Source organism: Glutamicibacter sp. MCAF14 (assembly GCF_052114325.1).
Lineage (GTDB): Bacteria > Actinomycetota > Actinomycetes > Actinomycetales > Micrococcaceae > Glutamicibacter > Glutamicibacter arilaitensis.
In genome coordinates, this window is sequence record NZ_JBFREO010000004.1 from 1 (window position 1) to 461,373 (window position 461,373).

Genomic DNA, 461,373 nt, shown 5'->3' on the forward strand with positions numbered 1-461,373 from the left:
GAAATATCTTTTCGAGAGAAGGCTTCGATGTTCCTTGATGGGGCGTCCTCCGTATTCGCCCTGGGTTCGGATAAGCCGGTGGCACCAACACGTGAATGCGCGGAGGCAAGAGTTAGGGCTCGGCTGGAGGCCTATAAGCGTTATACGCGGAAAGGTAACGCGTCAAGGAGCACTGATGGTTGAGTCGATTCCGTGGGCGGCGATTGGTGGGCTTAGTCCGGCTGCGATGTTGATGCTCGCAGTCTGGCTGATCCTTACCGGCCGTATCGTGCCGAAGTCCACCTATGACGTAATGGTCAAAGGTAGGGACTCCTGGCAGGAAACAGCCCAGAAAAAGCAAGAGATCATCCACACGCTGTCTGAGACGGTCCGTGAACAGCAGGTAGTGAATGAGACCGTCGCAAAGATCATGACCGCCGTGCAGGACGCGAACAAGCCAGGTGATAGCCGATGATCTGGGGGCGACGTAAGAGAGCGCAAGCCGAAGCAGACGAAGCGTTAGCAGCGAAGATTGAAGCTGATATTGAGTTGGCGGCCGCGCACGAAACGAAACGCGAAGTGACTCAGCATTCGGAGAAACTACGCGAAATCAACCGGCAAAATCATTTCAGCGAGGGGCTTACACGCTCGTTCAGGGGGAAGCCAGCATGACAGTTCAACCAACCACAGCAATCCTCATGGCGATAGTTCTGGTGGAAACCGTGATTGTGATGTTCGGGTGGAACTGGATCACTAAGGGCGCTTGGACTGGGTTCCCTGCCGGCAGGGTACTCATGGCGTTGCTGGGTGTGCAGTCTGCAATCCTCCTGCTGGCTACCCTGTCCGGGTTCTTCCCGGCTTTCCCCGGCAGGCCTTTCATCTACCTCGGGCTGTATTCGATCCTCATATTCATTGTGGGGTGGCTCGGATACACAATCTTCCGAGAACAACAAAAGCACAACAAGGACTAGCAAACCGCTAGTCCATTTTTTATGCCCGAAAGGTGGCAAGCATGTCTTACTATCTAGCGCCCTCGCTGAAGCAGTTGCGCGACGAGATTGACGCAGCACATCCAGGCCGTGACAAGAAGTCCGACGGATGGATTGGCGACGCATCACACAGCGCACGCAAATCTGACCACAACCCGGACTACTCGGCGGGCGGTGTTGTCCGTGCTATCGACGTGGACATCAGCGACATCGACGTGAACAAGCTGATGGCTGTACTGAAGAACGATTCCCGAGTGAACTACTTCATCTACAACTACAGCATCTATGGTGCGTCTTCGTTCGCTAAGCGACGCTACACCGGTTCCAATCCGCATACCCAGCATATTCATGTGTCGATCAAGCACAGTAAGAGCGCTGAGCGTGCGGGCGCTTGGGGATACTCTGGCGGTTCAGTGAAGCCTGTAGCGTCGAAGCCTAAGCCAGTCAGCAAGCCGAAGCCAGCAAAGGCTAAGGGCACTGACGAGAACCGTTCGATTCAGACCGCGCTCAAAACTATGGGCCTCAAAGTCGGCGTGATTGACGGCGTGAACGGCCCAATGCAGAAGGCGGCGGTGAAGGCTTTCCAGAAGCACCACAACCTCGTGCAGGACGGCAACTGGGGTCCCGTAACCCAGAAGGCGTTCACCCTCAACAAGGCCGTCCAGAAGGCTCTCCGCGACGAGGGGTACACCAAGCAGATCGTAGATGGCTACTACGGCGACCAGACCGCAGCGAACGTCCGCGACTACCAACGCCGCGTAGGACTCGCTGTAGACGGTCTTGCAGGCCCTAAGACCCTCAAGAAACTAGGAGTGAAGTAAATGACTAATTGGACTTCCCTTATCCCTGCGAAGATCCGCTCAGCCCTCTACGTGGGCTTCGGCGTGCTCTCGTTGGCTCAGTCATCCATCCTTGCTTATAGCGCGGCTGTGCAGTCTCCTGCGCCCGTGTGGGCTGTAGGAGGTGGCGCTGTCCTCGGCGTCATCGGTGCCGCATTCGGCTTCGTCGCAGCCGGCAACACTGAAGTAATCGATACTGAACCCGGCAAGCATGTAGCTGAATAGGTCTTAGTAAGTGATAGTAAGCCTGATTCTTACTATCACTTCCTCAGCAGAATAGTTCCGATACGCCGGATAAAGCACCAAAATCTGGGCATTATGTAGCAAACCGGCATAATGTGTAGGAACTTGCACATTAACAAAAGTGCACGAACGTACACGAAAAGAAACCCCACCTCGCAATTGAGGTGGGGTCTTTTCTGCGTTAAGGCACAATAAGGTTATGACTGACCGTGACCCACGTTTCGAGCACATGCGCCGGTACGAGCCAGGGCGCAGACCATACGTGCAAGTGACCGGCCCAGACCTCGGCAAATACCATGCACGGGTTATCGGCTGGATACCCGGTGAAGTGTTCATCGAATACCCGGTAAAGATCCTCGACTATGTGACAACGGGCCAGCTTGAAGTCGCATGGGTACCAACCGCCGCCGCCATAAGAATACGACGCACAGACAGCATCTGGTTATCCACCGAAGACGACCATGAGTGGCACGAACACGAAGACCAAAAGATCAAATACCGGGCAGATCCATGGACCGTCTACCACCAAGAAGAATCCGGCACCACAACCAACTAGAATTCGCCTTATGGAAGTCATAGTCACCTACGAACAAGACGGCGAACACGGTCGAGTATCCGTCAACAATACCGACTACTACACCGCCCGCGACGAAGCATTCAAACTAGTCCCAGAAGGTGCACAACGCACCAGCATCCGAGTCAACCGAGATGTATAGTTGAGCGTCTCTCGATGAGTGTGTGTCCATTGGACACGGTTTTTTTATTTCGGTCGTTTCGATGGCTTCGGACGCTCCTATCGCTCTTTGAATTTTCGCAAAATCCGCGTGATTCCGGGGCAGGATGGGTGTTCAAGATCGGGTTCAAATCCCGCTAGCCCGACCAGCTCAAGGAAAACCCCGTCGAGATTCTCTCTCGGCGGGGTTTTGCCGTGCCCGCCCGAACACTTCATTCCCGATGGCTATTTTCCAGAAACGGTCCAATGCAACGCAGATTCCAGCAGGTCGATGTCTTCAGCACCACCGCGTACAAGGGCAACCCGCTAGGCGTGGTGCTCGACGGGCAAGGCCTGGATACCGCCTTGATGCAGGACTATTCGCTCTGGTCCAACCTCTCTGAGGTCACATACGTGCTGCCAGCAAACGACGCGCGGGCCGATTACCGTTTCCGCATCTTTGCACGCGAGCGCGAATTTCCCTTTGCCGGGCACCCGGCCTTGGGCACGGCGCGTGCCTGGCTGCATGCCGGAGGAGTGCCGCGCGATCCGAAGCAGCTGCTCGCAGAATGCGAAGCAGGTTTGGTGCCGATCAGAATCGAGGGTGAAACGCTTTCGTTTGCCTCGCCACCGGCTGTTCGAACCGGAGCAATCGCCCCGCACGAGCTGGAGGAAATGATCCAGATCCTGGGCATTGACCCGCAGCAGATTGTGGATTCGCAGTGGACGGATAACGGGCCGGGGTGGGCTGCGGTGCTGCTGGAAAACTCGCAGCAGGTTTTGGGCATCGCACCACAGATCCCCAATAAGCCCGGCCGCTGGAAAATCGGGGTCTTCGGCGCCCTGCCGCAGTCGTCGGCATCGGAAAAATTCGAAGTCCGAGCCCTGGCCATTGAAAACGGCGCGTTGCGTGAAGATCCCGTCACCGGAAGCCTGAATGGTGCCGCAGCCCAATGGCTGATCGACGCTGGGCACGCTACCGCGCCATTTGCCAACCGGCAGGGTGTGAAAGTGGGACGTGATGGACAGGTGAAGCTCAGTGTTGCCGATGGCCAGCTTTGGGTTGGCGGGACGGCGAACGTCCTGATTGAGGGCAGCATCGAGCTGTAGTGCACGACACCTTGCCTGTTGTGATGCCCCGGCCTTAGCCTTGAATGGTGGGAACGTTAATTCTTGGAATCCATTTCCTCTAGGTAATAGCCAGCGTTGAGCTTCGCTCCGCTGACGCCATCTTCATTGCACCTTTGTGGTGCCCGCAAACCACCAGCACCGCACCGGCCCGGATTACTCGGCGAACCGGTGCTAGGCAGGAAATTCCCATGACCCAGTCCCAAAATATCAACCAGTCTGCACAGCACGAGAGCGAAATCGAACCTGACTACGTCTGCTCACTGCAAGATATCGCGGTCAGTTTCGGTGAACGAGACGTATTGACCGGAATCGACCTGTCAATTTCCGGTACCGACAGCATTGCCGTACTCGGCGATAACGGCTCGGGCAAGTCCACGCTGATGCGCGTGATCGCAGGTAACCTCGTGCCTGATCGCGGGCAACGGAAGATGAACGCACCCGGTGCCGTCGCCTACGCTGCGCAGAACCCGAGCTTCGCTGCGGACATGAGCGTGCAGCAGGTGATCGATTCCTATCATCGGCGCTTCCGCGAACTCGAAGGGCTGATACGCGTCATTTCGGCCAAGCTCAAAGACGCGCCAGAGCCTGTCGCCGAACGCTTGATGAAGCAACTGCAGCAGGTTACCGACCTGTATGAGGCGGCCGACGGATATTCGCTGGCCCCGCGCCTGGATAGCGCCTTGGAGCAGCTGGGCCTAGGCGATCTGGACCGCCAGCGCCTGGTGTCCCAGCTTTCGGGCGGACAGAGATCACGGCTGTCGCTGGCCTGTGTCCTGTGCTCAGGCGCGCAGCTGATCTTGCTGGATGAACCAACCAATGATCTGGACCAGAGCGCGATGAACTGGCTGGAACGCACAGTGCACAAGCATCGCGGTGCGCTGGTGCTGATCAGCCATGACCGAATGTTCCTCAAGCGTTTTGCCCGCACCATCGTGGAGGTCGCCGACGGGGCAATCACGCACTACGGCAATGGCTATGACGGATATCTGCATGCCAAAGAGCAAGAACGCACAGCGATCCGCATCGCGTACGAAAATTGGGTGCAGGAGCTCGAGCGTTCGCAGAACTTGGTTGATAAGTATGCTTCACGCGTCAGTGCCATTCCACGCAAGCAGGAGAAACCTGGATTCGGGCATGGAAATTTCCGGGCCCGCGATTCCAGCCACGGTTCCACGTCCAAGATCCGCCAAGCAAAATCCCGGATCGAAGACCTCGAAACCCACCGGGCACCCGAACCAGCTGCCCAGCTGTCCTTCCGCCTGCCCAGCAGCGACGAAGACCAAAGCAGCGGTGAAACCCTGCTGCGGGTGCGCAAAGCCCAGCGCGGTGCCGAGCCCAAGCTGTCCACCGCAAGCTTCGAGATCAAGCTCGGTGAACGCTGGCTGGTGACCGGCCCGAATGGGGCAGGGAAGACTTCGCTGCTCAAAATTCTTGCCGGAGAACTGGAAATCACTGACGGCGGCATTGAACGCACCGCCAACCTGCGCCACGGTTGGCTGCGCCAAGAAGTCAGCGCCCTTCCCGGCCAGAGCCTGATTGAGGCTTTCGCCTTGGCCACCGACCAATACGTTCAGGACGCGGCAGCTTCGCTGGCGCCTCTGGGATTGTTCGCGCCTGAAGATTTCCGGCGCCACCCGATGGCGCTCTCGGTGGGCCAGCGCCGCCGCTTGGAGCTGGCTATTGCAGTGAGCACCAAGGCCCAGCTGCTGTTCCTGGATGAGCCGACGAACCATCTGTCCCCGGCCTTGGTCGAGCAGCTGGAAGATGCGTTTTTGAATTATGCCGGCACGGTGGTGGTCGTCAGCCATGATCGCCGGTGGCAGCAGAAAATGCGCGAACACGGGCAGGTGCACCGCTTGGGCGTCAAGCATGGCGTGGTGGAAGTGATCAAGTAGGAGCAAGCAGCTTGCACGATTGAACTGACCAGTACGGTGGGTGGCCCCGGCAGAACCAGCATGGTTTTGCCGGGGCCTTTCGTGTCTTCCAAGACGCAGCGTTGCGCCTGCTGGATCACTGCTGCTTGTGCCCGAGTTCACAAATTCTATATGATGAGTGTGCGATAAAAGATCATTGCGTTCTAATATCGAACAATGCCGTTATTGACTGAGGTCACGATAGGGAATCGGGAGATGGAACTGTGCAGTTTCACCACAATGGATACGTTTCAGCAGATCCGCGAGTAGAACCAGCAGCCGGAGCGGGCATCGACCGTCCCTCCCAGATGCCGGATGTCATGGACGTGCTGATCGTCGGCGCAGGTCCAGCGGGCATCATCACCGCCGCCCAGCTCTCGCAATTCCCTGATGTGCACACCCGCATCATCGACCGCCGCCCGGGCCGCCTTGAAATCGGCCAAGCCGATGGCATCCAGTCACGCACCGTAGAGACTTTCCAAGCGTTCGGGTTCGCAGAGCAGATAACTGCCGAGGCGTACATCATCAAGGAAACGACCTTCTGGAATCCCGATCCACAGAACCCGGAACACATCATCCGCACCGATCGCACCCCAGATGATCCCACCAGTGTCAGCGAATTCCCGCACCTGGTGGTCAACCAGGCGCGCGTCATCGACTACTTTGCCCAGTTCGCGGCGAACTCGCCTGCCCGCACGGTGCCCGACTACGGCTGGGACTTCAAGGAACTTTCCGTAGAAGAAGGACAAGAGTACCCGGTTAAGGTCACCCTGGTCGGCTGCGGCGAGGACAACGAAGGCCTCGAACGGGTCGTGCGTGCCAAGTACGTGGTCGGTGCCGATGGAGCGCGAAGCAATGTCCGACGCTCGATCGGCGCGAAGCTCTCGGGAGACAAGGCCAACCACGCCTGGGGCGTCATGGACACCCTGGGGCTGACCAACTTCCCAGATGTGCGCACCAAGTGCGCCATCCACTCCAAGGCCGGCTCAATCCTGCTGATCCCACGCGAAGGCGGGCAGCTCTTCCGCCTCTACGTCGACTTGGGCGAAGTGCCAGAAGGGGACAATGGCAAGGTCCGCGAAACTCCGTTGGAAGAAATCATCGAGCGCGCCAAGGCGATCCTGAACCCCTACTCCCTGGAGGTCAAGGACGTTGCCTGGCATAGCGTCTACGAAGTAGGCCACCGCCTGGCCGACCGCTTCGACGATGTGCCGGTTGAAGAAATCGGCACCCGCGAACCACGGGTCTTCATCACCGGCGATGCCTGCCACACGCACTCGGCCAAGGCTGGCCAGGGCATGAACGTGTCCATGCAAGACGGCTTCAACCTGGCCTGGAAGCTGGGCTACGTGCTTTCGGGGCAGGCCCCGGACAGCCTGCTGCGCACCTACTCGGATGAGCGCAAGGTGATAGCCAAGGACCTGATCGATTTCGACAAGAAGTGGTCCTCCATCATGGCTGCCACTCCTGAGGAACTGGTAGGCCAGGAAGGTGTTGCCGAGTTCTACGTGCGCACCGCCGAATTCCCTGCCGGCTTCATGACCGAGTATGCAGCTTCGGAGCTGACCGCTGGCAAGGACCACCAGGAACTGGCCGCAGGCTTCCCTATGGGCAAGCGTTTCCGTTCCTCGCAGGTCATGCGCGTCGCTGACGTCAACCCGAAGCACCTGGGGCACCACCACCGTGCCGATGGGCGCTACCGTATCTACGTCTTCGCCGACCAGCAGCCGGTGGGGCAATCCGAACAGTTGGCAGAGCTCTCGCGCTGGCTGCTGGAAGACGAGCAGTCGCCAGTAGTCCGCTTCACCCCGAAGGGTGCCGACGCTGACGCGCTGTTCGACATCAAGGTGATCTACCAGCAGGATTACACCACGATGAACGTCAACGACGCACCGAAGGTGTTCCGTCCGAACGTCGGCCAATTCGGTCTCATGGACTACGAAAAGGTCTACACCGCATTGGAAGATTCCGACATCTTCGACGAACGCCAGGTCTCGCGCGAAGGCGCGATCGTGATTGTTCGTCCGGACATGTATGTTGCGAACATCCTGCCATTGAGCGCGAGGGATGAACTGGCTAGCTTCTTCGCACCAATCATGCGCGAGCAGGCCTAGGCCTATTCCCGGGCTAAGCCCGGATACGCGACAGGCGCCACGACTAGCTCGTGGCGCCTGTTGGCGGTTTACGCAACGCCTCAGGCCGGGAATATCTTTTCGGCACATCAGGTTGGACCATGCAGGAGCAAGCAACGCAACGCGGGAAGGCCGGTGCATGGACCAGGAATTCAGCTTCGATCTGCAGCAGATCGTCGAATCAGACATGATCTGCGCTGATGGAGTGTGCTTTGTGCCGCCTACGAGCCAGTCAGCTGCTCAAGAAGATAGTCACGAAGCACCACAGCGTGATTGATCTGTTCATTCTTTGCGCCGAAAACCAAAGTGACCACTGGATGCTGGTCGAGGACTTCTAGGAACTCATCGACGGCAGGGTTCTGGTTCAGTTCCTTGCGGTAATAGGTAGCGAATTCCTCGAAGCGGTCTTCATCGTGGTCCCAGCCCTTGCGCAAATCAGTGCTCGGCGCGATGGACTTGGCCCACTGGTCCAGCTGCAATTTGATCTTGCTCTGCCCGCGCGGCCAGAGCCGATCCACCAGCACCCGGTAGCCATCAGCGGCGCTGGGCTCCGCATAGGCCCGTTTCAGAAGTATCTTCGTCATGAGTCACCTGCAAGTATCTGATTCTGCCTTGCATCGAATTCCATTGTTCGAAAGGATCGATGCGGAGGTGATAGGTCTGCTTATTTGTCTCTAATGTCATCTTTGCACACAGCCATTGCCTTGCATCGGAAAATAAGTGCTTTTCTGTTATCAGTTGGGCAGTGAGTAGGCTAATCTGTAAATAGTTTGGTATTACTGACGGTGCCAACGTAGAACACAAGGTCGTTACGCACGAACTGTTAACAGAATTTTCTGGAGGACCCCACAATGTCGGAACATCGGCCGGTTGACCCGAACAACGAGTCTGCCTCTGAGACGACCAATATCGCTCTTCCTGCGGTGCACAAGGGTTCTGAACCTTCGGTCATCTACACGCTGAGTGAAGATGAGAAAAACGCAGTCCAGGCGCTTCCAGCAGGTTCTGCGTTGCTGATTGCTCATTCCGGTCCCAACAAGGGCGCGCGTTTCTTGCTGGATACCGACCAGAGCATCGCAGGCCGCCACCCGAACGCAGATATCTTCCTGGACGACGTCACCGTATCCCGTCGTCATGCAAAGTTCTCCCGCGAAGGGGAGCGTTTCACCCTCAGCGACATCGGCTCGCTTAACGGTACCTACATCAATGGCGACCGTATCGACGAAATTCCACTGAGCACTGGTGTACAGGTTCAGATTGGCAAGTTCCGCCTGAATTTCTACCAAAGCGTTCCGAACCTTTAAGCTAGTAGAGTTCAAGGTTTTGTCCGCCGGCGTCGAGCACGCCGACATATCCATACATCCGAGGTGTAGACCCTTTGCCGATCTTCGACGCAGCCCGCAGCCCACGACTCGAGGCTTCACGCCACGAGACCGTCCGGCAGGCCGCTCTGAATATCGGCGAAGTGCTCGCGGAACTCAAGAATGAATTCCCGCGCGTCACCGCCTCCAAGATTCGATTCTTGGAAGACAAGGGCCTGATTATCCCGCAGCGTACCTCTGCGGGGTATCGCAAGTATTCCGCCTCGGACGTCAGCCGCTTGCGGTTCATTTTGTCGGTCCAACGCGACCAGTACCTGCCGCTGAAGGTCATCAAGGACCATCTTGATGCGGTAGACCGTGGCGAAGCACCCGCAGCATTGCCTGGGGGAGCGCCCGTCGCGCCGCAGGCGGTCGATAACGACATGGCTGAGGCAGTGGAGCGTAAAGCCCGTTCGGTGTCGCTGGCTGAGCTGCAAGGCCTAACAGGCTGCAGCGAAGAGCTTGCCAGCGAACTGGTCAAGTTCGGCCTGATTGAACCGGTTGCAGGCTTGTTCGATGCCAACAGCATCGAAGTCACCAAGTCCGCAGTTGAATTGGCCAGCCACGGCGTTGAACCACGCCACCTGCGCCAGTTCCGAACCGCAGCAGATCGCGAATTCTCGCTGATTGAATCAATTGTCGGCAATGAACTTAAAAAGCCAGAGGTTTCGGCTCGCGCCCGTGCGGCAGAAGAAGCCCAAGAGATCTCGCGCCAGTGCTTGAAAATCCACGAAGCCCTAGTGCAACGTGCTATTTCGCAACTAGATCGCTAGGCTGAAATCCAACAGGCAACCACAACTCTAAGGGGCTAGCATGCTGGAACTGGAGTTTGCCGGAATCCGTATTCAACTGCCGGCGAATCAGCCGCTGTTGCTGCTCAGGTACCCAGAGCAAAATCTCTACCTTCCGCTGTGGATCGGTGCACCTGAAGCTTCCGCCATCGCGATGTCCGAGCAAGGGCTGACTCCGCCCCGGCCGATGACCCATGACCTGTTGATCAGCGTCTTGGAAACCTTGGGCGTGGAACTTGAACGGATTGAAATCGTCTCGGTGCATAACGCCGTATTCGTCGCAGAGCTCGTGCTGTCCAATGGCAAGCGCGTAGATTCTCGTTCCTCGGACGCAGTGGCACTGGCCGTGCGCGCCCAATGCCCCATCATGTGCGCAGAGGATGTTCTGCAAGAAGCCGGGGTCAGCATAGAAACCGAAACGGAGGGCGAAGAAGCGCCCGAAGAGCAGTTGCGCGAATTCCGAGAATTTCTGGACAATATCGATCCCGAAGATTTCTCTTCTTAAACTTCAAGCTATTAATTCCTGGAAAATATCGCCTTGAATTGGGCAATTCCAGCAGCACCCGCGACACGCCTTAAAGTTAAGCTTGAAGGTCTTTGACCATTAGCGGTTATCGCCGTACCGTCTTTGCATAGGGACATTTACCAAGAGCTGTTTTCTGATCGTCATCACTCGCATCCGCACGGTTCTAAATCAGTCCCTGAATACTCGTTTAGAAACGTGCAGACACGCAAGGAGCAATTGGATGGAGTCACGCCAGACGGGACCTCACTATGGGGTCGATGGTGGCAATAAGCAATCCAGCACGCAAGGATTGCTCTTCACCGATGACCTGCCTGAGCTCGATGAGCATGCCGGCTACCGTGGTCCAATTGTGTGCAAGGCTGCAGGGATTACCTACCGCCAGCTCGACTACTGGGCACGTACCGGCCTGGTAGAGCCTGCCGTGCGTGGAGCCAAGGGCTCTGGCAGCCACCGCCTGTATTCATTCCGCGACATCCTCGTGCTCAAGGTCGTCAAGCGACTGCTGGACACCGGCGTCTCGTTGCAGCAGATCCGTTCGGCCGTTCTGCACCTGCGTGAACGCGGCGTAGAAGACCTAGCCCAGATCACCCTGATGAGCGACGGCGCCTCGGTGTATGAATGCACCAGCGCCGATGAAGTCATCGACCTGGTCCAGAAGGGCCAGGGAGTCTTCGGCATTGCCGTAGGCCGTGTCTGGCGCGAGGTTGAAGGATCGCTGGCTCAGCTGCCTTCGGAGAGCTCAGTGCAGCAAACGCTGCCAGAAGATGAGCTTGCCGCCCGCCGGGCTGCCAAGGCCTCCCGCAACGTCGGCTAGGACCTGAAGCAGGAAACAAGATAAGAACTTAAACAATTGACCGGATCTTCCATAAATGGAGGATCCGGTCAATTTTTACGTACTGATGAATTCTGCGGCTTAGGTGTTGTTCGGACCAGCGGCCGACAAGACTTCCTTGAGCAGCGCATCGAACTGGGCCAGCATTGGTGCGGTGGCCTTGGAAGGCCACTGGTGTACCGAGTAGGCAGCACCTTGGATCTGCTGCCATTCCGGGTGCTCAGGGATCTCGGGCTTGACCATGGAGTCGCCGAACATCTGGCGCATCTCACCGAGGCGGAAGGTATGTTCTGCCGAATCCTTGCGAACACGGTTGGCGACCACACGTACTGGGCCCAGGGAAGGAGCGAACTCGCGGCGGAACAGTTCCAAGGCACGCTGGGTGCGCTCGGTACCGGCTACGGAGAACAAGCTTGGCTCTGCGACCAATACAAGCTGATCCGATGCGCTCCAAGCCATGCGGGTCAGGCCATTCAGCGATGGAGGGCAGTCAATGAGTACCAACTGGTATCCACTGGTGCGACTCAAGAGCTGGGAAAGGCGGCGCAAATCGCGGGTGCGCAGGTCCGGCCGGTCGTAGATGCCGGTGTAGGCGTCGCCAACGGCAACGTCAAGTACTGGAATGCGGGTGCGGGATTTCTTCTCTGCTGCCTTGGACTGCCAAGCGCTGGCGACAACCTGATCCTGCAGGCGTGCGCGACGAGCGTTCTTGAGCATCTGCCCAATAGGCTGCTTGCCGTTAGCTCGGACTCCAAGGCCAGTGCTGGCATCCGCATGGGGATCCAGATCAATGACGAGAGTTGGAATGCCGGCGGCAAGTGCTGCTGAAGCCAATCCGAGTGTTACGGAGGTTTTTCCTACGCCACCCTTGAGGCTGCTGATGCTCACTACGTGCACGGACCAGACCACGCCTTTCACTGTTCGTTAGTTTAAACGTCCCACCGAATTTTTAGTCTCTCATCATCATAGTGTGCCGACCGGTATTTCACCGACTTTGCAACGTCAGTTTTTGCCATTAGAACCAAGTTAGTGATTAAAACTTCAAGAGGCACTTATATTTCTTGTGGTCTGACCACATGGCGAAATGTTTGGACGTTCTGCCGAATGGACGTGTACTGTAATTCACAGAAGCAGCAAAGCTTGCTGTTTTTCGAGACCCGGCACGCTGTAGCGACGGGCATGCGCTTGATGGAAACAGTCCTGAAAGTGCCGTTGAGCCAGCGTGTAATGATTCGATGTAGGGACACTATGTTTGAAAAGATCTTGGTCGCCAACCGCGGTGAGATTGCAATTCGTGCTTTCCGTGCCGGCTACGAGCTTGGTGCAAAGACCGTTGCTGTCTACCCGCATGAAGATCGTAATTCCATTCACCGCCAGAAGGCCGCAGAGGCCTACCAGATTGGCGAAGAGGGCCACCCGGTCCGCGCCTACCTGGATATCGACGAGATCGTCCGCGTTGCCAAAGAAGCCGGCGCAGACGCAATTTACCCAGGCTACGGTTTCCTCTCGGAAAACCCTGACCTCGCACGAGCAGCCGCAGCAGAAGGCATCAAGTTCATCGGTCCAAAGGCGGACGTGCTTGAACTGGCCGGCAACAAGGTAGCTGCACTGAAGGCCGCTCGCGAAGCAGGGATTCCAGTTCTGGAATCCTCCGAGCCAAGCGATGACGTTGACTTCTTGATCGCAGAAGCTGACCGCATCGGCTTCCCGATCTTCGTCAAGGCAGTTGCCGGCGGCGGTGGCCGCGGCATGCGCCGTGTCGACAAGCGCGAAGACCTGCCAGAGCTGATGGGCGCAGCAATGCGCGAAGCCGGCACCGCGTTCGGCGACCCAACCGTCTTCCTGGAGCAGGCAGTACTGCGCCCGCGTCACATCGAGGTGCAGATCCTCGCCGACGAGCAGGGCAACATCGTTCACCTGCACGAGCGCGACTGCTCGCTGCAGCGTCGCCACCAGAAGGTCGTGGAAATCGCTCCGGCGCCGAACCTCGATGAGTCGATCCGCCAGGCGCTGTTCCGCGACGCCGTGAAGTTCGCACAGACCCTGGGCTACCAGAACGCCGGCACCGTGGAGTTCCTCGTGGACACCGTGGGCGAGCGCGCCGGCCAGCACGTGTTCATCGAAATGAACCCGCGCATCCAGGTTGAGCACACCGTAACCGAGGAAGTCACCGACATCGACCTGGTGCAGGCGCAGATGCGCATTGCCTCCGGCGAGTCGCTGAAGGACCTGGGCATCAGCCAGGACACCATCCAGGTACGAGGCTGGGCCTTGCAGTCCCGCATCACCACCGAGGATCCAGCCAACGGCTTCCGCCCGGATGTTGGAACCATTACCGTATACCGTTCGGCTGGCGGCTCGGGCGTGCGCCTGGATGGCGGCACCATCTACACCGGCGCCGAGGTTTCCCCGCACTTCGACTCGATGCTGGTCAAGCTCACCTGCCGCGGCCGCGACTACGCAACCGCTGTAGCCCGTGCTCGCCGTGCGCTGGCCGAGTTCCGCGTGCGTGGCGTAGCTACCAACATCCCATTCATCCAGAACGTACTGGGCGACCCGCAGTTCCTGGCCGGTGACGTCGCTACCGACTTCATCGATTCCCGCCCGGATCTGCTCACCGGCAACGAGTCCCAGGACCGCGGCACCAAGGCGCTGAACTTCCTGGCCCACGTGACCGTGAACCAGCCAAATGGCGAGCGTATCGAGGGCATCGACCCGCGCAAGAAGCTTCCTGCCTTCCCGGGCGACAAGTCCGACGAGCCAGAGCGCTCGCCATTCGATGGCCCATCCAAGGCCGCAGTCCCAGCCGATGGCTGGCGCCAGAAGCTTCTGGACCTGGGTCCAGAAGGTTTCGCCAAGGCCCTGCGCGAGTCGAAAGCTGTGGGCATCACCGACACCACCTTCCGCGATGCGCACCAGTCGCTGCTGGCAACCCGTGTGCGTACCCGCGACCTGCTCGCGGCCGCACCAGCCTACGCGCACAACGTGCCGCAGCTGTTCTCCATGGAAGTCTGGGGCGGAGCAACCTACGACGTATCCCTGCGATTCCTGGGCGAAGATCCATGGAAGCGCCTGGAACTGCTGCGTGCCGAACTGCCTAATATCCCGCTGCAGATGCTGCTGCGCGGACGCAACACCGTGGGCTACACCCCGTACCCAACCGAGGTTACCGACGCTTTCGTGAAGGAAGCAGCGGCAGCGGGCATCGACATCTTCCGCATCTTCGATGCGCTCAACGATGTCTCGCAGATGGCTCCGGCCATCAAGGCCGTACGCGAAACCGGCACCGCGGTAGCTGAAGTGGCCCTGTGCTACACCGGCAACCTGTTGGATGCCAACGAGAAGCTGTACACGCTGGACTACTACCTGAACCTGGCCCAGCAGATCGTCGACGCCGGCGCCCACATCATCGCGATCAAGGACATGGCAGGCCTGCTGCGTCCGGCCGCCGCGAAGAAGCTGGTCACCGCGCTGCGCGAGCGCTTCGACCTGCCGGTCCACCTGCACACCCACGACACCTCCGGCGGACAGCTGGCTACCTTGATGGCAGCCATCGAAGCCGGTGTGGACGCGGTAGACGTGGCCAGCGCGGCCATGGCAGGCACCACCTCGCAGCCTTCGGCTTCCGCTCTGGTTGCGGCGCTGGAGTTCACCGAACGCGATCCAGGCCTGTCGCTGGATGCAGTGGCTGCGCTGGAACCGTACTGGGAAGCAGTACGCGCCATGTACAAGCCATTCGAATCCGGACTGCCAGCTCCAACCGGTCGCGTCTACCAGCACGAAATTCCAGGCGGCCAGCTCTCGAACCTGCGCCAGCAGGCCATTGCGCTGGGTCTGGGCGAGCGTTTCGAAGCCATCGAGTCGATGTACGCTTCGGTCAACGACATGCTCGGCAACGTGGTGAAGGTGACCCCATCTTCCAAGGTGGTCGGCGATCTGGCCCTGCAGCTGGTCGGCTCCGGAGTTCCGGCAGCTGACTTCGAAACGAACCCGCAGAACTACGACATCCCGGACTCGGTCATCCAGTTCCTCTCCGGAGAACTGGGCAACCCTCCGGGCGGATGGCCAGAACCGTTCCGCACCAAGGCACTGCAGGGACGCAACGTCAAGAACCACATCGAGGACCTCTCGGCAGAGGACCTGGCGGCATTGCAGGCTGACTCGGATACCATCCGCGGCACCCTGAACCGCCTGCTCTTCGCCGGTCCAACCCGTGACTTCGAGAAGTTGGTGGAGAACTACGGCGACCTGTCGGTACTCCACACCCGCGACTACCTCTACGGTTTGGTTCCAGGCTTCGAGCACGTCATCTCGCTGGGCACCGGTGTCCGCTTGCTGGTCAAGCTGGTCTCGGTTTCGGAAGCTGACGAAAAGGGCCTGCGCACCGTCGTGGTCAACCTCAATGGCCAGTCCCGTCAGGTCAAGGTCCGCGACGAATCGGTGGAATCCACCGTGAAGTCCGCACCTAAGGCTGATCCGAAGAACACCGGCCACGTGGCTGCGCCATTCGCTGGTGCGGTGACCGTGAACGTACAGGTCGGCGATTTGGTGGAGGCAGGACAGTCGGTTGCCACCATCGAAGCGATGAAGATGGAAGCCGGAATTACCGCTAACGCCGGCGGCGTAGTCAGCCAGGTAACCCTGGATGGCACCAGCCAGGTACAGGGCGGCGACCTGCTTCTGGTTATTGACCCGAAGTAGTTAGCAGCTGCACCGAAGAGCACAGGGGCTCGTGACTGCGGTTGCGGGCCCCTGCGCTCTGCCATATTGGATTTCTGCGAACCACAAAGCCCAAGGAGCTGTGATGCGCGCAAGCAAAACGAACCCCGCTGCTGTGCCAGCGGCGCTGAAGGAACAAGCTGCCCAGCTGCCTTCCAAAACCCAATCGATCTCGGTACTGGTCTTCACCCTCGACACACATCTGCCGTTCTGCGAAATTGCAGAGCACCTGGCTGAGCAGTTCACCGAACTGGAGCTCACCGCCCAGGTAGGTATGGCCGGACCGCAGCGAGTGAAGTCGGTACTGGAAGGCAAGTTCACCGGGGTCGACGTACTGGTCGTGGTGGGGGATACCAGCAGCGAGTCCGAGGACCGGCTCATGGAGCTGGTTGAATGGCTGCTGGCAAATGGACGCAGAGACCTGGCGGAGAACCTGATCTACGCGGTGCTCGGCCACGAGTACCAGAACCACGCCACCTCGGCCTTCAGCCGTGTGGGGCTGCCGCGCAGCTACTATGCCCGGACGCAGCAAAGCGGCCTCAAGTTGCCTTGGGCCGCTTCAGCTCGCGAATCTTGGGAGCTGGCTAATGCTGTCGTGGACTATGCCTTCGGCTTGGGCGCCGAGTAGATCTCTTCGATTACTGCTTCAAAGTCCTTGAGCACTACTGCACGCTTGATCTTCATCGAGGGAGTCAGATGACCGGTTTCCTCGGTGAAGTCAGCAGGCACAATCCGGAAGGACTTGATGGCTTCGGCCTTGGACACCGAGGTGTTGGCCTTGTCGATCACTGCCTGTACGGTTTCGAGCACCTTTGGATGAGTTGACAGTTCCTCCAGCGAGAGCTTGGCATCGAGCTGGTGGCGTGAGAGCCAACCTGTCAAGGCTTCTGGATCCAAGGTCACCAGTGCAGAAATGAACGGACGGCCTTCACCGACCACCACGCACTGGGAGACCAACGCGTCGGCACGGATCTGGTCTTCAAGCAGCGCAGGAACGACGTTCTTGCCGCTTGCAGTGACGATGATTTCCTTCTTGCGTCCGGTGATCTTCAAGAAGCCATCGGAATCCAGCTCGCCGATGTCTCCGGTGTGGAACCAGCCATCGGTAAAGGTTTCGTCCTGCAGCTCCGGGCGGTTGCGGTAACCGCGCATCACGCACACGCCCTTGGCCAGGATTTCGCCGTCTTCGGCTATGCGCACGGCGTTGCCAGGCAATGGCTTGCCCACGGTGCCGATCTTGATGCGGTCCAAGGCGTTTACCGAAATCGGTGCGGTCGTTTCGGTCAGGCCGTAGCCTTCCAAAATGGTCACGCCAATGCCGTTGAAGAAGTGGCCCAGGCGTTCGCCCAGCGGGCCGCCGCCGGACACGGCATGGCGGATGTTGCCACCCATCGCGGTACGCAGCTTCTTGTAGAGCAGGGCATCGAACAGCATGTGCTTCAGGCTCAGTACCAGCGGCACCTTGCCCTCCTGCTGGGCGCGAGAGTAGGCTACGGCGACGTCAACGCCGGCATGGAAGATCTTGCCCTTGCCGCCGTCTTCGGCTTTGAGCATGGCCGAGTTGTAGACCTTTTCGAAAACGCGTGGCACCGCGAGGATGAAGTTCGGCTTGAACGACTGCAGGTCATCGAGCAGGTGCTTTACATCCGGGGTGTGTCCGGTGCGGCAACCGGCGGCAACGTTGAGAACCGAGATGAAGCGGGCGAAAACGTGGGCCAGCGGCAAGAACATGATGGTCGAGGCGCCAGGGTAGACCGCTTCGGGCAGGGTAGCGACAGCATTTTCTGCCAGCTCCACGAAGTTGCCGTGGGTCAGCTCGCAGCCCTTAGGCCGTCCGGTAGTTCCAGAGGTGTAGATGATCGTGGCTACGTCATCAAGGGAATTGCTCGTACGGTGGGTTTCCAGCTCTTGGTCTTCAATGTTGCGTCCGTCTTCGGAAAGCTGTTCCAAGCCGCCCTCGAACTGCCAGACATGATCTAGTCCATCCAGCTGTTCCTGGTGCGCGGCGCGACGCACTACTGCTTCGTGTGCGGCGGCTTCAACGACAACTGCCTTGGCCCCGGAATCGGAAACGATCCAGGCTACTTGGCTAGGGGAGGAAGTTTCATAGATGGGGACGGTCACGCAGCCGGCGAACCAGATAGCGAAGTCAACCAGGCTCCACTCGTAACGGGTTTTGGCCATCAGCGCGATGCGGTCACCGGGTTCAATGCCGTTGGCGATGAAACCCTTGGCGATTGCTCGGGCATCGGCAGCGAACTGCGATGCGGTGACATCATTCCACGTTCCATCGGACCCTGGCTTAGAGAACAAAGCCGGGTTGGCGGCTGAATTCGCGTGGCGTAGTAGCAGATCGGTAATATTCGACTGCTGAGGCGAATGAATGCGAATTGGCGAGCTGTATTCGCGCATCTGGTCTTCAACTCCTGAAACTTCGTGTGACCCCATTGGCAATGACGGGTAATCCGCATCACATATTTATTACTACAGAGTAACCTACAGTATTTTCAACTCAAAGTCGTTTTCTAGACTTGAGCCCCATCATCTCCCGGATCTCGCTCGGTGGGAAGACGTTTGAGCAAGTACGCGATGCCAAGCAACGCGACGATGGCTAGGCCAAAGTAAATGAATCCGGGAGCTGAGCGGAAGAACAGCACACACAGGAGCAACCCGAGCGGGCCTCCGGCGGCGCCGACCCAGGCAAGATTAAGCATCGGGTCACCTGAACCCAGCGCTGCCGGCTCCTGTGGAACGAATTCTTCCGGGGTATCCTCGGCCACGTAATCGCGCGGTCCGCGCATTGCACCGGGCCCGGTGTTGAACAACTTCTCCAGCTGAGCCGCACGCTCGGCGGCACTGGGTTCGCGCGGTGTATTGGAATCGAGCTGCCGGAAATTTTCGACCAGCTCATCCCACTGCGGATCTTTCCGGCCTGAAGGCTGGGCATCTTCGGGATTCATGGGCGCTCCTGCTTAGGCTTATGTTCCGCTGCGGCCAGTTGTGCGAAGAATCGAGCCGATTCGTGGAAAATCTGTTCGGCGTCGTAGTCCAAGGTGGCTACGTGCTTGGAATGCAGCAGCATATGGTGCTCGGCCAGGGTGCCTGAGTTCAACCCTTCGACCAGTTCGTGCACCGAACGCTCGGAAACCACGTTGTCAACGGTCGATCGGAAGAGCTGCACCGGAGCGTCCACCAATGCCAAGCGGCGCCGGGTCTGTGCAAAGAGCGAGTGCAATTGGGCCACTGCCGCCACCGGCGTGCGTGGGTAGGCACCCTCGGTGACACCGCGCTTGGCAATGTCATCGCTGATCGGGGCAACACTGCGCACCACATGCTTGAGCCACGGTGTGTAGGGGGCGACGGGGGAGTCCACGACCAGGCCCGGGTTGACCAGCGACACCCCGGCCACATTGCGGCGAGTTGCCAAATGCAAGGCCAAGGCCCCGCCCATGGACAAGCCAGCGGCAAACACCCGTTCATGGGTCTGGGCCAGCAGATCATAGGCCTGTTCGGTGGCATGGATCCATTGGCCATAATCGCAACCGATCATGTCCTTCCACTGCGTTCCATGACCGGGCAGCAATGGGATAGCCGTATCGAACCCGGCCTGCTCCAAAGAGCTGGCCCAGGGCTGCATAGAAATAGCAGAACCGGTGAAACCATGGATCAGTAGCACGGCATCGGAGCGTTTTCGCCCCTCCGGTGCAATATCTTGTGCATCAAGTTTCATCGTGCCCCTCCAAAAATCTGCATTCACCTTCGAGCGTAGTGCACAATTGGATGGTGCGGAGTGTACTTCGACCACTAGGGTTGCGGTTTCTCTCCCCGCGTAGCTGGTCAACTAGAAGAAGGAATTTTCCACCGTGCTGTACGACTTCCTCAAGCGTTTCGCTGTCCGGCCGTTGATACGAATCTTCTTCAGGGTCAAGATCCAAGGCATCGACAACGTACCTGAATCGGGAGCCGCAATTCTGGCATCCAACCACCTATCAGTCAGCGACTCGGTCTTCCTTCCTGCTGCTTTGGATCGTCCGGTGATCTTCCTGGCCAAGGATGAATACTTCAACGGCACAGGACTCAAAGGCCGGATCACCGCATGGTTCTTCCGCAACATCAACCAGCTGCCCATGGACCGCTCGGGCGGCAAGAAATCCGCCGCGTCGCTGGCCAGTGCCAAGCGCGCATTAGATGAGGGCAAGCTGCTGGGCATCTACCCGGAAGGCACCCGCTCACCTGATGGCCGTTTGTACCGTGCCAAGCTGGGCGTCGCCAAACTTGCGCTGGAATCCGGAGCACCGGTCATCCCGATTGCGATGATCGATACCGATAAAGTCCAGCCAATCAACCAGAGCATTCCGCGCCCGGGGAAAATCGGCATCAAGATCGGCAAGCCGCTGGCCTTCGAGCATCTTGCAGGCAAGCATGATGATCCAGCAGCTATGCGTGCTTGCGCCGATGAAATCCGCAAGGCCATCAATGTGCTCTCGGGCCAGAGCTACGTGGACATCTACGCCCCGCGCAAGCCGAAGAAGTAGAACCGGGCTAAAAGCCAGTGTTACGTCGGCTTGTTACATTCGCCGCGGTACTTTGCTTGCTCCCCACGTAGAATGAACAAGGTGAGCGAAGAAAACCGAACCCCATTGCCAGGCTCCTCTGTAGCCGGCCCCGCCACCGATCCGCAACTAGATTTGTGGCGTGAACTTCCAATTGCCCAGCAGCCAACTTGGCGCGAGCACAAGGATTATCAGTCCTCCATCAACGAATTGGGTTCGCGTCCGCCACTGGTATTTGCCGGCGAAGTCGACGTACTGCGTGAACGCCTCGCCGCAGCCGCACAGGGCAAGGCCTTTTTGCTCCAGGGCGGCGACTGCGCCGAAACCTTTGCCGACGCAACCGCAGATAAGATCTCCTCGCGTGTTCGTACCATCTTGCAGATGGCTGTGGTGCTGACCTATGGCGCGTCCATGCCCGTGATCAAGATGGGTCGTATGGCTGGCCAGTTCGCCAAGCCACGCTCCTCGAATGATGAAACTCGAGATGGTGTAACTTTGCCGGCATTCCGCGGCGACATCGTCAACGGCTTCGACTTCACTCCGGAGTCCCGTGCCCACGATCCAAAGCGCATGGTCCAGGCCTACAACACCTCCTCGGCCACGCTGAACCTGATCCGCGCCTTCACCCAGGGTGGCTTCGCTGACCTGCGTAGCGTGCACTCCTGGAACAGCGGCTTCATGGCCAATCCGGCGCACTCGGCCTACGAGCAGCTGGCTGGCGAAATCGATTCGGCCATCCGCTTCATGGATGCCTGCGGCGCAGACTTCGAGGCGCTCAAGCGCACCGAATTCTTCGCCTCCCACGAGGCGTTGCTGCTGGACTACGAACGTGCGCTGACCCGCACCGACTCGCGGACCGGCTTGCCATACGACACCTCCGGCCACTTCCTGTGGATCGGCGAACGCACCCGCCAGCTGGACCACGCACACGTGGACTTCCTCTCGCGCGTACGCAATCCAATTGGCGTGAAGCTGGGCCCAACCTCGGATCCAGAAGACGTTCTGGCGCTGATCGACAAGCTCGATCCAAACCGCGAACCAGGCCGCCTGACCTTCATCACCCGCATGGGCGCGAAGAACATCCGCGAAAAGCTGCCGAACCTGGTCGAGAAGGTAACTGCCTCCGGCGCCCAGGTTCTGTGGGTTACCGACCCGATGCACGGCAACACCGTCACCAGCCAGAACGGCTACAAGACCCGCAACTTCGAAGATGTCATGGACGAAGTCCGCGGCTTCTTCGAGGTGCACGACGCGCTGGGCACCTTCCCAGGCGGTCTGCACGTGGAGATGACCGGCGACGATGTGGCTGAGTGCCTCGGCGGCGCGGATCCAATCCGCGAGGAAGACTTCGACTCGCTGTACGAGTCGCTGTGCGACCCTCGTCTGAACCACCGCCAGTCCTTGGAAATGGCCTTCCTGGTCTCCTCGGCATTGCAAAGCCGTAGCCGCAAGCGCTAACAGCTAGGAAAAATCCGGTTCCCGAATATACGGGAACCGGATTTTTTCATGCYTGCACCCAGGTCGAAGCCTCAGAAAGCGTAGATGCTGATCTCGCTACCGCGTACGGCTTGCTGATTCAACGGGGACTGCATGCGGACCGTCTGGCTGAAACCGCCAAAGACATTGTGGTTCTTCACGGTAAATCCTGCAGCTTCCAAAATGGCGGTAGCCTCGTCGACACTTTGCCCGATCACGGATGGAATCTCTACGTACTCCGGCCCCTCAGAGACATTTACGCTCACCGTACTGCCGTACTCGATGGTCCCAGTGGCCGGATCCTGAGCTGCGATCAGGCCTTTTTCAACCACGGCGGAATGGATGGAATCAGCGGTGTTGAGTTTCAGGCCAAGCGACTCAAGTTTTTCCTGCGCCGCATCCTTGCTCAGCCCGGTCAGCGAGGGGACTTCCACCGGAGCATGACCTTTGGAGACTGTGAGGGTGATGATGTTCTTGCGGGGCAATTCCTTGCCAGCGGCGGGGGAGGAACTGATGACCTCACCCTTGTCCAACGATTCAGAATAGGCCTGATCAGTTTTCAGATCCTGGAAACCGATCTCGTTCAAGACTGTGGTTGCTTGCTCCAGGCTTTTGCCCGTGAGATCTGGAACCTCAAAAAGCTCAGGCCCTTGGGAGACGATCAGATCAACGCCCTGGAATTTCATGATGTTCTCGCCGATTCCAGGCTGCGAATCAACCACCCGGCCTATGGCAATTTCGTCGTCGTATGCCGTGCCTATGCGAACGGGAATACCCTGGTCATCTAATTGCGCGACCGCTTGGGACTGGAGCATTCCAGACAAGGAAGGGATGCGGATAATGGTTCCTGGCCCGCGGCCGAAGAACCAGCCAGCACCTGTAACCAGGGCAATGATGATAATCCACATCAGCGTGATGACGAACTTCTGAGTACCGGTGCGCGGCTTGCTCAAACGGTGCGTGGGAACCTGCGCCTCTTTCCGCCACTTTTTGGCCGCTTGCTTCTGCGCACGCTTTTGACCGCGCACAGACAGCTCGGATGACTGATCTGCTTCGGGCTCTTCGGCCTTTTCCAGTTCGCTGCCGCGGCTGTACACGGTCGTTGCATTGATCTCTGAATCGGAAACAACATCAGTAGCTCTAGGCTGGGCCAGTGTGGCCTGCGCATCTCGTAGGTCCAGTACTTCGGTGGCATCGGCTGCCGCAATGACGGTGGTCTGATCAGGATCAAGTTCGCCGTCTTCAACTTCGTACTCAGTTTCGGCCTGATCAGAGTTCCGCTTGAGCCAGAGCCGTTCCCGCTCGTCTTCACGCTCGCGTTGCATTGCATCAAGTCGCTGCTGCAAGGTCGTTGGCATATGCGTGGAAGTTTGCGGAGTGAGATCTTCAATCCCACCTAGCTGTTCTGCTCCCAGATCCAGTTGCCCATCGGTGAGCGTGCTACGGATCTGGATGATCTCCTCCAACAGCAAGGAGGCATCCTGCGGCCGCTTTTCCGGATCCTTTTCCGTACACCATCGAACGAGCTCATCGAGATCCTGAGCCAGACCCGGAACCAGATCCGAAGGCATGGGCATGGGGGAGTCCAAATGATGCTTCATCAACGCAGCGGCGTTGGATTCGGTGTACGGAGCCTGGCCGGTCAGCATCTGATAGATCGTGATGCCCAAGGCATAGATGTCGCTGCGCGAATCGGCGGGAGACCCGGAAACCAGTTCAGGGGAGACGTGGGACAAAGTAGCCACGAGTGTTGCCGACTGGGTATGCGCACTGGCTGCTCTGGCCAACCCGAAATCGGTAACTTTCACTTCACCAATATCTGAGAGCAAGACATTGGCAGGTTTCATGTCACGGTGGATGATGCCTTCACTGTGTGCTGCACTCAGTCCATGGCAGATTTGTTCCAGGACGCTCAGTGCCTGGCGCGGGGTGAACCGACCACGCTCTTGGATAACCTGTTCAAGGTTGCGCCCGCGGACGTATTCCATGACCAGATACACCAGATTGTCGCTCACATTGTGGTCGCGGATGGAAACCACATTTGGATGCGTGATGTTGGCAGCGATGACGGCTTCTGATTCGAAGCGTTCACGCACTGTATCTTCGCTGGCGTAGTTGTCATTCAAGACTTTCACTACGACGGCGCGGTGCAGCCGCTTATCCATGGCGCGGTAGATGCGGGACATGCCGCCTAAGGCAAGCAGATGGTCGAGGCGGTACCGGCCATCCAGTGTCTTGCCCAAGTTCGGGTCGGTCAGGGACGTGCTCATTTTGCCGGCGCACCTTCCTGAGCATTGCGCGCGAAGCGGGCCAGAGTCACTAACGGATCCTTTCGAACATGAAAACTACTTTTAATGTACCCAGCTGAACTGACAATTTGCCGTTTAAACTCGAAATCCGCCAGTGGTGTTTACCTCTGGCGGATTTCGTTTAGCGTCTCGGGTTGCGAGATTTACCTCGAGCGCAGCTTAATTAGGAAGCGCGGCGAGCTCGTGCTGCACGACGCTTCAAGGCACGACGCTCATCTTCGCTCATGCCACCCCATACGCCTGCATCCTGACCGGACTCAATGGCCCACTGGAGGCAGGTTTCGGTTACTTCACATCGACGGCAGACGCTCTTGGCCTCTTCGATCTGCAACAGGGCCGGACCGGTGTTTCCCACTGGGAAAAACAGTTCCGGGTCCTTTTCCAGACATGCCGCGCGGCTACGCCAATCCATGCTAATTGATGCTCCTTGAAATCTGAGAGGTGTCTGAAGTGCCAAGGGAAATCAACACGCAGGCAAAAAAGACCAAGGAGTGAAATGAAATCCTGGTTGCCTAGCAGTTAACATCTGGCACTTCGAAAGTTCGGAGAAGTCCATTCGGGCACTTCGTTTAACCGACCACATAAGGTTTTCACGTAACGCGGAAGTAAACAAGAGTCACGGTAGCGAAATGTTGCTGAATGCCTGAGTGCTTTCTCACATGGCATTTGACGCTAGTATCCGCTAGTTATTGGAGCTGTGGCGCGTGCAACAGGAAAAGTCAATTGTTGCGGTTTGAGTTCCTGAAGGAGGTCAACGAAAATTAATCATGTGAGCAACGAAAATACAACCTCGTCCCGCCCAACCAGTGTTTTCGTGGTTGCTGCGCTTGTCCTGATTGAGGCACTAGCTACCTTGGCATACGCCATCAGCTACATGCTGAATCTTGATACCAACGGAACTGTGAACTTGGGCGGCCAGCTATTCATGTTAGCTCTTTGCCTGCTGCTCGCAGTTTGGCAAGGCAGCGTTGCGATCAACTTCTTCAAGGGCAAAGCATTCACCCGTGCGCCAATTATTGTTTGGCAGCTATTTCAGCTCATCCTCTCGGTCTCGTTCCTCAGCTCGAATATCCCGATGGTGACGGCCGTGGCGGTACTGGCCATCGTGATTGCCGGAACCACCGTAGTGATGCTCTTCGCGCCAAATACCACGGCTTTCCTCGGGGACCGGCCGAACCGCTAGAGGACTCTGGGCCAGATTATGCGGGATGTGGATCATTCGCGGCTTACCGTGTTTTGAGATAATTGCACGCCAATAGTCTCCAGAGTGAGCACTGGACCCTTGGGGAATCGCAGGCCAATTCATCGGCTGCAGATCTTGTGGATGCGTAGCTTCGACAACGACCACCTGCCGATCATCGAGCCCCACGGAGCTCATGCCCAAATCGAATGCCAGACGGCTCGAAGGCGGCACACACAAAACCACATTGAGTCCTGCTGATCTCAGCGCTTCCAACAGCGAGGGCAACCGGGAATCGTTGGTGGCTTCAAGGAATAGACACAGCAACTTTTCGCGAGCAGAGTTTGGTCCTTCGCACAGAGCCCGGACAAAATTCTCCAAGTCAACTAGCCCGCTTAGCTGCAAGCCATTCCAACGCTGGGCCAGAGCGACAGAAATCCGTAGGCGCTGTTGCACGTCAGGACAGAGCAAAACAACGCATTGGCTCATTGGCCGCGAAACCACTGCGCCATCGAACGGCGCATACCCCAGAAGATTTTGCGGCTCTGTTCCTGCACCCAGGGCGGCATCATCAGATGGTGGAAGTTGCAGCCAAGTACTACTGGTGGCTTCAGCCGCTTGAACCCGAGTGAGTTGAAAGACTTGGGGTGGATGTCCAGAACTTATCCTGACCCCTCGGCCCGGTAAAGGTGAACAAGTTGGGATTTTGGGCCAGATCATCCTTAACGACTCGGTGGCATTGAATGGGAAGAACCACTGCTCAGTGCATAGCCCGGTGGATTTCAACGTGTTTTGGTCGCGGTCTACAGCACATAGCACCAGGGGAGAACCGGCGCCTCCGAAGCGCAGCAACGAGCCGAGGGCCTCGTCCAATCGCTGAAAATGTTGTGGATGAATATTGGACTGCAACTGTGCCAATGAATGAACAATAATGATCAGCGATGGGTCTTGCGGCATGGATTCCAAGAAGTCGACAGCGTCGAGAAAGCTATAAAGATCTTCGCCTGTAACGACCCTGAGATTTCCAGTGGTGCCCTGAATCGGTGCTGGCCCGAAACAAAGTATTTTCCTTGGGGAATTGGCCAACGAGGCAAATAATTCGCTGGCGCCTGCTTCGGGCAGACCGCAGATTAGTATCGAACGTGAACGAGCCCGGTCTATGACTAATGGTTCGAGCCGTGCCCTGTGCAGATTATCAACGACACCGCAGTACAGTGCTCCGCGCTCGATTCCTTCCCAAGTTTCAGGGGGCTGGGCCGATTCTTCAGGCAACGGTAGCGGCTGTGCAAAACCAGATACCGGCCGTACTGTCGATTCCCACTTCGAGGCAAGTTCCGCCGCATGCGCTCGCAACGGATCGCTCGCCATGGGGACGAAGGCTTTTTCGAATCTGCACAAGGACATCAAACTAAGATCTTGGCGGTTGCGCTCGAAGAGTTCGCCGTGCAAGGGCGGTTCAATGGCCAGACTGCACTGCATATTTCGAGTGGGCTTAGTTGCGCTCTTGACGATGGCCTGTCCAGGTTCGATGAGCTTGGACGCTGCGGTGGAGCCGACCAGCTCTACAGACTCACTTTGATCGTTGACCCTCAAAGCGATAGTCGTGTTCAAGTTTGCCCGCGTCTGGCCGGTTAAAGCGCCGGCTGGACGTTGAGTGCTGAGGATCAGATGGATTCCCAACGCTCGTCCAACGGCAGCCAATCGATCAATTCTGAGGTTTGCTTGCGGAAGAGTTTCAATGAACACACGAAATTCGTCTACGACTACCAGTAAACGCGGTAGGACTTGTTCGGATTCATCGAGGGCTTGGTACTCGGCAATATCGCTACAGCCATGGGATGCCAGCAGTTCTTCACGTCGACGCACCTCATGCTCGAGCTGTTCCAGCGTGCGCTCAGCCGCTGCTTCGTCCAGGTCGCTTGCGAAAAGCTGGACATGGGGCAGTGATTCATAGACGCTGAGCCCAGCGCCACCCTTGAAATCGATGAGTGCGAAGGCCAATTGGGCCGGTGAGTAGTTACGAGCGAAATCCGAAATGATGCGTCTGAGCGCTTCCGATTTGCCTGAGCCGGTAGTGCCGCATACCAAGACGTGCGGCCCATCTTCATGAAGGTCGAGAAACACCTCTTCGCCTTGATCACTCATTCCAAGATGGGCACGTACGGCTAGCGTCGGCTCTTGTGTGGAGTCCAAGTGCGAAGTAATTGACCGTTTTTGCAGCGCTACGAGCTGGTGCACCATTTTGTCGAAGCGGGCGAGGCTCAACGGGCTCAAATTTTGCAATGCCAAACGTTCATCAGGCAGGTGTGCCGAGACTGGGTGCGGAGTAATCCAGTTTTCCGCGCATTCGGCCGTGGCCGGCCAGATCCCCAAAACCAGGGCACCCGGGACGGGCTGGGGTGCCTGGGCAGTGACGTAGATAGTAGACAATGCGTTGTCTTCGTTCCCAAAATGCCGCGATTCTTCTGGGGCTACCAGTTGGGCTGAGGAAACATGGCGCATCAGCAACAACGAGGAGGGAAGACACCTGATACTTGGATCGATTACAAGTCGAATCCGTCCTGCATGTATTGCGGGAAGGTACCGTGCGAGTACCGAGGCGAGGATGGATCCCGCATATTGTCCCTGCGTCGTCTTCAATTGCCAGATGCCAGTGGTGCTGGGGAAAAAGACTGGTCCGTACCAAGGCGCATCCGACTTCGGCTTTTTGAGGCTGCGGAATACTTTGCGGATTCCTTTCGGCGCTGAAGGAGCGATGTCTTGCGGAGACCATAGCCCTTCGCCCCATACCAGCGGCGGCACCTGGGCACAGGGGCGACCCAATGATGCCGAGTCCAGCTCGGAAACAAAGTACTCTCCAAGTTCGGGAGCGTAGTTCTTCCTGGCAGCAATTGCCGCAGCGCGCTGCGCTTTCACTTCTCTTTTCCACTGGCGCCGTTCGATCAGCAACTGACCGGCAGGGACCACGCCCATCAGTGCCGAAACGCCGCTCAATATGAGGAAGAGCATCGACCCGGTAACCAATGCCAGCAAGATGCCGGAGAGGATCGGTACGAAAGCAGCTAGGACCAAGGCAATCAGCCTTGCCATCTCTGGTTTGGGCGGAGCTTGGATCTCTAGTTGGTCAGGCGAGACCGAAATAGAAGATCCCTCCACCAGCGGATCGCCGATGGCAAATTCGGTGTGCCCGAGGATGAATCGCGAGCCTTGTTCTAAATCGACTGATTCGTATCGACTGCCATCGGGCATAGCGATCTGTTGATTAGCGCAGGCAGACAAATGCAGGCCCCGTGTTGTCACTGATAACTTCGCATGGATCCTGGAGACCAATGGGTCTTCCAACCACAGTGGAGCAGTTCTGCCAATAAGATGCTCGCCCTTGGACAGCGCAATCCATGCCCCGGCATCGGGGCCGCGCCGGATATAGAGCTTGAGGCACGACGTTGCTGTCGGTGCCGTGCGCACTGGCTGCGGTAACTCGCTGAGCAACAGCCTTTCGGAGGCAGGCAGAAGCTCCAGCTCTTCTAGCCGGCACGTGCCCGAATACCACTGTTGCCCCGGGAACTGCTGTTCTAGCAATCCAGCGAGCTGCTCGCCCGAGACTCGTCCGGACATCACAAGTTCGAATTGCCGCGGATGCTGAAATTTTCGGGAAATCAGAAGTAATTCATAGCGGACCATGAGGTCTCCTGAAAGTCATGGGAAAGTGTCATTTCCTATCTAAACCAGCAACTAGGCCGCAGAGGGTGCAAGAAAAACCGGTTGTGGAGAAACGGAAATTAACTATCCACAACTTCGAAAACCTCTTGAAAGCAATCTCCGAGGCAGATAGCATCCCTTGTCATACGAGTTGGCATGCTGTACCGACGACGCGCTCGCCGATAGTCCCCGGAAACGGGATCCTCCTGTAGGAAAGCTAAAAGGAGCCAGTGGTGGATGCGCTGTCTATTGTCGAAGATGAAGTGCGTGAGCTCGTTAGACGCCGAGGATTGGACCCAGCCAAGCAACCCGAGAAGATCCGGTCCCTGATTGGCGACGTAGTTCGTGATTACGACGAACGCGCTTTGCTCGGGGCTGTTCCTTCACTGGGATCGTTGGAAGCCGCCCAACGGTCGGTATTCGACAATGTGGCGGGGTTTGGTGCGCTGCAACCCTTATTGGATGATCCGTCAGTTGAAGAGATCTGGATCAATTCGCCTCATCAAGTGTTTTGCGCCCGAGGCGGGCAAAGCGAACTGACACATATTCGCATGGAAACTGCCGAAATCGCAGCACTGGTAGAACGCATGCTCAAGTCTTCTGGACGGCGTTTGGACCTGTCCCAACCCTTCGTGGACTGCCAATTACCCGATGGCTCGCGTCTGCATGTCGTGATTCCAGATATCACCCACGAACATTGGGCAATCAACATTCGCAAATTCATTGCTCGCGCAGGAAAACTGGACGATTTAGTTGACCTGGGGTCATTGAGCGAACAAGCCGCTTTGTTCCTTTCCACCGCAATCAGCGCCGGACTGAACGTCATCGTGACCGGTCCAACCCAAGCTGGCAAAACCACCATGCTCAACTGCTTGGCTTCGGCAATCGGCCCCAGAGAACGCATCATCACCATTGAAGAAATCTTCGAGTTGAATCTTTCACTACGAGATGTCGTTGCCATGCAAACACGTCTGGCCAATCTCGAAGGCACCGGCGAAATTACCATGCGACGGCTGGTCAAAGAAGCGTTGCGGATGCGTCCAGAACGAATCATCGTTGGTGAGGTCCGAGAAGCAGAATCCTTGGATATGCTGATTGCGCTGAATTCTGGAATCGCGGGGCTTTGCACCTTGCACGCAAATTCTGCCCGAGACGCAATTACGAAAATTTGCACTTTGCCACTGCTTGCCGGGCCGAATATCACCAGCGACTTCACCGTCAAGACGGTAGCCGCATGCATAGACCTGGTAGTTCATTGTGTTCGCGGGCCAGAGGGGCACCGCTATGTCAATGAAATCCTCAGCGTGCGCAACCGCGTCGAGGAAGGGCAAATTGAGTCCTCGACTTTATTCGAACGGCAAACTGAACGGCTGCTTCCGGCGCGGGGAGCAGATTGGTCCCATGAGAAGTTCGATGTTGCCGGAATCAACATTGCCGAATTGATGGCGGTTTAGCTGTGGTTGTGTTCTTTGCGCTTATGGGCGGATTAGGCATCGCGTTGATGGTTGACTGGTTGCTCTTTGCACCATGGGAAAAATCTCGAAATCGCAGTTCTGCCATCAAGAATGCTCTGCTCCATGCTGGCATGGGCAATTTGGCTCCCTCAAAGTTCATCGTGATCTGTGTCGTATGCGGAATAACGTTTACGTTGATTACCTTGGCACTGACCGCATCATGGCTCTTTGCCTTGGTCTTTTGCATTTTCGGTTCGTTTGCGCCGTGGGTCTATTTAAGACACCAAGCCGCTAAACGACAAGCCGCATTGCAAGAACAATGGCCAGAAGTGGTTGATCATTTGCGTAGCGCCATCCGGGCCGGTCTCTCACTTCCCGAAGCATTGAGTCAACTGGCAATGGTGGGTCCACAGATACTGCGCCCCTTATTCCGAGATTTCGCCTTGGACTATCGGGCAACCGCGAACTTTGCTGTCGCTCTGGACCAATTGGGCGAGCGCTTGGCAGACCCGGTGGCCGACAAGATTCTCACGACCCTGCGTATCACGCGTGAAGTTGGTGGCACTGACCTAGGACATACGCTCACGACGCTGTCGGCATTCTTGCGCGATGACGTCAGGACACGCGGGGAACTTGCAGCCCGCCAGTCCTGGATCGTGTCGGCGGCTCGTTTGGCCGTTGCCGCGCCATGGATCCTGCTCTTGGTCCTAGGCACACAGGAAGCAGCCAAGGATGCGTATATGACAGTTGGCGGTGTGATTGTGCTTTCGCTTGGCATGCTGGTTTCCTTCATTTGCTACCGAATCATGCTCCGCCTGGGTACCTTGCCGGTCGAAGAACGAGTGCTGGCATGAGCAGCTATGCGTCGTGGGCAGCGCTTTGCGGACTAGGGCTTGGCCTGGGTCTGTGGCTGATCGTTGTCAACCTGCCGGGATGGCGCAAGATGGCCTTCGCTGATCGGATTGCACCCCATGTTCGTGTTGGGGTGCGAAGCTCGCGCATGCTTGAAGACTCCTGGCATTCGGAATCCGGATACTCGGCATTAGGACAGTTAGCAGCGCCGATGTTGCTACAGATCAAAAGACTGGCAAGCCTGCATAGTCCTTCGGCGGATACACTCCGCAAGCGTTTGGACGCGGCCGGACTGGACATGAGCGTTATTGATTATCGGTCCCAAGAAATTGTCTATGCCTTGACGGGCTTGGTGGCCGGCTCTGCATTCATGGCCTTCGCCGCCATCCAATATCGGGTGTCGTTAGTCCTATCGGTGCTGGTCGTCGTCGGTTTCGGAATTATTGGCTACGCCATGCGCGGTTGGTGGCTCGGCGAACAAATCAACCGTAGAGCTAGAAAAATACTGACTCAGTTCCCGACAGTGGCTGAAGTTCTGGCCCTGACCGTCGGTGCGGGCGAATCAACCACTGGGGCCATCGAAAGAATTTCACGAATCTGTCATGGCGTGATCGGTGATGAATTCACGAAAACCTTGAACGATATTCACGCAGGTACACCGATGGTCCAGGCGATGCAGCACATGTCTGACCGGATGCAGGTCGGAGCCATGGCGCGATTTGTCGATGCCATTGTGGTGGCAACGGAGCGTGGCACGCCCTTGGCCCAAGTCCTCAGGGATCAAGCCCAAGATGTTCGGGATGCTTCCAAAAGAGAGCTCATGGAAGTCGCCGGAAAACGAGAGATTTCCATGCTTGTCCCAGTCGTATTCGGGATCCTTCCACTCACCATTGTTTTCGCGGTCTTCCCAGGCCTGGCGTTATTGGAGATGAGCTATTGAAAGATGCCTAGAAAGCTCGAATTATTCACGGTGAAAACCATTAATTAGTTGGAAGGATCCTCATGTACCGCCTACAAGAAGTGATGCTCAATCTCGTGTTGCAGGTCGTTGCAACCAGTGAACAAGTCTGGGGAAGATTTGCTCCGAAATTAAAGGACAGTCGAGGAGACGTACCAGGATGGGTCATGATCACGCTCATGTCTGCACTTCTGGTTGCCGCTTTGCTCGCCATCGCAGGACCACGTTTGCAGGACCTGTTCAACCAAGCCATTGATCGAGTTTCAGGGCTGGGATAGGCACATATGAGAGGTAAGGCGCATTCGCGGGAAGGTCCAGATCCTATGGAACCTTTGGGTAACGAACGTGGGTCTGCCGTAGCCGAATTTGTCATGATTACAACTTTGCTTGTGCTCATCGCGATGACGCTCGTGCAACTCGCGTTGGTATTGCACGTGCGCAACACCCTGATCGATGCGGCGTCGAACGGTGCCCACTATGGCGCCTTGGCCAACCGTTCAGCAGGCGATGCTGAAGGCAGGACTCGGACGTTGATCACCGAAAGCCTTCATGGTGGCTTTGCCTCAGGCATCGCAGTGAGTACGACCAACATTGGCGAGAATCAGCTGGTGAACGTATCCGTTAATACGCGAGTTCCTTTGATTGGACTCCTGCCGAATGGATGGGAGCTGCACGTTGAGGGAGAAGCGGTGCGTTATGACTAGCGTCCGGCACCTGGCTTGGAAGATCCGCGACAGAGCATGCGCCGATGAACGGGGGAGCGCGATCGTGGAGTTCATCTTTGCTTCCACGGTGCTGCTGATCCCCATGGTGTATTTGATTTTGGCCGCCGGCCAGCTTCAAGGCGGAAGTTATGCCGTAGTTGGTGCCGCTGACCACGCGGCCAAAGTCTTTGCAGTTGCCCAAACACCCGCCCAAGCCAGATCCGATGCGCATGCCGTCGTACGAAGGACCATGGCCAGCTTCGGGTATGCCAACGCGAGAACTTCAATAAGTTGTGACAAGGAGTGCCTAAGTCCGGGTAGCGTTGTCACGATCAGGGTCGAGTTAGATGTACCCTTGCCTTTTGTATCGGACTGGGTTGAAGCGTCGGCGTTCACCGTGGACTCTTCAGCCTCGCAAAGGACTGATCGATTTGGATAGGCCCAAACGAACGGTACCTAGACTAGGGGATGAGGACGGACAATCCCTCGTGCTGGCCATAGGCCTGTGCGCTATTACCTTGCTGACGATATCGGTGGTGCTGGCAGCCAGCGCGGTCAACCTCAAGGCCCGGCAGTTGCTGTCGCTGGCCGATGGGGCGGTCGTGGCTGCCGTTGATGAATTCGAATTCGTTGCCGACGGTGGCAGGCCAAAAATTCAGCTGGAGCAACAACGCGTGCATCGAGCCGTTCAACAGTACCTTTCGGATGTCGGAGCGGCCGGCCGGGTCGATAACTTACGTGTTACACGAGTGCAAATCATGTCTGATGGGCAAGGAGCCAGGCTCAAGCTCAGTGGGTCGGTGCAACCTCCAATCGTGGGATGGATTATTCCAAGCGGCGTTCCCATAACCGTCGAATCAACGGCCCGAACTGTCCTGAGCAGATAAATCCGTGAGGCAAACCGGTCGACGGTGACAGCGCATTCGGATTTTCCTGTTTTCGGTAGCCAAGGCCGCGGTCGCGGTATGTACCTCATCAAAATTCCCGCTAGGTAAAGCACACAGCGGTCGGTGCCGGAATTTGAGCACTCTGCTCTGGCGCGGGCCACAAGGTTCATTGCTGCGATTTCCGGTCGCAACTGTGCGTGGAGCGTACCTGCCGCGCTACGGCTGGACTCAAGGATCAACGGGTAAATGACGTAGTCTTAGAAGACCATGGCTAAAACTGACTTCTCCGCTGAAATCCGCTCACTGCGTTCGACATTCTCCGCAATTGAAGACGTGAGCGATGTCGATCAGATCAAGGCTGACATTGCAGTCCTCTCGGAGGAAGCCGGCGTTCCCAACCTCTGGGATGACCCGGCTGCTGCACAAATCGTCACCAGTAAGCTATCCCATCGCCAGTCGGAGCTGGAGCGGCTAACTCGTTTGCGTACCCGGATCGATGATCTGGAAGTTCTCGTTGAGCTAGCCGAGCTTGAAGACGATGCCGATACGTTGGATGAGGCAGAAAAAGAGCTAGTCAGCATCCAGAAATCACTTGCTGATCTGGAAATCGTGACGTTGCTGAGTGGTGAATTCGATTCTCGTGGTGCAGTCGTGACCATTCGCTCTGGCGCAGGCGGCGTTGATGCCGCAGACTTCGCAGAGATGCTGTTGCGCATGTACCTGCGTTGGGCCGAGCGCCGTGGATACAAGGCTACTGTCATGGATACTTCCTATGCCGAAGAGGCCGGGCTTAAGTCGGCAACCTTTGAAATCGACGCGCCATATGCCTTCGGTACGCTATCGGTAGAAGCCGGCACGCACCGTCTGGTTCGTATTTCGCCTTTCGATAACCAGGGTCGTCGCCAGACGTCGTTTGCTGCGGTGGAAGTTGTTCCGCTGATCGAGCAGACTGACACGATCGAAATTCCTGAATCGGAAATTCGCGTGGATGTCTTCCGTTCTTCGGGTCCTGGCGGCCAGAGCGTGAACACCACGGACTCTGCAGTACGCATGACGCACATTCCTACTGGTGTTGTGGTCTCGATGCAGAACGAAAAGTCGCAGATCCAGAACCGTGCCGCCGCCCTTCGAGTCCTTCAGTCTCGACTGCTGTTGCTGAAGAAGGAACAGGAAGATGCGCAGAAGAAGGAATTTGCCGGAGACGTGAAGGCAACGTGGGGCGACCAGATGCGCTCCTACGTGCTCAACCCGTACCAAATGGTCAAGGACCTGCGCACTGAACATGAAGTGGGCAACACCCAGGCCGTGCTTGACGGCGAAATTGACGACTTCATTGATGCCGGTATCCGCTGGCGTGCAGGAGAGCGTCGCCCAAGTAAGTAAGCGCTATCGCGAATCCCCTCTGGGGTAAACGTTTTTGTCATAAAGGGTGTAAGTATCGTCACCGGCACGAAGTTCGCATCGCTGAATATGGCTAGTCATGCCCAAGCTGAGCACTTTGGGTTAGCTGTACGTAGGGCATGAATCTGGCAACACACCTTTTATTTAGGCGAGTTCGTTACCTTGCACAGATAGTGTTTGGAAGACTGGCGCATCCAAAAACGTTTGATCTCGAGATTGGTATTCGTGGGTCGCGCCCCGACGAAGACTAGCGATTGAAGACATGATTAAATTCGAAAACGTCTCGATGGTTTACGAGCCGAAGCAGCAGAATGCGGCTTTGGAAGATGTAAGCATCGAGATAGACCGTGGCGAATTCGCCTTCTTGGTTGGTGAATCCGGTTCGGGTAAGTCGACCTTCCTTAGTTTGGTATTGCGCGAAAAGCGCTCCACTGGCGGTTCCGTCTATGTGGCAGGTCAGAACCTGAACCGCATCCCGAGCCGCCGTGTGCCTAAACTGCGCCGTGACATCGGGTTCGTTTTCCAGGACTTCCGGCTGTTGCGCGAACGTACGGTTTTCGACAATGTGGCTTTCGCCATGGAAGTTATTGGTGCCTCCCGGGCTCAGATTCGCGAGCGGGTGCCGGACGCACTGAAAATGGTAGGTCTTGAAGATAAGGCTCGACGCAAGCCAACTGAACTTTCCGGTGGTGAGCAGCAGCGCGTCGGCATTGCCCGCGCTATTGTCAACAGGCCATCGATCTTGCTTGCCGATGAGCCCACGGGCAACTTGGACCGCAAGAACAGCATTGAAGTCATGAACGTGCTCAACCGCATTAATCAGAACGGCACTACCGTCCTGATGGCAACGCACGCACACGAACTGGTCAGCGAGTACCGCCACCGCGTGATCGAGCTGAGCCGCGGACAAGTTATCCGCGACGAAATTGATGGCCAGTACGCACCGATGACCACCGTGGTCAACCAGGACGGTTCGCGTGAATTGCTTGTTGGCGATTCCGCGGTGGTATACGACGAAGAGTCACAGGTGGCTGAGGAAAAGAAAGACGAGGACCAGTGAGACTAGGATTTATTCTCCGCGAAGCGGCGAAGGGCCTGCGGCAGAACGTCGTCATGGTCGTCTCCGTGGTACTGGTGACCTTCGTATCGTTGACCTTCGTTGGTGCCTCGGTATTGTTGCAGCTCCAGATCAACCAGATGAAGGGCTACTGGTATGACCGCATGGAAGTTGCGGTTTACCTCTGCGATGACACCAGCACTTCGCCAAACTGCGCTGGCAGCGCTGTTTCCGAAGAGCAGCGCCAGAACATCGAAGAGATGCTCAAATCCGAGCAGCTCGCCCCGTACATCAAGGAATTTGCCTACGAGTCCAAGGACCAGGCGTACAAGAACTTCTTGGACCAGTACGAGAACTCGGCTTTGGTTGACCAGGTCACTGCCGAGCAGCTGCCTGAATCATTCCGCGTAGCACTGGTGGACCCGGAAAAGTATCCGGTGATCAATGAAGCCTTCTCCACCGTTGAAGGTGTTGACTCAGTCATTGACCAGAGAGAATTGCTTGAAAAGGTCTTCCAATTAGTGCGTGTGGCTTCCGCTGCGGCAGCTGTCGTGGCAATCGTGATGATCGTTTGTGCGGTCTTGCTGACGGGTACAACCATTCAGCTTTCGGCCATGCACCGACGGCTTGAGACAACCATCATGCGACTCGTCGGAGCATCAAAAGCAACAATTCAGCTGCCATTCATTATCGAAGGTGTGATTGCGTCGCTGATTGGCGGTTTGCTTGCATCGGGGACTCTGTGGTTGCTGTTGCGGTTCCTCGTTGAGGACAAACTGGCCAATGAAAACGTGGGTGTAGCTTTCATCTCTACCAACGATATTTGGCTAGTTGCTCCGATACTCTTGATTATTGGTATCGTTTTGGCCACAATTTCATCAGTGGTAACGTTGAAGCGTTACCTGAAGGTTTAGCCGAATCGTTACTTAGGCTGAACCGAAGTACGCAATTTCTTAAAGGAGCTCTATGCTTTCGAACGCAGTGCGACGTAAATTCCTACGCGCCTCTATCGGTGGAGCCATGGCTCTCGCGCTGACGTTGCCGGCAGGCTTGGTTGTCGCCGATGAACTGGACGACAAGAAAGCTCAAGTCGAAAAGAATATCGACAACCTCGAGAACGACATGGAGTTCTTGGATGCTGACATCCAAGAAACCGATCAGAAGTTGCGTAACCAGCAGGCCCAGGTTCCTATTGCACAGCAGGCATTGGCTGACGCGCAAAGCCGCGTAGCCAATGCCCAAGCAACTGTAGCCGACCTCAACAACCGCTTGGTCAGCGCGCAGGCCACTCGCGATGAAGTCGCCAAGCAGATCGAAGAAAACGCCGCAAAGATTTCAGAAGCCGAAGACGCGATGGCACAAATCGCTTCCGAAGCCTATAAGCGAGGCGGTGTTTCAGGCGGCCTGGACATGATTCTGAACATGGACTCGGCCACCAAGATGGCTGACGGGCTGGACATGGCCAACCGTGCCATGGAATCCCAGAACGCCAAGTACAACGATCTGGCGCAGGAGCAGGCAAGCAACGAAAGCAATAAGCTTCGACTAGTTGCTGTCGAGAAGGAAATTTCTTCCCTGAAGGCACAGGCCGAGGAGGCCTTGGCGCAGGAGCAGGCCGCTCGCGACGCCGCACAGAGCGCCAAGAATGAGCTGGACGCGCTGGTTGCCAGCACCGAAAAGCTCAGCGCCGAACTGGAATCTCAGAAGCCACGAATTCAAGCCAAGCTGGATAAACAGCAAAAGGAATACGCGGCGGTCAACCAGCAGATCAAGGAACGCCAGGAGCGTTTGATCCGCGAAGCCGCCGAGCGTAAGCGCAAGGCTGAAGAAAAAGCGCGTAAGGAAGCCGAAGCAGAGCGGAAGCGCATCGCTGCCGAAAAGGCTGCGTATGAAGCTGAGCAGGAACGCAAGGCCGCCGAGGCCAAGGCGCAGAAAAAGACTTACAAGAAGAAGACCTATGTGGCTCCGAAGCCTGAGAAGAAGACTTCAAGCTACTCTGAGCCGAGCAGCTGGGGATTGGTTAAGCCGACCACCAGTAACCGATTGACCTCGACTTTCGGCTGGCGTCCAACTCCTGCCGGAACCATTGATTACGGTGGCCGTGGCGGTTACGTCCACGCAGGCATTGACTGGGGCTTTGGCGGCCAATGCGGTTCGCCGATTACAGCTGCAGCTGCCGGTGAGGTCTGGATGGCCGGCTGGGGTGGCTCCTCGGGCAACAAGGTCACTCTTTCGCACGGCGTCATCAAAGGCAAGGCCTTGGCAACCAATTACCACCACATGTCACGCATCGCAGTGAGCGTGGGCCAGCATGTGAAACGTGGCCAGGTAATCGGCTATGTCGGTACCACCGGTAACTCGACTGGCTGCCACTTGCACTTCGAAACGATTATCAACGGTTCCCATGTGAACCCATTGGGACTTCTCTAGCGCTAGACTTGTAGTCTGTGCGCGGGAATCCGCCCGCGACATGCAAGGAGAAACGTGGCTAAGAAGAACCAAGAAGATCGAGTGATCGCGAGCAACCGCAAGGCGCGCCACGATTTTGAAATTCTCGACACCTTCGAAGCAGGCATGGTGCTCACGGGTACTGAAGTGAAGTCGCTGCGCGAAGGCAAAGCCTCGCTGGTGGACGGCTTCTGCCAGTTCTACCGTGATGAGCTGTACATCGAGAATGTCTATATCCCTGAATACCTCAATGGATCGTGGACCAATCATGCGGCACGTCGTCGCCGCAAGCTTTTGCTGCACCGCCAGGAACTAATCAAAATTGAGCGCAAGATCAGCGAGGCCGGGCTCACCGTTGTCCCATTGAGCCTGTACTTCAAATCTGGCCGTGCCAAGGTGGAAATCGGCGTAGCCCGCGGTAAGCGGGAATTCGACAAGCGGCAGACCCTGCGCGAAAAGCAGGACAACCGCGAAGCGTTGCGTGCGATGCGTGAGCGCAACCGCGGCAACGCCTAAGACCAGGGTGTGGTGCATTTCGCGTTGGAGCAATCCCATGCGTTGCGCTATGCTTGATAGACACGCCTTAGGGTGTGGTTGTACTCGGGAAACCGGGACTGACAACAAAATACGGGGATGATCGGTTTCGACGGTGTGAGTCGCGACAGATGAAGCGGGCCGAGGACGCAAAGTTATCTCGTAAACGCTCTTTGCAAACCAATAAGTGCCGAATCAAAGCGCACTGACTTCGCTCTCGCTGCCTAAGCAGCCAGACAGTCCGTTAGCCAGGGGATGCTATCGCCCCTGTTCCTAACGTCATTTAGATAGCCACTGTATCCAGCGGATGTTGCCGCTGCTGGGTACACATTTAGGCAACTGTGCCCGGATCAACCACATGTTTGCGTGATGGTTGGGGCAGAGAAATTCCGTAGCAAACTGCGCCCGGAGAAGACCTGGCAACACCACATCGGACGGGAGTTCAATTCTCCCCATCTCCACAAAATTCAGCTCCGGAATCAGGACCAACGTCTTGATTCCGGAGCTTTTTGTTTGCCTCGAAGTCGGCGTTTGCATCGCGAGCCTGTTCGCAGGATGGAGAATTTACACATAGACTTGAAATGAAAGTCCTAGGCTTTGAAACGGCATCGTGTGCAGAATTGGAGTGAGATTGAAGTCGATGGGTAAAAATAGTTCCCAACGGGTATCGCCTTTCCTTTCAGCAATCTATGCCGTAGTGGCTTTCCTCTTGGAAGTAGGACTGCTCTTCGCCGCAGCGTTGGCGGCGATCGCCTTCGTCGACTTGCCGACGATTCCGGCAATTCTCGTAGTAGTTATTCCGCTGTTGGTGGTGTGGGCGATCTTCTTCTCCCCGAAGGCCGTCGTCAAGCTCCGGTTGCGCACCAGGCTGCTGCTGATACATATCATTTACCTGGTTGGCGCTTACGTCCTCTGGCTGAGCGTGGACCACTCCTTCTATGACCAGTCCCAGATCTGGGCGATTGCGATGCTCGCGTTGACCGCAATCAGCGCGATATTGATCATTGCCACCGGTGGTTATGTGGTGCCGCACGACCGGACCAAGAAGCCGCCTAAGCAGGCTCCAAGCAGAGCAAGTAGCGGTGCTCCCAAGGGACGACGCGCAGCTCGCTAGAATTACAGCAAATGCCAAGCCGAAGGGCTTGGCATTTGTTATTTCCGGCTAGAACAGCAACGCAACTTGGAAGCCGAGCAGGGCCGCTAAGACCGTCGCCAGCAAGGTACCTGCGGCGTTAACCAGGCTGGCTGCAAGCTGGCCTGCCTGCAGCAGGCGAATGGTTTCGAAACTGGCCGTCGAAAATGTCGTGTAGCCGCCAAGTAGGCCCGTACCGGCTGCCACTAGCCATGGCTCAGGCAAGAGCCCTCCGGCGAACAGCCCGGTGAGCAGGCCCAAAGCGAAGGACCCTGAGATGTTGATGAGGATCGTTCCCCAGGGCAACGAGCTTGGAAGCCATAATTTGATCAGAGCATCAAGCACGAAGCGCAGGCAGGCACCTACGCCGCCACACAGCGAGACGATCAGGAATAAGCCGGGGGAGAGCACTATCGACGTCCTCCTGGGGATCGGGCCGCCCATTTGGCACCCACCGCGATACCGCACCAGGTCGCCAGCGCGCCGAGGATCACCGTGCCCAGGGGATAAGCCAGCGCCCAGGGCATGGCCCCGGAGCGCAACAACTGCATGGTTCCTGTAGCCAGGGCGCTGTAGGTGGTGAAGCCACCCATGAAGCCGGTGCCCAGCAACAGGCGAAGCGAGCGGCGCCGGCCCACATCCCGGCCTCGTCGCGAGAGCGCTTCAAGCAGCATCCCCAGCAGGAAGGCGCCGAGGATATTGGCGATGAAAATTGAGACCAGGACAACGCTTGCCTCGGGGAAGAGCATGCCTAAGGCCTGCCGGGCGGCAGTTCCCAGTGCGCCACCGAGGAACACCAGCAACAGCAAGCCAGGACGCAGATAGAATCGTGGCGCAGAGTTCTGCGAGGTTGGTGCCGGTGGCAATGTCATGGTGCGGGGAGCTATTCTGCGCGAGGGGAAGCTGGTGGCGGGACCAGGAGGACTGGATAGCACTGTCGATGCGCCAGATGCAGGGCGACGGAGCCGTTGAGCACCTCGCGTATCCTGTTGGCCACCGAGCGCTGGCGAACTCCGAGCACGATCAATGCCGCGTCATGGGCCACGGCAAGCTGTGCCAGTTGCGCTCCGGCTCCGCCAGCCCTGGCCTGGGTCTGCCAGTGCAGGTCCAAGCCTGCCAACTGCGCTTGGATCTGCTGGAGCAGTTCCGCGGGGAAGTCCTGAAGCGATTCTTCGCCGGAATCAGGGTCCAGCGGGGCGCTGCGCACGGAGCCATCGTCCAGTTCTTCCAGCTGGTAGCGGGTGACATCCACGTGGATGCACAGCAACGTGGTGCGCAGCTTGGCGGCAAGTTCTGCGGCGGTGGCCAGCACATGGGCATCAACGCGATCGGGAACGCCGAGAATGATCGGCCGTGCAACCATGCTGCCTCCCTGAGCGCTCGGGTGCGCCGTGGTGGCGCGTCGCTTTTTATTCTTGCACAGCTGGGGCACCCCTAGCTGCGGCGCACCCAGATCAGCGAAGCATCGATGAAATCCAGCTGATGGGGCAGTTCGATTACCGCTCCGGGCACCAGGCCCTGGGCTGCGGCACGGCGCAGGAACTGCGGATCCTCGTCGCTGATCCGGTCGATGATGGCCCGAGCGCCGGTAAAGCGGTCCAAGCGGATGGCCTGCGAGGCCGGCAGCAGGCCGTGCGCGCTGGGAATTGCATCCCCGTGCGGATCGTGCCGCGGATAGCCCAGCCGGGCATCCAAGGCGTCCACGAAGCGGTCGGTGACGGTGTGCTCCAGCTCTTCGGCCTCATCATGGACTTCATCCCAGCCGTAGCCCAGCTCGTCCCGCAGGAAGGTTTCCAGCAGCCGGTGGCGGCGCACCATGCGCAAGGCTTCGCGCCTGCCGGTGGAACTGAGCGTGATGGCTCCGCGCGGCACGTGGTGGACCAGCGACTTGGCCGCCAGCTTCTGCACCATCGCGGTGGCCGAGGCAGGGGACAGGCCCAGCTGGTCGGCCAGCGCGCCGGTGCTCACCTCGGTCTCTTCCCACTCGGTGAGCAGGTACAGCGCCTTGAGGTAGTCCTCTTCACTGGTGGTCAGCCCGGCCGGCCCGCGGCGTGCGCTTTTCATCCTGGTGCGGGCCTAGCTGCGATTCAGATACGGCAGGATCGCCTCGTGCAGCTTGCCATTGGTGGCCAGTGCATTGCCGCCGTGGCAGCCTTCAACGCCGGCGACAGAGGTGAACCGGCCCCCGGCTTCGCGCACTACCGGCACCAGTGCGGCCATGTCGTAAAGTTCGAGTTCCGGCTCGAAGGCGGCATCCAGCGCACCCTCGGCCAGCAGCGCGTAGGACAGGAAGTCGCCGTAGCCGCGGGTGCGCCAGGCGGTATCCAGCAGCTCCAGGAAGCCATCGAGCTTGCCGGCGTCCTTCCAGCCGTTCAACGAGGCGTACCCCAGCGAGGAATCGGCCAGCGAGGCGACCGAGGAAACCTGCAGCGGGCGGGTGGCGGTGGTGCCCACCGCTGCTCCGGGTTCGGTCACGAAGGCGCCCAGATCGGTGGCCGCATGCCAGCGGCGGACCATGGCCGGGGCGGAAATCACGCCGAGTACCGGTTCGTCGTCGATGAGCAGCGCGATCAGCGTGGCCCAGACCGGCACGCGGCGCACGAAGTTCTTGGTGCCGTCGATAGGGTCGATGACCCAGCGCCGCGAACCGCTGCCGTGCACGCCGAATTCCTCGCCGAGCACCGAATCATCGGGCCGGTGGGCGGCCAGTTCGGCCAGGATCAGCTGCTCGGCGCCACGGTCGGCGTCGGAGACCGGGGTCATGTCCGGCTTGGATTCGACCACCAGGTCGTTGGCGCCGTAGCGGGCCAGGGTGAAGGCATCGACCTTGTCGGCCAGGGCCAGGGCGAAGTCGAGATCTTGCTGCAGGGTGTATTCAGCCATGGTGTTCGCGGGCGCTTAGAGCGCGCCGAGCTCCTTTTCGTGCGTGGTTTCCTCGGTGGTGACCAACCGGCGGTAGGAAGCCAGCCGGTCTGCTGCCTGGGTGCCTTCGGCATTTTCGGCCCAGGCTTCCAGCGCGCAGCCGGCCTCGCCGGCGGCGTGGGTGCAGCCGCGCGGGCAGCCGGTGGCGATTTCGGCCAGGTCTTCGAAGGCGGCCAGGATGTTATCCGGATCCACCAGGCCCAGCCCGAAGGAGCGGATGCCCGGGGTGTCGATCAGCCAGGAGCCAGGGGTATCGCCCAGGCGCAGGGCCAGGGCGTTGGAGGAGGTGTGCCGGCCGCGGCCGGTCACCGCGTTCACGTGCCCGGTGGCGCGGGTGGAGCCGGTCAGCGCGTTGACCAGGGTGGACTTGCCGACTCCGGAGTGGCCCAGGACCACTGAGACGCAGCCCGAGAGGATCTGTTCAAGTTCGGCCAGGGCCCCGGCATCCAGGCGGGCGCTGGCACCGTCGGCGCTGCGCGCATCCACACCGGAGGCATCGGCTGCGGTGGTGCGGGAAATGACTACCGGGAAATCCAGGCCCTCGTAGTGGGTCAGGAAGTCGGCTGGGTCCTTCACATCGGCCTTGGTCACGCACAGCACCGGCTGGATGCCGGCGTCGTAGGCGGCCACCAGGGCGCGGTCCACGAAGCCGGTGCGCGGCTCGGGGTTCGCTGCGGCCACCACGATGACCAGCTTGTCCACGTTGGCTACGACCACGCGCTCGGTCGCGTCGGTGTCATCGGCGCTGCGGCGCAGCAGCGTGGTGCGTTCTTCGATGCGGATCAGCCGGGACAGGGTATCGGGCTTGCCGGAGGTATCGCCTACCAGTCCCACCAGGTCACCGGGAACGATGGCTTGGCGGCGCAGTTCGCGGGCGCGGGCGGCGATCACGATGCGTTCGTTGGCGGTATCTTCATCCAGGATCGCGGTGTAGCGGCCGCGGTCCACGGTGATGATGCGGCCGATCACCGCTTGCTCGTAAGCAGGGCGGTCCTTGGTGCGCGGGCGGCTGCCCTTCTTGTTCGGGCGGATGCGTACCGAGGATTCGTCGTAGTCCGAGTAGCGCATTAGCCCTGGCCCTTTGCGGTGGCGGCCATGTCGGTCCAGAGTTGCGGGAAGTCGGGCATGGTCTTGGCGGTGGTGGCGATATTTTCCACGCGCACCCCTTCGATGGCCAGGCCCAGCAGTGCGCCTGCGGTGGCCATCCGGTGATCCTCGTAGGAGTCCAGATCGGCTGCCTGCAGGGTTCCGGGAATGATTTCCAACGCGTCGTCGGTGGAGGTCACCGTGGCACCGACCTTGGCAAGCTCGGTTTCCAGTGCCGCCAGCCGGTCCGTTTCGTGCCCGCGCAGGTGCCCGATGCCGGTCAGCTTGCTGGGGGAGTCCGCCAGGGTGCACAGCGCGGCCAGGGTGGGAGCCAATTCGGAGGCATCGGCGTAGTCGATGCCGCGGATCACTCCGGTGCCGCGTACGGTGAGCACTCCGTCCTCGCCGTGGCTGATTTCTGCGCCCATCCGGCTCAGGATCTGCACCCATTTGCCACCCACCTGGGTGGTGGATGCAGGCCAGAAGGGCACGCGCACGGTGCCGTTGGTGGCCAAGGCGGCCGCCAGGAAGGGACCGGCGTTGGACAGGTCCGGTTCCACGGTGATAGTGAACCCGGAAAGCTGACCCGGTGCGATGGACCAGCTGCGTGCATCCTCGCCCACGGCTACCTCGACGCCCAGTTCGCGCAGGGTTTGCACGGTCATGGCAATGTGGTCAGGGGAGGCGATATGCCCCGCGGCGGCCCGCAGCTTCAGCCCACCGGGCAGTGCTTGGCCGACCAGCAGCAGTGCGGAGATGAACTGGGAGCTGCCCGAGGCGTCGATGAGCACCTCGTGGCGCTCCTGCAATGCGCTGGCGTCCATGGTGAAGGGCAGCATGCCGGGGGTGCCGGCATATTCGATCCGGGCACCCAGGGTTTCCAAGGCGTCGAGCACCGGGGCCATCGGGCGCACGCGGGCTGCTTCATCGCCATCGAATGCCACGCTGGCACCGGCAACGGCGGCCAGCGGCGGAACGAAGCGCATGACGGTGCCGGCCAGGCCGCAGTCGATGGACAGCGGGCCGGTGGCCAGCTTGCCCGGGGTGATGGCCACGGTGGTGGAGCCATCCGGCTGCGTGGTGCGTTCGATGCCGATGCCGAAAGCGGCCAGCGCGTCGAGCATCAGTTCGGTGTCGCGGCTGATGAGCGTGTTGTGGATGGTGGATGGCGAGGAGGCCAGGGCCGCCAGGATCAGATACCGGTTGGTCAAGGACTTCGAAGCGGGCACCGAGACGATGGCGTCCAGGCCGGTGGCGGCATGAGGCGCGGCCCACCAGGTCTTTTCTGCGTTGTGCAGCTTATCGGTTGGGCTCCCAGGGGCGCTTGCAGTACTGATTGGTAGATCCTTCGGCTCGAGGCATGTTTTCACGGTGCGCAGCAGCATCGCAGATGCTCTGCGCCCACTGCTTAATCCTAGCCGAGATTGGCGGGGGAATAAGGTTTTGTCCCGGCTGGTTGTACCTAGTGTGACGATACGACAGGACACTTCAAACGCCGGCGGCACCGCATGCGCGGTTGCCGAGGAACCACGCGGCCTGCGCAGTGGTGCTGGCACGCGCTTAAAGCCGGTCGAACGCGTAGACTCGGCAGTGATGAACAACAAGAGTGTGGACGAGAATCTGCCCGATGCGGCTGCTGAGTCCGAGGAGCAACGCCGCGAACGCTTTGAGCGTGATGCGATGCAGTACGTGGATCAGCTGTATTCGGCTGCCCTGCGCATGGCGCGCAACCCGTCAGATGCCGAGGATCTGGTGCAGGAGGCTTATACGAAGGCCTATTCCGCCTTCCACCAGTACAAGCCCGGCACTAATCTGAAGGCCTGGCTGTACCGCATCCTGACCAACACGTACATCAACCTGTACCGCAAGCGGCAGCGCGAACCGCAGCGCACCTCCACGGACACGATCGAAGATTGGCAGATGGCCCAGGCCATGGAGCATTCTCCGGCCGGGTTGCGTTCGGCTGAGGCCGAGGCGCTGGATCACCTGCCGGATTCGGATGTGAAGGCCGCATTGCAGTCCATCGGGGAAGACTTCCGCATGGCCGTCTACTTCGTGGATGTCGAGGGCTTCAGCTACAAGGAAGCCAGTGAGATCCTTGGAGTGCCGATCGGTACCGTGATGTCCCGGCTGCATCGCGGACGCAAGAATTTGAGGGAACTGCTGGCGGATTACGCCGCAGATCGTGGGATCGCCAACGGCACGCAGAGCAAACGCGGAGCCAAGGCTGAACGAGGAGCGAAATAAGATGGATTGCAATTCATTGGGTGATTGCGCCGATGACCGCATCGTCCGCATCTATGAGTACCTCGACGGCGCGCTGACCCTGGCCGACCTCAAGGAGGTCAAGTCGCATCTGGACGGCTGCCCCGAATGCACCGAGCAGTACGACCTGGAGTGCATCATCCGTTCGGTGGTGCGCCGCAGCTGCCAGGAGCATGCCCCGCAGACGCTCAAGGCCAACATCATCGCGCGCATCTCGCAGATCCGCGTGGAATCCGGCCACTAAGCAGGCAAAGAGAAACCCCGTATCTTCCGAGTTGATCTCGAAGGGTACGGGGTTCTTTTATGTTCGCATCGCTTAGCTGTTTGGGCGCTTGCCGTGGTTGGCACCGCCACGCTTGCGATCGCGACGCTTACGAGCGCGCTTCGACATGGTGACTCCTTAGAGGGATCAATATTACTTCCCGAAAAACTCGGGCCGGCTCATAGTCTTTCACACTTTAATGGCAATTTCCTAACGGAACACCGGTGGTTAACCTTCGCCGGGTTCTGGCAAGTCCAGCCAGGAATACCAGCCGCGGTGCAGCACCAGCCAAGCCATCAGGCCGTATCCCGCCTGGCCTGGAACTCCGCCCGAGGCGTTCAAGTCAGCACGCCATTGCGCATGGGCGCGCAGCGGGGTGAAGGTATCGACGTAGTGGTGGTTGCGGCGCAGGGCCACATCCGAATAGACGCGGTTCAGTTCCGCCACGCGCTGGTTGCGCGCATCATCCAGGCCCGGGGCTGGACCAACCAGCAGCGCCTTGATGTTCATCTGCGAGGCCGAATCCAGGATATTGGCCAGGTTCAACCGGCTACGCGCGGTGGACACGTCCAGATCGACGTCGCGGTCGGACAGCGCGATGACCAGGCGGTTTTCGTACTGGTCGCTGAAGCGGCGCGAGGCTTCGCCCAGCCAGCGTTCGGCCAGGGCCTCGGATCCTTCGGCGGGGGAAGCCAGCACGAAGGACTGCAGACGCAGGGCCGGATCCTGGGTGCGGGCCATGACACGGCCGAACCAGCCTAATCCGCGGGGGTCGCCATGTCCTGCCAGCAGCTCATCTCCGATTGCGGTAATGCGGATTGTGCGTAACTCCAACTGGGCGACCTTTCGTTGGCTCCAAAATGATGAATCGATCCCCACCTTAGCAGTCATCGCAACGGCAACGGGGGAGGTGGCCATTGGATAAACCCCACAATTTCCTGCGAAAAACCAGCATCGGGGTTAAAGCACTGTTGCCGGCGAACTTCCAAGATGTTTCTAGGTAGGAAGTTCGCCGGCAACAGGTGGCCAGCAGCGTTCAGCTGATGCGTCTTAGCGGGCGAAAGCCTGCTGGATCAGCACTGCGTTTTCTGCTTCGTGGCGCTTTGCGTTACCAGCGGAGGTTGCTGCCGATGCCGGACGGGAGACCAAGGTGATCTTCTGATCCAGCGATGGAGCAACGTACAGGCCGAAGAACGGCCATGGACCCTGGTTAGCAGGCTCGTCCTGAACCCACGAAACCGAGGCGTTCGGGTACTTGGCCAGTTCGGCGGCGATCTGCTCGGCAGGAGCCGGGTAGAGCTGCTCGACACGTACCAGTGCGGTCTTGGTGTCGTTGGCCTTGGTGCGGGCCGCGAGCAGGTCGTAGTAGACACGACCCGAGCACAGCAGCACCTTGTCCACAGCGTTCGTATCGGTGATCGACGCGTCGCCGATGACCTCGCGGAAGCTGCCCGAGGTGAAGTCCTCGACCTGGCTTGCCGCAGCTTTCAGGCGAAGCAGCTGCTTCGGGGTGAAGACGATCAGCGGCTTGCGCGGGCGGGCGTAGGCCTGGCGGCGCAACAGGTGGAAGTGGTTGGCACCGGTGGACGGCTGGGCCACAACCATGTTGTTTTCCGCACACAGCTGCAAGAAGCGCTCGATGCGGGCCGAGGAGTGGTCCGGACCCTGGCCTTCATAGCCATGCGGCAGCAGCATGACCAGCGAAGAGGACTGGGACCACTTCTGCTCGGCCGAGGAGATGAACTCATCGATCACGGTCTGCGCGCCGTTGACGAAGTCGCCGAACTGGGCTTCCCACATCACCAGTGCATCCGGACGCTCCACCGAGTAGCCGTACTCGAAGCCCAGCGCTGCGTATTCGGAGAGCAGCGAGTCGTAGATCCACAGCGGGGCCTGGTCATCGCTCAAGTGGTGTACTGGGTACCACTCGCTGTCGTTCTCGCGGTCGTGGAAGACCGAGTGGCGCTGCACGAAGGTGCCGCGGCGGGAGTCCTGGCCGGCCAGGCGAACTGGCACGCCTTCCATGGACAGCGAGCCCAGGGCAGCGATTTCGGCGAAGCCCCAGTCGATGCCGCCCTCGCGGGACATCTTCTCGCGGCGTTCCAGCAGCGACTTCAGCTTGGTATGCATGGTGAAGCCCTCTGGGATTTCCAGGTGGGCGGCACCGATCTTGGCCAGGACCTGTGCGGAGATGGCCGAACCGCGTGCGCCGTCGACGGTGTTCTCGTCGGCAGCCTGGGCGAATGGCTTCTCCAGGTCGTTGATGGTCGAGCCCGGGGTGATGATCGGGATCGGGGAGGTCTGGGCGGCATGCGTCTCGGCGAAGATGCGCTCCAGGTTCTCCTTGTACTCGGCCAATACGTTCTCGGCTTCTTCCTGCGTGATGTCGCCGCGGCCAACCAGGGCCTCGGTGTACAGCTTGCGGGTCGAGCGCTTGGCTTCGATCAGGTTGTACATGATCGGCTGGGTCATCGAAGGGTCATCGCCCTCGTTGTGGCCGCGGCGGCGGTAGCACACCAGGTCGATGACGACGTCCTTGCCGAACTTCTGGCGGTACTCGAAGGCCAGCTGGCCTACGTGGACCACTGCCTCCGGGTCATCCCCGTTGACGTGGAAGATCGGAGCCTGCACGGTGCGGGCCACATCGGTGGCGTAGACCGAGGAACGCGAGGAGCTCGGAGCGGTGGTGAAGCCGATCTGGTTGTTCACGATCACGTGCACGGTGCCGCCGGTCTTGTAGCCCGGCAGCTGGCTCATGGCCAGTACCTCGGAGACAACGCCCTGGCCTGCGAATGCGGCATCGCCGTGAACCAGGATCGGCAGTACGGTGTTCTTCGAGTTCAGGCGGTCCAGCTTGGCGCGGGTGATGCCCTCGAGCACTGGATCGACTGCTTCCAGGTGCGATGGGTTGGCAGCCAGGTAGATCTTGGTCTGGTTGCCGGCATCCGAGGTGTACGAACCCTCGGTGCCCAAGTGGTACTTCACGTCGCCCGAACCCTGGACCGAGCCCGGGGTAGCGGTGCCTTCGAATTCGCGGAAGACCTGTGCGTAGGTCTTGCCGGCGATGTTGGTCAGCACGTTCAGGCGGCCGCGGTGGGCCATGCCGATGGCGACCTCGTCCAGCTGCTCGTCGGCTGCGTCGGAGATGATCGCATCCAGCAGTGGAATCAGCGATTCGCCGCCTTCCAGCGAGAAGCGCTTCTGGCCAACGAACTTGGTCTGCAGGAAGGTCTCGAAGGCCTCTGCGGAGTTCAGCTTGCTCAGGATGCGCAGCTGCTCTTCGCGGCTTGGCTTGGCGTAGCCGGACTCCAGCTTTGCCTGGAACCACTCCCGCTCTTCAGGGTTCTGCAGGTGCATGTACTCGGTGCCGATGGTGCGGCAGTAAGCATCGCGCAGCACGCCGAGGATGTCGCGCAGCAGGGCGCGGTCCTTGCCGCCCAGGCCGCCAGCCAGCCACTCGCGGTCCAGATCCCACAGGGTCAAGCCGTAGCTGTTGATGTCCAGGTCCGGGTGCTTGCGCTGGACGTATTCCAGCGGGTTGATGTCGGCCATCAGGTGGCCGCGCACGCGGTAGGAGTTGATCAGGTGCTGGATACGGGCAACCTTGTTGACCTGCAGGTCGATGTCGACCTGGTTGTCAACGGCCCAGCGAACAGGCTCGTAAGGGATGCGCAGCTGCTCGAAGATCTCGTCGTAGAAGTTCTGCTCACCGAGCAGCAGCGATTCGACCAGCTTCAGGAATTCGCCCGAACCTGCACCCTGGATGACGCGGTGGTCGTAGGTGGAGGTCAGGGTGATGTGCTTGCCGATGCCCAAGGCAGCCACGGTCTTCTCCGAAGAGCCGCGGTACTCTGCTGGGTATTCCAGTGCGCCGACGCCGATGATCGCGGCCTGGCCCTTGGACAGACGCGGTACCGAGTGAACGGTGCCGATGCCGCCTGGGTTGGTCAGCGAAACGGTGGTGCCGGCGTAGTCGTCAGCGGTCAGCTTGTTGCCGCGGGCGCGCTTGATCAGGTCTTCGTAGGTGGCCCAGAACTCGTTGAAGCTCAGGGTCTCTGCGGCCTTGATGTTCGGCACGGCCAGCATGCGGGTGCCATCTGGCTTCGGCATGTCGATGGCGATGCCGAAGTTCACGTGGGCTGGCTGGATCGCGGTTGGCTTCTTGTCGATGACATCGTAGGTGACGTTCATCGATGGGATCTGCTTGAGCGCACGGATCACGGCGAAGCCGATCAGGTGGGTGAAGGAGATCTTGCCGCCGCGGGCGCGCTTGAGGTGGTTGTTGATGACAATGCGGTTGTCGATCATCACCTTGGCTGGAACCGCACGCACGGTGGTGGCGGTAGGCACGGTGAGGGAGGCATCCATGTTGGTGGCGATGGCCTTCATTGGGCCACGCAGCGGGGTGCGCTTTTCCTCACCGAAAAGTTCGGTGGAAGGGGTAGCCTTCGGTGCCTGGGCCGGGATCGGCGCAGTCTTCGGTGCTGGTTCAGCCTTCTTTGCCTCGGCGGCCGGAGCTGCCTTGGCCGCAGGGGCTGGTTCGGTGGCACGAGCCTGGGCCGCGGCGCGTGGTGCGCCCTGGCCGTTGGCTGCTGGAGCAGCAGCCGAGGCTGCTGCCGCTGGCGCCGGCTGCGCTGCCGGTGCTGCTGGTGCCGTCTTTTCGGCGGCGAGAGATTCGAAAATATCCCACCATTTCTTATCTACCGAGTTCTTGTCGACGAGATACTGTTCGAACAGCTCGTCTACTAGCCACTCGTTTCCACCAAACTCTTCAGTAAGTCGGTGGTGTGCTTGCTCTGGCACGTGCAACGCCTCTTCCCTGATTTCTACGTTGTTCTAGCTTGAGCCGGTGGTCTTTCGAGGACGTGATACGACCACTGCGGCCCACAAGATTTCTAGACCTGCGCACCAGTCTAGTGACTTTTTCTCGCTCTTGGCCACGGCACGTATCTAATGTCACGAAAGTGTTGCGTATAACATGCCGTTTACCTTGCCTGAACCACCGTTGAGCGAGCGATTCTCGAAGTGGTGCACAATGGCGCTCGGTTCGATAGACTGATTCGCACTATGGAATCTCACTCTCCAAACCGGTGTGCCGCCCAAGGGCGCAGTGCCGGCCACAATAGTCCATGTTCAGGAAGTTCTGCCTCCCGTTTGGAGCCTTCTAGTTGCCGCCTGATCGGTACTGAAACTGAACTTCGCACGCCATTGAATAGGTGGCGATAAGCACCTATGGAATGGCTCTCAATACTTTTTGGCCTGTTGCTGATTCTCGGCACTGGCTTCTTCGTGGCCGTGGAATTCTCCATGGTCGCCTTGGATAAGAGCACCGTGCAGCGCGCCGTTGACAACGGTGAACGCGGCGCCAAGCCACTGCTGCAGTGCTTGACTTCCCTCTCCACCCAGCTTTCCAGCTGCCAGCTGGGTATTACCTTGACCACGCTGCTGACCGGTTACGTGCTGGAACCAGCGATGAGCGCCCTGCTCGAACCGCTGATGGAACAATTCGGGGTGCCTGCGGCAAGCGCGTTGGCCATCGCCGTGGTGGTCTCCATGGTCGTTGCCACCTTGCTTTCGATGCTGATCGGCGAATTGGTCCCGAAGAACATGGCAATCGCCCAGGCGATGAAGGTCGGCAAGCTGCTGGCCCGTCCGCAGCTGGTCTTCACCGCCATCTTCAAGCCCGCCATCATCGTGCTCAACGGCTTTTCAAATGCGGTCTTGCGCAAATTCTTCGGCCTTGAAGCCAAGGAAGAAATCTCTGCCGCCCGTTCCTCTCAGGAATTGGCCTCGCTGGTGCGCCGTTCGGCCCAGCTGGGAACCTTGGACCTGCAAACCGCCCGCTTCGTGGAATCCACGATTGAATTCTCCGAGCGCACTGCGGCCGACGTAATGACCCCGCGAACTTCGATGTCCACCATCGATTCCGAGGCTGCGCTCTCCGAACTGATCGAGGTCAGCGCCGACACCGGTTTCTCGCGCTTCCCGGTCACCACCGGCTCCACCGATGAAATCCAAGGCATCTGCCACGTCAAGGCCATTGTCTCGGTGCCTCGCGAGCGCCGCGAAGCGCTGCAGGTCGGCGAGTTCGCCCGTGACGCACTGTATGTGCCCGAAACCATCCACCTGGACGTGCTGCTCGAGCAGCTGCGTGCCGCCGAATTCCAAGTTGCGATCGTGATGGACGAATACGGTGGAACCGCGGGGCTGGTCACCTTGGAAGATCTGGTCGAGGAAATTGTCGGCGAAGTATCCGACGAGCACGACGAAGACGAGGAAGAGGCTGTCACCCAGCCTGATGGCAATTGGCTGTTCCCGGGCATGTACCGCCCGGACCAGGTCAACGAGAACTTCGATAACGACGTCATCCCGGAAGAATCCAGCTACGAAACCATCGGCGGCTTCATGCTCGCCGAACTGGGCCGCCTGGCTGAACTCAACGACCGGGTCGAAACCGAGCATGGCGTATTCACTGTGACCGAGCTTGATGGCCGCCGCATTTCCCAGGTTCGCTTCGAACCAGCAGCACCAGCGCAGGAGGCCGACGATGAGTAGTGTCATGGGCCTGATCTGGCTAGTTGTCCTGCTGGCCGGCAACGCGTTCTTCGTTGCTGGTGAATTCGCGGTCATGAGCGCGCGCCGTTCGCAAATTGAGCCGCTGGCCGACGAAGGCAATAAGCGCGCGAAGGTTGCGCTGTATGCCATGGAGCATGTTTCGATCATGCTGGCGGTGTGCCAGCTGGGCATTACCGTCTGCTCGCTGCTGATCCTGAATATCTCCGAACCTGCGATCCACCACCTGTTGGCTGAGCCGCTGACGATGATCGGCATGGCTTCGTCCGTTGCCGACACCGTCGCGTTCTTGATTGCCCTGGTTCTGGTGACCTTCCTGCACGTGACTTTCGGTGAGATGGTGCCGAAGAACATCTCGGTGTCCGTTGCCGATAAGGCCGTGCTGCTGCTGGCCATGCCGCTGGTAGGCCTGTCGAAGGTGCTCACCCCGATTACCGCATCGCTGAACGGCATTGCCAACCTGGTGCTGCATGCCTTTGGCATCGAGCCGAAAGACGAAGTGGCCAGCTCGTACACTGCCGCTGAAGTTCGTTCGATCATCGATACCTCCTCGGAAGAGGGCGCGCTGGATGAAGACGATGCCGCTCGCCTGACCAAGGCGCTGGAATTCTCCTCGGTCACTGCGCGCAGCTGCATGGTGAAGATCGATGACCTGTTCACTTTGGAATACGGGCAGACCACGGCACGCGAGTTCGAGAAGAAGGTCGGCAAGACTGGGTTTTCGCGCATGGTGATAACCAAGAACGAGGTTCCTGTGGGCTACTGGCATGTGAAGGACGTGATGCTCATCGATGATGCGCACTCCACGCAGCCTTTGCTGGATCTGCCGCTGCACCCGTTGGGCCGCTTGGGCCAGGACACCGAAATCGAAGCCGCTCTGGAAGCGATGCGCCAGGAAGGCAACCACCTTTCGGCCGTCGTCGACGAGTCGGGTTCAACCATCGGTGTGGTCTTCTTGGAAGATGTCATTGAGGTGCTGGTCGGTGAAATTACCGATACCACGCGTAAGCGCGTGAACCCTCCGCGCAGTGAGAAGCAAGCAAAATAGCTCAAACTCACGCTTGAACTCGTATTGCGAATGACTCGCAACTGGTAGGATTGACTGCGGTGTCCATTGAGGGCACCGCAGTTTTTCGTTGCCGGCCCATCCTCAGCCAGCACAAGCTAGAAAGCAGTCAATGACACAGAGCCCCATCGTCAGATTTGAAGACGCGCGTCTTGCCTATGGCTCGCGCGTGCTCTGGGAAGAACTGAACCTGTCCATTGCGGCGGGGGAGTTCCTTGCCGTTCTCGGACCCAACGGGTCAGGCAAGACCAGCTTCATCAACACGATGCTGGGCACAACCGCACTGAACCGCGGCAGTGTCTCGATTGCAGGCGAGCCGGTACGCCGGGGATCATCCGCGGTCGGATTGATCCCGCAGCAGCGCCCCTTTGGCGACAATGTTCCGCTGCGCGCTCGCGATCTGGTAGCGCTGGGCCTCGATGGCACGAAGCTCGGTGTTCGCCTGGCTCACAAGTCGGTACGCGGCAAGGTTGATGAACTGCTGGAAATGGTCGGAGCTACCGCTTACGCCAACCGTGCGGTGTCTGACCTGTCCGGTGGCGAACAGCAGCGCTTGCGCGCCGCTCAGGCGTTGGCCAGCAATCCCCGGGTTTTGCTCTGCGATGAGCCGTTGCTCTCCTTGGACCTGAATCACCAGCAGGCGATCAGCGAAGTGATCCACCGCCAAGCGGTGGAGCGCGGCAGCGCAGTAGTTTTCGTTACCCACGAGATCAATCCGATCCTGCCCTACGTGGATCGGGTCCTGTATCTGGCCGAAGGACGCTTCCATCTGGGCAGTGTGGACGAAGTCATGCAATCTTCGGTGCTCACCAAGCTCTATGGCGCACCGGTAGAGGTGCTGCGGGTGAACGACCGCATTGTGGTGGTCTCCGGAGACGGTAATCGTGCGTTGCCGGCTGATGGGCATGACCATGCTGAAGATATCGACCTAGCGGCGGGAAAGTAGGAGCAGGAGATGAACTTTTCCGACCTCGTAGAAAAAGCCTTTAACTTCCAAGACTATGCGTTGCTGCTTCCGCTGGTCAGCAACTCATTGATTGCCGGCGCTGTCCTAGGCGTCGTCGGCGGCCTGATTGGCATCTTCATCATGATGCGCGACATGGCATTTGCCGTGCACGGCATCGCTGAACTCTCTTTTGCCGGTGCGGCTTTTGCGTTGCTGATCGGCGCCGATGTGGTCACCGGTTCGGTATTGGGCTCACTGATCGCCGCCCTGATTCTCGGCTTCCTCGGGACCAGGGCCAGAGATCGAAATTCTATTACCGGTGTGCTCATGCCCTTCGGCCTGGGCCTGGGCATCTTGTTCATCTCGCTATACGAGGGACGAAGCGCCAATAAGTTCGGCTTGCTGACTGGACAGATCGTTGCCGTGGATGACGTGCAGCTGAATGGAATGCTGGCGCTTTCTGCTGTGGTGGTGATCGCGTTGCTGCTCGTTTGGCGCCCGCTGACCTTCGCGTCGGTGGATCCCGTAGTTGCCAACGCCCGTGGCGTGCGCACCTCTGGCCTGTCGATTATCTTCATGATGATTCTGGCGTTGGCTGTTGCCGTGACAATTCAAGTTGTCGGTGCCTTGCTGGTATTGGCATTGCTGATCACGCCAGCTGCAGCGGCCATGCGAGTGAGCTCCAATCCGATCATCACCGTTGTGCTCTCGATTGTGTTTGCCGAACTTGCTGTTGTGGGCGGCATTCTGCTGGCATTGGCCGGTTCTTTGCCTATCAGCCCATACGTCACCACGATTTCCTTCGTGATCTACGTAATCTGCCGTGGAGTGGAAGCCATGCGTTCCCCGCGCCGGCACCAGGTCTAGGCCCAGCCTCAGGGCATCGGGCGCCTGTGTCCCTGACAGATTGACTAGCAACACCTCCACCGGCAAAGCTGGGGTATGCGTAAAATTCCAGCCCATGAAATCTGGCCGATGGTCCATGCTGAACGCCTTGCGTTAATCGACGATCTGGAAACCTTGGACGCGGCCTCATGGGAGGTTCCTTCGCTTTGCGCTGGTTGGAGCGTCCATGACGTAGCAGCCCACCTGGCGGATAACGCTCGGACGACGTTCTTCCGCCTGTTTATCGCCATGGCCAAGGCCGGATTCAGCCTGGACCGGCAGAACGACAATGGCGTAGCTGAGATGAAAGCTTCGACTCCTGAGGGAACACTGCAAAAGCTCGTCGAGGTTGCAGCTTTGCGCTGCACCCCGCCGGTGCCTGTGGCCAGCCGCTTGGTCGAGGAAATTGCCCATGGGGAAGATATCCGACGTGCTGTGGGCCTGCAACGGTCTTATCCAAACAAGGCGCTGGAACCGGCAATCAGATATCAGGCTGCCACCCCGCAAGGCGTTGGCGGAGCCAAGGAACTGGCGAGCAAGGTCCAGCTATGCAGCCAGGACGAGACTTTCCGCTTGGGGCTCGGCCCACAGATTGTTGGAAGCCGCCTTGAACTGCTGATGCTGCTAAGCGGACGTGGCGAACATGCGACAGGCCTTTCCGGTCCGGGGATGGCCTTGGTGCGCCAAGGCGCATAAATGACGCGGGTTCCCGGTGGTGCAATGCGGCCGCGCGGGACCAGCGCCGCTAGACGCGTGAAGCATTCTAGCTGTCGTCGATCTGTGGCGGGTCGGGATTTTTCAGCCGTTCTTTGAAGTCCTTGAACCATTTGGAATCGCGCATTAATTGCGGGAACGGCTTATGCATGTATCCGGTTGCCGGGGGAGCAGTGGACCGATAGGACATTGATGAACCCGGACAGATCATCATCGAATAGTTATCCCGGAATGCGGTGTACTCGTACCACCCGGGAGCTTGCTTTGCCTTATTGCAGATTTCGCAGCGACCGGCAGAATTGGACACGCTGGTCTTGCCGCCGCGGGCAAATTGGGTCACATGGTCAGTTTCTTCGATCAGCCCGTCGCAGAATGGGGTGCGGCAGTGCCGGTCACGGATCCTGATGAACTTCTTGAGCTTCTCCGGGAAGATCCGGGCTTTAGAATCCATCGTGATCAGTTCCTGATCCCCGGGTGCGGTGTAAAGACGCGTTATTTCGGTCATTACTTCGATCCGCTCAATATTTTCCGGGGTAATTTTGGCTTCCATTTCCTCGAAGGTCAGTTCGTTGGGGATTTGGTGGCCGCCAATCAGTTCCCGGGCTGTCTGGGCAGGAATGAAGCCGTAGCCTTCCAGATAAGCAGGTTCGCGATCTCCCATGAACAATGATTTATCGGTCATGATCAGACCGAGCTGGACATTGATCGTCTGTTCCGCATTTTCATCGAAGAACATGTAGCGGGAGAGCAAGTCTGCCTGAATCTGGGTGCGCGTGCGTGGATCACCCTTGCGTTTGATGCGCAGGGACTGCTCTCGCAGTGTCATCTGCAAACCGGTGCCGCCGACAATGGGAAGCCGTGCGTGGAGGAAAACGCATCCTGCTTCGCGGTCCTTGTGGAAGCGGACGTAGCGTTCGGCGTTGGCTTCCTTGAGCTTTTTGTCTTCACGGTCAGAGGTGTATTTAACGGTGAAGTTGGTGACGGTTTCCTTGATGCGCTTGGGGCCCATGGATTCAAACATGTCTGGGTTCTGCCCGAATATCTTGTCAAACTGGGGCCGGCGTAATGGCCGGACATCTTGCAGGGGAGTGAGCATCGCTTGAATCTGCGCTTCGGTAAATTCGCCGCGTGAGTAAGCGCTGGCGATGTTAGGGGTGTCTTCGAAGAGGATGCGGCAATTGGACAGGAAACTGCGAGAACCGCGTTGCGGGCGCTTACGGGCAATGGCTACCTGGCTGGCTGCTCCGCGGACCTGGTCATCGATGTTGGTGCCGCGTTCTTCATTTTCGCGCAGGACTTCTTTTTCCAGCTGATGAGCCAGGCCGGCTTGCTGGTAGCGAAGGGAGGAAATCCGCTCTTCGATGGAGGCGATGGCTTGGGCGCACTGTGTTTTGCTGCCGTGGTCTTGGATCCTCGACAGGTCGTTTTCCAGCTGGATCAGGTGGGAATCTAGCTCTTCCTGATCGCTCGCGGGGGCTAGGCCGTTTCCGTGCACCTTTGCTGCTGACATACCATAATCATACTCCCAATATTCGAATATGTCTTCGAATATTATCGCTGGGGATAACTCGGGCGCAGAGGCGAAAGTGGTGCTCGGAATGCGCCGGCGACCGTAAAAAGCCTAGGAAGCCGGGGTGGAATCCGTTTTGGATATGGCGCGGCAGTCAGCGCAGAGACCATAGATCTCCACGGTGTGCTCCGGGTCGGAGAAATCATGTTCGGCAGCGACGCGGGCGGCCCAGCGCTCCACGGAGGGGGCCAGGACTTCCACGGTCTTGGAGCAGACGCGGCAGACCAAGTGGTGGTGGTGCACATCGGTCACGCATCGGCGGAAGCGCGCTTCGCCATCGCCGCTGCGCAGCACGTCGACCAAGCCGTCATCGGCCATGGACTGCAGCAGGCGGTACACCGTCGCCAGCGAAACCTTCTTCTCTGAATCCTGCAGCCAGCGGTGCAGCTGCTGGGCGGTTGCGAAATCATCGACCTCGGTCAGTGCCTCGGTGACGGCCAGGCGCTGCTTGGTGACCCGGGTTTCTGGCTGGGACATCGACGTGCACCATTCCTTGACGTTGTTGCGGACCGGTGGCCGGCCAGCGAACTGGGCCAATCACCTGTGGTTTCCCTCAATTTTAGCCAACTTTCGGCCGCAATGCGTGTCTGGCTCTGGCACGGGCGGGGCGCTGAGCCTACGCTAAGGATATGCGCATCACACTAAGGGGCCATTCCTGCATTGAATTGGCCACGATCGACGGCAAGATATTACTGGATCCGGGCGGTTTTTCGCAGCTTGAGAACGCGTTCGACGGCATCAATGCCGTGTTGATCACCCACGAGCATGCCGACCACGCCGACCAGCCGGCCATCATCGAGGCGCTGGAAGCGAACTCCGTGCTGGAGCTGTACGCACCGGCCGCACTGGCCAAGGCGCTGCGCGAGCAGCTGCCCCCAGCGGCGCAATCCCAGGTGGTGGTCGTGAAGGCCGGCTCCGACTTCATCGTCGGCGGCATCCGGGTGCGGACCTTTGGCGGCACGCATGCGACCATCCACCATACGATTCCGCGCATCGCCAATGTCGGTTACCTGCTGGGGGACCGGGCGGTGGGGCAGCTGGAGGTCTTCCACCCGGGTGACAGCTACGAGGTGCCTTTCGGCGCGCAGCCAGATGTGCTGATGCTGCCGGTGATGGCGCCGTGGGGCAAGATGGCCGAGGCCGCGGACTTCGCGGTATCGGTTAACGCCAGGTGCTGGATGCCGATCCACGACGGTCTGCTCAACGAGCAAGGACTGGGGCTGTTCGACCGCCAGCTCGGGGCTATCGCCGCGCGCCAGGGATGCACCTACCTGCGGGTGGAACAGGGCATCGAACATGATTTGCAGAAAATGGTGGGAGGCAAGCAGTGATGAACCCATTGATCAGCGCCAGTCAGCTTCGCGAAGCGCTGGCTGCCGGGCAGAAGCCGGTCTTATTGGATGTGCGTTGGGTGCTGGGCCGCGATGACGGGGCGCAGAGCTATGCCGCCGGGCATATTCCTGGCGCGGTGTTCGTGGACCTGGAAAAGGAGCTTTCGTCCGCACCGGGCGAGCACACCGGGCGCCACCCGCTGCCGCTGCCGGCGGATTTCGAAGCTGCCGCGCGCAGCTGGGGGATCAACGCCGAGAGCCACGTGGTGGTGTACGACAATTCCGGGGCGCTGGCCGCCGCGCGGGCCTGGTGGCTGCTGCGCCATGCCGGTTTCGATGCCGTGCAGGTGCTCGATGGCGGGCTGGCCGCCTGGAGCGATGCCGGCGGGGAACTGGCACTGGGCTATCAGCAGCCCGCTGCCGGCACTGTGTCCCTGTCCTGGGGCCGGATGCCGGTCGTGGAGTTCGACGAGCTCGATGCGCTGGAAGGAACGCTGATCGATTCGCGGGCCACCGCACGCTACCTGGGCATCGAGGAACCGGTGGATCCGGTGGCCGGGCACATCCCCGGGGCGCTGAACCGCCCCACCACCGACAACCTCGACGCGCAGATGCGCTTCCGCAACCCCGAGGTGCTGCATGATAGTTTCGTGAAGCTCGATGCCCAGCGCAGCGGATCGGCCGCCTACTGCGGATCCGGGATCACCGCGGCGCATCAGGTATTGGCCGCGGCCAGTGCCGGGATCGAACTGGCGCTGTACCCGGGAAGCTGGTCGGAATACTGCTCCTACACCGATGCGCCGGTGGCCACCAGCGATGAGAAGCACCGTCGCTAGAATTTCGCCAACAAGCAAGAAAGGCAGCAATGAGTACGCTGTTCACCAAGATCATCAACGGGGAAATCCCGGGCCGCTTCGTGTGGAAGGACGAGACCTGTGTGGGCTTCTTGTCCATCGGGCCGCTGTCCGATGGGCACACCCTGGTCGTTCCGCGCGAAGAGGTCGACGAGTTCACCGATGCCTCCGATGAGCTGGTGGCGCACCTGACACTGGTCGCCACGAAGATCGGACGCACGCAGAAGCGCGTTTTCTCCTCCCAGCGCGCCGGATTGATGATCGCCGGTTTCGAGGTGCCGCACCTGCATGTGCATGTGTGGCCGACCAACTCGCTGGCGGATTTCGACCTGTCCAATGCGGCCGATAATCCCGATCCGGCGGCCATGGACAATAACGCCGAAGCGCTGCGCGCGGGCCTGCGCGAGGATGGCCACGGGGAATTCGTTCCCGAAGCCTAAGCTTGAAATTCATTCGCTACCAGTCGCCGGTGCCAAACCTGCGCGGTGTGCACCTGGGGATTTTCGCGCTGGCCAATGGCTTGGGCTATGGCGGGAATCTTACCGTCGCGGAACACGCCATCTGGCGGGCCGGGAATGACTGGTACGACGCTGCCTATCCGAATCCGAGCGACTGCCAGCCGGCGGTCTACGACCATGCGCTCAACCCGGGCGCAGTGGCGTGGTTCAAGGACAGTGCGCAGCACCTGCTGGAGCGCGTCGAGCCCTATTTGAGGTTGCTCGACGCGCACCAGATCGGCTGGGAGAAGCTGGAAAGCGACGCTCCTGGCATCATCATCTACGAAGATGACGTGCAGGTTATCGCCACGCCCGTGGCGGGACGCGGCACCGGCGCTACAGTTCCGCCAGTCCGTCCTTGATGGCCTTGCGGATGCGCTTTTCGCTGACCGAATAGGCGGTGCCCAATTCCTGGGCGAACAGCGAGATGCGCATTTCCTCCAGCATCCACTTCACCTGCGCCAGACCTGCCGGCACCCGGGCCCCGGCAGGAACCCGATCCAAGGCCGCATCATATTCGTCTTCCAGCTTCTGGATGACCACCAGGGCCTGCGAGTCACGGGTGACCGCACCGCCGCGCAGCTTCTCCAAGCGCGTCTCGATGCCCTGCACATAGCGTGGCAGGCGCATCAGGTGCGTTGCTCCGGTGGCCGCGATGAACCCCGGATAGATCAGCTGCTCAAGCTGCGAGCGGATATCGGTGACCGCGGCGAACATGGCCAAGGAGTTGGTGCTCTTCAGGTCCTTGTTGATCCGCGTGGAGGAGCCGAAGACCTTCGCCACGATCGCGGTGATCGTGAAGACCGTGTCGATCTGCTCGGCACGCACCGTCTCGAACAGCGCCTCGAATTCGGCGCGGTTCATCGGCAGCTTCTCGGGCACCAGCTGGTCCACGGCGGCCATGGTGCAGTCGGCGATCAGCTTCTCGATGGACCCGTGCGGATTCTGCGTGAACACCAGCTTCTCAGCGTTCTTCAGGTGCGAAATCACGAACTTCCCGGCAGGCGGCAAGCGCAGCATCAGCAACCGGATGACGCCGGTGCGGTGCGCGGCATCGCGTTCGGACTCGGTGCGGAAAACGCTCAGGTCGACCTTCTCGCCGGTGTCCATCAGCCCCGGGTAGGCGGTGATCTGCTGGCCCATCACCGTGGTGGTGACCTTGGCAGGCAGCGTATCGCCTAGGGTTTCCCCAGCGGAGGCCAACTGCGGCCAATGATCCAGCGACTTCTGGTCCCAGGCGCCGCTGGCCGCCGAGGCGGTGGCCGCGGCCCCCTTCTTCTTGGACTGCCCCTTTGACGCGGCCGCAGGCTTGCCAGGCACAGCAGGCTTGCCGGTGGCGGCCCCGGGGGAGTTGACCCCGCTGGCCAGTGCGGCGCGGTTGGCTGCGGCGAACTTGTACTGCAAGGCGGCCAGGTCATCGCCGCTGCCCAGCACCTTGCCGGCCCCATCGGTCACGGTGAAGCCGAAGCGCAGGTGCGCAGGCAGCGTCGAGAAATCGAAGACCGAAGGATCGACCACCACGCCGCGCAGCCGGCGCAGCACCAGGGCCAGGGATTCGGCCAGGTCATCGGTGGCCGGGTCGAAGTCCGCCTCCAGCATGGCCAGCGCCTTGCCCGCCACATCCGGGGCTGGCACGAAGTTCTTGCGGATCGCCTTGGGCATGGAACGGATCAGCGCGGTGAGCAGCTCATGGCGCAACCCCGGGATCAGCCACGCGAAGCGCGCAGGATCCAGCTGGTTCAAGAACACCACCGGAACGCTCAGCGACACGCCATCGCCCTCCCCGGCCGCAGCGGCCGGGTTGTACTCATAGCTCAGGGGCAGGTGGATGCTGCCCAGCTGCCAGGTGGTGGGGAATGCTCTCTCATCCACCGAGTCGCCCTCAGCCAGCAGCGCCTCGGGATCGAAGTCCAGCAGCGTTGGATCGGTGGCCCGCGCCTGCTTCCACCAGCGGTCGAAGTGGCGTTCGGAGTAGACCTCGGCGCCCACCCGCGCGTCGTAGAACGCGAACAGATCCTCGTCTGAAATGCGCAGGTCATGGCGGCGCATGCGGGTTTCGAGCTCTTCGACCTCTTCGAGCAGCGCCCGGTTCTTGGCGAAGAACTTGTGGTGGGTACGCCAATCGCCCTCCACCAGGGCATGGCGGATGAACAGCTCGCGGGCCAAATCCTTGTCCACCCGCCAATAGTGGAACTGGCGGCGCGGGATGATCGGCAGCCCGAAGAGCGTGACCTTCTCATAGCCCATCACCGAACCGGTGCGCTTGGACCAGTGCGGCTCCGAATGGGTGCGCTTGAGCAGGTGCGGAGCCAGCTCCTCCACCCATGCGGGGTCAATGGCCGCATTGGTCCGGGCCCACAGCCGCGAGGTTTCCACCAGCTCGGCGGACATCACCCAGGTCGGGGACTTCTTGAACAGGCCCGAGCCGGGGAAGATCGCAAAACGGGTGCCGCGCGCGCCCAGGTAGTCGCGCTTGCGCTCATCATAGAGGCCAATGTGCCCCAGCAGCCCGGAGAGCAGCGACTTGTGCACAGCATCCTCGTTGGCCGCCGGATCGATCGGCGCGGCCGGGATGGTGATGCCCAGCGGCTTGGCCAGCTGGCGCAGCTGGGTGAACAGATCCTGCCATTCACGTACGCGCAGGTAGTTGATGAATTCGGACTTGCACAGCCGGCGGAAGGCCGATGAGGACAATTCCTTCTGCTGCTCCTGCAGGTAGGCCCACAGATTCAGCAGCGCAATGAAGTCGGACTTGTCATCGGCGAAGCGCTTATGCAGCTCCACGGCACGATCACGCTGCCCGGTCTCCTCGCTGGGACGCTCGCGCGGGTCCTGGATGCTCAGGCCAGCGGCCAGCACCATCACTTCCTTGGCGACCCCGCGCTGCGCGGACTCAACGATCATCCGGCCCAGGCGCACATCCAACGGCAGCACCGCCAGCGCCCGACCGGTCTCGGTCAGCTTCGCGGCCTTGTTCTGCTCCAGCGCACCGAGTTCGCGCAGCAGGTTCACGCCATCGGTAATGGCCTTGGCCTCGGGCGGCTGGACAAACGGGAAGCTGGCCACCTCGGTGGCCGAGGCGACCACGCCCATGGAGATCATCTGCAGGATCACGCTGGCCAGGTTGGTGCGCAGGATTTCCGGGTCGGTGAACTGAGGGCGCGACTCGTAGTCGGACTCGGCGTACAGGCGGATGGCGATGCCCTCGGACACACGGCCGCAACGACCCGAACGCTGGTTGGCGCTGGCCTGGGAAACGCGCTCGATCGGCAGGCGCTGCACCTTGGTGCGGTGCGAATAGCGCGAAATGCGGGCGGTACCGGTATCGATCACGTACTTGATGCCCGGCACGGTCAGCGAGGTTTCGGCGACGTTGGTGGCCAGGATGATGCGCGGTGCGCCACCGGGGTGGAAGACCCGGTGCTGCTCGGCCAGCGAAAGCCGGGCGAACAAGGGGAGCACCTCATAGCGCGGCAGGCGCTTGTTGGCGGTGACCATGGCGCGCAAGGCTTCGGCGGCATCGCGGATTTCGCGCTCGCCGGAGAAGAAGATCAGGATGTCACCGGGTGCTTCGCGACTCAGTTCCTTGACCGCGTCGGTGACCGCATCCAGCGGGTCGCGCTCTTCTTCCAGCGAGTTCTCCGCGGCCTCGTCTTCTTCCAAAGCCGGCTCGGCCTGCAGCGGGCGGTAGCGCAGCTCTACGGGGAAGGTACGGCCGGACACTTCGAGGATCGGGGCAGGTTCGATTTCGCCGCTGGGAAGTGCCTTGCCGAAGTGCTCGGCGAAGCGCTGCGGGTCGATGGTGGCCGAGGTGATGATGATCTTCAGCTCGGGACGCTTGGGCATGATCTGCTTGAGGTAGCCCAGCAGGAAGTCGATGTTCAGCGAACGCTCATGGGCCTCGTCGATGATAATCGCCGAGTATTTCTTCAGCAGCTTGTCGCGCTTGATTTCGGCCAGCAGGATGCCGTCGGTCATGACTTTCAGCTTGGTCTTGCGCGAAACTTCGCCGGTGAAGCGCACGTGGAAGCCGACTTCCTCGCCGATTTCGGTGCCCATTTCCTCGGCGATGCGCTCGGCCACGGTGCGCGCGGCCAGGCGGCGCGGCTGGGTGTGCCCGATCATGCCCTTCTCGGCCAGGCCGAGTTCGATGAGCATCTTGGGAAGCTGGGTGGTTTTGCCCGAACCGGTTTCGCCGGCGATCACCACGACCTGGTTTTCGCGCACCGCGGCGAGGATGTCCTCGCGGCGGGCAGAGACGGGAAGGGCTTCGGGATACGTAATGCTGAGCGCCATGATGTTCCCATTCTATTCGCGTCGCGCATTTTCGTGGTGGCCGCCGGGCCGAAGCGCATTTCGGGGCAGGAAAAGCGAATGCGTGTACAGCGGCAAACGAGTCAAATTTTCAGATTGTCCAAGCAATTGTCGACAACTTCAGGTTGGTAAATACAAAACTTCCAGATTCTTGAGCCAAGAGGAGCATTTGTGTCCACAAGAATCGAATTCAAGATGCAAACGTCTATGAATCGACCTTGATTGTAGTCAAGGTGAGGTCTTTCACATGTAAGATCGAGGGTAATCATCGACGTGATGCCTAGGCGGTTCCCGTATGTTGCGCACTAGTTGCGCTTCATAACTAGGTGTACGCGCTATCGGTGGGATTCACTCGCAAGGGAACTTTGAAAGGAACTTCAATGAAGAGCTTCACCGCCATGAAATTCGCTGCCATCGCAGCCGCTGGTGCACTGGCCTTGACCGCCTGCGGCGGCAGCGAACCGGAAGGCAGCGCCGCCGGGGGCGACGACGCTGTCAAGATCGGCATCTCGCAGTTCGTCTCGCACCCTTCGCTTGACGCAGTCGTCACCGGCTTCAAGGCCGGCATGGAAGAAGCAGGCTACACCGGCGACAAGATCAGCTACGACGAGAACAACGCCGAAACCGATCAGGCGACCAATACCTCGATCGCCGGCAAGCTCGCCGCCGATTCGGATATCGATCTGGTACTGGCGGTGGCTACCCCTTCGGCACAGGCCGCGGCGCAGGCGATCACCAACATCCCGGTACTCTTCTCCGCAGTAACCGATCCGGTTGACGCCAAGCTGGTTGCCTCCAACGAAGCACCGGGCGCCAACGTCACCGGTACCTCGGACATGAACCCGGTTGACGAGCAGCTGGCGCTGCTCAAGGAGCTGGCGCCGGATGCCAAGAAGGTCGGCATCGTCTACTCCTCTGGTGAAGCCAACTCGGCAGTCCAGGTCAAGATGGCCAAGGAAGCTGCCAAGTCCCTGGGCTTGACCATCGAGGAAGCAGCAGTTTCGGCTTCCAGCGAAGTCCAGCAGGCAGCCAGCTCGCTGGATGTCGACGCGTACTACGTGCCAACTGACAACGCAGTGGTTTCCGCCTTGGAAGGCCTGCTGCAGGTAGCCCAGAAGAACGGTGTGCCCGTGATCTCCGCTGATGGCGAGTCCGTCAAGCGCGGCGCTACGGCAACCTACGGCATCAACTACGAGAAGCTGGGCGAGCAGACCGCTGCCATGGCCGTGAAGCTGCTCAAGGGCGAAGCCGAACCAGCCACCCTGCCAGTGGAAACCATCTCCGAAGTTGATCTCTACCTGAATGAAGACGCCGCCAAGAAGGTCGGCATCGAATTCACCGATGAGATGAAGGCTGAAGCCGTCGAGGTCTACTAGGCCCCGGCACCTATTTACCGACGCAAGGCGAGGCGCATAACCTGATGCCTCGCCTTTCGTTGTGACTACTCGCAAAACTTACAACTCAAGGATCCACACATGATCACAGCGGTTGAACTCGGCCTGATTTACGCCATCATGGCGCTCGGGGTGTATCTGACCTTCCGTATCCTGGACTTTCCCGACCTGACCGTCGACGGCAGCTTCACCACCGGTGCAGCCGTCGCCTCGGTGGGCATCGTGAACGGGATGAACCCCTGGCTGGCCACGGTGCTGGCCTTCTTCGCCGGCATGGTTGCCGGTGTCATTACCGGACTGCTGCATACCAAGGGCAAGATCGATGGCCTGCTGGCCGGTATCCTGACCATGATCGCGCTGTACTCGGTCAACCTGCGCATCATGGGCAAGGCCAACACCCCGTTGCTGGGCGAGGACACCTTGATCAGCCCCATGCGCGCCTCGGGAATCCTGGGCTCGTGGGCTTCGGTCTCCATCCTCTTCGCCGTCTGCCTGGTCTTCGTGGCTGCAATCGTCTGGTTCCTGCACACCGAACTGGGCATGGCCATGCGCGCTACCGGCGACAACCAGGAAATGATCCGCTCCTTCGGCGTGAGCACCGATAACCAGAAAATCCTGGGCCTGGCCCTGTCCAACGGCCTGGTCGCCCTTTCCGGTGCGGTCATCGCCCAGTACCAGGGCTTCGCCGATATCGGCATGGGCATCGGCCTGATCCTGATCGGCCTGGCATCGGTCATCGTCGGCCAAGCCATCTTCACCCAGCGCTACATCTGGCTCGCGGCCATCGCCGTGGTCTTCGGTGCAGTGATCTACCGCCTGGTAATCCAGATGGCGCTTTCGGCCGGCCTGGAAGTCAACGATATGAAGCTGATTTCCGCGGTCCTGGTGGTCCTGGCCCTGCTGCTGCCAAAGTGGAAGGGCTTCCAGAAGGTCCTCAAGAGCGTCAAGAAGCGCCCGCAGCCCGTTACCGAATCCAAGGAAGAGGTTCGCACCAATGCTTGAAATCAAGAACCTGTCGCGCACGTTCTTCCCGGGAACCGTCAACGAGCGCAAGGCGCTGCGCAATATCAACCTGAACCTGGCCGACGGTGAATTCGTCACCGTCATCGGCTCCAACGGCGCCGGCAAATCCACCGTGCTGAACATGGTGGCAGGCAAGCTGCAGCCAGATGTCGGTTCGGTGACCATCGCCGGCAAGAACGTCACCAAGCTGGCTGACTACAAGCGGGCCAAGTACATTGGCCGCGTTTTCCAGGACCCGATGGCCGGCACCGCGCCGACCATGTCCATCGAGGAGAACATGGCCCTGGCCTACGCCCGCGGACGCTTCCGCGGCCTGGGCCTGGGTGTTGGATCCAAGCGCCGCGAACTGTTTGTCGAAGAGCTCAAGTCCTTGGAACTCGGTCTGGAAAACCGCCTGAAGACCAAGGTGGGCCTGCTTTCTGGCGGACAGCGCCAGGCGTTGAGCTTGCTGATGGCTACCTTCTCCAAGCCCAAGATCCTGCTGCTCGATGAGCACACCGCAGCACTTGATCCGCAGCGTGCCGCGCTGGTCTCGCGCTTGACCAAGGAAATTGTCGAGCGCCACCAGCTGACCACCTTGATGGTCACGCACAATATGGAACAGGCCCTGCAGCTGGGCACCCGGCTGATCATGATGCACGACGGGCAGATCATTCTGGACTTGAACCAGGAAGAGAAGTCCAGGATGACCGTCCAGGATCTGCTCGATGAATTCGGCAAGATCAAGGGCGCGCAGCTTGATGACAAGACCATGCTGCAGTAGCTGAGGCACTGTCCGCAGGTCCCGTACCCTTCAGTGGGTGCGGGGCCTGTGGTGGTTAAAGCCTAGGAGAGGTCGGTCTCGAGCTGGCTTTTAAGCTGACTGACACGAACACCGGTTCTTGGCATGTTCTTGGGCCCAATGGCGGCGATGAATAGTTGGCGCGTGTGGCCAGCTACGTCGGGCGCAGCCTCGGGTGAACTGGAGAATGCCGGTCAGTGAGCACATGGAAGGACCGGCTGCCGCGAAGATCCCTCGCCGCCTATCCAAACGTATTCCGTGCCCAAATCGTCTTCGACTTCGGCACAAATGTGCTCGAAAAAGATGTCGCTCGGTAGTGATGGTGCCCTGCCGGCCACAGACGCTCCAAACTCTTTGACCTGAGCGTTCCAGATCTCAAGATTTTTATTGAATCCTGCATCTAGTTCACGGGTCACATCATTGGCTAGGCTCCGTAGCTTGAACTCAAAACCCGAAGAGTCCACCGCATCGTAGTCTTCCGAGTACTCCCGCCAAGGCGGAGGAACGGTGCTCAGCTTCAGCCCGGCAAAACACACATCAATGCCTTGGCACACGGCTACGACGAGATCAATTGGAGCGGATTCGATGCGCGCCATGGAATCAGACTTCACAGCGAGTCATCGAAGATACCCGTCGCTATACAGATGCGCCGTGGCTGTGCGGCCACCGAGCACAGCGGCAAATTCGATTGCACTAAATGATCCCGCTGGAGCCAAGTAGCGAACCAATAATGAACGTCGCAGCTAAGGCCAGCGCACCACCTATCACCAGTCGAAGTGCGGCAACGTGCTTGGAGCTTCCGCCGATGTAGGCGCTGAGCGTCCCGGTGAGGGCAAGCGCGGCAAGTACCGCAACGAAGGTCACCGGAATGCGAATTTCTTCTGGCGGTAACAAGATGGCCAACATGGGCAGGATGGCCCCAACAATAAATGCCGCCGCCGAAGCATACGCAGCATGCCAAGGATTGACGACTTCTTCTTCGTCGATATTCAACTCGGCGGACAAGTGGGCCGCCAACGCATCATGTTCGGTTAGTTCGGTAGCCACCTGCATCGCGGTGTGCTTGCTCAGCCCCTTCGCCTGGTAGATCCCGGCAAGCTCAGTGAGCTCAGCTTCGGGATCTTCACGCAGCTCTTGGCGTTCCTTCTCTACCAGGGCACGCTGCGAGTCTCGTTGGCTGCTGACCGAAACATACTCGCCCAGTGCCATCGAGATGGCCCCGCCGATGACCGCGGCCATTCCGGCAGTGATGATCGGGGCGGTGTGGTTGGTGACGCCGGCGACGCCAACAACTGTCGCGGCTACCGAAACAATGCCGTCGTTGGCTCCGAGCACTCCGGCGCGCAGCCAGTTGAGACGTTCGGCGAAGTTCAGATCATGCGGTTCGCCTGGATGCGAATTCAAGGAATCGGTCATTCCCCAACATAACCACCAAGTGCGCGACCAATGCCAGCGTTTGGTTGAAAAATGGCAGGAACTGAAATGGGATTCAGGGATAAAAAATAGCAGGCCCTGGATGAACCAGGACCTGCTATTTTGTTGGTGCCCCTGAAAGGAATCGAACCTTCGGCCTTCTGCTCCGGAGGCAGACGCTCTATCCACTGAGCTACAGAGGCGGGTTGCTGGGCAACAGGAAAAATACTATCAGGTCGCGACTTGATCTGCGCAATTCGAAGCAGCGGGCCTTGATGTGTTGCAAAAGTCACCGGATTAGGCCGGTTTCGCAAGTAAAGGTGGTCACGAATGCTGAACAAGCGCGGTTGTTACCGGTATTCTTGAACGGTGACTCCTGAAGAACTCTCCGCAGCAATATCCGCATGCCTGACCGAAGCCGTAGCCGCAGGTGAAATCTCCGTCGAGGTACCCGAGACCGTACGCGTTGATCGACCGAAGAGCCGTGAACACGGCGACTGGGCGACCAACATCGCGTTGCAGCTGGGCAAGAAGGCCGGCATGGCCCCTCGCGACTTCGCCCAGATCTTGGCTACCCGGCTTGCTTCAGTTCCAGGAGTCGGCGCCGTGGACATCGCAGGTCCCGGCTTCCTGAACATCACCCTCGAAGCAGGAGCGGCCGGCGAGCTGGCCCGCACCATCGTCGAGGCAGGCTCCGCCTACGGCAACAACGAAGCGCTGGCCGGCCACGTGGTCAACATGGAATTCGTTTCGGCGAACCCCACCGGCCCGCTGCACATCGGCCACACCCGCTGGGCCGCGCTGGGCGATGCGATCTCCCGCGTGCTTCGCGCCTCGGGTGCATCGGTGACCAGCGAGTACTACATCAACGATGCCGGCAACCAGATGAACGTCTTCGCCCGCTCGGTCTACAACCGCATCCACGGCCTGCCTGTGCCAGAGGGCGGCTACCCGGGCGAGTACATCAAGGAACTGGGCGACGCCGTGTTGGCCGAGAATCCTGAGCTGAAGGACCTGGAAGAAGCAGAAGCCATCCCGGCGCTGCGCGATGCCGCCTACAAGGCGCAGCTGGCGGACATCAAGTCCACGCTGGCCGACTTCGGCGTCAGCTTCGACGTGTTCTTCTCCGAAACCACCTTGCATGAAGGCGGGGCCGTGGCCGACGCCGTGGCACGCCTGCGCGAACAGGGCCACATCTTCGACTTGGAGGGCGCAGTCTGGCTGCGCACCACCGACTTCGGCGATGACAAAGACCGCGTGCTGATCCGCGCCAACGGCGAACCGACCTACTTCGCCGCCGACGCCGCCTACTACCTGTCCAAGAAGGACCGCGGCTTCGAAGAGAAGATCTACCTGCTGGGTGCTGACCACCACGGCTACGTCAACCGCCTCAAGGCCATTGCCGCCTGCGCGGGAGACGACAAGGACAAGAACATCGAGGTGCTGATCGGCCAGCTGATCAGCGTTAATGGTGCCAAGCTGTCCAAGCGCGCCGGCAACATCATCGAGCTGCGCGATCTGATCAACTGGATCGGCGCCGACGCGCTGCGCTACTCGCTGGCCCGCTTCCCAGCCGATTCGCCGATCGCACTGGATCCAGAGCAGCTGAAGAAGAACACCAACGACAACCCGGTGTTCTACGTCCAGTACGCCCACGCACGCTCGGCCGCCGCGGCCCGTAACGCCGCCGCCAAGGGTGTTACCCGCAACGACTTCGATGCAGCACTGCTCACCGACCCGACCGAGAATGAACTGCTTGCCGTGCTCGGCCAGTTCCCATCGGTAGTTGCAGGCTCCGCAGAATTCCGCGAACCGCACCGCATTGCCCGTTACCTGGAGCAGGTCGCCGGCGCTTACCACTCGTGGTACGCCGCTACCCGCATCACCCCGATGGGCGAAGATGAAGCGATCGCACGGGTGCACGGCACCCGCCTGTGGCTGAACGACGCCGCCACCACCGTATTGGCAAATGGATTGGAACTGCTGGGCGTTTCCGCCCCAGAGAGGATGTAAGACCTTATGGCCGTATCGCCGCTAGCCCCGCAATGGCTGCAATTCCCCGAAAACATCAACGCACTTCGCGACATCGAATGGGCTTCGGGGGTTTCCCGCGAGGCTGGCGGCGAACTGTCTGTCCAGGGCATTCCCGTCTCGAAGCTGGCCGAAGAATTCGGCACCCCGCTGTTCGTGCTCGATGAGAACGACTTCCGCGCGCGTGCCGCAGGCTTCAAAACCGCCTTTGACGAGGCGTTTAAGGACTTGTGCGGGGGAGTAGACGTCTACTACGCCGGCAAGGCATTCTTGTGCACCGAAGCGGCCCGCTGGGTCACCGCCGAAGGCCTGCGCCTGGATACCTGCTCGGGTGGCGAGCTGGCTGTAGCCGGCGCCGCCAAGGTACCCGCTGCCAACCTCTCGCTGCACGGCAATAACAAGTCGGCCGCCGAAATCACCCGCGCCATCGAGATGGGCGTGGGACGCCTGGTCATCGACTCGCTCGATGAGCTTGAGCGCGTGATTTCCATCGCTGATGCCATGGGGCAAACCGCCCAGGTGATGCTGCGCATTACCCCCGGCGTGCACGCCTCCACCCATGAGGCCATCGCCACCGCGCACGAGGACCAGAAGTTCGGGTTGTCCATCTTGGAAGACGGCACCGGCAGCTCCCCGGCACTGCGTGCGGTAGCCGGCGCCCTGGCCGCGAAGAACATCAACCTGCTGGGCCTGCACGCGCATATCGGTTCGCAGATCTTCGAAGCCGAGGGCTTCGCCATGGTCGCGCGCACCATGCTTGGCCTGCTGCACAAGATCCGCGAAATCCACGGCGTCCAGCTGCCTGAACTGGATCTGGGCGGCGGCTACGGCATTGCCTACACTTCCGAAGACCAGCCATCCACCCCGGCCAAGCTGGCAGGGCAGATGGCCCAGGTTGTTTCCGAAACCTGCAAGGAACTGGAACTGGAATGCCCGCGCATTTCCATCGAGCCAGGCCGCGCCATTGCAGGCCCGAGTACTTTCACCCTCTACGAGGCCGGCGTGCGCAAGGACGTCCAGGTCGAGGACGCCTCCGGCACCCTGCATCCGCGCCGCTACATTTCGGTGGATGGGGGGATGAGCGATAACCCGCGCCCGGTGCTCTACGACGCGCAATACACCGCCGTGCTGGCCAGCCGTATGACGCAAAACGACGCAATTATTTCTCGCGTAGTTGGGAAACATTGCGAGTCAGGTGACATAGTCGTGAAAGACGTTTACCTGCCCGAGGACGTGGCGGCCGGCGATTTGCTCGCCGTTCCGGCCACCGGCGCCTACTGCTGGGCGCTGTCGAGCAACTACAACTACCTCACCCGTCCCGCGGTGGTAGCGGTGCGTGATGGCCAAGCCCGTCTGATCGTGCGCAGGGAAACGGAAACAGACTTGTTGGCCCGCGACATGGGAGTTTAATTGAGCGGCGAAAAGAACCTGAAGGTAGCCCTGCTGGGTTGCGGCACCGTCGGAGCCCAAGTGGCCCGAATCCTGCTGGAAAATGCAAATGAACTGGCTTCCCGTTCCGGGGCCGGCCTGCAACTGATCGGCATTGCGGTACGCAACCTCGATGCCAAACGGGATGTAGCGCTGCCCCAGGAGCTTTTCACCACCGACGCCCGCGGGCTGATTGCCCAGGCCGATGTGGTGATCGAGCTGCTCGGCGGCCTTGAGCCTGCTGGCGAATACATCGCCGCGGCCCTGTCCAAGGGCGCGAGCGTCATCACCGGCAACAAGGCGCTGATCGCCCTTGAAGGCGCCAAGCTCAACGAGATCGCCGCCGCCAATGGCGCGCAGCTGCGCTACGAGGCCGCAGTGGCCGGGGCCATCCCGATCCTGCGCCCGATCGCCGACTCGCTGGCAGGGGACCGCATCACCAAGGTGATGGGCATCGTCAACGGCACCACCAACTTCATCCTCGACGCGATGGACACCACCGGTGCTGCCTTCGACGACGTGCTGGCCGAAGCCCAGGCGCTGGGCTACGCCGAAGCTGATCCAACCGCCGACGTGGGCGGGCACGATGCCGCCGCGAAGGCCGCGATCCTCGCATCCTTGGCTTTCCACACCAACGTCTCCTCCGACCAGGTGTCCACCGAAGGCATCACCGAGGTCACTGCCGCGGATGTGTCCGCAGCGGCGGCAGCCGGCTACGTCATCAAGCTGCTGGCCATCGCCGAGCAGGCCGAAGCGGGCATTTCGGTGCGCGTCTACCCGGCCCTGGTGCGCCGCAGCCACCCATTGGCCACCGTGCACGGCGCGTTCAACGCCGTGTTCGTAGAGGCGGAGAATGCCGGGGATTTGATGTTCTACGGCGCCGGTGCCGGCGGCAACGCCACCGCCTCGGCCGTGATGGGCGATGTGGTTTCCGTGGCTCGGCAGATCGCTGCCGGTGCCCCGCTGCCCAACGGCTCGATCAACCAGGCGCCAACGCTGCTGGACTTCGAGGCGATCACCACCCGCTACTGGATTGGCCTGTCGGTCAAGGACCAGTCCGGCGTGCTGGCCGCCATCGCCACCGTCTTCGGCGAGCATGGGGTCTCCATCGAGTCGATGAGCCAGCAGGTGGACGCCGAAGCCGGCGCGCAGTTGCGCATCCTGACCCACCAGGGCACCGAAGCGGCCCTGGCCAGCACCGTCGAAGCGCTCAAGGCGCTGGACGCGGTGCGCTCAGTCTTATCCGTTATGCGAGTTGAAGGAAACTAACGTGGCTCACCAGTGGCGCGGAGTAATCCGCGAATATGCCGATCGCCTGCCAGTGAACGAAAATACCAAGGTCATCACCCTGGGCGAAGGCGGCACCCCGTTGGTCTACGCACCGGCGCTGTCGGCCCATACCGGCAATGAGGTGTACCTGAAGGTCGAGGGCATGAACCCGACCGGCTCCTTCAAGGACCGCGGCATGACCATGGCGATGACCGCCGCGGTAGCCGCCGGAGCGAAGGCCGTGGTCTGCGCCTCCACCGGCAACACCTCGGCTTCGGCCGCGGCCTACGCCACCCAGGCCGGCCTGAAGTGCGCCGTGCTGGTACCGGATGGCAAGATCTCCATGGGCAAGATGTCCCAGGCGATCGCCCACGGCGCGGACATCATCCAGATCGACGGCAACTTCGATAACTGCCTTGAGGTCGCCCGCAAGCTCAGCGAGAACTACCCGGTATTCCTGGTCAACTCGGTGAACCCGGCGCGTATCCAGGGCCAGAAGACCGGCGCCTTCGAGGTCGTGGACTTCCTGGGCGACGCACCTGACTACCACCTGCTGCCAGTAGGCAACGCGGGCAACATCACCGCGTACTGGAAGGGCTACAAGGAGTACTCCACTGAGTGGACCAACGAGGCCGGCAAGGTCCTCGAACCGGTATCCACCAAGAACCCGATCATGTGGGGCTTCCAGGCAGCTGGCGCCGCTCCGATTGTTGCCGGGCACCCGATCACCGAACCAGACACCATCGCCACCGCGATCCGCATCGGCAACCCGGCTTCCTGGGAACAGGCCGAAGCAGCCCGCGACGAGTCCGGCGGCCAGATCGACTCGGTCACCGATGAGCAGATCCTTGAAGCCCACCGCTGGCTCTCCTCGCGCGAAGGCGTGTTCGTGGAGCCTGCTTCGGCAGCCGGCGTGGCCGGCCTGCTCAAGCACCACGCAGCGGGCAACGTCCCGACCGGCAAGAAGATCGTGATCACCGTAACCGGCCACGGCCTGAAGGACCCGGACTGGGCTCTGAAGCAGTCCGACGGCTCGGACGTCGCACCAAAGAAGGTGGCCTTCGACGTAGTCGAGGTTGCCGGCGCCCTGGGCCTGGCCTAAACGCCTTCGGCCAGAATTCTTCTGGCCAGCCAACGGCCCGCCGCGCCAATGGCTCTCCTGGAAACGGGGGAGCCGGCCGTGGCGGGCCGTTGTGCATCCATCATCTATCGCACCGAAATCTTGAAGGAACCATGACGCAGCAGATCGCCCTGGGCCAGAAGTTGATCGTTTCCCCTCCGGCCACCTCCGCCAACCTCGGCCCTGGCTTCGATTCGCTGGGCCTGGCCCTGGAATACCGCGACCGCCTTGAGGTGGGCACCGCGCGCTCCAGCAGCGTCGAGATTTTCGGTGACGGGGCCGATGAGCTGCCACGCGATGAATCCCACCTGATCATCAAGGAAATGCACCGCTACTGGAAAGACGCCGGCTTCGCCCCGGTAGGCGTGGACCTGGTGGCGCATAACCGCATTCCGCATGCTCGGGGCATGGGCTCGTCCGCAGCGGCGATCGTTGCCGCCTATGCTGCGGCCGACGCGCTGCTGCCAGCAGAGGCACGTCGTGGAACCGAATCAATCTTCCAGGCCGCGGCCGCGTGGGAAGGCCACCCGGATAATGTGGCCCCTGCGGTCTTTGGCGGTTTGAGCATTTCTGCCACGAATCCCGATGGCAGCTTCAGCTCCGTGCAGGTGCCATTGCACCCGGATCTGCGTGCGGTGCTGGCCATCCCCTCCAACGGGCTGTCCACCGAAGTGGCCCGTGGCGCACTGCCCTCGCACATCGAGCATGCGGTGGCCGCGGCGAACAGCGCTAGCGCCGCCTTGCTGATCCACGCTTTGAGCAATGACCCAAGCCAGTTGCTGGGCGGCACCAAGGACTACCTGCACCAGGATTACCGGGCTGCGGCCATGCCGCAAAGCGCCGCACTGATTGCCAAGCTGCGCGATGCCGGATTGGCCGCAGTGGTTTCCGGTGCCGGCCCAACTGTGATGATCCTGGTGTCCAGCGAGGACCAGGTAGCTGCCGTGCAAGCGGTGATCAACGAATTTTCTGCGAGTTCTTCAGTGTCTTGGCGTGCTGAAGTTCCCAAGCTTGCCTCTAACGGTGTTACAGTAGAAGTGCTGTAACACCATGGCAGGCCGGATCGCTGGGCAGTAGCCCGGTCCGAATCATTTGTGGCCAGTGTTGATGCGGATAAATTCGGTTCTTGAACCCCATTTCATCCCTCCAGCCGCTCCGGATTTCCCTGCAGTTCGCAGCACCTTTGATATCCCGCATCCAGGTACGTCTTCGTGCCCAGGCGATATCAGTTTCTTTAATCCACCGCAGTTTTGCTCCGAATTCTGGGCTATCTTGCGGGGAGAAAGTGAAGTAGCCACGAAATCTTCGGCTACGGAACATCATTTACGGCATAGTGGGCCTGCCTGAAGCGGCCCATCCTACGAGTCAGAAGGAACTTTCGTGACCGAAACCACGAGCCTCACCGAAGGCGTGGACACCAAGACTTCCGAAAATAAGAGTGCCGGTCTGGCCTCTTTGAAGATGACCCAGCTGCAGCAGTTGGCTTCCCAGCTGGGAATTACCGGCGGGTCGCGCATGCGCAAGGCTGATCTGGTCAAGGCCATCGGCGACCACCAGCGCGGTGGCTCCGTTGCCGCGAAGGACGCCAAGGCTGCCCAGGAAGCTAAGGCCGCCAAGGCTGAAGCACCGGCAGAAAAGGCTGAAGCCGAGGCACCTGCAAAGGCATCCAAGGCCCGCGCACGCCGCGAGCCAAAGGCCGCCGCTACCCAGCAGGCCGAGACCGCAGTCCCTGAGGCAAGCGCCACCGAGCAGGCACCAGCAGAAAAGCCAGTTCGTGCACGCCGCACTTCGCGCCGCGTCACCGACTCGGGCAAGATCAACGCTCCAGCAGAAAACGCTGAAGCAGCTGCCCAGGCACCAGCTGAAGCTCCGGCCACCGAGCAGGCACCAGCCGCTGAGGCCAAGGCTCCGCGCCAGCGCCGCAACTCGCGCAACAACAAGCCAGTTGACCAGCCAGCCGAGCAGGCAGCTGAGCCAACCGAGGCTGAGGCGGAGAACGCCGAGAACGCCGAGAACAACGGCGAAGCACGCGAAGAGCGTCGCGAACGCGGCAACCGCCGTGAGCGTGGCAACCGCCGCGAGCGCAACAACGATCGCACCGCAGAGCGTGGCGAACGCGCTGAAGCTGGCGAAGGCGAGAACGCTGAAGAGCGCACCGACCGCCGTGAAGAACGTCGTGAACGCGGCAACCGCCGCGAGCGCAACAACGATCGCAATGAGCGCAACAACGATCGCAACGAGCGCAACAACGAGCGCAACAACGATCGCAACGACCGCAATGAGCGCAATAACGATCGCAATGATCGCAATAACGACGGCGTTGACTCGGAGAACACCGAGGATCGCAACGACCGTTCGGATCGCAACGACCGCCGCGAACGCCGCGAGCGCAACAACGACCGCAACGATCGCAACAACCGCCGTGAGCGCAACAACGATCGCAACGACCGTAACAACCGCAACCGCCGCAACCGCCGTGATGACGACGAGCCGCAGCTGAGCGAGGACGACGTCGTATTGCCGATCGCCGGCATCCTGGACGTACTGGAGAACTACGCTTTCGTGCGCACCTCCGGCTACCTGCCAGGCCCGAACGACGTCTACGTCACCCTGGGACAGGTCAAGAAGTACAACCTGCGCAAGGGCGACGCCATTGTTGGCGCAATCCGCCAGCCACGCGAGGGCGAAACCCCTAACCCGCGCCAGAAGTTCAACGCGCTGGTGCAGCTGACCTCGGTCAACGGCAAGAAGCCAGAGGACAACCGCGAACGCGTCGAGTTCAACAAGCTCGTTCCGCTGTACCCAACCGAGCGCCTGCGCCTGGAAACCGATCCGAAGCTGGTCGGCCCACGCGTCATCGATTTGGTTGCCCCGATCGGCAAGGGCCAGCGTGGCCTGATCGTTTCGCCTCCAAAAGCCGGCAAGACCCTGATCCTGCAGGCTATTGCCAACGCGATCACCATCAACAACCCAGAAGTGCACCTGATGATGGTGCTCGTTGATGAGCGTCCCGAAGAAGTCACCGACATGCAGCGCACCGTCAAGGGCGAGGTCATTGCCTCGACCTTCGACCGCCCGGCTGATGACCACACCACCGTGGCCGAGCTGGCCATCGAGCGCGCCAAGCGCCTGGTGGAAATGGGCATGGATGTCGTCGTCCTGCTGGACTCGATGACCCGCTTGGGCCGCGCCTACAACCTGGCAGCTCCTGCCTCGGGCCGTATCCTCTCCGGTGGCGTCGACTCAGCAGCGCTGTACCCTCCGAAGCGCTTCTTCGGTGCAGCCCGCAACATCGAAAATGGCGGCTCGCTGACCATCCTGGCTACCGCTCTGGTTGAGACCGGTTCCAAGATGGACGAGGTCATCTTCGAGGAATTCAAGGGCACCGGCAACATGGAGCTTCGCCTCTCGCGCCAGCTGGCCGAGAAGCGCATCTTCCCAGCGGTGGATGTCAACGCATCCTCCACCCGCCGTGAAGAGCAGCTGATGAGTGCCGAAGAGGTGCGCATCATGTGGCGCCTGCGACGCATGCTCTCGGGCATCGACCCGCAGCAGGCACTGGAAGTGCTCACAGGAAAGATCCGCGAAACCGGATCCAACGCCGAATTCCTGATGCTGGTCAACAAGACCACGCCAAACAAGGATTAGCACCGCATACCGCCATGGCGTCCCGCCCCCATGCCCAAGTCGCTACTAGAAGAGCATGCCGCCATCCAGGCGCAGCTCTCGGATCCAGCGGTGTACGCCGACCAGGCGCTGGCCCGCAAGCTCGGCCGCCGCTCGGCACAGCTGAACGGCATCGTCGAAGCCTACAACAAGTGGAAGACCGCCACCGATGACCTGGAAGCAGCCCAGGAAATGGCTGATGAAGATCCAGACTTCGCTGAAGAGGTGCAAGCCCTCACCGAGGAACTGCCGCAGCTCGAAGAGAAGCTGCGCCGCCTGCTGATCCCACGCGATGAGAACGACGGCCGCAACGTGATCCTTGAAGTCAAGGGCGGCGAAGGCGGCGACGAAGCGGCACTGTTCGCAGCGGACCTGCTGCGCATGTACACCCGCTTCGCCGAGCACAAGGGCTGGAAGGTGGAGATGATCTCCTTCAACGAGTCCGACCTCGGCGGCTACAAGGACGCCCAGGTGGCCATCAAGGGCAATTCGAACGACCCAGCAGAAGGCGTCTATGCCCAGCTGAAGTTCGAAGGCGGCGTGCACCGCGTGCAGCGCGTGCCGGTCACCGAATCCCAGGGCCGTATCCACACCTCGGCTGCCGGCGTGCTGGTGCTGCCCGAAGTTGATGAGCCAGAAGAAGTCGATATCCACCAGAATGACCTGAAGATCGACGTCTACCGTTCCTCGGGTCCTGGCGGCCAGTCGGTGAACACCACCGACTCCGCAGTGCGCATTACCCACCTGCCTACCGGCATCGTGGTGGCCATGCAGAACGAGAAGTCGCAGATCCAGAACCGCGAAGCCGCCATGCGCGTGCTGCGTTCGCGCTTGCTGGCCCACCAGCAGGAGATCATCGACAAGGAGAACTCGGCCCAGCGTGCCAGCCAGATCCGCACCATGGACCGCTCCGAGCGCATCCGTACCTACAACTATCCGGAAAACCGCATTGCCGATCACCGTACCGGCTACAAGGCCTACAACCTTGACGCCGTGATGGACGGCGATCTGCAGCCGGTCGTTGAATCCTGCATCCAGATGGATGAGGAAGAGCGCTTAGCAGCGCTGGGCGAGTAATACCGCCTTGGAAGAACTAACTGCCGTACGCCGCCAGGCGATTGCGGCGCTGGCCGACGCCGGGGTGCCAAGCCCCGGCGTCGACGCAGATCTGCTGCTCTGCCATGTGCTGGGCATCAGCCGTTCGGAACTGAAGCTGCGGCAGATGCGCGGGGACGCTTTTGACCCGGCATACCGCCAGCAATTCACCGAGCTGGTGGCCGCCCGGCGCACCCGCATCCCGCTGCAGCACCTGACCGGGGTGGCGCACTTCCGCTACCTTGAGCTGAAGGTGGGCCCCGGGGTATTCATCCCGCGTCCGGAAACCGAAACCGTGGTGCAGCAGGGTATCGACTACTTGCATGCCCAAGGCATCGATAATCCGCGGTGCATCGACTTGTGCTCGGGCTCCGGGGCCATTGCCGCGGCCCTGGCCAGCGAAGTGCCAGGCTCCAGCGTGTGGGCTGTGGAACTCTCCGAGCAAGCCATTGGCTACACCCGGGCCAACTGCCAGCCGCACCAGGTCAATGTGCTGCACCAGGATGCTTCGCAGCTGCCGGCAGAACTGCATGGCACCATGGATCTGGTGATTTCCAATCCGCCGTATATTCCACCGAACGCGATTCCGCGGGAGGCCGAAGTACGCGAGCACGACCCGCAGATGGCGTTATACGGACTGGGGGAGGACGGGCTGCAGATTCCACGGGCCATCACCGCCCAGGCCATGGCGCTCTTGCGCCCTGGCGGGTACTACGTGATGGAACACGCCGAAGTGCAGCGCGAAAGCGCGGCAGCAATGCTGCGCGAGGCTGGTTTCACCCACGTTGCCGGCCATGAAGACCTTTCGGGGCGCGCCCGCGCCACATCTGGCTACGCGCCGCAATAACCAAATCACACTCAGTGCATGAAAGAATGATCCCGTGAGCACAACATTTTCGGTTAGCAACGAACAAGAACACGTTGACGGCATCGCCGCAGCCAAAGCCGCACTGGCAGAGAAGCGCTGCATCGTCTTGCCTACAGATACCGTTTACGGGATCGGCGCAGACGCGTTCAGCGCCCAGGGCGTAGCCATGCTGCTGGCGGCCAAGGGCCGCAATCGCACCATGCCTCCACCGGTGCTCATTGCCCAGAGCGCCACCATGGACGGCCTGGCTCGCGACATTCCCGACGAAGCACGCAAGCTCGCCGAAGCCTTCTGGCCCGGTGGGCTGACCCTGATCCTGCACGCCCAGCCTTCGCTGACCTGGGATCTGGGGGAGACCCGCGGCACCGTCGCCCTGCGCGTACCCAATGACGAGACCGCTTTGGAACTTCTGGGCCAGACCGGCCCGCTGGCCGTATCTTCGGCCAACCGCACCGGCAACCCGGCGGCACTGAACATAGAGCAGGCCCTGGAGCAGCTCGGGGATTCGGTGGATGTGTACCTCGATGGCGGCCCGCGCGGCGAAGAAGGCGATGACGTACTGCCATCGACCATCATCGATTGCACCGGCCAGCACCTTTCGGTGGTGCGCTCTGGCGCGATTTCCATTGAGGAACTGCGCGTGGTGGTTCCCGGCATTCTCGATCTGGGACAGGACGCACCGGAAACCAGCGCATGAGAACATACGTACTGCTCATCGCCTTCAGCTTTACGGTCTCCTTCCTGCTCACCCCGATTATCCGCACGCTGGGCAACCGCTTTACCGGCAACCAGCTGGTGCGTGAACGGGACCAGCACCAGAAGCCGATCGTCAAGTTCGGCGGGCTGGCGATTATCGCCGCTTTCGCCGCCGGGCTGTGGATGGCCAGCAACTTGCATTTCTTCCGCGGGGTGTTCGGCAATGACGAAGCCATCCGGGGGATCGCCTACGCACTGGGCGTCATCGTGGTCATGGGCTTGGCCGATGACATGCTTGATCTGAAATGGTGGATGAAGCTTGCCGGCCAGATCCTGATCGGCTGGCTGGCGGCAACCCATGGAATCATCATCAAATCCCTGCCTGTGGGCTCGTGGCAGATCGATGAACAATGGCTGCAGATTGTAGTGACGATTTTCTTGATCGTGTTGACCATGAACGCGATCAACTTCTCCGATGGCCTTGACGGATTGGCCGCGGGCCTGGCAGCCATCGGCGCGGCGACCTTCTTCGTCTACTCCTATGTACTGGCCACCCATGTCAGCGCGGATGACTACGCCAACATCGGCGCGCTGCTGTGCGCCCTGCTGCTCGGCGCCTGCTTGGGCTTCCTGCCGCATAACTTCAATCCGGCCAATATCTTCATGGGGGAGACCGGGGTGCTTGCCATCGGCATGATCCTCTCGGTGGCTGCCATTGCGGTCACCGGCGATGTGCAGGGCTTGGAAGCCCGCCGCTTCCGCAACATTCCGGCCTACATGCCGATGCTGCTGCCAATGGTCATTGTCTTCCTACCAGTTCTAGACCTTGTACTGTCGGTATTCCGCCGGTTGGCCAACAAACGCTCACCCTTTTCCCCGGACGCCAAGCACATCCACCACCGCATGCTGGCACAGGGCCACTCGGTGCGCCACTCGGTGATCCTGCTCTACCTGTGGGCTGCGGTGATTGCTGTCTCAGTAGTCTCGATTGCCTTCATCCCGGTAGTGCTGGTGGTGCCCACCGCTCTGTTGTTCTTCCTAGTGGCAGCAATAGCCACGTGGCGCCCCCTGGTGCTCAAGCGGGTCCAGGGCCTGCGCAAGCGGTTGGGCAATCATTAACCCGTTCGATAAGCGAAGTAACCCGCAAGCAATCTGTTTCTATCTCGTGTAGAATTCACTGTGGATCTTCTTCCGGCCGCTCTTTCGGGAACGGCGGGAAGTTTCAAGTTTCATCAGCATCGATGGGTGCACGATGGTACCTCGGTGTTGACGAAGAAAGGTTGCGGACGTGAATTCTGGTTCTGCCCGCGTCAGTGCTTCGTCAGCTCCGAAATCCATCTGGTTGCCGATTCTTGGGTTGTCACTGGTGTATTCGGCGATCGCTACCGCCATATTTTTCCTGATTTCATGGCTGGTTGCAGATCTTCGCTACGCGCTTTCTGGTGCGCTGGCTGCCGGAATTGTCATTGGCTTTTTCGCAATCGGTATCCTCATCGCCGAAGCTGCTGGGCGAATTCGCCACTCGTGGGCCATGCCTGCGTTCTTGGGTGTCTTTGTCATCAAGGTTTTTGGCATTGCCTTCGTGTTGTTGAACCTGGGATTGCCCGGATGGGTTAATCGCCAGGGATTCGTTCTTGCAGCAGCAATCTCTCTCGTTGCCTGGCAGGTTGGTGAGGTACGGGCTTTCATGAAGGCTCGTCTCGCTATCTACAACGAGGAATAGAGTGTTCCATCCGACAATTGTGTCGGTGGGGTGCTGTGAGTTTGATAAGCTTACTTCGGGTCATTTTTGGCCGTCCGCTTACCTGCGGGCGGAATATGCAATATGCATCCGCGGGGTAACCCGCAGATGGACCTTCATCAGGGTTGATGCCTCCGGCTGAAACCATGATGGGATCCCCGTTTGATCTTTTCTTCACACGGTGAGAGGCAGTTACCGCCAGTCACCGCCTTTTGCCCGTGACCGTTACTGCAGAGAGGACAGCGCGTTGTTCGCGTTTGCGCTCCCAATGGCCTCAGAAGAAGGCGGCTTCGTCCCGCCATCCGTGTCCGATACCCACCTCCCGGATATTTTCCCGTGGATGGCTGAGTACGGTTCGGGTTTCGGCAAGCAGATGCTCATGATCGTTTTGTCGATCGTGCTTATCACTTGGTTCTTCACTAAGGCCATTAAGAACCCGAAGTTGGTTCCAGGCAAGATGCAGTACATCGCTGAGTCCGGTTACGCGTTTGTACGTAACGGAATTGGCCGCGACATCATCGGCGAGAAGAACTTCCGTCCTTGGATTCCTCTGCTGTTCGCGACCTTCTTCTTCGTACTGCTGAACAACCTTTTCGGCGCGATTCCGTTCCTGCAGCTTCCATCGTTCTCACACGCTGGTTCTGCATACGCGATGGCTATCATCATCTACGGCACCTGGATTGCTGTAGGCCTTAAGAACCACGGTATTCGCTACTTCAAGTTGGCCGTCGTTCCGTCCGGAGTTCCGGGCTGGATCATGCCACTGATGATTCCGTTGGAAATCATTTCTAACTTCATCGTTCGCCCGCTGACGCACTCGCTGCGTTTGATGGCAACGATGCTGGCCGGTCACATGATCGTGATGCTGGCAGCTGCCGGCGCTCGTCACCTGATCGTTGTTCAGGACTCCTTGGCAATGAACGGCCTTGGCATCCTGGTCATCGTTGGCTCGGTCGCTATGTACTTCCTGGAACTTCTGATCATGGTTTTGCAGGCGTTTGTTTTCGCCCTGCTGACCGCGATTTACCTCCAGGGTGCAATTGAAGCCGACGCCCACTAGGCCAACTCTTCTTTTCTTCCAACCCACAAAGATCTTCCTTGAGTCGCTCAAGGAATACCTCACAACCTACCGGCAAAAGCGCGGTATCTTGAAAGGAACATAATCACATGTTGCACGGCTCCCTGAATATGATCGGCTACGGCCTGGCTGCTATCGGTTCGGCTATCGGCGTTGGCTTGATCTTCGCTGCCTACATCAACGGTGTTGCACGTCAGCCTGAGGCTCAGCGCATCCTGCAGCCAATCGCCATGCTTGGCTTCGCACTTGCTGAAGCACTGGCCATCCTGGGCCTGGTCTTCGCTTTCGTCATCGGCGCCTAGTCTTTTCGCAACTGTAGTGGCCTCGCCACTATCGCGAGGCGTACACACAAGCGGAAACTAGTAGATAAGGAATAGTGAGAATGAACAGCACTGATTTCATCCTCGCTGCGAGCGAATCGGTCAACCCGCTGTTGCCGAACCCGTGGGAAATTCTCGTCACGGGTGTTGGTTTCGCGGTCCTTCTGTTCATCGTCATCAAGGTAATTGCTCCGAAGTTCGAGCAGTCCTATGAAGATCGCGTCACCGCGATCGAAGGTGGCCTGGAGAAGGCTGAAGCAGCGCAGAAGGAAGCAGAGGAGACCTTGGCTCAGTACAAGGCCCAGCTTCTGGAAGCACGCACCGAAGCAAACCGCATCCGTGAGGAAGCTCGTAGCGAAGGTGCTCAGATCCTCGCAGATCTGAAGACCAAGGCAACCGATGAGGCAGCTCGTATCACCGAGCAGTCGCACCGTCAGATCGAAGCAGAGCGCGTTTCGGCTCTGGCTTCGCTCCGCACCGACGTGGGCGCATTGGCTACCGAGCTTGCAAGCAAGGTTGTTGACGAAGCTCTGCAGGACGATGCCCGTGCCCAGCGCGTGGTTGACAAGTTCCTGACCGATTTGGAAGCTCAGCAGAACGCAGGTGCATCGAACTAATGGCAAGTGTATCGAGCGAGTCACTAGCAAAGGCTTTGGCGTTCCTGGAACCCAAGCTGGCACTGGCATCTATTGAGCTGCCTAAGGAACTGTTCGCGGTCCTGGAAGTACTGGATGCAAATGCCGGTCTTCGCCGCGCATTGACTGACCCAGCCCGTGATGCTGCCGAAAAGGCAGGCCTCTTGGCCCAGCTGCTGCACGGAAAGGTCTCGGCTGACGCTGAGGACACCGTTGCCCAGCTGGCTTCTACCCGTTGGAGCTCGGAACGCGACATTAGCGATGCGCTCGAAACGCTGGCTGTCACTGCGGTTACCGCAGTGGCTGAGCAGCAGGACGGCGCTTCGGGGCTGAACAAGCTGGAGCAGGATCTGTTCTCCTTCATCGAGGTAGTTCGTGGCAACCACGAACTGCAGCGTGCGTTGGATGATGCACAGGCCCCAGTCGAGGCAAAGCGCGCTCTCGCGCTGAAGCTCGTGCCTAACGCGTCGCAGACCTCTCAGGTATTGATCTCGCAGGCAGTTTCGAACCCTCGTGGTTTGAAGCCAGCAGCTTTGCTGGAACGCTTCGTGGAGCTCGTGGCCAAGCGCCAGCAGCGCTGGATCGCTTCGGTGACCAGCTCTGTAGAGCTTTCGGCGACTCAGCTTTCGCGCCTGGAGACCAGCCTGAACAAGCTTTACGGTCGTCAGCTCAAGCTCAACGCCACTATCGACCCATCGCTGGTCGGTGGACTGGTAGTCAAGGTTGGCGACGAAGTTGTCGACGCTTCCGTGGCATCGCGCGTGGCAGATTTGCGCCGCGCCTTGGCCAGCTAGGACTCATTAGGCGAAGGAGCAATCCTTTACCTGGTGTTCCTGGCTGCCAGGACCACAACAGACTTCATTCACATTCGATTCGGTGTTTTAGAACCGGATCACAATTTAGGAGAGCAGGGACTGCAGATGGCCGATTTGACCATCAATGCCAACGACGTCCGTAATGCCCTAAACGAGTTCGCATCTTCCTACGAACCGGGTAAGGCAGAGCGCACCGAGGTGGGACGCGTCGTCGCCGCGAGCGACGGCATCGCCAGAGTGGAAGGCCTTCCTTCCGTCATGGCAAACGAGTTGCTGAAGTTCGAAGATGGCACCCTGGGCCTTGCCCAGAACCTCGATACCCGCGAAATCGGTGTCGTTGTGCTTGGTGACTTCACCGGCATCGAAGCTGGCCAGAAGGTCGAGCGCACCGGCGAGATCCTTTCGGTTCCAGTTGGCGACGGCTACCTCGGCCGCGTGGTTGACCCATTGGGCGAGCCACTGGACAACCTGGGCCCAATCGCTTCCGAGGGCCGCCGCGCCCTGGAGCTTCAGGCACCAGGCGTTACCCAGCGCAAGAGCGTGCACGAGCCAATGCAGACCGGTCTGAAGGCTATCGACGCCATGATCCCGATCGGCCGTGGCCAGCGTCAGCTGATCATTGGTGACCGCCAGACCGGTAAGACCGCTATCGCGGTTGACACCATTCTGAACCAGCGCGCCAACTGGGAATCCGGCGACCAGACCAAGCAGGTTCGCTGCGTCTACGTGGCAATTGGCCAGAAGGCATCGACCATCGCTGCCGTACGCCAGACCCTCGAAGAGCAGGGTGCACTGGAATACACCACCATCGTGGCTTCCCCCGCATCTGACCCAGCAGGCTTCAAGTACTTGGCACCATACGCAGGCTCGGCCATCGGCCAGCACTGGATGTACGGTGGCAAGCACGTTCTGATCGTCTTTGATGATCTGTCGAAGCAGGCTGAAGCCTACCGTGCCGTGTCCCTGCTGCTGCGCCGTCCGCCAGGACGCGAAGCTTACCCAGGTGACGTCTTCTACCTGCACTCCCGCCTGCTTGAGCGTTGCGCCAAGCTGTCGGACGAGTTGGGTGCAGGTTCGATGACTGGTCTGCCAATCATCGAAACCAAGGCCAACGACGTGGGCGCGTTCATCCCGACCAACGTCATCTCGATCACCGACGGCCAGATCTTCTTGCAGTCGGACCTGTTCAACGCCAACCAGCGTCCAGCAGTCGACGTGGGTATCTCCGTATCCCGCGTTGGCGGCTCGGCTCAGGTCAAGGCCATGAAGAAGGTCTCCGGTACTTTGAAGCTTGAATTGGCTCAGTACCGCGACATGCAGGCATTCGCGATGTTCGCTTCGGACCTGGATGCTGCTTCCAAGCAGCAGCTGACCCGTGGTGCACGCCTGATGGAACTGCTCAAGCAGGGCCAGTACACCCCATACCCAGTCGAAGACCAGGTCGTTTCGATCTGGGCCGGCACCAACGGTTACCTGGACGATGTCCCGGTTGAGGATGTACGCCGCTTCGAGGGCGAGTTCATCGACTACCTGCGCCACCGCACCGACGTGCTGACCGTGATCGGCCAGACCGGCAAGCTGGAGAACGAGACTCTGGAAGCCATGAAGACCGCTGTTGCGGACTTCAAGGCCGGCTTCTTCGGCGAAGGTGACGACAAGCTTGTCGCCGCCGGACACGAAGAGCACGACGCTCTCGATTCCGAGTCCGTTGACCAGGAACAGATCGTCAAGCAGAAGCGCTGACAATTTCCTTACGAGGGGGAGCGGCGCCGGTAACGGCGCCGCCCTCCCGAAGTAGGGGATAAGGAAAGGACACACATGGGAGCCCAGATTCGGGTCTACCGCCAGAAGATCGGATCGACCAAGTCGATGCGTAAGATCTTCAAGGCGATGGAACTGATCGCTGCATCCCGCATTGGTAAGGCACGTACGCGTGTCTCGGCCTCGTTGCCGTATGCCAATGCGATTACCCGTGCAGTAACCGCCGTCGCGTCCCAGGCCGATGTCGAGCATCCACTGACCACCGAGCCGGCGCAGGTTCGCCGCGCCGCGGTCTTGGTGATGACTTCGGACCGAGGACTTGCCGGGTCCTACTCCGCCAGCGTTCTGAAGCAGGCAGAGCACCTCGTGGAACTCCTGCGTGAAGAAGGCAAGGAAGTCAAGACCTACTTGGTCGGCCGCAAGGCCCAGGCTTACTTTGATTTCCGTTCACGCGAGTACGCACGAGTTTGGACCGGGGAAACTGATTCCCCGCGTTTCGAAACCGCACGCGAGCTGCGCGACGTTCTCCTTGAGGACTTCGACACCGACTTCGAGCAGGGTGGCGTGGATGAAATCCACGTCGTCTACACCCAGTTCAAGTCGATGGTCACGCAGGAACCGACGGTCATCCGTCTGTTGCCGTTGGAGGTTGTCGAGGATGAATCCGAGACGCCAACCGACGAGCTATTGCCACTGTACGAGTTTGAGCCATCGCCGGAAGAAGTGCTTGATTCACTGCTCCCGCGCTACATCGATTCTCGACTGTTCAACTGCCAGTTGCAGTCCGCAGCTTCCGAGCTCGCTGCACGTCAGCGCGCTATGAAGGCTGCAGGCGACAACGCTGGTGAACTGATCAAGAAGTACACCCGATTGCTCAACAATGCCCGTCAGGCTGAAATCACCCAGGAGCTTTCGGAAATTATCGCCGGCGCAGACGCGCTGAACAGCTAATTTACGAAGACTCCGACCAGACAAGAAGTGAGAAAGATGACTGCCCAACTCAACGAGCAGGTTACCGCAGGGGCCATCGGTCGCATTGCGCGCGTGACTGGCCCGGTCGTGGACGTCGAGTTCCCAGCCGACGCACTGCCTGCTATCTACAATGCACTGACCGCTGAGCTGACCCTCAACGGCGAAACCAAGAAGATCACCTTCGAGACCAGCCAGCACCTCGGTGAGGGCCTGGTCCGCGCGGTATCGCTGCAGGCCACCGACGGCCTGGTCCGCGGTGCCGAAGTACAGGACACCGGCGCTGCCATCTCCGTCCCAGTAGGCGACGGCGTCAAGGGCCACATCTTCAACGTGCTGGGCGATGCCCTGGACGTTGACAACTCGGAGATCCAGGTCACCGAGCGCTGGCCAATCCACCGCCAGCCACCTAAGTTCTCGGAGCTTGAGGGCTCGACCGAAATGCTGGAAACCGGCATCAAGTCGATCGACCTTCTGACCCCGTACATCAAGGGCGGCAAGATCGGCCTGTTCGGCGGCGCTGGCGTTGGCAAGACCGTGCTGATCCAGGAAATGATCACCCGTGTTGCACGTAACTTCGGTGGTACCTCGGTATTCGCCGGTGTGGGCGAGCGCACCCGTGAAGGCAACGACCTCTGGGTCGAAATGGACGAAGCAAACGTTCTGAAGGACACCGCCTTGGTGTTCGGCCAGATGGATGAGCCACCTGGAACTCGTTTGCGCGTTGCACTGTCGGCTCTGACCATGGCGGAATACTTCCGCGATGTGCAGAACCAGGACGTGCTGCTGTTCATCGACAACATCTTCCGCTTCACCCAGGCAGGTTCCGAGGTGTCGACCCTTCTGGGCCGCATGCCTTCGGCCGTGGGTTACCAGCCGAACTTGGCCGATGAAATGGGTCTGCTGCAGGAACGCATCACCTCGACGAAGGGCCGCTCGATTACCTCGATGCAGGCTGTTTACGTCCCGGCCGATGACTACACCGACCCGGCTCCAGCAGCAACCTTCGCCCACTTGGATGCAACCACCGAGCTGTCGCGTGAAATCGCGTCGCGCGGCCTGTACCCGGCGATTGACCCGCTGACCTCGACCTCGCGCATCCTGGATCCGCAGTACATCGGCCAGGATCACTACGATGTAGCCATCCGCGTGAAGGCTATCTTGCAGAAGAACAAGGAACTGCAGGACATCATCGCGATCCTGGGTATCGACGAACTGGGCGAAGAAGACAAGATTGTCGTTGCCCGCGCACGTCGTATCCAGCAGTTCCTGTCGCAGAACACCTACACCGCAAAGCAGTTCACCGGTGTCGAGGGCTCGACGGTGTCGATCAAGGACACCATCGAAGGCTTCAAGGCTATTTGCGATGGCGAATTGGACCACATTGCCGAGCAGGCGTTCTTCAACATCGGCGGTCTGGACGACGTCGAGCGCCAGTGGGCCGAAATCCAGAAGGCTAGCTAATCATGGCTGAGCTTCAGGTCGAAATCGTCGCGGCTGACCACTTCGTGTGGTCCGGCGCTGCGAAGCTGGTCAAGGCTCGTTCGGTGGACGGCGAGATCGGTGTACTGCCCGGTCACGTTCCGATGCTGTCCGTGCTTGCCGCTGGGGATCTGGAAATCGAACCGATTTCCGAGTCCCGCTTCTCGGTCCAGATCGATGGAGGCTTCTTCTCCGTGGATTCGGATCGCGTAGTGATCGTTGCTGACAACGCTGTGCTTGGTACCGCAGCGTAGGCGATGAATTGTTTGAGATAACCGCACCAGTTCTGATCGCGTTGCTGATCTTGATCGGCATCGCCATGTTCTTTGGCGCCATGGCCGTGCGCCGCATTCAATTGCGGCGCACGCTGGGCACCTTCGATGCGTCGATCCTTGCGCCTAACGGCAAATGGATCATGGCCATCGGCCGCTACGGCGGAGCGCATCTGGACCTGTTGCGGTTTTTCTCTGTTTCACCCATCCCCAGCTTCGTTATCGAACGCAGGGGACTGGACATCACCGGACGGCGCGAGCCGACCGATGAGGAAGCCTCGCGGATCCCGCCGGGCTTCATCATCGTGATGCTGGACCGGAACGGAGAAGAGCTGCTGCTGGCCATGGACTACCGTGACTACACCGGCTTCTCGGCCTGGCTGGAAGCCGGACCGATTGCCGGAAGCTGGCAGATCTAGAACTTGATAGGAGAAACCGCTGTTGCAGATGCAACGGCGGTTTTTTCATGCCCTGGCACCGGCTGCAGTGAGCAGCAATCCTGGGATGCGCTCTGTGCGAAACTGCTTGGCTTGCCTCCACGATGGCAGTTGACTGTATCCATGTTGCGGACACTAATCCTGGGCGGTACCGGCTGGCTCGGCTCTGAGCTGGCACAGCAATTGGTGAGGCAGGGCACGAGGTCACCGCGTTGGCCAGGGGAGTAGCCGGCACCGTACCGGACGGGGTGAGGCTGGTGCGCGCCGACAGGTCATGACCCGGCGCTTATGACACGGTATCCCGCAGTGAATGGGACGAGGTGATCGAGCTGTCCTATGAGCCTGCATTCGTCGAAGAAGCACTAGCTGCCCTGTCGGCACACGCCGCGCACTGGACCCTGGTCTCCACCGTCTCGGTGTATGCGAACCAGCAGCAGCCCGCTGCCAACGAGGACGCGGCCGTGCACGAGCCGAAGGATATGGGCGACTACGGCCAGGCCAAGGTGGCGGCCGAACGGACTAGCGAACGGGTGTTGGGCGAGCGGTTGCTGATTGCCCGCCCCGGACTGATTACCGGTCCCAAGGACCCAACCGATCGCTTCTCCTACTGGGTTTCGCGTCTGGCGCTGGCCGGCGCCGCACAGGTGCTCATCCCGGCGGTGCAAGGCAGGTATGTTCAGGTGATCGACGTGCGCGACGTTGCGGCATGGATTATCGATGCAGGACAGCGTGAACTGCAGGGTGTGGTCAATGTCGTGGGAACGCCCCGGCCGCTCGCTGATGTGCTGGATACCGCAGCACAGGTGGTAGGTTTTACCGGCGAGCTGGTGGCCGCCGAAGACCAGTGGCTGCAGGAGCACCAAGTCAGCTATTGGTCAGGAGAGCGTTCCCTGCCGCTGTGGCTTCCACGCGAAGATTTTGGTTTCTTGCAGCGCGGGAATCGGCGCTACAAGTCAGCTGCTGGCCCGGAACGGGACATGACGGACTTGCTGGCAGATATCCTGGCTGATGAACGGGCTCGCGCACTGGACCGCGAGCGGCGTGCTGGCCTGGACCGGGGGCAAGAACTGGAACTGCTGGCAGAGCTTGCCCGCCGGGGCTAGGCGTTCAAGAGATATTCGCCCTTGCGGATCGTCTGGACCAGCTGCAGGTCAGCGTCCAGGACCAGCGCATCGGCGGCGAATCCATAGTGCAGCGACCCTACCTCATCGGCCAGGCCGATCAGCGAGGCCGGGATGGCAGTAGCCGAGGTGACGGCCTGAACCGGTGAGACGCCGGCCTGCACAGCACGCTGGAGAACCTCAAGCAGCGTGCAGGTTCCTCCAGCCAGGGAATTGTCGCTGGCAAGCCGTGCCTGCCCCATGGCCACGTTCACTTCCTGCGGGCCGAGGGTGTATTGGCCATCAGCCAAGCCGGTAGCGGCCATGGAGTCGCTGACCAGCAAGATGTTCTCCGCGCCGACCAGGCGGTAGACCAAGCGCACGGTGTCAGGGGACAGATGGACCCCGTCTGCGATCAGTTCCACGAAGGCATTGCGGTTCACCGCCTCTTCCAGGCAGGCAGCTACCGGTCCGGGCTCGCGGTGGTGCAGGGGAGGCATGCCGTTGAACAGGTGGGTGACAGTGGGACGTTCGGTAAATCCATCCACTCCGGCGCTGCGCAGCTGCTCACGGGCAAAGCGCAGGGAATCTGCGGTGCACTGGGCGCTGGCGTTGGTGTGTCCCAGCGAGGGGACCACGCCCTGGGAGACGAGCTGTTCAATGAGCTCCTCGCTGCCGGCCAGCTCAGGAGCATAGGTCATGGTACGCAGCTGGCCGCGGCTGGCGGCTACCAGCTCGGAGACGAAATCGGGATCCGGGGCCTGCAGATAGCGCGGATCCTGGGCGCCGCAACGCGCTTCGGACAGGAACGGGCCCTCGGCATGGATGCCGGCGATCTGCCCTGCCTCGGCTAATTCGGCCAGCAGCTCTGCTGCTTCGATCATCGCGGTCGGCTCGGCGGTGACCAGCGAGGCGAGCAGGGTGGTAGTACCCGAGCGGTGCAGGTGGGCGATTGCCTTGGCAGCACTTGAATGATCTGGTGCCGAGAAATCGGCACCGAGTGCACCATGGCAGTGCAGGTCGATCAGGCCCGGAATAATGATGGAGCCGGGAGCCACCTCGCGCACCGGATACTGATCAGCATCGGCCAGGGCGTTGAAGTCATCGCGGTTGCCGGCAAAACGAATGCGGTCTCCGTCCACGGCGAGCACGCCATCGGTGACCTTGAGACCATCGGAGATGAGGGTTGCGTAAAGGGCGTAGCGCGTCGTAGTCATGTTCCCAGCTTAGAAGAGAGAACGCGTCCAGTCACCGGCTGGGGCCAATAATCTCTAAGCGGACTTGGCGGTTAGCGCGCGTTGGGTTCACCGTGCCCTTGGAAACAGCGCGGAACCGGTGTTCACGCCAAGGTGCACGGTCCGCAGATAGGTGCTGAGTACCGCCTTTGGGGCTCAGGCTAGCTGCTGGTTCCAGACGGTGGCTGCCGGGATGGATCAGCGCCGGCAGCCAAGCGCCGCAGCGTCTGGGTAGCACTATTCTTTTCACCGGCCTGCGCTTGCGCTTGGCGGGCAGCCTGAGCCGCCGCCTGATGTTCCTTCACGCTGCCGAATCTGTTCTTCATTGACCGGTAGACCTTGCGGAACATGCGGTAGAGGAAGAACCCGATCAGCACGGCGGCCAACCCGAGCACGGCAGCCAAGACCGGCAGCAGCACGGCTGCGAAGACGAGGATCAGTGCGCCGAAATCTTCGATGAGGCTGCGGATCCACTGGGTGATCGGTTCGGGCACGACATTGGTCGCTGCAGTGACCGAAGACTTGCCCAAGCTCACCGACAGTGCGGAGCCGGCCCCGAGCAGTCCGGTCAGGATGGCAACTTCCACGCCAGAATTTGCTCCCAGTCCAATGCCTACGAGGGCACCGAAAATGGGCCGCAGCCACACCGAGATGGATTCCATCGATAAATTCAAGAACGGAATCTTATCGACACCGGCCTCGCCGATCGCAAGCACCGCACAGATTCCCAGAACCCACGGGTTGGTGATGCTTTAAGGAATCTGCCTGGCCGCAGAGGAAATCATTTCCGGCGCAGTATCTGGAATCGCCAGTCCCGCGATACCCAGGGCCAAAACCGTGAAATAAGGACGCAGGCCCGCAGCTGAACCGCTGCCAATGGCCATGAGCGAAGCTGTCAGCGGATCCAATTGTCCTCCTGGGCGAAGTTGCTTGGTGCGCTGGCGCACCAAGCACAAGGGCTGGTGGAGAACAGATTAGCAGCTGGGACGGTAGTACGAGCCGGAACCAAGAGTGGCACGCGGCGCAGAATCCCAAAAGGTCGTGCTGCCGCGAGGGACAGCAAGTGAAAGCTTAGAAGAGGCGTCCGGCCGAGTCGTCCACGCCGCGCATGGCGTCGTAGTCCAGTGTCAGGCAACGGATTCCGCGGTCCTCAGCCAAGGTACGTGCCTGCGGCTTGATCTGCTGGGCGGCAAAAACACCGGTCACTGGCTTGAGCAGGGGATCGCGGTTCAGCAGTTCCAGGTAACGGGTTAGCTGTTCCACGCCATCGATGTCGCCGCGGCGCTTGAGCTCCACGGCCACGGTGGCCCCCTTGGCATCGCGAGCCAAGATGTCTACCGGGCCGATGGCGGTCATGTATTCGCGGCGGATCAACTGGTGCCCGGTGCCCAGCAGCTCGATCTGTTCGGCCAGCAGGCGCTGCAGGTCAGCTTCCACGCCGTCCTTGATCAAACCCGGGTCGACGCCCAGGATGTGGGCCGAGTCGTGCTCGAAGCTGTGGAAGTTGATGGTCAGCTTGTCATCGGTCTTCGCGCTGGACACAGTCCAGGTCGCGGTGGCGCCCATGGCTGCGGCATCCTCGCCTGGCTCGACCTCATGCAGGGTCAGCGGTGGATTCATCCAGTTCAGCGGCTTGTAGCTTCCGCCATCTGAGTGAATGAGAACCGAACCGTCGGCCTTGACCATGATCAAACGGGTCGCCAAGGGAAGGTGGGCTCGAAGACGGCCCTCGTAATCAACTGAACACTTTGCTACCACTAAACGCACCCCACACACTTTACTAGCTGGTTGCGACTTGTGCCGGGAGATACGGCATGATTAATGACATGCCACGTTCCAACCGCCCGCGCCGTTCCAATAACTCCCGTCCCGCCAAGGGGCGGAACCAAGGGGCAGGCTCCGGTTTCCGCGATGGCGGGCCGGATGACGGATCGGACCAGGAAGAGTGGATGCAGCGTGCCCGCTTCGGCGTGGTGCTTCGCCAGGACGCGCCCGATGGCCAATGGCATGTACGCAAGATTGCGCCGCTGAACGCCAATAAGACCTATACCTGCCCGGGCTGCCACCGTCCCATCGGCATCGGTGTGGCCCATGTGGTGGCTTGGCGGGCAGATCACTGGTCCGGCGATGACGCGGCAGCCAATGCGCGCCGCCACTGGCACCCGCACTGCTGGGACACCCGCTCCTACCGGTACTGAACGCTCACGCTATGTACGACTGCTAGCGGCGGTCCTGCCGTGCGACGAAGACTTCGTGCAGCAAGATCATGGCGCTGGCTGCGACCGGGATGGCCATCAGCGCGCCGGTAACCCCGGCCAGCGAGCCTCCGGCAATTACCGAGATCACGGCGACGGCGCCCGGTACTGCCACCGCGCGGCGCATGATGCGAGGCGAAACGAAGTACGCCTCGATCTGCAGGTAGCCGAAGTAGCAGATCGCATAAATCAAGGCGGTCTGCCAGCCCAAGGACAAGGTCACCAGGGTTACCAGCACCCCGGCGATGACTCCGCCGACCAGCGGGATGAAAGCCAGCAACGCCACCAGCAAGGTGAGCAGGGCGGTAAATGGAACGCCCAGGATGCTCATCAGGATCAAGGCCAGCAGGCAGTTCAGTATCGCCACCGTGGCTTGGCCCATCACGTAGTTGCCCACCGAACGGGTAATGCGCATGGTCAGCTCGGCGACGCGCTCGCGCTTGGAGCGCGGGGTCAGGCGCAGGGAGAAGCTCATCATGCCCGGCAGGGAAGCCAAGAAGTAAATGGCCAGCACCAGCACGATCAGCACGCCGAACATGGACTGGGCAACGGTCTGCGAGACACCCAGTACGCCGCCGAAGACATTGGTCACCGCGCCGGAATCGCCAAAGAAACGGTCGACTTCGGTCATGATGCGCTCGGAGACCGCATATTGCCGGTCAATTTCCACAACCCATTCGTTATTGAGGAAATCGTCGACGATTTCCGGAGCGCGGGTGATGAAGGCGGTGATCTGGTTGACCAGGGTAGGGATGATCAGGGCCATGAAGCCGCCGAAGATCGCCAGCAGGCTGACCATGGTTGCGGCCACGGCCAGCGGACGGGACAGGCCCCTGCGCATCAGGAAGCGCACAATCGGATCAAGGCCCAAGGCGATGAACAGCGCGATGGCAATCCAGGTCATCAGCGAACCGACATTGGTCAGCAGGTAGAAGCCGCCTAAGGCAATGCCCACACCGATGGTGCCCAAGAAGCCCATGGCGATTGGATGCAACGCCGGGATCGGTTCGGGGGAGCCTTCCAAGAGGGCGGCCGATTCCTCGCCGGGCGCTGGAGCGTGCTGGGGGTTATTGAGAATCTTGCCCACTTTACCGGCAATCTTCTTGGTCCATCCTTCGCGCACGTCGTCATTGGACGTGGAGGTGGAAGCTGGGGAGCGCGGGACCTGCGCAGCAGGAGAAGCTGGGCTCGCTGGCTGGGAATTTGCCTCCTGCGGCTGGGAATGCGCTGGGGATTCCTGCCCGGAAGCAGCTGGCTTGGCTGCGTGCTCCGAACCGTCCAAACTCTTCTCTGGCGCGTGCTTATTGCGATGCGGGCGCGGTTGATCTTGCTCCATGGGTCAGAGCATATCGCGCGGAGGTGACTATTAAGTGGTTCAAGACACTGTGGACTTCGGTTGTTGAGCCAGTTCACAGGCATGGAACGGAACCACGATTGGCTTGGACTCGTTAGACTTGTCAAAGAACAGCTGTGAGACGTAGGCGAATAGGTGAACCTGTGCGAAAAGTAATCTCCGTGATCGCGATGCTGCTGGGGGCTGCGGCCCTGGTAGTCGGCATCGGACAGAAGACCTTTTGGGCTCCGCCCGAAACGGTCACTGCGAACATGCCGCAATTGACTGATGAGGCACCGCTGACCCTGATTGAATCCTCGGTCAACTCCCCAAAGCTTGATCCAGTGGAACTGGTGATTACCGCGAAGGGCGAATTCACCGCATCCTTGGGCCGCGACTATGACGTCGCAGCCTGGATCGGCGATGCAGCGCATGTGTCGGTGACCGGTATCGATACCGAAAACCACAAGATGATCGCCGAATACACCAAGGGCAAGGGCGAAGTGCCAAACCCTGCTGGCGCTGACATCTTCTTCGACTCGCAGACCGCTGACAAGACCATGACTTACCGCTGGACTGCTCCAGACACCGGGGACTGGTCCCTGCTGCTGGCCGCAGGTGGAAAGGATGCTGCTTCGGTGGATATCTCGGTAACCTACGCCAACGATGACGCCATGCCATTTGCCGTGCCTTTGATCATTGCCGGCTCCGTGCTGCTGGTCTTCGGCCTGGCCCTGCTGATCATGCGCCCGGCAAAGCCTAAGACCGGAACGAACACCCAGCACTCGGTAGCAGTCGCTGCCGTTCTTGCGCTGGCGATCTCCGGTGTTTCGCTGCCTATGGCCCCAAGCGATGATTCCAGCGCCAACCCGTCGGAATCTGCCCAGAAGTCCGATGAGGCCAAAAAATCCGATGACTCCAAGAAGCCAGAGGATGAGAAGAAGTCGGAAGAAGCATCGAGCTCCGCATCGGCTTCTTCCTCGGTTGAAGAAACCGCCAGCTTCCCGGTGATCACCGAAGAGCAGCTTAAGCGAGTGCTTGCAGATGCCCAGGAACAGATCTCCAAGGCAGATGACAAGACCAGCTCCAAGGCATTGGACTCCCGCAGTGCAGGGGCATTCAAGTACCTGCGCAACAAGCGCTACGAGATGCTCAAGGAAAAGTTCAAGGTAGACAAGCCACTGGCACTGACCACCCAGGTCATCCGTTCCGCAGCAGTGCCGAACGCCAGCGAAGCGAAATTCCCGCGAGTGATCTCCGTAGTCACCGCGAAGAACAACGACGCAGATACCTTGCCACAGGCACTGACCCTGGTGCAGGAGAACGCCCGCGATAACTTCAAGGTTGTCTTCGCCGGGCAGATGCTGCCGAACTCCACCTTCCCAGGCATCGCAGTGGGCGATCCATCCACCACCCAGCTGAAGGCTGATTCCAAGGGCCTGCAGATGACCCCGGAGAAGGCATTGGAAGCACTGGCCAAGGTGCTCAGCGATGACGGCGCCAAGGAAAAGAGCAAGTTCGCCAAGTCGGACTTCATCGCTGCAGTGCATTCGGCACAGAAGGATGAAGCCAAGGCTGCCAACGAAGCGAAGGTGACCTACAAGCGCAGCGTCACCGAGGGGGACACCAAGGTCGTTTCCACCCCTGATGGCGGAGCGATTGTCACCGGCAAGCTGAACAACAAGGCACGCTTCATCCGCACCGAAGATGCGGATCCGCTGGAGAGCAAGGATAAGCTGACCGAACAGCTGCTGGGTTCGAGCTCCTCGAATGGCGATGTGGAAAGCACCTACGCTGAACCAGTAATGTTCTACCTGCCAGCCGATGGCTCCAAGGACAAGATCCAGCTGATCTCTGCAAGCCAGGTCCTGCTCGATGTGAAGGAAGTTGACTAATACCCATGACCGACCAGAACATTCCCTCAACCCGCGGTGCGGTAGATCTTTCAGCTCTGGCTCACCAGGGTCCGGAGGCTACCCAGAGCGCGCCGGCAGCTGCGGCGAGCTGGACCACCAACCTGGACCAGGGCGCGTTCGAGCAGTTCGTTGGCATGTCCCAGCAAGTTCCTGCCATTGTGTCCCTCGGTTCGCCTCGCGTGCAGGTCTCCGTGGACCTGGATGCAACCCTGCGCAAGCTCGTGGATGCCAAGGGCGGCAAATTCATCCTGGGTCTGGTGGATGCCGAAACCTATCCGCAGATCGCCCAGGCGTTCCAGGCGCAGCAGATTCCGATGGTGGTTGCCCTGATTAAGGGACAGCCTGTTCCGCTGTTCCAGGGTCCTGCCGCTGAAGAGCAGATTGTCCAGGTTTTCGCACAGCTTGAGCAGCTCGCAGTCCAACAGGGCATGAGCGGTACCGCCCCAGCCTTCTCCGGGGAAGCCCAGCAGGGCGAACCGGAACTTCCGCCGCTGCACCAAAAGGCTGTGGATGCCATTGATGCTGGTGACTACGCGGCTGCCGAAGCCGCGTATCTGGAAGCGCTGAAGGAGAAGCCGAACGACAAGGATGCGCAGATTGGCGTGTACCAGGTTCGTTTGCTTTCCCGCACCCACAACCTGGACTTGGCCAAGTCCCGCGAAAAGGCCGCGCAGAACCCTGATGACATCGCAGCCCAGCTCGATGTCGCAGATCTGGACGTGGTGGGCGGACATGTTGAGGATGCCTTTGGGCGTCTGGTGTCATTGATCTCGCGCCTGGCTGATGAGGACCGCGAGCGCGTGCGCCGCCGGTTGATCGAACTGTACGCAGTGATCGGCAACAACGATCCGCGTGTAGCGGCCTCCCGGCAGAAGCTGGCCCGCGTACTCTTCTAGGCTGATCTTCCAACGCGCAAGCACATGACTTCAACGCCGTGACCTAGGCATTTGCCAGGTCACGGCGTTTTTGGGCTTCAGGATTAACTCCAAAGGATGATGCGATCTGACTTGGGGCATTGTTAGCCTTGAAATATGAATCAGATCGCACTGGACTTACGGGGTCTCGCCAAGCAATTCGGCGCCAAGATTGCCGTAAACAACGTCAGCCTGCAGGTACCAGCAGGGTCCTTCTATGGGCTGGTAGGACCCAATGGCGCCGGCAAGACCACCATGCTCTCCATGGCCACTGGACTGCTGCGTCCGGACTCGGGCCAAGCGCTGGTCAACGGCGTAGACATCTGGGCTGATCCGCAGACTGCCAAGGCCACCTTGGGTGTCCTAGCTGATGGCGTGCGCCAATTTGACCGGCTCACCGGACGCCAGTTGGTGACCTATTCCGGCCTATTGCGCGGCATGGACCGTGCAGAAGTCGCCCAGCGCACCGAAGACCTGCTGCGCGTAATGGATTTGGTCTCCGATGGGGACAAGCTGGTAGTGGATTATTCCGCCGGCATGACCAAGAAGATTTCCCTGGCCACGGCCATGATCCACTCGCCAAAGCTGCTGGTGCTGGATGAGCCTTTCGAAGCAGTGGACCCGGTATCGGCCGCGAACATCCGCGACATCCTGAATAACTATGTCGAATTCGGAGGTACGGTCATCGTCTCCTCGCACGTGATGGACCTGGTCCAGCGCATGTGCACGCATGTGGCCGTGATTTCCGATGGCGTGCTCAAGGCCCAGGGCACTGTGGATGAGGTCCGCGGCTCCAAGAGCTTGGAAGATCGCTTTGTCGATCTGGTAGGCGGCCGCGCTAATAACGAGGGGCTCTCATGGTTGCGCACGTCCTAAGCCTGAAACTGCGCCTGCTGGCCAACGGTTTCAAACGCTCCATCGGCCAGCTCATTGGTGTGATCATCGGCGGGCTATATGCCCTGGGCATGATCGTCATGCTGACCCTCGCTGTCTGGTTCACTGCCGGTGAGATTCCCTTCCAGGCAGATATCTTCACCCTGATCGGCTCGGCCGTGGTCCTTGCCTGGGCCATCGTCCCGCCGCTGCTGACCGGTGTTGATCTGACCTTGGAACCTTCGCGCTTCGTGCACTTTGGAATTCCGGAAAAGACCTTGGGTCCCGCACTGGTGCTCGCCGGCTTCATTTCGATCCCCGCGGCACTGACCATCGTGGGCCTGATCGGTGCCTCGCTGATGTGGCGCTTGGATGCCGCGGCGCAGACACTGGCGCTGGTGGCAGCTATCGCGACTGCGGTCATGGCGATCTTGCTGTGCCAGTATCTGGTGATCATGGCTACTGCGCTGCGCGCCAAGCGCCGCTTCCGTGAATTGACCTTCGTGCTGCTTTTCGTGGTGCTCGTGGGCTTGGGTCCGATCCTCTCCTCGGTGTTCTCTGCAGCGCTGAGCCTGGGCGACTGGGTCAGCCCAATTGCCGCGGTGCTGGGCTACACCCCGCTGGGTGCCTTTGCCGCCGTTCCCGGTGCTTTTGCCGCCGGACTCTACGGGCAGATGGCCATTCACCTGTTGCTGGGAGTGATCTACCTTGGGGGACTGTACTTGCTGCTGGCCCGCGCTACGGCGAAGGCGACGGTCACCCCGCCGCCTGAGCAGCGTGCGGCCACCGCGAAGGGGCTGGGCTTCTTCAAGCTTCTTCCGGCTACTCCTACCGGAGCGGTGGCAGCGCGCGCACTGACCTACTGGCTCAAGGATCCGCGCTACGCCATTGGCGTGCTCATCGTGCCGATGCTACCGTTGCTCTTCTGGTTCACTGGCAATCAGACGGGCAGCTACGCGATGATGTACGTGCTGGGCCCAATGATCGGCATTCTCATGGGATTCGCGATTTCAGCAGATATTTCCTATGACAATACGGCCTTCGCGCTGCACGCATTGACCGGTATTTCCGGCCGGGCTGATCGTGCTGGACGAGCACTGTCTTGTTTCCTGGTTGCTATTATCCCGGTCCTCGCGGCGGCTATTATGCCGGGGCTCATTACCGGTTCCTTCTGGCGCATCCCGGGGGACTTGGGGCTGTCCTTGGCCGCCCTGCTCATTGCGCTGGGTGTTTCCTCGGTGGCTTCGGCCCGCTACACCTACTCGGTACCGCTGCCGGGAGATAACCCGATGAAGACCCCTCCGGGTAATGGCCTGCGCGTGGCATTGACCCAGATTCTCACCATGCTGGTCATGGGCCTGCTGCTGATCCCGGTGCTCATTCCGTACGTGATCGGCTGGGTTCAGCACTCGCAGTCCCTTGGTTTCATCACCTTGGGTGCTGGCCTGGTCCTGGGCGTTCTGCTGTTGCTCGGCGGTATTGCGCTGGGTGGCAAGTGGTACGAGAAGCGCACCCCGGAACTGATGCAAGCGGTCATGCTCAACAAGTAGCCAAAGCCCAATGCTGTGGGATGCCGGCCGCCTGTCAGGAAGTGGATTCCTGGCCGGCGGCCTTTTGCATGTGGCCGGTGCGTGGAGGTTCACAGGATATTGGCCGTGTCGCACTGAAAGGTCGGAATATCAGCCAAGTAAGAGCTGCCACGGGCTAACAAATTAGCTCGAAGTTGACTGTTGACTTGTGAAAACAAATTTCGCTTCGAGGCCCTGCAGGGGCTGCAGGCAAAGTCAATGTGGACAACCTCCCATGCTTTGGGCACGGACAGAAAAGCCAATCCGTATTAGACTTGAAGGCATGGTGGAACAGTCTGAAGAAACCCGCGGTGGCACTGCCACGATCGAACGTACCGAGACAACCCAGAGTGTCGAGGCCGGAGATCATGAGCGCTTTGCGCATTACGTGCAGAAAGAGAAGATCATGGAATCGGCATTGTCCGGTGATCCAGTGATCGCTCTGTGCGGCAAGGTCTGGACGCCAGGCCGAGATCCGAAGAAGTTCCCGGTATGCCCCGAGTGCAAGGAAGTCTACGACTCCTTGATGGGGTAGTGCTTGGAACCAACCAGCACTACTTCACACAATGCACGCGGCCGGGAAAAGGTAAATGACCGAGACACTCTTTGATTTTGGCGACAAGCTTCCACTAGAAGACAAGCTTCCGGTAGCGTACCCGGAACGTGCGGCATGGGGAACCGGCCCGAAGCTGCGTGCTTGGCAGGCCGAAGCGCTGGCCTTGTACTTCGATACCGAGCCCCGGGACTTCATGGCAGTGGCAACGCCTGGTGCAGGTAAAACCACCTTCGCGTTGCGTCTGGCCAAGGTTCTGATCGATTCGGGCAAGATCAACCGCTTGATCGTTGTTGCGCCTACCGACCACCTGAAAAAACAGTGGGCGGATGCAGCAGCTCGTGTGGGTATTTCCTTGGACCCCAATTACAAGAACTCGGATGGCCGCCACGGCTCGCATTACATGGGTGTGGTGGTGACCTATGCCCAGGTGGCGCTGAAGCCAGCGGTTCACCGGGCCAAAACCGAGGACGCACGCACCTTGGTAATCATGGATGAGGTCCACCACGCCGGTGATGCACTGTCCTGGGGCGACGGCATCCGCGAGGCCTTCGAACCGGCAACCCGCCGCCTGGCACTGACTGGTACGCCATTCCGTTCCGATGCCGCCCCGATTCCTTTCGTGCAGTACGTGGACGAGGGCGATGGCATCCGCCGTTCCAAAGCCGATTACACCTACGGCTACGGCAGCGCCCTGGCCGACCACGTGGTCCGCCCGGTGCTGTTCATGGCCTATTCTGGCAATATGCGATGGCGCACCTCTGCCGGCGAAGAGATGGAAGCAAACCTCGGCGAAGGCTTCACCAAGGATGTCACCGCCCATGCCTGGCGCACCGCGCTGGATCCGCATGGCGACTGGATTCCTTCGGTGCTGCAAGCTGCTGACCGCCGCCTCTCCGAGGTCCGCCGCACCGTGAAGGATGCCGGTGGGCTGATCATCGCCACGGACCACGAGGATGCGCGCGGGTACGCTGCCCAGCTTGAGGCCATCTGCGGCGAGAAGGTCACCACCATTCTTTCCGATGACCCCAAGGCATCGCAGAAGATCGACGATTTCTCCGAATCCGAAGCGCGCTGGATGGTTGCGGTGCGCATGGTGTCCGAAGGCGTGGACGTTCCGCGCCTGTGCGTGGGTGTCTATGCGACTTCTACCTCGACTCCCTTGTTCTTCGCCCAGGCAGTAGGCCGTTTCGTGCGTAGCCGCAAGCGCGGGGAAGTAGCCAGCGTCTTCCTGCCTTCGGTGCCGATCCTGATGGCCCTGGCCAATGAAATGGAAGTCGAGCGCGACCACGCATTGGACCGAGAAGGCTCCAAGGACGAGGACGGGCTGGATGATTCGCTGCTGGAAGCGGCGAACAAGGAAGACAAGGCCAGCGACGAGCTGACGCGCAATAAGTTCGAAGCCCTGAACTCCCAAGCTTCCTTCGACCGCGTACTCTTCGATGGTGGCGAGTTCGGCACCGGCGCCGATATCGGCAGTGAAGAGGAGCTGGGCTTCCTCGGGATCCCGGGCCTGCTGGATACCGAGCAGGTTTCCGAGCTGCTGCGCAAGCAGCAGAACAAGCAGATTTCCAAAGGCGCGACCAAGCCGGCACCGGTCTCCGATCACCGCCTCATGATGGAACTGCGCACCAAGCTGTCCAAGAACGTCTCGGCCTGGGCGGCACGCACCGGCACCCCGCATGGCCAGATCCACAACAAGCTGCGCAGCGTGTGCGGCGGTCCTGCCGTTCCGCAGGCAACTGTTGACCAGCTGCAGGCGCGCATCGACAAGCTGCAGGATTGGTTCGTCGGGCGCAAGTAGCGTGATCGTTTTTGGCTGATGAAGCCGCACCAAGGTGTGGCTCCATCAACTTTTCCAAGGCACTGCGACCTGCGAGGACCCTAGCGCATCAGTTGGGCATCTAGGAATCGATGCAGTCGCAGGGCCAGCTGACGGATCGTCGCACTGGCGTAATGGCTAGGACGCCACGCAACTTATAGCGGCAGGTGCAGCGACTCCGGTGGATGCATGTCCCGGGGCGCACGGAGGCAGCCGGGCAGAGAGCCGCGAGCCTAGCCTAAGGAGAGCACCGTGACGCCGGCGGCGCGCAGCTGATCGTGCACGGCTGGAAGGCCCTGCGGGGACACCGCCGCGGTCAGCGGAGAAATCACCGTGGTGGCAAAGCCCGCTTGCACGGCATCCAGGGCCGTAGCCTTCACACAGTGATCAGCGGCCAGGCCAACGAGATCAACAGCAGTGATGCCTTTGGGCTTCAGCCAAAGACCGAGCAGCTCTCCGCTTTCATCCGCCTTATCAGCTGTGGGATCCAGTTGCCTGGCTTCGAAACCGGAATACGCCGCGGTGAACCGTCCCTTGGCGAAATGCGCATCCACCGCGAGGCCGGCGATGTGCGGATGCAAGGCCGCGCCCGGGGTTCCCGCCACGCAGTGCACCGGCCACGAATCAATGAAGTCCGGGTTTTCGGAGAAATGATCTCCTGGCTCGATGTGCCAGTCCTGGGTGGTGACGATTGCCGAGTAGGAACCCTTGCGTTCGGCTACGTCAGCGGCAATGGCGGCAGCGACGGCATTGCCGCCGGCCACAGCAAGTGCGCCGTCTTCGCAGAAGTCTGGTTGGACATCAATAATCAACAGGGCTGTGCTCATCGCTGCCTCCTTGGCTAGGGGAGAGTAGACCTTGGAAAACTGCAGACCGCAGAATCCTTGAATCTGGATCCTACGGTCTGCAGCTGAGTTTTTCGTGTGTTTGCTTAGCCCTGGATCATGACGGTCGGGATGACCGGTTCACCACGCTGCATCTTGCGTGCAACTCCAGGCAGCTCCTGGATCGATGCGTAGTGGCGTTCGGTGGCGCGCTTGACGCCAGCGGCCCCCACGTAGGACTGGTCGATCTCGCCATTGCGGACCAGCGGAACCACCAGATCGCGCTCCGGGCCGCCGGTGGTGTGCTCGGAAGTGGAGATGACTTCAGCCATCGCACGGTTGCGGTCGTTGAGCTGGCGGACCGCATACTTGCGGCCACCCACGCTGGCCTTGTTCGCCGCAGCCTTGGCCACCGGAATCCACTGGCCCGCATCATCCTGGCGGGCAACGAGCTTGTACACCATGGACGCGGTCGGATGGCCCGAGCCGGTCACCAATGCGGTGCCCACGCCATAGGAATCAACCGGGGCGCTGGCCAGGGCGGCAATGGCGTACTCATCGAGATCCGAGGTCACGGTGATCTTGGTGTTCCAATTGCCCAGATCATCAAGCAGCTCGCGGACCCAGCCGGCCTGCTGCACCAGGTCGCCGGAGTCCAAGCGGACCCCGCCCAGCTCTGGGCCGGCAACCTCGACGGCGGTGCGCACGCCCTGCTCGACATCGTAGGTGTCCACCAGCAAGATGGTGTCCTTGCCCAGCGAGGCGATCTGCGCTTCGAATGCGGCGCGCTCGGTGTCGTGCAGCAAGGTGAAGGAGTGGGCCGAGGTGCCCACGGTCTTCAGGCCGTAGCGTGCTCCGGCCTCAAGGTTGGAGGTGGAGCTGAATCCGGCAATCATGGCGGCACGGGCAGCGGCTACCGCTGATTCCTCGTGGGTGCGGCGCGAGCCCATTTCAATGCAGGGGCGCTCGCCGGCCGAAGCGATCATGCGTGAAGCAGCCGAAGCGATGGCCGAGTCATGGTTCATGATCGACAGGAGGTAGGTTTCAATCACGCAGGCTTCAGCGAAGGTGGACTCCACGGTCAGCAGCGGCGAATTCGGGAAGTACAGCTCGCCTTCGGCATAGCCGGAGATGTTGCCGCTAAAGCGGAAGTTCTCCAGGTACTTGATGGTTTCGGCGTTGACCACCTTGTTGTCGCTGAGGTAGCGCAGCTGCTGGTCATCGAAGCGGAAGTCCGCCAATCCTTCGAGCATGCGGCCAGTACCCGCGACCACGCCGTAGCGCCGGCCATCGGGCAAGCGGCGGGCGAACGCCTCGAAGACGGAAGGGCGATGCGCGGCACCGGATCCCAATGCTGCCTGAAGCATGGTCAGCTCATAATGGTCGGTGAAGAGACTGGTGCGCAATGTGACGCTCCTGGTGATCGAAAAAGGCCTGAAGTGAGGCTGCTTGTGAAAGCAGACCGGTTTTACTGTATAACGGCTCACGCTCAAGGTGATATTTACCCGGTTCGGTGTTGCATTCAGGTTCCGCGCGTAAAATGGAGCTCATGACCGCAATGCCCGATGTAATTTCCGAATTTGAAACCCTGGAATCCCAAGACAAGCCATGGCGCTTGATCGTGTGGAATGATCCGGTGAACTTGATGAGCTATGTGGCCTACGTCTTCCGTTCCTACTTTGGTTTCAGCCCGGAAAAAGCCGAGAAGCTCATGCTGCAGGTGCACCATGACGGCTTCTGCACGGTGCGCAGCGGCAGCCGCGAAGCCATCGAATCCGATGTGCAGGCGATGCACGGGTTCGGCCTGAACGCAACGATGACCCAGGGGGCCTAAGCGTGGCGAAAGCCTTCAAGAACGGTTCCAAGGGCATTACCGGAACCCTGCACTCTGCCGAGCGCAAACTGATTCGCGAACTGTTCAATGATGTCATTGCGATGCTCGACGAGCGCGCGCAGCTGCATCAGCTTCCCGAAAACCTGGATCCGCTCTACGCCCTGACCGGCATGCGGCCCGAGTCCATGGATCTGCCTGAAATCTCTGATCCTGCGCTGGCCAAGCTGCTGCCCAATGCCAGTGACGATGCCGCGGTGGCCGCCGAACACCGCCGCTTGAGCGAAGCGGATCTGATTGCGCAGAAGATCGGCCGCCTGCGCGAAGCCCAGCTGCTGCTGGAGACCGACAAGCTGGTTCTGGACCAGCACAGCGCGACCCGTTTCGCCCAGGCACTGAACGACGTGCGCCTGGTGCTTGCCGAACGTCTGGAGATCCGCGATGAAGCCGATTCGGCTCGCGTCGCACAGGTGCTGGATGCTTCTGAGGTCCAGACTCCCGAAGAATACATGTCTTTGGTGTACAACCTGATCTCATGGGTGCTCGATACCTTGATGAGCGCATTGATGGATGCGGAGTTCTAAGCACGTGAATTCCTATTTTGCTACCGGCCAGGTCTCGGCTCCGGAAGCCAATACACCCATTGGCATTTTCGACTCCGGCGTTGGCGGACTGACCGTAGCCCGCGCCATCATCGACCAGCTGCCAGGCGAATCCTTGGTCTATGTCGGGGATACCGCCAATTCTCCCTATGGCCCTTTGCCCATTGCCCAGGTGCGCGCCAACGCCCTGGGTGTGATGGATGAATTGGTGGATGGCGGGGTGAAGCTGCTGGTGATCGCCTGCAACTCGGCCTCTGCCGCCGTCTTGCGCGATGCCCGCGAACGCTACACCGCACGCTATGGCATCCCCGTGGTCGAGGTCATCCAGCCGGCAGTGCGCCGAGCGGTCGCCGGAACCAAGAACGGGAAAATCGGCATTATCGGCACGCAGGCAACTGTCGGCTCGCGTGCCTACGAGGATGCCTTCGCCGCAGCCCCGAATCTGCAGGTATCCACCGTGGCCTGCCCGCGGTTTGTCGAGTTCGTGGAATCGGGCATTACCGCCGGTGCCGAGCTGCTGGAAATCGCGCAGGAATACCTGGCGCCGTTGCAGGCTGCGCAGGTGGACACATTGGTTCTGGGATGCACGCACTACCCGTTGCTGACCGGTGTCATCTCCTACGTCATGGGGGATTCGGTCACTTTGGTCTCCAGCGCCGAAGAAACCGCGAAGGACGTTTTCCGCGCGCTAACACGGCATTCATTGGTCCGCAACGACGGAGCCGCGGCGCGTCATGAGTTCCTAGCCACAGGCAACGCTGATAGTTTTGGTGTACTGGCGCGCCGATTCCTCGGACCAGAGGTGTTGCAGGTGCGTCACGTGGACCATGTAGCCGCCCACTATCCGACCGGAGCGATTGCGCGAATTACCCCGCAAATGATTGCCGCGTCGAAAGCGAGTAACGAATGAAGCTGACCATCATTGGATGCACCGGGTCATTCCCAGGTCCGGGATCACCCGCGTCCTGCTACTTGGTGACGGCCTTTGATGGCACCCGCGACTGGAAGATCCTGCTGGATCTGGGTTCCGGCGCGTTGGGCGTGCTTCAGCGTTACACCGATTTGAAAGACATCGATGGGATCATGATTTCCCATCTGCACCCGGATCACTGCATGGACTTGTGCGGCCTGCACGTGGCGATCCGCTGGGATCCCACTGGCTGGGGCAGGGATCGGATGCTGGTGCATGGTCCCGAAGATACCGCCGAGCGCATTGAGACGGCCTACTCCCTGCCTGATGGCGACACCATGGCCAAGGACTACGACTTCCAGGTCTGGAAATCGTTGAAGCCGGTGAATATCGGTCCATTCACCATCACCCCTTACCCGGTGCGCCATCCGATCAAGGAAGCCTACGCGCTGCGCGTGGAAGCCCACGAGCCGGGCCCTGACGGGGAACTGCTCACCAGTGTGCTGACCTACTCGGGGGATACCGATTCCTGCGACAGCTTGGTCGAAGCTGCCCGCGGTGCGGACATGTTCCTGTGCGAAGCGGCCTTTGAAGAGGGCCGCGATGACCACATCGACGGGGTGCACCTGACCGGCAAGCGTGCCGGCGAAGCAGCGGCCGCGGCCGGTGCCGAGCGCATGCTGCTGACCCATATCCCGGTATGGACCGACATCAACAAGGTCGTCGAGGAAGCCAAGGAAGTCTACGACGGCGGAATTGCCGTAGCGGTTTCCGGGGTGACCTACGGGGTGTACTCGGGCAGCTTGAAGGACGAGAAGGATCCGGCCTTGTTCAAGGGGGAGCGCGGATCGGACTACCTGAAGACCTTGACCGGCACCATGCCGACCATCAAATACGAGAAGACCCGCAAATTCCCGCTGCTCAAGCGCAAGCGGTAGCACGCGGTAGTTGTGCATAGGACATCGGCCAGCAGTTTTGCTGGCCGATGTCCTTTTGTCCATGCCGTGCCTTGAGGGCGCCAAGCAAGAGTCAATACCTGGCCCCTTGCCGCCGGCCTATTGCAGCTCTGCCAGCGGAGTCGAGGCATCTGCAAGCTTGGACAGGTCAACGCGCTGGCCCAGGAAGAAGTGTCGGTGAGCTTGCCAGCGCGCAACTACCGCCTCTTAGGCAGCCTGCTGGCCAACGCGGCCAGCGCTGATGCCTCCGGGGTCGTGCTCAAGGCGCTGCACCAGGCCGCACGCGAAGAGGGGAAGAGCCTCGGACAGGGCAGCGGAGAACTGCTCCCGCTCCTCGATGAGTTGGGCTACGAGCCGCAAGCCGATGCCCAAGGCGAGATCACCATGGGAAACTGCCCCTTCCACATGGTCGCGCAGCACCAGACCCAATTGGTCTGCTCGATGAATTTGCAGCTGGTTTCCGGTGCCTTGGAAGGATGCCAGATGGACTGCGGCCTAGCTGAGCTGAGCCCGCGCCCTGGCCGCTGCTGCGTGGTAGTGCATCCGCACTAGCCTCCAGCGGTGCGCCGCGAGGCGTATTTCACCGTAACTCGCGGGCTCGCCCGTACGGATCGAGGTGCCCGCGTGGTTAGGATGGAAGCATGACTTTACGCGCTGACGGCCGAGGAGCCGCGCAACTTCGAGACATTACCATTACCCGCGGCTGGTCCGCCCAGGCCGAAGGTTCGGCACTGATCGAATTCGGCAATACCCGCGTGCTGTGCACCGCATCCTTCACCGAAGGCGTGCCACGCTGGCTCAAGGGCCAGGGTACCGGCTGGGTCACCGCAGAATATGCAATGCTGCCCCGTGCCACCAATACCCGGAACTCCCGCGAATCGGTCAAGGGCAAGCTCTCGGGCCGCACCCACGAGATCTCCCGCCTGATCGGCCGCTCGCTGCGTGCCGTGGTGGACACCAAGGCACTGGGCGAGAACACCATCGTGCTGGACTGCGACGTGCTGCAGGCCGACGGCGGTACCCGCACCGCAGCCATCACCGGTGCATACGTGGCACTGGCAGAAGCCATCGCCTGGGCGACCTCGCAGGGCATCGTGAAGCAGAACGCGAAGGTGCTCACCGATTCGGTCGCCGCGATCTCCGTTGGCATCATCGATGGCACCCCGATGCTGGATCTGCCGTACGAGGAAGATGTCCGCGCCGAGACCGACATGAACGTCGTGGTCACCGGCTCCGGCGACTTCGTCGAGGTCCAGGGCACCGCCGAAGGCGTTCCCTTCAAGCGCGCGGAACTGGATGCGCTGCTGGATCTGGCCCTGGGCGGAACCAGCGAGCTGGCCGAAATCCAGCGCGAAACCCTGGGCAGCACCAAATGAGCAAACCGGTTCTGGTCCTCGCTTCGCGCAACCAGGGAAAGCTGCGCGAGCTGCGTGAACTGCTGCGCGGGCAGGTGCCGGGCCTGGATGTCGACACCCAGGTCGTTGATGCGGCCACCGCAGGGGCCGGCGATCCGGTTGAAGACCAGGTCACCTTCCAAGGCAATGCACTGAAGAAGGCCCGGGAAATCTCGGGCTCCACCGGGTTGGTGGCCTTGGCTGACGACTCGGGCCTGAGCGTGGACGTGCTCGGGGGAGCGCCGGGGATCTTCTCCGCGCGCTGGTCCGGCGTGCACGGCAATGACGAAGCGAATATCGACCTGCTGCTTGGCCAGCTTGGCGATATCGCCGCAGAGCACCGCGGTGCGCAGTTCGTCTGCGCTGCCGCACTGGCTACCCCGCAGGGCGAGGAGCACGTGGAGCTGGGCAAGGTCCAGGGCGTGCTGCGCACCGAGCGTTCGGGCGAGCATGGCTTTGGGTATGATCCGATCTTCGAACCTGCCGGTGCCGGCAAGACGATGGCCGAGCACACTGCGGAAGAGAAGAACGCGATCTCGCATCGCGCTCGTGCCTTTGCAGCGCTTCTGCCGGCGATCATTGATGCGGTAGGCAAGGCCTTGGCCAAGTAGCTTCCGAGCTCTGGACAGAACACGAATGCCAGCAAATCCTGAATTGTATTCGCTGGCATTCGTGGTTTCATCACCAGAAACTATTCGTGGTGCACCATCAGTTCCGGGTAGGCCAGCTCACCGGCATCGGCCACGAGGTATCGAGAGCTGCAGGCGCGGCATTCCCACTGCGCCATCGGCCCCATGGGCAGTACGCAGCCGGCCACCACGAAATCGTCGGGGTCGGGAATGAAGGCGGGCATGCCCCAGATGATCTGGCGCGGATTGCGTTCCCCGCACTTCGGGCACGCTGGCCTGGCATAGTTCCGGAGCTGCTGCAGAGTTGGCTGGTGGGCCATGTCGTGGCAGTCGCTGCACATCAGCACCGCCTCGTCGACATGCTCCTGGATCTCCCAGCGCAAGCCGTGCTGATCCACATGCGGCAGGTGGGCCTCGGGCTCATCGAGGATCTCCCGATCGCAGATTCGGCATTCCAGCTGTTCCCATGGCGAACCCTTCTGGAGCGTGGCCAGAACTGAGAGAACCTCATTTGCCTGCGCAGACTGCAGTGCATCGCAAGGCCCGGCGGTGATGAAGATCGGGCGGGGATCGGCAATGAGCGCACCCATGCTCTCTAGCAGTTTTTCGGCCAAAGGCTGCTTCAGATACTGTGAGCGTCGCGGAAGCTGCGCTCCGATCCGGTGCTGGGCGTCAATCACTGAAATGGGATCCGAGAAGATCGCCAGGTTCCGATAGGTGATCTCCTCGTTCTCATCCTCTTCGATAACTTCCAGGCTCACGATCAACGGCGGAGAGCTTTCCAAAGCCGTCACGATTAGATCTCCTGGCTTCAGCGGATGGCGCAAACTCCACTCGAAGTCTTCATCGCCGCGTGCAAGCGCCGCCGCGGAAGCCAACGGGTTTTGCTGGCGGCACCAGTAAACCGCGTGATCGTTGGATCCAGCGAACAAGCCAGGGTTGATGACCTGAGGATGCCGGCGGCGCAACGGGTAACCCTGACCCTCGTATCCAGAAACCCGTCCGGGCTCACGACGCGAATTGCGGATCAAGTCGATCAATTCGCGACGGGTTGCCTGCGTCACCTCTTCATCGGTGCAATCGGGGAAAAGCGCTTTGTGCAGTTCAAGCAGAACCCGGCGGTCAAGTGATCCGAGGACTGGATCTGGAGCGTCAAGGCTATTGAAAAAATCCTGCATGGTCCCTCCCATAAAGGACTGCGGCACGTGGGTTGCCAGTGGATTCCGCGCGTGCGAGCAATATTTTTTTGATCAGATCCGGCAAAATGTTCGCCTTCGGCACCTGCTGGTTCCAGGTTTCGAAAGCTCCTTGAATTGGCCTGGTCTGAAAGTTCCAATTCGGTGTTCACTGGTGTGAATGCAACATCTTCAGCGTGCTCGCGCAGCGGGCTTCGCTAATTGGTTTCAGCATAGGGCCGGTGGCGGACAGTTTGGTTTCCCGATCTGCCGCGCAAATTCTTGGCATTCGGCTCTTGTGCGGAGTCGCTCGTAGGTTCTATGGTTAGTTACATGAGTAACTAACCCACTAACTAACCGGTGGGCCTGAACCGGAGAGGAGCCAGCATGATTGATGATTCAAAACCGATCTTCTTGCAGATTGCTGAGCTGATTGAGAATGACATCATCTCCGGAGTTCTAGCTGAAGAAGCGCAAGTTCCATCAACCAATGAATTCGCGGCCTTCTACCGGATTAATCCGGCCACCGCAGCCAAGGGCATCAATCGGCTGGTGGAAGACGGGCTGCTCTACAAGAAGCGGGGGATCGGCATGTTCGTCACCAAAGACGCACCACGGCGGCTGCGGGAACAACGCCGCGAGAAATTCCAACAGCAATACATCACGCCACTGACCGCCGAAGCGGCCAAGCTGGGCATCGGCCTTGAAGAACTGGTCGCCATGATCGAATCCGGTTCGGATTCTTGAAACATCTCAACTAAGCGGGGAGGAACGACATGTCACGAACGGCAGCAATCGCGGTACGCGAGCTGAGCAAGACCTACAAGGATGTGCGAGCGCTCGATAACGTCACCCTGGAGCTGGAACCAGACCGGATCTACGGGCTGCTTGGACGCAATGGAGCGGGCAAGACCACGCTCATGTCCATCCTGACCGGCCAGAACTATGCCCAGCAGGGCACCGCCGAAATCTTCGGCCACGATCCGTTCGAGCATGATCCGACCCTTGCACGCATCTGCTTCATCCGCGAATCGCAGAAATACCCGGATGACTTCAAGGTGTTCCAGGCTTTCAAATCCGCAGCCCTGTTCTTCGAGAACTGGAATGAGCAGCTGGCCCAGGATCTGGTCCAGGCATTCGACTTGCCGATCAAGCGCAGGATCAAGAAGCTTTCCAGAGGACAGCTCTCGGCGGTAGGCGTGATCATCGGCATGGCATCGCGAGCCGAAATCACCTTCTTCGATGAACCGTATCTCGGCCTGGACGCGGTAGCGCGGCAGATCTTCTACGACCGCTTGGTCGAGGACTTCGCCGAATACCCGCGTACCATCGTGCTTTCCAGCCACCTGATCGACGAGGTCGCCAACCTGCTCGAACACGTCATCGTGATCGACAAGGGACGGATCGTCATCGACTCGGACGCCGAGCAGCTGCGCGGCAGTGCCGTGACGGTGACCGGAGATGCGGCCAAGGTCCAGGAATTTGTCGGCACCGCAGAAGTGATCCACCGCGATGCCCTCGGCGCACTGGCCAGCGTCACCATCAAGGCCAAGCTGGATGGCAGCCAGCGCGAACAAGCCAAGCTCATGGGGCTGGATCTGAGTCCTGTCTCGCTCCAGCAATTGGTGGTTCGCAGCGCATTGAGCAGCACCACCGAAGAAGCGCTCGCGGAACGGACGGAGGCAAGAAAATGAACCGCGTCATCAAAGTTGCCCGCATGCAACTGATCAATAAGGGTACTTTCATCGGGATTCCAGCGATGATCCTAGTCAGCGCATTCCTCTTCACGCTGGTCATCTGGTGGCTGGTACGGCGCAACGGCGCCGAGGGGATCATGTACGGCGGCGGTGCCCAAGCACCCATGTGGTACTTCCTGGCCTTGGGCATCCAAGCGCTGACCTTGACCTTCCCGTTCTCCATGGCGATGAGCATTTCGCGCCGGTCCTTCTACCTGGGGACGGTGGCGCTGTTCTCGGTCTGCGCCCTGGTGCTCTCGGTCTTCTACTACCTCATGGGGCTGGTGGAGAAAGCTACCGGCGGATGGGGACTGGACGGACGATTCTTCGCCCTGCAGTGGGTTGCCGATAACAACTGGTTCATCCAGATCATGTTCTACTTCGTGCTCATGCTGCTGCTGTTCATGGTCGGATTCCTGACCGCGACCATCTACATGCGATGGCGGACCGCAGGCATGGTAGTTTTCTTCACGCTGCTCGGGGTACTGTCGCTGGCAGTGATTGCCCTGTTCACTTTCAATGATCTCTGGGACGAATTCTGGGGTTGGGCACTGACCTGGACCGCAGCCGGGGTCACGCTGTGGGGTGGACTGGCTGCCGTGCTGATGGCCGGCGGATCCTATCTGACTTTGCGCAGGGCAACCGCCTAGCTGGAAATGGAGAACTGGAAGCAAGCACCGCATTCCTTGCCTCGTGCCAGGGATGCGGTGCTTTGCTATTCTTCATTCACCGCTATCCACAGAGCTAGAACCGCAAGAAATCGGCGAAAAGCAGAGCATGACAGGAGCATGGCCATGAGCGCGGCAGGCACAGGAACACGTACGGCCGAGGGGACGCTGGAATTGCGCCGGGAGATCACCGATGCGCCGAGCCGAATCTGGCGCTATCTCACCGACAGCGACTACCTGGCCCTCTGGTACGGCTCGTGGCACGGCGACTCAGACAGCGGGACGGTGGAAGTAGTGCTGCTGGCCGAAGACGGGGCGCCAGCAGCGCAAGTCCAGATCCTGCAGTGCGATGTGCGCGCCCGTCAGCTGACGGTGCGCCTTGGCGAAGAAGCATCAGCCTGGCAGCTGGAGCTGAAAGTGGAAGCATCCGGCACGGGCAGCCGCCTGGTCTTCCAGATGCCGGGGATGGAACCGCAACAAGCTGGCTCCATCGGCCCGGGCTGGGACTACTACCTGGATCGGCTGGTGGCAGCCGCCAGCGGAACGGACCTGTCACACGTGGTCTTTGAGCCCGACTACTACCCGGTGCTCAGCACCTATTACGAAGAATTGTTCCGCAGCTGAATAACGGTTGCCCGGGATCCGACTCGCTGATGAGACCGAGCGTCTGGGGGTGTGAGATGCCCTGCCTTGAGCAAGGTTCGGGATACCGGACGAAAAGTTGATCCATTCAAGTCAATACGGGGTATGCGGAAATATCTTGCGGCTGAAATGCGCTGCGAAACCCCTGGGCGGCACAGTCCAGCGGAGTCCCGGATGCCACCGCCGCAGTTTAAGCGAGTAAGCTATTGGGCGTGGCATTGGACTTCACAGCAATAGATTTTGAGACTGCAAACGGTTTTATCGGCTCCGCCTGCTCGGTGGGCCTGGTCAAGGTACGCTCGGGGCAAATCGTGGAAACCGAGCAGTGGCTCATGCAGCCGCCAGCCGGTTTCGACCACTTCGACCCGCGCAACATCTCGATCCACCACATCACCTCCGACATGGTCAGTGATGCGCCACGAGTGAGCCAGAAGCTTCCAGATCTGCTTGAATTCATCGGATCCGACGTACTTGTCGCCCATAACTCGTCTTTCGACTCAGGTGTGATCCGCGCGGCTTCTGAAGCCAGCGAACTGCCAGTGCCGCAAATCGCGCATCTGTGTACCGTCAAGCTTTCCCGCAAGGCCTACGACCTGCCCAGCTACTCGCTGCCATTCGTCGCCGAAGAAGCCGGGCACCCAATTGAAAACCACCACGAAGCCTTGGCCGACTCGCTTGCCTGCGCGTGGGCGATGATCGATATCGCACAGCGCAGCGGACGCCAATCCGTGCTGGAGACCGCCGATCACTACGGTGTCCGCCTGAGCCTGACCCAGTCCTGGCAGCCAGGCGATGAGCTTTCCCGCGCCACGCGCGACGCCCAAGGCTGGTTGGCCGCTGGAAACCAGCTGCCACCGCAGGACGCCTTCAACAACTGGCCGCAAGAAGGCCCGAATCCAGACCCGAATCAGAACGCGGATCCCAGCCACCCGCTGTTCGGGCAGACCATGGTCTTCACCGGCAACTTGTCCATGCCGCGGCCCAAGGCCAAGGAATTGGCGGCCGAGCATGGAGCCCAGACCGCATCGCGGGTCACCCGTGCCACCACCGCCCTGGTGGTAGGCGATGGCTTTGTGCCGCAGGACCTTGCCAACGGACGGCTGACCAACAAGGCCAAGCACGTGCTGCGCCTGCGTGAAAAGGGCCAACGGGTCAGCATCATCTCCGAAGGCGAATTCATGCAAATGGTTGGCGGCTTCGGGCTAACCGCCTGATCAAGCGGAAAAGAGTTCGGTCGGCACAGATTGAATCTGTGCTGGCCGAACTCTTTTCGTTTTCGCGGGAGTACCGGTGCTTAGACCAGCAGTGCCATCCAGCGGTCATGCAGCTCGGAGATGATGTCATCCAACGCGCTGGCCGGGCGCTCGCCGACAGCTTCGGAGCCGTACACCGCTGCCAGCAGTGCTACCGCGTAGGCATCAACCTCTGGATCGCGGGCGCTTTCTTCCTCGATTGCAGCCGGTGCGGCTTCAATATCGGATTCTTCAGCCTGCTCAGGAGCGTTCTCGCCGAAGTAGGCGTTGTACGCATCTTCGGGGGCCAGGGAGATATTCTCGCTGATCTTGTCCACGACTTCACGCAGGGCATCGGCCGAAGGGCCTTCCAGATCGACAAGCAGCTCGGCCCACAGTCCCGCGGCTTCCTCGGAGCGTTCCATCGCCAGGCGGATGATCTTGGCTGCGGCGATGGTGGTCTTGGCGGCCTGCGCATCGTGGGTCAGGAACGCTGCGGCGCGAGCCAAGGTTTCGGTGGTGCCCATTGGGACACGGCCCAGCAGTGCGGCTACTGCTGCGCGCGGCAGCACACCGGTGGTGTCGGTGCCGGGGCCGGTGGGGCGTCCTGGCTGTCCCATGTCGGCGCTGTCCAGGCCGGTGAGGTTCTGCGGATCGCCGTCCTGGATCTTTTCGAAGATCTCGACATGGGCGAATTCCTTGTCGATCCAGCGGCCCAGGGGTTCTGGGGCGCGGTCCGGGAAGGAGCCGGTGATCTTGTTGTAGCCGCGCAAGGCCGCAAGCCACATGCAGGCTGCCTCGTCGCTGGCCACACCGTCATTGGCCCATTCCAGTGCTTCTAGAAGGCCATCGGCCAGATAGAGCGGGAGGATCTCGGTGGCACCGGGATCAATGTCGTCGCGGGCGTGGGTTGCGCCATCGGCTAGGCCGAGCAGGATCGCAAACACCTTGTCTGAGTAGTTCTCTGGCAGGAGTGCAGTTTCACCGGTTTCATTCACAACTCCATTCTAATGTCCAAGTTGTCCTGGGGATTGCATAAGGTTGGACACATGCGATTGCTTCACACCTCAGACTGGCATTTGGGACGCACCTTCCACGGCGCCTCCCTGATTGAAGCGCAGCGTGCCGTGCTGCAGGAAATCATTGACATCACCATCAACCAGCAGGTGGATGTGGTGCTCATTTCCGGAGATATCTATGACCGGGCGCTGCCGCAGGTGGACGCAGTGCAGCTATGCAACTGGGTGCTGCGTGAATTGCGGGCCACCGGGGCAACGGTGGTCATCACCAGCGGCAACCACGACTCCGCCTCGCGCTTGGGCTTCGGCGCAGACCTGCTGGATAGCGCCGGGGTGCACATCATCGCGGATCTTGAGCGCATGCTGCGCCCGGTGATCTGCCAGGCCGAGGACCACCAAGTAGCCATTTACGGCATTCCCTACCTGGAACCGCGCATGGTGATGGAACGACTGGGCGCCACCCACGCCAGCCACGAGGCAGTAGTCAGTGCAGCCATCACGCGGATTCAGGAAAACTTGGAGCAGCAGCGCCAGGCCGGCACGCCGGTAGTTTCCATTGCCATGGCCCACCTGTTTGCTGCCGGTGGCATCGGCTCGGACTCCGAACGCGAACTGAGCACCGGCAACCTCGATGTGGTGAGTGCAGAACTCTTTGAGAACTTCGACTACTCCGCCCTGGGACACCTGCATGGCCGGCAGAAGGTCAAAGACAATGTGCGCTATTCCGGATCGCCGCTGGCGTACTCCTTCTCGGAAGCAAAGCAAATCAAGGGCGTGTGGGTTATCGACACCAGCGCGCAGGGCATTGAATCCATCCAAGAAGTCTTGCTGGTGGTGCCGAAGGACCTGGCGATCCTCAAAGGCAACCTCGAAGACCTTCTGGACGACGAGCAGTTCGAGTACGCAGTTGCGGCCTGGTGCCAAGTGACGCTGACCGATAGGGAGCGTCCGGCCGATGCCATGGCCCGGGTGCGAACCCGCTTCCCGGACACCGTGGTGCTGAATTTCGCACCAGAAGGCGGCGACGAAAACGAAAAGCCATCGACCTACGCCGAGCGCATGGCCAAGGCCACCAGCACCGAGCAGGTGGTCGGTGACTTCATGGAACATGTACGCGAACGCGCAGCCGATGAAGCAGAACGCGAAGTCATCACCTCCGTTATCCGCGCCACCCGAGAGGCAAAGGTCAGCCAGTGAGAATCCATAAGCTGCAGATCCAGGCCTTCGGTCCCTTTGCAGGCACCGAAGAGATCAACTTTGATGAATTAGCCGAAGGCGGCCTGTTTCTCCTGGATGGCCCCACCGGTGCAGGCAAGTCCAGCATCTTGGATGCGATTTGCTATGCACTGTACGGCGCGTTGCCCGGCAGCCGCACCGGCAGCAGGCAGATCCGTTCGGACCACGCACCAGCAGGGTTGGCACCAGAAGTCAGCTGCGAATTGACCATCGGTGACCGCCGCTTCGAGGTCACCCGCTCACCGGCGTGGATGCGTCCATCCAAACGCGGCAAGGACAAGACCACTGAACAGAAGGCTTCCAGCCTGTTGCGGGAATTCACCGCTTCGGGTTGGAACGAACTCTCCACTCGCAACGACGAGGTGGGGCATGTTTTGGGCAGCCTGCTGGGTCTGGACCGCGAGCAATTCACCAAGGTCGTAATGCTGCCGCAGGGCGGCTTTGCCGACTTCCTGCGTGCCAAGGCCAAGGACCGCGAAGATCTGTTGGCGAATCTTTTCGATACCAGCGACTATGCGCAGATTGAAGAGGAATTCTCCGCCCGGTTGGCCGATGAGCGCAAGAAAACCGAAAGCCTTGAAGCCCGGTTGAGCGCCAGTGAAGAAGCCATTCATGCCCAAGCACAGTCCTTCCTTGCCGGCCGTGAATCCAACGTGCAGGACGAAGCATCCGAAGACACCGAGGATATTGCCCAGGCGGCGCCCGCCACGGTGGCCGAGCAGTTCGCTGATTACCAGCGCCGGATCTCGGTGATTCATCAGCGTTCGGCCAGTGAAGCGGCGGCCTTGCGAGCGCAGCGGACCGGGTTGCGAGAACAGGTGCAGAGTGTTGAAGAGCGCCAGCGGATCTTTGTCCGGCTTGCCGAGCTGCGCAGCAAGCAGGCCGCCTATGCCCAGCAGCATGAGGCAGCCCTGAGCGCAGGGGCACGCCTGGAAAAAGATGCCAAGGCTGGCGCCGTACGCGCCTACCTGACCCAGCTGAATGAAGCGAAGGCCACTGAACAAAAGGTAAAGGACACCTGGCTTGCCAGCCAGCAGTGGCTTGAAAAAGAGCAGGGGCTGGCTCCCCGCATCGATATCGCAGGTCTGGAATCCTTGCGCCGTCCGGCCCAAGAGGCAGCTGAAGCATTGGCAATAGCCAAGGCAGCGCTGGAAGATGAGAAGCGCCGGGAGGTACTGGCCGCCCAAGGAGAAAAGGCCGCCGAGTTAGTTGGTGTCCATGCCAAGACCCGCACCGAGGCTGAAGAAGAAGTCCTGCGGCTCAAGACTGAACGCGAAGCGTTGGAAGCACAAGACCTCGACCAGGGCGCTGCCACCGAAAAGGTCCAGCAAGCCAAAGACCGAGTGCTGGGCCTGGAGACCAAGATCGGGCATGCAACCGAGCGCGATGGCCTTGAAAAGAAGGCCATGAGCGCACGGGAAAAAGCCAGTGCACAAGAGCTGAAGATTGTTGACGCCGCCAATTCCTTGCTGGATCTGCGCACCGAGCAGCTGGCACAAAGCGCTTTGCGCCTATCCGCCGCGCTAGAAGATGGCAAGCCATGCATGGTCTGCGGTTCTGAAGAACATCCCGCCCCGGCTCAGGCCGATGCAGGTGCGCCGCTCATTGATGATGAGCAGATCCAGAAATTGGATGCCATCGTGGCCGCCGCACGCGTTGCCGGCCAGCAGGCCGCGCAGACCCGCGACACCCTGATGGCCAAGTTGCAGGCTGCCCAGGAAGCAGCCGGTGACCAAATGGTTGCAGAACTGCGCGTTGAACTTGAAGCAGCGCAGGCCGAACTTGAGCAAGCACGGCAGAAGCACAATGAGATCTCTGCGCGCATCAGCAAGCTGGATAAGGTGCGCCGACGCGTCGAAGAGCAAAACGCCCGTGCCGCCCAGGCAGTCCTCGAGCACTCAGCCGCGCAGCACAATGCGCAAACGCTGCAGGCCCAGTTGGAAGAGCTGGACGCCAAGCTGGTCCAGCTGCGCCAGGGGAAGAACAGCCTCAGCGAACTCGTCGAGCAGCAGACCAAAACCTCTAACGGCCTGGGCAACGCATTCCAGAATTTGCGCCGCCTGCTTGAAGCCAGCCAAGCCCTGGAAAGGGCAACGGCCACGTGGGATGCCGAGCGCACCGCCGCAGGATTTGCGCAGCTGGCGGAGTACGAAGCGGCACTGCTTGAAGTTTCACAGCGCGAGCAATTGCGCCAGCTGCAGCGTGCCGATGCCGATCTGGCCAGTGCCATTGCCACGCTGGAAAGCTCCGAAGACTGCCGTAAGGCCCAAGAACTTTCTTCCCAGGGAATCCAAGCACCGGGCGAAGACGAACTGGTCGAAGCGCGATTGCTGGCCACCGCGGCTGATGAGCGTTTCGAGGCAGCACGTGAGCAAGAAGTGCTGGCACTGACTCAGTTGACCCGCCACGAGCAGTCAACTGGGGATCTTGAACGCCAGCGGGCAGATGCCGGGCCGGTCATCGAAACCTATCGCAGGCTGCGCGGATTGGCTGAAGTGATTCGCGGCGGGGGAGAGAACCTGTACAAGATGACGCTGAGCACCTACGTGCTGGCCGCACGCTTGGAAGAAGTGGCCATCGCCGCCACCCAGCGTCTGGCGGTGATGTCCGCAGGACGCTACTCGCTGCATCATGATGATTCCAAGCAAGGCAACGCGAAGTCCGGTCTCGGACTCCAGGTCCTCGATTCGTGGACTGGCAAGCGCCGCGAAACCCAGACCCTCTCCGGAGGCGAGACCTTCATGGCTTCGCTGGCCCTGGCTTTGGGCCTGGCAGATGTCATTTCACATCACTCCGGTGCTGTGGACATGCAGACGCTATTTGTTGATGAGGGCTTTGGCTCGCTGGATGCCGAAACGCTGGAAGAAGTCATGCAAGCGCTGGAAAACCTGCGTGCCGGTGGCCGCACCATCGGCCTGGTTTCGCACGTTGCCGAAATGAAGCAGCGCATCACCAACCGGGTCTCGGTCATCAAGACCCAGCATGGTTCAACCATCGCACGCGAAGGCACTGTGATCTTGGCCGGATAGATTGGACTTGCCTAGGGGCAGTGGCTATCTTGAAAGTAGTGCCATTTGGCATGTCTGGGAAATTTGTGCGTCGGGGGGTGTGGGACGACGCACGCTTCGTCATGGAGTTTTGTTGACTCAGCATACTTTGTCGAAGGAAGACCACGAGGGATCCGAAAAAATGTCCGGATACTCAGCGTTAGTTCCTTTGGTGGGAGCACCATTCCTGCCGCTCACTTTCCTTGCACGCCTTCCACTGGCGATGCTCACCATCGGGTCGATGACCCTGGTAACCGCCACCACCGGCTCATACGCCCTGGGTGGTTTGGCCGCTGCCATGGTTGGCCTCGGATCCGCCGTTGGCGGTCCGAGCATCGGCTACCTCGCTGACCGCATCGGCCAGCGCCCGGTCTTGACCACCGTTGCCGTGATCCACACGATCTTACTGGTCGCCCTGACCATTTTCAGCAATTCCAGCCCCGAGATGTCAGTAGCGATGCTCTCGGTCATGTGCCTGGCCGCCGGTGCTACCGGCCCGCAGGTTGGGCCGATGTCCCGCGTCCGCTGGATCGCGATGACCCGCCAGCAAAAGAAGAACCCCAAGGTGCTTTCTGCCGCGCTCAGCCTGGAATCGATGTTCGATGAACTGGGCTTCGTTTTCGGTCCGGTAGCCGTTGGGCTGCTGGCTTCGCTGGTGGATCCGGTGTTGCCGCTCTACCTGGCTGCCTTGCTGACGTTGGTGCTGGTGCCGGTCTTCGCCGCGCACCATACCGTGGGTGCGGTCAAGCCGGTGAAAACCGCAACGCATGCGCCGAAGGTTGCGATCAGCCGGGCGCAGGTTGCCGCAATCAGCGCCCTGGTGCTGGGCATGATGGCTCTGGGCACCGTCTTTGGTTCCTCGGCTGCCGGCACGTTGGCCTTTGCCGGGGCGCAGGGCGACTCCAACCAAGGCGGCTTGCTCTATGGTGCGATGGGCTTCTCCAGTGCGATTGCCGCGATTTCCGTGGCGGCCTGGCCTCAGGCTTTCAGGCAGATCAACCGTTGGATCCTGTGCGGTGCCGCGCTCACCGTGCTCAGCTTCGGATTGCATGTGGCTTCCAATGTTCCGATGATGCTGGTTGCCCTGTTCATTGCCGGCTTTGCCGTAGGTCCGGTGATCGTCACCGTGATGACCTTGGGTGGTGAAGTTGCTCCACCGCAGCGCCTGTCTACCGTGATGACCATGCTTTCTGCGGGCATTGTTGTGGGTACTGCCATTGGCAACGGCCTGGCCGGTGTCTTCGCGGAATCCCTGGGGTACCTCGGCGCCTTCTGGGTGTCCACCGGTGGTGCGCTGGTGATCTTCCTGGCGGCCGTGGCGATGAAGGCTATCGTGGCCAAGGCCCCGTCGCTGGCGCGCGTGCGCTAGGCCCCGTCGCTGGCGCGCGTGCGCTAGGCCCCGTCGCTGGCGCGCGTGCGCTAGGCCAAACCTGTCTCAGCTGCCGCGCTGAACGTGCGTAAAAAATCTCGTTGTCCTTCACCGTTTTGGTTGAAGGGCAACGAGATTTTGTTTAAGCAGGACAGCAACTAGTGCGCGAGCTTTTCGCTGATGCGTGCCGCTGCATGCTGGAGTTCCTCGATCGTCCGTTCGTAGCTATCCACGGTACTGGTGGCGAAGACGACGGCCAGAGCAGCCGGGGTCTGGCCCGCGTGCTGGATAGGAACGGCAATGGAGGTCACGCCCTGGATCACTTCATCGGCACTGGTGGCATAGCCAGCCTGGCGGGCGGCGATGGCAGGCTCGCGGTATTGGATTCCGGTATCCAGCGCGTCCCATTCGGCCTTGGTGTAGCGCGATTGGATGGCGATGCCGGCCGCACCCACGTCCATGCCGTGCACTGAGCCGGGGCGGTGGACAATGGCGCGCTGGGAGTTCAGCGGCGAGACCGACTGCAAGGTGGTGCACAAGTCATGTTCCCAGACGGCAACGAAGGTGGTCATTGACAGTTCGTTGGCCAGCGCTGTCAGTTCCGGGGTGGCTGCAGCCTGCAGGTCGCGCTGAACCGAGCGGGCCAGCACGGCTAGGCCCGAGGCGGAGCGGATGTGGCCGGCCTCGTCGCGGTTGAGCAGGTGGTGCTGCTCCAAGGTGCGGATGATGCGGTAGGCAATGGATCGGTGCACTTCCAGCTTCGCCGCGATTTCAGCGATGGAGAGGTTTACCGGGGAGTTAGCGACGATTTCGAGAACACGGATTCCACGGGAAAGCGTCTGTGAGGTAGGCATGGATCTTCAATCTGGCCTAGCGGAGTCGTTAATACACCGTCGAAGACCTTCGTAGTGAGCCTGGGAAAGCAAGGTCGGTAATCTAAATACGAGTTTAGTCGTTCTCTATTAGAACACCGAATTCTCTGACGTCGGTGGCAGCGCGCATGCCGGCAGGTCATTGGTGGAAGAAACTTCTTGTGATCCGCTTCACTTCCAGCATATGATGGGGTCTGACATAAACCGTCCGAACGGTCGGTAATCAACTCGCAAAAGGTCTACACATGTCATCGACTGCTTCTCGCACTCAGGAAGAGCGCCGGGTTCTCGCCGGTACTCTCGTGGGCACCACCATCGAGTGGTACGACTTCTTCATTTTCGCCCAACTCACCGCAACCCTGCTCACCCCGCTGTTCCTGGAACCTCTGGGCGAAGCGAATCCAGGAGTGGCGCAGGTTCTGTCCTTCGCCATGATCGGCATCTCCTTCTTCTTCCGCCCATTGGGCGCCGTCGTAGCCGGACACCTGGGGGACCGCTACGGACGCAAGCGCATTCTGGTGCTCACCCTGATCTTGATGGGTGTCGCCACCGCGGCCATCGGCCTGCTGCCAACCTATGCTTCCATCGGCGTTGCCGCACCAATCCTGCTGGTGCTGCTGCGCGTGATCCAGGGCTTCTCGGCTGGCGGCGAATGGGGCGGCGCAGCCCTGATGGCAGTAGAGCACGCACCTGAGCACCGCCGCGGCTACTTCGGGGCCTACCCGCAGATCGGTGTGCCAATCGGCATGATCCTGGCTACCGGCCTGCTCTACATCCTGCGCGTTTCGCTCTCCCCGGAAGCATTCACCGCCTGGGGCTGGCGTATTCCGTTCCTGCTCTCGATCGCGCTGATCTTCGTGGGCTACATGATCCGTCGTGCTGTCGAAGAATCCCCGGTCTTCAAGCAGCTCTCGCTGCGCAAGGCTTCCGAGCACACCCCGCTGCGCGAGCTGATGACCGGCCACACCAAGCAGGTGCTGCAGGCAGCATTGATCTTCATCTCGAACAACGCCGCCGGCTACCTGGTCATCGCGTTCTTCATCTCCTACACCACCAAGGTGCTGGAAATGCCACTGGCACCGATCCTGCTGGCTACCACCATCGGTTCGGTCGGCTGGCTGATCTTCACTCTGGTCGGTGGTTGGCTCTCGGATAAGATCGGGCGCCGGGCCACCTTCGTCATCGGCTATGCGCTGGTCTTCGTCTGGATGATCCCGATGTTCCTGCTGGTCGACACCGGAAATATTGTGCTCTACGGTGTTGCGATCTTCGTGCTGACCGTTGGCCTGGGCCTGTCCTACGGTCCGCAGTCGGCAATGTACGCCGAAATGTTCCCAGCACATATCCGCTACTCGGGCATCTCCATTGGCTATGCCATCGGTGCCATCCTCGGCGGTGCCTTCGCGGCCACCGTAGCGCAGATCCTGCTGGAGACCACCGGCGCTTCGATCTCGATTGCCATCTACATCATGGTGCTGACCGTGATCTCCGTGGCAGCGGTGCTGTGGGTTGGCGAAACCCGCGGACGCAACCTGCACGTGGAAGAGGTCGAAGGCGAGCAGGCTGGCGCCGCTCACCTCGGCTAACCGCTAAGCGTACGGCAATGCCCGCGTGTTCCGATGGCCAGCAGGCCAGAGGAACACGCGGGCATTTGCGCGTCTGCGGGGGGGGGAGGAGGAGAAAACTTTTGCTCCAAGGCCGGAACCGAGTGCGCTTGCGCGGAACCTGGCAGAAGAACTAGGCCGGACTTGTGGTGGAGGAACGCACAATCAGCCGATGATCCAATTCATGGGCCTGTGCCGGCTCTTCACCGCGAATCGCACGCAGCAGCATGGCAACCGCCAGCTGCCCTTGTTCATGCGGCCGCTGCTCCACCGTGGTCAAGCCAAAGAGCTCGGCAAGATCATGGTTATCCACGCCGATTACCGACAGGTCGCGAGGCAATTGCAAGCCCAGATCGCGGGCGGCCAGAATCGCGCCGATTGCCATCTCATCGCTGGCGGCAAAGACCGCGGTAGGCCGGGAAGCAGGATTGCCCAGTAGCTGCTTGGCCACCGCATAGCCCTGGGTCATGGAGAAATCGGCGCTCACGATCAGCGACTCATCGATAGGCAACCCTGCCTGCTCCAGCGCCTGCTCGTACCCGGCGCGGCGGTGGGTGGGAATCATGAAGTCCACATCGGTTTCCGCGTTGCCGCCAATAAAGCCAATGCGTTCATGGCCCAAAGAAATCAGGTGCCCGGTGGCCAGAGCCGAAATCGCTTCATCATTCACGTGCAGCGTTGGCACCCCTGGAAGCGGGCCGCCGACGCCAACCAATGGCTTGTCCACAGCCAGCAAGGCCTGGACCTCCTCATCGGCTAATTCGACGTTGACCGCGATTACCGCGTCAACGCGCTGGCGCAGCAGGAAATCGGAGAAGACCTTCTCGCGCTGGGCACTGTCCTGGGTCAGCTGGTAAAGGGTGGTGTCGTAGCCCTCATCCATCAGCCGGCTGGAAATGCCTTCCAGCACGCAGGCATAGAACCAGTGGTTGATCACCGGAACGAGCACACCGATATTGCGGGTGCGCCCCGAAGCCAGACCGGATGCAGAGGAAGAGACCACGTAGCCCAATTCGGCGGCGGCGCGCTGCACTGCCTCCTGCGCGGCAGCTGAGACCGAACCACGTCCAGATAATGCTCGTGAGACGGTGGCAATGGATACTCCAGCGGCTTGTGCGACGTCTTTGATCCCGGCCACTTCTCTTCCTTCCTTCACGGGCGAAGCCGTGGCTGGGGGAAATGCTTCCCATAGCCACGGCTACTGCCCAACAATACCCGGTGCGGCTGCTGCCGGTACTTTCAGTTACCGACTAGTCCAGCTGGAACCAGATGGTGGTTTCGCCCGGAATCATTCCAGCTTCGGCCGAATCCAGCTCCTGGCTGCGCACCAGCTCGGTGGCTGCCTGCGCCTCAGCTGGCAATGGCAGCGGGGTCTGTGCGTAATTGGCTACCACCAGCACGTTGCCGTTGGCGAAGGCCAGGACATCGTCCTCGGTGCCTTCGACCCAGTTCAGCGAACCGGTGCCCAGTGCGTGATCCTGGCGCAGCTGCAGCAGGCGGCGGTACAGGTTCAGCGTGGAGGACTTGTCATCAACCTGCGCGTCGCGGGCGTAGGAATCCCAGTTCGCTGGCTGCGGCAACCAGCTTTCGCCGCTGTCACTGAAGCCATAGGCAGGCTTGCCGCTTTCCCATGGAAGCGGCACACGGCAACCGTCACGGCCATAGCGTTCGCCGTTGGTACGGAACCAGGTTGGGTCCTGGCGTGCTTCATCTGGCAGGTCGATGGCTTCTGGCAGACCCAGTTCCTCGCCCTGGTAGATGTAGGCGCCACCCGGAAGGGCAAGCATCAGCGAGCTCGAAGCACGCGCACGGCGCAAGCCGACTTCAGGTGCTGGCAGGTTTGGAGTGCGCGGGCCGATGCCATCACCCTGCGGGTTATCGGCGCTCAAGGCCAAACGGGTGGCGTGGCGCACCACGTCATGGTTGGAGAGCACCCAGGTGCTCGGGGCTCCGACCTTGCCGAATTCTTCCAGGGACTCATCGATGGTGTGGCGGATCTGCTGGGCATCGAAGTCGCAGGAGAGGTACGGGAAATTGAATGCCTGGTGCATTTCGTCATTGCGAACCCACTTGGCCATCAAGGACAGGGGCTTGACCCAGGCCTCGGCGCAGAGCACGCGATTGCCCTCGTATTCGTCCATGACTTTGCGCCAGTCGCGGTAGATCTCGTGCACGCCTTCCTGGCCCCACCATGGAGCCAGTTCCTCGGTGCCGCCCATGGATGCGGCGGTGGGGTCCGGGGTGAAGTCCGGAAGCCCATCGGCCTTGATCAATCCGTGGGCCACGTCGACGCGGAAGCCATCGGTGCCGCGGTCCAGCCAGAAGCGCAGGACATCGCGGAACATTGCGCGTACTTCCTCGTTGTGCCAGTTGAAGTCCGGCTGCGAGGAATCGAAGATGTGCAGGTAGGACTGGCCGGTGCTGCCATCAGCATTTTTGGTTTCGGTCCACATCGGGCCGCCGAAGACGGATTCCCAGTTATTCGGGTGGCCGGTTTCCGGGGTGTCCTTGAAGACGAAGCGATCGCGTTCAGGAGAGCCCGGAGCTGCCTTGAGTGCGGCCTGGAACCATGGGTGCTGGTCCGAGCAATGGTTAGGGACCAAGTCGATGATGACGCGCAACCCCAGTTCGTGGGCTCGGGCCACCATCGTGTCGAAGTCTTCCAAGGTTCCGAACAGCGGATCAATGTCGCAGTAGTTCGAGACATCGTAGCCGCCGTCCTTCTGCGGGGACGTGAAGAATGGCGAGAGCCAAATGGCGTCGACCGAAAGCTGAGCGATGCTTTCCAGGCGCTGGGTGATGCCACGCAGGTCGCCCATGCCATCGCCATTGGAATCGGCGAAGGAACGCGGGTAGATCTGGTAGATCACCGAGGAGCGCCACCACTGGGAATCTTCGGGCTGCACAGGGGAATCTGCTGTGGAAGGAATTGAAGTCATGACGGTAACGATAAATGATTCCACGAAGAATGTAAACGTTTGCAATTTTTCTTGCAGATAGACCTCGATGTGAGGTCTTGTCTATGTTCACTGGGTGTTTGAAACTGATTTCATCGGCGTTCTTGTCAATTTCCATGATCTGTGACACGCTGTAAACGCTTACAATAGATGTGTAGCTCGCATCACACTTAGACCCGACCGGCGAAAAAGCGGAACACGCTGCCAGACAGGTCCCTCAGGACGCAGTTGTCACGAAAGGACATCCCATGAAGGTGAATAAAAACCCTTGGCTTCTCGGCGGAGCGCTCACGGCCATTGCCGCACTCTCGCTCACCGCTTGCGGCGGGTCTGGCTCCAACGCGCCAGCAGCTTCCTCCAGCCCCGCAGCGGCTGAATCCTCGCCAGCTGCGGCCTCCGGCGGCAAGCTGACCGTCTGGGTCGATGCCAACCGCGAGCCAGTGCTCAAGGAAGCGGCAGCTGACTTCGAGAAGCAGTCCGGGGTCAAGGTTGACCTCGTGATCAAGGACTTCTCCAAGATCCAGGAAGACTTCCTGCGCCAGGTTCCAACCGGCAAGGGACCGGATATCACCATCGGTGCCCACGACTGGCTGGGCAACCTGGTCAACAACGGCGTAGTCCAGCCAGTTGAGCTGGGCGACAAGGCCGGCGAATTCCAGGACGTCGCCGTGAACGCGATGAGCTACGAAGGCAACACCTATGGCGTTCCCTACGCCACCGAGAACCTGGCCCTGCTGCGCAATGCGGATCTGGTCAAGGAAGCTCCCAAGACCTTCGATGACATGATTGCCGCCGGCGAAAAGGCCGACACCGAATTCCCATTCCTGGTCCAGGTCTCTGACGTAGGCGATCCATTCCATGCCTACCCATTCCAGACCTCCTTCGGCGCACCGGTCTTCGGCACCGATGAGTCCGGGGCCTACGACCCGGCAGACCTGCAGATCGGCAATGAAGGCGGCATTGAATTCGCCAAGTGGCTGGCTGAAGAAGGCGAAGAAGGCAACCTGAAGACCTCCATAGATGGCGATATCGCCAAGGAGAAGTTCGTCTCCGGAGACTCGCCGTTCTTCCTGACCGGACCATGGAACGTTGAAGCAGTTGAAGATGCTGATATCAACCTGGAAATCGATCCGATCCCGTCGGCCGGTGGCGAAGAAGCCCAGCCATTCGTAGCAGTCCAGGGCTTCTTCGTTTCGGCGAAGACCGAGAACCTGCTGGCAGCTACCGAGTTCCTGACCAACTACATCGGTAACGAAGAAGTCCAGACCGAACTGTACGAAGTGGGCAACCGTCCGCCAGCAAACAAGGCAGCTTTCGAAGCCGCGAAGTCCGATGAAACCATCGCCGCTTTCGGTGAAGTTGGCGCCAACGGCGTGCCCATGCCGAACATCCCGGAAATGGCTGCCGTGTGGGAGTTCTGGGGCGTAGCCGAGGCTGAGATCATCACCGGCAAGGCTGATCCAGCTAAGCGCTGGAAGCAGATGACCGAAGATATCGAAAAGGCCATCTCCAAGTAGTACCGCCTGCCACCAGGCCCAATATTCAGTGCTGGAGCCCGAAGGAAAGCCTTTTGGCTCCAGCACCATGAATTCACCAGCACCATCTGCACTTGATCGACAGGGACATCTTCACGATGACAAAGACTGCCCGCCAGGGCGCGCAATCCGGCACCGAGACCCAGAAGCCGCCGCTCTCGCCCACAGCCCGGCGTTTCGCCAACTCCACCAATACTTCGGTTGGCGCCATGCTCGCCAAGATCATCCTGGTGGCGATCGTTGATGCGACCGCAGTGTTCGCGATCTTCACCGCCTTGGGACGCGAAGCCTGGGTGATCGCCTCGGTTATCGCGGTGATTACCGTGGCTATCAACGTGGTCTACTTCAAGCGCGGCTGGTTGCCGGCAAAGTACCTGCTGCCGGGCACCATTTTCCTGCTGATCTTCCAGGTGTTCGTCATCGGCTACACCGGGTACATTGCCTTCACCAACTACGGTTCAGGGCATAACTCGGACAAGGACGATGCAATCAGCGCCTTGCTGCAGTCCAACCAAAACCGCGTCGAAGGATCGGCCGGCTACCCGGTGTCCATCCTTGAGGGGCAGGACGGGCTGGCCATGCTCATCGAGCGCGATGGCCAGCAGCTGCTTGGCGATGCCGATGAACCATTTGCCCCGGTAGACCCGGCGGGACTGGGGGACTACAGCGAATTGGCTTTCGCCGATTTGCTGGGGCGCCAGCAGGAAGTGACCTCGCTGAGCGTTCCCTCCACCGAGAACCCGGCAGATGGCACCTTGCGCACCAGCGATGGCCGCACCGCCTACCAATACACCTCGTCCATCAAATACGACGAGGCCGCCGACACCATGACCGACAAGGCCACCGGTGTGGTGTACAAGGACACCGGAGTCGGCGCCTACACCGCCGAAGACGGCTCGCAGCTGATGCCCGGCTGGTCCATCAACGTCGGATTCGATAACTTCACTCGGGCGATCACCGATTCCTCGATTCGCAACGCGCTGTTCTCGGTCACCGTGTGGACTTTTGCCTTCGCTTTCCTCTCGGTCGCCACCACCTTCTTCCTGGGACTGTTCCTGGCGATTGTCTTCAATGACATGCGCATGAAGGGACGGAAGATCTACCGCGTCATCTCGATCCTGCCCTACGCATTCCCTGCGTTCCTCGGCGGCCTGGTCTGGGCTGGCATGCTCAACCGCGACTTCGGATTCGTGAACCAGGTGCTCTTCGGCGGGGCCGAAATCCCCTGGCTGACCGACCCCTGGCTGGCGAAGTTCTCGGTGCTCTGGGTGAACCTGTGGCTGGGCTTCCCATACATGTTCCTGGTGTGCACCGGAGCCTTGCAGTCCATCCCCAATGAACTCTCCGAGGCGGCCACCATTGACGGTGCCAAGCCTTTCCAGATCTTCCGCCTGATCAAGCTGCCGTTGCTGCTGGTCTCGGTCGCGCCGCTGCTGATCAGCTCCTTCGCGTTCAACTTCAATAACTTCAACGTGATCTACATGCTCACCGAGGGCGGCCCGCGCTTGCAGGATGCGGGATTGAACGTGGGTTCCACCGACATCCTGATTTCCATGGTCTACAAGGTGGCGTTCGTTGGCTCCCAGCGTGACTACGGGCTGGCCAGCGCGTTCTCCATCATCATCTTCGTGATCGTCGCCATCATCTCGATCATCAGTTTCAAACAGACCAAGGCACTAGAGGAGCTGAACTAATGAGCACCGAAATCATCGGGAAGGAAGCAGGCAGTGCACCGGCACCGCGTGCACCACGCCAGAGCTTTGGCAAATGGTTCACTTCCACCGGCTGGCGGCACCTGATCGGTGTGGCGCTGTGCATCTACGCGGCCTTCCCGCTGCTCTATGTACTCTCCGCTTCGCTGAACCCCAACGGCACCTTGCTCTCCTCCAATGGCTTCTTCAGCACCATCGGCTTCAACAGCTATGTGGAGCTGTTCCAAAATGAGCAGCGTCCCTTCGGCGCCTGGTTCGTGAACACCTTGGTGATCGGCTTGACCACGGCGGCTGCCTCGGTGTTCCTCGGAGCCCTGGCCGCCTACAGTTTCTCGCGCATGCGCTTCACCGGACGCCGCGTTGGCCTGGTCAGCTTGCTGATCGTGCAGATCTTCCCGCAGCTGCTGGCCGTGGTGGCAATCTTCATCCTGCTGTCCTCCCTGGGAGATGTCTTCCCTGTCTTGGGCATTGATAACCAGATCGCACTGATCATGGTGTATCTCGGTGGCGCACTGGGTGTGAACACCTACCTGATGTACGGATTCTTCAACACCGTCCCGGTGGAAATCGATGAGGCGGCAAAGATCGATGGTGCAGGCCATGCCCGCATCTTCTTCACCATGATCCTGCGCCTGGTCGCTCCGATCCTGGCTGTTGTCGGGTTGCTGTCTTTCATCTCCAGCACCTCGGACTTCGTGATCGCCTCGGTCATCCTGGTCTCCCCTGAAAACCAGACCCTGGCCGTGGGACTGTACTCCTACGTCTCAGAAGAATTCACCTCCAACTGGTCGGTATTTGCCGCCGGCGCGGTCTTGGCCGCGATCCCGGTGATGGCACTGTTCCTGTTCTTGCAGAAGTACATAGTCGGCGGGCTGACCGCTGGTGCAGGAAAGTAGGCACGCGCACCATCAAGTTTGCGTAGAAGTAGGGCAACATCACTGATGTTGCCCTATTTTTATGCCTCGGTGCCCGCGGCGAAGCACGTAGAGTAAACGATATGAAGCCCCACTTGCCGCGTGCCGCCCGCAACTATCTGGAGCAACTTCGCCGTGCCTTGGATTTCCTCTCCGAGCAGGAACGCCGTGAAGTTCTTGAAGCTACCAAGCAGGAGATTTTCCGCCTGCCTGGCGGTGGCCGGCGCAAGCGCGATCTGATTCGTCTGCTCGGCGAACCAGAGGCCCGGGCGCTGAAATTCGAACGCCACGAACCGCAGGCCCTGGAAGTGGGCAGCGGCAAGCACTTCTTAACCCGTATTTTGGCGTGGCCCATTTTCGCCTTGGCCTTGCTCACCGTGATGGTGGTGCTTTTCGCACCGCCCCAGGCGGCACAGATCGACGAGCAAGGAGCCGGTTATATTGCCGGGTCGACTGGCGGCCTGCTGGCCCAGCTTGAACTGCTGATCGGCTCGCAACTGATTTGGATAGCCTTCATCCCGGTAGTCATCAGCCTGATTCCGCTGTGGCTGCCGAACATTGCCGGCACCATCATCCAAGTTATTGGCGCGTTGATCATGAGCGTGATTTGCGTGGCCGGCGGGGGACAACTCTCGCTCTTCTTCATCCCGGTCACCTTGCTGCTCTGGGCCCAGGTCTTCACCCCGCTGCTGATGATGCGCGGCTCGATGGCGAGCCCCGGTCCGGCCTGGCTGATCTGCGCGGCCGTGCTTTTGATTGCGGTCGTTGGATATGCCACCGTGCGGGGCCTGGCCCATTTCAGCGCTGAACCATGGCTGATCCTGGGTCCCGCCGTGGTGCTGGCCGTGCTGGCGTTGCTGCTGCCCTTCCGCTGGAACAGCGTGCATATTGCACTGGTGGCAGCTGGCCTGCTCGTGATGGTTGCCGGATTCATCGCATCGCTGCCCGGAACCTACTCGGCGGCATTGGCCTGGCCATGGCTAGCTGGTGGAACGAGCTTCGCCGTTGGCCATCTGGCGGTAGCTGCCGGGATGTGGCATGAGCGTGCGAGAAAGCTTCTGGCGCTGTTCTAATATTTTTCGTAGCCGCATTTAGTCGTTACATAGAAATCGCATATATCCTCTAGGCATGTCAGAGAATAAGGAAACGTCCACCTTTGAACCCGTAAAGCGCGGACGAGGACGTCCGCGCAAGGACTCTGAATTTGTCAGTCTCAGCAAAGAGCTGATCGCCCAAAAGGCCCTGGAAATTGCCGGTGCTGAGGGTTATGACGCGCTGACCATGCATCGGCTTGCCGCAGAATTCAAAGCCACCCCGCGCGCACTGTATAACTACGTCACCGACCGCCAAGAAGTCATCAACCTGGCAGTTGAACGCTTCTTGTCGATCAACCCGCTGATCGAGTTCGACTGCACCGACTGGGAGCGCGGCGTGCGTGAAGCCTATAACGCCACACGCAACGCCTATCGCGCCTACCCCCGCGCTTCGCAGATGACCATCGATGAGAAGCTGGTCGTCAAGCCCGGGCCGATGCGCAATCGGCTGATCGAGCGTGTCTTGCAGTTCTACGTGGATATCGGACTGGAGCTGAAACAGGCAGTGGCACTGGTCCGGGCCTTGGAACGCGATGTCCTGGGATTCGTGATGCACGTGGATTACTACTACGACCGGCGTTCCGCCAACGCGCCGAACTACATCAGTTCGCCGGTTCCCGTCCAGCAGCTGGATGCCTATCCAGAGGTTCCCACGCCCTTGGCGCGCCAGGCGCTGGAATTGCCGCAACAGGATAGCGATGAGCTGTTCGAGGAAGTCATTGAACTGCGCTTGCTGGCTATTGAGCGCATGCGCGAGATCAATGGCGTTGCTGGACAAGAGCAAGAATGAAATAACGTCCCGACAGGGAATATTAGCGCCGTAGCCAACGCTGTACGTTGCAGGGCTGGAGGATTCTCCTGCGGCATCGCATTCTTTTGAAAGTTGGCATATGTCCCAGAGCGCGCCGAACACGGCACCCGTTGCCCCAGAGCTCTCCGCCGGCGCCCGCTGGAGGCTGCTAGGAGTCCTGCTGGCGGCGATGTTCATGTCGCTGGTCTCGGTGAGCATCGTCAACGTGGTCTTGCCGGCTATCGGTTCCACGCTGCACGCGACCGAGGCCGACCTGCAGTGGGTTCTGGCTGGCTATGCCTTGACCTTCGGCGTGGTGCTGGTCGCCGCCGGGCGTGCCGGCGACTTGCTGGGCCGCGGCGTGATGTTCATCGCCGGTGTCGCAATCTTCACTGCCGCCAGCATCTTGGCCGGCGTGGCCGCTGACCCGCTGGTACTGAACATCGCCCGCTTCATCATGGGTGTAGGCTCTGGCCTGCTCAACCCCCAGGTGATGGGCATGATCCAACAGCACTTCCGTGGAGCGGCCCGTGGCCGGGCCTACGGTTTGTTGGGTACCGCCGTGGGCTTCTCGGTAGCTATCGGACCGGTCCTGGGCGGATTATTGATCAACTGGCTCGGCGAAGATGCTGGCTGGCGTTGGACATTTTTGATCAATGTCCCGGTTGGCGTGCTGGCCATTGTCCTGGCGCTGCTGTGGCTGCCCAAGCCACTGTTCAACAAGCCAACCCATAAGGTGGATCTTGACCCGGTAGGCGGCGTGCTGCTGGCCGTTGGTATTTTCTCCCTGCTGCTGCCTTTCGTCCAAGGACGCGAAACCCCGTGGCTCTGGTCGCTGCTGGCCTTGGCCGCCGTGGTCCTGGTGCTCTGGGTTTGGTGGGAGAAGAAATACAAGGCCCGAGGACGCGAACCCATGGTGGAACTGGCCCTGTTCAAGATCCGCAGCTTTACCAATGGAACACTGATTGCCGGCTTGTACTTCATGGGCGTTTCCAGCGTCTGGGTGCTGGTAGCCATATACGTCCAGCAGTCCCAGGGCTTCAGTGCCCTGCAGGCTGGACTGATTTGCCTGCCTGCGGCTCTGCTCTCGGCATTCAGCTCTGATCTTGCTGGGCGCTATGTGATGACTCTGGGCCGCAAATTGGTCATTGGGGGCATCCTCAGTGCACTCTTCGGCCTGCTGTCCACCATCGCCGTAGTGATCTTGGAAGATCGCGGGGTGCTGGACATCTGGTGGATGCTGCTGTCGCTGGCCTTCATCGGTGTTGCGCAGGGCTTCATCATTTCGCCCAACCAGGCGTTGACCCTGATGGAAGTTCCCGTGGCCAACTCCGGCAGTGCCGGTGGCTTGATGCAGACATCCCAACGCGTGGGCACCGCGGTGGGCATTGCAGTGATCACCGCTGTCTTCTATGGAATGAACCATGTGGCCGGATATTCGGTGGCTATGTCGCTGTCATTCGTTGCCATCTCCGTGTTGGTCGTGGCCACCTTGCTGGTGGGCATCCTTGATCTGCGCCAGGGCCGGCGCACGCACAGCAAGGCTGGCGTGGAAGAAATCATCCCGGTAGCCCCCGGAGCCCAACGTACGGTTACCGGAGCCATCGATATTGTAGGACCGAAAGAGCCAACCCAACCTTTGGATTCCCAGCTCTAATTCGGCACTGGTCAGCGATCTGCTGAAGGCCTAGGCTGGGGCCATGAAGAGATTCTTGCTGCGTAGCGCGGCATTCGCCACGGCTTTCACAGCAGTGTCCTGTGCAGCTACCTCGAACGACCCAGGCGCCAGCGAACCCATTGAGAGCGAGACCAGCGTGATTTTGCAAGACCCGGTCGGTTTGTGGGGAAGCAAGGAACAGGGCCAGCCATGGCTGGAGCTTGCCGAAGATGGCAAGCTCACCGGAAGCGATGGCTGCAATCGCCTGACAGGATCCTGGAATGCATCCGAAGACCTGCAATTCGATGCGCTCGCTTCGACCAAGATGTTCTGCGAGGGCGTGGATGACTGGCTCTCGCGTGCTGCTACCGCCAAGCTGGAGGATGGTAATACGATGCTTGTCCTTGATGCCGACGGAAAAGAGCTAGGAACCCTTGCCTTTGGCGGCAAGGGTTCCTAGCTCTTTGCGATTCGGGTAGAAGCTATGCGCTAACGCGGTAACCGGAGATCATCGGGCACTCGAATGGATCGCGAGCCGAGAGGCCGACCTTGTTCAGGTAGGTGATCACCTGTGCGTAGGATTCGCGGACGCTGGCTACGGTGTACGGCACCTGGTGCTCGGCGCAGTACTGGCGAACGATAGCCGAGACGCCGGCCAGGTTAGCTCGTGGCATGGACGGGAACAGGTGGTGCTCCACCTGGTAGTTCAAGCCGCCGTAGACGTGGGAGAGCACGCGATTGCCCCAGCTGGATTTGGCCATGACATTACGTCCGGTCAGTACCTGGCGGGAGAAGAAGTCAATGCGGGCGTTCTGGGGAACCATCGGCATGCCCTTGTGGTTCGGTGCGAAGGATGCGCCCATGTAGATGCCGAAGACAGCCAGCTGCACGCCGAGGAAGGCGAATGCCATGCCCACCGGCAGGAAGTAGAAGATGACCGCCAAGTAGATGGCGATGCGCAGGAAAATGCCGGTCATTTCGCGCTTGCGGTTCTTGACCCGGCCAGCCTTGAACAGGTACTTGATCGAGTGCATATGCAGGTTCAAGCCCTCAAGGGAGAGCAGCGGGAAGAACAGGTAGCCCTGGCGGTTGGTGATCCACTTGAGCACTCCGCGCTGGCGCTTGGCATCTTCGGTCTGGAACGAGATGGTGTCCCACTCGATATCCGGATCCTTGCCCACGGTGTTGGGCGTCGCGTGGTGCTTGTTGTGCTTGTTCATCCACCACTGGTAGCTGATGCCCACCACGATATTGGCCAAGAACTGGCCCAGCTTGTCATTGCGCTTGTGCGAAGCGAGGATCTGGCGGTGAGCCGCCTCGTGCGCCAAGAAAGCGAACTGGGTAAGCAGCAGGCCCAGGGCCCCTGCCATCAGCAGCTGGAACCAGCTGTCGCCCAGAAGAATGAAACCGGTGACGGTGCCGGCTAGCAGCACGGTCAGCACAATGCCCAACCCAAGGTAGTGTCCGCGGCGGCGGCCGATCAGTCCGGCTTCGGTGACCAGCTTCTTGACGTGGAAGAAGCTCTTGGGATCTCCCGGTTTGACCGTGGGTCCTTGGGAATCGAGTGTTGCAGTGCTGCTCAAGAAAATATCCTTGGGTACTAGGCGTCGACTTCGCAGTCGAAAGAACTGAAAAACTCGGCTCCCTTAGTGCCAATACTACGTTGGATAGCTGTGAACTTACTAGTGCAATAAACGCCCAAGCCAGAACCTAAAAATGGGCTGTTAGTTGGCCTTCTGCAACTTCCCATCTGGCCGCTAAGGTGACATTTTCAAGTAATCGGCGATCGTGGGTGACCAGAAGCAGTGCTCCGGTGTAGGCTTCCAAGGCTTCTTCGAGCTGCTCGATGGCCGGAACATCCAAATGGTTGGTCGGCTCATCGAGTACCAGCAGGTTCACCCCGCGGGCCTGGAGCAGCGCCATGGACGCGCGGGTGCGTTCGCCGGGGGAGAGCTCATCGACCAATGCTGAGGACTGGTCGGCTTTCAGGCCGAACTTGGCCAGCAAGGTGCGTACTTCGGCGGCTGAATACTCGGGAACTTCGTGTTCGAAGGCTTCGCCCAGCGGCAGGTGGCCTGGCAGCTGCGTGCGCGCCTGGTCGATTTCGCCGATATTCACCGAGCTGCCCAGCGAAGCGGTGCCGCTGTGCGGGGCCAGCTTGCCCAGCAGCAGGTTCAGCAAGGTGGACTTGCCTGCGCCATTGGGGCCGGTAATGCCAATGCGATCCCCGGCATTGACCTGCACCGAAACCGGTCCGAAGGTGTAATCGCCGTGGGATACCGAGGCTTCGTTAAGCGTGCACATGACCGAGGAACCGCGTGGAGCGGCGGCGATGGAGAACTGCAGTACCCATTCCTTGCGCGGTTCTGCCACCTCGTCCAGCCGGGCAATGCGCGATTCCATCTGGCGCACCTTCGCGGCTTGCTTCTCCGAGGACTCGGAGTTGGCTCGGCGGCGGATCTTGTCATTGTCCGGAGCCTTGCGCATCGCATTGCGCACGCCCTGGGAAGACCATTCGCGCTGGGTGCGGGCGCGGGAGACGAGATCAGCCTTCTGGTTCTCGAACTGCTCATAGGCTTCGCGGGCATGGGAACGGTTGATGGCTCGTTCGGCGAGGTATGAGTCGTAGCCGCCTTCATAGGTGGCCACCTGGTTCTGCGCCAGGTCCAGCTCGATGATGCCGGTGGTGCACCGGGCAAGGAACTCGCGGTCATGGGATACCAGGATCACTGGTGCACGCAGAGAATTGATGAAATTCTCCAAGTGCTCCAAGCCGTCAAGATCAAGGTCATTGGTCGGCTCATCGAGCAGTACTGCATCGAAGCGGGAGAGCAGCAGGGCTGCCAGTGCCACACGGGCCACCTGTCCGCCGGAAAGTGCTGTCATCTCGGTATCCACTGGAAGGGTGAAGCCAAGCTTGGCCAATACCTCGGGGATGCGGTCTTCCAAGTCCATGGCCCCGGAAGCCATCCAGTGGTCGAAAGCCGCGGCGTACGCGTCATCCGCACCGGGCTTGGAGCCGCCCAGATCTTCGGCAGTGGATTCCATGGCGGTGGTGGCCGCGGCGCAACCAGTGCGGCGGGCCAAGTACGCGGTAATGGTTTCGCCCGGGACGCGGTCGTGTTCCTGGGGCATCCAGCCGATGAATGCCGAATCCGGGGCGGTGCTTACCGATCCGGCCTGCGGGTCAGCAGCTCCGGCCAGCAGTGAGAGCAACGTGGATTTGCCGGCGCCATTGGCGCCCACCACGCCATAGACATCACCGGGTGCGGCGGTGAAGTTCAGATTCGAGAAGAGGGTTCGGTGGGCGTGGCCACCTGCGAGGTCTTTGGCCACGAGTGTTGCAGTCATGGCTTCAATTCTAGTTCCAGTTAGGCACCGAGGAATTCTGCTGTGGCCTAGGCAATACCCATCAAGAGTATTAGTCTATTAGCATGCATGCAGATAATAATATTTATGCTCCGGATCCCTCCACGGAATTCGTTGAGCTGGCCGCCGAAGTCTTCGGCTTGCTCTCGGATGCAACCAGGATCCGCATCGTGTTGCATCTGCGACGGAACGGAGAACTCTCAGTCAATGCGCTCGCCGAGCTAGTGGAGAAAAGTCCCTCGGGAGTCTCCCAGCATCTGGCGCGACTGAGGATGGCGCGCATGGTCACCACCCGCCAAGACGGAACCAAGGTCCTCTACAGCCTGACCGATGACCACCCGGCGCGGCTGGTCAGTGAAGCGATCAAGCAGGCAGAACATTCTGTCTCCAATGGCCGGCTGCCATTGCACCACCGCGCTGCGCAAAGCTAGCGCCAAAAGCCAGAGAGGCGGCAACGATGCTGAGCGTACTAGGAAACCAGTCCTACGCCAGGCTTTTCAGTGCCCAGATGATTGCCCTTCTGGGTACCGGCCTGCTTACCGTTGCCTTGGGATTACTGGCTTTCGATATTGCCGGCAGTGACGCGGGTTTGGTCCTGGGGTTGGCATTGACCACCAAGATGGTCGCCTATGTCGCTGTGGCCCCTCTGGTCAACGCGCTGGTGTCCCATATTCCGCGCAAGCCCGTGCTCATTGGATCCGACATTGTCCGCGGGCTGATAGCGCTCTGCTTGCCACTGGTCAGCGAAGCGTGGCAGATCTACATACTAATTTTCATCCTGCAGTCAGCCTCGGCGTCCTTTACCCCGGCATTCCAAGCAGTGATTCCCTCGATCCTTACCGAAGAGCGCGACTATACCCGCGCGCTATCGCTGTCCCGACTGGCCTATGACATGGAATCATTGGCCAGCCCCATGCTCGCCGCAGCGCTGCTGACCATCACCAGCTATCACAACCTCTTCATGGGGACCGTTGTGGGGTTTGCCGGTTCGGCGCTCTTGGTTTCCACCACCAAATTCCCTGTGATCGCGCCACCGCAGAAGGCGAAGTTCTTCCATCGCCTGACCGGTGGAACCCGAGCCTTCTTCGCGGCCGCTGAATTGCGCAGCCTGATGGGCTTGAACCTGGTGGTGGCCTCGACCTCGGCGATGGTCATCGTCAATACCGTCGTGCTGGTCAAAGCAGAGCTAGGGCGTTCCCAGGTGGACGTTGCACTGCTGCTTGGCGCCTATGGAGCAGGCTCCATGATTGTTGCCCTGAGCATGCCCGGACTGCTGGAGCGCATTGCCGATCGCACGGTGATGCTTGTTGGCGGGCTACTCATGCCGTTGCTGCTCTTGGCTGGCGCGGGCTTGATCTTCTGGGGCGAGGGGAGCAGCCAATGGGCGGCAATCCTCGCGTTGTGGATGCTGCTTGGTGCTGCCACGGCAACAATCCTGACGCCCTCCTCCCGATTGCTTCGCCGCAACAGCACCGAGCAAAACCGGCCCAGCGTATTCGCCGCGCAGTTTTCGCTGTCCCACGCCTGCTTCTTGCTGACCTACCCGCTGGCCGGCGCGCTGGGAGCAGCGATCGGCTTGGCTCCAGTCGCTGCAGTACTGGTGATTGTGGGATTGGCTGGAACCGTGCTGGCGTACCTTTCGTGGCGCTCTGATGTAGTGCCGGTGGCAGTGGAACAGTGAGACAAGGGAAGTGGCTGTGGGGCCGGCTCGTCCAGTGGCGGAATCTAGTCTTGTAGACGCAGAAGCTGCAGCACACGCGCCTGATTGATCTGGGTGAAGTCCCGGTAATACGCGCCCACGGCGCCGAAATTCTCTGGCGTCCAGACCGCGTATACATGCTCAGCAAGCGATTCGAGCTCTTCCACTGACTCCCGTGCGGCGACGGGTATCGCAATGACGATGGACTTTGCTTCCAACCGCCGCACCAATTCAACGGAGGCTTTCATGGTGGCGCCGGTCGCGATGCCGTCATCGCACAGAATCACCGTTTGCCCGGTCAAACCCGGGGAGTAAGCCCTGAAGGTGTCGGCCAGCAGCATCAGTTCCGAGTGCGTCCCGTATTCCAAGGAGTCCAGTTCATCAGCGCCGAAGTAGCGAAGTGCCCGGCGGTAGATCTCCTCATTGATGTAGCGTCCGTTGCCCGAGCCGTAGTGGGCGATAGCGCCGAATGCCAGTTCAGGATTGCTCGGTACACCGAGCTTGCGAACTGCCAAGGCACCCAGACGCGCTTCGAGGATCTTGGCGACCTCATAGGCGATCGGGACTCCGCCGCGCAAAAGGCCTAAGACCGTGTAGCTGCCGGCGGGCAGCTCCAAGGCCAGCCGCATGCCCAACGCCGCGCCGGCGTGGCTGCGATCATCAAACTTCAGGCTCTGGTCAGTGGCCATATACCCAGTCTTGCCCAAAGCCCGGGAAAATCAAGGGCACCCAAGGATCCTGAAGATGGGTTCCACAGAAACGGGAGCTCTGAAACGACCCCAGATACCTTTTACCTTCAGTTGGAACTTGTCGGAAGCAGAGCCACCAGTCCGGCTGTGTTACCGGCCCGGAGTCCTGCGGTGGCATGAGTGACAATCCTGTGCTGGTAGCCTAACTCGGTGACTGAACTATCTAGCAGGGTCAGGGTGCACCGACTCGATGTAGCAAAAGGCGCACTGATCATTTTGGTTGTCCTAGGCCACCTGTTGGAAGCGACCGCAGGATGGGAAGCTCGAACCACCAGACTCCCGCTGACGGCCATCTATATGTTCCATATGCCGGCGTTCGTTTTTCTTGCAGGAATCACCGCCAAGTCCACGCAGCTTCCTCGGCGAATTGGCGTGTTCCTCGTCCTGCTGGTCGTATTCCAGACGCTCTATTTTTCGCGGTACCACTGTTAGGTTTAGAGCGGACCTTCTCGCTTGTCAGACCCTTCTGGATCCTCTGGTTCCTTTTGGCCATGTGCTGGTGGCAGTTGCTGACGCCTCTAATCTCCAAGTTCCCCAAGACATCCGTGGGCCTATCATTTCTCATAGCTAGTATGTCGGGCATTTTTGAATAGATCGGCTACGACTTCACCTTCTCCCGTGCCGTCGACTTCCTGCCATTCTTCGTCGTGGGTGCGACCCACGGACAGGTGATTCTCCGCACTGCAGGTCGTATTGCCGTTCAGTGGAAAATTGCAGGAGTTGTAGCGCTGGCCGGAGCGTGGTTGTATCTGTATTATCGAGACACTCGGCCTGGATGGTTGTACGGCAGTTTCTCCTTCGAACGCCTGGATACTCAAGACCCTCAAGGAGTGCTCTTCCGCATTGGTCTGCTGTTCATTGCGTCTGCCGCGATATTCGTATTCTTATCTCTGATGCCGGACAAGGATGGCATGCCAGCTATGCTCGGCCAGCGAAGCTTGGCGATATATCTCATGCACGGTTTCGTAGTTCTCGCTATTACTCCGTATCTTCCCCTGATCCTTGACCAAACAAATAGCATCGTGGCGTTCGTGGCTGCGGTTCCCTTGACCGTGCTGACAGTAGCGCTGTTCGCATTGCCTGTCTTCGACCAGCTGATTCGGTGGTTCAGCCAATTCATCGTCAGACAGATATCTAAGCCCTTGGTGTTGGCGTACCAGCGACTTTGGGAACCGCGCAACTAGGCACGTCGAGATCTTTGGCGGTTACTGGTCTACTGCTGGCCTGATACGTGCTTTCAGCTACCACTGTTGAGGAGATTGGTCATTCATATCGAACCACTGCTGAAAATAAGAAAATCCCGGGTCCTTCGCGATAATTTCGCGAAGGACCCGGGATTTTGCGTAGCAGCTCAGGGAAGCTGCAAGCTCACGTCCAGAGCTTGTTCGGCTTAGACCTGGTTGCCCAGCTTGAAGCCCTTGGAAGCCTGGCCGTGGTACGAGCCATCTTCGTCACCGGCACGGGTGAAGGAGAAGCCGTCGGCGCCGATGGTGACTTCCAGTTCGGAGTCGTCGGTGCGCTCGATGACTTCCTGCACGTTGCCATCCAGGTCCAAGACCTTGGAAGCTTCGGTGTACCAGGAAGGAACAACTGGGTTGCCCCACCAGTCACGGCGCTGGTTATCGTGCACGTTCCAGGTGATGGTCGGGTTGTCCGGATCGCCGGTGTAGTAATCCTGGGTGTAGATCTCGATGCGGTGGTCATCTGGATCCAGGATGTACAGGTAGAACGCGTTGGAGACACCGTGGCGGCCCGGGCCGCGCTCGATGCGATCCGAAATGCGCAGTGCACCCATCTTGTCGCAGATCTGGATGATGTTGTGCTTCTCGTGGGTGGAGAAGGCCACGTGGTGCAGGCGCGGGCCGTTGCCACCGGTCAGTGCGGTGTCGTGCACGGTGCCCTTGCGGTGCATCCATGCTGCGTAGGTGGTGCCTTCGTCATCCTGGATGTCCTCGGTGACGCGGAAGCCCAGGTCCTCGAGGTACTTGCGGCCGCGTGGCACGTCCGGGGTGACCTGGTTGAAGTGGTCCAGGCGAACCAGTTCGCCAGCCGAGTACAGGTCGTAGCGCATGTGCAGGCGCTCTACGTGGGTGGTCTCGAAGAAGAACTCGTATGGGAAGCCCAGTGGATCCTCAACGCGCACGGCGTCGCCGATCCCCTTGACGAAGCCTTCCTTGCGGCGCTCGGTGCGGCAGCCCAATTCCTTGTAGTAGGCCTCGGCCTTGTCGACCTCTTCGGTGGAACGCACGCGGAAAGCCATGGCCTTCAGTGCGGCGACCGGACCCTTGGTCAGAACCAGGTTGTGGTGGATGAACTCTTCGAAGGAACGCAGGTAGATCTGGTTCTCGTCTTCGTAGGAAACATGCAGGCCCAGAACGTCTACGTAGAAGTTGCGGGAGCGCTCCAGGTCGGTGACGACCAATTCAGCGTAGGCGCAGCGCAGGATATCCGGTGCTGGAACCGAAGGGGTTGGGATCGGGTTTGCGATCTCTTTGCTCATGATTTGCTCCTTTGCAAGCAATAAAAACTAGTGGGTGGAAGCGAAAGCTTCCTAGACGCCGAACTTAGGGGAGTGCGCTTCGTTCAGGGTGATCTGGATGGACTGCTGGGTGGTGTAGAAGTCCACCGAGCGGTAGCCGCCTTCGCGTCCCAGGCCCGAAGCCTTCACGCCGCCAAATGGGGTGCGCAGGTCGCGGACGTTGTTGGAGTTCAGCCACACCATGCCCGAATCGATCTGGTGTGCGAAGTTGTGTGCACGCTTCAGGTTGGAAGTCCACACGTAGGCTGCCAGGCCGTACTTGGTGTTGTTGGCCAGCTCCAGGGCTTCCTCGTCGGTGTCGAACGGGGTGATGGCCACAACTGGGCCGAAGATCTCGTCCTGGAAGATCTGTGCATCCGGTGCCACGTCAGCGAAGACGGTCGGTGCAACGTAGTTGCCCTCTTCGAAGCCTTCGGCGCGGCCGCCGCCGGCCAGCAAGCGGCCTTCGCTCTTGCCGATCTCGATGTAGCTCATGACCTTTTCGAAGTGGTTCGGGTGCACCAGGGCGCCGACTTCGGTCTTCGGATCGCTTGGCAGGCCAACGCGGATGTTCTTGGCGCGCTGCGCGAACTTGGCAACGAAATCATCGTAGATATCGCGCTGTACCAGCACGCGGGAGCCGGCGGTGCAGCGCTCGCCGTTCAGCGAGAAGACACCGAAGACGGTGGCATCCAAGGCTGCTTCCAGGTCAGCGTCGGCGAAGACGACTGCTGGAGACTTGCCGCCCAGTTCCAGGGACAGGCCCTTGAACTGCGGGGCTGCAGCGGTGGAGATGGTGGCGCCGGTGGAGGAGTCGCCGGTGAAGGAAACCAGTGGCACATCCGGGTGCTTGACCAGGTAGTCGCCGGCTACGGAACCGGAACCGAAGACCAGGTTGAAGACGCCTTCTGGAAGGCCTGCCTCGCGGAAGATTTCTGGCCACAGTCCTGCGGAGAGCGGGGTGTAGCTTGCAGGCTTCAGGACTACCGAGTTTCCGGTAGCGATGGCCGGAGCCAGCTTCCAGGATTCCTGCATGAACGGAACGTTCCATGGGGTGATCAGTGCGGCCACGCCGATTGGCTTGCGGTTCACGTAGTTCATCTGGCGCCCTGGCACGCGGAAGGTGTTGTCCACCTGCGCGACGATCAGGTCAGCGAAGAAGCGGAAGTTCTCAGCTGCGCGGCGAGCCTGGCCCTTGGCCTGGGTGATCGGCAGGCCGGAGTCGTAGGACTCGAGCAGCGAGAGCTCTTCATCGCGGGACTCGACGATGTCAGCGATCTTGTGCAGCACGCGGGAACGCTCGCGCGGCAGCATCTTGGACCATGGGCCTTCCTTGAAGGCCTTGTTTGCGGAGGCAACAGCCAGATCCACGTCTTCAGGCTGTGCCGAAGCTACGGTGGCGTAGTTGGTGTTGGTGACCGGTTCCTGCACGTCGAAGGTTGCTCCGCCGATGGAGTCAACGAATTCGCCGTTGATGTAGTGCTGCAGGTGGGTCGGAAGGTTTTCCGGTACGAAGTGCTTGCTCATGGCAATTCCTTTCGTGCGTTGTCCCGGTGTTTCCACCGGATGGATTTGGGCAAAACTATGGGTGGTGCCGGTGCTGGTGGCTAGATGGCGCTCGGTGCCATGCCGGCAGCCTTGAGGTAGGCGTTCAGGGTGTGGGCGCGGTGCTCGCGCGCCGCGGCCTCGATCTGCGCCGGGGTGGCATGGGTTCCGATCAGATCCAGCAGCTTCTCATGCTCCTGGACCGAGGCGCGGGCCCGGTTCGGGATGTGCGTGAAGGAACTCGCCCGCATCGCTGCCAGCCGGCGCCATCCGCGCTGGACCAGGTCCAGGATGTGCGGATTGGGACACTGGCCGTACAACAGCTGGTGGAACTCGGTATTCATCCTGGTGAAGGCCACCGGATCGAAGTCCTCCAGGCACTGGCGCATCTTCTCGTTCAGCGCCCGTGCCTTGGCAAGCCACGCGGCATCCATGGAATCGGCGGCCAGCGCGGTAGCTGCCGGTTCGATGACCATCAATGTCTGCATGGTGTGCAGGTACAAGGTGGAATCCACGTGGGCTACCGTCGCCCCGACATTGCGGGTGAAGTGGACCAGGCCTTCGGCTTCCAACCGGCGGATCGCCTCGCGCACCGGAACCACGGAGCAGCCCAGCTCATCGGCGATGGTGCCCAGCACCAGCCGATAGCCGGGGGAGTACGCCCCGTTGACGATGCGTTCGGAGACCAGCTGGTAGGCCGCCTCGGACTTGGATGCGGTCATTACAGCGACCATGAGTCCAGATCCGGGCTGCCTGCGTCCTTCCAGGCGTTGTACTTGGTCTTCCATTCGGCGTTCATCGGGAACAGGCCCTCGATGCCGTGGCCGCGCTTGACCATCGCGAAGATGAATTCATCATTGGACTCGGTGACCATTGCCTCGGCGGCAACTTCTTCCACCATCGCTGGCGGGATGACCACGATGCCGTCGGAGTCAGCCACGATGACATCGCCTGGCTGGACCGAGACGCCGCCGCAGGCCACGGTGATGTCCTTGTCCCAGGCAACGTGCTTGCGTCCCAGAACTGCCGGGTGCGCGCCGTTGTAGAAGACCGGGATGTCCAGGCCGGAGACTGCGTCCAGGTCGCGCACGCCGCCATCGGAGATGATGCCGGCAGCACCGAGCTGCTGGGAGCGCAGGGCCAGGATGTCGCCCAAGGTGGCCGAACCGGTTTCGCCGCGGGCCTCCATGACCAGGATCTCGCCGTCGCCCAGCGAATCGATGGACTGCTTTTGCATGTTGTAGCCAGCGCCGTGGGCCTTGAACAGGTCCTCGCGGTTCGGGATGTAGCGCAAGGTGCGGGCGGTGCCGATCACGCGCTGCATGCCCTTGGTGGCACCTGGCACTTCGATGTTCACGTTGTTCAGGCCGCGCTTGCGCAGGGTGGCTGAAAGGGTTGCGGTGGCTACCGACGCCAGCTGTTCGCGGACCTTGTCGGTCAGCACGTCCTTGCCGGTGAGGATTGGTGCCATGCCAGCGGTCTCGCGGTCGCCGTAGGCATCTTCCTTGTCCTTGTCGGTGACCTTTGGCTGGTTGCCGAAGGCGGCGAAGGTGGCGGTGCCCTCGGTGGCGGTGGTCTTCAGCTTGCCAGTGGTGGCGCCGGTGACCAGGTCGGTCACCTCGACCTCGACGACATCGCCTGGGAAGAAGACGGTGGAGCCGGCAGGGGTGCCGGTGAGGATGATATCGCCTGGCTGCAGGGTCATCTGCTGGGACAGGTCGGCCACGATGGTGGCGAAGGAGAAGAGCAGTTCCGAGGTGTCGGCGTCCTGGGCGATCTTGCCGTTGACCCAGGTCTGCACGCGCAGCTTGGCTGGATCCAGAGTGGCCGCTTCCAGTGCTTTCGGGCCCATCGGAGTGTAGCCGTCGCCGGACTTGGAGCGGATGTTCGAGCCCTTGTCCGCGTACTTCATGTCGTGCACGCCCAGGTCGTTGGAGGCGGTGACCGAGCCGACGTAGCTCCAGGCGTCCTCAACCGTGACGCGGCGGGCGGTCTTGCCGATGATCAATGCGATTTCGCCTTCAAAGGCGAGTAGTTCGGTGCCTGCTGGGCGTTCCACGGTGGAACCGCTGGCGGCCAGCGAGCTGGTGGCCTTCATGAAGTAGCTAGGGAACTTGGGAGTACGGCCGCGCTGTGCTGCGCGCGAAGAGTAGCTCAGGTGTACGGCCAGGATCTTGCCTGCCTGGGCGAAGGTCTCTTCGGTTACTGGAACAATGTTGCTCACCGTTGATCGGCCTGCTTTCGTCATACATCAAGTCGTACATCAAATCGTATACGATCAGTGTGCTCTCAATCTCAAACGGTGTCAAGTGGACCGGAAAATTTTTTGCCATGGACGGAGCATAGGCCTGAAAATCCGCTGAATCACGGGAAATTATTAAGGATAGTCCGGGAGTCCAAACCGGTGCCATTGGGGCTCATAAGGCCATGTAGGCCAGCGCACAATCGGTGGTTCAAATACCTGCCAGCCAGTGGATTTGATATCAGATCCGATATTTCTGCCGGGAAACGCAGAGCAAAAAGGCGTTGGCCGAAGAAAATATCTTCGGCCAACGCCTGAGCATGTCCAGCAAAACTCGCGTTTGCCGGTTCCAAGCCTTAGACGCGAATAGCATCCACAATCTTGACTCGGGCTGCCACCAGCGCAGGAAGAACACCGGTCAGTGCGCCTACGGCGATGGAAACTCCCATGCCAAGTAGGGCCGCACCGATAGGGAATGCAGGCATTTGATCCAGCTCGGTAGCCATCACCATATTCAGCAGATTCTCGTTGGAGACCAAAGCTACGGAGATGAGCACGCCAATGCCACCTGCTACGGCCGTGGCTACGACGCTTTCCATCATCACCGAGAAGAATACGCGTCCGGTTGTTGCACCGAAGCTGCGTCGGATACCCACTTCGCGGATACGCTGCTTCATGGTCACCATGGCAACATTGAGCAGACTCAGGGAACCAAGCAGCAAGATGATGATTGCGATACCGGCAACCACCATGGTCAACATCTTCAAGCTCTCATCAGCACCCCACATCAGATAATCTTCGCGGTGCGCATCAACTGTGAGACCAGGAAGTTCTGCCTGCATTTGCTGGCCGAAGTGCATGGCCAGCTCTTCGGATCCCTCAATGGGCACCCACAGCTTGTAGCTGACCTCATTGAGCGGAGCTTGGCTGCCGAACCAGTGCTCATAGGTGGCTGGCAGCATCCATAGCCTGCCGCCCATGCCGTAGTTAGTGCCCTTGGTAGTTCCGATGACCGTAACCGAGACGGCCTTGCCATTGCTCATTAAGTCCACGGTTAACGGCAGCCGGTGGCCTTCCAATCCCAATTCCTTCATGAAATTTCGGTCAACCACCGCCGCTGGTGCAAGATTCCGGGCATCTTCGGCTTCCAACCAGCGGCCTTCAGTAACAACCAGCCGGTGCATTGGTGCGTAGTCGGGATCAACCACCATGACCTCGGCATCAACACTCATGCCTTGGGCTGAAGCCGTCTGCTCGTAGTTGCGTCCCATCATGGTGGTGTACTCGACCTTGAAACGGTCACTGGTCTTTTGAAAGGCTTCGTCAATTTGGGCGTTGCCCGCAGGGCCACCGTCCGAGTTCGGGTCGACGGCGTAGACAACGATCATTGCTGGACGACCCTCGCTTTCAAGGTTTTCGGTCATCATCTGACGCGCCATGCCAGCTCCGGCCAATGCGGTAGTCAACGAGGCCACGGCGATGGTGACACCAACCAAGGAGAGCAAGACGCGCAACTTGTGAATACGCAGTTCCTGCCATGCCTCCAGCAGTGCAGCCGCAAAACCGGTCCCTAAGCGGGTTAAGGATTTCATCTTGCTGCCACCTCACTGAGCGGATGCAGCCGCCCGCCATCCAACTGCAGCTGTTCTCGGGCCAAGGCCGCAACATTGCTGTCGTGCGTGATGGTGATCAGGGCTGCACCGGAATCAACCGTGGCGGAATCCAGGAGATCCATCACTGCCCGTCCGGTAGCGACATCCAAGGCACCGGTGGGCTCATCGGCCAGTACGACTCGTGGCCGGCGGACCAGCGCGCGAGCGATGGCCACACGTTGCTGCTCACCACCGGAGAGGGTCTGGGGCATTGAATCCAAGCGTTTGCCCAGTCCTACGCGCTCCAAGGACTCGGTTGCTAGCTTGCGCCGATGCCAGAATTCACGGCCACTGGCGTACATCAGTGGAGCCATGACATTTTCCAGGGCAGTGCGTCCTGGCAGGAGGTTGAACTGCTGGAAAACGAAACCGAGGTCGCGCCCGCGTGCCTGGGCCGCCTGCTTGGCGCTCAGTCGAGTGGCATCCTTGCCTCGCCACTGCAGGCTGCCGCTGGTGGGGCGGTCAAGCAGGCCAAGGATGTTCAACAGGGTGGATTTGCCGGTGCCGGAACGACCGACGATGGCAATATGATCGCCTTCGGAAACACTGAGATCAATCCCGTTCAGGATGTGCAGCTCGCTGTCATCGGGCAGCAGGACGCTGCGGGTGACATTCTCAAGCTTCAGTAATGGCTCACCACTCATCTGTGGCGTACTCCATCCCCATCATGTCTTCAGGCGACGGGGTGGAACCTGGAACGAAGCGGAGCACTTCGGTTTCATCCTTCAGCCCTGAGATCACTTCGATGACCTTTCCGTCGGTCACGCCAAGCTCGACTTCGGTGCGGATTTCCTTGCCGTTTTCATCCAGCTTCCATACCGCGCCCTGGCCAACCAAACCACGAACAGCGGATACAGGAACGGTCAATACGTCTTCAGCTGAGCCAGCATCAATTTCCATGGTCATGTTCAAGCCATCGAATACTACGGTCTCCGTGGGTACAACACAGGAAATCTCGCTGCTTGAATCACTGTCAGCAGATTCATCAGCCACCATCGGGCCCGAGAATGAACCCATGTTCTGGTCCTCGGTGCTGCCGCTAGCCTTCTTTGACGCACTATCACCGAAGTTCAAGTTCTTGCAGGTAAAAGGCTCCGGGCCACCGTCAATGGTGATCGTGGCTTCAAGATTTTCATCAAGCAACCGGTAGCGATCCAGTGGATCAACCGAACCAACGGCCAAGAACTCCTGGGGCTGAATGCTGCCGAGCGCTGTGCCCTTCGTGGTGTCGTCGCCGACCTCAAGTTGGAAGGCTCCGACCTTGCCCGTGGCCGGTGCATATACGTCGTGGTACTTCACGACCGGTGCGGCAGCTCGTGGCTGTTGTTCGTCCTGGGGTTCTTCCTCTTCTGCGCTGTCGGTCTCCACAGAATCCGGCTGGGATTCGACACGGATCTGGAAAATTCGATCTCCGAGGGAGACATTGTCGCCGGGCTTGACGAAAGCCCAATTAACGACGCCGTCAACCGGTGCATTCAGCTCTTTTGATTCGGTGAGTTTGATGGAACCACCGATGGATAGCTTGTTCTCGACAGTTGCTTTCTCGGCGAAAACTGTCTCGGCCGGAATTTCTCCTGTCGGATACAAGTCGTCGTCGCTGGCAGCGGATCCGCCGGCAAATGCGAGGTTAACGAGGCTAACGGCGATCAAAGCGCCGATAATCAGCCATGCAGTAGGGAGGAAAATGCGACGGAACGCGCGTCGTTGGGTCATAGGGTTGCTCTTTTCACCCTCTATGTTTACCAAGGTAATCTGGATTTACCAAGGCGACATGGGGAAATATATCAATACCTATCTAAATATTGCGATGAGATGGTGTCTGCGCCTTCTGCTTGGATTGCTGTCGTGGCATCTGGATTGAGTACGGATAAGAGTGTTCGAATGGGTGGCCGACACTAGTCTCGAAGAAGAATTCGAATTCAATTTCTCAGGATAATCGATGTGAGAGATGGAGAAAACGCGGTGGCATGTGCATTTTAAGCAAAGACAAATAAACGCACTATTTGCTTCACATATTTCAAGGATAATCATTCCAGAAATGCAGATTAATGACTAGTCAGAATCGTCCGACAGGCGTATGATAACAAGATGCCCTTTCATTGCGTTGGGGGATTTAAAGACGCTGTGGACTCTCGTATTTCATTTCGCATCTTTAGGTAGAATAGGGATTTTCCCTAGCGGTGGAGGCATGTGGGGGTGGCTCCACCGTTACCTACCTCTTAAGACGGGAAGTCCGGATGCGCTCCGGTATCTCCCTGCGCGAAGGCCTATAGCGGCAGCGTTCTGGTGCTGGAGACGCCGGCTAGGTTGACGTTAACGGCTCCACCTCTTTACGCGTCAGCGTTTGGGAACTTTCATTTTGGTCGGACTAAGGCATCCGGTGGGGTTGCGGCTCAAGGAGCCGGTCACGTGTGACGCAGACGCTGTTCCCAAGATATCTGATGGCCGAGTCCCGCATCAGAAGTATTCATTCTTGAGCATAATATGCATCAAATATGGGTGCGAAAGCGATGCTTTCGACCTTGAAGATGGCTTCAGGTCGGGTCGAAACAGTACCGGCTTATGTGCCTAGAAATTCGCTAAATGAAACGGAAATCGGCGCATATTGATTCGGCATTTGAGCCAGATGATTCGTCGAATCGTGAATCGTCACCCCAGATTTTCCATGCTTGTCCCAAGTTCTGCCACTCTCGATCTAACGTACTCTTTGGCCGGCACAAAGCTGACATACAAGCCCAACGCACGTCTAAAGCCAGGCGCGGGGCTGAAAGAGCATTTGCAAAGGCGTGTGCTCTAAACCAAACTTCCGGTGGCCCACTCAGCGCGCAACACTTTATCGACTGGCAGCAGGAGTGAAAGGGCTACACGACAGGGTATGGACAAAACTGCCGGGAATATGAGCAAAGCCCGTTTTCCCTGAAGACTTCAGGGAAAACGGGCTTAGCGCTGTGTGGTAGTGCGCAGCTGGTTTATGCCTTGGCAGATCCTGCAGCGCGCAGAGCTGCTGCAGCGCGTTCATCCGATTCACGCATGGCACGCTCGACACGATCCACATCGCGTACGGCGCCCTTGTCTGCAGACAAGGCCATGGCTGCGTAGGCACGCAGTGCAGGAGAGACCACACGCTCGCGGTTCTTCGGACGGTAGCCGGTGGTGGCGATCAAGCGCTCGCGGCGTTCGTCCAGTACTTCGTCGGAGACGTTCAGGGTCAACTCGCGGGTTGGGATGTCGATGGAGATGATATCGCCATCTTCAACCAGAGCGATCATGCCGCCGGAAGCCGCCTCGGGGGAGACGTGTCCGATGGACAGACCCGAGGTGCCGCCCGAGAAGCGGCCATCGGTGATCAAGGCGCAGGCCTTGCCCAGGCCACGGCCCTTGAGGAACGAGGTTGGGTAGAGCATTTCCTGCATGCCCGGGCCGCCCTTAGGACCTTCGTAGCGGATGACCACCACGTCGCCTTCCTTCACCTGCTTGTTCAGGATCTTCTCGACGGCTTCATCCTGTGATTCGCAGACCACTGCCGGGCCGGAGAAGGTCCAGATCGATGGGTCAACGCCAGCGGTCTTGACCACTGCGCCGTCCACCGCAATGTTGCCTCGCAGCACGGCCAGACCGCCGTCCTTGGAGTAGGCGTTCTCTACCGAGTGGATGCAGCCTTCAGCATCATCGGTATCCAGCGCGGCCCAGCGTTCGGACTGCGAGAAGGCGGTTGAGGAACGCACGCCGCCCGGAGCTGCATGCCACAGGTCGAAGGATTCTTCCTTGGCCTTGCCGCTGCGGATATCCCAGTCGTCCAGCCATTCGCCCAGGGTTGCCGAGTGGACGGTGTGCACAGTTTCGTCCAGCAGGCCGCCGCGGCGCAATTCGCCCAGGATTGCCGGAATGCCACCGGCGCGGTGGACATCTTCCATGTAGTAGATGGTGCCGTTGCCGGCAGCGTTCGGAGCAACCTTGGCCAGGCAAGGTACGCGGCGCGAAACTTCATCGATCTCGTCCAGGCCGAAGTCCACGCCGGCTTCGCTGGCAGCAGCCAGCAGGTGCAAGATGGTGTTGGTGGAACCGCCCATGGCGATATCCAAGGCCATGGCGTTGCCGAAGGCCTTCTTGGTGGCGATGCTGCGTGGCAGCACCGTCTCATCGTCTTCGCCGTAGTAGCGGTTTGCGATATCGACAACCAGCTTGCCGGCGTTCTGGTACAGGTCCTTGCGAGCGGTGTGGGTGGCCAAGGTGGAACCGTTGCCTGGCAGGGACAAGCCCATGGCTTCGGTCAGGCAGTTCATCGAGTTGGCGGTGAACATGCCCGAGCAGGAACCACAGGTAGGGCAAGCCGACTCTTCGATGCGCAGCAAGTCTGCATCCGAGACGTTTTCATTCACTGCCTCGGAGATGGCGTCAACCAGGTCCAAGGTGCGTACGGTGCCATCGACCAAGGTGGCACGGCCCGATTCCATTGGGCCGCCGGAAACGAAAACGGTAGGGATGTTCAGGCGCAGTGCGGCCATGAGCATGCCGGGGGTGATCTTGTCGCAGTTGGAGATGCAGATCAGGGCGTCAGCGCAGTGCGCATTGACCATGTACTCCACCGAGTCCGCAATCAGATCGCGCGAAGGCAGGGAGTAGAGCATGCCGCCGTGGCCCATGGCGATGCCATCATCTACGGCAATGGTGTTGAATTCGCGAGGGATGCCGCCAGCTGCGGTGATGGCCTCGGAAACAATGCGGCCTACCGGCTGCAGGTGGGTGTGTCCGGGGACAAACTCGGTGAAGCTGTTGGAGACAGCGATAATCGGCTTGCGCCCGAGGTCAGCGCCGTTCACGCCGGCTGCGCGGAACAGTGCGCGAGCGCCGGCCATATTGCGGCCATGGGTGACAGTGTGTGAACGAAGTGTGGTCATACATAAAATCTCACCATATTTTTGCCCTCAAACCCAGACGGTGACGATACTAGTAGTACTACTACCATGCAACAAGGTGATTCCAATGAAACCAAGTCAACGACGCCGTGAAGAACTCGCAGCCTTCCTCAAGGACCGCAGAGCTCGGGCAGATAGGTCTTCGCACGGACTGCCGGAGATCGGACGCAGTAGGGTGCGTGGTTTGCGCCGTGAAGAGGTGGCCACCTTGGCCGGTGTTTCTGTTACCTGGTACACCTGGCTGGAGCAGGCCCGCGACATCAATCCCTCGCGCCAAGTTCTGCAGTCCCTGGCCAGACTGTTCCGGCTCACTTCGGTGGAATCCTCGTATCTGTTTTCGCTGGCCGGGCATGGTGAGCTTGAGCCCATCGGAAACGGCGGCATGACCCCAGCCCTGCAACGCCTGCTCGACGCCTTGCAGTTCCCGGCCTTCCTGCTTTCGGCTGACTGGACCATCTTGGGTTGGAATACTGCCTACGAAGAGCTGTACCCGCGCGTGGCTTCGCTGGAGCGCGAAGACCGGAACCTCTTGTGGCTGGTTTTCACCGATGCGCAACTGCGTGAGATGCTCCCGGATTGGGAGGTGCAGAGCCGAGGTTTCGTTGGAAGCTTCCGTGCGGAAACCCGCGGGTGGCTGAGCCCGTCGGGGGAGAGCGGCATCGTTGCCCGAGTCTCCGCGGCTTCCCCGGAGTTCGCTGCCATTTGGAATGAGCGGGACGTTGCAGGATTCCAAACCGGTGAGCGGGTATTCCGTCATCCAACCAAGGGCCTGACCCGCTATGAACAGCACAATCTGACTCCTACGGAAGCCACGGACCTGACCTTGCTAATGTACACGCCACGGTAGAGGCAGATTGCAGCAGAAAACAATCTTGAGCGAGCTAGAGATGTTACACAGATGTAATCATGAACAGAGGCAAAGTGCGTTGATAGGGCACACTTCGTGATTCAGTCGCTGGTAAGCATCAAGTCCTTCGAAGGCTAGCTATCCAAAACTATGTGCGGGCGGGCTAATCAAGATCCAGTGTGAACTCCGTGCCTGAACTGCGGGGGAAGCTGATCTTTCCGAGATCGCTAGCCGTTTTTGCTTCCATGGCAACGGAGACCAGCCCGAAATCGGTGGCCGCGAATTCCACTGGCGGACGCAAGTCTTCGTGATTTCCTTCGATTTTCAGCAGCTCGGTACGCACCGTTTCTTCGGTGAGGTCAGGTGGTAGCAGGTAGAGCTCCACGCCAGGGGTGCTGCTGGTGGCGTCAATGTCCAGATGCAAACCTTCCTCTTTGACCTCTGCGGGATCCTCGCATTCAACTTCTTCCTCGCTCATTGTGCCGTTGGCGTCTTGCGATCCGTCGTAGGCCCATGCAATCAGGCACAGTTCGCCAGAATCGTTCACGGCAGCGTATTGCTTCGCGTAGCTCATCTGGGCCAATGCTCGGATGCTGTCTTGATCGATTTCAGGATCAGTGACAGGTTCCGGAGTCTTGTCTTGATCCGTGGCGGCATTTTCCAGAGTCGGAACAATGTCAGCTGCCTGGACCGATGCCGGTGAGGAAGGTTGTGCGGAAGAAGATTCTGCTGCGGCGGGTGAGGATTGGGAAGGTGCTAGGGAGGTTCCCGGTGCCGCGTCTTCTGTTGCGGCGCACGCGGTAGCCAGCAGTGCGATAGTACCGAGTGCGAGTGCTGCAGAGGCTTTGCGGTTCATTTTCTACCTTCGTTTACGTGGGCAGTCGCCATGATTCGATTGATGGAGGTGATACACCGTGCCATAAATCATCAGAGCAGATATCGAGGAGCTAGCTTGCTATTCCGACCTTAACGATTACGAAGCGCGTAGGGCAACAGGAAAGTGAAACTAACAGCGCGAATTAACGAAATCGTTATGATGAAAAGTCGGATTGCCGATTAACTGCACAGCTGGCGGCACCTGTGCGTTGATTCGCGCAGGTGCCGCCAGCTTGGTGATCGGCTAGATGGAGAAGAACTCCACAGCTTTTTCCTTGAACTCACGGCTTGTGACCGCGTTCGCGTGATTGCGTCCTGGCAGCCAATGAATTGATGAGTCGGTTCCGGCCTCCCTGAGCAAGCGGCGCAGCTCGGGCATGGTGGTCGCCAAGTCATCGTGGTCCCCGGCGACCAGCAGAACCGGGCATGCGGGGATCTTGGATGCCGGGACGTACGGATCGGTTTTAATTGCTTCGATCAGGCGGAAAAGCGCTTCGAAGTCGTTGCTGCCCTCTGCCTTGGCGATAGTGATGACCTTGGCGGTGTATTCGTCATGCACCTCTTCACCATGGTCAATGAATGCGCGGGCCTGGTCGAGTTCGAAGGCGGCCAATGGATCGATGCTGGCAGCTCCGCCCATGATTAGCTTGTTGACCAGCTCGGGGAAGTGCGCAGCGAATTCCCATCCCAGGCGTGCACCCAAGGAGTAGCCCAAGACATCGACCTTGCTGATGCCGTGCTCTGCCAATGCGGAGGCGATCGATTCGCGGATCCGGGTCGGAGTCCACGATCCGTCGTTTCGGTAGGGATCGGTGCCGTGGCCTGGCAGGTCTAGCAAGATGGCATCGCGCCCGTGGGTAGTGAAGTGCTGGACCCAGCGTGAGCGCATCCAGTTCATATCAGCCGACGAGGCGAAGCCGTGGATGAGAAGTACCGGAGGTGCGCCGGTCTCGGTATCCGTTGAAATCACACGTAGGTTCAGCTCCAGAGTCATGCTCTAGATCCTAGGCGACTTCAGGCTTTCGCGCCTGTCATCGCGGCATTGGCAGATGAATGCGCTCAAAGAGCGGTTGAAACCAGTGCACGCGTAGACAAAATGTCACTTCCATCCCGGCTGCGGGAGCGCTCTGCCTGATCCATTGATATCAGATTCCAGCGCTTGGACTCTGCCGATCCTTGAGGGTCTTGGACGCGCTGCCCAGCTCCGGGATTTCGACCTTGGTGAGGCCTGCATCAGGGTTATCGGACAAAACCGATACGTCTTCGATCAGGCTGGCAAGGCAATTCTTGGCATCCTGAACCGAGCTGATAAGCAGCTTGCGGCTTCAGATTCGATCTCCAAGTAGGCGAATTCTGAGGTGGCAATGTCCAATACCCACCGGGCAATGAGCGGTTTGGCCAGTGCCGGTGCGGACTGAACCCACAATTTGGCGAAGTCTCAATATGGCTGCGCATCATCAGAGATCCGGTGGAAGTCGAAGTTCTCGTAAATCGCTTCCGGGTCAAGGCACAAGGCCAGGGAGACCATCTCGGTCAGCTGTCCTGCCTCGATGGCATCTTGAATCTGTGAAACCGTCAAGTTTATTCACTCTTCCGTCCGTTTGCAGAAGTTTAGGCCTTTTGAGCGAGGGGATATGCCTTAACCAGCGAGTGTGTCGTTGGGTGCATCGCGGTTTGATAAGCATGTTTTGGATTTTTTGGTCTGCATGTAGCAGCGCAAGCCTTGTTAATGTCACAATGACTTTAACAAAATTTGAACACATCGCATCGGAGAGCACGCGCAAGATGTCATCGGTACCAGGATGGGCGAACGTCAACGAACGCCGGAACCTGCCACCAGCCCTGGCCGTATCCACCGTGATTCTAGGAATCCGGGAAGGGAAAGACGGCGGTCCGGATAAGCTCTGCTTGCCGCTGGTACGTCGCATCCGCCAGCCACACGCCGGCATGTGGGCGTTGCCCGGAGGCCCGGTAGAACCCCGTGAATCCTTGGGCCAGGCGGCCAGCCGCAACCTGGCCGAAACCACGGGCCTGCGTCCGAGCTATCTGGAGCAGCTTTATACCTTCGGGGATATCGACCGCTCGCCAACCCACCGGCTGGTCACCATCGCCTACTTTGCGCTGCTGAACGCAGATCAAGTGGGCGCCACCGTCCAAGACGAAAACGTGGCCTGGTTCGATATCGATGATCCGCAGATTGCCCAGATGGCTTTCGACCACCGGAAAATAGTCGACTACGCGCTCTGGCGATTGCGCAACAAGACCGAATACGGCCAGATTGCGCACCGGCTGCTCGGTGAACGCTTCACCCTGGCAGCCTTGCGCGGAGTCTACGAAGCGATCCTGGGACGCCGGCTGGACCCAGCGAACTTCCGCCGCACCCTCAAGAGCACGGCCTCCATTGAGGAAACCGATGAGTATCTGGCCGGAGGAAAGCACCGGCCGCCACGGCTGTACCGCTATGCCGGACACGGACGCGACCCGCTGCAGGTCGACACCGAACAGAACAACTAGGCAACACCAACCACGCCAAGCACGCTGAACAACCCCGCGAAAGGGGACCTCATGAACTCGCATCTCACCCAAACCGCTGAAGCCACCGGCTCGGTCGCCCAGAACATTGCCCGGCTGAACCTGCTGGCACCGGAGTCCACCTGTTCCTCAGACCTCGCGGCCAGCCCGTGGGACACACCAGCCGGATACGGTCCGGGCGCATCCCAAGAAGACCAGATTCCTTCCGGCTACCCGGTGCAAGGTTCGATTCCCGAGGAATACCTGAAGGCCAGCGACGAGGAATTGGACGCGCGGATCGTGGCCGCCAAGGCAACACTGGGGGATCAGGCCGTGATCCTCGGCCACTTCTACCAGCGCGATGAAGTGGTCAAGTACGCCGACTTCGTGGGAGATTCCTTCCAGCTGGCCAATGCGGCATTGACCCGAGACAAGGCAGAAGCCATTGTCTTCTGCGGTGTGCACTTCATGGCCGAAACCGCCGATATCCTCAGCCGTGAGGACCAAGCGGTCATCCTGCCCAACCTGGCAGCCGGCTGTTCCATGGCGGATATGGCCGATGGCCCCAGCGTCCAGCAGTGCTGGGAAGAACTCACCGCGCTGTACAAGGATGAAGAAGACGACGGACGGATGCCGGTCATTCCGGTGACTTACATGAACTGCTCGGCTGAACTCAAGGCTTTCGTTGGACGCAACGGGGGACTGGTGTGCACTTCCTCGAATGCCGCCACCGTACTGGAGTGGGCCTTTGAACGTGGACGCCGAGTCTTGTTCTTCCCCGACCAGCACCTGGGACGCAACACCGCCAAGGCCATGGGCATTGAGCTGGAGCAGATGCCCATGTGGACCCCGCGCAAGGCTCTGGGCGGCAATGATGAAGCCACCATGCATGATGCCAAAGTCATTTTGTGGCACGGCTTCTGCTCGGTGCATAAGCGCTTCAACCCTGCCCAGATCGCCAAGGCCCGTCAGGAATTCCCGGGCGTACGCGTCATTGTGCACCCAGAGTGCCCCATGGAAGTAGTGGATGCAGCAGATGAAGCCGGATCCACCGACTACATCCAGAAGGCCATCGCAGGCGCGACCGAGCCAACAACCTTTGCCATCGGCACCGAAATCAACATGGTGAACCGTTTGGCCGCGCAGTACCCGCAGCACACCATCTTCTGCCTGGACCCGGTGATCTGCCCGTGCTCCACCATGTACCGCATCCACCCCGGCTACCTCGCCTGGGTGCTGGAAGAACTCGTGGCCGGGCGAGTGGTCAATCAGATCACCGTTCCGAAAGATCAGCAGGGTGATGCAAAGATCGCTCTGGAGCGCATGCTGGCCGCCAAGCCATGAACCGGGAAGAGAACTCATCACCGCAACTGGTGATCGTAGGTTCCGGGGTGGCCGGTTTATGCGCGGCGCTGCAAGGCGTTGAACTGGGTCTGAACCCCATCGTGCTGAGCAAGGACAAGCTGGGAGACTCGAACTCCAAGCTCGCCCAGGGCGGACTCTCTGCTGTCACCGCAGCTTCGATTTCCCACGGAGACTCCGTTGCCAAGCACGTGGCCGATACGCTCAGCGCTGGCGCAGGGCACTGCGGGGTGGGCCCGGTGCAATACATGTGTTCGGCAAGCGACGAGCTGGTCCAGGCCTTGGAATCATATGCGGTGAACTTTGACCGTGATGAAGCCGGCACCTATCAGCTGGGTCTGGAAGCGGCACACAGTGCACACCGTATTTTGCATATCGAGGGAGATGCCACCGGCGCCATGATGGTGCACGCCTTAGTTCGCGCCGTACGTGCGTTGGAAGCAGAGCATAAGCTGCGCATCGTTGAAGATGCTGTTGTCACCGATTTGGAACTGCAGGATGGAAAAGTCACCGGGGTGAAGTACCTGCGCCACGATGGCGAGCAGAGCCTGCCTGCCCACGCAGTGCTTCTGGCAACCGGAGGCCTGGGCCAGCTCTATGCTGCTAGCACCAACCCGCAGGGAGCAACTGCCGACGGTATTGGCCTTGCAGCCAGAGCCGGTGCAGTGATTGCTGATGCCGAATTCATCCAGTTCCATCCGACCTTGGTTGACCCGGCCCAGTATCCAACAGCCGGCATGGTCTCCGAAGCCGTCCGCGGAGAAGGGGCCATCTTGGTCAATGAAACCGGGCAGCGCTTCATGGCAGAGATCCACTCGGACGCCGAACTGGCACCACGCGACGTCGTAGCTCGCGGCATCCATGGACAAATCCAAGCAGGGCACCGGGTCTACCTCGATGCCCGGGCGGTAGAAGAATCCCGGGGAGCGGGATTCCTAGCCAAACGATTCCCCTCCATCACCGCCAGGCTCGCCGCTTGCGCCAAGGACGGAACCGGGCTGGATATGGCACACGACCTGATCCCAGTAGTTGCCGCCCAGCACTACTTCATGGGTGGAATCTATACCGACACCGCAGGGCGAACCTCAGTGCCCGGGCTCTACGCGGCCGGCGAATGCGCCAACACGACAGTTCACGGGGCCAACCGCCTGGCCAGCAACTCCTTGCTGGAAGCGATGGTGTTTGCCCGAGGTGCCGTAACCGCCATACGCGGCGATTCGCCAGCTGCCGGCTGCGAGGTCGATCCACTGAGCATCCAGCAGATCGATACGCCCAACCCAGCAGCGCCATTAGGCCTTGAACAGCTGCAAACGGCCGCCAGCGCCAAACTCGGGGTCCATCGAACCGCAAACGATCTCGAAGAAATGGCGCAGCTGCTGGCAAAGGGCGCACCGGTAGCCGCAACCGCGCGCGAACAAGCTGAACTGCGCAATCTATGGATCACCGCGCGGATCATCACCGCAGGCGCCATTGCACGTACCGAAAGCCTGGGCGCACACCACCGTGTGGACGCACCGAAGAACCTTTCCGGCAACGCTGGCGCAGGGATTCGCTATGGCTGGACCCTGCGCCCCAGCGAGCTGAACAATGAGAACCTTTTGAGCAAGGAAATGAACGCGTGAACACTTTGATCCACCCGGTACCCGTAGCGGCTATGGACCGCATCATCGAGCTGGCGCTCGCCGAGGATAACCCGCGTGGCGACATCACCGCACTGACTATCGTTGCGCAAGATGCCCGAGCTACCGCAGTGGTCAAGGCGCGCCAGCCCGGCGTGCTGTCCGGCGGAGATGTATTCACCCGGACCATGCACCTGGTTGATGCCCAGCTGGAAGTTGAGCAACTGATTCCCGAGGGGGAAAAGTTCGAGGCAGGGGACGATTTGCTCAAGGTAACCGGTCCGGCAGCCAGTCTGCTGACCGCAGAACGCGTGGGACTGAACCTGCTGCAGCGCATGAGCGCTATCGCCACCGCAACGGCGCAGCTTGTGGACCTCGTGGCACATACCAAAGCCCGAATTGTCGATACCCGCAAAACTACTCCAGGCCTGCGCGTCCTTGAACGCTATGCGGTGCGATGCGGTGGCGGGGTGAACCACCGAGACAACCTCTCTGATGCTTTCATGGCTAAAGACAACCACCTGGCCTTGTTGGACAACGGAGAACAACTCACCGCGGCGCTGAAATCAGTTCGCGCACGGCTAGGACACACCACTTCGATGGAAGTTGAAGTGGATTCCATTGAACAGATTCCGCCGGTGCTCGCCGCCGGAGTAGACATCATCATGCTGGATAACTTTGATCCTGCAGATATCCCGGCAGCCATTGAACTGATCGATGGGCAGGCAGTGGTGGAAGCCAGCGGAAACATCAACGCGTCAACCGTCGCGGCTGTTGCTGAAGCCGGCGTTGATGTCATCTCCTCGGGCGCTATTACCCACTCGGTGAATGCAATTGACCTTGGACTGGATATGGTTATTGCATGATTTACATGGATGCCGCAGCGACTGCGCCACCTCGGCAAAACGTTCTGGACATGATCAACCCGTTATTGACCAAGGACTTCGGTAACCCGGCATCTTTGCACGAATCCGGGCAGCAGGCCAAACGAGCCAACGACTGGGCCCGCACGCAGGTAGCCGGCCAACTAGGCGTGGCAGCTGAGGAAGTCTATTTTACTTCCGGCGGCACCGAAGGAGCCAACGCAGCGGTCATCGGGGCGGCCTTGGCCAACCCCCGGGGACGAGTGGTGGTGTGCAGCTCGGTGGAGCATCCAGCGGTAATGGAAGCCTGCAAGTATCTTGTTGAATTCCATGGATTTGAACACCGGATCATCCCGGTCACCGGCACGGGCCTCGTTGATCTGAAAGCAGCGGGCGAACTCATTGACACCGATGTTGCAGTGGTATCGGTGATGGCCGTAAACAATGAAGTGGGGACCATCCAGCCGGTGGCTGCAGTTGCCGAACGGGCCCATGAGGCCGGAGCCCTGATGCACACCGACGCAGTGCAAGGTGCCGGGTGGATTGATCTGAAGCCATTGTGTGCCGCCGTGGATGCGCTGAGCATTTCGGGACACAAAATCGGAGGTCTCAAGGGCAGCGGGGCAATGTACCTATCTGCCAAGCATCGCTTCGTGCCACTGCTGCACGGTGGCGGGCAGCAAGGGGGAATGCGGTCTGGAACTGAAAATCCGGCGGCCGCTGTAGGCATCGCCGTGGCTCTGCAGGCAGCGACCGCACAGCGTGAAGCGGGCCTTGGTGCAAATTTCGGCCCATACCTGATCGAACGGATCCTCAAAGAACTCAACGCCAAGCACCCAGGCAGCGTGCAGCTCACGGGGGACCCCGTCCACCGAGTGGGCGGCATCGTTTCCTTTGTCTTCCCGCAGACCGCCGGTGAAACGGTGCTCATCGAGCTGGCACGCAAGGGAATCCTCTGCTCATCGGGTTCGGCGTGCGCGGCTGGCTCAACCGAACCGTCAGCGGTGCTGACCGCCATGGGGTATGACGAACAGCTGGCGCATACGGCCCTGCGACTGTCGTGCACCCGCACAGCGAAAGAAAACGAGATCAGCCAGGTCGCTTCGGCGGTTGTCTCCTGCGTTTCGGGGCTGTTGGGCTGAACGCACTGAAGGCGTAATCCTACTCACTTATGGACCTGTTCAAGAGACCGACTTTGGCATTGAGGATGCTTGACGGCCTCGAATATGGCAAAGTTGCCTTGAGAATACTCTTTTGGAGTTTCAAGTAACCGGGATTTCCTGGAGAAAATGCACTGCCATTTCCATCCTGCACCAACCATTCAGTCCACTGCTGTGCTGAGTGGCGCGCAGGAAATCTGGCTTCCGAGGATGAAGTTGAAGGGCTTATGAAGATTCCTGGACGCACCGCTGCGCTGGCACTGGCCATGACCATGACCGTCGGAACCGGCGCGCAAGCGTATGCCGCACCCGTTGCGGCTTCCCAAGTGCCCAGCGCGCTGCCGGCAACCGGGCCTGCAATCAAGTCCGTGAAGTCTTCGGTGGCCAAGCGGACCACCGCAAACCTGCGTTTGCGAGCTAAGTCCACGTTGCAATCAAGCACCCTGCGAGTCATTCCCAATGGCGCCAAGGTAGCCGTGCTTGATACCAAAGGATCCTGGGATAAAGTCCGCTACTCCGGGATGACCGGCTGGTCCCACAACTCCTACCTCCATGCTCTGGCCGGTGCATCGAAAACTCCGAGCCAAACGGCTCGCTTCACCACAGCCAATTTGAACCTGCGCGCTGGAGCTGGCACCAATCACCGTTCCCTAGGAGTAATTCCCCAGGGTGGGAAGGTCACGTTGCACCGGGTATCGGGCAACTGGGCCCAGGTGACTTCTTCCAAGGGCAGCGGATGGGTCAGCCGCCTGTACCTGAGCAGCAGTGCGCAGCCAAGCATTCCGAAGAAACAAGAAAAGCCTTCGGCCCCAAAGCAGAGCCAGAAGTACGCATACGCTTCAGCTTTCCTGAACCTGCGTGCCGGAGCTGGTACCAGCCATCGTTCCATCGGCGTGATCCCGAAGGGCGAGAAAGTCGCCGTCCTGGCAACCTCCAGAGGCTGGTCCAAGGTCCGCTCCAGCAAGGGCGCAGGCTGGTCCAGCAGCGCTTATCTGGTTTCCAAGGCCCCCGATTCGAACAAGCATGACGCGACCCCGGTAGAGCGCGACAAGCCGCAGTCGGAACATCAGATTAGCCCCACAGGCGGCAGCGCCCGCTACACCAAGACAAATTTGAACTTGCGTTCCGGGGCTGGCGTCAACCACCGTTCCCTGGGCGTCATCTCTAAGGGCGAGAAGCTCACCGTACACCTGAGCACCTCAGGGTGGTCCAAAGTCACTTCTTCCAAAGGCACCGGTTACGTCAGTTCCAAGTACCTTTCTGTTGGCAAGCCAACCGCCGAGATCAAGAGCGTGCGCCCTGACACCCAGCGGGTCATGGACACCGTCCGCCGGCTGTTCAGCGGAGACTACACGTCTTTCGGAACCATTCGTCCAGGCTCGGTAGGGCACAGCTCTGGACGGGCCGTGGATGTGATGATTTCCCGCTACAACAGCGCTGGCGGCGTCCAAGCTGGCGACCGCATCGCCCGATTCCTGATCGATAACCGCAGTCAGCTCGGCGTCAGCTACCTGATCTGGCAGGACCAGATCTGGCTTGGTGCGCAAAAGGGCTGGGAACCGTACTCGACTTCGGGCAAGTACGGCACGCACCTGTCCAAGAACTGGAACGACACCAGCAGGCACATGGACCACATCCACGTGGAAACCCACGGTTCCTCGGCCCGAGGCGGAGCGCTGGATTACAGCGCCTTGAACGACTAGGCCGAAGCAACTGTTCGCTGGGAATTAAAGCAAAATGCCTGGCCTTGGAATGGAATTCCAAGGCCAGGCATTCATGCAGGAGATCAACGCAGGTATTTGCCTGACACCCAGCCGTTCTTGCCTGCGTACTTCACTGGGTACCAGCCGGACTTCTTCGCCCCGCGGATGCTCACCTTCTTGCCCTTGGGAATAGTGAGGATCACTCGCTTGCTCGTTCCGGCGCCACTGCGCATGTTCAAGTTCGCGATGGTCTTCTTGGAAGCAGAGCTCGAGGACTTGGGGTCGGAGGACTTCGGAGAATGAGTCGAAGAGGAGAAGCTTCGCAGGTAGGTACCTGAGACCCAGCCGTTCTTGCCTGCGTACTTCACTGGGTACCAGCCGGACTTCTTTGCCCCGCGAATGGCGACCTTCTTGCCTTGCGGGATAGTCAGGACAACGCGATGGCTGGTGCCCGCCCCGGTGCGCATGTTCAAGTTTGCGCTGGTCTTTGCAGACTTGGCATTGCTGGTGTTTTGCTTCGGGGTGCTCTTCTTCGATTCCTTCTTTGGCTTCGAAGGCATTGAAATGCTGCTCAGGTACTTGCCTGAAACCCAACCGGTGCGGGAGCTGTAACGCACCTGGTACCAGCCGGACTTCTTCGAACCGGTCAGCTGCACGCTCTTGCCCCGTGGGATGGTCAGCAAGACGCGGTTGCCGGTGCCAGCCCCGGTGCGCATATTCAGGTTGGCCGTGGTGCGTGCGGTGCCCTTGGCATTCTTGGTGTTGTTCTTCGGGCTGCTGCCGGAGACGCCGTAGTAGGCCTCAAGGCTCTTGGCCCCGGAGCTCTTGTAGCTCTTGGCAAGCGAGGTGCCTAGGTAGCGGAAGTGCCATGGTTCGTAGGAGTAGCCGGTGACAGACTCCTGTCCCTTGCCATAGCGCATGATGAAGCCGTACTTGTGGCTGTTCTTGCCGACCCACTTGCCCACCGGAGTGTTGGCGAAGCAGGCCTGCAGTCCGCAGGCACCGTTGGCATTGCCGACGTCGATGGCCAGGCCGGTCTGGTGCTCACTGGTTCCCGGGACCGCAGAGATGCGCGAGGCGTAGCTCTTGCCGTAAATGCGGGTGTAGTAGTTGAACAGTTCGGCCTGGCGGTTATACGAACGGTAGCCGCTCACTGCACGGATCTTCACGCCATCCTTGGCAGCGGCCTTGGCCATCTTGTTGTAGGCTTTCGCCGCCGAAGAGCGAAGCCGTACGTTGGAGCCCTGGATCGCTACCGTCTTGGGAGCATACTTCTTGGGACTCAGCGGGTACTTCTTGTTGACGAAGACATCATCCTTCGCCGGGTTGCGCTGGATCTTCTTGGCAGCGATCTGAACTGATGCGTCGACGCTCAACGCTGGGGCCTGAACCTGGATGCTCACGGGCGCAGGTGCCGCAGCGGCCGCTGGCGTAGCCGGTAGCAGAGTGGCGAACAGTGCAGCTGACAGCGTGGCAGTAAGGGAAAGTTTGAAAGCACTAGGCTTCGTCATGGAATTCTCCGTGATAGGTGTCAAGCGATGCGACCCCTATTCCATCATTGATAGCTACTTGCTTCAAGACGTTAGTGCATTCGGTAGAGAATGGGTAGGTAGATGGGCAGGTGATTATTCGCCGCATACCGGCCAACGTATTTCGCGGTGAAACCCTGTGATCACTCCGGATTCCCGAAATTGATGGAACTCCGAATTTCCGGTGCCACTTGTGCCCATGTAGCCTTGCGCCGCAGGTTCAAGCTGAATCTCATGCAATGCCCGTGCCTTGGATGCGCGGATAGCACTGGAACTAAAAGTGAGTCAATGATTGAACTGAAGTACGTCACTAAGTCAGCGTTATCTTTGCTTCTAGTGGGGATGGAAGCGGGTCAAATTGGTTGATGAACGCGAGGAATCAATTTTCCTAGACTCGCGAGATTTGGTAGGTTTGCGTGCATGCGTATCCGTCCAGAAGTCTTCGATGACCGAGCCGCGGTGTATGCATTGACGCATGCAGCGTTTGCTGGGATTGATCCGATGGTCGAGCCAGAAGAAGTCGGGCTGCTGCAGAACCTGTTCAACTGCGAGCAATATGATTCACGCTTTTCCATCGTGGCATTAGATAACACGGCCGTGATTGGACACGTCATTGCAACCTGGGGTGAAGTTGAAGGCGAAGCCCTCTTGGGCCTGGGTCCACTGGCCGTGGCACCGGAATACCAGCATCGTGGTGTCGGCTCGATTCTGATGCAAGAAATTCACGACAAGGCCGAGGAAGAACGCGTTAGCGGCATTGTCTTACTTGGGGCACCGGCTTACTATCGCCGTTTTGGATACGGCCCAGCGCAAGCGCAGGGAATCATTCCTACCCAGAGCACGTGGGGCGAACACTTCATGGTTCGCGTTTTCGACGAGGCCCGTCTGCCACGGGGAACATTCAACTATGCCAAGCCTTTTCGTTCCGACCGCTAAAATTTCACTTTGAAAATTTGCAGAAGCATTGCCTGTGCGGGGCATCAGGCGTAAACCATAAAGTATGGAACCGCTCGAAGAACTCAATGAACTGTCATTTAGCGTGAAAGGCTTTATTTCAAAGTCTGTCAGGCAGGTCTACGACGCTGTTGCCGATACCGAACAGCTCTCGCATTACTTCACCACCGGTGGAGCCCAAGGATATCTGGCAACCGGTGCTACGGTGACGTGGGATTTCCATGATTATCCCGGCGCTTTTCCGGTGCATGTTCTTGAAGCAGAAGTGGGGAAGAAGATCGTATTGCGGTGGGGCGGTCAGGAAACGCTCGCGTCCGATGGGATGAACACCGTCACCTTCGAATTCACCTCCGAGTCCGAGAGCTCACGTACCAAGGTCGTGATTACCGAATCGGGTTGGAAACCTACTGCCGCCGGTATCCAAGCGGCCTTTGGGAACTGTGAAGGATGGACCGGAATGCTTGCCGCCATGAAAGCCTGGCTGGAGCATGGGATCAACCTGCGCGAGGATTTCTACAAATAACCCAATCGGCACTTAGCGCCGGCGCTGATAGTAGACATGCGTTGCCAGAGTGGTCTCGCGATGATTCGTGCGGTCCATATGCATTTCGATGTCTTCAACGGTAATTGCCTCACCTTGCCCCAAACGGATTGGTGCAATATGAAGGCGGAGTTCGTCAATCAGCCCAGCGCGCAGGAACTGCACGATTGTTTGAGCTCCGCCGGCGATAGCCACAGGACGCTCGCCCGCGGCATCCTGCGCCTGGCAGAGCGCTTCTTCGATTCCCTGGGTGATGAATTGGAAGGAAGTTCCGCCTTCCAAGCATAGGGTCGGCTTGTGATGATGGGTCAAAACGAAAACCGGCGCATGATACGGCGGGTTATCACCCCACCAGCCAATCCAGTCGGCCTGTTCGTCGCCCGACGGCGGGCCGAACATGTTTTGTCCCATGATGAACGCCGAAGCGTCGGTGATGGCCGCGATCTCGGTCGCGTTCTCTTTGGTTTGCTCGAACTGCCAGCGGTGCAAGTCTTCACCACCGTCACCGAGCGGGTGCTGCATGCTTTGCCTTGCGCCGGCACAGAATCCGTCGAGGGAAACGGTGACATCGCAATGAACTGGTCCCATGGCAAGAGCCTCGATTCAACCTGTGTGCTGGTGGCCGGATGGCTACTTCAACAGTGAACCCGCTGGCAGGCAGATGCAAGAGTAATGAGGGAAGGTAATAATTCTGTTGGGCTAGGCTTGGGCATCCTTGGGAATACCGGCCGTGTTCCATAGAGAGGCGTGGTGCTTCTGGATCAAGGCGGCTTCCAGCAGCAGCGCGGCCTTGCGGTGGATGCAGATCACCCAGCGACCCTCAAGATTCAACCGGTCGATGGACTGGCGTGCCACCTGCTGAATGGTGCGCGGTTCACCGCGCTCGGCTTCGTCGAGCAGTCCGCGCAGCCATTGGGGATCAGCCAAGCCTAGGTCAAAGGCGTACTTGCCCATTCCAGAGGTAGCGCCCTTGCCGCTGGAGTAGATCTTCAGCCGGCCCTTGATTCCTTTGCCGCTGCGCTCACCGGCCTGGCCTACGTAGATTGGTTCTTGTCCGCGTTCGCACTCACCGGCGAAACGGAACATGTACACGCCGGGAGCAACCGGAGCAGAATCAACTGTCTGTTCAAAAGAATTCCACTCTGACCATTCCAGGGATTCAATGGTTTGCTCATCAATGGCTTTGAGCTCGATGTTCAGCGCTGGCGCGCCGGCAAATCGAAGCTGTGTCAGCAATGATTCGGACACATGCCAGTTTCCTCCGGGCTGTGGTGGTTTTTGCACGGCACCCTTGGGGCGATGCTGGCGGAGGTAACTGCGCAAATCCTTGGTTTCTACGCCCAGGGTGCTGGCAGCTTCGTCCAAGCCCAGTAGCTTTTCGTCCTTCAAGAGTGTTCTGCCTTCTATGCGCCGAGATCGATCAGTTTCCGCTGATTCAATCTAATCCCATGAGATGCCCAAGAGCTCGGAAGGAGCAGCCCTATGGCATGTCCTTCCGAGCCGCGTGGAATGCTTACTGCACTGCTTGCCGCAGTTTATTGCTCAAGCGTTCCAACTCATGGAATTCGTCTTCACTTAGTGCACAGCCTAATAGCTTGTGCAGATGCTTCACATGCTCCCTGCCGATGTCCTGCTGGAGCTTGCGGCCCTTCTCGGTTAGCGAGAGCTGCATGGCGCGGTGATCATCAGGATCTGCCTCGCGTACCACCAGCTCCTGGTCTTCCAAGCGGTTGACCATGCGGCTTAGACTCGGCTGCGAAATGAGCAGCTGCTTATTCAAATCCACCATCCGGCTCTTGCCGCCCGGGCAGGTCCGCAAATTGAAAAGCACGTCATACTCGCGCATGGACAGCTTGCCGAACTCGGGCATTGCGGTGATTTCACGCATGACCGCCACCTGCGCCCGGAAAAGTGCTTCCCAGGCGTCGATGGTGACCTTCAATGAGGCTGCTGGATTACTGGTCCCGGTCACTGACTTCAGGCTCCTTGATGTTTGCTTGCTCAGCTTCTAGTTTAGCGTTGCGAGCAGCAACCAATCCCTGGTGGGTAGGAGCTGGCGTCAGGTCCTTTGGTGCGCGGGATTCCATTTCCTTGCGCAGCTCAGGCAGGACGTACTCGCCAAACATATCCAGCTGGTTCAGCACGGTCTTCAGCGGCAGGCCTGCGTGGTCGATCAGGAACAGCTGGCGCTGGTAACTGCCGAAGTACTCCTGGAAGGTCAGGGTCTTTTCCAGCACCTGCTGCGGGGATCCGACGGTCAGCGGGGTCTGGGCGGTGAAGTCTTCCAACGACGGGCCATGGCCGTACACCGGGGCGTTATCGAAGTACGGGCGGAACTCCTTGACTGCCTGCTGTGAATCCTTGGCCATGTAGAACTGACCGCCAAGGCCCACGACTGCCTGATCTGCCCGGCCATGTCCGTAGTGCTCGTAGCGCTCGCGGTAAAGGTTGATCAGCTGCTGGTAGTGCTCCTTTGGCCAGAAGATATTGTTGGCGAAGAAGCCGTCACCGTAGTAGGCGGCGATTTCGGCAACCTGCGGGGTGCGGATCGAGCCGTGCCACACGAATGGTGCCACATCGTCCAGCGGCCGCGGGGTGGAAGTGAAGTTCTGCAGGGGAGTGCGGAACTTTCCTTCCCAGTTCACTACATCCTCATCCCACAGGCGGCGCAGCAGGTGGTAGTTCTCCACGGTCAGGTTCACTGAGTCCTGCATGTTCTTGCCGAACCATGGGTAGACAGGGCCGGTGTTGCCGCGGCCGAGCACCAGATCCACGCGGCCGTCGGCCAGGTGCTGGAGCATGGCGAAGTCCTCGGCGATCTTCACCGGGTCATTGGTGGTGATCAGCGTGGTGGTGGTTGAAAGGATGATGCGCTTAGTCTGCGCAGCGATGTAGGCCAGCGTGGTGGTGGGGGATGAAGAGAAGAATGGACGGTTATGGTGCTCGCCGATGGCGTAGACATCCATGCCGATTTCTTCGACCTTCTTGGCGATGGCTACCTGGGCGTCGATGCGCTCTTTTTCGGTAGGGATGCGGCCGGTGGTGGGGTCGCGGGTGATGTCGCTGACTGAGAATGCTCCGAATTGCATGTCCACTCCTGTTGCTACGGTGCAAGTGCTTTGTCCTGCTACCAATTTATATGCGTATGCATGTAATAACAAGTTGATGCGTCAAATATTCCCGGAACGCTTCGAGGCTCGATATGCTGCCTGAAATAAGCCTCGGCATGGCTACTGGGGCAAATCGTAGCGCAGGGGCCAATCCTGGGTGTCGAGCAATGCCTGCAGGCATTGGCCCGAGGACATGTTGACGATCAACGGGGCATACAGGTTCACGCTCGGCTGCCGCCTGGCGGTGGTGACCACAGCCAGTACTGCCAGGGCACGAGGATCCGGATTGCCGATCAACCCCAGCTGCTCGGCGGAAAATGAGGGGGCATAGTGGGGAACATGCATGGATGTATCCAAGACGAACCAGCGCAATTGCGGCATCTGCTGCGAGGTTACCGAGAACAGCCCGGCGGCGCCTTCAACTTGCTTGAGGTCCAAGGCGGAAGCTTCGGGAAAACCGGGCAGTGCGGCAGCGGGTATCAGCACCTGGCTCATCTCAGGAAATCCATCAACGAGGGCTGCAAGGTGCGCGCAGCGGCCGATAGCGCGGCTTGGTATGCCACTTCCTGGGTTTTCAGATTCAGGATTGCCGAGGCCAGATCGATATCCTCTGTGCTGGCCCTGCGGGCTTCCAAACTTACCGAATCGGCCAACAGGCTTTCGCTGGCAGACAGCACCGCAGCATGGCGTGCGCCAACGGTCGAATGGGTGGCTAGGATGTTCTGCAGATGCGCGTCCACCTGCGCGATGCGTGCCGAAACATTGGTTCCGGTGCGCAGGTCCGCGGCTATGGCGCCGATCAAGGCGAAGACGCTGCTTGGTCCTTCACCGAAGGCTGCAGTGCCGCTGGAATCGATGCGGATGGTCGTGGCCGGGCCAATGCGTCGTTCTACCGCAGCGCTGGCGGAAAATTCCATGTTCTCGCCCACCGCAGCGGGCGCATCCGAAGTGCCGGCGAACACGTGGCGTCCGTTGTACTGGGCGTTGGCTGCGGAGATCAACGACTCGGCCAATTGTTCCAGTTCTGAAGCGATGGCGTCGCGCGCCGTGGCCGGCAAGGCCCCGTCATTGGCGCCTTTAACCGTCAGATCGCGGACTTTTTGCATCAGGTTCGTGGCCGTGGCCAATGCTGTGTCGGTGGTTGCCAACCAGCCGTTGGCATCCTCAGCATTGCGTGCAAACTGTTCATTGCGGCGCTGTTCGGCGCGCACTGCCATGATGTCTGCCGCGGCAACCGGGTTGTCGCTGGGTCGGCTGATTTCCTTGTGCGATCCGATCTTGTCCTGGATGCTGGCCAACCGGGCTGCGGCCGCATTTAAATTGCGTTCGGAGTTGAAAGCCAGGGAGGCGGTGGTAATTCTCGTCATCTCGGTATTCCTATCGTCCTACCAGTCCAGTGCGGTTGATCAGGGTGTCCAGCATTTCATCTACTGCCGTCAGTACGCGTGCTGCGCCCTGGAAGGCATGCTGGTTGCTGATCAAGGCAACATTCTCTTCATCGAGGGACACCGCGGAGGCGGCATGCCGCGCGGATAGGGCCGCATCCGCAGCGATTGCGCTGGAGAGCGCTTGGTCTGCTTCAGAATGCGTGGAATTGGCGATGTGCAGAACCATTGTGGACCACAACTTATCCGGTCCGCCGGCCTTGCTGGCAAGATCGGCCAATTGCTGGGCATTGGAGCCATCCAGCGCCCCGTTGCCCGGGGAGGCGGAAGCTAGTTCATCTGCGCTGGCAACCAGCACGCGCAGGCTGGCCGCCGGATGCTGCGTGTCGAATTCGAAGAAATCCGAGCCGGCCTCTCCGTTCACTGTTTGCCCGGCTGCATGGACCTCATTGACGGAGGCAGCCAAGGCGGAAGCCACTGCGTCCAAGGACGCGGCCGCAGCGGCCAGAGGGCCCGAAACGGTGGACAGCACTGCTATCCCGCCGGCAATGCTGCCCGATTCGAAGGTCACCATGCTGCCCGGGCGGTGGTTCCAGCTGACAACCAGTGGTGCACCATCCATCGCCTCGCCGCCCGATAGCTCCAGCGAACGAGCGGTGGTCCCGGTAACCAGGGGATTACCGTCGATGAGCACATCGAGGCTTCCATCCGGATGCTCTCGCACCGTAGCTCCAGTATGCTGGGCAATGCGCTGGGCAAGCTGGGAACGCTGGTCAAGCAAGGCATTGGGCACGCTCCCTGATGCGAGGGCGGAACGGATCTCGCCATTGAGCGCAGCCAGTGTAGTTGCGGAAGAATTCACGTCCGCAACCCAGGTACCTATGTTTTGCCGCCGGGCTGCCCACTGGACCTCGATTTCCGAGTTCATCTGGCCGATGCGGTCGGCAACGGTCCTGGCTGTCTGGATCAGCACGGTCGCGGCTCCGGCCTCGCCAGGCTGATTGGCAACATCGTCCCAGCCAGCCCAGAAATTGTTCAGCAAAGCCGAGAGGCCGTCTTCGCCCGGTTCGCGCAGGGTGCCTTCGAGGTCGGACATGGACTGGGCCACGATGTCGCCTTGGGCTGCCAAAGCCACAGTTCCGCGGACCCTGGCGTCGAGGCTCGCGTCGGCCAAGCGCGCGATGCCGGAGAGAACGACGCCCTGGCCCACCCGGGTCGGCGCGGCAAGCCTGCCGGTCGAAGCCAGCGGCTCGGCAGCCGACAGCTCGGCGCGCTGCCTGGTATAGCCGGGGGTTGCGACATTGGCGAGATTATTCCCGGCAATTTCCATGCCGGCTCGCGCGGCGTTGAGTCCCGAGAGGGCCGTGTACAAGTTTCCAAAGGTGCTCATCTGAAATCCTTACAGGCTGGTGTCGATGATTTGTGCGTCGGCGTGGCCGGTACCGGCTGAGCCGGTCGGACCGTAGGCACCAGTATGGTCCTCGATATTCGAGAGCGCTTCTTGCGTGGAGCGGCGAACTGCCCGGAGGTACTGGGCATTTGAGTCCCGGACAGTGGCGATGACTGCAGTGATTTCGCGCAGGGCGCCTAAGTGCGAGGTGAGGATCTCGCCCCACGGACCATCAGGGGCATGCTCGGCGAGTTCGGAGAGCGTGGCCCCGGGGCTGATATCCCAATCGCTGGCGACCTGCCGCGCGACCAAGGCGCGCTTCAGACCCACGTGGTGAACCCGCTCAAGTACTTTTTCAATTTCACTGGTAGCCCGGGCAACCCACTCCGCTTTGCCGGCAACCAGCAGTAAATTCAATTCCTCGAGCTTGAAGCGCAGCAATTCGAGGGTCTCGCGTTCTTCGAATAGCAACCCTGATAATTCATTAACCCGAATGCCCATGATTCTCCATTCCGGGATTCCACAATATTCCCCAGTGGTAAACACTATCGCGTGATTTATACTATCGGTCGAAGGCCTCGACATGTTAGGCAACTAAGCGAAAGCACTCCACGAAGAGGGGTGCTCCATTGCTGCCGAGCAGGATTTCAAACACGGGTTTTGCGCTTAACTGGATATTTTGATAATTTTCCGGGGAAGCTCTAAGGTTTGAATGAGTTTGTTGTTCGGGATCGTTGAATTTGCGGTCCCGAAGCATGAGGATAAGGGATTTCGGCTATGGAACTAGCTGCGCGCAATGAGATGGTCATGGCCAATCTTCCCCTGGTGGGATACCTTGCTTCCGAACTCTGTGCCAAGGCCACTCACCTTTCCCGCGAGGATATGGTTTCAGTCGGCACTATAGCCATGATCTCTGCCTCCGAGTCCTTCGATCCATCGTTCGGGGTGCCCTTTGGAGCCTACGCGCGCCGGCGCATCCTCGGAGCCTTTGCTGACGAAATGCGTGCCGGCGATTGGGCCACCCGCGGCGCGCGCAAGAAGATCACCCAGACTCGCAGCATCCAGGACACGCTCACTGCGGCTCTTGGACGCCAGCCGTCCACAGCGGAACTTTCCGCAGCCTTGGGCGTGAATGAATCGGAAGTCCGCTCCGTGCTCACGGATGCAGCCCGCACAGTGGTGGCATTGGACGAAACAATGTACGACTACCTCGAATCCGGCCAAGGCACGCCCGAGGGCGAGCTGCTGGACCGCGAGCACCGCCAGATAATCAACCATGCCATTGAGTCCTTGCCCGAAAAAATGCGGATCCTGATCCAGCGGCTCTACTTCGAGGGGGCGACGGTAAAGCAGATCGCCGCTGAATCCGGAGTCACCCACTCTGCGGTGTCGCAGCAGCGCAGCGCAGCGATGAAACTGCTCCATGAAGCACTGCAGAGCAACTACCTCACCGAGAAGCAACCCCTTCCCGAAGCGCGCCTGACCAAATCCGCAGCGTTGCGCCGAGAACAATACCTTGTCGAATTCTCACGGCGAGCTATGGGCAAGGTCGGACGCAAACTCGATACCCTGCTGGATGACGATCCGGCGGTCCTGCGATCCCCCCGGGTTGTATAACCAGAAGCAATAGCTAACCGCCCGCGTGCAAGAGCCGATAGTTGCCACTGAAGTCCACGGATGGACCTCAGTTAAAACACCCGCTCTCACGGAGGATAACACTATGGGTATGCAGATCAACACCAACACTGCGGCGCTGAACGCGCACCGCAACCTTTCCAACACCCAGAACGACCTGTCCAAGTCGCTGGAGAAGCTCTCCTCGGGCCTGCGCATCAACCGCGCCGCCGATGACGCCGCAGGCCTGTCCATCGCAGAAGGCCTGCGCTCGCAGGTCAACGGCATGAACGTCGCGGCACGCAACGCCCAGGACGGCATCTCGGTCATCCAGACCGCAGAAGGCGCACTGTCAGAGGTCCACTCGATCCTGCAGCGCGTTCGCGACCTGACCGTCCAGGCAGGTAACGACTCGAACAACGGCGAATCGCGTGCGGCCATCAAGACCGAAATCGACGCCCTTGGCGAAGAGCTCACCCGAATCGGCAACTCCACCAACTTCAACGGCATCTCGCTGCTGAACGGTGCCGGGGCCGGCGACGGCACCGGCAACATGACCTTCCAGGTGGGCGCAGGATCTACCGCCAATGACCAGATCTCGGTCGACCTGACCGGTGCAGACGTGCTGGCAGTTGGAACGGCTGTTTCAGGGCTGACCGTGGATTCCGCCGCCAACTCATTGCTGGCGATCGACGCTGTGGATACGCAGATCGCCAATGTGTCCTCGGCGCGTTCGGACCTCGGTGCGGTGCAGAACCGCTTCGAGACCGCCATCAACTCGCTAAACGTCACCCGCGAGAACCTGCAGGCTGCGGAGTCCCGCATCCGCGATGTTGACATGGCAGCGGAGATGGTGGCCTTCACCCGCTCGAACATCCTGTCCCAGGCCGGTACCGCCATGCTCGCGCAGGCCAACCAGTCCAACCAGGGCGTTCTGCAGCTGCTGGGCTAAGCGCCAGCCAGCTGATCGCTGCCGGGCCAAGGTGCAGGCTGACTGCATTTTGGCCCGGCACAGCAACTTGACCTTGCGCCGTCGCGATCCGAACGCTGCGGAAATCACGCGCGAGGACCCACCCACCACGAGTAATTCTTGATGCAGGAGCCGAAGGTCCATGGGACTATCACTTGACGGGTTGGCCAGTGGCCTGGACAGCACGACCCTGATCAACTCGCTGATGCAGGTCGAAGCCATTCCGCAGAACCTGCTGAAGAACAAGGTCAACGCGTCGCAAACCATGGTTTCGGCACTGCAGGCGTTGAACACCAAGGTCGCCGAACTGGCCGCACTGTCGACCAAGCTGGCCGATCCGGCCGCCATCCAGCGATTCACCGCCACCTCGAGTTCCGATGCTGTAACGCTGGAAGCCTCGCAGTCCGCCGCCGCGGGATCGCTGGAAATCACGGTGACGCAGCTGGCACAAAACCAGGTCTTGGTCACCGATCCCATCACGCAATGGGACAGCAATCAATTCAACATTACGGTCGCCGGGCAGCCATACTCCATCACCGCGGATTCAGCATCCATAGATGATGTTGTTACCGCGGTCAATGCCTCCGAAGCTGGCATCCAGGCAACCAAATTCGATGCGGGGAACGGCGAATACCGGATCCAATTCTCCGCCGCCGGTACCGGCGCGGCCAATTCGTTCCAGATCGGCGGGACCAGCGTCCCCCTGACCCAAATTCAGGCTGCCCAGGATGCGGAGGTCCTCCTGTGGGCCGGCACCGCCGCGGAGCAAAAGATCACTTCCGCCTCGAACACCTTCACCGGTCTGCTGCCCGGTGTCGACGTGGACGTTGCCAAAGTCTCTGCCGATCCGGTCAAGCTGACCGTCACCCAGGATGCCGAGGCCACCGCCAAGGAAGTTTCGTCCCTGGTTGACTCGCTCAATGGACTGTTCACCTTCATTGCCGGCAACTCTGCGGTGAGCATCGGCACCGGCGGGGCGACTAAGGCAATGATCTTCACCGGCGATAGCACGGTGCGCTCAATCAAGCAGCGGATCATGGATGCCGCCTACTTGCCGGTCGACGGCATGTCGCCCTCCGAAGCGGGCATTTCCATTACCAAGGACGGCAAGCTCGAATTCGACACGGAGAAATTCTCCAAGATGCTCGCTGCGGACCCGGCCAAGGCGCAGCAACTGGTTGCAACGATTGCTTCGCGGGTCTCAGCGGCCAGCAGAGATTTGTCCGACAAATACGACGGGGCCATCACCGCGCGCATCAAGGGCCAGGAGTCGGCCATTAACCGGCTCAATGACCAAATCCTGGACTGGGACCAGCGGCTGGACCAGCGTGAGGCTTCGCTCAAGAGGATCTACGCGGCATTGGAAGTCCAGATGAGCAACATGAATGCACAACAGTCCTACCTTGCTTCGCAACTAGCCTCCCTGCCCACCACCAAGGACAAGTGATGACCAACCCATCCCGCAAACTCGCGCAGCTCAATCGCGAAGCCATCCTCTCCGCCAGTCCGGCGAAGCTGTTGACCATGCTCTATGACCGGTTGCTGCTGGACCTGAACCGCGCACGCACCGCGCTGCAGGAAGAAAACTGGTCCGAGGCCAGGGAAAACCTGATCCATGCGCAGTCGATCATTGCCGAGCTCGCAGCCTCCCTTGACGACACGAAATGGTCTGGCGCTCCGGGGCAGCGCGGGATCTACGCCTTTGCCACACAGCTGCTCATTGATGCCAACACCAAACGGGATACGCAACTGGCCAGCCAGTGCATCGCTTTGCTGGATCCGCTGCGCGAAGCCTGGCACCTGGCCGCTTCCGCACCAGCCGCAGCGGGCATTGCTGAACGCGGCGTCAATGTCGGTTAGCGCCGATCAGCTGCAGATCCGGATTTGGGAAGAATACCTTGACGAGCTCGAGGCCCGGTACGCGCGGATGGCCGCTGAATTGCTGTTCGATGATCTGCTGCTCGAATACGAACCCGAAATCTGGATCCCACCCACTCATCTGGGCCAGTTGCCCGTGCAGCTCGCCGCGCGCGTGCGGGAACTGCTGGTGCAGCAAGGCGATCTCGCAGCTGCGCATGAACGCCGCCGCAATGCCGTCGCCCGCCAGTGGCGCGCTGTTGCCAGCGTTCCCCGGCCGGAAGAATGCTCTGCCGTGTACCTGGATGCAACGAGCTGAAGCTTTAAGCTAACCGGGCACCTGCGGCTGCCGAGAGTTAGCAATGTCATGGGGGAGCATGGATCGCTCGCAAGCCCCGTTGCCCATGGAAGGGCCCAGCACCAAGACCCTGGAGCACTAACGTCTTGTTTGATTCCGTCACGTCCTTGTCGCTGGAAAGCGCACTGGACTCCTTGGCACTGCGCCAGCGCGCCATCGCCAACAACATTGCGAATGTGAATACCCCCGGCTACCAAGCCCGCAGGGTGCAATTCGAATCCGCCCTGGCCGATTCCATTGCCCAAGGCGACGGCCAGGCCACCGCAAGCCTATCGCGCTCCCTGGAACCAACGCGACTGGATGGATCCAACGTCAATCTCGATACCGAAACGCTGTCGAATGTCGACACCGTGCTGCGCTACCAATTCGCATCACAGGCTGCTTCAGGCCCTTTTAATTCGATCCGCACCGCCTTAAGGAGCAGTTGATGTTCGATGCCATAGGAATCGCCGGAACGGGACTGGCGGTGCATCGCAAATGGCTTGACTCCGTGGCCGATAACCTGGCCAATGTGAACACGGCCACGTCTACCGATGGGGAAGCCTTCCGCGCGAAGTACGTAGTCGCCCAGGCCGGGGAAGAAAACGGCGTATACGTTCGCGGCATTGAACAGGGCGACGCGCAGGGCCGGATCGTGCATGAGCCGGACCACCCGCTAGCTGACGGCGAGGGCAATGTCCGCTATCCGGATATCGACCTCTCCGAGCAAATGGGCTCGCTGGTCATGGCGCAGCGCGGCTACCAGGTCAACGCGGCTGTAGTGGACCGGGCCCGAGACAGCTACCAGGCAGCCTTGCAGATTGGACGTGGACAGTAATGGCCTTTGGAATCAATGCCGTCTCCGCGGTGGCTCCCACCCAGTCCACCGGTTATATCGCCGGAACGAAACCAGCCACGGACGGCAGCGAATTCGCTGCCGCGCTGGGCGGTGCGCTGGACGAAGTCCAGCAGCTGCAAGCCACCTCGAATGACATGGCGCTCAAGGCCGTCACCGGCGACCTGACCGACATCCACACCGCCACCTTGGCTTCGGCCCGCGCATCCCTGGCACTTGAAATGGCCGCGACCTTCCGCAACCGGGGAATAGAAGCCTTCAACGAGATCATGAGGATGCAAGCCTAGTGGCCGCACTGCCTAAACCCCTTGCACAACTTGGCCAGAGCATTCGCGGCTTCACACTGGCCCAGCGCACCATCGCCATCATCGGCCTAGCCGTCCTGGCGCTGGGTACCATTGCCCTGGTGAATTTTGCCAGCCAACCGAAAATGACTCCGCTGTTCACCGGCCTTTCGGCCGAAGATGCTGCCGGCATCGTGGAGCAGCTGCAAGCAGATTCCGTGCCCTATGAAATCACCGGTGCCGGTGGAACCATTCTGGTGCCCCAGGAGAATGTCTACGAATCCCGGCTGAAGGCCGCAACTGCCGGTTTCCCCAGCGGCAGCACCACAGGATATTCGCTGCTGGATCAAATGGGCGTGACCTCTTCGGAGTTCCAGCAGAGCGTCACCTACAAACGTGCGTTGGAAGGCGAATTGGCGACCACCATCATGGCCATGGATTCAATCAGCATGGCATCGGTCAAGCTCGCCATCCCAGAGCAAACAGTATTCGTCGACACCGCCACGAGCCCGACCGCCTCGATTTTCGTGGAAACCAAGCCAAACGCCACGCTTACCGGAGACCAAGTGCAGTCCATCGTGCACCTGACCTCGGCCGCCGTGGACGGGCTGAAACCCGTGGACGTCTCGGTAGTTGACGCACAGGGCAACCTGCTCTCCGCAGCCGGAATGGGCATGGGTGGAACGGCGGGCAAGCAGGCCTCCGAGTACGAGCAGCGTGTCTCCAGCATGCTCCAGGGCATGCTGGACCGCGTGGTGGGCCCTGGCAACGCCACGATTGCGATCGCGGCAGATGTGTCATTGGAATCGGCCAGCCGAGTGGAAGAGAGCTTCACCGCACCGGAGGACGACCCCGTGCTCACCGAGACCAGCAAGGAAGAGGACTACGAGGGCACCGGCAGCACAGAAGCCGGAGTCTTGGGCCCGGACAACGTTGCGGTGCCCAACGGCGCCGGGGGCGAGGGAACTTTCACCTCCACAGAGTCCAGCCAGACCAACGCCATTAACAAGGTGACCGAAAATCGGGAGATTCCTTCGGGGATCCTGAACCGGCAAAGCGTTTCAGTGGCCCTGGACTCGGACGCCGTGGGCGATCTGGATATCGAAGAGCTGACCAACATGATCAACGCCGCTGCCGGCATCGATGCCGAACGCAACGACACGGTCAATGTCTCGGTGCTGCCGTTTAGCACCGAAGCCGCCCTCGAAGCGCAACAGTCCCTGCAGGACGCCAGCGATGCCGCCATGCGAGCCCAGGACGCGCAGCTGCTGCGCACCCTGGTGATTGCCGGCGGCGTGGTGCTGGTCCTGGTCCTGCTCGCTGCCTATCTGCTGCTGCGCAGCCGCAACCGCAAGCGCCGCGAGTTGGTGGATCTGGGGGAGCTGCAGGACTTGCGCGAGCTGCGCGACGCTAATGCTGCCGTGTCTCCACTGCCCGAAACCCGGACCACCGCCATGGCCAAGCTCCCCGCCACCACCGGCATCCCAGTGGTTGAAAGCACTGGCCGCGCCGCCAAGCGAGAGCAGCTATCGGCGCTGGCCGAAGCAAATCCCGCGAAAATGGCCGAGCACCTGCGCTCGCTGATGGATGCCAAGGACGGATCATGAACCAGTCGCCGCAGCCGAAAAGCACCGAATTGACCGGCATCCAGAAAGTCGCAGTGTTCTTGATGCAGCTGGAACGCGAACACGCCGCCATGGTGATGCGCCAATTCAACGAATACGAATCGGAGGAAATCGCGGCCGAACTGCTGCGCTTGCAGCGGGTGGATGCCGTCGTGGTGCAAGACACCCTGGATGAAGTCCACGAGATGGCCACCAATTCGCTTTCCGGCGGCCGCGACGCAGCTACCGGGCTGCTGGAAGCCTCCTTCGGCGCCGAGCGCGCAAATTCCGTGATGAACCGCGTGTCCTCATCAATGGCCGGAAGGACCTTTGAATTCCTTGAAGGCACCGAGGCCGCACACGTCGTTTCGCTGCTTGACGGCGAACTGCCGCAAACGGTTGCCCTGGTGCTGGGCTACGTGCGCGCAGAGCTCGCTTCTCAAGTGCTGGCCGGCCTCCCGCCCGAACAGCGCACCCAGACCGCTGCGGCACTGGCCACCATGGGCACAGCCGTACCCGATGCGGTGCGCGTTGTCTCCGAAGAATTGCGCCGTCGCACCGGAACCCTGGTCTCCCGACTCGAACCGGTGGAACAGGTGGGCGGCATCCAGCCGCTGGTGGACATCATCAACCGGTCGGATATCTCCGTGGAGAAGGAACTTCTGGCCTCGCTTGAAGAATATGATGCAGTGCTGGCCCAGGAAGTGGCCTCGCGCCTGCTTTCCTTTGCGGACTTGGTTCGTTTCGAACGCCGCGACATCCAACGCGTGCTGCGCGGGGTGGACGCCACCACGCTGGCGCTGGCGCTCAAGGGAGCTGCCGAAGAGCTCCAGACGGTTATCCGCGAGAATATTTCCGCACGCACCGCCGAACTTCTGGATTCCGAAATCGCCGTCATGGATCGGGTGCGCCTTTCCGAGGTCGAAGCGGCCCGGGCCGATATCGTCCAGCAGATTCGCGTACTGGAAGCCAATGGCGAAATCACCATCAAGCGCGGCGAGGGCGATGAATTTGTCCAGTGAGCAGAAGTTTGTGCCCTCTGCTTTCCGCGCACTGGCCAGCTCGCAACTCGATGCCCAGTTCGCTGCGGCTCGCGCCGAGGGCTATGCCGAAGGCTACGCCACCGGAATTCGAGCCGCCCAGTCCGCCACGCGATCCTTGCACGCACGCCAGGAAGCGCAGCTGGCGCAGGCCGAAGCGTCCCTTCTGCAGGAGCAAGCCCGGATTGCCGGCAGCCTTGACACCGCTGTTGCGGCCATCGGCCGGCTGAGCATTCCGGTGCTCGAGCAGGCCAGCACCGCCCTGGCCAGCGCAGCGCTGGAATTGGCCGAACAGATCCTGGGCACCGTCCTGGATGACCGCAGCTTCGCGGCCCGTAGCGCCCTTGAACGCAGCACGCGCGAGCTGGCGCCTGCCATGATCCGGTGCGTACGGATGAACCCCGGGGACCTTGCGTCGCTCGAACGTGCCGGCAGCCTGCCCGCGGGCATCGCGCTGCTGGCGGACCCGGATTTGCAATCCGGAGATGCCATGGCAGAACTGGAGCATGGATTCCTCGATGCCCGCATTTCCACGGCCCTGCAGCGTGCCGCGGCGGCACTGTCGGGCGGCGGCTCATGAGCGCAGAGCACCGCGACCTGCTGCCGCATTGGTCCTTGGCCCTGCAAGCCGCGTCCGCGCAGCGCGTGGGCACCGTCAGCGAAATGGTGGGTCTGGGCCTGGGCGTTCAAGGATTGGAAGCACCGGTGGGCAGCGTGCTCACCGTGGGCCCCGAGGCCATCGCGGTGGATGTCGTGGCCGCAAACGCCTCGGGCCTGCAGTGCATGCCGCTGTCTGCCACTAACCGCATCCGGCTGGGTGATCCGGTGCGTGCCAGCCTGCACGGAAACGCCATTCCCGCGGGTGCAGGCTTGCTCGGCCGCGTGCTGGACGGCTTGGGCCGGCCGATCGACGGAGCAGGGAGCCTGGGGGAGCACCAGCTGGTGCCACTGGAACAGCCCAGCCCGCCGGCCATGGAGCGCAGCCGCATCGCCGGGCCGCTTTCTCTTGGCGTGCGTGCCCTGGATACCCTGTGCACTGTCGGAGCCGGCCAGCGCATGGGCCTTTTCGCGGGATCCGGCGTGGGCAAGTCCTCGCTGCTGTCGATGATCGCCCGCGGCACCTCCGCCCAGGTGAACGTCATCGCACTGGTGGGAGAGCGCGGCCGCGAGGTGCGCGAATTCCTCGAAGATGATCTGGGAGCCGAGGGACTGGCTCGTTCAGTCGTGGTGGTTTCAACCGCAGATGAGCCAGCCCGCATGCGCCTGCGCGCGGCTCTGGCCGCCACCCGCATCGCCGAGCACTTCCGGGAAGTGGGGATGCAGGTGCTGCTGATGATGGACTCGCTGACCCGCGTGGCCATGGCCCAGCGCGAAATCGGGTTGTCCGCAGGCGAACCGCCAGCAACCCGAGGCTACCCGCCGTCGACCTTCTCCGTGCTTGCCCGGCTGCTGGAACGCGCCGGAACCTCGGCATCCGGCTCCATCACCGGGATCTATACGGTTCTGGTGGACGGGGATGACCACAATGAACCGATTGCCGATTCTGCCCGTTCGCTGCTTGATGGGCATGTGGTGCTCCAGCGCGCCCTGGCCTTGGCCGGGCATTTCCCGTCCATTGACGTACTCGGCTCGGTTTCGCGCGTGGCCTCCAAGATCACCAGCAAAGAGCAGCAGGCCGCGGCGCGTTCGCTGCGCCAGGTGCTGGCCGCGCGGCGCAGCGTCCAGGACCTGATGGACGTGGGAGCCTACCAACGCGGCGCCAACTTGCTGGCCGATGCCGCTGTGGACCACGAGCATTCCATCGACCAGTTCTTGCAACAGGCCCTTGGTGAACCGATGGACTCCGCCCAATCCTGGAATGGCCTGCACCAGCTGCTGGCCGCGATGGAGGTTCGCTGATGGCCGCCGGATTCAGCCTGGCAGGATTGCTGCGCGTGCGCCGGATCAAGGAACGCTCCGCGGCCGGCGACGCGGCCCAAGCAGCCGCGAAGCTGCGCGAGCACCGCAGCCAGCGCGAGCTGCGGCTGCAGGAACTGCACAGCACCGCCGAGGATCCGGTGGACAGCGATTCGCTGCTGGCCATCGCCGCGGCCAGGTCGGCCAGCGGTGCCGCGCTGTCAGATCTGGCGGCGCTGGACGCGATTCTGGAAGGCGCCGCTGCGCAAGCCGATGCCGCCTACCAGCGGGTGCGCATGGAATTGAAGACCGTGGAAAAACTTGAAGAACGGCACAACACGGGGCAACGGGCAGCCCAGTTGCACCGCGAGCAGGCACTGCTCGATGAACTTGCCGGCAGATCGGCAGAAAGGAAACGATCATGAGCTACGCAGATGTATCGGCCCGCATCGGCACGATCGAAGCCAATCTGGCCCGATTCACTGGCAATGCCACGGCCACCAGTCCGGTTCAATCCCTGGCGCGGGCTTCCCCCGCCGGAACGATTTCGGTGGCCATGGCCTCCACCGCCTTGGCGCCCTCGACGGCGGGAGCAGAGTTCACCAAGGTGCTGAACACCGTGCTGAGCCCGGCCACCGTTGCCTCGGCCGCGCAGGCGGATCCGGTCAGCGAGCATTCCCCGGCCACCGGCCGCACCGAGAAGCCGCCGGTTGCCAATCTCGGCGAACCGGAGCCCAACCGCGCAGGCACCGATGGAACGGATGTGGTCGCGCAGTCCAAGAAATACCTAGGTATTCCGTATGTCTGGGGAGGCAACAACCCTGCCATCGGGTTGGACTGCTCTTCCTTCGTGCAGCACACTTTCCGGGATCTGGGCATTGAGTTGCCCCGTGTGGCACGCCAGCAAGCCAAGGAAGGCACAGAAGTGCCTACTTTGGCCCAGGCCAAGCCAGGGGATCTCATCGTGACCCGCGGTGGCGGGCACATCGGCATCTATCTCGGGGACAACAAGATGATCCATGCCCCGCGCCCGGGAGAAACGGTGAGCATCAGGGAACTGTTTGAGAAGGACGCCGACATCATGACCATCCGCCGTATCGTGCCGGCAGCATCGGTCCCGGCTGCCGACGTCGCGGCGCAACGGGCGGCCTTTGAGAATCTTGCGGCAGGTGGCGCATGATCCAGACGAATCTCTTATCGATGTTGCTGCCCCCCGCAGGCACTGGATCCGCATCCGGAGCCCCATCCGCCGCCGTGCCCGCCGATCCGCAGGCCTTCGCGATGCTGCTCACGGAACACCTGGCCGCAGCGCCACCGCGCGACGGCGGCAGCCAGCAGCTGGACACGCCAGATCCTGCGAGTGCACTGGCCGGGCAGGAAACAGCGCAAGCACCGTCCGGATGGACGCCGTTGCTGGCGCAAAACCTGTTGCTCGTTGTCGATCTCAGCGCTGTAGCCGAGAACCGGCCAAACAGCAAACCGGCTGACGACCCTGCCCCAATTTCCGAGGCTGCACTGCCCGACGATGCACTGCGCGACGCTGCACCTTTAACCGGTGGGCCAATTCAGCCAACACGAATCCAGCCAGCCAAGCCAGGCTCGATAGTCCCGATCTTGGATGGCAGCGGCACCCCTGCGGAGCCTGTGCCTGCGGAATTTGGACTCGGCGTACCTTCTGCTGGCAGCAGCACCGGAGCTGGCACCGCCACACCAACGGTTCCCGAACTCATGCCCACGGCCCCCGCCCACGCGGCGGCTGCCCCCGGCACCCACGGAACTGCGTCATTGGCACCAGCCCAACTTCCTGCTGTCGGGAATCAAGAAGGCCTGCATCCAGCCGGGATAGCTGGATCGGCGACCGAGCCGGCAACAGACCACGCAGTGCACGGACTGGCGGTCCGGGCCGAGCAAACCGGCCAGGCGCCGCGGAATGGTGCTATCGCGTCGCCTGCCGCTGGGCCGCCCGCGACTTCCATGCCGTCCATCACCGGGAGATCCGTTGCCGAATTGTTCACGGAGGCAGTTCCAGATTCTGCCTCTGAGGCATGGCCGGTGCAGCAGCATCCAATTGCCCCACCCTCAGCAGAAGCACCTGCAACGGCCGGAGTTCCTGCAGCGGCGGGTCATCCCAGTATTGCCGCAACCGCAGTGCCTGCCACCAGCGGCTTGCCTGCCTCGGAACCGTTGGCAGCTGCGCCCGCTGGTGCACCTGCCGGTGCGGGCAGGCATGCAGCCGCCGCCCAGAGCCTGCACCGCCAGCTGGCTGCACCCATCGCGGCAGTGCTCACCGAGGAGAACGGGGTACGGGTCATAACCGTTCAGGTGGCCCCCGAAACCCTGGGGCCAGTCACCGTCAGCGCCCGGTGGGGTGCTGACGGGTTGAAGCTGGATCTCTTCGCGCCCAGCGAACTGGGCCGGGAGAACTTGCGGGCCGTGCTGCCCGAACTGCGCCGGGAGTTCGCGATGCTCGGACAAGGCAGCGTGCAGGTACTCACCGCATCCGCATCGCCCGAGCACGGCGCGGCCCCTAGCCCGGCTGGAGCAGGTTCCGGCCAGCACCCTGGCAGCGCTTCCGGGCAGCCGGGCCAGCCCGCGCCACAGCCAGGGGCCGGAGACAGCGGGAGCAACGGAGGGGCCCCGAGCCGTGGCGCCGCAGATCCGGTAGCCGGACCAGGCGAAACTGCCGCGGCATCTGAAGATTACGACCTGCGGCCGATGCCGGCCGGACTTGACCTATTGGCCTGAAACGAAAGATGAACCGATGAGTATTACCCCTGTGGCGCCCTCTGCTCCGGCTGGAACCTCCGAGCCGATGCGCGCACCGAAGCAGTCCATGGATTCGGAAGTGTTCTTGCATCTGCTGGTGACCCAGCTGGCCAACCAGGACCCGAGCACCCCGATGGATACGAACCAGATGATCTCGCAAACAGCGCAGCTGTCCTCGATGGAACGGCTGAACACGCTGGCTGAAGCCCAGCGCAGCTCCCTGGACATCCAGCAGCGCACCGCGGCTGCCGCATTGATCGGGCAGCACGTCACCTCGGCTGGCGAACCGCCGATGCGGGGAATTGTCACCGCAGTGTCCTTCACCGCGCAGGGCCCAGTGCTCAGCGTGGGCCAGCAGAAGCTCGCCCTGGAGCAGGTCGCCAAGGTGACGCCTGCCACGGTTGGCGCCGTACCAGCCAATCCCGCCAATCCTGACCCAGCTGATCCCGTCAATCCCGAACCTGCGGCTTAGCAGCACCTTAGCCACACCAGCGAACCACCTAGCAGAAAGTAGCACCATGCTCCGCTCCCTGTACTCCGGAATCTCGGGCCTGCGCGCCCACCAGACGATGCTCGACGCTACCGGCAACAACATCTCCAACGTGAACACTACGGGCTTCAAATCTTCGTCGGTGCAGTTCCAGGACACCTTGTCCCAAATCACCCAGGGCGCCACCGGGCCGGACGCGGACCGCGGAGGTTCCAACCCGGCCCAGGTGGGCCTGGGCGTGCAGGTGGCCGGCATCTCCACCAACTTCACCCAGGGCTCCAGCCAGAACACCGGGCGCGCTACCGACATGATGATTTCCGGGGACGGATTCTTCGTCACCCGCAGCGGCAACACTACCGGCCTGACCCGTGCCGGGGCCTTCGATTTCGATGCCAACGGACGCTTGGTCAGCCCCGACGGGGGATTGGTCCAGGGCTGGATGGCCGGGCCCAACGGCCAGCTGGCCGCCGGCGGCGAAGTCACCGACATCACGCTGCCCAACAACCTGGTGGCGCCCGGACGGGCATCGAGCCAGGCCGCGGTCTCCGGGAATCTTCCGAAGGACACCGCCGTGGGACAGAGCTTGGTCCGCGACGCCCAGGTCTTTGCCGCCGACGGTTCGGAAAGCACCCTGACCTTGGAATTCACCCGCACCGGCACCGGCTGGCGGGTCGATGGAACCCACGGCGGGTCCGGGGCCACCGCCACCCAGAACCTAGCCGAGAACGCCAACGGCGCTTTGGCCGCCGGCGGTCCGCTGACCGTCGGCGGTGTCGCGGTCGACCTCGCGGCGCTCACCGGCTTCACCGGCCTGAACACCGCCAGCATCGAAGGAGTGGACGGCAACGCCGCTGGAACGCTGGAAGGCTTCTCGCTGGGTTCGGACGGCTCGCTGACCGGCAGCTTCTCCAACGGCGTGCAGCAGGTGGTGGCACAGATCGCTATCGGCAATGTCACCAACCCGGCAGGCTTGTCCAAGGCAGGCGGCTCCAGCTACACGTTGACCGGAAACTCAGGGGAACTGCAGCTGGGCACCGCCGGCAGCCCGGGCTTCGGCTCGGTGGCTGGGGGCATGCTGGAAATGTCCAATGTGGATCTCTCTCAGGAATTCACCAACCTGATCGTTGCCCAGCGCGGATTCCAAGCCAATGCCCGCATCATCACCACCAGCGACGAGCTGCTTCAGGAACTGTCCAACCTCAAGCGCTAGCGGCAGCTGGCTAACGCGTGGCTGCCACCGGCCGATAGCCAGTAGTGGACTAGGAAGGCGAGGGGCCAATGATCGTGCTAACCAGGCTGAACGGCACCCGGCTGGCCCTGAACGCGGATCTGGTCGAGCGCATTACCCAGGCGCCGGACACCCTGGTCGTGATGGCCAATGGCGCCCAATATGTGGTGCGCGAGACCATGGACGAGGTCATTGCCCTGGCTATTTTCTACCGGGCCCGGGTGCTGGACGCGGCCAGGCTGGCGGCAGGCGCCGCCAGCCCGCCGGCCGGCCCGCAGACGCATTAGAGGGAAGGACCCATGGATCCGGCAACACTTATCGGTCTGCTGCTCGCCTTCGGTGCCATGTTCACCATGCTGTTCATGGAAGGCGCCAGCGTCAGCTCCATCCTGTTACCCGCCCCGATGATCATCGTGTTCATCGGCACCATCGCGGTGGGCATCGCCAGCGGCACCATCAAGGACACCATCACCGCGATCAAAGCACTACCCAAGGCCTTCCGTGGAAAGCTGGGCAATTCCAGCGAACTCGTGGAACAGCTGGTATCCCTGGCCGAGCTGGCCCGCCGCGACGGCCTTCTAGCACTGGAAGCCGAGGTCGCCAACGCCAAAGACCCCTTTGTGGCCGGCGCCCTGCAGTCGGTGGCGGACGGCGTGGATGCCGAAGACCTGCGCGACATGCTCGAGGAGTCGATCATCGCCCGTGAACGCCAGGATGCGGTAGCCAGCAAGTGGTTCTCCACCCTGGGCGGCTACGCGCCCACCGTGGGCATCATCGGCACGGTGGTGTCGCTGACCCACGTGCTTGAAAACCTCTCCAAGCCAGATGAGCTCGGACATATGATTGCCGCCGCATTCGTGGCCACCCTGTGGGGCCTGGTCTCGGCCAACTTCATCTGGCTGCCTATCGGCGCCCGACTGGGACGCCTGGCGGAACTGGAAGCGGACCGCATGCACCTGGCCCTGGAAGGCATCCTGGCGATCCAGTCCGGAACCCCGGCGCTGGTGCTGCGCGAGAAGCTCGAAGGCATGGTTCCTGAGGCCGGCGCCAAGCGGTCCCGGCGCGCTGCCGCCAGCGCACCGGCGGACGAGAACGAATTCGAGGAAGCAGCATGAGCCGGCGGCCAGCCACAGGGCGCTCGCGGCGAAGGCGCAGCGCCGGACACGGCGAATCGGGCCCGGATGAACGCTGGATGGCTTCCTATATGGACATGGTCACCGTGCTGATGTGCCTTTTCATTGTGCTCTATGCGATGTCCTCGGTGGACCAGGGGAAATTCCAGGCCCTGCGCGATTCGCTGGCGACTGGATTCGGCGTGGATGAAACGCAATTCGCGGACACCGCCCAAGGGATAGTGGTTCCGGCCGAAAGCGCCGGCGCCGAAGGGCTGCTGGCCGCCTCCACCGGCCAGGACTTGACCGGATCACAGATCAATGAGCTGGTGGATGCCGAGATGCTGCGCCTGCTGGAGCTCAAGGAACAGATCCAAGCGGAGCTGGTGTCCGCAGGCTTCCCCGATGCCGCAGCCTACCGCATCGATTCGCGCGGGCTGACCGTGCGCCTGGTCAGCGCCAACACCTTCTTCGTGCCCAACAGCGCCCAGCTGACTGGCAAGGCCCGCCAGATCGTGGACGCCATCGGGCCGGTGCTCGTCGAAGCGAAGCTGGAGATCGCGGTTGAGGGCTTCGCCGACGAGCGCCAGCCGGTGGATCCCTTCCCGACCAACTGGGAACTGTCCGCCAGCCGCGCCACCGGGGTGCTGCGCGTGCTGGTGGAAGACAGCGGCGTATCGGCCTCGCGCATTTCCTCGGTCGGCTACGGGGATGCCCGGCCGGCCAAGGACAGCAAGAAGCTGTCGATGAACCGCCGGGTGGATATCGTCGTGCTCTCCAACCAGCGCGAAGAGGTGCGCGAGAAGCTTCGCGAAATCGATGGCTGACGCGCAAGGGACCCGGCAGGGCCCGGCGCGAAGACTTCGCGGGAAATTCCCTGGCGATTGCGGCTAACCCCTGGCACTGGCCTGCCGAGAGTATGCGATGTGACAATCTTGCCTCCAGCCCAGCGCCCAGACGTGCAGGCCTACGACTTCCGCCGGCCCACCACGCTAGCCCGCGAACACGCCCGTGTGCTGGAGCTGGCTTTCGAGACCTTCGCCCGCCAATGGGGCACCCAGCTCACGGCCAAGATCCGCGTCATGTCCCAAGTGAATTTCGACGCGGTGCAGATGCAGACCTATGACGACTACATTGCCGGGCTGCCGGCACTGACCACCATGGTGCTCTGCGATGCCGAGGGCGTTGACGCGCGCGGCGTGATCCAGTTCCCGGCCGAGGAAGCACTGGGCTGGGTCTGCCACATGCTCGGAAGCCATGCCCCCGGGGACCTGCCCACGCGCGCCTTCACCCGCATCGAGACGACCATCGTCAACCAGCTGATGGGCGAAGCGCTGGAGGACCTGCACTACTCACTCGGTTCTCTGCTCTCCCAGCGGCTCTCGGCCGCCTCCATCGCCCACCAGCCCCAATTCGTCCAGGCGGCCGCCAAGTCCCAGGTGCTCATCGTCGCGCGTTTCAAGGTGCGGGTTGCCGACCGCAGCGCGAACGCCTCGGTGGCGTTGCCTGCCGAGTTGCTGCTGGACCAGTTGGCCGACGCCCATCCGCGCCCCAGCATGGAAAACGCCGGAGAGGTACTCGCCGAAGCATTGGGCACCGTGCCGCTGGAGATCGGTCTCTGCTCAAACCCAGCACCGGTCAAGCCGCAGGCGATCCTCGACCTCTCGGTGGGGGACATCCTGCCACTGGGCCACCGGGTCCACCAGCCTTTCGACCTGCTGGCCGGGAGCCACCGCATCGGCACGGCTGCCGCAGGTTCGCGTTCCGGGCGCGTCGCCGCCGTCATCGTCACCACCCAAGAAAGTTGATCATGCCCGCTACTTCCGAATCCGCTTCGGTTTTGCATTCCACCGCACTGTATACCTCTGCGGCCCAGGCCCTGGGCTCGATGCTGCCCACGGCTTCGGCCGTCGAAGTGAAATTGCACAGCGGATCACGCCATGACTGGGTCGCCGCAGCCACCGGCGCGATGCTCTGCGCCACCTTCGTGGGCGAACAATCCGCCGATGCGGTACTCTGCCTGGATGAAGGAGAGCTGGGCGCGGTATCCGAACGCCGCAGCAACCGGCTGGGCACCGCGGACCTGCTGCGCCCGGCGCTGGAAGCGGCCACCGGCGTACTGGGCATCGGCGTGCTGAACATCGAATCCGCAGCCAACGCCGAGGCCACCGTGGCTGCCAGCGACACCGTGGGGTTCCGCCTGCTGGCCGAGGATGGCCAAGACATCGGCTTCTTCGCGCTGCGCATCCGCGAAACCAGTGCCCAGCCAGCACCGGCCCATGCCCCGGCGGCCGAAGAGGACATGGCCAGCCGGCTGACACGCATCTCCAATGTGGAAATGGCGCTGACCGTGCAGATCGGACGCACCCGCATGTCGGTACGCGATGTGCTGGGCCTGGAAACGGGCGCCGTGATCGAGCTGGACCGCTCGGCCGGAGCACCTGCGGATGTGCTGCTCAACGGCCGGCTGATCGCCCTGGGAGAGGTCGTGGTCATGGACCAGGACTATGGGGTGCGCATCACCGAGATCCTCGACATGGACGCGGCGGGCGCCAACTAGTGGACAGCTTTTTCCTGTTGCTGCGGGTGCTTGTATCGCTGGCGGCGGTATTCGGCCTGCTGTTCTACCTGCGCAAGAAGCTGGGCACGCGCTTCAGCGCACCGCGGAACGAGCAACTTCAGATCCTGGCCCGCCAGAGCATTGGCCCCAAGGGCTCGGTAGTGCTCATTGAAGCAGACGGCCAGCGCTACCTGCTGGGCGTCGCCGACTCCTCAGTGAACCTTCTGGACAGCTTCGCGGCCCCCGTGCCGGAACCCGGGGAACCGGACGAAGCCACAGGACAGCACGCGTATGCCGAGCCGCTCCAGAGCGCCGGCGGATCCGAGTGCCGGCCGGGGGAAGCAGAAACCGGGCTGTTGTCGGCATTGCCGGGCCCGGCGCACAGCGGCCAGCCTGGTTTCCGGAGTTTCGAAGACCAGCTGCGCCTGCACACCGGCAAACGCGCGTTGCGCCAGAGTGGGCTGGCGCCGGGGCGGGTCAGGCGCACCAGCCCGCTGGCCGGTTCCATACTGGACACCCAGACCTGGCGCGATGCCAAGGCCGCGCTGAGCCGCGGAACGCAGAAATGAACCGCAGTGACGCTCCAGCACGCGCCGCGCTGCGCCTGCTGCTCGTGCTGCTGGTGGCTGCCGCCTGCCTGAGCTGGATCATGGCCGCCGCCCCGGCGGCCCTGGCCACCCCCGTCGACCCGGTCCCGGGCGAGGGCAACGGCGGGCTCTCGGTGGAAATCAACGGACCCAATGGCACCCCGAGCTCGGCCATCGTCACGCTGCTGGCCGTCGCGCTGCTCTCGGTGGCCCCGGCGCTGCTGCTGATGATGAGCTCCTTCACCAAGATCTTCGTGGTGCTCGCATTCACCCGCAACGCCCTGTCCCTGCCCAGCATTCCGCCCAACCAGGTGCTTGCCGGGCTGGCTCTGTTCCTGTCGCTGTTCATCATGGCACCGGTTCTGGCAAAGATGAATGAATCCGGTGTCCAGCCCTATCTGGAAGGCACATTGGACCTGGGGACGGCCCTGGATGCCGGTGTGGCCCCGCTGCGCGAATTCATGCTGGCGCACACCCGCGAGGCGGATATTGCCTTGATGACCCGGGCGGCGCAGCTGGAGAACCCGGGAAGCGCGCAGGACGTGTCGCTGTCCACGCTGGTCCCGGCCTTCATGATCTCCGAGCTGCGCGCCGCATTCATCATCGGTTTCGTGATCTTCGTGCCCTTCCTGGTCATTGACCTGGTGGTCGCTTCGGCGCTGATGTCCATGGGCATGATGATGCTGCCGCCGGTGATGATTTCGCTGCCGTTCAAAATACTGCTCTTCGTGCTGGTGGACGGCTGGACTCTGGTGATCACCGCGCTGCTTGGCTCCTACCAGCTGGCAGGGGGCTAGCGCCGGATGGATTCGAATGCCGTACTGGATATCGGCTTGTCCGGGCTGGTGCTCGCCGCGAAGCTCGCCGCACCGGTGCTGGTCACCTCGCTGGTGGTCGGATTCGCGATCTCGCTGTTCCAGTCGATGACCCAGATCCAGGAGATCACCTTGTCCTTCGTGCCCAAGGCGGTGGCCGTGGCCATTGCCCTGGTCATCTGCGGGCATTGGATGATCTCCGAGACGGTGCTGTTCACCCATGAGCTGTTCGGCCGTATCCCCGGGCTGCTGGGAGGCAGCTGAATGCAGTTCGACCTGCCCCTGCACTGGCTGGAGGTGCTGCTGCTGGTCGCGGTGCGTATCACCGCCTTCCTGGTGGTGGCTCCGCCGTTCTCGCATAATGCGATTCCGCTGCGCATCAAGGGGATGCTGGCCGTGGGGATGGCCCTTGCCGTGGCTCCGACACTCAGCGGCAGCTATCAATCCCTGGACACTGCGGCCTATATCGGCGCGCTGCTCTTCGAGCTGCTGGCTGGAGCCGGGATGGGCTTCATGCTGCTGCTGGCCTTCGCCGCCATCCAGTCCGCCGGCAATCTGGTGGATCTGTTCGGGGGCTTTTCCATGGCCCAGGGCTTCGACCCGCAGTCCATGGTCCAGGGCGCGCAATTCGCCCGCTTGTTCCACTTCGCCGCGTTGGCGCTGCTGGTGGCCTCGGAGGGCTACCAGCTGGTGCTGGCTGGGATCTTCCGCTCCTTCAGTGCGTTGCCGCTAGGCGCCGGAATCGCCATGGATTCGATGGCGCAGTCGCTGGCCTCGGCAGTCGGCACCATGTTCGTGGCAGCGGTACAGATCGCCGGTCCGCTGCTGGTGGTGCTGGTATTGGCCGACATCGGGCTGGGCCTGCTCACGCGTGCCGCCCCGGCACTGAACGCGTTCGCCATGGGCTTCCCGCTGAAGATCTTCATCACACTGGCGCTGGCCGGCACGGTCTTCGTGGTGCTGCCCTCCATAGTCTCGGCCCTGGTGCGCCAGGCCCTGCAACTGCTTCCTGCGGTGGTGGGCCGATGAGCCAGGATTCGGGGGAGCGCAGCGAAAAGGCCACCAACCAGCGCATGAAGGAAGTGCACTCCAAAGGCAAGATGACCAGATCGCAGGATCTGGCCGCCTGGCTGGGGATTGCTGCCGCGGCGCTCATGGTTCCCGGGGTACTGCAGCGCGGTCATGATGCAGGCCTCGCGCAGTTGGCAGCCTTGGACGCGGTGGCGCAGAACCCTGATCCCAAGTTGGCTGTGCAAGTCCTCGGCGAGGCGATGGGCTCGATCGGCGGCACCCTGTTCCCGCTGTTCGCCGTGGTCCTGGTGGTGGTGCTGGCGGTCTCCGCACTGCAGGGCGGCATCCGCTTCCGCACCTTCCGCATGGACCCGGCCAACCTGAATCTGATCAGCGGATTCACCCGGGTCTTCGGCTTTGCCGCACTGTGGCAGGGAGCCAAGGCGCTGCTCAAGGTGCTGGTCATCGGCGTGGTGCTGTGGCTGGTGGTGACCTCGCTGACGCCTCTGCTGCTGCAGTCCGGGGCACTGCCGCTGTCTTCGCTGCTGGCCACCGGAGCCGAGGGGACCAGCTGGCTGATTCGCGCCTCGGTGATCGCCGGACTGGCACTTGCCGCGGCCGACGTGCTGGTGGTGCTGCGGCGAAACCGCAAGCACACCAGGATGACGCGCAAGGAGGTCACCGACGAGCACAAGCGCAGCGACGGCGATCCGCTGCTCAAATCCCAGCGGCGCTCGCGCCAGCTGGCCATGAGCCGCAACCGGATGATCGCCTCCGTGGCCGATGCCGACGTGTTGATCGTGAACCCCACCCATGTGGCGGTGGCCTTGCGCTATGAGGCAGGTGTCTCGGCGCCGAAGGTCGTGGCCAAGGGCTCCGGGGAAATGGCCGCCCGGCTGCGCGAGCGGGCCGCCGAGCACCGGGTTCCCATGGTGCGGGATATCCCGTTGGCGCGCAGCCTGCACTCCACTTGCGAGGCCGGGGACGAAATACCGCCTGAAAGCTACACGGAGGTGGCCCGCGTGCTGGCCTTCGTCATGAAACTCAAATCCCGCGGTGCCGCCTCCGGGATCCACAACGCCCCGGCAGGTCCGGGTACACGCTAGGAAAGGGACGCTTCGATTGAATTACGCGAATCTGTCCAAGATCGCCGTGCCGGTAGGCGTGGTTGGCATCGTGCTGCTGCTGGTAGTGCCGATACCCTCCCAGCTGCTCGATATGCTCTTCGCCACCAGCATCCTGCTCTCGCTGGTGATCCTGCTGATCACCATGTTCGCCAAGCGGCCGCTGGACTTCTCGGTCTTCCCCTCGCTGCTGCTGGTAGCCACCTTGCTGCGCTTGGGGCTGAACGTGGCCTCCACCCGATTGGTGCTGGGCAACGGGTATGCAGGGGAAGTCATTGAGGCTTTCGGCAATATCGCCATCGGCGGATCGCTGGTCATCGGCTTCGTGATCTTCCTGATCCTGGTGGTCATCCAGTTCGTCGTGGTCACCAAGGGTGCCGAACGCGTCGCGGAGGTGGGCGCCCGCTTCACCCTTGATGCGATGCCGGGCAAGCAGATGGCCATTGACGCGGATTTGAACGCAGGGCTGATCACCGACAGCCAGGCCCGCCGGCGCCGTGAGGAAGTCGCAGCGGAAGCGGACTTCTATGGAGCTATGGACGGCGCCAGCAAATTCGTCAAGGGAGATGCGATCGCCGGTCTGGTGATCATCATCATCAACCTGGTCGGCGGCATCGGCATCGGAATGATCAGCCGCGGGATGGGCCTGTCCGAGTCGCTGGGCACCTACGCGCTGCTGACCATCGGCGACGGGCTGGCCACGCAGATCCCGGCCTTGCTCATGGCTGTGTCCACCGGCATGATCGTCACCCGTTCCAACGCAGCCGATGACATGGGCGCCACCGCCTCGAAACAGCTGGGCCAATCCCAGGCCGCACTGCTGATTGCCGGGGCCGCATCCATCGCCCTGGCCTTGGTGCCAGGCATGCCGAAGGCCCCCTTCGTGCTGATCGGGGCCTTGCTGGTTTGGAGCGCGCTGCGGATCAAGTCCGGCGCGGAACGAGCGGCCGCCGCCGCGGCGGCGGCCGAGGCCAACGAGCAGGCCGCTGCGGCCCCGGAAACTCCGGCAGAGCTCATCGAGAAGATGAAGGTCCACGCCATCGAAGTGCAGCTGGCTGCAGACATGGTCGACGTGGTCAATGGCGGGGGAGATGACCTGTTGGCCCGGGTGCGTGCGCTGCGCCGGCGCATCGCCATGGAACTGGGCATCGTGCTGCCTCCGGTGCGCACGCGCGACCAGGTAGAACTGCCGCCAGGCAGCTACGCCATCCTGGTGGCCGGTGTCGAAGCGGGTCGGGGCACTGCCCCGCGCGGCAAGGTGCTGGCCCTGGGTGGGAACCTGGAATCGCTGCCCGGTGCGCAGGTGAACGAACCGGTCTTCGGGCTGGCCGGCAAATGGGTGCCCAGCGAACTGCGGCACAATGCGGACATGGCCGGGGCCACCACCATCGACCGCGTGTCGGTGATCATCACGCATTTGTCCTCGATCGTCCAGGCCCAGGCGCCGCGGCTGCTGAGCCGCGAAGATGTGCGGGTGATGACCGATGCGCTGCGCGAGCAAAGCCCCTCGGCCGTCGACGAGCTCATCCCCTCGCTGCTCTCGCTGGCCGAGGTGCAGCGCGTGCTGCAGGGGCTGCTAGCCGAATCGGTGGCCATCAACGACTTGGCCCGCATCTACGAAGCGCTCGCGCTTCAAGCCAAGACCAGCACCGCAGCCGAACCGCTGGTCGAGTCCGCGCGCACCGCGCTGGGGCCGGCGATCGCTGCGAAATACCTCGAAGGCAACACCCTGCGTGTGGTGATGATCGACCCGGTGCTGGAACAGGGCATGCTCGAAGCCATGCGCCCGGGGGAGTCCGGCAGCCAGATCATGCTCGATGCGCCGCGGCTGGAAGCCGTGCTGGAATCGGCCAAGCAGATCGCCGCGGACCTGGATGCCCGGCAGGTTTCGGCGGTGCTGGTGTGCGCCCCAGCCTTGCGCCCGGCGGTGCGCCGGCTGATCGGGACTTCGGGAAGCATCAGCGCCGTCTTGTCCTACCAGGAAGCCACCGCCGGTGGCGCGCAGATCGAGACCCTGGCAGTGGTGCGCGCTGGAAATGCATTACCTGCTTAGCGGACGCAGCCTCGAAGAGCTGCAAGCCAAGGCCCTGACCCAATACGGCCCTGATGCCAGACTGGTCTCCGCAGAGAAGGTGACGACACCACGCGTTGGCGGGCTGCTGCGCGGCTTCCACTATGAGGCTGTGGTGCGCGTCGGGGACGGAACGGACAGGCCAGGGAACAGCGAAGAACCGGCCCAGGCCCCGCAGCGCCCAACCCCCGGACTGGATAGGCTGCTGGCTCGGGCCGAAGCCAGAGAACGCGGCGCAGCGCAAGCTGGCGGGGATGAGATCGGTTCCGGGTCTGCATCGTCGCCGGGCCGCTTCGCACAGTTGCTCGATGCCCAGAGCTTCGAGCTCGAGCCGGCAACCGGACGCAGGGCGGCACGCGAAGGCCGGGCTCCGGGAAGCCTCCAAGAATTCGAGTTCAGCAACCATCCGGGGCAGCTGCTGCTGGTCCTGGGTTTGGGAACCGACGCCCGGGTGGCCGCCGGAATGCTCGACCCCGGCACCTGCCTGCTGCGCCATACCGGGCAGGCTCCGGAACCGCAGGCACTGTTCCGCCCCATTAACACGCGACGGGCCGCCCAGCGGGTACGCGCTGCCGCTGTGGAACAGGGAGGATCGGTACTCGTGTCCAAGTCCTTGGCCCCGCTGCAGGCGGTTCCGGAGCAGCTGCGGGAATTGGAACCGCTGGAAGCCGATCAATGGGTTGTGGCAGTCGATGCGCGGATCAAGTCCGAAGATACCGCCTGGTGGGTCAGCCAGGTCGCGCAGGTGCGGCAAATCAGCGGCGTGCTGCTGCTGCATGCCCGGCAGACCCTGACCCCCGGCAGTGCCGGGGAACTGGGGTACCGGCTGTTGTCCTTGCCGCGGGAGTAGGCTACGCCATCGCGGGGTTGCCGATCCGGCTATGATTGAACAGTGCTGGTACTCACTCGAAAAGTCGGAGAACAGGTCCTGATCGGCGAGGACATCGTGGTGACCGTCCTTGAAGCCAAGGGGGAATCCATCAAGCTGGGAATCGACGCGCCCAAGGGCGTGAAGATCCACCGCGCTGAGGTGCTGGCAGCAGTGATCGAGGCCAACCAGCAGGCCTCCGCCTCGGCTGATGCCGCGGCAGCCGAGCAGTTGAAATCGATGTTCTCCGCTCCTGGCACCACCGATGCCCGCCAGCCGGACGCTGGTCACTAGTTGCAGGTAATCCCCGCCTTGTAAGCGATCAGCGCCGCCTCAACACGGTTTCGTGCTCCGCTCTTGAGCATGATGCTGGTCATGTGTCCCTTGACTGTGGCTTCGATGAGCACCAACCGCGCTGCAATCTCGGCATTGGAAAGGCCCGCGCCGACCAGTGCCAGCACTTCGTGTTCCCGTGCCGTCAAGGCCTCGATGGCCAAGCGGGCCGCGTGTTGGCTACCGGCATCGATGCTGCGAACTTTCTCGATCACCCGCTTCGCGATGCGCGGGGACAATGCAGCAGCACCTTCCGCAACGGCAACCACCGCCCCGATCAGCTCTTCGGGTCCCGAGCTCTTGAGCATGAAACCCGCTGCTCCGCCGGCGATAGCTCGATCGATGTACTGTTCCTCGCCGAAGGTCGTCAAGATGACGGTCCTGGCATCGGGTTGCTGGCCCAGGATGGCTTCCAACGCGCTCAAGCCATCAAGCTGGGGCATGCGGATATCCATCAGGATTACCGTTGGCTGAAGGCGACTGGCCAGCTCGATAGCCCGGTGGCCATTCTCCGCCTCCCCGGCAATCTCGATGCGCGAGTCGCTGGCAAGGATAGCGCCGAGTCCGGCACGGATCAGGGCATCATCGTCTACCAGCAGGACGGTGATCGGAAGTTCTGGGGGCATGTGCGTAGTCCTATGAATCAGGGTAGAGGTGGTCCGCGGAAACGAGTACGTCTTCGGTGAAGCACAAACGGAACATCTCGCTGCCTAAATCCAGGATTCCCGTGCGTGCTGCGTAGTAGCGGCACTGCGCCTGGGCGGGCTTGGCCGTTTCGCGGATGACCGGAAGCGGCTCGTCCAATCCCTTGGCATGCACGATCTCAGCAACTTCGGCGCGGTTCATGCCCACTCGCAATTGTTGGTAGTCGTGCGGATTCAGAGCCGTCGCGCGGTTCGTGGCATCTTGCAGCAAGTACAGCCCAGCGGTCATGGCCAGCACCTTGGCGAAGGGCAGGAAAACCATAAGTCGGATGTGTTTCTTGACCGGAACCTGTGATGCGTTACCCGGCGCAGGTTGGTCCTGCCGGGCAATGCTGGCCAACACTTCGAAGCGCTGGTTGCTGCGGCGTATCTGCAATGAGCCGCCGGCGGCTTCCAACGTCCTGCGCAAGGACTTCAGGCCTGTGGCACCGGCACGGTCTGCGGGAGTGCGGCCGGGAAGGGGATTGGAGACCGTCAGAGCCAGCGAATTGGCGCGGGTGTCGAGCACAATGTCCAGCACTTCATGCGGGGCGTACTTGGCGGCGTTGGTCAGAGTCTCTTGCAGGATCCGGTGCACGGTGCGGTATGCGCCTGCCACCCACTGCCCGGTCAGAGCTGGGCCTTGCCGCGTGAAATTGATCTTCAGGCCCATGGAACGCGCTTGCTCAAGTAGTCGTTCCACGCTGAGCGGGGCAGGATCCAGTGGCGCTTGTTCGCTGGAGTCATGGAGCACTCCGATGATCTGATGCAGGTGATCAATGGCCCCATCGGCCTGCTCGCGTATCTCCACCGCCCGCGCGTAGGCGGCGGTGCCCTTCTCCAAGGTCACCTGCAACCCGCCGGTAGACAGTGCGAGCAAGGCGAGATCATGACCGAGCTGATCATGCATCGCCTCGGCTATACGGGCGCGTTCACGCAGTTCGGCTTGCACTACCGCATGCTCGCGTTCCTGGGCCTTGAACATGACGGTATTGCGCCGCGCCCGCCCGATCCACCATGGAAGCAGCGCAAAGAGCACCAGGCCCGTAAGGATATTCAAGGCAAAGGTCAGCAAACTGATGTGGGCGGAGAAAATCAAGGTCAGTGATGCCGCAAGCGAACCGGCAACAAAAGCCAAAACCCCGTAGAGCAGGGAAACAACATGGCGGCCGGCCAGGTAGCTGCAGATTGCGGCGAAGGGAGCCAAAAGGAACCACGCGCCATTCGTGGAAATCGGCACCAGATAGGCTCAAAGCGCCAAGGCGGTCAGAAGCCCGATTTGCTTCCACGAGGTAGTCATGGAATTCATGCTACGCATAATGCGACCCAACCGACACCGACCAAAGTAGGGGCTCGGAACCCAGCGAATACCGACCAATAGCCGGTGTACCGGGCTTTGGGAATTCCTAGGGTTGGAATACAACCCAAGGAGCACACCATGATCACTCTCGAAGCGCTGAGCAAAGACTTCGGAAGCACCCACGCAGTCAAGAATCTGACAGTGAACATCAACCCCGGCACAGTGACCGGATTCCTCGGACCCAACGGTGCCGGCAAATCCACCACCATGCGCATGATCCTCGGACTCGACGCACCCACCAGCGGCTAGGCCTTGGTCGGAGGCGTGCGCTACGACCAGCTGCGCTATCCGATGCGTACGGTAGGCGCGCATATCACCGGCACTGCCGGGCATCCCGGGCAAACGCCGCACACCTTCTTGAAGTCCCTGGTGCAAAGCAACCGGCTTGCCGGCACCCGCGTCGCCGAAGTCCTCGCCGAGGCAGGATTGCAAAAAGTCGCGCATAGGCGCATCGGCGGATTCTTCCTGGGCATGCGCCAACGTCTGGGCATCGCCGCCGCGTTGCTCGGAGACCCGCAGATCCTCATCTTGGACGAACCGATGAATGGGCTTGATGCTGAAGGCATTGCCTGGATCCGCCAGCTGATGAAAACCCGTGCGGCCAACGGTGGAACCATCTTCGTCTCCAGCCACCTGATGAGCGAAGTGCAGCAAGTCGCCGACCAGCTGATCCTCATAGGACGCGGAGAACTGATAGCCCAGGCACCGACCGAAGAGCTGATCAAGAACTTCACCACTCAAATAGTGACCGTCCGCTCGCCGCAAGCAGCTGCGCTCGCCGAAATCCTGGCTCATTCTGGAGCCCAGATCACTACCGGCGGTGAAGGACAGCTTCAAATTACCGGACTTTCACTTCAAGAAGTAGGCGCCGTTGCCTTCCGCCAGGGCTATGAGCTCCACGAGCTGAGCCTGATGCGCGGATCGCTGGAATCCGCATACAACCAATTGACACGAGACACGGTGGAATTCTCCTCCGAAAGCGCAGGGAAGGTGATGAGCAAATGAGCTCGCTGGCAATCAAGGAAAATAATTCAGGATCATCCACTGGAGCGTTGATGGCCGCAACACGGGCCGAAGCCACTAAGTTCTTTGGCATGAGATCCTTGAGCGGTCTGTTCCTGGCGGGGATCCTTTCGACCATCGCATTGAGCTGGGTTTTGGGCATCAGCGCCAAAGCCAGCGGGGATAATGGCTTCGACACCATGATGCCCGCACCATTGCTGGCCTTTGCAATCTTGCAATTCGGGCAGCTCTTCTTCGCTTCGGCCTCCGCATTGCACATCACCAACGAGTACTCCAGCGGAACTATCGCAAGCTCCATGCAGGCGGTGCCTCAGCGCGGAATGCTCCTAGGAGCCAAGGCGCTGCTGCTGTTCATCGTGAACTTCCTGGCAGGCGTGGTGATGATTGCGCTGGCTACGGTCCCCACTGCCTTGAGCGCAGGGGAGTACGGCGCCTTCGACTTCGCTGACCTGGTGTCGGCGGCGCTGGGTGCTGGAACCTATCTGGCGCTGCTGAGCCTGATGGTACTTGGGCTGGGATTGCTGTGCCGCAACTCCGCAGGGGCCATTGTCTCAACCATCATGCTGGTTATCGGGCTTCCGCAGATCCTGCAGCTGATTCCCATCCAGTGGGTCCACGACGTGGTGCAGTACCTGCCAGCCAACGCCGCGACCCTCATGGCTACCGGCGCCACCGAACCCTATGGTCCGGGCACGGCAGTTGCAGTGCTGGTGATCTGGGTTGCAGTGCTGCTGGGAGCCGGGTACCTGCGCTTCAAAAGCCAGGACGGATGAGAACAGCTAAGCACCATGGCATCAGAACAGAACCTCGGCGGATTGGGCCGAAATGCAACTGCTCCGTGTCACTGCGCGGGTTGGAAAGAATATCTGCATGCAAAGCAATGAGGATAAGCTACCACTATGAATGCGGAGCCTGCAGTACCTGAGCTTGACCCATCATCCGGCCTTCCTGATGATCCTGCCAAGGCACCGTCACTATGGGAAAACTACCTGCGCAACGGGCTGCTCATCGCTGTCTTCCTGCTCATGGTCTGGCTGGCATTCAATGTACACCTGCCATCCATCGAGGAGATCAGGTCAAGGGTTGATGGGACCAGCTGGAGTGCCCGATTCGGTTTCATCATCCTCTACGCATTGGTAGCCATCACGCCCATTCCGATATCGGTCATGGCCATCTGCGGTGGCTTGCTCTTCGGAGTTTTCCAAGGTACCGCCTTCTCGCTGATCGGCGTGCTGCTAGGCAGCTGGGCTGCCTACTGGCTCGCCCGTGCTCTAGGACGCGCTACGGTCTGCAAGCTGATGGGCAAGCACGCGGTGCGCATCGAACAGCGGCTTGAGTCCCGAGGCCTGCTGGCGGTCTTCATGCTGCGTCTGATGCCGGGCATTCCGTACTGGCCGGTGAACTACGGCAGCGGAGCCTTTGGTGTCTCGCAACGCGACTATTTGGTGGCCAGCGCACTGTCGGTCATCCCGGGGCAGCTGTCTTTGGTGGCCATTGGTTCCTTTATTGCCGTACCGAATGTTTTCAACGGCGTGGTGATAGGCATTTCGTGGATCATGGTGGGCGTGCTGACCATTTGGGCCTATCTGAGGTGGCGGCGCCAACCGGTGCCGGCTGCCCCTGTCGCTTCCTGAATTTCACAGCTTTAACGACTTCGCCCCACATGATTCCCAACTGATTGCTGGGTTTCATGCGGGGCGAAGTCGTTGCTTGCTGGACTATGCTTCAGGCTTCTCGTTTGAGGCTTTCTTCATCATTTCCTCGAACTCTCTGCGTTCCTTGCGGGAGACCGGGATTTGTCCGGTCAGGGGATTGACCACTGCATCGGACGCAACGGCTGGCGCCGAGCGCTTGGCAGCAGGCTTGCCGCTGGCGGATGCTTTTTCATCCGCCCGGAGCTTGCCTGGTTTCGGTGATTGCTGCTCCGAGGCCACAGATGCTGCTGGGGCCGTGATCTTGGCGTGGACGCTATTCATGGCACGGGTCAGATCCTGTGTCGCGGTGTGCTGCTGGGCTGAATGCTTGCGCGCTGCACGTGCGTTAGCGTTCTTCTCCTTGCGGGACTCGACCAGGCGGTAGAGCACCGGCACCAGGATCAGCGTGAGCAAGGTGGAGGACACCAGGCCGCCGATAACCACGACCGCCAGCGGCTGGGAGATGAAGCCGGACTGGCCTGTCAGGCCCAAGCCCATCGGAACCAACGCGAAGATGGTTGCCAAAGCGGTCATCAGAATCGGACGCAGACGCTGGCGGGCACCTTGCATGATCGCTTCTTCCAGAGCCATTGCCGGGCGTTCTGGCGTATCTTCACGGTACTGGTTGATCAGGTCAATGAGCACAATCGCGTTGGTCACCACGATACCCACCAGCATCAGCATGCCGATCAGCGATGGCAAGCCCAGCGGGATGCCTGAGATCAGCAGCAAGCCGATGGCTCCGGTTGCCGCAAATGGAATCGAGACCAGCAAGACCAGCGGCTGGATCAGCGACTTGAAGGTCGCCACCATGATGACGTAAACAATCGCGATTGCCGCCAGCAACGCCAGGTACAGCTGGTTGAATGACTCAGCCTGCTCGGTAGCAGCGCCACCGAGTTCAGCGGTTGCACCCTCGGGCAGCTGCACCGATTCCAGGCGTTCGGTGACCGAAGCGGAGACCGCTCCGAGCATGTTCTCTGCCGGGGTCAGCGTGAGCGTGGCGATACGTTCGCCATTGGAGGTGGTGACCTGCTGGACAACATTGGCACGCTCAACTGTGGCCAGATCCTGCAGTTCCTTGACGCCGGTTGCGGTAGGGATCTTCAGCTCGCGCAGCTTGTCCATGCTGTTCAGATCCAAGCCCTGGCCAATCTGCACGGTCATATCCGTGTAGTCCAGGCGTAAGGTGCCTGCTGGCACAGGGGAGACCTGGGAGGCAACCATGCCAGCGAGCTGGCTCTCGGTCAGACCAGCTTGGGCAGCCTTTTCGGCATCAATATCGATTGATACCTGCTCGCGCTTGGCCGAGAGGTTATCGGAGAGCTCGGTAACGTGCTCGGTACCCTCCAAGGCTTCACGCATCGTGGAGGTCGCCTCACGCAAGATGTCCTCGTCCGGAGCCTTGATCTCTACCGTGACATCGCTGGACATCATGGCCGAGGAGTTCGAACCGAAGCTCAAGTTCAGATCCTTGGCCAGATCCAAGCCTTCGACCTGTTCCCGTACGGTGTTGGTCAGTGCTTCCTGATCTTCATCGGCGTTGGTGATCACGGTGAAACTGGCAGTATCGGAACCCGAGGAGAACATGGCGGCCATGCCGCTGGCACTGCCCACGGTCATCTGGACATCTTCAATTCCGTCGATTTCAGCCAGCTTGGCTTCAATCTTCGCCGCTTCTTTCTCAGTGGTTTCCATGGCAGTGCCAGATGGCATTTCTGCGGTGATGGAAATCGAGTTCTCTCCGGTGGAGCCAAGGAGGTTCGTATTCAGCAGTGGAGTCATCGCTACGGTGCCGGCAAGAATCAGTACCGAGGCGAGCAAGGTGATGACCGGGTGCTTCTGGGTCTTCTTCAGCACTGGAACGTAGGCACGCTGCAGCCAGGACTTGTCTTCAGCCACATGGACGGTTTTGGTTTCGCCGCTGCCTGGGCGATGAGGCAAGAACCAGTAAGCCAATACCGGAACGATAGTCAGCGAGACCAGCAGCGAAGCGAGCAAGGCGATGGTCATGGTCAGTGCGAACGGACTGAATAGTTCTCCGGCCATGCCGCCAACCAGCGCGATTGGCAAGAAGACTGCCACGGTGGTCAGGGTTGCTGCGGTAATTGCCCCGGCAACTTCCTTGACCGCCAGCAAGATGGACTGGGCCTTGGACTCGCCATGGGCCAGGTGGCGCTTGATGTTTTCAATGACAACAATCGAGTCATCCACCACGCGGCCAATGGAGATGGTCAACGCGCCCAACGTCAGCATGTTCAGCGTGTATCCGAAGACATTCATGCCGATGAAGGTTGCCATCAGCGAGAGCGGGATGGAGATCGCGGTAACCAAGGTTGAGCGGACCGAGAAGAGGAACACCAAGATGATGATCACTGCGAAACCAAGACCCAATGCGCCTTCCAAGGCCAGATGCTTGATGGAGTCCTCGATGAACGGGGCCTGGTCAAAGACCGTGGTGATGGTGGCCTTATGGCCCAATTCAGCTTCCAAGTCGGCAATCATGGCGGTTACCGCATGCGAGATGGCTACGGTATCGCCATCAGGAGTCTTGGTGACCTGGATGGAAAGCGTCTCTTCACCATTGGTTCGGGTAATGCTCGTTGCCTCATCGGCTTGCACCGAAACCTTGGCAACGTCCTGGAGCAGCACTGGGCCGTTGTCGGTGACCAGCGGGATCTGCTTGATGGCATCCAGGGTATCGGGAGTGGAACCGGCAATAACTGGCAGTTCCAAACCGTCGATATCCATGTTGCCAATTGGCATGGGGGAGCCGGCATTTTCAATGCCGTCCTTCAGATCCGCGACACTCAAACCAGCGTTTTGCATCTGGTCATCTTCCGGGATCACCGCAATGTGCTGGGAGGAACCGCCGGAGACCGATGCCTCACGCACGCCATCGATCTTCTGCAGCTTTGGCAAGGTGATGCGTTCTACCGCATCGTTGAGCTGTTCCAGCGACTGGTCAGAGGAGACGGCCAGGGCCAGTACCGGGAAGTCGGCGATGGAGCCGGCAAATGCGGTCGGTTCCACATCTTCAGGCAACTGGGCCTTGGAGTTGGCAATGGCACGCTCAACCTGGGTGCGGGCGCGGTCCATGTCCGTCCCGTATTCAAAGGTCAGGGCTATGCGGGTGAAGCCGGCCTGCGAGACGGCGCTGGAGGATTCCAGCCCTTCGACTGCCTGCAATGCGGTTTCCAGCGGCTCAGCCACTTGCTCATCGATGACCTCGGGGCTGGAACCCATTTGGGTTGCCATGACGGAGATTTGCGGAAATTCCAAAGCGGGAATCAACTCTTGTTTGAGCGATCCCATGGAAATCACGCCGAAAATGGCGGCGAAAACCGTGATGAGCGCGATCAGCGCCCGGTTTTTCAATGACAATGTGGCCAAGCGCTGCATGCGGGTGAGGTCCTAGCGGTGTCCTGGGTGAATGGGGCTTGCCTCTAACTCTAGTTGGTTGCAAATGTTCATCGGACGCCAGGTGGGGTAAAGCACGCAAAATCATCCCAATGGAGTACCCGTTATTGCTCGGAACGCTGGATCCGGTCGCGGCAACTGGTACTCGGTAGCGCCAGCTCTTCAGCGAACCCTGACCGTGCGTCCTGCAGTCAGGTAATTAGCCCCGGAATTCCGGGGAACACCCGATGGTGATCTCCTCAGGGGGAATGAGTGGTTAACCAGGTAGCAAATCCTCGTCGACTGCCAGGATCTTTCGGCCCAGTGCGCACGCATACTCGGTATATGGGAAAGTCCCACGGTAGTTGACAGGTGAGAAGGGCAGTCATGGATCGGGAAATCCTGCGCAGCGTGCAACGGCCATTGAAACAGCTGTACCGCGAGAAGCCACAGGCCGGAAGAATTCTATTGGAGGCCAGCGGAAGGCTCGGGGAAGAGGGGCTTTCCTGCTCGGTGCAAACAGGCCAGGCCTTGGTGAGCGCGGGCCTGCACCCATCCACCGGCGGGGACGGGACGATGGCCTGTTCCGGGGAGATGCTCCTGCAGGCGCTGGTTGCCTGTGCCGGAGTCACCATGGCGGCAGTCGCGGCCAACAGGTCGCTGGGCGTTGCCGGCAGCGTCCACGCCAGCGGTGTGCTTGATGTACGCGGCACCTTGGGCATGGATCCCGAAGTCCCGGTGGGATTCAGCTCGATCAAGCTCACTTTCAAGCTGCAAACCGACGCCAGCGAGCAGGACGTGGCACAGCTGATCGAGACCACGGAAAAGTATTGCGTGGTGCTGCAGACCTTGCATTGCCCGCCGGATATCGAAATCAGCGCTACTAGGCTCTGAGCAAACGGCCGCTGGAAGCATGGAAGACTGGAGTAATGACTGCACAGATGCCGATAGCGGTGCAAGCCACCGCGCAGCAGGGGATAAGGCGGCTGACCAGGATCCGCTACCGCTATTTCAGCTACGCCCTGCGTTTCGCCGATGGGCGGGAAGTCCACGGATTGGGCTGGGCCGAGGCGGACAAGCTGCTGCAAGGCTACCGGTATCCTGCCGATGCCTCGTGCACGCGCCACGGCGCTGAGCGGCATTGCCCCGCATTCGGTGCCGGAGCCTGGGTGGACTACCCCTACGGGCGGCCGCTGGCGCAGCAGTAGCCCGGCACTGCCCGGATACGCGAGAACCGCCCACCAGCACTGGTGGGCGGTTCTCTCGTTGCTTGGTGCTTACAGGCCCAGAGTCTTATCGGTGGCTGCCTTGACCTCAGCGTAGAGCGCTGGGTTTTCGTTCAGCTTCTGGCCGTAGGAAGGAACCATGTCCTTGAGCTTGGTCTCCCAGCCAGCGAACTGCTTGGGGAAGCAGCGCGAGAGCAGGCCGATCATGATCGGGGTTGCCGTGGATGCACCTGGCGAAGCGCCGAGCAGACCGGAGATCGAGCCATCCGAGGAAGTGATGACCTCGGTGCCGAACTGCAGTACGCCGCCCTTCTTGGCATCCTTCTTGATGACCTGGACACGCTGGCCAGCGGTGATCAGTTCCCACTTGGAGCCATCGGCTTCAGGGAAGTACTCCGCCAGCGACTCGTCCTTCTTGGCGCGGGACTTGAGAACTTCCTTGATCAGGTAAGTGGTCAGATCCAGGTTGTCCTTGCCAACAGCCAGCATCGGTATGATGTTGTGCGGACGCAGGGACAGCGGCAGATCCAGCTGGCCGGTGGACTTCAGGAAGTTCATCGAGAAGCCGGCGTATGGGCCGAACATCAGCGAGCGCTTGCCATCGACAAAGCGGGTGTCCAGGTGTGGAACCGACATTGGAGGTGCGCCGACCGAAGCCTGGCCGTAGACCTTGGCGTGGTGCTGGTTGATGATGTTCTCATCGGTGCAGCGCAGGAACTGTCCGGAGACCGGGAAGCCGCCGAAGCCCTTGATCTCATCGATGCCTGCCTTCTGCAGCAGTGGCAGTGCGCCGCCGCCGGCACCAACGAACACGAACTTGGCCTTGACGTTCTTCAGTGCGCCCGAAGCTTTGTCCTTGACGGTCAGCTCCCAGCCGGCACCCGAGCGCTTGATGCCCTGGACCTTGTGGCCGAAGTTCACCGAGGCGCCAGCGGCACCCAGTGAATCGGTCAGATCGCTAGTCAGGCGCCCGAAGTCGACGTCGGTACCGGAGACCACGCGCGAAGCGGCGACCTTCTGCGAGGCGTCGCGGCCCTTGGCAACAAGCGGGGTCCACTCGTTGATGGTGTCCAGGTCGTTGGTGATTTCCAGTTCCTCGAACAGCGCGTTCGGCTTCAGTGCCTCATAGCGGGTCTGCAGGTACTTGGAGTGGTCATCGCCGATGACGAATGACATATGCGGCAGGGCATTGATGAAGCCGTTGTCAGCAACGCGCTTGTTCTCAACAGCCCATGAGTAGAACTGGCGGGAAAGCTGGAACTGCTCGTTGATGCCAATGGCCTTGGCTGGATCTACCGATCCATCAGCCTTGGCGGCGGTGTAGTTCAGTTCGCATAGTGCCGAGTGACCGGTACCTGCGTTGTTCCATGGGGAGGAAGATTCCTGCCCAGCCTTGTCCAGGTTCTCAAAGAGACCGATAGACCAGGTTGGTTCCAGCTGGTTGATCATGGTGCCAAGGGTGGCACTCATGATGCCGGCACCGATTAGTACTACGTCAAAAGATTCGGTTGACGTTTCAGAAGGCACGAGGATCTCCATCGACAGTGATACTTTGCTCCCTCCCAGAGTAGACCTATATACCCGGGGGTTAGAAATCGTTAACTGGGTTAACGGTCGCTAACCTGAGATAGACGGTGAATTTGTCATCTGCACATCGGCGTAGCACTCATTGAGCATTGGTGAGGGCGGGTAGAAAGTGACATTTCCGTTAAACGCCAACGCAGAGATGGGGAAGACCAGTGGGAGTACGGGCAGATCAGCGTTCAAGGTGGTGAGAATATCCGCGTAGGCAGCGGTTTGCGCGTCGCCAGCAGGGATGGAACGAGCCAGCATGATCTGTGAGTCAAGTAACGGCGAGGTGTAGCCGAACTCATTCTCCTTGGAGGACAAAATGCCGGAAAGGAAGTCATCAGCCGAGCGGTAGCCGCCGGAGAAGCCCAGCAGGTGCAGCCCGTTGAAGTCCTTGGACTGCACGGTCTGGACATAACCATCGGTCCAGGCGATGGGACGGGGCTTGACCCGGATCCCCGCGGCTGCCAGATCATCTGCGATCTGCGCGAAAGTGCGTTCAGGAAGCGGCAGGTAGTTGCGCGAGACCCGCAGCGGATAGGCGAATTCGATTTCTTCGCCGTTGTAGCCCAAATCGGCCAGCAAGGTCTTGGCCTTGGTGGTGTCATGGTTGGGGGTTTCCTCGGGAGCGGGGATGCTCAAGGCAGAAGGCAGCAGGGTTGAAGCATTCTTGGAGCCCTGCAGGAACAATTTTTCGGCCAGCGAGGTGCGGTTGACCGCATGGGCAATGGCCATGCGGAATTCCGGCTTGGCCAGCCACTTATTGCGCTGGTCCATTCCCAGGTACAGCACCGAGAAAGGATCGCGCTGGACAACAACCTTGGCGTTACGTACCAGCGTGCGCATGGTGTCAACGGAGACCATGTCGAAGCCATCGATTTCATCGGCCAGCAAGGCGCCTTCACGGTTATAAGGCGACGGAACCGAAGAGATCAGGGCAACTTCAGGATGCGTCTTGTTTTCGGCCAGCCGGGACTGATTCCAATAATCCTTGAAGATCTCCAAGCGCACCACACCGTCCTTATTGGATACGAAGGTGTATGGGCCGGTTCCCACAGGCTTAGTGGAAAGCGACTGGGCTGGATTCTCCTTGGGCCCGCCGGTCAACGCGCTTGGTGCAGCGATGGCCATGCCCGGCAAGGTCAACGCTTCAATCAGCCCTGGCAGACGGCGGCGCAGATTCAAGGTGACCAGATAGGTATCGGTGGCTTTCATGGACTCGAAGTAGCTTGCCGTTCCACCCTTGGACTTGCCTTCGAAGAGGTCGGTCTTGTACTGCGTGGCCAGCTCTTCGAGCTGCTTGAGGCGCAACTGCTGGGCAGCGAGTTCTGCCTCGGTTGGGTCTTCAACGCCTTGGAACTCTTTTTCGAGGTCCTTTACGGTGGGAAGCTTGGGAATATCGGAGCCGAAGTGGAAAACATCCGTAAAGCCCTGGGTGGAGTCTGCACGCAGCGTAGCTGACAAGTTCTCCCAGCGGCTGAAGTTCGCGACGACCGCCTTGGCATTCAATTCGGTACCGTCATGGAAGAGCACGCCCTGGCGCAGGGTAAAGGTGTAGCGCAATCCGTCGGGGCTTTCGGTCCAAGCCTCAGCCAGGCCGGCTACCGCGCCACCGGTATCGGGATCGATGTCGATCAGAGTCTCGTAAACCTGGCGGGTGACGCGGAAAGATTCGTTATCTGCCACAATGGCCGGATCAAACTTCACCGGGGGAGCGGCGGCTGCCAGACGCAAGGTCCGTGGAACCGGAGTCGAGCTGGCGGAAGCAGCTGGCGAGGCGGAACCAGCGGTTCCCGAATTGCCGGTGCAGGCGGCCAAAGCCAGTGCGGTCGTCGCCAAAGTACCGGTCAGCAATGCGCGTCGTGATACGAGATTCAATGGCATATCGGGCACTGGGATAACTCATCTTCCTTTGGGCAAGTATTGCTGCTTTGCGCAGGGAACAAGCAAGGAACTTCGCGCAAAGGTATTTATCAAAGATAGCGCACTAAAGCGATGGCTCCGGGAGCTAAAACTCCCGGAGCCATCAACTGAGACGAAATCGTTAGCTGCGGTGCACGAGGTTCTCGCCGTCGTGCTCAGCTGCCCAGGATTGGACCTGCTTCTTGAGCAGCTTCACCATGCGAGGGAAGAATGCCTTGGTGTTGCCTCCGTTATGCGGAATGACCAGGGCGTTGGGGTGCTGCCACAATGGATGATCGACCGGTAGCGGTTCTGGATCAAAGACATCCGAGGCCATGTTCAAGCGACCTGAAGCAACTTCTGCCACTATCGCATCGGTCTGCACTACCGGCCCGCGTGCAACGTTGACTACTGTCGCACCGTCTGGAAGCTGGGCGAGCAGTTCTGCATCCACCAGGTGATGGGTCGAGTCGTTGAGCGGAACGATCAGGATCAGCACTTCGATCTCGGCGGCACGCGCTGCAAGATCTGCGGTGGCGAAAACCTGTCCGTGCTCATCGGTTCGAGCAGTAGAGCCGAAGCGAAGCAGATTCACTTCAAAGGGTTCCAGGCGCTTGCGGATTTCTTCTCCGATGCCGCCAACGCCTACCAATGCCACGGTGCGGTCAGCCAAGCCAGGCCACTGCTGTGGATTCCAATGCCCGGATTGCTGGTCGCGTACAGCCTGGGGGTAGCCGCGCAAGGAAGCGATGGCCAAGCCGATGGCCATCTCGGCGGTAGCTGCCGCATGGACGCCGGCAGCCGTGTTGATGTCGGCGCGATCACCGATCAAGTCAACCATTCCGTCGTAGCCGGTGGTTTGGGTCTGAACGATCTTCAGGTTTGGCGCCTGGCGGATGTTCTTGAGCCGTTGCGGGGATGCCATATACGGAAGGACTGCAATCTCAATATCCTCCAGTGAGGTCCGGGGTTCGTTCTCCAAGTCCCAGAGCACAGCTTTGAGGTTTTCTGGAATCGGACCGACTGCGTCGATGAGTTCTTGGGTCGGGAATGAAATTGTTCGTTGGCTGCTCATGGAATCACTGTACAAACACCTTTCATGCTTTGGTAGTAACCCCTAGTCATCTCCTGTAATGAAGGTCACCGCTGAATGCCGGCCCCCGAATTTGCGCTGAGGGAAATTGCTGGTAAAGTTTTATCTCGTTGCGAAAGCGCGAAGCCCAAAAAGCTTCTAGAACATCGCAGCGGGCGCCTCTAGCTCAATTGGCAGAGCAAATGACTCTTAATCATTAGGTTCCGGGTTCAAGTCCCGGGGGGCGCACGAACAAATTGTTCGGCTTGCCAGGCAACTTGTTTGCATAAATAAATACGCGCTTTTAGCTCAATTGGTAGAGCAAATGACTCTTAATCATTAGGTTCCGGGTTCGAGTCCCGGAGGGCGCACAAAACAAAGGCCAGACTTCTGTCTGGCCTTTTTTGTTTTTCCTAGAGAGGCAAGGCGAGCCGAAGGCAGGGTAGATGCGCTAGGGCTCTGACTCATCGCCTTGCGACCCGGGAGCCGCATTTGCGGCGCCAAAGGCCGCGGCGATCAGCGGTTGCGCCCAAGGCATTGATGGGCTGCTAAGGGGGAGAGTGAATGCGAGCTGGGAAAAAGTTATTTGTGTTTTAGATTACTTCGAAGTCGGATTGATGATGTTATTGTATATTTGACTAGTACTTTTGTGGATCAGGATCGACTACTGGGCTATTTTTGATTTCATGCAACTTCTGCCTATGATTGTCTACGTCGCAAAGACGAGTTCGTAAAAAGAACTAGTCAGAGCGAATAAGCGCCTTTAGCTCAATTGGTAGAGCAAATGACTCTTAATCATTAGGTTCCGGGTTCGAGTCCCGGAGGGCGCACAGTAGATCCGATCTGATTCATCAGGTCGGATTTTTTGTATACCGCAAAGAAAAGAGGATCAGCTCATGAGTACTCCCGAGAAGACTAGCCGTCTAACCGCCGGTGACCAGGCCCCTGATTTCACCTTGCAGGACGCTGCTGGCAATTCGGTAGCCTTGGCAGATTACCGCGGCAAGAAGACCATCGTGTACTTCTACCCAGCAGCATCCACCCCGGGTTGCACCAAGCAGGCCTGCGACTTCCGTGATTCGCTCGAATCCTTGCAAGGCTTGGGCTATGCAGTATTGGGAATTTCCCCAGACAAGATCGCCAAGCTGGAAAAGTTTGTCACAAAGGAAGAGCTGAACTTCCCGCTGCTCTCCGATGAAGACCATTCCGTAGCTGAGGCTTACGGAGCATGGGGAGAAAAGAAGAATTACGGCAAGGTGTACGAGGGCTTGATTCGCTCCACCATCGTGGTGGACGAAGAGGGCAAGGTTGCATTGGCTCAATACAACGTGCGTGCCACCGGGCACGTAGCCAAGCTGCGCCGTGACTTGGGTATTGACCCCAAGTAGAGTCTGCCCTTATCTGATTTCATATCAGGCAAGAGTTCCGCTACACTAAATGAGGTCGCCTTCAAGGAAACGCTGTTTCCGGTGTAGCGCTAGCGAGTATGGCGGAATTGGTAGACGCGCTGGATTTAGGTTCCAGTGTCTTCGGACGTGAGAGTTCAAGTCTCTCTACTCGCACCAACAAAACCCTGCGGTCTGCTTCCATGAGCCGCAGGGTTTTTTGCATGCATCCGCATGCCGGCCATGAGGCGTAGGATCCAGGTAGGCCAGCGGCCGCGTTCTGAACAGGAGAAGCACTATGGCAGCGAAGGATCTGCCCACCATGTATGGGCTTTCCGAATCCGACCCCGAGCAGAAGCTGATCATCCGGACGGGCATGTCCGCGTCGGATCTGGAGCAAATCGACCGGATCATGGCTGAAATGGGCCGGATGCGCCAGATTGAGCGCCGGATCATGCGCAGCTCCCAGGAATTCATGAAGCTCAACGAGACTGATATGCGCGCAATCCGCAAGATCATCTCTGCCAAGCATGCAGGAAGATCGGTCACCCCAGGCGAACTGAGCCAGTATCTGGGAATTTCCAGCGCCTCGGTCACCAAGATGATTGACCGCTTGGAAGCCCATGGCCATGTGCTGCGCACCAAGCATCCTACCGACCGCCGTTCCCAGTGCCTCGAGGTGACTGAGGAAACCCACTTGGCGGCTCGCGATCAAGTCGGACGCCATCATGCCAAGAGGTTCGAAGCTGCCAGCAGGCTCAGCAGTGAAGAACGCGATGTGGTGATCAAGTTCCTTGCCGGCACCTCGGATGCCATGGAAAGCAGCCTTGGTTCTCCTTTGGATGATGACGCCCGCTAAGTGAAATCCGCGGCGCGACGATATTCAGTCGGCCTCGTGCTTTTGCGCCGCGCGGACGATGTTCGCGATGGTAGCCGGGAAGATAGCTGCATGGAAGGGGTATACCGCCCACCAGTAGCAGCGTCCGGCAAGGCCTCGTGGGAAGAACACGGCCCGCTGGATCAATTCGGTTTGCCCATCTGAGCCCTTCTGGATTCTGTAATCCAGCCATGCCCGTCCAGGTGCCCGCATTTCCGCGCGCAGGCGCAGCAAACTGTTCTCCTCCAAGGCTTCCACGCGCCACCAGTCCAGTACATCTCCCAGCGCCAGGGTGCTGTGCGAGCGCCTGCCACGCCGGGAGCCTACTCCGCCGGCCAGCGTGTCCAGCAGGCCGCGCAGCTTCCACAGGCCGGGGAAAGCGAAATACGTTGATTCTCCGCCGAGCCGTTGCAGCACGCTGAACAGCTGTGCCTCGGTTGCGGTGGTGGTAGCACGGCGGATATCGGTGTAGGCCTTGTGTCCGGACCAGTCCGGATCCGAGGGCAGCGGCTCTGCCGGAGCGGTCACCGGGTGCGCAGTAGCCCAGCTGGTTGGCACCGCGTCCGCATCCATCTTCTCCAATGCCAGCTGCACGGCCCTGCGGTAGTCGCATAATCCTTCGGCGGGCGGGGCAATGAGTTCATCGATCTCCCGGGAACCCATTACGCAATCATGCTGCAGGGACTGGACCAGCGCCGAAGCAAGGGTGCGGGGCAAGGGGGTGACCAGGTTGACCCAGTGCGAGGCCAGCCGCGGGGTGAGCAGGGGAAGCGCCCAGATTTTCGGTTCGCGCAACCCGGCAACCTGCGCGTAGATCTTCATCAGCTGGGCGTAGGTGTAACTGGAAGGGCCTCCAATGTCATAGGTTTTATGGACCGGGCGCGGCAAGTCTGCGCAGGCGGCCAGGTAGTGCAGGGCGTCGCGGATGGCTATGGGCTGGACCCGATTCAACACCCAGCGCGGGGCTGGCATCACCGGCAGGACCTCGCTCAGGTGCCTGACCATCTCGAAGCTGGCTGATCCGGAGCCAATCACCAGCCCGGCCTGGAGCACCAGGGTATTAGCCGAAGTCGAGAGGATCTCGCCCACGGCCACGCGCGATGCCAAATGCTCGCTGAGCGCCCCGGCCGGATGCAAGCCCGAGAGGTAGACCAGCTGGCTAACTCCTTGTTCGCCCGCTGCTTGGGCCATGACCTGCGCGCAGGCTTTCTCCTGTGCTGTGAACTGGCGGGTTGAGGACATTGAATGCACCAGGTAGTAGACCAGGTCCGCATCCTTGCACAGCTTCGCCACTGCGGCGGGATCCTGCAGATCGCCTTCCACGACTTCAACTTGGCCGCGCCAGGGCACATCGCGCAGCCGCTGCGCATCGCGGGTGAAAACCCTGACCTGATGCCCCTTGCCCAACAGCAGCGGCACCAGGCGTCCGCCGATATATCCGCTTGCTCCGGTGACAGCTACCAGGCTCATGGCGCTGGCACCCCGCGCTTGCGCCAGGCGATGGCGATGGACCCGAGCAGCAAAAGCGCGGCGCATGCCAGCGCTGCGTACCCGACCAATTCAGACTGGTTGCTGCCGGCCAGCCGGCTCTGGCCAATCCAAGCCAATCCCCAGACCATGGCCAAGGCAGTGAAGATCCTGCCCGAGTAGGCGCTGGTGCCAAGCCCGATTGCTACTGCCACTGCCAACAAGGCTACGGCCAGCCCTGGCGCCCAGGATGCGTTCTCGCCGAAACCCAGTGAGAGCAGCCAGGCAGAGGTGTTGGCGATGCTGGCCACGCAGACCCAGCCCAAGTAGATGCCGAAGGTCAACCACATGATCCAGTATTCGGTGCGCGAGCTCGGGGTTCGGGACACCATGATGGTCAGCATCCAGACCAGGCATGCCACGAGGATGAAGATCACCGCGACGCTCACACCTAGCAGGCCCAGCTGGACCACGGTAATCCAAGCCGCGTTCAGCAATGCGGAAAGCAATGCCGGGACGCGCAGACTGGCTGCCCAGTCCGAGCGCCGTCCCGCGGCAGTGAGCTGGAAGATTCCGTAGACGGCCAGTCCTGTGTAGATCACGCTCCAGATCGAGAAGGCTGGTCCGGCGGGAGCCAAGAGCGTTGAATCGGCGCCCAGGTATCCTCCGGCTGCTTGCTGGATCGGGGTGCCGCCCAGTGCGCCGCTTCCGATGAAGGAGACTGCGATGGCCAGCACCAAGGCAATTGCGGTGATCACCGGCAGCGTCCAGGACACTGCAGGTGCGCGGGTTGGAGGGGAGGTGCTTGGGTAATCCGGCGAACTGCTCATGGGGTGCTCCCGAGGTCGGTGGAAAAGTTTTTCCCGTTTCGAGTCGACAAAACGAGATAGTTAAACCATGATGTATCTAGACAAGCTAAATATCAACTTAGCGAGAGAAATAATCATGGAATGTTCACCTCCGTTGAACAGCTCGGAAGTCTTCCGGATGCTGCTCAGCCTCCATCGGTCCTATGAACTGTGTGAAACGCGCCTGCGCCACCGGCTTGACCTGAACGATACAGACCTGCGCGCGGTGAACCTGCTGCGTTCCATGCAAACACCCAGCTCCGGTCAGCTGGCACGTGAACTGGGCGTTTCCTCGGCAGGAATCACCTCGGTGCTGGACCGGCTCGAGGCCCGAGGGCTGATAGAGAGAAAGCACCACCCAGCGGACAGACGGCGCACGATGGTGGCCGCAGGGCCCCGATTCCCGGAAGCCACCGGCCCAGGGCAAGTGCTGCTGCGCGGCGTGCACAAGTTCTACGCGCAACTGGATCCCCCTGGGCGCAGGAATCTGGCAGAGCTGCTGCAACAGGCCCGCACAGAGCTGGATCAGAGCGGAACGACCAGCGATGAAAACCAAGCAACCCCCGACAAATCCTTTCAGTAGGGAACCATGACCATGCATACCGCAACACACTTGGCCCAGCCGGCCACAGCCACCAGCGCGGCAATCGGCTCCGGGCTCATCGATGGACCTACCCGGCAAAAAATCAGCGACCGGCTGGAGGAGATCGCTGTCCAGGCCCAGCGGCGCAGCGCCGCCTACTCGGCGCAGACCGCACTGCTCTGGTCCCGCATTTCCAAAAGCCTGGCTACCGGCAAGCTCATGCGACCTTCGCTGGTGATGCTCGGCTACCGGGCATTTGGCGGCGGCAATGAGGCGCGCGCCATCGACCTGGGCTGCGCTTTCGAGCTGCTGCACGCGGCACTGCTGATCCATGACGACGTGGTGGACCGGGACTTCATGCGCCGCGGGAAAGCGACAATCTCAGCGCTGTACCGCGACCAGGCATCAGCCTCCGGACGCAGCTTGGCCGATGCCGAGCATGCGGGAAATTCCGTCGGGATCATCGCCGGAGACCTGCTGATCAGCGAAGCGATCAAGCTCGCTGCCCGGGCCGCGGCCGGAAGCGACAGCGAAGCGGGTGTGGAGCAGGCCTTCTTCGAAGCCATCGAGCAAGCAGGAGCCGGAGAACTAGAGGACCTGCTCTACTCGCTGGGATCAGCCGCCGCCACGACCAGCCAGGTGCTGCGCATGGAGCAGATGAAAACGGCGGCCTACTCCTTCCAGCTGCCCCTGCAGGCAGGAGCCCTGCTGGCCGGTGCCCATCCCGGGCAGGCAGAGGCCATCGGCGCGGTGGGCTGCCAGCTGGGAGTCGCCTACCAGATCATCGATGATGTGCTGGGCACCTTCGGTGATCCGGCGCAAACCGGGAAGTCAATTGAATCGGACCTGCGCGAATTCAAGAGCACCATCTTGCTGGCTCTGGCCAGCGAGGACAAGGAATTTGCCGCGCTGCTGAGCGGATTCCGCGACGGGAAAGTGGACGCAGGCCGGATCCGCCATGAGCTGGCCGCCCAGGGCACCGAGCGCTTCGCCAGGCAGCTGGCCAAGCAGCTGTGTTCCCGGGCCACCGGATCCTCGGCCTTCCTGGATCTGCCCGAAGAAGCACGGACGCTCTTGCACCAATGCAGCGCCCTGATCCTGGAACGGAGCAGCTGATAGCCATGACCCGTGAATTCTCGAGTACCGATACCACCGGCACCGCCGCCTTGGATCACTACTCGCGTGCCGCCTCGCGCAGCGCAAGGGTAGTGCTGGGCGAATACTCCACCTCCTTCTCGCTGGCCTGCAGGCTGCTGGATGCCTCCAGCGCCGGGCACATCGCCAACATCTATGCCCTGGTGCGCCTAGCCGATGAGATTGTGGACGGAGTGGCCTTCCAAGCCGGCCTGGATGATCCTGCCATCGGTGCGTGCCTCGACGAGCTGGAAGCAGAAACCCTGCGCGCCATGGACCGCGGATACAGCACCAACATGGTGGTCCACGCTTTTGCCATCACGGCCCGGGCCACCGGTATCAAAGCCGAGCTCACCACCCCGTTCTTCGCCTCCATGCGCGCGGATCTGTCTACAGGGGAGCATGATGCGCGCAGCTTGCAGGAGTACATCTACGGCTCGGCGGAAGTCATCGGGCTGATGTGCCTGCAGGTCTTCGCGGCGATGCCCGGCGCCCCGCAGTTGAACCGCGCCGAAGAACAACGCACCAAACTCGCTGCCCGCAGCCTGGGCGCGGCCTTCCAGAAGGTCAACTTCCTGCGCGATTTGGCGCAAGACAGCCAAGAACTGGGCAGAACCTATTTCCCGGGCATGGACCCGGAAGGCTTCGATGAGCAGGGCAAGGCCCTGCTGGTAGCCCAGATCAACCAGGACCTCGCCGCGGCCCGCGCCGGGTTGCCCTACCTGGCCCCGCAGGCAGCCCGCGCGGTGCGCCTGGCCCATGACCTGTTCCAGGAGCTGAACGTTCAGCTGGAGAAGGTTCCGGCCGCCGCTCTGCTGCGCACCCGCATTTCGGTCTCCGCGCCGCGCAAGGCGATGATCGCCCTGCGCGTGCTGCTGGGCGCCGGCACCCCCTCGCACCACAAGCCAAGAATGGAAGTATCAAGCAGATGAACCACCAAGACCAAGAGGTCGTTGTCATTGGCGGCGGGTTCTCCGGCCTGGCCAGTGCCGGGCTGCTGGCGGCCCGGGGCGGCAAGGTCACCTTGATTGAACAGCAGGAGCATCCCGGCGGGCGCTCCGGGCGCCTGGAGCGCGAGGGATTCCGCTTCGATACCGGGCCCTCCTGGTACCTGATGCCCGAGGTCTTCGATCACTGGTTCAGGCTCATGGGCACCAGCACCGCCGAACAGCTTGATCTGCGCGAACTGCCCACCGGCTACCGCGTCTTCTTCCAGAACCGCCAAGCACCAGCGGACTTCGGAACCGGCGCTGAAGCCAGCGACCTGTTCGAAACCCTGGAGCCAGGCAGCGCACCGGCACTGGAGAGCTATCTGCGCACCGCTAAGGAAGGCTATGAACTGGCCTTGGAGCATTTCCTCTACGACGATTTCCATTCGCTGAAATCGCTGCTTGATCCAAGGATCCTGCGCCGGGCTCCGCAGCTGGCAAAGCTGCTGTCCACCAGCCTGCAGAGCCACGTGGCGCGCCGCTTCGCCAGCAATGAAATCCGCCAGGTGCTCGGCTACCCGGCAGTGTTCCTGGGATCAAGCCCGGAGAAAACCCCGGCCCTCTACCAGCTGATGAGCCACCTGGACTTGGCCGACGGGGTGAAATACCCGATGGGCGGCTTCGCCGCCGTAGCCGACGCAATGGCGCAGCTGGCTCGAAAGCACGGGGCGCAAATCCAGCTGGGCGCCACCGCAACAGCCATTGAAACCAGTACGGGGAAGAACCCGGCGGTCAGCGCGGTGCGCTGGATCGATGCAAGCGGCACGCTGCACCGCACACCGGCAACCAAAGTCATCGGTGCGGCCGATGTCCGCCACCTGGAAGGCGAGCTGCTGCCCGAATCGCTGCAGACCCATACCGCAAAGAGCTTCGCGCGCAAGGACCCTGGACCCAGCGCGGTGCTGCTCTGCCTGGGAATCAAGGGCAAGCTGCCGCAGCTGGAACACCACAACTTGCTGTTCACCGAAGACTGGTCGGAGAATTTTTCGCGCATCCGCCAAGGAAGGGAACTGGAGCCGGAAACCAGCATCTATGTCTGCAAGCCCAGCGCCACCGACCCGGGCACCGCGCCGGAAGGCTGCGAGAACCTGTTCATCCTGGTTCCAGCTCCGGCATTGCCCGAATGGGGCAGCGGCGCGGCAGATGGCCAAGGCGATGCGGCCGTCGAAGCGGTCGCGGAGGCGGCCATTGACCAGCTCTCGGCCTGGGCGCGCATCGATGATCTGCGCGAGCGAATCGTGGTGCGCCAGAGCATCGGTCCGGGCGACTTCGCACAGCAGTACGGCGCCTATCGCGGAGGCGCGCTGGGCCTGGCCCACACCCTTGGGCAAAGCGCGATGCTGCGCCCTGGCAACCGCAGCGCCAAGGTGGAAGGGCTGTACTATGCCGGCAGCACCGTGCGCCCGGGAATCGGCGTGCCGATGTGCCTGATCAGCGGGGAGCTGGCCGCGAAAGCGGTGCTGGGGATCAAGGACGCCGGCCCGATGCCTGAACACCGGTCTGCCGTGCGCGCGCAGGAGGCAGGAGCATGATCTACCTGGGCACCTTGGTATTCCTGCTCGTCTGCATGGGCCTGCTGGACGCAAAGGGCAAGCTCTTCATCTTCCGGCATCCGCTGCGCGGGTTCCTGGCCTTGGCGCTGGGTACCGGTTTCTTCGTGTTCTGGGACGTGCTGGCAATCAGGGCAGGAATTTTCCTGCACAAGGAATCACAGTTCATGACCGGGATCATGGTTGGCGAGCAATTTCCGCTGGAGGAAGTCTTCTTCCTGGTGTTCCTGTGCTATTGCTCCATGATCGCCTTTACCGGGTTGCCTGTGGCGGCCCGGGCACTGCGCAATCGGCGCCTGGATACCGTGGGGCGCAGGCAGGGAGGAAGCCATGTTTCTTGAAATGAGCTTGATCTTCCTGGCCGCCGCGGCAGCCGTATTCGCCGCCGGGATGGCGGTGGGCAAGCAGAGCCTGCGCTCGGTGGCCAAGCCGTTGGGTGCCGCAATGGCGCTGATGCTTGCGCTCACCGCAGTATTCGACAATCTGATGATTGCCGCAGGGCTTTTCGGCTATGGCAGCGGCACGCTCTCCGGCTGGCGCATCGGTCTGGCCCCGATTGAGGATTTCTTCTACGCCGCCTGCGCGGTCCTGCTAGTACCTGGACTGTGGTGGCTGCTGGGCTTTGGCAGTACCGGTTCCAGTACTAGCGCTTCAGAAGGAAGCACAAGCAGAAAGGATGGCTCATGATCCGCGGAATTGTGGCCAGCTCCCGGCCGATCTCCTGGGTGAATACCGCTTACCCCTTTGCAGCGGCCTATCTGCTGGCTGGAGGGGGAGTCGACTGGAAATTCATTCTCGGCACGGTATTCTTCCTGTTTCCCTACAACCTGCTGATGTACGGGGTGAACGATGTCTTCGACTACGAGTCGGATATGCGCAATCCGCGCAAGGGAGGAATCGAGGGGGCGGTGCTTTCCAAGCAGAGCCACAAGGCGCTGCTTATCGCATGCACGGTGTGCTCGCTGCCTTTCCTCATCGTGCTTGCTGCCGGCGGCGATGCAGCATCCAATATCACTCTGGCAGTTTCCATCTTCGCAGTGCTGGCTTATTCGGCACCGAGGCTGCGTTTCAAGGAACGGCCGGGCCTGGACTCGCTGACCAGCGCGGTGCACTTTGTCTCGCCGGCTGTGTACGGGTGGGTGCTGGCCGGTTCGGCCGTGCAGGCGGAGCAATGGATGGTTTTCTTGGCGTTCTTGCTGTGGGGGATGGCAAGCCATGCCCTGGGGGCCATCCAGGATATTATTCCGGACCGCCAAGGCGGGCTGGGCTCGATTGCCACCGTGTTGTCGGCTCGCAAGACCATCTACCTGGTTCTGGCCTGCTATTTGCTGGCTGGTGGGCTGGTGGCTGTGGGTGTTTCGGGGATTGGCCGCTGGGCGGCAGTGCTGTCGCTGCCCTATGTGCTCAACGTCCTACCGCATCTTGGAATCAGCGACGCAAGCTCGGGTACGGTTAATCGAGGTTGGAAGAGATTCCTCTGGATCAATTACCTGTGCGGTTTCCTGCTGACCATGCTCCTGATCTTTTCAGCGTTTTTCACCTACTAGTCCCGGATGGGGATACAAGGAATTCAATGGACGTCATTTTGCTTTCGGAGGAAGGCCAGCGGATTGGCACCTGCCCGAAAGAATTAGTTCACACCACCGATACCGTGCTGCATCAGGCATTCTCCTGCCATGTGCGCAATGAAGCAGGCGAAGTACTGGTGACGCGCCGTGCGCTGTCCAAGGTGACCTGGCCAGGAGTTTGGACGAACTCCTTCTGCGGGCATCCGCAGCCCGGTGAAAGCTTTGAAGAGGCCATTGCGCGCCATGCGATGCACGAACTCGGTTTCAAGGTCTCCGCTATCGAGCCGGCGTTGCCGGACTTCCGCTATCGGGCCGTGGATGCCTCGGGAACCGTGGAAAACGAAATCTGCCCGGTTTTCACTGCAGTTATCGACAGCGAAATCACCGCAAACCCGGATGAAGTCATGGACTACTGCTGGGTGGATCCGGCAAAGCTCGGCCAAGCCCTGCGCGCCACTCCGTGGGCCTTCAGCCCGTGGCTGGTCATGCAGGCAAAGGGCATCGCACTCTACGCCGCGTAGCTAGGCCGGCCCGGCCCGAAATCGCCAGTTCTGCCAGAGCTCGCGGGTGCCGGGGCAGGCGCCGGAAGTGCTGTGCACAAAAAGGTCCTCTGGCCGCCAGGTTCATATTTGAACCTGGTGGCCAGAGGACCTTTTGCTTTTGGAAAGTCGTTTATTGGCTAGACGAAGTTTTCAGTGCCTTCGATAGTGTTCATGAAGTGATCCATGAAATCAGCGAAGTCTTCTGCATCCGACTTCTGGTCGATGGTGGCGCCGATGCTGACCGCGTCGTCTACGTGGAAGTCCACACTTGGCGCTTCGGGGATGTTGAAGCGGAACACGCGGCCCGAAGAAATTGCTACTTCATAGCCGCCATCGCTGAGCTCGGCCAGCTGGTTCACGTTCGTGTTGTTGATATTGATAGCGTCTTCAGATGATTCCAAGCTGTTTGCGTTGACTGGCGCAATGATCAGTTCAGCTGGTTGGCGTCGATATCCAATGACCTTGAGCCCTCCGGAACCGGCGACGCCGGTGCCTGCCACGAGGTTGTAGCTGGCGAAGTTGGGGATCTGCGAGTCGAAGGCCGCATGGAGGCGGGCCTTGATCTGCTCGGCTGGATTTTCGTCTGGGCGGTTGTCCATACCTCCTACTCTACCGATAACTTTGGACAATTTGATCAGTCGCATCATTTATCGAAATATGTCATCGACACGTCATGGGTTATCCGATTGGTCATATTGACTTCTAGGATGGAAATTATGAGCCAGGATGCTAACCCATGCTTCATGCCATGATCCCGTGTGGTCATTGATGTGATTCATGCATCTCTTGGATCAACGCTGTAAGCGGAGCGGCCTGGACGATAGGCGGCTTCCGCACGGCAACTGGTGCTGGTCGCCGGTAAACCTCGCTTCGACTGGTGCGTTTAGGGCCAGTTGAACGAAAATGCTGAAGGTTGAACGTATTACTACGTCCAACCTTTGGACATCTATCTCATATAATGAGATAAACAGGGTGTCTAGTTGCTCTTTGCCGTGAGGTGGAGAAAACTAGAGGCATGCAAACAAGCACCGATGTACTACTAGTTATCAGGCGCGGAGCCTGAGCCGCTATCCAAGAGAACGGATAGTGCATCGGTAACGCGCAAGCCCCCTTTCGTCAATCGTGACGGCCGCGGGGCGTTTTTTATGCGTAAACGAAGAGATAGAAATGGAAAGGATCCCGATGAGCAACTCAACACCCGCCAATCCGGCGTCGGTTGCGAAGTCAATCAATCGAACCAAGGATGCCCCCGCCGCTGTCTCTTCCGTTGTGGAGGCTTCGAACCCGGTACAGGGTCCGAATAATATCGTTGCTCCCACACAGATGACGGGCTCACAAGCCATCGTCCGCTCGCTGGAAGAACTGGGCGTCAAAGACGTCTTCGGATTACCAGGTGGGGCCATCCTTCCCACCTATGATCCACTGATGGATTCGACCAAGATCAACCACGTCTTGGTCCGCCACGAACAGGGTGCCGGCCATGCCGCACAGGGTTACGCTATGGTGAGCGGGGAAGTGGGCGTCTGCATCGCCACTTCCGGTCCAGGCGCAACCAACCTCGTCACCGCACTGGCCGATGCCAATATGGACTCGGTGCCAATGGTGGCAATCACCGGTCAGGTCAATAGCGCATTCATTGGCTCTGACGCATTCCAGGAAGCAGACATTGTCGGCATTACGATGCCGATTACCAAGCACGCTTTCTTGGTCACCAACCCAGAAGATATCCCGCAGACGCTGGCAGCTGCTTTCTACCTGGCACAGACCGGTCGTCCCGGTCCGGTGCTGGTGGATATCACCAAGGATGCCCAGACTGCGGACATGACCTTCTCCTGGCCGCCAAAGGTCGATTTGCCCGGGTACCGGGTGGTTACCCGCGGACATAACAAGCAGCTGCGTGAAGCTGCCAAGCTCATCGCTTCGGCAACTCGCCCGGTGCTGTACGTCGGCGGCGGCGTGATCAAGGCCAACGCCCATGAGCAGCTGAAGGAATTCGCAGAATTCATCAACGCTCCAGTGGTCACCACGCTGACCGCACGCGGCGCCTTCCCGGACTCGCACCAGCAGCACGTAGGCATGCCAGGCATGCACGGGGCCGTTTCTGCAGTGACCGCACTGCAGCAGTCGGACCTGCTGATTACCCTCGGTGCCCGCTTCGATGACCGCGTCACCGGCGTGCTATCGTCCTTCGCGCCAAACGCCAAGGTAATCCACGCCGATATCGACCCTGCTGAAATCTCGAAGAACCGCGTCGCCGATGTGCCTATCGTGGGCTCGCTGGATGAAATCATCCCGCAGCTGCACGAAGCCTGCGCCACCCGCTTTGAAAATGAAGCCCAGCAGGATCTGACCGGCTGGTGGGGACTGCTCAACCGCCTGCGCGAAACCTACCCAATCGGCTACACCGAAACCCATGATGGACTCTCGGCTCCGCAGAACGTCATCGGGCGCATCGGCGAGCTGACCGGTCCTGAAGGCGTTTATGTGGCAGGCGTAGGCCAGCACCAGATGTGGGCCGCGCAGTTCGTCAAGTACGAGCGCCCGCGCTCATGGCTGAACTCCGCAGGCCTGGGCACCATGGGCTACTCGGTACCCGCAGCAATGGGTGCCAAGGTAGCGCAGCCGGACCGCGTGGTGTGGGCTATTGACGGTGATGGCTGCTTCCAGATGACCAACCAGGAGCTGGCCACCTGCGTGATCAACCAGATCCCGATCAAGGTTGCCATCATCAACAACTCTTCGCTGGGCATGGTACGCCAGTGGCAGACCCTGTTCTACGATGGCCGCTACTCGAACACCGATTTGAACACCGGACACGGCACCGCCCGCATCCCGGACTTCGTGAAGCTGGCTGATGCCTACGGTTGCGTGGGCCTGCGTTGCGAACGCGATGAGGATATCGATGCCACCATCCAGAAGGCACTTCAGATCAATGACCGCCCGGTAGTCATCGACTTCGTGGTCTCGGCCGATTCCATGGTGTGGCCAATGGTCCCATCGGGTGTCAGCAATGACCAGATCCAGATTGCCCGCGGCATGACCCCTGAATGGGAAGAGGAGGACTAGAACATGGCAAAGCATACGCTTTCGGTACTGGTAGAAGACGTTCCCGGCGTGCTGACCCGCGTCGCCAGCCTTTTTGCCCGCCGTGCCTTCAACATCCACTCGCTGGCTGTAGGCCCCACGGAAATTCCCGGCATCAGCCGCATGACCGTGGTGGTGGACGCCGAGGGGGATTCCCTGGAGCAGGTGACCAAGCAGTTGAACAAGCTGGTCAACGTCATCAAGATCGTGGAACTGCTGCCGGAAACCTCGGTACAGCGCGACCACATCATGATCAAGGTGCGCGCCGATGCGGCTACGCGCCTGCAGGTGACCCAGGCCGCGGAACTCTTCCGTGCCTCGGTGATCGACGTTTCCACCGATTCGCTGGTGGTTGAGGCCACCGGCAACGCAGCGAAGATCGATGCACTGCTGGCAGTACTTGAGCCATTCGGCATTCGCGAAATCGTCCAGGCCGGCACGCTGGCTGTGGGACGCGGATCGAAGTCGATGAGCGACCGTGCCTTGAAGACGCTGTCCGCCTAAGCGCACCACGACTTCAAAAGACACGAACTACAAAATTTAGATACTTGGCACCTAGCTTAGAAGAAAAGCAAAAGTGCCTAAGCACAAGACTTCTTTATCAGAAGCACAAATAAGGAGAATTACAGTGGCTGATCTGTATTACGAAGACGACGCAGACCTCTCGATCATCCAGGGCAAGAAGGTAGCTGTCATTGGCTACGGCTCCCAGGGCCACGCCCACGCACTGAGCCTGCGCGACTCGGGTGTCGAGGTTATCGTCGGCCTGGCTGAGGGCTCGAAGTCCCGTGCCAAGGCTGAAGCCGAAGGCCTGAAGGTCGCTACCGTTGCCGAGGCAGCTGCTTGGGCAGATGTCATCATGATCCTGACCCCGGACCAGGTCCAGGCTCAGGTCTACACCGAGTCGATCGCAGAGCACCTCGAAGAGGGCAACGCACTGTTCTTCGGCCACGGCTTCAACATCCGCTTCGGCTTCATCCAGCCACCAGCCAACGTTGACGTGGCACTGGTTGCTCCAAAGGCGCCAGGTCACACCGTACGCCGCGAATTCGAAGCTGGCCGCGGTATCCCGGACCTGATCGCAGTGGAGCAGAACTTCACCGGCGGCGCCAAGGAACTGGCTCTGTCCTACGCAGCAGGCATCGGCGGCACCCGTGCCGGCGTTATCGAGACCACCTTCACCGAAGAGACCGAAACCGACCTGTTCGGCGAGCAGGCTGTGCTCTGCGGCGGTACCTCCCAGCTGGTCCAGTACGGCTTCGAAGTCCTGACCGAAGCTGGCTACAAGCCAGAAATCGCCTACTTCGAGGTGCTGCACGAGCTGAAGCTGATCGTTGACCTGATGTGGGAAGGTGGCATCGCCAAGCAGCGCTGGTCCATCTCCGACACCGCTGAGTACGGCGACTACGTCTCCGGCCCACGCGTCATCACCCCCGAGGTGAAGGAAAACATGAAGGCTGTCCTGGCTGACATCCAGTCCGGTGCTTTCGCAAACCGCTTCATGGAAGACCAGAAGGCAGGCGCTCCAGAATTCAAGGAACTGCGTGCCAAGGGTGAAGCGCACCCAATCGAGACCACCGGCCGCGAACTGCGCTCGCTGTTCTCGTGGATCTCGGATGCATCCTCGGATGACTACGTAGATGGTTCCGTAGCCCGCTAATTGCGAGCTGACAACTAGCTTCAGAAGCTGAAAACCGTTGGCCCTGAACGATAGAAATATCGTCTAGAGCCAGCGGTTTTCGTTAAAATGCATGCTGCGTCCATTCTGCGATGGGCGCATCGAAAACGGAGCGGCACTCCTGCTGTGCGCTGAAGTGCCGCGGCCTGAAGGAACTTTAGTATTCAATCTTTTAGTGTAAGAATTGTTCCGGGCGAGAGCAGAACGAACAATGCCGCCGCCGCTGTTCAATAGCTGATAGTTCAAGGAGCAAAAGTGGCTAGCGAAGATATTGAGATCGTTTCTGATGGAAATGGCGTGGCAGTCCTTGGCGAACGCAGCGTCGTTGACAAATTCGTGGAATCCGTCGGCTTGATTTCCAAGGAACTGCCCTTGGAACGCGTAAGCAAAGCAGCTGGCCTCAGTGCAACCGCGATGCAAGCCGGTAGCGGGATTGCGCAGACGTCCGGACGCTGGATCAAGCTCTCGGAAGACTCAGCACGGATCTTCAATGCCAAGAACCTGATGGCTGGATCGGAGAACGGCCTGGCGCGTGCAGTCGTCATGAAAGATGGCAAGATCAGCAATTTGCTTGAAATCGTCACCAGCCCAACGGCGATGCTTTCAAACCCGGCTGTTCTGGCAGGCGTGGGTGGGATCATAGCCCAGTACGCGATGCAGCAGAGCATGGATGAGATCACCGATTACTTGAAGGTGATCGACGAGAAAATTGACGATATCCTCCGTGCGCAGAATGACGCGGTCCTAGCGGATCTTGATGGTGTTGGAATGCTCATCGATGATGCCATAGTCGTGCGCGACCAAGTGGGGCATATCGGCGAGACGACATGGTCAAAGGTTCATTCTAATGCCAAGACCATCGCAACGACCCAGTCCTATGCGCTGCGGGCCTTGGCAGGATTAGCTGAAAAGCTGGAAAACAAAACGAAGATGGGTGAACTGGCCAGGATCACCCGCGAGATCGAATCAAAGGCCACCCAGTGGTTGGCAGTACTGGCACGATGCTTCCAACTCGAAGACGGCATGTCTGTTCTGGAACTGGACCGTGTCCTCAACGGCTCTCCTGACGAACTGGAGAATCATCGAATCGCGCTGCAGATCGCGCGCGAACGCAGAATCGCACACATTACGAAGGTGACTGAGCAGCTTCTTGAGCGAATCGCTGTCGTCGCCGGACTGGCAAATTCAAAGGTGCTGCTGCATCCGAAGTCATCGAGCGAAGTCGTGAAGGCGACGAATGCCGTCTCGAATGATCTAGTGGAGTTCCAAAGCCGATTGGGAATCGAGAGCGCCTACGGGGCACTGGAGTCAAAGAAGTGGCTCAAGGCTGTCTCCGAGGTTCGGGACAAGGTGACTGATGCAGGCGCTGATGGCTTGAGCGCAATCAAGCAGTTTGGGGACGACACGAAGAACCGTGCCTTGGACAAAGCCGAGGACGTAGCAACTTCATTTGCCGAGAATATCAAGAAGAGCCGCAATGGGGAGTCCGCGAAGGATTCTCCAGAAGCCATTGAGAAGTAGGAGCTGGCGGAACTAGATTCTTCCCTCGCACTTGGCTCCATTACATTTCAAATAAATCGACCTCGGCTGATCCTCATGAGAGGAATCAACCGAGGTCGATTTTTTAGTCTGCTGGGTCGGATACCAGCCAGGCAGGCTTAGAGCTTCGAAGCCCGGTAGCCGGCCTTGCGCGCATCAGCTGCAGTCTTGAAGCATTCTTCTGGCTTCGTGATGTTGTAGAAGCGCTGTCCCTTGACGTGGTACTTCCACTCCTTCTGGCTGCCGGTGCGGTTGCCCTTCACCGGGTAGCCTGCAGGGCAGTTCTTTGCCTTGCCGCTCATCTTCACGGAACGCTTGGCGGCCGCCTTCTTCACCAGCAAGGTCTGCGTCTTCTGAATGGTCGAGGTCTTGCCCTTGAGCTGGTACTTGACCGTGGTGGTGACCTTGTAGGTGCCCGCTGCGAGCTTGACGGACTTCTTCTTGCTGGCGACGGTCTTCTTGCCCTTGACCACCTTCAGCAACGCCGACTTGATCTTCACGTTCTTTGCCTTGGAATAGCTAGGCTTGATGGTTGCCTTGGCTGAACCCTTGACAGTCTTCGTGCCAATTTTCTTGATCGTTACCGCAGGAGTCTTTTTCTTCGCAGCAACGATGCTGGCAGATGAAATGCTGGTGGGCAACGGAGCGGCCGAGGCCGCGGAGACACCGGAGAATACAAGTGCTCCCGAAGCGATGACAGCGAGTGAACGCTGAACTAATTTATTCAATTTCTCCCCATGGAAAGTCGAGCGAGCATGGGCACTGATCGGTCCCATGTGCTGATTCTAATCTGGACTGGGAATAGAAACTATGGCTGGACGCGATTGTGATCGATTGCGGCTATTGCCGTCGAAGCGTTACCCGAGCAGTCGAGTGTTTTCCCAATGATTAGTTGAAGCCTTTGCTAGGCTCGGGCAAAACCATGCAAAGGAGGGCGCCCGTGCCACAGGAAAGCAACTACGACGATTTCGCTCAGGACTACGCTGACGAGAACGAATTCAGCATGCTGAACGCCTACTATGAGCGGCCGGCCACCTTGGAACTGGCAGGAGAGGTTGCCGGCCGGAACATCCTGGATATCGGCTGCGGCGCCGGTCCGCTGTCGGAACAGCTCATGAGCCGTGGAGCGAACGTCTCGGGCTTCGACACCAGCCGGGCAATGGTGGACCTGGCACGCCAGCGGCTGGGCGAAGATGCCGACCTGAAAGTGGCGACATTGGGGGAGAAGCTCCCGTATGCCGACAACAGTTTTGACGATGCCATTGCTTCCTTGGTGTTCCACTATTTGCCGGACTGGGACTACGCACTGGAGGAAGTCCGCCGGGTCCTCAAGCCCGGCGGCCGGCTCATCATGTCGGTGAACCATCCGATTCTCTACCCGTTCAACCACCGAGGCAAGGACTACTTCCAGCTCACCCAGTACACCGACGAAGTGACTTTCAAGGGGAAGCCTGCCGAACTGACCTATTGGCATCGGCCTTTGCATGAAACCATGAAGGCACTGATCTCCGCAGGGTTCGCGGTGGAGCGTGTTTGGGAGCCGCCGTATGCCAAGGATGCGCCCGAAGGCGTGATTCCAGAAGCCTTGCGTGAACGCGACGCGTTCTTGAGCTTCCTGTTCTTCTCGCTGCGCTCGACGCGCTAGCCAGCGCACTGCTTCCGGGTGCCAACGGCGTCCGGAAGCCGCGAAGCCCTCGAATGTCAGCTGATAGCCGGCATAGCGGCAGGACGCGTTGAATGATGGGGATCGACGAAACTGTTTTCTGCCAGCTGAAGCAAGTAATCGCCATACCCGCTCTTGCCCAACTCCCGGCCCAAAGTGCGCAACTGGTCATCGCAGATGAACCCCTGGCGCCATGCAACTTCCTCGGGAGAACCGATCTTCAATCCCTGCCGCGCTTCGACAGTGCGCACGAAGTTGGAGGCGTCGTTGAGCGAATCGAAGGTTCCGGTATCAAGCCACGCAGTTCCGCGGGCCAGCACCGTGACGTTGAGGTTGCCCTCTTCGAGGTACAAGCGGTTGATGTCGGTGATCTCAAGCTCTCCACGGGCCGAAGGCCGCAAGCTCCGGGCTTTGCCAACCACCGAATTATCGTAGAAGTACAATCCCGGAACAGCATAGTGGCTTTTCGGGTCCAGCGGCTTCTCTTCCAGTGATATGGCCCGTCCGGAGCTATCGAACTCGACGACGCCATAGGCGCTGGGATCCTTGACCCAATAGCCGAAGATCCTTGCTCCGGGCTGGACGGCGTAGCTGCCCAGCTGGGTTCCGAAACCTGGTCCATGGAAGATATTGTCACCCAGCACCAGCGCCACGGATTCCCCGCCGATGTGCTCGGCGCCAAGTATGAACGCTTGGGCCAGGCCTTCAGGCCGGGCTTGCACGGCATAGGACAGATTGATGCCGAACTGTGAGCCATCGCCGAGCAAGGACTTGAACTGCCCCTCATCCTGCGGCGTCGTGATGACCAGGATGTCCCTGATTCCAGCGAGCATCAGCGTGGTCAGCGGATAGTAGATCATCGGCTTGTCGAAGACAGGCACCAATTGCTTTGAGATGCCTCGCGTGATCGGGTGCAAACGAGACCCGGTTCCCCCAGCTAGAATTATTCCCCTCATGGCTATCGAGCCTAATGAAGCGGGCAGCGATCTTGTCAGAGTAGTCATACTCGAGAATTGCTAGGAAGTTGCTTGGCCGCGGTGCCCACTGGCTACATTGGTGAGATGAAAAGAATCCTTGTAACTGGGGGAGCAGGATTCATTGGGGCAAATTTCGTGCACCATATGATTGCGCATTCCGACAGTGAAATCACCGTACTGGACAAAATGACCTACGCCGCCAACCGGCAGTCGCTGGAAGGCTTGGACAGCAAACGCGTCAACCTCGTTGTTGGCGACATCTGCGACTACGTGTTGGTCAACGAACTGGTGCCGCAACATGATGCTGTGGTCCACTTCGCGGCCGAGACGCACAACGATAATTCCTTGCACGACCCGCGCAGCTTCGTGAATTCAAATGTCTTGGGAACATTTGAACTCCTGGAAGCTGTGCGCAACCACGGCGTGCGCCTGCACCATATCTCCACCGACGAGGTCTATGGGGACCTGGAACTCGATGATCCGCAGCGCTTCACCGAAACCACGCCCTACAAGCCGTCCAGCCCGTATTCGGCTACCAAAGCCTCCAGCGACCTGCTGGTCAAGGCCTGGGTCCGTTCCTTCGGGATCGAGGCGACGCTGTCCAACTGCTCGAACAACTACGGGCCGTACCAGCATGTGGAGAAGTTCATCCCGCGGCAGATCACTAATGTCCTTGGGGGATTGCGGCCCAAGCTCTACGGCAATGGGGCAAATGTGCGCGATTGGATCCATGCCAGCGACCACTCCTCGGCGGTGCAACTCATTCTGGAAGCGGGCCAGGCCGGGCGCACCTATTTGATTGGTGCGGACGGAGAGAAGAGCAACCGCGAAGTGCTCGCACTGATTCTGGAGCTGATGGGCAGGAAAGCCGATGACTTCGATGCGGTGGCCGACCGGGCCGGCCATGACCTGCGCTATGCCATTGATTCCACGGTGCTGCGCACCGAGCTTGGCTGGCAGCCGCGGTACACCGACCTGGTGCAGGGCCTGGAGCAAGCCATTGGCTGGTACCGTCAGCACCGCTCCTGGTGGGAGCCGGCCAAGGCACAGACCGAGCAGCGCTACGCGCAGCAGGCCGATGCGTTCAAGGTTGCCAGCTGATGGGCGGCGCGGCGCAGCTACGGGTGGAGGGCAGCCCGATTCAAGGACTCGAGGTGGTCAGCCTGCCGGTGCACCGCGATGAGCGCGGCTGGTTCAAGGAGAACTGGCAGCGGGAGAAAATGGTGGCTGCGGGTTTGCCGGACTTCCGCCCGGTGCAGAACAATGTCTCCTTCAATGGCCCACGCGGGACCACTCGCGGATTGCACGCCGAGCCATGGGACAAATACATTTCGGTGCTGTCTGGAGAGATCTTCGGCGTCTGGGTGGATCTGCGTCCCGGGCACGGTTTCGGCAGCCTGTTTACCGCGAAGATGGGCGAAGGCGAAGCGGTCTTCGTGCCACGCGGGGTGGCCAATGCCTTCCAGACCTTGGCCTCGAACACCGTGTACTCCTACCTGGTCACCGAGCACTGGACAGAGGCAGCCCGGTTGGAATACAGCTACGTCAATCTGGCCGACCCGGATTTGGACATCCCCTGGCCCATCAGCTTGGATGAGGCCATAGTTTCACAGGCGGACAAGGAGCACCCACCGCTGGCGCAGGCGAAACCAGTGCAGCCCAAGAAAATTGCGGTGCTCGGCGGGAACGGTCAGCTCGGACGTGCCTTCGCCCAACTGGCGAAGTCAGATGAACGGATCGCTTTGTATACCCGCGCCCAGACCGACTTGCAGTCCCCGGGCTTCGCGGCATCGCTGGACCTTGCCAATTGCAGCCACGTGGTCAACGCGGCGGCGATGACCTCAGTGGACCGGGCCCAAACCCCTGCGGGCAGTGCCGAAGCGTGGCAGGTCAATGCCGTGGCCGTGCGCCAGCTGGCGGCACGATGCGGTGAGCTGGGGGTGCCGCTGGTGCATGTTTCCACCGACTATGTGTTCGATGGCGCGCAACGTGAGGTCGATGAGCTGCATCCGATCGCGCCGCTCGGAGTCTACGGCCAAAGCAAGGCCGCTGGCGAGCAGGCTGTGCTGGCTCACACCGGCAACTATGTGGTGCGCACCAGCTGGGTTATCGGGCAGGGCAACAATTTCGTGTCCACCATGCGCCGACTGGCCGATCAGGGAATCGCGCCCAGGGTGGTCGATGACCAAGTTGGACGACTGACCTTCGCCAGCGAGTTGGCCCGCGGTATCATGCACTTGCTGGATACCGGCAGCGCCCCGGGGATCTATCACCTGCAGGGCGGCGGCGAACCCGCCAGCTGGTACCAAGTTGCCCGCGAGGTCTTCGCCTTGTGCGGCCATGACCCGGATGCCGTGCAGCCGGTTTCCACCCGGGAGTATGCCTTGGACCGGCCCCATCTGGCACCCCGGCCGGTAAACAGCACGCTGGACACCGCAAAATTGCAAGCGACCGGCTTCGCGCCGAAGCCGTTATCCGACTTGCTGGACCAGTTCCTTGGCCAGAATCGCGTGACGTCATAAAAACCGGGTAGGTAAAAATCGGGTGTGGTCCAAGTGGAGGGCAGGTGAACGGAAAGAAACCCTCAGTCAGGTTCGACCATCCTGCGCACGGTGAGAGTTGTCCCAAGTCAACTTCAGAATTTGTGGGGACGAATTCGTTGTTGCCGAGTGATGGCGAAGTGCTGTGTATTCACTGGGAAAAGAAGAAAAAGTGACTGAGCTTCATTTATCCTGCCGAACCCAGTGATCTCGCTGCCTTTAAGTCATAGGATGGGGAAATACGAGGAAGAGTCCAGGCGGATTCTTTCGCGGTCAAGCGGTTAATTTGGGGGAACGAACCGATTGGGGCGGTTTGAATAATGGAATATTCACGAATTCTCTCGCTGGCGGGCACTCGCAATGCTCAAGCGCAGCGGGGAGATAGCAAGACAACTTCGAAACTCTCGCGGATTTCGCAAGGCATTTTGGGCAGAGTCCTGAACGACCCGCATTGCGCCGGAACTGTGATCTCCGGACCAGTGGGCAGCGGTCGAAGGGCGCAGCTGGAAACCGACTTGGGCCAGATGGCCGAGCCGCCGAAGCTGATCCGGCTGAACGGAAGCAACTTCGGCACGAAAGTGCCTTTCGGTGTGCTTTCATTCCTGCTTGCCCAAGTCGACGTGGCCGGAGCTTCGAGCCGTCATGAGCTGATCCACCAGCTGGGCCGGGTGCTGTGTACCGACCAGCGCCCGTCAATGGTGGTGCTCGGGCGGCCTGAATTGATCGACGAGCAATCCAGCTCCTTGCTCGCCCAGCTGGCCACGATGGGCAAGATCAAGCTTTTCGTGATCTGCGAACACGTGCAGGATCTTCCTGGGGACCTGTTCGCCTTGTACCGTTCGGGCCGGCTGGCGCACCAGCGCGTCGAGCGCATGGGCAGCATGGAAACGCACGCTTTCGTCCAGCAGGAATTGGAAGGGCGGGTCTCCGCCTACGCATCGGCAACCCTGTGCTACTTGGCCGGGGGCAACCGCTCGCTGATGCTCAAGTTGATGCACAGCTGGCGCGAAGACGGCCATCTGCTGCAACACAACGGTACCTGGGCCTTGCGGATAAACGCGCTCGATTCCGGGCCTGCGATGCAGGCCCTGCACGTTTCGCTGACCCATGGGCTCGATGACGGTGAACGCGAACTGCTCGGGGCCCTGGCACTGGGCGGGCCGGTGGAACTCAACCGCATCCGGCGTTCGGGCCTGACCTGCGAGCTTGACGGCTTGCTGAACCGTGGCCAGGCCAAGTACCTGCCCGGCGCCGCCTACAAGGTAGGCATATCCAATCCGCTGCTGTCCCTGCTCGTGCGCGCCGAATCCAGCAATCAGGCTCACCCTCACGGTGTGGAACTGCTGGCCAAGTTGCACAAGGACCCATTGGCTGCCCGGATACTTGCGCAACTGAAATCCCTGAACGACCTTGGCGACTACGAATCGCAGCTCAGGGTGGCTGAAGACTTCCAGCAGCAGGGCTATCACGTCGAACGCTGGCCAACTGACCCGCGCACCCGGGTGGGCATCGTGGAAATGCACGTGCGCGCGCTGGCCATGCTCGGCCAGTTGTCCCACGGACTCGAAGCAATCGACCTGGCCAAGGCGGGACTGGCCCAGGCCATCAGGGAATCCGGCCCGCGCGAATCCCTGGATATCGCATTCCAGGAACTGGAACTGCTCAGCACGTTCGCGACCTTATTCAGCACCGAGATGACCAAAGAAACGAGCATCGCCGGCAGCAGCGAGTCACTGCTGTCTTCGTCAGGCTGGATGAGCGAGTCATTGCACCTGCGGTCCCTGTCGTTGCAAGCTGCCAGCTGGGCGGCGCAGTCGCGACAGGCCGATGCCATGAAGCTGGTCCGTTACGTGGACGGGGAACTGCGCAATATCCGCTTCAACGGCCCGACGGTCTCGAATTTCCATTCCGAGGACGCAGCAGACATAGAGTTCCAGCTGCTCCAGGCCGAATTGCTCTCCGGAGTCTGGAACGCGGCATCAGCCCGCGCCCAGCGCCTGGCCGAAGGGCAGTACATCAGTCCCTTGCTCATTTCCTACGGGGACATCATGCGGGGGATCCTGCTGGGACTGGGCAATGACTACGACGCTGCCTTGCGCCTGCTGGAACCGAACCTGCACCAGATGCAAGTGGCCGGAGACCGGGGAACCGAAGCACTAATTGGATCGGTCATTGCCTATGCGCTGGCTTGCTCCGGGAGGCGGGTGGAGGCATCCGCACTGGTATGCCCTGAATACGGGACCCCCGGAGCGATGAAGATGCCGCTGAGCTTCTACTCCTGGGCGGCAGAAGTCTTCTCCTGCCTTGCGTTGGCCGAACTCGGCTCGCCGCAGGCTGCAAGGCTGCGGCTGGCAACCTTCGCCCAGCGTGCCCGCGGCGGCCAGCACACCCTGCTCGAAGCGCTGACCTTGGGGTTCGCCGCGCGGCTGGGAGACCAGCTGGTGCTGCCGCAGCTGCGCAGCGCCGCCAGACGCTGCGAGGGCCTTGTCGGACAGAACCTGGAGGCGCTCGCAGACGCGGCGTCGGCCAAGGACTCGCCGCGCTTGGCAGCGGCTCTGGACGGCATGGTCGAGGCCGGGCACTTGCTCATGTCCGTGCCATCGAACAACGAGTTCGTCGCATCAATGGAAGCCAGGGATCAGCGCAAGCTTTCCCGGACAGTCAACGGCCGCAAGCGGGCCTCGGCTCCGCAGATCCAGCAGCACGACGAGCTGCAGTTTGAAGCCATCGAACAGCAGCCGGGCTGGATGCGCGAGTTGACCAAGCGCGAGGCCCAGATCGCAAAGATGGCCATAACTGGCAAAACGAATTCGGAAATTGCAAAATTCAATGGCGTCTCGATTCGCACCGTGGAGGGGCATCTGTACCAGGTATATTCCAAGCTCCAGGTCCGAAATCGCCAGGAGCTCACTGCGCTTGACCGCACCAGCCGCCGTACCGCAGGGCTGCGATGAAACAGCATCAACTGATTACCAAGACCAGGACAACTGAATACAACCGGCTGCTGCAGATCCTGCAAAGGCCAGGTCCTGCCGGCGTCTTGCTGCTGGGCGAGCAGGGCGTGGGCAAGACCAGCCTCGTGGAGGCAGTGCTGGCTTCCCCGGGCATGGGCGAGCCGGTCATGACGCTGTATTGCACGCCGTCCTTGAGCACTATTGCCCATGGTGCCTTGTCGCCATATCTGGGGGCCCTGGAGAGCATCGACGAGCCGGTGAGCGTGCTGCGCGAGCTAAATCGGAGCCTGCTTTCCAGCCGCGGGCAGGTTGAACCGCATATCGTTGTGGTCGAAGACGCGCAGTTCCTGGACCCGCAGTCCTGCTTTATCCTCTCTCTGCTGGTGGAAAACGCCGACGTGAAGGTGCTGGCCCTGGGCAGCGGGTCGCTAGAAGCGGATAGCCCGCTGGGCGCGCTGGCCGAGCTGGGATCCTTCACCACCATGGCCCTGCAACGCCTGGACCGCAAAGGGGTGCGCGCGGTGGCCGAAGGAGTGATGGGGCGCAAGCTCGCCGAGGGCACGGTGAGCCTGATCGATGTGGTCACCGGCGGTAACCCCAGCTTCGTTGAAGCCTATGCTGCATCCTGCCTGGAACAAGGCACGCTTTTCCACGATGACAGGCTGCCGCAGGGCCCCGGGCTCCACGAGCCGGTATGGATCGTGGCCCGCGCACTTCCGGAAATCGATACGCCAATGTTGACGCTGGGCCAGGAAATCACCCGGTCCCTGTCCGTTCAGGAGCAGCAGTCGCTGTTGTTGCTGGCTTTGGCCGGACCGCAGCCTCCAGAAGTGCTGGAGCAGTGCGGATTGCCCTACCGGCGGCTGCTGAAAATCGGCGAGCTGATGCGGCAAGGCCCGGCGATGGCCTTGAAGTCCAAGCTCATGCAGCGGGTCGTCCGCGCCTTGGCCACCGAGCAGGACATCGCACAGTTGCATGACCTGTGGGTTACCGCGGCGGTCTCGCTGGGAAAAGAGCCAAATGCCCGCGAGGTGCTGTGGTCCTTGGAAACCGGTAAGCAGGTGCCCACGAAGCTGGTCCTGGATTTGGCCGAGCAGGCCGCTCGGGAACTGAATTTCGGGTTGGCCCTGCGCCTATGCGTCTTGGGTAAGCTCGCCCGGCATCATGGGCAGGGAGCGCTGCTCGAAGCGCGGATGCTGCTGAGCATGGGGCGGCACCATGCCGCACGCGCGCTGCTGCTGCGCCTGATCGATCAGCTGACGGATCTGGCGCTGCTCGGGCAGGCCTACGCCTACCTGCTGGAGGTCACCACGAATATCGGAACTGATGGCGCCGAATTGGAGCGGATCCTGGACGATTGGAAGCATCGTGCCCGGGGGCACGCGGACGCAGAAGAGGTATCCAGTTTCGTGGCCCTGCATAGTGCGGGGGCCAGAGTCCTGGATTTCTGGCTCAGGGTCAATACCGCCCGCGGTCCGCTGCCCAGCGTTTCCGAGCTGCAAGAATTCCTGGAAGACCGGCTGCTGCCCGCGCAGGTGCGCTTCATCGGCATGATCATGCTCAGCGACCTGCACACTTCCGCCGGCCGGTGCCAGCAGGCCCTGGATCTGATGGAACCGGCTTTGCAGGACCTCAAGGAGTACCCGGTCCCGCAGGCCATGTACGAGGTCCGGGTGTTCTTCCGCATCGGCTGGAACCTGCTGTTCTTGGGACAATACGAGCGCGCCGCGGCATTCATCGACTCCTATCGCCATGCCCGGCTCCGTTCCATCCAGTACTACCAGGGGGCCATCTCGCTGCTCGATGGCGTCAGCCACCTGCTGCGAGGCAGAGTCCAGCTCGCCATGGCCAAAATGGCCGAGGCCGTGACGGAGCTGCAGATTGCGGACATCACTCAACTGCTGGCCTTGGCCAATAAACTGTACCGGCTGCTGCTGGCCCGGTTGGGCTTTCCGGTGCCTGAATCCCTGGTGATCGGGCCCGGGTCCTCCAGTTCCAGCGGGACGATTTCGCTGAACGGACAGCTGGGCGAGGAGTCGTCGAAGCAGCGGATCCTCGCACGGGCCTTCGCTGCGGGGCTGGGTTATCCGTATCCGGGTGAGTCGCTGGAGTGCTTCCCGCTGGTGGAACGCGAATTCGTTTTCAGCATGACACGGCAGCTGGGGGACCAGGAGCTGGCCGACTCCCAACTGGGTGAAAGACTGCGCGCCTTGGCGGCGGGGCAGCAGGGATCGCGAGCGGCGTTTTTGGCGCGCCTGATGGACTTGCGAGGCTCAGAGCTTGGCGAGCCGCTGGAGCAGCTGGCCCAGGACGCCCTGGCCAAGAAAGAATACCTGGTGGCGATCGAGGCCTGGGCCCGGGCGGCCGAACGCTACGCCCAGTCCGGAGACCAGCGGCGCTGCGGCGCCTTGCTGCGCCGGGCCGCCCAACTGATCGACCAACAGGGGATGGACCCGGGAAAGTACATCGCCCGTGTCCTGGCCATGACAGAACTGACCGCGCGGGAAACGGAAATCGTCAGCCTGGCCCGGCAGGGATTGAATAACGCGCAGATTGCCCGGGCCTTGACGGTCTCGCAGCGCACGGTGGAGGGGCATCTCTACCGGGTATTTTCGAAGTTGGGGATTACCGAGCGCGCGGAATTGGATCACGCAGGGCTTGAAGCGGGTACAACCGGCAGGTAGCACGTGCCGGTTTGCGCAAACTTGGGGTAGGTACCACCCGTGCCCGGCCCAGCACAGGTGAGTAATGTGATTTGCGGGAGCTGGCGAATTACGCAAGCGATCTTTTGCGAACGAGTGCCCGTCGGTCTGGCGCGCGCTTGGTGTTTTGCGGCGAAGCTCATCCCAGAGACGGAGCCGGTGGCTTGCGAATCCGCAAGGATTACCCCCAGCGCGACCGCCGGCTCCTTTCCGAAAAGACCCTGTACCGGCAACCCCTCTGCGCCGGTGCAGGGTTTTTCTATGCACTGCCGGTCTTTTCCAAGTAGTGATCGAGTAGGAACCAAGTGCCACGTGAGTATTTGCGGGTACGGCAGGCAATCTTTTGAGTGTTCCTCCACTCGTGCATCGGATGCTTTCGCATCCTAGGCTCAAGGTAAAGAACGGCAGCCGGGCTGGTGGGACAGCGCGATTGCCTTGTGTTTTGGGGAACTCGCTTATTTCTTGGGGGAATACAGATGCTTGACTTTGTGTTGCCGACCAGCGACCACCCTTGCAGCGTTGAATCGCTAGTCAGGGTGGGAACAAGCCATGTCGCAAATTAGCAGCAAACTAGGCGAAGATCATGTGTCTTCGCTCGGAACCTGGACGCTGCCGCGTCCAGCAATCAAAAGGGAAACCGGCACCATTGGTGCCCAAGGACGCGCCTATCTGCGCCGGCTATACGGTACTGACCTGCTGGTCATTGCGCTGGTGAGCGCCTTGCCAGCAATCGCGCAAGCCCAAAACTCGCAGATATCTCGATTGCTGGCAGGCAGCACGCAATACTATGCGTTGGCCGGCCTTCTGTTGACCGTCGCCTGGATGACTAGCTTGCAATCCTTTAAAGCCCATCGTTTGGGCAGCGTTGCCGTGGGCATGCAGGAATACAAGATCATGGTCTATTCGGGGTTGATGCTCTCGGGCTTCATCGGAGTACTTATCGTGATCACCGGCCAAGAGAGCCTGAAGATCTTTCTCGTACTTTCCTTGCCGTTGGGACTCTCCGCGCTGCTGACGAGCAGGTGGACCTGGCGCCAGTGGCTGGGACTGCGCAGCAGAAGCGGCTATGCTCTGAGCAATGTGCTGGTCTACGGCCAGCCCGCTGACGCCCCGTTCGCAATCTGCCAGATTTCCAAGAAGTCAGGACCTGCCTACCGTGTTGTTGGGGTGCTGATGGACGGCGCGGCGGATCCGGAAGCCGAACACGATATCCGCGAGGTTGATCCGGTACTTCCGCTGCTCTATGACACCGGCGCCATCGAGCAGGAAATCCAGCGGTTGCATGCTGATTCGGTGATCGTGGCTGGACCATTGCCCGGTGGCAATGAAGCCTTGCAGCAGTTGGGCTGGCGTCTTGAAGGCACCGGAACCAGGCTCATTGTGGCCTCCTCGCTGATCGGAGTAGCCAGCCGCCGCGTGCGCACCAGCCCAATGGATGGGATGCCCCTGTTGCATGTGGAACTGGCGAAATTCACTGGGACGCGATACTTCTTCAAGCGTGCCTTCGACATCGTCTTTTCGCTGCTCGCCTTGCTGGCCCTGTCGCCGGTTTTCCTGGTGATCGCCTTGCTGATCAGGCGTGATGGCCCGGGGAAGATCTTCTTCCTCCAGGAACGGGCCGGCCAGGATGGCCGTCCCTTCAAGATGTTCAAATTCCGCACCATGGTCCAGGATGCCGAAGCACAATTGGCCGCGTTGCAGAAGCTGAATGAAGGGGCAGGGCCGCTGTTCAAATTGAAAGACGACCCGAGGGTCACCCGGTGCGGCAACTGGCTGCGCAAGCATTCATTGGATGAGCTGCCACAGTTCCTCAATGTCCTGCGCGGGGACATGTCGGTGGTCGGACCCCGTCCGGCGCTGTTCGCCGAAGTGGAAACCTATGATGGCCACGCCCGCCGCAGGTTGCTGCTGAAGCCGGGGGTGACCGGACTTTGGCAGGTCTCCGGACGGTCGAATTTGGAGTGGAAGGAAAGCGTGCGGCTGGATCTGTACTACGCAGAGAACTGGACCGTGCTCAGCGATTTGCGGTTGATCTGGCGTACCTTCCAGGTCATGGTCAAGCCCGACGGTGCCTACTAGGAGCCAGGATGAGAACTTGCATCGTGCCCGTGGCGTTGACTGCGGGCACGCCATGGCAGGACCACTGGGACAAGCAGATATCGGGCCGCATCAATTTGCAGCCAGGATCCGCAAGCATGCGCTACCTTTCATCGGGTGCCTAGCGCAACCAATGTTCGAAAACAAAGCAGTACGGATTCTGTGGGGGATCAGAAAATGCGTTCGTTGCGAGCACATGAGCCTGGAAGCACTCGGGCTATCAACAAGAATTGCTCTGGCGGGACACCGCCGGATGCGCATCAACCAGTCCATCCGATTTCCCGCGCGGGAGAAATCCCGCGTGCGACTTCCGGGTGGGCTTATGAGGCGGAGTCGGCGGCATGTCAGTCGCGCGAAAACACGACTTGCCCCCCAGCTGCCGCCGACTCCTTTGCCACGAAACCCGCCGGACGGATAAGAATTCTGGCAACGCTGGGGATGCTCTGCTCATCGATCTTCTTGCTTGCAGCGTGCACTTCAGCTGCGCCCCAGGCGAGCGAGCTGGACAACGGGGCGCAGCAAGCACAAGCACCATCACCGTATGCACCGCCAACAGGCAAGCCTGCGGCCAATCCGACGAAGGCGCCGAAAGACAGTGCGCCGCAGCCGGAAGCAACCAAGGTTCCCAGCGACGAGCCAACACCCGAAATCGAGAAGCCAGCAGATTACAGCGGGGTTGCCTTCGAAGCCGAGGGGGGAAAGCTGCCGGTCGTGAAGCGTTCCGGTGAGGCAGTCAGCGCCGCTGACCGGTTGCCGGCAGATATGGAGGATGAAAGCGAAGCCAGCTATCGGGACGGGGTCAGCGTCAAGGTTTCGGCCATTGGCAATGGCACCGTGAAAAGTGAAGGACCAGGCTATTTCACCGGAGCGCCGTACCGGGTCTACGAGGTTCGAATCAGCAATGGAACCGACAAGGTGCTGGATATCTCCAGCGTGCTCGCTTATCTCGTGCTGGGCAAGAACCAGCTGGTCGCACTGCCCCTTTATGGCGAGGTCGAGGCCTATGACTTCACGGGCACCATCGAGGCCGGAAAGCAGGCCAGTGCCCGCTACGCCTTCATCGTCGCGGAGGCCGGCGCCCCCGCAAAGCTGCAGGTGGATCTGGACAACCTGCACGCTCCGGGGCTGTTCGCAGTGAAAGCAGAGAAGAAATGACTGCTGCCAGAACCCTGCTTGACAAGGCCACCGGCGTGGCGTCATCTTCCACGGCCCAAGCAATCCAGTCTCTGACGAGCCTGATTGTGCTGATGCTGGCCTCCAAGCTCCTGGGGCTGGAGGCTCTGGGCCTCATTTCGACGCTCTACGGAGCGCTGATCCTTGCAGCTGCCATCGTTTCCGGCTTTGTCGGCGACTCGCTGACGGTTCTGGACCGGCATGATCCGCATGTGCAGGCGGGACTGCGCTTCTGGCTCGCTTTGCTGGCCCTGTCCCTGGGGGCCATCGGAGCGTTGCTTTGCTGGGCGGGTACCGAGCTGGGCTTGCTCGGAGCCGTGCTCTACGGCTTGACAGTGGTTGCCTACGTCGCTGAAGAGCTGGTTCGGCGCAGTTACATGGTGATCCTCAACTTCGGAAAGCTGATCGCGGTGGACCTGGCGGTATTGGGAACCACCAGCATGGTGCTGCTGGGATTCGGCGTCTTCTCCACCCTGACGCTGGAAGCGTTCTTCTTGGCGGTCCTGGCCGGGCAATGCGCCGGAACCGCCTTCGGTTGGCTGCGCCTGCCAAAAAGCGAAAAAACACCGGCCCGCCGTCCGGCTCAGATCCGGGCCGTCGCCAGGTTCGGAATCTGGCGCTCTGCCCTGCAAGGACTGCGTCCGGCCCAGCTGACCGTGATGCGCGTGCTCGTCACCGCCTTGATCGGCCTGGCCGCGGCCGGCTCGCTGGAGGCGGCCAGGCTTTATGCTGCTCCTGCGATGCTGCTGGTCACTGGCACCTGTGCCTACCTGTTTGCGTCACTGGCCCGCGACCGAGATGCCGGTCCATGGCGCCAGCTGAAGAACACTGATTCGGTGGTGCTCAAGCTGTTGCTGGCCACCGCAGGCTGCGCGGCCATTGGACTGGTGCTGCTGCCTTGGGGCGGACCTCTGCTGACGGGCATCCGCCCGTCAGGTCTTGCTGTTACCGGGTGGCTGGCGTATGCCAGCGCGGTGGCGGCGTCCACACCGTATGGCCTGCTGGCTGCGGTACATGAGAATGCACGGCCGGTATTTGCCATCAGGTTCATGGACAGCATCCTGTCCGTGGTGCTGATTGCCACCGTGCTGGTATTCACTTCGGATTACCGGCTGGTTCCGTGGGCCGCCGCCGCTGGTGCTTTGGCCGGCGGCTTGGCCATGCGACGGTGGCTGCAGAAATCGGTTGCCGTGCACTTGCCCCGGCAGGGGCAACCAGCGGACCGATTCGCCCAGCAGCGCTGACTTGGCAAAGCCCCGGTATCAATAATGAACGGAATGGACATGGAAGAGCAGCAGATTACTGCAGGGCGGCGCACACCCGTGCGGCGATTCACACGGGTGCTGGCTTCGGTTGCCTCGGCTGTGCTGGTCATTGCCGGCCTGAGCGCAGTTCCGGCGATGGCCGCTGGCGAAGAAGAAATAGTGCTGCCCGAGACGGTCAGTGCAAATCACCTTCCTACCCCGCAGCTGAACGGCGTGGCCTGGGACCTGCGTGTGCGCGGGAACGTGGCCTATGTGGTCGGCTCGTTCACCCGGGTACGGCCAAGCGGTGTGAACCCTGGCGGTACCGGGGAAGTGGTCCGCAATAACGCCATGGCCTTCAACATCACCAGCGGGCAGATCCTGCCCTGGAACCCGAACTTCAACGCCCCGGTCATGGATATCGAGTTCTCGCCGGATGGAAGCCGATTCTACGCCGGTGGCCAGTTCACCGCCGTCAGCGGCCAGGCCCGCAGCAAGGTCGCTGAATTCACCACTTCCAACGGGGCCTTGACTTCCTTCGCCGCCAGCGTGGGCGGGTCTGTGGAAACCCTCGCAGTGACCAGTGACGCCGTCTACCTGGGCGGCTCCTTCAACTCGGTAGCCAACCAGGTGCGGCGCAATGTCGCCAAGCTGAATCGGGCCAACGCCGAACTGCTGGCGTGGGCACCGGTCACCGATGACATTGTCCATGGCATCATCGCCACCGATCAGAGCGACCGCGTGGTCATTGGCGGGCGCTTCCAGAAAATCAACAACGAGCCCAAGGTCGGCATCGGAGCCGTGAACGAGACTACCGGCCAGCAGGTTCCTTGGAGCTCCGCTCCGGTCCCGGCACGCATCGATGACAATGCACGGGCATGGGTCGTGGACCTGAAACTGGAAAACGGAGTCATCTACGCGGCTAACAATGGCATGGGCTGGCACTGGTTCGACGGCCGGTTTGCCGCCGATTACGCTACCGGAGACCTGGTCTGGCTCGATAACTGCTACGGATCGACCTCTTCGATCACCATCATGGGCGACGTGGTCTACTCCACCCCGCACGCCCACGACTGCTCCTCGGTCAACGGATTCCCCGAGGAGAATCCGATGATCTGGAAACGCGCGTTGGCGGAGACTGCCTTCGCCACCGGCACGGATGCCACCTCGCCGTCGAATAATTCGCTGGTGCGCAATCAGCCGATCCCGACCTTGCTGCACTGGTACCCCTCGATCAACACCGGTACCTACACTGGGCAGTACCAAGGCGGCTGGGCCATGGACAATAACGGGGACTACCTGGTTCTGGGCGGCGAGTTCACCAGGCTGAACAACACCAACCAGCAGGGCCTGGCCGTCTTCGCCAAGCGCTCCCTATCCTCGAATTCCATCCGTCCCGAGTACACCGCGGAGCTCAAGCCATCGGCGATTTCCCAAAGCAGCGGCTCCGTGCGCGTAGCCTGGCCAACCACATGGGATATCGATGACGAAATGCTCACCTACGAGCTGCTGCGCGATAATTCGCTAACCGCCATCGACAGCCAGGAAGTGTCCTCGATCTGGTGGAAGAAGCAGTCGCTGGGCTTCCGCGATGACAGCGTGGCACCGGGCAGCACCCACACCTACCGGGTACGGGTCTCGGACCCGTGGGGCAATAACTACATCGGCCCGCGCTCGGATGCGGTGACCGTCAGCAACAGCGCAGAGAGCGCGTATACGCAGGTCTTGCGCGATACCGGCGCGGATATCTACTATCCGCTGAATGAATCAGGCGGCACCGTGGCTTATGACAACATCGGCTTCGTCGATGCCGATGCCGACGCGGCCTTGCAGCGCGGGGTGCCCGGCGCGATCAGCGACGATGATGCCAGCGGGTTCAGCGGGCAGTCGCTGGCCAGCCGGAATATTGCAACCGCGCCTGACACGTTCACCACCCAGCTGTGGTTCAAGACCCAGAGCGACCAGGGCGGCAAGCTGATTGGCTATGGCAGCTCGGCTACCGGAGATTCCGGAAGCTATGACCGCCATGTCTGGATGGACAATTCCGGACGCCTGCACTTCGGCACATGGCTGGGATGGGCGGCAACGGTCAGTTCCTCGGCCAGCTACAACGACGGGCAGTGGCACCAGCTCACGGCAACTTTGGGCCAAGCGGGAATGCATCTGTACGTTGATGGGCTCAAGGTCGCCGAACGCACCGATGTCAGCAGCGGCCAGGCCTACTCCGGCATGTGGCGCATCGGCGGAGACAACCTCAGCGGCTGGCCGAACCAGCCGTCGAGCAAGACCTTCGACGGCGAGCTGGATGAGGTGGCGATCTTCAATGAGCAAATCGACGCGGCCGCCGTCCTGCAGCTCTTCCAATCCACCGGGCGCACCGCGGACATCCCCGAGCCTCCTGCCGATGCCTACGGCATGGCGGTCTATGGTGATGAACCGCAGATGTACTGGCGCCTGGACGAAACCGAGGGCAACACGGCCAAGGACAGCACGATTGCCCGCAACGACGGGACCATCAACGGCCCGGTCCGCTATGGCGAAGAATCCGCCATCGGCCACGGCACGTCGCTGGGCTTCGGCCAGACCGATGCCGCGGTGGTCTCCAACCGGGCTGTGCAGAACCCGACGGTGTTCTCCACTGAGGCCTGGTTCCGGACAACCACGGGCAGCGGAGGCAAGATCATCGGTTTCGGCAATGCGGCCAGCGGCCTGTCATCCAGCTATGACCGGCATGTCTACATGCGCAATGACGGCACCCTGGTCTTCGGCGTCTATACCGGGGCCGAAAACCTGGTAACCACCGACCGGTCCTACAACGACGGGGACTGGCACCATCTGGTTGCCACGCTGTCCGGCGAGGGCATGAAGCTGTACGTGGATGGCGCGCTCACCGGAACCAACCCGCAAACCGCGGCCGAGCCGTTCAACGGCTACTGGCGCATTGGCGGGGACCGGGTCTGGTCTGGAGCCAGCTCGGCATGGTTCGATGGCGAAATCGACGAGGCCGTGGTCTATGCCAGGGCGCTGTCCCAGGCCGAGGTCAACGAGCACTACGGGATTGCAGGAGAGCCCAACCAGGATCCACTGGCCGAGTTCACCAGCACCAGCCAAGGGCTGGCAGTGGCATTTGACGCCAGCGGATCAACCGATGCCGACGGCACCATCGCCAGCTATGCCTGGGACTTCGGCGACGGGCAAAGCACCACCGTGCAGACCGAAGGAGTGCTTCATGAATACGCCCAAGCCGGCACCTACACGGTGGTGCTGACCATTACCGATGACCGCGGCGGCAGTGCCACCAGTACGCAGCAGATCGAGGCCAAGGCGGTCAACCAGCCGCCGGTAGCCGCGATAGCCAGCGAGCAGGCCGGCTTGAAGGTCAGCCTCAGCGGCTCCGGATCCGCGGATCCGGAGCAGGGGGAACTGTCCTACGAGTGGGACTTCGGTGATGGCAGCCAGAAGGCATCCGGCCAGGATGTGGAGCATGCCTATGGCGCCGACGGTGAATACACGGTGACCCTGGCGGTCACCGACAGCGCTGGGGCCACTGCCCAGGCGCAGAGCACCCTGACGGTGGAAAATGCCGCTCCGGTCGCGGCCATGGAACTGGGTGTTGACGGCCTGGGCATCCAGGTCGATGGCTCTGGCTCCGCAGACCCCGAGGGCGGGGAACTGGAATATGCCTGGGACTTCGGCGACGGAACCGAGGCCTCCGGGGCCGAGGCCGCCCACGAATATGCGGAACCGGGAACCTACGAGGTCACTCTCGTGGTGACCGATGAGCACGGGGCTACCGGCACGGTGTCGAATTCGGTACAGGTCAAGGTGCCCAACGCGGCACCGGAAGCTGCCTTCGAATCCACTGTTGACGGGCTGGCCGCCACCTTCACCGCTGCACCATCGCAGGATGCCGATGGGCAGATCGTGTCCTGGGAATGGGACTTCGGCGACGGGACTACCGGCACTGGGGCCCAGGCCATGCACCAGTACTCAAGCAGCGGAACCAAGACCGTGACCCTGACCGTCACCGACAACGAGGGCGCATCCGGCACCGCTTCCAGCGATGTCGCCGTGCAGGACCCGGCCGAGCTGGATCCGACTGCTGCCTTCAGCTGGGAAGCCGATGAGCTGGCGATCACCGTGGACGCCTCCGATTCGCTGCCGCCGGCAGCTGGCGGGGAGATCACCGGGTACTTGTGGGAGTTCGGAGATGGAACCGAGGCCAACGGAGCGACGGCCAGCCACGACTACGAATCGGCAGGCACCTACTCCGTGACGCTGACAGTCCAGGCCGGGGAACGGGAAAGCACCATCAGCCAGGTGGTCGCAGTGGCCGCCGCCCAAGGTCCGCAGGCGCAGTTCAGCACCTCGGTAGTCGGGCTCGCGCTGAATACCGATGCCTCGGGCAGCACGGCCGGGGATGCGCCGATTACCGGCTACAAGTGGGACTTCGGCGATGGGCAGAGCGCTCTCGGCCAAACTGCGCAGCACCGCTACGCCGAGGACGGCCGGTATACGGTATCCCTGACCGCCAGCGATGGGAACGGGCTGGAATCGCGCACCGAAACGGAAGTGGATGTCCGGAATTCCGCTCCGGCAGCGGCCTTCAGCCTTGAAGTGGACGGACTCCAAGTCCAAGTGGACGGCGCCGCCTCCAGTGATGCCGATGGCCGGATTGCCTCCTACGCGTGGGATTTCGGTGACGGGAACACCGCCAGCGGACAGAACGCATCCCATGAGTATGCAGAGCCTGGCGACTACCCGGTCAAGCTGGTGGTCACCGACGAGGACGGGCTAAGCGCCGAACTGGTCCAGCAGGTGCAGGTCTCGGAAATCGCGGAACCTGCCCTGCTGGTCTCCGATGCCTTTGGCCGCACCGTTTCCGATGGATGGGGTGAAGCAGATACCGGGGGAACCTGGACGCGCCAAGGCTCGTCATCTAACTTCAGCGTGGCCGAAGGCACCGGAAGGATCCGGATGTCCACCGCCGGAAGCGGACCGCTCTCGTGGCTGCCAGCAGGCGTGCGGGAAGGCGATTTGCGCATCAAGCTCAGCCGCGACAAGCAAGCCACAGGCGGAGGCATCTACCAGACGGTGACCATCCGGGACATTCCTGGCGTGGGGGCGTACCGTGCCAAGATCAGGTTCCTGTCCAATGGCTCGGTGGCAGTGACCTTGGAAAAGGTTGTCTCCGGCAGCGTCAGTGCGTTGAGCGCAGAGACCGTCATCGGCCAGGTAGACGGTTCGCCAGGCGAAGCGGTGTGGCTGCGCCTGCAGGCCGAGGGCAGCAGTTCCACCAGCTTGCGGGCCAAGGCCTACAACCAGGGCCAGGATGAGCCGTTGGACTGGCAGCTCAATGCCATCGACTCCACCGCCGCCCTGCAGGCTGAAGGGCGTCTGGGGTTGTCCGTGTACTTGTCCGGCTCGGCGAATAACGCGCCGGTCCAGGGGGGCTTCGACGATCTGGAGGTGCGCGAAATCGTTGACTGAGTCCGGGTGTTCGCGGTTCGTAGCGCCAATGCGGTGCGAAGCGCGAGCGCTGGTTCAGCGGCTTCGCCTAGGAATGGGAATTCGATGGATAGAACAAGGGAAATGAACTAGATTGTACTCAGCCCGGGTTGTCCCCTGGGGATGCGCTGCACAAATGCGGTGCTTGGGGACAGGGCTGAATATCGGGGGCGCTTGCGGCCGATCGCGGCCGCAAGCACATAAGAGTTCACTGGGGAGGACTCACATGCTGCAAGAACAACAAGGATACCGTTGGGCGGTCGCAGAACTGCGCCAGCGGCAGAAAACCAATAAGGGAGCGCCAGCCTACTCGCGCTTCGTCAACAGGCCACTAGGCCGCCGGCTGGCGGCACTGGCCTATCTGCTTCGGTTAACGCCCAATGGCGTGACCGGCATCAGCGCTCTTTGCACGGCTGGCGGACTGGCGGTGATCGCGCTGTTGGAACCGTCCTTCGGCTCTTCGCTGCTGATCACGGCTTTGCTGGTGCTCGGCTACGCGCTGGATTCTGCTGATGGGCAGCTGGCCCGGCTCCAAGGTTCCGGATCCGCTGCCGGCGAATGGCTTGACCATATTGTCGACGCGATCAAGACCGCCGCCCTGCATGCGATGGTGCTGATTTCGTGGTACCGGTTCTACCCGGTAGAAGGCGCCTGGTACCTGGTGCCCATTGCCTACCAGGTCGTGGCCTGCAGCCTGTTCTTCTCCATGATCCTCACCGATCAGCTGCGCAGGCTGTCCTCCGGGAAAACGGGGCACTACCTGCAGGGCCAGGGCAAGAGCTCGGCCCTGTATTCATTGGCCGTCGTGCCTACCGACTTCGGCTTGATCTGCCTGGCCTTCCTGACTCTGTGGCTGCCATCGGTGTTCATTGCCGTATACGTGTTGCTGCTGCTGGCCAATGCAGGTTTCCTGGTACTGGCCTTGAACAAGTGGTACCGGGAGGTGAAGCGCCTTGGTTAAAGCACTTGATTACCGAGATCATCGCACCTGGCCAGCTGCGCCGGAAGTGGGATGGGGGCAGCACGCGCAGCGGGAGGCGGCAGGCATGGATCTGGGTGATTTCCTCTTCGTGCTGCGAACCCGCATGTGGTGGATCGTGGCCAGCACCCTGGCCGGGATACTCGCCTCCATCTTCATCACCCTGGGGATGACCCCGGTCTACACCGCGAAGTCGACCTTGTTCGTCAGCGTCAATTCCAGCCAGGACACGGCCTACGCGCGTGGCCAGTTCGCGCTGCAGCGAGTGGGGTCCTACCCGCAGCTGGTCAATGATCCGAAGCTGATCAACCAGGTGATCCGCGAGCTCGATCTGGATCGCAGTTTCCAGGACGTCAAATCCAATGTGAACGCCACCAATCCGGTCGATACCGTGCTGCTGGCCGTGACGGCGAGGGCCCCGGAGGCCCAGCAGGCCGCGGACATTGCCAATACGGCTGCCGGGCTGCTGGCAAAGTCCATCCAGAAGCTGGAGAACACCGATCCGAAGACGCTCGAAGTCAAAGCCGAGCTGTCCGTGCCGGCTTCGGCACCGCAGTACGCCACCGCACCGCGCAAATCCGTGAACTTGGCGCTGGGCCTGGTCTCGGGAGCCAGCTTGGGATTGCTGCTGGCTCTGGCGTTGCACAAGCTGGATCCACGGATCCTGCGCGGACGCGATGCCGAAAGGCAATTGCGCATGCGCGTACTCGGCACGGTGGCAGCCCGGTCCAAGGACGGCGCCAGTGCAAACCCGGCCGGCATCCAGGTCGGCTACCGCCAGCTGGTATCGAACCTGCTGATGGCCAATGACGGGCGTTTGCCGCAACGCATCCTGGTGCTCAGTACCCGTGCCGATGCGGTTATCGATGGACGCCAGCTCGCCCAGACCCTGGCGGCCATGGGCAAGCGATCGGTGATAGTGCAGGCCGACGGGCAGTTGGAACCATTGGGCCAGGACGGGTCGGATGGCGCGGGCCTGGCCCAGGTTCTCGCCGGTACCAGCGAGCTGCATGATGCGCTCAGGCATATCGAGTCGGTGCCGATGGGCTACCTGCCTGCCGGTCCGCAGCCTGGGACGCTGCGCCGATTCGACGTGTTCGCCGGATTGGACAGCTTGATCGCTTCCCTTGAAGAGGAATTCGACGTGGTGCTCTTCGTTTCCAGCATGGAGGGCCAGCCCCTGGATGCCACGGCAGTGGCCTTGCACAGCGATTGCGTGATCCTCACCGGACGTGAACGGCGCACCACCTACCGCCAGGTGGCCGGTGCCCTGCAGGAGCTGAACGCGGTGCGCGTCGGAGCGACCGGGCTGGTGCTGGTGCGCAAGGCCTCGCGCTTCCGCGGCCGGCGAGGAGCCTGATCATGCCTATGGCCGTCAGCGCGTCCTGGGCGCCGGCGGAGCAGGTCCCGATGCCAAGAAGATACCGGGTTCCGCGCCTGTGGCAGTTGAATCTGCTGTGGATCCTGCTGGTCTTCAGCGTGGTCGCCTGGCGCCAGGGATCGCTGTTCACCGGTGGACTGGACATCGTGGTCGTGCTCAAGGCGCTGCTGCAAAGCGCTGTGCTGTGCTGGGCAATCCTGCTGTGGATGTGGAGCGGCGCCCGCCAGCCGGTGGGTGTGCGCAGCTTCGTGCTGCTCGGCCCGGTGCTGGCCCTGAGCGTGATCGGTGCGATGGCTGAAGGCAATTTCATGGCCTCGGCCATCATCGCGATCCGTGTGGCGATGCTGGCGGCTACGGTGCTGTTCATCATGCGGATCTTCCCGGCCCACCAGGTGCTGCTGGCCATGTGCGTCGGTTTGGCAACAGTTGGAATCATCAGCTCGGCAAGCGGGTTGGCTCTGGGCGGGGGCGGGCGTCTGGCAGGCGGCATCCCACCGCTGAGTCCCAATGAGCTGGCTTTGCTTTCCGGAATCCCGGCACTGGTTCTTTTCCACCAATCGCTGCGCGCGCATGTGCGCTGGTGGCATGTGGGGATGCTGGTGGTGCTCAGCGCCATCCTTCTGCTCTCCGAGTCGCGCACCGCTCTCATCGCGGCTGCTTGCACGGCAGCTGGCATGCTGCTGATGCTTCGACGGGTCCCGATGCAGACCGTAGTGGCGGCGCTGGCTGCCCTTCCGCTGGTGTTCTACCTGGTATTCCTGACTCCGGTATTGCAAAATCTGATGGCTCGCGAGGACAGTGCCTCGGTGATGACCTTGAACTCCCGGACCATCAGCTGGTCGGTCGTGCTGAACCTGCCCAATGATTCGTGGCAGCGGTGGATCGGCGCGGGACTGAGCCAGAAGACCATTGCTGTCGAAGGGCAGTACTGGGATGAGCAGGTTTTCGATTCTTCGTGGATTTCCCTGCTGGCGCAAACTGGGATCATCGGAACGTTCCTCGTGGCCCTCTGGGTTCTGCTCACGGTTTTTGCCGCACTGCGATCGCGCAGGCTGCGCAGCTTGCTGTTCCCGTTGCTGGCCTTCGTGGTCATCCGCAGCGTCATGGAGAACGGGCTGGTGGATGCCGGTGCGCTATTCCTGATTTTCCTGGTCTTCGCCCTGATGCTGGAACCAGCCAGCAACCGTGCGGCGTTGGATTGGGAGCACGCTGCGCCGCTGCAGCGCAAGCAGCCACTAGATCCTCCGGTGGCCAGGGGCAGCTGAGCCCGAAGCCACCGGATCCCGGCATTGCGAAATGCAGAGCCGGGATCCGGTGGCTTCTTTGCCAAACAAGCGCTGGGCTTAGCGCGGGTAATTGCCGATGCGCTTGGAAGCGGGGGATTGGCCAATCAAAGCCGCAATGTCGCTGGGCAACGCAGTAGCATGGCTGTTCTTGCCTGTCACGCTGGTGGTCGGATTATTTGCACTGGTCAGTACCGTGCTGGAAGTGATTTCAAAGGAATTCAGTTCCTCGCCGGTGCCCTTGGAAAAGGCTGGCAAGGTGGTGAACACTGCAGGGTTTCCAGCGCCTTTGGACCAGACGGAGGACCACTTCGGATTCGTGGCGCTGATGCGGTGGTAGGCATTTGACGCCAAGGAGATCTTCATCTGCTGTGCGGTGTAGGTTCCGGAGTAGTCTTCGACGGCAAGAATCGCATTGCCTCCGCCGGTATTGGAGAATACGTTGTTCTTCGCGACGATGTTCTTGTTGATCCAGGTCATGGTGGTGTCGGGGAATGGCTGGCGCGGATCGTGGCCTGGATCGGACTTGGTGGCTGCGCGGCGTGCATCCTGCACGATATTCAGCACCCGGTTCTTGCCGCTGATGGTGTTGTTCCAGATCTTCACATCGCTGGTGTTGTTCAGTTTGAAGGCGAATCCGGAATTCTTGGCGATGCGGTTGTTGGCCACCACGGATTTTGCGGAGATTTCCAAGGACAGTCCGTGCCCGGTATTGGAGACCATGTCGTTATTGAGCACCTTGGAATCGTAGACCGATTCGTCCAACCAAAGTCCCGGACCGTAGTTGCTGTTGAGCTTGGAATTCTTCACCGTCACACCGCGGGTGCGTCCGATCTTCAGCCCGCCGGAGACAGGCGAAGTGTTGAACCGCTCGTGGTTATTGCCTGTGGAGGCCAGTTTGTTGACGACCAGTCCGTCAGCGTACACGGCGTTCATGCCCAGCATGCCGCTGCGCTGGATCTTCACGTTGCTCACGGTGTTCTTCACAGCGCTGACGTTCAAACCCGTGGTTGCCGTATCCTCGATGGTCAGGTTCTGCACAGTGATGCCCGGCTTCTCCGCGGTGACCGCACCCATGTCGGGCACCGAAGGAGCGAACTTGCGCACATTGATACCCGAAACGCTGGAATTGCCGCTGCGGATGCTCAGCGCCTTGACCAGCGTGGAAGCCCGCACGGTCTTTCCGGACGGGTCGGTACCAAGGTGCAGCTTGTTATTGGCGCGGTCCACGTAGAAGGCGCCCGGCTTGAGCTTGGAAGCCGAGGATACCTGGGTCTGCTTGGTCCCGTTGATCCATACTTGGTCGGGATGGGCGGCCATGGGATAGCTGGAATTGATGAAGCCCCATGATTCAGCGGTATTGTCTGTGGCCCCGCGGTTGTAGGTCGGGCTGGTATCGAAATCGTAGTTCCAGCCGGTTTTCACCCACCCATTGCTTGCAGCGGTGAAGCCCGTGACCGTCTTCGAGCCATCGAGCCAGACTGTTTCTCCCGGGTATTCGCGCAGCTTGATGCTCTTGGATGCAGGAATCACTACCGACTCGTGATAGCTGCCGCCACGGACCACGACGGTCTGCCCGCTGGCGGCTTTCGAAATGGCCTTGGAAATGGTGCGCAGCGGCGCTGCAGCTTTGCCGGTGGAGGCATCATTGCCGGATGCGGAAACATAAAGTGCAGTGGACGGGATGGCACTCAGGGTTCCGCTCAGCGGCGATTGTTCATTCAGAGTGGTGTTCTCGGAGCTGAGCTCGGTTCCTCTGGCATCTGGTGCTGCGTCGGGAGTTGGGGAAGGCGATGGGGCAGGTGCCGGTGCCGGTGCAGGTTCTTGAACAGCCGAACGCGCTACCAGATTATCAACGTGCAAACCGGAGTTCTTCGTGGCGCTGGCCGAAAGGTAGCCGCCTATGCGCAAGCTGCCTTTGGCCGAGGCCAGGGCAGTGGACGCGTCTTCTGCTTCCAGCTGCCATTCGGGGACGCTGCTGCCGGATTCGAAGGCCCGGGCCTTGAGCGACGCCGTGCTGCTGCCGGTAACAGCGAAGTCAACGTGGTACGCGGTACCCGGGTCGGCCGACGCGCTGATCTGCTGTGAGCCGAGCATGATTTTTTTCCCGTTCACGGTCCGTGAAATCTCCAAGGACAGGTTCCTTGTGCTTTTCAGCCGTAGCGAAGCGGTGTACTCGCCATCAGCGGTTTTCCGGGCACCAAGGTGCGCATAGGAAGAACCCGTGCTGGGCAGCGAGTCGAAGGAAATATCCATGCCGGCCTGAATGTCCGAAGCGTTAACAGCCGCGGTGGCATGGGTGAGCTTGCCGGGCAGCAAGGTCATTTCAGCCTGGGAACCATCCACTGCGAAACGGCTTGCACTGTTGGTGGAGTAGGCGACTCCATTTGCGCCAGAACCCCAGCCGGAACCAATGGTGCGGGTCATGGCGTCGGCAATGAATGTGGTCGAAGCGGCCGCGGGCACAGGGTTCAAGGCGCTGGCAACCACGCTGCACGCGGCGGCCAAGGCCAGGGCCGCGATCACGCGCGGACGGTGGGAAGCGGGGTCGGTCTTATTCAGAGCGAGGGGAAAGTTGTTCTTGGGGGGAAAGGTCTGCAATGGATCCTCGGAGCTCAACCCGTGCTCCCCAGCAAAACAGGCCCTGCTCATCTAATAATGGCGTCGGTTACAGGGTCGCGCGGGCCCTGCTGTAAATGGTGGCATGGATTGAACCGTTATTCAATCGTGATGTTTCTCTCTCAATTCATGGATTTGAATGCTGACGAGGAAACTTACCCAGTGATGAGTGAGTATTCCTGGCATCCTCGAACAAGTAATTCGCGGGTAACGCGAGTACCGGCGTACTCGTGCGCAGCATCGTTGCGCCACATATGCTCGGTGGATGAGGAACGCATGCTTGCGGCATGTTCCGGAACTCGCCGTTGATTTTGGGGATCGACGCCGTTGCGGCAGGCAAGCTGACGTTGATTCTGCTGTTTAAATTTGGGGGAACAGAATGCAACGCACCGAGCACCATGACGCGCGCGCCAAACTGCGCATCGCATTGATTGGAACCAGGGGAGTACCTGCACGCTATGGCGGTTTCGAGACCGCCATTGAAGAGGTGGGGCGCCGGCTGGCCGATCAAGGGCACGAAGTTACCGTATATTGCCGCGGTACCGCCAAGGATGAGCGTAGGAGCGAGTACCTTGGCATGAAGCTGGTGCATTTGCCTGCCATGAGGCGACGGAGCTTGGAAACGCTGAGCCATACGGCTTTGTCGGTGGTCCATGCCCTCTTCAACCGCCCGGACGCTGCAATTGTCTTCAATGCAGCCAATGCGCCGATGCTCCCTTTGCTCGGCTTGGGGAGGATTCCCGTTGCCACGCACGTGGACGGATTGGAATGGAAACGGGCCAAGTGGGGACCGGTCGGACAGAAGTACTACCGGTTATGCGAGCGCCTCTGCGTCTGGTGGAGCAGGGAATTGATTGCCGATGCCCGGGGCATCGCTGACTATTACACCTCGGAATTCTCCCGGGCTACGAGGCTCATTACCTATGGGGCACCGCAGATTCCCCAGACTCCTGCCTCCAAATTGGCCGCGCTCGGCTTGGAATCAGGAAAGTTCCATCTGGTGGTGGCCCGTTTCGAGCCGGAGAACCACGTGGAAATGATTGTCCTCGGCTATGGCCAGTCGCAGGCCCGACTCCCGCTGGTGGTTGTTGGTTCGGCTCCTTACGCCGAGCAGTATACGCAGCAGGTTCACGCCGCGGCCACGGATCAAGTCCGCTTCCTGGGCGGGGTGTGGGACCAGCAGCTGCTGGACGAGCTCTATGCCCATGCGCTGGCGTACTGGCACGGGCATTCGGTCGGCGGCACCAACCCATCATTGCTCAGGGCCTTGGGCGCCGGTACGGCAATCAATGCCTATGACGTGAATTTCAACCGCGAAGTGGCCCAGGCAGCCGGCGAATACTTCAACGACTCTGGATCGGCAGCCCGTTTATTCGAGCGCACCGAGTCGCAAGAGGATGCCGTACGCCTGCGTGCCCAGCTGGCCCGGGAGCGGGCCAAGGACTACGACTGGGGTGACGTTGCCCGGGCATACGAGAACCTGTGCTGGGAGCTGGCCGGTGCAGCCAAGCTCCCCGAGGACCTTGAAGCCCAGCCGTCTGCGGAAACTGGTTTTCGCGGCGTCTAGGGACTGGGCCGGACTTCCAGGAAGCAATCAAGTGCCAAGCCATGGGGATGGCTTGGACGCTATGGGGAAACGAATCAGCAATTGGTTCATAAGAAATTGGGGAAGATCATGATTATCGGGTACGCCGCAGGCGCCTTCGACCTGTTCCATGTCGGGCACCTTAATATACTCAGGCAAGCCAAATCCAGATGCGACTACCTCGTTGCCGGCGTAGTCAGCGATGAAAGGCTGCTCCTGACCAAAGGACGACGGCCCGTAATACCGGAAAGCGAAAGACTGGATATCGTCTCGTCAATCGGCTTCGTGGATAAGGCAGTGCTCGACTTCCACCACGATCGGTTGCGGACTTGGGAAGATGTCGGATTCGACGTGTTCTTCAAAGGAGATGACTGGAAAGGCACGCAAGGCGGAAAGGAATTGGAAGAGCTCTTTGCCGCCGTCGGAGTCAAAGTCGAATACTTCCCGTACACCGTACATACATCGAGCACCAAGCTCAGAGTGGCCCTGGGGCAGCTGAGTCCTCCACCAATACGGGCTCAGCGGGCCTGAGCGCGGAACCAGGCAAATCATGGAACGTGCGAAAGCAGCAGGCCCAGGGGCCTGCAGTTATGACGGCGCCAAGTTGCGCATTCTCCTGATGCTTCTCCTGCTCGGATGCGCCCTGGCTTCCTGCATGGCGCAGCCAGCAGCTCTGCCGGAAGCAGCCGTACCCGGACAACCCGCGGAAACTACATTGGCGGCCATCGACAAGCAGCTGCATGAATCCGCTTTGGCGCCGCCCGCCTCCGAAGAGAAGAAGGCCGCTGAAGTATCTGGGAAATCCGCTCCGGCCGAGAAGCCAGGGAAGTCTTCGTGGAAGAAGGACAAGGACGCGCAAAAAGTGGCCCCGGATGACCCGGCCGCCGGCAAGCTGCCAGCCACAGCCAAGACGGTGGACCTTGCTGATGATGTCCAAGCAGGTCCGCAGGCGAAGATGCGGATCAAGCACATCGAGCAAACCAAGTCCGAAGCAGAAGGCATCGGGGAAATTGCCGGTGCCGCTACGTTGGTTGAAATCGAGTTGTCCAACGACGGGACCACCACGCTGGACTTGGACAAGGCCCAATTGCGCCTGTTCTACGGCGAGGACCTGGAACCGGCAGCCTTGCTCACCGACGCACGCAGCACCGTTCTTCCTGCACAACTGGCAGCCGGCAAAAAGGCCGTTGCCACCTATCTATTCAGTGCCCAGACAGAATCCGCAACTTTCGTGACCCTCGAATTCGAAACCGGCGCTACCAAGAAAATCCAACAGCTCGCAGGTGAGGTATCGCCTTGATCCGCAGATCCGCCCCGGCCATCGTCCGACGGGCCATAACCATGTTCGCAGCAATCGCGCTGATGGCCGCTGCCTCCTTGGCGGTGCCACCAGCGCTTGCAGATAGCGTGCCGGCGGATCCCGCAGATCCGCTGACCCCCACGACGGTTACCGCCGATGCCCTGCCGACCGTCCAGATCGACGGCGTGGTCTGGAGCCAGGTGGTCATTGGCAACACGGTGTACGCAGGAGGAAGCTTCGCTACCGCGCGTCCTGCAGGTGCTGCGGCTGGGACGCAAACTGCAACGCGCAAGAACATCCTGGCCTACGACATCCGTACTGGAGAACTGATAGACAGCTTTGCTCCGGAATTCAATGCCCAAGTACTTGCTCTTGCAGCTTCTCCGGATGGCAGCCGGCTCTACGTTGGCGGGGACTTCACCACCGTGGACGGGCAAAGCGCCTCCCGCATTGCGGCACTTGATCCGGCTACCGGAGAACGCATCGAGGAATTCGACCCGCAGCCCTCCAACTCCGTACGCAGCATTGTCGCCACGGACACCACCGTGTACCTGGGCGGTTCCTTCTTCCGCATCGGGGAGGCCTGGCGCGAGCAAGCGGCTGCATTGCGTGCCAGCGACGCCGCCCTCCTGTCGTTCAGGCCAGTGGTCGCAGGAGGGCACGTCGAGTCCATGTCGCTGTCGCCCGATGGGACAAAGCTGGCCTTGGGAGGCAAATTCACGCAGGTGAACTCGACCAGCGACTTCGCCAACGGCTTAGCCGTCGTGAGCACCGAGACCAGCGCGAAGTTCTCCTATCCGGCAGCCTCGCATGTCCGCAACGGCGGGGAGACCGGATCCATCACGTCGATCGCCTCGGATCAGGACACTTTCTACGCCAGCGGCTACACGTTCGGACGGGACACCACACTGGAAGGCGTGGTGGCCATCAAATGGGCAGATCTCGAAACACGCTGGGTGGAGGACTGCCACGGGGATACCTACTCCGTGCACGCTACCGGAGATCTGCTCTACCTTGCCGGCCATCCGCACTATTGCGGAAACATCGACGGCTTCGCCCAGGAACCCAGCTGGCAGTACAACCGCGCCATGGCCTTCAGCAAGGAAACGGCTGGAACTATCGACCGTGAAATCCACGGCTATACCAATTTCGAGGGCCTGCCGCATCCGCAGCTGCAGACCTGGTTCCCGGCATTGAGCACCGGCACCTACACCGGGCAGAGTCAGGGACCGTGGAGCGTCACCGGCAACGACCAGTACATCGTCTACGGTGGTGAATTCCAGCGGGTGAACTACAAGAACCAGCAGGGCCTGGTCCGCTTCGTAATACGCGATTTGGCCCCCAACGACAGGGGGCCGCTGCCTAGCGGAGAGGACTTCGTTCCGACCTTGAGCTCCACCACGGCAGGCCAAGTGCGCATCCGCTGGCAAGCCGCTTCGGATATGGACAACGGGACCCTGACCTACAAGGTTATCCGCGACGGGGCGAATAATTCTCCCATCCACACTGTCAAAGCCGACTCGACTTTCTGGATGCGCCAAGGAATGTCCTTCGTGGACAAGGACGTGGAACCCGGAAGCACGCACAGCTACCGGATCTTTGCCGTGGATCCCACCGGACGGGAGGCACGCAGCACCACCGAAAGCATCACTGCCGCCCGCGAGACCACTGCATCCACCGCATACGAAAAAGTGATCAGGGCCGACAAGCCCAAGGCCTACTGGCCTTTCGGAGCAGCTGACAACTCCACTGCCCTCGATGCAGCCGGGAGCGAAGACCTGCAGCTGGCAGGAAATGCAGGCGTCGATTCCTCATCAGCCATCGCCGGGGGAAATGGCAGCAGCCTGTCACTTGGCGGCAGCGGGGCGCAGGACATGGTTCGCTGGAAGCGTCCGCAGGAATTCACAACCGAACTGTGGTTCAAGGCCTCGCCCCTGCATCGCGGCCGGCTCATCGGCTATGGCAACGGGCAGAACGCAGATTCAACCGATCATGACCGGCTGACCTATTTGAATTCCCTTGGACGGTTGTCCTTCGGCGTGACCGAACGCGGCGCTCGCCGAGTGATCACCTCTTCGGGGATCTACAACGACAACAAGTGGCATCACGTGGTCTCAAGCCTGGGACAAGACGGGATGCGCCTGTACGTGGACGGGCAGCAAGTAGCTTCGCGCGCAAGCACCAAATCCGCACTGGAGCTCGACGGCTTCTGGCGGCTGGGCAATGACCGGGTCACCGGATGGAGCTCGGCGCCTACGGGAGGTTTCACCGGACGCGTCGACGAAGCCGCGATCTACGGCAAGCAGCTGAGCCCGGCGGTGGTGGCGAACCACTACCAGGCCGGCATCGGCCAAGCGGCCAATGCCACTCCGTCGGCAGAATTCACCCATGAGGTCCACGACCAGCAGCTCACCGTGGATGCGTCGGGTTCCACAGATCCCGACGGCACCATTGCCGGCTATGGATGGGACTTCGGAGACGGAAACAGCACTGAAGGCATCACCGCCGGGCATGGCTACGCAGAACCCGGAACCTATCAGGTGAAACTGACGGTCACCGATGACGCGGGCGCGAAGGATACGGCCACCAAGCAGGTCACCATCCTGCCGCCGCCAGAACCGAACCGGCCTCCGGAAGCGGCCTTCGAAATCACGGAAGTGGACGGGCTGGACATCACGGTTGATGCCTCGCAGAGTTCCGATCCCGATAACGATGAGCTCAGCTACCGATGGTCCTTCGGCAACGGAAGCGGCTGGCTAGCGGGATCAGCAGTTGAATCGTTCAGCTACACCGAGCCAGGCGAGTATACGATTACCTTGGAAGCCAGCGATCCGGAAGGGCTGGTGGATACCCGCACCGAAACGGTGAAGGTCACGCTGCCGCCAAGGCCGGTGGCAGTTGACGCCTTCGGCCGCACGGCCACGGGCAATTGGGGTGCTGCCGATACCGGAGGCACGTGGACGCGGACCGGATCCGCGGGGACCGCCAACGTCGCCGGGGGAATGGGCCAGCTTCTTGGCCTGAACCCCGGTTCAGGCCCGGCGGTTCACCTGCCGGTGGTCGACAGCACCACCACGGAAGCCGCTATCCAGGTCCAGCTTGATAAGCAGCCTACCGGCAATGGCACCTATGTCTCCTTCTCGCCGAGGTATCTGGGCAATGCGAACCAGTACTATCTCAAGAGCCAATTCACCTCCTCGGGCGGCATCCAGATCCAGCTGATTCGTGCTGTAGGCGGTGCAGAGAGCATCCTGGACACGCAGTACCAGTCTTCCTTCGGCTACCAGGCCGGTGAAGCGGTCCACTTGAAGCTGTCCGTGACGGGCACGAATCCGACGCAGCTGGCGGCAAAGATCTGGGCCGCTTCGGACAGCGAACCAGCTGACTGGCAGCTCAACGCCAGCGACTCGACCAGCGAGCTGCAAGTCCAAGGCGGCATAGGCCTGCGCCTGTATCTCTCCGGCTCGACCACCAATGCGCCGGTGACCGTGTCCTTCGACAACCTGTCGGTGATCGGGTAGCAAGGATCCAATCAATGCCATACCCGCCAAGGCCCAGGCCTTGGCGGGCATGGGCTGCCGAGGGGGCACCATGGAAATCGGAACCGCAGGACAGCACGGGGTCAGCCGCCGCACCTTCTTGGGCCTGGCTGCCAGCACGTTCGTGCTGGCAGGGTGCTCAAGGGAACTGGTGGCCAAGAACGCCGCGCCCAAGGTGGCCAGCGCGGCGGACCTGCTGGGGCAGGACCTCTTCTATATTGCCCACCGCGGTTCGGGAGACAACTGGACCGAGCATACGCTGGCGGCCTACAGGCAAGCTCTGGCCCACGGTGCGCAGGCCATCGAGATCTCGGTGCACCGGAGCAAGGACGGACAGTTCATTTGCCACCATGACACCAGCTTGCAGCGCCTTTGCGGAGTCCCGCAGCTGATCAGCGAAACCGGGTGGGACCAGCTCGAAGGACTGCACAACGATGCCCGCCAATGGCTTGGACCGAAAGCGGCCTTGGAGCCCATCGCGCTTCTGGACACCGTTCTGGATGAGCTGGCAGGCCAGGCGGTCCTGTTCATCGAGGACAAGAGCGGACAGCATGCCGCCGAGCTGATCGAGAAGATTGCCGCTTCCCGGGTTCCTGTTGGATCAACGGTGTGGAAGCAGCCGGCAACCGGCACCGGAGCCGAACTGGCAGCGGCCGCCGGAATGAAGACCTGGGGCTACTTCGCCCCGGAGAATTTCGCCGAGATTGAAAAGCTTGCCAGTGGCTTCGATGCCATAGGAATCCATGATTCTGCTGATCCGGGCACCATTGAACGAGCAGTGGCCAGCGGGCTGCCGGTAATCTGCTGGGAAGTGCACCGGAGAAGCCAAAGAGACTTTCTGGCAAGGCGAGGCGTCCGGGGAATGATGTGCTCGAACCTGCCGTATGTGACTTCCTCACCGCAAGCTGTCCCCATGGCTGCCGACGGCTTCTCCAGCGGTTTGCGGTCCACCGGTGATCTGCCGGATGTGCTCACCTGGAAAGCCCAGCCGCAGATCGCGGCGGCGGAGGGCCTGCTCACGCTGGGTGAATCCCGCAAGGCTACCTATGTCCTGGGCTCCATGGCCTCAGCAGGAGGCGGTAATTGGCGATTGAAAGCCCAGATCCGCTGGCCGCAGCGGGGAGAGCAGAACCAGATTGCCGGCATGGCCTTCGGTTTGCCGACGGATGAACCCTACCGGGCATTCGAAAATTCGCAGGCAGAGGGATTCCATCTTCAGCTTGAAAGCCGCGGAGAAGTTTCACTGTGGCGCGCTGCCGGCAAAAGTCCGCAGAATCTGGGCAGGGCAGCATTCAGTGCGCCGGTTGAGGGCGGATGGACCGCGATCGAGCTGTCGATGACGGATGGACGGATTCTGGTCCAATGCGGTGGCGATGCATTGGCGACGCAGCTGGGCGAATCCGTTGCGCTTGGCTACGTGAACCTGCTGAATCTGATACCGGGCGGACATCGTGTGGACTTCCGCAAGGTGTCGCTCGAAGTTGATGCATCGGCGTGAGAGGGACCCTCATGGCCCTCGAACCTATTTCGATGCGAGAAGCGATTTCAAGGCAGAATCAATGCGCTGCCCGAAAAGCTCGGGGTCGTGGACTTCGCGCGCCGCCACCGCCGACTGCTTAGCTGATCTCCGGAATTTCTGCCACTCGATGAGGATCTTCTCGATGGCCGCCGCCAGCTGCTGTGGATTTCCGGGTTCAACGAGCACTGCGCTGGAATACGGTTCCACGGCTTCCTGCAAGCCTCCGATGCGGGAGGCAACGACCGGACGCTGGGCGAGGATGGCTTCCACCGCGGTGTTCCCGAAGGACTCCTCGAGCTGTGCGGGAACGATAGCGATGTCCGCGGTATCGTAATGCGGCCAGACATCGGACTGGAATCCCAAGAACTCCACCAGTTCGGGTCGTGGAAGTGCATCAACTCTCTTCGTGAGCGCCTGTTCAAAGGCCTCGTTGCCTTCGAAAACAGCTCCGACCAAGCTCAGCGACACGTCCACTCCCTGCAGTTGCAGGATCTTCACGGCATCGAGCAGAACCAGCAGCCCTTTGCGTTCCGAGAGCCGTCCAACGTAGAGCAACCGCAAGGGACCGTCAATTTTCCGCCTGGCTGGCGCCGGATCAGCAGGACCTGCGATGCCGTTGTAGATCACTTGGCTGTACTTCTGCGCCCAAGGCACGTGCTGGAAGTACGCGGCACTGGTGAAGCGGCTATTGGTAATGATCCTGTGGGCGAATGTTCCGGGCAGCGACAAGCCCAAGCGCATTGGCTTGGGGGCATGGGATTCGGACTCGTGCACGTGCAAGGCAACCTTGTGCCCCGAAAGGCGGGCATAGGCGACCCACAAGGGGATGATGGTGGTGTTCACCAAGACGGTAGATGGTTTTGTGCTCTTGAGCAGACCATGCATCTGGCGCAAGCCTTGGAGTGTGTCTTTGGCCAACCCCAAAGCGCCGCGCAGAGTGAAGATTGACTTGCGCAGTACTGGAGTATTGCAGACCATGACTTTGGCGCCGTGTTCACGCAAGGCCGAGGCCAGAGGCCCTTCGCTGGGAAGGCCGACGGTGACTTCCCAATTGCCCCGCAGCAAGCCCTTGACGTCTTCCAGCAGCATTCTGTCGGATCCATATAATTCTGAACCTGGATGTGCTACTACGATATTTTGATTCGATGCCTTTGCCCCCATGGAATGATCTTCCCATCCAAACTTGATATCCGATAGGAGCAGCCAGCGTCAGCTATGGTTTCCAAGTAAAAGTAGGGGGCTGCAAAATACGCGTCAGCGATGAAGCAAATTTGATGTGCACCTGGGTGTGTGACAATGCGAGAGAGGAAATTTTGTACGAAAATCCAGAGTTCCGCATAGGCATCCCTTACATCCTAACCAATAAGTGAAAGTTTTCACAAAGTCGGATTTTCCCTGCGTAACATGCGTGAATTCAAGGGAAAACGGGGGATATATAGCGCTACTCTGGAAAAGTAGGCAGCGAAAAACAGCTGCTTTCATGCCACCATCAGCCCAAGAAATCGCAAAGGTGCCACACCCGTGTCTGACAACAAGCCAATCGTACTTCTGGCCGAACAACTATCCCCAGCAACTGTTGCTGCTCTCGGCCCCGACTTTGAAATTCGTCAGACCGACGGAGCGGACCGCTCCCAGCTGCTCGAAGCCATTGCCGACGTAGATGCGATCCTCGTACGCTCTGCAACCCAGGTAGATGCAGAAGCAATTGCCTCAGCCAAGAACCTGAAGGTTATCGCCCGTGCCGGCGTAGGGCTGGACAACGTAGACATCAAGGCAGCCACCCAGGCTGGCGTCATGGTGGTCAACGCTCCTACTTCCAACATCATCTCTGCCGCTGAATTGACCGTGGGCCACATCGTGTCTCTGGCCCGCCGCATTCCAGCAGCCAATGCATCACTGAAGAGTGGCGCATGGAAGCGCAGCTCCTTCACCGGCGTTGAACTCTTCGAGAAGAAGGCCGGTATCATCGGCCTGGGCCGCATCGGCGCACTCGTTGCCGCACGCCTGCAGGGCTTCGGCATGGAAATCGTTGCTTATGACCCGTACGTCACCCCGGCTCGTGCCGCGCAGTTGGGCGTCACCTTGCTGACCTTGGACGAGCTGCTGGCTGAAGCCGACTTCGTCACCATTCACATGCCGAAGACTCCTGAAACCCTGGGCATGCTGGGCAAGGATGCTTTCACCAAGATGAAGAAGTCTGCATACGTGGTCAACGTGGCGCGTGGTGGCCTGGTGGACGAAGACGCGCTGTACGAAGCATTGAAGAATGAAGAGATTGCCGGCGCCGGCATTGACGTTTTCGTCAAGGAGCCAAGCACCGACCTTCCATTCTTCGAATTCGACAATGTCACGGTTACTCCGCACCTTGGCGCTTCGACCGATGAGGCGCAGGAGAAGGCCGGTGTTTCGGTTGCCAAGTCGGTCCGCCTGGCACTTGCCGGCGAATTGGTTCCGGATGCTGTGAACGTTGCAGGCGGTGTCATCGATGAGAATGTTCGCCCTGGCATCCCGCTGATCGAGAAGCTGGGCCGCATCTTCAACGCGCTGGCTTCCGGATCACTGACCAGCATTGATGTTGAGGTTGCCGGCGAAATCGCTGCACTCGATGTCAAGGCGCTGGAACTGTCGGCGCTCAAGGGTGTCTTCATGGACGTCGTTTCTGATCAGGTCTCTTACGTTAACGCACCAGTCCTGGCAGAGCAGCGTGGCGTTGCTACCCGCCTGATCACCACCCCAGACTCGCCTGAGTACCGCAACCAGCTGACCATCAAGGGATCCACCAATGAAGGGACCCAGCTTGCTGTGGCCGGTACGCTGACCGGACCTAAGCAGATTGAGAAGCTCGTGGGTATCAACGGCCACGAGATCGAAATCCCTATTTCGGATCACATGATTGTTGTTCGCTACGCGGATCGTCCGGGTGTCGTTGGCTCTTTGGGCAACGTATTGGGGGAGCAGGGCATCAACATCGCCGGCATGCAGGTGTCGCGCGATGAGAAGAAGGCTGAAGCGCTGGCTGTCATCAACATTGATTCTGCACTGCCTCACGGCGTGCTGGACGTTGTTGGTGCTGCGATCGGTGCGAGTGTTGCGCGCGAGATCAATCTAGCTGACTAACGGTCAAAATAAGCAGGGTCAATAGAATATGCTGGGGTGGACACCGGAATGAGAGTGTCCACCCCCGCAATGCGTTAGGAATTTTTCATGGCAGAAATAATCATCTATGGCAGTTGCGTCAGCCGGGATACGTTCAGCATTATGGAACAAGAACATAGACTCTTGGCATATGTAGCACGTCAAAGCTTGATCAGCGCAATGACCCAACCCACGACATTGCTTGAACCTGCAAAACTTGACTCGAAGTTCCAATCGAGAATGCTAAACGGGGATCTAAAATCAGACTTATTAGGAACGCTACGAAAGCATTCTATGCAAGCGGATCTTTTACTGATAGACCTTACTGATGAGCGCCTGGGTGTGCATAAGCTGCCGGATAATTCATTTGTTACCAGATCGTCCGAACTTATCCAGTCAGGATTGCTGAATAAACTCAATCCCATTCCCGGAGTGATCCAAATAGGAACTGAGCGACATTGGATTTTCTGGGAACGGGCGGCTAACAGATTTGTCGACCATTTGTCTAGCATTGGATTATTTGACAAAACAATAATTGTTAATACGCCATGGGCTGCAGAATCAGTTGAAGGCGCACCTGTACCTGGCTATAGAAATTTCACCGTTAATGAGATGAATGGGCACCTGAGACGTTACGGAGAGCACCTTAAACGTCTTGGCCTTAGAGTTTTGGAAATGCCTGAAGAGCTGGCCAAATCCACAAAAAATCATAAATGGGGAATAGCCCCGTTTCATTACCAGGATTCAGCGTATGAATGGATTTCTAAAGAAATCGAACTATCACTATCTGGTTTAAAGTAGAACCATACCTGCATATTGGATTTTGAACTCAAATGAAAGTAAATCTAAATTGATAATATGTCGTTGCATGGCATATTGAAAGCCTAAACAGGAAAGGCCAGCATGTACAACGCTCCATGTATTCTAAAATTGAAAGCACCCAGTGTTCATGAAAGGTCTATTTTTAACCAATATAGAATTCTAAATTCCTCGGGTAGACTTGGTGCTTCCCGGCCAATAGTTTTCGCCGTACATGGAGTTGGTGTGGTAGATGGGAAATGGGTTAGTAATATAGGTGAAGCGCAACGCGTCATCGATGAAACTGAGCTGAACTATGAATCCTTAGGTGCGAGTATTAAAGGGTCCATCACCGTGTATATTGTTGACGTGCCTTCGCAGAAAATTATTCTTTTGTGCGACCCGTTCGGTTCATCAATAGTTTATGTTTATGAATCAGATGCATGTAAAGCAGTGTCTTCGGACTTGGCCTCGTTAAGGGACGGGTTGAGCACTGTAGGAATTCATCTGGAGAAGGATCTGACATACGCAGCCTTGTACGTCGCAACGAACACCGGAGGTCTAGCGCAGTCAAGCTACATGAACGTGAGGTCCATCGAGCCCTTTCGGTATTTATCTCTTGACGTTGACGAATTTCATGAAGTTGAATATAAATCTCTAGATAACTTAAGTTTTCCTTCTTATTCTTATGACGAGTTGTTGGATAAGGCCGCCAACGATGTCATTCAGAATATCGAGGCGGCAAGTACACATAATTCGAGAGCGAAGATTTCTCAATTGACCGGGGGCGCGGATTCACGTCTTGTTTTGGGCGCGCTTCTTGCTTCGGGAAAAGAAACTGAGTTTAACTTCTACTGCTCAGGAAACATTAACGAACCTGATAAGATAATTTCAAGGCAACTCAGTAATCAATTCGATTTGTCAATGACAGATTACAGTGGATTGAATCCTATGGGACAGCCTGATACTTTTGAAGATTTTATTTCGCAGCCGTTCGACACTACCGCAGGGATTCTTTCTGGGCCTGCCCATCCCATGCTCGAATACGGTGATGAGCTCGTATTCTCGGGTGGGTACGGCGAGTTCTTACGAAGTGCATTTGACAAAGGGCAGCGCTATGATGGCGATGTAGCAACAGCCATGAAGAGGATTTACGGCAATACTTCATTTAGCGAGTTCCCGTCGAGGAGACTCATCTCAGAACCTGCGTATGAATTCGCAATTAATCGATTCAGTAATCTAATAAGTTTTGGAATAACGAGGGGTGTTCCTGAAGATTCTCGATTAGATGCAGCTTATATTGTGGGACGTAACCGATATTTCGTGGGAGAGACGACGCGATCCTTGTCACCATTCGTTGCACGGTTTGATCCTTTATATTCTCCCTATGTCTTGGCCCTCGGCCTTAAAGCGAGTTTAGAAGAAAAGGCCTCTGCCTTTCCTTTGTTCGACTTAATGAATCGGTTTGAACCTACGTTGATGAAGTTACCGTTCGATTCACCTCGAATTAAACCGTATTACGAAGAGGTGCGTGGACCTGTCAGCAGGGTTGATTTTACATACGACCCATCCATTGAACCCAGGATGGTAATTTATAAGCACAATCATAAGTCGAGAAAAACAATGAAATCTTATTTTCAAAAACCTTCCAGTAATGATATTGCGATCGCAAACGATTTGCACACAGCGCCACGACTAGTTGCACAGAATGCGGAAGTTCAAAAACGGTTGAAAGTGCTTGTCAGTGATACGGGTATGGAATCGATTTCGAAATATTTCAACCCTCTCATTGTGAACTTGATAATAAACAGAAAACCAACGCACCGCGTGCATCTGCGGCAGTCATCGAATTTATATGCGGCATTGCTTTGGTATCTACGTTCCTGAAGTAAAGTATCTCTACTATGCCGAGACAATCTGCACGTTTCCCGATGTTGCGGCAAGGAAAATAGCGACATTATTTCCGGGTTGCTTATATGTGTACAGCAGACGTATTTGGAAGCACCTGTGCGCGCATCGGTTAGCACTGATGTAACGATCGGGTAGCGCATCAATGCGACCCGAGCAGAGCTGGCCCGAAGCACGAAAAGTCCATTGGATACGATGCGCGGGCAAAGTCCTCCGAACCGAGCTCATGGCTACCACCATGGGCAAGCTGCGGCATTGTCTCGGCTTCTGGTCGGCAATGCGTAGCATTGAGACGAAAGCCGAAGATGAGCAAGTCTCAGCCGGTCAAGCCCAAAGCGGTTGGGTCGGCAGGCGAAGCTTCGCGCAGACGCTTCCATGCCGTGATACCCGGAATGACTCTGGAGGGCTGGGCAGCCCCAAAGACGTGTCTTCTACGATGGCCGGTTATCGGTTGTATCGGATCTTCGGCGCCCCGTGCAGCTATTGGGCCCCGCGGGGTGAAGATTTCCAGGAGCTATCCGAATCGCGCACGCATGCTTCACTTTCGATACAGCTGCGCTACCAACTGCGTCTGCTGAACAGTGCCGGCGAACAACATCACCACTAGCGAAGAAGCCCTGATCCTAGAAACCCTGAACAGCGAACGGTTCATCGATCAGGCGCCTGAACGGATCTACGCGGTCCTCTTGTCTGAGGGCACGTGTTTGTGCTCGGTGTCCACCATTTATCGGCTGTTGCATCGTGAGAAGCAGGTGGCCGAACGCCGCAGGCAGGCCCGCCACCCAGCCCGGCAAGTTCCGGAACTGGTCGCGTACCTGCCCGGTGAGGTGTTCACCTGGGACATCACGAAATTGGCTGGCCCAGCCAAGGGCACCTATTTTGAGGCCTACGGTCCGCAATGACGGTGCGGTGCGTCGATCTGCTGGAACACCCTGATGGCTTGGGCTTTGGAAGTCGGCTCGATCAGCCATACCAGCACGATGGCCTTGAATGCAGTGTCGTCCATGACGATGAATGCGGCAGTCGTAGGCCGCGTCAAGAACTTCCCAAAAGATGACTGCAGATGAAGCGATGACTCTGCCCGAGGCGGTGACACTCCGAGCAAAGACCGCTATAGGTTCTGTCGGTGGCTCATCACCGTGCCAACCGGCAACATCACTTGGTCGAACAGGTAGTTGCTCGTTGCAGCCGAAGTCGTGGGCCTGCTGCCCAGACCGAAATTTTCGTTGCGCCTGGGCTAAGAACGCCCGGAGCTCGGCATCGGTAGGGCCGAGCCAAACTGCTCAATGTAGGTCACCAAGCGATCAATGCGATTTACGAACTTTATGGCTACGGCACCTGAAGCGGTGCGGACCCGACGAATGAATCTCATAGCCATGATTACACTCTATGGTCAACAACGTATTCGTGACTCTTTTCAGCGACGGCAAATCCTAAAAAACAAGTCCACATATATTGGCTTTATTTAATCATTGACAGTAGCACGAAACAGGTCTGACTATGGGATGTCGATCCAATCACTCGTCTCGGCCGATACTTTCTTGTCCGGAAAGGAACGTATGAATCCTCGGACTCGATAGCGACCAGAAGGCAAACCAGCCCATGAAGAAAAATTATCTTCTTGATACTTCACAGAGTCAATCAAGGATTCATTTCGATAAAGTTTAAAAGACGACTCAGTGTTGCCGAAAGCTGCAGTAGATGCAAATAATCGCTTGGAAACTCTATCAAACCATGCCCCGACAGATTTTGGTTCTGTCGACAACTCAATGGGTGACTTTATTTGACTGCCGGATTCAGACAATCCTAGCACCTTGTCCAAAAGCATTCTGCGATATGGTTTACCTATTTCAGAATGAGGTGTCCCATCCAGCGAAATAAGCTCAACCTCGATTCCGCGTGATGTTGCGTATTCCACCCAAGGTAGTACGTGATTCTTATAATGATGATCAGATTTTCCTACAATTATCGAAATCTCAGAATTTCTTGACGTAGTAAATTCGGGAGAATACATCAAGGAGTCCAATTGCGCCACATGTGCTTGCGTTTCACCGCCGGTCATGTATCTGAGGACGTTGGGATGAGGCTTCTTTAAGAATGAACCTATTTTAGTCTGCGGAGCGCCTACAATGATCTTTGAATTTGGGACTCTCAGGCCATGTATGATTGCAGCAGTTCCGCCTTTAGATGATCCAGCAAAGATGATACTTTGACCAGTTTTCCCTAAATGCTTAATCCGATTATGAATAAAATCCTGGACAGTTTGGAAAATTGACAGATCGCCTTTCTCCTGTAGATAGTATGACCCTTGGTCTCCAAAGTCATCTAATATATAGAAGACATGAGCATTGGAATTATCTAATGTATTTTTGTAGTTAAATGAAAAATTACCTACGGGTGCCATTGCTGAAAAGACAAAAACTAAAGGGTACTTTTCATTTGGATATTTAGGCTTAATTTCAAGGTAGTTTAGCCTTCTTGCACTTGATGCAACCTGCCAATGGAGACTGGATTTAGAATGCAGTTCTCTGTTTACATATGAAAACGAATTAAGTTCGAATCGAGTTTTGAGTTCTGCATTCGACGAGGCATTAAAGGTTACGCAAATTGTTTCACTTGGGACTTTATTTCCGAACTTTGGAAAGGACCAGCCGGCAACGGTTGGTTTTGTCTGGCCGATTTTTTTTGAAACTTTAATAGGGAAATCCGTTTCAATGAAAGCGTCTAAGATCTTATCAGAGCCTTTGAAGACTTCAAACCCATTGCCATGAATGACGGCTTCTAACCCTGGGGCTAGGTGCCAAAATTGTTCATAATCATGTGACTCATCGCTGTCTAGATAATCGATTACAGTAATTGTTTCTTGACGCACGGGACCAGTGACCTTAACGGTTCGCGTGTGTCCTACACCGCGAAGGCGTCCAGTTACTCCCGTCACTTCAAATTTACCTTCCGTCACTTGTGACTCTGTAATCAAGACAGAAGACTTTTTATCGTCAGTTCTCGGAATGGATCTCCCATCAACAACTATTGAGTTGTGGGAAAATTGGCTATACGCATAACGTGAATAGGGATCAGCGTAATTATAGCTAAATGGGCCCGATTCAGTGATTATTTCTTGTCCGGCCGAGTACAAGATGAGCGAGAGATCATCAGAGTGCTTGTGGTAATTGTCGTTATATGCCGCTTGGAAGAGTAAATAAGTAGCGTCTACGGATGCCCAATCCGAACGATATATTGCATAACCGCTTTTGCGAAATAGCGCTGAATTGTGATCGGGCACCTTACCGAGTTTTCCCGCACTTGAAGCATAGAGAAAATACTCGTCAAATATCCGTTGATTGGAAGTGCGCGCACCAACGGTCGTGTCACTAATAGGCGGAAATTTACCGTTTGGCATTGTAATGTAAGTTGCATAATTTGCCGCATCTTTGTACAGCTCAATCAGCGTTTCTGACTCTATCTCTAGGGCCGCGAGAATCTTTAGATGGCTGTGGAGATTCCTCGAAACCAATACATGGTAGGTCGGCGTATTCTCAATGTGAACCCCCTCATCAGTGAACGCATGGATGAAATATTCTTCTAGCCTGTCCAGCGCTATGGAAAGTTTATCAGACCTTTTTTGGTCGTTATCCCAACGTGCGATTACTGCATAATTTCGCAAAGAAATGTCTTGAAACATTCCATGATTATTCAGTCCGGCGTGAAATTCTGTCGAAGCCAGTAGATCACTGGTCTCAAGGGCAATTTTTTTAAGTTCTTGGAGACTATCTTTGTCATTTAACTTAACTCCCGCCAAAATAATACTCATTATTGTATTCAGGCGCTGTGCTGTGGTTTCGTCATGATAAGCCATGCTCGAGGCGCCCAGTTCGACTACAGGATTCAATTTTCGCCAGGAAAAAATTAATTTGGCAGCTTCTTTATAGGCAGAGTAATCGATATTCTTGATGATGTAGTCTGCCCAGCCATGCATAAATAACAGGCCATGAAAATACCGACCACGAGTTCTATCTAGTTCTGATCCCCATAATATTTCTGGGTTATTCTTTACGGGGCCATAGGACGATGGAATTTCCATTCTATCACCATTAAAGAATTCTCGAATTCGATCTTCCGTTTTGGCTATAGAACTTACGACTAATTCACCAGTGATCAGAAACAGGGCCTCTGGGTTATTGATGTTCATTTAGTATCTCCGTTGTTTCATAAATTTCTGACCAGATTTATTAAGAATATATTTAAATCAATTACGACTTCTTCGACGAAATATAATTGAAGTAGGAGATGGTGATGTATAATTCACCAACAGTTCATATTGATCTTTCTCCTCTTCCCAGTGTACGCGAGATCAATACGCATCTAATTATTGGGGCATCTCACCTCGCGGGCAGCAGCGGCCTCTTTCTTTGTCCTACCCACATCGAACGACAGCTTACCGATAAACGCCGTCAAGATCGGGGCCACGCCGCCGATGATTGCCAGGATCACTATTTCCGGCATCAGTATAAACATGCCAAGAATCTTCACCGAAGGATTCAAGAAGGACGCCGTCGCGCTCGTCGAATCGGGGATATCCCAGAAGCAAGTTGCAGCGGATCTGGGATTCTCCAAGACTGTACTGTAAACGTAGGTCCGCGATGCCCGCTACCAATCCCACGGAATGGCCCCATCCTCTGATGCTGACGAACGCAAAGAAATGTCCCAAGCGCTCAAACGCATCCGGGAGCTCGAAATGGAGAACGAGGTGCTGCGCAAGGCTGCAGCCCACCTATCCCAGCCGCATATTCGTTCCCCAAAATAATGGGTCGGCTCGTCCAAGAATTAGCCGCCAGAACAGGTAGGAAACATATTCCTGTGGCGGTGACGTGTCGGGTCGTGGGATTCAGCACCCAGGCGTACTACAAGTGGTTGAAGAGCCCTGTCTCAGCTTGGGAAATCGAAGAGCGGGAGTTGATCGGCAAGTTGCGCGTGCTTCACGAGGAGAATCCCGAGGGAGGATACCGGGTGTTGGCCGATGATCTGGAAGACGCCGGCTACCAGGTCTCAGAACGCCGGGCCTGGCGGTTAGCCGCAAGGCGGGGATCCGCTCAGTGATCAGCAAACGTCAGCGCAAGCACGTCCCGGCGGGCCCAGCGGTGCATGACCACTTGGTGCAGCGGAACTTCACCGCAGAGCGGCCCAACCAGTTGTGGCTGATCGATATCACCGAGCACTACACGAGCGAAGGAAAGCTGTACCTATGCGCGATCAAGGACGTGTTCAGCAACCGAATCGTGGGCTATTCAATTGATTCGAGGATGAAAGCCCATCTGGCTGTCAACGCCGTGGAAATGGCAGTGGCGCACCGAGGACACCCGCGCGGAGTCAAGGTCCACAGTGACCGTGGCAGCCAGTTCCGTTCTAAGAAATTCACCCAAGCTCTCGAACGCCACGGACTGGTCGGTTCGATGGGCAGGGTCGGGGCAGCCGGCGACAATGCGGCCATGGAGTCGTTCTTCAGCCTGCTGCAGAAGGACACGTGCTGGACCGCCGCTGGTGGTCCTCCCGCCAACAACTTCGCCTGGCCAATGTTGGGTGGCTGGAGGGGAAGTATCATCGCAAGCGCAAGCAACGACGTTTGGGGAAAATGACCCCGATCCAATTCGAGGCTACAATGATCGAGTCTGTCGCTCTGGCAGCATGAACCTTGGTGTCAACCAAACCCTCAGCAGACCCTGATTCGCGCTGATCTGTTACCGACGTCCTGAGGCAGAAGTGTCACCGTCACGAGATTACACACCTGGTTGCACGAATAGACGTAACTTCAGACGGTATTCTGCAGCGAAGCGTTGACAATATGATTTCTAACGTCGACATCAAGGCAAACGATGCTGAAGAGTGCATCGAAGCTGACCCTGCTATACCGAGGCATGCTCAATAAAGCGTAGTTGGGGGAGCGAGGAGGCGTTCATCAACTGATCTGGAACAAGCATTGGTTCCTTTTGGCATTACAGGTAGTTTCTGTCTTCGGCCCGACGCGTGCCAGATAATTACAAAATGAGGCATCATTAGGAAGTGTCAAAATTCAGCTTATCCAATCGAACCGCTAGAATTACTCATTGAGACGAAAGTATAGTTTAGGGAGTTTCCTAGTTGAAACGATCGAATCATAATATGGCCCAAGCAATTAGTTCGCGCGCCGAACTCTTTAGCATTAGACAAGAGTATCTTGATCGTGGCGGTGACTTTGAAACACGAGTCCTCGATGATCTGGCGAAATACCGTGCACAAATATCGAAACTAACGATTGAGAATGAGAAGCTCCGAGTGCGCCAGGTTAAATCTGAGGGGCTGACCGCGAGGCTCGAACGAGAATTATCGTCTGTCAAAGACGCCCGACAGAAGTTTAGCCGTGAAGCGTCGATCCTCAAGAAGCAACTGGAGAACGAACACAATCGGGCCGAGAAGTTCAAATCAGCCTACGACAATCTAAAGAACCATCCGGTTGTGAAAGCCGCGCGTGGGTTGAAGAGTCCCTTCGTGCGTAAACAGGTTCCTCCGCGCATGGCGGTTCAGAATCTATCCCATACTTTGGCACCAAAGGCCACCTCCAATCCGTCGAATGTAGCTCCGTCACCTTCTTCAGACATAGCTAGTTCGAAGGATGGTTTCATCGATGCTATTAAGCGCGAAGCCAATGCATATATAGCCCGCTATCGTGACTTGGGGGAGATCGTCGCACCAGCGGCAAGATTAAGCGCGCTTGCCAACGAAGAGGGAGCTCCTTCAAGCTTCGGCGCTATGCACGATCAGATATTGGGGCAATCCAGACTTCTCGATTCTCTGCCGGCAGTTCCACCGAAGACCTCGACACCTGCCTATGTGCCACAACCAGATAAGGTGATGTATTGCGCCCATAGCACCGGTGAGTACAACAGCAACGGATATTCAACGCGCACGACTGGTCTCACAACTGCTGTTACCGAAGCAGGTGTGGATCTCTTTGTAGCAGCGCGTCCCGGCTACCCTTGGGACTCCAACGTTAACAAGAAGTTGCCGAAAGAAAAGCGCCTGATACGCAATTACCAGGGCGTCGATACGTATTTCAACCCAGGTGTATCACTTCGTAACGATCCGCTGGATAAGTTTGTGCAGATTGCGGCAGATATCTACGTTCGTGAAGCGATGATGAATCGACCTTCTGTGATCGTTTCTGCCTCCAACCATATTACGGCACTGCCGGCGTTGATTGCTGCTCGTCGTCTTGGCATCCCGTTCATCTATGAAGTTCGTGGTTTGTGGGAAATTACTGCAGCTGCTGGCAACGAGACCTGGCACCATTCGGAACGATTCGAATTAGCCCGCCGCATTGAATCTCTGGTGGCGAACGAAGCAGATCGTGCCTTTGCGATTACCGAGGAAGTTCGCGAAGAACTGGTGAAGCGTGGCGCGGAACGAGACAAGATTGAAATTTTGCCGAATGCTGCCAATATTTTCCAGTACGTCCCGCTCCCTGCGGAGCGCTCGAAGGTGGTCGAAAAGAAAAAGAAGGGTGAGTTTCTTCTTGGTTATGCGGGCAGCCTAGTCGATTATGAAGGCTTGGACCTGCTGATCAACGCAGTAGCTGAGCTACCCGAATCCCTGTCTCACGTCGGCGCTCTAATCGTCGGTGATGGCTCAGTCTTGCCAGCGCTCAAGCAGCAGGTGTCTGATTTGGGCTTAGAAGAGCGTGTCCGTTTCACCGGGCGCGTACCGAACGAGCAGATCAACGACTACCTGGCCATTTTCGATGCCGTCGTCTGCCCACGAAAATCGAACATTGTTACCGAGCTCGTATCACCGTTGAAGCCTATTGAAGCGATGGCAGCAGGGCGTCCTGTGATTGGTTCCAACGTATCGCCAATTGCCACGTTGCTCGGTACCGATGGTAGTCGTGGGCTGCTCTTTGACGCGGACAACGTACAGTCTTTGTCCGAGGCGATTGCCCAATTGGCAGTAGAACCTAAAACTGCCCAGGATATGGGTCGTCGTGCGCGCAAGTGGACCGTGGAGAATCGTACGTGGCCGATCGTCGCGGAAGTTTTCGTTGCCCAAATTGGCAGCGTCCAGGACCGCAAGCCAGTAGGCAAGACGCTGGACGAGATCCGCATGGCTCTAATTGCCGACGAATTCACCACGTCCACCATTAGCCGCGAAGTCAATGTCGTTTCGCCAACTCCAGAAAACTGGCGAACGACTTTGGAGTCAAACCCTGTCGATGTTCTCTTTGTAGAATCGGCGTGGGCAGGGAATGACGGAACCTGGACTCGCAAGGTCGGTTATTATGACGATGAGGAATGCGCGGATCTTGTAGCGCTCATTGGATATTGCCGCAGCAAGAACATCCCAACAATCTTCTGGAATAAGGAAGACCCTGTTCATTTCAATCGATTCCTCTGCACAGCACAGTACTTCGATGTTGTTTTGACGACTGATGCTAATTGCTTGCAAGACTACTGGGATCACCGTGGTGGAAACCTCAAAGCGTTGGGCAGCCTTTCCTTCTGGGCGCAAGCAGAAATCCACAATCCTCTGGGAACATCCCGTGCCTACTCTCATAGTGTGGCGTACGGTGGCTCCTACTACGGTGATCGATATTCCGAGCGTTCGAAGGAACTGCGCGCAATTTTGGAAGGAGCACGTCCCCAGGGTCTGACTATCTATGATCGCCAGGCTGACAATCCTGATTCGCCGTACAAGTTCCCACCAGCTTTGCAGGAGTATGTTCAGGGCGGATTGACTTATGAAGAAATGGTGGAAGCTTACAAGTCGCATCCGGTGCACGTAAACGTGAACTCAGTGAACGCCTCGCCTACTATGTTCTCCCGCCGGGTATTCGAGCTTGCTGCCTGTGGCACTCCCGTAATTAGCGGCAAGAGCTTCGGCGTTACTTGGATGTTTGATGGTTCAGTTCCCGTGGTCGCTTCGAATCGGGAATCGGAACTAATTTCAGCACTGTGGATGAATTCCGAAGCCGATCGTGTCGCCGATGCATGGGAGCCACTACGTGTGACTTTCCGCAAGCATTTGGCACACCATCGTCTTGCTTTGGCGCTACGGATGGCTGGACTCGCAGTGGATATCCCGACTTTGCCATCACTTGGCATTGAACTGAAGACGTTGACCGAAGAAATTGCTTGGGATCTTGTAACAGCTAGCGTTCGACCTTCGCAGGTTTACGTTGCCGGGTTCAGCGACGATGATGCTGCAGTTAACATTTTGCGAACTGCAGGAATTGCAGTAATGAGCAGTGACGCAGTTCGTGAAGCAGACGTGATTGCCTCCAACGCTGAAGAAGTTCTCAAAGATCATCAGGTCCTTGAAGACATGTTAACTGCCATGTTCTATGGCCAAGCTGCAAGGGTACAGGTCTCTGACAAGTACGTGGGTACGCAGGGCCTGCCGCTCTGGATGCGCGAGCATGTGGATGCGCAGTTGCCGACCTTGACGCGCAGTAGCAACATCGCAGATTCTGCCGTAGAGACCATATGCCTTCGACGCCCACTAGACGTCGAAGAAGCCGACGGCACGCTCATTGACAATCCTGCATCCAAGGACTCGCAGAACATCCTAGTCGCGGGACATGACCTGAAGTTTGCCGGGTCAATCATGGCCGGGATATCCGAACACGGGCACAACCTGAAGATTGATAAGTGGAACGGCCACGCTCAGCACAATGTTGAAGAGAGCCAGGATCTTCTAGAAGATGCTGACACCGTGTTCTGTGAATGGTCACTTGGCAATTTGGCGTGGTATTCAACGCATTTGAAGCCTGGGCAGAAACTGGTTACCAGATTCCACTCGCAGGAACTATTCACGGATTACCCTCGATCGGTGAACTTCAAGAAGGTTGACAAGGTGATCTTTGTCAGCGAATTGATCCGAGGAATGGCGGTTCAAAAGTTCGGAATTCCTGAGGAAAAAACGATGGTCATTCCTAACTCTGTGGATACCAGGAAGCTGGATCTTCCCAAGTCTGGTGATTCTCAGTTTGTATTGGGCTTCGTCGGCATGGTTCCGCAGATGAAGCGATTCGACCTCGTGCTTGATCTACTGGAAAAGTTGCGTGCAATCGACAGTCGCTTTACGTTGCGTGTCAAGGGCAAACGACCGGAAGATTACCCCTGGATGGCTGCACGCGAGGAAGAAATGGCCTTCTACGAGGCGCAGTATGCTCGTATTGAAGAATCTGATCTACTCCGCGATGCTGTGGTCTTCGACCCTCAAGGCGATAATATGGCCCAGTGGTACCAGGAGATCGGTGTTGCTGTATCCACCAGTGATTTCGAGTCCTTCCACTTCACTCTTGCAGATGGAGCGGCATCTCGTGCGTTGCCGGTAGGCCTGGCCTGGCCGGGAGCGGAATGGCTGTACCCGAATGAGTGGTTGCATGCAGACACTGCGTCAGCAGCTCAATACGTGATCAGTCAGGTACAGGAGCAAGCGAAACTGGCAGAGCAGGTTAAAGCTGCACGCGAGTTTACTGTGAAGAACTACGATTCCAACGATATACTTGCCCGAATCATGAATGAAATTGAAGCTAAATAGCGCTTTTTAGTGCTTTCTACTAGTGAGGTGCGTTCAGTGGCCACCGGGGGACAGCAGCGCTACTTGCGAACCGATGTTGAGAAATTGCTTGGACTGCAATTCCCACCAGTAGAATTTGAACCTTCAGAAGACCACGACGGAAAGTTAAACGTTGCAGTCATTCTTGATGATTTCAGCGCGAAAGCTTGGGCGCCTGAATGGAACTGCACCTTTATCACCCCCAGCTCATGGCAGGATGAACTTGAAACACGAGAATTTGATCTTCTCTTTGTGGAGTCGGCCTGGGCTGGAAACAACAAGTCTTGGCAGTATCACCTAACCGGCCCTACAGCACCTCGACCAGCGTTCGTCGAGATGGTAGAAGCGTTTAAAGAACGATCTGTTCCAGCAGTTTTCTGGAATAAAGAAGATCCACCGCACTTCGCCGACTTCCTCGACTCTGCAAGATTGTTCGATGTCGTTTTCACATCAGATTCCCGCAAAATCCCGAAATACCATGAAGCACTGGGCCATGAACGGGTCGCAGCATTGAGCTTTGCAGCTCAGCCGAAGTTCCATAATCCGGTACGGACACTTAGCCAAGAACGCCGAGATGTAGCTTTCGCCGGAATGTATTTTGCGGACAAGTACCCCGAACGACAAGAACAGATGGAGATCGTACTTGGCGGCGCTATGGATATCTCGCCAAAGCTAACTAGCGGGCTAGACATTTTCTCCCGACAGCACGGCGGAGACGCGAAGTACCAGTTCCCGGCACCGTATGACCAGAATGTTGTCGGCTCGCTCGACTATGACAAGATGCTTTCTGCGTACAAGAACTACAACGTTTTTCTGAACGTCAACTCCGTTGTCGATTCGCCAAGCATGTGTGCCCGTCGAATATTCGAGATCACCGCCGCTGGCACTCCTGTGATTTCGGCTCCAAGCGCTGCGATAGAGAATTTCTTCACGCCTTCAGAGGTACTTCAGGTATCCACCAGGGAACAAGCATCTAACTCGATTCGCAGCTTGGTTCGGAGCCCAGAACTTCGCCAGCGAATGGTCCATATGGGTCAGCGCAGGATCTGGAAGAACCATACCTATGCGCATCGTGCTCAACAGGTTGAACAATTCGTTGGGCTCCGTTCTGCTCACGGTCAGCCAATGTCCATGTCCTGTACTCCAAAGGTAAGTGCGATTGTTTCGACAATAAGGCCTCACCAGCTTCAGCATATATTCGAAACTGTAGGGAAACAGAAGGATGTTGAAGTTGAGCTCGTACTCGTGGCTCATAAGTTCTCAGCCGCCACTGGACAACTGGCCGATATGGCATCAGCAGCTGGAGTAGCGAACTACCAACTGCTTGAGATGGGTGAAGAAAGTACTTTGGGTGACTGCCTGAACGCCGCGGTGGCCATGGCCAACGGCGACTTCATCACCAAAATGGATGATGACGACCTCTACGGGGAGTACTATCTCTTCGATCAAATTTCAGCGCTTCGATACAGCGGTGCCTCGATAGTAGGCAAGCAGGCGCATTACATGTACCTCGCGGATTCGAATGCTACTTTGCTGAGATTTGCCGAGCGTGAGCACCGTTTTACGAACCTCGTGATGGGTCCGACGATGCTTGGCCGTGCGCACGTTTTCCGCGAGACACCTTTTGATACACGTAACCGTGGCGAAGATACAAGATTCCTAAAAGACGTCATTGAACGTGGAGGAACCATTTATTCGAGTGACCGTTTCAACTTTACCCAGATGCGCGGGAATGATGGCCTAGCGCATACCTGGGATCTGAGTGATGCGGAGTTGACTGCAACTGGTAGTATTCAGTGGTTTGGACGCAACGATAAACATGTCTTTTTCTAGGAAAGTCTTATTGTGCAATTAGTACGAGGTAAATCAGGGGAGTGAAGAAGATGAAAGTTATGCTTCTGACGCACTCGTTCACGCCTGAGATCTCGCCACCTCAACGACGCTGGTCAATTATTGCCGACGAACTGGGGCAATTGGGGCACGAAGTTACTGTAGTGACCCCGAAATCGAATCGGATTGCAACTAAACGGCAAAGTCGTCTTCTTGATAATCATTATTTGAAGCTGCAGCACTATCCATCAATGCGTCGTTCCAAAACGATGCTCGGAAAAGTATTGAAGCATGGTGTTGATGCAGTTCTGAGCGTACCTGCTGCATTCCGAGGGCAAAAGCCCGACGTTATTATCGCAACTGTCCCAGCAATTCCAACGCTAATTGTTGGTTTCGTGGCTAGCCGCTTGCGGGGTGTACCGTTAGTTGTCGACCTACGGGACGCTTGGCCAGATTTGCTCAGTGAATCACAAGTTATCAAGTTCCGCTGGGTCGAGCCAGCTATTTCGAAGATCATCAGTTTCGTTGTGAATAAAAGCGATATGCTCGTTACGGTGACGTACGGCTTGGCGGGGAAGATGAAGCGAAATGGCGTGAAGAACGTCGCCACAATCACCAACGGCGTTGAAACTGAACGCGAAGATCTTACAGTTGCTCAGCGCGAGATCGATGGCGAACTCCATATTCTCTATCTCGGGAACATTGGTCGGAGCCAGGGTCTGGAGACCGTTATCCAAGCGATGGAGTACGTACCAGAATCTGTACGTCTGCGCATTGTTGGCCAGGGTACTGAAAAGAGTAAATTGATGAGCCTAGCGATGGATCTGGGACTTGATATTGACTTCCAAGACCCTGTCTACGGCCAGGAGGTATTGGAAAATTACTCGTGGGCGGATACATCCCTAGTTTCTCTGCGTCCTGACTGGCCGAGCTTTAACCACACAGTGCCTTCGAAACTCTATGAACTTCTTTACCTGAATCAACATGTTAGCGGCTTGGTCAGAGGAGAAGCAGCGGAAATTATTCGTGATTCCGAGGCTGGGACTGTGATTGAACAAGACGTACCTTCCTTGGCCGCTTACATTAACAACTTGGTTGCGAACCCTGGAATTTTGCGGACCGATCGTCGCGGGACCGACTGGGTCATGAAACATGGATCGTTACGTCAAGCCGGGCGGGAATATGCCGAACTACTAGCCACAGTTGTCGATGCGTACTCCAAGAGATAGAGCAGAGCTTTTGAATCTAAAAGTCATTCCGAATGCAATCAACACCGGTAATTTGGTACTTTCCAACATTGCTGATGATCCTACTTATTTTGCGCTCCAAGTTGCTCGCCGCTTCAAGTCCAAGCCGGTTCTACGCTCGTTGATTATTACTCTTGGGAGTGATAAATCCAGCATTCCGCTACGCGCGCTCTCGGCCATGCTGAAGGATGACACTAGTGCCCTGCTCTCCGCCTGCAGAGAATCGTTGAGCTCCGACAGCAACCCAAGCCAATCAGTATTCTTGGCTAACCTTTGCATTGCTTCCAATGAGTGGGAACTTGCAGAAGAATTACTCAATAGGGGCAAACCTTCCATCGCCCACGTACGTGCCAAGGCCCGTCTATTGTGGTCATTGGGCTGGATGACAGATGCCATTGAGCTGTTGCAACAGAATCGCAGTGGCCGTCAACTTCGTCACTATGAATCAGAATTGGCATCCTTCAAGGGGGCAGAGCCCTGTCTTTCTCCGCTGCGTACCGCTGGTATATCGACTAGCGCGACTCGTTCTGTTCTTTACGTTGCTACCAATTCGTTGCCACACACTGGTAGCGGTTACGCACAACGAACTCATTCAATTCTCGTGTCATTAAGGGATGCAGGATGGGGAGTCAAAGGACTTACCCGTGTGAATTATCCCTTGAATATCGGCAAACTATCCGTCTCAGAAGCTGACGTGGTTTCTGGTATCGAATACCAGCGCTGCCTGCCTTTTCCAGCGAAGCATGACTTCACCGGAAGAATCCAGCAACAAGCTGAAGACCTACTGAGCAGAGTCCTTCAAGAGGCGCCTTCTGTACTTCACACAACGACAGATTTTTCTAACGCTCTAGCGGTTAAGTCCGTTGCAAAAGCGACCGGTATACCGTGGGTTTACGAAGTTCGCGGACAGCTGGCAGACACGTGGCTTTCTACGCGTCCCGAGAGTTCGAAAGATTCAGAACGATACCGACTATTCGTGGAGCGCGAAGCGTTTGTAGCTCGGCATGCCGATCATGTCTTCACCTTGGGCGATGCCATGAAACGCAACCTGATCGACGCTGGTGTTGATGAGACGAAAATTTCAATATTGCCGAACGGGATAGGGGAAAAGTTCCTAGAGGAACCCGTGTCCAAGGTCCAAGCTCGTGCGCAGCTGGACCTTGATTCTGAAGCATTTTATGTGGGGACGGTTAGCAGCTTGGTCCCTTATGAGGGGCTTTCGACGGTTGTCCGTGCTGTTGCTGAACTTGCGAACCAGCACAAGGAGTTACGTCTGTTGATCGTTGGCGATGGTACGGATCGTGAAAATCTGATCAGTCTTGCCAAAAGTCTAGGCATCGCCGCGCGTTGTGTTTTTCCTGGTCGCATTCCGCGGGAACAGTCGCACCTCTATCATGCTGCGTTGAACACTTTCGTCGTGCCACGAATTAACTCTGCTGTTACTCGTTCGGTAACTCCGCTCAAACCTGTGGAAGCTATGGCATCGAACATACCTGTCTTGGCGTCCGATCTTCCTGCCCTGCAGGAACTGATCACCGACGGTGAGAACGGTCACTTGATAGCCGCGGGGGATGTGGCTGCGTGGGCAGAAAATATCGAAAAGTTGATGTTAAACCCAGGGGCAGCTGAGCGCATGGGCAAGTCAGGGCGGGAATTCGTGCTTGCCAATAGAACTTGGGAGCAAAACGCGCATAGCGTTGTCCAAGTTTACGAGCGAGTAATAAGTAAAGCTCCGTGACAATGAGGCTGTCGCTCATCCCAGCGATGGGATATGGTTTATAGGGCTAATCTTGCACTTCTTGTGCTATAAGATCAGCTTGCAGGCCCTTTCGTAGGGAACATCGCTCGTACCAGAAGGAAAGTCGCTTTAGTGAACAACATTAAAGAAGTCGCCGTAATCGGTTTGGGTTACATCGGATTGCCAACTGCTGCAATTCTTGCCTCGAAGGGCATCACCGTAAAAGGCGTCGATGTAACTCCTCGAACTGTAGAGGCAGTCAACAAGGGCGAGGTGCCGTTCGTAGAGCCGGCGTTGGGCGAATTCGTTTCCGCCGCGGTGGCTGCAGGTACCTTGTCTGCAAGCTTCGATACTCCAGAAGCTGAAGCGTACATTGTTGCTGTGCCAACTCCGTTCAACGATGACTACACCGCTGACCTGTCATACATTGAGGCTGCAGCAGAGGGCATCGCTCCAAAGCTCAAGGGCGGCGAACTGGTTATCCTCGAGTCGACCTCGCCTCCAGGTGCAACCCAGCACCTCTTCGACTACCTGCTGAAGAAGCGTCCCGACCTGAACAAGGACAGCCTGCTTGTAGCACACTGCCCAGAGCGCGTACTTCCTGGCTACGTCATGGAAGAATTGGTCACCAATGACCGTATCGTCGGCGGTATCACCCCAGAAGCTGCAGAGAAGGCCAAGGCTCTTTACGAGACCTTCTGCCAGGCTGCTATCCTCACCACCGATGCTAAGACTGCTGAAATGGCAAAGCTGGTCGAGAATTCGTACCGCGACGTGAACATCGCCTTTGCTAGCGAATTGTCGGTCATCTCCGACAAGCTGGGCATAGACGTTTGGGAACTGATCTCCCTGGCCAACCGCCACCCACGCGTAAACATTCTTCAGCCCGGTCCAGGTGTTGGCGGTCACTGCATCGCAGTTGATCCATGGTTCATTGTCTCGGCTGCTCCTGAAGAATCAAAGCTGATCCGCATGGCTCGTAACACCAACGATGCAAAGCCGAACTGGGTTATCGACAAGGTTGTAGAAGCTACCAAACTCCCATCCTTCAACGGCAAGGTAGCTGTCATGGGTTTGGCTTTCAAGGCGAACATTGACGACATGCGTGAATCGCCATCCATTGCGATCGCTCGCAAGTTGGCTGAAGCCAACCCAGCCGTTGAGTTCCTTGCAGTGGAGCCACACGTAGAAGAATTGCCTAAGAATCTTGCGGGCATCGCCAACCTGAAGCTCGTTGCAACCGATGAAGCTCTAGAATCGGCAAGTGTGATTACTTTGCTGGTCGACCACGACCAATTCAAGTCCGTACCAGCAACCGCGCTGGCCGGCAAGGAAGTTATCGACACTCGCGGTCTCTGGCGCTAGTTCTCCAAGCTGACAAGGTATATATCTATGAAGAAGATCATGCCGATCTATGGCACTCGTCCTGAGGCCATCAAGGTTGCGCCGATCGTCAAGGCTTTGAAAGAAGCTGACGAGTTTGAATGCGTTGTTGTCGTAACTGGACAGCACCGAGAAATGCTGGATCAGGTCAACGAGCTCTTTGGCATCACGCCGGACTATGACTTGGACGTCATTCAGCCGCGCCAGACCCTGAATGGTCTGCTTACTAAGACCATTGCTGGTCTTGACGAGATTTTCGAAAAGGAAAAGCCTGACGCTGTAGTGGTCCAGGGCGACACCACCACTTCGACGGCTGGCGCAATCGCGGCTTTCTACCGTGGTATCCCAGTGGTTCACGCTGAGGCTGGACTTCGGAGCTATGACATCTTCTCTCCATTCCCGGAGGAAGCTAACCGCAAGCTGACCAGCCAGATCGCCAGCCTGCATTTGGCTCCAACGTCGTTGAGCAAGCGTAACCTTGAGCGTGAAACGTTCAAGGGAAGTGACATCGTTATCACCGGTAACTCTGTCATTGACGCACTGCTGACTGTCGTCGAAAAGAAGGTTCCTTTCTCGGATCCCAAGTTGGAAGAACTGGTTTCTTCTGACAAGCGCATCGTTCTGGTGACGACGCACCGTCGTGAGAACCAAGGCGAACCAATGCGCGGCATCGGCCGTGCATTGGCAAAGCTCGCCAAGGCTGAACCAGATGTTGAATTCATCTTGCCGTTGCATCGCAACCCTGCGGTTCGCGAAGCGTTGCTTCCGGAAATCGATGGGCTGCCTAACGTGACTTTGACCGAGCCGCTGGCTTACGGCGAATTCACTCGCATCATTGATGCTTCGACCGTCGTCTTGACCGATTCCGGTGGCGTCCAGGAAGAGGCTCCAAGCCTCGGCAAGCCTGTCCTGGTCATGCGCCCGAACACCGAGCGTCCTGAAGCTGTTACCGCGGGTACCGTACGCCTGATCGGCACCGATGAGAAGCGCATCTTCGAATCGGTCACTGAGCTGTTGCATGATGAAGCGGCTTACAACGAGATGGCTAACGCTGTAAACCCTTACGGTGATGGCAGGGCTTCCGTACGTACCGTCGCTGCAATTGCAGAATTGCTTGGCGTAGGTTCGCGTATCGAGGAATTCGATTCAAGTCTGTCAGATCCAGAGGACATGATGCGGGCAACCAGCATCTAGTTCCGTTCAAAAGACCAGTTCAACACCAGTTGAACTGGTCTTTTCTGGTTTACACCGGAAAGAGTCATGCGATGCAGGCCCTTTCAATATGGTTTGCCTAGTTTTATCAGTACGATCGAATCATGATGAATCAAACTGCAATATTTATTGATGCCGGATTTCTGCTCTCACTAGGCGGTCATCGTGCCGCCGGAACAACCTTAAGATCAGCCTTTACAACCCATTACGAGGCGCTGGTACGCGGGATCGTGCAAACCGTAAAGAAGAACACGGGTCTTAATAACCTCCGCGTTTATTGGTATGACGCCTCGAAAGACGGGCTATTTACTGAGCAGCATAAGCGGATTGGCTTGATACCCGGCGTTAAAGTGCGCTTAGGTCGTATCTCTTATAACGGCGAGCAAAAAGGTGTGGACCTGAGGCTGGCGCTGGACCTTGTAGGAGTTGCCCGTAATGGCTCGGCATCAATTGCTTACTTGGTCTCCGGCGATGACGACCTCGCCGAGGCCGTCGAAGAAGCGCAAGACTTGGGCATGAAAGTAGTGTTACTAGGCGTAGCGAAATCCGATAGCCGTCTTGGAGTAGCCTCGGTGGCTGAACACCTGGCTTTGACCGCTGACTACATTGAAATCGTTCCGAATCAACTATTGGATAGCGCATTCACCAAGGTTCTTGAATGGGACAAGAATCATTCTGAAAAGACGTCTCTAATTGCTAGTGCGTCTTTGGAGACAGAAGCAAAGCCAGCAGCGAAGCCATCGGTTCCTACACCTGCCGTCATGGCTCAGAAGCCAGTTATCAGGCCAGCCGTTGAACCGGAAGCCGAACCTGTGGTGATCTATTCCAGTGGTGGTGAAGCTTCTGGCTATCAGGGTTCCGCGGCTTATGAGCAACAAGAGTTGAAGGTTGCAGAAGAGATCGGCGCAAAGGTTGCTGAATCCTGGCTTGCCTTCACGACACAGTCTGACGTAGTAGAACTCATTGCTGACAAGCCGCAGCTGCCACCCGAAATTGACAGGACTTTGCTCAAGGATTGCGCTCAAGTGCTTGGGGAATGGAAAACTGATCAGCAGATCATCCGTCGCACACTTCGTGGCGCCTTCTGGGAGTATTTGGGCAAGATCATGTGACGAGTCAGTACAATCTGGAAATCCGCTTTCTGACGCTAGCTAAGGTAAATTTATATCGTGACTTCTCAGCAGAAACCTTTTTACATCACCACGGCTATTTCTTACCCGAATGGTACCCCGCACATTGGACATGCCTACGAGGTAGTGGCTACCGACGTTATGGCTCGATTCAAGCGCCTAGATGGTTTTGACGTCTTCTTCTTGACCGGCACCGATGAGCATGGCCAGAAGATGATGCAGACCGCAGAGAATCTTGGGGTCACGCCGGCTCAGCTGGCTCAGCGTAACTCGGATGCATTCCAGGCCATGAATGATGAGCTGGGTACAAGCTACGACCGCTTCATCCGTACCACTGATGCAGACCATCATGCGGCTGCGCAGGAACTTTGGCGCCGCATGGAAGCCAATGATGACATTTACTTGGATAAGTACGCAGGATGGTACTCGGTACGCGATGAGGCCTTCTACACCGAAGACCAGACGGAAGTGCGCGAGGACGGTATTCGTTATGCCGTTGAAACCGACACCGAAGTTACTTGGACTGAAGAAGAGTCCTACTTCTTCCGCTTATCCAAGTACCAGGACAAGTTGCTGGAGTACTACCGGAACAACCCTGAATTCGGCGCGCCACGTTCCCGCTTCAATGAAGTAGTACGGTTTGTCGAAGGCGGTCTGATGGACCTTTCGATCTCTCGAACAACTTTTGACTGGGGCATCCCGGTACCGGGCAACGAGAAGCATGTCATGTACGTGTGGGTAGACGCGCTGACCAATTACCTGACGGGCGTTGGATTCCCGGACATTGAGTCTGCTTCTTTCCAGAAATACTGGCCGGCAGATGTCCACGTGATCGGCAAAGACATCTCGCGATTCCACGCGATCTACTGGCCAGCATTCTTGATGTCTGCAAAACTGCCATTGCCTAAGCGCGTCATGATCCATGGATTCCTGCACAATAACGGTGTGAAGATGTCCAAATCCCTGGGCAACACTGTTTCCCCAGATGATTTTGTGAACCGTTATGGCCTGGACCAGGTGCGCTACTTCTTCCTGCGGGAAGTTCCGTTCGGTGCCGATGGCAGCTATAACCACGAGACCATCGTTGCCCGTATTAACGGTGACCTGGCCAATAACTTCGGCAACCTTGCACAGCGTTCACTTTCGATGGTCGCAAAGAACTGTGGGGGAGTAGTCCCAACCCCGGGCGAATTGCTGGAAGCTGATCAGCAGATTCTGGAAGCAGCCGGCAAGCTGCTGGAGATCAACCGCGATGCTTTCTCGCGTCAGGAATTCAGCAAGGCACTTGAATCCGTTTGGCACGTTCTGGGCGATACCAATGCCTACTTCGCTGAGCAGGAGCCATGGAAGCTGAAGAAGACCGATACTGAGCGTATGGCTACTGTCTTGTACGTGACCATTGAGATTGTCCGCAAGGTGGCGTTGCTGCTTCAGCCAGTATTGCCGCAGGCCATGACTTCTATGCTCAATGCGTTGGCAGTTGGCGAAGGTTCGGCGCGAACCTTCGAGTCCTTTGATAGCGCTTTGGTCCCAGGCACTGAGCTCCCAGCTCCTTCTCCTGTGTTCCCACGCTACGAGGAAGAGAAGTAAAAATTTTCCTGAGAGGAAATTGAGGTGTTCTGCTTGATTCTGAATCCGAGCAGAACACCTCAATTTTTCATCCAGTCAGGGTGTGACGACTCCGGTCTGGTAGGCGATGACTACAGCCTGGACCCGGTCACGAGCTTCCAGTTTGGCCAGAATATGACCCACATGGGTTTTGACTGTAGCTTCTGACAGGAAGAGTTTTTCTGCGATTTCCGGGTTGGAAAAACCTTCTGCAATCAGGCCAAACACTTCCCGTTCGCGAGGCGTCAGCGATTCAACAGCGGCAATCACGTGATCCTTGTGCTGTGACGAGCTCTTCTTGAGCATTGGCGCCATGTGGTCCAGCAACCGTCGAGTGGTCGAAGGCGCTATGACGGCATCACCGCGATTGACCGTGCGCACCGATTCCAAGAGTTCTTCTGGGGGCGCATCCTTCAAAAGAAAGCCGCTGGCGCCGGCTTGAATGGCACTTAGCGCATATTCATCCATGTCGAAAGTCGTCAGCACGATGATTTTGGGACCATCCGCAGCCTTCTTATCTGGATCCAGTAGGCGCTCAGTAGCTTCGATGCCGTCCATTTCCGGCATTCGCACGTCCATCAAGATGACATCCGCCTGAGCCATCAGTGGTGCAGCTAGTGCTTCACGGCCATTGCCAGCTTCAACAATGACTTCCATATCCTCTTGGGAATTAATGAGCATTCTGAAGCCACTGCGAACCAAGAGCTGATCATCAACCAAGCCGACCTTGATGGCATCTGTTTTAGGCATTTGAATATTAGTCCTCGGTGTAAGGGATGGAAACATTAACGACGAAACCGCCCCCGGTCCGGGGGAGTGCAGTGCAGGTACCTTCATATAAGGCTACGCGTTCTTTCATTCCCTGCAGACCTTGTCCTACGCCTTCCAGGACGATGGAACCGGCGCCTCGCCCATCGTCGCTGACGCTCAAATTCAAGCCTCGGGAAGTCCACTCAATATGGACTTGGGTCTGCGTGTCAGGACCAGCGTGTTTAATGACATTCGTGAGCGATTCTTGAACGCATCGATAGATTGTGAGCTCCGCGCCTGCCGGTAGTTCTTTCCGCGGGGTACCAGAAGTTTCGAGATGGACATTCAGTCCGGACACGGCAACGCTTTCTACGAGTTCAGGTACGTTTGCCAATGACGGAAGAGGGCGATTCTCCAATTCCTCGTCTTTGCGTAGAACTCCCAGGAGCCTGCGCATTTCTTTCAGCGATGCGCGGCCCGTATCTGAAACTGTTTTCAGGGTCTCGATGGCAATCTCCGGGTCTTTCGCCGCCGCGTATCGTGCCCCGTTGGCCTGGGTGATGATGACAGAGAGCGAATGGGCCACGATGTCATGCATCTCGCGGGCGATGTGGTTTCTCTCGTCGGAAGCTGCCAGGGCGCGCTCGGTGAGGCGTTCTTTCTCGAGGCGTTCGGCATGATCCCTCAGGGACTTCATGGCCAGACGCCTCGTTCGCGCTAAGTCACCGAAGGTCCAAGAAAGGGTGACAACCAATGCAAGACCCACGAAAGAAATCATCATGTCGAAGGTGAAGACGGGGGATGGATCAGGCGAGTACCTTGAGGCGCCGAACATGCTGAACGTCGCCAACAACGCGCCAATCAGACCCAGCCCCAGCGTGCTGAATGACTGCCAGCGTTTCCCGTAGACAGCCATGGTATAAACCATGATTGGAACGGATACTTGCGAGAACATCATTAGCCCGTCAAAGCCCAGTTGCAATACATGCCCGGTGGCGACAACGAGGGTCGCTGCCCATGGGCAGCGACGCCGCACCATCAGCGGAGCTGACTGGAGAAGAGAAAGGCTCAGCACGGCGAGAACGGCGGCAACTGACATCGAAGAAGCGAGGCTGAGAGCGGCCGGTATGCAGAACAGCGTGTACAGCAGGCCGGTGATGAAATCTACCCGTCCGGGATTCTCGCGGATCCAACCGTCAATTCGACGGTGGGGATTGGCAAAGATCAAGAGTTCCTGCAATTCAACGTTTTAGTAGCTGTTGATCCGTATAGCGAAGCAAAGGATCTGTTTATCCAAGGTTATCGGCAATGAAGACGGCGATGCCTCATGCCCAGGGAGGAAGTATGTCGGCGGAAACTCATCAGATCTCATTATTTGAGATGAACTCTCAAATGGCGGACGCTAGTCGATAGAATCTGTGCCATGGGAAATGTAATTGATATTGCGGTCATTCCGGGTGACGGTATTGGCCCAGAAGTTGTTGCCGAAGCGGTTAAGGTTCTGAAGTTCGTCACTAATGGTGACAAGAACGAGATCAAGCTGACCGACTACAAGCTTGGTGCAGAGCATTGGCTGGCGACTGGCGAAACACTTCCGGATGCGACGCTGGAAGCTCTTAAGAAGCACGATGCCATTCTCTTCGGCGCTGTTGGCGCTGCCCCTGGAGATACGCGCATTCCGTCCGGAATTATCGAGCGCGAAATGCTTCTGAAGCTCCGCTTCTCGCTGGATCATTTCGTGAATCTGCGTCCGGCTAAGCTCTATCCTGGAATTGAGAGCCCCCTGGCTAACCCCGGTGAAATTGACTTCGTGGTGGTTCGCGAAGGTACCGAAGGCCCGTATGTAGGCAACGGCGGTTCGGTGCGCACGGGCACCGCGCATGAAATCGCTACCGAAGTATCGGTAAATACCGCCTATGGTGTGGAACGTGTTGTCCGCGACGCATTCCGCCGTGCATCAGAGCGTGAACGCAAGCGTGTCACCCTGGTGCACAAGCACAACGTGCTGGTGCACGCGGGGCATTTGTGGAAGCGCACTGTCGAAATGGTGGCGCAGGAATTCCCAGAGGTTACCCACGACTACCTGCACGTGGATGCGGCTACCATCTTCCTGACCACGGATCCATCACGTTTCGACGTGATTGTCACTGACAACCTCTTTGGCGACATCCTCACCGACCAGGCCGGCGCCATTACCGGTGGAATTGGCTTGGCCGCCAGTGGCAACATCAATATGGACCGTACCTACCCATCGATGTTTGAGCCGGTTCATGGTTCTGCTCCGGATATTGCCGGCCAGCAGAAGGCAGACCCAACCGCGGCGATTCTGTCCGTGGCACTGATGCTTGATCACCTCGGGTTGGCTGAAGAAGCTCGCACAGTTGAGCAAGCTGTTGAAAAAGAGATCACTTCACGTCAAGAATTGACCGATAATCGCACCACAAGTGAAATTGGCGATGCAATTGTGGCGTTACTGGCATAAGCTGAAAGTGACGTTTCTGGTTAGCTAATAGCCAGTAGCAAATTCCACGAACGGATGTTCCGCTGAGGCGTGGAGCATCCGTTCTTTGTTTATTGAACTAGGAAGTCCAGGGTAGATGGAATTCACCGAAAATCTCTCAACGAATCGCAAGAGCGAACAGGACCGAGCCGGCGTCTTGGCTAATCCTGGGTTCGGAGACTTCTTCACTGACCACACCGCAGTCATCGACTGGTCAGCAGACGATAGCGGCCGTAACGGTGAATGGCACGATGCTCGAATTGAGCCATACGGCCCTATCGCCATGGACCCGGCCGCTTCAGTCCTGCATTATGGCCAGGAAATCTTCGAAGGCCTTAAGGCCTACCGCCATGCCGATGATTCGGTATGGACTTTCCGCCCGCAGGCCAACGCTGCCCGCATGAACAAGTCGGCTCAGCGCCTAGCACTCCCGCAGCTGGATGAGGACGTTTTCGTCGACTCGCTGCGCAAGCTGGTAGCAACGGATATCGATTGGGTTCCTACCGGTGACGGTGAAGCCTTGTACCTGCGTCCATTCATGATTGCTACCGAGGCATTCCTTGGTGTGCGTGCAGCGCGTGAGGTTTCCTACCGCGTCATCGCTTCTCCAGCAGGCAATTACTTCGGTGGCGAACTCAAGCCAGTGGCCATTTGGGTATCGAAGAACTACGCACGAGCAGGCCGAGGCGGTACAGGTTCGGCTAAGTGCGGTGGCAACTACGCGGCCTCGCTCGTAGCCCAGTTGGAAGCTGAAGAAAATGGCTGCAAGCAGGTTCTGTTCCTTGACTCCTTCAATGACAATGCCGTTGAAGAGCTCGGGGGCATGAACGTCTTCTTCGTAACGAAGAACAACAAGCTGGTGACCCCAGCATTGACCGGAACCATCCTTGAAGGAGTGACCCGTTCGTCGGTCATCCAGCTCGCGAAGGATCGCGGCATGGAGGTCGAAGAACGCAAGATCACCCTGGATGAGTGGCGTGATGGCATTGCCTCAGGCGATATTGCCGAGGTCTTTGCTTGCGGTACCGCAGCGGTGATCACCCCAATCGGCCTGCTGAAGAACGGCGAAGAGCTCATTGGTGAGGAGAATGCTGCAGCCGGTGAGGTGACCATGTCCATTCGCGAAGAACTGCTGGGAATTCAGCGGGGTACCGTGGAAGACCGTCACGGTTGGCTGGAACGTTTGGCGTAAAGCTAGCTCAAAGTTGCTGGTCTCGAGACTTATAGTCTCGGGACCAGTGGTTTTTAACCCGAATTGGTCATGTGCAAACGCAGTTGCTAGCGTCAGTACGTAGCAGACGCTGCTCCACTGCAAGAAGTTCTGGGGCCGATCGAACGGAGTAATGTTTGTCTGGAGAAGAGCGCAGGGAAACTAGAAGCATTGCAAGACGAAGCTTGCTCGGCCTGGCTGTTGTTGGTGGAACCGCCGCAGGGCTTTCTTTCCTCTTCCCGGACCGTCGGGCCTCTGAGATTAGCGCTCCTTCAGTGACCCCGTCTCCGAGCCCCACGCCGAAACCGACTCCCGATATGCGGTATTTAGCGACTCTGAAGAGCGGGAAAGAAATTAGTGGCCATGAAAAGGTCTTCGGCAGAGCATATTCGACGCTGAAGATTCTTGAGACGGTACCGCTAACCAACTACCGCAATTCCTCGAAGCTGCGGTTGGCGGTGTCTATTGTCGGGCATATCAATGAACTGCAAATAATCGATCCCTCAGCTGGCAACGCTATTCACACGTTGAACCTGCCCGATGACAGCGGGCACGGAATTGATTCGATGGTTTGGGATGAATCCCGGCAAAGACTATATCTCAGTGTGGACGGGAGTGTTCTCGCATGGAATCCAGCAATTCCTGAGCAGTTCAATACCCTGGTGGACGTAGAAGGTGCCTCGGTTGCATATGAGCTTCGGCTTGATTCGAGCGGCAACCTGTGGGGCGGCACCTATCCACTCGGCGCAAGCTTCAACTACAACGTCGAAAGCAAAAAACTTCGGGTATTTGATCGTGTAGCCGAAGACACGGACTATATCCGCCGCCTGGCATTGGATGGCCGGGGCAGGGTATGGATGGGAACGGGGACTCGGAATCCTAGGCTATTCACCTTTGAGGCCGGGAAGACGGAGGCAGTACGTGAAATAAAGCTTCCAGTGGATGTGGCCCATGGATTCATTGGGTCAATTGACCCTATCGGGCATTACCTCGCTGTGACCGTTAGCTCCGTTTCGGAACAACTCATACTCGATACCCAGACGATGAAATGGCAGGAGCCAGTGACCCGGGTATGGGCATCGCGCGAGATTTCCAGGGCCAGTTCGGGGAGATTCTTCAGCATCACTTCCGGTCATCTGCATTCAACTGCATTCCAGGGAATGGATGACAAGCAGCTCGGAAAAGTCGAGGCGCGTGGCATCTTGTGCATCATTCCGCAGAATGGGCGCATCCTCATCATCAGTACGACAACCGATGGGATACTCTGCGAAACATTCGATTTGGGTTTGAATCGCGTACGCGCTGCCCGCGAAATCAGATTGACCCCGAGCGCCATCAAGATCCAATCGCTGCTCGGACACAGTGACGGAAACATCTATATCGGAGGTTACAAGGCGAACGGTGTCGCCGCGTTGAATCCGGAAACTGGCGTTCGTTGGAACTCCGGCGATGACGAGCAGGTGATCAATCAGATCGAAGGAATGGTCGAATACGACCAGAACAAAACCTATATCGGTTCCTACGGTAGTGCTGACCTGGTCCTCATGGAGACACCTCAAAACAACGCCGACAGAAACTATGACCGGATTGCACGGCTGCTCACTGAGTACTCGCAATCGAGGCCCTTTGGCTGGGCAGCAAATTCATCCAGCGTGTTTTTCGGAACTGTTCCGGAATATGGAGTTTCAGGCGGTGTTCTGGGGAAGATTGATCCTGATACTGATACGGTCTCCTGGGTTCTTGACGGGGACGGCAAAGGATTCGTTTCAGGCCATTCCATCATCGGGCTAGCCGCCGATGAATCGTATCTCTATGGCACAACTTCGGTACGCAACGGATATGGCGTTGAAGATACGAAAAGTCCTGCCAAGGTCTTCAAGATGCACATAGCGTCCCGCAAGATCCTCTGGGAAACAAATCCTGTGGAATCCGCGGGCGCGTTGTATTCACCTGCGATTACCGGCGGTTGGCTGGCCGTAGCTGATCTGCAAGGTGTGGCCTTGCTGGACTTGGACAGCGGACGGTTGAAGAAACGGCATATCGTCAACAACGTTAAAAACACTTCCTATCGTCCTGGATGGCTAGCTGCAGACGTAAGGGCAACGCCGGATGGGAAGAAGATGGTTCATGCTGCAGGGGGTGGAATAACAGTGATGGATTATGTTGCAGGAACTACTCATTCCGTCGTGTCCACACGAAGCCATGACCGGCACGGCACCAGATTGACCGTTGGTGCCGACGGCCACGTGTACGGGATTCTAAATCAAACCACACTGGTGCAGCTTGCCCTGGCGCCGGAATTGACCTAGCCAGGTTCGCGGCGATGAGCCGAGGTGGATTGCCGTCCGAGGATTTCCTTTCCCTTCATTTGCCGTATTTCGCAGTCGCAGTTCCTGCAGTGAAGGAAAAGCCGGGACGTCATGGTTTAGGCTTGTATTCATGCGCATTGCACGATTTGTAGTAGATAGCGACCCGCTGTACGGCGTTGTCGACGGTAACGATATTCATGTTTTGGCTGGAGATCCATTTTTCCAGGGGATCAAGACCACTGGCGCTACGCACTCCATGGATGATGTTCGGTTGGTAGCCCCGATCATCCCTCGCTCAAAGGTCGTGGGCTTTGGCCGCACGTACCGCGAGCACGCCAAGGAGCTTGGAAATGAAGTTCCTGCTGAGCCGCTGATGTTCTTGAAGCCGAATACTTCCGTAGTCGGCCATGGAGACCCCGTTACCCTGCCGGCGTTTTCCAATGAAGTTTCCTTCGAAGGTGAACTTGCCGTGGTGATCGGCCGTATTTGCAAGGACGTGCCAGCAGACAAAGCGCAGGACGTGATCTTCGGCTACACCGTAGCAAATGACCTGACCGCCCGCGATGCTCAGCGCACCGATCCGCAGTGGGCTCGTGCCAAGGGCTTTGACGGTTCTTGCCCGCTGGGCCCGTGGATTGAGACCGAAATTGCCGACCCGGATGATCTGGGAATTATCAGTCGCGTCAATGGCGAGGTTCGCCAAGATGGAACTACCAACGACATGATCTGGCCGGTCAACGAATTGGTTGCTCGTGCTTCCGAAGCTTTCACCTTGCTGCCAGGCGATGTCATCATGACTGGCACCCCTGCGGGTGTCGGCCTAGTCAATGCAGGCGACGTTGTAGAAGTGGAAGTCGAAGGTATCGGTTCATTGCGAACCGTCTTCCGTCGCTAGGAACCATTACTGATGTTGTGAGGCTTTCGATCGCTAATGTGATCGGGAGCCTCGCGCTTTAACTGCAAGTTTCTTTGCAGAAGGCATAGAATGAAAACATCATGACTGATCTTTCGTTGATTCCCGTTGTTACCGAAGATACCCCGGTACGCGTTCGTTTTTGCCCATCCCCAACTGGTACCCCTCACGTAGGTTTGATCCGTACTGCCCTCTTCAACTGGGCTTACGCGCGTCACACCGGCGGCAAAATGGTCTTCCGCATCGAAGACACTGATGCCAAGCGTGACTCCGAAGAAAGCTACAACCAGCTTTTGGATGCTCTGGCTTGGTTGGGTATCGATTGGGACGAGGGCGTCAACGCGGGCGGTCCGCATGAGCCATACCGCCAGTCGCAGCGTGGTGACATCTACGAGGACGTCATTGCCAAGCTTCGTACTGCAGGCCATCTGTACGAGTCCTACTCGACCCCAGAAGAAGTTGAAGCACGCCACAAGGCAGCCGGCCGTGACCCGAAGCTGGGCTACGACAACTTCGACCGCGAACTGACCGATGAGCAGAAAACCGCGTTCAAGGCCGAGGGTCGTGAACCGGTATTGCGTGTTCGCATGCCGGATCACGACATTACCTTCAATGACCTGGTACGTGGCGAGATCACCTTCAAGGCTGGATCCGTTCCCGACTATGTGGTGGTGCGCGCCAACGGCAAGCCGCTATACACCCTGGTCAACCCGATCGATGATGCGCTGATGGGCATTACCCACGTACTTCGTGGCGAAGATCTGTTGTCCTCGACTCCACGCCAGGTCGTCTTGTATTCGTTGCTGCACGATATCGGCGTTGCCCAGTACATGCCTCGTTTTGGCCACCTGCCATACGTTATGGGACAGGGCAACAAGAAGCTATCCAAGCGTGATCCAGAATCCAGCGTATTCTTGCACCGCGACAATGGATTCATCCCGGAAGGCCTGCTGAACTATCTCGCGCTTCTTGGCTGGTCGCTGAGTGCTGATGAAGATATCTTCTCCCGTGAACAGCTGGTAGAAGCCTTTGATGTAACGGACGTACTGTCCAATCCTGCCCGCTTCGATGTGAAGAAGGCAGAAGCAATTAACGGAACCCACGTGCGCATGCTCGAAGCACAGGATTTCCGTAATCGTTTGGTTCCTTACCTGAAGGCCGCTGGTCTGGTGGGTGAGGAGCTGACTGAACGTGAAAACGACATCCTGGACCAGGCTGCGCCACTGGTTCAGGAACGTATTGCCCTGTTGGGTGAAGCGACCGACATGCTTGAATTCCTCTTCAAGTCTGATGACAAAATTGTCATTGACGAGAAAGCACTCAAGGGAATGCCGGCCAACCTGGTTGAGGTTGTCGATGCTACTGTCCAGGGCCTCGAAACCCTTACCGAATGGAATGCCGAAACCATTCAGGCAGCACTGCGCACGAAGCTTGTGGACGAACTGGAACTGAAGCCTCGTCAGGCATTCGGACCAGCCCGCGTTGCTATCTCCGGAAAGCGCGTATCTCCACCGCTCTTCGAGTCCATGGAGATTCTTGGACGCGAGTCGAGCCTCAAGCGTCTGCGCGCATTTGGTGAGTCCCGCTAGCTATTCTCCGAAAGCCCGGTGAAAAGCACTTTGAACGCCTCGGATTGTTCCAGTCCTGTGAGCTGGTCCTGTCCGAGGCGTTTTCGTTGAGATTGTTGACGCACTCGTAGATGTGCGAACGGCCGCAATCCGCGTTTATCGTCCATATCCGAGCCGGAGCTGGCGCATCTGTATCCTGAGCGACTGGCCGGGATTGAGGCAGGTTTTGCGGATGATGGTGCTTATGCCCGGGAAAGGTACATGGCAGGCGGGCTTATGGTCATGGGGCAGCGAGAAGTGCGGTTGCTGCGTGCGTGGAGTTTGGCAAGATTAACCGCGTCAAGCGGAGAAGCCTAAACCCCATTTGTGCCCCGTTCCTTGGCCGGCGCGCTGAACTAGAGGGTCTGCCGGCACAGGCGCTTTGCATAGGGGATGACCCTGTTGGCGGCTATCAATGTGCCGTTGACGCGGGACTCCAGTATTTTCTCACGGACAGTGCTTCACTTCACAAGAATTTCCCTGCTTGGCTAGTGGCGGATTTGGGATGACTGGCAGCTGTTCTTTGCTGATTTTCCGCGGATTCTGCGTGGGGCACCGGTCGCGAGGCTCGATTTGTGTACTGAACATTAGGCCGGTATAGTTTTATCTCGTGCTACGGCAGTGGCCGGAATGATGCTCAGCTGAATTCTGGAAAGGCCAAGTCACAGTGGGATATGGTGTAATTGGCAACACAACGGTTTCTGGTTCCGTCATTCTAGGTTCGAGTCCTGGTATCCCAGCGCTTCACCAAAGAGATTTGGTGAGCTGAAGATTAATCTTCAGCATACGGCCCCATCGTATAGCGGCCTAGTACTCCGCCCTCTCACGGCGGCAACACGGGTTCGAATCCCGTTGGGGTCACCACAGTAAAACCGCGGAGAATTCCGCGGTTTTTGCGTTTCCCGGACAAAATCTGCATCAGGCTCGCGGGTTTCCCTGTTGGCATGAGGCAAGATAGTTCTCATGGAGTCGAATTCAGATCTGGCTAAGAGCTCAGGGCAGGAAACTGCCTCGCAAACCGAAATTGGCAGTGATTCCGCGGCGCGTTTGAGCGAGCTCCAGAAGCTGCTCGAAGAGCTTTCCTTTGTAAATGGCCAGCCACGAGAAGCCTCTGCGTTCGAAGAACTGCGCAACAAGGCATTGCATCAAATCTCGGACTACCTGATTCCACGAGTTTCGAATCTCGGCGCACCGCTTCTGGTGGTCGTCGGTGGCTCCACGGGCTCGGGCAAATCGACTCTTGTCAATTCCCTTCTGGGGGAACAGGTCAGTCTTTCCGGCGCTGTGCGTCCGACCACGCGAACTCCGGTCTTGGCTTTCAACCCTGTTGACCAATCCTTCTTTGAATCTGAACGGATTCTTCCCGAACTTAAACGCGTAGCCGGCCGTGGCTTCAATGCCGACGCCGGAGCAGCCAGTAACCACGCGCTGTTGATGACGCCCCGTGAGCAGGTACCACGAGGTTTGGCCATCCTCGATGCCCCGGATATCGACTCGGTTTCCGACGAGAACAGGGAATTGGCAGGCCAGCTTCTGAACGCAGCAGATCTGTGGATTTTTGTCACCACAGCCAATAGATACGCCGACGCTCTTCCTTGGGATATGCTCACCGAAGCCGGCGCACGGAAAATTACCGTCTGCGTCGTCTTGAACAGAGTGCCACCGGGAGCCGAAGACGATATTGTTCCGGATTTGAAACGCCTGTTAAGCGAGAAGGACCTGGATCCGTCGTTGCTGCATGTCCTGAACGAGACGCACCTGGATGACCAGAAATTGATTCCAAGTGAGCACGTGGAACCCTTGCTCGCGTGGCTGAACTCACTGGCAGCAGATTCCGCTAAACGGCAGCAGATTGCGGCCCAAACACTTGATGGCGCGTTGCGGCGCACCACCGCAGATGTCAGTGAGTTAATCGCTGAACTGCAAGAGCAGGAAAAACAGCTCGGTGAATTGGACGCCCTTACCAATGAGCGCTTTGAGCAATCGCTGGCCAGAATTAACGATTCGCTCAATGACGGCTCATTGCTGCGTGGCGAAATCCTGGCCCGGTGGCAGGACTTCGTAGGAGCGGGCGAGCTGCTGCGCGGAATCGAAGGCGCCATTGGACGGATGAGGGATCGTGTTGGCGCATTCCTGACGGGAAAACCGCCAGCGACCCATCGTGTTGAACAAGCCATCGAATCAGGCTTGCACATGGTCTTCATTGCCGAAGCAACCAAGGCCTGCCATGATGTTGACAGGTCGTGGAAGAACACGCCATTTGGCCAAGCGCTACGCTCTAATCTGCAATCGCCGCGCCCGCCACAGGATCTTAATGAGCAAGCTTCGGAAAGCATCCGGCTTTGGCAAAAAGATGTCTTGGACATGATTCGCCAGGAGGGCGCCGGGAAGCGCAAGACCGCCCGCATGGCGGCATTTGGAGTCAACGGTGTGGCAGTCATCCTGATGGTCGTGGTCTTTGCGTCAACAGCGGGCCTCACCGGTCTGGAAATCGGTATTGCCGGCGGCTCCGCATTGGTAGGGCAGAAGCTGCTGGAAGCAATTTTTGGCGAGGATGCAGTACGTCGCATGGCCACCAAAGCCCGCAAGATGCTTGACACTCGGGCACGGGATCTACTGGATAGGACCTCGTCGATCTATCTGGACGAGCTAGCTGCAAAATCGCAGCCGGAGCTTGCCGATCGATTGGGCAAGATTACCTCAGCCTTGAGCAGCAAAGGGGCTCACTAATGTCCGAGCGCAAGATTCTCAGAGCAGTCAGCGGTCTCGACTCGCAAATCAACAGCATCGTGGAAGCGATGCAGCTTGCAGAACCATACTTGGAGCCAGAAACCATCGATCTAGCCGCGAACGTTATCACGCGTGCTGAATCTCGGCGCCAGCTTTCATCCGAACATGTGGTTGTAGGACTTTTCGGTGCCACCGGCAGCGGAAAATCAACAATGTTCAACGCTTTGGTAGGAGAGCAGCTGGCCGCCACGGGTGTCATTCGCCCGACTACTACCGATACTGTCGCTGCAATCTGGGAACCAGAAGGATCAAGCGAACTACTGGACTGGCTGGAAGTGACTACTCGCCACGTCATGGGCGATCAGGACAGCCGGGCGCAACCTGGCAAGAAAAAGAAGTTCGACTCCGGTCTCTTGCTGTTGGATCTACCCGACATGGATTCCACGGCAGTGGATCACCACAAGATTGCTGCTCGTTTGGTGGGCCAAGTGGATTATCTGGTATGGGTGCTTGATCCGCAGAAATACGCCGACGCGTCAATCCATCATGGTTATCTCAATTCCCTGCGCAGCCAGCAGGGGAACCTGCTGATCGTCCTGAACCAGATTGACAAGATTGCAGAACTAGAACGCAAGCAAGTCGTCGATTCCTTGCGCGGCATCTTGGCAACGTCCGGCTTGGAGAACCTTCCCGTCGTTTGCGCCTCTGCTGCCACGGGTGAAGGGGTCGCAGATGTGCATGCCAAGATTGCGGCCGCGGCGAAAAACAAGGCACTTTCCACACGTCGGCTCCGCGCAGATGTTGATCAAGTCATCCACCGCCTCAGTGAGGAACTCCAGGTGGAAAAGGTGCGCCTGCCTAGCCAGCTCCACCAAGCGGAACTGGAGCGTGTGATCGCAAAAGCGCACGGTGCCCAGTACATTGCTGATGCAGTGGAGACTTCCTACCTGCTTCGGGGTGCTTCGCGAACAGGATGGCCTTTAACCACGTGGCTGGTGAAGCTGCGCAACGATCCGCTGAAGCGGATGAATCTTGGGCGCCGGCATGAAGACCCGGAATTGTCCTTGACTTCGCGGCCAGAGCTTTCTGTCGCGGAGACTGCGGCAATCGAACATGGCATCAACCAGTATGTTTCCGAGGCTTCCAACGATCTTCCGGAAAGCTGGAAAGAGCCACTGCGTGAAAAGGTGCACGCGAATACGGAGGTACTAGATGACGGCATCGATGCGGCTATAGCCGGCACACCGCTGGGTGTTGAACGGTCCTCGTGGTGGTGGCCGGTAGTCAGAGTCATCCAATGGGTGGCACTTGTTGCGGCCCTGGGCGGAGCCTTGTGGCTCGCGGGCTATCCGGTGGCTGGATACTTCCAATTCGACCTGCCACAGGCTCCCCGAGTCGAAGGAATCGCCGTCCCGACGCTGCTGGTTTTCATAGGAATACTGCTGGGTATTGTCCTTGGCTTGGCTTGCTCGTTTGTCAACCGAATAGTCGCTAAAGTTAAGCGTAGGAAAGCGTTGAAGAACATTGAACGCTCGGTATCCCACTTGGTCAGGCAGGCCGTGATTGATCCTGTTGACCAGCATTTGGACACCTTCAATAGTTATTCAGCATTGATCACCTCAGCAGCCAAGAAAGCCGATTAGAACTCTGTGACTACAAACCAACCAAACGTCGATGCAACGGTAGGTGACCTTGGGGAACAAGGCATCCTGGACGCGATGTTGCCGCTGCTTGATTCTGAACAAGCAAGTCTCGGGCCCGGCGATGACGCAGGTGCGCTGCGCGTGCGCGGAACGGAAGTTCTCGTCTCCGTGGATACCTTGGTTGAGAATCAAGATTTTCGGTTGATCTGGCCCAGCGGGTTAGAGCACAGAGCCTATGACATCGGGTGGAAATCCATTGCACAAAATGTTTCGGACATTAATGCGATGGGCGGTCACGCTACTGGCGCCGTGATTTCTTTGTCCCTGCCGAAGGACACTTCCTTGGAATGGGTCAGGGACTTCAGCCGCGGCGTTGCCGAGGCGATACAGGGACTTGGCGCACAGGAGCTTACTATTCTCGGGGGAGACCTCGGGAAGTCCCAAGAAATTTCCGTTACCACTACAGTTCTGGGCGAATGCGCGCATGGCAAGGTCCTGAGGAGCGGAGTCCAAGTTGGCGACCGCATTGCCGTGGCAGGACGTGTCGGTGCTGCTGGGGCAGGGCTTTCGGTCCTTGAGCATGATCGCAACGAACAAGTCTGGAGCCGGGCGGTGCGCCGGCTGGTCCAGGCGCAGTGCCGTCCCGTGCCACCGTTGGAATCGGGCCCGCGTGCCGCGGAAGCGGGTGCTACAGCCATGATGGACATATCTGATGGGCTGATCCGTGACGCTGGTCGCTTGGCGAAAGCCAGCCATGTGAATCTCGAGTTAGAGTTTTCCGTGCTGCAGGATTATGCTGTTCGCTTGGAAGCAGCGTCAGAACTGACCGGCACCGATCCAATGTCGTGGGTATTGTACGGCGGCGAAGATTTTGGACTCCTTGCTGCCTTCCCAGAGGGAATTGAAATCCCAGAGGAATTCACCGTAATTGGTGCTGCCAAGCCGGCTAATGGCCGCCGCGCAGTAGTGAAACTTGATGGCAAGGTAGCAAAGCCCGAGACAGGCTTTGACCACTTCGGCTAGCTGCTCCGAACGTGCTTCATGAGCTGGCTACGCGCGGTCATTCTGGATGCGCAGCAGTTCGGAAAGCTCGTGGGCGGCACTAGTCACGGCTTCGTGGTGAATCTTCCCTGGCTGGCGCGTGAGTCGTTCAATCGGGCCGGATAAGGACAGGGCCGCAATGACTCGTCCGGACTGCCCGCGAACTGGTGCTGATACGGAAGCAACACCTGGCTCGCGTTCTCCCAGCGACTGGGCCCAGCCACGCCGACGGACGCCAGCCAGAATTGTCGGCGTGAAGCGCGCGTGATGCAATCCATCGACCATGCGTTCATTGTCTTCCCAGGCGAGCAGAATCTGGGCTGCCGAGCCGGCTTTCATGGACAGCTGGGTTCCAACAGGAATGGTGTCACGCAGGCCGATTGGACGCTCAGCACTGGCGATGCACACACGGTAATCGCCCTGCTTGCGGAAAATCTGCGTGCTTTCACCGGTGAGGTCGCGAAGCTTGATGAGCACGGGGCCCGCGGCGCTGACCAATCGGTCTTCGCCAGCGGCGCTGGCGAGTTCCACCAGACGGTTCCCCAACTCAAAGCGGCCGTGCATGTCGCGTCCCACCAATCCATGGTGAACCAGCGATTGGGCAATGCGGTGCACCGTAGGACGCGAGATTTCGGTGAGTTCTACCAGCTGGGACAGGGAAGTGGGGCCATTCTCCAATGCGTTGAGAATGGCTGCTGCCTTGTCCAGTACGCCTACGCCGCTGCCTGTTGTCATAGTTCCAGTATCACGTCTCAGTATTTGAGATTCAAGTCCGCATACTGGAAAAGTCGATCTATGAAGTGTCAAAGTTGGAGTATCAAATGTTCGTAGCTTGAGGAGTGTGTCGCATGTCCGCCATGCAGTCGCCCCAGACATTGGCAGAAAAAGTCTGGAATGCACATGTTGTGCGCCGAGGAGAAGGCGAAGGTGAAGCCCGCCAGCCGGATTTAATCTACATTGATCTCCACCTGCTGCACGAGGTGACCTCGCCGCAGGCCTTCGAGGGCCTGCGCCTGGCTGGCCGTCCGCTGCGTCGTCCGGACCTGACGATTGCGACCGAAGACCACAACACTCCCACGCTGGATATTGACAAGCCCATTGCCGACCTGACCAGCCGCACCCAGATCCACACCCTGCGGGATAACTGCAAGGAATTCGGTGTTCGCCTGCACTCCTTGGGCGACAAGGAACAGGGCATCGTTCACGTGGTAGGTCCGCAGCTGGGTCTGACCCAGCCAGGCATGACTGTGGTCTGCGGTGATTCGCATACCTCGACCCATGGCGCCTTCGGAGCCCTGGCTTTGGGTATCGGCACCTCGGAAGTCGAGCATGTCATGGCCACCCAGTCGCTGAGCTTGAAGCCGTTCAAGACTATGGCGATTAACGTCGAAGGCACCTTGAAGCCTGGTGTTACCTCCAAGGACATCATCTTGGCGGTCATCGCCAAGATCGGTACCGGTGGCGGCCAGGGATACGTGCTGGAGTACCGTGGTTCCGCGATTCGCTCGCTGTCCATGGATGCCCGCATGACCATCTGCAACATGTCCATCGAGGCTGGCGCCCGCGCCGGCATGATCGCTCCGGACGAGACCACCTTCGAATACGTCAAGGGACGCCCGCATGCACCGGCAGGCGAAGACTGGGACGCCGCCGTCGAGGACTGGAAGCAGCTGCACACCGATGAAGGCGCGCGCTTCGACGCTGAAGTCTTCTTGAATGCAGACGAACTTGAACCATTTGTCACCTGGGGAACCAACCCCGGCCAGGGTGTCTCGCTGTCTGAGAATGTGCCTTCTCCGGAAGACTTCGAAGACGAGAATGACCGCAAGGCCTGCGAGCGTGCTTTGAACTACATGGGTCTGACCGGCGGCACTCCGCTGAAGGACATCCGCGTGGACACCGTCTTCCTGGGGTCCTGCACCAACTCCCGCATGGAGGACCTGCGTGCAGCTGCTCAGGTCATCAAGGGCAAGGAAAAGGATCCTGATGTCCGCATGATCGTGGTACCCGGCTCGGCGCGTGTTCGGCTGGAAGCCGAAGCAGAAGGCCTGGATCAGATTTTCAAGGATTTCGGTGCTGAATGGCGTTTTGCAGGTTGCTCCATGTGCCTGGGCATGAACCCGGATCAGTTGGCCGAGGGGGAGCGCTGCGCGTCCACCTCCAACCGCAACTTCGAAGGACGACAGGGCAAGGGCGGACGTACCCACCTGGTGTCGCCACTGGTGGCCGCGGCTACCGCAATCCGTGGAACCCTCTCGTCGCCTAGCGACCTCGTCAACGTACCGGCTTCGGTCTAGGAAGGATCACCGTCATGGAAAAGATTGTCAGCCACACAGGTATTGGTGTTCCACTGCGCCAGAGCAATGTGGACACGGACCAGATTATTCCTGCCGTTTACCTCAAGCGCATCACCCGCACCGGCTTCGAGGATGCGTTGTTCGCGGGTTGGCGACGGGATGAGAACTTCATCCTGAACCAGGTACCTTTCAATACCGGCTCTGTGCTGGTGGCAGGTCCCGACTTCGGCACCGGTTCCTCGCGCGAGCACGCTGTCTGGGCGTTGAAGGATTACGGATTCAAGGCTGTGATCTCCGCTCGTTTTGCCGATATTTTCCGTGGCAACTCGGGCAAGCAGGGACTGGTTGCTGCCGAAGTGGCCCAGAGCGACATTGAATTGATCTGGAAGGAACTGGAGAACAATCCAGGCACCACGGTCACCGTTGACCTGGAATCGCGTACGGTCCAGTGCGGTTCCATCTCGGCACCGTTCCAGATTGACGACTACACCCGCTGGCGCCTGATGGAAGGCCTGGACGATATCGGCCTGACCTTGCAGCATGAGGAAGATATCACCGCATACGAAGCCAAGCGTCCAGCGCATAAGCCGCAGACTCTGCCGGCACGAACCGCAGGCTAAGCACCGAGTTCAAAATAAATGGAATGGTCCGCTCATCCCTGACGTTGTTAGGGGTGAGCGGATTATTGCATTCCTGATGGAATGATTTTCGGCAGAGCATAATAGGTCTGTCTGAAAGCATGCTCACAATGTGTGCGCCACGAGATGATCTGGGCATACTGGCAGGTACAGAGGCGGTATGCTTACTTAGTCCTGCCAGTTCGAAAGCCTAGAAGCTTCGGCGGGCGATAACGACTACGCGATGAGGTAATTCATACATGGGTAAGATCCTGACGATCCATGGTGGTGTCCCGCTCAAGGGCACCGTACGAGTCGGCGGAGCAAAGAACCTAGTGCCAAAAGCCATGGTCGCGGCTCTGCTTGGCGATACCCCTTCGGTATTGCGCAACGTACCGGAGATCAAAGATGTAGCTGTCGTGCGCAGCCTCCTTGAAATCCACGGTGTCAAGGTTGACCAGGACCCTGAAACCGGCGATCTGACCATGGACCCTACCCAGGTCAAGACCGCCTCGAACCAGGCGATCGATGCCCATGCCGGTGACTCGCGTATCCCTATTCTTTTCTGCGGACCATTGATCCACGCCTTGGGCGAAGCGTTCATCCCGGATCTGGGTGGCTGCCGCATTGGCGACCGCCCGATTGACTTCCATCTGGAAGTCCTGCGCGACTTTGGAGCGATCGTTGACAAGGCAGCCGATGGCATCCGCATCTCGGCCCCTAATGGGCTGACCGGCGCCAAGGTTGAACTGCAATACCCAAGTGTTGGCACCACCGAACAGGTCCTGCTCTCGGCCGTTCGAGCCAAGGGTGTCACCGAAGTCAGCAACGCGGCCATTGAGCCAGAAATCCTTGACCTGATCTCGCTGCTGCAGAAGATGGGCGCCATCATCTCCGTGCACCGCGACCGCGTGATCCGCATCCAGGGTGTCGAGAAGCTAACGGGCTTCGACCACTCCGCTTTGCCTGATCGCAACGAAGCCGCATCATGGGCCTCTGCCGCGTTGGTCACCAAGGGCGACATTTTCGTCCAGGACGCGACCCAGCGTGATTTGACTGCTTTCCTGCACGTCTACCGCCAGATCGGTGGTGAATTCGACGTCAAGTCCGATGGCATTCGCTTCTATCACCCAGGTGGAGACCTTAATCCACTGATCCTGGAAACCGACGTCCACCCGGGCTTCATGACTGACTGGCAGCAGCCGCTGGTAGTGGCCCTGACCCAGGCCAAGGGCGTATCGGTCATTCACGAGACCGTGTATGAGAACCGCTTCGGATTCACCGATGCGCTGGTTCGCATGGGTTCCACCGTCCAGGTTCACACCGACTGCCTCGGGTCCACCCCTTGCCGCTTCGGACAGCGCAACTTCAAGCATTCTGCTGTTGTCGTTGGCCCAGCGAAGCTGACCGGTGCCGACATCGATGTTCCTGATCTTCGTGGCGGATTCTCCCATTTGATCGCTGCCCTGGCTGCCGAAGGCACCAGCAAGGTCACCGGCATTGAAATCATCAACCGAGGCTACGAGCACTTCATGGAAAAGCTGCAGGCCCTGGGCGCAAATGTCGAGCTGAGCAACTAAAGGGGATCCGATTCGTGGTAAAGATTCTGGCCCCTGGCGAATCTGCTAAGACTAAACGGGTTTTCTCGCTATTGGCGGGCATTGTCCGTTCTGCCATGAACGGTTTGATGGGCAAAACGTGGAAGGGCTTTGAAACCCTCCCTCCGGGCGGGTACATTCTCTGCCCCAATCACCTGACCGAGATTGATCCGTTGGTTGTCGGCCATGCTATTTACAGCAATGGCCGGCTGCCACGCTGGCTGGCCAAGGAATCCTTGTTCAAGATCCCAGTGCTCGGATGGATGCTGCGCGAGACCGGACAGGTTCCGGTGTCACGCAGCGCATCCAATGCCGGCGAATCGCTGGCCGCGGCCCGAAAAGTCTTGGACGCTGGCGGGGTCATAGTCATTTACCCGGAAGGGACGCTGACCCGCGACCCTGCTCTGTGGCCAATGGTAGGACGAACCGGTGCCGCACGTTTGGCTCTGCAGACTGGCGCACCAGTGGTACCGATGGCTCACTGGGGCGACCAGGAACTGTTGCCGCGCTATTCCAAGAAAATGTATCCGTTCCCGCGAAAGCACGTCACGGTGTCAGTTGGCCAGCCAGTGGATCTTGATGACTTGCGTGATGGCCCTCGTACTCGGGCAGTGCTGCAAGAAGCCACCGATCGCATCATGGACGCGATCACCGCACTGACCGCAGAACTGCGCCAAGAAGAAGCACCAGCTGCGCGGTGGGATCCCAGCAAGCATGGCCAGTCGAAGACTGGCCGCAATTTCGATACCCCGGATAACTAATTACCTTGATCAACACCTTCCAGAGGACTGACATTGACTAAGCCGCTACCACGCAAAATCGCCGTCATGGGCGCTGGCAGCTGGGGGACAACCTTCGCCAAGGTGCTTGCTGATTCCGTTGCAGACAAGGGCATCGACGTTCAGATTTGGGCCCGTCGCGAAGACGCCGCCAATGAAATCAATGAACGCCACACCAATTCACGCTACCTGCGCGAAACCAAGCTTCCGGCCAACATCACGGCATCATCGGATCCGAAGACCGTTCTCAACGACGCTGACCTTGTCGTCTTGGCGATTCCGGCTCAGTCGTTGCGCCAGGAATTGGCGAAGTTCAAAGAATTCTTTGAACCCGGTGCGGTCTTGCTTTCACTGATGAAGGGTCTTGAACGCGGGACCGATCTGCGCATGAGCCAGGTCATCGCCGAAGTCACCGGGCTGCCTGCAGAGCAGATCGCTGTGCTTTCCGGACCAAACCTGGCAATGGAAATCGCACGCGAGCAGCCAACGGCTTCGGTCGTGGCCTGCACCGATTCTGATATTGCGCAGTGGATTGCTGAACTGTGCTCCGCTGCATACTTCCGTCCCTACACGAATGACGATGTCTTGGGTGTTGAGCTTGGCGGAATCGTCAAGAACATCATCGCCCTTGCCGTTGGCATGTGCGATGGCATGGGAATGGGCGATAATACCAAGTCCACCGTCATCACGCGTGGCTTGGCTGAAACCACCCGTTTGGTCCTCGCTCTTGGTGGCCGTTTGGACACCTTGGCAGGTCTTTCTGGCCTGGGCGATCTTGTGGCTACCTGTTCTTCCTCGCTCTCCCGCAATAACACTGCAGGACGCCTGCTTGGCCAGGGGCTCTTCTTGGAAGAGGTCAATGACCGCATGTCTCAGACTGCGGAAGGCATCAAATCAGCACGTGCCGTATTCGACCTGTCACAGGCCCATCACGTGGAAATGCCAATCACCGAAGCGGTGGTCATGGTTCTGGAGGGCACCTTGAGCGTTGAAAATATGGCTGCACGCCTGTTGTCGCGTGAATTGAAATCTGAAGGAGAACGTCACTAATGACTGAACGCAAGCTACGCGTCCTCTTGCTCTTCGGTGGCCGTTCCTCAGAGCACTCCGTTTCCTGCGTTACTGCGGCCGGCGTCATGCACGCCATCGACCGCGAGCGTTTCGAAATCGTTCCGGTGGGTATCACCCGCGACGGCGGTTGGACCCTGCTGGACGAGGATCCAGAAGGCTGGGCACTGAATACTGGCAAGCTGCCTGAAATTTCCTCGGTGGATCATCCGGTGCATCTTTCCACCGACGCGCAAAAGACATCATTGCTGTCCTACTCGGACTCCACGGTGGCAGATCTGGGCGAGATCGACGTGGTCTTCCCGTTGCTTCATGGTCCGTTCGGCGAGGATGGATCAATCCAGGGCATGCTGGAAATGGCCGGCGTTTCCTACGTTGGCTCCGGTATCGCAGCCAGTGCGATGGGCATGGACAAGCATTTCATGAAGGTAGTCTTCGAAGGGGCAGGCTTCAAGGTAGGCCCGTACGAAGTCATCACCAACAAGCAGTGGCTGCGCAACAGCGAAACTGCCATGAAGCGTTGCGAAGACCTGCAGTACCCGTTGTTCGTCAAGCCGGCACGTGCAGGATCCTCGGTAGGCATCACCAAGGTAGACGAGCCTTCGGGGCTTCGTGCCGCTATTGAGATTGCCCGTGCTGAAGATCCCAAGGTGATCATCGAGCAGGGGATTGTCGGCCGTGAAATCGAATGCGGTGTTCTTGAAGGCCGCGGCTGCGAACCTTCGCGGGCCTCATTGCCAGGCGAAATCGCGGTGGCAGATAATGAGCACACGTTCTATGATTTTGAAGCGAAATATGTTGATGGCGCCGCCGCCGAGCTCAGCTGCCCAGCATATCTGAGCGAAGAAGCCACTCGCGAGATCCGCGAACTTGCAGTGAAGGCCTTCGACGCTATTGATGCAGAAGGCCTATCGCGAGTTGATTTCTTCTATACTCCCGAAGGGGAATGGATCATCAATGAAATCAACACCATGCCCGGCTTCACGCCTTCAAGCATGTACCCGCAAATGTGGGCCAAAACGGGAATTGAGTACCGTGAACTTATTGATGAGCTGATTGGGCTGGCTACCGACCGGAATATCGGTTTGCGCTAATCCGGGAATAGCCGTTAAAGCCTGAGGGTGTGTTGAAGAATCAACACACCCTTAGGCTTTGCTTGTAGGCGATCCGCTTACAAGTTCACTGACTTGTCAACGCTGACGCACTTTTTGGAAGCCGGGATCTTCAGGGCTGCGTCCGACAGCGTGGCCAGCACAGTACTTGACGGGATGACGTTAGGATCCAAGACGACTTCGGTCGCTGGCGTCCGGCCGTAAGTAGTCAAGGTCCAGATACCTGATTCTTCATCCTCATTCGCTACCCAGTCGACGTCATTCACGGATACGCAGGGGTCAGTAGTGGGTCCTGGAACTTCGACACCGCAACGCAAGACAACTTTTGACGGGTCGCCCCAGGCCGAGGTTGCCTGCGAGGTCGTTGAACGACGCTCGGCATCATCGATGGCTTCGGGCAGGACAACCATCATTTCCGCACAGAGCGGGTTAGCTGCGTCCGGGGCAGCATCCACGGAAGCGACTGATGCGCAGCCTGCAAGTACTGGTAGTAATAAAGTACCGCTCATCACCAATGCCGAAGTTTGAGCAAGTTTTCGGTTAAGTTTTGGTGACAGTCGGGCTTTCAAGCTGATTTTAGACACGTTATAAGACTACATCGGCACTCTGAAAGATAGGATGTACAGAGTTGAAACTGTGAAAGGTAGCAAATGTCCTTTGAAGAGCACCCAGCGCGACCGCGCAAAAAGAAAAAGCGCACCGGGCGAGCCATCGTCTTAAGCGTGCTTGCCCTCGTCGTGGTCGCGGGGCTTGTTGCCGCCGGTTACCTTTGGAACCTTGGCAGAACTTTCGACTCTGAAAGCCAGACCATTACGGATGCCTTCCCTGCGGAAGAAACTCGTCCTGAAGTCAATGACGAGTCCAAGGACGCCGTCAACATCCTGCTGCTCGGAAGCGATACTCGCGCAACTCGTGAGGCGGATGAGGACAGCGAAGACTTTGGTACCCTTCCTAACGGTGGCCGCTCAGACACCATGATGCTGGTTCACATTCCCGCAGACCGCGAAAATGTGTTTGTCACCTCCGTCATGCGCGACACCTGGCTTGATATTCCGGGCGTAGGCACTGCCAAGATCAACCGCGCTTTTGCCAGCGGTGGAGTGCCCAAAGCAGTCGAAACCCTTGAGGGGCTCTTTGGCGTTCGCATTAACCACGTCGCGTCCGTCGATTTCGAAGGATTCAAGGGTCTAACCGATGCAGTGGGCGGAGTTACCGTAAATAACCCGCGCGGCTTCAAGCAGTCGATTGTTAATGGCATGTACTTCCCAGAGGGTGTTCAAACTCTGGACGGTGAACAGGCACTGGCGTTTGTCCGTGAACGCAAGTCCTTCCCAGGCAGCGACTACGAGCGCGTCAAGAACCAGCAGCTTTTCGTCAAGGCTTTGCTTGGTCAGTTGATGTCCAAGGAAACCCTGGCCAACCCGGGTAAGGTTTCTGAAGTTGTTTCTCAAATTGCACCGTTCATTGCAGTTGATGAAACTCTGGATTCTGGCAAGGTTGCCTCTTACGCTTCCTCCATGCTGAACCTGCGTTCGAGCGATATGGAATTCTTCACCCTTCCTAACAAGGGTCCGGGACGTTCTGCCGACGGACAGTCAATTGTCATTCCGGATATGGAAGTGATTGAGAAGTTTGGCAAGGCACTGCAAGAAGACAAGATGGCAGAGTTCGTAGAAACTACTGACCTGTCACGATAACTCCACTGAAGGACCAACTTTCCATGACTCCCCAAAAACTCGATACCTCGGTGCGTGCCATCAGAGAATGGCTCGCACGGAGTGTCAAGAGTCTCGGGAACCATTCTGACCGGCTCAATGCCATCAACGTTTTCCCGGTAGCAGACGGAGATACGGGCAGTAACCTGTATCTGACTGCACGGGCAGGTCACGATGCAGTGAGTAAACTGGAAAGCGACGACATCGGTGGCTTCTTAGAAGTTGCCGCGCGCGCGTCAATGGAATCGGCGCGCGGCAACTCTGGAACCTTATTGGCTGTATTCCTCAGCGGTCTGAGTGAACCGTGGGTCGGTTACGAGCGCCTTACCGCGCCGCTCCTAGCCCTTGGGCTTGAACGAGCCAAGGTGCGCTCGTGGTCAGCACTGAGTGAACCAGTTGAAGGCACCATGCTCTCCGTGATCAACGCCATCGCGTTGGCCGCAGGCTCAACCCTTGCTCACTTGAAGTGTGATTTAGAGAGCCGTGCAGCGTTGGACACGGTATTGACCCAGATGAGCCAAGCGGCTCGATTGGCAGTGAAGGGAACTGAAACAGAGCTCCCGTCCCTCGTTGAAGCCGGTGTAGTAGATGCGGGCGCGGTGGGCATGCTGATCATCATCGATGAACTTTGCGCTGCTATTCGAAGCGACGCCACTGATTTTGAGTCCTACGAGAAATTCCATGGCTATCAGGTCCAGGATCCGCATGTTCATCTGAACAATGACACTGAAACCGGCGTCGAAGTCATGTGCACTGTATCTCTGGATGCATTAGGCGCTGCTACTCTGCGCGGTCAGCTAGATGCCATGGGCAATTCCGTGATCATGTCACCGGTAAACCAGCTTGAAGAAGACACTTACCGTTGGCGCGTACATGTGCATGTTTCGGAGTCTGAAAAGGCCTTGGACCTGATCAAGAAATACGGTGACCCAGTGAATATCAGCGTCACCGATCTGTGCACCCACGATGGCTGAAACAACGCTGACCTCGTTTGAGAATGCAGAACTCTCAACATTCCTCGGAAACAAGAACGCCACCGCGCTGGAAAAGGCATTCGGCTACAGCACAGTGGGGGAGTTCCTCTGGCATTTTCCGCGGCGCTATGTCGAAGTAGGCGAACTTACGCCGATTTCAGAGCTTCCCTTTGACGAGCACGTCACCGTTGTAGCCCAGGTGGTCAACGTTAGCCAGCGGCAGATGCACTCGCGTCGCGGTTTCATTTTTGAAGTGACCGTTAGCGATGAGCTCAGTGCAGGTGGCCAAGAACTGAAGATGACCTTCTTCAATGGCTACCAAGCCCGAACCGACCTGGATATTGGAACTATTGCAATGTTCAGCGGCAAGGTTGGCTGGTACCAGGACCACCTGCAGCTGAGCCAGCCCGAATACGCGATCCTGGATGAGGCATCACAAGCGGATCCGCGCCCTATCCCGATCTATCCGGCTTCGGCGAAGATGCCGAATAAGCGCATCAGGGATTTGATGGCGTTGTTGATGGAAGAATTCACAGATCAGAATCTTCCTGAATTTCTTCCAGCAGACCTCCTACGCACCCATCATTACCCAGTACGCCATCAAGCGTTCTTGGATCGACATTTTCCCAAAGAAATCAAGCAGGCTTACGTGGCTCGACAGCGCTTCGCCTTTGAAGAAGCCTTCATGCTGCAGCTGGCATTAGGGGAACGCGGTCGCCAGCTGGGAGCGCAGAAAGCTATCGCGCGTCCACAGGTGACAGGACGACTGGCCGATAAATTTGATGCCATCCTGCCGTTTACCCTGACCGAAGACCAGCTCCTCGTCGGAGAACAAATCTCTGCCGATCTGGCACAGCCACATCCGATGCATCGATTGCTGCAGGGAGAGGTAGGCTCCGGCAAGACCATTGTCGCGCTACGCGCCATCTTGCAGGTGATCGATGCCGGAGGACAGGCGGCGCTCCTAGCGCCGACAGAAGTCCTGGCCGCCCAGCACTATGCGTCTATCAAGAAGATGCTTGGCAACCTCGCAGAACCCGGATTGTTCGGCGAAGGCGAAGGAACTGGAGTCGCGCTCCTGACAGGTTCTGCAAAAACCGCACAGCGTCGTGAAGCTCTATTAGGTATTGCCAGCGGCGAAACAGGACTGGTTATCGGTACGCATGCCCTGCTAAGCGATCAGGTGCAATTTGCTGAACTTGGCCTAGTCGTCGTGGATGAGCAACATCGTTTTGGCGTTGAACAGCGCGATGCCTTGCGGGCTAAGGCGGCCGGCTCAGTCCCGCATACCCTGGTCATGACCGCTACGCCGATCCCGAGAACCGTCGCTATGACCGTGTTCGGCGATTTGGACACGTCGACAATCAAGCGCCTGCCCGCCGGGCGCGCACCGATCCAAACGCATATTGTGCCCATGCAGCTGACCGGTTTCCGCGACAGGTTGTTCTCAAGGATCATTGAGGAAGTGGAAAAGGGCCACCAAGTCTATGTGGTGTGTCCAAGAATTTCGGACACGACAGCGGAACAAGGCGTTCTCCTAGCGACCTATGAAGATTCTGCGGGACAAACCATGAGCGTCGAAGCCATGCAGGAGTTGCTGGGTGGTATGCCTGAATTTGTTGGGATACGTACCGAAGCGTTGCACTCGCAACTGGATGCAGCAGACAAGCAAGAAACCATGGACTCCTTTGCACGTGGCGACATTGACGTGATGATTTCTACGACTGTCATTGAAGTCGGTGTTGACGTCCATAATGCGACGTTGATGGTGATCATGGACGCTGAGCGCTTTGGCATCTCGCAGCTCCACCAGCTACGTGGCCGCGTAGGCCGTGGCGGATTTCCCGGGACGTGCCTCATGACCACATGGTTGGACGCGGACCATCCGTCGGTTGGACGATTGAAGACGATTGAGTCAACAATCGATGGCTTTGAGCTAGCCGAAGCAGACTTGGCGGAACGCAAAGAAGGAAATATCCTCGGCGTTCAGCAATCGGGCAGCCGATCGTCGTTGCGGGAACTGAGCATCATCAAGGATCGCTCGCTCATTGAGCGGGCTAGAACCGATGCGGGTCTCCTCCTTGCCGATGGCAACTGGGGACGTCATCACCCCGGGCTCCTGGTGGCGGCCGGGAATTGGCTTGATGAATCCACCAAAGAATATTTGAATAAGAACTGATTGAAGGTAGATCTAGGCAATGAGCCGAATTATCGCTGGAGCCGCCGGCGGGCGTCCACTGAAGTCCGTACCTGGTGATGCAACGCGCCCTACAACGGACCGGGTCAAAGAGGCTCTCTTCTCCCGTTTGGAAAGCTGGGACATCCTCTCCGGCGCACGAGTGCTGGATCTCTTTGCTGGTTCAGGGTCGCTAGGAGTCGAGACAGCCAGTCGCGGTGCCCGGCAGGTTGTTCTTGTAGAAAAGGCGCCCAAAGCGGTCTCTGTTTGCCAGCAAAATGCGGCACTGGTGAATAAGGTTTTGAAGACCGACACAGTGTCGGTTCAGCGCGGGAGCGTTGATAGCGTCCTCGATGGGTATTACAACGCGGTTTCGGGAGTTCCCAGCAAGACGTTTGACGTGGTCTTGCTGGATCCACCTTACCCCCTGACTGAAGAAGAACTAGCTGTCACGCTCGAGAAGATATCCAGAATCCTAGCTGAAGATGCCACCGTGATCGTCGAGCGTTCCGGTCGTTCACCAGAACCAACATGGCCGAGCGCCATGGAGAAGTTCGCCGACAAGAAATACGGCGAAACGCACCTATGGTTTGCAGAACCCATCTAGATCCATCGAATGGCGAACCTCTGACGGATATGGTCCCGCTGCCTGGCATTGGAGTATTTGATCGTCCCGGAATCGTTGGCGGGACGCTGTCAATATCAAGTTCCCGGGGAAGCGCTTGGTAAACATTTCCGGACTTGAACTCAGCATCACGAATTCAAAGCTGGAACCTGCTGCCTCAACTTGAGAACAGGTGAAATCCAAGGGAGGATCATCGCCAATGTTCACGAACAGCAATCCGTCATTGGCCAATGAATTCTTGAGTTCTGCGTAGTAGCCGTCGGTGGTGAGGTGTTCTGGTGAGTCCGGCCCAGAGAAGATATCCAGTACGATGACGTCAAATTTTTCATCGACCAGTTGTTCGGCAAGGACGCTCCTTGCATCGGCAACAATTGGGGATAGATCGCAGCCTTGAGGCAAAGGCAGATGCGTGAGAACGAAATCAAGAAGTTCCCGCTCAATGTCTACAGCTACGTGAGTACTCGACGGATAAACCACACTCGCCCATCGAGCCAGAGTCAAGGCACCTGCGCCGAGATGCAGCATCTTCATTGGACGCTCTTCTGGGCGCAGGACCTTCAGATGATTGGCAATGCGCGCGAGATATTCGTAGAAGACTTCTTCCGGATGCGAAAGATTGACATGCGACTGGGGCGCGTCGCCGATGGCGAGTATTTTTGACCCGGGGACTAAGTCATCGTCGTAAATCGTGGCGTGTTCCTGGACGAAACCAAGCCACCGTTTAGCCGGCTTTCGTGTCAATTGGAGAACACCTCTGGCAGGCGTTGCAATCGCTGAACGGCATCGGAAATCACGTCAGGCTTTTTGCAGAAGGCGAAGCGCAGCAGACCCTGGTAATCATTTCGGTTTTCGGGATGGACAAAGGCCGACATCGGTATCGCTGCAACTCCGAGGCGCTCGGGCATCATTCGTGCTACTTCAGCAGCATCATTCAATTCAAAGCCACGTACATCAGCAACCAAGAAGTAGGTCCCCTTTGGGCGAATCACCGGGATGCCAGCTGTTTCAAGGCCTGATGCGAGAATTTCTCCCGACTGTCCGAGATCGGCAGCGAAGCGCTCGAAAAAGGCGTCTGGAAGTTGCAGGGCTTGCGCTACTGCCGGTTGGAAAGCTGGGCCCGAGGAGTAGGTCAGGAACTGTTTCACTGTTCGGACAGCAGTAATCAGCTGGCGAGGACCGGTTGCCCAGCCTACTTTCCAGCCGGTAAAGGAGAAAGACTTGCCCGCTGAAGAAATGGTGATGGTCCGTTCTGATCCACCGGGCAGGCTCGCGATAGGAACATGTCGCACACCGAAAGTCAGATGTTCATAGACTTCGTCGGAGATGATGATGCAGTTGTGCTGATGTGCCAGGGCAATGATTTCTTGGAGCACTGATACATCTAATACGGTGCCAGTAGGATTATGGGGATTGTTCACAAGGATTACCCGCGTCTGGTCAGTGACCGCACGTCGAAGGTCATCCAAATCTGGTTCGAAATTCGGAGCCTTGAGCTGAACGACCTTATGCACAGCGTTGGCCAACCCGATCATGGCTGCATAGGAATCGTAATAAGGCTCAAAGGTCACAACTTCATCGCCAGGTTCCAGGAAAGCCAGCAGGGAAGCAGCGATGGCTTCAGTTGCGCCAGTGGAAACGACGACCTCAGTCTGCGGGTCAAGCTTCAGCGAATAGAACCGCTCCTGATGCGTAGCGATAGCTTCGCGGAGGTTCAGCGTCCCTGAACCTGGTGCATATTGGTTAGCGCCATCTTGTATTGCGTCCATGGCAATTTGCTTGATTTCTGGTGGACCCTCGGAATCAGGGAACCCCTGGCCTAGATTGATGGCCTTGTGATGATTCGCTAATGCGGTGATTTCTTCAAAGACCGTCACTCCAGGCTGGCCTGTGGAATCTAGGAGGTTGGCACCATATGCGGTTCGCTGCCATGGAGTGAATTCAATGCTCATGAGTCCATTATCGTCTTGTGCATAGGAACAAGGGCATTAAGTCATGGAATCTTTACGAGACATTCACATCAGATCGCTAATTTGACATGAGTTCTTGATAGATTCAGTTCATGCGAAGAGCGGTATGCCCGGGTTCTTTTGACCCAATTCATAATGGACACGTCGAAATCATTGCGCGCGCGGCGAGCCTTTTTGATGAGGTGATCGTGGCAGTGTCCACGAATTACTCCAAGAAGTATCGCTTCAGCGAAGACGAACGAGTCGCCATGGTAGAAGAAACTGTCGGTGGACTGCGTGGGGTTTCCGCTGTGCCGATGGGCCAGGGCCTGCTAGCTGATTTCTGCAAGGAGCAGGGAGCGGAAGCAATCGTCAAGGGATTGCGTAGCACTGTTGACTACGCCTATGAGATTCCCATGGCCACGATGAATCGGCATCTCACAGGTGTGGAAACGGTCTTCCTTCAGGCTGATACGCGATACACGCATCTTTCCTCATCTCTGCTCAAGGAAGTACAGGCTCTTGGAGGGGACGTAGATGAATACTTCCCGCGCGCTGTAATCAAGAGGCTTACTCATCCGTAGGTAGTTGCGCAATACTGTCGCCATTAACTAATCCGAAGATAGGGGATTCAACACTATGTCTGCACCTCGCGCCATTACTAAAGCGGTCATTCCGGCAGCCGGTTTAGGGACACGATTCCTTCCAGCAACAAAAGCAATGCCCAAGGAAATGCTCCCAGTTGTAGACAAGCCAGCGATTCAATATGTGGTCGCCGAAGCTGCTCGTGCTGGGCTTAATGATGTCCTGATGATTACCGGACGAAACAAGCGCGCTCTTGAAGACCATTTTGATCGTGTTCCGTCACTGGAAGCGTCTCTTGAAGCGAAGGGTGATACGAAGAAGCTCGCGCTGGTGCAAGATGCCACAGCGTTGGGGGATATCCATTACGTACGGCAACGCGATCCTCGCGGGCTGGGTCATGCAGTCCTATGTGCCAAGCAACATGTAGGCGATGAACCATTTGCGGTTCTTCTCGGTGATGACTTGATCCATGAAGATGATGACTTGCTTTCTTCCATGATTGACATTCAAAAGTCGACTGGCGGTTCAGTTATTGCTCTGATGGAAGTTGATCCAAAACAAATCAGTGCTTATGGATGTGCAGATGTATCCAGGGTAGCGGATGCCGACTACGTCAAAGTTAATGGATTGGTTGAAAAACCGAGCGTTGAAGAAGCACCGAGTAATCTAGCTGTCATTGGACGTTATTTACTGCATCCCCGTGTATTCGAGATTCTGAAGCACACGGCTCCCGGTCGGGGCAATGAAATTCAGTTAACGGATGCTCTCCAAGAGTTGGCGACTGCCGACGGGGAGGGAGCTGGCGTCCACGCTGTAGTTTTCCGAGGTCGGCGTTACGACACAGGCGACAAATTAAGTTATCTGCAAGCGAACATTACCCTTGCTGTGGAGAACGAAGAACTCGGGGCCAACTTGAAGACTTGGCTGAAGAATTTCGTTAGAACTCTAGAAGACTAGTTCTTGACCTAGGCTACTCAGGATAATCACATTTATCTTGGGTAGTCTTTTTCATTGCGCGAAGTCACCCAGGCTGCCGTTGACCTTGGGGGATCGTTGCCCGCTGGAGTAGGAATGAGAATAGTGCAAGACCAAGATTCAGTCTTTTTGTCGCGGAGCGCGCGGACTCGATCTGAACGTCGGAAAAAGAAGAGAACACGAGGCATTGTCGCGTCTGTAGTTACAGTGCTCCTGGTGGCAGTGCTCAGTGCTGGCTTTGTTCTATTTGATTTGCAGCGACAGTTCAACACGAAATCCAATACCGTGGCTTTAGGATTTTCAGATGCCGAGGAACAAGCTCGTCCCATCAAGGATCCTGAAGATAAGTCCATGAATGTCTTACTACTGGGCGTCGATCATGCCCATGACGGTACCGCCGATGCTCAAGCTCTTGATGGGGCAGTTTCACAACGTAGCGATTCAATGATGCTTGTTCATATCCCGGAAGACCGCTCACAGGTCTATGTTATGTCGATGGTTCGAGATATGTATGTGGAGATTCCGGGGCATGGAATGAACAAGCTCAATGCCGCGATATCGCTTGGCGGGGTTCCTCTGTTGATGCAAACGATAGAAGGACTCTTCAGCACCAAGCTTGATCATGTAGCCATGGTTGATTTCGGAGGGTTCCTTGAATTATCGACTGCTCTCGGTGGGGTGACTGTCAATAATGAGATCCCATTCACGGCAAACGACACGGACTATTTCTACCCAGCCGGCGACATCACATTGGAGGGCGATCGCGCACTTCGATTTGTGCGTGAGCGAAAGTCGTTTACCAATGGTGATTACCAACGTGTCGCGAATCAACGCAAGTTCATCGCTGCAGCAGCAAGTCAGGTGCTCTCATCAGGAACATTAACTAACCCTGTCAAGCTGTACGACATCGTCGACAAGGTATCTCCTTATCTGACCTTTGACGACGACTTTGATGCCGCAACATTGGTCGGACTTGGACTGCAACTCAAAAATGTGGACACGGAGAATATGGAGATGTTCACCATGCCAACCGCTGGAACATCGACTAGCGCGGATGGGCAATCGATAGAATTGGCAAGCGAACTCGCTATTGCTCAAATTAGCGAAGCTTTGCAAGGCGATGCAATGGCCGACTACCTTCGCGAAAACCCGCCTGAAACACCGTAAATAGTAGATGTGGGATGTACTACATCAGGCTGAAGAGCGAAAACCAAAAGAACAGCACTCCATCTACTAGACTTTGTACATCTATGCTTAGCCGATAATGCATCAAGTAGCATTCGAACAAGAGGACATAATTCGCATGACAGTTGCAGATGAGGCCGAAAAATACGGCTTGCACCGTGTTGGTGCAAGGCCGACATTGGCCAACTATCTGAAGCAGACATGGCAACGCCGCGAGTTCATTTATGAGCTGGCTAAAGCACGCGTCCAATCCCAGAACCAGAAAAATCGCTTGGGCATGATCTGGATTGTCTTGAAGCCGACTTTCAACGCACTCATGTATGGATTCATATTTGGCGTGTTGCAGGGGCCAAATAAGGCACCGGATTTCCCAGTTTTCGTCATCATTGGTGTCTTCTTGTTTGAGTTCTTCACTACATCCATGAATGGTGGAGCAAAATCGATTACTGGGAATAAATCCTTGGTGCAGTCCCTTGCGTTCCCTCGGTTATCTCTGCCGGTAGCGCAAGTAACTCAGAATTTCCTAACGCTGATGCCCATGCTGGCCGTAATGTTCATTTACGCGATGATCCTGGGAACGACACCAAAATGGACATGGCTTGGCATCATACCGCTGCTAGCTTTGTTCACAGTATTCAACATGGGCATCGCACTAATCTGTGCTCGCGTCACTGTGCACGTTCGAGACTTCACGCAGATTTTGCCTCTTGTAGGTCGTGTTCTGTTCTATACGTCAGGCGTCCTATTTAGTGCCGATCGTTTGCTGAGCCATTGGCCTTGGATGATAGCAATTTTCGACATTCACCCCCTCTATCAAACTCTTCAAATTGCTCGTGGACTGGTGATGAACCAGGCCGAATATGATTCTTGGGCATGGTGGGTGGTCGGCGGTTGGTCACTCGCTACACTTGCATTTGGCTTACTTTACTTCTGGAAGGCTGAGGAGCGTTACGGTCGTGCGAATTAGTTTTGACGATCTGATTAATCCAGATCTCCACCCTGAATATGAACCCGCACCTATCTTCTCTGATGACACGTCATTTATTGATGTGGTTCAACCTGAGGATATTGAGAATTCAAGGCTCAATATCAATGAGTCACGGCAACCAGTAGTGATCGTAGACAACCTTCATGTTAAATATGAAGTGTTCTCGAGTGGTAAGGCAGTTGGCAACGCAGGCGCAAGAAGACTTCTGCAGCCACAGTTGAAAGGTGTACGAACCGTACATGCGCTAAAAGGTATTACTTTTGTTGCGTATGAGAACGAATCCATAGGTGTAATCGGTTCGAACGGCTCCGGCAAGTCGACTTTGCTAAAAGCAATTACTGGTCTAACCCCACCTTCCAGTGGCGCGGTCTATGCACGTTCGCGCCCAAGTCTGCTTGGAGTGGGGGCAGCCCTGATCCCGGATCTATCCGGCGATAAGAATATCACCCTGGGCGGTCTTGCACTGGGCTATAGCCGTGAGCAAGTAGAAGAAATGCGAGACGAAATAACTCGCTTTGCAGAGCTGCAGGAATTTATTGATCTCCCGATGAATACTTATTCATCGGGTATGAGCGCTAGATTAAAATTTGCTATCGCTGCGTCCAAAAAGCACGATATTTTGATTGTCGACGAGGCATTGGCGGTCGGAGATGCAAAGTTCCGCAAACGAAGCGAAGCGAAGATTCGCGAAATTCGAGACAGTGCAGGCACTATTTTCAACGTTTCGCACTCTATGAGTTCGATCAAGGAAACTTGCGATCGTGTTATTTGGATCGAAAAGGGTGTTCAAATGATGGATGGTGATCCGGATACCGTGATCAAGGAATATCAAAAGCATCTGAAAGCGAAGAAGTAGGGCCCGACGCGAATGACTGAATTTCCTGGCGTCTCTTATATCATGCCTGTGCTCAACGAAGCAAGCTATCTGGAAGAGGCCGTGTCCTCGATCCTCGCGCAAGAGTATGCCGGAGAGAAAGAACTGGTTCTAGCACTTGGCCCTAGCACGGATTCTACCAATGACGTTGCCAAACAATTGTCTGTGGGGGACCCACGAATCATTCTTGTCGATAATCCATTGGGCAGGACCCCGATCGGATTGAATCTGGCAATACGTGCATCAAGGTTGCCAATCGTAATCCGCGTTGATGCGCATAGCGAAATCCCTAAGAATTACACACGGCGTGGCGTTGAGACTCTTTACCGTGCCGATGCCCATGACGTCGGTGGGCTGATGGACGCCAAGGGGCGTACACCCGTCCAGCGAGGAATCGCAGCGGCTTATCATTCGAAGTTTGGTTTTGGCGGACCGGCATATCATTCAGGTGCCCCAGAAGGCCCTGCTGAATCTGCATACCTCGGTATCTTCCGCCGTGAAGTTTTTGAAGAGGTCGGCTACTACAATGAAGAACTATGGCGCGCTCAAGACTGGGAACTTTGCCTGCGCATTCGCCAGGCGGGCCATACCGTTTGGTTCGATCCAGAATTAAAGGTCGGCTACTATCCGCGTGATAGCTTCAAATCCTTGATTAGCCAGTCCATGGCCTCGGGGACTTGGCGAGCAGAAATTGCGCGGCGCTTCCCCGAAGGTAAGTCGTTGCGCCATGATGTTCCACCACTATTGCTTTTGGGGGTTGCAACAGGACTGGCGGCAACTGTAATTGAGCCGCTAGTTCGCGAAGCAGCCCCAACCCGTGTGAGCGTAGTTTTGAACTTGGCCAAGGCCGTACCTGCGGTCTATGCAGCGATCGCGTTGGCTGCGGGACTGACTAGCAACGCGAAAGGATTGAAAGACAAGTTGCTGGCAGCATGTGCTTTCCCCGCAATCCATTTGCCTTGGGCTTTTGGATATATCAAGGGCCGTTTTTGCGGGGCAGCCGGAACTGTCGACAAAGGGCGCGTTAAGTAATCATGGTTGAACGTCCAAAGAATCCAACGCTTGAACAGCTGCGTGCGGTCTGCCAACCTCCGGAAGTCCGTGCGCGTAAGAATGCCGAGCACTGGACTGCTGAGCTGTACCTGCGTCATATCTCCATTTACCTCACCGCAGTACTGGTACGCACGCGTATCAGTGCCAACGGCGTTACCGGCTTGATGATTCTTGCGGGTTGGTGTATGTCTCTAGCGCTGTTGATCCCTGGCATCTGGGGACCGTTGCTGGCAGTGATCTTGTCGCAGTTCCAGCTGTATTTTGACTGTTCTGACGGAGAAGTCGCGCGTTGGAGGGGAACTCAATCTCCCCGCGGTATTTTCATTGACATGGTCGGGCACCACACAACTGAGGCGCTGATCCCAATTGCTTTGGGCTACCGGGTCTTCAAAGAACTGTCTGCGGATAATTCCTCCGTTGAGCAGGCCTGGCCTACACTGTTCATGGCCGCTTGCCTGTCGGTTCTTCTGGTCTTGAATCGTTCGCAGTCACTCATGGTTCATGCAGCCAGAGGCATGGCTGGCCTCGGAAAATTGCCGGATACTGCCGCCGCCAGATCAGTTCCAACAACTTCACTCGTTGGAAAGCTGCGTTCCCTGGCTCGCTTCTTGCCATTCCATAAGCTCCTGCACGCAGTTGAACTATCGCTGATCATTCTTGGATGCTCGGTTATCTCCGTAATCGTGGGTATTCCAGGAGCCGCCGAAAAATGGATGGTCTGGATCCTATTGCCGGCATGCGTCCTAGTGAACTTTGGGCATTTCCTTTCCAATATGGCTTCGTCCCGGCTCAAAGCATAGTTTGACCTAATTCCGTATATCCCACCGCCTTAGAGGACAAATGCCTGCAGAGATCAAACCGACCATCGGCGTAGTTGTGTTGACCATGGGTAACCGCCCGGTTGAGCTCCGACGCGCCCTGGAATCTTTGCTGGCCCAACGTTCAGTGCAGATTGACGCTGTAGTCGTAGGCAACGGATGGGATCCAACGGGTATTCCTGAAGGGATCAAGACTCATTTTCTTCCAGAGAATTTGGGTATTCCGGCCGGACGCAATGCTGGAGTGAACCAGATAAATGGCGAATACTTGTGCTTCCTTGACGACGATTCATGGTTCATCGATGAGGATTTCTTGATCACTGCTGTTGAACGGTTCAAGCATTACCCTCGCATGGGGCTGTTGCAGCCGCGCATCACCGATCCGGAAAACGAAGAACAGAATCCACGACGTTGGATCCCGCGCTTGAAAAAACGAACGGCAGTTGAACCAAGCAAAGTTTTCCACGTGGGGGAAACTTGCCTAGTTACTACCCGTAGAATTTTTGATTCCACGGGTGGCTGGGCAGGGGGATTCTGGTACGCGCATGAAGGCATCGAACTTGCCTGGCGTGTATGGGACACCGGCACTTACGTCTGGTATGCCGGCGACATGCAGATTGGCCATCCAATCGTGGATCCACGACGCCACGACGAGTTCTATCGTTTGAACGCCCGTAACCGCGTATGGCTGGCCCGCCGTAACTTGCCCGTGCCGCTGCGTTGGATCTATCCAACAACCTGGATGCTCATTGAGTGCTTGCGGCTGCGTCACAACAAAAGCGCGGTGTCCCAGTACATAGCCGGATGGCGGGCCGGTTGGACCGGCAGCCCCTGGTACCGTGAACCACGGCCTAAACTTAGATGGAAAACAATAGTTCGCATGACCCTCGCGGGTCGTCTACCTATTATCTAACGACGAATACAAGTGAGCGCCACTAGCTAAGCAAGCGAAGCTATTACCTTACTTCGAAAGGGACCCATGACTAAAACTGTTTTGACGTACGGAACTTTTGACCTGTTCCATATCGGCCACCTGAATATCCTGAAGCGTCTCAAGGAGAAGGGCGACCGCTTGATTGTTGGCGTATCCACTGATGAGTTCAACGCCATCAAGGGCAAGAAGCCTGTAGTTCCTTTCGAACAGCGTCTTGAGATCGTCCAGGCCATCAAATACGTAGACCTCGCCATTCCCGAAGAGAACTGGGAACAGAAACGTACTGACATCAAGAAGTACGATGCAAAGGTCTTCGGCATCGGCGAAGACTGGAAGGGCAAGTTTGACGACCTCGGTGATGAGGTCGAAGTTGTCTACCTTCCACGTACCTCCGGTATCTCGACAACGGAAATGAAACGTGTCCTGAGCGAGTTCGATGAGCGGCATGTCACGTCGTTAAAGAACACATTGGACACTTTGAGCCAGATCGTGAAGGAACTGAGCTAGTAAACTCGTTTAGTTGTAAGTTGTTGTTTTCGAGATTTGAAAGTACTCATGGCTAGCGAGCACATCACAGACTGCATCAAGTCCAGCGTAAAGGGCGCCCTGCAAAAGTGGGGCGACGTCCGGAAGCAAAACGGATATCCCGTCTGATAGGGCTAACCGGTCGTCCGTCGGCCAATGTGAATGTTGGTGTATCCAATATTCCGGTACCAGGATCCCTAGCGGTTTACTTCGGCGATGGCGCTGACAAGATCTATCAGGTGACTCAGTGGCTTCCGGTGCTTGAAGAACTGCATGAGAAAGAAGAAGTACTGCTGGTCTTCCGTACTTTGAGTGCTTTTGAATATTTGACTCTTTGAGAGCCACCAATATTCCCACGCAGAGCCACCCGTTATTGCGGTTCGGAGCCACCCAATATTCTCGTTCAGAGCCACCGTCCAGCCTTGACGGTTGACCGGCGGCTCTGAACAAGGAATCTCACCGTGGACGCTTGATGCGCTTAGTGCCCAGCACTCATGTTCGCCTCGCGCATGTTGAACCCACCGGTCTCAATCCAGATCGTGTTGTGCACGATGCGGTCCATGATTGCGTCGGCCAACGCACCAGCACCCAACCGGGCATGCCAATCGGCCTGCTTGTACTGAGTGCAGAAAATAGTCGACGCGGCGTCGTACCTTCGCTCCATGAGCTCGAAGATGAAACTCAGGAACTCTCCACTCGGTGGCTCCAAAAGCCATTCGTCCAATACCAGAGCACTGTAATTGGCATACCTGCGCAACAGCTTTTGCACGCCCAACGGCTTGTTGGCGGCCTGCTGCCATTCTTCTTCGAGGTCCGGCATCCGCACGTATCCGGTACGGTAGCTGTGAACACAGGCCTGCTTCGCCACGGCGCACGCCAGATACGACTTGCCTGACCCCGTAAAACCACGGAAAACCAGATTCCTGTTGAGCTCAATGAAATGGCAGGTCGCCAACTGGGCCAGCAGCGGCTGGTTCAGGCCCCGCTCTTCCACCCGGTCCACTTTCCGCAAGTCAGCCTGCGGATAACGGAGCTTAGCCCGACGGATTAGACCGTGGGACTTCGTATTCAGAAATAGCCCGTGGGCTTGGTCCACGGCCAGCTCGATCCGTGCTTCGATACTTAATGACATGCTCACCACATCGTCCTGGGATTCGAATGCCGTGAGCAGGTCACCTGCGGCCATCTCACGGAGTTTGCGCTTGGTTTCGGTGTTCAGGTTCATCGGGTCTTCCTTGCGTAGTAGTCGCTGCCTCGTACGTATCCAGTGCTGTCTTCAGCTGCTGGTGGGAGGGTCGCTTCCTTCCAGTTCTCGTCCTGCCTGTTATGCAAAATTGGATGCAAATGCCCGTAGCGTGGGGAGCGGATCCGTGACTGCAATGCGACGAAGCACGCGTCCTCCAGTCGTTGTGGACTGTATTTTGAAGACAAGCGCAGCACCGCCAGGGCGGGGTTGATTCCTTGCTCGGCAACCGGCACGGAAACGAAGATCTTATCGATCACCTGCACCGTTTTCGGGCCGATGCGGTGAGCCCATCCGCGGAGCCGTTTGGGGTCCCACGAGCGGTATTTGCGCTCTGGTGGGATATCGGAATCATTGGTCAGGTACTGATTCACCGTGGCCGCATCGCACAAGAGGTGACTGCTCAGCCTCTGGGAGTCCAAATAGACTTCCAACGTCTTGGACGTGATCCTCAGGTCGACGGTGGCGCCGACGTGTTTGAGCGGCACGGAGTAGAAGTTCTTCTTCCACGTCACGTAGCTATTCTTGGCGACCTTGCGTCCGTGGACCCACGTGCTGATCTCGTAGGGCACCACTGGGAGCGGACGCAGCAGTGGCTGCACTTCCTCGTGGAAAACACTCTGGCGGGAGCCCGCTCGCTTCTGGAAGGGTTGCGCGTTATAGGCTTCGACCTGCCGATAGATGGCCGCACGCAGAGAATCAAGCGTGGTGAACTTTTCATGACGCAGTGAAGCAATCACCCACGTCGCCATGTGGCCCACGGTGTTTTCCACGCTGGATTTGTCTTTTGGCCTGCGGATTCTGCCTGGCAGGATCGCGGAAGAGTAGTGCTCGGCGAGGTGACGGTAGGCATCGTTGAGGATAATCTCCCCTTCCGCCGGGTGCTTGATCACCCCGGTTTTCAGGTTGTCGCACACGATCCGTGGCACGCTGCCGCCGAAAGCGTTGAACATCGCTGCGTGGCATAGCATCCAGGAATCCTGCTTCATATCGAGGCAAGGCTCAACGAACGCGTACCGGCTGAACGGTAGGCAGGCGACGAACAAATGCACCGTGGATCGTCGGCCGGTGACCGGGTCATGCAGGGCCATGGTTGGACCTGACCAGTCCACTTCGACGCTGACACCGGATTTATGCTCCACTCGTGAGGTGGCCCCGTGTTCCAGGACGTAGCGTTGGTAGGACTTGCAGAACCGGTCGTAACCCATGAATGCTGCGCCGGTGGCTTTGGCCTGATCGGAGTATTCGCCGTGCAGGAGCTTCAGGTTGGTGCCGACTTTGGCCAGTTCCTTATGCACGGTGGGCCAGTCCGGTTGGGCGAACACGCTTTCGTGCTCGCTGCGGCCAGGGAACAGGAGTTCGTAGACTTTGTCTTCGGTGAGGTCCTTGAGTTCGTCCCAGCTGCTGGAGTTGGCGGCGGCAGCGTTGAGGACTTCTGCGACGCTATTGCGGGAAATGCCTTGGGTGGACGCGATGGTGCGTCCTGACAAGCCCTCGGCGCGAAGCTGCAGTATTCGCTTCGCTTTGATCTTTCGTACCATTGAAAATGGCTCCTTCCACCACGCAGGCTGTTGCGTAGTGGGAGGAGTTTATACAGGGTGGCTCTGAAGGAGAATATTGGATGGCTCTGACGGACAATAACGTCATTTCGACGGGGCGGCTCTGAATCGCAATATTGGTGGCTCTCAAAGAGTCAAATATTCACTTTCAAAGCGGCGGAGAAATTTACCGACCTGCCAAGGATCTATGTACGCCGATTGACCGATCTCATGGATCTGTATGATGACAATGACCTGAAGCTGGTCATATACACCAACAATTCGCGCACGAATTTCCAGTCCCTGGATCACCCAAGGCTTGTTCACGTGCATGTAAACCATGGTGAGAGCGACAAACTCTCGATGGTTTCGAATAAGGCCAAGGCCTACGACAAGGTTTTTGTCGCAGGCCCTGCAGCCATCAAACGCCACGAGGCAATGTTGATTGACTTCGAGCTCAACAAATTGGAAGTCACCGGTCGTCCGCAGCTGGATATCAACTTCGAACTTGAATTGGAACCAAGCGAGAAGTTCGATGTCATGTATGCGCCGACGTGGGAAGGGGAAAACGAAGACAACAACTACACCTCGTTGGACAAATACGGTGTTGCCATTGTCGAGTCATTATTGGAGAACCCTTCTTGGCGCATCGTCTACAAGCCGCACCCACGAATTCAAGAAAGCAATACTCCTGGCGTTGCTCAGGCACACGCACGCATTCTGGAAATGATCGAAGCTGCCAATGAAGCCGGCGCAGAGCACGTGATATCCGAACAAGGCAATATCTTGGCCATGTTCGAGTCGACCGATGCGCTGATTACCGATGTTTCCAGCGTAGGCCTGGACTACCTGTACCTCCACCCGGGCAATCCGTTAGTCATTTCCGACCGACGTAGCAACCGCGAAATTCTTCACCGCGATGCACCAGTTGTGCAGGCCTGCCACGTGGTAGACCAAGATAGCGTGAAGAACGTTGGAGACCTGCTCGCCGATGCACTGACTCGTGACGGACACAAGGATCAGCGCATTGAAATGCGCCAGTTCTACTTTGGCGACCTGAACCGAGGCGATTCAACTAAGCGATTCCAGGACGTCATTCAGAAGCTGATTCTTGAACGTCAAGGAATGCTGGAGAACTTCCGGGGTTGGCACAGCTAGAGTTCCGCTGACTCCTTGGTCCCAATTCGTACCATTCGAATTGGGACCAATTGCTTTAAGCGCCAGATAATGACAACGCTCCAGTCGAAGCAGATTCTATGGTCATTTGCAGGTGTCTGTGGCGGTTTCAAACTGATTTGAGCGCCCACGGGCGGTAATCTTAGACTGTGGATCACATGAAATGACGGCCACTGCCGTGTGGTGCTAGCGGCCTATTCATGTTGTACACGCGTGATTTCCAGGCTGTTCCGCTGAACGACTTACGCGGGGGATAGCAGCTAAAACATTGAAGGACACTATTCGTGGCAGTTGAAATTCGAGCTATGCAAGACTTGGCGCAGTCAGCGATGCAGACTTTGCGTACCCAGCGGTTGAAGCGTAAGAAGTATCGCTACTACAGCGGCTACCAAGAGCTGAACCTTGCAATTCGTGATGAAGTTCTGCTTCTGGACGCTTGCGTTGCCCATTCCGTGCAATCCGTTTCTGTATTACACGGTAGCCATATCGTTCTTTCCGTTGCGCCACTTACGTCTGATCCAGTCAAAAACGGTCACGATGAATCACATCGAATCCACGCTGAGATCTCTCTGGATCCCCTTCTTGATCGGTGGCAAGAGTATCGCGAACTCGCTTCCAGTGACGAAGAGCCGGAATCCAGCGTTCCTGATTCGGATGACGCAGATGACAACCGAGTGACTCTAGAAGATGACGTGTACGCAGGTACGGTTCGTCTTGCACTGACCTTCAGCTCCGAATTCGATCAATTGCCTCCGGGTATCGCATGGTTGCAGCTGACTGAAGACGGCGAACTGCTCAGGCGCATAGAGGTCCGGGAACGGATCGACGCCGGGGAACTAATCCTCAACGGCCCTGTTATCGCCCACCGTATTCTGGGGCGGTTCTCGTCGACTACTTTTAGCCATGACACGGTCTATAATTCAGGCGAACGCAGCGTAGGACTTTATATCAATAAGAAGGCCGAAGTGGCTTTGGCCCTGAACCGCCCTCTACGCTTCAAATATCGAATTCGTACTGACATCACCCGGATCCACGACGGCATGCTGTCGTTGGGCGGAGTTCTGGAAACGCAGAGCGACCGGTTGTCCTCAGTCACTTTGCAACTGGTTGGACGTAAATCGGAATTTGCAGTTGAAGTTCCAGCGGAGCTGGTTTTCGACGAAAAGCATGCAACAAAGCGCTTTGGACGTGCTATCTACAGCTGGTCAGCGACCCTGGATTTCAAATTTGCTGACTGGGGGGCGATCGATCGTGGCGATAACTACGATCTCTATCTGCTGGCGACTTCGAATTCCAGCGGTGAGCTTGCACGCATTCGAGTGACTCGTACCCCGTTTGCCGTGCGCAGCACGACGCGTGCAGATGCGGTGACAATCGGTGAAAAGACTCTAGCGATTTCTCCGTATTTCACCTTCAAAGCAAAATCAACATCGGTGATTCTGGAAGTGTTCGACAAAGAAGCCTTTGCCGTACTTGCTAACGCTAAACAGCGTAGTTTCCCAATCAGCCAGCCATCGGATTCGAAGCCGATTTGGATCGTCGGCGAACTATCCTACAAGGCTCAGGACAACGGGCTGCATCTGTTCAAATACCTGCGCAAAGAACGCCCAGATATTGATGCATACTATGTCATCGATGAGAAAGCTCCCGATTTGCGGAATTTCGATTCCATGGATCACGTCGTTTTCCATGGCAGCAAAGAACACTTTGAATTGGCTATTCGTGCACAACGAGTCATCGGCACGCACCATGCCGATTATTTGTATCCAACAAGGCACCATAGCTTCTCGTCGCGTTGCCGCGCTACTCGGGTGTTCTTGCAGCATGGTGTCATGGGAACCAAATGGATGGTTCCCAACTACGGCAAGAATTCACCTGGCTTTGCGACGGACCTTTTCATGGTTTCCTCTGAGCGCGAGAAGCAGTACATCGTTAAGGACTTCCTTTATTCGCCTGACGAAGTCAAGGTCACCGGGCTATCCCGGTTCGATTCCTTGCTATCGACGGATTTGAGTGTTAACGAGAACATGCTCCTGATCATCCCAACTTGGCGTGATTGGTTGCAGAATGAGGAAGTTTTCCTTGAATCGGACTACCTCGAGCAATGGAAAAACCTGCTTAATTCGGCGGAACTTGCAGAATTAGTCCAGAGGCATGGCCTGGAAGTTGTTTTCTGCCTCCATCCCAACATGATGCAATTCAGGGATCATTTCGCTGGCGCGCCCGCTCGACTAATTGTCCAGGGTGAAATTGACGTCCAGGAACTAATCAAGACCGCGGCAATCATGGTCACGGATTACTCTTCAGTGAACTTTGACTTCAGCTTCCTGCACAAGCCTGTTCACTACTACCAGTTCGATCGCTCTCGCTTCTTGGGACCGAGCGGATCGCATTTGAACTTGGACGACGAATTGCCAGGCCGCATTGCCTTTGACGCAGAAACATTGCTGGATGATCTTTCGCGTACCCTGCAACGAGGGAAAGCCATGGAAGACAAGTACCGTCAACGTGCTGACGTGTTCATGACCCACCGGGACCAAAACAATTCGCAACGCATAACGGAAGAAATCGAGCGAGCCGAGCTGCGCGGCAAACCCAACGTTGGCTGGCGTGCCGAATTGCCGGTTAAGTTGAAGAACAAGTTCCGTAGGAACAAGCGGTACTTTGACGTCATGCGCAAGCTATACAAGTTGTACAAGCTTGCTCCCATGGAAGAAGACCTCATCGTCTTCGAATCGGGTCTCGGGAATCAGTACGGCGACTCTCCTCGGTATATTTACGAGGAATTGCTGCGACAAGGTGACACACGTCGCAAGGTATGGGTTTACTCGGGAAAGCACCGCTTCTCCGATCCTTTGACGACTACCGTTAAGCGATTGTCACCGGAATATTTCTGGCACCTCGCACGGGCAAAATACTGGGTGAATAACCAGAGCTTCCCGCACTATGTGAAGCGTCGCGCAAAGGGAGTGTTCCTGCAGACCTGGCACGGAACACCGCTCAAGCAGATGGCACTCGATGTTCGCGAAGTTCAAGGCCGCGATGAGGGGTATCTTGAGCGTGTTACACGAGCAACGCGCCAATGGACGCACCTCATTTCGCCTTCTCGCTACACGAGCGAGATCATGCGATCCGCCTATGCATTCTCAGGCGAAGCCGTGGAGCTTGGCTATCCCCGAAACGACATCTTGACCGGTACCGACGTTGCTGAGCAAGAAAAGCGTGTTCGTGATGAGCTTGCGATACCCCCAGGAATCAAGACCGTACTTTACGCGCCGACATTCCGTGACGATGCGGCTTCAAGCCGCGGTAAATTCAGATTCGACCTGCCAATGGATCTGGAGGAGTTCGACCGTCGTTTTGGCGAAGACACCATCTTGATGTTGCGCATGCATGTGCTGGTATCAAATGCCGTGTCGATTCCGGAGAGCCTGCGGCACCGCATTATCGATGTCTCGAGTCATCCAGATATTCAGGAACTGTACCTTGCTTCTGATGTATTGATTACTGATTATTCGTCGGTGTTCTTCGACTACTCGCTGTTGCGACGACCAATTATCTTCTATGCATACGATCTGGAGAACTACCGGGACAATCTGCGTGGTTTCTATTTGGACTACGAGAGTGCGTTGCCTGGCCCAATTGTTGAAGAAGAGAGCGACCTTTGGGATGCACTATCGTCAGCCTTGGCGGGGGCTGATCTGCCAGGGGTGAATCGAGACGAATTCATTGAAAAGTTTGCCCCAAATGATGACGGACATGCCTCGCGGCGCGTTGTTGAGCGCTTCTTCAAATAAGGAAGACACCGCAGATTATTGAAATGGTGTTGCCGGGCCTCTTATAGGCCCGGCACCACTATGCTGCTGAAGCTGGCTAGTGATCAGTGACGCTGTCTTCTTGCACGAGCGCCAGCGTTTCTGCAATGAAACGTTGCATGCTGGCACCGGGGGAAACGTCGCCAAAGTAGTAATTGACCAGTCCTCGTAGCTGCGAGTTGTTGCCGGCCAAGGCTTCTCGCGCCAGCCGGCTGATTTCCGTTGCCGCCGCAACTGTAAGGGCGGGCACCTGTTGCAGCGCTGGAGATTCATCAACGGTAGCCTCGGTGGACACCGGTTGCGTCACGAACATTGGTTTCCCTGTAGCCAAAAAGTCATAAGCAACTGCGGATATGTCAGTCACGCAAAGGTCGGCAGCTGACCATTGCCACCCCCAGTGGGTCGAGTCATCGAAAATGAATTGCGCTTTCGAATTTTCGTTGTGCGCCCTCAGCCGTTGTCGGATTCTTTCTACGCCTTGCCCATAGGGCTTCGCACCCAGTCCAGAACGTGGATGGGGACGAAAAATAACGTTGAATCCTCCGTCCTTGATCAGGGCGTCAATTAATTGTTCACCATGGGATAGTACTGAGCCATAATTCATGGAAGGCCGGTCGCCTTCCCACGTTGGGGCATAGAGAAGCGTTGGTAGTTCCTTATTCAGGTCCACCGGCGACGCATAATCCACATCTATTTGCGGACGCCCAATTAACCGGCAACGCAACGAAGCGTCGAAATTGCGCAAGTGATTTACCAGGCGATCTTTAGCTGCTTCACCGGCTGAAAATACATAATCGTAGGCCTTGAGCTGGTTGGACCACATGTAGGCTTTTTCGCTTTCGCCATGGCAGATGAAGACATGATTAGGCGCATTGAACCGCATGATTTGAAAGTTCCGGATATTTTGATTCACGTAGAAAACCACACGTAGATCCTGGGATTGCATGAATCTCTCAACATCTACAACGGCGGGGGCGAAGTGAATCGGTAGCGGGCATTCCTTGCGCAGCGACAGTGCAGTATCAGGACTTCGTACGATGATTACCACCGGCACGAATTCTGCCAAGGCTAAAAGCGGTTCGTACCATTGCCTGATCTGGTAGGCGTTGGCCATCTCATCGGGAAAGTGCAACGCTACCTTATACCGGTCGGCGCCCACGGGCAGGTGACGTAGTTCTGTGGCGTGGTTCTGAATGAACTTAAGGTGTCGCCGTGTCTCAAAGCGCGATTGCACTTTCTTGACGACGCTATTGACGGTTCGTAACACTTTCACGGAGAATCCCTCACTACTAAATTCGAAGCATGACCAAGCATAATTCGCTGGGCAAGCTTTCTTCGGGATGTTTGCTATAAGCCTTTTTGCGTCGGGCTCGTCCCTGGCCTATTCCGATTCTTCTTCGCAGTCCGCGGCCCGGATTGCAAGGCCGGGAATGTTGGACTAGCAACGCGTGCAAGTAGGGATTGGCAGGACGTCTACGATATGCTGTGGGGAGTGCAACACCGGCATCGAGCTCATAAAGCTGGTTTCAGTTTGGGAACTTGGCCTACGGCAAGCTAAGATGAAATGTCGGACTATGTTTTAGTAGGAGTCATCATTAGCGAAAAGCGTTCTGATCGATCGTCACATGGCGCACTCGATCGCAACTCGCCTCTGGTTTTTTCAACCAGGGATCTCGGCCGTTCGCCGGGCTCAATGGAGAATCTAAACGAGCAGGTTCCGGCACCCGCAGATGTGGGAAATGCACTCATCGGTATTCGTGGAGGATCTGAGCTTGACTTAGATCTTCGCCTTGAAGCCGTGCATGAAGGAATTCTGGTATCGGGTACCGCTACAGCGCAAATTGCTGGGGAATGTGGACGATGCCTGGATCCTATCGAGTACGACTATGAGGCTGATATTCAGGAGCTCTTCTATTATGAGGAGAGCGAAGAATTCGAGGATGATGATGATGTGGATCAGTATTGGGTAGTCGGTGACTTGATTGACATCGATCCGGTAGTACGGAGCGCAGTGGTTACCGCCCTGCCGTTCCAGCCGGTTTGCAAGGAAGATTGCTTGGGGCTCTGCAATGAATGCGGAATCAACCTCAACGATGAACCCGAGCATGGCCATGAGGTACTTGATCCGCGTTGGGCAGCGCTAGCGCAGCTGTCCGACAATGTCACTGAAGATAGTGACAAAAATTAAAACGTTAGTCTAGAGAGAAGAGAAGTAGTCGTGGCTGTTCCAAAGCGGAAGATGTCCCGTGCGAATACTCGTGCCCGCCGTTCTCAGTGGAAGGCTACCGCACCGAGCTTGGTGAAGACCGTTGAAAACGGTCGCGTAACCTACAGCCTGCCTCACCAGGCAAAGGTTGTCACTGACTCGGCTGGTACCGAATTGTTCCTTGAGTACAAGGGTCGCAAGGTCGCAGACGTCTAAGACATGTCTTCTAAAGAAGAACTTATGAAGCGTCTCGGAATCAACATTGATTCCGAGACGTTTCGTCTTGCATTTACCCACCGTTCATATTCTTACGAACACGGTGGCATTCCAACGAATGAACGACTTGAATTCCTAGGCGACTCAATTCTTGGCTTCTGTGTTGCAGAGTACCTTTACGCGAAGTTCCCCCAATTGCCAGAAGGTGATCTCGCGAAGCGACGTGCTGCCATTGTCAGCACCCGTGCGTTAGCGATCATCGCCCGTGATCTGGAAGTGGGAGAGCACTTGCTCCTTGGACGTGGCGAAGCCCAGTCCAACGGCGCCAACAAATCTTCCATTTTGGCAGACACCATGGAAGCTATCTTGGGTGCTACCTACCTCGTGCAAGGCATGGCCGAGGCGCGCGCATTTGTGCTTCGTTTCGTGACTCCTTTGCTGGAAGATCCACGACTGGTTGGAGCGACAACTGACTGGAAAACTGTTATCCAGGAAGAAATAGCTTCCCAGAAGCTGGGCGAAATGCACTACCAAGTTAACGGTTCAGGTCCCGACCACGCTCGTACCTACGTTGCTGAACTCCAAATCGGAAAAAAATGCTACGGGCAGGGAAGTGGCCCCTCTAAAAAAGAGGCTGAGCAGGAAGCTGCGCACAAGACGTGGCTGCTGCTGCATCCGGGCGAGCATCTACCCAACAGATAGCATTTAGCTCATGCCAGAACTCCCAGAAGTTGAAGTAGTCCGAGTAGGTCTGGACAAGTGGGTCCGCACCCGAACGATACATTCCGCTCAAGTGCTGGACCCGCGTTCTGTGCGCCGTCACATCGACGGCGTTGATGATTTTGAAAATACGTTAACCGGTTGCACCATTGCTTCTGTTGTCCGCCGGGGCAAGTTTCTCTGGATGGATTTAGAAGGTCTCTCTGTTCCCACAGCATTAGTAGCTCATCTAGGCATGAGTGGACAATTACTTGTTGAAGAATCTGATGCACCAGATGAAAAGCATCTCAAAGTTCGGGTCAGTCTCAGCAATAAAGCGAACTTTCCAAGTGAACTGCGCTTCGTTGACCAACGAATCTTCGGTGGCATGTTCCTCTCGCCCCTTGTTGCAACCGCAGACGGCTTACCTGCTGGTGCAGGTTCCTTGAACGCATCGATACCTCAGGCCGCGGCTCATATCGCAAGAGATGTCTTGGATCCTCACCGCGGACCTGCAACGCTCTACACCGCTCTGCGCAAAAAGACCACAGAGCTGAAGCGTGCAATTCTCGACCAAGGGACTATTTCTGGAGTCGGCAATATCTATGCAGATGAAGCGCTTTGGCAAGCAGGTCTTTCAGGCTTGCGAAATACCGCCACCATCAGACGTCCAGAGGTGCAACGTCTCAACGATGCTTTGGTTGACGTGATGACGCGTGCCCTCGCCGCCGGCGGTACCAGCTTTGATTCGCTGTACGTTAACGTGAACGGAGCTAGTGGCTACTTCGCGAGGTCATTGAATGCCTATGGGCGCGAAGGTAAGCCTTGTATGCGTTGCCAAGAGAACGGACGTGAATCGTTGATTCGGCGTGACCCGTTCATGGGGCGATCTTCCTATAGCTGCCCAGTATGCCAGCCGCGTCCACGCCGAACTCGACGCTAGCTGGAATACCGGGTGCTGATGCCCAGCTATGAAATCTGGGAATCGAGAACTTGCTCGTTGAACGGTGCCCAAGCATCAACTGCCCACTGACCGAAGTTTTTATCAGTCAGTGTCACGCAGGCTAGGCGATGTTCCGGATCCACCCAGAGGAACGTACCGGATTGCCCAAAGTGTCCATACGTGGATGCGGGGTGGTTCGTGCCGGTCCAATGCGGATGCTTAGTTGATCGGATCTCAAACCCGAGACCCCAATCATTCGGGTTCTGCCGGCCGTAGCCAGGCAGTATTCCAGCAAGGTTCTCAAAATGCGCCTGTGTTGCATCTAGCAGAGTTTCCGGAGCCAAGATCGTGGGGTTGAGCAGTTCGGCGGCGAATTTGGCCAAATCTGCTGCCGTGGAGCGGCCATCCTTTGCGCAGCTGCCTGCGATTTCAGTCGCGGTCATGCCAAGGGGAGCGAAAACAGCTTCCTGGGCATATTGCGCCATGCTTATTCCGGTTTGCTGCTCCAGATGCTCTGCGAGCGTTTCAAAGCCGTAGTTGGAGTATCCGCGTTTGGTCCCCGGTGCAAAGCGGATGGTGGCGGAATCAAAGTCATACCCGGCCGTGTGCGCCAACAAATGGTGAACCGTGGAACCCTCTGGCCCTGCGGGATCATTTAATGTGATCGACTCTTCTTCCAGAGCTACCAAGAAAGTGTACGCGCTGAGCAACTTGGTCACCGAAGCCAAGCGGTAAACCCGTGCCGTGTCCCCGTGCTGGTCAACGATTGCACCATCGCCGTTGACTACTACGGACACCGCGTTGTCACTTGGCCACTGGTCAATCTGCGTCAGAATGCTCATAGAATGATCTATCCCTCGATTTTCTTCCTTGGATTTAGCGAGCAGAATCAGAAAATCACCAGTGCGCTTCGCTAGAATTGCCACAAGGATTGGGATTGCTCGCCCAAACCAACTTTAGCGATTTGACCCGAACATAGGAACTTCACGCCGTGCATCTCAAGACTCTCACCGTTCGCGGATTCAAGTCTTTCGCATCGGCGACCACTTTTGAGTTCGAACCGGGTGTGACAGCTGTCGTTGGGCCTAACGGTTCCGGCAAATCAAACGTCGTGGACGCGCTGTCCTGGGTGATGGGTGAGCAGGGCGCCAAGACTCTTCGCGGTGGCAAGATGGAAGACGTAATCTTTGCAGGCACCTCTGGCCGGCCACCCCTAGGCCGTGCCCATGTTTCGTTGACCATCGACAATGCCGATGGCAAGCTGCCAATCGACTACGCAGAAGTCACCATTTCGCGCACTCTATTCCGTACCGGCGGATCAGAATACGCCATTAACGGAAGCTCTTGCCGACTTCTCGATATTCAAGAACTGCTCTCTGACTCAGGCTTGGGCAGGGAAATGCATGTAATCGTTGGCCAGGGGCAACTGGATCGTATCCTGCATGCCACCGCTGAAGACCGCCGAGGCTTCATCGAGGAAGCCGCCGGTGTACTCAAGCACCGCCGGCGCAAAGAGAAGACTTTGCGCAAGCTGCAGGCAATGCAAGGAAACCTTGACCGTCTTGAAGATCTGAGCTCCGAGGTACGCCGCCAGTTAGCTCCCTTGGGACGGCAAGCCAAAATTGCACGACGAGCACAGACAGTCCAGCTGGACGTCAGAGACGCAAAGTCACGTCTGCTGGCAGATGATTTGGTGACGCTGAATAATAAGCTCGCTCAAGACATTGATGACGAATCAAAGATCCAGGCCCAGCAGGATGAAGCTGCCGCACGCTTGGAACGCGTCAAGAAGCACATCGCCGAACTGGCTTCCCAGATGGAGACCATCACCCCGCGTTTAGGCCAACTCCAGGAAACGTGGGTCTCATTGAGCACCCAGGCCGAGCGCTACCGTTCGCTGGCCGCGTTGGCGCGCGAGCGTGGAATGCTGTTGGAAAGCAACGAAACCCATTTTGATTCCAGCCGAGATCCCGACCGGCTCGAAGCTCAGGCCGAGCGCATGAGCGAAGAGCTTACGGAATTGGAAGAAGCTCTTGAAGACCGCCACGAAATCCTTGCTGAAGCTGTAGAAGCCAAAGAACAAGCCGAAGAAGAATCACGCGCTGAACAACAGCGCATGGCTGCCATGCTTCGTGCCGCTGCAGACCGCCGCGAAGGGATGTCCCGACTAGCATCGCAGGTGGCTTCTGCACGCAGCCGGGTGGACGTAACCCGCGCGGAGATAACCCGCCTCCAAGAAAACGTCCGGTCCTTCGACTCGGATCTTGAACTGGATCAGCGTTCACACACAGAAGTCTCGGCAGATCTCGAAAAGCAGTTGGCCGGCGAGTCCCAGTTGAATCTCGATTTTGAGAGTGCGGACAGAAAACACTCGGCTTTGTCAGAAGCGCATAATACCGACTACCAGCGTGAACGTGAGCTGTCGGTTCGGGTATCAGGCTTGAAGGCACGTCTTGAAGCCCTCAAGCTGAATTCCAAACCAGATGATCAGTCGGCTCAGCTTCTTGGCTCGGCGACCGGTCAGTTGCTGGGACGTTTGGGCGAGCTGATTACAGTCACTCAAGGATATGAGCAGGCTATTGCTGCAATCCTGCGTGAGAATGCTGAAGCCTTGGTGGCTACGAATCTTGATGAAGCTTTGGAACTCATCGAGGTTCTGCACGGGCAGCAAGCCAACCAAATATTCTTGCACGCTGGAGTTCCCTCCGATGCAGCCATCACTTCTGCGGTACCAAACGCTATTAGTGCTCGTGAAGTCGTAGACGCCGATAGCCAGCTGGCTAATTTGCTTGATCAGCTATTTGCCGGTCGCTACATCATTGAAGACATGAGCAGTGCACAGACGGTCTTGGCGCAGGTCCCCTCTGCGTTATTGACCACCTTGGACGGAATTTCCGTTTCTTCCCTGCGCAGTTCCGTCGGCGATTCTGCAGGTGCGTCTTTGATTGCTCAACAGGCTCTGGTGGAACAAACCGAATCCGAGCTTTCGCAGTGCCAGCACGAGCTTTTCAGCGTTGAAGAGCGCATGGCGCAGCGCGGTCCGCAGCTTTCAGTCGCTCAGCAGGAACGTGATGATGCGTTGTCTGCGTTGACTGAATCTGATGCGGCGATTGACGAATTGTCAGCGTATTTGGCACGGCTTGGGCAGAAACTTCGTAGTGCGCAGTCTGAGAAGAGCAAGCTGGATGAAAAGCTCGAAGCAACGCTTGAGAAGTTGGAAATAGAGCAGGAATCTCTGGAAGAGATTACCGAGCGCATGGAACTAGCATCAACGGATCAGGACGACGAAACGGTTGATGATGCGGCAAGAGCGGCCCTTGCAGACGCCGCCGCTTCTGCCCGGCAGCAGGAGCTGGAAGCTCGCCTTGCCTTGCGCAGCAGCGAGGAACGCGTCTCCGCGTTGCGTTCACGTGTTGAAGGCCTGCGGCGCACTGCTGCGGCAGAACGCACTCACCGTGAAGTTGCAGCTCGCAGAGCGCAGCAGCGAAAGGCCCAAGCCGCTAACGCTCTGCGCATTGAACAAGCTGCTGAGCGCGTCTTGCGGTTCATCGAGGTATCCGTGTCGATGGCTGGCCAGGAACGCGATGAACTGGCCACTAAGAAATCCGAACTTGAATCCATGCTGGATAGCCAGCGCAGGGAAGCAGAGCAGCTCTCAGCCGAGCTGGCCCGCCTTGCTGATGCCGTCCATCGCGATGAAATGGCTCGCACCGAACTGCGGATGCGCATCGAAAATCTTGAGACCAAGGCGTTGGAAGAACTGGGCTATACCCCTGACCACCTCATCGCCAACTATGGTCCGGATCAGCTGATTCCAGAAGCCATAGACGAAGATGATAAATGGGGCGCCCTGCGTCAAAACGTTGATGAAGACGGAAATCCCATTGGCACTAAGGCATACGACCGAGTGGAGCAGGAGAAACGTCTGAAGAAGGCAGAGCGCGACCTATCCGCTTTAGGCAAGGTCAACCCGCTCGCGCTAGAAGAATTCGCTGCCTTGGAAGAACGCCACAAGTTCCTTTCCGGCCAGCTTGAGGACTTGAAAAAGTCCAGGGGAGATCTTCAACAGATCATTGCTGATGTGGACACGCACGTTGAACGGGTGTTTACCGAGGCATACAACGACACCGCGGTTCAGTTCAAACGGATTTTTGACCGGTTGTTCCCAGGGGGAGAGGGCCAACTTGTGCTCACCGACCCAGAGAATATGCTTACCACTGGCATCGAGGTGGAAGCACGTCCAGCGGGTAAGAAGATCAAGAGACTGTCATTGCTTTCAGGTGGCGAGCGTTCGCTGACCGCTGTCGCGTTGCTAGTAGCAATCTTCAAGGCACGCCCATCACCGTTCTACGTGATGGATGAGGTTGAAGCGGCCCTGGACGATATGAACCTGGGACGTCTGATCACAATTTTTGAAGAGCTGCGAGAGTCTTCTCAGCTGATTGTGATTACCCACCAGAAAAAGACCATGGAAGTAGCCGATGCACTGTATGGCGTGACCATGCGTGGAGACGGCGTATCAACTGTGATTAGCCAGAAAATGGATGTGCGTGCTTGAACAGAAAATTGAACGCTGTTCTGAGATAAAGTTGGCCCAAATGAGTAACCGAAGACCTGGAACGATCTGGAGTGGTGGAGTGTTTAACCTTAATTTTCTCAAGAAGGATGCAACGACAAAGGATGATCATTTGAGCGTTGGCCCGGTTGACTTGGAATCTCTTCCAATCACGGAAACGGACGGGGAATGTATCCCGGACGTAAAAATTAGTGTCATTATTCCCGTCTACAATACAATGCCGTATTTAACAGAGCTTCTCAATTCTCTGGAATCGCAGAGTCTTTCCTCCTCTCAATTTGAGGTCATCGCAATTGATGATGGTTCAACGGATTTCAGTGGTGAAATACTTGACGTCTATGCGAAGCGAAATCCGAATTTTCGGATCATGCACCAAGAAAATAGTGGTTGGCCCGGAAAGCCCAGAAATGTTGGCATCGATGAAGCTAACGGCGAATGGGTATTCTTCTGCGATGGCGATGATGTTCTAGGCGAGGAAGCCCTGAAAAAGATGCTTTTATTCGCGCAGGAAAATGACGTGGATATCCTGATTCCGAAAATGGTCGGATTGAATGGGCGTCGGATTATGTCGAGTCTTTACCGTACTAGCAGCGTTGATACGCCTTTGGAGACGGTTCTTCGTTCATTGAATCCGATCAAATTGATGCGCCGCTCGCTACTGGTAGATAACAAAATTCGGTTCAGTGAGGAACGCGTACGACTTGAGGATGGCATGGCCGTAGTGCAGGCGTACATGCATGCTCGCCGAGTTTCCATTTTATCCGACTACGACTACTACCATGCACGAACGCGAAGCGATGGGCAGAACATCAGTATTTCGTACATCGAGCCACACGGATACGTGGCATCTTTGACTCACATTGCTCAAACGATCGAATCCAACGTCCGAGATGACAAGCGAGCTCGGGAACTGATTGCAGGAATTTTCTCACGCAAGGCTTTGCATTTCTATATTGGCAAGAGATTTCTTTCGTACAGTGAAAACGCGCGCAGGGAATGGATGGATGAGCATTCGATCTTTCTCAACCGATTCTTGGCTGGACAGACTGCGGAACTATTCAAAGGCATCCAGGCAGAGCGGGTAGCTGCAATCCTTAGCAAAGAATATGAACACTTGGTCAAGCTTGCTGATATCGATGTCAGGGAGTCGCGCAAGCCTGAATTGATGAATCTCGGAACCACAGTCGACGGTGTTCAAATCAGTATCCGCAGTTTTGCTACAAATCTAGCCCCCGCACGGTTGATCATCGAAGACCGCGACGAGCAACGCGCAGTAACTGTGGAATTGCAAGCCAATGCTGATGGCAGCTTGCTCACCGCCGAGATTTCGAGTTCGAAATTAGCTGCAGATCTGAAGAGGCTCGGAAACGTCTGCGTCGTGTATGGCAATACGGATACACGCCGCATCATCATGGACGAGACCATCGGAAACGTAATGCTGAAAAACGTTCGGTACTACCGGACGGCCAATGGGTACTTCAGCGTTGATGTGCGCAAAGCGCGAATCTGATCATTACTGAACAAACTCTAGTAATGCGAACGACGTCAAATGCCGATGAATGGGAATGGCAAATTTCAATTAGGGCAAGTCTGATGTGTGGCTTGTAGCAACTTTAGGATGAAAGTGGTGTGACGGGTGCAGGACAAAAATGAATCGCTAGCATCGATAGGATATGGACTCAAAAAACGTTCCGAGTCCAAACGGATTTTCAAAAAAATAACGATAGATGATTCCGAGCTCCTGGCAAATCTTCCGATCCTCGGATCAACAGTTGTCGTGCGTGTCGTCAACGACGAGCCGGGGTACATGGTTGGATTTATTGGGCAGACAACTTCTGCCTTGCAATGGCTCAACGATGTCATGGTTACTGCTGTAACAGTCGGATTCGACTCGAATGACGAACCAATGCACGTACTGCATCGACATGTCCCAATAAATAGTGTTCAAGAAGCGATTGTTGACGCTGCTAAACTCGCGTTGACTCTACGCCAGCAAGAAGAATCCGCAGATTTCGCGCGAGACAGTATTGCGCGTATGAACTGGTATTCAGCCAAGCTTAACTTCGGTGATTGGATCGGCCCGTACCTGGTGCATGCCATCACAGGACGTCAGCCTATCCAGGCAAACCGACCAGGGACAAGGCAACGAATCTTGTTCAGCGTTGGTTCCATAATTGGGAGAATTAACCAAGATAACGTTGACGTGTGGGGAAGCGGTTTAATGCGCCCACTTACGACAAAAGAAATCCAGGCGCGCAAGCACTTGAAGGGCATCGAAATCCATGCGGTCCGAGGTAAACTTTCCCGTCGTGAACTGCAGGAGAGTCTAGGGTGGAAAATACCAGAAGTTTATGGCGACCCTGCATTGCTCTTGCCCGATGTACTAAAACCGGAGAAATTGCCTCACAACGAGATCGCCGTTGTTCCGCACTATGTGCACCTGCCAAAGATCAACCGGGAGTCCATATCAGGCCGTATTGTCGATGTGCGTTCCGATGTCAGATCGGTCGTGGAAGAGCTAGCCGGTGCGAAAGCTGTCGTTTCGAGTTCACTTCATGGATTGATTATCGCTCAGGCATATGGCGTGCCGTGGGTATGGCTGGATGTAACTGATCACAAACTAGGGGGAGGAGATTTCAAATTCGAGGATTTCTTCAGCTGTCTCGATCGTGAGAAAGTTAGCCGAGTCCAAATCGACAAGGACGAACTCGGCACGCTGGATTTGGCGAAATTGGCTGAGTCGGCTTCTTTACCGGTGCTCCACATTGACTTATCCCTCCTGCGGGATGCGCTTCCGATCCAGCAAGGGCGCGAAGGCAAACTCGTCTACCGGGCAAATTCGGGCCATTCGTTTGGACCATTACGCCTAACGAGCAGGGTCATCCGTCGGGTAGAAAAGGCAGTCCGGCAGCTTGTACGTAACTGAAGACGCAGCTTGCTTAGATGTCAAAGATCTACCCAAGTAAGTAATTAGTGGTATATCGCTGCTATAGCGAGGCTCGCGCAGGGCTAGTTTAGGGAATCGGAAGTAACTCGGTGTTGCCATCGATTCGAAAGATCGTGAGGGTGCCACCAAGTCAAACGTGGGCTGAACTTTGATCCGCCTCATTTATACCTTCAAGAACGTACCGTGTCGTCGCTAGGTCCAGTTGCTACGTGGTATAGGGCGCAAAATTGAAGGATGCCTCGTGTTGAGTTAGTGCTCCCGACGATAACGCCGTATTGGTCAGGTCAACAAAATTCATGTAGGAACTGAGGCTGCAATTAACCGAATGATTCAGTCAGCGGCGTGATAGATGAGAAAGTGCACCTGCCTAACGCCAGGAAGGCTCAGCTGCGATAATGCCAGCTGAGCCGCCTTCGGCGCAAAAAGAAAGAAGGTCAGCAAATATTCTGCGTGCCGTCTCGTTTATAGGCAACTGTATCGTCAAGCGCTAAGGGCCCGCCGAGCAGTACATTGGTCCAGCCGTCCATTGATCGCATTGCGTTAGCCACGGAGGATGGCATACAAGTCTTCTTGCTCAACAACAGGGGTGCACCGTTGTATGAAGCAACGACGGCTCCGGTAAGACCGTCTGGAAAATCGGAAGCCGTGGCAATGAACTGGCGCTGGGCGCCATTGGGCCAGAACCTCTTCGCAATCAAGGCGCTGGTGTCGTAGCGCGTAGCACCTTGGAAACGAATAACCGCTGCATTTGGAACGGCATTCTTTACTTGGCGCTCCACTGTATCCGAAATCGCGATTGGACCACCAGCCATGTAGATATGGGAAGGATTAAGCCGTTTGAGCTCACGGATGGTACTTGCCGGCAAGGACGACTTCTTGGTTAGTAACATTGGCGATTTCTTGCCAGCTGCGACAGCAGCCAATGACATGGCATCTTCGAAGCGTTCACCGGTAGCGAGGTACACAGAGGAGGCTTTCGACCAGTTCCGAGAGATCTTTGCACTGGTGTCGTAAAGGTTGCTTCCCCAGACGCGGGTGACATTTCCGTAGGCTTTTAGCTCTGAGACTGTTTTGTCGCTAACGGCTAATGGTCCTCCGAGCACAATGATGTTGTTCGGGCGAAGACGTTTCAGCTCAGTGGTTACCGATGCGGGAAGGCTGCCTTTTTTGACGAGAAGCATCGGCGCATTCTTTAGCGTTGCAAGTGGGGAACCAGATAATGCGTCGGGGAAGCGCTCACCCGATGCGATGACGACCGTTGAGGGCTTTGAAGGAAATGTTCGCTTGGAAATATCAACGGGGGTGTCGAAGCGAGTGCGTCCATACATGCGTACTGGCATCAAACGCGTAGGCCATACATCCCTGTTGCCTAGGTAAGTGGTGGTCAGCTTGTATGCGGTGCTGCGTTGATTCTTGGCGAAGTCGCGCAGTGAGGTGAGATTACCGTTCCAAACGTTCGCGTCCACATCTTTGGTGGATCCCAGCAGATTGGAGTTGGAAGAATACTGCCATACGTTGAAGGTGATCCAACCTTCAGGAAGTTCGCGAGGATTCTTCGCTACGTTAGCGGTTGGGAAGATCGAGACATGCAGTGGCCAGGACTTGAAGGCAGTGGAATCTCCGGTGCACTCATCCCACCACGACTGAGCGGTATAGATCATTGGAAGGCGTCCGGTCTTAGCCTTGACGGTGTAGCCGAAATCCTTGATCCAGGTAACCATTTGGGATGGGCTCATGCCGTAGCACATGTCGCCCTTGCCATCTGGATACTGGGATTTGGAGTAGGGGTTCCATTCAATATCCAGCAGAGGCGGCATGGTGTAGCCGTCGTTGCTCCAGCCGCCGCCGTTGGCAACGAATTCCTCCGCCTGAGTGACTCCAGAGGAGTGAGCAGGCAATGCAAAGTGGTAGGCACCGCGAATGAGTCCGGCATTGCGCGAATTAGTATAATTCTCGCTGAACTTTGGATCTTTGTACAAGGACGAAGGCCAGGACTGGGTTGCCTTGATATATGCAAAACGTGCGCCATTAGCCTTGGCAGTGGCCCAATTAACCGTTCCCTGATGGCGGGAAACATCGATGCCCAAGGTACCAGGCGGACGCCACGTGCGCAACTCTTCTAATGAAGCTGGCGAAGCGAGATTTAGCTGGCGCTGCAGTTCATTTTCTGAGACATTCTCGTTCTCGGCCCCGGCAAGCTTTGCCAGACCGGCCAGCTCGTCCAGGGTAGGAACAGTGGGATCACCGGTTTCGGCTACACGCAGTGCACCCTGGCCCATCTGGGCATCCAAGCGTTCCATATCCAGCTCGGAAAGAGCTCGGTCAGCAAGCTTGGTACGTTCTTTGTTTGATAGCTCTTCGTTCTCCGCGAGTGCTTCAGTGATCATCAGCGACGCTGGAACAGAAGAGGGAGCCGCCGATTCCGTGGCAACGGGCTCTTCAACCGATGGCTCAACGCTCTGTGTCGCTGGCTCCGTAAGAGCCGGTACATCACTTGACGTTGACGCTGGGGTTGGCGCCGGTGCTTCTGCGGCCGGGCTGGTCTCAACAGTCGCTGTGGTGGCCTCAGAACTTGGAGATTCACCGCTGCTTTGCGTGCTCTGGACCGAAGACTCGGGGGCTGGAGCCGCGAAGCTTGGCCCGGCAGAAAGCGGGATTGATAGTGCAGCAACTACTGCGATGGATAATGCTTTGGATCGTCGTGTCCGGGAAGCCGGCATGGATTCTCCTGAATAATCGAGTGCGAGTGACATGGCCTAAGCCTTTGCCAGTATATCCATCTCTGGTAGGCAGCAGTATGCCTAAAGTTAATATTCCTAGCTAAATCAGGCCGGACTAAGACTAATCCTTGGAATTTATTCCACGAGTTTGACCGGTTTGATGGTCTTGGGAACCAGCAGCCAAGCGATTACCCCGACCAAGCCGACGACAGCTGAAATGTTGAAAGCTAGTTGGAAACTGATCATGTCAGCCATGGCTCCGGCCAGCAGAGGGCCGATAATCGAGCCAAGATCGGTGCACATCTGGAATCCGGCAAGTGCCTTGCCTCCGTTGCGCCCCGAACCAATGACGTCTGCTACCGATGCTTGCTGAGCCGGGCCTAGAAGACCGCCGCCAATGCCTGCCAGAACAGAGAAGACGATAAAGCCAACTAAAGAGGTGGAGTAGCCCATGGCGCCAATTGAAAGGAGCAGGACGCTCATACCGAGGATAACGGGAATCTTGCGGCCAATGCTGTCGGTGAGCCGGCCGGAGAACACCAGCGCGCAACCGTTGCCGATGGCGAAGACCGTCATGGAGATGCCTGCAGCCGTAGCGCCCATTGACTGGCCGAAAACGGCCAGGGCAAAGAGCGGAATCATGCTATTACGCACCCCGAATGCCAGCCAGCCGTAGCTGAAGCCGGAGAATAGGGCTGCGCGGTAGGCCGGGGAGGCCAATGCTTCTCGAGTAGTTACGACCTCAATGTCAGAATGCTTCGACCGCGGATTCGACGAGTCGGCATCAAGATCACGGCGGCGTCCCAACGCCATGTAGACCACACCGGCGGCAATGACCAAGGCAGTGCCGTAAATCAAGAACGGGATGCGCATCCCGAAGGGTGCAAGCAAGGATCCAAGAACCGGGCCGAAGACGTTGCCCAGCAAGAACGAGCCGGCGTACAAGCCGGAAATACGGCCGCGGGACTTATCCGGTGCCAGCCGGGCAATCAAAGCCATGGCGGAAATGGTGAACATGGTGGAACCGAAGCCACCAAGTCCTCGGGCAATTAGCAGCTGAGTGTAGTCCTGGACCACTGCGCAGAGCAGCGTGGAAAGCGCCACCAAGAGAACTCCGGTGACATAGATTTTCGGCTCTCCGAGCTTGCCCACCAGCGCCCCTGCCACCGGTGCAAAAATCAGGCGGGTAAAGGCAAAAATGCTGACAATGATGGTTGCCGCCGCATTGCCTACGTCAAAGCTCACCGCATACTGGGGGAGTATGGGAGCAATGAGTCCAAAACCCAATGCAATGATGAATGCCGCGACCAGTAAGACGCGTATCTCGTGGGGGATTGGCGCTCTAGCAGTACGGGTGGATTTCAAAGCCATATCTATTGGAAAGATGGTCCTGCCACTGAACAAGCAGTAACCGTCAGCCTTTCTGGAACGTTGATCAGGGCCAACTAGCCCACCTGCCAGTCTAGCCGCGAACGCAAAATCTACTCATGCTGGTCTTGTGCACCACATGGGCCCTAAATCGTTGGAGATATGAGACGATTTAAAGCGTGTCTGATTCGCTTATATTAACCATCATCATTGTCGCGGTTGTTGCCGTGGTGGCCATTGGCGCCATTGCCTTCGTCACCAAGGGCCGCAAGCCCAAGACCCCGTATACGTCTGAGCATGATGCGGACGACTTGCCGACTGGCCAGAGCGCTGAAGGCGATACTGATGCCGCAGCGGACACTGCCGGTGCAAGCGATGCTCCTGTTGCTGTTGAAGAACCACCTGCGCCTGCGGCTCAGCTGGACGTTCCGGAGCCAGTCCAAGGCCGCTTGGCTCGCCTGCGTGCGCGACTGACCAAATCCAACAACATGTTCTCCAAGGGCCTGTTGGCCCTGCTCAGCCAAGACTCGATTGACGAGGATGTCTGGGAAGAGATTGAAGAAAATCTTTTGATGGCGGACTTGGGAACCGAACCTGCCCTTGAACTTGTTGACGCGTTGCGTGAACGAGTCAAGATTGAAGGCAGCAAGGACCCTGTCCGCGTCAAGGAGATGCTCCGTGAAGAGCTGCTTAAGCTGGTAGATCCATCTTTGGATCGCAGCTACCTGCCAGCTCCGCACCCGGACCGCCCAAGCATCATCATGGTTGTCGGCGTCAATGGGGTAGGCAAGACCACCACCATCGGCAAGCTGGCGCGAGTACTCGTTGCTGAAGACAAGGACGTCCTGCTGGGCGCCGCCGATACCTTCCGTGCCGCCGCCGCCGAGCAGCTGGCTACCTGGGGCGACCGCGTGGGCGTGCCTACCGTTCGTTCCGAGATCGACGGCGCCGACCCGGCATCCGTTGCCTTTGAAGCCGTTTCCGCGGGCATCGAGCAGGAAGTCGACATCGTCATGATCGACACCGCCGGCCGCCTGCAGAATAAGGTCGGCCTGATGGACGAGCTGGGCAAGATCAAGCGCGTGGTCGAGAAGAAGGCCACCATTGACGAAGTCCTGCTGGTCCTCGATGCGACCACCGGGCAGAACGGCCTGCAGCAGGCCAAGGTCTTCTCCGAGGTTGTCAACGTTTCGGGCATCGTGCTGACCAAGCTCGATGGCACTGCCAAGGGCGGCATTGTCGTGGCTATCCAGCGTCAGCTCGGTGTTCCGGTGAAGCTGGTGGGATTGGGCGAGGGTCCGGATGATCTCGCGCCATTCAACCCGGAAGAGTTCGTGGACGCACTGCTCGAAGGCTAATCGATAATTCCATATTTCCTGATCTCCCCGCCATTTGAAACGGCGGGGAGATCTTGTTTAAGCGGGCACTGCGCATCTGCAATTCCTGCACAGAGCGGTTTTGTTCCTGTTGGGCCATCGGCGCACACAGGGCTTGGGATCAAGGAAATCTTGCAGTGAGGTCGATCACACCGCCTGATTCCGGGTCCGGAGCTTTCCTTGGAACCCCCGCGGAAAAGATCAAGTCAGCGAGCGAATAGAACTTTCCCGGCGCCCTCTGGCCGCAGGTCACCCAAGGAAGCAGTGACCAGCGCTACAGAAAACGTCCAGACTACTTGGGTAAAGATGTTTTCTGGGGAAGTGTGTCCCTTCAATCTGTACGCACTGCATGAGGGATACTCCGGTTGACTCTGGATGCCCCCGTGCGGCCAGACCAGCCGGTAAAGGATCCATCCAGAAGTGTCGTCGAACCAAGACCTGCCCATACCAGTCACGCAGGACCCTAAGCCCAGGGCTTTCCGCATGGACATCCAGGGCCTGCGCGCCATCGCCGTAGGTGTTGTTGTGCTGTACCACTTCTGGGGGCACTATCTGCCCGGCGGCTTCGTCGGGGTCGACGTGTTCTTCGTGATCTCGGGATTCCTGATCACTTCGCATCTGCTCGCCAAGCCGCCGAAGAATATTGGCGATGTCGTCAATTTCTGGATGAGGCGAGTCAAGCGGCTGATCCCTGCCTCCTTCTTGGTGATCCTGGCCAGCGTCTTGGGCATCTGGTTCTTCGCACCGTCCACGGTGTGGCAGGACTGGGGACTGCAAGCGATGGCCGCGACGTTCTACTTCCAGAACTGGTACCTGGCACTGACCAAGGTCGATTACCTTGCCGAAGGCGAAGCTCCAAGCCCCTTCCAGCATTTCTGGTCCCTGTCTGCAGAAGAGCAGTTCTATTTCGTATGGCCAATTCTGATCGGCGTGCTGATCTTCGCCGCAATCAAGTCCGGAATCAAGCCGGCAACCGCCGCGTTGGCCGGAATCAGCGCCGTCTTCGTGATTTCCTTCGGATACTCGCTATACGCAACCGCGACTGAACCGGGCAGCGCGTACTTCTCGACCTTTACCCGAGTCTGGGAATTCTCGGCAGGCGCCCTGGTGGCGGCCTCGGGAGCGCGTGCGCATGCGGCCAAGAAGGATGCGATGAGCTTGATCGGGTCGTGGGGCGGAGTCCTTGCCATCGCATTCAGCGCGGTGGCCTTTACCGGGCAGATGCCATTCCCCGGATACATTGCAGCGATTCCAGTATTCGGGACCGCACTGATCCTGCTCTGCCATTCCACGCACAAGTACTCGCCGAACATGTTCTTGAGCAGCAAGCCGTTCCAGTTCTTCGGTGACAATTCCTATGCCATCTATCTCTGGCATTGGCCGCTATTGATCCTGATGCCTTTCATGGTGGATGACTTCAAATGGCCCCAGAAGATCATTGCCCTCGTTTTGACGCTGGTCTTGGCTGTTTTGACGCAGAAGCTTGTCGAGGTTCGATTCCGTAAGTTCTTTGACGCCTCGGCACTGCTCACGGCGCCACGCTTCCTTGCCACGGGCAGCCTCGTCTTGGCTTTGGTTGCCGGAGCTTTCTACCTCAACACCGAACGCATTATCAATGACGCCCAAGACGTCGACAAGGCCTTGGCCCAGGTCGAAAAGGAGCTGGGCGAAGACTGCTTCGGTGCCGCGTCGCTCAGTGAATCATGCGGTGAAGCAGTGAATATCGAGACGGCCTACCAGCCGGTGGCTCCCGCCCCGGTAGTTGCGAAGACCGACAAGCCGGTTGTCTACAAGGATGATTGCTTCGCCAGCCAGGACGCCGACTACAAGGACCGCCCGGTATGCAACTACGGTGATGGCAAGATCAAGGTAGCACTGGTTGGAAACTCACATGCAGGCCAGTGGATTCCTGCCTTGGAACCTATGGCGAAGAAGAATGGATGGAGTATTGATACCTATTTGGCCAGCCGATGCGCAGTCATGGGCGAACCCCAGGTCTTTGACTCCAAGGCACGGGAAAAGGGCTGCGCTGATTATGGCAGCTGGGTGACCAAGCAGATCGAAAAGGAAGACTATGATCTGGTGATCAGCTCCAACCGCCAGTCCCTTCCGGTTTCCGGATACGAAATGGAAAACACCGCTGAGCCTGCCCAGAAGGCCTACGAAAAGATTCTCCAGGACTGGGCCGGCACCGGCGCCGCTGTAGCGGTCATCCGGGATACGTCCTTCCCGGGGGAGACCGTGGAGAATGTGCCTGACTGCGTGGCCTCCAGTGATGGCGAATTCAGCGAATGCAGTGGCGAGGCTAAGCAATGGATTCCGATGGATCCGCAAGCCGACGCGGTGAAGGTCCTGGATAAGCCGAATATTATTGATGTCGACATGAATGACCAGCTGTGCGAGGACGGACGCTGCTTTGCGGTAGTCGGTGGCATCGTGGCCTATTGGGACCACTCGCACCTGACCGAAACCTTTGCCGAATCCCTGTCCCAGACCCTGGAATCCCGGCTGAAGAAGGAACTGGATTCCAAGGAACTGTTCCCGGCAGCATAGGGCTTTGCCGCACCTTGCTCGATAGGCTCTGGCTTCAACGCATTAATTGCGTTGAAGCCAGAGCCTATTTTCGATTCCTGATGCCATTGACTGCCCCAGGCGCATCGCGGCCCGGGCGAAAAGCGGAAACGCTCGGCTCATCAGGCAGCCAGAATCGCCAGGGGAACTGCGGACCGCCGGCTATCCCCGCGACGCCAACACGGGGTCCGGTGTGCAAAGCCTCCGGGAGACCAGAGGCAGCATGGAGGGTAAAGGGTGCAGCGAACAGATCCAGCCCGTCATGCTCCAATCTCGTGAGTCCCAATGCGGTGGCCAAGTTCCCCGGTCCACGGGCCAGCTGGATTTCCGGGATGGGGTTGCGGGCGTAGCGGACGGGCCGCTTCTCCAGTCTTCGTGCGTGGGCCAGATCGGTGCCGGAAATAATTTCGCCAGAACGTATCAGCACCCCGGACGCAGCTCCTGGCGGTGAGCAAACGAAATTCAGGGCGTAGTGCATTCCATAGGTGAAGTACACGTACGCGTGCCCGGGTTCCAGGAACATGGACGCGTTGCGTTCGGTTTTCCTGTCCTTCGAGTGGCTGCCCGGGTCATAGGGCCCTGCGGTTCCCAGGCCCATGTACGCTTCGGTTTCGGTGATGCGCACGCTGACCGGTCCGTCAATGGAATCCACGGTGAGTACTGCCCCAAGCAACCGGGGCGCAACGTCCAAGGCATCGGGCAAGAAGAAAGATCGGTCCATGCTTCCAGTGTGCCTGCTCCAGCTAAATTGTCCCCGGCCCCTGTAAGGATCATGGGTACTTGAAACTTGGGGGTTCAAGCAACTCGCACTCGTGAAATGGGAAATGAGCATGAAGAGGTTCTTAGTAACTGCAACCGCACTGGCCGGAATTCTATCGCTGGCTGCCTGCGGGGTATCGGCAGAAGAGTTCGAGGCTGCGCAAGCCTCGAGCGCAGCCATAGCTGCTGAAAAGGAAGCACTGCAAGCCCAGCTGGCAGAAACCGAAACGCAATTGGCCCTGGCCGAGGAAGAAGCAGCAGAGCTTCGCGCAGCCGAGGAAGAACGCTCAGCAGCCGCAGAAGCCCAGAAGGCACGCAAGGCGAAGGAAAAGGAAGACAGGGAAGTTGCGGCCGCGGCGGAAAAAGCCAAGGCCAACAAGGCCAAGAAGGTCACCAAGCGGGCTCTGGCGCAAATCGTGAAGCAACCGGACTCGCACATCGATGAGAATGTGATTCTCTACGGTTTGGTCACCCAGTTCGACTCCGCGACCGGTCCCTGCACCTTCCGGGCCGAGCTGAGCCACGCGCAGGTGGGCAAATACGACTACGAGCACAATTCGATGTTCACTGCCGGTGACGGCCTGGCGGACTGCGAGGCGCTGGATGACATCGTGGCCGAGGACATTGTCCAAATCACCGCCACGGTGACCGGATCCCTGAGCTACGACACGACCATCGGCGGATCCACTACGGTGCCGAAGTTCCAGGTCGTGAAGATCCAGCGCCTGTAGCCGCTGCCGGAGTCCGCCTCGCCAGCCGGGCATCAGCAGAAAGCACTTTCTGCTGATGCCGGGCTGTTCTTTTGACCGTCGGCCAGCAGTACCGTGAACTGCTCGAAACGGCGGCGAAACATTGCCGAGAAGCAAACGTTACCCCCGGCAGGAACTTGATACACAGCGGAAACGAAGCAGCGCGTGTTCGGAAACATCGGGCGCGTTAGATAGTCATAACACCACTGATACACCGAATACCTTGAGGGGAAGTGATCCACATGGAGTTGGATGTAGCCAGCTTATGGATCCTGATAGCTGCCGCACTCGTATTGCTGATGACACCGGCACTGGGACTTTTCTACGGCGGCATGACTCGCGCCACCGGCGTGGTGAACATGATGCTGATGAGTTTCTCCGCCGCGGCGATCACCGCCGTTGTCTGGGTGCTCTGGGGCTACTCGTTCTCCGCCGGGGAACCAGCCATCGCCGGAATCGTCGGCAATCCAATCAGCGACTTCGCCATGCACAACACCGAGCAGCCCGAATTGCTCGCCGCCGGATTCGCCGGTACCTTCGCCATGATCTCGGTAGCCATCATCTCCGGAGCCATCGCCGACCGCGCCCGCTTTGCGCCATGGCTGTTCTTCGTCCCGCTGTGGGTCACCCTGGTGTACGCACCGGTGGCCTTCTGGGTCTGGGGTGGAGGCTTGCTCTCAGCAGACGGATTCCTGGGCAGCATCTTCGGCGAAGCCATTGACTTCGCCGGCGGCGCAGTGGTCCACACCAACGCAGGTATCGCAGCCCTGGTCCTGGCCCTGAAGTTGGGCCAGCGCCACAACTTCCACGATCGTCCGCAGCCGCACAACACCCCGCTGGTCATGCTCGGTGCCGGCCTGCTGTGGTTCGGCTGGTTCGGTTTCAATGCCGGTGCGGCGACCACCGTCGAGCAGGCTGGACTCATCTGGGTCAACACCCTGGCAGCTCCGGGTGCGGCCGTCCTTGGCTGGATCCTGGTAGAAAAGCTTCGCGGTTCCCGCCCCAGCTCGCTGGGTGTCGCGTCCGGCCTGGTGGCCGGCCTGGTCGCCATCACCCCTTCCTGTGCAGATGTGGCCCCTTGGGCCGCGATGCTGCTGGGCGTCCTGGCTGGCGCCGGTGCAGCCTGGGCAGTGAACCTGAAATGGAAGCTGGGCTACGACGACTCGCTGGATGTTGTCGGCGTGCACCTGGTCGCCGGCTTGATCGGAACCCTGTTCCTGGGCTTCTTCGCCCTGCCAACCGAGGAGAGCGCTGGCGGACTGTTCTACGGCGGAGGCGTCGCCCAGCTGATCGCCCAGGCAGCCACCCTGATTGTGGTCATGGTCTTCTCCGCGGTGATGACCTGGGTCATCGCCACGGTCATTGGAAAGTTCAGCCCATGGCGTGTCGCGGCAGATATCGAGATTGCCGGTATCGACGAGGCTGAACACAACGAAAATGGTTACCAGCTGGTTTCCAAGTAAGGAGTGGAATCTGGACAATAACGCAACACAAGCACGAGGGGCAGGGCGTTTCTGAAACGTCCTACCAGGACCGCCGGTGGGCCATGCAGCCACCGGCGGTCTTGGCGTATGCGCACCCTTTTTCCATGCACATGTGTAAATCATGGGAATTGGACAGCGTGCTGGCATCGAAGGCGTACCGGCCCCTAGCGTGGCATTCACCAGCCGATTAATCCCAAGCAGCTAGGAGAGTGCCATGGCCAGCGAACCACAACAGCAAGCAAGCCCGGGAGGGGAACCGGTCTTGTCCGGCCCCGGCCAGGACAGCGAATTCCTGACCACCAACCAGGGAGCTCCCGTCAGCGATACCGACCATTCGCTGAAAGCCGGAGAGCGCGGGCCCACCTTGCTGCAGGATCACCACCTGCGCGAGAAGATCATGCATTTCGACCACGAGCGGATTCCGGAGCGCGTGGTCCATGCCCGCGGGGCTGGCGCCCACGGCTCCTTCATCAGCTACGGCAACGCCTCCGAGCTGTGCCGGGCCGATTTCCTCAAGCCCGGGAAGCAGACCCGGGTCTTCGTGCGGTTCTCCACCGTGGTCGGTTCCCGCGGCTCGATGGACACGGCCCGCGACACCCGCGGCTTTGCCACGAAGTTCTATACCGAAGAGGGCATTTTCGACCTGGTGGGCAACAACATCCCGGTGTTCTTCATCCAGGACGGCATCAAGTTCCCGGATCTGGTCCATGCCGCGAAGCCGCACCCGGATACCGAGATCCCGCAGGCGCAATCGGCCCACGATACCTTCTGGGATTTCGTCTCCCTGCATACCCCTGCTCAGGCCCACGTGATGTGGCAGATGAGCGACCGCGCGATACCCCGCTCGTTGCGCATGATGGAAGGCTTCGGCGTGCACACCTTCCGCATGGTCAACGAGGCGGGCAAAGCGTCCCTGGTGAAGTTCCATTGGAAGCCCAAGCTCGGCGTGCACTCGCTGGCCTGGGAAGAGTCCCAGCTGGCCGCCGGCGCGGATCCGGACTTCCACCGCCGCGATCTGGCCGAAGCCATTGATGCCGGAGCCTACCCCGAATGGGAACTGGGCGTGCAGATTTTCCCCGACGACGGTTCGGGGGTCTTCGAGGGCATCGACCTGCTGGATCCGACGAAATTCGTGCCAGAAGAACTGGCCCCGGTCCAGCCGCTGGGCAAGATGGTGCTGGACCGCAACCCGGAGAACTACTTCGCGCAGACCGAGCAGGTGGCCTTCCACCCCGGCCATCTGGTTCCGGGCATCGACATCAGTGACGACCCGCTACTGCAGGCACGGCTCTTCTCCTACCTGGACACCCAGCTAACGCGCTTGGGCGGGCCCAACTTCGCGCAGATCCCGATCAACGCTCCGGTGTCCCCGGTCAATGACATGTTCCGCGATGGCTTCCACCAGCACCGGGTGCCCAAGGGCATCGCACCGTACAAGCCGAACTCGCTGGATGGCGGCTGCCCCTACATGTCGCAAGTGGTTTCCGGGCAGCAGCCTCCGCTGGATTTCCCGCAGCCGGTGCCTGAAAGCAAGAAGGTGCGTTCTGAGCCTGCCAGCTTCTCTGACCATTACAGCCAGGCCCGCTTGTTCTACATCAGCTTGTCGGCCGTTGAACGCGCCCATGTGCAGCAGGCCTACTCCTTCGAGCTGGGCAAGTGCACCGATCCGGTGATCCGCCAGCGGCAGGTGGAATGCCTGGCCAGGATCGATGCCCAGCTGGCCGCCGGTGTCGCCAAGGCACTGGGCTTGCCTCAGCCGGCAGCCATGGAGCTGTCTGACCCGATAGCCAGTCCCGCGCTTTCGCAGATCGGGAAGTCCTGGCCGGTGGACGGGCGCAAGGTCGGGGTGGTGTTCAATACCGGCAACCACCAGCACGTGCCGGGAATCGCCCAAGCGTTGACCGAACGCGGCATGTCCCCGCTGCTGGTCTCGGCCTCCGGCGGCGAAGTGGCTCCCGGGTTGCCCATTGACCGCACCTACCTGACGGCGCGGTCCATCGAATTCGATGCGCTGGTGCTCATCGGCCCGCTGCCTCCGGCCCCTGATGCTTCGGTTGCCCTGGATGCCAAGGCCGGTGCCGCCGGCGCGGGCGGGGTTCCCCTCGACCCGCGTGTGGCATTGCTGGTGACTGAGGCCTACCGGCACAACAAGGCCATCATCACCCTGGAAGGGCTCTCCGATGGCCTGCTCCAGGCAGTCGGCCTGGAAGATGATGCCCCGGGCATTGAACTGGTCCAGGTAGACGGGGTTGCCGACAGCGCTCAACAGCTGCTGTCCACCCACCGTGCGTGGGAACGTTTCCCGGTCAAGGACTAGCGCACCCAGGCGGGCGCGGCGCGGCCGGTGCATCAGCTGGTGCGCCTGCGCGCCGGCGCTGCCCGCTGGCACAAGTAATTGTTGAGGAGATTTGCACATGACTTCAGAATCCGAGAGCCATGATGGAAAAGGCAGCGCGGGCGCAACGGCTGCGAAAGCCAGGCGTGCTCCGGCACCCGATGCCGAATCCAAACCCGATTCCCCGCCGGATATGCACTCCAGGTCATGGAAATACGCGGCCAAGCGCTCCATCAGGGAATTCTCCCGGAAGAAATGCACGGATATGGCGGCCTCGCTGACCTATTTTGCGATGCTCTCCATTTTCCCGGCCCTGCTGGCGGTAGTCTCCCTGCTCGGAGTTGCCGGCCAGGCGGAGAACATGACCCGCAACATCCTCTCGCTGATCCAGGAACTGGCCAGCAAGGAAGTGGTCGAAACCCTGCGCCAGCCCATCGAGCAGCTGGCGTCGGCCCCGTCGGCAGGCCTGGCGCTGATTGCCGGTCTGCTCGGTGCGCTATGGAGCGCCTCGGGGTATGTCGGGGCGTTCGGACGGGCCATGAACCAGATCTACGAGGTGGACGAAGGCCGCCCGTTCTACAAGCTGCGCCCGCTGATGCTGCTGCTGACGCTGGTGCTTCTTGTGGCCGTGTCCGTGCTGGGGATGCTGCTGATCGTCTCCGGACCGCTGGCCCAGGCGCTGGGCAACGCCATGGGGCTGGGCGAGGGCGCGGTGGCGATCTGGAATATCGCCAAATGGCCGGTGATCGTGCTGTGCGCGATTGTGCTGGTGGCCGTGCTCTACTACGGGGCTCCCAATGTGAAGCAACCGAAGTTCCGCTGGATCAGCCTCGGCTCGGCCATCGCGCTGCTCGTGCTGGCGGTAGCGACCGTGGGCTTCTTCTTCTACGTTTCGAACTTCGGCAACTACAACAAGACCTACGGCGCCATCGGCGGGGTCATCGTGCTGCTGCTGTGGCTGTGGATCGCCAACCTCTCGCTGCTGTTCGGCGCGGTCTTCGACGCGGAAGCCGAGCGCGGGCGCCAGCTGCAGGCGGGGATTGCCGCCGAGCGCTCGGTCCAGCTTCCGCCGCGGGATACCAAGGCCAGCATGAAGCAGGAGGAAAAAGAAGAGCAGGACATCAGCGACGGGCGGCAGCTGCGCTTTGCCAGCGAGCTGGACGCCGAAGAGCAAGCGGATCCGGATTCCAGGCGGAACCCGGAAAGCTGAGCAGGAGCCGAAGCTGGCAATCGCCTGGGCGCCCCTTGGCGCGGGCCGGCACCTCGGTAGCGTGTGAAACGACCAGATCATTCCAAGACAAAGGAGCTCATCATGGCCAACGACGAAGCAAGCAAAGTCATCAGCATCATCAAGGACCTGCGGATCGCCATGGTCACAACCCACAGCGCTGGACGGCTGGCCAGCCGCCCCCTGACGCTGATTGAAGCCACCGACGAAGGAGAGCTCTGGTTCTTCTCCACCGCCGACGCCGGAATTGTCCAGGAAATCCGGGCCCAGGGACTGGTCAATGCCGCGTTCAGCGGATCCAAGGCGTGGGTGTCGGTCAGCGGCCACGCTGAAGTGGTGCTCGATGTCGCCAAGAAGAAGGAATTGTGGAACGCCGCGGTGGAGACCTTCGCCAGCGAAGGCCCGGAATCTGCGCAGACAGTGCTGCTGCGCATCGATGCCGACTCCGCTGAATACTGGGAGAATCCCGGCGGGGCGGCGAGCCTGGTGGCTGGCTGGGTGAAGCAGAAACTCACCGGAAAACCTGCCGAGCCCGGGGACTCGAATAGCGTCGAACTCTAGGGCGCCGAAAACCGCCAACGGCCGCTGCTCCGAATTCCCGGAGCAGCGGCCGTATCGCTGTGCACATTGCCTGGCGCAGAGCTATGCCCCATGGATACGCATCCATGGGGCATAGCTGGTAGTGCGGTTTAGGACAGGTCGTCTCTGACATCCTTGGCGGCGTCCTTGACGTGTTCACCTGCCTGCTTTGCCTTGGCTGCGGCCTGGTCCTTCACGCCTTCGGCTTGCAGACGCTCATTATCAGTGGCATCGCCGTAGGCCTCCTTGGCCTTGCCAGATGCTTCCTGGGCCTTGTTCTGGATCTTGTCTCCAATTCCCATGATTCTTACCTCCTGTGTGGATCTGGTTACTGACAATTTGAACTATAGGGCAGATTGCAAATCGGGGTCCCGAAGCTGAAAGTTTGCTTGCGGCCAACTTTGCAGATCATCACAGTGCCGCCTTCGCGGCGGTTAATCCCCTAAGCTGGCTCGCTGCGTTGCGTGGTCCTTTGCGGTTATCAGGAGTCATTCAGCTGGGCCGGGCACGAATGGGCCGTGACCTAGACTGGCCAAAAGTTCCGCGTAGAGAAGGAGAGCTGATGGACCAGCGGCCGGTGTCGTTTAGTGCAGCCGAACCAGGATCCCGCCCCCGCAACAGCGAGTCATGGTGGGGCGCCGAAGAAGCGGTGCGTGCGGCCGCCGTGCGCTGCGAGGGCAATCCGGAAGCGATGCTGCGTACGCTGGAAAGCTCGGGGGAGGAACCTCCGGTGCCAGCGGCCGGCCAGACCCAGCGCCTGTGGGAACTGCTGGCCTCCGTGGCCGCCACCGACCTGGTCGCGGCCAGGACGCTGGAACCGCATTTGGATGCCGCGGGAATCCTGAGCCAGGCGGGCATGTCGTGGCCGGCCGGCACTGCATGGGGCGTTTTCGCCGCGCAGCCGCCCAACGCCACCCTGGAAGCGGTTCGCCAGTCCGGCGGGGGATGGGAGCTGAATGGCACCAAGCCCTGGTGCTCGTTGGCCGCGCAGCTGACCCATGCCCTGGTCACCGCCCCCACGCCCGATGGTGGCCGGCTATTCATGGTTTCCTTGCGGCATCCGGGTGTTGAACCGGTATCGGATGCCTGGGTCAGCCGCGGCATGGCGCAGCTGCCCAGCGGCAGCGTGAACTTCACCGGCGTGCCGGCCCAACCGGTGCAGGACGCCGGCTGGTACCTGTCCCGTCCCGGGTTCGCTGTCGGGGGCGTTGGCGTGGCCGCCTGCTGGTTCGGGGCAGCGGTGGGAATCTACCGCCATCTGCTGCGCAGCGTCCAAGCGCGCACCCCGGATCAGCTGGCCCTGGCCTGGCTCGGCGAAGCGGACCGCTTGCTGGCCGGCTGCGCCGCACTGCTGGAACAGGCCGCCGGGCTGGCCGATGCCGGAGCGCTGGATGCCATTTCGGCCCATCGGGTCCGCGGCCAGGTGGCCGGGGCCTGCGAGCGGGTGCTGCAACTCAGCGGCCAAGCCACCGGCCCGGGCCCGCTGACCGCCGATGAGGAGCATGCGCGGCGCGCAGCAGACCTGGGCATCTATCTGCGCCAGCACCACGCGGCCCGCGACGACGCGGCGCTGGGCCAGTTGATTGCGGACCGTGCCGGCATGGAAGGCGGCAGCGCATGGTGAACTTCACGCATGAGGACCAGGGAACCTCTGCAAGCTGCTGGCAGCAGGCTGGGCTTGAGCGGATCGCCGCACTGGATCCGGAGAAGCTCTTCCACGCAATCGCATCGGTGATTGTCCTGGCCGCCCACCCGGATGACGAGACGCTGGGAGCCGGAGGGCTGATCCGCATGGCACTTGGCCGTGGGATCGATGTCCACGTGATCGTCTGCAGCTTCGGGGAAGCCTCGCACCCGGACTCCACCACACACTCCGCCGCCCAGTTGGCCGCGCTGCGCCAGGCCGAGCTGGCCGAGGCCATGGACACGCTGCGCGCACAGGGACCGGGCAGCGGAACGCTGCATCTGCACTGCTTGGGCCTGGGCGACGGGAAACTCGAAGCGCAGCAGGAGCAGATCCGCGCCGCCCTTGAGCAGCACGCCGGCGAGCGCTGCCTGATCGCCAGCACCTACCGCGGCGACGGGCACCCGGACCACGAAATCCTGGGCCTGATCGCGGCGGACTGCGCCCTGGCGCACAATGCCTGCCACCTGGAATTCCCCATCTGGTTCTGGCACTGGGCGCAACCGGGCCGGCAGCCCAGCTTCAGGCATTGGCGCCGGCTGGCCCTGGATGCCTCCAGCGAGGATGCCAAGGCCCGCGCCCTGGAAGCCCACCGTTCCCAAACCCGGCCGCTCTCCGCCCTGCCAGGAGACGAAGTCCTCCTTAGCGAAGGCTTCCTGCAGCATTTTTCCCGCGGTGCCGAGATCTTCCGCGCCACCTGGCCTGGCCACAAGGATGCCGCGTCGGCTCCTGCGGTGTTCGAGGAGCTCTACGGGCAGCGCGAAGATCCGTGGGAGTACCGCAGCAGCCGCTACGAGCAGCGCAAGCAGCAGATCCTGCTCGCCTCCCTGCCCCGGGAGCAGTATGCGGCGGTTCTGGAGCTGGGATGCTCCATCGGGGTGCAGAGCGCCGAACTGGCCCGCCGCAGCACCAGCCTGCTGGCGGTGGATGCCAGCGCTACCGCGTTAGCCCAGGCCCGGCGTGCCGTGGCCGGAATGGAGCATGTCAGCTTGCTGCAGGCCACGGTGCCCCGGCAATTTCCGCAGCTGGAGCCGGGAAGCGTGCAGCTGGTAGTGCTCAGCGAGATCGGCTATTTCCTGGCCGCCGATGAACTGGAGCAGGTGCTCGCCGCCAGTGCTGCCGCACTGGAAGCCGGCGGAGAGCTGGTGCTCTGCCATTGGCTGCATCCCATTGAAGGCTGGCCGCTGGACGGGGAGGATGTGCACCGGATGGCGGGAGACCTGGGGTGGGAGCGCATCGTGGAGCATCGCGAGGCCGATTTCCTGCTTGAAATACTGCGCAAGCCCGCTGGTGCCCATGGGTAGGCAGCTGACGGCCATGGCGGTCATCATCCCGGCCCATGACGAAGAAGAACGCCTGGACCGTTGCCTGGATTCGGTGCGCGCGGCCATGGACCGGTTGGCGTGTGCCCGCCCGCAGGTGCAGGTCCGGGCCATCGTGGTTGCCGATAGCTGCACCGACCGCACGGTACAGGTTGCCCAGCGGCAGATCGGCGCAGATCGGCGGATCAGCTTGCTGCAGGCCAGCTTCGGCAATGTCGGAGCCAGCCGGGCTGCCGGGGCGCGCCACGCCCTGGCCTGCCTCGGCGCGTACGCGGACCCGAGCGCCATCTGGCTGGCCAGCACCGACGCGGATACCTGCGTCGCCGAGCATTGGCTGGAGGGCTTTGCCACCCTGCACGCCGGCGGGGCCGATGTGGTGGCCGGAACCGTGGAACCGGACCGCGGCGAACTCGATGAGCACATCTTCGCCTTATGGGAGCAAGCCTACCGGCCGATCGAGGGGCATGGCCATATCCACGGCGCGAACTTCGGGGTGTGCGCTGCTGCCTACCTGGATGTTGGAGGCTTCGAGCCCTTGGCGGCCCGAGAGGATGTGGCCTTGGTCGAAGCGCTGCGCCGCGCCGGCTACCGGGTCCAGGCCACGGCCCGGCTGCAGGCGATCACCTCGGGGCGCTTGCGCGGGCGGTTGCGCGAGGGCTTCGCAGACTATCTTGCCGCGCTGGATCACCGGATGCTCCACGCCCGGTAGCGCCCAAGTAAGCGGTCCCGGTCCCTGGCATAGAAACAGCCCCCGGGGAAGCTGCGCGGATGCGCGGTTTCCCTGGGGGCTGTACCCGTTGCGGCGGTGCTTGCTGTTACACGCTGCTGCCGGCCTCCTGCGTGGCGTACCTGTGTCCCAGCATGCTGGCGTCGAAAGGTGGAATCGCGTGGGCGAGCGCAGTGTATTGCCAGTACTTCACGCGGAATGCAGCCATTCCGCTGTGCTCGGCCTGGCCGAACAGATCCTTGATCTTGCTGCGCGGCGCGCTGGCCTGAACCACTTCCAAGACTGGAGAAGGCTCGGAAATGTGCAAGAACTTCAGTTCCTCGGTCTGCGGTTCAACCATCGCGACCAGCACTGGCCGCTTGTGCACCGAGACCAGGCCCATCACATCATCGAGCGCTTCCAAAGGCTGTGTCATGACCACTGGCATTCCTTGGGTCCAGCCATAGCTGCTCAGATGCCTTCTTCCCTCGCGTGATCCCAGCAGCTCTGCTACGCGCAACGCGGTCTGGGACCTGACTAGCCTTCCTGGCATGTGAACTACCCTCCACTTCTAGACGATACTTCTCACTTCAACAATGCAGTTATCTGTCCCTCCGGACTGGGCAGCGTGGCCCTTGAAATGCGCTGTGGACCATGCGGCCAGCGGTGGGGACTTGATAAAAAATTATCATTGGCCCACCAAGTTGTTGCGAACAGGCCGCGATTCTGAGGAAATTCCCAGACTTTATTCTCTACTAGTCAATATCCTATTCAGCTACCGTGGTTGCGAGGCTCAGTGCCGCCCAAGATCACGCAGCGCCCGGTGCGCCGCATGCCAGCCGGCCATGCCATGCACCCCGCCGCCCGGAGGGGTGGAGGAGGAGCACAGGTACAGTCCCGGCACGCCAAGCGAATAGGGATTCAGCGAGGGCGAGGGGCGGAAGAACTGCTGGGTGCCGGCCAGTGATCCGCCGCCGATATCCCCGCCGACCAGATTCGGATTCCAGGCCTGCAGCTGAGCCGGGCCGGTGACTACCCGCTGCACGATCCGGTCCTTGAAGTCCGGCGCGAACCGCTGGATCTGCGCATCGATGAGCGCCCCGGCATCCCCGTCATAGCCTTGGGGCACGTGGGCGTAGGACCAGATGACCTGGCGGCCGGCCGGGGCGCGCGAGGCATCGGCGCTCGAAGGCTGGACCACCATCACGAACGGGCGTTCGGGCATTGACCCGGCGGCGACCTGGCGCTCGGCCAAGGCCAGCTCGGCGGCATCGCCGATCACATGCACGGTGCCGGCCTGCGCGGTGCGCGCATCCTTCCAGGGGATCGGTCCATCGAGCAGGTAGTCCACCTTGTAGGCCGCGGTGCCATAGCGCCAGCGCTCGAACCGCCGGCGCAGGCGTGCCGGGAGCTGGTCGCCGGCGAGCTGCACCGCTTGGCGGGGCGTGGCATCCAGGAAGGTGAGGTCCGCATCGGGAAGCTGCGCGAGGTTAGTGATCTGGTGCCCGGTATGGATCTGCACCCCCAGCCCGTCGAGCACCCGCAGCAGCGCGTCGATGATGCTGCCGGTGCCGCCGTGCGCCACCGGCCAGCCCCAGGATTGGCCCAAGGCCCCGAAGAGCGCGCCGAATCCCGAGGTGAACGGGTGGGAGAGCGGCAGCATGGAATGCGCGCTGGATCCGGCGAAGAGCGCCGCGGCCTGCCGGGTCCGGAACGCGGCGGAAGCCAGCAGCTTCGCCGGCGGCAGCGCGCGCAGCCCGAAGCGTGCCATGAGCACCGGATGCGGCGGGATGCCCAGCAGCGGGCTGGTGGCGTTGTCCAGGATCTCCTGCGGATGGCGCACCAGCGGGCCATGCAGCAGCTGCCAGATCTTCCGGTCTGCGGGGAACTGCGCCATGGTGGCTTCGAGGTCCTGGTGCAGGAAGACCGACTCGGCGTCGTCCAGCGGGTGGGCCAGCGGATAGCCGTGGAAATCCCACTGCAAACCATGTCCGGCCAGATCGAAATGCGCGAAGGCGCGGCTGCCATAGGCGAAGGGGTGGGCGGCAGCTCCCAGATCCACGATGGTGCCTTCGCCCAGCGTGCTGCCGGAGGCCGCGGCACCGCCGGGATGGGCATTGCGCTCGAAGACCTGGACGTCGAATCCCTGCTCGGCCAGGACCGCCGCGGCGACCAGCCCATTGGGGCCGGCGCCAACAATGTTCGCTTTCTTTGGTGTCATGGGCGGTGTTCCCCCTGTTCATCGTGCACCTGCGGGGCGAAGCGCTCGGGCCACGTCTCGTCGCTGAGCGCCTTGAGCTGGCTGATCTGCGACTCGGCACGGTGCGACAGGTCCTGCAGCAGCGCCTGGTCCAGGCGCGGATCATGGGGCAGCATCAGCAGCAGCGTCTGCCACATGCGCAGCTTCGCGTTGAGCAGGCCGGTGAGCACATCGAGCTGCACCTGCGCGGCGGCCAGCTTGCGCATGCGCAGCGGATTGAACGGGTTGACGTGCCCGGCGAGCTTGGCCGCCGGAGCGAGCAGGCGGGCCATCGGCCGCTTGGTGCAGCCCAGCCGGTCCATGATCCGCTTCAGGTCATCCTGATCTGCTTTGACCTGCTGGTGCAGCGATTCGAAACGCTGGGCATAGGCGGTGTCCGCCCAGGTGCCGTGGGCGGCCTTGAAGTGGTTCAGCCCGGATTCGGAGCCCAGCAGGTGTTCGCTCAGGTACCGGTGCAAGGTCGTCTGGTCGATGGTGTTGTGCGGCATGGGCCCGTCCTTAGTTCTCGCCTGGGGTTGCAGTCTTCTGCTGGCTGAAATGCTAGGGCACCATCGGCCACCGGCCAATGGGCGTCAGCTGATCTGCAGGTTGCACCCAGCATCCGGCGGCTAGGGGGCCGGGAATGGCTGGGCCTTGAGCAGCCGCGCCAGATGGGCTGCGTTGCGCGTGGCGATCTGCGTGGCGTTGGCCGTGACCTGCGGGGTCTGGTCCAGATCTTGGTAGTCGGTGGTGTGCATGGCCTGCCCCACCCAATAGGTGGAGCCCTGGGCCGGCAGGGTGAACCCGACATCGGCCAGACCCTGGCCCAGCTCCGCAATCACGTGGTGCGCGCCGTCCTCATTGCCCACCACGGCCACCACGCCCACCTTGTCGAAGAGGATCGGGCGGCCCTGCTCGTCGGTCTGGGACAACTCGGCATCCAGCCGTTCCAGCACCCGCTGGGCAAGGCTCGAGGGGTGGCCTACCCAGATCGGGGTGGCCAGCACCAGGATGTCCGCGGCCAGCAGCTTCTGCCGGATCCCCGGCCACTGGTCGCCGCCTCCCATGTCCTTGAGCACTCCGGGCTTTACGTCGAAATCGGCAATGCGCAGGATCTCGGAGTGGACCTGGTGCTCCTCGAATTCCGCCGCCACCTGCCGGGCCAGCAGATCGCTGCTGGAGGCTTTGGGCGAAGGGGAAAGGGTGCAGACCAGGATCAGTGCATTAATTGGTTTCTGGGCCATGGCTATCATTCCTTGTCGTCGAGGGTGCTCCCGGGCAGCAGGATCAGCGCTTGATGCGTGCATCAACGCGTGCGGCCAGCTGCGCGGCGGTCTGCATCGCCCGCTCCAGCGATGCTGCGGTATCCCATAATCCGGAGTGCTGCGCGTGCGCCGGGCCGGAGGGCAGCTGGGACAGGTCGTAGCGCAGGTTGCTGCTGGCGGCCTGCAGCACTGCGCGGACCATGCCCAGCGCGGCGGCAACATCGGCCACCAATTGCGGTTTCGCATGCTGGTCAAGCCAGCGCAGGTCATTCACGGCGGTCATGGCCAGCGCACCAAGTGCGGCCGAGGATTTCGCGGCCTGCAAGCAGGCCGCGGCGAGCTGACGGTCGCGCTGCTCCGAGGGCGGTTGCGCGGAGGCTTCCCCGAAATCCGCGGAGGCCTTGGCATCCCGGTCGGCCATGCCCAGCGCGTCGATCCGCAGCTGCTTGGCCCGGGCCTGCAGGCCGGCGAGCTCTGTGTGGGCGGGTCCGGAGGCCGAGACGTAGCCGGCGGACATGGACATCAGCGCGGCGGCGGCACCGAGCATCAGTGCCGCCGCCGCTCCGCCGCCCGGGTTCCCGTCCGACTCGGCCAGCTCTTCAAGCCAGCGTCCAATGCGCGCCTCGCTGATCGGACGCTGCGGGCCGCTATTCGCCATGCCCCTGGTCTTGGCTCATCGAGCCTTCACCGGGCGGGGTTTCGCCCGGCGGCACCGAACCGCCCGGCTCCAGTCCGGTAATCAGTTGCTGCTCCGGGTCGGGGTTGGATGTGGCTGCGGCTTCGCGATTGGCCTCTTGGGCTTCATCCAACTGTGCGTCGGGCTGCGACGCGGAGGATTCCTGCGGGTCCATCGGCTGCTCCTGTCTGCATCTGGGCTGCGGGCTGGGGATCCAGCCCTTGTCCGCTCACGCTAGGCCAGGGCCCCGGCGGGCTCAACAGCACCGGGCGATTCACACGGAACGCACGGATTGCGGTGCGCTGCCTGCCGGAATTCAGCTGGCCGGAGGCAATCCAGGTGCCAGGTGCTTGAGCACTGCGGCGTGCAGGCGCGCATCGGCCAGCAATCGGAAATGCCCCAGTGTAGGCAGCTTGATGTTGGTGGCGCCGGCCAGGTCGCAGCCACCGGGGATGTGCGGGTCGAAGCTGCTGTAGATGGAGATGATCCGGGAATTCACGCTCAGGTTGGCCGAGAGCTTGAGCAGGCCCTGGTCGTTGGGGGACAGCGAACGCAGGGAGCGGACCGGCGCATAGCGCGCATAGCGCGAACCGGAGAAGGGGGTGCCAATGGCGATCATCCGATTGATCCGGTAGCCCTGCGGCGAGGCGGACATCAGGTACTTGCCGATCAGTCCGCCCTTGCTGTGCGCCACCAGCACCGCATCATCGAGCTGCGCCCGGTCCAGATAGCGGGAGACCACCTGGGACATCTCCGGCACCGTGCCGCGGTTGAAGCCGAGCTGCGGGATCACGTGCACCGGGTGGCCGGCCTGGTGCAGTGCGTTGGCCAGCGGGAGCAGGAATTTCCAGGATTCCCAGATTCCCGGAATCAGCACCACCGGTTCGGCTGCCGGATGGCAGCCGGAGCGCAGCCGGCCGGCCTCCGCACTTGGCAGCAGCGAACGCAGCTGCCAGGCACCGGCATAGAGATAATCCTGCAGCCAGGCGCGGAACAGGACCGCCCACCGCGATAGCCTGCTGGACAGGGTGCTGGTCTCCACCGGTGCTCCTTTGCTGCGTGTTGCGCTGTGGGACCGGTTGCGCCGCGACGGGGTCCCAAGAGCATTATCACCACATGAGTAGGGCTGAGTCCGGCAGCGACATTGCCCGGCCCGGGGAATTCCGGGCGTGGGGCCGCCCTCCAGCCCGCTGCGGTGGCGAGCCGAAGCGCTCTTCATGGCCCATGCCAGCCCACGAGCCAGGTGGGGCTCTAAAAAGTTCAGCCCGAATCGGGTTATCAGCAGGTGTTGACTGGCCTGGCGAGGCATGGTGATTTGGCGGATTCCGGGGTGCTTCGGGCCTCGCCCAGGTACCGAGTCCGCATCGAGCCGGTACTGGATTTCAACGCACGTGGCGTGGCCGCGATGGCGCGGAGGGGAAAGAGGCGACGCATGGAATCCTCACGCTGCTGACGAAGGCTTCGACTAGCCATGGATTGATCATCGTGCCGGGGCTATTCTGAGGTTCTGTTGAGTAGTTGCAGTTTTTGGGGGACTGGCAAGTTATGAAACGACAACATCATGGTTTAAGCAGCTCTGTGCCGCGCGGCGTTTTGGGGAATGGCCGGCGGCTTCCGTACGGGGCGCTGGCCATTGCAGCGGCCTTCGCTTTAAGCAGCGCATTGGCTTGGCCCGGGGCGGCCGGTGCAGTGCCAGCCAGAGCCCAATCAAGCACACTGGCCTTTTCCGCCGCGCCAGCGCCGGCGCTCGGGAGCGAGGCTGTCACCGCACCGGATCTGGGCGGAACATCCGCTGTCCAAGTCCTCGGACTGAGTTCACTTGGCGGAAGGACCGGAGGGTCCGCGCCCGACCCGCTGGCACACGTGGCCACCAATCGGGCGGCGATGACAGCAAAGACAAGCCCTGGAGCGCTGGCACAGGCCGCGCCGCTAGCTGCCGACCAGGGCATTCGTCCGGCAATGCTGAGCCCTGGTCTGCTCTTGGAGCATCCAGTGGCCACCCGCCGGATTTCCAGCCTTTACGGTTGGAGGTTCAATCCGACCGGGTTCGGCCGCCAAATCCATATCGGCCAGGATTATCCAATTTCCTGCGGTTCGCCCGTGCGCGCCAGCGAGTCGGGCCGGGTGGTCGTCGCGGGCTGGGCCGGGCATTCGAGCCAGCGGGTCACCATTGACCACGGGCATGAGGTGCAGACCGGGTACAGCCACAACTCGCTCTTGCTCGTCAGAGTGGGCGAGCTTGTCGTCCAAGGCCAGATCATCGCCCTGGCCGGGACCACCGGCAATTCCACGGGGTGCCATGTGCATTTCGAGGTCATCGTCAATGGCCAATGGCATAATCCGCGCAACTACCTTCCTTCAGGCGGAGGGCAGCGCCAGGCGTTGTTCGCTTCGACGCAATTTGCAGTCGATGCCGGCAGTGCGATGCGTCATCAACCGGCAACAGGAAGACGCGGGCAGTACGCCGGGGCGGCCAGGCATCACGGATCGGCCAGAACGGAACATCCAGCGCCGCCGAAGACCACGAGGCACTCCCACGCGGATCCGCTCCAGCCGCCAGCAGCGAGCAAGAAGAAACAAGCCGCGCCAGCCAAGCCGAAGGCCCAGCCGAAAAAGGAATCCGGCAAACTCCGCCCGTCCCCGCGTCCCGCGCACCCGGCGCCAGAGCCGAGCAAGACGCCCGAGCCGCCACAAAAATTGAATACCGAAAGCCCAAAGGCCACGCCATCTGCATCAGCATCACCGGCACCCGTTTCGGCCAAGCCGAGCGCGCCCAGCGCAGCGCCGACGCCCAGCACTGCACCAGTTGCTGAGCCGAGCCCGTCGACGGCGCCTACCGCGTCGCCAAGTCCTTCGGCACCGCCTTCCAGCGTGGCGCCATCAGCTCCGGATAGCGTTCCGGAGGCAACGGAATCGAGTAACTCCACGCCAACCTCTGAACCAACCCAAGTGCCTGAACCCAGCGAGGAAACAGGCGTCGAGCCCCGGGAGGGCCAGGACCCAGGCGGTAAGGATGCTCCAGCCAGCGAGGATCCCACCGACCCCGCGGCCCGCGTCGAGCGCCAAATAGGTGCAGCCCAACCCAAGACCGTGGACTTGCAAGCACAAGAGCCGGAGAAGGAACCGCCAGTGGCCAAGGCCCTGCCGCCGGCCAAGTCCACAACTGCGAAAAAGCCGGCCGCGAAGGAAGTGCCGGTTGAGAAGCCCAAGCCCAAGCCTGCTGTCGCCGCGCCGGCTGCGAAAAAGCAGGCCAAGCCGCCAGTGAAGCCCAAGGCCGCGGCTCCGGCCAAGCCTAAAGTTGCAGCACCCGTGAAGCAGGTCGCCAAGGCGCCGGTCGCAACCCTGCCCAAGCCGAAGCCCACGCCTGCTATCGCAGCACCGGCCGTGCAGAAAGCTGCCCCGGCACCGGCCAAGCCGAAGCCGAAGGCAACGGCGGCGGTGAAGCCCGAAGCGGGCGCCCCGGTCAAGCTCCCGCAGGCGCCGGCAGCGGCCGCACCACCTGCCAGCGAGGCCAAGCCGTAGTCCTTGGCTGCCCGGTTCCCTGATGCTGCTCCCGTCCCTTTGGGCGGGAGCAGTGGAGCGCTGGGGAAGAGACAACGGGTGAAACGCTGCACAGCTGGTTAGCCGTGCGCCTGATTATTGATATTCTTAGGAGTTGAGTCCTGTGCGCTGTTGATGCGCACCACAAGACCTATCGAAAGAAGTGCCCGGCACGTGTTCAATTCACTTTCCGATCGCCTGACAGCAACCTTCAAGAACCTGCGCGGCAAGGGCCGCCTGACTGAAGCGGATATCGACGGTACCGCACGCGAGATCCGTCGCGCCCTGCTTGACGCCGACGTTGCCGTACCGGTGGTCCGCGGCTTCGTAGCCCAGGTGAAGGAACGCGCCTTGGGCGCCGAGGTTTCCGAGTCGCTGAACCCGGGCCAGCAGGTCGTCAAGATCGTCAACGAGGAACTCGTTGGCATCCTCGGTGGCGAAACCCGCCGCCTGAACCTGGCCAAGAACCCTCCAACGGTGATCATGCTCGCCGGCCTGCAGGGTGCCGGCAAGACCACCCTGGCCGGCAAGCTGGCCAAGCACCTGAAAGCTGAGGGCCACACCCCGATGCTGGTGGCCTGTGACCTCCAGCGTCCCAACGCAGTCAAGCAGCTGCAGATCAACGGCGAACGCGCCGGCGTTCCGGTCTACGCACCGCACCCGGGCGTCTCCTCGGAATTCGACACCCCCACCGGGGATCCGGTAACCGTAGCCCGCGACGGTGTCGCCGAGGCCAAGGCCAAGCTGCATGACATCGTCATCGTGGATACCGCCGGCCGCTTGGGCGTGGACACCGAGATGATGGCCCAGGCCGCGAACATCCGCGCCGCCATCAACCCGGATGAAGTGCTTTTCGTCATCGATGCGATGATCGGCCAGGACGCGGTCAACACCGCCCAGGCTTTCCATGAAGGCGTGGACTTCACCGGTGTCGTGCTCTCCAAGCTTGATGGCGATGCCCGTGGCGGTGCCGCGCTGTCGGTAGCTTCGGTCACCGGCAAGCCAGTGATGTTCGCCTCCACCGGTGAGAACCTGGATGACTTCGAGATCTTCCACCCGGATCGCATGGCTTCGCGTATCCTGGACATGGGCGACGTGATGACGCTCATCGAGCAGGCCGAGAAGAACTGGGACAAGACCGAAGCCGAGCGCATGGCGAAGAAATTCGCCGACCAGGAAGACTTCACCCTGGACGACTTCCTGGCCCAGATGGCCCAGATCAAGAAGATGGGCTCGATGAAGAAGCTGCTGGGCATGATGCCCGGCGCACAGATTTCCCGCCAGCAGCTTGAGCAGTTCGACGAACGCCAGATCGACCGCGTTGAGGCCATCGTCCGTTCGATGACCCAGCACGAGCGCGTGGCTCCGAAGATCATCAACGGCTCGCGCCGCGCGCGTATTGCCAAGGGTTCGGGCGTTTCGGTCTCCGAGGTGAACCAGATGCTTGAGCGCTTCGCCGAAGCGCAGAAGATGATGAAGAAGATGGCTGCCGGCGGCGGCATCCCGGGCATGCCGGGGGCCGGCAAGGGCGCTGCCCGCAAGGCGAAGGCCAAGGGCAAGGGCAAGAAGCAGCAGAAGTTCGGCAACCCGGCCAAGGCCGCGCAGGCCGAGCTGGAGGCCAAGAACAAGAAGGCCGCAGCACCTACCGGAGCTTCCTTCGGCCAAGGTGCCAACCAGGACTTTGATCCTTCGAGCCTGAACCTTCCAGCAGGCTTCGAGAAGTACTTGGGCAATAAGTAGCCGATAGTCTACACAGGGCGGTGACCAGCGTTTACGCTGGTCACCGCCCTGACTGTTTTGCCTGGAGCGTTCCACACACATAGCTGACCGCATCGGTTGGCGATGGCCCGGACGCTAAGAGCGCCCACGGGGCGGCCGACTCGCGAATAATCCCGGCGGGGTGACCGGGTTATGGGCAAGACCAGTGATTTCATTTAATCTTCCTGACCAACGGCGCGCGCTTCCCCGATAGCGTCCGATGCCTCTGGGCCAGTCGCGAGAATTCGGGTGGATTCTCAGCGGTGAAGCAATAGCCGCGCTCACCGCTCCCTTCGGGATGCGGCAGGCGCGGCTATGGGGCTAGCAAGGTGCTTATCTGCTGGACGCCGCAGTGGCCAGCGCTGGCTTGAGACCTTTTGTTGGCAGAGAACAGCGTGCAGTTGCGGTGTTCTGTGATTGCATAGCAGCGCACGCGGGAATTTTGTGGGCTACGGCCGTGTGCTTCCAGAACTTCATGCGGAACTCAGTCATGAGTTCCGTCCCGAGGCGGTGAAAGAACTCTCCTACGGTGAGCCGATCTGAAGATGGCTTCGCCACTTGCAGGTCGGGTTGCGGTACGGTGACATGCATCAACTGCAACTCATCAGTTTGCGGATCGAGCATCGCTACCAGCACCGCACGCCCATGGATCGAGACCATGCCCATTGCATCGTTGAGGGATTCAGCTGGCTGCGTCATGACGATGGGCATTCCCGGAGTCCAGCAATAATCGGCTAGGTGCGCTTTGCCTTCACGGGTGGCGAGAAAATCAGCGACTCTGATTGCTGTCTGTGTTCGAACGATTCGACCTGGCATGTTAGGTACTTCCCTTTCTTGCACTGCACATGAATGAAAATACTGATGCTTCCAGGGTCCGGGAGGTTATGTTGGCCTCGCACTGGACCCTGGTTTTAACGGTGGATTCTTCTTGCTAGGGGCCGGAGCTTCTAGGCCATGCTCAAAATCGAAGGTTGATCTTCCACAGCCATTCGCGGCCCGCTGGCCTGCTCGGCGGTGAATGGATGGTCCAGCCAGCTCTTGGGCAGCCCAGCGGGGTCTGCGTGTTCGGGGGATGCCAACAGGTTTTCCCTGCCGGCGACGGCGAACTGCAAATTCCGCACTTCAAACCGGACGCCGAGGTCCTTTTCCATCTGCGGCAGCAGAGTGTCGTTGGCGTACTGCATCAGATCAGACACGCTGTCTTCACTTTTCGAAGTGCATGCCAAGTTGACGGTCAGTTCATCTGGTGATCCGGTGATCGTGCAAATCGCTGAATGCACAGTGTCCTTGTTCTGGCACTGCTGGGAACCGAAGGCTGCGATCTTGTGAATCCGCGCCTGCCAGGCCTTGGCTTCGCGCGTGGTTTTTTCTAAGGGAACTGCTAGGGGCTTATTCATGTTCCGGTCCGATGATCGTAGCTGTTTCGTAGTAAGGTATATCTAGAGAGGCTAACTATTAGCTAGGCTACATTAATATTTTCAAATTATGCAAGCTGGACTTCAAATAAGAGTGGATCCCACTTTTGCAGTCCACGGACTCGGCGTTGATATCGGGCGAAGGGAGTTCCCATGAGCAATTTTAGAGCCAGCGGGTATTGGTACGACGAGGACAGCTCGGTGCCCCAGGCGGTTGATTTGCTTAATCTCATGCGCAGGTACCGTGAGGCAGAGCGGAGCATGCGAGCACAGACTCGCGGTTCGATGGGAATGAACGAAACCGACATGTCTGCGCTCCGTTTCCTGCTGGCAGCCCATCGCAAAGGCAAGATTCTCCGCCAGCGTGACTTCGCTGAAGAATTGTGCATCTCGAATGCATCTGTTTCGGCTCTGATCGACCGATTGTGCCGTGATGGCTACGCTGATCGTGTTGTACATCCCGCAGATCGCCGGTCCGTGGGCATCGTGCCCACCGAATACAGTGATACAGAAGTACGCGGAACGCTGCATAAGATGCACGAGCGAATGATCGAGGCGGCCGGTACGCTTTCCGAGAGCGAGCGTCTTGCCACGGCAAAATTTTTGAATGCCATGATCCGCAGTGTTCAGATCACTGATGAGCCAGGGCATTCCGCTCTGCGCGACTCAACGATGCCGCAGAGCACTGCATCTTCCCGGCAGGTGCATGGCACATAGCGTCAGCTCCAGCCCGTGGGGTATTTGGTTGCATTGGAAGGAAACGCTTGAAAGGTGACCATGTTGCTTCCTGCAGGTTGTCTCATTGGAAGAACGTGTGAGGCATCCAAGGTTCTGTCACCGAGTTCCTGAGTAAACCCTTGTAGCCGCTGCCCTGCATCGCTCCGGCACATAAGTTCGGAACAATTAAAAAATTCCGCCCGTCTAACAAGTTAGGAAGATTCGAATGCCTCGAAAGCATATTGATGTCAGCGTCAGTCACGATGAGTTCGAAGATCTGAATAACGCTTTGGAAGACCATCGCGATAGTTTCAGGCAAATGGCTGAGGAAGCAATCGGCGGTTTCGGCTTAGAGCCCGAATATTGGGCAGGCCGGGCGCAGGAAGTCGAACGCCTGCGCAAGACGGTTCATGAACGCAGCACCGAGGAACGCGAACCGCAGGAGGGGGCCGATCCTGGTTCAGCACGAGGCCATGATTTCGAGTCCGATTCCCGCTAATAAGCCTCGTATGCGGATAGGGCGCGTTGGACTTCGAATGCGAAGGGGAATAGCCGCTGCGAGTCCATAATGGGCCGTTGCCGTGGAAGCGAGCAAACAACCAACGGGCAGGAATCATAGCCGGGATATGCCTTAGTCGAACCGTGTGGAGCCAATCCGCTTACCCATCACCGCGTCCACGGTGCCAAGTAGCAACTCATCGAGCCAGCTGGTCACGCTGTTGTTAAGGCTCTAAGCAGCCTGGCATGTTAGCGGTGTACTCGACGATGACTGGGGTAATCTCAGCCTATGATTGATTTATCTCTAAATCCAATCAATCAAAGGGGTTACTTTTCGTGGATTCAACTGAGTTCAATTACCTCAACCTGGAGTTCATCTTCATGGGCGATAAGCCCGAAGCGGCACAGCTGGTACGCACCGCGCTAGCCGACCGCCGCCTGCTGGGCTTTATCGGCGGAGCTGTTGAGCGTGAGAATTCAACTCAAGTCACCGCCGAAGTGGCCACGGTAAGCGAAGCCCGTGATGCGGTGCTCTACCGCATTGATGCCAAGGGCAAGCTGCGCGAAGGGTCGCGCGTGACCAAGCTGGTCCACGAATTGAAGAACTCCACCGGAGCAAGCTACGTGCTGGTGGATGGGGATGAGATTGATGGCCCGACTCCGGATGATGAGGTCCTTGGGGACTTCGGCAGCACCAACGAGCTGCTGCACGGTCCCAAGCTCAAGGGCTCAGAGCTTGTGCTGGCAGCAGGATTCGCGGATAACGAGATCACTGTGTGGGACAGCGCCTCGGGACTGATGGCAATGCTGAAGGAACCTGTCTATGCCCCGAACATCTCGCGCTCGAACCGCCCGTTCTTGTCTTTGACTCGAATGGGTAATGTCATTTCGGCAAGCATTGAAGCCAAGGGATCACGCCGCGATATCTTCAGTTCCTCGCTGGGTATTGTGCTTGATCTGGAGCGCACGCCAATCCTTGAACCAGTTGCCGGTTCGCCGGCAGCATTACGGCTGGAGGAGCTAGAAAGCCTGCTCTATGTCTACGGTGAAGAGGATACCGAGCTGCTTGAAAAACTGATCTCAGATCCTGCGGCCCGTGCAGAAGCCCAGCAGCTATTGGCGCACTCTGCGGATTTGAAGGATTTGAAGCGTCTGCTCTCGCTCTTCGGGTTTGACCCGCGCAGCGTGGATTACCTCACCGGGCGCCCGCTGCCCGAAGACCGCCGAGTACTTGCCACCGGCAACCCGATCAAGACCCTGAGGGCAGCGTTGGCTGAGCAGGAACGTGAAGCCAAGGGAATCGAAAGGTTGCTGTACCGCCACAGTTGGAATCCCAAGGCGCTGATTGGCTCTGGCATCGCGGTGCTCGCATCCGGTGTGGTGGCGCATCAAGTTCTGGCACGCAGCCAGAAGTTCGAGTGGCTGCCCAAATCAGCACGCCAGGTCCTGATGGCGGCTTGGTATGCCGATGGCGCGTTCTACCTGGGCAAGGGAATCATTGACGCGCTGAAGGCCAAGCGCAGCAACTGAACGGCCAAAGAATTATAGATAGCGAGATGGGTCGCAGTTCATTTGAACTGCGACCCATCTCGCTATTTTAAGCGTTCAGTCTCTGGAGGTTCCCGCTAGCTCAGACTCTTCAACTCCGGAAAATCCGTGTCCCGGTATTCGCCGCTGGGCTTGGTGCCTTTGGCCTGCTGATCTTCCTCGGCCAGGCGAAGTTCCACACGGCGGATCTTGCCGGAAATGGTCTTCGGGAGCTGGGAAAATTCGAGACGGCGGATCCGTTTGTAAGGGGCCAGCTGCTCACGGCAGAACCCGAGGATGTCCTTGGCAACCGCCGCTGAAGGCTCGACATTCGCGGCCAGCACCACAAATGCCTTGGGTACCGAGAGCTTGAGCGGATCCGGTGATGGAACCACCGCTACTTCGGCAACCGCTGGATGCTCCAGCACGACCGATTCCAGCTCGAAGGGGCTGAGCTTGTAATCGCTGGATTTGAAGACGTCATCGGCTCGGCCCACATAGGTCAAGACGCCTTCTTCATCACGCTCGGCAATATCGCCAGTGTGGTAGACTCCGCCCCTCAGGGCTTCCTCGGTCTTCTGCGGATCGGCAAAGTAGCCTTTCATCAAGCCGGCAGGCTTGGGATCCAATCGCAAGCAGATCTCGCCGACTTCAGCCAGTTCTCCGGTGGTCGGATTGCGCAGCTCCACCACATAGCCTGGCATCGGGCGGCCCATTGCACCGACTTTCACCTCGGTGCCCGGGGAATTGGCGATCTGCACCGTAGTCTCGGTCTGGCCGTAGCCATCGCGAATCACCTGGCCCCACGCCGTGCGCACTTGGTCAATGACCTCGGCATTCAACGGCTCTCCGGCCGAGACCAGCTTGCGCGGGGGAGTCTTCAGTGCGCTCAGGTCTGCCTGGATCAGGTAGCGCCAAACCGTAGGCGGCGCGCAGAAGCTGGTGACGTTCTCGGTGTCCATCTGATTCATCAGGGCCAGCGGATCAAAGCGATCATAGTTGTACACGAAAACGGTGGCTTCAGCGATCCACGGACCGAAGAAATTGGACCATGCGTGCTTGCCCCAGCCGGGGGAGGCGACGTTCAAATGAACATCTCCGGGCTCCAAGCCGATCCAGAACATGGTTGCCAGGTGGCCGATGGTGTACGAGGTGTGGGTGTGCTGGACCAGTTTTGCCAACGACGTGGTGCCCGAGGTGAAGTAGAGCAGCATGTTTTCATCGGCCAGCGTTGGGCTCTGAAGGCTGAATTCAGCTGGCGCATCGAAGGACTTGGCGTAGTCCAAGGTGTGCTCGGTTGCCTCGCCGCGTACCTGGACAATCCGGTAGTCTCCTGGCACGGTGTCGAATTTGGCGACGTGTTCATGGCTGGTGATCACCCAGTTCGCGTTGCCGCGCTCAATGCGGTCGGCAAGGTCTGCGCTGACCAGCTGGGTGGTGGAAGGGATGATCACCGCTGCCAGCTTCATGCCCGCGAGCATCAATTCCCACAGGGCCACCTCGTTGCCGAGCATCAGGATGATCGTGTCCCCGCGTTGCAGTCCTTCGTCGGAAAGCCAGCGGGCCACCTGGGTAGAACGGTGCGAGAGCTGCGCCCAGCTGTAGCGAGCTGTACTGCCATCTGGTTCGGTGAGGATCAATGCTGGCTGATCAGCCCGCTTTGGGTCCTTGGCTACGGCATCAAACCAGTCATAGGCGAAGTTGAAATCGGTGAATTCCGGCCAAGCGAACTCTGCCCGTGCCCGGTCGTAGTCATCGCGTACTGCCAGCAGCAGATCGCGTGCGGCCCGGAACTTATCGGTATTGCTCATTGGAGTCCTTTGCAAGCGGGGCATCGGTGCCCAATAGAATTCGTCGGTCGTCAGTATCCAAATATACTTCAGTGACCAATTTAGACGAATTGTTGCGACATCATGCGCACCATTGTGGATTAATGTCTCCAATATTGTCGTGAATCAGATACAGCGCCGGTCAGAATGCTGAAAATAACCGCTTAGGGCCAGTTCCCGGCATCGCCACCTGCACAGCGGCGATACCGGGATGGCGGCTCAGCTCATTAGGTTCGGGAAATCGGTGTCCTTGTATTCGGTTCCTGCTGGGATGCTACCGCCATGGCGTTGCTCTTCTGCTTGGCGCAGCTCCACACGGCGGATCTTGCCCGAGATCGTCTTGGGCAAATCCGCGAATTCGATCCGGCGCACGCGCTTGAAAGCCGAGAGATGCTCGCGGCAATAAGCCAAAATCGATTCGGCCAATTCCGGGCCCGGCTCATAACCGCCAGAAGCAACAATGTAGGCCTTGGGAACGGTGAGCCGCAGTTCATCCGGTGCCGGAACCACTGCCGCTTCAGCCACCCCTGGGTGCTCGATCAATACCGATTCGAGTTCGAAAGGGCTGATCTTGTAGTCACTGGATTTGAACACGTCATCGGCTCGGCCCACATAGGTCAGCACGCCGCGTTCGTCTCGTTCAGCGATATCTCCGGTGTGGTAGACCCCGTCGCGGAAGACTTCGTTGGTCTTTTCCTCGTTTTCGAAATACCCCTTCATCAGACCCAGCGGGCGCTGGGCGGTGACCAGGCAAATTTCACCCAGATCTCCTTCTTCTCCGGTGGCCGGATCGCGCAGCACGATCTCATAGCCTGGCATGGGGCGCCCCATCGCGCCGATGGTGATCTGCTCGCCCGGAGGATTGGCGATCTGGACGGTGGTTTCGGTTTGCCCGAATCCATCGCGGATCACTTGGCCCCAAGCGTTATTGACCTGGTCAATGACTTCGGCGTTCAGTGGTTCGCCGGCCGAGACGAGCTTCTGCGGCGGATTCTTCAATTCGCTCAGATCCGCTTGGATGAGCAGGCGCCACACGGTGGGTGGTGCGCAGAAGCTGGTGACGTGCCGGGCATCCATCTGGTTCATCAGGGCTACCGGATCAAAGCGTTTGTAGTTGTAGATGAATACCGTGGCTTCGGCGATCCATGGGGTGAAGAAATTGGACCAAGCGTGTTTAGCCCAGCCCGGGGAAGCGACATTCAAATGGACATCGCCGGGTTCCAGCCCAATCCAGAACATCGTGCTCAAGTGCCCCACCGGGTATGAAGTGTGCGTGTGCTCCACCAGCTTCGCCTTGGAAGTGGTTCCGGAGGTGAAATAGCGCAGCAGTGTTTCATCGGCGCGCGTGGGGGAGTCCAGCTGGAATTCGGCTTCGGCGTTGTAGGACTGCGCGAAGTCGAGGATGCCTTCAGTTGCGCTGCCGCCAATCTGGATCAGCGTGTAATCGCCGGGGACCGTCTCGAATTTCTGGATCTCGCCCTGGTTGGTGATCACCCACTGGATATGCCCGCGCTCGATGCGATCGGCCAGGTCCGTGGGGGTCAGCTGCGTGGTGCAGGGGATCAGGATTGCCCCGAGCTTGATGCCGGCCAGCATCGATTCCCAGAGTTCCACTTGGTTGCCGAGCATCACTGCGATCGTCTGGCCTCGGCGCACTCCTATATCGCTGAGCCAGCGCGCGAGTTGCGTGGAGCGCTGTGAGAGCTCGGCCCAACTGCGGCGTGTTGAGCTGCCGTCGCGTTCGGTGATGATCAGCGCCGGCGCATCGGCTCGTTGCGGATCCTTGGCCACTTGGTCGAACCAGTCGAAGCCGAAGTTGAACTCGCTGAACTCGGGCCAGCGGAAATCTTCCCGCGCCGTCTCGTAGTCCTCACGCAGTTCCAGGAGCCGATCTCGGGCTGCTCTGAATTCATCGGTAACGCTCACAACCAACCTTCCGTCGCTGGGACTAGGGCACCCCACATCATCGTGAGGCAGATCACTTGCCAATATACTTTGAAGTCCAAGGGTTTGAAAGCGTAATTGGCTCCAAACTGTTGAATCGGGTGATGCCACGCGTATTTAATAAGTGCATGAGTCAAATGCCCAATGTGCTCGTCTGTGGTCCATCTAGCTGGAATCAGCTCGTCGAGCTTGACCGCTTGCCTGACCCTCGGCCTCAGCAGCTATCCGCCCGCAACGAGTGGTACACCGTGGGTGGAACCTCCGCGGGCAAAGCGCTGCACTTGAGTTCCTTGGGGGTTGCGACGACGCTCTGCACGCCGCTGGCCAACGATGAGCCAGGACGCCTGCTCCGACACGTGCTCGGTGGCGCGGGCGTCAACCTGCAAGCGATTTCCAGCGTGAGCACCGAGCGGCATATCAATCTCATGGCTGGCGGGCAACGCGTATCCATCTATCTGGCAACGCCCTCCGCTGTCGAGGACGCGGATGCTGATGCCCTCTGCGCGGCCATTGGGGAAGCTGACCTGGCAGTGATTGACCTGAGCGAGTTGGGGTTGCGGATTATCAGGCAACTCGCCGAGCCGCCTGTACCGCTATGGGTCGACCTGCATGACTTCGATGGCACAGCCCAATTTCATCTGCCATTCCTGAGGGCGGCCTCCGTGGTCTTCATGAACGATGATGCAACCAGCGATCCGTGGGAGCTGATGGCCACTTGCCTGCGCCATGGTCCAGAAATGGCAATATGCACGCGTGGAGCGCGGGGTGCGGTGGCAATGAACCGCCAGGGGCGGCGCTGGGAAGTGGCTGCGCCAAAGGTCGAGGTGATCGACAGCAATGGTGCCGGCGATGCCTTCATGGCCGGTTTTCTCGCGGCTTACCAGCGGGGATCATCGGTGCAAGCGGCTTTGGAGGTAGCTGCCGGAGCGGCAGCTGTGGCGCTATCGAGCCGGCATCTGCATCCAGATCTCGCCCGGTTGCTCCCCTAGTGCCAATGGCGCGTACCGCGATCGCGAGCGTGATGACCGGAACATTCCAATTTACTTGAAGTCTCAACTAAATTGGCGTAGGGTTGTTTTCAACAAGAAGTCCTGATCGGAAAGAAGGCGCTGGCCATGACCATGCTCAAAGAAGATAAGCTCGCCGCAGCCACTCATATGAACGCCGTGCAGTTGAAAGTCGGCGACATGAAGGTCATGAGCGAGTACTACCAAAAAGCGCTGGGGCTCACGGTGCTGGATGAAACTGCCGACGGCACCCGCTTGGGCCGCGGTGCCCAGGAGCTGGTCAACCTGCACAACGCCCCGGGCCTTCAGCTTCCTGCGCGCAGCGAAGCGGGGCTGTTCCACACCGCATTGCTCTTCAATAGCCAAGCAGACCTGGCTGCCACCGTGCTCTCGGCCGCGCAATTCGACCAGAGCAAATTTGTCGGCAGCTCAGATCACCTGGTCTCCGAAGCCTTCTACTTCACCGACCCCGAAGGCAACGGCATCGAGCTGTACTTCGACCGGCCGCGCGAGACCTGGACCTGGAACAACGGCGAAGTGCGCATGGACACCATCTACCTGGACCCCAACAACTACCTCAATACCCACCTGAGCGAACAGGCTATGGCCTCCTTGCAATCGGCGAGCGCCGATATCGGCCACGTCCACCTGCAGGTCGGCGATGTGGCCACCGCACGCCGGTTCTATGTGGACACCCTGGGTTTTGACGAGACCACCGCGCTGGGCGACCAGGCATTGTTCGTCTCTGCTGGCGGCTACCACCACCACATGGCGATGAACGTGTGGAACTCCCGCGGCGCAGGTCCCCGCAAGGACACCCTGGGGCTGGGCGAAGTGCTAATCAACGTTCCAAGCGAAGAAGAAGTAGGCAAGCTGGCCGAACGCCTGAACTTCGCGAAGGTGGGCAACCACCACACCGGAGCCGAGCTTCGATTCAAGGACCCGTGGAATAACGAACTGCGCGTCGCCGTGGGCTAAGTCCCAAGCGGCCCAGAACTCCGATGCCCCAGGGCGCTCGCCGATCCGTCGAGCGCCCTGGGGCATTGCGCGTCTTCAGGAGGCATTAGCCGCGGTAGCTTCGGTGCTTAGGCCTGCAGGTGCTCGGCGAGGTGCTTGGCAGTGAGCGGTTGCGTTTGGAATGGCTGCAAATTACCGGCGGCCGCTTGGCCAATGACCTGTTGGGCGAAGATGGCCGGGTTAGCGACATCCAGATGGGTCAAGTCCTCCGGTGCATACTGCCACCACTGCGAAGCCTGCAGTGCTTGCACTACCTCGGTTTCGAAGCGGTCGCGGATCTTCTTTGCGGGCAAACCTCCAACAACCGTGTAGGGTGGCACGTCCTTGGTTACTACGGAGTTCGAGGCGATCACGGCCCCATCGCCGATGGTGACTCCGTGGCCCAAGGTGACTTTTTCACCAATCCACACGTCATTGCCGATGCTGATGTTGCCCGGCTTGTAGCTGAAGTCCGCTGCGTTCAGCTCGACCCCGTGATCAGCGCTGTAGGTCTGCATCAGCAGTCGCTGGTTATAGAACACCGGACTGGTCGAGGCCCACTCCAGCGGGTGCTTGGCGCCCATCACTTTCATCCCCTTGGCAATGGAAGTGAAGCGCCCAACGGTAATGGTCTTATTGAGCTTTGAATGCGTATAGGAGAAAGCTCCCATGCAGGGCAGAGCGGTTCCGCTGGTTCCCCAAAAGGTAGTGTAGGGATCCAGTGCCAGGTCCTGCTCATAGCTGATCCACGCATCAGGATTGTAGGTGCTCCCAGTCTTCTCAAAGTCCTCCATGCCTGGAACTGTCATGAGAATCCGGTGGCTGACGAGCAATGGGCGCAATTGGGACATCTGAATTCGCATGGAAATCAGCCTATGTTGCACAACTTGGAGAAACTTAGGGGTCTGCCGTATTGCCGCTGTGCGCTCCTTGCTCCTTTGATTAGCCCCTGCGGTTGAAGGAGAGGTTCTTATGCTTGGTGAAGTACGGCAGGATCTTCGACTCGGGCAGTCCCAAGCGCTTGAGCTCCATGGCTTTGCCAATGCGCAGTCGCAGGCTCATATCCACCGCGGCATCTTGTTCCTGGGTTTCGCCCAAGAGTGATGGTTCCAGGTCAAAGGCTGCGAGCTGTTCATCCACGCTGGAAGCGGCCACGCTCGCGATTTCCTCAGTGCTCCGGCGGTTGATGAAGACCAGCTCAAAGATTGCCGGCTCTGGCAGGTCTTCGAGTTGCGCCTGATGTTCCACCCGAACATGCAACCGCTGTCCGTCAAGGAAATCAACGCCGCGCAGTTTGGCTTCAAAGTGCGGGACGCGGTTCTTCGCGCCAAGGTTTTTGAGCATCTTGGTCAGTGACAAGGTTTCTTCCCAACGTGAGACGAGATCGCGAGATTGGTACTCGCTGGCAAAGGTGCGGGCGTTTTCTGATAGCTCGGCCGCCAGGGTTGGATCATCCATCAGCGACTGGACCCGATCAGCCATAGCCTGGATGTCGCCATGGGGAACTAGGAAGCCATTATGGCCATCGATGATGCTATCTGAAGGTCCGAAGTTGATGTCGAAGGACACCGGGATGCATCCTTGGGCCTGGGCTTCGAGGATGACCAGAGCCTGGCCCTCATTGGTCGAGGTGAACAATTGGGCCGTGCAAGAAGCGAAGTGCCGTGGCAGCTGGTCGGAGTAGCCGTGGAACACCACATGCGCTCCCAGCTCAAGCTCATCAACTTTTTGAACCAGAGCCTCGGATTGGTTGCCCTCGCCTACTATGTGCAGGGTCGGCTGCTTGCCGCGGCGTACCAGCTCGGCAATGACCTCCAGTGCGACGGCGACATTCTTATTCGGGGTCAGCGAACCGGCGGCAATCAGATTCAGCGGACTGCGCTGCGGTACCGGGGGCTGTACCGCCGGAGCGTTGAGTGGGTTGGGAATGACAAAGGTCGAGTCGGCTTCTCCGAAGCGGTCAACATAAGCCTTGCGCTGGGCGCTGGTGAGGAAGACGAACCCATCCCAGGCTGCACGTTCAGCGATGATGTGCTCGTGGCCCTTGGACAGGTGGCCGCTGGCAAGATCCTGCCCCTTGGCCACGTGGATGCTGTGGAATGCGAAGATCTTGGGTACGTGTACCGGTGTCCACGAGGCAAGCAGCTTCGCAGTGAATTTGCTGTCGACCACTACGAGGGAATCCGGATGGTCCACGATCTGCGTCAGCCAGTGGCGGTAGAAAGCCGCAGCGCTGGGAAAGCGCGCCACCAGTGTGCCCGTGCGGTCAAAAGCCTCTACGATGCGCCGGGGTTTCGTATCCTCGAAGCTGGTATCGGTTAGGAACACCGTGCCATCGCCGCGGTAGTAGGTCATCCGGGTGATCTGCTCATCTGGCCCAGCCGTGCTGTGCTCGCAGAAAAGGGTGCCCTTGTCGCCGGGGTAGTACACCTGTTCAGTGCCGGTGAAGTCCTGGTGCACCGGTTCGCTGGCCGGCTCAGGGATGCTGGCTTGCGGATCCAGTTCATGCTCCGCCAAGAACGCATAGGGGTTCAGTACCTGCACCTTGGGGGACAGCTTGCCGCGCTGCACCAACTCAGCGGCGATCTGGTCCAACTGCGGGTTAGGCGGAAAAGTCACTACCGCAGCTGAACCATAGCGTTCGGCGAAAGCGGCCGCGCGCTGGATGCACACGGTGGTCATGCCACCGAATTCGCGTTCCAGCTTCCATGTCACCATGTAGGCGTTGAGGTGCTGCTGCGTGCTGTCCACAGTGAAGATTCCTTAGGTTGACCAAGGGGAAGTTAGTTTCGCTTCAAGAAGTGGTAATACCGACTCCCACCAAAAGGGTACCGGCTGAAGCTAGGCAGGGGCTGGGCGTGGGCCGTTGTGTTGCTCTCAATTCGCTTTATGATGCCGGCTCTTGATCCACGGCAAAGAATTCGAGCAGCACGCTATCTGGCAGGCGCCGGCCGGTACCGATAAACACGTTGTGGCTGACCCATGCGAAATCGCTGTCCACCGGTGCGGTAATACGTGGGGAGAAACAGAATTAGATGTTCTGCGCCGGAACTTCTTCTCCGCCCACCAGCTTGGACAGATACCGGGCCGAGCCGGTGCGCAGAGTCTGGTAATCGGCAAAGTGGCGCGTACCGTCTTCCCGCTCCAAGATATACATCCTTCCCGTTCCAAGATATACATCGCTTTCAAGTACGCAGTTGTGCCCAGCGGGTAGAGCTGGACGTCCGCCCCTGCAATCAATACTTTGCCGGTGAATCATTCACCCAGCACGGTGCCACCGGTAATCGGCACCACCTTGCGCTCGCCGTCAATGGTGGTTCCGATGCTGATTGCTTCGCCAACCTGAACCGTGACGGAAGCAAAGAAGGACAGTGTTGGCGGTTGCAGTGCATTCATGGTCCTGTTTCCTTGCTCCTCGATGCTCTTGTTGTGCTCAGTCCAGGACTCGCCGCAAAAACAGCGCACGGCAACCACACGTCCACTTCCACCATCTTGGTGAGATGCCGGCGGGAATAGGCGCGGTGCACCTTGCTCTTCTGCTCAAAACTTCCTATGGTTCAGGTTATGGGGTACTTTCCCCAAATTTGTTGGAGGCCGTTAGCGTCTCCGGTAAAGGACGGCACGTTATGTCGAGCAAATCCCCACGTAAGGGCGAAGCGAAAAAAACTGGCAAGAGCATTAAGGAGAAGCGCGCTGAGAAGCGGCTGAAGCACGCAGAGAGCGTTATCGAGCCAGTGCGCAAGGCTGCCAGATAACCACAGATTGACACCGGCCCCCGATTATTGAGGGCCGGATAACGAGTTCGAGTCCTTGACCTACGGCGAATTACGCCGGGTCAGGGACTCGAACTCGTTTAATGAGGTTTTTCGAGCCCAGCCTATGGCAGCTGAGGGTCCACCTCGAAGTGCTCGGCTACCTGGGTGATGACCTCGTTGGCGCCCTGCAACGACACCGAGGAAAGGAATATGGAGTCATCGACCTGCATGACTTCGCCTTCCAGCTTTTCCCACAACGGGTTGGAGGTGAACTTCTGTTCCTGCGCGCGCGAGGCGTCGCCTTCGGCTCCCTCGGGAGCCCACGTGGACTGGAAAATCACTTCGGCGTCAGCCTTGAGGATTTCTTCGGGGGACAGCGGCACGAAGATTGACTCGGTGGTATCCGGCGCATCCTTTGGACGCGGGATGTTCATGTCGACCATGATCTCGCCTATGAAGGAATCGGTGGCGTACAACCGGGCGGTGTCCTCGCCAGCGAAGCGAAGCAGGGAGTAGGTGGTTTCCGGCTTCTTTTCCAGGATTTCCTTGCCCACCGCTGCGGCGCGGGCTTCATAGCTGGCTACCGCCTGTTCAGCTGCTTCCTTCTTGCCCAGCGCTTCGCCGAGCAGCACCACGTTCTCCTTCCAGGTCGGTCCGGTGGACTCCGAGAAGATGGTCGGTGCGATCTTGTTCAGCTGGTCGTACATGGCGCCCTGGCGCACATCGGCGGAGATGATCACGTCCGGCTCGGCGGCCAGCAGCTTTTCCAGATCCGGCTCGGTGATGGTGCCGACATTCACAGCCTCATCGGTGAACTTTGAGGTGTCTCCGAGATATTCGGGGAACGGGTTATTGCCCTTGCGGTATTCGGTGTAGGCCACCAGTTCGGCGCCCAGCAGGATGGTGGCATCTACGTAGGAAGGGTCCAGTGCGGCCACACGCAGCGGGCGCTGGGCCAGCTCGGTGGTGCCGCGGAAATGCTTGATGCTGGCCGGGAAGTTGGCATCTTCCTGTGCAGAAGTGCCGGCGGATGGCGCCGGCTCAGTGCTTGGAGCCGAGCTTGCGCAGGAGGCCAGGGCCAACGAGGCCGCGGCTAAGGCGGCGGTGAGGGCGAGGATGCGAGGCGATTGCATGCGAGTGCTTTCCGTGAAGACGATTTACTAATTAGCGCGTGATGTAATTTTGCTCAACCTATTTAGGTAAGGGTAAGCTGAGTGCGCGAGAAGAACACTAGCACGGATTCTGCCACCGAGGTCAAGTCCCTGCGACATAATTGATTCGCATCATCCGCACGCACCCGCCGCACACCTCGCGGACCGAGAAAGGCCCCAGATTATCGACCGCATGACACCGCGCATCAGCTCACTGCTGATCCTGGCCGCCGGCGTGGGCGCCGCCATCGGGATCAGCCTGTGGATCGGCAGCACCACCTCCAGCTTCGCCGAGCTGCGCCACGCACTGCTGGCTCCCGACGGGCAAGTCTCCGATATCGCGATCCGCGAGATCCGCTGGCCGCGCACCGTCACCGCACTGGCCGCCGGGGCCGCCTTGGGCATGGCCGGCACGCTGATCCAGGGCCATACCCGCAACCCGATCGCCGAACCCGGATTGCTGGGCATCAACCAGGGTGCGGCCCTGGCGATCGTCTCGGTCGTCGCATTCACCGGACCACTGCCGGCATGGACCCAAGCGCTGCTGGCCCTGGGCGGGGCGCTGGCCGCGGCCCTGCTGGTCTTCGGCATCGGGCGCATCGACGGGCGCGGGGGATCGCCCATCACCTTGCTGCTGGTGGGCGCCGCGGTCACCGCACTGTGCGCCGGGGTGGTCTCGGCCATCGTGCTGCTCAGCGAAGCGGCACTGGAGACGTTGCGCTTCTGGCAGGTGGGCTCAGTAGTCCAAGGCTACGAATCCTTCCTGTCGCTGTGGCCGCTGCTGGTGGCCGGCACCGTGCTGGCCCTGGCCAACGCCCGCGGGCTGAACGCCCTGACCCTGGGCGAGGACTCCGCGCGCAGCCTGGGAATCACCGCCCTGCATGCCAGATCCCTGGGACTGGCCGCGATCGTGGCGCTCTCCGGGCTGGCGGTCACCCTAGCCGGGCCGATCGCCTTCCTGGGCCTGCTGGTGCCGCACATTTCGCGGCGCATCTTCGGCGCCGACTACCGCTGGATCATTCCCGGCTCCGCGTTATGCGGTGCACTGCTGCTGTGCGTGGCCGACGTGCTGGGTCGCATGCTGGCCCGCCCCGGGGAACTGCCCGTAGGCGTGGTCATCGCAATGCTGGGCGCACCGTTCTTCATCTATGTGGCCCGGCGCCGCAAGGCGGTCACCGTATGAGCACCCAGATGATGCCCCTAGCGGCTTCGGCCCTGCGCGCCAAGCGCACCCTTGCCACCGGCGTGCTGTTGCTGGCCGTCGCCTTCGCCGCGTTCTGCGTGCACCTGGCCATCGGAGGCACCCCGATCCCAGTGGGCGATGTGGTGGCTACGCTCTTCGGCGCGGCCTCCGATGCCCGCACCGAATTGGCCATCCTCGAATTCCGCCTGCCGCGCAGCGTAGCCGCAGTGCTCGCCGGGGCAGGCTTCGGCGTCGCTGGCGCACTGACCCAGAATGTCGCACGCAACCCGCTGGCCAGCCCCGACATCCTCGGGGTGACCAACGGCGCGGCGCTGGGCGCGGTATCCGTACTGGCGATCGGCGTGCACACCGGCGGACGCTCCGAGTTGCTGGTGCACTACGGGCTGCCCATCGCCGCCACCCTGGGCGGACTGCTGGTTTCCACCTTGGTCTTCGCGCTGGTCTGGCGCAGTTCACTGGAAAGCAACCGGCTGGTGCTGGTGGGCCTGGGATTCAGCGGGCTGTGCGCCGCGCTGACCTCCTGGATGCTGACCCTGGGCGAAATCTACAACGCCCAGCAGGCGCTGACCTGGCTGGCCGGGACTGTCAACGCGATTTCCTGGGCCGATCTGGCCATTGCCCCGGCGATCGTCGTGCCCGGACTGATTCTTGCCATGCTGCTGCGCAACCAGCGCGAAGTGCTGGCCCTGGATTCGGATACCTCCCGCGCACTGGGCATGAACCTGGGACGCGACCGCGTGCTGATGCTCGCGCTGGCCTCGCTGCTGGCCATCGCCGCCACGGTGATCGCCGGTCCGCTGGCCTTCGTCGCGCTGGCCAGCGGGCATGCCGCGCGGTTGGTGGCCCGGGGCACCATCCCGCCGGTGCCCCACGCCGCATTGATCGGGGCGATCTTCGTGCTGCTTGCCGACCTGGTTGCGGCCCGCGCCTTCCCGGTGATCCTGCCTGCAGGGGTAGCCACCGCGGTCATTGGTGCGCCGTATTTGATTTTCCTGGTGATCCGCCAATCCAAGGTGCGCCAACGCGGCTAGCAGGTTATCCACACTCGGCGGCTTGCTTCAGCTGGCAGATGGTCACTGGACCCATGGTTGGTCCATGAGCATCCACCAGCTAGTTGCCGCGAGCCAGACTCTGCGCGAGGCCCTGACCGGGTCTTTGCCGCGCGCAGCGGCCCAAATGCTACTTGAGCTGATGGCATCTTGCTGCGCACTGCTGGTCAAGCTCTCGGTGTCCCTGCGCGAGATTGATGACCCGCGGGTGGCGGCGGCCCACGCAAGGCTGGTGGAAACCATCTACCGCTACACCCTGAGGGAACAACTGCACAGCGCCATCCACCTGGAATCCACCGGCGCCCACCTGCTGGAGGATGAAGAGTTGGTGGCGGTCGCCGAATCGCGCAGCAGCTTCGCCGTTGGCGCCCGCCAGCATTCAGGACGGGCCCACTATCAGAACACCGGGGAGTTTCTGGCCACTTGGCTGGGACTGAATTCCCATGAAGGGCAGAACCGCGTGCGCGATGCGCACCTGCTCATCGCCCGCCGCCTGATGGATGGCAGCACCATCGCGCCGCGCATGAACCAGCTGGCCACGCTCTATACGCAGGCGCCAGCACTGGACCCGCGGCTCGTTGCCCGTGTCGCCCGCGCACTGGATAAATTCGAACCTGCAGACACCTGCTTCCAAGGCCAGCCGCTGGAACCTACCGCCAGCAATGAACAAGGCCAGCTTCTGGAACACCTCGCCGCGGAACTGCTCCAAGAACCAGACCGGGCCACCCGTGAATCCAAACTCGCCGCCCTGCTTGCTACCCAGCGCAAGGCCCGCAAGAAAACCAGAAACCCCGAACCGGGAATCTACCCCCGAGGAACGGTGGGGGACTGCGACAAGTACGAGCTGTATGTCGCCGGCACCCAGCGAGAAGAATTCCGCTCCACCCTGGCCCAGGCGGATAACCCGCGCACCAACGCCGGCAAAGCGGCCCGCTCAGGCGAATCATCGGATGGCGTTGACATGGATTACGGGGCGGAGGAAAGCGGCAGTCAGGGTGAAGCGCAACCGGGCCAGAACACCGGGGATCCTGCAGTCGATGAATTGTTCAGCAGCAAGGAGCCGCCACCGCCGTGGGCCAGAGAAGACCGAGGAACATTCTTTGGGCAGCAGTCAGCCGAAGAGCCTGAAGCTGAGAAGCCAGCGCACGGCGCAGGCGAAGCAAACCCTTCGAGGAACCTGGATTCGTCCCTGCTTGGTGATGGGGAAGTACCCGTGGCCCAGCGACGGTTGAATGCACTAATGGCTGCACTTAGGCGACGTTCCACCGGCAAGGCGGCCAATGGCATTACCCCGAAGATCGGCATGCTCATCCAGCTGAGCGACCTGCAGGATCTTCGCGAGGCAAGCAAGCTGCGCGCCACCACCGAGCATGGGCTGAACCTGGATTCCGTGGACACCGCGCAACTGATCTGCCAAGGCGAGATCTACTGGGTGGTCTTCGGCCCCGATGGGCAACCGCTGGATGTCGGACGCAAGGAACGCTTCTTCACGGACGCCATGAAACGCGCGATCTTCGCCCGCGACCGTGGTTGCATCGTCCCCGGATGCACCGCGCCACCGGAAATGATCGAATACCACCACGACAATTGGTGGGAACGAGGCGGATGCACCTCTGTGCGCAATGGCAGTTGCCTGTGCCGACGGCACCATCATGCAATCCATGCCGGCCTGATTGGGCTGGTCACCGTCGGAGGGTTGGCACACATCATGCTGCCCAAGCATCTGGATCCGCTGCAAATACCGCGAAGAAATAGTGTTCCGGTGGCCGCCTGAGCACCGGAACCATGAACTGCTCCACCTGCCGGCTTGGGAAAGAAGCTATGGGCGCGAGAGCGCCACCTTCAGCCCGAAACCGATCAGCACCGTCCCGGTGATCCGGTCCATCCAGGACACCGACTTCGCTGAGCCCAGCCAGCGGCCAGCGATCCGAACCCCGTACACCAAGGCCACTGCCCACACCAGAGTCAGTGCAACATGCACCGCCGATAGCCCCATGCCCATGAGCAGGGCGTTGGTGCCCGCCGGGGTGAACTGCGGGATCGCCGCGATATAGAAGACGCCGATCTTCGGGTTCAGCACGTTGGTCACCAGCCCAGTCAGGTAAGTTCGATAACTGCTTTGCGGCATCGGGATCCGGGTGGCCGGCGACCGCTTCTTCTGCAGGCTCCGGTAGATCATCTGCCCGCCAAGGAACACCAGGTAGGCTGCACCGGCATAGGTTAAAACCTGGTAGGCCAGATTCGAAGCGGCCAGAATCGCCGACGCGCCAGCGGCCGCGGCCACGCCCCAAACGAACACTCCAGTGCAAATCCCCAGCGCAGCCAGCATCGCTTCACCGCGTCCACGGGTGATAGCTGAACGAAGAATCAACGCGGTGTCAACACCTGGAATCAATGTCATCAAAGCGGCAACGACACCGAAAGCCAGGAAAGCAGAAGGAACGGTCATACAATTAATACTAGGAGCTTCATCTCGGCGCGGTTTCCAAGGTGAGCAAGCTCATGATGATTGCTCGACGCGCGGTGCCGGATAGAGTTGGCCAGCGCGCATGCTCTCTGGCATAATTGCAGGGTACTCGATTTGCAGTGGACCCTCTCTCCGCTATAAATCCTGTCCTTTTAGAGTCTGGTAAGTAAGGCCTGCCCCACAGGTGCTAAAAATCGGATTCGACCATGTTGAGAAACAGGAGACCACAAAAGTGGCCGTAAAGATTCGTCTGAAGCGCTTCGGTAAGATGCGCGCACCTTTCTACCGCGTTGTTGTTATGGACTCGCGCGCCAAGCGCGATGGCCGTGCCATCGAGGAGATCGGTAAGTACCACCCAACCGAGAACCCTTCGGTTATCGAGATCAACTCGGACCGTGCACAGTACTGGCTGTCCGTTGGCGCTCAGCCAACCGAGCAGGTACACGCACTGCTGAAGATCACCGGTGACTGGCAGAAGTTCAAGGGCATCGATGGCCAGGAAGGCACCTACAAGGTTGCCGAGCCTAAGCCAGCATTCGTTGCTCCGGACAAGGGTTCTGTGATCCTCCCAGAGGCAATCACCAAGAAGGCTGAAAAGCCAGCTGCTGAAGAAGCAGAGGCCGAAGCTACCGAGGCTGAGTAACAGTGCTCGTTGATGCGCTAGACCACTTGGTACGCGGGGTCGTCGAAGAACCGGAAGACGTCAAGGTTGCCTTGAAGTCCACCCGTCGCGGCGACCTGCTCGAAGTACGTGTGAACCCTGAAGATCTCGGTCGTGTGATCGGACGACAGGGACGCACTGCTCGGGCACTGCGCACCGTGTTGGCAGCGTTGGCCAAGGAGCCGGTACGTGTCGATGTGATCGACACTGACCGACGCCGAGGCTAAACAACTTAGAGGTCTGACTTTTAAGTTGGCTTCGAAACGAAAGGAGTTTCCGTCCTAACTAGTGACGGGAGCTCCTTTCGTGTTTACCCCCAGATTTTTATTCCAGTCTCCCGGCACCCCGCCACGGAACACAGTGCAGAAAGAGCAGCAGAATATGCGATTGCAGGTTGCCCGCATCGGCAAGCCCCACGGCATCCGTGGTGAAGTCACCGCCCAGGTTATGACCGACACCCCGGACGAGCGCTTCACCTCCGGTGAAGAACTGATCGTCGTGGACGGACCGGTCAAGACGCTGACCGTGAAAAGCGCGCGCTGGAACAAGACCATCCTGCTGCTCTCCTTCAAGGAAATCAACGACCGCAATCAGGCCGAAACCCTGCGCGGCGCCCGTCTGGAAATTGACGTTTCCGAAGAGCCAGAAGATGACTCCGATGAATGGTACGAGCATGAACTGCTCGACCTGAAGGTCATGCTCGACGGCGAACAGGTCGGTGTCATCACCGCACTGCGCACCAACCCAGCCCAGGACCTGCTGGTGTTCGAGAACTCCGAAGGCCAGGAAATCTACCTTCCCTTCGTTGATGAATTCGTGCCAGAAATCGACCCTGAAGCCGGCATCGTGGTCATCACCCCGCCTGCAGGCTTGCTGACCTTGAACAGCGAAGAGTCGGAAAACGACGAAGAGGGAAGCAAGTAAGCCATGCGTCTTGATGTCATCTCGATTTTCCCGGAGTACCTGCAGCCGCTCTCACTCTCGCTGATCGGACGCGCCGCAAAAGACGGCATCCTGGATCTGAACGTCACCAATCTGCGCGACTTCGCCACCGACAAGCATCGCAAGGTCGATGACACCCCTTATGGCGGCGGAGCCGGCATGGTGATGATGCCAGAACCTTGGGGCCAGGCACTTGACTCGGTGCGCCCGGCAAATGCTGCCGGCGCCAAGCCGACCTTGATCGTCCCATCGCCGGCAGGAACTGTTTTCAACCAGCAGATGGCTTACGAGCTGGCAGAAGAAGAGCACCTGATCTTCGCCTGCGGCCGCTATGAGGGCATTGACGAACGCGTTATCGAATACGCGCACGAGAACTTCAACGTCATCCCGGTCTCCATCGGAGATTACGTGCTCAATGGGGGAGAAGTAGCCGTCATGGTGATGGTGGAAGCCATCGCCCGGTTGATCCCTGGAGTCATCGGCAATCCCGAATCCCTGGTCGAAGAGTCGCACTCCGATGTACTGCTGGAATACCCGGTCTACACCAAGCCTGCTTCATGGCGCGGCCGCGACGTTCCCGAGGTGCTGCTGGGCGGCAACCACCAGCGCGTGGGACGCTTCCGCCGCGATGAACAGATCAAGCGCACCGCCGTGCGCCGTCCGGATCTGATCACCCAGCTTGATGCCGAATCGTTGAACCGCCGCGACCGCGATGCGCTGTGGCACAGCGGATTCGCGCTGGTAGACGGTGAGATCACCCCGAAGTCCAAATTGGACTGGGCCACCGGGGCCGGCACCGAAAAGGACTAAGAGGCCAACATCACCTGAAAGTCATTTCGGGCAGACTCGCATCGGCTTCGCTGATACGGCATAATTGTTTCTTGGTGTGTTTTTGTTCGACTCCTGCCGCAGGGGGAAGTTCGAGCCATAGGAAACCACCGCACCGATTGCTAGAGGCAATTGGTGGTACAACGTTCCGGGGATTTCACTGGCCTAGGCCGGTGTCGGACCCCGCTACGAGGATTCGGTGACCTGCGGCATTGATCCTAGGAGATGCACCATGCATATTCTTGACTCTGTTGACTCAGCTTCGCTGCGCTCTGACGTTCCTGCCTTCGGCGCAGGTGACACCCTCAAGGTGCACGTCAACATCATCGAAGGTAAGAACTCCCGTGTTCAGGTCTTCCAGGGCTACGTCCTTGGTCGCCAGGGCCGCGGCGTAGGCGAGACCTTCACCGTTCGCAAGGTTTCCTTCGGCACCGGTGTTGAGCGTACCTTCCCAGTTCACTCCCCAATCATCGATAAGATTGAGGTTGTGTCCAAGGGCGACGTACGTCGTGCAAAGCTGTACTACATGCGCGATCGTCACGGCAAGGCTGCTCGCATCCGCGAGAAGCGCGACTTCGGCGCAAAGAAGTAATCTGCGTTCTTCTATGAACCAGATTGCACGCACCGAGCGAGCAACATCGAAGCGCCGGGCCTTTTCATGGGTCTGGCGCTTCGCTGTACTCGCCATCATTCTGGGCCTGCTGGCCACCATCTTGATCCGCGCCACGGTGATGGACGTCTTCCATATCGAATCGAACTCCATGGAATCCACGCTCAACCCTGGCCAGAGCATCGCAGTGGACCGCAGGGCCTACGCCGAAAGCGCACCGCAACGCGGGGACGTTATCGTATTTGACGGCCGTGGATCCTTCCTGCCTTACGCGAAAGCCAGCTTCGCCGATGATCTGCTCAACGCGTTCAGCCTCACCGGCAGCAACAACAAGTACGTCAAGCGCGTCATTGGCGTAGGCGGAGACACCATCGAGTGCTGCAGTGCAGACGGGCGCCTTCTGGTCAATGGCGAACCGATAGATGAGCCGTACATCTTTGCCGGGGATGCGCCCAGCGAGCAGAAGTTTTCCGTAGCGGTTCCCGAAAACCGATTGTGGGTCATGGGGGACCATCGTTCCACTTCCAAGGATTCGCGAGCATTACTCGGGGCCAGTGGCGGAGGAATGATCAGCATAGACCGCGTCACAGGCAAGGCCACGCAGGTAGTCTGGCCACTGGATCAGCGTTCCGAGATCGAATGACACGGTGAAACAGAAAGAGATTTCGCTAGCGTCGAATGGGTAGAACTACCCATTCGACGCTATTTTTCTATGCGCATGTATTTTATTTCGAACGTAAATTTCGACACGCCTGAAGCTGTGCAGATGATGTGCAAATTATGCGGTTGCACTCAGGTATCACCAAGCTGACTAGGGTCTAGAAAGAGTAGTCCAATCTTAAACCAACTCTACTGACGCGTAAGTTGTGACCTGATAGGAATGGTTCATCGTATTTTGACTAGGCCAAACAGGAAGTTGAATTTGTATTTTCGTTGGATTCGGTGCTTGAAAAACAGTGGCGCAACCAAGTAGTGTTTCATTTTGGTAACAACACCTGTGCCTATGCGCGCGTCCTGAGGTAGGGGCGGCGCGGGCCCTCGCACCGTAAATCTGGGAGAAGCATTAATGCCACATCCAAAAAAGAAGACTGCGCAACGCGGCATCGTTGCAGCAGCCGCGACCGCCTTGGTGGTCGGCTCTAGCTTCATGCCGGCACTAGCGGCGCCGACGGCTTCCGAGTCGCCATCTGCGTCTGCCTCGGCCAGCGCAAAGGCTTCGGCTAACACGAGCGCCTCTGCCACTCCGAGCGAGAGTGCCTTGGATACCAAGGGTCTCGACAAGGCTATCGAGCGGGATCTCGACAAGACTGTAGAAGAATTCGTCGAGCAGGGAGACGCTAGCGACGCTGCTTCAAAGGTCCGCGATGAACTTGAAGCCAAGGGCGTCGACGCCACTGCCTCGGTGAAAGACGGCAAGGCCGAGATCACTGTTGGCAAGAAGGATGTTGCTAAGGCCAAGGAAGTCATCAAAGCCAGCGCAGCCCCGGCTCCAATCGTTGTGACTGAAGTCGACTCGGAAGTCAAGACCGTCGGAAAGGTCTACACCGAGCTTCTGGCCAACATTGAGCCGAAGGAAATGAAGCGCCTCACCGCTATCCTGCAGACAAAGGATGGCTTAAAGGTTTATGCAAAGGGCTTCGACGAGAAAGAAGTTAAGGCTGAGCTAAAGTCCAAGTCCGCTGGCACTCTGCCGGAGAAACTGACCGTAGAGCAATTTGTCAGCGAAGCTAATCACGTTGGAGGCGTTGAGAGCTCGGGTGTGGCTAAGACCACCGCGGCCGAGGATATTTACGGCGCTTTGGGCTACGCAATGGACCAGTCCGGTGCGCTTACCGGTTCTTCGACAGTTTGCTCCCTCGGCTTCACAGCGTGGACCGCTGAAGGCGACGACGCAATCGTATCGGCGGGGCACTGCTCGGAAGACGGCACGACCAAGATTCTGGGTCTTGCAGAACAGTCGGTACCCGGCCAGGTACCAACTATCGGTGCAGAGCTGGGTGACTTCGGCTTCAACCAATTCGGTGGCCCGAACAACTCCGGTTTCACCGTCGATGAGCTGAACTCCATGACGGAGGAAGAATTCAATAGCCTGGAACCGGGCACTGACATCTCGGTAATTGACAACATCAATCCTGCGCTGAACATGCACCCTGCGGTCTCCAAATGGCCAGCGGGCAAGGAACCTCGCGACGAAGTTATCAACGTAACGGGTATGACCAAGGCCATCATCGGGTCAGAAGCTTGCTCCTCTGGCCGCACCACAGGCTGGAGCTGCTCTCCGATCATTGGTGAAGGTGTCTTCTTCGTCGGAGGCTCGGACGGTACCTACCGTTCCGTAGCCGGCTACGTCGCTGAAAACGCCGGCCAGAAGGTGCTGGACCAGGGTGACTCCGGTGGCCCGATGCTTGTTGGCAGCCGAGCTGCCGGCATTAACTCGGCCAACGCCGAAGGCGAAGACCTGAAAGAAAACACCGATGACGACATCGCCATGTACACCTCGCTCGATGATGTCTTCGACAAGGGCTACATTGATGGCTACACGCTGAAGTTCCACGTCAACACCCCGAATATCACAGTTGAAAATGGTACAGAAGTTGAGCCAGGTGACGCGATTACCGGCACCATGGTTGATCCTTCGAAAGGCACCGTTATTCGCGTGATCGTTGACGGCAAGCTGTACAAGACAGTTGAGCTTGAAGCCAACGGAACGTTCTCGTTCCCTGCTCCGGAAGAACCCGGAAAATTTGAATTCAGCCTCGTAGCTAAGGATGGCTACAACCAGTCCGAAAAAGTTTCCGGGAATGTTGTAGTAGTTGAGCCTGCCGTTGAGCCGGAAACTCCTGAGGAAGAGCCGACCGAGCCGGAAACTCCTGAGGAAGAGCCGACCGAGCCGGAAACTCCTGAGGAAGAGCCGACCGAGCCGGAAACTCCTGAGGAAGAGCCGACCGAGTCGGAGACTCCTGAGGAAGACGACAAGTCGGAGACTCCTGAGGATGACGACAAGTCGGAAGCTCCTAAGGATGACGACAAGTCGGAGACTCCTGAGGATGACGACAAGTCGGAGACTCCTAAGGATGACGACAAGTCGGAAGCTCCGAAGGACCAGGAGGATGACGAGCCGACCAAGTCGACTACTCCAAAGGAAACCCCTAAGAAGGACGATCCACTGGCAGATACCGGTGCGAACAGCGTTCCGCTGATCGCCGCCGGTGGCGCAATGGCCTTGGCCGGCGCAGCCTTCCTGCTGTTCCGCCGCAGCGCACGTCGCCACGGCTAAGGGAATCTTTCCCGGCAGGACAAGTTCCTGCTGAAAGTGCCCCGCTACTTTGGAAAAAGTAGCGGGGCATTTTTACTTGGTACACATGTAGCTCCGTGCTTGCTCTACGAATCGGGTATTAGTGTCATAGCTAGGATCGTAGTGGCCGCGCGAATATCACCGAGGTGTAATTTATGAATTTCCAGTTTAGAACTTCACGCACTCCCATGGTGCTGGCCTCCAGTGCCACAATAGCCGCCTTGATGCTTACCGGCTGCGGCCAGGAACCCGCACCGGGTGCGCAGACTTCTACGTCTGCCGAAGCCTCCGAATCCGCCCAGCAATCCGATAATACAAATGGGAGCACCGTGGACCAGGACGCACTGTTGCAGATCAATGACCAACTATCTGAGACTCTGGGCGATGAATATGTCCAGGGATGGGTCAAGGATGGCCAGCTAAATGTCTCAACCACCAACGAGAAACAGCTTGACGCCATTGAAGCGGCAGGGGCGGTAGGCCACTTGGTCCAGTTCAGCAATGAAGAATTGCGTTCAGCCATCCAGGAAATTATGAAGTGGCAGGGCAAGCAGGAAAATCCTGTACGCAGCGCCATTCACGCCTATACCTTGAACCCGGAAACCGGCGGCATCACCCTGTCGGTCGACAAGAGCCAGCTTGAAGAAGTGCAGAAGCTGATTGAAGCCGACCAGCCCGTTGGCGACATCCCAGTGGATTACAAACCAAGCGGTGGCATAATGACGCCGGCAGCAACACAGTAGAAGAATATCTGCACGAGCAGATACGCAGCAATGGCCAGTCCCTTTCGTCGGGTCTGGCCATTGCTGGGTCCAGGGGCAACTGGCCGTTGCGGAGCAATGATCAGTTGGGCCTTTGCTGGCACGTAAGATAGGGATCAGACGCAAGCATGGAAGGTACTAATCGAATCGTGAGCGCAGCATCAGCCGAGAATCCTCAAAGTAGGGGACCGCTTTATAAAATATGGCGCTTCGTCCGCGAGATTGTCATCATCATCGCGATTGCCTTGTTGCTCTCGTTCGTGATTAAGACTTTCTTCTTCCGTGCCTACTACATCCCATCGGGCTCCATGGAACACACCTTGGAAGTCGATGACCGGATCTTCGCCAATCTCATGGTTCCCGGCCCATTCGAGCTGGAACGCGGAGATGTCGTAGTCTTCCGCGATGACCAGGAATGGCTGCCGCCACTGACCGAATACCCGACCGCCTTCCAGAACGTGCTCTCCTTTGTCGGCGTACTGCCAGCCGCCGATGAGCAATACCTGGTCAAGCGCATCATCGGCATGCCGGGGGACACCGTGGAATGCTGCAGCGCAGACGGTGCCATCACCATTAACGGCGAACCAATCGTCGAGCCATATATCTATGACGGTGACAACCCCTCGGATATGGACTTCAAGGCCACGGTCCCCGAAGGCAAGCTTTGGGTCATGGGGGATCACCGCGCTGCCAGCGCCGACTCCCGCTTCCACGCTGACCGGCAAGGCGGCTTTGTTGACATCGACTCGGTCCAAGGACGTGCTTCGGTGATTTCCTGGCCTACCTCGCGCTGGAGCACCGTCGACTCCCATGAAGAAGTCTTCGCCAATGTCCCGCATGCAGTGGCTGAGTAATGCAACCGACCAAGGCCAAGTCCAAGAATAAAGCCACCACCCTTGATCACGAGCGCGCCTTGGCCGCCAAACACGCGGTGCGCTACATCGGCGCCGTCGACGAAGTGGGTCGTGGTGCCCTGGCCGGCCCGATCACTGTCGGAATGACTGTCATTGATATCCAGCAGGTCACCGAATTCCCTGAACTGCGCGATTCCAAGCTGCTGAGCCCCGAAGTACGCACCGAACTGGTTGCTCCCGTACAGCAATGGGCCGTGGGCTACGGCGTAGGGCATGCCTCGGCCGCTGAAATTGATGAACTGGGCGTGACCGCTGCCCTGCGCCTTGCAGGATCGCGGGCCATGGCACAGTGCGCCGTCCAACCCGAGGCAGCGCTGCTCGATGGCAGCTATGACTGGCTGAGTGCTCCAGAACCTGACCTTTTCGACATCCTGGCCGATGATCGCGAACCAGTTGGCCTGCACATTCCGGTGACCACCATCATCAAGGGTGATATGACCTGCCAGGCGATCGCCGGAGCCTCCATCTTGGCCAAGGTGGAACGCGATGAGATCATGGTCCAGCTTTCCGCCGAGCACCCCGCCTTCGGATGGGAAATCAACAAGGGCTACGCGACCGCGGCGCACCGTGCCGCCATCGTGGCCCAAGGTCCCTGCGACTACCACCGCAAGAGCTGGAACTTGACTTCAGGTGCCGAACAGGCACAAGGTGAAGCCACGACAAAGAAAGCAAAGTGATGGCTGCCGACGATCTGGAAAACTACGAGTCCGACATGGAGCTGCAGCTATACCGCGAATACAAAACCGTGGTGGGGCTGTTCAACTACGTGGTCGAGACCGAACGCCGCTTCTACCTGGCCAATCAGGTGGACGTGAAAACCCTGAGCAACGCCGGGGAAGTGTACTTCGAACTGAACCTCACCGACGCGTGGGTCTGGGATATCTACCGCCAAGGCCGCTTCGTGAAGTCGGTGAAGGTGCTGACCTTCAAAGACGTGAACGTCGAAGAGCTGAACCCCGATGAGTTCCAGATCCCCAAGGATGGCCTGGACTCCTAGCCACCTGCCTCCACGGTCAAAAACCGATGCTGYTCCCCGAACAGCATCGGTTTCGTGCTTAATCCCTGTTGTCCACAGTCCGTTGGCTGCATAGCCGTAACGTCCCTGAATCCCTTGATGATCCTTGTATTAGTGATCGCGAACATCAAGGAGAGCAGCCATGCAGACCGCGAAGCAGCGTCTCGGGGCCGCAGGGGAACAGGCAGCCGCCGAATATCTGCGCTGCCAGCACTACGAGATACTTGAACGCAATTGGCGTTCTCCGGCCGGTGAGCTGGACTTGGTTGCCCGGGCGGGCAACGGCCAGATCGTGGCAGTGGAGGTCAAAACCCGTTCATCCCAACGTTTTGGATCCGGATTCGATGCAATCAGCCCGGCGAAATTCCGCCGGCTCAACAGGCTGCTGATCCTCTGGGCCCAATCCCATCAGATGTTCATCGTCCAGCTGCGCGTGGACATCGTCGAGGTCTATCCATGTGCCTCCGGGTTCACATGCCAACTGCACGAGGATGTGCACTCATGAGCACCGCCAGGACCAGTGCCGCGGCACTGCATGGGGTGACCGCCTCACTGGTGGAAGTCGAAGCCGATCTGGGCAACGGAATCCCCGGATTCGTCCTGCTGGGATTGCCTGATGCGTCTTTGAATGAGGCCCGTGAACGGATCAAGGCTGCGGCTCGCAACTCAGGGATGCCTTTGGCTAACCGCAAACTGACGGTGAATCTCTCGCCAGCCACTTTGCCAAAGTATGGATCGGGATTTGATCTTGCCATCGTCATCGCCGCATTGGCAGCAGACCAACAACTGCTGGCCTCTGCAGACACCCTGTACATGGCAGAACTTGGATTAGACGGCACTTTGCGGCCAGTTCCCGGGGTACTTCCTGCAGTCCAGCTCGCCAAAGCCCACGGTCTGAAGAATATTGTCGTAGCGGAGGCCAATGGAGCTGAGGCCAAGCTTGTCTCAGGTGTGGAAGTCATTGCTGTTCGCCATCTTGGCCAGGTACTGCGTGCCTGCGGTGCACCGGCGGATCAGATCACCACCTATATGCGTCACCGTCTGCCACAGCAGCTAAGCACACAAGCAAAGCGCGCTTCCACAGGACTCGACCCTGATGAACTGGACCTGAGCTTGGTCAATGGGCAGCAGGAAGCGAGACTGGCCTTGGAACTGGCCGCAGCCGGTGGCCATCACCTGATCATGGTTGGGCCTGCTGGAGCAGGCAAGACGATGCTTGCCAAGTGCCTGCCAACCATTCTGCCGCCGCTGAATGATCAGCAAGCGCTCGAAGCCACCGCCGTTCATTCAATTTCCCGAGGCGTGTCTGATGAATTAACCCAGCTGCAACGGATCCCGCCCTTCGTGGCCCCGCATCATACCGCCTCCCGCTCGGCGCTGATTGGCGGGGGAACAGCACAACTGATTCCCGGGGCCATCACCCGTGCCCACCATGGAATACTATTTCTCGATGAAGCTGCTCAATTCCAAGGTGGAGTGCTCGATGCGCTGCGCCAACCCATCGAGGAAGGCTATATCGACCTGGCAAGGATTCGTGGGCACCAGCACCTGCCAGCGCGCTTCCAACTGATCATGGCATCCAACCCGTGTCCTTGTGGCAAGAACTTTGGAACCGGAACCGGATGCACCTGCACGCCGATGGCCCGACGCCGCTATTTTGCCCGTCTCTCCGGACCCATCCTTGACCGCGTTGACCTGCAAGTCAGAGTCAACCCCGTACCCCAGGCACAATTGCTCAGCGCTGCGCCAAACGAGACCAGCGGACAAGTGCGTGAAAGGGTTCTGGCCACCCGAGCGCGCAGCCAGCAACGACTGCGGAACTTCGCGATCCACTGCAATGCGCAGATACCAACACAGATCCTGAGAAAAGAACTGAAATATCCGTCCAAGACCAAGGCCGCACTGGAAGAACTGGCTACCCGACGAGGTCTTTCTGCACGAGCGATCCACCGATTGCTGCGAGTCGCGTGGACGGTGGCAGACCAGCAACAGCACGCATCCCCGACAACCGATGACCTGGCCATCGCCGCCCATCTTCGCCAGAACCTTGAAGACAGTTAGGTGCCACCCATGGCCATCAACGAAACGAATACAGCTGGCGAGCCAACTTCCGCCACCACGCAAGAACTGCTGGTTCACGCACATCTGAATCAACTCATTGAGCCCAATGACTTTGTCGCCACAGCTTTGCTGGAACTGATGAGCCCAGCTGAGCTCCTGAAACTGATCCAGCGTGAAGACTCCTACCCGGTTGCGCTGAAGAGTTCGGTGGATGGCCTTCTGGGCTACCATCCACCAGCAGACGCCGCCCAGGATTTGAAAGTTGCCTTGACGCGTTGGCGCAAGCGACTGGGCCTATCCAACCCCAAGGCTGCATTGGAAGCCGCAGCGCGCGTGGGTGGCGGGTTGCTGATCCCCGCAGACCCGCGATGGCCACGTCAGCTAGCAGACCTGTCTCTGGGACGCCCCTTGTGCTTGTGGTGGCGAGCTGCCAACCCTGAACTGCTCGAATTCCAAGAGCTTTCGCACAACGTGTCAATTGTCGGTTCGCGAGATGCCAGCGACTATGGCGATCAAGTTACCTTTGATCTCGGACGCACCCTGGCGCTGAAAGGCTGCACCATCGTCTCTGGAGGTGCATACGGGATTGACGCCAGCGCCCACCGAGCCGCGTTGAGCGTGGAAGACTGGCCGTACCAGAATCCGCCAACGATCACCGTGATGGCCGGTGGCATCGACAGGCTGTATCCCTCGGGCAATAGCAACCTTCTGAACCAGATCATTGCCCGCGGTGTACTGATTTCCGAGGTTCCGCCCGGGACAACCTCGGCACGATTCCGCTTTTTGAACCGCAACCGGCTCATTGCGGCGTTGAGCCGGCTGGTCATCATCAGCGAAGCCCGCCACCGATCTGGTGCGCTGAATACAGCCAGCCATGCGGTGGAACTTGGGCGCGATGTTGCTGCCGTGCCGGGCAGCGTCTTTGCTCCTAACTCGGCAGGATGCCACCGCTTGATTGCGGAGGGGAGCGCTGCGCTGCTGACCTCCCCGCAAGACGCGTTGAGCATGGTTGGGGAGCAAGTCCAACAAAATCGTCATGATGCCCCGAGTCTTCAACGACTTGCGGACACCCTGAATCGGGACGAAGCCATGGTGTACGACATCATGCAGTTCACTAAAGGAATGGTAGTCGATGAGATTTCTGCCCGTAGCGGGATACCCCTGATCAAGACGCTCCACGCGATCAACCGGTTGGAGTCCTTGCACATAGCGTCAACGGACGGGATGACCTGGAAGCTGGTGCGCCAAACTAGCAAGCGGGGGAGCTAAGGGTATTCTCGATATTGATGGAGCAAGAATCAAGAACACCAGGCAGCAACGAAATGTCAGCAAAATTCGCTGAGCCGGTGGCAGACTACCTGGAGTACCTGCAACGCGAACGCGGCCGCAGCGCAAATACCCTGCGCGCATATGAAGTCGATCTACGGAATCTCGGCCAGTTCTTGTACAAGCATGCCCACGATCCCAACCTTAAGCAGATCACGGTGGAAACTCTTCGTGATTGGTTGGCGAAGCTTCACGACTCGCAGATTTCCCGGACAACCTTGGCTCGACGGATTTCCGCGGTGAAGAATTTCTTTGCATGGGCACTGAAGCATCAGTTGGTCGACACTGATCCGGCGCTACGGCTAGCAGCCCCCAAAAAGGAACGCAGGCTTCCACATGTGTTGCAGCCAAGCCAGATCGATCGTTTACTTGCCGAGAAGCCCGTGGCTTCTGACGTCCAGGAACAAACCGCCGACCAAGCTGAAAAGGCGCACGATCCCAAGAGCCAGGCGGTGGCGGCACGTGACAAGGTCATTGCCGAGTTGCTCTACGCTTCCGGGCTTCGCATTAGCGAGTTGGTGGCCTTGGATGTCGATGACATCGACTTTGAACGACGTACCTTAAAGGTTCTTGGCAAGGGCAATAAGGAACGGGTAGTTCCCTTTGGCAAGCCTGCCGAGAAAGTGATCATCACCTGGATTCGTTCGCATCGCAAGGTCCTTGCCGGCCCTGAGGCCCAAGGTGCGTTGTTGGTGGGCGTGCGTGGCGGACGGCTAAACGTACGCCAAGCACGGGAAGTAATTTCTAAAGCGTTGCAATCGCTGGGGGATACCGCAGCAAGTGGTCCGCACGCTTTGCGACATACCGTGGCTACTCATTTGCTCGATGGCGGCGCCGATTTACGAGCAGTCCAAGAATTTTTGGGCCACGCTTCGCTGGCCACTACACAGCTCTATACGCACGTTTCAGTAGACCGATTGCGGCAAAGCTACCGTCAAGCCCACCCGCGAGCCTGAATATTTGGAACTAATATCCGAAAATAGCTGATCTGGGTGGCGAAAGGCCTCGTGATCGGGCAAAATGGAAGTATCGGCGGCGATGGCACCGGAACGATGTTGACGTAGGGGAAGACGATCAACACCGCAACGGAGGATGGCATGTCTGCACCGATGACCAGAGGCGTGATTTATATTCATTCCGCCCCTGCAGCGCTATGCCCACATCTGGAATGGGCAATCGGGTCCGTGCTCGGTACTCCAGTAAAAATGGAGTGGACCGAACAGCACGTCGCACCCGGATTTTGTCGCGCCGAAATTGACTGGGTCGGTACCCAAGGCACCGGTGCTCTGCTGACCAGTGAAATGCACGGTTGGCAGCATCTTCGTTTCGAGATCACTGAAGACCCAAGCCCGGGAGCCGATGGTAGCCGTTGGTCGGTAACTCCTGATCTGGGAATCTTCCACGCTACGGTCGACTGTGCTGGCAATGTCATGGTCAGTGAAGAACGCATCCGTTGGGCCTATGAAAAAGGCGACGGCAATCCTTCAATCTTCTACCAAGAAATGTCCATCGCTCTTGGCGAGGCATGGGATGAAGAGCTTGAACCTTTCCGTCACGCAGGCGAAGATGCCCCTGTGCGATGGCTCAACCAGGTGGTATAACAACTGGTTACTTAGTCTCTGGGTGATTAGTCATTAAGAGCCCAGAAACGACCCCCATGGTGCGGGGTTGTTACCAAAAGAAGCGGGATCCCATGCCGGAGATCCCGCTTCTTGTGTTAACTGCCAGGTGCGGCCACGAGAGCTGAAGTGCAGCGCTAAGCTCATGGCAATGAAGACCAGTCAGGCCCCAGAAGACTGTTCCCGGAACGGCAGTCAACCTTGAGGACGGGGCCTTGCCGTAGATCGCTGCGCAGCCCATGGAATTTCCGCCGCTGCACAATCCCTGCCTGCTTGATCACGAGCATGGCGGACGGGGAGTCTAGCTGCTGGATCCTTCCGGCCACGACCTGGAATTTGATCACCGAGCCCTACCTTCCAGCTGCTGGCTAGGATTGCCTGGCTACCGCTGGACCTTGAAGACGTTCTTCTGGATACCGTTGGGGTAGGCAACGGAGTCCACGAGTTCTAGCTTCTGCGCTGCCAGGTCGGACTGGCTGAACAGGCGCTTGCCGGCGCCGAGTAGAACTGGGAAGACCAGAAGGTTGTACTGGTCGATGAGCTGGTGTTCCTGCAAGGAACGCACCATGGTCCCGGAGCCGTGGATACTGATGGGACCACCTTCGCCGGCGCGAAGCCTGGCCACGTCGGCTACTGAACGCAAGATGCTGGTCTCGCCCCAGTTATCGACCAAGTCTTTCTCCTGCAAGGTGGTGGAGAGCACGTACTTTGGCATCGCGTTGTACTGCGGAAATTCCTCGGTCATCGACGGCCACACCGCAGAGAAGGATTCGTAGCTCTTGCGGCCTAGGAGCATTGCACTGGCTTCGCCTTGCTCGGTTCCCTTGAGTTCATATGCGGCCGGATCGAACTCGACTGAATTCATCGTCCACCCTGTATTGCGGTAGCCCTCTTCACCACCGGGTGCTTCAACAACACCGTCCAAGGAAATGAATGAGGTAGCAATGAGAGTGCGCATGAGGTCGGATCCTTAGCCTAGGTGCATTCATCAGGCGTGCTCGCCGATGCATTGCGATACTAGAGCCTAACGAACCTGCTCGTACCGAGCAATAGCTGCGAGGCTATCTCCGGCAAGTTAAACACCTCTGGGTTGGGCGAAGAAAATTCTTCACCCAACCCAGTGCGCATCCAGCAAACTGCTGGTTGAGGAACTAGACGCTGCGGATTGCGACGACTGCGTTGTGGCCGCCGAAACCGAAGGAGTTGTTCAGCGCAACGATGGTGCCTTCAGCTGGCAGCTGTGCAGGCTCGCCGGTGACGACCTTCAGCGGGATCTCTGGATCCTGGTTGTCCAAGTTGATGGTCACCGGAGCCTTGCGGTTGTAGATCGCCAGTGCACACAGCACGGACTCCACAGCACCGGAAGCACCCAGCAGGTGGCCCATCTGGGACTTGGTTGCCGAAACCCAGACATTATCCAGGTGATCGCCCAGGGCGTTCTTCAGCGCAGCGTACTCTGGCTTATCGCCAACCGGAGTGGAGGTCGCGTGCGCGTTGACGTGGACAACGTCTTCTGGCTGGATGCGGCCATCGAACATCGCGGCCTTCAGGGCACGGGTAGCCCCGGTGCCTTCCGGATCCGGTGCGGTGATGTGGTGCGCGTCGGAGGTCACCGAGGAGCCGGCCAGCTCAGCGTAGATGCGAGCGCCACGGGCAATGGCGTGCTCTTCAGCTTCCAGCACCAGTGCGCCAGCGCCTTCGCCCATCACGAAGCCATCGCGGTCCACGTCGTAGGGACGCGAAGCCTTGGTTGGATCATCGTTGCGGCGCGAGAGAGCGTGCATGGATGCGAATGCGGCCATTGGCATTGGGTGGATCGCAGCTTCAGCGCCGCCAACCATCACTACATCGGCCTTGCCCGAGCGGATCAGCTCCAGGCCCACGTGCATGGCTTCGGTACCGGAAGCGCAAGCGGACACTGGGGTGTGCGCGCCACCGGCGGCACCCAGATCCAGCGACACGGCAGCTGCTGGGCCGTTAGGCATCAGCATTGGCACGGTCATTGGCAGAACGCGGCGTGGGCCCTTTTCGCGCAGGGTGTCCCAAGCGTTAAGCAGGGTCCAAACGCCACCGATGCCGGTTGCGAAGGCAACGGCCAGCTTGTTCTGGTCCATCTCTTCCTTGACCAGACCGGAATCGGCCCAGGCTTCACGGGCAGCAACCACAGCGAACTGGGTCGATGGGTCCATGCGCTTGGTTTCTGGGCGGGTGAGAACCTCGGTCGGCTGCACAGCAGCGCGGGCGGCGAAGGTGACAGGCAGGTCGTATTCCTTAACCCAGTCGTCTTCCAGGGTTACGGCGCCGGAAACGCCTTTGAGGGCGTTTTCCCACAGGGTGGGAACATCCCCGCCGATTGGGGTGGTGGCTCCGAGACCGGTGATCACTACTTTGCGCGCCATCATCAAACTCTCTACTGTGCGGATAAGAACTATGCTTTGAAATTCAGGGGGCCGGCTTGACGTACCGGCCGGTGTGCGCGGCTTGCCCGCACAACGGTCTGGCGATGAACGCCAGGAAGCTTAGGCCTGTGCGCCAGCGATGAAGGTGACGGCGTCGCCGACGGTCTTCAGGTTCTTGACCTCTTCGTCAGGGATCTTAACCTCGAACTTTTCCTCAGCCTCAACGACGATGGTCATCATCGAGATCGAGTCGATGTCCAGGTCCTCGGTGAAGGACTTGTCCAGCTGCACGTCTGCTTCGTCCAGGCCGGTCTCGGAGTTGACGATTTCGGCGAGGCCCGCCAGGATTTCTTCGTTGCTAGCCATGGATGGCTCCTTTTCTTCTTAGCCGGAGGACTCCGGTCATTTTTGTGGCCAGTACCGGATCCTGTTTTCCAGGAACCGGCTCCGGCCGGCTTAATGAAACTTGGGTGGTGCATCAACGATGCGCGGCACGTTTCGTCGGTTTAAAGCTTAGGCCAGAGATGCGCTTGGCAGCCGCAACATGACGTTCCCGGCGTGCACAATCTTTTCAGTGGCCCCGTATGCCTAGCTGGCGGTGTGCTCGGTGATGAATGCCTGGGCAGCTTCCAGATCCGCAGGGGACTTCACAGCCAGGGTCTTTACGCCCTTCAGGCCACGGCGGGCCAAGCCTACGAGGGTGCCAGCTGGCGCCAGCTCCAGCACGCCGGTGACGCCGGCTGCTGCCAACGACTCCATGCACAGGTCCCAGCGGACCGGGCGGGAGACCTGGGCTACCAATGAATCGAGGTTCGCCTGGCCATTGGCAACAGCTTGGCCATCGAAGTTCGAAAGCAGGGTTGCTGCCGGATCCTTGGCGATGAGGGTGTTGGCAAGTTCCTGCAGGGTGGCGACCGCTGGCTGCATGTGAGCGGTGTGGAATGCACCGGCAACCTTCAGCGGGATGACCCGGGCCTTGGCTGGCGGGTTCTCGCCCAGGGCAGCAAGCTGCTCAAGGGTGCCTGCGGCTACGGTCTGCCCGCCACCGTTGGCGTTTGCTGGCGTCAGGCCCAATTCATCGAGCCTGGCCAGGACCTCTTCAGGGTCGCCGCCAAGAACAGCGGCCATGCCGGTCGGGGTGGCCGCGGCGGCTTCTGCCATCGCATTGGCGCGCACCTTCACGAAGTTCATCGCGTCGGCTTCATCCAGCGCGCCGGCCAAGGCCGAGGCAGTGATCTCGCCGACCGAGTGTCCGGCCACGATGACGTTTGCTGGCAGCTGCTGGCCGAAGAGTGCACGGGCCGTGATCAGGCCGGCGGCAACGATCAGCGGCTGGGCGACGGCGGTGTCCTTGATGGTCTCTTCATCAGAAGTGGTGCCGTGGGCAGTGAGGTCGCGCTCGGTGATCGAGCTGAGCGTCTGCAGATGCTCGGCAACACCGTCGACGTTGAGCCATTCGGTGAGGAAACCTGGGGTCTGGGAGCCCTGTCCAGGGCAAACGATTGCTAACACTCTTACAGCTTTCCAAATATTGGGAGCTTTTGGCTCTTCATTTGAGTACCAAGCTCGTGGTGACTGTTTGTAGGATCTCTACAAAAGCTTAGCGTATCCAGAAGCTAGATTCCGCTGAAATGCGCGATCAACTCGGAATTAACCGTGCCGGTAGCTTGATGCTCTTTGGTTGAAGCCTACAAGTTCGACTCGTGAAGCCGTCCAAAGAGCAGTGCGGTTTGCAGGACAAAAGCATCGCGTGGAACCAACGGATCCCACCCGGTGACCTCGCTGACCCGCTTGAGCCGGTAGCGCACGGTGTTGGCGTGGACGAAAAGTTCGCGTGCGGAGCCTTCCAAGGAGTGGCCCAGCGCCAAGTAGCTGGAAAGAGTTTCGGCCAAGCCATTGGAGGCCTGCTGCAAGGGCCGGTAGACCTGCTCGATCAAGGCGGTGCGGGCCAGCTCATCGCCATTGCAGGCGCGCTCTGGCCACAGGTCATCGGCGCCGATCGGATTAGGCGCCTGCGGCCAGGCCTTGGCGGCGCTGAATCCTGCCACCGCCGCGGCAGCTGCCTGATGCATTTCCTTGACCGTGGGTGCCAAGGGGGAGTAGACCACGGGTCCGGGTCCGAAGAACCGGGTGAGGCGGCTCAGGTCGGCTTCATCGAATTTGGTATCCGAAAGCATCAGCACCGAACGATCGCCGAGCACCCCCACCAGGGAATCGCGCGAGTAGCGGATGGCCATGCGGCGCAGAGCCGAAACGAAGGTGGCGGCATTGGAGGACGGGGTGGTGCCCACCAGGATGCGGATGTTCTTCTGCGACTTCCAGCCGATCGCGGCAATCCGCGAGGCCAGGGAATCGTGGGCTTCGCCATGCAGCACCGCATCGACCACGTGGGCTTCGAGGCGAGAGTCCCATGCGCCGCGGGTTTCAGCGGCGCGGGCGTAGACATCAGCGGCGGCAAAGGCCACTTCACGTGAATAGCGCAGCACCGCTTCGCGCAGGGCGGCCTGTTCTGCTTCGGGGGCAATATCCGGGACCTGGGATTCGACGACTTCCACGATGGTGCGCAGCAGGCCCAGGGCTTTTTGCAAGGAGATGGAGCGGGTCAGCTCGGTGGGAGCGGCACCGAAGACATCGGTGACCACCCAGGAGGGGGTGGAGGAAGGATCTTCGTACCAGGAGACGAACGTGGAGATGCCCTTTTGGGCGATCAGGCCCAGGGCCGCGCGCTCATTGGGGGCCAGGGAACGGTACCAGGGCAATTGCTGGTCCAGGTACTTCAGCGCGGTGGTGGACAGCACGCCAATATGGTTTTTGAGTCGCTTGAGCGTTGCACTGCTGGGGGCCGGGGATTGGCTGGGGCGATTCTTCGGAGCTGCTGCGGCATCCATTTCAGGACTCATGGTTTCCAGCTTAGTTTCTTTTCCCTGCCGGTGCCCTGTGCAGAGGCTAAAGGTGAGATTAAAAGAGCCAGCTGCCCGTCTGCGAATTGCTTCGCAGACGGGCAGCTGGTCAGCTGGACTTATCCCGCTTCGCTTAGGCGTCTCCGCCAGCGTTGCCGGACTGGCCGGCGTTCGGGTTGTTCAGGTCGTACTTGGCGTGGGCCTTCACTGCGGTGTCCGCAGGGATTTCGCCACGCTCTACCAGCGACTGCAAGGTCTGTACTACCAGCGAGTGCGCATCGATCTTGAAGAAGCGACGGGCTGCCGCACGGGTGTCCGAGAAGCCGAAGCCATCAGCACCGAGGGTGTGGAATTCACCTGGTACGTATGGGCGCAGCTGTTCAGGCACGGCACGCATGTAGTCGGTGGTCGCGATGACTGGGCCCGGGGTGGACTCCAGCTTGCTGGTCACGTACGGGGTACGGCGGGCCTTGGAAGGATCCACCAGCACCTCGGCGTCGGCGCGCTGGCCGTCGCGGGCCAGTTCGTTCCACGAGGTAACCGACCAGACATCGGCCGATACGCCCCACTCGTCGGCCAAGATGGCCTGTGCTTCCAGAGCCCATGGCACGGCCACGCCGGAGGCCAGCAGCTGAGCGCGCGGGCCGTCGGTGGTAGCTTCCTTGAGCAGGTGGATGCCCTTGATGATGCCTTCCACGTCAACGTTCTCCGGCTCAGCTGGCTGGCTGATTGGCTCGTTGTACACGGTCAGGTAGTACATCACGTTTGGATCGGCGTGGTTGCCGCCGTACATGCGTTCCAGGCCGGAGCGCATGATGTGCCCGATTTCGTAACCGTAGGCAGGATCGTAGGTGATCACTGCCGGGTTGGTCGAAGCCAGGATTGGCGAGTGGCCATCGGCGTGCTGCAGGCCTTCACCGGTCAGGGTGGTGCGGCCGGCGGTAGCGCCGATGATGAAGCCACGGGTCATCTGGTCGCCGGCAGCCCAGAACTGGTCGCCGGTGCGCTGGAAGCCGAACATCGAGTAGAAAACGTAGATCGGGATCAGCGGTTCGTCGTGGGTCGAGTAGCTGGTGCCGGCAGCGGTGAATGCTGCGACGGCGCCGGCCTCGTTGATGCCCGGGTGGATCAGCTGGCCCTGAGGGGATTCCTTGTAGGCCAGAACCAGGTCGCGGTCTACGGACAGGTAGTTCTGGCCGCCTGGGTTGTAGATCTTCGCGGTCGGGAAGAACGAGTCCATGCCGAAGGTGCGCGATTCGTCGGGGACGATCGGCACGATGCGGTGGCCGAATTCTTTGTCGCGCATCAGGTCCTTGAGCAGGCGCACGAAGGCCATGGTGGTGGCCGCCTGCTGCTTGCCCGAACCGCGCTTGGCGATCGCGTAGGCCTTATCGCCTGGCAGGGACAGCTTCTTGGAAGCTTCCTGGCGGCGGGTAGGAATCGAACCGCCAAGAGCTGCGCGGCGCTCCATCATGTACTTGTACTCAGCCGAATCCTCGGTTGGGCGGTAGTACGGAGGAGTGTAGAGGTCAGCTTCGAGCTGCTCATCGGTAATAGGGATGCGCAGGTGATCACGGAACTTCTTCAAGTCTTCCATGGTCAGCTTCTTCATCTGGTGGGTCGCGTTGCGAGCCTCGAAGTGCGAGCCCAAGCCGTAGCCCTTGACGGTCTTGGCCAAGATGACAGTTGGCTTGCCCTTGAACTCGGAAGCTGCCTTGTAGGCTGCGTAGACCTTGTGGTAATCGTGGCCACCGCGCTTCAGGTTCCAGATCTCGTCGTCGGTCATGTCGGCAACCAATTCCTTGGTTTCCGGACGCTGGCCGAAGAAGTGCTCGCGAACGAACGCGCCGGACTCGGCCTTGTAGGTCTGGTAGTCGCCATCCGGGGTCTGGTTCATGACGTCAACCAGGGCGTTGGTCTTGTCGGCTTCGAGCAGGGCATCCCACTCGCGGCCCCAAGCAACCTTGATGACGTTCCAGCCGGCACCGCGGAAGAAGGCTTCCAGTTCCTGCATGATCTTGCCATTGCCGCGAACCGGGCCGTCAAGGCGCTGCAGGTTGCAGTTGATGACGAAGTTCAGGTTATCGAGCTTCTCGTTGGCAGCAAGCTGCAGGAAGCCGCGCGACTCTGGCTCGTCCATTTCGCCGTCGCCCAGGAAGGCCCAGACCTGCTGGTCGGAGGTGTCCTTGATGCCGCGGTTCTGCAGGTAGCGGTTCAGCTGTGCCTGGTAGATGGCGTTAGCTGGGCCGATGCCCATCGACACGGTCGGGAATTCCCAGAAGTCAGGAAGCGAGCGTGGGTGCGGGTAGGAAGGAAGCGCATGGCCTTCCTTCGACTTTTCCTGGCGGAATCCGTCCATGTCCTCTTCGGACAGGCGGCCTTCGAGGAACGCGCGGGCGTACATGCCCGGGGACGCGTGGCCCTGGAAGAAGATCTGGTCGCCGCCGCCTGGGTGGTTCTTGCCGCGGAAGAAGTGGTTGAACCCTACTTCATACAGGGTCGCTGCACCGGCGTAGGTGGAGATGTGTCCGCCAACACCGATGGCGGGGTTCTGAGCGCGGTGCACCATGATGGCTGCATTCCAGCGCATGAATGCGCGGTAGCGGCGCTCGATGGCTTCATCGCCCGGGAATTCTGGTTCCTGGTCAACAGGAATGGTGTTCACGTAATCGGTGGTGGTCACGTGTGGCACGCCCACGGACTTGGCACCTGCGCGCTGCAGCAGCGAGCGGATAATGAACTGGGCACGCTCGGTGCCCTGGCTCTCTACGAGCGAGTCAAACGAGTCCATCCATTCCTGAGTTTCCTCAGGGTCCCGATCGGAGAGCTGGTAAGTCAGCCCGCTACGGATCTGGGAGATGTGTTCCTCTACAGCCACGGAAGCTCCTTGATTGAATTGCGGCTCCATCGCTTTGCAGTTATCCACTGCGGTGCAACGGTATTGGGACAACGGGTGCAGTAACACTGGAGTGATGTGCACTGTCGGTTCATATGCAACTCTAGTGTTAAAAGCACCGGTTTGGTGTCTTGATTTCCAGCAAAAACAGGCATAAAACATACATTTGAAGTGACTTGTGCAACCTTGTACTAGGTCTATCTCGCACACACTCATGTGAGTATGGTGCGGGTCACGTCGATCTGGGTTATATTTGTTCGGCGTGTTATCGCTGCAGCGCTTGAACGGAACGGCAAAACCGTGTTTCGTTGGTAGTAACGCTTTGCACCAGCAGGAGGAATGAAGTGAGCGACGCCGTATCGGCAAACTTGGAGCCCGCCAAAAAATTGGGCTTCGCTAATGAAGACCTTATTCAGGAACTGGGTTACGACGATGACGTGGATTACGATCTGCGTGACTCAATCGAGGACCTGATTGGTTCAGAGCTGCTCACCGAAGAGGACCATGACGTTGTCGACGCAGTCATTTTCTGGTGGCGCGACGGCGATGGAGATCTAGTTGACGCATTGATGGACTCGCTGAACTGCTTGGACGAGAACGGCATTATTTGGCTGCTCACCCCAAAGCAGGGTCGCGAGGGACATGTATCCCCAGCACTTATCCAGCAGGAGGCACCAACCGCCGGCCTGCATGTAACTACGAGTGAAGGCGTATCGGAGGATTGGTCCGCAATCCGCCTCGCCCCACGTAAGAAGAACTAATGATTCAAGCAGGTTCACGCCTGTTCGACTTCTCGCTGGAAAATCAGTACGGCGAAACGATAACCAGTACCGGGCTGTCCAACGGCCGGGTGCTGGTTGTCTTTTATCCGTGGGCGTTTTCACGGGTATGCGGGTCGGAACTGGCGACACTTCAGGAACACCACGAATTTTTCGCGCAGCGGCAGGTGCGCGTCATCGGCATTTCGGTGGACCATAAATTCACCCTGCGCAACTATGCCGAATCCCTAGGTCTGGACTTCGAGCTTTTGGCGGACTTCTGGCCACATGGAGCTGTCGCGCAACAAGCTGATGCCTTTGACTCGGAGCGTGGTGTGGCTACCAGGCTCTCCATCTACGTGGTTGACGGACAGGTACGCGATGTTTTCCGGAGTGAAATGACGCAGCCACGAAAAATTGAAGACTATCAAGCTGCGGTGGAACGCAGCCTGTAGCGGTGGAAAAATAGGTGTGTGCCAGTTCACGGAAAATATCGCCTTCTCGATTTGCCCGGGTGGAAAAACCTGTGTAGAGTTATTCCTCGTTGGCTTGCAAAAGCGAACATGGTAAGGGCCTTTAGCTCAGCTGGTAGAGCGTCACGTTTACACCGTGAATGTCATCGGTTCGATCCCGGTAGGGCCCACCAAAACGAAAAATCCTCGATCCGCTCGGATTGGGGATTTTTTGCATTCGCGAGGAAACGCCCATGGGGATCCGGTGTCGCATCCGAAGCGCCAATCAGGACTGTTGGCGTGACCCTGGGCACTCTTTTGAAAAATGACCATTTCAATTTGCCAAGTCAGTTCGGGGTGTACTAGATTATTACTTGTTGCAGCGAACGAATGTAGGCAAGAAGCTTTCCCGAGTTCGCACACTGCACCAGGGCCTTTAGCTCAGCTGGTAGAGCGTCACGTTTACACCGTGAATGTCATCGGTTCGATCCCGGTAGGGCCCACCAAAGAGAAACCCGCACTAACTGGCCTAAGCAGGCCGGTTAGTGCGGGTTTCTTGTGTTTCGAGCTTGATCCGAGGAAATTCACTCACGATCCGTATGCCCCGTTTCCGGTGATGTTTAGCTATCGGCGCGAGGTGGTCGTAGCTCAAGTCGCACGTTGATGACTTGTACCGGCTGAGGCCACGATAATTAAATCACCCAATTTCAACAAACACTATCCGTCAAGGGCTTAACCACGTAGTCTGTGCATAGGTTTTCCGTCGGACAGACGCTTTTTTTGGGGGAAGTGAAAGTCCTCGTCGTACCAGCATGGGGATTCTGATACTCGGCGCTAAACTCGCACCCAGTCCTCGCAGGCTCGATTGCCTGCGAGGACTGGCTTAACTTAAGCCATGAACAATCCAAGCCCACTTTCTCTGGCCCTGGCTTCAACTGCGTGAACCGGTAATCGATCCATAGTTCACGGCACGTGCTTGTTGTCGAAGCCGAGCTGTGCGTAATCCAAGCCCAGGCGACCAGCTGGACTTCAGGAAAATTTGTAACGAGTACCCCGCGCGGATCATCGAAGGCATCGCTTCCGGACTTTGCTGCACCAAGTGGAAAACCAGGCACGGCAGTGATCAGAAGCAGGCGGCCGGGCGGCAGGCCGGTATCCGCGGATGATGATTACCCATGGGGGAATGCGCGTTGGAGGTCCGCTTGCAGCGACGGCGCGTGAGCCGCAGTCCAAATAATTGCCGAAAACGTCAGAAGCACGACAGTATTCCTATCCCACCGCTGGATTCCGAGGGAAACAGTTACGTTTGCACAGTGAATGTCATCGGTTCGATCCCGGCAGGGCCCACCAGCAGCAAGACCGCTTCCTGAATTTGGCGAAGAATGGCGGAAGCGGACTTTTTCGTCTGCCGCAACTCTGCCAGCGAATCGCTGAATGCCGGCGACAATGCGAAACTGGGACTATGACCGCACCAGAAGAAAACCTGTGGCTCGCCACTGTTCGCAAAAATCCGGACCACTCGCAGAATTTCGCCCAACGCTGGCGCACGCTTGCTGCGGAAGGCCAAGATATTTTCGGGGAAGCCCGCGCGGTTGACGCGATGGCTGCCCGCGGCAGCCGGATCCTGGATGCCGGATGCGGTACCGGCCGCATTGGCGGCTGGCTGTCCGAACAAGGGCATGAGGTCGTGGGCGTGGACCTTGACCCGCACCTGATCGATGTCGCCCGCGAAGATTATCCCAAAGCACAATGGCAGGTGGGCAACTTGGCTGAATTCACCATCGCAGGGGAACAGTCCGAATTCGACCTCATCGTCTCGGCCGGAAATGTCGTCACTTTCCTCTCTGAAGCCGAACGATTGCCGGCACTGCGCCAACTGCGCACTCATTTGGCCGCCGATGGACGAATGCTCATCGGATTCGGCTCTGGACGAGGATATGACTTCGATGATTTTGAAGCTGATGCGCTGGAGGCCGGACTGAAAGTACATCAGCGCTATTCAACTTGGAACTTCCACCCGCCGGCCGATGATTTCCTGGTCGCCGTGCTCGGACGCAAGTAGCTGCCAAGAGGACACCGGAAATTGCCGGTATGCTCCACCGGCTCAATGCTCCCGGGGTCCGGCTGCATAGTCACTGCGGTGCACTGCCGCAGAAGACAGCAGAAGAATTCAGAGGTGCTAGATTCCAGGCCGCGGCGAAGGACAAACAGGCTGGCGAAGCAGTGAATGATGCCGCCCAAAAAGCCCGGGAAGACCTGGATAAATAAGTCTGGCAAGCAAGAGTTGTTGCACCAAGGGTGCCCGCGAAAATTTCGCGGGCACCCTTGGTGCAACTGTGTTGAAAGTGCAACGGCCTACTTGGCCCGTAACCGCCACAGGGAAGTAACTTCTTTCGAGCGGGCCGCATGCAGCGCATCATCGTCCTTCTGTGCGCGATGATGCGTTGGCACCGTATCGATTCGACCGGCGACTTCAAGTCCTGCCGCCTCGATGGCCTCCAGCAGCAACGCCCGGCTGCGCAAGCCCAGTAGTTCGGCCAGATCCGAGATGATCAGCCAGCCCTCCCCATTCTCGGTCAGGTGATCGGGCAAGCCGCGCAAGAACTGCATCAGCATCTTGCTGTCCGGGTCATACACCGCGGCATCCAAGGTGCTCGGAGCGCTGCCTGGCAGCCATGGGGGATTGCACACCACCAGTGGCGCCCGTCCTTCAGGGAACATGCTGGTCAGCTGCGCACTGGCCGTGCCGTCCAGGCCAAGGCGCTGGAAGTTCTCGTTGGCGCAGTCCACCGCCCGCTGGTGGATGTCGGTTCCGATGATCTGCTTGACCCCGCGGCGGGCCAGTACTGCTGCGAGCACACCGGTTCCAGTGCCGATATCAAAAGCCAGCGACAGATCATCCAGCTCGGCAGTGGCCACTAGCTGCACGTACTCCTGCCGGGTAGGCATGAAGGTGCCATAAGCCGGATGGATAGAAGCTCCCAAGTCAGGGACCTCAACGCCCTTGAGGTACCACTGGTGGGCGCTGAGCATGCCTGACAATTCCTGCAAGCTGACAAGTGCGCGCTGGCCGGCCAGGTGCACGGCCTGCTCGTAGCCGAAGGCCACTGCCGGGCCGATTGCCGGCGCGCGGGGCAAATCCAAGTGGGCCATCCCGTCCTCGGCGCTGAAGTCCACAGCTACCAGGATCAGCGAAAGCATCCGGGCACGCTGAGCCCGGGCTTGGCGAATGGCGTAGAACTTCTGCCCATCATCGAGCACTTGTTTCTTGGTTTTGGCGCGGCCAGCCTTCGCTGTGCTCGCGGCGGTGATGCGCCGCTCCATGGCAGCCAGCAACTGCTTGGCATTGTGGAAGTCGCCGGTCCACACCATGGCCGTGCCGCCGGTGGCAAGGCGCATGGCCGCATCGGCAGTCAACCGGTCATCAGCCACCACGAATTTTGCTGGCGCACGGCGGTCGTTGGCACTGAGCCACAGAGCTGCGGCGCTGTCGCCTTGATGCTCCCAGGAAACGGTTTCAAGCATGGCATTGGAATGAGATGAGATGGGAAGGCCCTGTCGGAAAGCGGTGCTCAATCGCGTGGCAACCGCGCATGAGCTGTACTGTTGCGAGGACCTGGAGCTCCAATTCTACCGGCACTCCCGCGAGCATGCTGGCTCAGCGTTGGCTGGTGAGCTGCTCGAGAATGCGGATCACTGGAAGCGAGCTATCTGGTTCCTGCGCCAGTTGCTTCGATAGGCGCTGTGCACCTCGGGCCAGATCCTCATTATCCAGAGCCTCGGTGATGGCAGCGGCCAGCTTGGGAACGGTCAGCTGCTTGTAGGCAAGCGGTTCTGCTCCCGCGCCTAGTTGGTGGATGCGCTTGGCCCAGAAAGGTTGGTCGGTGAAGATTGGAACCGGGACGGCCCGGACTCCTGCACGCAGTCCTGCGGCTGTGGTGCCCGCCCCGGCATGGTGCACGACGGCGGCCATCTGCGGAAAGAGCCAGTCGTGCGGGACGCTTGAGATGCTCAGGATTCCTGGTTCATCGATCTGCGCACCGCCCTGCACGATGGTGCGCCTTCCGGTGCGTCGAGCAACATCTGCGATGAAGTCCGCCTCCAATGCCTGGGTACTGCCAAAGCCGATGAAGACCGGCGGCGGGCCTTCGGCCAGGAAGTCCAGCAGCTGCTGCGAGGGCTTGAATGCAGGATCGGAAGCAGGCCACCAGAAACCGCAATTGGCGACACCCTCATGCCAGTCAGCTGATGGCGGAACCACCGTGGAGCTGAATCCGTGCAGCACCGGGGCTTGCTGGCGGCGGCGCAGGCGCTCGGAGGCGGCACGGCTGCGCGCGGGCAGGCCCAAGGATTCGCGCACCCGCTTGACTGGCGGGTCATAGGGCGCCTTGGAGGCGGCGAAAAGCTGGCCCAGCATCTTGTTGCCCCATGATCCAAAGCTGCGCGAGGTGCCCAAGGCCATGGGAGAGTAAGCGGCGCTGGGCTCGGCAGGCTGCAGGTGCGCACCTATGGCTGGAATGCCCAATGCTTCGGCAACGTCATAGGCATAGGGGGCTACCGAATTGGCCATGATGACATCCGCTCCGTGCTCAGCCGCCGCCATGGTTCCCGAGGCCGCCTGGTCGAAATACGCCTGCAGTTCACGCAGATAACCGCGCAAGTCCGCGGCGCTGGCCTTGGTGCCGGGAGCGGCTGGGGTGACCAGCGCACTCATGTCGCCGGGCAGCTCCCGGAAGGTGCAGCCCGCGGTGCAAATAAGATCCTGGTAGGCGGGGTTCGCCGCGATGGAAACCGCGAAACCCTTGGCGGATAGTTTCTGGCCTAGGCCCGCCATCGGAGCGACATCGCCCCGTGTTCCTGGCGTGATCATTAGCAAGCGCATGGTTCCTCCGCTACAGTTAATTGCGAACAGTGTTCTCGATTAACTGTAGCAGTCGCGAACGTGGAACTCGGAGCTACGTAGGAATGATCACCCCCATGAGCAATAGCCAGCCCCGCACCGGTCCCAAACCCCGGCATTCCCAGGCCAAAATCGTGTTGGCGGCGATCGCATTGGCCGATGCCCAGGGCATGGGCGCGGTATCCATCAGAGCCGTAGCTGCGCAAATCGGTGCCGGAGCGGCATCGCTCTACCGCTATGTGGAATCGCTCGACGAACTCACCGGGCTGATGCTCGAGCGGATCAGTGGCGAATATGAGCTGCATTCGCTGGCAGGCTCCGCGGGTGAACAGCTTCTTGGCCTGTCCCGCCAAGGCCTGCAGATCATGCGGCGCCATCCCTGGGTCCCGGCGCTGGCCATGGGCAAGCAGGCCATGGGACCTAATTCCTTGGCCTACTTGGAGAGCGGACTGGCGGCACTGGAGGATTCCACGATGGCTGCGGGCGCCAAATTGCACTGCCTGGCGATGCTCAACGCCATCACCGCCGCCTTTGCGCTGAACGAGCAAAGCCAGCAACAACCCCGGGATCCCGAAGCGCTGTTCGCTGCCTTGGCATCCGGAGCATACCCGCACCTGGCGACAGTGCTGGGCCAAGTGCCTGAACCCATGGATCCGCAGCTTGCCTTTGAAAATGCAATTGTCAACTATTTGCGCGGTGCCGGGGTTATTCCAAGCTAGCCAGGTGGCCTTGCTTCGACATTTTATAGGCTGGGCAACGCGAATATGGAAGCATGTTTGCATAGCTTAATTACCTAGATCCAGGAGCTGAGATGTCCGCGCCCAGCGAAGCAAGCATGAAGGAAATCCACGAGCTGATCGCAGTGGATACCACCAGCCGCGACAGCAACCTGCCGCTGATAGAAAATGTCGTCAAGAAACTGGACGCCTACGGCATCAGCTCCCAGCTGATCCACAACGAAGAAGGCACCAAGGCCAACCTGCTGGCCAGCATCCCGGCCGCCGATGGATCCGTCCAAGGCGGTATCGTGCTTTCCGGGCACACCGACGTCGTTCCGGTCGACGGGCAGAACTGGAGCAGCGACCCATTCGATGCCCAGGTACGAGGAGACAAGCTCTACGGCCGCGGCACCTGCGACATGAAGGGCTACCTCGGTGTGATCCTGGCCAAGCTGGATCAGCTCACCAGCGCCGAGCTGGCCGAACCGATCCATCTGGCCCTGTCCTACGACGAGGAAGTCGGCTGCGTCGGTGCGGTATCGCTGGTGCAGAAAATCGTCGATGACGGTTTGGCCCCGCGCGGTGCGTTCGTCGGAGAACCATCGAGCATGCGCGCGATCCGCGGACACAAGTCCATGAACGTGTTCCGTGCCGAATTCAACGGCGTGGCCGCTCACTCCTCGCTGCCTTCCGAAGGAGTGAACGCGATCTCCTACGCACTGCGTTTTGCGAACTTCGTCGAAGAGGTCTCCGCCGAGCTGCGTACCTCGGGCCCGCGCGATGAGGCCTTCATCGAGCCGACCACCACCATGAATGTTAATAAATTCGATGCCGGCATCGCGGTGAACACGATTCCTTCCGAAGCAGTAGTGTACTTCGAATACCGTTCGCTGGCTGTGGTGGACCGTGATGCGCTGACCGCGCGCTTCCGCGAGAAGGCCGCCGAGCTGGAAGCTGAAATGCGTGCGCAGAATCCTGCCTGCTCGGCCAGCGTCCAGCAGCAGGCTGGAGCTCCCGGGCTGGACACGGCACCGGGCGAGGAAGTCGTTGCCCTGGCTGCGGCCTGTGGTGCAATTGCCACAGACGAAAAGGTCACCTACGGCACCGAAGCGGGCCTTTTCTCCGCGGCCGGCATCCCCACCGTGGTGTGCGGCCCTGGCGATATCGCCCAGGCGCACGCTCCGGACGAATACATCGAGCTGGAGCAGATCGTGGCGTGCGAGAACTTCATCGATTCGCTGATTGCGCAGCTGAGCTCATGAGTACTCAAGCCAAGGCAACGACTGAACAGATCGCCAAAGCCCGCAAGGCTGTCATCTCCAGTTCCATTGGCGCGGCGCTGGAATGGTTCGACATCATCGTCTACGCCACCTTCGCGACCACCATTGCCAAGGTGTTCTATCCGGAATCAGATGGCACGTTCGCGCTGATTCTCACCTTTGCCACCTTCGCGATTTCCTACCTGATCCGCCCCCTGGGCGGCATGGTGCTGGGCAGCTACGCCGACCGCAAGGGGCGCAAGAACGCGCTGACCCTCACGCTGGGCCTGATGATGCTCGGTACGCTGATCATGGCCGTGGCTCCGCCCTATGAAATGGCGGGCGTGGCTGGTGCCTTGATCATCTTGCTCTCGCGCATGATCCAGGGATTCTCTGCCGGTGGCGAGTTCGGCACGGCCACTGCATTCCTGATTGAAACTGCACCGCATAAGAAGGCGTTCTACTCTTCGTGGCAGGTCGCCAGCCAGGGTGCATCGATGCTGCTGGCTTCTGCCTTCGGCTACTTCCTGACCACTGGGTTGAGCCAAGAAGCCTTGGAGAGCTGGGGCTGGCGCGTGCCGTTCTTCGTTGGCCTGCTGATCGGGCCGGTGGGCCTGTACATCCGCGCCAAGCTGGAGGAAACCGAGGAGTTCATTTCCGCTGCCAAGGAGAAATCGCCACTGGGCACGCTGTTCGCACAGCACTACGGCCGCCTGCTGGCGGCCGCGGCAACCATTGGCGTGGCGACCATTTCGGTGTACATGATCCTGTACATGCCGACCTTCGCAGTGACCAACTTGAAGATCCCTGCGGATGCGGCCTTCCTTGGCGGGATCTCGGCGGGCATCATTACCCTGTGCGGCGTCCCGCTGGTGGGGCACTTGGCTGACCGCGTGGGCCCGGCCAAGGTGATGACCTATGCGGCCATCGCCGCATTCGTGCTGGCCTACCCGCTGTTCAAGCTGATGACCTCGAGGCCGAGCGTCATCGTGATGGTGATTGTCATTGCGGTACTCGGAATCATCATGTCCTTCTACTTCGGCCCGCTGCCGGCGTTGCTCTCCAACCTGTTCCCGGCGGCCATCCGCGGTTCGGGACTCTCGGTGGCCTACAACGTCGGGGTGACCCTGCTCGGTGGCATCGCGCCGCTGGTGCTGACCTGGTTGCTGGATGTCACCGGATCTTTGGATGCACCGAGCCTGTACTACATGGCAATTTCGGTAATTTCGCTCATTGGCCTGGTTGTGGTGCGAAAGCGCTACGGACAGCGCTAGAACCTAAGTAATTAGACAAAGAGTGCCGCAAGCTTGGTTTCCAAGCTTGCGGCACTTTTCTGTTGCCCGATTCCAGCGGCCTACAGGGCGACCAGAAGCACCGCTGTCCAGTGGCACAAGAAGGCCACGATGGTGCAGGCGTGGAACAGCTCGTGGAAACCGAAGATCTTCGGCAGGGGATTAGGACGCTTGGCAGCGTAGAAAACTGCGCCTACCGTATAGGCCAGCCCGCCGGCAAGAATCAGGATCATTACCGCAGGATTCGCTGCCCAGAACGCTGGCAGCTGCATGAGCGCGCCCCAGCCGAGCACGATGTACAGGCTGACACCGACCCAACGTGGAGCGCCGGGCCAGAAAGATTTGATGGCGATGCCTGCCAGCGCGCCGGCCCAAATGACGGAGAGCACGATGATGGCTTGCTTGCCCGGCAAGGTCAGCGCAGCTACCGGGGTGTAGGTGCCGGCAATGAGCAAGAAGATATTCGCGTGGTCGGCCCGGCGGAAAAGTCCCATCACCTTGTCGGTCCAATTGCCGCGGTGATACAGAGCTGAGGTGCCAAAGAGCATGATGGAGCACAGGGCGAAAACCGCCGTGGTCCATTCGGCGAGCCGTCCGTTGGCCAGCACGATCAGCACGAGGTTCATTACGATCACGCCAGGGGTCGACCAAGCATGGATCAATCCGCGCCACCGGGTGCGCTCGGTGCCAATATGCGAAAAGGCGGGAGCGGTTCGCCGTTGTGAATTGGGGTTCAGTGGTTCCGTAGCCATGTGGTCCTTAAATGTCGTGCGCAGGGCACAGGGCCCATCATTGGATTCTACGATATCCAGCTGTCCGCGTGCTGCATGAGCCCACGCAAAGATTCCCCCGATAGAATGCGGATATGGCAGATGAGCAAGAGATCACCGAACACCTGAAAACCATTGCCGACCTCAATGAGCCTGGTCAAGCGCTGGCCAATGACTCGCCACATATCTCGGTACGCAACCCGCAGTGGTTCCACGAATTGGCCCCGGGAAAGTGGGAGGCCATCGGGCAACGCGAGCAACTGCACCGCAAACTCATTAGCCAGCAGCTGCGTGAAGCGCACGGCGCCAAGGCGGAGTACCAAGCGGTGGTGCTCGCAGGTGCCCCAGGAGCTGGGAAGAGCAGCCTGCTGCGGCAGGTGCTAGGGGATCAGCAAGATCGATACGTCGTGATCGACGTTGACGAGTTCAAGGAACTCTTGCTGCGCGAAGCCCAAGAAGATGGCAGCTATGAGCAAGTCTTCAAGCCGCACGAGGTCCGCGAGCTTGAGCAGCAAGGCGAACAATTCTTCCCCATGGACATGGCGAGCCTGGTGCATGAGGAATCCTCGATGCTCGGTGACCGCCTGCGGGCCGCCTGCCTGGATAAAGGGCTGAATGTGGTGATCGACAAAGTCCTGTCCTCGACCGAGTCGGCGCGGAAACTGGCTGGGCAGTTGGAAGAAGCGGGATATGAAATTTCGTTGATTGAGGCCTATGCTCCGCAGGAAGTCTCAGAAGAACGGATCATCGAACGCTGGGAAGAGCAGCAAGAGGCGTCCCTGGATGGGGAAGATGATCTTGGTGCTCGTTGGGTCCCCGAAGAATTTACCGAAAAGGTCTTCGACGCTCCGGGCCAGCGCTCCCGTCCGGCCGTCGTCGCCCAGATGTTCGCGCGCAGCTGCCCTGCGGTTGTGAGTTTCAAGCTGTTTCATACTGCGCTGGATCAGGGGTCGAAGACCGATGGCAGCCGCCTGCTTTTCGAATTACGACGAGAAGCTGTAGGGGCCCAGCTCTTGCCCGTTAAGTAGAAAACCCACCGGCAACAGCGATAAGTGCTGTGCCGGTGGGTTTAGCTGTCAGTATCCAGGGGAGTACTGGTCAGCGGGCCGTACTATGCGCGTCTCTTGGTGATGAATCCCCAGATAACCAGGACGATGAGCGCGCCGCCGATGGCAAGCAGCCAACTTGAGATCGAGAAGAACTCGTCGACGCCTTCGCCAAATATGGCGCTTCCGATCCAACCGCCCAAGAGTGCGCCGACTACGCCGAGGACCAATGTTGCGATCCATCCGCCGCCTTGCCTGCCGGGAAGAATTGCTTTTGCGATGGCTCCAGCAATCAAGCCCAAAACTATCCATCCAATGAATCCCATGATTCGCTCCAAAGGTAAGACTTCTTAGTGGTCGGGTTTGAGCCACTTAAACGAGACAATACATGTCTTTGAGCAGGGGTTCTATGGGTAACCCGATGAAATCTAGGGTTTTAACAGGCTAGCTTCAATCCCCAGTTGAATGATGTGCCAATCTGAAGCAATTTACGCACTTTGACGTGGGGCTTTGGGGAAAGCGGCCGAGCTGGCGGATTTTTCTGTTGACAGCAATGCCCGCCGCTTCTAGTCTGGATAAATCATACTTTATGGCTTCAGATAACTCTTAAGTCAGATATTAGGTTCACGTACGACGGAGTAAAGCATGAGTGAACAGGTCCCGCCCATTGTTGTAATGGGTGTTTCAGGCAGTGGCAAGAGCACCATCGGGCAACTGCTCGCTGACCAGCTGGATCGCGAATTCATTGACGGTGACAACCTGCATCCGAAGGCCAATAAGGACAAGATGGCTGCAGGGCATGCGCTTGACGATGCAGACCGCGAGCCATGGCTTAGGGTCATTGGTGCCAAGCTGGCTGAAAGCAATCAACGCCACGCTCCACTGGTCATCGCCTGTTCGGCGCTCAAGCGCAGCTACCGTGATCTCATCCTCACCTTGGAACCAGCCACCATCTTCGTTCACCTCGCCGGCGTGCCAACTTTGATTCGGGACCGAATGTCGGCCCGTTCCCACGAATACATGCCAACCAGCCTGCTCGATAGCCAGCTGGCCACCTTGGAGGCACCGGACCAGGACGAGCCGGTGCTCAGCGCAGATATCACCGATACACCTGAGCGCATTGTGCGCCAGCTGATCTCCCAACTGTCCTAAAGCAAGATTGCTTTCTGCAACCTGCAGACCATCATTGGCATAAGCCACCCATTGATCAAGGAAGACAATGACAACTGAGCTTGAACTGAACTGGACGCTGGGCACGCCCGGCCTCCTGATGCTGGCGGTAGCAGCAGTAGCCTTGCTGCTGGTGCTGATCATCCGCTTCCGCGTCCACGCATTCTTGGCACTGGTTCTCACCAGCTTGCTGACAGCTGTGGCCTCCGGCATCCCTGCCGAATCCGTGATCACCACGCTGACCAGTGGCTTCGGCTCGACCTTGGCCAGCGTGGCCCTGCTCGTCGGCCTAGGTGCGATGCTCGGACGCATGCTGGAAACCAGTGGTGGCGCCGATGTGATGACCAGCTGGCTGATCTCCAAGTTCGGAGAGAAGCGCGCACCGCTGGCCTTGTCGGTTGCGTCGTTGCTCTTCGGCTTCCCGATCTTCTTCGATGCCGGGCTGGTAGTCATGCTGCCGATCATCTTCACCGTGGCCCGCCGACTGGGTGGATCCCTGCTGCTGTACGCAATCCCGTCAGCCACCGCGTTCTCGGTCATGCATGTCTTCGTACCACCGCATCCGGGTCCCGTGGCAGCCTCAGGCTTGCTTGAAGCCAACGTCGGCCTGGTGCTGGTGCTCGGCCTGATCGTAGCCGTCCCGACCTGGTACGTCGCCGGTCACCTGTTCGGCAAGTTCGTCGGCAAGAAGTTCGACATCCCGGTACCAAACATCCTGGCCGCAGCGCTGGGCAACGGAGCTAATAAGAACGACTTCAAGTCCTCGCCATCGGTGGGCACCGTCTTCAGCCTGTTGCTGCTGCCGCTGCTGCTGATCTTCATGAACACCGGACTGAACATGCTTGGTTCTGCCGGGGTAGTGGATCCGGAAGTTTCGTGGGTTCGCTGGCTGCGCCTGCTGGGTGAAACCCCGGTAGCACTGCTGATCACCGTGCTGCTGGGCATGTTCCTGCTGGGCTTCCGGAAGGGCAAGGACAAGACCCTGACCGAAACCATCGTGGATTCCGCGCTGGGTCCGGTCTGCTCGATCATCTTGATCACCGGCGCCGGCGGCATGTTCGGTGGAGTGCTGCGTGCCAGCGGTATCGGCAACGCAATCGCGTCCTCGCTTGAATCAGTGGGCATGCCGCTGATTGTCGCGGGCTTCCTGATCGCGGCCATTGTCCGCCTGGCGCAGGGTTCGGCAACCGTTGCACTGACTACCGCAGCGGCCATCGTGCAGCCAGCGGTGCTGGCAGATGCCTCGCTGACCGTCTTCCAGGTCGCCACCATGGTGCTGGCACTGGCTGCTGGCTCGGTCTTCGCTGGCCACGTCAATGACTCGGGCTTCTGGCTGATCTCCCGCTTCCTTGATATCGATGTGCCAACCACCTTGAAGGTCTGGACCGTGGGCCAGGCACTGGTTTCGGTCGTCGGCTTCGCCTGCGTGATGGTGCTCTACGGCGTGGCAACCATGCTGGCCTAACGGGGCAGAAGGCATAAAAGCAATCCGCCGAGGATAGCGACTAAGATCGCTGCCCTCGGCGGATTTCGGCTTTAAGTTCTAGCTACGTCTACTTGGTGTCCTTGGCTGGATCCACGAAGAGCCGTGGAGCGCCTTCCCAGAGGCTGCAGATTTCGTTGTGCGTGCGGCGCATGATGCTTTCCATATTCTTGCGCGCGCTGGCTGAATCCGAGTTGGAGATCGCATCGGCCACCGACTGGTGCCAGAGCAAGGCTTCCTCATGCGGGCGTTCGGGCATCAGGCCCAGTTCGGTGCGTCCACGCAGGATCGCGCCGATCGGGGTGGCCAGGTTGGCGAACATTTCGTTGCCCGACGCGGCGAGCACCACGGCATGGAAGCGGATATCCAGTTCCAGGAAGCGTCGCAAATCGCCTTGGCGTCCGTAATGGTTCATTTGCGCCGAGAGCATCATCAGTTCTTTGCGCATCGCTTCGGGGGCGACTTCGGCTGCCAGCTCGGCGGCCATCGGCTCCACGGAGATGCGCAGTTCAGTCAGCGAGCGCAGCTGTGCGCCCTTATGGTCGCTGGCCAGCCGCCATCGGATCACATGGTCGTCATAGGGATTCCAGAGCTCGGCCTCAAGTACTCGTATGCCAACCCGTTTGGTGCTGGTGACTAGGCCGCATTGGGCCAAAACACGGATTGCTTCACGAATTACCGAACGAGAGACCTGGAGCTTCTGCTCGAGCTCAGCGGCGAGGATGATGGAGCCACGGGGGATATTCCCGCTGACGATGCGAGAGCCGAGGTGCTCAACCACATGAGCGTGCAGACTAGTTGCCATGGGCTCAGTTTAGCCAATGACTTGCGCCAGAGCAGGTTATGGCGAGTCATTCCGCGAAATAAATATGCTTTCAATTATGCGATTCACTGTAAAACACCGGCCTCGCCCTTGTAGGATGGAAAAGTCACGTGGCCGTGAATCAGGGATCGTGACTCATCCGGTCTCTGCTTGGCGGTTCAACTCCCCGTAATCGATGGAGACTTATTTTTATGCCTGCACAGATTGGTGTCACAGGTCTGGCCGTCATGGGCGCAAACCTCGCCCGTAATTTCGCTCGCAACGGATACACCGTCGCCCTGCACAACCGCTCGGTTGGAAAAACCGATGCCCTGCTTGAAGCTCATGGCGATGAAGGCGATTTCATCCGCACTGAAAGCCTGGAAGAGCTCGTCGCAAACCTTGAAACTCCACGCCGCGTGCTGATCATGGTCAAGGCTGGCGGTCCAGTGGACTCTGTCATCGATCAGCTGGTGCCACTGCTTGAAGAAGGCGACGTCGTTATCGACGGCGGCAACTCGCACTACACCGATACCCGCCGCCGAGAAGCAGCCCTGGCAGAAAAGGGACTGCACTTCGTAGGCATCGGTGTTTCCGGTGGTGAAGAGGGCGCGCTGCTTGGCCCATCGATCATGCCAGGCGGTTCGGCTGAATCCTACAAGTCGCTGGGCCCAATGCTGGAAAAGATCTCCGCCAAGGCTGATGACGGCGCACCTTGCTGCGCTTGGATCTCCACCGACGGTGCCGGCCACTTCGTGAAGATGGTCCACAACGGCATCGAGTACGCCGACATGCAGGTTATCGGCGAAGCCTACGACCTGATGCGCAGTGCGGCAGGCATCGAGCCAGCAAAGCAGGCACAGATCTTCAACGAGTGGAACCAGGGCGAGCTTTCCAGCTTCCTGATTGAAATCACCGCTGAAGTACTTGGCCACACCGACGCTGCCACCGGCAAGCCGCTGGTAGATGTCATCCAGGACTCGGCCGGCCAGAAAGGCACCGGCCGCTGGACCGTGCAGTCCGGCTTGGACATGGGTTCGCCTGTTTCGGCCATCGCCGAATCGGTCTTCGCCCGTTCGCTGTCCAGCCAGCGCGATATCCGCGCCGTAGGCCAGGAAGTGCTCACCGGCGAAACCGCCGAGGTCACCTTGCCAGAGAACTTCGTTGAAGATGTGCGCCAGGCACTGTTCGCTTCGAAGCTGGTTTCCTACGCACAGGGTATCGACATGCTCACTTCTGCTGCCGGTGAATACAACTGGGAACTGAAGCTTGATGAGATCGCCGGCTTGTGGCGTGAAGGCTGCATCATCCGTGCCGCCCTGCTCAAGGACATCACCGCCGCATACTCGGCAGATGAAAAGCCATCGAACTTGCTGTTCGCCCCGGCATTCGCCAAGGCCATCAACGATGCAGTTCCAGCATGGCGCCGCGTGGTTTCCGTTGCCGTGCAGCTGGGCATCCCAGCACCGGTATTCTCCTCGTCGCTGGCTTACTACGACGGCCTGCGCCGCGATCGCCTGCCAGCAGCCCTGACCCAGGGCCTGCGCGACTACTTCGGTGCGCACACTTACCGCCGTACCGATAAGGAAGGCACCTTCCACACCCTGTGGAGCGGTGACCGTACCGAAATCGCAGCCGAGGACACCCACTAGGCAGCATCTGGGCGCTGCAGTTCTAAGCAACCCGGCAGAAGAGTCCGTGCATTCCGTTTGGAATGTGCGGGCTTTTCTCGTTTCCTCCCGAGGTGCGCGGTGCTATTGCGCAGGCAAGGCCAACTGCCGGGCGTGGAAAGCGAAGTGCCGGCTGGGGTAGGCGTAGATCTGCTCCACGGACATCGCCGGGGTGAAAAACGGATCCCAGCGGTCGGGGAAATCCGTACGGCGTTGCAGCGATGCCGTCGTTTCGGCCTCCAGCCGGGCTTCCAATGCGGCGATGGTGCGCTGAAGCTTGAAGGCCATGCGCCGGTGGTTGTACACGGCAGCCGCGGCGCAGGAGCCGAGGTAATTGACTGGGTGGAACAGTGCGGATCCGGCATTGAGCAGACGGCAGAAGGTTGACCGCGCCGATGGCGGGCAGCGCACCAGCACATGCACCAGGGGCAGCAGTGCGCGCACAATCATGTACCCGAAAACCATATGGAACAGCAGCTGCTCATTGGTCCACCGGGTGCCGTGGCTGCGCCGTTTCAAGTCGCTGGCGTTCGCCGCCGCGAGGAAGCTGCGCAGCATCTGCAGATCGTGGTGGTAGTCCTCGGCAATGCGTGTTCGTCCCCGATCCATGTCCCCACCTCGCAGGCTGCTGTTCGGGCCGGCCCCGCCACCGGCGGTGCCCATCGTACGCTTGTGCGGCTCGGCGTGCCTAGTGCCCGGGTTCAACGCCGAGCAGGTTTTCGGCGCAGTGCAGCAGGCGCACCGCTTCGTGTGGGCTGATCCGCACCAAAGCGAAGGCGGCAACTACCAGGCCGGTTATGGCTTCAGCGAGCACGCCGCGGCGTTCGCCGGATAGTTCCGGGCGTGCGGCGTGCAGTCCGCGGTCCAGTGCCTGATGCAGTTCATCGCGGTAGCCGCTGATTACGGAGGCGACTTCCGGATCCGCTGCCAGCGGAGCGCTGGCGGTGTTGATGAGCAAGCATCCGTGGGCTGCTGGCAGGGATTCTGGCTTGGCGAAAACCTCCGCCAAGGAGCTCAGGTACTCTTCCAGGGCACTCGGGGAGACGTTGCCTGCAAGCAGGGGTTGCAGCCGTGGGCGCACAATTTCGTTCAAGTAGCTGTCTACAACTGCGTCGAAGAGTCCGCGCTTGGATCCAAACGAGTTGTAGATGCTTGAACGGCTCAGGCCGGTGGCGGATTCAAGTTCCGGTATGGAACTGGTTTCATAGCCCTTGGACCAGAAGATGGAGCGCGCGTTTTGGATGACTTGTGCCCTGTCAAATGCTGATGTTCGTGCCATCACACTCACCTTCCCTTTTCGTAACGACCATTTCAGTATATATTGAAATGGTCGTTACAGAATAGTTTCCAGCCCCGCACCGAGGACAAGCCATGATTATTGCCGCACTGATCGCCGCCAGCATTGCAGCCTTGCTGCACGTCTATATCTTCTCCATGGAATCCTTGACGTGGACCAGCAAGCGGACTCGAGCTGTATTCAATGCCACCGAAGAGGAAGCTGAAGCTACCCGTGAGATGGCATTCAACCAGGGGTTCTACAACCTCTTCCTGGCTCTGGCATCCCTGATCGGCGTTCTGCTAGTCGCCCTGGGGAATCTGGCCATCGGCGCAACGTTGATCTTCGCGGGAACCGGCTCGATGCTCGCCGCAGCGGTAGTGCTTGCTGCCGGCAGCCCCCGCAAGGCCACGTTGGCTGTACGCCAAGGCCTCTTCCCGCTGCTGGCTGTCGTGCTGCTTGGACTCGGCGTGGCCATGGGCCGCTAACGATGACTAACTGAATTTTCGAAAACAATGAGAACTGAAAGACCTGGTAATCATGACTGACGCAATCAGCACACAGATCCTGCTCGCCTCGCGCCCAACCGGCTGGCCGACGCAGGACAACTTCACCACCGTGAAGCGCGAACTGGCAGACCTCAAGGCCGGCGAAGTGCGCGTGCGCAACGAATTCGTCTCCGTTGACCCCTACATGCGCGGACGCATGAACGATACCCGTTCCTACATCCCGCCATTCCAGATTGGCGAGCAGATCCTGGGCGGAGCGATTGGCCGTGTAGTCCTTTCAGCAGATGAAGCACTGCCAGAAGGAACCTTGGTTTCGCACCAGCATGGCTGGTCGGACCTCGTGCAGGCCGAAGCCGCCAGCTTCAAGGCAGTTCCGGACCTGCCAGGAGTTCCGTCCTCGCTGCGCCTGCATATCCTGGGCATGACCGGCCTGACCGCCTATGTCGGCTTGAGCCACATTGCCAACTTGGAAGCGGGGGACACCGTCTTCATTTCCGGCGCGGCCGGCGCCGTGGGTACTGCGGCCGGGCAGATTGCCAAGCTGATGGGCGCCAAGCGCGTGATCGGTTCGGCAGGCAGCGCCGAAAAGGTTGAACTGCTGACCAGCAAATACGGCTACGACGCGGCCTTCAACTACAAGGACGGCGATGTCCGCGGCCAGCTGGCTGCCGCCGCACCGGAGGGCATTGACGTGTACTTCGATAATGTGGGCGGGGACCACCTGGAAGCGGCACTTGCTTCATTCAACGACGGTGGCCGGGCCGCGCTGTGCGGCGCGATCTCCAGCTACAACACCAGTGAAGTTCCTGCAGGCCCGAACAACATGACCAACATGGTGACCCGTGGGCTGAAAATGCAGGGCTTCACCCTGTCGAATTACCTTTTCCTTTCCCCGGAGTTTGGCGAGCGCATGGGCCAGTGGTTCGCTGAAGGAAAGATTGCCTATGACGAGACCATCGTTGAGGGCATTGAGAACACCGTGGAAGCCTTCCTGGACATGATGCGCGGTGCAAACACCGGCAAGATGCTGGTGCGCATCTAATACGCCAACCGAATTTGCTCCGGTCCGAACCCCATTTGCGGGGTTAGGATCGGAGCATGAACGGATTTGCGGGTGGACTTGGCTGGTGGCTGGCAATCCTGGGTTCGCTGGCCCCAATTTTTACCGTGCTCATCGCGGCGATTGGCGTGGTCCTTGCCCTGCGCACCCTGAAGCTGCGCTCGAAAGTGGATATCGCCGGGCAATGGTGGGTGCGAGTCCAATACGCCATGGACCGGTGCTTGTCCCCGGACCTGACTGAACAGAATGTCGGCATCACGATGCTTGACTACCTGCAGGGCCAGAGCGACCCGCCCGAGCAACTGGATGAAGAACAGCGCGAAGCCTGGTTACGTGCCCATAGGAACAGCTGGCGGGTGCAACCCGAAGATCTCGCGTTGATCCATGAAGTGGTCAAGGAACTGGCACTGGGCAAATCGGCAAAGCTCGCTGCCGCCGGAATCCGCGCGGAGCACGAGCACGATCGCGAATACGACACGTTGCTGCGCCAAGCAAAGCTGGTACAGAAACTAGAGGCCAAGCTCGGCATAGCCCAAGACCCGGAGATCTCGCGGATCCTGGCCCAAGACTAGCTATCGGACCATCCGGGCATCGGTGATCTTCGGCGCCATCGGGTCATCCTCGGTAACGCCATCAAGAGCGAATCCATTGCGCTGATAGAACCTGATAGCTCGGGGATTCTGCGACTCCACCCAGAGCATTGCCGGTTCGCCGCCTAAGACTGCGTCCAGCAGCGCCTGTCCGGTTCCATCGCCATGGAAGCCCTGCAGTACATAGAGGTTGTAGAGCTGGCGGGAAACGCTAGACGGAATCCCCTCGGTATTTCCTGTTGGAGCAGCAGAGAAAGCGAAGCCGACAAGCTTGCCATCGGCATTTTCGGCCAACGAAATCCTGAACAGTGGATTGGGGTCAGCTAGTACCTTGTTCCACATCTGCAGCCGCTGTTCATCGTGCGCCGAGTCGAAGAAGCCTTCGGGCAGTAAATCCGAATAGGTCTCTTTCCAGCAAGCCACATGCAGCTTGGCCAATTCGTGGGCGTCGGCAGGCGTTGGCGTTCTGAGTTGTTGAGCCACACTTATCCTTTGCTGTATTCGGCCAGGTGGACTCCGGTCAGGGTACCGGAGGCAGCAAGATCCTTCGGGGTTCCTTCAAAGACTATGCTCCCGCCCTCGTGTCCAGCCCCCGGGCCAAGGTCAATGACCCAGTCGCTGTGGGCAACGACCGCAAGGTGGTGCTCGATGACAATGACGGTATTGCCTTCATCAACCATCTCATCGAGCAGGCGCAGCATGTTCTGCACATCGGCCATGTGCAAGCCGGTGGTCGGCTCATCCAGGATGTAGGTGCCGGCACCCTGTCCCAGATTGATGGCCAGCTTGATGCGTTGGCGTTCACCACCAGAGAGCGTATTCAAGCGCTGGCCTAGTTTGAGGTAGCCCAGTCCTACCTGATTGAGCCGCTCGAGGACGGGCTTGGCTTTGGGCACGTTGAGCTGCGCCAGTGCTTCTTCCATGCTCAAATCCAGTACTTCAGCAATGTTCAAGCCATCGAAGGTGTATTCCAATACCTCTGCGGTGTAGCGCTTTCCGCCGCACTGTTCGCATGGCAGGGCAACACCGGCCATGGAAGCCAGATCGGTATAGGTGAAGCCAACTCCGTTGCACCCTGGGCATGCCCCAGCCGAGTTGGCACTGAATAATGCTGGCTTGACCCCGTTGGCCTTGGCAAAGGCCGCACGGATCGGATCCATGATCCCGGTATACGTGGCGGGGTTCGAACGACGCGATCCCTGGATGGCGCTCTGGTCCACCACGGCGACATCTTCGCGTTTGGCGATCGTGGAATGGATCAGCGTGGATTTGCCCGAACCGGCCACACCGGTGATCGCGCACATGACTCCGGTGGGGATATCCACTGATACGTTCTTCAGATTGTGCAAGGACGCGCCACGGATTTCCATGGCTCCTTGGGCCTTGCGCGGGTTCTGCTTCAAAGTGGCACGGGTATTGAAGTGCTTCCCAGTCAAGGTATCACCGGCCAGCAGCCCGGCCACGTCGCCGCTGTAGCAAACGGTGCCGCCGTGCGTACCGGCTCCCGGGCCCAAGTCGATCACGTGGTCCGCGATTTTGATGACCTCGGGCTTATGCTCCACCACCAGTACGGTATTTCCCTTGTCGCGCAGGTTGGCCAGCAACCCGTTCATCCGCTGGATGTCGTGGGGATGCAACCCTACGGTGGGTTCATCAAAGACATAGGTGACGTCGGATAGCGCCGAACCCAGATGACGGATCATCTTCACGCGCTGCGCTTCGCCGCCAGACAGCGTTCCTGCCGGGCGGTCAAGGGAGAGATAGCCCAAGCCCAAATCCACCATGGACTTGAGCACTGCCTTCAAATTCGCAATCAGTGGTGCGGCATCCTCGTGCTGGACCTTTTCCAGCTCGTCGAGCAATTCGGTGACCTGCAGTGCAGTCATGTCCGCGATGCCCAGATCATTGATCTTCGACGCACGCGCTTTTTCGCCCAGGCGGGAGCCGTCGCAAGCAGAGCACGGGGCAGTAGTGGAGATCCGCTCGATCCATTCGCGGATATGAGCTTGCTTGATCTCGCGCCCGGAATGGATGTAGTTGGACTTGATGCGCGTGATCAGTCCCGAATAGCTCATGTTGGCCCCATTGAGCTTGACCTTGCCTGCTTCTTCATAGAGCAGGCGGTCAAGCATCGGCTTGGGCATATCGCGCAGCTTCAAATCCAGATCAGGCTCGGTGCCTGCAGTCAGTGTCTGCCACAACCACGCGCCAGGAGCGAAGTTAGGTGCCGTGATGGCCCCCTCATTCAGGGTCTTGTCCCAATCCAGCAGCTCATCAAGGTCAATGCTTGCTTCGGTGCCAAACCCTTCGCACACCGGACATGCACCTTCCCCGAGATTGAACGAGTACGCACCGGCTCCGCCAGCACTGGGGGTGGAATACCGTGAGTACAGCACGCGCAAGAGCGAATAGGCATCGGTTGCCGTGCCAACGGTGGAACGCGAATTCGCGCCCATGCGTTCCTGATCAACCACGATGGCCGCAGAAAGATTTTCCAGCACCTCGACATCAGGCCGGGGCATCGATGGCATGAAACTCTGGATGAACGTCGTATAGGTTTCATTGATTAGCCGTTGGGACTCAGCGGCGATTGTGCCGAACACCAGTGAGGACTTCCCCGAACCGGAGACGCCGGTGAATGCGGTAATGCGCCGCTTGGGGATATCGACGTCAACACCCCGCAAGTTATTTTCACGGGCTTGGCGGACTCGAATCTTCTCATGGCTGTCGGCTGGGTGCTGGCTCATAAACCAAGCCTACGCAGAAAATAGTCGCCAGACACGTGCGCACTTGGGCAAGCTTGCAATTATGGCCGGGCACGGTGGAGGATCAAACTACGAAAGAATCCACGATTCCCATGCGAGAGCGGAGAAAGCCATGTCAAACAGACCTCGGAAACTAGTGAAGCTCGGCTCGCTGACGGTCCTGTTCGGGTGCCTGGCGCTCGCCGGTTGCGGCAGCACCACCGCTGGCAGTGCCAGCGAAGAACCTTCAAGCCCGACACAGTCCGCTTCGCTGGAAAGCTCCTCACCACAGGCCTCGGCTCCAGAAGCAAGTACTTCGCCTACGGCTGCTGCAAGCTCCAGCGCGGCAGGAGAGTCTGAGCAAACCGAAACCATCGGGGGCCAAGAGCTGGGCAAGCTGCCTTCAAACGCCATTGAATACGCTGATGCCTTGGTGGTTGCCTGGGGCAACGGAAATGAAGCGCAGATGCAGCAGCTGGCCACAGCGCAGGTAATTACCTCCCTGACAGGGCATTCGAAGGAGGGCGGAGCTCACTGGTCGCAAACCAGCAGCGATGCTGGAGCCGGATCGGTATTCGTGAGCTATGAAAATACCGAAGATGGATCGGTGCTCAATCTTCGTGTGCAGAACCAGGTCGTGGGCCAAGGCCATGAACAAGGGGTCGTCGAAGCGAACTTCGAGTAAGCCAAAAATTCTTCACCTGGGCGGGACTGCTTAATTGGGCAAACCCGCCCTGCGGTGGTTAAATCGCCGAAAATTCAATCCGGGATCAACTTATTCGCCACGGTTCGAACGAGTTGGAAGTTCTTGCAGGTTCCTGCTCTAAAACATTCGGCAAACGAGCGTTTTCTCGTAACACATAAATAATTCACAGGATTTCGGTGTATCGAAATTTACGTCTATCATGATTGAGGCGTGTGCCACGACACATCTGTGGCCGCCAACAGAGCGCTCCGAACCCCAACCGTTTAAAGGACCTCCATGAAGCTGCTTAAAAAAATCCCACTGCTCGGCTGGGTGCTCGTTGCCATCGTGCTCGGTATCCTTCTGGGTCCCGTCATGCCCGTATGGCTTGGAAGTCTCTTCCTGACCTACAACTCGATCTTCTCCGGATTCCTCGGCTTCATCGTGCCGTTGATCATCTTCGGTCTGGTTGCCCCAGCGATCGCTGAGCTCGGCAAAGGCGCCGGCAAGTGGCTGGGTATCACTGCGCTGATCGCGTACACCTCGACTCTTTGCGCTGGCTTGCTGGCTTACTTCGTCAGCCGCTGGCTCTTCACCAAGTCGCTGTCCGGTGGCGGCGTGGAAGAAGTCGGCGGAGGCGAAGGCTCCGGCTTCGCACCGTATATCTCGCTGGTCGGCGAAGCTGGCGATGGCGCCACCGAAATCGTGCTGACCCCGCTGATGGGCGTCATGACCGCGCTGGTACTCGCCTTCATGCTGGGCCTGGGCCTGACCGCCTTCCGCTCCACCGTGCTCTTCCGCGGCACCGTCGAATTCCGCAGCATCGTGGAAATGGTGATCCGCAAGATCATCGTCCCGGCTCTGCCGCTGTTCATCTTCGGCATCTTCCTGGATCTATCCGCTGCCGGTGATGCTGTGGTCGTCGTGCAGAAGTTCTTGTTCGTCGCCGTGGTCTCCTTCGTGCTGACCCTCGTAGTGCTGCTGGTGCAGTACACGATTGCCGGCGCCATGAACAAGCGCAACCCGCTGTCCGCGCTGTGGGGCATGCGCAATGCCTACTTCACCGCATTGGGTACTTCGTCTTCGGCAGCCACCATTCCAGTGACTCTGGAATCGGCTAAGAAGAATGGCGTCTCCGATACCGTCGCAGGCTTCGTAGTGCCACTGTGCGCCACCATCCACCTGTCCGGTTCGATGACCAAGATCACCTGCTTCTCGATCGCAGTTCTGCTGCTGACCGGCGGCGATGTTTCCTTCACTGCGTACTTGCCATTCATCTTGATGCTCGGCGTCATGATGATCGCGGCTCCTGGCGTACCAGGTGGCGCAATCGCTGCGGCCGCTGGCCTGCTGACCCAGATGCTGGGCTTCGGCGAGGTCGAGGTCGGCTTGATGTTCGCTGCCTACATCGCACTGGACAGCTTCGGCACCGCGACCAACGTGACCGGCGACGGCGCGCTGGCCATGATCATGCACAAGCTGACCAACGGCAAGCTCGGCGCCCAGCCCCAGGATCCTGAGGACGAGGTCGTAGAGCTAGCCGATGGCACCGAAGCTGCGGACCACAAGCTGGCCTAAGCAGTTCCCTGCACTCGCATCAGCATCGATGCCCGGTACCGCCTCTTGATCAGGCCGGCACCGGGCATCGGTGCTTTTCTTTGCCTGAATACTTCAGGGCAAAGCAAAACCCGCCCTTCGCTCAAACCTTGATCGGTTTGCGCGAAGGGCGGGTTTTGCCTATTGGCCTATGGCCTGGAAAGCACTAGATCCACATGGCCGGATCGATGTACTCTGCCGGGTCCACCGCTGGCTTGCGTTCATCAGGACGGCGTTGGCGGTTCTGTGCCGGGATGCCGGTGACGATGGAGCCTTCAGGTGCATCCTTGACCACCACAGCGTTGGCTCCGATGGCTGAATCGGCACCAATGGTAATTGGGCCCAAGACCTTTGCCCCGGCACCGATGACCACGCGGTCTCCGATGGTCGGATGGCGCTTGACCTTGGCCAGCGAACGCCCACCGAGGGTCACCCCGTGGTACAGCATGACGTCATCGCCGATTTCGGCGGTCTCGCCAATGACGATGCCCATGCCGTGGTCAATGAAGAATCGGCGGCCGATGGTGGCACCTGGATGGATTTCAATGCCGGTTAGTGCGCGGTTTGCCTGGGACAGCAAGCGGGCTGGCCACTTCAATGAGGGGTTCTGCCACATCTTGTGGGCCAGGCGGTGCATCCAGATCGCGTGCAGTCCGGAATACACGAAGAAGTTTTCGGGATCGCTTCGCGCTGCTGGATCATGTTGGCGTGCGTTGGCCAAGTCCTCACGCAGGCGGGAGAAAAAACTCATGAATACTACCTTAGTGGTTTCGGTTCGCTCCGGGAGAACCCGAAGATGTCACACAGCAAATCGGCGCGAGCTGCACCATTCAAGGATCTGCCTATAGACCCAACGGTGGCTCGCGCCGATTTATTCTGTTTGCGCAGATTCAATTAGCCGCGGATGTCATCGAACAGCAGGGTGGAGATGTAGCGCTCACCGAAGTCAGGGATGATTGCAACGATCTGCTTGCCGGCGTTCTCTTCGCGGGCTGCGATCTGTACCGCACCCCACACAGCGGCGCCAGCGGAGATGCCGCCCAGGATGCCTTCCTTGACACCCAGTGCGCGAGCGGTGGAAACCGAATCCTCGATGCTGGCATCCAGAACTTCGTCGTACAGCTCGGTGTCGAGAACCTCTGGGATGAAGTTCGCGCCCAGGCCCTGGATCTTGTGCGGGCCTGGCTTGCCGCCATTGAGGATTGGCGAATCCTTTGGCTCAACGGCCACGATCTTCAGGTCAGGGTTCTTTTCCTTCAGGTAGCGACCTGCACCGGTGATGGTGCCGCCGGTACCGATGCCGGCAACCAGAACGTCGACCTTGCCCTCGGTATCAGCCCAGATCTCTGGACCGGTGGTGTCTGCGTGTACCTGTGGGTTGGCGGTGTTGGCGAACTGCTGTGCCCAGATGGCGTTCTCGGAAGTCGCTACGATTTCTTTGGCCTTCTCCACTGCACCGCGCATGCCATCGGCACCCGGGGTCAGTACGATTTCAGCACCGAAAGCGCGCAGCATGACGCGGCGCTCGGTGGACATGGTCTCAGGCATGGTCAAGATGACCTTGTAGCCGCGGGCTGCGCCAACCATGGCCAGGGCGATACCGGTGTTGCCGGAGGTGCCCTCGACGATGGTGCCGCCTGGCTTCAGTGCGCCAGAAGCCTCGGCTGCATCTACGATTGCTACACCGATGCGGTCCTTGACGGAGTTAGCTGGGTTATAGAATTCCAGCTTCACCGCGATGTTGCCGGCCAGGCCCTCGCCGACGCGGTTCAGCTTCACCAGTGGGGTGTTGCCKACTACTTCGGTGACGTTGTTGTAGATCTTGCCCATCTTGTATGCAATCCTTACGTGAATCTATGCAGCCGCACTTAGTTGCGGCTAAATAATTACCGGTATCTGGCCTAAGCGCCCGATGCCGTTGAGGTTCATAACTAACCCTAATAGGCCAAAAGCATCCCTAAGCTTCGTTTAGCCATTGAGCGTAATATTTCCTGACTTTTGCAAGTTTTGGATCGATAATCACCCTGCAATAGCCGACTTCTTGGTTCTCGGAGTAATAATCCTGATGTATTTGCTCCGCAGGATAGAAATCTTTCGACTCTTCCATGGTGGTCACGATCGGGTTGGGGTATACGCCGGCGAACTTCTCAATGGCAGCCTCGAATTGTTCACGCTGCTGTTCATCAAGCGGGAACATGGCCGAACGGTACTGGGTACCTACGTCGTAGCCCTGGCGGTTCAGGGTAGTTGGATCATGCACGGTGAAGAACATGTCCAAGATGACTTCGGCCGGAACGACCTGAGGATCGAAAATTACGGCAACGCCCTCGGCATGGCCGGTGGTTCCGCTGCAGACTTCGCGATAGTTCGGATCCGTGGTGTGTCCACCGATATATCCGGAAATCACCGCGTACACGCCGCGGGTTTTCTGATACACGGCATCCAAGCACCAGAAGCAACCGCCGGCGAGGACGAAGGTGGTCAGCTTGGTGTCCTGGATGTCCAGAGAAGGGCTGAATTGATGTGGTGACTGAAGGCTGAGAATACTCACATAGTTCACAACGTTGCGGCGTTGCATTCTGTTCCATCATCAGCTGAACCGCGTAGGGTGGTTGGTATGCAGAGCAAGGCAAATAACTCGCAAGACCCGGGGAAGAACACCGAATCCCCGGATGCCGCAAAGCTCAAGACCGTTACCGATGAGCAGGCCGAGCAGCCGGTGGAAGACACCACGGTTGCCCAAGCCAGCTTGGGGAATGTACTTGAAGCAGCGGAAGAACTTTGGCCTAAGTCATTGGCTGAAGACTGGGACGCCGTGGGTCTGGTGACCGGGCGTACCAGCCAGAAAATTTCCAAGATCGTGATGGCTGTCGACCCGACGCTGGAGGTGATTGAGGATGCAATCGAGCGTGGGGCCGATTTGCTGATCACTCACCACCCATTGCTGCTGCGCGGGGTAACCCAAGTTGCTGGCACCAGCTTCAAGGGCGAGGCCATTCACCGTCTGATTGAATCAAGCACCGCATTGCTGACCGCGCATACCAACGCCGACAGTGCCATTGGGGGAGTCAACGATGCTCTTGCTGATGCCTTCGGCCTGAAGGAGTGCGTACCTCTGGTTGAGTCCAAAGATGGACTGCCAGAAGAAGGACTGGGCCGGGTCGGCTATTTGGACAAGCCGATGAAGCTCGAAGATTTTGCCGAACGTGTCTACACCGTGCTGCCGGCGGTTGCCGGCGGCGTACGCGTGGCCGGGGACCGTACCGGAATCATTCGGAAGGTCGCACTCTGCGGAGGTGCGGGTGATTCCCTATTCGACGCGGTGCGCTCGCATCAAGCCGATGTTTACGTCACCGCAGATCTGCGCCACCACCCAGCCAGCGAAGCACGCGAAGCTGCCGATGGCGGGTTCCCGTACCTGATCGATGTTTCGCACTTCGCCTCGGAATGGGTCTGGCTCTCAGCCGGTGCCCGCGCCTTGGGTAACGTGCTCAACGATCTGGGCCACTCGGTGCAAATCGAGGTGTCCCAAATCAACAGTGATCCATGGGACTTCGTCCTGACTCCATAGGCAGCCCAACATGTTGCATCATCTGGAGATCTGGGTAGAGGATTTGGCAGCCAGCAACGCTTCGGTGGGCTGGCTGCTGGCCCGCCTTGGCTATGAAGTGCAATCCACCTGGGCCAGCGGCATCAGCTATGCCCAGGGCGATTTTTATATTGTCTTGGAATCGGGTCCGGATGTAGTGCCGCAACGTCATAATCGAGTGGCCCCGGGGATGAACCATATGGCTTTCAGCGTGCCTGGTACCGCCGAGATGGATCAGGTGACCGAAGAAGCACAGGCTCACGGATTCACGCTGATGTTCGCAGATAAGCACCCGCATGCCGGGGGAGCCGGGCACTATGCTGCCTATCTGGAAGATGCGGCTGGATTTGAAATAGAACTGGTAGCCCAGCCCTGAAAAAGCTGTGGGAGTCAAGCAATTTTTGCTTCACTCCCACAGCTTTTTGTTTCGTGGCTACACGGCCTTGTTCACCGTGGTGAACTGGTGATCCTCAGGCAGCAGGATATTCAGCGCCAAACCCTTCTTATCCTGAACCAGGGAAGCATCCCATTTGGCCTGGATGAGCTTCAGTAGTTCTCCAGGGTTTTCCGGTGCGACAGGCTGCTGGACAAGGAAACGGGAGACCTCGCCCCGGGTGTGCTTCGCGAAGTGCGAAACCACCTTGGGGGTGCCATTGCGCAGCTGGAACACGTTAACGGCAACCTGGTTGCAGTTGCTCGGCTTGTAGGCGGCAGCGTAGGTGCTGGAACGGGCATCGACAATCAGCTGATCCGCGGCGGCGGCATCCAGCACCGGGGTCAGGCGCTTCTTCCACCAGCTGGCCAGCTTGCCCAGCGGTTCAAGCTTCGCCGACATCGACAGGCGGTAGGGAGGGATGCGATCGCCGAAGCGCACCGCGCCCCATAGTGCGGAGACCACGATGATCGATTCATCGGCACGCTGTGCGGAGGCCTGATCCAGCGAGGCATAGTTCAGGGCTTCGAACAGCACACCGGAATAGATATCGTGGGCGCGAGCTGCCGGTTCGTTGTGCAGGGAAATGTTGCGGGCTACTTCCTTAGCCAGCGAGGCGCCGACCCCCAAAACCGACATGGCATCTTCGCGAGCTGAAACTTCGGCCAAGGCATCAAGCACCTGGCGTCGTTCCTGTTCAAGCTCCGGGAAGGATAAATCGGCAAAGTCGAACGGGGAGCCTTCAGTGTGGGCGGTCTTGCCTTCGGAAGGCGGCAGCAAAATAAGCACGCTTTTTAGCTTATCTGAGATTGGCGGCGGCTTTTTGCAAGGGACCTCTCCTGTTTGGCACCCTGGCTCTGTACTGCCTGGGCACCGGTGGCTAGGCTGGGCTAATGCACCCGCGCCGGGTCCACACCACGCCAGCAGAAGCCAGCTAGGAGAAGCCATGCAGCGCAATCCGCAGCCCGCCACCGATTTCGATGTGATTGTCATCGGCGCTGGTCCCGCCGGGGAAAACGCCGCTGATTATGCAGCCAAACAAGGACTGTCGGCAGCCATTGTCGAGTCCGAGCTGGTGGGTGGTGAATGCTCGTATTGGGCCTGCATGCCTTCCAAGGCGTTGTTGCGCAGTGGCCAGGTGCTGGCAGCGGCGCAACGGGTGCCTGGAGCTGGCCAAGCAATCACTTCCACTCTTGATGTATCTGCGGTGCTGGCCCGGCGCGATGCCTTCACGAGCAACTGGGATGATGACGGCCAAGTGCAATGGCTGCGCTCTGCGGGCATTGAACTGCTGCGCGGCCACGGGCAGCTGGTGGCCCCGGGCATAGTGGCTGTGGGAGGACGCGAGTACCGGGCCCGCGCCGTGGTGCTGGCCACCGGATCCATCCCGGTGCTGCCGCAAATTCCTGGACTGGCCGAGGCGCAAGCATGGGGTACCCGCGAAGCTACCGCAGCCAAGAAGATTCCGCCGCGGCTGGCAATCATCGGTGGCGGGGTGGCCGCAGTGGAGATGGCCTTCGCCTTCAACTCACTGGGATCAGCGGTCACCGTGCTCTCGCGCGGTGCGCTGCTGAGCCGAGAGGAACCTTTCGCCGGACAGATGGTGGCCGCAGCCTTGGAAGAACAGGGCGTCGAGGTGCGTATCGGTGCCACGCCCTCAAAAGTGTCCCGGGACGCTCAGGGAATCGTGCACCTCGACTTCGCTGAGGGGAGCGCCGTGGCGGCCGATGAGCTGCTGGTGGCCACGGGCCGCCGCGCAAATACCTCGAATCTGGGATTGGAAGCCGTGGACTTGGACCCGGCGGCGATTGACGTTGATGACACGTTGCGGGTCTCGGGGACCGACTGGCTGTACGTGGTCGGCGATGCCAACGGGCGAGGCCTGCTCACCCACCAGGGCAAGTACCAGGCGAGAGTCGCCGGCGAGGCGATCGCTGCCCGGTTGTCCGGGGCCGAGGTGCAGGACGCCAAATGGGGCCGGCATGCGGCCACGGCAGATCATGGGGCAATCCCGCGGGTGGTGTTCACCGATCCGCAGGTCGCTGCCGTGGGCCTGACCGAACACGCAGCGAGAGCCCAGGGACTTGGCATCAAGGTCATCGAACATGATTTGGGTGCCATTGCCGGAGCCAGCTTGCATGCTGATGGGTATACGGGGCGTGCCAAGCTGGTGATCGACCGGGAACGCGGTGTAATTCTCGGGGCGAGTTTCGTGGGGCAGGATGCGGCCGAGCTGCTGCATGCTGCCACCGTGGCAATCATCGGCGAGGTTCCGTTGGAGAGGCTGTGGCATGCGGTCCCGGCCTACCCGACGCTGAGCGAAATCTGGTTGCGGCTGCTGGAAACCGAGCGCTTCGGGTAGCGCCAGTGTGGCCAGTGGCTCACGGCGGTGGTCAGCGCCGGGAAACTCGCGGGGCTAGAATGGTTAATGAATGGGATGGCCAGACGGTCGCGTGGCAAGTTATTGTCCCGAGGAACGTCCGGGCTCCGCAGAACAGGGTGGTGGGTAACGCCCACTCGGGGTAACCCGCAGGCTAGTGCCACAGAAAATAGACCGCCAGGTTTCCTGGTAAGGGTGAAACGGTGGTGTAAGAGACCACCAGCGCCCCAAGTGATTGGGGCGGCTAGGTAAACCCCACCCGGAGCAAGGTCAGACAGACTGCGTTATGAGGGCTGTTCGCCCCATGCAGTCGGGTGGACCGCTAGAGGCTGCCGGCAACGGCAGTCGTAGATAGATGACCGTCCCGCTTCGGCGCGACAAAACCCGGCGTATCGGCCATCCCATTCACACTCTTCCTTCCCGCGATTGCGCCGGCATCAGCCCCTAATGCGCTGGTGAGATGATTCACAATCCGTAGCTCTCAGAATTTCTGCGCACGGTCTAGAATGGATCATGTACTTACGAGGATGATCCTGTTACCTCGTACCACCGCAAAAGCAATGGTGCTTCCCACGGTGCCAACCGACTTTATGGATCTGCGAGTCGGCTGAATTGGAAGGATTTTCTGTGACCCAGCAGTCTGTCGTTGCCCAGCAAGAATGGAGCGGGCGCGAAGAGCTCGCCGAGGCCATGATCCCACTGATCGGACGTCTGTACCGCAAGAACAATGTGGTGACCTCCGTCTACGGCCGCAAGCTGATCAACCAGTCCGCCATTGACATCATCAAGGCCCACCGCGTGGTGCGCCGCATCGATGGCGAAGAACTTGACCTGAATGACACCAAGGCCATCCTGGATGCCATCGAGACCCTGAATGTTGGCTCGGTTGCCGTTGACCTCGGTCGCGTGAACAAGAAGTTCAAGGAATCCGGATCCGCTGATCTGAACGCATTCCTCACCGAAGAATTGGGCGAGAAGGTTGGCCAGGCTGGCGCAACCGACGCAGAACCACAGGACGTAGTGCTCTACGGCTTTGGCCGCATCGGCCGCCTGCTGGCTCGCATTCTCATCGAGCGTGGCGGCTACGGCCTGCGCCTGCGTGCCATCGTGGTCCGCAAGGGCTCGGATGATGACATCGTCAAGCGCGCTTCGCTGCTGCGCCGCGACTCGGTCCACGGCCGCTTCGAAGGCTCGATCACCGTTGATGAGGAAAACAGCACGATCCTCGCCAACGGCACCCTGATCAAGGTCATCTACTCGAACGACCCGACCACCGTTGACTACACCGCACACGGCATCGACAACGCCATCGTGGTGGACAACACCGGCCGCTGGCGCGATGAGGCTGGCCTGTCCCAGCACCTGGCCGCCAAGGGCGTTTCCCGCGTCCTGCTGACTGCACCGGGCAAGGGCGATCTGAAGAACATCGTCCACGGCATCAACGATTCGTGGATCACCGCAGATGATAAGATCGTCACCGCTGCATCGTGCACCACCAACGCCATCACCCCAGTGCTCAAGGCCCTGAACGACAAGTTCGGCGTCATCCACGGGCACGTCGAGACCGTTCACTCGTTCACCAACGACCAGAACCTGATCGACAACTTCCACAAGGGCGAGCGCCGCGGCCGTTCGGCAGCGCTGAACATGGTGATCACCGAAACCGGTGCCGCCAAGGCAGTAGCCAAGGCCCTGCCGGAGTTCGAAGGCAAGCTGACCGGTAACGCCATCCGCGTACCGACCCCAGATGTCTCCATGGCGATCTTGAACCTGAATCTGGAAAACGAGACCACCAAGGAAGAGCTCAACGCCTACCTGCGTGAAACTTCGCTGACCTCCAGCCTGCACAAGCAGATCGACTACATCGATTCGCCTGAGGTTGTCTCCACCGACTTCGTTGGCTCGCGCCGAGCCGGCATCGTTGATGGCCTGGCCACCATCGTGACCGGCAAGAACGCTGTTGTCTACGTTTGGTACGACAACGAGTTCGGCTACTCCTGCCAGGTTGTGCGCGTCATCGAATCGATGGCCGGCACTCACCCAGCAGCAGTTCCAGCTTTGAAGGCTGAAGCCGTCACCGTCTAAGACCTTCCCGGTTTTATGCCAAAGGGACCTTCTCCAACGCTTTACGCGTCGGAGAAGGTCCCTTTGTGGTTCAACGGCTGCTAGCTCGCGATGGATGAGGAACTGTTCTTCGCCTCGCGTGAGCGCTGGGCCCCGTCATCGGCAATGATGTTGCCGTAGACCAGCCCCTGGCCGATAGTGGGGCCGGCGCCTGGGTAGACCTCGCCGAAGATATTCGAGGCAGTATTTCCCTGGGCGTAGAGACCTTGGATCGGCGAATCATCTTCGCGCACCACTACGGCCAAGCTCGTCGCCCAGGATTTCGTGCTGGTTGACCAATGGGTCACCGGGCGCCATGAACCGGCGCAGCCCTTGGCAGAGCTTTTGCGCAGGTACCTTGCTTCCCATGGGCCAGCAACCATCCGCGATGCTGCCTGGTCCTCGGGGCAAACCCTCAGCGATATGCGAGCAGCCAGCCAGACACTGGAAGAAGATCTCATCAGCGTAGGCAAGGATGAACGCGGCGAGGACTACTGGGTGATAGCCCAAAGCCTGGCACACGTAGTACTTCAGCCGGGGCGAGCATCCTAGCTACCGTTGCGCCTGCGTGGACCCTTCGATGAGTACTGCCTGGGCTATGGCACGCGCACCCTGGTAGCTGATGAGCAGATGACAGCGCAGATCCTGCCGGGCAAGAACGGCATGTTCCTACCTTTCTGGCTGCAGGAGGGGAGGGAGGCAAAGATCTTGAATGCAGAAACAGCGCCGACCGATAGTATCGGTGCGGCGCTGCATCAGCGGTATCTGGACTTCAAGACCGCTCGCTAGACGGCCAAGTCGCTAGTGCCCGAATGGATCCTCATCGCTACCCGGCAACCAGGTATTGCCCGGTACGCCCCAACCCAGAGCCTTCTTGGCCTTCTTCCAGCGCTTCTCCCAACGTGGCTGTAGCTTATCCACGTAGAGGCAGCCATCAAGATGGTCGTACTCGTGCTGCATGATGCGGGCGAACCAGCCATGAGCCTCGAAAGAGATCGGATTGCCGAACTCGTCAAAGCCTTCCACCTTCGCATAGTCTGCGCGCTGCAGCGGGTAGTTCAAGCCGGGAACCGACAAGCAGCCTTCTGAGTCCTCATCAGGGTGCGCAGGAGCCTGCGAAACCTTGGAGAGGGTCAGCTTCGGGTTGATCACCACGCCGCGTTCGGGCGCATCGTCCTGATCGGCGAATACGTAGGTGAACATGCGCAAGCCCAGACCGATCTGCGGAGCTGCAAGGCCGACGCCATGCGCTTCATCCATGGTCAGGTGCATATCGGCAACGAGCGCGCGCAACGCGTCATCAAACTCGGTTACCTCAACGGCACGCTTGTGCAATACCGGTTCGCCGTAAACAGTGATCTGCCGAATAGGCACGTGATCAGTTCCTTTCAAAAGTTCTTAGAGTGCTCGTCCAATAGTTTCACGCATGATCTCGCTTGTGCCACCGAAGATGGTCAGCAAGCGCGAGGCAGTGAACGACTGGGCAATCGGGTACTCCATGATGTAGCCATAGCCGCCATGCAGCTGCAATGCCTTATCGGAAAGCTTTTTCGCGCTCTCACTAGCCCAAAGCTTCACCTCGGCGGCATCGGAAGCATTCAGCTCACCCTCATTGAAAGCCAAGACCGCACGGTCAACGAAGCTCTGGGTGACATGCGCCTCAGTTTTCAAATCAGCCAGCTCAAAACGCGTGTTCTGGTATTCGGTGAGTACCTGGCCGAAGGTCGAGCGGTTCTTCGTATGCTCAAGCGCCTGCTCGAAGGATGCAGAGCAGATCGCCGATGCGGCCACGGCGAGAGCCAAACGAGCCTGGGGCAGCTGCGCCTTGACATAGGACAGGCCCTGGCCGACTTCACCAACAAGATCCGTCGCAGAGACGCGAACCTCGTCAAAGAACAACTCAGCGGTATCTGAGGCGCGCAGGCCCATCTTGTCGAACGGCTTGCCGTTGCTGTAGCCCTCGGAACGCTCAACCATGAACAGCGAGAAGGAATGCGCGCCGGCCCGCGAGCTCTCGCCATCGGTACGCGCAAGCACTAGCGACGCATCGCCAAAGGCCGCATTGCCGATGAAGGTCTTCTGCCCGCTGATCAGCCAGTCATCGCCATCGCGCACCGCCTTTGTGCGCACCGCACGCAGGTCAGAACCCGCGCCAGGCTCGGTCAGCGCGCAGGAGGTGATGGTAGAGCCGTCCACCATGCGTGGAAGCCACTTAGCCTTCAGATCCGCAGAGCCGTAGTTCAACAGGTAAGGCAGGACCAAGTCATCGTGCAGGTGGAAGGACAATGCCACGGCCAAATGGCCCGAGCGCACGAACTCCTCATCAAGCACTACGCGGAAACGGTAGTCATCAATCCCCATGCCACCGAATTCTTCAGGCACGGCAAGACCCAGCAGGCCGTTCTCGCCGGCAGACTGCCACACCTCGCGAGGAATCTGGTGGTCCTTCTCCCACTGGGCGTATTTGCCGGAAATCTCCCGGGCGTTGAACTCGGTAGCAAGTTCACGGAACTGCTCGTGGTCCTCTTCGAAGAGCGCGCGTTTCACAGGGGGAGTACCTTTCGGTGTATAGAACGAAGGCATAAAGCTCACTGGCTTGCCGAAGTACATCATCCATTATGGTCGCTGAAGCCAAATGATGCCTATTCGCCGGGGCAAAGAACGATTCAAGTCACTAATTAACGCCAAAAGTCTCGAAAAACACGGGGTTAGACCCCAAAGCGTCACTCGTTCGAACAAAGATTCGAATCTATGTTTCAAACCGCCGAAATATGACTTAATCGCACTCTACGAGCCTCATGCGCTCGCCGGTAGGTTCGAACATTCAGTCCAAGCACCGACTTTGGAGAACAGTTCGCGACCCGATTGGATATTCACGTGTACTTGGCCGGATCCGTAGCCGACACGACAGCGGCCAGCGGCATGCTTCTCCGTGTCGAGTCAGGCGAATTGGTCTACGGGAACCCTGCAGCTTACTCTGACGTCAGGTTTGCAGGGCAAGTGCTTTTATTCGGCGATTTCGCCGAGGACGGCTTGGCGGTATTGATGTCGGGCAAGTGGGTCTGCTCCCGTGCCTGCTGGAGGTATCCGGCCTGGACTTGCTTCGGATTGGGCACCTCTGCTTGCCACCCATGTCAGTGGAAACGAAAAAGACCTGGTTCAGAATTCTCATTCTGAACCAGGTCTTTGACTCTGGGGTGAGTAACGGGGTTTGAACCCGCGACCTTCTGGACCACAACCAGACGCTCTACCGACTGAGCTATACCCACCATGTTTACTTCGATACTAGTCAGAAGCGGTAGTGCTAATGATTTTGTACCGGGCAACGAGAAATACTATACACGTATCCGAACCTGAAATACCAATTCGTTCGGCGTCATCGATGAGTTTGTGACCGGACGCTCACTATTTGTGACCGTCAGCGTGATGATTGATGCTGTTCTGCCCTGCCGGATCGTATTCAAGGCTGGCCAAATGGTTACTCGAATCAGGCTCGGGGGAGAGCACCCGGAGGAGGCTGGCCATGCACTGGTGGCGCATAGAGTATGCGCTTGAGATGCCGGTGACTGATTTTCACAATCTCTGCCACAGCTGCGCATTTATTCTTGGCCGACCGGGCTGGTGGCGTGCACTAAAAAGAGCTGGATAAGCAAAAGACTCGATCCGGAACTTTCGTTCTGAATCGAGTCTTTATCTCTGGGGTGAGTAACGGGGTTTGAACCCGCGACCTTCTGGACCACAACCAGACGCTCTACCGACTGAGCTATACCCACCATGTTTACTTCGACACTAGTCAGATCACTTTTGCGAGCTGTTTCCGTATCTGGCAACGAGAAATACTATACACACAATTCTTAGCTCGATGCCAATCAAGAGGCCCCTGAAGTGCTGTGCAGTGCGTCACCTGCGTTTCAGGGGCCTCAAGAAGAAGCTAGTTTGCGCTTTCGCTGAGCTGATCGGCAATCTTCTTGGCCTCATCAGAGGTCGGGCCTGGAGCTGGAACCATGATGGCATCGCGGTAGTAGCGAAGCTCATTGATCGAATCCTGGATGTCACCGAGCGCCCGGTGGTTTCCGGTCTTAGCTGGTGCGCTGTAGTGCGCCTTCGGGAACCAGCGGCGGCTCAGTTCCTTCAAGGTCGACACATCGATAATTCGGTAGTGCAGGTGTTCGATGACCTCAGGCATATCGCGCGCCAAGAAGTTCTTGTCGGTGCCCACCGAGTTGCCGCCCAGCAATGCCTTGTTCGGTTCCGGAACGTGCTTCTTGATGTAGTCGATCACCAAGCGCTGCGCTTCATCCATGGCTATGCCGTTCTCCAGCTCGGGCAGCAAGCCGCTGACCACGTGCATGTTGCGAACGAAATCATCCATCTGCGCCAGGGCTGCCGGCTCAGGCTTGATGACTACCTGAATGCCTTCATCGACGATCTGAAGATCCGAGTCGGTAATGAGTACTGCTACTTCGATCAATGCGTCATTAACCAGATCCAATCCGGTCATCTCGCAATCGATCCATACAATTTTTTCTGAATTACTAGCCACGTAACCAATCTACACTTCAGTGAACGCTGTGGGGGAGCGCACCTCGGCAACGGGGCAGAATAACAGTGTCTCAACCGGATTGTGCGCATTGTCAATGCTAAAATCATCTGAGATTTCCGGCTGTTGAAACGCCACGCCTGCAAGGGCAAAGCAACTACGACGCTGGCTTAATTACTCTCGAACTCAAGTCCGCTACAGCCCGAGGTGTCAGTGTGTCAGCCAGCAAGCCAGCAGTGAGCTCTCCGCCCTACGCTGGAGTGAATAGGACCATTCTCAGCGGCGTCATCGGCTCCTCCCTGATCCTGTTCGGGTCCTTCGGCACAGGTTGGCTGGCCAGCGTATCCCCGCTGAACCGCGACCCTTTCTTCATCATGCTGCGCACCGAACCAGCAGGCGTGATCACTTGCGTCATCCTGCTGGCACTGGGCTGCTGGATCCTCTTCCGTTCCTGGTGGCGTCTGGGGCAGAAGCTCAAAGGCTGGGGCGAAGGCTCGCTGAAGGTGGTGCGCAAGGCAGTCTGGCTGTGGAGCATCCCGATGCTGGTCACCTTGCCGATCATGAGCCGCGACGTTTTTGCCTACATTGGCCAGGGCCGGTTGGTAGATGCGGGACAGGATCCCTATGTAGACGGAATATCCTCGCTGAACAACTGGTTCCAGCTGGGAACCGACACCATGTGGGCCCAGGACGGAACTCCCTACGGCCCGCTGTACCTGAGCATTGAATGGCTTGTAGTCAATATTGTTGGTGGCTCCACCGATGTGGCCATCCTGGCCTTCCGCGCCATTGCCTTCATCGGCGTGCTGCTCTGCCTGCATTTCGTGCCGAAGCTGGCCGAACTGCATGCCGTGCCAGGGGCCAAGGCCACGTGGATGACCGTGGCCAACCCGCTGTTCCTGGTGAACTTTGTCGCCAGCGCCCACAACGACTCGCTGATGACAGGACTGGCCGTATGGTCGGTCTACCTGGCGTGCAAACGCTATGGCTTCTGGGCCATTGTCGTGCTCGCGGCCTCGGTAGGCGTCAAGCCAATCACCTTGGTGCTGCTGCCATTTATCGGCCTGCTCTGGGCCGGCCCTGAGGCAAAATGGCCGCGTCGGATCCTCTACTGGTTCTACACCGGCATGCTCTTCCTGGCCTTGATGACTTTCGTAGGCTGGCTCAACGGCTACTGGTTCGGCTGGCTCTCGGTCATGCTCAACTACACCGGTGCCGGTTTCTCGATCTACGCACCACTGGGCCTGGCGACCATTGGCATCCAGAACATCTTCAATTCCTTCGGACTGGAATCCGGCGGCGTGCTCGACGTGGTCAAGACCGCTGGCCGTTTGGTCGGTGTGGCCATCGCCTTCATC

409 protein-coding genes, 11 tRNA genes, 2 other RNA genes and 5 pseudogenes (1 of these 427 only partly in view) are annotated in these 461,373 nt (G+C 59.1%); 295 read left to right on the forward strand and 132 right to left on the reverse strand.

Going from position 1 to position 461,373, the window contains the following annotated elements; genetic code table 11:
* Positions 1-175: 175 nt before the first annotated feature.
* The 10 genes from AB4Y71_RS07460 to AB4Y71_RS07505 all read left to right on the forward strand — a co-directional run bounded on the left by AB4Y71_RS07460 (position 176) and on the right by AB4Y71_RS07505 (position 7,920).
* Positions 176-454 carry a hypothetical protein gene (locus tag AB4Y71_RS07460; protein WP_441719240.1) on the forward strand — a complete coding sequence of 93 codons (279 nt, stop codon included), beginning with the start codon at positions 176-178 and terminating at the stop codon, positions 452-454.
* Complete coding sequence (locus tag AB4Y71_RS07465) at positions 451-651, forward strand: DUF7620 family protein (protein ID WP_441719242.1); 201 nt, start codon at positions 451-453, stop codon at positions 649-651. The genes AB4Y71_RS07460 and AB4Y71_RS07465 overlap by 4 nt, the downstream gene beginning before the upstream one ends.
* Positions 648-950, forward strand: a complete 303-nt coding sequence (locus AB4Y71_RS07470) for a putative phage holin (protein ID WP_441719245.1) — start codon at positions 648-650, stop codon at positions 948-950. The genes AB4Y71_RS07465 and AB4Y71_RS07470 overlap by 4 nt, the downstream gene beginning before the upstream one ends.
* 41 nt (positions 951-991) lie before the next feature.
* Positions 992-1,789, forward strand: a complete 798-nt coding sequence (locus tag AB4Y71_RS07475) for a peptidoglycan-binding domain-containing protein (protein ID WP_441719248.1) — start codon at positions 992-994, stop codon at positions 1,787-1,789.
* Complete coding sequence (locus AB4Y71_RS07480; protein ID WP_441719251.1) at positions 1,790-2,032, forward strand: hypothetical protein; 243 nt, start codon at positions 1,790-1,792, stop codon at positions 2,030-2,032.
* Positions 2,033-2,249: 217 nt separating this feature from the next.
* Entirely contained in the window at positions 2,250-2,606 is a 357-nt protein-coding gene (locus tag AB4Y71_RS07485; protein WP_441719253.1) for a hypothetical protein, read from the forward strand.
* Positions 2,607-2,616: 10 nt separating this feature from the next.
* Positions 2,617-2,766: a hypothetical protein gene (locus AB4Y71_RS07490; RefSeq protein ID WP_441719256.1), complete on the forward strand. Its 150-nt coding sequence runs from the start codon at positions 2,617-2,619 to the stop codon at positions 2,764-2,766.
* A 263-nt stretch (positions 2,767-3,029) separates the two neighbouring features.
* Positions 3,030-3,872 carry a PhzF family phenazine biosynthesis protein gene (locus AB4Y71_RS07495; RefSeq protein WP_441719259.1) on the forward strand — a complete coding sequence of 281 codons (843 nt, stop codon included), beginning with the start codon at positions 3,030-3,032 and terminating at the stop codon, positions 3,870-3,872.
* A 209-nt stretch (positions 3,873-4,081) separates the two neighbouring features.
* Positions 4,082-5,788, forward strand: a complete 1,707-nt coding sequence (abc-f, locus tag AB4Y71_RS07500) for a ribosomal protection-like ABC-F family protein (protein ID WP_441719262.1) — start codon at positions 4,082-4,084, stop codon at positions 5,786-5,788.
* Between the two features lie 242 nt (positions 5,789-6,030).
* A complete protein-coding gene (locus AB4Y71_RS07505) occupies positions 6,031-7,920 on the forward strand; it encodes an FAD-binding monooxygenase (protein WP_441719264.1) in 1,890 nt (629 codons plus the stop codon).
* 239 nt (positions 7,921-8,159) lie between these two features.
* Here AB4Y71_RS07505 and AB4Y71_RS07510 read toward each other — a convergent pair whose 3' ends face one another.
* Entirely contained in the window at positions 8,160-8,522 is a 363-nt protein-coding gene (locus tag AB4Y71_RS07510) for a DUF488 domain-containing protein (RefSeq protein WP_441693199.1), read from the reverse strand.
* Between the two features lie 267 nt (positions 8,523-8,789).
* Here AB4Y71_RS07510 and AB4Y71_RS07515 point away from each other — a divergent pair, with 267 nt between their 5' ends.
* The 4 genes from AB4Y71_RS07515 to AB4Y71_RS07530 all read left to right on the forward strand — a co-directional run bounded on the left by AB4Y71_RS07515 (position 8,790) and on the right by AB4Y71_RS07530 (position 11,430).
* Positions 8,790-9,242 (forward strand): FHA domain-containing protein, encoded by a 453-nt coding sequence (locus AB4Y71_RS07515; protein WP_013348547.1) that lies wholly within the window; start codon positions 8,790-8,792, stop codon positions 9,240-9,242.
* 74 nt (positions 9,243-9,316) lie between these two features.
* Positions 9,317-10,072, forward strand: coding sequence for a transcriptional regulator FtsR (gene ftsR / locus AB4Y71_RS07520; protein ID WP_013348548.1), 756 nt, complete (start codon positions 9,317-9,319; stop codon positions 10,070-10,072).
* Between the two features lie 40 nt (positions 10,073-10,112).
* Positions 10,113-10,595: a bifunctional nuclease family protein gene (locus AB4Y71_RS07525; RefSeq protein ID WP_013348549.1), complete on the forward strand. Its 483-nt coding sequence runs from the start codon at positions 10,113-10,115 to the stop codon at positions 10,593-10,595.
* Between the two features lie 241 nt (positions 10,596-10,836).
* A complete protein-coding gene (locus AB4Y71_RS07530) occupies positions 10,837-11,430 on the forward strand; it encodes a MerR family transcriptional regulator (RefSeq protein ID WP_013348550.1) in 594 nt (197 codons plus the stop codon).
* Positions 11,431-11,529: 99 nt separating this feature from the next.
* Here AB4Y71_RS07530 and AB4Y71_RS07535 read toward each other — a convergent pair whose 3' ends face one another.
* On the reverse strand, positions 11,530-12,345 hold the full coding sequence (locus tag AB4Y71_RS07535; RefSeq protein ID WP_041649532.1) for a ParA family protein: 816 nt from the start codon (positions 12,343-12,345) through the stop codon (positions 11,530-11,532).
* A gap of 351 nt (positions 12,346-12,696) precedes the next feature.
* On the opposite strand from AB4Y71_RS07535, the gene AB4Y71_RS07540 reads away from it, so the two are divergent.
* Both AB4Y71_RS07540 and AB4Y71_RS07545 read left to right on the forward strand, forming a co-directional pair.
* Positions 12,697-16,149, forward strand: a complete 3,453-nt coding sequence (locus AB4Y71_RS07540) for a pyruvate carboxylase (RefSeq protein WP_441719267.1) — start codon at positions 12,697-12,699, stop codon at positions 16,147-16,149.
* Between the two features lie 103 nt (positions 16,150-16,252).
* On the forward strand, positions 16,253-16,795 hold the full coding sequence (locus AB4Y71_RS07545; protein WP_441719270.1) for a hypothetical protein: 543 nt from the start codon (positions 16,253-16,255) through the stop codon (positions 16,793-16,795).
* On the opposite strand, the gene AB4Y71_RS07550 is transcribed toward AB4Y71_RS07545, so the two are convergent.
* From AB4Y71_RS07550 to AB4Y71_RS07560, 3 genes are all read right to left on the reverse strand, one after another.
* Positions 16,768-18,579 (reverse strand): AMP-dependent synthetase/ligase, encoded by a 1,812-nt coding sequence (locus AB4Y71_RS07550; RefSeq protein WP_134780499.1) that lies wholly within the window; start codon positions 18,577-18,579, stop codon positions 16,768-16,770. The genes AB4Y71_RS07545 and AB4Y71_RS07550 overlap by 28 nt on opposite strands.
* 113 nt (positions 18,580-18,692) lie before the next feature.
* Positions 18,693-19,127 carry a hypothetical protein gene (locus tag AB4Y71_RS07555; RefSeq protein WP_102597973.1) on the reverse strand — a complete coding sequence of 145 codons (435 nt, stop codon included), beginning with the start codon at positions 19,125-19,127 and terminating at the stop codon, positions 18,693-18,695.
* On the reverse strand, positions 19,124-19,897 hold the full coding sequence (locus AB4Y71_RS07560) for an alpha/beta hydrolase (RefSeq protein ID WP_441719273.1): 774 nt from the start codon (positions 19,895-19,897) through the stop codon (positions 19,124-19,126). The genes AB4Y71_RS07555 and AB4Y71_RS07560 overlap by 4 nt, the downstream gene beginning before the upstream one ends.
* A 133-nt stretch (positions 19,898-20,030) precedes the next feature.
* Between AB4Y71_RS07560 and AB4Y71_RS07565 the strand changes: the two genes are divergently transcribed.
* On the forward strand, positions 20,031-20,702 hold the full coding sequence (locus tag AB4Y71_RS07565; RefSeq protein WP_441719276.1) for a lysophospholipid acyltransferase family protein: 672 nt from the start codon (positions 20,031-20,033) through the stop codon (positions 20,700-20,702).
* 72 nt (positions 20,703-20,774) lie between these two features.
* On the forward strand, positions 20,775-22,178 hold the full coding sequence (locus AB4Y71_RS07570; RefSeq protein ID WP_041648616.1) for a class II 3-deoxy-7-phosphoheptulonate synthase: 1,404 nt from the start codon (positions 20,775-20,777) through the stop codon (positions 22,176-22,178).
* Positions 22,179-22,249: 71 nt separating this feature from the next.
* Here the strand turns inward: AB4Y71_RS07570 and AB4Y71_RS07575 are convergent, their stop codons facing one another.
* The 3 genes from AB4Y71_RS07575 to AB4Y71_RS07585 all read right to left on the reverse strand — a co-directional run bounded on the left by AB4Y71_RS07575 (position 22,250) and on the right by AB4Y71_RS07585 (position 29,366).
* On the reverse strand, positions 22,250-24,466 hold the full coding sequence (locus tag AB4Y71_RS07575; protein WP_441719279.1) for a protein kinase domain-containing protein: 2,217 nt from the start codon (positions 24,464-24,466) through the stop codon (positions 22,250-22,252).
* Positions 24,467-24,668: 202 nt separating this feature from the next.
* Positions 24,669-24,917: a WhiB family transcriptional regulator gene (locus tag AB4Y71_RS07580; protein ID WP_013348560.1), complete on the reverse strand. Its 249-nt coding sequence runs from the start codon at positions 24,915-24,917 to the stop codon at positions 24,669-24,671.
* A 615-nt stretch (positions 24,918-25,532) separates the two neighbouring features.
* Positions 25,533-29,366, reverse strand: coding sequence for an FtsK/SpoIIIE domain-containing protein (locus AB4Y71_RS07585; RefSeq protein WP_441719282.1), 3,834 nt, complete (start codon positions 29,364-29,366; stop codon positions 25,533-25,535).
* A 251-nt stretch (positions 29,367-29,617) separates the two neighbouring features.
* Here AB4Y71_RS07585 and AB4Y71_RS07590 point away from each other — a divergent pair, with 251 nt between their 5' ends.
* The 13 genes from AB4Y71_RS07590 to AB4Y71_RS07650 all read left to right on the forward strand — a co-directional run bounded on the left by AB4Y71_RS07590 (position 29,618) and on the right by AB4Y71_RS07650 (position 40,793).
* The gene (locus tag AB4Y71_RS07590; protein ID WP_041649541.1) at positions 29,618-30,838 is read left to right on the forward strand and encodes a CpaF family protein; all 1,221 of its coding nucleotides are present in this window, start codon (positions 29,618-29,620) and stop codon (positions 30,836-30,838) included.
* A 131-nt stretch (positions 30,839-30,969) separates the two neighbouring features.
* On the forward strand, positions 30,970-31,692 hold the full coding sequence (locus AB4Y71_RS07595) for a type II secretion system F family protein (protein ID WP_287031428.1): 723 nt from the start codon (positions 30,970-30,972) through the stop codon (positions 31,690-31,692).
* Positions 31,689-32,630 (forward strand): type II secretion system F family protein, encoded by a 942-nt coding sequence (locus AB4Y71_RS07600; RefSeq protein WP_441719286.1) that lies wholly within the window; start codon positions 31,689-31,691, stop codon positions 32,628-32,630. The genes AB4Y71_RS07595 and AB4Y71_RS07600 overlap by 4 nt, the downstream gene beginning before the upstream one ends.
* A 62-nt stretch (positions 32,631-32,692) precedes the next feature.
* Positions 32,693-32,926, forward strand: coding sequence for a hypothetical protein (locus AB4Y71_RS07605; RefSeq protein ID WP_223261521.1), 234 nt, complete (start codon positions 32,693-32,695; stop codon positions 32,924-32,926).
* A gap of 45 nt (positions 32,927-32,971) precedes the next feature.
* Entirely contained in the window at positions 32,972-33,352 is a 381-nt protein-coding gene (locus tag AB4Y71_RS07610; RefSeq protein WP_013348567.1) for a TadE family protein, read from the forward strand.
* Between the two features lie 488 nt (positions 33,353-33,840).
* Positions 33,841-34,239 (forward strand): hypothetical protein, encoded by a 399-nt coding sequence (locus tag AB4Y71_RS07615; protein ID WP_134780494.1) that lies wholly within the window; start codon positions 33,841-33,843, stop codon positions 34,237-34,239.
* Positions 34,240-34,506: 267 nt separating this feature from the next.
* Positions 34,507-35,622 carry a peptide chain release factor 2 gene (gene prfB, locus AB4Y71_RS07620; RefSeq protein ID WP_013348570.1) on the forward strand — a complete coding sequence of 372 codons (1,116 nt, stop codon included), beginning with the start codon at positions 34,507-34,509 and terminating at the stop codon, positions 35,620-35,622.
* Between the two features lie 280 nt (positions 35,623-35,902).
* Entirely contained in the window at positions 35,903-36,700 is a 798-nt protein-coding gene (gene ftsE / locus AB4Y71_RS07625) for a cell division ATP-binding protein FtsE (RefSeq protein WP_441719288.1), read from the forward strand.
* On the forward strand, positions 36,697-37,611 hold the full coding sequence (gene ftsX, locus AB4Y71_RS07630) for a permease-like cell division protein FtsX (RefSeq protein WP_441719290.1): 915 nt from the start codon (positions 36,697-36,699) through the stop codon (positions 37,609-37,611). The genes ftsE and ftsX overlap by 4 nt, the downstream gene beginning before the upstream one ends.
* Before the next feature lie 52 nt (positions 37,612-37,663).
* Positions 37,664-39,127, forward strand: coding sequence for a peptidoglycan DD-metalloendopeptidase family protein (locus AB4Y71_RS07635; protein ID WP_441719292.1), 1,464 nt, complete (start codon positions 37,664-37,666; stop codon positions 39,125-39,127).
* 54 nt (positions 39,128-39,181) lie between these two features.
* Entirely contained in the window at positions 39,182-39,661 is a 480-nt protein-coding gene (gene smpB / locus AB4Y71_RS07640; protein WP_013348574.1) for an SsrA-binding protein SmpB, read from the forward strand.
* 113 nt (positions 39,662-39,774) lie between these two features.
* Positions 39,775-40,143, forward strand: a transfer-messenger RNA (tmRNA) gene (ssrA, locus tag AB4Y71_RS07645).
* A gap of 176 nt (positions 40,144-40,319) precedes the next feature.
* Complete coding sequence (locus AB4Y71_RS07650; RefSeq protein WP_441719294.1) at positions 40,320-40,793, forward strand: DUF2568 domain-containing protein; 474 nt, start codon at positions 40,320-40,322, stop codon at positions 40,791-40,793.
* A gap of 48 nt (positions 40,794-40,841) precedes the next feature.
* On the opposite strand, the gene crcB is transcribed toward AB4Y71_RS07650, so the two are convergent.
* The 7 genes from crcB to aroA form a co-directional block, all read right to left on the reverse strand.
* Complete coding sequence (crcB, locus tag AB4Y71_RS07655) at positions 40,842-41,222, reverse strand: fluoride efflux transporter CrcB (protein ID WP_013348578.1); 381 nt, start codon at positions 41,220-41,222, stop codon at positions 40,842-40,844.
* Entirely contained in the window at positions 41,222-41,683 is a 462-nt protein-coding gene (locus tag AB4Y71_RS07660) for a fluoride efflux transporter FluC (RefSeq protein WP_441719297.1), read from the reverse strand. Before AB4Y71_RS07660 ends, crcB begins: the two co-directional genes overlap by 1 nt.
* 11 nt (positions 41,684-41,694) lie before the next feature.
* A complete protein-coding gene (locus AB4Y71_RS07665) occupies positions 41,695-42,174 on the reverse strand; it encodes a universal stress protein (protein WP_441719300.1) in 480 nt (159 codons plus the stop codon).
* 71 nt (positions 42,175-42,245) lie between these two features.
* Positions 42,246-42,875: a metal-dependent transcriptional regulator gene (locus tag AB4Y71_RS07670; protein ID WP_441719302.1), complete on the reverse strand. Its 630-nt coding sequence runs from the start codon at positions 42,873-42,875 to the stop codon at positions 42,246-42,248.
* A 12-nt stretch (positions 42,876-42,887) separates the two neighbouring features.
* Complete coding sequence (locus AB4Y71_RS07675; protein WP_417364782.1) at positions 42,888-43,694, reverse strand: inositol monophosphatase family protein; 807 nt, start codon at positions 43,692-43,694, stop codon at positions 42,888-42,890.
* Positions 43,695-43,709: 15 nt separating this feature from the next.
* Entirely contained in the window at positions 43,710-44,801 is a 1,092-nt protein-coding gene (rsgA, locus tag AB4Y71_RS07680; RefSeq protein WP_013348583.1) for a ribosome small subunit-dependent GTPase A, read from the reverse strand.
* Positions 44,801-46,204: a 3-phosphoshikimate 1-carboxyvinyltransferase gene (gene aroA / locus AB4Y71_RS07685; RefSeq protein WP_134780490.1), complete on the reverse strand. Its 1,404-nt coding sequence runs from the start codon at positions 46,202-46,204 to the stop codon at positions 44,801-44,803. The genes rsgA and aroA overlap by 1 nt, the downstream gene beginning before the upstream one ends.
* Positions 46,205-46,412: 208 nt before the next feature.
* Here aroA and AB4Y71_RS07690 point away from each other — a divergent pair, with 208 nt between their 5' ends.
* On the forward strand, positions 46,413-47,066 hold the full coding sequence (locus AB4Y71_RS07690) for a sigma-70 family RNA polymerase sigma factor (protein WP_180993091.1): 654 nt from the start codon (positions 46,413-46,415) through the stop codon (positions 47,064-47,066).
* Between the two features lies 1 nt (position 47,067).
* Entirely contained in the window at positions 47,068-47,328 is a 261-nt protein-coding gene (rsrA, locus tag AB4Y71_RS07695; RefSeq protein ID WP_013348586.1) for a mycothiol system anti-sigma-R factor, read from the forward strand.
* 72 nt (positions 47,329-47,400) lie between these two features.
* Here the strand turns inward: rsrA and AB4Y71_RS07700 are convergent, their stop codons facing one another.
* The 3 genes from AB4Y71_RS07700 to AB4Y71_RS07710 all read right to left on the reverse strand — a co-directional run bounded on the left by AB4Y71_RS07700 (position 47,401) and on the right by AB4Y71_RS07710 (position 52,149).
* Positions 47,401-47,475, reverse strand: coding sequence for a 50S ribosomal protein bL37 (locus tag AB4Y71_RS07700; RefSeq protein WP_369299107.1), 75 nt, complete (start codon positions 47,473-47,475; stop codon positions 47,401-47,403).
* 99 nt (positions 47,476-47,574) lie between these two features.
* Positions 47,575-48,180 carry a GDSL-type esterase/lipase family protein gene (locus tag AB4Y71_RS07705; RefSeq protein WP_041649560.1) on the reverse strand — a complete coding sequence of 202 codons (606 nt, stop codon included), beginning with the start codon at positions 48,178-48,180 and terminating at the stop codon, positions 47,575-47,577.
* A gap of 216 nt (positions 48,181-48,396) precedes the next feature.
* On the reverse strand, positions 48,397-52,149 hold the full coding sequence (locus AB4Y71_RS07710) for a multifunctional oxoglutarate decarboxylase/oxoglutarate dehydrogenase thiamine pyrophosphate-binding subunit/dihydrolipoyllysine-residue succinyltransferase subunit (RefSeq protein WP_441719306.1): 3,753 nt from the start codon (positions 52,147-52,149) through the stop codon (positions 48,397-48,399).
* Between the two features lie 429 nt (positions 52,150-52,578).
* Between AB4Y71_RS07710 and AB4Y71_RS07715 the strand changes: the two genes are divergently transcribed.
* The 5 genes from AB4Y71_RS07715 to AB4Y71_RS07735 all read left to right on the forward strand — a co-directional run bounded on the left by AB4Y71_RS07715 (position 52,579) and on the right by AB4Y71_RS07735 (position 57,512).
* The gene (locus AB4Y71_RS07715) at positions 52,579-53,901 is read left to right on the forward strand and encodes a hemolysin family protein (protein WP_441719308.1); all 1,323 of its coding nucleotides are present in this window, start codon (positions 52,579-52,581) and stop codon (positions 53,899-53,901) included.
* Positions 53,894-54,967 carry a hemolysin family protein gene (locus tag AB4Y71_RS07720; RefSeq protein WP_134780488.1) on the forward strand — a complete coding sequence of 358 codons (1,074 nt, stop codon included), beginning with the start codon at positions 53,894-53,896 and terminating at the stop codon, positions 54,965-54,967. The genes AB4Y71_RS07715 and AB4Y71_RS07720 overlap by 8 nt, the downstream gene beginning before the upstream one ends.
* A 130-nt stretch (positions 54,968-55,097) precedes the next feature.
* Complete coding sequence (locus AB4Y71_RS07725) at positions 55,098-55,931, forward strand: metal ABC transporter ATP-binding protein (protein WP_441719312.1); 834 nt, start codon at positions 55,098-55,100, stop codon at positions 55,929-55,931.
* Between the two features lie 9 nt (positions 55,932-55,940).
* Positions 55,941-56,798 carry a metal ABC transporter permease gene (locus AB4Y71_RS07730; RefSeq protein ID WP_013348592.1) on the forward strand — a complete coding sequence of 286 codons (858 nt, stop codon included), beginning with the start codon at positions 55,941-55,943 and terminating at the stop codon, positions 56,796-56,798.
* Between the two features lie 75 nt (positions 56,799-56,873).
* Positions 56,874-57,512, forward strand: coding sequence for a maleylpyruvate isomerase family mycothiol-dependent enzyme (locus AB4Y71_RS07735; RefSeq protein ID WP_441719315.1), 639 nt, complete (start codon positions 56,874-56,876; stop codon positions 57,510-57,512).
* A 67-nt stretch (positions 57,513-57,579) separates the two neighbouring features.
* Here the strand turns inward: AB4Y71_RS07735 and AB4Y71_RS07740 are convergent, their stop codons facing one another.
* Both AB4Y71_RS07740 and AB4Y71_RS07745 read right to left on the reverse strand, forming a co-directional pair.
* The gene (locus tag AB4Y71_RS07740; RefSeq protein ID WP_441719317.1) at positions 57,580-59,040 is read right to left on the reverse strand and encodes an HNH endonuclease; all 1,461 of its coding nucleotides are present in this window, start codon (positions 59,038-59,040) and stop codon (positions 57,580-57,582) included.
* Between the two features lie 111 nt (positions 59,041-59,151).
* The gene (locus AB4Y71_RS07745; protein WP_134780483.1) at positions 59,152-59,577 is read right to left on the reverse strand and encodes a Fur family transcriptional regulator; all 426 of its coding nucleotides are present in this window, start codon (positions 59,575-59,577) and stop codon (positions 59,152-59,154) included.
* A gap of 152 nt (positions 59,578-59,729) precedes the next feature.
* On the opposite strand from AB4Y71_RS07745, the gene AB4Y71_RS07750 reads away from it, so the two are divergent.
* Genes AB4Y71_RS07750 through AB4Y71_RS07765 form a run of 4 tightly spaced genes read left to right on the forward strand, consistent with a single transcriptional unit; the run spans position 59,730 to position 62,144 of the window.
* The gene (locus AB4Y71_RS07750; protein WP_441719319.1) at positions 59,730-60,431 is read left to right on the forward strand and encodes an MBL fold metallo-hydrolase; all 702 of its coding nucleotides are present in this window, start codon (positions 59,730-59,732) and stop codon (positions 60,429-60,431) included.
* Positions 60,431-61,267, forward strand: a complete 837-nt coding sequence (locus tag AB4Y71_RS07755; protein ID WP_441720565.1) for a sulfurtransferase — start codon at positions 60,431-60,433, stop codon at positions 61,265-61,267. The genes AB4Y71_RS07750 and AB4Y71_RS07755 overlap by 1 nt, the downstream gene beginning before the upstream one ends.
* Positions 61,268-61,296: 29 nt before the next feature.
* Positions 61,297-61,725, forward strand: coding sequence for an HIT family protein (locus tag AB4Y71_RS07760; protein WP_102597932.1), 429 nt, complete (start codon positions 61,297-61,299; stop codon positions 61,723-61,725).
* A gap of 2 nt (positions 61,726-61,727) precedes the next feature.
* The gene (locus tag AB4Y71_RS07765) at positions 61,728-62,144 is read left to right on the forward strand and encodes a hypothetical protein (RefSeq protein ID WP_441719321.1); all 417 of its coding nucleotides are present in this window, start codon (positions 61,728-61,730) and stop codon (positions 62,142-62,144) included.
* On the opposite strand, the gene hrpA is transcribed toward AB4Y71_RS07765, so the two are convergent.
* Positions 62,119-66,078: an ATP-dependent RNA helicase HrpA gene (hrpA, locus tag AB4Y71_RS07770; protein ID WP_441719324.1), complete on the reverse strand. Its 3,960-nt coding sequence runs from the start codon at positions 66,076-66,078 to the stop codon at positions 62,119-62,121. The two genes, AB4Y71_RS07765 and hrpA, sit on opposite strands and share 26 nt — an antisense overlap.
* A gap of 398 nt (positions 66,079-66,476) precedes the next feature.
* On the opposite strand from hrpA, the gene AB4Y71_RS07775 reads away from it, so the two are divergent.
* The 3 genes from AB4Y71_RS07775 to AB4Y71_RS07785 all read left to right on the forward strand — a co-directional run bounded on the left by AB4Y71_RS07775 (position 66,477) and on the right by AB4Y71_RS07785 (position 69,276).
* Positions 66,477-67,472: an ABC transporter substrate-binding protein gene (locus AB4Y71_RS07775; protein ID WP_102597930.1), complete on the forward strand. Its 996-nt coding sequence runs from the start codon at positions 66,477-66,479 to the stop codon at positions 67,470-67,472.
* A 99-nt stretch (positions 67,473-67,571) separates the two neighbouring features.
* A complete protein-coding gene (locus AB4Y71_RS07780; RefSeq protein WP_441719326.1) occupies positions 67,572-68,492 on the forward strand; it encodes an ABC transporter permease in 921 nt (306 codons plus the stop codon).
* Complete coding sequence (locus tag AB4Y71_RS07785; RefSeq protein WP_102597928.1) at positions 68,485-69,276, forward strand: ABC transporter ATP-binding protein; 792 nt, start codon at positions 68,485-68,487, stop codon at positions 69,274-69,276. Before AB4Y71_RS07780 ends, AB4Y71_RS07785 begins: the two co-directional genes overlap by 8 nt.
* Positions 69,277-69,488: 212 nt before the next feature.
* Here AB4Y71_RS07785 and AB4Y71_RS07790 read toward each other — a convergent pair whose 3' ends face one another.
* From AB4Y71_RS07790 to AB4Y71_RS07800, 3 genes are all read right to left on the reverse strand, one after another.
* Complete coding sequence (locus tag AB4Y71_RS07790; protein ID WP_441719329.1) at positions 69,489-69,890, reverse strand: hypothetical protein; 402 nt, start codon at positions 69,888-69,890, stop codon at positions 69,489-69,491.
* 97 nt (positions 69,891-69,987) lie between these two features.
* On the reverse strand, positions 69,988-70,710 hold the full coding sequence (locus AB4Y71_RS07795; RefSeq protein WP_441719330.1) for a VIT1/CCC1 transporter family protein: 723 nt from the start codon (positions 70,708-70,710) through the stop codon (positions 69,988-69,990).
* Between the two features lie 124 nt (positions 70,711-70,834).
* Positions 70,835-70,910 (reverse strand) — tRNA-Arg (locus AB4Y71_RS07800).
* Positions 70,911-71,076: 166 nt separating this feature from the next.
* Between AB4Y71_RS07800 and argS the strand changes: the two genes are divergently transcribed.
* From argS to AB4Y71_RS07905, 21 genes are all read left to right on the forward strand, one after another.
* The gene (argS, locus tag AB4Y71_RS07805; protein ID WP_441719333.1) at positions 71,077-72,720 is read left to right on the forward strand and encodes an arginine--tRNA ligase; all 1,644 of its coding nucleotides are present in this window, start codon (positions 71,077-71,079) and stop codon (positions 72,718-72,720) included.
* Positions 72,721-72,726: 6 nt separating this feature from the next.
* Positions 72,727-74,148 (forward strand): diaminopimelate decarboxylase, encoded by a 1,422-nt coding sequence (gene lysA, locus AB4Y71_RS07810; protein WP_441719335.1) that lies wholly within the window; start codon positions 72,727-72,729, stop codon positions 74,146-74,148.
* The gene (locus tag AB4Y71_RS07815) at positions 74,149-75,435 is read left to right on the forward strand and encodes a homoserine dehydrogenase (protein WP_441719338.1); all 1,287 of its coding nucleotides are present in this window, start codon (positions 74,149-74,151) and stop codon (positions 75,433-75,435) included.
* Position 75,436: 1 nt separating this feature from the next.
* Positions 75,437-76,537 carry a threonine synthase gene (gene thrC, locus AB4Y71_RS07820; RefSeq protein ID WP_134780475.1) on the forward strand — a complete coding sequence of 367 codons (1,101 nt, stop codon included), beginning with the start codon at positions 75,437-75,439 and terminating at the stop codon, positions 76,535-76,537.
* 131 nt (positions 76,538-76,668) lie between these two features.
* Positions 76,669-77,601, forward strand: a complete 933-nt coding sequence (gene thrB, locus AB4Y71_RS07825; protein ID WP_441687060.1) for a homoserine kinase — start codon at positions 76,669-76,671, stop codon at positions 77,599-77,601.
* 334 nt (positions 77,602-77,935) lie between these two features.
* Positions 77,936-80,203, forward strand: coding sequence for a transcription termination factor Rho (rho, locus tag AB4Y71_RS07830; protein ID WP_441719341.1), 2,268 nt, complete (start codon positions 77,936-77,938; stop codon positions 80,201-80,203).
* Positions 80,204-80,233: 30 nt separating this feature from the next.
* Positions 80,234-81,298, forward strand: coding sequence for a peptide chain release factor 1 (prfA, locus tag AB4Y71_RS07835; RefSeq protein ID WP_441719344.1), 1,065 nt, complete (start codon positions 80,234-80,236; stop codon positions 81,296-81,298).
* Between the two features lie 7 nt (positions 81,299-81,305).
* Entirely contained in the window at positions 81,306-82,163 is an 858-nt protein-coding gene (prmC, locus tag AB4Y71_RS07840; protein ID WP_013348616.1) for a peptide chain release factor N(5)-glutamine methyltransferase, read from the forward strand.
* Positions 82,164-82,197: 34 nt separating this feature from the next.
* On the forward strand, positions 82,198-82,881 hold the full coding sequence (locus AB4Y71_RS07845; RefSeq protein WP_134780473.1) for an L-threonylcarbamoyladenylate synthase: 684 nt from the start codon (positions 82,198-82,200) through the stop codon (positions 82,879-82,881).
* Positions 82,878-83,999: an MraY family glycosyltransferase gene (locus AB4Y71_RS07850; RefSeq protein WP_441719347.1), complete on the forward strand. Its 1,122-nt coding sequence runs from the start codon at positions 82,878-82,880 to the stop codon at positions 83,997-83,999. Before AB4Y71_RS07845 ends, AB4Y71_RS07850 begins: the two co-directional genes overlap by 4 nt.
* 169 nt (positions 84,000-84,168) lie before the next feature.
* Positions 84,169-84,603, forward strand: coding sequence for a hypothetical protein (locus tag AB4Y71_RS07855; RefSeq protein WP_013348619.1), 435 nt, complete (start codon positions 84,169-84,171; stop codon positions 84,601-84,603).
* A 286-nt stretch (positions 84,604-84,889) separates the two neighbouring features.
* Positions 84,890-85,681, forward strand: a complete 792-nt coding sequence (gene atpB / locus AB4Y71_RS07860) for a F0F1 ATP synthase subunit A (protein WP_417364752.1) — start codon at positions 84,890-84,892, stop codon at positions 85,679-85,681.
* Between the two features lie 107 nt (positions 85,682-85,788).
* Positions 85,789-86,001, forward strand: coding sequence for an ATP synthase subunit C (locus AB4Y71_RS07865; RefSeq protein ID WP_013348621.1), 213 nt, complete (start codon positions 85,789-85,791; stop codon positions 85,999-86,001).
* Positions 86,002-86,081: 80 nt separating this feature from the next.
* On the forward strand, positions 86,082-86,636 hold the full coding sequence (locus AB4Y71_RS07870) for a F0F1 ATP synthase subunit B (protein ID WP_013348622.1): 555 nt from the start codon (positions 86,082-86,084) through the stop codon (positions 86,634-86,636).
* Entirely contained in the window at positions 86,636-87,448 is an 813-nt protein-coding gene (locus AB4Y71_RS07875; RefSeq protein WP_013348623.1) for a F0F1 ATP synthase subunit delta, read from the forward strand. Before AB4Y71_RS07870 ends, AB4Y71_RS07875 begins: the two co-directional genes overlap by 1 nt.
* Before the next feature lie 126 nt (positions 87,449-87,574).
* Positions 87,575-89,212 (forward strand): F0F1 ATP synthase subunit alpha, encoded by a 1,638-nt coding sequence (gene atpA, locus AB4Y71_RS07880; RefSeq protein ID WP_013348624.1) that lies wholly within the window; start codon positions 87,575-87,577, stop codon positions 89,210-89,212.
* A gap of 75 nt (positions 89,213-89,287) precedes the next feature.
* Positions 89,288-90,181, forward strand: coding sequence for a F0F1 ATP synthase subunit gamma (locus AB4Y71_RS07885; RefSeq protein WP_013348625.1), 894 nt, complete (start codon positions 89,288-89,290; stop codon positions 90,179-90,181).
* A gap of 36 nt (positions 90,182-90,217) precedes the next feature.
* Positions 90,218-91,663 (forward strand): F0F1 ATP synthase subunit beta, encoded by a 1,446-nt coding sequence (gene atpD / locus AB4Y71_RS07890; RefSeq protein ID WP_013348626.1) that lies wholly within the window; start codon positions 90,218-90,220, stop codon positions 91,661-91,663.
* 2 nt (positions 91,664-91,665) lie between these two features.
* Complete coding sequence (locus tag AB4Y71_RS07895) at positions 91,666-91,935, forward strand: F0F1 ATP synthase subunit epsilon (RefSeq protein ID WP_013348627.1); 270 nt, start codon at positions 91,666-91,668, stop codon at positions 91,933-91,935.
* An 8-nt stretch (positions 91,936-91,943) separates the two neighbouring features.
* Positions 91,944-92,372, forward strand: a complete 429-nt coding sequence (locus AB4Y71_RS07900) for a DUF2550 domain-containing protein (protein WP_013348628.1) — start codon at positions 91,944-91,946, stop codon at positions 92,370-92,372.
* 338 nt (positions 92,373-92,710) lie between these two features.
* Positions 92,711-93,493 (forward strand): NAD-dependent epimerase/dehydratase family protein, encoded by a 783-nt coding sequence (locus AB4Y71_RS07905; protein WP_441719350.1) that lies wholly within the window; start codon positions 92,711-92,713, stop codon positions 93,491-93,493.
* Here AB4Y71_RS07905 and nagA read toward each other — a convergent pair.
* The 4 genes from nagA to nucS form a co-directional block, all read right to left on the reverse strand.
* Positions 93,490-94,707: an N-acetylglucosamine-6-phosphate deacetylase gene (nagA, locus tag AB4Y71_RS07910; RefSeq protein WP_441719353.1), complete on the reverse strand. Its 1,218-nt coding sequence runs from the start codon at positions 94,705-94,707 to the stop codon at positions 93,490-93,492. The two genes, AB4Y71_RS07905 and nagA, sit on opposite strands and share 4 nt — an antisense overlap.
* Positions 94,708-94,886: 179 nt before the next feature.
* Positions 94,887-95,474: a DUF4126 domain-containing protein gene (locus AB4Y71_RS07915; protein ID WP_441720566.1), complete on the reverse strand. Its 588-nt coding sequence runs from the start codon at positions 95,472-95,474 to the stop codon at positions 94,887-94,889.
* Positions 95,475-95,477: 3 nt separating this feature from the next.
* Positions 95,478-95,633, reverse strand: a complete 156-nt coding sequence (locus AB4Y71_RS07920) for a hypothetical protein (protein ID WP_441719355.1) — start codon at positions 95,631-95,633, stop codon at positions 95,478-95,480.
* A gap of 163 nt (positions 95,634-95,796) precedes the next feature.
* On the reverse strand, positions 95,797-96,492 hold the full coding sequence (gene nucS / locus AB4Y71_RS07925) for an endonuclease NucS (protein WP_134780468.1): 696 nt from the start codon (positions 96,490-96,492) through the stop codon (positions 95,797-95,799).
* A 47-nt stretch (positions 96,493-96,539) separates the two neighbouring features.
* Between nucS and AB4Y71_RS07930 the strand changes: the two genes are divergently transcribed.
* Entirely contained in the window at positions 96,540-96,923 is a 384-nt protein-coding gene (locus tag AB4Y71_RS07930; RefSeq protein ID WP_441719357.1) for a hypothetical protein, read from the forward strand.
* A 22-nt stretch (positions 96,924-96,945) separates the two neighbouring features.
* Here the strand turns inward: AB4Y71_RS07930 and AB4Y71_RS07935 are convergent, their stop codons facing one another.
* The gene (locus tag AB4Y71_RS07935; RefSeq protein ID WP_441719360.1) at positions 96,946-98,316 is read right to left on the reverse strand and encodes an AI-2E family transporter; all 1,371 of its coding nucleotides are present in this window, start codon (positions 98,314-98,316) and stop codon (positions 96,946-96,948) included.
* A gap of 161 nt (positions 98,317-98,477) precedes the next feature.
* Between AB4Y71_RS07935 and AB4Y71_RS07940 the strand changes: the two genes are divergently transcribed.
* The 6 genes from AB4Y71_RS07940 to AB4Y71_RS07965 all read left to right on the forward strand — a co-directional run bounded on the left by AB4Y71_RS07940 (position 98,478) and on the right by AB4Y71_RS07965 (position 105,941).
* On the forward strand, positions 98,478-100,208 hold the full coding sequence (locus AB4Y71_RS07940; RefSeq protein WP_441719362.1) for a hypothetical protein: 1,731 nt from the start codon (positions 98,478-98,480) through the stop codon (positions 100,206-100,208).
* Positions 100,209-100,213: 5 nt separating this feature from the next.
* Positions 100,214-101,125, forward strand: a complete 912-nt coding sequence (locus tag AB4Y71_RS07945; RefSeq protein WP_441719365.1) for a co-chaperone YbbN — start codon at positions 100,214-100,216, stop codon at positions 101,123-101,125.
* Between the two features lie 135 nt (positions 101,126-101,260).
* Complete coding sequence (locus tag AB4Y71_RS07950; RefSeq protein WP_441719368.1) at positions 101,261-102,019, forward strand: ABC transporter ATP-binding protein; 759 nt, start codon at positions 101,261-101,263, stop codon at positions 102,017-102,019.
* Complete coding sequence (locus tag AB4Y71_RS07955) at positions 102,001-103,566, forward strand: transporter (protein ID WP_441719371.1); 1,566 nt, start codon at positions 102,001-102,003, stop codon at positions 103,564-103,566. Before AB4Y71_RS07950 ends, AB4Y71_RS07955 begins: the two co-directional genes overlap by 19 nt.
* A 301-nt stretch (positions 103,567-103,867) precedes the next feature.
* The gene (locus tag AB4Y71_RS07960) at positions 103,868-104,119 is read left to right on the forward strand and encodes a DUF3039 domain-containing protein (protein ID WP_102597906.1); all 252 of its coding nucleotides are present in this window, start codon (positions 103,868-103,870) and stop codon (positions 104,117-104,119) included.
* A gap of 55 nt (positions 104,120-104,174) precedes the next feature.
* The gene (locus AB4Y71_RS07965) at positions 104,175-105,941 is read left to right on the forward strand and encodes a DEAD/DEAH box helicase (protein ID WP_013348640.1); all 1,767 of its coding nucleotides are present in this window, start codon (positions 104,175-104,177) and stop codon (positions 105,939-105,941) included.
* 251 nt (positions 105,942-106,192) lie between these two features.
* Here the strand turns inward: AB4Y71_RS07965 and AB4Y71_RS07970 are convergent, their stop codons facing one another.
* Together AB4Y71_RS07970 and AB4Y71_RS07975 are read right to left on the reverse strand one after the other, a co-directional pair.
* On the reverse strand, positions 106,193-106,786 hold the full coding sequence (locus tag AB4Y71_RS07970; protein ID WP_441719374.1) for an isochorismatase family protein: 594 nt from the start codon (positions 106,784-106,786) through the stop codon (positions 106,193-106,195).
* Between the two features lie 104 nt (positions 106,787-106,890).
* On the reverse strand, positions 106,891-108,150 hold the full coding sequence (locus AB4Y71_RS07975) for a nicotinate phosphoribosyltransferase (RefSeq protein ID WP_441720568.1): 1,260 nt from the start codon (positions 108,148-108,150) through the stop codon (positions 106,891-106,893).
* A 182-nt stretch (positions 108,151-108,332) separates the two neighbouring features.
* Between AB4Y71_RS07975 and clpS the strand changes: the two genes are divergently transcribed.
* From clpS to rdgB, 7 genes and pseudogenes are all read left to right on the forward strand, one after another.
* Positions 108,333-108,617 carry an ATP-dependent Clp protease adapter ClpS gene (gene clpS / locus AB4Y71_RS07980; RefSeq protein WP_102597905.1) on the forward strand — a complete coding sequence of 95 codons (285 nt, stop codon included), beginning with the start codon at positions 108,333-108,335 and terminating at the stop codon, positions 108,615-108,617.
* 2 nt (positions 108,618-108,619) lie between these two features.
* On the forward strand, positions 108,620-109,198 hold the full coding sequence (locus tag AB4Y71_RS07985; protein ID WP_441719375.1) for a DUF2017 domain-containing protein: 579 nt from the start codon (positions 108,620-108,622) through the stop codon (positions 109,196-109,198).
* Positions 109,185-110,126, forward strand: a complete 942-nt coding sequence (gene murI, locus AB4Y71_RS07990; protein ID WP_049862592.1) for a glutamate racemase — start codon at positions 109,185-109,187, stop codon at positions 110,124-110,126. The genes AB4Y71_RS07985 and murI overlap by 14 nt, the downstream gene beginning before the upstream one ends.
* A pseudogene (locus AB4Y71_RS07995) lies at positions 110,123-110,917 on the forward strand (MBL fold metallo-hydrolase); the annotation flags it as partial. The gene murI and the pseudogene AB4Y71_RS07995, both read left to right, overlap by 4 nt.
* 342 nt (positions 110,918-111,259) lie before the next feature.
* Positions 111,260-111,634: a hypothetical protein gene (locus tag AB4Y71_RS08000; RefSeq protein ID WP_134780461.1), complete on the forward strand. Its 375-nt coding sequence runs from the start codon at positions 111,260-111,262 to the stop codon at positions 111,632-111,634.
* An 89-nt stretch (positions 111,635-111,723) separates the two neighbouring features.
* Positions 111,724-112,458, forward strand: coding sequence for a ribonuclease PH (gene rph / locus AB4Y71_RS08005; RefSeq protein WP_013348647.1), 735 nt, complete (start codon positions 111,724-111,726; stop codon positions 112,456-112,458).
* Entirely contained in the window at positions 112,455-113,087 is a 633-nt protein-coding gene (gene rdgB / locus AB4Y71_RS08010; protein ID WP_441674199.1) for an RdgB/HAM1 family non-canonical purine NTP pyrophosphatase, read from the forward strand. Before rph ends, rdgB begins: the two co-directional genes overlap by 4 nt.
* Positions 113,088-113,167: 80 nt before the next feature.
* On the opposite strand, the gene AB4Y71_RS08015 is transcribed toward rdgB, so the two are convergent.
* Positions 113,168-114,283, reverse strand: a complete 1,116-nt coding sequence (locus AB4Y71_RS08015) for a hypothetical protein (protein ID WP_441719377.1) — start codon at positions 114,281-114,283, stop codon at positions 113,168-113,170.
* 384 nt (positions 114,284-114,667) lie between these two features.
* Between AB4Y71_RS08015 and AB4Y71_RS08020 the strand changes: the two genes are divergently transcribed.
* The 5 genes from AB4Y71_RS08020 (at position 114,668) to AB4Y71_RS08040 (ending at position 118,540) form a co-directional block, all read left to right on the forward strand.
* Positions 114,668-115,027, forward strand: a complete 360-nt coding sequence (locus AB4Y71_RS08020; protein WP_134780458.1) for a GntR family transcriptional regulator — start codon at positions 114,668-114,670, stop codon at positions 115,025-115,027.
* 29 nt (positions 115,028-115,056) lie between these two features.
* Positions 115,057-115,974, forward strand: coding sequence for an ABC transporter ATP-binding protein (locus AB4Y71_RS08025; RefSeq protein ID WP_134780457.1), 918 nt, complete (start codon positions 115,057-115,059; stop codon positions 115,972-115,974).
* Positions 115,975-115,997: 23 nt separating this feature from the next.
* Positions 115,998-116,666 carry a hypothetical protein gene (locus AB4Y71_RS08030; protein WP_441719381.1) on the forward strand — a complete coding sequence of 223 codons (669 nt, stop codon included), beginning with the start codon at positions 115,998-116,000 and terminating at the stop codon, positions 116,664-116,666.
* A 144-nt stretch (positions 116,667-116,810) separates the two neighbouring features.
* Positions 116,811-117,308 carry an SRPBCC family protein gene (locus AB4Y71_RS08035; protein WP_441719384.1) on the forward strand — a complete coding sequence of 166 codons (498 nt, stop codon included), beginning with the start codon at positions 116,811-116,813 and terminating at the stop codon, positions 117,306-117,308.
* 230 nt (positions 117,309-117,538) lie between these two features.
* Positions 117,539-118,540, forward strand: coding sequence for an exonuclease domain-containing protein (locus AB4Y71_RS08040; RefSeq protein WP_441719387.1), 1,002 nt, complete (start codon positions 117,539-117,541; stop codon positions 118,538-118,540).
* 80 nt (positions 118,541-118,620) lie between these two features.
* Here the strand turns inward: AB4Y71_RS08040 and AB4Y71_RS08045 are convergent, their stop codons facing one another.
* Positions 118,621-119,556 carry an ADP-ribosylglycohydrolase family protein gene (locus AB4Y71_RS08045; RefSeq protein WP_441719390.1) on the reverse strand — a complete coding sequence of 312 codons (936 nt, stop codon included), beginning with the start codon at positions 119,554-119,556 and terminating at the stop codon, positions 118,621-118,623.
* A 51-nt stretch (positions 119,557-119,607) separates the two neighbouring features.
* Here AB4Y71_RS08045 and AB4Y71_RS08050 point away from each other — a divergent pair, with 51 nt between their 5' ends.
* The 3 genes from AB4Y71_RS08050 (at position 119,608) to AB4Y71_RS08060 (ending at position 125,229) form a co-directional block, all read left to right on the forward strand.
* Positions 119,608-120,774, forward strand: a complete 1,167-nt coding sequence (locus AB4Y71_RS08050; protein WP_441719393.1) for an exonuclease SbcCD subunit D — start codon at positions 119,608-119,610, stop codon at positions 120,772-120,774.
* A complete protein-coding gene (locus AB4Y71_RS08055; protein WP_441719395.1) occupies positions 120,771-123,842 on the forward strand; it encodes an AAA family ATPase in 3,072 nt (1,023 codons plus the stop codon). The genes AB4Y71_RS08050 and AB4Y71_RS08055 overlap by 4 nt, the downstream gene beginning before the upstream one ends.
* Positions 123,843-123,954: 112 nt before the next feature.
* Positions 123,955-125,229 carry an MFS transporter gene (locus AB4Y71_RS08060; protein WP_441719397.1) on the forward strand — a complete coding sequence of 425 codons (1,275 nt, stop codon included), beginning with the start codon at positions 123,955-123,957 and terminating at the stop codon, positions 125,227-125,229.
* A gap of 158 nt (positions 125,230-125,387) precedes the next feature.
* Here the strand turns inward: AB4Y71_RS08060 and AB4Y71_RS08065 are convergent, their stop codons facing one another.
* Complete coding sequence (locus AB4Y71_RS08065; protein ID WP_441719400.1) at positions 125,388-126,083, reverse strand: IclR family transcriptional regulator; 696 nt, start codon at positions 126,081-126,083, stop codon at positions 125,388-125,390.
* A 263-nt stretch (positions 126,084-126,346) separates the two neighbouring features.
* On the opposite strand from AB4Y71_RS08065, the gene AB4Y71_RS08070 reads away from it, so the two are divergent.
* Complete coding sequence (locus tag AB4Y71_RS08070; protein WP_441719403.1) at positions 126,347-127,687, forward strand: MFS transporter; 1,341 nt, start codon at positions 126,347-126,349, stop codon at positions 127,685-127,687.
* 151 nt (positions 127,688-127,838) lie between these two features.
* Here the strand turns inward: AB4Y71_RS08070 and AB4Y71_RS08075 are convergent, their stop codons facing one another.
* Positions 127,839-128,843 carry a LacI family DNA-binding transcriptional regulator gene (locus tag AB4Y71_RS08075; RefSeq protein ID WP_134780447.1) on the reverse strand — a complete coding sequence of 335 codons (1,005 nt, stop codon included), beginning with the start codon at positions 128,841-128,843 and terminating at the stop codon, positions 127,839-127,841.
* Between the two features lie 112 nt (positions 128,844-128,955).
* Positions 128,956-130,644 (reverse strand): glycoside hydrolase family 13 protein, encoded by a 1,689-nt coding sequence (locus AB4Y71_RS08080; RefSeq protein WP_417364711.1) that lies wholly within the window; start codon positions 130,642-130,644, stop codon positions 128,956-128,958.
* A 266-nt stretch (positions 130,645-130,910) separates the two neighbouring features.
* Here AB4Y71_RS08080 and AB4Y71_RS08085 point away from each other — a divergent pair, with 266 nt between their 5' ends.
* The 7 genes from AB4Y71_RS08085 (at position 130,911) to AB4Y71_RS08115 (ending at position 138,824) form a co-directional block, all read left to right on the forward strand.
* A complete protein-coding gene (locus tag AB4Y71_RS08085) occupies positions 130,911-132,179 on the forward strand; it encodes a sugar ABC transporter substrate-binding protein (protein WP_193058285.1) in 1,269 nt (422 codons plus the stop codon).
* A gap of 116 nt (positions 132,180-132,295) precedes the next feature.
* Complete coding sequence (locus AB4Y71_RS08090; RefSeq protein ID WP_441719408.1) at positions 132,296-133,891, forward strand: ABC transporter permease subunit; 1,596 nt, start codon at positions 132,296-132,298, stop codon at positions 133,889-133,891.
* On the forward strand, positions 133,891-134,805 hold the full coding sequence (locus AB4Y71_RS08095; RefSeq protein ID WP_417364709.1) for a sugar ABC transporter permease: 915 nt from the start codon (positions 133,891-133,893) through the stop codon (positions 134,803-134,805). Before AB4Y71_RS08090 ends, AB4Y71_RS08095 begins: the two co-directional genes overlap by 1 nt.
* Before the next feature lie 101 nt (positions 134,806-134,906).
* On the forward strand, positions 134,907-135,896 hold the full coding sequence (locus AB4Y71_RS08100; protein WP_441719411.1) for an HAAS signaling domain-containing protein: 990 nt from the start codon (positions 134,907-134,909) through the stop codon (positions 135,894-135,896).
* A 55-nt stretch (positions 135,897-135,951) separates the two neighbouring features.
* Complete coding sequence (locus tag AB4Y71_RS08105; protein WP_441719414.1) at positions 135,952-136,707, forward strand: TetR/AcrR family transcriptional regulator; 756 nt, start codon at positions 135,952-135,954, stop codon at positions 136,705-136,707.
* Between the two features lie 100 nt (positions 136,708-136,807).
* Positions 136,808-138,364: an MFS transporter gene (locus AB4Y71_RS08110; RefSeq protein ID WP_441719416.1), complete on the forward strand. Its 1,557-nt coding sequence runs from the start codon at positions 136,808-136,810 to the stop codon at positions 138,362-138,364.
* Positions 138,365-138,407: 43 nt separating this feature from the next.
* A complete protein-coding gene (locus tag AB4Y71_RS08115) occupies positions 138,408-138,824 on the forward strand; it encodes an META domain-containing protein (RefSeq protein WP_441719419.1) in 417 nt (138 codons plus the stop codon).
* A gap of 22 nt (positions 138,825-138,846) precedes the next feature.
* On the opposite strand, the gene AB4Y71_RS08120 is transcribed toward AB4Y71_RS08115, so the two are convergent.
* Complete coding sequence (locus AB4Y71_RS08120; RefSeq protein WP_013348672.1) at positions 138,847-139,947, reverse strand: fatty acid desaturase family protein; 1,101 nt, start codon at positions 139,945-139,947, stop codon at positions 138,847-138,849.
* 127 nt (positions 139,948-140,074) lie between these two features.
* Positions 140,075-141,715: an ABC-F family ATP-binding cassette domain-containing protein gene (locus AB4Y71_RS08125; protein ID WP_441719421.1), complete on the reverse strand. Its 1,641-nt coding sequence runs from the start codon at positions 141,713-141,715 to the stop codon at positions 140,075-140,077.
* Between the two features lie 83 nt (positions 141,716-141,798).
* Here AB4Y71_RS08125 and AB4Y71_RS08130 point away from each other — a divergent pair, with 83 nt between their 5' ends.
* Entirely contained in the window at positions 141,799-142,164 is a 366-nt protein-coding gene (locus tag AB4Y71_RS08130; RefSeq protein ID WP_013348674.1) for an ArsR/SmtB family transcription factor, read from the forward strand.
* Positions 142,165-142,190: 26 nt separating this feature from the next.
* The gene (locus AB4Y71_RS08135; protein ID WP_441719424.1) at positions 142,191-143,414 is read left to right on the forward strand and encodes an MFS transporter; all 1,224 of its coding nucleotides are present in this window, start codon (positions 142,191-142,193) and stop codon (positions 143,412-143,414) included.
* A 44-nt stretch (positions 143,415-143,458) separates the two neighbouring features.
* On the opposite strand, the gene AB4Y71_RS08140 is transcribed toward AB4Y71_RS08135, so the two are convergent.
* A complete protein-coding gene (locus AB4Y71_RS08140) occupies positions 143,459-144,121 on the reverse strand; it encodes a phosphoribosyltransferase (RefSeq protein ID WP_441719427.1) in 663 nt (220 codons plus the stop codon).
* Positions 144,122-144,331: 210 nt separating this feature from the next.
* Here AB4Y71_RS08140 and AB4Y71_RS08145 point away from each other — a divergent pair, with 210 nt between their 5' ends.
* Positions 144,332-144,613, forward strand: a complete 282-nt coding sequence (locus AB4Y71_RS08145) for an acyltransferase family protein (protein WP_441719429.1) — start codon at positions 144,332-144,334, stop codon at positions 144,611-144,613.
* Between the two features lie 161 nt (positions 144,614-144,774).
* Entirely contained in the window at positions 144,775-145,365 is a 591-nt protein-coding gene (locus AB4Y71_RS08150; RefSeq protein ID WP_441720570.1) for an acyltransferase family protein, read from the forward strand.
* A gap of 206 nt (positions 145,366-145,571) precedes the next feature.
* On the opposite strand, the gene hpaD is transcribed toward AB4Y71_RS08150, so the two are convergent.
* The 8 genes from hpaD to ilvD all read right to left on the reverse strand — a co-directional run bounded on the left by hpaD (position 145,572) and on the right by ilvD (position 157,036).
* Positions 145,572-146,669, reverse strand: a complete 1,098-nt coding sequence (gene hpaD, locus AB4Y71_RS08155) for a 3,4-dihydroxyphenylacetate 2,3-dioxygenase (protein WP_041649587.1) — start codon at positions 146,667-146,669, stop codon at positions 145,572-145,574.
* Positions 146,670-146,732: 63 nt separating this feature from the next.
* Complete coding sequence (gene hpaE, locus AB4Y71_RS08160) at positions 146,733-148,226, reverse strand: 5-carboxymethyl-2-hydroxymuconate semialdehyde dehydrogenase (protein ID WP_441719432.1); 1,494 nt, start codon at positions 148,224-148,226, stop codon at positions 146,733-146,735.
* A gap of 80 nt (positions 148,227-148,306) precedes the next feature.
* The gene (locus tag AB4Y71_RS08165) at positions 148,307-148,966 is read right to left on the reverse strand and encodes a GntR family transcriptional regulator (protein WP_013348678.1); all 660 of its coding nucleotides are present in this window, start codon (positions 148,964-148,966) and stop codon (positions 148,307-148,309) included.
* Positions 148,966-150,492, reverse strand: a complete 1,527-nt coding sequence (locus AB4Y71_RS08170; RefSeq protein WP_441719434.1) for a fumarylacetoacetate hydrolase family protein — start codon at positions 150,490-150,492, stop codon at positions 148,966-148,968. Before AB4Y71_RS08170 ends, AB4Y71_RS08165 begins: the two co-directional genes overlap by 1 nt.
* Positions 150,493-150,842: 350 nt before the next feature.
* Positions 150,843-152,078 carry an ABC transporter permease gene (locus tag AB4Y71_RS08175; protein WP_441719436.1) on the reverse strand — a complete coding sequence of 412 codons (1,236 nt, stop codon included), beginning with the start codon at positions 152,076-152,078 and terminating at the stop codon, positions 150,843-150,845.
* A complete protein-coding gene (locus tag AB4Y71_RS08180; RefSeq protein ID WP_441719439.1) occupies positions 152,075-152,782 on the reverse strand; it encodes an ABC transporter ATP-binding protein in 708 nt (235 codons plus the stop codon). The genes AB4Y71_RS08175 and AB4Y71_RS08180 overlap by 4 nt, the downstream gene beginning before the upstream one ends.
* Entirely contained in the window at positions 152,772-153,851 is a 1,080-nt protein-coding gene (locus AB4Y71_RS08185) for an efflux RND transporter periplasmic adaptor subunit (protein ID WP_441719442.1), read from the reverse strand. The genes AB4Y71_RS08180 and AB4Y71_RS08185 overlap by 11 nt, the downstream gene beginning before the upstream one ends.
* A 1,256-nt stretch (positions 153,852-155,107) precedes the next feature.
* Positions 155,108-157,036 carry a dihydroxy-acid dehydratase gene (gene ilvD, locus AB4Y71_RS08190; RefSeq protein ID WP_013348687.1) on the reverse strand — a complete coding sequence of 643 codons (1,929 nt, stop codon included), beginning with the start codon at positions 157,034-157,036 and terminating at the stop codon, positions 155,108-155,110.
* A gap of 85 nt (positions 157,037-157,121) precedes the next feature.
* Here ilvD and AB4Y71_RS08195 point away from each other — a divergent pair, with 85 nt between their 5' ends.
* A complete protein-coding gene (locus AB4Y71_RS08195) occupies positions 157,122-157,901 on the forward strand; it encodes a helix-turn-helix transcriptional regulator (RefSeq protein ID WP_134780430.1) in 780 nt (259 codons plus the stop codon).
* Positions 157,902-158,064: 163 nt separating this feature from the next.
* Here the strand turns inward: AB4Y71_RS08195 and AB4Y71_RS08200 are convergent, their stop codons facing one another.
* The 3 genes from AB4Y71_RS08200 to AB4Y71_RS08210 form a co-directional block, all read right to left on the reverse strand.
* Positions 158,065-158,757, reverse strand: coding sequence for a hypothetical protein (locus AB4Y71_RS08200; protein ID WP_441719445.1), 693 nt, complete (start codon positions 158,755-158,757; stop codon positions 158,065-158,067).
* A gap of 264 nt (positions 158,758-159,021) precedes the next feature.
* Positions 159,022-159,771 (reverse strand): alpha/beta fold hydrolase, encoded by a 750-nt coding sequence (locus tag AB4Y71_RS08205; RefSeq protein ID WP_441719446.1) that lies wholly within the window; start codon positions 159,769-159,771, stop codon positions 159,022-159,024.
* A 444-nt stretch (positions 159,772-160,215) separates the two neighbouring features.
* Positions 160,216-160,356 (reverse strand): hypothetical protein, encoded by a 141-nt coding sequence (locus AB4Y71_RS08210; RefSeq protein WP_441719449.1) that lies wholly within the window; start codon positions 160,354-160,356, stop codon positions 160,216-160,218.
* 206 nt (positions 160,357-160,562) lie between these two features.
* On the opposite strand from AB4Y71_RS08210, the gene AB4Y71_RS08215 reads away from it, so the two are divergent.
* The 6 genes from AB4Y71_RS08215 (at position 160,563) to AB4Y71_RS08240 (ending at position 167,995) form a co-directional block, all read left to right on the forward strand.
* Positions 160,563-161,291, forward strand: coding sequence for an NUDIX hydrolase (locus tag AB4Y71_RS08215; protein ID WP_441720572.1), 729 nt, complete (start codon positions 160,563-160,565; stop codon positions 161,289-161,291).
* A 51-nt stretch (positions 161,292-161,342) separates the two neighbouring features.
* Positions 161,343-162,632, forward strand: a complete 1,290-nt coding sequence (gene nadA, locus AB4Y71_RS08220) for a quinolinate synthase NadA (protein WP_441719451.1) — start codon at positions 161,343-161,345, stop codon at positions 162,630-162,632.
* Positions 162,629-164,272 (forward strand): L-aspartate oxidase, encoded by a 1,644-nt coding sequence (locus tag AB4Y71_RS08225; protein WP_441719454.1) that lies wholly within the window; start codon positions 162,629-162,631, stop codon positions 164,270-164,272. Before nadA ends, AB4Y71_RS08225 begins: the two co-directional genes overlap by 4 nt.
* Positions 164,269-165,135 carry a carboxylating nicotinate-nucleotide diphosphorylase gene (nadC, locus tag AB4Y71_RS08230; protein WP_441719456.1) on the forward strand — a complete coding sequence of 289 codons (867 nt, stop codon included), beginning with the start codon at positions 164,269-164,271 and terminating at the stop codon, positions 165,133-165,135. Before AB4Y71_RS08225 ends, nadC begins: the two co-directional genes overlap by 4 nt.
* Complete coding sequence (locus AB4Y71_RS08235) at positions 165,132-166,274, forward strand: cysteine desulfurase family protein (protein ID WP_441719459.1); 1,143 nt, start codon at positions 165,132-165,134, stop codon at positions 166,272-166,274. Before nadC ends, AB4Y71_RS08235 begins: the two co-directional genes overlap by 4 nt.
* Before the next feature lie 245 nt (positions 166,275-166,519).
* Positions 166,520-167,995 (forward strand): SH3 domain-containing protein, encoded by a 1,476-nt coding sequence (locus AB4Y71_RS08240; protein WP_441719462.1) that lies wholly within the window; start codon positions 166,520-166,522, stop codon positions 167,993-167,995.
* Positions 167,996-168,078: 83 nt separating this feature from the next.
* On the opposite strand, the gene AB4Y71_RS08245 is transcribed toward AB4Y71_RS08240, so the two are convergent.
* Entirely contained in the window at positions 168,079-169,398 is a 1,320-nt protein-coding gene (locus AB4Y71_RS08245) for a D-alanyl-D-alanine carboxypeptidase family protein (RefSeq protein WP_441719465.1), read from the reverse strand.
* A gap of 546 nt (positions 169,399-169,944) precedes the next feature.
* Here AB4Y71_RS08245 and AB4Y71_RS08250 point away from each other — a divergent pair.
* Both AB4Y71_RS08250 and AB4Y71_RS08255 read left to right on the forward strand, forming a co-directional pair.
* Positions 169,945-170,460: a GNAT family N-acetyltransferase gene (locus AB4Y71_RS08250; protein ID WP_134780421.1), complete on the forward strand. Its 516-nt coding sequence runs from the start codon at positions 169,945-169,947 to the stop codon at positions 170,458-170,460.
* A 64-nt stretch (positions 170,461-170,524) separates the two neighbouring features.
* Positions 170,525-171,001, forward strand: coding sequence for an SRPBCC domain-containing protein (locus tag AB4Y71_RS08255; RefSeq protein WP_441719468.1), 477 nt, complete (start codon positions 170,525-170,527; stop codon positions 170,999-171,001).
* Positions 171,002-171,013: 12 nt separating this feature from the next.
* Here the strand turns inward: AB4Y71_RS08255 and AB4Y71_RS08260 are convergent, their stop codons facing one another.
* The 8 genes from AB4Y71_RS08260 to AB4Y71_RS08295 form a co-directional block, all read right to left on the reverse strand.
* A complete protein-coding gene (locus tag AB4Y71_RS08260) occupies positions 171,014-171,607 on the reverse strand; it encodes a dihydrofolate reductase family protein (RefSeq protein ID WP_441719471.1) in 594 nt (197 codons plus the stop codon).
* A gap of 111 nt (positions 171,608-171,718) precedes the next feature.
* A complete protein-coding gene (locus AB4Y71_RS08265) occupies positions 171,719-172,408 on the reverse strand; it encodes a hypothetical protein (RefSeq protein ID WP_441719474.1) in 690 nt (229 codons plus the stop codon).
* Between the two features lie 124 nt (positions 172,409-172,532).
* Entirely contained in the window at positions 172,533-172,991 is a 459-nt protein-coding gene (locus tag AB4Y71_RS08270; protein ID WP_441719477.1) for a MarR family winged helix-turn-helix transcriptional regulator, read from the reverse strand.
* Positions 172,975-174,108 (reverse strand): LLM class flavin-dependent oxidoreductase, encoded by a 1,134-nt coding sequence (locus AB4Y71_RS08275; RefSeq protein ID WP_441719480.1) that lies wholly within the window; start codon positions 174,106-174,108, stop codon positions 172,975-172,977. The genes AB4Y71_RS08270 and AB4Y71_RS08275 overlap by 17 nt, the downstream gene beginning before the upstream one ends.
* Before the next feature lie 141 nt (positions 174,109-174,249).
* Positions 174,250-174,624 carry a flagellar assembly protein FliW gene (locus AB4Y71_RS08280; RefSeq protein ID WP_441719483.1) on the reverse strand — a complete coding sequence of 125 codons (375 nt, stop codon included), beginning with the start codon at positions 174,622-174,624 and terminating at the stop codon, positions 174,250-174,252.
* The gene (gene flgL / locus AB4Y71_RS08285) at positions 174,621-175,496 is read right to left on the reverse strand and encodes a flagellar hook-associated protein FlgL (protein ID WP_441719486.1); all 876 of its coding nucleotides are present in this window, start codon (positions 175,494-175,496) and stop codon (positions 174,621-174,623) included. The genes AB4Y71_RS08280 and flgL overlap by 4 nt, the downstream gene beginning before the upstream one ends.
* A 10-nt stretch (positions 175,497-175,506) precedes the next feature.
* On the reverse strand, positions 175,507-176,904 hold the full coding sequence (gene flgK, locus AB4Y71_RS08290) for a flagellar hook-associated protein FlgK (protein ID WP_441719488.1): 1,398 nt from the start codon (positions 176,902-176,904) through the stop codon (positions 175,507-175,509).
* Positions 176,905-176,913: 9 nt separating this feature from the next.
* A complete protein-coding gene (locus AB4Y71_RS08295; protein ID WP_441719491.1) occupies positions 176,914-177,405 on the reverse strand; it encodes a flagellar protein FlgN in 492 nt (163 codons plus the stop codon).
* Between the two features lie 276 nt (positions 177,406-177,681).
* On the opposite strand from AB4Y71_RS08295, the gene AB4Y71_RS08300 reads away from it, so the two are divergent.
* The 30 genes from AB4Y71_RS08300 (at position 177,682) to csrA (ending at position 202,288) form a co-directional block, all read left to right on the forward strand.
* Positions 177,682-178,521 (forward strand): sigma-70 family RNA polymerase sigma factor, encoded by an 840-nt coding sequence (locus tag AB4Y71_RS08300; protein WP_441719494.1) that lies wholly within the window; start codon positions 177,682-177,684, stop codon positions 178,519-178,521.
* Between the two features lie 103 nt (positions 178,522-178,624).
* Positions 178,625-179,470 carry a flagellin N-terminal helical domain-containing protein gene (locus AB4Y71_RS08305; RefSeq protein ID WP_441719497.1) on the forward strand — a complete coding sequence of 282 codons (846 nt, stop codon included), beginning with the start codon at positions 178,625-178,627 and terminating at the stop codon, positions 179,468-179,470.
* Positions 179,471-179,630: 160 nt separating this feature from the next.
* Entirely contained in the window at positions 179,631-180,935 is a 1,305-nt protein-coding gene (gene fliD, locus AB4Y71_RS08310; protein WP_441719500.1) for a flagellar filament capping protein FliD, read from the forward strand.
* Entirely contained in the window at positions 180,935-181,348 is a 414-nt protein-coding gene (gene fliS / locus AB4Y71_RS08315; RefSeq protein ID WP_441719503.1) for a flagellar export chaperone FliS, read from the forward strand. The genes fliD and fliS overlap by 1 nt, the downstream gene beginning before the upstream one ends.
* Positions 181,338-181,664 carry a hypothetical protein gene (locus AB4Y71_RS08320; RefSeq protein ID WP_441719506.1) on the forward strand — a complete coding sequence of 109 codons (327 nt, stop codon included), beginning with the start codon at positions 181,338-181,340 and terminating at the stop codon, positions 181,662-181,664. The genes fliS and AB4Y71_RS08320 overlap by 11 nt, the downstream gene beginning before the upstream one ends.
* A 125-nt stretch (positions 181,665-181,789) precedes the next feature.
* Positions 181,790-182,131 carry a flagellar basal body rod protein FlgB gene (locus AB4Y71_RS08325; protein ID WP_441719509.1) on the forward strand — a complete coding sequence of 114 codons (342 nt, stop codon included), beginning with the start codon at positions 181,790-181,792 and terminating at the stop codon, positions 182,129-182,131.
* Complete coding sequence (locus tag AB4Y71_RS08330; protein ID WP_441719511.1) at positions 182,128-182,520, forward strand: flagellar basal body rod protein FlgC; 393 nt, start codon at positions 182,128-182,130, stop codon at positions 182,518-182,520. The genes AB4Y71_RS08325 and AB4Y71_RS08330 overlap by 4 nt, the downstream gene beginning before the upstream one ends.
* The gene (fliE, locus tag AB4Y71_RS08335) at positions 182,520-182,825 is read left to right on the forward strand and encodes a flagellar hook-basal body complex protein FliE (RefSeq protein WP_441719514.1); all 306 of its coding nucleotides are present in this window, start codon (positions 182,520-182,522) and stop codon (positions 182,823-182,825) included. Before AB4Y71_RS08330 ends, fliE begins: the two co-directional genes overlap by 1 nt.
* Positions 182,825-184,429 (forward strand): flagellar basal-body MS-ring/collar protein FliF, encoded by a 1,605-nt coding sequence (fliF, locus tag AB4Y71_RS08340; RefSeq protein WP_441719517.1) that lies wholly within the window; start codon positions 182,825-182,827, stop codon positions 184,427-184,429. Before fliE ends, fliF begins: the two co-directional genes overlap by 1 nt.
* A complete protein-coding gene (fliG, locus tag AB4Y71_RS08345) occupies positions 184,426-185,448 on the forward strand; it encodes a flagellar motor switch protein FliG (protein ID WP_441719519.1) in 1,023 nt (340 codons plus the stop codon). Before fliF ends, fliG begins: the two co-directional genes overlap by 4 nt.
* Positions 185,432-186,046 carry a FliH/SctL family protein gene (locus tag AB4Y71_RS08350; protein WP_441719522.1) on the forward strand — a complete coding sequence of 205 codons (615 nt, stop codon included), beginning with the start codon at positions 185,432-185,434 and terminating at the stop codon, positions 186,044-186,046. The genes fliG and AB4Y71_RS08350 overlap by 17 nt, the downstream gene beginning before the upstream one ends.
* Positions 186,043-187,365 (forward strand): FliI/YscN family ATPase, encoded by a 1,323-nt coding sequence (locus AB4Y71_RS08355; RefSeq protein WP_441719525.1) that lies wholly within the window; start codon positions 186,043-186,045, stop codon positions 187,363-187,365. Before AB4Y71_RS08350 ends, AB4Y71_RS08355 begins: the two co-directional genes overlap by 4 nt.
* Positions 187,365-187,787 (forward strand): flagellar FliJ family protein, encoded by a 423-nt coding sequence (locus AB4Y71_RS08360; RefSeq protein WP_441719528.1) that lies wholly within the window; start codon positions 187,365-187,367, stop codon positions 187,785-187,787. The genes AB4Y71_RS08355 and AB4Y71_RS08360 overlap by 1 nt, the downstream gene beginning before the upstream one ends.
* A complete protein-coding gene (locus AB4Y71_RS08365; protein ID WP_441719531.1) occupies positions 187,784-188,542 on the forward strand; it encodes a C40 family peptidase in 759 nt (252 codons plus the stop codon). The genes AB4Y71_RS08360 and AB4Y71_RS08365 overlap by 4 nt, the downstream gene beginning before the upstream one ends.
* A complete protein-coding gene (locus AB4Y71_RS08370; protein WP_441719533.1) occupies positions 188,539-190,107 on the forward strand; it encodes a hypothetical protein in 1,569 nt (522 codons plus the stop codon). The genes AB4Y71_RS08365 and AB4Y71_RS08370 overlap by 4 nt, the downstream gene beginning before the upstream one ends.
* A 16-nt stretch (positions 190,108-190,123) precedes the next feature.
* On the forward strand, positions 190,124-190,600 hold the full coding sequence (locus AB4Y71_RS08375; protein ID WP_441719535.1) for a flagellar hook assembly protein FlgD: 477 nt from the start codon (positions 190,124-190,126) through the stop codon (positions 190,598-190,600).
* A gap of 46 nt (positions 190,601-190,646) precedes the next feature.
* On the forward strand, positions 190,647-191,828 hold the full coding sequence (locus AB4Y71_RS08380) for a flagellar hook protein FlgE (protein ID WP_441719538.1): 1,182 nt from the start codon (positions 190,647-190,649) through the stop codon (positions 191,826-191,828).
* 68 nt (positions 191,829-191,896) lie between these two features.
* Positions 191,897-192,133, forward strand: a complete 237-nt coding sequence (locus AB4Y71_RS08385; RefSeq protein WP_441719539.1) for a flagellar FlbD family protein — start codon at positions 191,897-191,899, stop codon at positions 192,131-192,133.
* A gap of 12 nt (positions 192,134-192,145) precedes the next feature.
* Positions 192,146-192,961, forward strand: coding sequence for a motility protein A (locus AB4Y71_RS08390; RefSeq protein ID WP_441719542.1), 816 nt, complete (start codon positions 192,146-192,148; stop codon positions 192,959-192,961).
* On the forward strand, positions 192,958-193,785 hold the full coding sequence (locus AB4Y71_RS08395; RefSeq protein ID WP_441719545.1) for an OmpA/MotB family protein: 828 nt from the start codon (positions 192,958-192,960) through the stop codon (positions 193,783-193,785). The genes AB4Y71_RS08390 and AB4Y71_RS08395 overlap by 4 nt, the downstream gene beginning before the upstream one ends.
* Positions 193,786-193,884: 99 nt before the next feature.
* Positions 193,885-194,766, forward strand: coding sequence for a flagellar motor switch protein FliM (locus tag AB4Y71_RS08400; RefSeq protein ID WP_441719548.1), 882 nt, complete (start codon positions 193,885-193,887; stop codon positions 194,764-194,766).
* 2 nt (positions 194,767-194,768) lie between these two features.
* Positions 194,769-195,518 (forward strand): flagellar motor switch protein FliN, encoded by a 750-nt coding sequence (gene fliN, locus AB4Y71_RS08405; RefSeq protein WP_441719551.1) that lies wholly within the window; start codon positions 194,769-194,771, stop codon positions 195,516-195,518.
* Positions 195,518-196,087 carry a flagellar biosynthetic protein FliO gene (fliO, locus tag AB4Y71_RS08410; RefSeq protein ID WP_441719554.1) on the forward strand — a complete coding sequence of 190 codons (570 nt, stop codon included), beginning with the start codon at positions 195,518-195,520 and terminating at the stop codon, positions 196,085-196,087. Before fliN ends, fliO begins: the two co-directional genes overlap by 1 nt.
* Positions 196,084-196,902 (forward strand): flagellar type III secretion system pore protein FliP, encoded by an 819-nt coding sequence (gene fliP, locus AB4Y71_RS08415; protein WP_441719557.1) that lies wholly within the window; start codon positions 196,084-196,086, stop codon positions 196,900-196,902. Before fliO ends, fliP begins: the two co-directional genes overlap by 4 nt.
* Before the next feature lie 6 nt (positions 196,903-196,908).
* A complete protein-coding gene (gene fliQ / locus AB4Y71_RS08420; protein WP_441719559.1) occupies positions 196,909-197,184 on the forward strand; it encodes a flagellar biosynthesis protein FliQ in 276 nt (91 codons plus the stop codon).
* On the forward strand, positions 197,185-197,949 hold the full coding sequence (gene fliR, locus AB4Y71_RS08425; protein WP_441719562.1) for a flagellar biosynthetic protein FliR: 765 nt from the start codon (positions 197,185-197,187) through the stop codon (positions 197,947-197,949).
* A complete protein-coding gene (locus AB4Y71_RS08430) occupies positions 197,946-199,037 on the forward strand; it encodes an EscU/YscU/HrcU family type III secretion system export apparatus switch protein (protein ID WP_441719565.1) in 1,092 nt (363 codons plus the stop codon). The genes fliR and AB4Y71_RS08430 overlap by 4 nt, the downstream gene beginning before the upstream one ends.
* A 16-nt stretch (positions 199,038-199,053) precedes the next feature.
* Positions 199,054-201,108 (forward strand): flagellar biosynthesis protein FlhA, encoded by a 2,055-nt coding sequence (locus AB4Y71_RS08435; RefSeq protein WP_441719568.1) that lies wholly within the window; start codon positions 199,054-199,056, stop codon positions 201,106-201,108.
* Entirely contained in the window at positions 201,092-201,976 is an 885-nt protein-coding gene (locus AB4Y71_RS08440; protein ID WP_441719571.1) for a hypothetical protein, read from the forward strand. Before AB4Y71_RS08435 ends, AB4Y71_RS08440 begins: the two co-directional genes overlap by 17 nt.
* 42 nt (positions 201,977-202,018) lie before the next feature.
* On the forward strand, positions 202,019-202,288 hold the full coding sequence (csrA, locus tag AB4Y71_RS08445) for a carbon storage regulator CsrA (RefSeq protein WP_441719573.1): 270 nt from the start codon (positions 202,019-202,021) through the stop codon (positions 202,286-202,288).
* Here the strand turns inward: csrA and AB4Y71_RS08450 are convergent.
* Together AB4Y71_RS08450 and AB4Y71_RS08455 are read right to left on the reverse strand one after the other, a co-directional pair.
* Positions 202,285-202,953 (reverse strand): response regulator, encoded by a 669-nt coding sequence (locus tag AB4Y71_RS08450; RefSeq protein WP_441719576.1) that lies wholly within the window; start codon positions 202,951-202,953, stop codon positions 202,285-202,287. The two genes, csrA and AB4Y71_RS08450, sit on opposite strands and share 4 nt — an antisense overlap.
* A gap of 10 nt (positions 202,954-202,963) precedes the next feature.
* Positions 202,964-204,250, reverse strand: a complete 1,287-nt coding sequence (locus tag AB4Y71_RS08455; protein WP_441719577.1) for a sensor histidine kinase — start codon at positions 204,248-204,250, stop codon at positions 202,964-202,966.
* 198 nt (positions 204,251-204,448) lie between these two features.
* Between AB4Y71_RS08455 and AB4Y71_RS08460 the strand changes: the two are divergent.
* The 3 genes and pseudogenes from AB4Y71_RS08460 to AB4Y71_RS08470 all read left to right on the forward strand — a co-directional run bounded on the left by AB4Y71_RS08460 (position 204,449) and on the right by AB4Y71_RS08470 (position 207,027).
* Positions 204,449-205,375 (forward strand): annotated as a pseudogene (locus AB4Y71_RS08460) (ABC transporter ATP-binding protein).
* Complete coding sequence (locus AB4Y71_RS08465) at positions 205,372-206,166, forward strand: hypothetical protein (protein WP_441719580.1); 795 nt, start codon at positions 205,372-205,374, stop codon at positions 206,164-206,166. The pseudogene AB4Y71_RS08460 and the gene AB4Y71_RS08465 overlap by 4 nt, the downstream one beginning before the upstream one ends.
* Positions 206,167-206,292: 126 nt before the next feature.
* Positions 206,293-207,027 (forward strand): TVP38/TMEM64 family protein, encoded by a 735-nt coding sequence (locus AB4Y71_RS08470; protein WP_441719583.1) that lies wholly within the window; start codon positions 206,293-206,295, stop codon positions 207,025-207,027.
* Between the two features lie 84 nt (positions 207,028-207,111).
* Here the strand turns inward: AB4Y71_RS08470 and AB4Y71_RS08475 are convergent, their stop codons facing one another.
* Positions 207,112-210,489, reverse strand: a complete 3,378-nt coding sequence (locus tag AB4Y71_RS08475; RefSeq protein WP_441719585.1) for an efflux RND transporter permease subunit — start codon at positions 210,487-210,489, stop codon at positions 207,112-207,114.
* Positions 210,490-210,873: 384 nt separating this feature from the next.
* Here AB4Y71_RS08475 and AB4Y71_RS08480 point away from each other — a divergent pair, with 384 nt between their 5' ends.
* Both AB4Y71_RS08480 and AB4Y71_RS08485 read left to right on the forward strand, forming a co-directional pair.
* On the forward strand, positions 210,874-211,380 hold the full coding sequence (locus AB4Y71_RS08480; protein WP_441719588.1) for an OsmC family protein: 507 nt from the start codon (positions 210,874-210,876) through the stop codon (positions 211,378-211,380).
* 35 nt (positions 211,381-211,415) lie between these two features.
* Complete coding sequence (locus AB4Y71_RS08485; protein WP_102597859.1) at positions 211,416-211,694, forward strand: hypothetical protein; 279 nt, start codon at positions 211,416-211,418, stop codon at positions 211,692-211,694.
* A 69-nt stretch (positions 211,695-211,763) separates the two neighbouring features.
* Here AB4Y71_RS08485 and AB4Y71_RS08490 read toward each other — a convergent pair whose 3' ends face one another.
* The 3 genes from AB4Y71_RS08490 to AB4Y71_RS08500 form a co-directional block, all read right to left on the reverse strand.
* The gene (locus AB4Y71_RS08490; RefSeq protein ID WP_441720574.1) at positions 211,764-213,257 is read right to left on the reverse strand and encodes a malate:quinone oxidoreductase; all 1,494 of its coding nucleotides are present in this window, start codon (positions 213,255-213,257) and stop codon (positions 211,764-211,766) included.
* Between the two features lie 72 nt (positions 213,258-213,329).
* Positions 213,330-215,165 carry an ABC transporter substrate-binding protein gene (locus tag AB4Y71_RS08495; protein WP_441720576.1) on the reverse strand — a complete coding sequence of 612 codons (1,836 nt, stop codon included), beginning with the start codon at positions 215,163-215,165 and terminating at the stop codon, positions 213,330-213,332.
* A gap of 160 nt (positions 215,166-215,325) precedes the next feature.
* Entirely contained in the window at positions 215,326-216,258 is a 933-nt protein-coding gene (locus tag AB4Y71_RS08500; protein ID WP_441719591.1) for a 2-hydroxyacid dehydrogenase, read from the reverse strand.
* A 173-nt stretch (positions 216,259-216,431) separates the two neighbouring features.
* Between AB4Y71_RS08500 and AB4Y71_RS08505 the strand changes: the two genes are divergently transcribed.
* The 6 genes from AB4Y71_RS08505 to AB4Y71_RS08530 all read left to right on the forward strand — a co-directional run bounded on the left by AB4Y71_RS08505 (position 216,432) and on the right by AB4Y71_RS08530 (position 218,499).
* Positions 216,432-216,504: transfer RNA gene (locus AB4Y71_RS08505), tRNA-Lys, on the forward strand.
* Between the two features lie 49 nt (positions 216,505-216,553).
* Positions 216,554-216,626: transfer RNA gene (locus AB4Y71_RS08510), tRNA-Lys, on the forward strand.
* Between the two features lie 386 nt (positions 216,627-217,012).
* Positions 217,013-217,085 (forward strand) — tRNA-Lys (locus AB4Y71_RS08515).
* A 66-nt stretch (positions 217,086-217,151) separates the two neighbouring features.
* The gene (bcp, locus tag AB4Y71_RS08520) at positions 217,152-217,643 is read left to right on the forward strand and encodes a thioredoxin-dependent thiol peroxidase (protein ID WP_102597855.1); all 492 of its coding nucleotides are present in this window, start codon (positions 217,152-217,154) and stop codon (positions 217,641-217,643) included.
* Between the two features lie 92 nt (positions 217,644-217,735).
* Positions 217,736-217,820: transfer RNA gene (locus tag AB4Y71_RS08525), tRNA-Leu, on the forward strand.
* 118 nt (positions 217,821-217,938) lie between these two features.
* Positions 217,939-218,499 carry a MarR family winged helix-turn-helix transcriptional regulator gene (locus AB4Y71_RS08530; RefSeq protein WP_441719594.1) on the forward strand — a complete coding sequence of 187 codons (561 nt, stop codon included), beginning with the start codon at positions 217,939-217,941 and terminating at the stop codon, positions 218,497-218,499.
* 24 nt (positions 218,500-218,523) lie between these two features.
* Here the strand turns inward: AB4Y71_RS08530 and AB4Y71_RS08535 are convergent, their stop codons facing one another.
* Positions 218,524-219,987 (reverse strand): SDR family oxidoreductase, encoded by a 1,464-nt coding sequence (locus AB4Y71_RS08535; RefSeq protein WP_441719597.1) that lies wholly within the window; start codon positions 219,985-219,987, stop codon positions 218,524-218,526.
* Positions 219,984-220,814 carry a tryptophan-rich sensory protein gene (locus tag AB4Y71_RS08540; protein WP_441719599.1) on the reverse strand — a complete coding sequence of 277 codons (831 nt, stop codon included), beginning with the start codon at positions 220,812-220,814 and terminating at the stop codon, positions 219,984-219,986. The genes AB4Y71_RS08535 and AB4Y71_RS08540 overlap by 4 nt, the downstream gene beginning before the upstream one ends.
* Before the next feature lie 115 nt (positions 220,815-220,929).
* Between AB4Y71_RS08540 and AB4Y71_RS08545 the strand changes: the two genes are divergently transcribed.
* Genes AB4Y71_RS08545 through idi form a run of 8 tightly spaced genes read left to right on the forward strand, consistent with a single transcriptional unit; the run spans position 220,930 to position 227,177 of the window.
* The gene (locus AB4Y71_RS08545) at positions 220,930-221,415 is read left to right on the forward strand and encodes a MarR family winged helix-turn-helix transcriptional regulator (protein ID WP_013348718.1); all 486 of its coding nucleotides are present in this window, start codon (positions 220,930-220,932) and stop codon (positions 221,413-221,415) included.
* Between the two features lie 12 nt (positions 221,416-221,427).
* Positions 221,428-222,531 (forward strand): polyprenyl synthetase family protein, encoded by a 1,104-nt coding sequence (locus tag AB4Y71_RS08550; protein WP_441719602.1) that lies wholly within the window; start codon positions 221,428-221,430, stop codon positions 222,529-222,531.
* A 5-nt stretch (positions 222,532-222,536) separates the two neighbouring features.
* Complete coding sequence (locus AB4Y71_RS08555) at positions 222,537-223,481, forward strand: phytoene/squalene synthase family protein (protein ID WP_441719604.1); 945 nt, start codon at positions 222,537-222,539, stop codon at positions 223,479-223,481.
* Positions 223,478-225,070, forward strand: a complete 1,593-nt coding sequence (gene crtI / locus AB4Y71_RS08560; RefSeq protein ID WP_441719607.1) for a phytoene desaturase family protein — start codon at positions 223,478-223,480, stop codon at positions 225,068-225,070. Before AB4Y71_RS08555 ends, crtI begins: the two co-directional genes overlap by 4 nt.
* The gene (locus AB4Y71_RS08565) at positions 225,067-225,429 is read left to right on the forward strand and encodes a lycopene cyclase domain-containing protein (protein WP_013348722.1); all 363 of its coding nucleotides are present in this window, start codon (positions 225,067-225,069) and stop codon (positions 225,427-225,429) included. The genes crtI and AB4Y71_RS08565 overlap by 4 nt, the downstream gene beginning before the upstream one ends.
* Entirely contained in the window at positions 225,419-225,775 is a 357-nt protein-coding gene (locus AB4Y71_RS08570) for a lycopene cyclase domain-containing protein (RefSeq protein WP_441719610.1), read from the forward strand. Before AB4Y71_RS08565 ends, AB4Y71_RS08570 begins: the two co-directional genes overlap by 11 nt.
* Complete coding sequence (locus AB4Y71_RS08575; protein WP_013348724.1) at positions 225,772-226,635, forward strand: prenyltransferase; 864 nt, start codon at positions 225,772-225,774, stop codon at positions 226,633-226,635. Before AB4Y71_RS08570 ends, AB4Y71_RS08575 begins: the two co-directional genes overlap by 4 nt.
* Positions 226,636-226,661: 26 nt before the next feature.
* On the forward strand, positions 226,662-227,177 hold the full coding sequence (gene idi, locus AB4Y71_RS08580) for an isopentenyl-diphosphate Delta-isomerase (RefSeq protein ID WP_441719612.1): 516 nt from the start codon (positions 226,662-226,664) through the stop codon (positions 227,175-227,177).
* Positions 227,178-227,335: 158 nt separating this feature from the next.
* On the opposite strand, the gene AB4Y71_RS08585 is transcribed toward idi, so the two are convergent.
* Complete coding sequence (locus tag AB4Y71_RS08585; protein WP_102597844.1) at positions 227,336-227,797, reverse strand: hypothetical protein; 462 nt, start codon at positions 227,795-227,797, stop codon at positions 227,336-227,338.
* A gap of 583 nt (positions 227,798-228,380) precedes the next feature.
* Between AB4Y71_RS08585 and AB4Y71_RS08590 the strand changes: the two genes are divergently transcribed.
* The 4 genes from AB4Y71_RS08590 (at position 228,381) to AB4Y71_RS08605 (ending at position 233,481) form a co-directional block, all read left to right on the forward strand.
* A complete protein-coding gene (locus AB4Y71_RS08590) occupies positions 228,381-230,264 on the forward strand; it encodes an acetolactate synthase large subunit (protein ID WP_102597842.1) in 1,884 nt (627 codons plus the stop codon).
* A gap of 3 nt (positions 230,265-230,267) precedes the next feature.
* Positions 230,268-230,786, forward strand: a complete 519-nt coding sequence (gene ilvN, locus AB4Y71_RS08595) for an acetolactate synthase small subunit (protein ID WP_134780401.1) — start codon at positions 230,268-230,270, stop codon at positions 230,784-230,786.
* A 124-nt stretch (positions 230,787-230,910) separates the two neighbouring features.
* Positions 230,911-231,942, forward strand: coding sequence for a ketol-acid reductoisomerase (gene ilvC, locus AB4Y71_RS08600; RefSeq protein ID WP_013348730.1), 1,032 nt, complete (start codon positions 230,911-230,913; stop codon positions 231,940-231,942).
* Between the two features lie 273 nt (positions 231,943-232,215).
* The gene (locus tag AB4Y71_RS08605) at positions 232,216-233,481 is read left to right on the forward strand and encodes a hypothetical protein (protein ID WP_441719614.1); all 1,266 of its coding nucleotides are present in this window, start codon (positions 232,216-232,218) and stop codon (positions 233,479-233,481) included.
* A 137-nt stretch (positions 233,482-233,618) separates the two neighbouring features.
* Here the strand turns inward: AB4Y71_RS08605 and AB4Y71_RS08610 are convergent, their stop codons facing one another.
* Positions 233,619-234,275, reverse strand: coding sequence for a sunset domain-containing protein (locus AB4Y71_RS08610; RefSeq protein ID WP_441719616.1), 657 nt, complete (start codon positions 234,273-234,275; stop codon positions 233,619-233,621).
* Positions 234,276-234,439: 164 nt separating this feature from the next.
* Here AB4Y71_RS08610 and AB4Y71_RS08615 point away from each other — a divergent pair, with 164 nt between their 5' ends.
* On the forward strand, positions 234,440-235,144 hold the full coding sequence (locus tag AB4Y71_RS08615; RefSeq protein WP_441719618.1) for a class I SAM-dependent methyltransferase: 705 nt from the start codon (positions 234,440-234,442) through the stop codon (positions 235,142-235,144).
* Positions 235,145-235,200: 56 nt separating this feature from the next.
* Here the strand turns inward: AB4Y71_RS08615 and rfbA are convergent, their stop codons facing one another.
* Positions 235,201-236,118: a glucose-1-phosphate thymidylyltransferase RfbA gene (gene rfbA, locus AB4Y71_RS08620; RefSeq protein ID WP_441719621.1), complete on the reverse strand. Its 918-nt coding sequence runs from the start codon at positions 236,116-236,118 to the stop codon at positions 235,201-235,203.
* Between the two features lie 105 nt (positions 236,119-236,223).
* On the opposite strand from rfbA, the gene rfbB reads away from it, so the two are divergent.
* From rfbB to AB4Y71_RS08675, 11 genes are all read left to right on the forward strand, one after another.
* Entirely contained in the window at positions 236,224-237,240 is a 1,017-nt protein-coding gene (rfbB, locus tag AB4Y71_RS08625; protein WP_441719623.1) for a dTDP-glucose 4,6-dehydratase, read from the forward strand.
* On the forward strand, positions 237,240-238,661 hold the full coding sequence (locus tag AB4Y71_RS08630) for a sugar nucleotide-binding protein (RefSeq protein WP_441719625.1): 1,422 nt from the start codon (positions 237,240-237,242) through the stop codon (positions 238,659-238,661). The genes rfbB and AB4Y71_RS08630 overlap by 1 nt, the downstream gene beginning before the upstream one ends.
* A 338-nt stretch (positions 238,662-238,999) precedes the next feature.
* Positions 239,000-241,633: a helix-turn-helix transcriptional regulator gene (locus AB4Y71_RS08635; protein ID WP_441719626.1), complete on the forward strand. Its 2,634-nt coding sequence runs from the start codon at positions 239,000-239,002 to the stop codon at positions 241,631-241,633.
* Positions 241,630-244,317: a LuxR C-terminal-related transcriptional regulator gene (locus AB4Y71_RS08640; RefSeq protein ID WP_441719628.1), complete on the forward strand. Its 2,688-nt coding sequence runs from the start codon at positions 241,630-241,632 to the stop codon at positions 244,315-244,317. Before AB4Y71_RS08635 ends, AB4Y71_RS08640 begins: the two co-directional genes overlap by 4 nt.
* A gap of 567 nt (positions 244,318-244,884) precedes the next feature.
* Positions 244,885-246,414 (forward strand): sugar transferase, encoded by a 1,530-nt coding sequence (locus AB4Y71_RS08645; protein WP_441719631.1) that lies wholly within the window; start codon positions 244,885-244,887, stop codon positions 246,412-246,414.
* A gap of 456 nt (positions 246,415-246,870) precedes the next feature.
* On the forward strand, positions 246,871-247,587 hold the full coding sequence (locus AB4Y71_RS08650) for a hypothetical protein (protein ID WP_441719633.1): 717 nt from the start codon (positions 246,871-246,873) through the stop codon (positions 247,585-247,587).
* A complete protein-coding gene (locus AB4Y71_RS08655) occupies positions 247,584-248,849 on the forward strand; it encodes a hypothetical protein (protein WP_441719636.1) in 1,266 nt (421 codons plus the stop codon). Before AB4Y71_RS08650 ends, AB4Y71_RS08655 begins: the two co-directional genes overlap by 4 nt.
* A 33-nt stretch (positions 248,850-248,882) precedes the next feature.
* A complete protein-coding gene (locus AB4Y71_RS08660; protein WP_441719639.1) occupies positions 248,883-254,339 on the forward strand; it encodes a PKD domain-containing protein in 5,457 nt (1,818 codons plus the stop codon).
* Between the two features lie 244 nt (positions 254,340-254,583).
* Positions 254,584-255,318, forward strand: coding sequence for a CDP-alcohol phosphatidyltransferase family protein (locus AB4Y71_RS08665; protein ID WP_441719642.1), 735 nt, complete (start codon positions 254,584-254,586; stop codon positions 255,316-255,318).
* Entirely contained in the window at positions 255,311-256,696 is a 1,386-nt protein-coding gene (locus AB4Y71_RS08670) for a Wzz/FepE/Etk N-terminal domain-containing protein (RefSeq protein WP_441719644.1), read from the forward strand. The genes AB4Y71_RS08665 and AB4Y71_RS08670 overlap by 8 nt, the downstream gene beginning before the upstream one ends.
* 2 nt (positions 256,697-256,698) lie before the next feature.
* A complete protein-coding gene (locus AB4Y71_RS08675) occupies positions 256,699-257,982 on the forward strand; it encodes an O-antigen ligase family protein (RefSeq protein ID WP_441719647.1) in 1,284 nt (427 codons plus the stop codon).
* A gap of 78 nt (positions 257,983-258,060) precedes the next feature.
* Here AB4Y71_RS08675 and AB4Y71_RS08680 read toward each other — a convergent pair whose 3' ends face one another.
* Entirely contained in the window at positions 258,061-260,619 is a 2,559-nt protein-coding gene (locus tag AB4Y71_RS08680; protein ID WP_441719650.1) for a right-handed parallel beta-helix repeat-containing protein, read from the reverse strand.
* Positions 260,620-260,998: 379 nt separating this feature from the next.
* Between AB4Y71_RS08680 and AB4Y71_RS08685 the strand changes: the two genes are divergently transcribed.
* From AB4Y71_RS08685 to AB4Y71_RS08705, 5 genes are all read left to right on the forward strand, one after another.
* On the forward strand, positions 260,999-262,186 hold the full coding sequence (locus AB4Y71_RS08685; RefSeq protein ID WP_134780385.1) for a DUF1972 domain-containing protein: 1,188 nt from the start codon (positions 260,999-261,001) through the stop codon (positions 262,184-262,186).
* 108 nt (positions 262,187-262,294) lie between these two features.
* Positions 262,295-262,735 (forward strand): adenylyltransferase/cytidyltransferase family protein, encoded by a 441-nt coding sequence (locus tag AB4Y71_RS08690; protein ID WP_441720578.1) that lies wholly within the window; start codon positions 262,295-262,297, stop codon positions 262,733-262,735.
* Between the two features lie 19 nt (positions 262,736-262,754).
* Positions 262,755-263,504 carry a hypothetical protein gene (locus AB4Y71_RS08695; RefSeq protein WP_441719653.1) on the forward strand — a complete coding sequence of 250 codons (750 nt, stop codon included), beginning with the start codon at positions 262,755-262,757 and terminating at the stop codon, positions 263,502-263,504.
* The gene (locus tag AB4Y71_RS08700; protein WP_441719655.1) at positions 263,501-267,025 is read left to right on the forward strand and encodes a PKD domain-containing protein; all 3,525 of its coding nucleotides are present in this window, start codon (positions 263,501-263,503) and stop codon (positions 267,023-267,025) included. Before AB4Y71_RS08695 ends, AB4Y71_RS08700 begins: the two co-directional genes overlap by 4 nt.
* 70 nt (positions 267,026-267,095) lie before the next feature.
* A complete protein-coding gene (locus tag AB4Y71_RS08705) occupies positions 267,096-268,541 on the forward strand; it encodes a glycerophosphodiester phosphodiesterase (protein WP_441719659.1) in 1,446 nt (481 codons plus the stop codon).
* A gap of 24 nt (positions 268,542-268,565) precedes the next feature.
* On the opposite strand, the gene AB4Y71_RS08710 is transcribed toward AB4Y71_RS08705, so the two are convergent.
* Positions 268,566-269,651, reverse strand: coding sequence for a glycosyltransferase (locus AB4Y71_RS08710; RefSeq protein WP_441719662.1), 1,086 nt, complete (start codon positions 269,649-269,651; stop codon positions 268,566-268,568).
* A 432-nt stretch (positions 269,652-270,083) separates the two neighbouring features.
* On the opposite strand from AB4Y71_RS08710, the gene serA reads away from it, so the two are divergent.
* The 4 genes and pseudogenes from serA to AB4Y71_RS08730 form a co-directional block, all read left to right on the forward strand.
* Entirely contained in the window at positions 270,084-271,679 is a 1,596-nt protein-coding gene (gene serA / locus AB4Y71_RS08715; RefSeq protein ID WP_441719665.1) for a phosphoglycerate dehydrogenase, read from the forward strand.
* Positions 271,680-271,766: 87 nt separating this feature from the next.
* Positions 271,767-272,498, forward strand: coding sequence for a DUF6270 domain-containing protein (locus AB4Y71_RS08720; RefSeq protein ID WP_441719668.1), 732 nt, complete (start codon positions 271,767-271,769; stop codon positions 272,496-272,498).
* 102 nt (positions 272,499-272,600) lie between these two features.
* Positions 272,601-274,382, forward strand: coding sequence for a hypothetical protein (locus tag AB4Y71_RS08725; protein WP_441719671.1), 1,782 nt, complete (start codon positions 272,601-272,603; stop codon positions 274,380-274,382).
* 605 nt (positions 274,383-274,987) lie between these two features.
* Positions 274,988-275,293, forward strand: a pseudogene (locus AB4Y71_RS08730) (IS3-like element ISAar44 family transposase); the annotation flags it as partial.
* On the opposite strand, the gene AB4Y71_RS08735 reads toward AB4Y71_RS08730, so the two are convergent.
* The 3 genes from AB4Y71_RS08735 to AB4Y71_RS08745 form a co-directional block, all read right to left on the reverse strand.
* Positions 275,290-275,442 carry a hypothetical protein gene (locus AB4Y71_RS08735; protein ID WP_441719674.1) on the reverse strand — a complete coding sequence of 51 codons (153 nt, stop codon included), beginning with the start codon at positions 275,440-275,442 and terminating at the stop codon, positions 275,290-275,292. The pseudogene AB4Y71_RS08730 and the gene AB4Y71_RS08735 overlap by 4 nt on opposite strands.
* Positions 275,443-275,901: 459 nt before the next feature.
* Positions 275,902-278,592 carry a heparinase II/III domain-containing protein gene (locus tag AB4Y71_RS08740; RefSeq protein WP_441719677.1) on the reverse strand — a complete coding sequence of 897 codons (2,691 nt, stop codon included), beginning with the start codon at positions 278,590-278,592 and terminating at the stop codon, positions 275,902-275,904.
* Positions 278,593-278,765: 173 nt separating this feature from the next.
* Positions 278,766-279,017: a hypothetical protein gene (locus AB4Y71_RS08745; RefSeq protein ID WP_441720602.1), complete on the reverse strand. Its 252-nt coding sequence runs from the start codon at positions 279,015-279,017 to the stop codon at positions 278,766-278,768.
* On the opposite strand from AB4Y71_RS08745, the pseudogene AB4Y71_RS08750 reads away from it, so the two are divergent.
* The 9 genes and pseudogenes from AB4Y71_RS08750 (at position 278,917) to metG (ending at position 295,120) form a co-directional block, all read left to right on the forward strand.
* Positions 278,917-280,089, forward strand: a pseudogene (locus AB4Y71_RS08750) (IS3 family transposase). The gene AB4Y71_RS08745 and the pseudogene AB4Y71_RS08750 sit on opposite strands and share 101 nt — an antisense overlap.
* A gap of 470 nt (positions 280,090-280,559) precedes the next feature.
* Positions 280,560-284,972 carry a glycosyltransferase gene (locus AB4Y71_RS08755; protein ID WP_441719680.1) on the forward strand — a complete coding sequence of 1,471 codons (4,413 nt, stop codon included), beginning with the start codon at positions 280,560-280,562 and terminating at the stop codon, positions 284,970-284,972.
* Between the two features lie 36 nt (positions 284,973-285,008).
* On the forward strand, positions 285,009-286,823 hold the full coding sequence (locus AB4Y71_RS08760) for a glycosyltransferase family protein (protein WP_441719683.1): 1,815 nt from the start codon (positions 285,009-285,011) through the stop codon (positions 286,821-286,823).
* Between the two features lie 50 nt (positions 286,824-286,873).
* Entirely contained in the window at positions 286,874-288,049 is a 1,176-nt protein-coding gene (locus AB4Y71_RS08765; protein WP_441720580.1) for a glycosyltransferase family 4 protein, read from the forward strand.
* The gene (locus AB4Y71_RS08770; protein ID WP_441719686.1) at positions 288,030-289,805 is read left to right on the forward strand and encodes a glycosyltransferase family 4 protein; all 1,776 of its coding nucleotides are present in this window, start codon (positions 288,030-288,032) and stop codon (positions 289,803-289,805) included. Before AB4Y71_RS08765 ends, AB4Y71_RS08770 begins: the two co-directional genes overlap by 20 nt.
* Before the next feature lie 132 nt (positions 289,806-289,937).
* Positions 289,938-291,170 carry a UDP-N-acetyl-D-mannosamine dehydrogenase gene (gene wecC, locus AB4Y71_RS08775; RefSeq protein WP_441719689.1) on the forward strand — a complete coding sequence of 411 codons (1,233 nt, stop codon included), beginning with the start codon at positions 289,938-289,940 and terminating at the stop codon, positions 291,168-291,170.
* Positions 291,171-291,197: 27 nt separating this feature from the next.
* Entirely contained in the window at positions 291,198-292,382 is a 1,185-nt protein-coding gene (wecB, locus tag AB4Y71_RS08780) for a non-hydrolyzing UDP-N-acetylglucosamine 2-epimerase (RefSeq protein WP_441719692.1), read from the forward strand.
* A gap of 122 nt (positions 292,383-292,504) precedes the next feature.
* On the forward strand, positions 292,505-293,512 hold the full coding sequence (locus tag AB4Y71_RS08785; RefSeq protein ID WP_105659140.1) for an NYN domain-containing protein: 1,008 nt from the start codon (positions 292,505-292,507) through the stop codon (positions 293,510-293,512).
* 57 nt (positions 293,513-293,569) lie between these two features.
* A complete protein-coding gene (gene metG, locus AB4Y71_RS08790; protein WP_441719695.1) occupies positions 293,570-295,120 on the forward strand; it encodes a methionine--tRNA ligase in 1,551 nt (516 codons plus the stop codon).
* Positions 295,121-295,195: 75 nt separating this feature from the next.
* Here metG and AB4Y71_RS08795 read toward each other — a convergent pair whose 3' ends face one another.
* Both AB4Y71_RS08795 and AB4Y71_RS08800 read right to left on the reverse strand, forming a co-directional pair.
* A complete protein-coding gene (locus AB4Y71_RS08795) occupies positions 295,196-295,888 on the reverse strand; it encodes a response regulator (protein WP_441720582.1) in 693 nt (230 codons plus the stop codon).
* 7 nt (positions 295,889-295,895) lie between these two features.
* Positions 295,896-297,128 (reverse strand): sensor histidine kinase, encoded by a 1,233-nt coding sequence (locus AB4Y71_RS08800; protein WP_441719697.1) that lies wholly within the window; start codon positions 297,126-297,128, stop codon positions 295,896-295,898.
* 183 nt (positions 297,129-297,311) lie between these two features.
* On the opposite strand from AB4Y71_RS08800, the gene AB4Y71_RS08805 reads away from it, so the two are divergent.
* The 10 genes from AB4Y71_RS08805 (at position 297,312) to thiL (ending at position 309,823) form a co-directional block, all read left to right on the forward strand.
* Positions 297,312-298,370, forward strand: coding sequence for a 3-isopropylmalate dehydrogenase (locus tag AB4Y71_RS08805; RefSeq protein WP_441719700.1), 1,059 nt, complete (start codon positions 297,312-297,314; stop codon positions 298,368-298,370).
* Between the two features lie 115 nt (positions 298,371-298,485).
* A complete protein-coding gene (locus tag AB4Y71_RS08810) occupies positions 298,486-299,580 on the forward strand; it encodes a branched-chain amino acid aminotransferase (protein WP_441719703.1) in 1,095 nt (364 codons plus the stop codon).
* A 335-nt stretch (positions 299,581-299,915) separates the two neighbouring features.
* Positions 299,916-301,907: a hypothetical protein gene (locus AB4Y71_RS08815; RefSeq protein WP_441719706.1), complete on the forward strand. Its 1,992-nt coding sequence runs from the start codon at positions 299,916-299,918 to the stop codon at positions 301,905-301,907.
* A 130-nt stretch (positions 301,908-302,037) separates the two neighbouring features.
* On the forward strand, positions 302,038-302,802 hold the full coding sequence (locus AB4Y71_RS08820; RefSeq protein WP_441719708.1) for a fumarylacetoacetate hydrolase family protein: 765 nt from the start codon (positions 302,038-302,040) through the stop codon (positions 302,800-302,802).
* Positions 302,803-302,903: 101 nt separating this feature from the next.
* Complete coding sequence (gene gltX / locus AB4Y71_RS08825) at positions 302,904-304,409, forward strand: glutamate--tRNA ligase (protein ID WP_441719710.1); 1,506 nt, start codon at positions 302,904-302,906, stop codon at positions 304,407-304,409.
* Between the two features lie 686 nt (positions 304,410-305,095).
* Positions 305,096-305,167, forward strand: a tRNA-Gln gene (locus AB4Y71_RS08830).
* A gap of 48 nt (positions 305,168-305,215) precedes the next feature.
* A tRNA-Glu gene (locus tag AB4Y71_RS08835) sits at positions 305,216-305,291 on the forward strand.
* A 99-nt stretch (positions 305,292-305,390) separates the two neighbouring features.
* On the forward strand, positions 305,391-307,157 hold the full coding sequence (locus AB4Y71_RS08840) for a dynamin family protein (RefSeq protein WP_441719720.1): 1,767 nt from the start codon (positions 305,391-305,393) through the stop codon (positions 307,155-307,157).
* Positions 307,157-308,800 (forward strand): GTPase, encoded by a 1,644-nt coding sequence (locus tag AB4Y71_RS08845; protein WP_441719724.1) that lies wholly within the window; start codon positions 307,157-307,159, stop codon positions 308,798-308,800. Before AB4Y71_RS08840 ends, AB4Y71_RS08845 begins: the two co-directional genes overlap by 1 nt.
* Before the next feature lie 6 nt (positions 308,801-308,806).
* Positions 308,807-309,823: a thiamine-phosphate kinase gene (thiL, locus tag AB4Y71_RS08850; RefSeq protein ID WP_441719727.1), complete on the forward strand. Its 1,017-nt coding sequence runs from the start codon at positions 308,807-308,809 to the stop codon at positions 309,821-309,823.
* A 27-nt stretch (positions 309,824-309,850) separates the two neighbouring features.
* Here the strand turns inward: thiL and AB4Y71_RS08855 are convergent, their stop codons facing one another.
* A complete protein-coding gene (locus AB4Y71_RS08855; protein ID WP_105659150.1) occupies positions 309,851-310,576 on the reverse strand; it encodes an IclR family transcriptional regulator in 726 nt (241 codons plus the stop codon).
* Between the two features lie 122 nt (positions 310,577-310,698).
* Between AB4Y71_RS08855 and leuC the strand changes: the two genes are divergently transcribed.
* From leuC to AB4Y71_RS08885, 6 genes are all read left to right on the forward strand, one after another.
* Positions 310,699-312,138 carry a 3-isopropylmalate dehydratase large subunit gene (gene leuC / locus AB4Y71_RS08860; RefSeq protein ID WP_441686098.1) on the forward strand — a complete coding sequence of 480 codons (1,440 nt, stop codon included), beginning with the start codon at positions 310,699-310,701 and terminating at the stop codon, positions 312,136-312,138.
* 14 nt (positions 312,139-312,152) lie between these two features.
* Positions 312,153-312,758: a 3-isopropylmalate dehydratase small subunit gene (leuD, locus tag AB4Y71_RS08865; RefSeq protein WP_441719729.1), complete on the forward strand. Its 606-nt coding sequence runs from the start codon at positions 312,153-312,155 to the stop codon at positions 312,756-312,758.
* 257 nt (positions 312,759-313,015) lie between these two features.
* Positions 313,016-314,335: a UDP-N-acetylglucosamine 1-carboxyvinyltransferase gene (gene murA / locus AB4Y71_RS08870; protein WP_332503888.1), complete on the forward strand. Its 1,320-nt coding sequence runs from the start codon at positions 313,016-313,018 to the stop codon at positions 314,333-314,335.
* A 95-nt stretch (positions 314,336-314,430) separates the two neighbouring features.
* Entirely contained in the window at positions 314,431-315,114 is a 684-nt protein-coding gene (locus AB4Y71_RS08875) for a lysophospholipid acyltransferase family protein (RefSeq protein WP_105661158.1), read from the forward strand.
* A 33-nt stretch (positions 315,115-315,147) separates the two neighbouring features.
* The gene (locus AB4Y71_RS08880; protein ID WP_402472809.1) at positions 315,148-316,182 is read left to right on the forward strand and encodes an NAD(P)H-dependent glycerol-3-phosphate dehydrogenase; all 1,035 of its coding nucleotides are present in this window, start codon (positions 315,148-315,150) and stop codon (positions 316,180-316,182) included.
* Positions 316,182-317,294 (forward strand): D-alanine--D-alanine ligase family protein, encoded by a 1,113-nt coding sequence (locus AB4Y71_RS08885; protein ID WP_441719733.1) that lies wholly within the window; start codon positions 316,182-316,184, stop codon positions 317,292-317,294. The genes AB4Y71_RS08880 and AB4Y71_RS08885 overlap by 1 nt, the downstream gene beginning before the upstream one ends.
* 77 nt (positions 317,295-317,371) lie before the next feature.
* Here AB4Y71_RS08885 and AB4Y71_RS08890 read toward each other — a convergent pair whose 3' ends face one another.
* Positions 317,372-317,821, reverse strand: coding sequence for a DUF3515 domain-containing protein (locus AB4Y71_RS08890; protein ID WP_441720583.1), 450 nt, complete (start codon positions 317,819-317,821; stop codon positions 317,372-317,374).
* Positions 317,822-317,962: 141 nt separating this feature from the next.
* Between AB4Y71_RS08890 and AB4Y71_RS08895 the strand changes: the two genes are divergently transcribed.
* Genes AB4Y71_RS08895 through rsmD form a run of 4 tightly spaced genes read left to right on the forward strand, consistent with a single transcriptional unit; the run spans position 317,963 to position 322,784 of the window.
* Positions 317,963-319,009, forward strand: coding sequence for an LCP family protein (locus AB4Y71_RS08895; RefSeq protein ID WP_441719736.1), 1,047 nt, complete (start codon positions 317,963-317,965; stop codon positions 319,007-319,009).
* A gap of 23 nt (positions 319,010-319,032) precedes the next feature.
* Entirely contained in the window at positions 319,033-320,001 is a 969-nt protein-coding gene (locus AB4Y71_RS08900) for a DAK2 domain-containing protein (protein ID WP_441719739.1), read from the forward strand.
* Complete coding sequence (locus AB4Y71_RS08905; protein ID WP_441719742.1) at positions 319,994-322,180, forward strand: ATP-dependent DNA helicase RecG; 2,187 nt, start codon at positions 319,994-319,996, stop codon at positions 322,178-322,180. The genes AB4Y71_RS08900 and AB4Y71_RS08905 overlap by 8 nt, the downstream gene beginning before the upstream one ends.
* A 19-nt stretch (positions 322,181-322,199) precedes the next feature.
* Positions 322,200-322,784, forward strand: coding sequence for a 16S rRNA (guanine(966)-N(2))-methyltransferase RsmD (gene rsmD / locus AB4Y71_RS08910; RefSeq protein ID WP_426734633.1), 585 nt, complete (start codon positions 322,200-322,202; stop codon positions 322,782-322,784).
* Here rsmD and AB4Y71_RS08915 read toward each other — a convergent pair.
* Together AB4Y71_RS08915 and AB4Y71_RS08920 are read right to left on the reverse strand one after the other, a co-directional pair.
* Positions 322,761-323,543 carry a spermidine synthase gene (locus AB4Y71_RS08915; RefSeq protein WP_441719745.1) on the reverse strand — a complete coding sequence of 261 codons (783 nt, stop codon included), beginning with the start codon at positions 323,541-323,543 and terminating at the stop codon, positions 322,761-322,763. The two genes, rsmD and AB4Y71_RS08915, sit on opposite strands and share 24 nt — an antisense overlap.
* The gene (locus AB4Y71_RS08920; RefSeq protein WP_441719748.1) at positions 323,540-324,751 is read right to left on the reverse strand and encodes an aminotransferase class I/II-fold pyridoxal phosphate-dependent enzyme; all 1,212 of its coding nucleotides are present in this window, start codon (positions 324,749-324,751) and stop codon (positions 323,540-323,542) included. The genes AB4Y71_RS08915 and AB4Y71_RS08920 overlap by 4 nt, the downstream gene beginning before the upstream one ends.
* A 110-nt stretch (positions 324,752-324,861) precedes the next feature.
* Here AB4Y71_RS08920 and coaD point away from each other — a divergent pair, with 110 nt between their 5' ends.
* From coaD to AB4Y71_RS08970, 10 genes are all read left to right on the forward strand, one after another.
* Positions 324,862-325,332 carry a pantetheine-phosphate adenylyltransferase gene (gene coaD / locus AB4Y71_RS08925; protein WP_105661166.1) on the forward strand — a complete coding sequence of 157 codons (471 nt, stop codon included), beginning with the start codon at positions 324,862-324,864 and terminating at the stop codon, positions 325,330-325,332.
* 55 nt (positions 325,333-325,387) lie between these two features.
* The gene (gene galU, locus AB4Y71_RS08930) at positions 325,388-326,290 is read left to right on the forward strand and encodes a UTP--glucose-1-phosphate uridylyltransferase GalU (RefSeq protein WP_105661167.1); all 903 of its coding nucleotides are present in this window, start codon (positions 325,388-325,390) and stop codon (positions 326,288-326,290) included.
* Between the two features lie 234 nt (positions 326,291-326,524).
* Positions 326,525-327,475 carry an LCP family protein gene (locus AB4Y71_RS08935; RefSeq protein WP_441719751.1) on the forward strand — a complete coding sequence of 317 codons (951 nt, stop codon included), beginning with the start codon at positions 326,525-326,527 and terminating at the stop codon, positions 327,473-327,475.
* A 136-nt stretch (positions 327,476-327,611) separates the two neighbouring features.
* Entirely contained in the window at positions 327,612-328,460 is an 849-nt protein-coding gene (locus tag AB4Y71_RS08940) for an ABC transporter permease (RefSeq protein ID WP_105659227.1), read from the forward strand.
* Entirely contained in the window at positions 328,450-329,337 is an 888-nt protein-coding gene (locus AB4Y71_RS08945) for an ABC transporter ATP-binding protein (protein ID WP_441719755.1), read from the forward strand. Before AB4Y71_RS08940 ends, AB4Y71_RS08945 begins: the two co-directional genes overlap by 11 nt.
* Positions 329,338-329,349: 12 nt before the next feature.
* Complete coding sequence (locus AB4Y71_RS08950; protein WP_441719758.1) at positions 329,350-330,387, forward strand: glycosyltransferase family 2 protein; 1,038 nt, start codon at positions 329,350-329,352, stop codon at positions 330,385-330,387.
* Between the two features lie 2 nt (positions 330,388-330,389).
* Positions 330,390-331,208 carry a CDP-alcohol phosphatidyltransferase family protein gene (locus AB4Y71_RS08955; protein ID WP_441719761.1) on the forward strand — a complete coding sequence of 273 codons (819 nt, stop codon included), beginning with the start codon at positions 330,390-330,392 and terminating at the stop codon, positions 331,206-331,208.
* Positions 331,209-331,248: 40 nt separating this feature from the next.
* Complete coding sequence (locus AB4Y71_RS08960) at positions 331,249-332,139, forward strand: glycosyltransferase family 2 protein (protein WP_441719764.1); 891 nt, start codon at positions 331,249-331,251, stop codon at positions 332,137-332,139.
* A 66-nt stretch (positions 332,140-332,205) separates the two neighbouring features.
* A complete protein-coding gene (locus AB4Y71_RS08965) occupies positions 332,206-332,667 on the forward strand; it encodes an adenylyltransferase/cytidyltransferase family protein (RefSeq protein WP_121866717.1) in 462 nt (153 codons plus the stop codon).
* Positions 332,668-332,774: 107 nt separating this feature from the next.
* Positions 332,775-333,023, forward strand: coding sequence for a hypothetical protein (locus AB4Y71_RS08970; RefSeq protein ID WP_441719767.1), 249 nt, complete (start codon positions 332,775-332,777; stop codon positions 333,021-333,023).
* Positions 333,024-333,163: 140 nt separating this feature from the next.
* Here AB4Y71_RS08970 and istB read toward each other — a convergent pair whose 3' ends face one another.
* On the reverse strand, positions 333,164-333,910 hold the full coding sequence (gene istB, locus AB4Y71_RS08975; RefSeq protein ID WP_441719770.1) for an IS21-like element ISAar33 family helper ATPase IstB: 747 nt from the start codon (positions 333,908-333,910) through the stop codon (positions 333,164-333,166).
* Positions 333,907-335,469, reverse strand: coding sequence for an IS21 family transposase (gene istA / locus AB4Y71_RS08980; protein WP_441719773.1), 1,563 nt, complete (start codon positions 335,467-335,469; stop codon positions 333,907-333,909). Before istA ends, istB begins: the two co-directional genes overlap by 4 nt.
* A 228-nt stretch (positions 335,470-335,697) precedes the next feature.
* On the opposite strand from istA, the gene AB4Y71_RS08985 reads away from it, so the two are divergent.
* Together AB4Y71_RS08985 and AB4Y71_RS08990 are read left to right on the forward strand one after the other, a co-directional pair.
* Positions 335,698-336,624 (forward strand): CDP-glycerol glycerophosphotransferase family protein, encoded by a 927-nt coding sequence (locus tag AB4Y71_RS08985; protein WP_441719776.1) that lies wholly within the window; start codon positions 335,698-335,700, stop codon positions 336,622-336,624.
* Positions 336,625-336,926: 302 nt separating this feature from the next.
* Entirely contained in the window at positions 336,927-340,439 is a 3,513-nt protein-coding gene (locus AB4Y71_RS08990; protein ID WP_441719777.1) for a CDP-glycerol glycerophosphotransferase family protein, read from the forward strand.
* Between the two features lie 76 nt (positions 340,440-340,515).
* On the opposite strand, the gene AB4Y71_RS08995 is transcribed toward AB4Y71_RS08990, so the two are convergent.
* Positions 340,516-341,730 carry a CDP-glycerol glycerophosphotransferase family protein gene (locus AB4Y71_RS08995; protein ID WP_441719780.1) on the reverse strand — a complete coding sequence of 405 codons (1,215 nt, stop codon included), beginning with the start codon at positions 341,728-341,730 and terminating at the stop codon, positions 340,516-340,518.
* A gap of 378 nt (positions 341,731-342,108) precedes the next feature.
* Between AB4Y71_RS08995 and AB4Y71_RS09000 the strand changes: the two genes are divergently transcribed.
* The 4 genes from AB4Y71_RS09000 to mutM are packed head-to-tail and all read left to right on the forward strand — an operon-like array spanning position 342,109 to position 344,521.
* Positions 342,109-342,645, forward strand: a complete 537-nt coding sequence (locus AB4Y71_RS09000; RefSeq protein WP_417366270.1) for a YceD family protein — start codon at positions 342,109-342,111, stop codon at positions 342,643-342,645.
* 30 nt (positions 342,646-342,675) lie between these two features.
* Entirely contained in the window at positions 342,676-342,879 is a 204-nt protein-coding gene (gene rpmF / locus AB4Y71_RS09005) for a 50S ribosomal protein L32 (RefSeq protein ID WP_060701450.1), read from the forward strand.
* Between the two features lie 3 nt (positions 342,880-342,882).
* Complete coding sequence (rnc, locus tag AB4Y71_RS09010; protein WP_441719784.1) at positions 342,883-343,581, forward strand: ribonuclease III; 699 nt, start codon at positions 342,883-342,885, stop codon at positions 343,579-343,581.
* A gap of 10 nt (positions 343,582-343,591) precedes the next feature.
* The gene (mutM, locus tag AB4Y71_RS09015; RefSeq protein WP_441719787.1) at positions 343,592-344,521 is read left to right on the forward strand and encodes a bifunctional DNA-formamidopyrimidine glycosylase/DNA-(apurinic or apyrimidinic site) lyase; all 930 of its coding nucleotides are present in this window, start codon (positions 343,592-343,594) and stop codon (positions 344,519-344,521) included.
* Positions 344,522-344,547: 26 nt separating this feature from the next.
* On the opposite strand, the gene AB4Y71_RS09020 is transcribed toward mutM, so the two are convergent.
* Entirely contained in the window at positions 344,548-345,363 is an 816-nt protein-coding gene (locus AB4Y71_RS09020; protein WP_441719790.1) for a serine hydrolase domain-containing protein, read from the reverse strand.
* Between the two features lie 149 nt (positions 345,364-345,512).
* On the opposite strand from AB4Y71_RS09020, the gene smc reads away from it, so the two are divergent.
* The 3 genes from smc to AB4Y71_RS09035 all read left to right on the forward strand — a co-directional run bounded on the left by smc (position 345,513) and on the right by AB4Y71_RS09035 (position 352,023).
* Complete coding sequence (gene smc, locus AB4Y71_RS09025) at positions 345,513-349,079, forward strand: chromosome segregation protein SMC (RefSeq protein WP_441719792.1); 3,567 nt, start codon at positions 345,513-345,515, stop codon at positions 349,077-349,079.
* Positions 349,072-350,607 carry a glycosyltransferase family 2 protein gene (locus tag AB4Y71_RS09030; protein WP_441719795.1) on the forward strand — a complete coding sequence of 512 codons (1,536 nt, stop codon included), beginning with the start codon at positions 349,072-349,074 and terminating at the stop codon, positions 350,605-350,607. The genes smc and AB4Y71_RS09030 overlap by 8 nt, the downstream gene beginning before the upstream one ends.
* A gap of 126 nt (positions 350,608-350,733) precedes the next feature.
* On the forward strand, positions 350,734-352,023 hold the full coding sequence (locus AB4Y71_RS09035; protein WP_441719797.1) for a polysaccharide pyruvyl transferase family protein: 1,290 nt from the start codon (positions 350,734-350,736) through the stop codon (positions 352,021-352,023).
* A gap of 455 nt (positions 352,024-352,478) precedes the next feature.
* Here the strand turns inward: AB4Y71_RS09035 and AB4Y71_RS09040 are convergent, their stop codons facing one another.
* On the reverse strand, positions 352,479-354,131 hold the full coding sequence (locus AB4Y71_RS09040) for a cell wall-binding repeat-containing protein (RefSeq protein WP_441719800.1): 1,653 nt from the start codon (positions 354,129-354,131) through the stop codon (positions 352,479-352,481).
* Positions 354,132-354,423: 292 nt separating this feature from the next.
* Here AB4Y71_RS09040 and AB4Y71_RS09045 point away from each other — a divergent pair, with 292 nt between their 5' ends.
* Positions 354,424-354,780: a hypothetical protein gene (locus AB4Y71_RS09045; RefSeq protein WP_441719803.1), complete on the forward strand. Its 357-nt coding sequence runs from the start codon at positions 354,424-354,426 to the stop codon at positions 354,778-354,780.
* 119 nt (positions 354,781-354,899) lie between these two features.
* On the opposite strand, the gene AB4Y71_RS09050 is transcribed toward AB4Y71_RS09045, so the two are convergent.
* Entirely contained in the window at positions 354,900-356,135 is a 1,236-nt protein-coding gene (locus tag AB4Y71_RS09050; RefSeq protein WP_441719806.1) for an MFS transporter, read from the reverse strand.
* A gap of 176 nt (positions 356,136-356,311) precedes the next feature.
* Here AB4Y71_RS09050 and ftsY point away from each other — a divergent pair, with 176 nt between their 5' ends.
* Together ftsY and AB4Y71_RS09060 are read left to right on the forward strand one after the other, a co-directional pair.
* Entirely contained in the window at positions 356,312-357,490 is a 1,179-nt protein-coding gene (gene ftsY, locus AB4Y71_RS09055; RefSeq protein ID WP_441719808.1) for a signal recognition particle-docking protein FtsY, read from the forward strand.
* 438 nt (positions 357,491-357,928) lie between these two features.
* On the forward strand, positions 357,929-360,061 hold the full coding sequence (locus AB4Y71_RS09060; protein ID WP_441719811.1) for an acyltransferase family protein: 2,133 nt from the start codon (positions 357,929-357,931) through the stop codon (positions 360,059-360,061).
* A gap of 64 nt (positions 360,062-360,125) precedes the next feature.
* Here AB4Y71_RS09060 and AB4Y71_RS09065 read toward each other — a convergent pair whose 3' ends face one another.
* Entirely contained in the window at positions 360,126-360,800 is a 675-nt protein-coding gene (locus AB4Y71_RS09065; RefSeq protein ID WP_441719814.1) for a DNA-3-methyladenine glycosylase, read from the reverse strand.
* Positions 360,801-360,909: 109 nt separating this feature from the next.
* Here AB4Y71_RS09065 and AB4Y71_RS09070 point away from each other — a divergent pair, with 109 nt between their 5' ends.
* From AB4Y71_RS09070 to AB4Y71_RS09090, 5 genes are all read left to right on the forward strand, one after another.
* Complete coding sequence (locus tag AB4Y71_RS09070; protein WP_441719817.1) at positions 360,910-361,569, forward strand: hypothetical protein; 660 nt, start codon at positions 360,910-360,912, stop codon at positions 361,567-361,569.
* A gap of 260 nt (positions 361,570-361,829) precedes the next feature.
* Complete coding sequence (locus tag AB4Y71_RS09075; protein WP_441719820.1) at positions 361,830-363,050, forward strand: ammonium transporter; 1,221 nt, start codon at positions 361,830-361,832, stop codon at positions 363,048-363,050.
* Between the two features lie 235 nt (positions 363,051-363,285).
* Positions 363,286-365,388: a catalase gene (locus AB4Y71_RS09080; RefSeq protein ID WP_441719823.1), complete on the forward strand. Its 2,103-nt coding sequence runs from the start codon at positions 363,286-363,288 to the stop codon at positions 365,386-365,388.
* Between the two features lie 97 nt (positions 365,389-365,485).
* Complete coding sequence (locus AB4Y71_RS09085; protein WP_441719826.1) at positions 365,486-366,616, forward strand: YihY/virulence factor BrkB family protein; 1,131 nt, start codon at positions 365,486-365,488, stop codon at positions 366,614-366,616.
* Between the two features lie 102 nt (positions 366,617-366,718).
* The gene (locus tag AB4Y71_RS09090; RefSeq protein ID WP_441719828.1) at positions 366,719-367,195 is read left to right on the forward strand and encodes a pyridoxamine 5'-phosphate oxidase family protein; all 477 of its coding nucleotides are present in this window, start codon (positions 366,719-366,721) and stop codon (positions 367,193-367,195) included.
* A 128-nt stretch (positions 367,196-367,323) separates the two neighbouring features.
* Here AB4Y71_RS09090 and AB4Y71_RS09095 read toward each other — a convergent pair whose 3' ends face one another.
* Complete coding sequence (locus AB4Y71_RS09095; RefSeq protein ID WP_193058152.1) at positions 367,324-367,515, reverse strand: CsbD family protein; 192 nt, start codon at positions 367,513-367,515, stop codon at positions 367,324-367,326.
* Between the two features lie 260 nt (positions 367,516-367,775).
* Between AB4Y71_RS09095 and AB4Y71_RS09100 the strand changes: the two genes are divergently transcribed.
* Genes AB4Y71_RS09100 through AB4Y71_RS09110 form a run of 3 tightly spaced genes read left to right on the forward strand, consistent with a single transcriptional unit; the run spans position 367,776 to position 370,928 of the window.
* Entirely contained in the window at positions 367,776-368,837 is a 1,062-nt protein-coding gene (locus AB4Y71_RS09100; RefSeq protein WP_441719831.1) for an acyl-CoA dehydrogenase family protein, read from the forward strand.
* Positions 368,831-370,201 carry a PIG-L family deacetylase gene (locus AB4Y71_RS09105; protein ID WP_441719834.1) on the forward strand — a complete coding sequence of 457 codons (1,371 nt, stop codon included), beginning with the start codon at positions 368,831-368,833 and terminating at the stop codon, positions 370,199-370,201. The genes AB4Y71_RS09100 and AB4Y71_RS09105 overlap by 7 nt, the downstream gene beginning before the upstream one ends.
* Entirely contained in the window at positions 370,194-370,928 is a 735-nt protein-coding gene (locus AB4Y71_RS09110) for a glycosyltransferase (RefSeq protein ID WP_441719837.1), read from the forward strand. The genes AB4Y71_RS09105 and AB4Y71_RS09110 overlap by 8 nt, the downstream gene beginning before the upstream one ends.
* A gap of 106 nt (positions 370,929-371,034) precedes the next feature.
* Here AB4Y71_RS09110 and AB4Y71_RS09115 read toward each other — a convergent pair whose 3' ends face one another.
* The 8 genes from AB4Y71_RS09115 to AB4Y71_RS09150 all read right to left on the reverse strand — a co-directional run bounded on the left by AB4Y71_RS09115 (position 371,035) and on the right by AB4Y71_RS09150 (position 376,871).
* On the reverse strand, positions 371,035-371,361 hold the full coding sequence (locus tag AB4Y71_RS09115) for a hypothetical protein (RefSeq protein WP_441719839.1): 327 nt from the start codon (positions 371,359-371,361) through the stop codon (positions 371,035-371,037).
* 357 nt (positions 371,362-371,718) lie between these two features.
* Entirely contained in the window at positions 371,719-373,146 is a 1,428-nt protein-coding gene (locus AB4Y71_RS09120) for a phytoene desaturase family protein (RefSeq protein ID WP_441719842.1), read from the reverse strand.
* Positions 373,143-373,673, reverse strand: a complete 531-nt coding sequence (locus AB4Y71_RS09125; RefSeq protein ID WP_441719845.1) for a hypothetical protein — start codon at positions 373,671-373,673, stop codon at positions 373,143-373,145. The genes AB4Y71_RS09120 and AB4Y71_RS09125 overlap by 4 nt, the downstream gene beginning before the upstream one ends.
* Positions 373,674-373,793: 120 nt before the next feature.
* Positions 373,794-374,408 carry a flavodoxin family protein gene (locus AB4Y71_RS09130; protein WP_441719848.1) on the reverse strand — a complete coding sequence of 205 codons (615 nt, stop codon included), beginning with the start codon at positions 374,406-374,408 and terminating at the stop codon, positions 373,794-373,796.
* Positions 374,409-374,451: 43 nt separating this feature from the next.
* Positions 374,452-375,087, reverse strand: coding sequence for a cyclodeaminase/cyclohydrolase family protein (locus tag AB4Y71_RS09135; RefSeq protein WP_441719851.1), 636 nt, complete (start codon positions 375,085-375,087; stop codon positions 374,452-374,454).
* Positions 375,077-375,280 carry a DUF6480 family protein gene (locus AB4Y71_RS09140; protein ID WP_105657709.1) on the reverse strand — a complete coding sequence of 68 codons (204 nt, stop codon included), beginning with the start codon at positions 375,278-375,280 and terminating at the stop codon, positions 375,077-375,079. The genes AB4Y71_RS09135 and AB4Y71_RS09140 overlap by 11 nt, the downstream gene beginning before the upstream one ends.
* Positions 375,281-375,421: 141 nt before the next feature.
* On the reverse strand, positions 375,422-376,147 hold the full coding sequence (locus tag AB4Y71_RS09145) for an esterase/lipase family protein (RefSeq protein ID WP_441719854.1): 726 nt from the start codon (positions 376,145-376,147) through the stop codon (positions 375,422-375,424).
* Positions 376,148-376,664: 517 nt separating this feature from the next.
* Positions 376,665-376,871, reverse strand: a complete 207-nt coding sequence (locus AB4Y71_RS09150; RefSeq protein WP_441720604.1) for a hypothetical protein — start codon at positions 376,869-376,871, stop codon at positions 376,665-376,667.
* A gap of 193 nt (positions 376,872-377,064) precedes the next feature.
* Here AB4Y71_RS09150 and AB4Y71_RS09155 point away from each other — a divergent pair.
* Positions 377,065-377,388, forward strand: a pseudogene (locus tag AB4Y71_RS09155) (M23 family metallopeptidase); the annotation flags it as partial.
* Positions 377,389-377,585: 197 nt separating this feature from the next.
* Here AB4Y71_RS09155 and AB4Y71_RS09160 read toward each other — a convergent pair.
* Positions 377,586-378,032, reverse strand: a complete 447-nt coding sequence (locus AB4Y71_RS09160) for a hypothetical protein (RefSeq protein ID WP_441720606.1) — start codon at positions 378,030-378,032, stop codon at positions 377,586-377,588.
* Between the two features lie 22 nt (positions 378,033-378,054).
* On the opposite strand from AB4Y71_RS09160, the gene AB4Y71_RS09165 reads away from it, so the two are divergent.
* Both AB4Y71_RS09165 and ffh read left to right on the forward strand, forming a co-directional pair.
* Positions 378,055-378,627: a hypothetical protein gene (locus AB4Y71_RS09165; protein WP_441720608.1), complete on the forward strand. Its 573-nt coding sequence runs from the start codon at positions 378,055-378,057 to the stop codon at positions 378,625-378,627.
* Positions 378,628-378,819: 192 nt separating this feature from the next.
* Complete coding sequence (gene ffh / locus AB4Y71_RS09170) at positions 378,820-380,385, forward strand: signal recognition particle protein (RefSeq protein ID WP_013348838.1); 1,566 nt, start codon at positions 378,820-378,822, stop codon at positions 380,383-380,385.
* A gap of 351 nt (positions 380,386-380,736) precedes the next feature.
* Here the strand turns inward: ffh and AB4Y71_RS09175 are convergent, their stop codons facing one another.
* A complete protein-coding gene (locus AB4Y71_RS09175; RefSeq protein ID WP_441719857.1) occupies positions 380,737-381,114 on the reverse strand; it encodes a hypothetical protein in 378 nt (125 codons plus the stop codon).
* A gap of 236 nt (positions 381,115-381,350) precedes the next feature.
* The gene (locus AB4Y71_RS09180) at positions 381,351-381,800 is read right to left on the reverse strand and encodes a hypothetical protein (protein ID WP_102597740.1); all 450 of its coding nucleotides are present in this window, start codon (positions 381,798-381,800) and stop codon (positions 381,351-381,353) included.
* 303 nt (positions 381,801-382,103) lie between these two features.
* Here AB4Y71_RS09180 and AB4Y71_RS09185 point away from each other — a divergent pair, with 303 nt between their 5' ends.
* From AB4Y71_RS09185 to AB4Y71_RS09195, 3 genes are all read left to right on the forward strand, one after another.
* Positions 382,104-382,535, forward strand: coding sequence for a MarR family winged helix-turn-helix transcriptional regulator (locus tag AB4Y71_RS09185; RefSeq protein WP_441719860.1), 432 nt, complete (start codon positions 382,104-382,106; stop codon positions 382,533-382,535).
* Between the two features lie 226 nt (positions 382,536-382,761).
* Positions 382,762-383,034, forward strand: coding sequence for a hypothetical protein (locus tag AB4Y71_RS09190; protein WP_417366142.1), 273 nt, complete (start codon positions 382,762-382,764; stop codon positions 383,032-383,034).
* A gap of 335 nt (positions 383,035-383,369) precedes the next feature.
* A complete protein-coding gene (locus AB4Y71_RS09195; RefSeq protein WP_441719863.1) occupies positions 383,370-384,563 on the forward strand; it encodes a hypothetical protein in 1,194 nt (397 codons plus the stop codon).
* Positions 384,564-384,658: 95 nt separating this feature from the next.
* Here AB4Y71_RS09195 and AB4Y71_RS09200 read toward each other — a convergent pair whose 3' ends face one another.
* Together AB4Y71_RS09200 and AB4Y71_RS09205 are read right to left on the reverse strand one after the other, a co-directional pair.
* Positions 384,659-386,371, reverse strand: a complete 1,713-nt coding sequence (locus AB4Y71_RS09200) for an AMP-binding protein (RefSeq protein WP_441719864.1) — start codon at positions 386,369-386,371, stop codon at positions 384,659-384,661.
* A gap of 237 nt (positions 386,372-386,608) precedes the next feature.
* Complete coding sequence (locus AB4Y71_RS09205; protein WP_441719867.1) at positions 386,609-388,315, reverse strand: AMP-binding protein; 1,707 nt, start codon at positions 388,313-388,315, stop codon at positions 386,609-386,611.
* Positions 388,316-388,461: 146 nt separating this feature from the next.
* Between AB4Y71_RS09205 and AB4Y71_RS09210 the strand changes: the two genes are divergently transcribed.
* On the forward strand, positions 388,462-389,322 hold the full coding sequence (locus AB4Y71_RS09210) for a carbohydrate kinase family protein (RefSeq protein WP_441719870.1): 861 nt from the start codon (positions 388,462-388,464) through the stop codon (positions 389,320-389,322).
* 126 nt (positions 389,323-389,448) lie between these two features.
* Positions 389,449-390,318 (forward strand): VOC family protein, encoded by an 870-nt coding sequence (locus tag AB4Y71_RS09215; protein ID WP_441719872.1) that lies wholly within the window; start codon positions 389,449-389,451, stop codon positions 390,316-390,318.
* Between the two features lie 107 nt (positions 390,319-390,425).
* Here the strand turns inward: AB4Y71_RS09215 and AB4Y71_RS09220 are convergent, their stop codons facing one another.
* The 3 genes from AB4Y71_RS09220 to AB4Y71_RS09230 all read right to left on the reverse strand — a co-directional run bounded on the left by AB4Y71_RS09220 (position 390,426) and on the right by AB4Y71_RS09230 (position 393,732).
* Positions 390,426-391,199 (reverse strand): CatB-related O-acetyltransferase, encoded by a 774-nt coding sequence (locus AB4Y71_RS09220; RefSeq protein WP_441719874.1) that lies wholly within the window; start codon positions 391,197-391,199, stop codon positions 390,426-390,428.
* Positions 391,200-391,278: 79 nt separating this feature from the next.
* A complete protein-coding gene (locus AB4Y71_RS09225; RefSeq protein WP_441719877.1) occupies positions 391,279-393,087 on the reverse strand; it encodes a glycosyltransferase in 1,809 nt (602 codons plus the stop codon).
* A 504-nt stretch (positions 393,088-393,591) separates the two neighbouring features.
* On the reverse strand, positions 393,592-393,732 hold the full coding sequence (locus tag AB4Y71_RS09230) for a DUF3237 family protein (protein ID WP_134780302.1): 141 nt from the start codon (positions 393,730-393,732) through the stop codon (positions 393,592-393,594).
* A gap of 230 nt (positions 393,733-393,962) precedes the next feature.
* Between AB4Y71_RS09230 and AB4Y71_RS09235 the strand changes: the two genes are divergently transcribed.
* Complete coding sequence (locus AB4Y71_RS09235) at positions 393,963-394,091, forward strand: hypothetical protein (protein ID WP_441719879.1); 129 nt, start codon at positions 393,963-393,965, stop codon at positions 394,089-394,091.
* A 122-nt stretch (positions 394,092-394,213) separates the two neighbouring features.
* On the opposite strand, the gene AB4Y71_RS09240 is transcribed toward AB4Y71_RS09235, so the two are convergent.
* On the reverse strand, positions 394,214-395,224 hold the full coding sequence (locus tag AB4Y71_RS09240) for an ABC transporter substrate-binding protein (protein ID WP_441719882.1): 1,011 nt from the start codon (positions 395,222-395,224) through the stop codon (positions 394,214-394,216).
* A gap of 211 nt (positions 395,225-395,435) precedes the next feature.
* Between AB4Y71_RS09240 and AB4Y71_RS09245 the strand changes: the two genes are divergently transcribed.
* The 3 genes from AB4Y71_RS09245 (at position 395,436) to AB4Y71_RS09255 (ending at position 399,269) form a co-directional block, all read left to right on the forward strand.
* The gene (locus tag AB4Y71_RS09245) at positions 395,436-396,425 is read left to right on the forward strand and encodes a FecCD family ABC transporter permease (protein ID WP_013348857.1); all 990 of its coding nucleotides are present in this window, start codon (positions 395,436-395,438) and stop codon (positions 396,423-396,425) included.
* A complete protein-coding gene (locus AB4Y71_RS09250) occupies positions 396,422-397,477 on the forward strand; it encodes a FecCD family ABC transporter permease (protein WP_441719885.1) in 1,056 nt (351 codons plus the stop codon). Before AB4Y71_RS09245 ends, AB4Y71_RS09250 begins: the two co-directional genes overlap by 4 nt.
* A 64-nt stretch (positions 397,478-397,541) precedes the next feature.
* On the forward strand, positions 397,542-399,269 hold the full coding sequence (locus AB4Y71_RS09255) for an HNH endonuclease signature motif containing protein (protein ID WP_441719887.1): 1,728 nt from the start codon (positions 397,542-397,544) through the stop codon (positions 399,267-399,269).
* Positions 399,270-399,314: 45 nt separating this feature from the next.
* Here the strand turns inward: AB4Y71_RS09255 and AB4Y71_RS09260 are convergent, their stop codons facing one another.
* Positions 399,315-399,944: a LysE family translocator gene (locus AB4Y71_RS09260; RefSeq protein ID WP_102597725.1), complete on the reverse strand. Its 630-nt coding sequence runs from the start codon at positions 399,942-399,944 to the stop codon at positions 399,315-399,317.
* 250 nt (positions 399,945-400,194) lie between these two features.
* On the opposite strand from AB4Y71_RS09260, the gene rpsP reads away from it, so the two are divergent.
* From rpsP to AB4Y71_RS09340, 16 genes are all read left to right on the forward strand, one after another.
* On the forward strand, positions 400,195-400,605 hold the full coding sequence (gene rpsP / locus AB4Y71_RS09265) for a 30S ribosomal protein S16 (protein ID WP_013348861.1): 411 nt from the start codon (positions 400,195-400,197) through the stop codon (positions 400,603-400,605).
* A 2-nt stretch (positions 400,606-400,607) separates the two neighbouring features.
* Positions 400,608-400,850 carry an RNA-binding protein gene (locus AB4Y71_RS09270; RefSeq protein WP_013348862.1) on the forward strand — a complete coding sequence of 81 codons (243 nt, stop codon included), beginning with the start codon at positions 400,608-400,610 and terminating at the stop codon, positions 400,848-400,850.
* 154 nt (positions 400,851-401,004) lie between these two features.
* Positions 401,005-401,547 (forward strand): ribosome maturation factor RimM, encoded by a 543-nt coding sequence (rimM, locus tag AB4Y71_RS09275; RefSeq protein WP_013348863.1) that lies wholly within the window; start codon positions 401,005-401,007, stop codon positions 401,545-401,547.
* A 3-nt stretch (positions 401,548-401,550) separates the two neighbouring features.
* Entirely contained in the window at positions 401,551-402,375 is an 825-nt protein-coding gene (gene trmD / locus AB4Y71_RS09280) for a tRNA (guanosine(37)-N1)-methyltransferase TrmD (RefSeq protein ID WP_441719890.1), read from the forward strand.
* Positions 402,376-402,625: 250 nt separating this feature from the next.
* Positions 402,626-402,985 carry a 50S ribosomal protein L19 gene (gene rplS, locus AB4Y71_RS09285; RefSeq protein ID WP_013348865.1) on the forward strand — a complete coding sequence of 120 codons (360 nt, stop codon included), beginning with the start codon at positions 402,626-402,628 and terminating at the stop codon, positions 402,983-402,985.
* Between the two features lie 13 nt (positions 402,986-402,998).
* Entirely contained in the window at positions 402,999-403,646 is a 648-nt protein-coding gene (gene lepB / locus AB4Y71_RS09290; RefSeq protein ID WP_102597722.1) for a signal peptidase I, read from the forward strand.
* 423 nt (positions 403,647-404,069) lie between these two features.
* Positions 404,070-406,280 (forward strand): S1 family peptidase, encoded by a 2,211-nt coding sequence (locus AB4Y71_RS09295; RefSeq protein ID WP_441719893.1) that lies wholly within the window; start codon positions 404,070-404,072, stop codon positions 406,278-406,280.
* Positions 406,281-406,453: 173 nt separating this feature from the next.
* A complete protein-coding gene (locus tag AB4Y71_RS09300; protein WP_441719896.1) occupies positions 406,454-407,041 on the forward strand; it encodes a hypothetical protein in 588 nt (195 codons plus the stop codon).
* 167 nt (positions 407,042-407,208) lie between these two features.
* A complete protein-coding gene (gene lepB, locus AB4Y71_RS09305; RefSeq protein WP_441719899.1) occupies positions 407,209-407,913 on the forward strand; it encodes a signal peptidase I in 705 nt (234 codons plus the stop codon).
* Positions 407,913-408,650 (forward strand): ribonuclease HII, encoded by a 738-nt coding sequence (locus AB4Y71_RS09310; protein ID WP_441719901.1) that lies wholly within the window; start codon positions 407,913-407,915, stop codon positions 408,648-408,650. Before lepB (AB4Y71_RS09305) ends, AB4Y71_RS09310 begins: the two co-directional genes overlap by 1 nt.
* Complete coding sequence (locus AB4Y71_RS09315; protein ID WP_134780290.1) at positions 408,650-408,970, forward strand: DUF2469 domain-containing protein; 321 nt, start codon at positions 408,650-408,652, stop codon at positions 408,968-408,970. Before AB4Y71_RS09310 ends, AB4Y71_RS09315 begins: the two co-directional genes overlap by 1 nt.
* Positions 408,971-409,130: 160 nt before the next feature.
* Positions 409,131-409,493 (forward strand): YraN family protein, encoded by a 363-nt coding sequence (locus AB4Y71_RS09320; protein ID WP_441719903.1) that lies wholly within the window; start codon positions 409,131-409,133, stop codon positions 409,491-409,493.
* Entirely contained in the window at positions 409,490-411,049 is a 1,560-nt protein-coding gene (locus AB4Y71_RS09325) for a YifB family Mg chelatase-like AAA ATPase (RefSeq protein WP_441719904.1), read from the forward strand. The genes AB4Y71_RS09320 and AB4Y71_RS09325 overlap by 4 nt, the downstream gene beginning before the upstream one ends.
* A 9-nt stretch (positions 411,050-411,058) precedes the next feature.
* Positions 411,059-412,318: a DNA-processing protein DprA gene (gene dprA / locus AB4Y71_RS09330; RefSeq protein WP_441719906.1), complete on the forward strand. Its 1,260-nt coding sequence runs from the start codon at positions 411,059-411,061 to the stop codon at positions 412,316-412,318.
* A 53-nt stretch (positions 412,319-412,371) separates the two neighbouring features.
* Positions 412,372-413,331, forward strand: coding sequence for a tyrosine recombinase XerC (locus tag AB4Y71_RS09335; RefSeq protein WP_441719908.1), 960 nt, complete (start codon positions 412,372-412,374; stop codon positions 413,329-413,331).
* Between the two features lie 141 nt (positions 413,332-413,472).
* Positions 413,473-413,976, forward strand: a complete 504-nt coding sequence (locus AB4Y71_RS09340) for a DUF3145 domain-containing protein (protein ID WP_417366106.1) — start codon at positions 413,473-413,475, stop codon at positions 413,974-413,976.
* A gap of 400 nt (positions 413,977-414,376) precedes the next feature.
* Here AB4Y71_RS09340 and AB4Y71_RS09345 read toward each other — a convergent pair whose 3' ends face one another.
* The 6 genes from AB4Y71_RS09345 to aceE form a co-directional block, all read right to left on the reverse strand.
* Complete coding sequence (locus AB4Y71_RS09345) at positions 414,377-414,952, reverse strand: dihydrofolate reductase family protein (RefSeq protein ID WP_417366104.1); 576 nt, start codon at positions 414,950-414,952, stop codon at positions 414,377-414,379.
* Positions 414,953-415,145: 193 nt separating this feature from the next.
* Entirely contained in the window at positions 415,146-416,393 is a 1,248-nt protein-coding gene (fabF, locus tag AB4Y71_RS09350; RefSeq protein ID WP_013348882.1) for a beta-ketoacyl-ACP synthase II, read from the reverse strand.
* Between the two features lie 120 nt (positions 416,394-416,513).
* Positions 416,514-416,759, reverse strand: a complete 246-nt coding sequence (locus tag AB4Y71_RS09355; RefSeq protein WP_013348883.1) for an acyl carrier protein — start codon at positions 416,757-416,759, stop codon at positions 416,514-416,516.
* Between the two features lie 222 nt (positions 416,760-416,981).
* The gene (locus tag AB4Y71_RS09360) at positions 416,982-417,905 is read right to left on the reverse strand and encodes an ACP S-malonyltransferase (protein ID WP_441719912.1); all 924 of its coding nucleotides are present in this window, start codon (positions 417,903-417,905) and stop codon (positions 416,982-416,984) included.
* Between the two features lie 176 nt (positions 417,906-418,081).
* Complete coding sequence (locus AB4Y71_RS09365; RefSeq protein ID WP_441719915.1) at positions 418,082-419,293, reverse strand: PucR family transcriptional regulator; 1,212 nt, start codon at positions 419,291-419,293, stop codon at positions 418,082-418,084.
* A gap of 133 nt (positions 419,294-419,426) precedes the next feature.
* Positions 419,427-422,201, reverse strand: a complete 2,775-nt coding sequence (aceE, locus tag AB4Y71_RS09370) for a pyruvate dehydrogenase (acetyl-transferring), homodimeric type (RefSeq protein WP_441720586.1) — start codon at positions 422,199-422,201, stop codon at positions 419,427-419,429.
* A gap of 332 nt (positions 422,202-422,533) precedes the next feature.
* Here aceE and AB4Y71_RS09375 point away from each other — a divergent pair, with 332 nt between their 5' ends.
* The 5 genes from AB4Y71_RS09375 (at position 422,534) to AB4Y71_RS09395 (ending at position 425,461) form a co-directional block, all read left to right on the forward strand.
* Positions 422,534-422,950: a DUF3052 domain-containing protein gene (locus tag AB4Y71_RS09375; RefSeq protein ID WP_013348887.1), complete on the forward strand. Its 417-nt coding sequence runs from the start codon at positions 422,534-422,536 to the stop codon at positions 422,948-422,950.
* On the forward strand, positions 422,950-423,402 hold the full coding sequence (locus tag AB4Y71_RS09380; RefSeq protein WP_441719918.1) for a redoxin domain-containing protein: 453 nt from the start codon (positions 422,950-422,952) through the stop codon (positions 423,400-423,402). Before AB4Y71_RS09375 ends, AB4Y71_RS09380 begins: the two co-directional genes overlap by 1 nt.
* 115 nt (positions 423,403-423,517) lie before the next feature.
* Positions 423,518-423,593 (forward strand) — tRNA-Val (locus AB4Y71_RS09385).
* A gap of 236 nt (positions 423,594-423,829) precedes the next feature.
* Positions 423,830-423,905: transfer RNA gene (locus AB4Y71_RS09390), tRNA-Val, on the forward strand.
* A 956-nt stretch (positions 423,906-424,861) separates the two neighbouring features.
* Positions 424,862-425,461: a class I SAM-dependent methyltransferase gene (locus AB4Y71_RS09395; protein WP_441719920.1), complete on the forward strand. Its 600-nt coding sequence runs from the start codon at positions 424,862-424,864 to the stop codon at positions 425,459-425,461.
* Positions 425,462-425,754: 293 nt separating this feature from the next.
* On the opposite strand, the gene AB4Y71_RS09400 is transcribed toward AB4Y71_RS09395, so the two are convergent.
* The gene (locus tag AB4Y71_RS09400) at positions 425,755-426,924 is read right to left on the reverse strand and encodes a methyltransferase (protein ID WP_441719922.1); all 1,170 of its coding nucleotides are present in this window, start codon (positions 426,922-426,924) and stop codon (positions 425,755-425,757) included.
* A gap of 133 nt (positions 426,925-427,057) precedes the next feature.
* Positions 427,058-428,281, reverse strand: coding sequence for a glycosyltransferase (locus AB4Y71_RS09405; RefSeq protein WP_417366092.1), 1,224 nt, complete (start codon positions 428,279-428,281; stop codon positions 427,058-427,060).
* Positions 428,282-428,376: 95 nt separating this feature from the next.
* Here AB4Y71_RS09405 and AB4Y71_RS09410 point away from each other — a divergent pair, with 95 nt between their 5' ends.
* The 3 genes from AB4Y71_RS09410 (at position 428,377) to AB4Y71_RS09420 (ending at position 431,551) form a co-directional block, all read left to right on the forward strand.
* Positions 428,377-429,018, forward strand: a complete 642-nt coding sequence (locus AB4Y71_RS09410; RefSeq protein ID WP_417366091.1) for a TetR/AcrR family transcriptional regulator — start codon at positions 428,377-428,379, stop codon at positions 429,016-429,018.
* A gap of 92 nt (positions 429,019-429,110) precedes the next feature.
* A complete protein-coding gene (gene argE / locus AB4Y71_RS09415; protein ID WP_441719925.1) occupies positions 429,111-430,280 on the forward strand; it encodes an acetylornithine deacetylase in 1,170 nt (389 codons plus the stop codon).
* Positions 430,277-431,551 carry an MFS transporter gene (locus tag AB4Y71_RS09420; protein ID WP_441719928.1) on the forward strand — a complete coding sequence of 425 codons (1,275 nt, stop codon included), beginning with the start codon at positions 430,277-430,279 and terminating at the stop codon, positions 431,549-431,551. The genes argE and AB4Y71_RS09420 overlap by 4 nt, the downstream gene beginning before the upstream one ends.
* An 80-nt stretch (positions 431,552-431,631) precedes the next feature.
* On the opposite strand, the gene trhA is transcribed toward AB4Y71_RS09420, so the two are convergent.
* The gene (gene trhA / locus AB4Y71_RS09425; protein ID WP_441719931.1) at positions 431,632-432,321 is read right to left on the reverse strand and encodes a PAQR family membrane homeostasis protein TrhA; all 690 of its coding nucleotides are present in this window, start codon (positions 432,319-432,321) and stop codon (positions 431,632-431,634) included.
* A 113-nt stretch (positions 432,322-432,434) separates the two neighbouring features.
* Here trhA and AB4Y71_RS09430 point away from each other — a divergent pair, with 113 nt between their 5' ends.
* Entirely contained in the window at positions 432,435-433,367 is a 933-nt protein-coding gene (locus AB4Y71_RS09430) for a zeta toxin family protein (RefSeq protein WP_013348900.1), read from the forward strand.
* An 83-nt stretch (positions 433,368-433,450) separates the two neighbouring features.
* Here the strand turns inward: AB4Y71_RS09430 and AB4Y71_RS09435 are convergent, their stop codons facing one another.
* On the reverse strand, positions 433,451-433,711 hold the full coding sequence (locus AB4Y71_RS09435; protein WP_102597701.1) for a GlsB/YeaQ/YmgE family stress response membrane protein: 261 nt from the start codon (positions 433,709-433,711) through the stop codon (positions 433,451-433,453).
* Between the two features lie 319 nt (positions 433,712-434,030).
* Here AB4Y71_RS09435 and AB4Y71_RS09440 point away from each other — a divergent pair, with 319 nt between their 5' ends.
* Both AB4Y71_RS09440 and AB4Y71_RS09445 read left to right on the forward strand, forming a co-directional pair.
* Complete coding sequence (locus AB4Y71_RS09440) at positions 434,031-434,537, forward strand: gluconokinase (protein ID WP_441719934.1); 507 nt, start codon at positions 434,031-434,033, stop codon at positions 434,535-434,537.
* Between the two features lie 67 nt (positions 434,538-434,604).
* Positions 434,605-436,020: a GntP family permease gene (locus AB4Y71_RS09445; RefSeq protein WP_102597699.1), complete on the forward strand. Its 1,416-nt coding sequence runs from the start codon at positions 434,605-434,607 to the stop codon at positions 436,018-436,020.
* 88 nt (positions 436,021-436,108) lie between these two features.
* On the opposite strand, the gene AB4Y71_RS09450 is transcribed toward AB4Y71_RS09445, so the two are convergent.
* The gene (locus AB4Y71_RS09450) at positions 436,109-436,843 is read right to left on the reverse strand and encodes a FadR/GntR family transcriptional regulator (protein ID WP_441719937.1); all 735 of its coding nucleotides are present in this window, start codon (positions 436,841-436,843) and stop codon (positions 436,109-436,111) included.
* Between the two features lie 209 nt (positions 436,844-437,052).
* On the opposite strand from AB4Y71_RS09450, the gene gndA reads away from it, so the two are divergent.
* Entirely contained in the window at positions 437,053-438,492 is a 1,440-nt protein-coding gene (gene gndA / locus AB4Y71_RS09455; protein ID WP_013348906.1) for an NADP-dependent phosphogluconate dehydrogenase, read from the forward strand.
* A gap of 102 nt (positions 438,493-438,594) precedes the next feature.
* Here gndA and AB4Y71_RS09460 read toward each other — a convergent pair whose 3' ends face one another.
* A complete protein-coding gene (locus AB4Y71_RS09460; protein WP_441719939.1) occupies positions 438,595-439,119 on the reverse strand; it encodes a DinB family protein in 525 nt (174 codons plus the stop codon).
* A 79-nt stretch (positions 439,120-439,198) separates the two neighbouring features.
* Positions 439,199-439,789 (reverse strand): TetR/AcrR family transcriptional regulator, encoded by a 591-nt coding sequence (locus tag AB4Y71_RS09465; RefSeq protein ID WP_441719941.1) that lies wholly within the window; start codon positions 439,787-439,789, stop codon positions 439,199-439,201.
* Positions 439,790-439,881: 92 nt separating this feature from the next.
* Between AB4Y71_RS09465 and AB4Y71_RS09470 the strand changes: the two genes are divergently transcribed.
* Genes AB4Y71_RS09470 through AB4Y71_RS09480 form a run of 3 tightly spaced genes read left to right on the forward strand, consistent with a single transcriptional unit; the run spans position 439,882 to position 441,927 of the window.
* On the forward strand, positions 439,882-440,274 hold the full coding sequence (locus AB4Y71_RS09470; protein ID WP_013348909.1) for a DUF1304 family protein: 393 nt from the start codon (positions 439,882-439,884) through the stop codon (positions 440,272-440,274).
* A 52-nt stretch (positions 440,275-440,326) separates the two neighbouring features.
* Positions 440,327-441,337: an NADP-dependent oxidoreductase gene (locus AB4Y71_RS09475; RefSeq protein WP_102597694.1), complete on the forward strand. Its 1,011-nt coding sequence runs from the start codon at positions 440,327-440,329 to the stop codon at positions 441,335-441,337.
* 56 nt (positions 441,338-441,393) lie between these two features.
* Positions 441,394-441,927 (forward strand): hypothetical protein, encoded by a 534-nt coding sequence (locus AB4Y71_RS09480; RefSeq protein WP_441719943.1) that lies wholly within the window; start codon positions 441,394-441,396, stop codon positions 441,925-441,927.
* Here the strand turns inward: AB4Y71_RS09480 and AB4Y71_RS09485 are convergent, their stop codons facing one another.
* Together AB4Y71_RS09485 and AB4Y71_RS09490 are read right to left on the reverse strand one after the other, a co-directional pair.
* Complete coding sequence (locus AB4Y71_RS09485) at positions 441,928-442,428, reverse strand: GNAT family N-acetyltransferase (RefSeq protein ID WP_013348912.1); 501 nt, start codon at positions 442,426-442,428, stop codon at positions 441,928-441,930.
* Positions 442,429-442,430: 2 nt separating this feature from the next.
* The gene (locus AB4Y71_RS09490; protein ID WP_441719945.1) at positions 442,431-444,692 is read right to left on the reverse strand and encodes an ATP-binding cassette domain-containing protein; all 2,262 of its coding nucleotides are present in this window, start codon (positions 444,690-444,692) and stop codon (positions 442,431-442,433) included.
* 130 nt (positions 444,693-444,822) lie between these two features.
* Here AB4Y71_RS09490 and AB4Y71_RS09495 point away from each other — a divergent pair, with 130 nt between their 5' ends.
* Both AB4Y71_RS09495 and AB4Y71_RS09500 read left to right on the forward strand, forming a co-directional pair.
* On the forward strand, positions 444,823-445,374 hold the full coding sequence (locus AB4Y71_RS09495) for a hypothetical protein (protein WP_441687168.1): 552 nt from the start codon (positions 444,823-444,825) through the stop codon (positions 445,372-445,374).
* A gap of 297 nt (positions 445,375-445,671) precedes the next feature.
* Positions 445,672-446,952 (forward strand): dicarboxylate/amino acid:cation symporter, encoded by a 1,281-nt coding sequence (locus tag AB4Y71_RS09500; protein ID WP_287041697.1) that lies wholly within the window; start codon positions 445,672-445,674, stop codon positions 446,950-446,952.
* Between the two features lie 184 nt (positions 446,953-447,136).
* Here the strand turns inward: AB4Y71_RS09500 and epsC are convergent, their stop codons facing one another.
* The 3 genes from epsC to msrA all read right to left on the reverse strand — a co-directional run bounded on the left by epsC (position 447,137) and on the right by msrA (position 449,455).
* Entirely contained in the window at positions 447,137-447,721 is a 585-nt protein-coding gene (epsC, locus tag AB4Y71_RS09505) for a serine O-acetyltransferase EpsC (protein WP_134780263.1), read from the reverse strand.
* Positions 447,722-447,864: 143 nt separating this feature from the next.
* The gene (cysK, locus tag AB4Y71_RS09510; protein ID WP_134780262.1) at positions 447,865-448,800 is read right to left on the reverse strand and encodes a cysteine synthase A; all 936 of its coding nucleotides are present in this window, start codon (positions 448,798-448,800) and stop codon (positions 447,865-447,867) included.
* A gap of 127 nt (positions 448,801-448,927) precedes the next feature.
* Positions 448,928-449,455 carry a peptide-methionine (S)-S-oxide reductase MsrA gene (msrA, locus tag AB4Y71_RS09515; RefSeq protein ID WP_441720587.1) on the reverse strand — a complete coding sequence of 176 codons (528 nt, stop codon included), beginning with the start codon at positions 449,453-449,455 and terminating at the stop codon, positions 448,928-448,930.
* 132 nt (positions 449,456-449,587) lie between these two features.
* On the opposite strand from msrA, the gene AB4Y71_RS09520 reads away from it, so the two are divergent.
* Positions 449,588-450,541: a Nif3-like dinuclear metal center hexameric protein gene (locus AB4Y71_RS09520; RefSeq protein WP_441719950.1), complete on the forward strand. Its 954-nt coding sequence runs from the start codon at positions 449,588-449,590 to the stop codon at positions 450,539-450,541.
* Positions 450,542-450,551: 10 nt separating this feature from the next.
* A complete protein-coding gene (locus AB4Y71_RS09525; RefSeq protein ID WP_441719953.1) occupies positions 450,552-450,935 on the forward strand; it encodes a VOC family protein in 384 nt (127 codons plus the stop codon).
* A 57-nt stretch (positions 450,936-450,992) separates the two neighbouring features.
* Here AB4Y71_RS09525 and AB4Y71_RS09530 read toward each other — a convergent pair whose 3' ends face one another.
* Positions 450,993-451,781 carry a YaaA family protein gene (locus tag AB4Y71_RS09530; RefSeq protein ID WP_441719956.1) on the reverse strand — a complete coding sequence of 263 codons (789 nt, stop codon included), beginning with the start codon at positions 451,779-451,781 and terminating at the stop codon, positions 450,993-450,995.
* 157 nt (positions 451,782-451,938) lie between these two features.
* Between AB4Y71_RS09530 and AB4Y71_RS09535 the strand changes: the two genes are divergently transcribed.
* From AB4Y71_RS09535 to AB4Y71_RS09545, 3 genes are all read left to right on the forward strand, one after another.
* Positions 451,939-453,354 (forward strand): dihydrolipoyl dehydrogenase family protein, encoded by a 1,416-nt coding sequence (locus tag AB4Y71_RS09535; RefSeq protein ID WP_441719959.1) that lies wholly within the window; start codon positions 451,939-451,941, stop codon positions 453,352-453,354.
* A gap of 71 nt (positions 453,355-453,425) precedes the next feature.
* An RNA gene (rnpB, locus tag AB4Y71_RS09540) (RNase P RNA component class A) lies at positions 453,426-453,780 on the forward strand.
* Positions 453,781-453,999: 219 nt separating this feature from the next.
* Positions 454,000-455,457 (forward strand): glyceraldehyde-3-phosphate dehydrogenase, encoded by a 1,458-nt coding sequence (locus AB4Y71_RS09545; RefSeq protein WP_441719962.1) that lies wholly within the window; start codon positions 454,000-454,002, stop codon positions 455,455-455,457.
* 80 nt (positions 455,458-455,537) lie between these two features.
* Here AB4Y71_RS09545 and AB4Y71_RS09550 read toward each other — a convergent pair whose 3' ends face one another.
* Positions 455,538-455,741, reverse strand: coding sequence for an FAD-binding protein (locus AB4Y71_RS09550; RefSeq protein ID WP_219724405.1), 204 nt, complete (start codon positions 455,739-455,741; stop codon positions 455,538-455,540).
* A gap of 19 nt (positions 455,742-455,760) precedes the next feature.
* Between AB4Y71_RS09550 and AB4Y71_RS09555 the strand changes: the two genes are divergently transcribed.
* Both AB4Y71_RS09555 and AB4Y71_RS09560 read left to right on the forward strand, forming a co-directional pair.
* The gene (locus AB4Y71_RS09555) at positions 455,761-456,027 is read left to right on the forward strand and encodes a DNA glycosylase AlkZ-like family protein (protein WP_441719966.1); all 267 of its coding nucleotides are present in this window, start codon (positions 455,761-455,763) and stop codon (positions 456,025-456,027) included.
* Positions 456,028-456,033: 6 nt separating this feature from the next.
* Complete coding sequence (locus AB4Y71_RS09560; protein WP_441719968.1) at positions 456,034-456,264, forward strand: hypothetical protein; 231 nt, start codon at positions 456,034-456,036, stop codon at positions 456,262-456,264.
* Between the two features lie 12 nt (positions 456,265-456,276).
* Here the strand turns inward: AB4Y71_RS09560 and def are convergent, their stop codons facing one another.
* The 5 genes from def to orn all read right to left on the reverse strand — a co-directional run bounded on the left by def (position 456,277) and on the right by orn (position 460,018).
* Positions 456,277-456,849 (reverse strand): peptide deformylase, encoded by a 573-nt coding sequence (gene def, locus AB4Y71_RS09565; RefSeq protein ID WP_441719971.1) that lies wholly within the window; start codon positions 456,847-456,849, stop codon positions 456,277-456,279.
* Between the two features lie 24 nt (positions 456,850-456,873).
* On the reverse strand, positions 456,874-458,022 hold the full coding sequence (locus tag AB4Y71_RS09570; RefSeq protein ID WP_287041692.1) for an acyl-CoA dehydrogenase family protein: 1,149 nt from the start codon (positions 458,020-458,022) through the stop codon (positions 456,874-456,876).
* Between the two features lie 646 nt (positions 458,023-458,668).
* Positions 458,669-458,744: transfer RNA gene (locus tag AB4Y71_RS09575), tRNA-His, on the reverse strand.
* Between the two features lie 428 nt (positions 458,745-459,172).
* Positions 459,173-459,248 (reverse strand) — tRNA-His (locus AB4Y71_RS09580).
* 158 nt (positions 459,249-459,406) lie between these two features.
* Positions 459,407-460,018, reverse strand: coding sequence for an oligoribonuclease (gene orn / locus AB4Y71_RS09585; RefSeq protein ID WP_441719974.1), 612 nt, complete (start codon positions 460,016-460,018; stop codon positions 459,407-459,409).
* Between the two features lie 233 nt (positions 460,019-460,251).
* Between orn and mptB the strand changes: the two genes are divergently transcribed.
* Positions 460,252-461,373 carry the 5' portion of a polyprenol phosphomannose-dependent alpha 1,6 mannosyltransferase MptB gene (gene mptB, locus AB4Y71_RS09590; RefSeq protein ID WP_223261494.1) on the forward strand. 381 nt of this gene lie beyond the right edge of the window, so 1,122 of the gene's 1,503 nt are visible here — the first part of the coding sequence; the start codon lies at positions 460,252-460,254; the stop codon falls past the right edge of the window.

What these genes read in the sequence shown, in the direction of transcription:
- AB4Y71_RS07460 (WP_441719240.1), top strand. Translation starts at nt 176, where the DNA reads ATGGTTGAGTCGATTCCGTGGGCGGCGATTGGTGGGCTTAGTCCGGCT.
- AB4Y71_RS07465 (WP_441719242.1), top strand. Translation starts at nt 451, where the DNA reads ATGATCTGGGGGCGACGTAAGAGAGCGCAAGCCGAAGCAGACGAAGCG.
- AB4Y71_RS07470 (WP_441719245.1), top strand. Translation starts at nt 648, where the DNA reads ATGACAGTTCAACCAACCACAGCAATCCTCATGGCGATAGTTCTGGTG.
- AB4Y71_RS07475 (WP_441719248.1), top strand. Translation starts at nt 992, where the DNA reads ATGTCTTACTATCTAGCGCCCTCGCTGAAGCAGTTGCGCGACGAGATT.
- AB4Y71_RS07480 (WP_441719251.1), top strand. Translation starts at nt 1,790, where the DNA reads ATGACTAATTGGACTTCCCTTATCCCTGCGAAGATCCGCTCAGCCCTC.
- AB4Y71_RS07485 (WP_441719253.1), top strand. Translation starts at nt 2,250, where the DNA reads ATGACTGACCGTGACCCACGTTTCGAGCACATGCGCCGGTACGAGCCA.
- AB4Y71_RS07490 (WP_441719256.1), top strand. Translation starts at nt 2,617, where the DNA reads ATGGAAGTCATAGTCACCTACGAACAAGACGGCGAACACGGTCGAGTA.
- AB4Y71_RS07495 (WP_441719259.1), top strand. Translation starts at nt 3,030, where the DNA reads ATGCAACGCAGATTCCAGCAGGTCGATGTCTTCAGCACCACCGCGTAC.
- abc-f (WP_441719262.1), top strand. Translation starts at nt 4,082, where the DNA reads ATGACCCAGTCCCAAAATATCAACCAGTCTGCACAGCACGAGAGCGAA.
- AB4Y71_RS07510 (WP_441693199.1), bottom strand. Translation starts at nt 8,522, where the DNA reads ATGACGAAGATACTTCTGAAACGGGCCTATGCGGAGCCCAGCGCCGCT.
- AB4Y71_RS07515 (WP_013348547.1), top strand. Translation starts at nt 8,790, where the DNA reads ATGTCGGAACATCGGCCGGTTGACCCGAACAACGAGTCTGCCTCTGAG.
- AB4Y71_RS07525 (WP_013348549.1), top strand. Translation starts at nt 10,113, where the DNA reads ATGCTGGAACTGGAGTTTGCCGGAATCCGTATTCAACTGCCGGCGAAT.
- AB4Y71_RS07530 (WP_013348550.1), top strand. Translation starts at nt 10,837, where the DNA reads ATGGAGTCACGCCAGACGGGACCTCACTATGGGGTCGATGGTGGCAAT.
- AB4Y71_RS07540 (WP_441719267.1), top strand. Translation starts at nt 12,697, where the DNA reads ATGTTTGAAAAGATCTTGGTCGCCAACCGCGGTGAGATTGCAATTCGT.
- AB4Y71_RS07545 (WP_441719270.1), top strand. Translation starts at nt 16,253, where the DNA reads ATGCGCGCAAGCAAAACGAACCCCGCTGCTGTGCCAGCGGCGCTGAAG.
- AB4Y71_RS07550 (WP_134780499.1), bottom strand. Translation starts at nt 18,579, where the DNA reads ATGCGCGAATACAGCTCGCCAATTCGCATTCATTCGCCTCAGCAGTCG.
- AB4Y71_RS07555 (WP_102597973.1), bottom strand. Translation starts at nt 19,127, where the DNA reads ATGAATCCCGAAGATGCCCAGCCTTCAGGCCGGAAAGATCCGCAGTGG.
- AB4Y71_RS07560 (WP_441719273.1), bottom strand. Translation starts at nt 19,897, where the DNA reads ATGAAACTTGATGCACAAGATATTGCACCGGAGGGGCGAAAACGCTCC.
- AB4Y71_RS07570 (WP_041648616.1), top strand. Translation starts at nt 20,775, where the DNA reads ATGAACAAGGTGAGCGAAGAAAACCGAACCCCATTGCCAGGCTCCTCT.
- AB4Y71_RS07575 (WP_441719279.1), bottom strand. Translation starts at nt 24,466, where the DNA reads ATGAGCACGTCCCTGACCGACCCGAACTTGGGCAAGACACTGGATGGC.
- AB4Y71_RS07580 (WP_013348560.1), bottom strand. Translation starts at nt 24,917, where the DNA reads ATGGATTGGCGTAGCCGCGCGGCATGTCTGGAAAAGGACCCGGAACTG.
- AB4Y71_RS07585 (WP_441719282.1), bottom strand. Translation starts at nt 29,366, where the DNA reads ATGGTCCGCTATGAATTACTTCTGATTTCCCGAAAATTTCAGCATCCG.
- AB4Y71_RS07595 (WP_287031428.1), top strand. Translation starts at nt 30,970, where the DNA reads ATGGGCAATTTGGCTCCCTCAAAGTTCATCGTGATCTGTGTCGTATGC.
- AB4Y71_RS07600 (WP_441719286.1), top strand. Translation starts at nt 31,689, where the DNA reads ATGAGCAGCTATGCGTCGTGGGCAGCGCTTTGCGGACTAGGGCTTGGC.
- AB4Y71_RS07605 (WP_223261521.1), top strand. Translation starts at nt 32,693, where the DNA reads ATGTACCGCCTACAAGAAGTGATGCTCAATCTCGTGTTGCAGGTCGTT.
- AB4Y71_RS07610 (WP_013348567.1), top strand. Translation starts at nt 32,972, where the DNA reads ATGGAACCTTTGGGTAACGAACGTGGGTCTGCCGTAGCCGAATTTGTC.
- prfB (WP_013348570.1), top strand. Translation starts at nt 34,507, where the DNA reads ATGGCTAAAACTGACTTCTCCGCTGAAATCCGCTCACTGCGTTCGACA.
- ftsE (WP_441719288.1), top strand. Translation starts at nt 35,903, where the DNA reads ATGATTAAATTCGAAAACGTCTCGATGGTTTACGAGCCGAAGCAGCAG.
- AB4Y71_RS07635 (WP_441719292.1), top strand. Translation starts at nt 37,664, where the DNA reads ATGCTTTCGAACGCAGTGCGACGTAAATTCCTACGCGCCTCTATCGGT.
- AB4Y71_RS07650 (WP_441719294.1), top strand. Translation starts at nt 40,320, where the DNA reads ATGGGTAAAAATAGTTCCCAACGGGTATCGCCTTTCCTTTCAGCAATC.
- AB4Y71_RS07660 (WP_441719297.1), bottom strand. Translation starts at nt 41,683, where the DNA reads ATGACATTGCCACCGGCACCAACCTCGCAGAACTCTGCGCCACGATTC.
- AB4Y71_RS07665 (WP_441719300.1), bottom strand. Translation starts at nt 42,174, where the DNA reads ATGGTTGCACGGCCGATCATTCTCGGCGTTCCCGATCGCGTTGATGCC.
- AB4Y71_RS07670 (WP_441719302.1), bottom strand. Translation starts at nt 42,875, where the DNA reads ATGAAAAGCGCACGCCGCGGGCCGGCCGGGCTGACCACCAGTGAAGAG.
- AB4Y71_RS07675 (WP_417364782.1), bottom strand. Translation starts at nt 43,694, where the DNA reads ATGGCTGAATACACCCTGCAGCAAGATCTCGACTTCGCCCTGGCCCTG.
- rsgA (WP_013348583.1), bottom strand. Translation starts at nt 44,801, where the DNA reads ATGCGCTACTCGGACTACGACGAATCCTCGGTACGCATCCGCCCGAAC.
- aroA (WP_134780490.1), bottom strand. Translation starts at nt 46,204, where the DNA reads ATGCTGCTGCGCACCGTGAAAACATGCCTCGAGCCGAAGGATCTACCA.
- AB4Y71_RS07690 (WP_180993091.1), top strand. Translation starts at nt 46,413, where the DNA reads ATGAACAACAAGAGTGTGGACGAGAATCTGCCCGATGCGGCTGCTGAG.
- rsrA (WP_013348586.1), top strand. Translation starts at nt 47,068, where the DNA reads ATGGATTGCAATTCATTGGGTGATTGCGCCGATGACCGCATCGTCCGC.
- AB4Y71_RS07715 (WP_441719308.1), top strand. Translation starts at nt 52,579, where the DNA reads ATGGAATGGCTCTCAATACTTTTTGGCCTGTTGCTGATTCTCGGCACT.
- AB4Y71_RS07720 (WP_134780488.1), top strand. Translation starts at nt 53,894, where the DNA reads ATGAGTAGTGTCATGGGCCTGATCTGGCTAGTTGTCCTGCTGGCCGGC.
- AB4Y71_RS07725 (WP_441719312.1), top strand. Translation starts at nt 55,098, where the DNA reads ATGACACAGAGCCCCATCGTCAGATTTGAAGACGCGCGTCTTGCCTAT.
- AB4Y71_RS07730 (WP_013348592.1), top strand. Translation starts at nt 55,941, where the DNA reads ATGAACTTTTCCGACCTCGTAGAAAAAGCCTTTAACTTCCAAGACTAT.
- AB4Y71_RS07735 (WP_441719315.1), top strand. Translation starts at nt 56,874, where the DNA reads ATGCGTAAAATTCCAGCCCATGAAATCTGGCCGATGGTCCATGCTGAA.
- AB4Y71_RS07740 (WP_441719317.1), bottom strand. Translation starts at nt 59,040, where the DNA reads ATGTCAGCAGCAAAGGTGCACGGAAACGGCCTAGCCCCCGCGAGCGAT.
- AB4Y71_RS07745 (WP_134780483.1), bottom strand. Translation starts at nt 59,577, where the DNA reads ATGTCCCAGCCAGAAACCCGGGTCACCAAGCAGCGCCTGGCCGTCACC.
- AB4Y71_RS07750 (WP_441719319.1), top strand. Translation starts at nt 59,730, where the DNA reads ATGCGCATCACACTAAGGGGCCATTCCTGCATTGAATTGGCCACGATC.
- AB4Y71_RS07755 (WP_441720565.1), top strand. Translation starts at nt 60,431, where the DNA reads ATGAACCCATTGATCAGCGCCAGTCAGCTTCGCGAAGCGCTGGCTGCC.
- AB4Y71_RS07760 (WP_102597932.1), top strand. Translation starts at nt 61,297, where the DNA reads ATGAGTACGCTGTTCACCAAGATCATCAACGGGGAAATCCCGGGCCGC.
- hrpA (WP_441719324.1), bottom strand. Translation starts at nt 66,078, where the DNA reads ATGGCGCTCAGCATTACGTATCCCGAAGCCCTTCCCGTCTCTGCCCGC.
- AB4Y71_RS07775 (WP_102597930.1), top strand. Translation starts at nt 66,477, where the DNA reads ATGAAGAGCTTCACCGCCATGAAATTCGCTGCCATCGCAGCCGCTGGT.
- AB4Y71_RS07780 (WP_441719326.1), top strand. Translation starts at nt 67,572, where the DNA reads ATGATCACAGCGGTTGAACTCGGCCTGATTTACGCCATCATGGCGCTC.
- AB4Y71_RS07785 (WP_102597928.1), top strand. Translation starts at nt 68,485, where the DNA reads ATGCTTGAAATCAAGAACCTGTCGCGCACGTTCTTCCCGGGAACCGTC.
- AB4Y71_RS07790 (WP_441719329.1), bottom strand. Translation starts at nt 69,890, where the DNA reads ATGGCGCGCATCGAATCCGCTCCAATTGATCTCGTCGTAGCCGTGTGC.
- AB4Y71_RS07795 (WP_441719330.1), bottom strand. Translation starts at nt 70,710, where the DNA reads ATGACCGATTCCTTGAATTCGCATCCAGGCGAACCGCATGATCTGAAC.
- lysA (WP_441719335.1), top strand. Translation starts at nt 72,727, where the DNA reads ATGGCCGTATCGCCGCTAGCCCCGCAATGGCTGCAATTCCCCGAAAAC.
- thrB (WP_441687060.1), top strand. Translation starts at nt 76,669, where the DNA reads ATGACGCAGCAGATCGCCCTGGGCCAGAAGTTGATCGTTTCCCCTCCG.
- prfA (WP_441719344.1), top strand. Translation starts at nt 80,234, where the DNA reads ATGCCCAAGTCGCTACTAGAAGAGCATGCCGCCATCCAGGCGCAGCTC.
- AB4Y71_RS07850 (WP_441719347.1), top strand. Translation starts at nt 82,878, where the DNA reads ATGAGAACATACGTACTGCTCATCGCCTTCAGCTTTACGGTCTCCTTC.
- atpB (WP_417364752.1), top strand. Translation starts at nt 84,890, where the DNA reads ATGGCCTCAGAAGAAGGCGGCTTCGTCCCGCCATCCGTGTCCGATACC.
- AB4Y71_RS07865 (WP_013348621.1), top strand. Translation starts at nt 85,789, where the DNA reads ATGTTGCACGGCTCCCTGAATATGATCGGCTACGGCCTGGCTGCTATC.
- AB4Y71_RS07870 (WP_013348622.1), top strand. Translation starts at nt 86,082, where the DNA reads ATGAACAGCACTGATTTCATCCTCGCTGCGAGCGAATCGGTCAACCCG.
- AB4Y71_RS07875 (WP_013348623.1), top strand. Translation starts at nt 86,636, where the DNA reads ATGGCAAGTGTATCGAGCGAGTCACTAGCAAAGGCTTTGGCGTTCCTG.
- atpA (WP_013348624.1), top strand. Translation starts at nt 87,575, where the DNA reads ATGGCCGATTTGACCATCAATGCCAACGACGTCCGTAATGCCCTAAAC.
- AB4Y71_RS07885 (WP_013348625.1), top strand. Translation starts at nt 89,288, where the DNA reads ATGGGAGCCCAGATTCGGGTCTACCGCCAGAAGATCGGATCGACCAAG.
- atpD (WP_013348626.1), top strand. Translation starts at nt 90,218, where the DNA reads ATGACTGCCCAACTCAACGAGCAGGTTACCGCAGGGGCCATCGGTCGC.
- AB4Y71_RS07895 (WP_013348627.1), top strand. Translation starts at nt 91,666, where the DNA reads ATGGCTGAGCTTCAGGTCGAAATCGTCGCGGCTGACCACTTCGTGTGG.
- nagA (WP_441719353.1), bottom strand. Translation starts at nt 94,707, where the DNA reads ATGACTACGACGCGCTACGCCCTTTACGCAACCCTCATCTCCGATGGT.
- AB4Y71_RS07930 (WP_441719357.1), top strand. Translation starts at nt 96,540, where the DNA reads ATGATTAATGACATGCCACGTTCCAACCGCCCGCGCCGTTCCAATAAC.
- AB4Y71_RS07935 (WP_441719360.1), bottom strand. Translation starts at nt 98,316, where the DNA reads ATGGAGCAAGATCAACCGCGCCCGCATCGCAATAAGCACGCGCCAGAG.
- AB4Y71_RS07945 (WP_441719365.1), top strand. Translation starts at nt 100,214, where the DNA reads ATGACCGACCAGAACATTCCCTCAACCCGCGGTGCGGTAGATCTTTCA.
- AB4Y71_RS07950 (WP_441719368.1), top strand. Translation starts at nt 101,261, where the DNA reads ATGAATCAGATCGCACTGGACTTACGGGGTCTCGCCAAGCAATTCGGC.
- AB4Y71_RS07955 (WP_441719371.1), top strand. Translation starts at nt 102,001, where the DNA reads ATGGTTGCGCACGTCCTAAGCCTGAAACTGCGCCTGCTGGCCAACGGT.
- AB4Y71_RS07960 (WP_102597906.1), top strand. Translation starts at nt 103,868, where the DNA reads ATGGTGGAACAGTCTGAAGAAACCCGCGGTGGCACTGCCACGATCGAA.
- AB4Y71_RS07965 (WP_013348640.1), top strand. Translation starts at nt 104,175, where the DNA reads ATGACCGAGACACTCTTTGATTTTGGCGACAAGCTTCCACTAGAAGAC.
- AB4Y71_RS07970 (WP_441719374.1), bottom strand. Translation starts at nt 106,786, where the DNA reads ATGAGCACAGCCCTGTTGATTATTGATGTCCAACCAGACTTCTGCGAA.
- AB4Y71_RS07975 (WP_441720568.1), bottom strand. Translation starts at nt 108,150, where the DNA reads ATGCTTCAGGCAGCATTGGGATCCGGTGCCGCGCATCGCCCTTCCGTC.
- clpS (WP_102597905.1), top strand. Translation starts at nt 108,333, where the DNA reads ATGACCGCAATGCCCGATGTAATTTCCGAATTTGAAACCCTGGAATCC.
- murI (WP_049862592.1), top strand. Translation starts at nt 109,185, where the DNA reads ATGCGGAGTTCTAAGCACGTGAATTCCTATTTTGCTACCGGCCAGGTC.
- rph (WP_013348647.1), top strand. Translation starts at nt 111,724, where the DNA reads ATGACTTTACGCGCTGACGGCCGAGGAGCCGCGCAACTTCGAGACATT.
- rdgB (WP_441674199.1), top strand. Translation starts at nt 112,455, where the DNA reads ATGAGCAAACCGGTTCTGGTCCTCGCTTCGCGCAACCAGGGAAAGCTG.
- AB4Y71_RS08015 (WP_441719377.1), bottom strand. Translation starts at nt 114,283, where the DNA reads ATGCAGGATTTTTTCAATAGCCTTGACGCTCCAGATCCAGTCCTCGGA.
- AB4Y71_RS08020 (WP_134780458.1), top strand. Translation starts at nt 114,668, where the DNA reads ATGATTGATGATTCAAAACCGATCTTCTTGCAGATTGCTGAGCTGATT.
- AB4Y71_RS08025 (WP_134780457.1), top strand. Translation starts at nt 115,057, where the DNA reads ATGTCACGAACGGCAGCAATCGCGGTACGCGAGCTGAGCAAGACCTAC.
- AB4Y71_RS08030 (WP_441719381.1), top strand. Translation starts at nt 115,998, where the DNA reads ATGCAACTGATCAATAAGGGTACTTTCATCGGGATTCCAGCGATGATC.
- AB4Y71_RS08035 (WP_441719384.1), top strand. Translation starts at nt 116,811, where the DNA reads ATGAGCGCGGCAGGCACAGGAACACGTACGGCCGAGGGGACGCTGGAA.
- AB4Y71_RS08050 (WP_441719393.1), top strand. Translation starts at nt 119,608, where the DNA reads ATGCGATTGCTTCACACCTCAGACTGGCATTTGGGACGCACCTTCCAC.
- AB4Y71_RS08065 (WP_441719400.1), bottom strand. Translation starts at nt 126,083, where the DNA reads ATGCCTACCTCACAGACGCTTTCCCGTGGAATCCGTGTTCTCGAAATC.
- AB4Y71_RS08070 (WP_441719403.1), top strand. Translation starts at nt 126,347, where the DNA reads ATGTCATCGACTGCTTCTCGCACTCAGGAAGAGCGCCGGGTTCTCGCC.
- AB4Y71_RS08080 (WP_417364711.1), bottom strand. Translation starts at nt 130,644, where the DNA reads ATGACTTCAATTCCTTCCACAGCAGATTCCCCTGTGCAGCCCGAAGAT.
- AB4Y71_RS08085 (WP_193058285.1), top strand. Translation starts at nt 130,911, where the DNA reads ATGAAGGTGAATAAAAACCCTTGGCTTCTCGGCGGAGCGCTCACGGCC.
- AB4Y71_RS08090 (WP_441719408.1), top strand. Translation starts at nt 132,296, where the DNA reads ATGACAAAGACTGCCCGCCAGGGCGCGCAATCCGGCACCGAGACCCAG.
- AB4Y71_RS08095 (WP_417364709.1), top strand. Translation starts at nt 133,891, where the DNA reads ATGAGCACCGAAATCATCGGGAAGGAAGCAGGCAGTGCACCGGCACCG.
- AB4Y71_RS08100 (WP_441719411.1), top strand. Translation starts at nt 134,907, where the DNA reads ATGAAGCCCCACTTGCCGCGTGCCGCCCGCAACTATCTGGAGCAACTT.
- AB4Y71_RS08105 (WP_441719414.1), top strand. Translation starts at nt 135,952, where the DNA reads ATGTCAGAGAATAAGGAAACGTCCACCTTTGAACCCGTAAAGCGCGGA.
- AB4Y71_RS08110 (WP_441719416.1), top strand. Translation starts at nt 136,808, where the DNA reads ATGTCCCAGAGCGCGCCGAACACGGCACCCGTTGCCCCAGAGCTCTCC.
- AB4Y71_RS08115 (WP_441719419.1), top strand. Translation starts at nt 138,408, where the DNA reads ATGAAGAGATTCTTGCTGCGTAGCGCGGCATTCGCCACGGCTTTCACA.
- AB4Y71_RS08125 (WP_441719421.1), bottom strand. Translation starts at nt 141,715, where the DNA reads ATGACTGCAACACTCGTGGCCAAAGACCTCGCAGGTGGCCACGCCCAC.
- AB4Y71_RS08130 (WP_013348674.1), top strand. Translation starts at nt 141,799, where the DNA reads ATGCATGCAGATAATAATATTTATGCTCCGGATCCCTCCACGGAATTC.
- AB4Y71_RS08135 (WP_441719424.1), top strand. Translation starts at nt 142,191, where the DNA reads ATGCTGAGCGTACTAGGAAACCAGTCCTACGCCAGGCTTTTCAGTGCC.
- AB4Y71_RS08140 (WP_441719427.1), bottom strand. Translation starts at nt 144,121, where the DNA reads ATGGCCACTGACCAGAGCCTGAAGTTTGATGATCGCAGCCACGCCGGC.
- hpaE (WP_441719432.1), bottom strand. Translation starts at nt 148,226, where the DNA reads ATGAGCAAGCACTTCGTACCGGAAAACCTTCCGACCCACCTGCAGCAC.
- AB4Y71_RS08165 (WP_013348678.1), bottom strand. Translation starts at nt 148,966, where the DNA reads ATGACCGCATCCAAGTCCGAGGCGGCCTACCAGCTGGTCTCCGAACGC.
- AB4Y71_RS08170 (WP_441719434.1), bottom strand. Translation starts at nt 150,492, where the DNA reads ATGACGAAAGCAGGCCGATCAACGGTGAGCAACATTGTTCCAGTAACC.
- AB4Y71_RS08175 (WP_441719436.1), bottom strand. Translation starts at nt 152,078, where the DNA reads ATGAAATCCTTAACCCGCTTAGGGACCGGTTTTGCGGCTGCACTGCTG.
- AB4Y71_RS08180 (WP_441719439.1), bottom strand. Translation starts at nt 152,782, where the DNA reads ATGAGTGGTGAGCCATTACTGAAGCTTGAGAATGTCACCCGCAGCGTC.
- AB4Y71_RS08185 (WP_441719442.1), bottom strand. Translation starts at nt 153,851, where the DNA reads ATGACCCAACGACGCGCGTTCCGTCGCATTTTCCTCCCTACTGCATGG.
- ilvD (WP_013348687.1), bottom strand. Translation starts at nt 157,036, where the DNA reads ATGACCACACTTCGTTCACACACTGTCACCCATGGCCGCAATATGGCC.
- AB4Y71_RS08195 (WP_134780430.1), top strand. Translation starts at nt 157,122, where the DNA reads ATGAAACCAAGTCAACGACGCCGTGAAGAACTCGCAGCCTTCCTCAAG.
- AB4Y71_RS08200 (WP_441719445.1), bottom strand. Translation starts at nt 158,757, where the DNA reads ATGAACCGCAAAGCCTCTGCAGCACTCGCACTCGGTACTATCGCACTG.
- AB4Y71_RS08205 (WP_441719446.1), bottom strand. Translation starts at nt 159,771, where the DNA reads ATGACTCTGGAGCTGAACCTACGTGTGATTTCAACGGATACCGAGACC.
- AB4Y71_RS08215 (WP_441720572.1), top strand. Translation starts at nt 160,563, where the DNA reads ATGTCATCGGTACCAGGATGGGCGAACGTCAACGAACGCCGGAACCTG.
- nadA (WP_441719451.1), top strand. Translation starts at nt 161,343, where the DNA reads ATGAACTCGCATCTCACCCAAACCGCTGAAGCCACCGGCTCGGTCGCC.
- AB4Y71_RS08225 (WP_441719454.1), top strand. Translation starts at nt 162,629, where the DNA reads ATGAACCGGGAAGAGAACTCATCACCGCAACTGGTGATCGTAGGTTCC.
- AB4Y71_RS08235 (WP_441719459.1), top strand. Translation starts at nt 165,132, where the DNA reads ATGATTTACATGGATGCCGCAGCGACTGCGCCACCTCGGCAAAACGTT.
- AB4Y71_RS08240 (WP_441719462.1), top strand. Translation starts at nt 166,520, where the DNA reads ATGAAGATTCCTGGACGCACCGCTGCGCTGGCACTGGCCATGACCATG.
- AB4Y71_RS08250 (WP_134780421.1), top strand. Translation starts at nt 169,945, where the DNA reads ATGCGTATCCGTCCAGAAGTCTTCGATGACCGAGCCGCGGTGTATGCA.
- AB4Y71_RS08255 (WP_441719468.1), top strand. Translation starts at nt 170,525, where the DNA reads ATGGAACCGCTCGAAGAACTCAATGAACTGTCATTTAGCGTGAAAGGC.
- AB4Y71_RS08260 (WP_441719471.1), bottom strand. Translation starts at nt 171,607, where the DNA reads ATGGGACCAGTTCATTGCGATGTCACCGTTTCCCTCGACGGATTCTGT.
- AB4Y71_RS08275 (WP_441719480.1), bottom strand. Translation starts at nt 174,108, where the DNA reads ATGCAATTCGGAGCATTCTCAGTCAGCGACATCACCCGCGACCCCACC.
- AB4Y71_RS08280 (WP_441719483.1), bottom strand. Translation starts at nt 174,624, where the DNA reads ATGAGCCAGGTGCTGATACCCGCTGCCGCACTGCCCGGTTTTCCCGAA.
- flgL (WP_441719486.1), bottom strand. Translation starts at nt 175,496, where the DNA reads ATGACGAGAATTACCACCGCCTCCCTGGCTTTCAACTCCGAACGCAAT.
- flgK (WP_441719488.1), bottom strand. Translation starts at nt 176,904, where the DNA reads ATGAGCACCTTTGGAAACTTGTACACGGCCCTCTCGGGACTCAACGCC.
- AB4Y71_RS08295 (WP_441719491.1), bottom strand. Translation starts at nt 177,405, where the DNA reads ATGGGCATTCGGGTTAATGAATTATCAGGGTTGCTATTCGAAGAACGC.
- AB4Y71_RS08300 (WP_441719494.1), top strand. Translation starts at nt 177,682, where the DNA reads ATGGAACTAGCTGCGCGCAATGAGATGGTCATGGCCAATCTTCCCCTG.
- AB4Y71_RS08305 (WP_441719497.1), top strand. Translation starts at nt 178,625, where the DNA reads ATGGGTATGCAGATCAACACCAACACTGCGGCGCTGAACGCGCACCGC.
- fliD (WP_441719500.1), top strand. Translation starts at nt 179,631, where the DNA reads ATGGGACTATCACTTGACGGGTTGGCCAGTGGCCTGGACAGCACGACC.
- fliS (WP_441719503.1), top strand. Translation starts at nt 180,935, where the DNA reads ATGACCAACCCATCCCGCAAACTCGCGCAGCTCAATCGCGAAGCCATC.
- AB4Y71_RS08320 (WP_441719506.1), top strand. Translation starts at nt 181,338, where the DNA reads ATGTCGGTTAGCGCCGATCAGCTGCAGATCCGGATTTGGGAAGAATAC.
- fliE (WP_441719514.1), top strand. Translation starts at nt 182,520, where the DNA reads ATGGCCTTTGGAATCAATGCCGTCTCCGCGGTGGCTCCCACCCAGTCC.
- fliG (WP_441719519.1), top strand. Translation starts at nt 184,426, where the DNA reads ATGAACCAGTCGCCGCAGCCGAAAAGCACCGAATTGACCGGCATCCAG.
- AB4Y71_RS08350 (WP_441719522.1), top strand. Translation starts at nt 185,432, where the DNA reads ATGAATTTGTCCAGTGAGCAGAAGTTTGTGCCCTCTGCTTTCCGCGCA.
- AB4Y71_RS08355 (WP_441719525.1), top strand. Translation starts at nt 186,043, where the DNA reads ATGAGCGCAGAGCACCGCGACCTGCTGCCGCATTGGTCCTTGGCCCTG.
- AB4Y71_RS08360 (WP_441719528.1), top strand. Translation starts at nt 187,365, where the DNA reads ATGGCCGCCGGATTCAGCCTGGCAGGATTGCTGCGCGTGCGCCGGATC.
- AB4Y71_RS08365 (WP_441719531.1), top strand. Translation starts at nt 187,784, where the DNA reads ATGAGCTACGCAGATGTATCGGCCCGCATCGGCACGATCGAAGCCAAT.
- AB4Y71_RS08370 (WP_441719533.1), top strand. Translation starts at nt 188,539, where the DNA reads ATGATCCAGACGAATCTCTTATCGATGTTGCTGCCCCCCGCAGGCACT.
- AB4Y71_RS08375 (WP_441719535.1), top strand. Translation starts at nt 190,124, where the DNA reads ATGAGTATTACCCCTGTGGCGCCCTCTGCTCCGGCTGGAACCTCCGAG.
- AB4Y71_RS08380 (WP_441719538.1), top strand. Translation starts at nt 190,647, where the DNA reads ATGCTCCGCTCCCTGTACTCCGGAATCTCGGGCCTGCGCGCCCACCAG.
- AB4Y71_RS08385 (WP_441719539.1), top strand. Translation starts at nt 191,897, where the DNA reads ATGATCGTGCTAACCAGGCTGAACGGCACCCGGCTGGCCCTGAACGCG.
- AB4Y71_RS08390 (WP_441719542.1), top strand. Translation starts at nt 192,146, where the DNA reads ATGGATCCGGCAACACTTATCGGTCTGCTGCTCGCCTTCGGTGCCATG.
- AB4Y71_RS08395 (WP_441719545.1), top strand. Translation starts at nt 192,958, where the DNA reads ATGAGCCGGCGGCCAGCCACAGGGCGCTCGCGGCGAAGGCGCAGCGCC.
- fliN (WP_441719551.1), top strand. Translation starts at nt 194,769, where the DNA reads ATGCCCGCTACTTCCGAATCCGCTTCGGTTTTGCATTCCACCGCACTG.
- fliP (WP_441719557.1), top strand. Translation starts at nt 196,084, where the DNA reads ATGAACCGCAGTGACGCTCCAGCACGCGCCGCGCTGCGCCTGCTGCTC.
- fliQ (WP_441719559.1), top strand. Translation starts at nt 196,909, where the DNA reads ATGGATTCGAATGCCGTACTGGATATCGGCTTGTCCGGGCTGGTGCTC.
- fliR (WP_441719562.1), top strand. Translation starts at nt 197,185, where the DNA reads ATGCAGTTCGACCTGCCCCTGCACTGGCTGGAGGTGCTGCTGCTGGTC.
- AB4Y71_RS08430 (WP_441719565.1), top strand. Translation starts at nt 197,946, where the DNA reads ATGAGCCAGGATTCGGGGGAGCGCAGCGAAAAGGCCACCAACCAGCGC.
- AB4Y71_RS08440 (WP_441719571.1), top strand. Translation starts at nt 201,092, where the DNA reads ATGCATTACCTGCTTAGCGGACGCAGCCTCGAAGAGCTGCAAGCCAAG.
- AB4Y71_RS08450 (WP_441719576.1), bottom strand. Translation starts at nt 202,953, where the DNA reads ATGCCCCCAGAACTTCCGATCACCGTCCTGCTGGTAGACGATGATGCC.
- AB4Y71_RS08465 (WP_441719580.1), top strand. Translation starts at nt 205,372, where the DNA reads ATGAGCTCGCTGGCAATCAAGGAAAATAATTCAGGATCATCCACTGGA.
- AB4Y71_RS08470 (WP_441719583.1), top strand. Translation starts at nt 206,293, where the DNA reads ATGAATGCGGAGCCTGCAGTACCTGAGCTTGACCCATCATCCGGCCTT.
- AB4Y71_RS08475 (WP_441719585.1), bottom strand. Translation starts at nt 210,489, where the DNA reads ATGCAGCGCTTGGCCACATTGTCATTGAAAAACCGGGCGCTGATCGCG.
- AB4Y71_RS08480 (WP_441719588.1), top strand. Translation starts at nt 210,874, where the DNA reads ATGGATCGGGAAATCCTGCGCAGCGTGCAACGGCCATTGAAACAGCTG.
- AB4Y71_RS08485 (WP_102597859.1), top strand. Translation starts at nt 211,416, where the DNA reads ATGACTGCACAGATGCCGATAGCGGTGCAAGCCACCGCGCAGCAGGGG.
- AB4Y71_RS08495 (WP_441720576.1), bottom strand. Translation starts at nt 215,165, where the DNA reads ATGCCATTGAATCTCGTATCACGACGCGCATTGCTGACCGGTACTTTG.
- AB4Y71_RS08500 (WP_441719591.1), bottom strand. Translation starts at nt 216,258, where the DNA reads ATGAGCAGCCAACGAACAATTTCATTCCCGACCCAAGAACTCATCGAC.
- bcp (WP_102597855.1), top strand. Translation starts at nt 217,152, where the DNA reads ATGAGTACTCCCGAGAAGACTAGCCGTCTAACCGCCGGTGACCAGGCC.
- AB4Y71_RS08530 (WP_441719594.1), top strand. Translation starts at nt 217,939, where the DNA reads ATGGCAGCGAAGGATCTGCCCACCATGTATGGGCTTTCCGAATCCGAC.
- AB4Y71_RS08535 (WP_441719597.1), bottom strand. Translation starts at nt 219,987, where the DNA reads ATGAGCCTGGTAGCTGTCACCGGAGCAAGCGGATATATCGGCGGACGC.
- AB4Y71_RS08540 (WP_441719599.1), bottom strand. Translation starts at nt 220,814, where the DNA reads ATGAGCAGTTCGCCGGATTACCCAAGCACCTCCCCTCCAACCCGCGCA.
- AB4Y71_RS08545 (WP_013348718.1), top strand. Translation starts at nt 220,930, where the DNA reads ATGGAATGTTCACCTCCGTTGAACAGCTCGGAAGTCTTCCGGATGCTG.
- AB4Y71_RS08550 (WP_441719602.1), top strand. Translation starts at nt 221,428, where the DNA reads ATGCATACCGCAACACACTTGGCCCAGCCGGCCACAGCCACCAGCGCG.
- AB4Y71_RS08555 (WP_441719604.1), top strand. Translation starts at nt 222,537, where the DNA reads ATGACCCGTGAATTCTCGAGTACCGATACCACCGGCACCGCCGCCTTG.
- crtI (WP_441719607.1), top strand. Translation starts at nt 223,478, where the DNA reads ATGAACCACCAAGACCAAGAGGTCGTTGTCATTGGCGGCGGGTTCTCC.
- AB4Y71_RS08565 (WP_013348722.1), top strand. Translation starts at nt 225,067, where the DNA reads ATGATCTACCTGGGCACCTTGGTATTCCTGCTCGTCTGCATGGGCCTG.
- AB4Y71_RS08570 (WP_441719610.1), top strand. Translation starts at nt 225,419, where the DNA reads ATGTTTCTTGAAATGAGCTTGATCTTCCTGGCCGCCGCGGCAGCCGTA.
- AB4Y71_RS08575 (WP_013348724.1), top strand. Translation starts at nt 225,772, where the DNA reads ATGATCCGCGGAATTGTGGCCAGCTCCCGGCCGATCTCCTGGGTGAAT.
- idi (WP_441719612.1), top strand. Translation starts at nt 226,662, where the DNA reads ATGGACGTCATTTTGCTTTCGGAGGAAGGCCAGCGGATTGGCACCTGC.
- AB4Y71_RS08585 (WP_102597844.1), bottom strand. Translation starts at nt 227,797, where the DNA reads ATGGACAACCGCCCAGACGAAAATCCAGCCGAGCAGATCAAGGCCCGC.
- AB4Y71_RS08590 (WP_102597842.1), top strand. Translation starts at nt 228,381, where the DNA reads ATGAGCAACTCAACACCCGCCAATCCGGCGTCGGTTGCGAAGTCAATC.
- ilvN (WP_134780401.1), top strand. Translation starts at nt 230,268, where the DNA reads ATGGCAAAGCATACGCTTTCGGTACTGGTAGAAGACGTTCCCGGCGTG.
- AB4Y71_RS08610 (WP_441719616.1), bottom strand. Translation starts at nt 234,275, where the DNA reads ATGGGACCGATCAGTGCCCATGCTCGCTCGACTTTCCATGGGGAGAAA.
- rfbA (WP_441719621.1), bottom strand. Translation starts at nt 236,118, where the DNA reads ATGAGGGGAATAATTCTAGCTGGGGGAACCGGGTCTCGTTTGCACCCG.
- rfbB (WP_441719623.1), top strand. Translation starts at nt 236,224, where the DNA reads ATGAAAAGAATCCTTGTAACTGGGGGAGCAGGATTCATTGGGGCAAAT.
- AB4Y71_RS08630 (WP_441719625.1), top strand. Translation starts at nt 237,240, where the DNA reads ATGGGCGGCGCGGCGCAGCTACGGGTGGAGGGCAGCCCGATTCAAGGA.
- AB4Y71_RS08635 (WP_441719626.1), top strand. Translation starts at nt 239,000, where the DNA reads ATGGAATATTCACGAATTCTCTCGCTGGCGGGCACTCGCAATGCTCAA.
- AB4Y71_RS08640 (WP_441719628.1), top strand. Translation starts at nt 241,630, where the DNA reads ATGAAACAGCATCAACTGATTACCAAGACCAGGACAACTGAATACAAC.
- AB4Y71_RS08645 (WP_441719631.1), top strand. Translation starts at nt 244,885, where the DNA reads ATGTCGCAAATTAGCAGCAAACTAGGCGAAGATCATGTGTCTTCGCTC.
- AB4Y71_RS08650 (WP_441719633.1), top strand. Translation starts at nt 246,871, where the DNA reads ATGCTCTGCTCATCGATCTTCTTGCTTGCAGCGTGCACTTCAGCTGCG.
- AB4Y71_RS08655 (WP_441719636.1), top strand. Translation starts at nt 247,584, where the DNA reads ATGACTGCTGCCAGAACCCTGCTTGACAAGGCCACCGGCGTGGCGTCA.
- AB4Y71_RS08660 (WP_441719639.1), top strand. Translation starts at nt 248,883, where the DNA reads ATGGACATGGAAGAGCAGCAGATTACTGCAGGGCGGCGCACACCCGTG.
- AB4Y71_RS08665 (WP_441719642.1), top strand. Translation starts at nt 254,584, where the DNA reads ATGCTGCAAGAACAACAAGGATACCGTTGGGCGGTCGCAGAACTGCGC.
- AB4Y71_RS08675 (WP_441719647.1), top strand. Translation starts at nt 256,699, where the DNA reads ATGCCTATGGCCGTCAGCGCGTCCTGGGCGCCGGCGGAGCAGGTCCCG.
- AB4Y71_RS08685 (WP_134780385.1), top strand. Translation starts at nt 260,999, where the DNA reads ATGCAACGCACCGAGCACCATGACGCGCGCGCCAAACTGCGCATCGCA.
- AB4Y71_RS08690 (WP_441720578.1), top strand. Translation starts at nt 262,295, where the DNA reads ATGATTATCGGGTACGCCGCAGGCGCCTTCGACCTGTTCCATGTCGGG.
- AB4Y71_RS08695 (WP_441719653.1), top strand. Translation starts at nt 262,755, where the DNA reads ATGGAACGTGCGAAAGCAGCAGGCCCAGGGGCCTGCAGTTATGACGGC.
- AB4Y71_RS08705 (WP_441719659.1), top strand. Translation starts at nt 267,096, where the DNA reads ATGGAAATCGGAACCGCAGGACAGCACGGGGTCAGCCGCCGCACCTTC.
- AB4Y71_RS08710 (WP_441719662.1), bottom strand. Translation starts at nt 269,651, where the DNA reads ATGCTGCTGGAAGACGTCAAGGGCTTGCTGCGGGGCAATTGGGAAGTC.
- AB4Y71_RS08720 (WP_441719668.1), top strand. Translation starts at nt 271,767, where the DNA reads ATGGCAGAAATAATCATCTATGGCAGTTGCGTCAGCCGGGATACGTTC.
- AB4Y71_RS08725 (WP_441719671.1), top strand. Translation starts at nt 272,601, where the DNA reads ATGTACAACGCTCCATGTATTCTAAAATTGAAAGCACCCAGTGTTCAT.
- AB4Y71_RS08740 (WP_441719677.1), bottom strand. Translation starts at nt 278,592, where the DNA reads ATGAACATCAATAACCCAGAGGCCCTGTTTCTGATCACTGGTGAATTA.
- AB4Y71_RS08755 (WP_441719680.1), top strand. Translation starts at nt 280,560, where the DNA reads ATGGCCCAAGCAATTAGTTCGCGCGCCGAACTCTTTAGCATTAGACAA.
- AB4Y71_RS08765 (WP_441720580.1), top strand. Translation starts at nt 286,874, where the DNA reads ATGAAAGTTATGCTTCTGACGCACTCGTTCACGCCTGAGATCTCGCCA.
- AB4Y71_RS08770 (WP_441719686.1), top strand. Translation starts at nt 288,030, where the DNA reads ATGCGTACTCCAAGAGATAGAGCAGAGCTTTTGAATCTAAAAGTCATT.
- wecB (WP_441719692.1), top strand. Translation starts at nt 291,198, where the DNA reads ATGAAGAAGATCATGCCGATCTATGGCACTCGTCCTGAGGCCATCAAG.
- AB4Y71_RS08785 (WP_105659140.1), top strand. Translation starts at nt 292,505, where the DNA reads ATGATGAATCAAACTGCAATATTTATTGATGCCGGATTTCTGCTCTCA.
- AB4Y71_RS08795 (WP_441720582.1), bottom strand. Translation starts at nt 295,888, where the DNA reads ATGCCTAAAACAGATGCCATCAAGGTCGGCTTGGTTGATGATCAGCTC.
- AB4Y71_RS08805 (WP_441719700.1), top strand. Translation starts at nt 297,312, where the DNA reads ATGGGAAATGTAATTGATATTGCGGTCATTCCGGGTGACGGTATTGGC.
- AB4Y71_RS08810 (WP_441719703.1), top strand. Translation starts at nt 298,486, where the DNA reads ATGGAATTCACCGAAAATCTCTCAACGAATCGCAAGAGCGAACAGGAC.
- AB4Y71_RS08815 (WP_441719706.1), top strand. Translation starts at nt 299,916, where the DNA reads ATGCGGTATTTAGCGACTCTGAAGAGCGGGAAAGAAATTAGTGGCCAT.
- AB4Y71_RS08820 (WP_441719708.1), top strand. Translation starts at nt 302,038, where the DNA reads ATGCGCATTGCACGATTTGTAGTAGATAGCGACCCGCTGTACGGCGTT.
- gltX (WP_441719710.1), top strand. Translation starts at nt 302,904, where the DNA reads ATGACTGATCTTTCGTTGATTCCCGTTGTTACCGAAGATACCCCGGTA.
- AB4Y71_RS08840 (WP_441719720.1), top strand. Translation starts at nt 305,391, where the DNA reads ATGGAGTCGAATTCAGATCTGGCTAAGAGCTCAGGGCAGGAAACTGCC.
- AB4Y71_RS08845 (WP_441719724.1), top strand. Translation starts at nt 307,157, where the DNA reads ATGTCCGAGCGCAAGATTCTCAGAGCAGTCAGCGGTCTCGACTCGCAA.
- AB4Y71_RS08855 (WP_105659150.1), bottom strand. Translation starts at nt 310,576, where the DNA reads ATGACAACAGGCAGCGGCGTAGGCGTACTGGACAAGGCAGCAGCCATT.
- leuC (WP_441686098.1), top strand. Translation starts at nt 310,699, where the DNA reads ATGCAGTCGCCCCAGACATTGGCAGAAAAAGTCTGGAATGCACATGTT.
- leuD (WP_441719729.1), top strand. Translation starts at nt 312,153, where the DNA reads ATGGAAAAGATTGTCAGCCACACAGGTATTGGTGTTCCACTGCGCCAG.
- murA (WP_332503888.1), top strand. Translation starts at nt 313,016, where the DNA reads ATGGGTAAGATCCTGACGATCCATGGTGGTGTCCCGCTCAAGGGCACC.
- AB4Y71_RS08875 (WP_105661158.1), top strand. Translation starts at nt 314,431, where the DNA reads ATGAACGGTTTGATGGGCAAAACGTGGAAGGGCTTTGAAACCCTCCCT.
- AB4Y71_RS08885 (WP_441719733.1), top strand. Translation starts at nt 316,182, where the DNA reads ATGACTGAACGCAAGCTACGCGTCCTCTTGCTCTTCGGTGGCCGTTCC.
- AB4Y71_RS08890 (WP_441720583.1), bottom strand. Translation starts at nt 317,821, where the DNA reads ATGAGCGGTACTTTATTACTACCAGTACTTGCAGGCTGCGCATCAGTC.
- AB4Y71_RS08895 (WP_441719736.1), top strand. Translation starts at nt 317,963, where the DNA reads ATGTCCTTTGAAGAGCACCCAGCGCGACCGCGCAAAAAGAAAAAGCGC.
- AB4Y71_RS08900 (WP_441719739.1), top strand. Translation starts at nt 319,033, where the DNA reads ATGACTCCCCAAAAACTCGATACCTCGGTGCGTGCCATCAGAGAATGG.
- AB4Y71_RS08905 (WP_441719742.1), top strand. Translation starts at nt 319,994, where the DNA reads ATGGCTGAAACAACGCTGACCTCGTTTGAGAATGCAGAACTCTCAACA.
- rsmD (WP_426734633.1), top strand. Translation starts at nt 322,200, where the DNA reads ATGAGCCGAATTATCGCTGGAGCCGCCGGCGGGCGTCCACTGAAGTCC.
- AB4Y71_RS08920 (WP_441719748.1), bottom strand. Translation starts at nt 324,751, where the DNA reads ATGAGCATTGAATTCACTCCATGGCAGCGAACCGCATATGGTGCCAAC.
- coaD (WP_105661166.1), top strand. Translation starts at nt 324,862, where the DNA reads ATGCGAAGAGCGGTATGCCCGGGTTCTTTTGACCCAATTCATAATGGA.
- galU (WP_105661167.1), top strand. Translation starts at nt 325,388, where the DNA reads ATGTCTGCACCTCGCGCCATTACTAAAGCGGTCATTCCGGCAGCCGGT.
- AB4Y71_RS08940 (WP_105659227.1), top strand. Translation starts at nt 327,612, where the DNA reads ATGACAGTTGCAGATGAGGCCGAAAAATACGGCTTGCACCGTGTTGGT.
- AB4Y71_RS08950 (WP_441719758.1), top strand. Translation starts at nt 329,350, where the DNA reads ATGACTGAATTTCCTGGCGTCTCTTATATCATGCCTGTGCTCAACGAA.
- AB4Y71_RS08955 (WP_441719761.1), top strand. Translation starts at nt 330,390, where the DNA reads ATGGTTGAACGTCCAAAGAATCCAACGCTTGAACAGCTGCGTGCGGTC.
- AB4Y71_RS08960 (WP_441719764.1), top strand. Translation starts at nt 331,249, where the DNA reads ATGCCTGCAGAGATCAAACCGACCATCGGCGTAGTTGTGTTGACCATG.
- AB4Y71_RS08965 (WP_121866717.1), top strand. Translation starts at nt 332,206, where the DNA reads ATGACTAAAACTGTTTTGACGTACGGAACTTTTGACCTGTTCCATATC.
- istB (WP_441719770.1), bottom strand. Translation starts at nt 333,910, where the DNA reads ATGAACCTGAACACCGAAACCAAGCGCAAACTCCGTGAGATGGCCGCA.
- istA (WP_441719773.1), bottom strand. Translation starts at nt 335,469, where the DNA reads ATGGTACGAAAGATCAAAGCGAAGCGAATACTGCAGCTTCGCGCCGAG.
- AB4Y71_RS08985 (WP_441719776.1), top strand. Translation starts at nt 335,698, where the DNA reads ATGGATCTGTATGATGACAATGACCTGAAGCTGGTCATATACACCAAC.
- rnc (WP_441719784.1), top strand. Translation starts at nt 342,883, where the DNA reads ATGTCTTCTAAAGAAGAACTTATGAAGCGTCTCGGAATCAACATTGAT.
- mutM (WP_441719787.1), top strand. Translation starts at nt 343,592, where the DNA reads ATGCCAGAACTCCCAGAAGTTGAAGTAGTCCGAGTAGGTCTGGACAAG.
- AB4Y71_RS09020 (WP_441719790.1), bottom strand. Translation starts at nt 345,363, where the DNA reads ATGAGCATTCTGACGCAGATTGACCAGTGGCCAAGTGACAACGCGGTG.
- AB4Y71_RS09050 (WP_441719806.1), bottom strand. Translation starts at nt 356,135, where the DNA reads ATGGCTTTGAAATCCACCCGTACTGCTAGAGCGCCAATCCCCCACGAG.
- AB4Y71_RS09065 (WP_441719814.1), bottom strand. Translation starts at nt 360,800, where the DNA reads ATGGACCGATCTTTCTTCTTGCCCGATGCCTTGGACGTTGCGCCCCGG.
- AB4Y71_RS09070 (WP_441719817.1), top strand. Translation starts at nt 360,910, where the DNA reads ATGAAGAGGTTCTTAGTAACTGCAACCGCACTGGCCGGAATTCTATCG.
- AB4Y71_RS09075 (WP_441719820.1), top strand. Translation starts at nt 361,830, where the DNA reads ATGGAGTTGGATGTAGCCAGCTTATGGATCCTGATAGCTGCCGCACTC.
- AB4Y71_RS09080 (WP_441719823.1), top strand. Translation starts at nt 363,286, where the DNA reads ATGGCCAGCGAACCACAACAGCAAGCAAGCCCGGGAGGGGAACCGGTC.
- AB4Y71_RS09085 (WP_441719826.1), top strand. Translation starts at nt 365,486, where the DNA reads ATGACTTCAGAATCCGAGAGCCATGATGGAAAAGGCAGCGCGGGCGCA.
- AB4Y71_RS09090 (WP_441719828.1), top strand. Translation starts at nt 366,719, where the DNA reads ATGGCCAACGACGAAGCAAGCAAAGTCATCAGCATCATCAAGGACCTG.
- AB4Y71_RS09095 (WP_193058152.1), bottom strand. Translation starts at nt 367,515, where the DNA reads ATGGGAATTGGAGACAAGATCCAGAACAAGGCCCAGGAAGCATCTGGC.
- AB4Y71_RS09100 (WP_441719831.1), top strand. Translation starts at nt 367,776, where the DNA reads ATGGACCAGCGGCCGGTGTCGTTTAGTGCAGCCGAACCAGGATCCCGC.
- AB4Y71_RS09105 (WP_441719834.1), top strand. Translation starts at nt 368,831, where the DNA reads ATGGTGAACTTCACGCATGAGGACCAGGGAACCTCTGCAAGCTGCTGG.
- AB4Y71_RS09110 (WP_441719837.1), top strand. Translation starts at nt 370,194, where the DNA reads ATGGGTAGGCAGCTGACGGCCATGGCGGTCATCATCCCGGCCCATGAC.
- AB4Y71_RS09115 (WP_441719839.1), bottom strand. Translation starts at nt 371,361, where the DNA reads ATGACACAGCCTTTGGAAGCGCTCGATGATGTGATGGGCCTGGTCTCG.
- AB4Y71_RS09120 (WP_441719842.1), bottom strand. Translation starts at nt 373,146, where the DNA reads ATGACACCAAAGAAAGCGAACATTGTTGGCGCCGGCCCCAATGGGCTG.
- AB4Y71_RS09125 (WP_441719845.1), bottom strand. Translation starts at nt 373,673, where the DNA reads ATGCCGCACAACACCATCGACCAGACGACCTTGCACCGGTACCTGAGC.
- AB4Y71_RS09130 (WP_441719848.1), bottom strand. Translation starts at nt 374,408, where the DNA reads ATGGCCCAGAAACCAATTAATGCACTGATCCTGGTCTGCACCCTTTCC.
- AB4Y71_RS09135 (WP_441719851.1), bottom strand. Translation starts at nt 375,087, where the DNA reads ATGGCGAATAGCGGCCCGCAGCGTCCGATCAGCGAGGCGCGCATTGGA.
- AB4Y71_RS09140 (WP_105657709.1), bottom strand. Translation starts at nt 375,280, where the DNA reads ATGGACCCGCAGGAATCCTCCGCGTCGCAGCCCGACGCACAGTTGGAT.
- AB4Y71_RS09175 (WP_441719857.1), bottom strand. Translation starts at nt 381,114, where the DNA reads ATGCCCATCGTCATGACGCAGCCAGCTGAATCCCTCAACGATGCAATG.
- AB4Y71_RS09180 (WP_102597740.1), bottom strand. Translation starts at nt 381,800, where the DNA reads ATGAATAAGCCCCTAGCAGTTCCCTTAGAAAAAACCACGCGCGAAGCC.
- AB4Y71_RS09185 (WP_441719860.1), top strand. Translation starts at nt 382,104, where the DNA reads ATGGGAATGAACGAAACCGACATGTCTGCGCTCCGTTTCCTGCTGGCA.
- AB4Y71_RS09190 (WP_417366142.1), top strand. Translation starts at nt 382,762, where the DNA reads ATGCCTCGAAAGCATATTGATGTCAGCGTCAGTCACGATGAGTTCGAA.
- AB4Y71_RS09200 (WP_441719864.1), bottom strand. Translation starts at nt 386,371, where the DNA reads ATGAGCAATACCGATAAGTTCCGGGCCGCACGCGATCTGCTGCTGGCA.
- AB4Y71_RS09210 (WP_441719870.1), top strand. Translation starts at nt 388,462, where the DNA reads ATGAGTCAAATGCCCAATGTGCTCGTCTGTGGTCCATCTAGCTGGAAT.
- AB4Y71_RS09215 (WP_441719872.1), top strand. Translation starts at nt 389,449, where the DNA reads ATGACCATGCTCAAAGAAGATAAGCTCGCCGCAGCCACTCATATGAAC.
- AB4Y71_RS09220 (WP_441719874.1), bottom strand. Translation starts at nt 391,199, where the DNA reads ATGCGAATTCAGATGTCCCAATTGCGCCCATTGCTCGTCAGCCACCGG.
- AB4Y71_RS09230 (WP_134780302.1), bottom strand. Translation starts at nt 393,732, where the DNA reads ATGAATGCACTGCAACCGCCAACACTGTCCTTCTTTGCTTCCGTCACG.
- AB4Y71_RS09235 (WP_441719879.1), top strand. Translation starts at nt 393,963, where the DNA reads ATGTCGAGCAAATCCCCACGTAAGGGCGAAGCGAAAAAAACTGGCAAG.
- AB4Y71_RS09240 (WP_441719882.1), bottom strand. Translation starts at nt 395,224, where the DNA reads ATGCAATCGCCTCGCATCCTCGCCCTCACCGCCGCCTTAGCCGCGGCC.
- AB4Y71_RS09245 (WP_013348857.1), top strand. Translation starts at nt 395,436, where the DNA reads ATGACACCGCGCATCAGCTCACTGCTGATCCTGGCCGCCGGCGTGGGC.
- AB4Y71_RS09250 (WP_441719885.1), top strand. Translation starts at nt 396,422, where the DNA reads ATGAGCACCCAGATGATGCCCCTAGCGGCTTCGGCCCTGCGCGCCAAG.
- AB4Y71_RS09255 (WP_441719887.1), top strand. Translation starts at nt 397,542, where the DNA reads ATGAGCATCCACCAGCTAGTTGCCGCGAGCCAGACTCTGCGCGAGGCC.
- AB4Y71_RS09260 (WP_102597725.1), bottom strand. Translation starts at nt 399,944, where the DNA reads ATGACCGTTCCTTCTGCTTTCCTGGCTTTCGGTGTCGTTGCCGCTTTG.
- rimM (WP_013348863.1), top strand. Translation starts at nt 401,005, where the DNA reads ATGCGATTGCAGGTTGCCCGCATCGGCAAGCCCCACGGCATCCGTGGT.
- trmD (WP_441719890.1), top strand. Translation starts at nt 401,551, where the DNA reads ATGCGTCTTGATGTCATCTCGATTTTCCCGGAGTACCTGCAGCCGCTC.
- rplS (WP_013348865.1), top strand. Translation starts at nt 402,626, where the DNA reads ATGCATATTCTTGACTCTGTTGACTCAGCTTCGCTGCGCTCTGACGTT.
- lepB (WP_102597722.1), top strand. Translation starts at nt 402,999, where the DNA reads ATGAACCAGATTGCACGCACCGAGCGAGCAACATCGAAGCGCCGGGCC.
- AB4Y71_RS09295 (WP_441719893.1), top strand. Translation starts at nt 404,070, where the DNA reads ATGCCACATCCAAAAAAGAAGACTGCGCAACGCGGCATCGTTGCAGCA.
- AB4Y71_RS09300 (WP_441719896.1), top strand. Translation starts at nt 406,454, where the DNA reads ATGAATTTCCAGTTTAGAACTTCACGCACTCCCATGGTGCTGGCCTCC.
- AB4Y71_RS09310 (WP_441719901.1), top strand. Translation starts at nt 407,913, where the DNA reads ATGCAACCGACCAAGGCCAAGTCCAAGAATAAAGCCACCACCCTTGAT.
- AB4Y71_RS09315 (WP_134780290.1), top strand. Translation starts at nt 408,650, where the DNA reads ATGGCTGCCGACGATCTGGAAAACTACGAGTCCGACATGGAGCTGCAG.
- AB4Y71_RS09320 (WP_441719903.1), top strand. Translation starts at nt 409,131, where the DNA reads ATGCAGACCGCGAAGCAGCGTCTCGGGGCCGCAGGGGAACAGGCAGCC.
- AB4Y71_RS09325 (WP_441719904.1), top strand. Translation starts at nt 409,490, where the DNA reads ATGAGCACCGCCAGGACCAGTGCCGCGGCACTGCATGGGGTGACCGCC.
- dprA (WP_441719906.1), top strand. Translation starts at nt 411,059, where the DNA reads ATGGCCATCAACGAAACGAATACAGCTGGCGAGCCAACTTCCGCCACC.
- AB4Y71_RS09335 (WP_441719908.1), top strand. Translation starts at nt 412,372, where the DNA reads ATGTCAGCAAAATTCGCTGAGCCGGTGGCAGACTACCTGGAGTACCTG.
- AB4Y71_RS09340 (WP_417366106.1), top strand. Translation starts at nt 413,473, where the DNA reads ATGTCTGCACCGATGACCAGAGGCGTGATTTATATTCATTCCGCCCCT.
- AB4Y71_RS09345 (WP_417366104.1), bottom strand. Translation starts at nt 414,952, where the DNA reads ATGCGCACTCTCATTGCTACCTCATTCATTTCCTTGGACGGTGTTGTT.
- fabF (WP_013348882.1), bottom strand. Translation starts at nt 416,393, where the DNA reads ATGGCGCGCAAAGTAGTGATCACCGGTCTCGGAGCCACCACCCCAATC.
- AB4Y71_RS09355 (WP_013348883.1), bottom strand. Translation starts at nt 416,759, where the DNA reads ATGGCTAGCAACGAAGAAATCCTGGCGGGCCTCGCCGAAATCGTCAAC.
- AB4Y71_RS09365 (WP_441719915.1), bottom strand. Translation starts at nt 419,293, where the DNA reads ATGAGTCCTGAAATGGATGCCGCAGCAGCTCCGAAGAATCGCCCCAGC.
- aceE (WP_441720586.1), bottom strand. Translation starts at nt 422,201, where the DNA reads ATGGAGCCGCAATTCAATCAAGGAGCTTCCGTGGCTGTAGAGGAACAC.
- AB4Y71_RS09380 (WP_441719918.1), top strand. Translation starts at nt 422,950, where the DNA reads ATGATTCAAGCAGGTTCACGCCTGTTCGACTTCTCGCTGGAAAATCAG.
- AB4Y71_RS09395 (WP_441719920.1), top strand. Translation starts at nt 424,862, where the DNA reads ATGACCGCACCAGAAGAAAACCTGTGGCTCGCCACTGTTCGCAAAAAT.
- AB4Y71_RS09400 (WP_441719922.1), bottom strand. Translation starts at nt 426,924, where the DNA reads ATGCTTGAAACCGTTTCCTGGGAGCATCAAGGCGACAGCGCCGCAGCT.
- AB4Y71_RS09405 (WP_417366092.1), bottom strand. Translation starts at nt 428,281, where the DNA reads ATGCGCTTGCTAATGATCACGCCAGGAACACGGGGCGATGTCGCTCCG.
- AB4Y71_RS09410 (WP_417366091.1), top strand. Translation starts at nt 428,377, where the DNA reads ATGAGCAATAGCCAGCCCCGCACCGGTCCCAAACCCCGGCATTCCCAG.
- argE (WP_441719925.1), top strand. Translation starts at nt 429,111, where the DNA reads ATGTCCGCGCCCAGCGAAGCAAGCATGAAGGAAATCCACGAGCTGATC.
- AB4Y71_RS09420 (WP_441719928.1), top strand. Translation starts at nt 430,277, where the DNA reads ATGAGTACTCAAGCCAAGGCAACGACTGAACAGATCGCCAAAGCCCGC.
- trhA (WP_441719931.1), bottom strand. Translation starts at nt 432,321, where the DNA reads ATGGCTACGGAACCACTGAACCCCAATTCACAACGGCGAACCGCTCCC.
- AB4Y71_RS09430 (WP_013348900.1), top strand. Translation starts at nt 432,435, where the DNA reads ATGGCAGATGAGCAAGAGATCACCGAACACCTGAAAACCATTGCCGAC.
- AB4Y71_RS09435 (WP_102597701.1), bottom strand. Translation starts at nt 433,711, where the DNA reads ATGGGATTCATTGGATGGATAGTTTTGGGCTTGATTGCTGGAGCCATC.
- AB4Y71_RS09440 (WP_441719934.1), top strand. Translation starts at nt 434,031, where the DNA reads ATGAGTGAACAGGTCCCGCCCATTGTTGTAATGGGTGTTTCAGGCAGT.
- AB4Y71_RS09445 (WP_102597699.1), top strand. Translation starts at nt 434,605, where the DNA reads ATGACAACTGAGCTTGAACTGAACTGGACGCTGGGCACGCCCGGCCTC.
- AB4Y71_RS09450 (WP_441719937.1), bottom strand. Translation starts at nt 436,843, where the DNA reads ATGGCAACTAGTCTGCACGCTCATGTGGTTGAGCACCTCGGCTCTCGC.
- gndA (WP_013348906.1), top strand. Translation starts at nt 437,053, where the DNA reads ATGCCTGCACAGATTGGTGTCACAGGTCTGGCCGTCATGGGCGCAAAC.
- AB4Y71_RS09460 (WP_441719939.1), bottom strand. Translation starts at nt 439,119, where the DNA reads ATGGATCGGGGACGAACACGCATTGCCGAGGACTACCACCACGATCTG.
- AB4Y71_RS09465 (WP_441719941.1), bottom strand. Translation starts at nt 439,789, where the DNA reads ATGGCACGAACATCAGCATTTGACAGGGCACAAGTCATCCAAAACGCG.
- AB4Y71_RS09470 (WP_013348909.1), top strand. Translation starts at nt 439,882, where the DNA reads ATGATTATTGCCGCACTGATCGCCGCCAGCATTGCAGCCTTGCTGCAC.
- AB4Y71_RS09475 (WP_102597694.1), top strand. Translation starts at nt 440,327, where the DNA reads ATGACTGACGCAATCAGCACACAGATCCTGCTCGCCTCGCGCCCAACC.
- AB4Y71_RS09480 (WP_441719943.1), top strand. Translation starts at nt 441,394, where the DNA reads ATGAACGGATTTGCGGGTGGACTTGGCTGGTGGCTGGCAATCCTGGGT.
- AB4Y71_RS09490 (WP_441719945.1), bottom strand. Translation starts at nt 444,692, where the DNA reads ATGAGCCAGCACCCAGCCGACAGCCATGAGAAGATTCGAGTCCGCCAA.
- AB4Y71_RS09495 (WP_441687168.1), top strand. Translation starts at nt 444,823, where the DNA reads ATGTCAAACAGACCTCGGAAACTAGTGAAGCTCGGCTCGCTGACGGTC.
- AB4Y71_RS09500 (WP_287041697.1), top strand. Translation starts at nt 445,672, where the DNA reads ATGAAGCTGCTTAAAAAAATCCCACTGCTCGGCTGGGTGCTCGTTGCC.
- epsC (WP_134780263.1), bottom strand. Translation starts at nt 447,721, where the DNA reads ATGAGTTTTTTCTCCCGCCTGCGTGAGGACTTGGCCAACGCACGCCAA.
- AB4Y71_RS09520 (WP_441719950.1), top strand. Translation starts at nt 449,588, where the DNA reads ATGCAGAGCAAGGCAAATAACTCGCAAGACCCGGGGAAGAACACCGAA.
- AB4Y71_RS09525 (WP_441719953.1), top strand. Translation starts at nt 450,552, where the DNA reads ATGTTGCATCATCTGGAGATCTGGGTAGAGGATTTGGCAGCCAGCAAC.
- AB4Y71_RS09535 (WP_441719959.1), top strand. Translation starts at nt 451,939, where the DNA reads ATGCAGCGCAATCCGCAGCCCGCCACCGATTTCGATGTGATTGTCATC.